This window comes from Bradyrhizobium sp. CCBAU 51753 (assembly GCF_015291565.1).
GTDB classification, from domain to species: domain Bacteria; phylum Pseudomonadota; class Alphaproteobacteria; order Rhizobiales; family Xanthobacteraceae; genus Bradyrhizobium; species Bradyrhizobium ivorense.
This window is the reverse complement of the sequence record NZ_CP030037.1, coordinates 1,024,894-1,484,201: the sequence shown is the minus strand read 5'-3', so window position 1 is coordinate 1,484,201 and position 459,308 is coordinate 1,024,894. Positions and strand designations below refer to the sequence as shown.

Here is a 459,308-nt window from a genome sequence, read left to right as displayed (position 1 = left end):
CCGGCATCGACCGCTCCGGCGATGCGCTGAAGCACGGCAATGCCTATGGCTCGTCGCCGCATGGCGGCGTGCTGGTCGTTGCCGGCGACGATCATGGCTGCGTGTCCTCCTCGATGCCGCACCAGTCCGACGTCGCCTTCATGAGCTGGTTCATGCCGACGCTGCACCCCGCCGACGTCGGCGAATATCTCGCGTTCGGCGAATACGGCTATGCGCTGAGCCGCTTCTCCGGCATGTGGGTCGGCTTCAAGGCGATCTCGGAGATCGTCGAGTCAGGCGCTTCGGTCGAACTGCGGCCGCCGCGCCGGTTCATCCAGCCCGATTTCACGCCGCCGCCCGGCGGCCTGCACTATCGCTGGCCCGATCTGCCGGGGCCGCAGATCGAGGAGCGGCTGGAGGCGAAGAAGCATGCGGTGTACGCCTTTGCAAAAGCCAATCCGATCGACCGCCGCATCTACAACGTCAAGGACGCGAGCTACGGCATCGTCACCACGGGCAAGGCGCATCTCGACCTGATGGAGGCGCTGCGGCTGGTCGGGCTCGATGAAGCCAGTTGCCGCCGCTTCGGCATCGACATCTACAAGGTCGGCATGGTGTGGCCGCTGGCGCTGCACGACGCGATGGAGTTCGTGAAGGGCAAGCGCGAGATTTTGGTGGTCGAGGAGAAGCGCGGCATCATCGAAAGCCAGTTCAAGGAATATTTTTATGACTATCCGGGCGCGAAGCCGGAGCGGATGGTCGGCAAGCATGACGAAACCGGCGCACGGCTGATCTCGTGGATCGGCGAATTGTCGCCGCTTATGCTGGCCGGCGTGCTGGCGCGGCGGCTCGATCCGATGTTTCCGGAGTTGCAGCTGGCGCGGCGCGTGGCTGAACTCGCGCCGGAGCAGGACCGCACAATCGCCGTGCCGGGCGCGACGCGGACGCCGTATTTCTGCTCGGGCTGCTCGCACAACACTTCCACAAAGGTGCCCGAAGGCTCCAAGGCATTAGCCGGTATCGGCTGCCACTTCATGGCGAGCTGGATGGACCGCGAGACCTCGTCGCTGATCCAGATGGGCGGCGAAGGCGTCAACTGGGCGGCGTCGTCGCGATTCACCGGCAACAGCCACGTGTTCCAGAATCTCGGCGAAGGCACCTACTACCACTCCGGCTCGATGGCGATCCGCCAGGCGATCGCGGCAAAGGCCAACGTCACCTACAAAATCCTGTTCAACGACGCGGTGGCGATGACCGGCGGCCAGCCGGTCGACGGCCCGGTCAGCGTGCAGGCGATCGCACACAGCGTCCGCGCCGAGGGCGTGTCGCGGATCGCGCTGGTGTCGGATGCGCCGGCGCAATTCTCGCCCGCCGATTTTCCCTCAGGCGTCACCATCCATCCGCGCGAGGAGATGGACGCCGTGCAGCGCGAGCTGCGCGCAATCTCCGGCGTCACCGTGCTGATCTATCAGCAGACCTGCGCCACCGAGAAGCGGCGGCGGCGCAAGCGCGGCACGCTTCCCGACCCTGCGCGCTTTGCCTATATCAACGACCTCGTCTGCGAAGGCTGCGGCGACTGCTCGGTGGAGTCGAACTGCCTCAGCGTCGAGCCGAAGGAGACGCCGTTCGGCCGCAAGCGCAAGATCAACCTGTCGACGTGCAACAAGGACTTTTCCTGCCTCAACGGCTTTTGCCCGAGCTTTGTCACCATCGAAGGCGGCAAGCGGCGGGCGAAAGCCGCAAGCGCGATCGATCCGCTGGCGCGTGCCGCCACGCTGCCGACGCCGGAGCTGGCGATGCTCGACAAGCCCTATGACCTGCTGGTCACCGGCGTCGGCGGCACCGGCGTGATCACGGTCGGCGCGCTGATCGCGATGGCGGCGCATCTCGAGGGCCGCGGCGTCTCGGTGCTCGACTTCACCGGCTTTGCGCAAAAGTTCGGCCCGGTGCTGAGCTATCTGCGGCTGTCGGCGGCGCCCGAAGCGCTGCACCAGGTGCGGATCGACCAGGGCGCGGCCGATGCGCTGATCGGCTGCGACCTCGTGGTGAGCTCGTCGGCGAAAGCCTCCGGCTCCTATCGCAAGGGCATGCGCGCCGCGGTTAACCTCGCGGAGATGCCGACCGGCGACGTGGTGCGGTTTCGCGATGCCGACCTCGCCTCGCCGGTGCGCTTGCGCGCCATCGAGCGGGTGATCGGACCCGGCAATCTCTCGAGCATCGATGCCAACGCGCTGGCCGAGCGGCTGCTTGGCGACAGCGTCTACGCCAACATCATGATGCTCGGCTTTGCCTGGCAGCAGGGCCTGGTGCCGGTGTCGCTGGACGCGCTGACGCGCGCGATCGAGCTCAACGGCGTCACCGTCGAGCGCAACCAGCAGGCGCTGGCCTGGGGCCGGATTGCGTTCGCCGATCCGGAGTTCCTGCCGAAGACCGAGGATGCAGCCAGCAAAGGGTCCGAGACGCTCGACCAGATCATCGCGCGGCGCGCCGATTTCCTGCGCGACTATCAGGACGAGGCCTATGCCGCGCGCTATCGTGCAACGGTCGACCGCGTGCGCCGTGCCGAGGCGGCGCTTGGCAGCGAGAGTCTCACCGAGGCCGTCGCCCGCGCGCTGTTCAAGCTGATGGCCTACAAGGACGAGTATGAGGTGGCGCGGCTGCATATGCAGAGCGGCTTCCTCGACGAGCTCAGGCGAGAATTCGATGGCGATTTTCGCGTGCAGTATCACCTCGCGCCGCCGCTGCTGCCGGCGCGGCTTGATGCGCGCGGACGGCCGCGCAAGCGCGCCTTCGGCCAGTGGATGCAGACACCGCTCAAACTGCTGGCGCGGCTGAAAGGGTTGCGCGGCACGCCGTTCGATCTGTTCGGCTACACCGCGGAGCGGCGCGCCGAGCGTGCGCTGATCACCTGGTACGAGGCGCTGATCGACACGATCATCAGCAAGCTCGATGCGGCGCGGCTGCCCGAGCTCGTCGCGCTGGCCAAGGCGCCGATGGAGATCCGTGGCTACGGCCCGGTGAAGGACGCCGCGATCGAAAAAACAAAGGCGGAAGTGGCGCGGCTGACCGCGCAACTCTCCGCCCCTGTTGACGCGGGCGACGGCTCAGGCCGCCGCGCCGCGCTTGGCGGGTGACACCAGGCTGACCACGACGGTCGCAAGCACCGCGACCGCGATGTTCAGCAGCAGCGCGCCGAGCCCGACATAGAAGGTGTAGCTGGCATCGCCGAGCGAGATCGAGGCCAGCGGCTTCAGCCCGTTGCTCCACGCCGTATAGGTGCCCCAGCCGATGCCGACGGCCCAGCCGAGCAGCAGCCCCTCGGCGCGGAACCAGACGGTGAACAGGCCGAACACGAGCGCGGGAAGCGTCTGCACGATCCAGAGCCCACCAAGCAATTGCAGGTCGAGCGCATATTGCGTCGGCAGCAACAGGATGAAGGCCAACGCGCCGACCTTCACCACCAGCGAGGTGATTTTGGCCACCGACGCCTCGCCGGCATGCGAAATGTCCGGATTGACGTAGGACTTCCAGACATTGCGGGTGAACAGATTGGCAGCGCCGATGCTCATCACCGCCGCCGGCACCAGCGCGCCGATCGCGATCGCCGAGAACGCAAAGCCTGCGAACCATTCCGGGAACAGCGTCTTGAACAGCATCGGCACGACGTCGTTCGGCGATGTTACCTTGATGCCTGCCGCATAGGCCATGTAGCCGAGGAGCGCGATCAGGCCGAGCAGCAGCGTATAGGCCGGCAGCAGGATCGCGTTCTTGCGAATGGTGTCAGCCGATTTCGAGGCGAAGATGCCGGTCAGCGTGTGCGGATACATGAAGGCCGCGAGCGCCGATCCCAGCGCCAGCGTGGCATAGGGCAGATATTGCGCCGGCTTCAACGTCAGCCCGGTGGCGCCGCCCTTTGCCGTGAAGGCGTCGTTCGCCGCGGCGAACACCGCGCCGTAGCCGCCGAGCTTTGCCGGCACCACGACCACCGCGGTCAAGACCACGATGTAGATCATGATGTCCTTGACGAAGGCGATCAGCGCCGGCGCGCGTAGCCCGGAGCTGTAGGTATAGAGCGCGAGGATCACGAAGGCGGCGATGATCGGCAATTCGCCCGACAGCCCCATCGCCTTGATCACGACTTCCATGCCGATCAGCTGCAGCGCGATATAGGGCATGGTCGCGACCAGGCCGGTCAGCGCCACTGCGAGCTCGAGCGCGCGCGAGGCATAGGCGGCATGCACGACGTCGGCGGCGGTGACGTGCCCCGCGGCATGCGCCTTCTTCCACAGCACCGGCATCACCGCGAACACGAAGGGATAGACGATGATGGTGTAGGGCAGCGCGAAGAAGCCGTAGGCGCCGACGGCATAGACCAGCGCCGGCACCGCGATCACGGTGTAGGCGGTGTAGAAATCGCCGCCGACCAGGAACCAGGTGATCCAGGTGCCGAACTGGCGGCCGCCGAGACCCCACTCGTCGAGATGCTCGCCGACCGGACCGGACTTCCAGCGCGCGGCGAAGAAGCCCATCACGGTGACGAGCGCGAAGAAGAAGACGAAGACGGATAGCGCGATCCAGGCGATCCCGTTGTTCATGGCCGCCCCCTCACCGCGTCTCGTCGCGCTCAGGCGCGCGGCTGCGATAGACCAGCCAGATCAAGAGCGAGGAGATCGGCACCCAGGCGAGCTGGTACCAGTAGAAGAAGGGAAAGCCGAACAGCGACGGCTCGGCGAAATTGTAGAACGGCACCCACAGCAAGCCGATGAACGGCAGCACTAACAATATCCACATCATCAGCCTACTCATTAAGCCACATCGTTGCCCGTGCGCGGCGATCTCGCCGGCACTGCCCCGCGATCAACGATCCAGGAACCTGTTCGTTGCGTCTAGAATCACGGTTACGGCAATGCGACGCAAAAAGATGTGATCGTCGCCTCGCGCATGGCAGCTACTCCAACTTGATGCCGGCGTCCCCGATCACCTTGCGCCAACGCGCCTCCTCGCCGGCAAAGTAGCGGTCGAGCTCGGCCGGCGGCGCTGCGACCATCACGAGGCCCTCATTGAGGCCGAGCTTCTTGAAGGCGTCGGACTGCACCGCTTTGGCGGCGGATTTGTTCAGGCGCTCGATCACATCAGGCGGGGTGTTCGCCGGCGCGAATAGGCCGTACCAGGATTCCGCGACATAGCCCGGCACGCCGGCCTCCGCCACCGTCGGCAGTTGCGGGAACGCCGCCGAGCGCTCGGCCGAGGTCACCGCGATGGCGCGCAACTGCCCGGCCGCAACCAGCGACGCGCAGCTCGCCACCGTCGTGAACATCACCTGGATCTGGCCGCCGAGCAAATCGGTGATCGCCGGCGCCGCGCCCTTGTAGGGCACGGTGGTGAGATTGACGCCGGCCAGATGCTTGAACAACTCACCGGCGAGATGCGCCGAGGTGCCGGTGCCATAGGTGCCGTAGGAGAGCTTTTCCGGATCGGCCTTCGCGGCCGCAATCAGATCGGCGATCGATTTCACCGGCGAGGCCGGATTGACCACCACGATATTGAAGGAGCGCGCGACCAGCGCCACCGGCACAAAATCCTTGTGCGGATCGTAGGGCAGCTTCTTGTAGAGGCTCGGATTGACCGCGTTGGCGAACGTGCCCATCAGCAGCGTGTAACCGTCGGCCGGGCTGGTGGCGACGCTCTGGGTGCCGATGATGGTGCCCGCGCCCGGCTTGTTCTCGATGATGATGGTGCCGCCGAGATCCTTCTGCATCTCCTGCGCCAGCGTCCGCGCCACCACATCGGTGCCGCCGCCCGGCGCGAACGGCACCACGATCTTGACGACATGGTCGGGGTAGGCGGCGAAGGCGGGTGAGTGCAGCAACATGTTTGCTGCGATCGCGAACAGGATGGATGCGAGGAAACGATGCATTGGTGGGCCTCGGCGGCTGGCGGCGTCTCCTTCATACACGCGTACGCCATGCGTGCGACGCGGGCGGTTATGAGCGAAGGAAGCGCTGCGCGCGACACTGCCCGACCCGTCATCCTGAGGTGGCCGCTTCTTCAGCGGCCCTCGAAGGATGCACGGCCCGGCTGGTGGCCGTCGATCCTTCGAGGCTCGCCGAAGAGGCTCGCACCTCAGGATGACGGGGATGGAGTTGCTTACGCGGCTCGATCCACGTCATTGCGAGCGCAGCGAAGCAATCCATCGTTCCGCATTCGCCCAGGCATGGATTGCTTCGTCGCTATCGCTCCTCGCAATGACGGCAGCTCACGAATACGGATTGATCAACTTCTGCTGCTCGGTGGCGTGGTGGACCAGGAGGTCGATGAAGGTGCGCACCTTGGCCGAGAGGTGATGGCGGTGCGGATAGACCGCGTTCATGGTGAACTCGACCGGCCGGTATTCCGGCAGCAGGCGGACCAGCTGCCCCGACTCCAATTCGTCGCGCACCAGAAAGCCCGCGGCGAGGAAGACGCCGACGCCGGCGAGTGCCGCGAGCTTCAACGTTTCGCCGCTGTTGGAGATCAGGTTGCCCGCCACCCTCACCGCGGCCGGCGTGCCCTTGCGGTCGATGAAATGCCACTCGTCGCCGAACGGATAGTTGGCGTGACGCATGCAGTTGCGCGTCGCGAGCTCGGCGAGCTGCTCCGGCTTGCCGTGCGCTTCGATATAGCCGTGCGAGCAGCACAGCACATGGCGCCAGGTCGCGATGGTGCGCACGATCAGGCTGGAGTCCGGCGGCGGCACCATGCGCACCGCAAGATCAAAGTTCTCGTCGATCAGATCGACATTGCGCTCGCCGATTGCGAGGTCGACCTTGACCTCGGGATAGGTCGCGAGGAACTCGGCGACCGCGGGCGAGAGGAACTGGACGAGATGGGTGTTGGTGAAGATCCGCAGCGTGCCGCGCGGCACCGATTGCTGTGCGCCGGCGAGCTCGTCGGCCTGCTCGATGTCGGCGAGGATCTGGATGGCGCGGTCGTAATAGGCCTGGCCGATTTCGGTGAGGCTGACCTTGCGCGTGGTGCGGTTGAGCAGCCGCACGCCGAGGCGGTCCTCCAGCGACTGCACGTGGTTGCTCACCATGGTCGTCGACATGTTGAGCCGGCGGCCGGCCGCGGAAAAGCCGCCGGAGTCCACGACCCGGACGAAGGCGGTCAGGCTGGTCAGGCGGTCCATGTAGCAAGCCCGGGATTGTCAGCGCTGGCTTGATAATGCTTCCAGTTTTATCGGGATTATCACAGCGGGGAGGACATTGCATCTAAGGCAGTTGAAAGGCGCCCTTTCTGCAAGGACGCACGCTCGACCCGGAGGATGCCATGTCGACGACCACCTATGTCCCTGAAGAATCGACAAAAATCGACGTCCGCCCGTCACGGAAGGTGATCAAGCGGGCGGCGCTCGCGCTGGCCGCGGCGCTCGGCATCGCCGTCGCCGCCGACTTCGGCTACGACTACATCACCACCGGCCGTTACCTCGAGTCGACCGACGACGCCTATGTGAAGGCGGATACCACCATCATCGCGCCGAAGGTGTCGGGCTATATCGCCCGCGTGCTGGTCACCGATAACCAGCCGGTGAAGGCCGGGCAGCTGCTGGCGCAGATCGACGACCGCGACTATCGCACCGCGCTGAACCAGGCGAGGGCCGATGTCGATGCTGCTGAAGCCGCGGTGCGTAACCTCGATGCGCAGCTCGCGCTGCAGCAGTCGGTGATCGATCAGAGCAAGGCCGACGTGACCGCCGCCGAGGCCAATCTGAAATTCGCGCAGGAGGAGCAGACCCGCTACGACGGGCTGATGAAGAGTGGCTCCGGCACCATTCAGCGCGCGCAGCAGACCGACGCCGCGCTGCGCGCCAACACCGCGCAGCTGCAGGGCGCGAAATCGGCGCTGTCAGCCGCCGAGCGCAAGGTCGACGTGCTGACGACACAGCGCGCGCAGGCGGTGGCGCAAGCCGATCGGGCGCGCGCGGTCGAGCACCAGGCCGAACTGAATCTTTCCTACACCGAGATCAAGGCGCCGGTGGACGGCACCATCGGCGCCCGCACGTTGCGGGTCGGACAGTATGTGCAGGCCGGCACGCAACTCATGGCCGTGGTGCCGCTCGACGCGGTCTATGTGGTCGCCAATTTCAAGGAGACCCAGCTCACCAATGTGCGCAACGGCCAACCGGTCGAGCTCACCGTCGACAGCTTTCACAACACCAGGCTGAAGGGCCATGTCGACAGCCTGTCGCCGGCCAGCGGCCTCGAATTCGCATTGCTGCCGCCCGACAACGCCACCGGCAACTTCACCAAGATCGTGCAGCGCGTGCCGGTGAAGATCGTGCTCGACGACCACAACCTCACCGGCCTGCTGCGGCCGGGCATGTCGGCGGTGCCGGTTATCAACACCAAGGCGACGGTGGTTGCGGAGCGCGAAACGAAGCGGCGCGTGGCGGCGGCGGGCAAGCCGGACGGCGGGTAGCGGCAACAGTCAACGACAGATGAAGCGCGATCGATCGTTGCGTCGGTCGCGCTCTTTCTGCAGCTCTTTCTTCGCACCACAAGCAACGGCAGTGGGGCTCCCTCCCCCCTTGCGGGCTACAACATTCACACATCGTGGGAGGCTTGTAGTCTGGCTCGGAAGCTGACTCTCTATGGGCGAGATTCGCATACGGGAGGGAGCCATGGAGCTGAGCCTGGGAGATTTTGGGGACGAGCGCCTGGCAAAAGGGGGGCCTTTTTGTATGGGCGCCTTGTTGGATACGGTGGCGGGAGTGTCAGCGTCAGGCGGTTGGGCGGTGACCGCGCCGGCGAGATGCGGATTACGCGGTTCCTGCACAATCCGAAGGTGACGCTCGGCACGATGATGTCGGCGGCGCGAGTGCGCACTTGCAGTCAGGTCGGCGGGCGGCACGTGCTCGCCATTCAGGACACGTCGGCCCTGCGGGTGGACGAGAAGGGCGTGGGGCTGTCCTTTCACCCGGTCATCGCGGTGGACGCCAATACGGGAGCGACACTTGGGCTGGTCGACAACCTCTTTCTGACGCGCCAGGGCGGCGAACGCGAGAAGCGCAAACAAAGGACATTTGAGGAAAAGGACAGCCGACGCTGGCTGTCGGGTGCCGAGAGCGCCAGCGCCTTGGCCGAAGCCGGCGCGACCTGCGTCACGGTCGTCGAGGATCGCGAAGGCGACATCTACGAATGCTTCGTCTTCAAGCCGGCCAATGTGGAGAAGCTGGTGCGCGCCGCTCAGGACCGCAGCCTCGTCGATGGAGGCTTGCTGTTCGCCAAGGCCGAGGCGTGGGACGAAGCTGGCCGCATGACGGTGGAGTTGCCGGCTGCGCCCGGCCGAAAAGCTCGCAAGGCCGAGTTGTCCATCAGATTTGGCAAGGTGGAGATCAAGCGGCCGAAACATCATGCGGCCAGCGGCGGGCTGCCTGCAGCCATCAGCGTGACACTCGTTATCGGCCGCGAGATTGATCCTCCTGAAGGAGAGGATCCGGCGCTGTGGTTCCTGCTCACCACCCATCAGGTCAACGACATTGCCGATGGGCGTCGGATCATTGGCTTTTATCGTTTGCGCTGGACCATCGAACAACTGTTCCGCACGATGAAGACCAAGGGCTTCGATGTCGAGGCCCTGCGGCAGGAGCAGGACGGACCGCTCGAAAAGCTCGTCACGGTCATTCTGATCGCTGCGATCAAGGTGATGCAGCTCGTGGCTGAGCGCGACGGCGAAACCAAGCGCCCGCTCCATGACGTCTTTGATCCCGACGACCGGCCCGTCTTGGAGCGGGTCTGCCAAACCCTCGAAGGCAAGACCGCCAAGCAGAAGAACCCGCATCCTAAAGGCTCGCTCGCCTATGCCGCGTGGGTCTTCGCAAGGCTCGGTGGTTGGACCGGCTACTACGGAAAGCCAGGCCCCATCGTCATGCTCACAGGCCTCACTCAGTTCCACGCCATCAAGCATGGGTGGAGCCTCCGAGACGTGTGAATCTCGTAGCCTTGCGGGGGAGGGTTGGGGAGAGGGGTGCCGCTTGCGCTGACGTCGGACGCATCGCGCGAACACTGGTGCCGAGAGTCACGCGTCGGCAAGATTGGGATAGCTGGCGCAAATCTCTGATGTCAGCGCCCGGGGTACCCCTCTCCCCACCCTCTCCCGCAAGGGGAGAGGGAGCCTGAGGAATGTGCTCACCTCACCACGCATTGAGGGAACAGCATCGCAACGCAGCGCCGGCTGCTCGCCGCGCGCCGATTATCAATCGCTGCCTGACAATCCTTCCAATCTTTCCCGGATTATCGAAAACGGCCGCCTAATGCATCCTCGCGATGCAAGCCAGGACAAATCCGATGACCGCGCTCAACCCTGCCGCAAATGCCGCCACCCTCACCTCGCCCGCCACACCGGTCGCGCCCGCGGTGCCGGCAAAAGTCTGGATCGCGGTGGTTGGCGCCAACCTCGGCGCGTTCATGGCGGTGCTCAACATCCAGATCGTCAACGCCTCGCTGGCCGACATTCAGGGCGCGATCGGCGCCGGCATCGATGACGGCGGCTGGATCTCGACCTCCTATCTCATCGCCGAGATCATCGTGATCCCCTTGAGCGGCTGGCTCGCCCAGGTGTTCTCGGTGCGCGTCTATCTGCTCACCAATGCGCTGCTGTTCCTGCTGTTCTCGGCGGCCTGCGCGCTGGCGCAAAACCTGCCGCAGATGATCGTGCTGCGCGCCATCCAGGGGTTTTCCGGCGGCGTGCTGATTCCGATGGCGTTCACGCTGATCATCACGCTGCTGCCGAAAGCCAAGCAGCCGATCGGGCTCGCGCTGTTCGCGCTGTCGGCCACCTTCGCGCCGGCGATCGGCCCGACCATCGGCGGCTATCTCACCGAGAACTGGGGCTGGGAGTACATCTTCTACGTCAACCTGGTGCCGGGCGCGATCATGGTCGGCATGCTGTACTTCTCGCTCGAATCGAGCCCGATGAAGCTGTCGCTGCTCGCGAAGGGCGACTGGCCCGGCATCATCACGATGGCGATCGGGCTTGCCGCGCTGCAGACCGTGCTCGAGGAAGGCAACAAGGACGACTGGTTCGGCTCGCCCTTCATCGTCAGGCTGTCGGTGATCGCCGCCGTCGCGCTGGCCGCGTTCCTGGTGATCGAGTTCACCGTGAAAAAGCCGCTGCTCAATCTGCGCCTGCTCGCCCGCCGCAATTTCGGCTTCGGCATGCTGGCGAACTTCCTGCTCGGCATCGCGCTGTACGGCTCGGTGTTCATCCTGCCGCAATACCTGGCGCGCATCCAGGGCTACAACGCCGAACAGATCGGCCTGGTGCTGGCCTGGACCGGCTTGCCGCAGCTGCTGCTGATCCCGCTGGTGCCGCGGCTGATGCAGCGCTTCGATGCCCGTATCCTGATCGGCATCGGCTTCGTGCTGTTCGCCGTCTCCAACTTCATGAACATCACCATGACCAATGATTACGCGACGGACCAGCTGTTCTGGCCCAACATCGTGCGCGCCATCGGCCAGGCGCTGGTGATGGCGCCGCTGTCGGCGGTGGTGACCGGCGGCGTCGAGGTCGAGAATGCAGGCTCCGCCTCCGCGCTGTTCAACATGATGCGCAATCTCGGCGGCGCGGTCGGCATCGCGCTATTGCAGACGCTGCTGACCAAGCGCGAGCAGTTTCACTCCAACGTGCTGACCCAGCAGGTCTCGCTGTTCGATCCGGCGACCCGCGCGCGGATTTCGCAGCTGACCCAGTACTTCATGAATCACGGCATCGCCAACCAGCTCGACGCCACCAGCCGCGCCTTCGTCGCGATCGGCAAGATCGTGCAGAAGCAGGCCTACATCCTCGCCTTCAGCGACACCTTCTATCTGCTCGGGGTCGCGCTGATCGTGGCGCTGATCGCGGGCCTGTTTTTGAAGAAGCCCGGCCAGCTCGCCGGCGGCGGCGCGCACTAACCATCATTCAACACACCAAAGGAGAACGACGATGAAACCCCGCATGAACTTCTACCAGGCTGCCCCCGAGACCATCAAAGCGCTGGTCGCGGTGGAAAGTCAGATCAGCGCAAGCGGCCTCGAGCAGTCGCTGATCGAGCTGGTGAAGACCCGGGCGTCGCAGATCAACGGCTGCGCCTACTGCATCAACATGCACACCGAGGACGCCCGCAAGCACGGCGAGACCGAGCAGCGGCTCTATCTGCTCAACGCCTGGCGCGAGTCGCCGCTCTATTCCGAGCGCGAGCGCGCCGCGCTGGCCTGGACCGAGGCGCTGACGCTGGTCGCGGAAACCCATGCGCCCGACGCCGATTACGAGGCCGTGCACGCCGCGTTCTCCGAACCTGAGCTGGCCAATCTGACCATGCTGATCGGCACCATCAACGCCTGGAACCGGATCGCGATCGCCTTCCGCGCCGTGCATCCGGTGAAGGTGAAGGTGGCAGCGTGAGCATAAAGCGCAATCTCTCACCGTCATCCTGAGGTGCGAGCCTTGCGGCGCAATTGCGCCGCTGGGCGAGCCTCGAAGGATGAACGGCCCCGCTGGCGGCCGTCGACCCTTCGAGGGCCGCTGAAGAAGCGGCCACCTCAGGGTGACGGTGAGAGGGCGTTGTTCGGGCAGCTAAACCGCGGTCGCCTTGGCGAACTCGACGTAGATCTCGCGCAGGCGGGCGGTCATCGGGCCGACCTTGCCGTTGCCGACCTCGCGGCCGTCGATCTTGACCACGCCCTGCACGAACACCGAGGCGCTGGTGGTGAAGGCTTCCTTGGCGGCGAGCGCTTCGGCCACGGTGAAGGCGCGCTCCTCGATGCGGAGCTGGCGTTCCTCGGCGAGCTTGACCACGGCCTTGCGGGTGCAGCCCGGCAAGATCTCGTTGCCGTTCTGCCGCGTCACGATGACGTCGTCCTGGGTGACGATGAAAGCCGAGGACGAGCCGCCCTCGGTGACCTTGCCGTCCTCGATCATCCAGGCCTCGCCGGCGCCGGCTTCGGCGGCGGCCTGCTTGGCCAGCACCTGCGCCAGCAGCGCCACGCTCTTGATGTCGCGGCGCTCCCAGCGGATGTCGGGCACCGTGATGACGTTGATGCCGGCCTTCGCCGAGGGCGCGTTGATGATGTCCTTTTCCGAGGTGAACATGATCAGGGTGGGCTTGACGTCGGCCTTCGGGAAGGCGAAGTCGCGCCCGGTGTCGGCGCCGCGGGTGACCTCGAGATAGACCATGCCGTTGACGAGGTTGTTGCGCTTGACCAGCTCCTTCTGGATCTCCTCGATCCGCTCCAGCGTCTCCGGCAGCTTGAGCTTGATCTCGCCGACCGAACGCTCCAGCCGCGCCAGATGCGAGGCGTTGTCGATCAGCTTGCCGTCGAGCACCGCGGCGACCTCATAGATGCCGTCGGCGAACAGAAAACCGCGGTCGAACACCGAGACCTTGGCCTCGGAATGCGGCACATACGAGCCGTTGACGTAAGCGATCTTTTCCAAGCTGGTTCTCCTGCGGACGAAGGGCTGGTTTCAGGCCTTCGTATACGCAAATTGCGCGCGGTGATAAAGCCTCCGCGGCCGTCATTCCGGGGCGCGCCGGTTGGCGCGAACCCGGAATGACGAGGGTTAGAGCATCATTGCCAGCGCAGCGAAGCAATCCATGCCTCCGCACACGCGGCCCGATGGATTGCTTCGCTGCGCTCGCAATGACGTGGAGGGGCCGGTGTGACCTCAGCCTAGTGCTGCAAAATCTTCGACAAGAACTTCTGCGCGCGGTCGCTGCGGGGCTGGCCGAAGAAGTCGGCCTTCTTGGCGTCCTCGACGATCTCGCCGCGGTCCATGAAGATGACGCGGTCGGCGACCTTGTTGGCAAAGCCCATCTCGTGGGTGACCACCATCATGGTCATGCCCTCGCGGGCGAGGTCGACCATGACGTCGAGCACCTCGCTGATCATCTCGGGATCGAGCGCCGAGGTCGGCTCGTCGAACAGCATCGCGATCGGATCCATCGCCAGCGCGCGTGCGATGGCGACGCGCTGCTGCTGGCCGCCGGACAATTCCGCCGGAAACTTTTTGGCGTGATCCTTCAGCCCGACCCGCTCCAAGAGCTTCATGCCCTTGGCCAGCGCGTCCTCATGCTTGCGGCCGAGCACCTTCTCCTGCGCGAGGCAGAGATTGTCGACGATGCGCAGATGCGGAAACAGCTCGAAGTGCTGGAACACCATGCCGACCCGCGAGCGCAGCTTCGGCAGGTCGGTCTTGGGGTCGTTGACCTTGATGCCGTCGAGAATGATCTCGCCGCCCTGGATCGGCTCCAGCGCGTTGACGCATTTGATCAGGGTCGACTTGCCCGAGCCGGACGGGCCGCAGACCACCACCACCTCGCCCTTGGCGACGCTGGTGGTGCAGTCCTTCAGCGCCTGAAAGCTCGGCCCGTACCATTTATTGACGTGATTGATCTCGATCATGATGGCTCAACGGTTGCAGCGAAAACGGTCGAACACCTCTCCCACCCAACTCGGGTTTACCCGAGTTGGGCAACTAAAATTGTCGAAGTCGGATATATCCGACTTCGATGGGAGAGGTCGGCGCGAAGCGCCGGGTGAGGGGTTACGGTCTACGGATGGAACGAAACCCCTCACCCGGATCGCTGACGCGATCCGACCTCTCCCTATGGGAGAGGTGAAGGGCACCGCCGGTGCAAAGTCGGCTGACATTATCGGCTACCGAACGATGGCGATGCGCGACTGCAGGCGGCGGACGCCGTAGGACGCGACACAGGAAACGACGAAGTAGACCAGCGCGGCAAACAGATACATCTCGACCAGGCGGCCGTCGCGCTGCGCCACCTTGCTGGCGGCGCCGAGGAAGTCCGGGATCGAGAGCACGTAGACCAGCGAGGTGTCCTGGAACAGCACGATGGTCTGGGTCAGCAGCACCGGCAGCATGTTGCGGAACGCCTGCGGCAGCACGACGTAGCGCATGGTCTGCGCGTAGGTCAGGCCGAGCGCGCTGGCCGCGGCGGGCTGGCCGCGCGAGATCGACTGGATGCCGGCGCGCATGATCTCGGAGAAATACGCCGCCTCGAACGCGATGAAGGTGATCAGCGAGGAGGCGAAGGCGCCGACCGAAATGGGGCGCGACGCGCCGGTCAGCCACTGCCCGATATACGGCACCAGGAAGTAGAACCAGAAGATCACCAGCACCAGCGGCAGCGAGCGGATGAAGTCGACATAGATGCCGGCGATACGCCCGAGCGTTTTGTAACCCGACAGCCGCATCAGGGCGATCAGCGTGCCGAACACCAGGCCGCCGAAGGCCGCGAGTGCCGTCAGTGTCAACGTGAAGCGCATCCCCTCGAGGAACAGATAGGGCAGCGAGCGGCGGATGACATCGAGGTCGAAACTGCCGAGCATCGTCATTTCCCCGAAATGTAGCCGGGGATCGCGACATAGCGCTCGAGCAGGCGCATCCCGGTCACCACGACGAAATTGAGGAGCAGATAGAGCACGGTCGCCGCGGTGAACGCCTCGAACACCTGGAAGGAGAACTCCTGCATCGAGCGCGCCTGCCCGGTCAGTTCGATCAGGCCGATGGTGATGGCGACCGCGGTGTTCTTGATGGTGTTGAGAAACTCGGAGGTCAGCGGCGGCAGGATGATGCGGAACGCCATCGGCAGCAGCACGTAGCGATACATCTGCACCGTGGTGAGGCCGAGCGCGGTCGCGGCCTGCTTCTGCCCGCGCGGCAGCGAGCCGATGCCGGCCTGCAATTGCACCGCGACGCGCGCCGACATGAACAGGCCGACGCCGATCGCCGCAGTCCAGAACGGCGCGTTCGGCAGTTGCTTCAGCCACAGCCCGGCGGCCCTCGGCAGCAATTCCGGCAGCACGAAGAACCACAGGAACAGCTGCACCAGCAGCGGCATGTTACGGAAGAACTCGACGTAAGCGAAGCCGATCCAGGACGCGGTCCGCGACGGCAGCGTGCGCAGCACGCCGATCACCGAGCCTGTGACCAGCGCGATGATCCAGGCCAGCAGCGACGTCTTGACGGTGACCACCAGTCCCGCCAGCAACAGGTCGAGATAGGTGCCGGTCCCCATCGGGTTCGGCTCAAGGAAGATGTGCCAATTCCAGTTGTAGTTCACAGGTCCCCCGCGCAGCCGCGCCGATCACGCATGACGGCGGCTTCCGTGCAGCAAGTGCACATCTGCCGCCACTATGCAAATGTCCGGCCATTCTCCTCCAAAAATGACCGGACCTGCTTATTTTTCGGATCGTCAGCCCAAGAAGGTTGTCGACCCATGCATCCCCGTCATTGCGAGGAGCGAAGCGACGAAGCAATCCATGTTTCCGCGTGCTCGGTGAGAATGGATTGCTTCGCTTCGCTCGCAATGACGTCAGAGAGCCGCGATTTGCGCTCTCGCCCTTAGTTCACCAGATACGCATCCGGATCCGGCGAGTCCGACGGCTTGGCAAGCTGCTTCTTCATCTCCGGTCCGAGCGGCACGTTGAGATTGAGGCCCTTCGGCGGGATCTTCTGGGTGAACCACTTGTCGTAGATCTTCTGGCCCTCCGCGCTGGTGTAGAGCGCGGCGGTGGCGGCGTCGACGACCTTCTTGAACGGCGCGTCATCCTTGCGCAGCATGATGCCGTAGGGCTCCGGCTTGGAGAACGCGTCCTTGGAGATCACGTAGTCGTCCGGCGCCTTCGAGCCGGCAACGAGGCTCGCCAGCAGAATGTCGTCCATCACGAAGGCGACCGCGCGGTCGGTCTCGACCATCAGGAAGGCCTCGGCGTGATCCTTGGCCGGGATGATGTTGACGCTCAGCCCGCGCGCGAGGTTGGCCTCGGTGAGCTGCTTGATGTTGGTCGTGCCGGCGGTCGAGACCACCGTCTTGCCCTTCAGGTCGTCGATCGAGTTGATCTTGCTCGCCTTCTTCGTGACGTAGCGGCTCGCGGTCAGGAAGTGGGAGTTGGTGAAGGAGACCTGCTTCTGGCGCTCGGCATTGTTGGTGGTCGAGCCGCATTCGAGGTCGACGGTGCCGTTGGCCATCAGCGGGATGCGGGTCGCCGAGGTGACCGGATTGAGCTTGACCTCGAGCTTGTCGAGCTTGAGCTCCTTCTTGATGGCGTCGACGATCTTGTAGCAGATGTCCATGGCGTAGCCGATCGGCTTCTGGTTGTCGTCGAGATAGGAGAACGGGATCGAGGAATCGCGGTAGCCGAGCGTGATCGCGCCGGTGTCCTTGATGTTCTTCAGCGTGCCGGTCAATTCCTGGGCCTGCGCCTGGCCCGCGCCGAGCGCGGCGGCGAGCGCGAAGCCGATCAGATATTTGCGTGTCATGCGTCTACTCCTTGCGTGGAAACGGTCGATGTGTGTGTGAGAATGTCGGCGAGGACAGGTGCGATGTAGCGGCGAAACTGATCGGGATTCTCGCTCATCGGAAAATGACCGAGCTTCTCCATGATCGTGACGCTGGCGCCCCCTATTGCCGCTGCCGTCCGCCTCGTGTCCTCAGGCGTGCAGGAGAAATCATACTCGCCCGTGAGCAGATAGAGCCTGCATACTTTAGTATCGATTGACCCGACCCGGCCGCGCAGGTCGCCGTCGACACGGTAGAAATACAGGTCGCCCTTGAACACGCCGGGGCCGCCCTGCTTGTAAGCCCACAGCGTTTCCATCCGCGCGTGATCGGGACTTTGCGGCGCGATCAGCCCCGAGACCAGCGCGGCGCAGACTTCGCCGCCGTGCACGTCCGGGCGGTTCAGCCAATCCGTATCGTACCACGGCGCCTGGAAGTCGGCAGCCTCGAGCCCGATCAGCGCGCGGAATTCGGCAGCGTGTTCGATCGCAAGGTTGAGCACGATGCGGCCGCTGATCGAGCAGCCCATCACGACCGGCTTCTCCAGGCGGAGCGCATGGCAGAAGGCGCGGATGGTTTCGGTGTAGCGCGCAGTGGTGAGCTGGTATTCATCGCCGGTCCAGCTTTTCGGCGGATTCGACTTGCCATGCCAGGGCATATCGAAGGCAATGATGCGGAAATTTGCAGCAAATTCGCTGTCCGCGAGCAGATGCCGCCACTGCCGCGCATCGGAGCCCGCGGTGTGCAGGCAGACCAGCGGAATGCCTTTGCCGTGCTCCTCGAAATAGATGCGGTGCGCTTCGCCGCCGATCGCGACGTGAACGTAGCGGCCGACCATCGGCTCGATCTGGCCGTGCTCAATGCGACGGCTCATGGTGCAGCCACCGCGAATTGCTGCCGCGGCAGCGCCAGCAGATCCTTGAAATACTGCAGATGCGTCATGAAGGGATAAAGATCGCCCTCCAGCACCGCCTCGCCGCGCTTGGTCAGCGCCAGCAGATCGTGCCAGCCGGGTTTGGGCTCGGCCTGCCAATAGGCCGCCCAAGCCTGCGGCGTGGCGCGGTAGCCGAAGCGCCAGGAGCGCATCAGGCGCGGCGCCGCGGTGAATTCGACGATGCGGCCGGCCCGGATCGCGGCGTGAAACGGCTGCTCCATCGGTCCGATCAGGCAATCGCAATCGAGCCGCCGGCCGCGCTCGACCAGCCCCGGCGCCCGGTCGAGCAATGCGGGAAGGCCGGCAAACACCCTGATGACGGCGTCGTCGGTGGCGTCGGGCGATGGCGTCATCGGTCGGACAGCATTCCTGCGTTGGAACGACCCATGATGACCGGAAGCGTGGGCTCTCGCAAGGTGCCCATGCCCTTGGGTTCCCTGGATTATTCGCTTGACCAAACGCGGCACCCGGGTCATGGCGCGGCCCCCCGAGGACCGCCCTGCGCGGTCTCCGCCATGCCCGTCGATCGGCGCAAATGCCGGGCTAATTCCGCGCCTCGGCACATCGCGGCAGACCAATTGTCGCAGCTGCGGCTCCGCGGCGAATTCGGCCTTCCGTTGCCCGCCGCGTTCTGTCCAATGCGGCTTGTGTCCCTGCGATGACGGGGATCATCCTCACCACTGAACAAGACCGGCGCGCGACGCAACGCGGCCACAAGGGAGAGACCAAGAATGTCCCAGCGCAATCGTTTGATGGTCCTGCTCGCCGCCGCCGGCATGCTGCTCTCGGCTGTGGCGCACGCCCAGGATTATCCGACCAAGCCGATCACGCTGATCGTGCCGTGGCCGGCCGGCGGCTCGACCGACATCTCGATGCGTGCGATCGCCGACAGCGCCTCGAAGGTGCTGGGCCAGCCCGTCACCATCGACAACAAGGCGGGCGGCGGCGGCACCGTCGGCCCCGCCACGATGGCCGCGACCGCCAAGCCCGACGGCTACACCATCGCGCAGCTGCCGATCACCGTGTTCCGCCTGCCGCTGATGCAGGAAGTGTCCTGGGATCCGGCGAAGGACTTCTCCTACATCATCCACCTCACCGGCTACACCTTCGGCGTCACTACCAGCGCAGAGTCGCAGTTCAAGACCTGGCAGGACGTGATCGACTTCGCCAAGAAGAACCCCGGCAAGGTGACCTATGCGACGCCGGGCACCGGCACCTCGCTGCATATCGGCATGGAGCAGATCGCCGCGATGGCCGGGATCAAGCTGACCCAGGTGCCGTTCAAGGGCGGCGCCGAGACCAACGCCGCGGTGCTGGGACAGCACACCATGCTGCAGGCCGATTCCACCGGCTGGCGGCCGCTGGTCGATGCCGGCAAGCTCAAGCTGTTGATGGTGTGGACCGGCGCGCGCTCGCCGAACTATCCCGACGTGCCGACGCTGAAGGAGCTCGGCTATCCCATGGTCTACGACTCGCCGTTCGGCATCGCAGGCCCCAAGGGCATGGACCCCAAGATCGTCGCCAAGCTGCACGACGCCTTCAAGAAGGCGCTCGAGGACCCGGCGGTGATCGCGACGCTCGCCAAATACGATATGGTGCCGAACTACAAGAACACCGAGGACTACAAGAAGTTCGTGGTCGAGGTCACCGAGTCCGAGCGCAAGGTGATCGACACGCTCGGGCTGGCGAAGAAGTAGGGCGCGGCTGACGGCCGTGCCGCCATCAGCTTCCGTCATTGCGAGGAGCGTTGCGACAAAATTGCAAAGCAATTTTGCGCTGTAGCGACGAAGCAATCCATCCTTCCGCATGCGCGGTGACAATGGATTGCTTCGCTTCGCTCGCAATGACGGGGATAGATCAATGCCCAAACCCAACGGGTGGGCGATTTCCGAAGGCATTCCCATGAGTGACCAAACCAACGTCAAACTCCGCCTCAACAACTCCGAGCTCTGGGGCGGGCTGATCGGGCTTGCGCTCGGCGTCTTCGTGATCTGGTCGGGCCTGAAGCTGAAGCTCGGCACCATCAACGATCCCGGCTCCGGCTATGTGCTGTTCTATACCGGCATCCTGATGTGCGCCTTCGCAGCCTCGATCATCGTCTCCGCAGTCACCGAGGGCGGGCCGAGTTTCGCCTCGCGCTGGGAGCATGCGCGCTGGAGCAAGCCGGTGCTGGTGATCGCCTGCCTGACCGCGTTCGCCTTTGCGCTGGAGCCGCTCGGCTTCCTGCTCTCGGCGATCCCGCTGATGCTGCTCCTGCTGCGCCTGATCGATCCGGTGCGCTGGTCGGTGGCGATCCCCATCGCGATCCTGGCGCCGCTCGGGATGTGGTGGATGCTGAAGCACCTGCTGTCCATTCAGTTGCCCCACGGCATGTTCGAGATCGGCTGAGGCGCGGCCCATGGATACCCTTGCCAACGTCGCTCACGGCCTCGGCGTCGCGCTGCTGCCGATCAACCTGCTCTACTGCTTCATCGGCGTGTTCATCGGCACGCTGGTCGGCGTGCTGCCCGGCATCGGCCCGATCTCGGCGATGTCGCTGCTCTTGCCGGTGACGCTGTCGGGCACGCCCGAGTCCGGCATCATCATGATGGCCGGCATCTATTACGGCTCGATGTATGGCGGCTCGACCACCTCGATCCTGGTCAACATCCCCGGCGAAGCCGCTTCCGTCGTCACCTGCATCGACGGCCACCAGATGGCCAAGCAAGGGCGCGCCGGCCCGGCACTCGGCATCGCCGCGTTCGGCTCGTTCATCGCCGGCACTTTCTCGCTGATCGCGCTGATGCTGGTGGCGCCCTCGCTCGCCGGCATCGCGATCGCGTTCGGCCCGGCCGAATATTTCAGCCTGATGGTGCTCGGCCTCGTGGTGCTCACTTTCCTCACGCAAGGCTCGATGGCCAAGGCGCTGCTGATGGCCTGCATCGGCGTCGTGCTCGGCCTGGTCGGGCTCGACAGCATCACCGCGCAGCCGCGGCTGACGTTTGGCCGCATCGAGCTGATCGACGGCATCGGCCTCGTGCCTGTGGTGATGGGTCTGTTCGGCGTCGCCGAGGTGCTGCTCAACACCGAGCAGGCGATCAAGCGCGACATCATCAACACCAAGATCACCCAGCTCTTGCCCAACAAGGAGGACTGGAAGGCCAGCGCCGGGCCGGTGACGCGCGGCACCCTGCTCGGCTTCTTCCTCGGCATCCTGCCGGGCGGCGGCGCCGTGGTGGCGTCGTTCGCGTCCTATGCGCTGGAGAAGCGGCTCTCGAAACATCCCGAACGCTTCGGCCATGGCGCGATCGAGGGCGTCGCGGGGCCGGAGTCGGCCAACAATTCCGCGGCCGGCGGCGCCTTCATTCCGCTGATGACGCTCGGCATCCCGCCGAACGTGGTGATGGCGCTGTTGCTCGGCGCCTTCGTGATCCACGGCCTGCAGCCCGGACCGCTGCTGATCTCGCAAAACCCCGGCCTGTTCTGGGGCATCGTCGCCAGCATGTATATCGGCAATCTGATGCTGCTGGTGCTCAATCTGCCGATGATCGGGATGTGGGTGCAGCTGCTGCGGCTGCCCTACAACGTGCTGTTCCCGCTGATCATCCTGTTCACCATCATCGGCGTCTACTGCTCCAGCAACAACGTGTTCGACGTCCATGTGATGATCGCGTTCGGCGTGATCGGCTATTTCATGCGCAAGCTCGGCTACGAGCCGGCGCCGCTGGTGCTCGCCTTCGTGCTCGGACCGATGCTGGAGAACAATCTGCGCAAGTCGCTGATCCTCTCCCAGGGCAATCTCATGACCTTTGTGGAGCGGCCGATCTCCGCAGTCTGCCTCGCCTTCGCCGCGCTGCTGCTGATCGGCCCGCTGCTGCCGGCGCTGCGCAAGAAGCGCGACCTGGTGGCGCTGGACGAGGGGGCTTGAGACGCGGCGTCGTCTATCCACTCCCTCTCCCCGTTCTTTACGGGGAGAGGGTCGGGGTGAGGGGCTGCTTCGGCGAGTCGTGGACGCGGTGAGACCTGTACCCCCTCACCCGGATCGCATCTGGCGATGCGATCCGACCTCTCCCCGCAAGCGGGGAGAGGTGAAAAAGAGCCTGCGCTCGCGTCGACGCCGCTGCCGCGCCGCCGGCGGTCTGCTCCCTCTCCCCGTTCTTCACGGGGAGAGGGTTGGGGTGAGGGGCTCTCTCCGCGTAGACGGTGACAATCGGACTCGCGGAACTCCCCCTCACTCGGATCGCATCTTCGATGCGTTCCGGCCTCTCCCCGCGCGCGGGGAGAGGCGAAGCAAGCGGCGCCGCCTCAGCCCACCTTCCCGCCGCGCCCGTTCTTCGGCGCCTGGGCCATTGCGCGGGCCAGCACCTGGGCTTCCTTCTTCAGCATCTCGGCAAGCTCGGCCTCGCGGCGGCGGATGCGGTCGGACGCGGCACCGATCGAGAGCGCGGCGACCACCTCGCCGGTTTCGTCGCGGACCGGGACGCCGACGCCGCCCATGCCGGGAAACGCCGCGTCGATCAGCACGGTGTGACCGGCCTTGCGCGCGGTCGCGATCTTCTCGCGCAGGAATTTCGGCGTGATCCGCGGCGATTTCGCCAGCCGCGGCACGATCACCTCGATCACTGCCTCGATCTCCGCGTCCGGCAGCCAGACCAGGAGCGCCAGCGCCCCGGCGCCGACGCCGAGCGGACGGCGGCTGCCGATCTGCAGATAGTTCGGCTGCAGCGGATTGCTGCCGACCGAGCGTGCGAGATAGAGCGCCTCGACGCCGGAGCGCACCGACAGCAGCGCGGTGTCGGCGGAACGCTCGGACAGCCGCAGCAGGCTCGGCTGCGCCAGCTCAGCGATGTCGACCGAACGTCGCGCGCCGACCGCCATCACCCGCGCCTCCTGGCCGAGCTCGTAGGTCTTGGCGCCGGTGACCCGGCTGACGAAGCCCTCCTCGATCAGCGAGTTGAGGATGCGCAGCGCGGTCGCCTTGTTCAGCGAGGTGGCGTCCGCAATGTCGGTGAGCCGCAGCGGCGAGCGCTGCGCCAGCACGCGCAGCACCGCACAGACTTTCTGGATGGCGTTGAACTTGTCGGCTTGGCCGGGCTCCGGCAGCGGCCGCTTCCGGGCTGCCCGTGCGGTCGCAGTCGTGGACGCGTTCATGCCTGCCTCAATCGCCGATCGTGATCAGCCGCCATCCTAGAGCGGACGGCGGCGACGGCACATCGTATACTTTCGTCAGGTGAAACTTTGATTTCAACTATCTACGCTGCTTTGCAGCAATTCGATGCAGCGAATTTCGTGATGCGAAATCCGCAGCATGATCTACGCGAGCCGCATCCTGCGGATCGTGAACAACGTGCACAGGCTGAGGATGCAGACCGCGGTGAGATAATAGCCCGGCGCGAGATCGCCGATCGGTGCAAAGAGGCCCATCCAGGTCATGATCGCCGGCCCCATGCCGCCGAACACGGTGACGCCGATATTATAGCTGAGGCCGAGCCCGGTGGCACGCGTCGCCGGCGGAAACAGTTCCGACATCAGCGCGGCCAGCGGCCCGTAATACAGCGACTTGAGCATGCCGAGCCAGAGCACGCCGAGCAGCACGATTATCGGCGTCGGATTGCCGGTGAGCAGCAGGAAGGCCGGGAAGATCGACACCAAGAGCAGCAGCGCAAAGATGATCATGTGCGTGGTGCGGCCGATCCGGTCGGAGACGAGGCCCGCGATCGGCGCCAGGATCGCGACCGCGGTCTGCGCCACCAGCGAGGCGACGAACCCGACCGACGGCGCCATGTGCAGCTTCTGCACCACATAGGTCGGCATGTAGACGATCAGATAGTTCACCGCGGTCGACACCGCGAGCGCGCCGATCGCCAGAATGGTGGCGAGCTTCTGCCGCGTGAACAGCTCGACGACGGGCGATTCCTGCTTGGTTGCCGGCGGCGGCGTGGCGTCGTCGACATGGTTGCGGATGTAGATGCCGACCGGGCCGATCAGCACGCCGACCAGGAACGGCAGCCGCCAGCCCCAGGATTGCAGATCCTCCGGGCTCATGACCGTGGTCAGCAGCGCGCCAAAGCCTGCCCCTAACAGGCCGCTGACGCCCTGGCTCGCGAACTGCCAGCTCGCGACGAAGCCGCGCCGCTCCGGCATGTGTTCGACCAGGAACGCGGTCGATGAGCCGAACTCGCCGCCGGCCGAAAAGCCCTGCACCAGCCGCGCCAGGATCACCGCGATCGGCGCCACGATGCCGATGCTCTGATAAGTCGGCATCACCGCCAGCGCCAGCGTGCCGAAGGTCATCAGCACGATCGAGGCCATCAGCGAGGCCTTGCGGCCATGCCGGTCGGCATAGGCGCCAAGCAGCACGCCGCCGATCGGGCGGATCATGAACGACAGGCCGAAGGTGCCGAAGGTCAGCAGCAGCGAGGTGGTCGGATCATTGGCGGGGAAGAACGCCTTGGAGAGATAGACCGCGAAATAGGCATAGACCGAGATGTCGTACCATTCGAGCGCGTTGCCGACCGAGGTCGCGACGATCAGGCGGGTGATGTTTTTCTTATCGACCGTAGCTGCGCGCTGCGCGTCTGCGGACGTTGATAGTGTCATTGTGTTTCCTTTGCCGACTTCAGCGTCGATCCATCCGTTCGTCATGCCCGGGCTTGACCCGGGCATCCACGTCGTCCCCGTCATCCTGAGGTGCGAGCCCTTGCGAGCCTCGAAGGATGCACGGCCCGGCTGGTGGCCGTCGATCCTTCGAGGCTCGCCGAAGAGGCTCGCACCTCAGGATGACGGGGAACGGGCGAGCCTAGCTCCTCACCCCTTATGCTTTGCTTCACCGAGGTCCCAGAACAGGCCGGCCATGATGGTCAGCGCCTCCTCGGTCACCGGCAGCAGGATGTGTTCGTCGGGGGCGTGCTGCGAGCAGCCCGGATAGGAGTGCGGCACCCAGATCGTCGGCAGCCCAAGGCCCTCGGAGAACACGTCGTTGGGCAGCGAGCCGCCGAAATTCGGCAGCACCGCGGGCGCCTTGCCGGTGGTGGCGCGGATCGAATTGGCCGCCCAGTCGATCCAGGGACTGTCCATGTCGGTGCGCGACGCGCCAAAACGCTGCGCGCCTGATACCTCGACCATCGGAAATCCGTTCTTGTGCAGATAGTCGCGCACCGCGTCGATCACTTCGAGATACTTGGTGCCGACGACGAAGCGGAGCTGCAGCACCGCGTTGGCCTTGCCGGGAATCGCATTGGCCGGCTTGTCGATATTGCCTGACGACATCGCCAGCACTTCGAGCGTGTTCCAGGCATAGAGCCGCTCGGCCGGGGTCAGGCCTTCCTCGCCCCAATCCTCGGCGAGCTGCGGTTCATCGGCGGACGGTTCGATCTTGACGTCGGCGAGCGCGGCGCGGACGCGATTGGAGATCGGCGGCGGCTTCATGATCTCGAGCTTCATGCGGCCCTTGCCGTCGACCAGGCTGGCGATCGCATTGCAAAGGATGGTCGCGGGATTGGCGAGCACGCCGCCCCAATTGCCGGAATGGTTGCCGCCATCGCGTAAGTTGACGTCGAGATGGATGCGGTTGCCGCCGCGGCAGCCGAGGAAGATGGTCGGCCGCTCCGCCGACAGCCGCGGCCCGTCGGAGGCGATGAACAGATCGGCCTTCAGCTCCTCGCGATGCGCCTCGCAGACCTCGCGCAGATCGGGCGAGCCGATCTCCTCGCCGGTCTCGATGATGAATTTTGCGTTAAAGCCGAGCTTGCCGCCGCGCGCCTGCTTCACCGCGCGCAGCGCCGCCATGTTGATCGAGTGCTGGCCCTTATTGTCGGCAGTGCCGCGGCCATAGACGCGCTCGCCCTTCACCGTGGTCTGCCACGGATTGAGGTTGTCGCGCCATTCGCCGACCATGCCGTCGACGACATCGCCATGGCCGTAGGTCAGGACGGTCGGCCGCGCGGCATCTTCCTGGTAATCGGCGATCAGATAGGGCCCGCGGCCGGTCGGCGATTCGATCAGGCGGGTCTTGAAATCGAGCTCGGCGAAGGCCGGCTGCAGGTTTTCGACCAGATAGGCGCGCAGCGCGTCGGCCTTGTCGGCGTTCAGGCTCTCGGTCTGGTAGCCGACCCTGCGGTTCAGCTCCTGCAAAAACTGCCCCGATTGAAAATGCTCTCGCACATTTGCGATTGCGTCGGCCCGTGTCGCCATGATTGTCCCTTCAGCGAGTCAGATTCGAGCATGATCTTTCCGGATCGTGCTTCCAGAGAGCGGCAACCTATCGGGATCGGATCGCGACCGGAAGGGCGCGAAACGCGAATGGGCCTTGCCAAAACGTGGGGAGTGGCAACAAGTTGCACACGGGGAAGCCCGGCATTCGACCGGGCATCAATTGAAGCGGCGCGCAAGGTTTCACAATGACAAAACAGATCCGGCTCAACGCCTTTGCCATGAACTGCGTGGCGCATCAGTCACCGGGGCTGTGGACCCATCCGCGCGACCGCACCAAGGACTACAACACGCTTGGCTACTGGACGGATCTCGCGAAGACGCTGGAACGCGGCCGGTTCGACGGCCTGTTCCTTGCCGACGTGCTCGGCGTCTACGACGTCTACGCGGGCAGTCCGGATGCCGCACTGCGCAACGCGGCGCAGACGCCGGCCAACGAGCCCTTGATGCTGATCCCGGCGATGGCCGCGGTGACGCAAAATCTCGGCTTTGGCGTCACCAGCAACCTCTCGTTCGAGCCGCCCTACCCGTTCGCGCGGCGGATGTCGACACTCGACCATCTGACCGGCGGCCGGGTCGGCTGGAACGTGGTCACCGGCTATCTCGATTCGGCCGCGCGCGGCGCCGGCAAGGACAAGCAGACCGCGCATGACGACCGCTACGAGCTCGCCGACGAATATATGGAGCTGGTCTACAAGCTCTGGGAAGGCAGCTGGGAGGACGACGCCGCGGTCCGCGACGTCGCGCGCGGCCTGTTCACCGATCCTGCGAAGGTGCATCCGGTGCGCCACGAGGGCAAGAACTACCGGCTCAACGCCATCCATCTCTCGGAACCCTCGCCGCAGCGCACGCCGGTGCTTTACCAGGCCGGCACCTCGCCGCGCGGCCGCGAGTTCGCCGCCGAGCATGCCGAATGCGTCTTCATGTCGGGACCGTCGGCCAAGGTGATCGGCCCGCGGGTGTCGGCGATCCGCGAGCTCGCCGCCCAGAAGGGCCGCAACCCGGCCGAGATCTTGATGTTCTCGATGATGTGCATCGTGGTCGCGCCGACCGAGGCGGAGGCGAAAGCGAAATACGCCGAGTATCGCAGCCACATCAGCCATGAGGGCGCGCTGGCGCTGATGTCGGGCTGGACCGGCGTCGACTTCTCGACCTACTCGCTCGACCAGGAGGTGCGGCACGTGCAGAACGACGCTGGCCGCTCCGCGATGGACAACGTCACCCGCGCCGACCCCGACCGGGTCTGGACCGTGCGCGAGGTCGCCGAGCATGTCGGCATCGGCGGCGCCGGTCCGGTGGTGGTCGGCTCGCCCGAACAGGTCGCCGACAAGATCGAGCAGTGGTTCGAGGACACCGACGTGGACGGCCTCAACGTCGCCTTCGCGATTTCGCCCGGCGACTTCGAGGACATCGCCGACATGCTGGTGCCGGAACTGACGAGGCGCGGCCGCTACAAGCGCGAGTATGCGAAGGGCACGCTGCGGGAAAAACTGTTCGGCGCAGGACGCGCGCGGCTCGACGGCACGCATCCGGGGAGCCGGTATCGGGTGAAGTGAACTGGGTAGGGTGAGTAGCGAACCTCTTCACCCGTCATCCTGAGGCGCGAGCTCTTGCGAGCCTCGAAGGATGCACGGCCCGGCTGGTGGCCGTCGACCCTTCGAGGGCCGCTGAAGAAGCGGCCGCCTCAGGGTGACGGTGGAAAAGTCAGGGTGACGGTGCAAGAGTGAGCGCGCGGCGCGAACTCAATTCACCGCATTGCTCACCACCACCTCGATCAGCTTCGCGCCCGGGCGGCTGAAGGCGGACTGCATCACGCCCTTCAGCTCCTGCGGATCGGTGACCTTGATCGCCTCGAGGCCAAGCGACCTTGCCATGCCGGTGAAATCGACCGGCGGATCGATGAAATCCATGCCGACGTAGTTGTCGTCGCCATGGAAGGCGAGCAGGCGCTGCTTGATGATGCGGTAGCCGCCATTGTTGACGATGACGAAGGTGAGCGGCAGCTTGTGGTTGGCCGCGGTCCACAACGACTGGATCGAATACATCGACGAGCCGTCGCCGGAATAGCAGACCACCGGTCGCTGCGGATTGGCGAGGCTGACGCCGACCGCGGCCGGCAGGCCCCAGCCGATGCCGCCGGAGGCCAGCGCGTGGTAGCCGTAGCGGTCGCGGTGTGGCCTGAGGCCGATGATCTGGCGCGACGAGGTCAGGCCCTCGTCGACCAGGATCGCGTTGTCGGGCATTGCCTCGACGACTTGCAGCGCCAGCCAATCCGGATCGATCGGCGATGTGTGGCTGGACTTCGCGATCTGCTCGACCAGCGCTTTGCGCTTCGCCGCCCAGTTCTTCGTCGACAGCGCAGAGAGCCCTTGCTTGGCGCGCGTTTCCAGCGCGGCGCCCCCCGCCGCTTTCAGCGCCGGCACCAGCGCGCGCAGCGTCTCCTTGACGTCGGCCTTGACCGCGATCTCGGCGCCGTAGTTGCGGGCGAGATCGTTGTCGACCAGCCCGACCTGCACGATCGACACGCCCTCCGGCAGCGGATCGACCTCGCTATAGACCGACATCCGCAGCGGATCGCCGCCGAGCGCGATCAACAGATCATGCGGCGCCAGCACGTCGCGCGCGACCTTCTGCAGCCGCGCGATCGCGCCCATGAAGCACGGGCTTTCCGAGAGGAAATGCGCGCCATAGGGCGTCGGCGATTGCCAGGCCGGGCAGCCCAGCGTCTCGGCGAGGTCGGCCGCCTCGCGCAGCGCGTCGCTTTTCACGATCTCGTCGCCGACCACGATCACCGGACGCTCCGCCTTCAGGATGCGCGCGGCCAGCGCCTTCAGCGACTCGTCCGACGGCTTGACGCTTGTATCGATGCGGGTGGAGCGGCCGAGCTCGATGCCGGCTTCGGCGTTGAGGATGTCGCCGGGCAGCGAAATGAACACCGGCCCGGTCGGCGGCGTGGTCGCGATCTTGGCGGCGCGGCGCACGATCCGCGGCAGGTCTTCCAGGCGCGTGACCTCGACCGCCCATTTCACCAGCGGTGCCGCCATCTGCAGCAGCGGGCCGAACAGCACCGGCTCGGTCAGGCCGTGGCCCTGTTCCTGCTGGCCGGCGGTGAGGATCAGCGGCGTGCCGGTGAAGCTCGCATTGTAGAGCGAGCCCATCGCATTGCCGAGGCCGGGCGCGACGTGAACGTTGCAGGCGACCAGTCTGCCGGAAGCACGGCTGAAACCGTCGGCCATCGCGACCACCAGACTCTCCTGCATCGCCATCACATAGGTGAGGTCGGGATGATCCTTCAGCGCGTGCATGATCGGCAGCTCGGTGGTGCCGGGATTGCCGAACAGATGGGTGACGCCCTCGTCCTTCAGCAGCGCCAAGAATGCCGAGCGTCCGGTAATGCGGTTCTTCATGTTTCCTCCGGGCCGGTCAGCGCGTTGGCCGACGGGACGCGGCAGATGACCAAACTTGCGCAGCGGGAGCAATCGAGCGCGCGGTCATGGCTGCATTCCGCAGGCGCGCGTCTGACGCTTGGCTTTTGATCAAATCGGAAAACGTCCTAGAACATTCCCTCGCGATCGCCGCGCTTCTTCTTTTTCGAGCGCTGCCAGACCACGCCGGGATAGCCTTTCAGCGGCACCAGCGGCTCGCCGGTGTAGGCCCATTCCTGCAGCTCCTCGATCGCGATGTGATAGAGCGGCTGCCGCCCGGTGCGGCCCGAGAACAGCGCACGGGGGATGTTGACCATGTGCGGCGAACGCGCGCGTTCATAAGCGATCGGCGTGCCGCAATTGGCGCAGAAGCTGCGCGCGGTCTTGGTTTTCGGATCCTCGTAGCGCGAGAGCCCGCTCTCACCTTGCGTGATGCGGAACCGCTTGCGCCAGCTGCCGACATAGGTGGCGTAAGCGGCGCCATGGGCGCGGCGGCTGGCGGCGGTGTGGTCGTGCCAGGCCCAGCGCGCCGGCACGTCGATCTCGAAGCGGATTTTGCCGCACAGGCATTGGCCCGCGGCCGGCTTTGCGAGGGCCACGGGTTTCGGCTTTTTGGCGGGTGAGAAATCTTCGTCTTCCGGAAACATCGGTCGCTCCATTTCCCACCGTCATTGCGAGCGAAGCGAAGCAATCCATCGACCGGCGTATGCGGTGCGATGGATTGCTTCGTCGCTTCGCTCCTCGCAATGACGAGGATGCAGTCATTGTAGCCCGGATGCAGCGAAGCGAAATCCGGGGGCGGTCGATCCGCGGATGCAGAGGTCCCGGATTACGCTACGCTTCATCCGGGCTACGAAGCTCCGACGAAGCTACGAGATCACGCCTGTTCCAACTCGTCGTGCACGGGATAATCCGTGTATCCCTTCTCCTCGCCGCCATAGAACGTCGCGCGGTTGTACGGCGTCAGTCTGTGGCCGTGCTGCAGGCGGCGCGGCAGGTCCGGGTTGGAGATGAAGTAGCGGCCGAAGGCGATCGCGTCGGCGTGGCCTTCGGCGACGGCGCGCTGCGCGCTGTCGCCGGTGAAATTGCCGGCGGTCACCAGCACGCCGCTCCACATCGGGCGGTACAGCACCATCGCCGACGGCACGTTCTTCCAGTCGACGTCGGCGCGGCCGGTGCCGGAGGCGCGCGGCTCGATGAAGTGCAGATAGGCGAGCCCGAGCTTGTCGAGCGATCTGATGGCGTGGCTGTAGAGCGGCATCGGGTCGGCCTCGCCGCTGCCGTTGGCGATGCCGTAGGGCGACAGCCGCACGCCGACGCGATTCGCACCCCAGACCTCGGTCACCGCCTGCGTCACCTCCATCAGGAAGCGGACGCGGTTCTCGATCGAGCCGCCATATTGATCGGTGCGCTGATTGCTGCGCGACTGGAGGAACTGCTCGATCAGATAGCCGTTGGCGCCGTGAATCTCGACGCCGTCGAAGCCGGCGGCCAGCGCATTCTTGGCGCCCTGCCGGTAGGCGTCGATCATCAGCGGGATCTCGTGGGTTTCGAGCGCGCGCGGCGTCTCGTAGTCGACCACCTTGCCGTCGGCCGTGAGGCACCTGAACTCGGGCGAGATCGCCACCGCGGAGGGCGCCACCGGCAACGCGCCGCCGGGCTGGAACGAGGAATGCGAGACGCGGCCGACGTGCCAGAGCTGCAGGAAGATCAGGCCGCCCTTGGCATGCACGGCATTCACGACTTCGCGCCAGCCCGCGACCTGGGCTTCGCTGTAGATGCCGGGAACACCGGGATTGCCGAACCCGGTCGCGACCACCGGCGAGGCCTCCGCGATCAGGAGCCCGCCGGGCGTGGCGCGCTGCGCGTAATATTCCGCATTCAGCGGCCGCGGCGCGAGAGATGGCCGCGCCGCCCGCAGCCGCGTCAGCGGCGCCATCACGACGCGATGCTTGAGCTCGTACGGCCCGACCTTGAGCGGAGAGAACAGCGACGGAGGATTCATGCCTGCCCCGGATATTGTTGTGTGACTTTGCGTTATCTAGTGGCTTCATCTTGTTCGCAAAAGCGGTTAGTGGCAATCTCATCACCAGTTGCGCGAGAGCACATCTTCCATGCCGAAACCGGGCGTCAGATCGCTCCCCTCCCTCAGCGTCCGCATCGATCTCGATGCCGAGGACCGGATCGGGCCGGGCAAGATCCTGCTCTTGGAAAACATCCGGGAATGCGGCTCGATCTCCGCCGCCGGCCGCGCCATGGACATGAGCTACAAGCGCGCCTGGGACCTGGTCGACGAGATCAACCGGATCTGCCGCCAGGCCGCGGTGGAACGGCAGACCGGCGGCAAGAACGGCGGCGGCGCGGTGCTGACCCCATTCGGCCTGTCGCTGGTGGCACGCTATCGCAAGATCGAGCGCGACGCGGCGAGCGCCGTGCGCAAGGATCTCGAGGCGCTGCGCAGCGACATCGGCAAGCCGAAGAAGGCGGCGGGGAGGTAAATGGCGGCCGGCGCAGGGGCGCATTGCCAATATGGCGAAAACAACCCCATGCAAAGTAGCCGGCCGGCGCTCGACAAGACCGCTTGACACGTCGGGCAAGTCAGGGGTATTCTTCCAATATTCCGAAATTGTGAGGCGTTGGGGCTGAGGGGCTTTCCTCCGCGAGCACACGCCGATCGTTGGGACCTGTACCCCCTCACCCGGATTGCATCTAGCGATGCAATCCGACCTCTCCCCGCATCCGCCTTCGCCAAGGCTTCGGCGGACAGGGGCGGGGAGAGGTGAAGAAGACCAGCTAGCCGGTCTTGATCCAGACGGCCTTCACGTTGAGATACTCCTCGACGTGCTGCTTGCCGGACTCGCGGCCGTAGCCGCTCATCTTGTAGCCGCCGAACGGCACTGCCGGGTCCATCGCCTGGTAGCAATTGACCCAGACCGAGCCGGCGCGCAGCGCCTTGGCGACCTGGTGTGCCTTGCTGACATTGGTGGTCCAGACGCCGGAGCCGAGCCCGAAAGTGGTGGCGTTGGCGCGCTTGATCAGTTCGTCCGGATCCTTGAACGAGATCGCCGAGATGACCGGGCCGAAGATCTCTTCCTGCGCGATGCGCATGTTGTCCTGCACATTGGCGAACACCGTCGGCTGCACGAAAAAGCCCTTCGACAACGCGCCCTCGGTGAGGCGGCCGCCGCCGGCCACCGCCTTCGCGCCTTCCTTGGTGCCGATGTCGAGATAGCCGGAGACGCGGTCCATCTGCTGCTGCGATACCAACGGACCGATCTGAGTGTTGGGATCGAGGCCGTTGCCGACCTGCAGCTTCTTGCCGAACTCGGCGACGCGGCCGACGAATTCGTCATAGACCTTCTGCTCGACGAACAGCCGCGTGCCGGCGCTGCAGATCTGGCCGGAATTGGCGAACACCGCCATCGCCGCTCCCGGCACCGCCGCATCGAGATCGGCATCGGCGAACACGATGTCCGGCGACTTGCCGCCGAGCTCGAGCGAGACGCGCTTGAGGTTACCGGCCGAGGCGCGGATGATCGATTGGCCCGTGACGTGCGAGCCGGTGAACGCGACCTTGTCGACATCGGGATGCGAGGCGAGCGCCGCGCCCGCGGTCTCGCCATAACCCGGCACCACGTTGACGACGCCGGGCGGAATGCCGGCCTCCATGCAGAGCTCGCCGATGCGCAGCGAGGTCAGCGGCGATTCCTCAGCCGGCTTCAGCACCACGGTGCAGCCGGTCGCGATCGCAGGTCCAATCTTCCAGATCGAGGCGGTCAGCGGCCCGTTCCACGGGATGATGGCGCCGACCACGCCGATCGGCTCCTTCAGCGTGTAGGAGAATATCTCGCCGGGCAGCGAATTCTCGATGGTCTCGCCATGGATCGCGGTCGCCTGCCCCGCGTAATAGCGCAGCATGCCGAGCGAACGCAGCCGGTTGCCGCGGGTGCGGCTGATCGGCGCGCCCATGTCGAGCGTGTCGAGCTGCGACAGCTCCTCGAAATTGGCTTCGACCAGCTCGGCGAGCTTGAGCAGCATGTTCTGCCGCTCGAATGGTTTGACTTTGCTCCACGGCCCCTCGAAGGCGCGGCGCGCGGCGGCAACGGCGCGATTGATATCCTCGGCGTCGCCCTCGGCGACGGTCGCAAGCAGCTCGCCGGTCGCGGGATTGTGCGTTTCGAATTTCTTGCCGGAGGCGGCGTCGACCCATTTGCCGTCGATCAGCATTTTTTTGTAGGAGCCATCGGCATAAGGATGGCGCGTGAGCGGAATAGCCTGCGAAACAGCCATGTTTGCACTCCCTGTAAAATGTCGGCTGAGGTCTTTGGAAGCGTTATATTGCTAATTCTACAGCGCAGATGCGAAACCGTAAAGCCGAGCCCGCGTTGAGGAGAGCAGCGCGCATGAAACTCTCCTATGCGCCCGCGTGCGTGCTGTGCGCGGTATGCTAGCTTGCAAGTAGCAGCCACAATTGTGTCCGGAGACCACCGATGTCCCATCCCGTGATGTCACCCAATCATGTTGCCGTGATCACCGGAGGCGCGTCCGGCATCGGGCTTGCCGCCGCGATGCGGTTCGCCAAAGCCGGCATGAAGGTCTGCATCGCCGATCTCGGCGACGACAGGCTGAAGCAGGCTGCGGCAAAACTGTCATCCGTGGCGCCGGGCGGCGCAGCCGACATCATGACGGCGGCGGTCGACGTCAGCCGCGCCGATCAAGTTGCGGACCTCGAGGCCAGCGTCGCGAAAAAATTCGGTGGCACCGACATTTTGATGAACAACGCCGGCATCCAGCCCGGCAGCACGATGTTCGGTTCCGCTGACAACTGGCAGCGCATCCTCGCCGTCAATCTGTGGGGCGTCATCAACGGTACGCGGGCCTTCGCACCCAACATGATCAAGCGCGGACGGCCGGGGCTGATCATCAACACCGGCTCCAAGCAGGGCATCACCACGCCGCCCGGCGACCCCGCCTACAACGTCTCCAAGGCCGGCGTGAAGGCGTTCACCGAGGCGCTGCAGCATGAGCTGCGCAACACCGACGGCTGCGAGATCACGGCGCATCTGCTGATCCCGGGCTTTGTCTTCACCGGGCTGACCGCGCGCGGCCGCACCGAGAAGCCGGCGGGCGCCTGGACCTCGGAGCAGACCGTCGACTTCATGATCGAGCGGCTCGAGGCCGGCGATTTCTACATCCTCTGCCCCGACAACGACGTGCCGCGCGCGCTCGACGAGCGCCGCATCCTGTGGGCCGCCGGCGACATCGTCGAGAACCGCCCGCCGCTGTCGCGCTGGCACAAGGATTACGGCGATGCGTTTGCGGCGTTCGTGAAGGGGAAATAACTCTTTCCCCGTCATTGCGAGGAGCGAAGCGACGACGCAATCCATGCGTCCGAGCATGCGGAAGCATGGATTGCTTCGCTTCGCTCGCAATGACGCGGAAATACTGTGCGCGCTCGACGAACGCCGCATCCTGTGGGCCGCCGGCGATATCGTCGAGAACCGCCCGCCGCTGTCGCGCTGGCACAAGGATTACGGCGATGCGTTTGCGGCGTTCGTGAAGGGGAAGTAGTTCTCTCCCCGTCATTGCGAGCGAAGCGAAGCAATCCATCGTACCGCATATGCGGAGGCATGGATTGCTTCGCTTCGCTCGCAATGACGCCGAGGCGTCATTGTAGCACTCTCAATTCGCCCGCACGCGCACCGGCGCCATCGGCTGCGCCGCCAGCGCCTCGCCGAGCTCGCTCTGCTGGGCGCGCGGGATCGAGAAGCAGACGCTGAAGCCGTCGGTGGTTTTCAGCGTCACCATGCCCTGGCTCGGATCGGTCGACTGCTCGATCACCCAGGAATCCAGCGGATAGGCATAGCGCAGGGTCTGGTCGCCGAACCGGGTCTGCAGCGCCTTGCTGATCAACCCGGGCAAGGTCATCACCAGCGCGCCGACCTGGCTGACCGACAGCCGGATCGTCGCCGGCTCGCCCCTGCCGTCGACGAAACCGAGCGAAATCGCGCAGCCGTCGGCGGCGACCTCGCAGGTGGTGAGCTCCTGGGTTTCGATCTCCATACCGGCACTCCGGATCGTCGTTATATTCTATGCAATATATCGAGAGGACGACCAGCGTCCAGCCCCCAAATTAGTGCTGACAGCCCGCCCGATACAGCCGCGGCGGCGTTAGAATCTCTTGAAGAGTGCGCGCGCAAGGTTGACGCCGGATCGGCCGCCACCAATAGTGATCGAAGACATTCTTCGTCGCGCCGGATCACACCACGGTGTGTGAGGTGTCGAAGTAGCGCTTCGACGCCGTCATTGCGAGCCACCCGGTCGGCGCGAAGCGCCGCCGGATGACAGGCTCCGCGAAGCAATCCATCGGTCCGCACGTGCGGAAAGATGGATTGCTTCGTCGCTTCACCGCAAAATTGCTTTGCAATTTTGCGGCTACGCTCCTCGCAATGACGGAGAGAGGGTCACAACGTTTCCTGCTTCTGCCCGCAATTCTTGCAGGCGAACTTGACGCGGGCCTGGCCCTTTTCCGCCTGCACCCGGTTCGGCGCGCCGCACTTGCCGCAGACGGCCTCGATCCGGGTCATGCCCTGCTTGATGACCAGGTTCCGCTTTTCCATGGTCTCGCGGATCAGGCGCTCGGCCTCCTCGCGCTGCGATTGCTTCGACATCATGCCCCACCGGTCGCTCGCATGATCCGGAACAGCGTGCAGCGGCGTTCCGAAGCGATCATGCTCAAAGAAGGATTCCAAGGCGCGCGTCGCGCCTCGGGTTCGCGGGCGGCGTCATAGCATGATCGCGTGAAGCTTTGACAGCGTTAAGATGCCGGCGCGTCAGCACCGCTTACACAACGAGCCGCTCGACCGACAGCCGGAAATGCCGCGGTTTCTGCGCGGCTGCCGGCCGGCCGACGCGGAACACGTTGACGAGGCGCAAATCGGCGGCGACGTTGCCGAGCTTGCGCAGCCGCTCGTTGCAATCCGGATCGTCGGCAAGCGCCGAGATCGGACAGGCCGCAAGCCCGGCGCGATCGATCTCGAGCCAGGCGCGATAAAAGTACCGTCCGGTCATCAGCGGATCTTCGCCGACCGGGCGGCAGAACAACACGATGGCCGCGGCCGACGCGGTCTTGGCGCCGTCCGCGAGCAGCGATGCGGCAAGGCCGAGCCGGTCGAGCGGCTTGAACAGGCCGCCCAGCACGAAACGGGCCGCGGTGGCCTCGAGCGCGTTCATCGCGAGCGCGTCGCGGTTGAGGCCGTCCTGCAGATAATGCGGATGGCTCGGCGACAGCCGCATCCATTGCAGCAATTCCTGCCGGTAATCGTCGCCGCGGACGAAGGAGAACTCGGCTTGGTCGGCCCAGCCGGCGACATCCGTGATCGCCTGCCGGTCGCGTATGCAGATCACGTCGCCGCACGCCGCCGCAAGCTGGGCCAGCGCCGCCGCATCGCCAGGCGACGCCACGAATTTGCCGCGCCAGGACATCCGATGCGCCACGCAGCCGGCCAATGGATCGGGCGTGGCACATTGCTTGACCGCAAAGCTGCAGAGCGCCGAGAACTGCGCCGACAGCGGCTGCTCGATCGTCGTGAGACCGCAGATCGAGAGGCCGCGGCGGTTGAGCGCGAGGCTCATGCCCTCCAAAGCCGCGCCGTGCGAGATCAGGACATCATGACCCGCGGGGTCCGCGACCGGCGCGCGCACGCTGGTGTCGTCGACGAGCGCCAGCCTGTCGTCGTCGAGCAGGCGCCAGCGCGTCGGCTGGATGTTGTGGACGCTCGGCGCCAGCCGCGCTTCGGCGACCAGCTCGCGCAGCAAGTCCGGTGTCAGCGCGCTCATGCGCCGGCCAGCCGCTTGCTGAACAGATGCAGCCGGTGCAGCGGCTGGGCGCCGACCTTCTCGGCCTGGCGCAGCGACGGGCCGTTGATGTCTGCGATCCAGGTGCCGCCGAGGGTGCGGTAGCCGGCCTGCTGCAACGCCAGCGCGGTGCGGTACAGCATCGCGCCGTTGAGACCGCGATTGTGCAGCTCGCGGCACACCGACTGATAGATCAGCACGGCGCGGGTGTTCATCATGCGGTGCTGCACGAACTTGAACGGCGCCGTCGGCCCAACGCGGCCGCCGATCGCCTTGACCAGCGGATTGAGGTCGGGGATCGCGATGATCGCCCCCGCAGGGCGGCCGCGGTAATACACCACGGTCGAAATCCGCTTGTCGATGATCCACATCATGTCACCGGCCTGGAACAGATATTCGGCCGCGGTCGGCGGCACGAACATCGGGTTGTCGGCAAAGCCGTCGTTGAGGATCAGCCGCGCATCCTCCAGCCGCGCCTTGAAGGCGGAGCGCTTGATCGGCTGCCAGACGAAATCGGGGTCCTTCAGCACCGTGCGCTGCTTGTCGCCGAGCAGCTGCTCCGGCTTGCCGCCGTCGAGCGCAATCTCGAAGGTGGTCATCGGGAAGGTCGCGGCATAGCCGGCGCGTTCGAGATGCTGCGCGATGTGCGGCGGCGACCACATCATGTCGGTGAACGGCGCGTGGTCGAAACCGTCGGTCATCACGCCGATCTGCTGCATCGCCGTCAGATTGAAATTGCCGGTGATGCGGGTCATGCCGCGGGCGGCCAGCCATTGCTCGGCGGCGCGCAGCGGCGCATCGGCGACCTCGGCATCGTCGATGCAGTCGAAGAAGCCGAAGGCGCCGTGGCGGGTGCCGTGCTTGCGGTTGGAGGCATCGTGGATCGAGGCGGCGATGCGGCCGACCGGCTTTCCGTCGCGATGCGCGGACAATAGCGCGTAGCGGCCGTGGCCCTCGGTGATGAAGGGATTTTTCTTCGGATCGAACATCCGGTCGAAGTCGCTCCACAGCGGCGGGACATAGAGACTGTCCGGGCCATAGGCATTGAGCGCCGCGTCGAACGCAGCCCTGCGGTCGCCCTCTCGGATCTCGAGCGTCATTTCGCCTCCGGGGTCAGCGCGAGCAGCCGCCGCACCAGCGCGAGCGCGGTTTCGGTGGCGGGATCGGCCGCGGTGACCGGCACCGCGAGCACGATCAGGTCGAGCGGATCATGCGCCAGCACGATGACGTGAGTGGCGCTGTTGGCGGTCATCAGCGAGACCATGCGCTCGGCCGCCGGCTCGATCGGCGACAGCCCCCAGGGCGCATCGGGCCGGCGCAGCACACGCCTCGTGGACAGGAAATCGCGCAGCAGCGGCGGATCGTAGAGCGCCAGCTCGCTCTCGCGAAACCGCCGCGCGCTCTCGAAGATCGGATGCCGCGCCAGCTCGGCGATCAGCTGGTCGCGGGTTTGTGCCGGCGAGGCCGCGACCGAATTGAGCACGCCGGGCTCCTGCGATTCGAACAGCGCGCGCAGCGCATCGGTCATCAGGCCGATGGTCAGCACGCCTGATATCGCGACCGCAACGAAGCGGACGATCTGCGCGGCATCGACGTCGGCCGCCATGAAGGCGGCGGCAAAGCCGAGCAGGCCCGACGAGATCAGCCGCAGCGCCATCATCGCCAGGCCATGGCGGCGGGTCTCGGCGCCGCCGCCGGCGATCAGCATCACGGTCACCGTGAGCAGCGCGCCCAGCGCGCCGAGCCGGACCGGAATCTCCGGAAACAGCGTGCGGAAATCCGTCAGGATGAACGGGATCACCACCAGCGCACCGACCGCCATGCGGCCGATGCTGCGGTTTTCCGAGGCCATCAGCCCCGCGCGCTCGCGGGTCGCCAGCAGGAACGCGCAGGTGGCGAAGGCCAGCAGCTGGAACAGCGCCAGCGTGATCGCGTACGGCATGACAAAGCGCTGCAGCCCGAAAGTGCCGCCCAGGCCGAGCAGTATGCCGCCGCCGAGCGCGATCATCTTCACCGCGCGCGGCGCGTGCCGGCGCAAAATACCTTCGGTGACGATCAGCGCGCCGAGCGGGATCAGCGCGGCCGGGATCACCGAGAGGCGGTCGAGCAGCACGCTGCCGGTCCACCAGGCGAGGCCGCGGTCGAGGAACAGGATCGCGATCACACCGAGCGCGAACAGCAGGCGGCGGGTCAGCGGGCTTTTGGGATCGCGCCGGTAGAACGTCGCCATCGCCACCGCGAGCCCGATGGCGCCGCAGAGATTGACGATGGAATCGGCGATCACCCCCGCGGTCATTTGCCGCCCGTCAATTGATCGATGGCGCGGCGCACCAGCGGGCGCAGCAAGGCGGCGACCAGCGCGTTGCGCGGCCTCTCGATCGCGGGCCGGTGCGGGTTGAGGAACCAGCCGCGGCAATCGGTGCCCGACGTGCGTCCCAGGATCAGCGCGATCGCCTCATAGGCCATCAGCATGCCGGTCGAGATCACCATCGGCGCGAACGACATCCGGCTGCGGCGGCCGGCCGCGACTTCGCCGGCGATCGCGAGGTCGACATAGTTGCGCGACGAGGAGTGCAACATCACGTGCTCGATCTCGGCGCGCATCGCGGCGCGGCGGTCGTCGTCGGTGATCGCTGTCCAGTCCTTCGCCGTGGTCGGGAAGCCCAGCCGCTCCTCGGGCCGCGGATCGCTCGGGCGCACCACGATCACCGACGGCAGCGGCGACATATAGGCGTCGATCACGGTGGCGTCGGCGCGCTTGGCGGTCCTATACAGATGCACGCCGGCGGCGATGTCGTCCATGCCGTTGACGATCACGGGACAGCGCGCCGCGATGCCGGGCAGCTCGCTGGTCCAGTTCTCTCCGAGCACCTCGACCTCGATGGTCGGGTTGATGCGTTTGGCGGCTTCGGCGGCGACCTCCGCCTTCTCGCGGCCAACCTCGTCGGCAAAGGCGAACACCTGGCGGTTGAGGTTGGAGACCTCGAAGCGGTCGATATCGGCGATCACGAACTTGCCGACGCCGGCGCGCGCCAGCGCCATGAAGGCGGCGCCGCCCATGCCGCCGACGCCGCAGACGAACACCCGCGCCTGCCGCAACAGTTGCTGCTCGCGCTCGTCGATAAAGCCGATATTGCGGCCGGTGAAGGAGTAATAATCGAAATTCATCTGATCGCCTCGGGATCCTGCTTGCGCGGCCGCAAGGTGCCGAAGGCGCGGCTGTCGTCGAGCCAGTACACCACCGGCAGCACCAGCCGCTGCAGCGCCAGGATCGCGGACGCCGCGAGCAGCGCCGGCAGCGAGCCCGACGGCACCTCGCGCATGACGTAGCGGCGGGCGCCGGCGAGATCGATGCGGCCGAGCTGCAGCACGTCGTCGCCGCGCGCGTAGTCCAGCTCGCGCTCGCAGAAGTCGTTGTAGACGGCGTTGCGATGCTTCGGCGCGATGTCAAAAGTCTTCTTCAGCGCGTCCGAGCCGCCGGTATAGGCATTGGTGATCACCGAGCGCGCCTCGTCGAAACCGGCCTCCTCGCCGACGCCGAACACCGCGCGGTGTCTTGCCATGATGCCGCGCGCGAGCTGCAGATGCGCAAAGCTCTGCCGCGCGCCCGGCAGCGGCGACGGATACACGTCGGAGAAGGTGTCGCTGACCATGCCGACCACGGCCGGCACCTGCGTGACGTTGGAGATCCATTTCGGCCGGAGCCCGTCGCGGGCGAACAGCACCAGCGCGGTGAGGCCGTAGAGCACCCAGGACAGCCCCTGCCCGCGCACATCAGGGTCGACCATGACAAGGCCGAGATGGGTGACCTCGGCCGGCTCGCCGTCGAGCGGCACCGCCATCACCGACAGCGCGTTGAAAGCGATCGGACGGCCGCTCTCCTCCTCGGAGATCACGGTGACGACGGCGCGCGCCAGCCGCTCGGGCTCGCCGGAGAAGATGCCGTAGGTCAGGCTCTCCTGCGGTAGCGTCTTCGCGGCGACGGTGCGCAACTGCGCGACCAGCGCGTCGAGCTCGGCTTGCGGCAGCGACAGGCCGGGGGATTCGATGATGCGGGTGAGTTGGCCGGCGTCGGTGCGCAGGGTGAGATCGATGGTCGGCTGCGACAGCGCCTTGAGCCAGAAGCCGGCATGGCCGCGCAGCCGGTCAAACGCCGCGCGCGCTTTCGCAAGCCCCTTGCCAGCCCCGTTGCCGCCGCGCGGAGCCGGATTGCCGTTGTCCGTGGACGCCATGTCTTAGGTCCCTCGGGCGCGATTTCTGCACTGCCGCCTGTTAAGGAGCGATGAGCGCAACCTGACGCTGTTTGCCGCAGGGTAAATGATCCGTTCTGGAAACGGGACAAGTTGCCCTGGCGCGTTGGCCGCGTCATTGCGAGCCAACGGGTCGCGCGAACGCGCGCCCGATGACAGGCTCCGCGAAGCAATCCATCGTTCCGCATACTTGGTGGCAATGGATTGCTTCGCTTCGCTCGCAATGACGTGGAGGGATCAGATCGTATGGACAAAAGCGGCGGGTGCAGGACACCCGCCGCTTGGCACTGGCTCCAGCTTACGCCGCCTTGGAGACTTCCATCAGCAGGCGCTCGGCCTTGGCGTCCTCGATGCGGTTCACGAACTTGCTGCTCTCGTGGTTGTCGCGGACGGTCTTGGTCATGGTGACGCAGGTCTGGATCAGCATCACGATGCCCATCGTGAGGTAGCCCTTCATCCAGAGATCGATCGGCAGGAAGTAGACGCCGATCGCGACCAGGAAGGCGGACGCTGCGAAGGACGCGTAGGTGAAGGTGACCCAGGCGCCGCTGTGGGGTTGGATGGTCTGGTTCATGGTACTCTCCTTGATGTGACGAGGTTTGCAATTGGCTAAGGTTCAGGCTTGGTTTCAGCTTTGGCTTCAGGCTTGGAGTTCAGGCAGCGGGCGGGCGCTTGGCTTTCAGCCGCGCCAGCACGTCGTCGGCGGTGGATTTCATCCGCGGGCCGAAGCCCTGCTCGGCGAGCTTTTCGGCGGTGGCGAGCGGGCCCGACGCGGCGTCGATCTCGATCAGCGCTTCGTCGGCGGCCTGGGCTTCGATCTGCCGATCGCGCAGCCGCTTCAGCGTTGCCTCGGCTTCCGGCAGCGTCGATTCGTAGGGGCGCGCCGCCTCGATGCCGCTGCGGCGCAGCGAGCGCACCGCTTCGGAGGCACGGGCGAGACGCCGGCCGCGATCGAGCTCGGCAATCCGCGCCTCGGCGCTGGCGACATGGCGCTTCAGGCGGGTGATCTCCGAGGCGAACAGCGTGCGCGCGGTCATCGCGGCGTCGCGCTCGGCTTCGAGATTGGCGATCGCCTGCGCAGCTTCGCGGGCGAGGTCTTCGCGGCCGCCCTCGAGCGCCGCGGTGGCGCGGACCTCGAGATCGGCGATCCGGGCGTTGGTGGTCTCGAGCCGGCGGCCTTCCTGCTGGTCGCTGGCGATCGCCAGGGCCAGCGTCCGCTTCGAGCGGTCGACGGCCGCCGCGGCGTCGCGCATCTGCTGGTCGAGGATGACCAGCGCGGTCCGGTCTTCCAGTTCCTCGCCCGCCGCCGCCACGCTGCCGCGGAAAAGTGTCAAAACGGTTTTGAACATTTGGTCTCTCCCTGTTATGAGCATCGCTCATGATTCACTTGTACCACATAATGAGCATTGCTCAAGAATTGTTTGAGCGACGCTCACGGTTGTGGTTAACGATGGGTAAACAATGTCCAAAGCATTGGAACGACGAGCAAAACTCCGCGAAGCGCTGATCGAGGCGGCGGAACGGGCGATTGCGACAAAGGGTCTCGGCGGGCTGAAGACCCGCGAACTGGCCCAGGAAATCGGCGTCGCCAATGGCGGCGTCTACAATCTGGTCGAGGACGTCGACGAGCTGATCCTGCGCGTCGGCTCGCGCACGCTGGCGCGGCTCGATGCCTCGCTGTCGCTGGCCGAGATCGGCGCCGCCGCCGCGCCGCGCGAGATGCTGGTGCGGATTGCGGTCGCCTATTGCGACTTCGCCGCCGACAATCTCGAACTGTGGCGCGCGCTGTTCGAGCACCGCATGCAGCCCGGCAAGCCGGTGCCGGAATGGGCGATATCCGAGCAGATGGAATTGTTCCGTCACATCTACAAACCGCTCGCCGTGCTGTTTCCGCAGCGCTCGCCGACCCAGCTCGGTGTCACCGCGCGCAGCCTGTTCTCCGCCGTGCACGGCATGGTCGCGCTCGGGCTGGAGCAGAAGCTGATCGCGGTGCCGCTCGGCGCGCTGCGCAGCGAGATCGCGACGCTGACGCGCGCGATGGTCGACGGGCTGACGGCGAAGAAGGAGTAAGCCCGCCCTCGCCTTGCCGCCGACATCGCGCACAGGCCAGATCGCAGCCTCTCGCCCGGCATTGCGCGATCGCCCATTCGAACATCTGCTGGCTACAAGCTGACGCTGTAACATCGCGTCCGCTGCGGCTGTGCGCGGATCGAAGCCCTTGCCTGCGCTGCGCATGCGTTGCAAGATTTTCCTGACGAACGCATCTCGGTCAGTGAGTCCTGCATGAACAAGAAGATGACGACGCGGCTGCTCAACGTCACTGCTCTGGTCCTTGCCGCGACCGCCGCGGGCATCGTGCCGGCGTCCTCGGCGCCGGCCGCGCCGCAGTGTTCGATGTCGGTCACGCTGGCGGATTGGGGCGAGAATTCGAGCGGCGATATCGACGTCGCATCGGGCGAAAGTTGCCAGATTCCGATTCAGATCCGCGGCAAGGTCACCGACTCCGCGATTGCGCAGAAGCCATCCTTCGGCAAGCTGAAAAAGATCAACGCATCGACGTTCGAGTACAAGGCGAAGGCCAAGTACAAGGGCAACGATACCTTTGCCATCAAGGCAACCGGCCAAGGGCCGAAGGCGTCCGGCACCTCGGTCATCACCGTGCGCGCAACGATCAAGTAATCGATTTCATCACGGCTCCGGCGCGCGACGGTACGCTACCGCGCGCTCAGGCGGGGCGCACGCCGGTGTGAATGGTCGACCCGACGTGCTGGCCGCGCAGCGCCGCGGTGAGCCGGCCGGGAATTGGCCCGTTCACCACCTGCATGCGTCGTAGAGAGATGGATCGCGAGCTGGCCCGCCATCACAAGCACCTCGAGCTCCGCCCGCCGTGTTTGCTATATCACCGCGCCTGCCCGTAGAAACCCGGTCTCCACGACGGTTCGCGGAGGCCCGCATCCGAAGTTCCGTGCTGGCGATAAGCCGGACGGATCTCAAGACGCAATGGCCGCGGGTTGCTTTCGGGCAACATCTTTGGAAAACATAGGACGGTTCGCGTTTTTCGCCCTTGTCCGTCCATATCCTGAAGCGACAATCGGCAGTGTCGCATGCTGTGCAGTCGGGCTCCGGGGGGAGCCTTTGGAGGCTGGCTTGATGAACTCGCGGCGAATGGGACCGGCGGCGTTGTGCCGAACGATGGTTCTGCCGGCCTGGATCGCGGCGTGGCTCGCATCCGGTTCCGCCGGCGTCGCGCTCGCCGGCCCGCCTCTCGCCGACCACAACGCACCCGTGACCGTCGCCGCCACCGCGCCTGATGCGGCAGCTGCGACCGCGATCGGCAACGCCGCGCAAGCCGACACAGGAAACGCCAGCAGCCCGGCGCCGGTGACCATCACCGTCACGACGACGGCGGACCGGGCCGAAGCGATCGTCGAGGCGGCACTTGGCGATCCGGCGGAGGTGCTGCCGGCTGACACGTCGCCGGTCCAGGAACCGGCCGCAACTGCGCCGCGCATCCCCGTGCCGGCGGTCGACACTGTCGAAGTTCTCGACGAATGCTGGGTCGTGGAAGCCTGCGTCGACCGCTATCTGTGGGCGCTCTATCAACGCGCGCCCAAGGAGGACACCATCAAGGTGCCGGAACGGCGGGCGGTGACGATCAGGAAGAAGCGCAAGACCGTGACCGTAATGCGGACCTTCACCAGGCTGGTCGACGAGGATTTCGGATGGAAGGATCCGAAGGCCGCCAAACGCATCGGCATGCCCATGGCGGACTATGTGATCGGCGGCATGGATCGCAGCTTCAAGCTAAAGCTGTTTCGCGCGCTGCTCGCCGCCGAGCAGGCCGGACTGTCACCGGGCATCACCAGCGCGTTCCGCGATGACTACCGCCAGTCGATCGCAAGCGGCCTCGCGGCGGCGAGCAACAGGTCCTTTCACGGCGGCAGCCTGCGCGGCGGCTATGGCCATGGGCTCGCGGCCGACGTGGTCAGCGTCGATGGCGCGACGCGCGACGATCGATGGGCCTCCTCGGCGAAACTCTGGCGATGGATCGATGCCCACGGCCGGGAGTTCGGCATCGGACGCCCCTATCTCGGCAGGGATCCGGCGCACTTCGCGCCGATGGACGGCAAGGAATACACCGCGCGCCGCGGCTCCGGTGGGACCAAGACTCGCGTCGCACTCGCCGCGAAGAAGCACGGCCGGGACCATGGCAAAGCGAAGCGCCCGGACATTGCAAAGCCAGCCAAGCTGAGAACGATTCGGACCGCGCGCCGGACCTGATCGCGCCAAGCCTAGTTCGGCGTAAAGATCACCTTGCCCTTGAACGCTGAGGCTTTGGCGATCGCTTCCGAGAATCCCTCGAGGCCGTAGCTTCCCACGACCGGCGCGCTGATCGCGCCCGATGCGACCATCGGCACGAGATGGCCGTACATCGTCACCATCGCATCGTCGCTCGCGGTCTTGTACCAATGGCCAAGCCAGAAGCCGCGCACCGAGACCTCGTTGAAGATCATGCTGAGCGGCGAGCCGGTGAACGGCTGTCCGCTCATCCCGCTATAGATCACCACGACGCCGTGCGGCGCCAGGCACGTCATCAGGTTCAGGGTCGACGCGCCGCCGACGACGTCGAGCGCCAGCCGGATCGGCGCCTTGCCGGTTTCCTTGGCGACGCGCTTGGCGAGATCGGGGCCGTCGAGCAGGACGACATCACCGCCCAGCGCCTTGACCTCCGCCACCACCTCCTCGCGACGCACCACGTTGACTGTCTTGATTCCCAGTGACTTTGCGATCGCAATCACCGCGCGCGCCGTCGCCGAATTGGCGCCGTTCTGGATCACCCAGCCATCGCGCGGCACTTTGACGAAATCGGTCAGCAGCAGATAAGCGGTCGCCGGATTGACCCCGACCATGGAGAGCTGCCGGACATCGGCATTGTCCGGCAGCGGCCGCTGCCAGGACGCCTTGAACTTGACGCGCTCGGTCCAGGTCGGGTGCATGGTCGGAACCAGGGTGCGGTCGCCCTCCTTCAGGTGCTTCACCTGCGCGCCCCGGGCGACGACCCGTCCGACGCCCTCGATCCCGAGCGTCGCCGGCAGCGGCGGCAGATAGCCATAGCGCCCCGCGATGATCATGAAATCCGAGTTGTTGATCGGCGCCGCCTCGACCGCGACGACGACTTCGTCGGGCCCGGGACTGCCCACATCAGGCACCTCGTTCAGCTTGACCTCCTCCGCAGCACGCCCGAACGCAACGACCTGAACTGCCTTCATGACACGTCTCCCCGATTTATTCTGTACCTAGTAGTATAGAATGGAGCGACCGTCAACGAACAGGACCGCCTTTCACGGCGAGTTGAGGGCTTCACATCCGACCCGGCAGTACATAAAACGCTGTGATGGCACGGCCGCGCAGCTTCGATCCGGATGACGTGCTGGAAATCGCCCGCCAGGTGTTCTGGCAAAAGGGTTTCCAGGCGACCTCGCTCGACGAGATCACGGCGGCGAGCGGCATCGCAAAGCCGAGCCTCTATGCGGCGTTCGGCGACAAGAACGCGCTGTTCCTCAAGGTGCTGGACCGCTATCACGACGGCATCCTGGGCTGGGCCGAGCGCGTGCTGGCGCAGCCAGGATCAGCCCGCGACGCCGTCAGGCAGTGGCTCATCGGCTTCATCCCGTATTGCTCGGGCGAAAAGGGCCAGCGCGGCTGCCTGTCGGTCAATTCCCTCACCGACGGCTCGCTCGATCAAGCCGCCGTGCGCAAGAGCATCGAGCGCTACAACAGGCGGCTCGAGGAATTGCTGCGCGCGCGGCTGCGCGCCGATCGCGCCGAATTCAGCAGGGGTTTTGACCCCGACATCACCGCGCACACCATCATGGTGGTGCATGCCGGGCTGATGGCGCTCGCGCATCAGACGCCGGATTCGAAGCGGGTGAAAGCCGTCATCGACCAGGTGATGCAGTTGCTCGCCTGACCACCCGAACACCAATCGGCACGGTTCTTGCTTTTGATACTCCCGCGTTTTCTCGCGTGAACGTGATTGTATGATAAGTATCATCTAATTGAAGCAGGGCAGTTCATGACCATGTCCGGACAGCATGAGACAGCACGGACAGGATAGGTATGACATGACGAATGATGGTTGGCGCGCGGCCTTGGCTGCGTTCGCGGTCATGGCTGCGTTCTTGGCGGCACTACCGATCTCCGCGATCGAACCGGCGCGCGCCCATGATCACCAGCGTCCGGAGCTGAACGCCTGGTACGAGAGCCTGCACAGCGGCAAGGGGCCGTGCTGCGACGGCAGCGATGCCAAGCACATCGACGATGCCGATTGGGACACCAAGGACGGCCACTATCGCGTGCGCCTCGAGGGCGAATGGGTCGACGTTCCCGACGATGCCGTCGTGGCAGGACCGAACCGCGCCGGCCGCACCATGGTCTGGCCCTATTATCTGGACGGTCATCCGAAGCCGCGCTGCTTCATGCCGGGAAGCATGGGCTGAACGATCCGTCGCGTCAGCGGCATGCCGGCCGGCGCCGGACACGCCCCGCCACGCGCGAGCGCGCGCCGAACCGCACGAGACCGCGCTGGTCCTCACGGCCGCGGCGCTATGCGCTTCGCCCGACCAGACATAAAATCGTACAATTGCAGCACGTAGTATCCTTGAACACGGCTCCAGATTGCCGTGAGAATGCCCATCGCGTCGAGAGCTTTTCATCGGTCAGGAGCGGCCTTGGACCTGGTTCTGGTACTTCAATTGACAGCGGCCATCATCCTTGCGTTGTTCGTGGCCTACATCCTTCTTCATTACGTGCTTTTCTTCCTGGTCACCCGTCCGCGGGACGCGAGCGGGATCGGCCATCAGCTGAACCAGTTCGAGCAGCTGCAACTGGTCGAGTGGGCGCCGCAGCCGAACGATTTTCTCAAGCACGATGACGAGCGACGCACCTATGACGACGTGTTCGGCACCTATCGCGACGAGGAGGCGAACTACAGCACCTGTGTGTTTCCCCGGACGCCATTCTCGCACCCCTACGAGGCCGAATACGTTCTGCTCAAGCCGAAGGACGGGATGCGGTTCCTGGATCTCGGCTGCGGGTCCGGTGCGGCGGCGGCATATCTCGCCAGCCGGCGCAATATCGAAGTCACCTGCGTGACCAATTCGCCGGTGCAGGCCGAGATCTGCCGGCGGAAATTTGCCAGGCTCGGCGGACGCGGCGAGGTCATCGTCACGGACTTCGACAGCCTCGATCTGCCGAACGAAAGTTTTGACGCCATCTATTCGTTCGAGTCGATCGGCTACAGCAAGGATCTCGACGCCTGGCTAGCGCGCTGCTGGCGAATGCTCAAGCCGGGCGGCCGGCTGCTGATCCGCACCCCGGGGGCGCTGGATCATTGCCGCCGCAAGGAGGATTATCAGAGCGTCACCGCGTTCTTCGACAACTGGCGCTACAATTTCGTCGGCGCCAATCTGCTGGTCCACAAGCTGCGCCCGCTCGGCTTCAGCCCGATCCGTTACCGGCGTTTGCCATTCTGGGCCTGGGGCCTGACCTGGAATTTCATTCAACACCTTCTGCTGTGGAAGTTCCGGCTGAAGATGCGCACCTTCGTGGAGCTGGAGCGGATCATCTGGCGCACCTCGAAGACGTTCGTGTTCGGCAATCCCTACAGCACGGTGCTGGCCACCAAGCCCAAGACAAGACGCGAGCCGGCACGGCTCAACGAAGCATCCTCGCACGCCCATCAGCCTCCGGGCGCGCCCTGACACCGCGACGGTCACGGTGTTGTTGCGCGCCGCCGACCGAAGCGTCTGCGCGGCCACAAGCGGACTCTACTGCCGGCCGAATCTGGTCTACGCTGACAAATCAGCTTCCCGCGGGAGGGTGAAATGCCGTCGCCTGGTCCAGGTCCATTGAGCCTCGTGCCGTTCGTCAGCGTCGCCGACATGATGGCGCTCGTGAACGGGATCGGCGCGGAGCGCTTCCTGGTCGAACTGGCCGCCTATATCGAGGCCGACTTCCGCCGCTGGCACATGTTCGAGAAGACGCCGCGCCTTGCGTCGCATTCGAAGGAGGGCGTGATCGAGCTGATGCCGGCCAACGACGGCGTCGAATTCGGCTTCAAGTTCGTCAATGGCCATCCGCTCAACACCCGCGACGGCCGCCAGACCGTGACGGCGTTCGGCATGCTGGCCAATGTCCGCGACGGCTATCCGGTGCTGCTGTCGGAGATGACCATCCTGACCGCGCTGCGCACCGCCGCGACCTCGGCGCTGGCGGCAAAATACCTCGCGCCGAACGGCAGCCGGATCATGGCCGTGATCGGCAACGGCGCGCAGTGCGAATTCCAGGTGCTCGCCATTCGCGCGCTGTGCGGCATCGACACCGTCCGCCTCTACGACATCGACCCGCGCGCAACGGAGAAGGCGGCGCACAATCTTGCCGGCAGCGGAATTTCCGTGATCACCTGCGCGTCAAGCCAGGAGGCCGTCGAGCAGGCCGACATCATCACCACCTGCACCGCGGACAAACGCAATGCCACCATTCTGACCGACAACATGATCGGGTCAGGCGTTCACATCAACGCCATTGGCGGCGACTGCCCGGGCAAGACCGAGCTGCATCGCGATATCCTGCTGCGCTCCGATATCTTCGTCGAATACGAACCGCAAACCCGCGGCGAGGGCGAAATCCAGCAGCTCGATCCCGGCCACGCCGTCACCGAGCTCTGGCAGGTGATCGCGGGTCAGGCCGCCGGCCGGCGCGATGCCGGACAGATCACGATCTTCGACAGCGTCGGGTTCGCCATCGAGGACTTTTCCGCCCTGCGCTGCGTCCGCGATCAGCTCGCCCGCATCGGACAGCCGAGCAAGCTCGATCTGCTTGCCGATCCCGATGATCCGCGCGATCTCTTTGGCATGCTGCGGCGCGCGGCCCAGGCCGCCGGCGCTGCGGAGTAGACCAGCAGATTCGTGCCTACACTTCGACGATGACGTAATTGTCCTCGATGTGCACCGGGAAGGTCTCGGCCACATAGGGGCCCTTCTGCAGCTCGGCGCCGCTTTCGACCGCGACCGGATAGGAGCGGATCCTGAACCGGTTGGGGTCGAACCAGGATTGGCCGTTGCGGATGTCGAACTCCCAGCCGTGCCACGGACAGCGCAGCATCTCGCCGACCCGGTCGCGCTGGTAGATGCCGGGCTCCGGCGAGGTCAGCCGCGCCACGCAGGCCGCCTTCTCCAGCGGCGCGCCCTCATGCGGACAGCGATTGAGTAGCGCGAAGAACTCGCCATTGACGTGGAACACGACGATGTCGCGGCCCTCGAGGCCGAACACCTTGTTGCCGCCGGCCGGGATCTCACTGGTGCGCGCGACGATGTGACGGGCCATCGGAATCCTTGAGCGTAGTGAGATGAGGTCGGGCGGCGACGGGACTGCGTCCCTCTCCCCCTTCTTAGGGGGAGAGGGTTGGGGTGAGGGGCTCTTGCCGCAGAGATTGTGAGAGATGGATTCGCGGAGGCTCCCCCTCACCCGGAATGCATCTGGCGATGCATTCCGGCCTCTCCCCGCAGGCGGGGAGAGGCGAAGGGTCTGCTCGAGTCGAAGTAGCGTCATCTTGTCCTAGAACTTGTAAACCGCGCGGGCGTTGCTGTTGAAGATCTTGCGCCGTTCGGCTTCGGTCAGCGGGGTCTTGAAGGCGTAGCGCGCGTCGTCGTAGTCCCAGTGCGGATAGTCCGAGGAGAACAGCAGACGGTCGATGCCGACCCATTCGATCAGCTGGCGCAGATGCTTTGCTTCGTCGGGCTCGTCGATCGGCTGGGTCGTGAACCAGAAATGCTGCTTCACATATTCGCTCGGCTTGCGCTTGAGATGCGGCACCTCGCTGCGGAAACGCTCGAAATGCTGGTCCATCCGCCACATCGTCGCGGGGATCCAGCCGAAGCCGCCCTCGATGAACACGATCTTCAGCTTTGGAAAGCGCTCCGGCACGCCTTCCAGCACCAAGCTGGTGAGGTTCGACGCCACCGTGTGCGCGTTCGACTGATGCTCCTCGCAGTAATAGGACGGCCAGCCGCCGCCGGTCGGCGCGTGGCCGCCGTAACCGCCGACATGGATGCCGAGCGGCAGATCGAGCTCTTGCGCACGTTCGTAGATTGGCCAGTAGCGGCGGCGGCCGAGCGGCTCGTTGGCGCGCGGCGAGACGTTGATCTGGATGTATTCGCCGGTCTTGGCGCAGCGCTCGATCTCGGCAAGGCCGAGATCCGAGCCGTCCTGCCCGACCAGGATCGAGGCCTTCAGGCGCGGATCGCGATGCGCCCAGAACGCCAGCTGCCAGTCGTTGATGGCGCGCTGGATCGCGGCGCCGAATTCCAGGTTCTGCTGCGAGAAGATGAAGAGGTCGAGCACCTGCAGAATGCCGAACTCGACGTCGAACGGATCGAGATGCTGCTTGCGCATGAAGTCGAGATCGGAGCCCGGCACGCCGCCGGTCGGCGGCCAGGCATCGCGCCGCGCGATCAGCGGCGAGGAGCGCGGATACGGCGTGGTGCCGATATAGGGCGTGCGCAGATGGCTGCCGTAGTCCTTCAGATGCTGCTGCCAGCGCTTTGGCAAGAACTCGTTGAGGTCGCTGTGCGAGTAGATGCTCGGATGAATGTCGCAATCGATGATGCGCAGCCGCGTCGTGGCGGTCTTCTCCTCGTCGAGCATCGGGCGGTCGATGACGTCACTCATGCGATCCTCCTTGAATAGAATCGGTGCGGCCGTCACCTCTCCCCATCGGGGAGAGGTCGGATTGCATCGCCAGATGCAATCCGGGTGAGGGCCTTGCGGTCCCTCGTGAGACCTGTGCCCCCTCACCCGGCGCTGCGCGCCGACCTCTCCCCGCCGGGGAGAGGTGGAGCACCGCCGATGCGGCAACAATTCGATCAGTGAGTATCATGTCTCACGAATCCAGCTTCAGACGCGGAAAGGTCTCTAACGGATTATCCTCGCACATCCGCCTGACCAGACTGTCAGGCAGGTGCGGCGGAATCGGATCGTCGCCGTCGAACTGCCAGTGCGGATAGTCCGACGCGAACAGGAACATTTTTTCCGAGCCGATCTGGTCGATGATATCGGCGACGCTGGTCGCATCCTGCGGCGCGTCGAACGGCTGCATGGTGACGCGAAAGTGGTCGCGGATGATCGCGGCCGGCTCGCGCTCGACCCAGGGCACCTCGACGCGGACGCCGCGCCAGGTCTTGTTGGCGCGCCACATGAAGGCGGGCAGCCAGCTGACGCCCGACTCCATCAGCACCACCGTGAGGCCCGGATATTTTCCGAACACGCCTTCATAGATCAGGCTCAATATCTGCGCCTGAAACGCCTGCGCCTCGGCGAGATAATATTCGTAGCGATAGGACGGCCAGCCGATCGAGCTCGGCGCGCCGCGGTAGGCGCTGCCGGCGTGAATTGCGAGCGGCAGCTTGTATTTCTCCGCGGCCTGATAGATCGGCCAGTAGTGCCGCCGCCCGAGCAGCGTCTCGCCCTGCGAGGGCACCAGCACCGAGACGAAACGGTTGTCGCCGGCGCGGCGCTCGATCTCCTCGACCGCAAGGTCCGGCGCCTGGATCGGCACCACGATCGAGGCGCGCAGCCGCTTGTCCTTGGCCAACCATTCCGCCGCGATCCAGTCGTTGATCGCCTTGCAAAAATCCGCCGCCATGTAGGAATCGAACACCGCCTGCGCGCCGTAAACGACGTTGCAAATCGCATGGCTGGCGCCGAGCTGATCGAACGCGCCGCGCTGCACCATGGCAAGATCGCTGCCGGGCTTGCGGCCATCGGCCGGCCGCCAGTCGGCGCGGCCCGACAGCGGCATCGACGGCGGATAGGAGTTGAGGTCGAGCCCGTCGATGGCGCGGCTGACCACCTGCTCCTTCCAGTGATCGCTCAGATAGGGCAGCAGCGTGGTGCGCGTTCCCCCCACCGCGGGATGGATATCGCAGTCGATGCGCGTGGCCGCCATGGCGTTCCTCGAACTCTAAGCCTTGGTCGCTCAAGTCTTTGTTGCTTGTTGGCGGCGTTGCCGCCGCAACACGGACTGTGACGCCGATGGCGCGATCATGCAAGCCGCCCAGCGCGGGTCCGCCCTGCCCTGGCAGCGCATCGCCGGCTTCACGCGATCTTGCGGGATTGCATGTGAATGATGTCACGATGTCGGGCTGTGCGCAGTGTTAGCGCTTCCGCGTCACGGAAAGGGCGCGGCGCCAATTGCAGCTTCGAGCCGAGGAATTGGTGGCGACCTCCGTTGCTCATCTCACAAAGCACAAGTGCAACACCCAACCCGTCACCCTGAGAGCTTGTGAAGCTTTGTCATCTACCGTTGTCATCGCCCGGCCTGTGCGCAATTGCGCACATGGACCGGGCGATCCAGTACGCCGCGGCCTCTCGCTTCTATCACTGGCGTCTCTGGAATACTGGATCACCCGGTCAAGCCGGGTGATGACACCGATCAAGCTGAGCAAACCACACCGTCATCCCCGCGCAAAGGCTTCGCCTTTGTCGCTGGAGGAGCGCGCTCTTGCGCGCGTCTCGAAGGGTCGACGGCCCGGCTCTCTCCGCGCGGCAACAGCCGGGCCGATTCATCCTTCGAGACGCGGCCAAGAGGCCGCTCCTCCAGCGACAAAGGCGAAGCCTTTACGCGGGGATGACGGGTCTGGCTTGTTCGCTTGGTCAACGAAGAGACCTATGACTGCGACGCGCTCGTCGTCGGCTCCGGCTACGCCGGGGCTGTCATGCGCGGTTTCGCCGCAATGGCCATGACGGCGGCAGCGGCTATGTTCGCCTTGTCATGATTTATGCCATGAGCATCGACACGCATATTGCGCGACTGGAGTTGCGCGCCGGACGTCTGCACGCAGGCAACTAGCCGGGCAGCGAGCACGCGCGCTGTCCGGCTCTCAATCATCCCAACATCAATCGGTTCGCGGCAGCGGGACGTTGAGTTCCTGCTCCTGAAAGGGCGCGGGGCTGCGGCCCCCGACGGCCGAGCCTCCGACACGAGCCAGCAGCGGCAACAACACGGTAACGGACATGACCCAAAGCAAGCACCACGGCACATTCACTCCCGCATTACCTCCGATCATGATCGCGGCGAGCGAAGCGCTGCGTCTCGGCGCGCTGGCCGATTGCAGCATGACACTGTTTCCGCGCGTGGCTCAGTTCCTCGCGCGCGAGACGGAGCGGGCGCAGATCGTGGCCGACGACGCCGATCTGCATGACTTGGTCCGCATGGGGTCGCGGGTGCGCTACTGCGACGACGAGACCGGCGACATCCGCGAGGTCGTGCTGGTGTATCCGCACGAAGCCGACATCGCCTTGAAGCGCATCTCGGTCCTGACGCCGGTCGGCGCCGCGCTGATCGGATTGTCGGTCGGCCAGACCATCGAATTTCAGACGCCAAGCCATCAGACGCGTGCGATCAAGGTTCTGGCGGTCTCACCTGACGGCGCGTAACCCTTCGCTCACGCGGCGCGGTGGCACTGGCCCATTTCCAGGCCGTGCTGGCGGCCGCGTGCGATGCCCTCGGCGATCGCCTTGGCGACGATTTCGGCGGTGTCAGGGGGAAGCTGGTCGAGCGGTTGCCACGCGCGCATGATGTCGCGCGCGCGTTCGAGGTCGCCATAGATTCCCAGAGGAGGCAGCGGTCTGATCGGCATGGTCGTGGCTCCCGATCGCACATCTGCGCAAGCCTATCCCAGCCCGATCGGCCGAGCCATGCGTTCGCAAGCCGCGATCGTGCGCTTTGCCGTCCGCCGACGCATGGCGAGGGCGCCTGCCCTCGCCACCAACACCCGCGTCACTCCGCGCCGGAGCCGCCCTGCACGATCTTCTCGTTCAGCTTCAGATCGACGGTCTCGACCGTGCGGTCGATCTCAGCGCTGGGCTTGCCGAGCTGATGCGAGATCAGCTTCACGAGCAGGTCGACGCGCTCGATGAAGGGCGCGCCGGCGGCGACCGCGCGGGCGGCCGATGACGGCTTCAGCAGGCTTTCCGCCGCCTTGGCGTATTTCGCGAACGGCACCTGGTCGGCGGGATCGGCGCCGAGCTGCCGCGCCAGCGCGTCGACATGGTCGTAGATCGCCTGCGAGCGCTTGAGGTCGCTATGCACGGCGTCGCGGATCGACTGCGGCTCCGTCGGCGTGATGCAGCGGTAGTTGCCGGTCAGCAGCATCGACCATTTCGCCAGCGGCACGAACAGCGAAGAGAACACTTTCAGCTTCACCGGAACATCCTGGCCGTCCAGCGTCACCGCATCGATATCGGCCTCGAGCTCACGCAGCACCTTGTTGTGCTTGTCGTCGGCGAAGGCGGAGGCCTTGAAGTTGGTCGGCAGGCCGACATGCAGCACGTTGGCCTTCTCCTCCGGCGGACGGAACGCCTGCGGATCGGGCGAGCACAGCGTCACGAGGCCCGGCTCGAAACGCTCCCACACCTGCGCGTTGGTGTAAGCCTCCTCGAGGTCCATGCCGGCGAGCGCGGGAATCCGCTTCAGATAGGGCAGCGGCGGCATGTTCATGATCGAGAGGCACGGCAGCTTCGCCGCCGCGATCTTGACCATCAGCACGCGCACCGTGTGGTTGGTGTATTGCGGCTCCTGCATCGCAAGCCCGACCATGTCGTAGCGCGACACGTCGACGTCGGCGGGCGTCACGGCATCGAGCTTGCCCGGCAGGTCGCGCGAGAAGATCGAGCGATGGTTCGGCTCGTCGCGCAGCTTGATGCGCACCTCGGTGCCGTCGCGGTTGATCAGCTCCGCGGTGTTCTTGCGGCAGACCAGGGACACGTTGTGCCCCGCCATCAGGAGCTTCGTCCCCAACAGCGAGCCGTACGAGGCCCCAAGGATCAGAATATTGCGCGCCATGCTCTCTCTTTCAAAACCCTGCTTGAATTGTCCAACGCCCGTCCCGGGCCGGAGGTCCGCGGGAAACGCCGGAGGCCCCTCCCCGGCCGTGGTATACCAGTCTCTATCGCAGTTCGGCAGGCCCGACAATCGCGCGGACAAAGCCCTCCCCGATCGGCCGCGAGCCTGATTTTACAATTGGAATCAATTCGTTGCGCGGGTGGCCTTCCTGTATTCGGCGGTTTCGGCGCGCAACAGCTCGCAGAATTGCAGCGCGAGGCGGCTGCGCGGCCGCTGCGACGGAAACAGCAGCACGGTGGTGATCTCGAGCCGCCGCGTGAACGGCTTCAGCACAATCCGCGAACTTGCAAAATCCCGCGCCACGACGGGATCGACGATCGAGAAGCCCAGCCCCTGCGCGACCAGGGCGCAGCGCTGCATGCTGTACTGGATCTCGGCGACCGTTCGCACCTCGACCTTGGCATCCTCCAAGGCGCGTTCGAGGCGCAGCCGGTGCGGCGCGCCCGGCGCGGGCGCAATCATGGTCTCGCCGTGCAGATCCTTCGGCGCGATCGATCGCTTGGCGCGCAGCCGGTGCTGACGCGGCAGCACGCAGACCGCATCCGTCGTCATCAGCAGTTCGTCGTCGACGGCGGTGAAGCCGGCCTGCGGCCGCGCCAGCCCGACGTCGCACTGGCCGGACGCGACCAGGCTCCACACCCGTTCCGGACTGTGCACGGCGACCGACAGCATGATGCCGGGATTCTTGCGCGAGAAACTGCTGACGATCCGCGGCATCAGCGAATAGGTGAACGCCGGCAGGCAGGCGATCCGCAGCGTGCCGCTGCCGCGCTCGCGAATGCCGCGCGCGGCACGCGCCAGATAGTCCAGCCCGACCTGGTTGCGCTCGACCTCCTGCAGGAAGATTTCGCCCTCGACCGTCAGCGTGACGCCGCCGCGGCCGCGCTCGAACAGCGCGAAACCGATCTCGCGCTCCAGCCGCGCGATCGCGCGGCTGACGAAGGGCTGGCCGATCCGCAGGCTCAGCGCGGCCTTGGTGATTCCGTTGTGGCGCACGACCTCGCGAAACAGGTCGACGTGTCTTGGATTCAGGGATCTTGGATTCAAGGACATGACCAATCTGCATATGAACTGCCGATCCGGTCATTTGACGGCATGCAAACGGGATGCGTCAATACGGCATGCAGACCTTCAGCAAGACCAGCTTCGCCACCGACCGCATCCTGCTCGCCAGGATCACCGGCGCGGCTCCTGCGTGCGCGAAGCTGCTTGGCGAGGCCGACCGTCTTCGGCAGCTCGATCGCGGCGGCTCCGGCCGGGCAGTGGCCGCGCGCCTCGCGGCGACGCTGAGCCGCGCGGCAACGACGGCCGCGTTCGCGCTCGAGGACGTCAGGTCGGGCGACCTCGTCGGCCTCACCGCGTTCGCGACCGTCGAGCCGGAGGAGAAGCGCGCGACGCTGGCGCCGATCTGGTGCATCGGACAATTGGACGAGGCGCTGCTGGTCAGCCATGTCGCGTATCTCATGACGCGCTATGCGTTCGAGGTGCTCGCCGTCGAGCGGGCGGAGGTGCATCTGGACTGGCGGCTGCGGCGTAGCCTCGATCTCTACACCAGCCTCGGCTTCCGCTGCGAAGGCCGGCTTCGCGCCTGGTTCGCGGCCGACCAGGGCGCCTCCGCCGATGCGGCCGTTCTCAGCGTGATCCGCGCCGAATGGCCCGCGATCGCCGACCGGCAGCGCAGGGTGCTCGCCAGCGAAGATTGGCGCGGCCGGCTTCCGTCCGACCGTCCGCCATAGCTGAAAGGCCGCCGCTCAATGATCCGAGCGGCGGCCTCGCGCATGAGTTCAGATGAGATCAGCTTCCAGGCGGGCTGTAGCTTGGACGCATCTTGGCTGCGTTCTGGCGGACCTGCTTGATCTCGTCCTGCGTGAACAGTCTCATCAGCTTGACATTCTGCATGGTGCCGGCGGCGACGGTGAGGCCGGAAATCGCCGGAGCCGCACTCGGATCAGGCACGTCGAAAATCACCAGGACGCCCGGGCCGTCGGTCGCCGTGCTGTACATCGAGACGAGCTTGCCGCCCGCGCTCTCGATGAGTTTTCTTGCCGCCTCCTGGCGGTTCGTCGTCGGGTTTTCCAGGATCGCGTTGAGAGCACGTGGCGTGTATTGTCCAGTCATACAGAAATGCATGAATGCCTCCATCTGAGGTTTGAAATAACTTTCACGTCCCGTTCCGAACCAGTCGTCACGGGCGCCGCGTCTGAAATGTCACAAGAAAGTTGCCCGCCGTGGGCATAAAGGCCGCCTATGACTCCCGGGAATCTCGGCACATCCCGGTGGCGGCTCTCCTGCACGATACATCAGCCGGCGATGACGCGGAAGAGGAGTTCACGATCGGCTCGCTCAAAGAAAAGAGCCCCGCTTGGCAGCGGGGCTCTTGTTCGGGTTAGTATTTTCTGTCGCTTGAACCCTGACCGGAGTTTTGCGCCGGCGTCTGTGCACCTTGTTGTGCGTTGTGGCCCGAGCTTGACGATGACGGACCGCTGCTCTGGCCGTGTCCGGACTGCGTGTTCCGATCCGCATTCGGCTGGTTGCCGCTCCGGCCGACGGTGGACTCGTTCTGCGGAGCAGACTGTCCGGTCGTATTCGACTGCGGCGCGTTATCCCGAGCGGATGGCTGGGGTCCGGCCTGACCGGTGGTCGACTGGTTCTGCGGCGGGTTCGCCCGATCATTCGTTTGTCCCGTCGTGCTCTGTCCAGTCGTGTTCTGCTGCTGGCTGCCGCTGCGCCCGACCGTCGACTGTCCCTGCGACGCGCCGCCACCGATCCGATCCGACAGACCCAGCGCGGTCACGGTGCGCGTATCCACGCTGCCGCTTGTCGCGATGCCCTCCCGGCGCTGGAACGTGATCAATGCCTCGCGGGTCCGGGAATCGAACACACCGGTAACCTCGCCGACCAGCAGGCCGCGATCGATCAGCACCTCCTGCACCTCACGGATCTGCTCCGGACTCAGGTCCATCGCGTAGCTACCACTGCCGCCGCGGCGATGGCTGTAGTGCGTCCGCGGTCCGACCGGGACCACGTCGACAACCCGGCGGCTGCGGTCGAGGAACACGACTTCATCCTCGACGATGAAGAAGCTGTCGTTGCGATAATACGGGAACGCATCGATCAGCGCCGGGAAAGCGGCGACCGACACGACATGGAAATTCCTCGGCACCACCACGCCGCGGTTAACCGCGAAGTTGATCGAGCTGACGTTGACGCGCGGCGCGTTGCGCGCCGACAGCACCGAGCGCTGGATCGTGCTCTGCTGTTGCGCCGTCACGGTGCGCCCGGCTTCGCTCTGCACCGTCGTGTTCGACTGGGTCTGAGCAGTGGCGCCAGACTGGCTCTGCGCCTGACCGGTGGTCTGCCCGGGCTCCGTGCGGCCTTGCGCGGTGCCGGACTGCGGTGCGGCCGCGCCCGTCGTCTGGCCGGGTCTGGTGTTCTGACCGGTCGTCGTGCTCGCGCCGCCCTTGCCCTGCCCCGTCGTGGTGCTCTCGTTCAGCCTTGCGGCGCCGCTGCGGTTCTGCGGCTGCTGCTGCTGGGTTTGCCGCGAAGCGGCGCTACCGCGTTCGCGGGATTCGGTCTGGCCGGTCTGCTCGCGCTCGCGTCGGCTCTGTCCGACGGTCTGATCCTGTCGCGCGCGATCACGCTGGCTCTGCCGCTCGCCGCTCTGCTCCGCGCGGCCGGTCTGCTCGGCGCGGCCGCTCTGCTCGACGCGGCTGCGTTCGCGGGCCTGTCCGGTGGTCTGGCCGCGCATGCCCTCGCTGCGCTCGGCCGCGCCACCGCGCCCCATCCGCTCGGTCTGGCCCTGAACGCGACCTTGGGCCTGACCTTGAGCCTGGCCTTGTGCCTGACCCTGGACCCGGGCGCCTTCGCTCGCGCCATGGCCACGTCCCTCCGTCATGCCGCCGCCGCGCGCCGCACCGGACGGACCTCCATGCATTTCGCCGCCGGAGCGGCCTGCAGACGGGCCTCCTGACGATCCGCGCTCGCCACCGCCGGCTCCCGCTCCGGCGCCGATGCTTGCGCCGCCACCGGCGCCAGCACCACCGCCGCCGCCTTCCCGCATACCTTGTGCCGATGCGAGACCGACGCCGGCCAGCAACACCGCTGTCGTCAACAGAAATCTGTTTTTCATCATCTTGCTCTGCATTACTGATTCCCTCCTCTATCTCGCGATCCGCCTGCAAAAGCAGACGCCACAGACTGGCGCTGCTTCGGCCGGAGCCGCGCTCCACAAACCCCGATCATTGTCGCGGCACGGTGTGCGCGCGAGTCACCCGGTGAACCTGCCCTGTGAGGAAAACAACGGTGCCTCGGCGGCCGTTCCTAACGACGCGCGCGCGAGTCGATGCAATTGCCGGAGAACCGGAACCGTCACGTGGGAACATGCGCGTGTTCCCCACGCTCCAAAAGTCGGAACGCCGCAATAGGCACCAACGCCGCATTGTCCCGTTGACGCGTTGCGACAATCGCCAGCCAAGGAGGAGCTTATGAAGACAGCACTTGTTCTAGCGACAGCCGGCGCGCTCAGTCTTGGCGCAGTGGCTGCCCCGGCACCCGCTGAAGCGCGCGGCGGATTCGGTCGCGCGCTCGCGGGCGGATTGATCGCCGGCGCCGTCGTCGGCGGGCTCGCCTCGTCAGCTTACGCCTGGGGTCCCGGGTACGGTGGCTACTCCGGTCCCGGCTACGGCGGCTACGACGGCTACGGACCCGTGTACTATGATGCACCCGGAGCCTACGGCGCCTATGCCTACGATGACGTCTACGACGTCGCGCCATATCGTTGGGGCGGATACACCACGACGTACTATAGTGGATACAGCCCGACCTATTACGGTTACGGCTATCGCCGCGTGGTTCGCCCGGCATACGCCTATTACGGCGGCTACCCGCGCTGGCACCATCGCTGGCATCGTTACTGGTAAGATCGGGCAGAAGCCCGCCGAAGCGCATGCGGGCTTCTGCTCAACGAGTTCGGTATCGCCTCAGTATCGGCCCGCGGGTCTCTGCTTTGCCCGCCGGCACAAATCTCGCGCGGCCCGCCTCACCCGATCGAGAGGGCGCGTTGCCTGATTTGCTCGAGCCATGCGGCGAAGCGGGGATGTTTCGCAAATCTGCCTTCCAGCGTCGCCAATTCCTGCTGGAAGACCGGCAGCAACAGCACGCGTTCGATATCGGGCTCCCTGATCCGCCAGATCGCGGGCGGAATGAAGCCATGGACCTTGAGCTCATAGAGCTCGAAGATCGAGTAGATCACCTCATGCACGGTTCGGCGCTCGTCCAGCGTCATCTCCGTTTCGGCCGGAACGCCGGCATCCAGGAATGCCGCCATCGGCAATTTGCGTCGCAGATCGGAAATGCGGTCGGAGTAGCGGAGAAAGATGTCGGCGCCCAGCCGCCGGTTGTTGGTGTACAGCGCCATGTAGATCGCCGTGATGCCGACCATGATGGTCCCGAGCGTCATGAACTTGAGAATATGATCGAGCACCGCAAGTCCTCCTTCCCCATCGCCGGACCGCACGAGACATTGTGCGCGTCCCGGGCCGCCCGACTCAATGCCGCAGGCACGCCCCGATTGTCGAGAAGCGGAGCGCCGGTTGACTCCCAAGCCTTGGTGTAGACGGGACCGGGCGCCCCACGACCGGCGACCCCGGACTCCCGGTTGGATGCTGGATCGACGAACGGCTTCTGCGGAAGTCGGAGAGACGCGGACGCGCCTGATGCGCGGATTGGGATGCCGCCAAGCTGTGCTTCTACCGGGTGCCGGATGTGAACTGGTTCACAAAAATGCAGTGAAATGGCTGCTAGAGCGTTATGCGCTGGGGGATTTCAGGGGCCCAGCAGCAGGGCGCCGCCGGGACACGATATTTCGAGCCCGACGGCGTAGCTTTTTCAGGGGGCGATTTGTCCTGGTCCCGGCTGCGGGCTTTCCGCCGCGCGTGCCGCAGCCATGCAATCACCCGCCCGGATTCGTCCGCTAGGCGGCTCCCGACCGCAAGGAGGATTTGCGACCCTGCGATCGGGACAGGCGATGCGACTTCGAGCGCTTCGACGCACTGCGTTTTCGCGACTTCGCGCGCCGCACCCGCTCGAAGGTATTCAATAGATCCTTGATGGTCTTGAACCTGAGAACCGAAGGCTCGTTCTGCCGAACGATCGTAGCCTTGCGGCGCTCGACTGGAGGCAGCAACATCGCTCGGGCGACTGCATGCCGCAACTTCATGGAGCCATGATTTGTGAGTTCAACAAGCTCTTCCGGGTTTGCTCTCATTGTGACTCCTTACGCCGGCAAAAGCCCTCCCTCCGGAAGAACGTCGAGCACCGACTGGAGTTTCTCAGTGCACGCAGTTGGCCGACCGGATTCGTCGATCGAGTTTCTCGTGTCTCTTCACCGACTTTCCTTCTGCTGGTGGAGCTCAAATCCGGAACCGGAGGAACTGAACGGTGTCCCTCAAGCAGCGCGTTCCCGGTTGGACTGCTCCTCGACAGTGGTCGCGGTTTCTTCCATGCCCTTTTGATAATTGCCCGCGAACCGCTCGATGCTGTCGGCCCACATCCTCAGAAATGAGACTTGAAGCTGCATGATTGGCCTGAAGGCATTCAGGCCGATCGCTGTCGCTGTGGTCATTCGACTTTGTGCGTCGCGTGCAAAATGGTTCGCGTTGGAGGCATTGTCTGCTGCCATGCTTTTCGCTCCTTCTGCTCTGGTGCTATGGCCAAAAGCTGCCCGTCGGGTTGCGAACTGGTGACGCCAAGCGCTCGGCCAGGGCCTGATCTGCCGCAGCTCTTGCATCTCGGTCGTCGTGCAATTCGTCCAGCTTTCTCAAGTAAGCGACGGCCGCGATTTGCAGGTGACCGAAATCATGTTCGCCGGCATCGCAAAGATTGCTGAGATAGCGATGCAGGGCGGAGCGCCGATTATCGATCTCGCTGACGCCGCTGTGGTGCAGCATGTAGGTCCGCCAAGCGAACGCACATGCGCCTTCTATGGCGTGAGATTTCATGGGCACCTCCCGAAGGCCAGAGAAAGACTGACGAGCGATTTCGTTCCGCAAATTTCTCGGGTGGATTGTTGTTCCGCGGACGGCGCCGATTGATCGTCCGCAGGAACGTCGGGGGCTTCGAACCGTTGAGATTCACCACGGCAGGGCTCTGACAAGAGGAACAGAGCTATGAAGCGTGAACGGATAGATTCCGTCGACCGGAACCTCGTGGAAGACATCGAGCGCCTCCGAAGAGAGGCTCGCGGCACCCCGCCAGGTGTGCATCGTGATGGACTGCTTCGCCAGGTGAAGCAGGCCGAGGCGATACTCCGGATGAGGAGGTGGGCCACTTCACCAGCTTTACAATCGCCCAAATAAACGGGAGCGCCGGCTCTCGCGTCGCCCGCCAGTCACGCAGCGCGAGATTGCTCAGAGCTTTGGGCGCACGGAGGCTTCGGTCAGCTTGCGACTGGCGGCGATGAGGAAGCGGGATACGGCCCGGAAAGTAGCAAATTAACCGGGAGAGATTCACACCGGTTATTTCGGGAACCTACATCCGCTCGGATGATCCGAGAACCGGGCAGGTAATTTTCATCTCGAATTCTTACAGCCCTCGGGGCCGCCAATTTGCGGCGCAGGAATTCTCGGCCCCGGCATCAACCTCCAAGGGTGCGGGGGCCGTTTCTTTCGATGCAATCAGGTTCAGTGGAATTTTGCGCCACCCGACCTCGATCGTCCCGGCAGACGGCAGGCGAAAAAAATCACCAGAAGATCCGACCGACGGAGAACCTGAGAGACGGGCTGCGCCCCTGGGATCGGTCGGCGCCTGGCTTGCCGAGCCGTAGCTCGCGGCCGCAAGCCCGCCTGCGCCCGTTGGGCTTCGGCTGTCGTCCGTCTCCACTTTCACTTCGTTCAAGTTACGCCGGACACGCTTTACCCTGACGGGTCTTCGGCGTGGCCGCGCCACGCGAAGCCCGTCAGGGCGAAGCGTGGTGGGTGCGACAGGGATCGAACCTGTGACCCCTACCATGTCAAGGTAGTGCTCTCCCGCTGAGCTACGCACCCAAAGCGATGTTTGGATCGGGTCCCTATAACGGACCCGGACGGGGCAGGCAAGGACGCAAAGTCGTTAAATCGGGGCCGAATCAGGCCGCCAGCAGCTTATTCACTTCGCTGACCAGCTCCCGCAGGTGCACCGGCTTGGCCAGCACCTTGGCGTTCTTCGGCGCCTCCGAGTCGGAATTCAGCGCCACCGCGGCAAAGCCGGTGATGAACATGATCTTGATGTCGGGGTCGAGTTCCGAAGCGCGGCGCGCCAGCTCGATGCCGTCCATCTCGGGCATCACGATGTCGGTGAGCAGCATCTCGAACGGCTCCTCGCGCAGCCGCTGATAGGCCGACATGCCGTTGTCGTGCGGCGACACCTTGAATCCGGCGTTTTCCAGCGCCTTGACCAGGAAGCGGCGCATATCGTTGTCGTCTTCGGCGAGAAGGATTTTCGGCATGGCAGGAATCGTCGAATCCGGCTTTGAGAATCTGTCCGAACACTAAGCCCGACAGACGGTAAATTTCGGGTGAAATTTGCGCCGGGCGATGGCCGCGGAGCGGAAGCTAGTTGTGGACCGAACGGTGCATCGAATCAACCGCCTGGCGCATTTTCCGCTCTTAAGACGCGTTCCAGCAGCTGGCCACGCTCTTTTCACTTGGCAGAATGGCCGCGATTACCGACAATGCCTGCCCATAAATCTCCGCTTTTCCGGCCGAATCAAATTCTTTCCGGACAGGCGGACGCAAGGGACGGCGCCAAGGGAATGACCGAATTTGCTGGCGAGTTGTCGCCCCCGTTCGAGATCGTCGAGCCGCAGGTCTGGCGCGCCCCGATCATCTTCAATTCCCCGCATTCGGGCTCGGCCTATCCGGCCGAATTCCTCGATGCGTCACGGATCGATCTCGCCGCGCTGCGCCGCTCCGAAGATTCCTTCATGGACGAACTGATCGCCGATCTCAGTGAGCGCGGCTTTCCGACGGTGCGGGTCAACTTTCCGCGCTCCTATGTCGACGTCAACCGCGAGCCCTACGAGCTCGACCCGCGGATGTTCACCGGACGGCTGCCGAGCTTTGCCAACACCCGCTCGATGCGGGTGGCCGGCGGCCTCGGCACCATCCCACGCGTGGTCGGCGACGGTCAGGAGATCTATCGCGAGCGGCTCGAGGTCGACGAGGCGCTGCGGCGGATCGAGGTGCTCTACAAGCCGTATCACCGCGCGCTGCGCCGGCTGATCAACAAGGCGCACCAGGCGTTCGGCGCCGTGGTCGTGGTCGACTGCCACTCGATGCCGTCGGTCGGCGTGTCGCGCGACGAGCCGCGGCGGCCCGACATCGTGATCGGCGACCGCTACGGCACGAGCTGCGCGGCGCTGCTCCCCGACCTCGTCGAGGAGGTCTTGAGCTCGCTCGGCTATTCGATCGGCCGCAACAAGCCCTATGCAGGCGGCTTCATCACCGAGCATTACGGCAACCCGGCGAGCGGCCTGCACACCGTGCAGATCGAGCTCAACCGCGCGGTCTATATGGATGAGCGCCGCCGCGAGCGCGGGCCGCGCTTCGCCCAGATGGCCGCCGACTTCGCGACGCTGGCCGATGCACTCGCCAAAATACCGTTCGGCGATCTCGGCCCGTTCCAGGCCGCGGCGGAGTAAGCTCCTCGATCGCCATTCCCCGGTGCGCAATTGCGCACCTGAGAGCACGACGAAGTCGTGAACGCGGAATCCATTTGGCGACTTCGCCGGTGGTGAAAATGAATTCGACATTCACGCGCGCTTTGGCGCGTACAAGAAAAAAGGGCCGCTTGAATGAACAAGCGGCCCAAGTCTAGGGAGGAAACGCCCAAGGAGGGCAGCGATAGCGCGAGGCGCTACCGCACCGCAACAATATGCGACCGCGCTGCACAAAACGCAAGAACTTTCGAAACATTTCCTCTGCAATGTTGGCCCGGCTGACGATTCTGCAACAGGCCGGCTAAGTTCAATTTTCCCATTATTTTTCAATTAGATATTTGATCGTACACAAATGATCAGCGCTTGGCGCATAGCTTGTATACCAGAATTCGCAACTTCGTGAACGGTACCGGGACGGCCGCGAACGTTCGAAACGAACCCGATTCGAAAGTCCGGAACCGTCATCAGGATGGGATAACGCTCCGTTAATCGTGCGGAGCACGCCGGATTGAGCTAGGCAAGAGTGCTGTTTCCACTGCGCGTCGCGCATTGCCAAAGACCTGTCGTGAAGGATCCGCCGTGACGGTCATCGACTTCAAAGCCTTCATCGGCCGCCTCGCGACCGCATCCGGCGAAACCATCCTGCCGTTCTTCCGGACCTCGCTCTCGGTCGACAACAAGAGTTCCAGCGATTTCGATCCGGTCACCGAGGCCGACCGCGCCGCCGAGGCAGTGATGCGGCGGCTGATCAAGTCGAGCTTCCCCCAGCACGGCATCGTCGGTGAGGAATTCGGCAATGAGCGCGAGGACGCCGATTATGTCTGGGTGCTCGATCCGATCGACGGCACAAAATCCTTCATCGCCGGCTTTCCGATCTGGGGCACGCTGATCGCGCTGCTGCACAAAGGTACGCCGGTATTCGGCATGATGCACCAGCCCTATATCGGCGAGCGCTTCTCCGGCGACAACGGCTCGGCGCACTATTCCGGACCGTCGGGCGAGCGGCGGCTGCAGGTGCGGCGCTGCGCCACGCTGAAGGAAGCGACCGCCTACACCACGAGCCCGCTGTTGATGAATGCCGCCGACCGCGCCTGCTTCAGCCGGATCGAGCATGTCGCAAAGCTGACCCGCTATGGCGGCGACTGCTACTCCTATTGCATGCTCGCGGCCGGCCATCTCGACCTCGTGGTCGAGACCGAGTTGAAACCCTACGATATCGCCGGGCTGATCCCGATCATCACCGGCGCCGGCGGCATCGTCACCACCTGGGACGGCAAGCCGGCGCAGCGCGGCGGCCGCATCATCGCGGCCGGCGATCCGAGGGTCCACGAAGCGGCGATGAAGCTGCTCAACGCCTGATTTTGCCACGCCTGATTTTGCCGGTTGCCGCGCGATCGATCCGCGCTCATTCTGGCGGCAACCACAAAAGTCAGGGACGGGCGCACATGACGAGTTGCGGCAGACTGCTGGCAGGACTGCTCCTGCTTCTCGCGCCCATCACCGCATCAGCCCAAGACTACCCTGCCAAGCCGATCCGCCTGATCGTGCCGTTCCCGGCCGGCGGGCCGAACGACATCATTGCGCGGGTGGTCGGGCAGAAGATGTCGGAACTCTTCAGGCAAACCATCATCGTCGACAACCGCGGCGGCCAGGGCGGCGTGCTTGGCACCGACGCGGTCGCCAAGGCCGCGCCCGACGGCCACACCATCGCGATCACCAGCGCCGGCGCGCTCGCGATCAGCCCGAGCATGGAGAAGGTCGCCTACGACACCTTGAAAGACCTCGCGCCGGTGACGCTGGTCGCCACCGTCCCGGAGATGCTGGTGGTCGCCGGCAACGTGCCGGCGAAGAACATGAGCGAGCTGGTCGCGTTGGCCAAGGCGCAGCCGGGCAAGCTCAACTTCGCCTCCACCGGTCCCGGCGGCCTGCCGCATCTCGCCGGCGAATTGTTCCGCCTGACGGCGAAGATCGACATCGTGCACGTGCCCTATCGCGGCGCCGCGCCGGCGATGAACGATCTGCTGGGCCAGCAAGTGCAGATGACCTTCCTCGACCTGCCGGTGATCCTGCCGCAAATCAAGGCCGGCGCGCTGCGCCCGATCGCGCTCGGCGGCCGGGTGCGCGCCCCCACTGCGCCTGACGTGCCGACCACGGCGGAGGTCGGCATGCCCGATCTGATCATCGAGAACTGGTACGGCATGGTCGCGCCGGCCGCGACGCCGCCGGCGATCATCGCAAAACTGAACAGGATCGCCACCGAGGCGATGGCGGACGCTGCGGTGAAGGAAAAGCTCGCCGAGCAGGGCCTGACGATGGCCCCCGACACGCCGGAGCATTTTCGCGACTTCATCGCTGCCGACATCAAGAAGTGGGCGAAGGTGATTAAGGACGCCGGTGTGGTGACGGCGAAATAGGAAGCGCGGATTTCATCGCGTCCGCTGGCAAGGCCGCAACACTGTGAGGTGAGCACGCCGGTCAGGCTCCCTCTCCCCTTGCGGGAGAGGGTGGGGAGAGGGGTAGCCCCGAGCGAAGATGCCTGAAACAGGTCGATGCTACATCAATCAAGCGTCGCGCTCACCGCTGAGTGTCCTTCGCGTTCAACAAGCAGCGGAACCAGCGGCACCCCTCTCCCTAACCCTCTCCCGCAAGGGGAGAGGGAACCCGCGCGCCGGTGGCCTCCTTACATTGACGTCCCGCACCTCTGCGCTCCGGCGCGCGAATGCGTGAGGGGCCGACGGCATCAATCCGATCTTGATCAGATGACAACGGCGCATCACCGTTCGACGGCAAAGACGCGCCAGTCTCCAGGGACACCCTTGAGCGATTGATTGCCGCGGTCACCAAAACGCAAACCCGACCCCGCCACCAGGTCCTTGACCGTGCCCGACACCAGCACCTCGCCGGCGCCGGCGAGCGCCGCCACGCGCGCTCCGATGTGGACGGCAATGCCGCCGATATCATCGCCGATCATTTCGCACTCGCCGGTGTGAAGGCCGGCGCGGACTTCGATACCCAACGACCTGGTTTCGTCGGCGATGGCGCACGCGCAGCGCACACCGCGCGCCGGACCGTCAAAGGTTGCCAGAACGCCGTCGCCGGTCGTCTTGATTTCGCGGCCGCGGAAGCGCGAGAGGACGCGCCGGATCGCGGCGTGATGCGTGTCAAGGAGGTCACGCCAGCGGTGATCGCCGAGCGCGGCGGCTTTTTCGGTCGAGGCGACGATGTCGGTGAAGAGCACCGTGGCAAGCACGCGGTCGACCGCGACCGGCGCTCGTGAGCCGGTCAGAAACTCCTCGATCGCATCGGCGATCTCGCCGGCATTTTCGCCGATGAATGGAAGGTGGTCGACCCCAGGCAACTCGAGATAGCGGGCGCCCGGAATATGCGCGGCGAAAAACCGGCCGCCCTCCAGGCTGACGGTCTTGTCGTCGGTCCGGTGAATGACGAGGGTCGGGACCCGGATCGTCGAGACGATGTCGCTGATGTCGATCAGATGGTTCATGCGCGCGTACGCGGCGGCGCCGGCAGGGCTCATCGACACTCGCTCGTTCTTGCTCCACCAGCGCTTGAACGCGGTATCGTTTACGCGGGAGCGCGCAAATTTTACCACGCTGCCGCCGCTGCCCCAGCCAAGCTGGATATACCCGAGACTTTCCTCCAGCGTCGTCAGAGTGAATGTCGTTGCCGGATAGGCGTTGCAGAGCACCAGCGCGCGGCAGCGATCGGGATAGGTCGCGGCGAACAGCGCCGACATCGTGCCGCCTTCGGAGAAACCCAGAAGCGCCGCCTGCTCCATGCCGGTGGCGTCCATCACCGCCCGCAGGTCGTCCATTCGCTGGTCCAGGCCCGGGAAGTCAGCAACTCGATCCGACAGGCCCGTGCCGCGCTTGTCGAACATCACCACCCGGGCGTAGCGCGCGAGGCGCAGCAGCCAGCGCCTCACCTCCGGTTCGTCCCACCAATGCTCGACGTTCGTAAAGCCCGGCGGCGCGAAGACAACGTTCAGCGGACCCTCGCCGAACACTTGATAGGCAATGTGAACGTCGCCGCTCTTGGCGTACCGGGTGTCTGGCTGCATTGACCACCCCCCACCTGCCGGGACCTTCCGGCCGTCCGAACTTATATCAACCGCGCCGATTGCAGGGAGCGACTCAATGTCTCTGGGCGCGGCGCTCAGCGCTGCGCCTCGGCGCGCAAATGCTCCACGACCTGCTTGGCCGGCCGCGGCATGATGTCACCGCGTGGCCCGTAGCACTTCCGGGACTTGCGGGTCATGATCTCCGCGGATCGGCAAAAGCGGTTTTCGCGGTCATTTCAGCCCGCTTTGGAAATACTGTGCGGCCCGTGACGATAATTTCCTCAGCCCTTTTCAGAACCAGGATATTCGCCAGATGCCAGAGATTACACCCAATCCCCGTGGAGCAGAGTTTTGGAACAGCACCATGGGACACGCATGGGTTTCGCAGCAGGCCGTGATCAGTGACGTCTTCACGTCGGTCACGAACGTCAGCCTGGATGCTGCGTCGGCAAAGCGGGGCGAGCATGTGGTCGACATCGGATGCGGCACCGGTGACACGCTGTTGGCGTTCGCCAAGGCCGTTGGTCCGTCAGGCGCTGCGTTGGGTGTCGATATTTCGGCACCGATGCTGGATCTCGCCAAGCACCGTGCCGCCGAGGCGGAATTCGGCAACGTGACCTGCGCGCTGGCCGACGCAACGATCTATCCTTTCGAACCGCGCTGGGCGGATCTGGTCTATTCGCGTTTTGGCCTGATGTTCTTCGGCGACCCGGCCAAGGCATTCGCCAATATCCGCAGCGGCATGAAAGCGGACGGGCGGCTGGTGTTTGTCTGCTTTCGGACGATGCCCGAGAGCCCGTGGTTCCGCGTGCCGATCGAGGCGGCACGACCGCATCTGCCGCCGCAGCCGCCCGCGGATCCATTGGCGCCGGGGATGTTTTCCTTCGCGCGCGAGGAGCGCGTTCGCGGCATCCTCGCCGCGGCAGGGTTTCGTGAGATTGCGATCAAGCCCACCGACGTGCCGATCCACGGCAAGGACGTTACGCAAAGCATGGCCTTTATCACGCAGGCGGGCCCCCTGCCTGCGCTGCTCGAAAATGCCTCCGATGAGCAGCGGCATCGCGCTATCGACGCAGTACGCAACGCGCTCGCCGCGGGCATCGGAGCGGATGGGCGCAGCCTGCATGTGGGTCTGTGGCTCGTGTCGGCGTTGGCGTAGCGAGACCGAGGCAGCCTGTCACCGCTGCGCTTCAGCCCGCAGATGCTCGACGAGCTGCTTGGCCGGCCGCGGCAGTGCCTTGAAGCTGCGGGCGCAGATCGTCAGCCGGCGGTTGGCCCAGGCGTCGCGGATCCGGATCGTCACGATCGGCATCGACGCCGCGCAGCGCCGTGCCGCGGTTTCCGGAATCACGGCGATGCCGACATCGGCGGCGACCATCTGGCAGATCGCGTCGAAGCCGCGCAGCCGGGCGCGGAAGCGCAGCCGGGCCCCGAGCTTGGCGGCATGCCGGGAGATGTGGACCTGCAGCGCGGAGGTTGCGGTCAGCCCGACGAAATCGCGCCCGACCACCTCCTGAAAATCGATCTGGCGGCGGCCGCCGAGATCGCTGCGCCGCGACGCCACCAGCATCAGCTTGTCCTCGCTGAACAGGAAGCGCTCGACGCTGTCGGGCAGCACATGCTCCGCCGCGAAGCCGAGATCGGCGGCGCCGCTGGCGATGGCGTCCGCGATGTCGGTGCTCTCTCGCTCCTCGACGTCGACGCTGATGTCGGGATGCTCGTGCAGAAAATTGGCCAGCGCGCGGGGCAGATGCTCCGACAGCCCCGAGGTGTTGGCGAGCAGCAGCACATTGGCGCGGACGCCGGAGGCATAGGCGGCGAGATCGCCCTGCAGCGCCTCGACATTGTGCAGCACGATGCGGGCGTGGCCGAGCAGGCTCTCGCCGGCCGCGGTCAGCTCGACGCCGCGGCGCCCGCGCTTGAGCAGCGCCACGCCGAGCGCGTCCTCGAGGCCCTTGATCCGCTCGCTGGCCGAGGCCAGCGCCAGATTGGCGCGCGCCGCGCCATGGGTGATGCTGCGCGCATCGGCCACCGCGATGAACAGCTGCAAATCGACCAGGTCAAACCGCATGATGGTTCCCCCCTCGCCCGCAGCCATCGCAATGGCCGAAGGCTAACTCCGTAAGCTCCAGATTGTGCCGATTGCCGCGATCGGTCAATGTGCAGCCATGGTCGACCATCTGCTGATCTTGATCGCCTTCGCCTTCCTGCTCGCCGGTTTCGTCAAGGGTACGCTCGGCCTCGGCCTGCCGACCGTGGCGATGGGGCTGCTCGCCACCACGATGTCGCCGGGTCGCGCGATAGCGATCGTGATCGTGCCGGCGATCGTCACCAACATCTGGCAGACCTTCGTCGGCCCCTATCTGCGCGACATCCTCCGCCGGCTGTGGCCGCTGATGCTCGGCACCGTGGCCGGCATCTGGCTCAATGCGGGGCTGCTGACCGGACCTTACGCGGCCTACGGCACCGTCGTGCTCGGGCTCTTGCTGGTGATCTATGCCATCGTGGGCCTCAGCCGGTTCAGCTTCAAGGTCGCACGGCGCCACGAGAAATGGGTCGGCGGCATCGTCGGCCTGATCACCGGCGTGATCTCGGCCGCGACCGGCGTTCAGGTGATCCCGTCGATGCCGTTCATGCAGGCGATCGGCATGGAGCGCGACGAGCTGGTGCAGGCGCTCGGCGTGTTCTTCACCACCGCGACCGTGGCGCTGGCATTCAACCTCACCGCATCCGGCCTCTTAACGGCCGCCACCGCGCTGCCGGGCGCGGTCGCGATGGCGGCCTCGTTCGCCGGCATGTTGATCGGCCAGGCGGTGCGCACCCGGATGCAGCCGGATGTGTTCCGGCGCTGGTTCTTGATTTCGATGATCCTGCTCGGCCTCTATCTCGCCGCCAGCGCGCTGCTCAAGCTGCACGGCTGAGGGCGCGCAATAGCGGTGACAACAAGTGGCCCGCATGAGCGGAGCGACATACGGGACTTCGTTAATCCCCGCTACGCTACTGCGAAACACATCCAGCAGGCGCGACCGCCGAGAATAGGGTTGGACAAGACGGCCGAGCTGGCCTTAAGTATCGCGCATTGCGGGCATGCAGGCCGCTGGGCGGTTCTAGCCATGGACTGGTCCTATTATCTCGTGGGCGTCGTGATTGTCCTGCTCCTCCTTGCCTATCGTCTGCACGGCGGGTTGTTCAGGAAGGATACGCTGCGCGACCAGAAACTTAATCGATTGATCGATGAACGCGTCGAGCGCATGAATCTGACGCGTGACAAGAAGCCCGACTGATCGTCCTGCACGCCTCTGCTTGATCAAATCCAGTAGCCCGCATGAGCGCAGCGATATGCGGGGCTTTGTGAAACCCGCATGTCGCTGTGCTCATGCGGGCTACGCTTGCTCCTCTGCTTGATCAAAGAAAAAGGGCCGCTCGAACGAACAAGCGGCCCAAGTCTAGGGAGGAAACGCCCTCAAGGAGGGCCGCGACAGCGCAAAGCGCCGCCGCACGGACCCGATATAGTCGTTCACAGGCTTCGGGAAATGGTCGGACGCGCAAGGCAGCAACGCTGCTGCGCGCCTTGAATCTGGGCCTCGCCAACATAAATCGCCGCAGGGGTACCCCGACCGCGGGATCTGCGGTTTCCTGTCCTTCAAAGGGGTGTCGCAAAGCGGCCATGGCGCGGGATGGTGTCAGCTTTGGAGCGCCAGGCCCCTCCCCCTCACGTGCCTTTGGAACCCGCCTGTTTCCGGACAGTTATTCGGGTCTGCAGCTTTGCGAGAGGTTTGAACACATGACTCGGCCGCTGGCAGTTCTCGCATTTCTCGCCCTCTGCATCCCGCCGGGCGCAGCATCCGCATCTCAGTGGAAGCCGCCGGGCGGCCAGGCGTCCGATTTCAGCTCGCGTCAGCGCTGCGTGTGCGGCAGCACATGGCACAGACACGCCCGCATCATCAGCTACAGGCACTACCGGCTGAGAACGGCATATCTGATCGGCTATGATCCTCTGCCATACCGTTACGGCTCGACCTACGTCTTCGAACCGCCGTACCGTTATTATCGGCGGTAGCAAGCAGCAAGTCGCCCGCATGAGCGACGCGGCAGGCGGGACTTCGTGAAACCCGCATATCGCTTCACCCATGCGGGCGACGCTTACTCCCACATGTCGGGGCCGACACGCGCGGCGAAGCCGCAGTCGATGACGCGATCCTGCGGATCGCGGTCGACGATCAGCCGCAGCAGGTCGGGGCGCGAGTAGTGGCCACCGATATCGCACAGCGCCTTGGCGGCGAGCACGACTTCGCGCGATCCCTCGGCGATCAGGATGGTCTCGCCCTGGGCAGGCCCGGCGATGATCTCGCCGCGCGGATCGATGATCACGCTGTCGCCGCCGTACTCGATCGTCGACAGCTCGCGATAGCGTTCGGGCGTCGCGGCGTGCGACCGCATGCCGCCGACGGCAATGACGTAGCAGCCGGCCTGGGATGCGAACGCGCGCGACAGCAGAAGCTGACGGGGCCAGAGCGGCGTGGGTGACGGCGGCGCCACGGCCGGCTCTCGTCCGGGCCACGCCGCGACGTGAATCTGCGTGCCCTGCGCGGCCAGCGCATAGCCCGGCAGCATCGTGTTGTGCTCCCAGCAATTGAGCCCGCTGATCCTGCCATAGGGCCTGTCATGCACGCGCAGGCCCACCGCGTCGCCGTCAGCCCATACCGAACGCTCGTTGAAGGTCGGCTTGAGCTTGCGATGACGGCCGATGATCCGGCCCTCACGGCCGACGAACAGCAGTGTGCAGTAGACCGTGCCCTTCGTCACGGCGTCCCGTTCGGCGATGCCGATGACGACATCGATGCCCGCGTCCGCGGCGGCCTCGCACAGGCGATCGGTCGCGGGCGACGGAATCTCGACGGCGTGGTCGAGATAGTCCGCCATCGCCCGAAAGGTGTTTGCGCCAGTCGGCGCGTGGCAGAAGAACGGATAGCCGGGCAACCAGGCCTCGCCGAATGCGGCGATCGTCACTCCCATGGCGCCGGCCTCGCCGATCAGGCGGCAGGCCTTCTCCAGCGAAGCCGCGCGATCGAACGGTACCGCAGCGGCCTGGATCGCCGCGAGCCTGAAATTCGCATCGATTGTCATGGCCTGCCGCCGCGTCACTCGACGCCCTTGCGGGCCGCATCGAGCGCGCCCGCAAGCAGTTCGACCGCTTTGACGCGCCGCCGCCGGGCAAGACGCGCTTCGCCGACCTTGCGCTCGTGCTCGCCGGCGATGAAGGCCTGGATGTCCGGCAGCGGACGAATGACGCCGCGGCTGCCCCACTGGCCATCGGGGACCTCGGTCGGGAATACCCAGACCTGCGGCGCCACCTCTTCGAACGGGCCGCCGGCGGCGCGCACCACCGCGTCGGTCACGTCCTTGACCAAGGCCGCCCGCGAGGCTTCGGTGTACTGCCCCTCGGGCACCGAAGGGACGATGCGGTAGCGCGGCGACGGCGACGGCGCGCCCGCCACATAGACCGCGGCCGGTCGATGCAGGAATACGACGGTCACACTCTGCGCGACCTCGTTCGCCGGGTCGAATCCTTCGTGACCGATCAGGATGTCGCCGAGCTCCCTGATCAGCCGCGCTTCCGCGTCCGGGTTGAGGGCGCCTTCGGGAATTGTCACGTCGATCATCGGCATTGGGAGACCTCCTGCTGTTGCCTGCACGAGGTCTATGCGCGAGGCGCTCGCGACAGCAGTGGCAGGATCGCCATTCTCAAGGCAAATTCGGTCAGAGCATCAGGCGGCCGGTGCCGCGTGCGCGGTAGCACGCGCAAACCGGCGCTGATATTCGCGCGGTGAAAGCCCGGTTTCACGCTTGAACAGGCGGCGAAAGGTCGACAGATCGCTGTAGCCGACGCGCGCGCTGACGGCGTCGAGCTTCAGCCGCCTGGATTCGATCAGGCGCTTGGCCACATCGACGCGCAGCGCCTGCAGATATTGCAGGGGTGCTTCGCCGACCGCCAGCTTGAAACGGCGATTCAAGGTACGCTCGCTGACGGAGAGGTCGCGAGCGAGCCTGGCTAGACTGAAGCCGCGCTGCAGCGACTTCTCCATCAGGCTCTGCGCCCGCGCGACCAGCGCGTCGGAGTGCCTGATGTCGTGGGTGCGGCTGGCATAGGACGCCTGCGACACGCGGTTGCTGTCGATCAGCAGCAGCTTGCCGGTCTCCGCGGCCAGTTCGGAGTCGGCGAAGGTCTCGACCAGCCGCAGCGCAAGATTGAGCGAAGTGGTCACCGCGCCCGAGCAGACGATCCGGTTCTGCTCGGTGAGGATCTCGGCGACGCGCAGATCCACCGCCGGATAGCGCATCGCGAATGTCCGCCCCTTCGCCCAATGGGTGGTTGCGACCCGGCCGTCGAGCAGGCCGGCCTCGGCGAGGATAAAGCTCCCCGTGCAATAGGACGCGAGCAGGGTGCCGCGCTCATGCTGCCGCCGCAGCGCCGCGAGCAAGGGCTCGACGGTATCGAGCCGCGTGAAGAAGCGCTCGATATCGCCGACGAACGGCCCGGGAATGATCACCGCATCCGCCTCAGACCTTGCGTTGATCCGGCCATCGACGTCGACGATCTGGCCGGACGCCGTTTGAACCGACCGACCATTCAGCGACTCGATGCGCCACCGCAGCACTGGCGGCCTGACGTTGTCGCGCAACGGCCGCCTCGCCGCCACCGCGTTGGCGGCGGTGAACACGTCGACAATGCCCGCTACGCCCGAAGCAAGGATGCCGTCGTAGACCCAAATCCGGATGAGTGGCATGCTTGTGTCCGATCCTGCACGATAAGGTTCGATTCTGCCATCGCCGGCGCGACCGGGCAAGCGGTCGCCCCGCCGTCCCTGCGGCTACGACGACGGAGAAATAGCTACGCAACGGCGGGCGCCTCTCACGGCGCCGTTTCGAGACAAGCTGGCCCCTTGCATTGGTCCAACCATTGGGGTATAGGACCTTTATGAACTTCACAATCGTCAAATCGATGCGCCTTTTCGAAGAGGTCTCGCGCCAGATCGGCGAGCAAATTCAGTCGGGCAGGCTATTGCCTGGCGAGAAACTGCCCAACGAAAGGGACCTCGCCTCGACCTTCGCTGTCAGTCGGCACGTCGTGAGAGAGGCCCTGCGTTCGCTGGAGTCTCTCGGCCAGATCGAGTTGCGCAAAGGCGCCGCAGGAGGCGCGTTCGTCGCAAACGGCGGTCCCCAACCCTTGACCAAAATCATGCAAGGCATGGTGGCCGTTGGCGGGGTGGATTTGGAGCAATTGACGGAAGCCCGCCTGGCAATCGAATCGGCAGTGATCCGAGCTGCCTGCGACGCGGCTGACGAAGCGGGACTGGCCGCCCTCGATGCCAATATCGATGAAGCCGAGCGCCAAACGCTTGCTGGACACTCAACGCTGAAGACGCAGATCAACGTCCACTTTCACATCCTGGTCGCGGAGCTGACCGGCAATCCGATCCTCATCATGATGATGAGATCGTTGATGAGCATCCTGAGCGACTTCATCGCTGAGTTCGGATCGGTCATGGGCGTCGATGTCATTCGATCCCGCAGGCGCTTCATGAAGCATATGCGAGCCCGGAACGCCGAGCGCGCCGCCGGCGAGATGGAGTCGCACCTGAAGATTCTGCATCAACACTATCTGGATGCGGCGGCGCAAGCGGCCAGGACAAGAGGAAAGCTAAATGGCTGACGCGGAAACTCTTCGATCAATGGTGGATCAAACCAGGCGCCTGGTGCGCGAGGAACTGATCCCTGCAGAGGAATGGGTCGAGGAACACGACGAGATCCCTGGTCACATCGTCGATCGCCTCAGGCAATTCGGCTACTTCGGCATGACGATTCCCGAAAATTACGGAGGGCTCGGCCTGTCGATGTTCGAGGAGGTCAGCGTCGTCTGCGAGATCGGCTACGCTTCGCCCGTGTTTCGTTCCTATTTCGGTACCAGCAACGGCGTCGGCACCCTGGGCATCATCATCGATGGAACCGAGGAGCAGCGCAGAGAATATCTTCCGCGTATCGCGGCCGGCGATCTCGTAGCTTCTTTCTGCCTCACCGAGCCTGGGGCAGGCTCAGATGCCGCCTCGCTGACGACAAGAGCAACGCGGGATGGCGACGGATACGTCATCAACGGCACGAAGCGGTTCACGACCAATTCGCCCCATGCCGGAATCTTCACCGTCTTCGCGCGGACCGGTGCGAAGGAGCAGAAGACATCAGGCATTTCCGCATTTCTTATCGAGCGAGGCACGCCCGGGATCACGATCGGGCCGCGCAACAAGAAGATGGGATTTCGCGGCGCGCACACGGCCGACGTGATCTTCGAAGATTGCCGGGTACCGGCTACGTCACTGTTGGGTGGGCGAGAAGGCGTCGGTTTCAAGACCGCAATGAAGTCGCTCGACCATGCGCGACTTCACATGGCGGCCGTTGCGACAGGCTTGAGCGAGCGCATCATCGACGAGGGCGTACGTTACGCCTCGCAGCGCGTCCAGTTCGGCAAGCCGATCGCCAATTTCCAGCTCATCCAGGGCATGCTCGCAGATTGCGAAGCGGAGGCGCTTGCGTCCCGCGCGATGGTGGAACGCGTCGCACGCATGCGCGACGAGGGACGGGGCGTCACCAAGGAGACCGCCTGCTGCAAATATTTCACGACGGAAGCCCTGGGCCGCATTGCCGACCGCGTCATGCAAATTCATGGCGGTTACGGCTATATCAAGGAATATCCGATTGAACGGCTGTTCCGAGACGCGCGCTTGCTGCGCATCTACGAAGGCACAAGCCAAATCCAGCAACTGATTATCGCGCGCGAGATGCTCAAGGAAAAGGCCGCATAGCGTGGCCGGACCTCTGCAAGGCATTCGCGTTCTCGACCTGACGACGGTGGTGATGGGCCCCTACGCCTGTCAGTTGATGGGGGACTACGGCGCTGAGGTCATCAAGGTCGAGTCGCCTGACGGCGACGTGATGCGATTGTCCGGCCCCATGAAGAGTCCCGGCATGGGCCACCTGTTCATGTCGACCAATCGCAGCAAGCGCTCCGTCGTGATAGACCTCAAGGCTGCTGAAGGGCGGGATCTGCTGCTTCGGCTCGCGAAGCAAGCGGATGTCCTGCTCTACAATATCCGTCCACAGGCGATGGCTCGCCTTGGCCTGGGATATGAGGATGTTCGCGCCGCAAATCCGAGGCTCGTCTATGTCGGCGCATTCGGATTTAGCCAGCGCGGTCCCTATGGAGCACGTCCCGCCTATGATGATCTGATCCAGGGAATGTCGGGGATTCCCTGGCTGTCTCTCCAGGCAGGAGCGACGGAGCCGCGCTATGCACCCGTCATCCTCGCCGACCGGATCGTCGGCCTGCAGGTTGCCTTTGCCACAATGGCCGCGATACGCCATCGCGACATTAGCAATGAGGGACAGCGCGTCGATGTGCCGATGTTCGAGAACCTGTTGACCATCGTCCTTGGCGAACATCTTGCTGGGTCGCTCTTCGAGCCGCCGCTCGGCGAACCCGGGTATCAGCGGAGCCTCGCGCATAACCGGCGTCCTCATCGAACGCTCGATGGATACGTTTGTACGCTTGTGTACACCGACAAGCACTGGCGCAGTTTCTTCGCGGCGATCGGGCAGCCTGAAATGTTCGAGAAGGACGCGCGGTTCTCCTCCCAGAACGAACGCCTGACACACATCAACGAAGTCTACGGATATCTCGCTGATGTCCTGGCCACGCGCACCACTGCGAACTGGATAGAAACACTCACGGAAGCCGACATTCCCGTGGCGCGGATGAACTCGATCGACGAGATCCTCGGCGATGAGCATCTTCACGCCATAGATTTCTTTCGGACGTTCGCGCACCCGTCGGAAGGCCCGATCAAGGACATGGCCATTCCGACCGAATGGTCGACTTCGCAGCCCGAAGTCTCCCGGCACGCGCCGAGGCTAGGTGAACATACCGTCGAGGTTTTGGCCGAAGCCGGGTTGGACGCCCGGACCATCACCGAACTGTTGAAGAAAAAAGTCGTCAGATCCGCAAAGGATCGTTTTGTCGGGAAGGAAGACCATGACTAGGAGAGTTGCGTTCGTCATCGCCGCGTTAGCGGTTCTTGCATCACCGCCGCCTTTCGGCGGGGCCGCGATCGCGGAGGATGTGAGCGGCCCCGTCAAGCTGGCCGTGCTCGACGACATGAGTGGCCCTTATGCCGAGAATTCCGGGCAAGGCAACGTCCTTGCCGTACGAATGGCCATCAAGGATTTTGGCGGCTCACTGCTCGGCGAGCCCATCGAAATGACGTCCGCCGATCTCCAGAACAAGGTCGACGTCGGCATGAGCATGGCGCGCAAATGGTTCGACGTGGAAGGCGTCGATGCGATCCTCGGGATGGGTAGCTCGGCCGCGGCGCTCGCAGTCCAGAAACTCGCTGCCGACAAGAACAGGATCACGCTCGCCACAACCGCCGCGACCGCCGAACTGACCGGGAAATCCTGCTCGCCCACTGGAGCCCACTGGGTTTACGACACATATGCGCTCGGCAAAGGCGCGGCCACCGCGGTCGTCGCTCAAGGCGGGAAGAGCTGGTATTTCGTGACTGCCGATTACGCCTTCGGACATGCGCTGGAAGCGAGCGCCGCGACTTTCGTGAAAGCGCTCGGCGGAACGGTGCTGGGCGCCGTGAGACATCCGCTCAATACGTCGGATTTTAGCTCATTCCTGTTGCAGGCCCAGAATTCCAAGGCGCAGATTATCGGCGTGGCGAATGCCGGCAACGACACCATCACCGCCCTCAAACAAGGAGCCGAATTCGGCATTCAGGAGGGCGGCCAAAAAATGGTCGGTCTTTTGATGCAGGTCACCGAAATTCACTCGCTCGGCCTCAAGGCAACCAAGGGGCTTCAGTTCATCGAAGCCTTCTACTGGGACCAGAACGATGAGACGCGCGCCTTCTCGAAGCGCTTCTGGCAGGAGTACAAACAACCGCCGACGCAGGTGCAGGCCGGCACCTACAGCGCTGCCATGCACTACCTGAAAGCGGTTAAGGCCGCGGGCACCAAGGAGGCCAAGGCCGTCATGGCAAAGATGAAAGAGATGCCCATCAACGACTTCATGACAAAAAACGGCAGCATCCGTGACGACGGGCGCGTAATCCGGGACATGTATCTATTGGCAACCAAGGACCCTTCCGAGTCCAAGGGCGAGTGGGATCTCATGAGGGTCGCCGCCACAATTCCTGGCAAAGACGCCTTTCGTCCATTGAGCGAAAGCGAATGTCCGCTCGTTCGGCAGACCAAATAGCCCGGATCTCCCTTGTTAGGACCGCCACTCGGTCCAAGCACCGCCGTTTCTGGAATACTGGATCACCCGCGGATGCGCATGCGCGGGTAACGGCACCGCGTTATTCGGCTGCTGAGTGCAAACAATCCGCAGCGCCGTTCCCGCCCTAGCGCGCCTCGAGCATCGCGACGCGGACGCCGAGATAGACGAACAGGCCGCCGAGCGAGCGGTTGATCCAGGTGATCACGGAGGTGGAGTGCCGGATGCGGCCGGCGGCGCGCGCCGCGAAGGCGGCAATGCCGAAGCACCACAGCGTGCCTGTGGTGATGAAGATCAGACCGAGCGTCAGGAAAGCCAGCGTCTTGTGCGGCGAATCGGCCGCCACGAATTGCGGCAGGAAGGCCAGGAAGAACAGCGCCACCTTGGGATTGAGGATGTTGGTCAGCGCGCCCTGCCAGAACACCCGCGCGACCGTGGTCTCGCCGCCTTCCGCCGCGGCCGCCGTGACCGGCTTGGCGCGCGACAGCAGCATCTGCAGGCCGGTCAAGACCAGATAGGCCGCGCCAACCAGCTTGACGGCGAGGAAGGCGGTCGACGACGCCATCAGCAGCGCCGAGAGCCCGATCGCCGCGCCCAGCACATGAACCAGGCAGCCGCCGCTGATTCCGAGCGCTGCGGCGGCCCCGCCGCGCCAGCCGAGCTGAATCGTGCGCCCAATGATATAGGCGGTGTCCGGCCCCGGCGTGATGTTGAGCAGCAGGCCGGACAGGACAAAGAGCCAGAGTTCGTGAATTCCAAGCATGTCAGGGACACTAACCTATGTGAGTAACCGCGTGTAATAAAGCCGAAAGGACGATTGAGCAGACTAGCGTGCCATCCCAACGACATACGAATTCAGTAGACAAACGGATTGCTCGGTCCGTTCGCCGCATGCCAATTCTTGCTACAATGCATTATAGGTGCCTACAAACCGAGCTTCCGCCGGACCCAACCTGTCCTGTAAGTATCGGATTCGGTCACATCGGCTAGGGTGGCCAATTCCAAGGCACAAGAAACATGGAACGACGGCTCGCTGCCATCCTTTGCGCTGACATCGCCGGCTATTCCCGCATGATGGGGATGGACGAGGCGGGCACGCATGCCGCGTTCAAGGCCCATCGCAGCGCGATCTACCCGATTATCCTCAACCACGGCGGCCGAATCGTCAAAAACACCGGCGACGGCTTCCTGCTGGAGTTTCCCAGCATCATCGGCGCGATCGAGGCCGCGGTCGCGATGCAGACCATGATGGCTGAACGCAATGAACATTTGCCAGCCGACCGGGCCATGCATTTCCGCATGGGCGTCCACATGGGCGACGTCATGGCCGACGAGGACGAGGTGTTCGGCGACGACGTCAACATCGCCGTCCGGCTCGAGACGGTCGCGGCCCCAGGCGGCATCGCGGTCTCGGACAAGGCCCGCACCGAGGCCGGGCGGCGGCTTGCCGTCATCCTGGTCGATGCCGGCCCGCACCGCTTCAAGAACATCGCCGAGCCGATCAATGTCTGGACCTGGGCGCCGGCCGGGTCCGACGTCCAGGACGAAAAGGCCCCGCAGGACGGCCCGCATCTGCCGGCGCAGTACCGCACCGCGATCGTCGGCGTGCTACCGTTCGACAACCTCTCGGGCAGCGCCGACGAGTATTTCTCCGACGGCCTGACCGAGGACCTGATCCACGCGCTGTCGCTGCAATCCTTCTATCGCGTGCTCAGCCGCAACTCGACCTTCGCCTACAAGGGCAAGAACGTCTCGACCCGCCTGATCGCGCGCGAGATCGACGCCACCTATCTGATCCAGGGCTCGGTGCGCCGCGCCGGCAACAAGATCCGCGTCACCGCCGAGCTGATCGCGCCGGAAAAGGGCGAGCAGCTGTGGACCGGCCGCTATGACCGCGACATGGGCGACCTGTTCGCGATGCAGGACGAGATCACCGCCAATCTCTCCGCCGCGGTCGCCCAGGAGATCTACCGCGCCGAGGCCTCGGCGCCGGCACGCACGCCGAACTCCGAATTGACCGCCTGGGACCGCTTCCTGAAGGGGCTGTCGCACTACTATCACCAGACCAAGGACGATTTCGAAACCGCGATCGCGCTGTTCAAGGAGGCGATCGAGCTTGATCCCGCGCTGTCGATCGCGCGCGCCTATCTCGCGCTGATCCAGATCCAGGGCGTCCAGTTCGGCTGGATCCAGAGCACCCGCGAGCTGTGGGCGTCGTCGGTCAGCCTCGCCGAGAGCAGCGTGCGGCTCGACCCGCGCTCCTCGTTCGCGTTCCAGCTGCTGGCCTATCTGCACGCAATGCAGGGCCATTACGAAGCGGCGATGGATGCCATCAAGCGGGCGATCGAGCTCAACCCCTACGACATGGGCGCGCGCGGCGTGCTCGGCATCTGCCACATGGTGATCGGCGATCATCGCAAGGCGGTCGAGCTGTTCTCGACGGCGGCGCAGCGCGGCAACAGCGATCCGCGCTACCAGTTCGCGGCGCTGAACACGTTCAGCCACTATCTGCTGGGGCAATATGACGCGTCGCTGTCATGGTCGCGCGAGCAGCTCTACCTCAACCCGAACCATCTGCAGTGCCTGGCGGTGCGTGCCGCCGCACTCGCCCAGCTCGGGCGCGCGGATGAAGCCAAAGAAGCCGCCGAGGCGCTGCTGACCAACTATCCGGGGCTGACGGTCGAACGGCATTTGCGCAATTTCCACTGGAAGAACCCCGCCGACATCGCCCACTACCGCGAGGGCCTCTTGAAAGCCGGCGTCCCCTTCGGCAAACTCGCTTTGGTTGCATCGGCATCAAAGTTCGCCGTCGACTCCTGAGCGATCGCATCGCCAGGTCATTTTGGCTGACGACTTTTCAGGACCTGGTTTCATGACCGAGACGGCTCGCAGCGAAACCCCTGCCCCGCAGGTTTCGCCCAACAATCCCTGCCCGTTCCTGCGCGCGCTGGTCGCCGGCAACTATGTCGGCGGCCATATCGTGCCGCTGCCGGAATTGACCGAGACGATCGGCCGCGCCACCGGCAAGACCGGATGGTCGGGCTTCGTCGCCCGCGCCAAGATCTTCGTGGTCGCACAGGGGGCGAACGGCTTTGGCCCGGTCAGCCAGCTGCGCAGCCTGTTCCGCGGCGCCATCCTCGACGAGCTGCGCAACGGTCCGCTCGACAAGCACGGCGCCGGCTCGCGCATTCTCGATCAGCATGCCGTGGTCCATGAGAGCGAGATCGAGCGTCTCGCGAGCTACGGAAGCGACTACACGCGCCCCGGCGGCGGTGTCGAGCGCGGGCTGTCGGCGTCGCAGATCAAGACCTTCATGGCGGAGAATTTTCAGCGCGACGCCAGCGAGCACTCCACCTCCTGGACGATCCTGCATTACTACTACCGCGTGCTGATGCTCGGCGAATGGCCGGTGCTGCTCGACATCATGGGCAAGGGCGAAGGCAAGGATCGCTATCTCAGCGTCGACGAGGTCAGGACCCTGTTCGTCGAACGGCGCTTTCCGGACCGGATCATCGCACTGCTGAACAGCTGACGCGTTTCGCGGCGCGGGTTATTTGAAGAGCGGCGTGCCCGGCACGAAGGCGTCGAACGCCGCCCAGAACTGGCCGCGATAGCGGTCCTGCTCCTGCAGGATCTCGTGCTTGGCGCCGGCGATCACGAGGTGCGAGCCGGCGCGCAAATGATAGGCGAACTCCTCGATCGCCGCCGTCGACACCACCTCGTCGTTGCTCGCCGCCAGCATCAGGATCGGCTGGCGGATATCGGACGGGTAGGACATGCCGCGGAAGGTGCGCATCGCGGTGAACGCGGTGTCGGCCCAGGCAATGGTCGGCGCGGCGATGCCGAGCGTCGGGTCCTCCTCGAGGATCGCGGCGTTGCGGGCGTGGCGCACCGGATCGCTGGTCACGGGATTGCCGATGAAGGGCGCGGTGCCGACCAGCACGTCGTTGCCGCCCGGAACGTAGCGGCCGCCCTGCCCGGCGAGGCGCAGGATCCGCAGCAGCGTGCTCGGCAGCAGCGACACCCGGCGCCGCGGCAGATCGATCATCGGCGCCGACAGCACCATGCGGTCGAACCAGCGCTTGCCGGCATGCGCGATGCGCAGCATCACCGCGCCGCCCATCGAATGCGCCAGCGCGAAATACGGCGGCGGGCAATCCGGCAGCACCACCTGCTGCACGAAGGTCTCGACGTCGACCTCGTAGTCCGAAAAGTCGCGCACATAGCCCTTGCGCGGATCGCGCAGCCGCCGCGACGAGTGGCCCTGGCCGCGCCAGTCGATCGTCGCCACCGCAAAGCCGCGGTCGCGCAGGTCGCGCACCGTCTCGAAATACTTCTCGATCATCTCGCCGCGGCCGCCGAACACGCACACCGTACCCTTGCGGCCGGGCGGCGGCGCCCAGCGCGCGAAGCGCAGCTCGGCGCCGTCGGGGGTCTTGATCGTGCCGCTGACAAATTCGTCCGGGACCGGATTGGCGGGAATCGAGACGAGCGTCATGCAGGGAAACCGGCTGGATGGAGCAGAGCGGAGCTAAAGGGCGCGGCGCGAAAAGCTGCGCGGTGTCCGCCTCTTGAACGCGACGTAGCCCCTCCCATATCACCTCAGTGCAGGCCGCTACCAGTGTTTCGGGCTCGAAACATCAGGCTGCACACATCTAAGCCCGGCCCGATGGCGGGCGGGTAACTGAAACAGTCGCTCACTGGAGGACTATTCTATGCGTAGCTACGATCTCACGCCCTTCTACCGTTCCACCGTCGGCTTTGACCGCCTCTTCAACCTGCTCGACCAGGTGACCTCGGACGGCAGCCCCGGCTATCCCCCCTACAACATCGAGCGCACCGGCGAGAATGCTTACCGGATCAGCGTTGCGGTCTCCGGCTTCTCGCAGGCCGAGCTCTCGATCGTCGCGAAGGAAAACACGCTGACGATCAAGGGCGAGAAAACCGCCAACGAGAATTCGGGCAATCAGGCCGAGGTGCTCTATCGCGGCATCGCCTCGCGCGCCTTCGAGCGCGTCTTCCAGCTCGCCGACTTCGTGCAGGTGAAGAACGCCTCGCTCGAGAACGGCCTGCTCCATGTCGATCTCGTCCGCGAGATCCCCGAGGCCAAGAAGCCGCGCAGCATTCCGATCAGCGGCGGCGAGAAGGCCCCGCAGGTCGTCGACGGCTCCAAGGTCGCGGCCTAAGCAAGTCCCGCGTCAGCAGATATTGGCTGCACGCGAAAACGCCCCGGGAAACCGGGGCGTTTTTTGTTGAGCGGTGCCGTAGCCCGGCTGGAGCGCAGCGCAATCCGGGGCGGTCTCGACGCGGAGAGCGTTCCCCGGATTTCGCTTCGCTGCATCCGGACTACGAAACTACTCCAGCCCCTGTACCTTCGGCATCTCCTGGGTCGGCAGGATCGCGGTCGCGGCGGGGGCCGGCGGGGCGAACTTGCCGACGGTCGGCACCGCCTCGGCTGGCGGGGCGGCTGCCGCGGCCTGGGCCTCGGCCGGCTTCGGCGCGGGCGCTGCCGCCTGCTGAGCGGGCGGCGGTGCAGTCGCCTGGGCGGGGGCCGGCTCCGGCATCGCGGCCTGGGCGTTAGCCGGGGCCCCCCCTGCCGGCTTGGCGGTCGCGAGCGGGCTCCGCTTCGGCACCGGCACCGCGCGCCTTGCGACATGCGGGATCGGCATTGGCGGACGCGGCACCCGGGCCTGGATCGGCGGCGGCATCGGTTGGCCCGGCTCGGCCTGCCCGTAGGCCGGGGCAAAATCGTCGTCGAAATTGTCGCCCATCCGGTCAGCCGGAATGAAGCGGATGATGCGCCCGTCGCGGGCGTCGATCACCAGGCGGCCGTCCGCGCCGCCCTGGTCGATCACGGCGATCGTATAGGTAAAGCCGCGCTGCCGCGGGGCACCGAGCGGCAGATAGCCGTTCTCCCGCAGCACGGTGTAGACCTCGACCGGCGGCAGCAGGCTCGGCACCCGGCCATAGCGCGGCGGCGGCGGAACCTCCGGCATGGCGGCGTAGGGCCCGTCCATGTCCGACACCGCGATGTAGGGGGAGCTGCCGATCCGGCCCGGGGTCAGCAGTTGGGCCTGCGCGGCGGCCACGCTCAGCGCGAGGGCGGCGGCAGCGACCGATCCTGTGAACAACTTCATCACCGAAACTCCTGTCTGCCCCTCGCCCCGGGGAGCGTTTCCGCCCTCTTGCCGGCTTGCGTTCAGCGAAATTTCATTTTGAAATCCGGCGGTCCTTGGTCAGTGCTTGGGCCAGATCGGGGCGCGTTTGCTTCAAATCAGGGGCGCGAGGGGCCCCGAAGCCGCTCGGTCCAGACATGCGGACGAGGACTTTCACGCGCTTGTGTGATAGACAAAAATTTGGCAAGGTCGGAGTTAGGACAGCAAGACTGTCTCAATTTCGAAGCCATCCCGGCATAGGGATTGCAACGAGATCTCGGCGCCCCGAGCTCCGAGAATGCTGCAGGCACGGCCGTTCCACTGGGACGTTGAACGCCCGTCGCCTGAATTAAGGAAAATGCGGCTCGCGGCGGACGAGCGGTGGCCCCGGTGGGTGCCGCAACGTCCAAGGTGCGCCAAACACGGTGAGGCCCCTTACGCAAGGGAGAGGACACATGAGCGGGTCGGAATTCGAGCGCGAAATCATCGTGGCAGGAACGCTGCCGGCGACCGCGGACTCGAAAGCCGAGACCGCGCCTACTCCCGAGCTACACACCTGGCGCCCGAAAGCCGAGGGCCTGTACGACCTCAGCCTGGAAAAGGATTCCTGCGGCGTCGGCTTCATCGCCAACATCAAGGGCAAGAAGTCGCATCAGATCGTCGCCGACGCGCTGAGCATTCTGTGCAACCTCGAGCATCGCGGCGCGGTCGGCGCCGACCCGCGCGCCGGCGACGGCGCCGGCATTCTGGTGCAGATCCCGCACGCCTTCTTCGCGCGCAAGGCAGGCGAGCTCGGCTTCAAGCTGCCGAAGCCCGGCGAATATGCCATCGGTGCGCTGTTCATGCCGCGCGATGCCGCCTGGCGCAACGTGATCAAGAGCATCATCGCCGACGAGATCAAGAACGAGGGCTTCAAGCTGCTCGGCTGGCGCGACGTGCCATCAGACAATTCCTCGCTCGGCGTCACGGTGAAGCCGACCGAGCCCTATCACATGCAGGTCTTCATCGGCCGCAACGGCGCCGCCAAGACCGAGGACGATTTCGAGCGCCGGCTCTACATCCTGCGCAAGTCGATCTCGCAGGCGATCTACCAGCGCCGCGACCGCGGCATGGCGGGCTACTATCCGTGCTCGCTGTCCTGCCGCACCGTGATCTACAAGGGCATGTTCCTGGCCGACCAGCTCGGCAAGTACTATCCCGACCTGCACGAGGCGGATTTCGAGAGCGCGCTGGCGCTGGTGCATCAGCGCTTCTCGACCAACACCTTCCCGACCTGGTCGCTGGCGCATCCGTACCGGATGATCGCGCATAACGGCGAGATCAACACGCTGCGCGGCAACGTCAACTGGATGGCGGCGCGGCAGGCCTCGGTGCATTCCGAGCTCTACGGCAAGGACATCAGCCGGCTCTGGCCGATCTCCTATGAGGGCCAGAGCGACACCGCCTGCTTCGACAACGCGCTCGAATTCCTGGTGCAGGGTGGATATTCCCTCCCGCACGCCGTGATGATGATGATTCCGGAAGCGTGGGCCGGCAATCCGCTGATGGATGAGCAGCGCCGCGCCTTCTACGAATATCACGCCGCGCTGATGGAGCCGTGGGACGGCCCGGCCGCGATCGCCTTCACCGACGGCCGCAAGATCGGCGCGACGCTGGACCGCAACGGCCTGCGCCCGGCACGCTACCTCGTCACCAGCGACGACCGCATCGTGATGGCGTCGGAAATGGGCGTGCTGAAGATTCCGGAGGAGCAGATCGTCACCAAGTGGCGGCTGCAGCCCGGCAAGATGCTGCTCGTCGACCTCGAGCAGGGCCGCCTCATTCCCGACGACGAGATCAAGGCCGACCTCGCCAAGAGCCATCCCTACAGCGACTGGCTGCATCGCACCCAGACCCAGCTCGAGGAGCTGCCGGATGCGCCGGCCAAGGGCGTGCGCTCCAACCTGCCGCTGCTCGATCGCCAGCAGGCGTTCGGCTACAGCCAGGAAGACATCACCATCCTGATGACGCCGATGGCGGCGACCGGCGAGGAAGCCGCCGGCTCGATGGGCAACGACACGCCGATCTCGGCGCTGTCGGACAAGCCCAAGCAGCTGTTCACCTACTTCAAGCAGAACTTTGCCCAGGTCACCAACCCGCCGATCGATCCGATCCGCGAGGAGCTGGTGATGAGCCTCGTCTCGATCATCGGGCCGCGGCCGAACCTGTTCGACCTGCAGGGCCTGGCCTCGACCAAGCGCCTCGAAGTGCGGCAGCCGATCCTGACCGACGCGGATCTGGAGAAGATCCGCTCGATCTCCGACGTCGCCGAGACCCACTTCAAGTCGCGCACCCTCGACACCACCTTCCACGCCGGCTTCGGTGCGGCGGGCATGGAGCAGGTGCTCGACGAGCTCTGCGCGCGCGCCGAGGGCGCGGTGCGCGAGGGCATCAACATCATCATCCTGTCCGACCGGATGACCGGCACCGACCGGATCCCGATCCCGTCGCTGCTGGCCTGCGCCGCCGTGCATCATCATCTGATCCGCACCGGCCTGCGCACCTCGGTCGGCCTCGTGGTCGAATCCGGCGAGCCGCGCGAGGTGCATCACTTCGCCTGCCTCGCCGGCTACGGCGCCGAGGCGATTAACCCCTATCTCGCGTTCGAAACCATCCTCGCGATGAAGGACCGGCTGCCCGGCGCGCTTGACGACTACGAGATCGTCAAGCGCTACATCAAGTCGATCGGCAAGGGCCTGCTCAAGGTGATGTCCAAGATGGGCATCTCGACCTACCAGTCCTATTGCGGCGCGCAGATCTTCGACGCGGTCGGCCTCAAGGCCGACTTCGTCGCCAAGTACTTTGCCGGCACCCACACCCGGATCGAAGGCGTCGGCCTCGCCGAAATCGCCGAGGAGACGGTGCGGCGCCACAGCGACGCGTTCGGTGACGGCCACGTCTACAAGAGTGCGCTCGACGTCGGCGGCGAATACGCCTTCCGCACCCGCGGCGAGGACCACGCCTGGACCGCGGAATCGGTCTCGACCCTGCAGCATGCGGTGCGCGGCAACTCGCTGGAGCGCTACCGGGCGTTTGCAAAGATCCTCAACGAGCAGTCGGAGCGGCTGCTGACGCTGCGCGGCCTGTTCCGGATCAAGAGCGCCGAGGACGACAAGCGCAAGCCGATCAAGCTCGAGCAGGTCGAGCCGGCCAAGGAGATCGTCAAGCGGTTCTCCACCGGCGCGATGTCGTTCGGCTCGATCTCGCGCGAGGCCCACACCACGCTGGCGATCGCGATGAACCGGATCGGCGGCAAGTCGAACACCGGCGAAGGCGGCGAGGAATCCGACCGCTTCAAGCCGCTGCCGAACGGCGACAGCATGCGCTCAGCGATCAAGCAGGTCGCCTCGGGCCGCTTCGGCGTCACCACGGAGTATCTCGTCAACTCCGACATGATGCAGATCAAGATGGCGCAGGGCGCCAAGCCCGGCGAAGGCGGCCAGCTGCCCGGCCACAAGGTCGACGCGACGATCGCGCGCGTGCGGCATTCGACGCCGGGCGTCGGCCTGATCTCGCCGCCGCCGCATCACGACATCTACTCGATCGAAGACCTCGCCCAGCTGATCTACGACCTCAAGAACGTCAATCCCGACGGCCAGGTCTCGGTCAAGCTGGTCTCCGAGGTCGGCGTCGGCACGGTTGCGGCGGGCGTCGCCAAGGCGCGCGCCGACCATGTCACCATCGCGGGCTTCGAGGGCGGCACCGGTGCTTCGCCGCTGACCTCGATCAAGCATGCCGGCTCGCCGTGGGAGATCGGGCTTGCCGAAACCCACCAGACGCTGGTGCGCCAGCGGCTGCGCAGCCGCATCGCGGTGCAGGTTGACGGCGGCTTCCGCACCGGCCGTGACGTCGTGATCGGCGCGCTGCTCGGCGCCGACGAGTTCGGCTTCGCCACTGCGCCCTTGATCGCGGCGGGCTGCATCATGATGCGCAAGTGCCACCTCAACACCTGCCCGGTCGGCGTCGCCACCCAGGACCCGGTGCTGCGCAAGCGCTTCACCGGCCAGCCCGAGCACGTCATCAACTACTTCTTCTTCGTCGCCGAGGAAGTCCGCGAGATCATGGCGCAGCTCGGCTACAAGACGTTCGACGAGATGGTCGGCCAGGTCCAGATGCTGGACCAGACCGCGCTGGTCTCGCACTGGAAGGCCAAGGGGCTCGATTTCTCAAAGCTGTTCGTGCGGCAGCCGGAGGAGAAGGGCCAGAAGATCTATCACTCCGAGACCCAGAACCATCATCTGGAGGCCGTGCTCGACCGCCGGCTGATCGAGAAGGCGCAGGCCGCGCTCGACCGCGGCGCGCCGGTCAAGATCGAGGAGGAGATCAACAACACCGACCGTTCCGCCGGCGCGATGCTGTCGGGCGCGGTGGCCAAGATCTACGGCCATGAGGGCCTGCCGCTCGACAGCATCCATGTCAGCCTGAAGGGCACCGCCGGACAGGCGTTCGGCGCCTGGCTCGCCAAGGGTGTCACTTTCGAGCTCGAGGGTGAAGGCAACGACTATGTCGGCAAGGGCCTTTCCGGCGGACGCATCATCGTCAAGCCGCCGAAAATCTCCGGCATCGTGCCGGAAGAGTCGATCATCGTCGGCAACACCGTGATGTATGGCGCGATCGAGGGCGAGTGTTACTTCCGCGGCATCGCCGGCGAGCGCTTTGCAGTGCGCAATTCGGGCGCGGTCGCGGTGGTCGAAGGCGCCGGCGATCACTGCTGCGAATACATGACCGGCGGCATCGTGGTGGTGCTCGGCAAGACCGGGCGCAACTTCGCGGCCGGCATGTCCGGCGGCATCGCCTACGTGCTGGACGAGGCCGGCGACTTCGACAAGCTGTGCAACCTGTCGATGGTCGATCTCGAGCCGGTGCTGTCGGAGGAGATGATCAACGCCGACACCTACCACCACTCCAGCGATCTCGAGGCTCACGGCCGGGTCGACGTGTTCCAGAACCTGCTCGACTCCGACGTCGAACGGCTGCACGTGCTGATCACGCGTCACGCCAAGCTGACCGGCTCGAAGAAGGCCGCCGAGATCCTCGCAAACTGGAAGACGTGGCTGCCGAAATTCCGCAAGGTGATGCCGGTGGAGTACCGCCGCGCGCTGAAGGAAATGAAGGCGAACGCCGACGCCGAGCCGAAGATCGCGATCGGCGCGTAACACCACCACGCGTCATTCCGGGGCGCGCGAAAGCGCGAACCCGGAATCTCGCAAGGCAATTTCGAGGTTTCGGGTCTGCGCCTCAAGGCGCATCCCGGAACGACGGACAACGACGAACACATGATGCAGGGGCATCGGGTTTAGATGGGCAAGATCACAGGTTTCCTCGAGATCGACCGCAACGAGCGCAAGTACGAGCCGGTCGCCGAGCGGCTGAAGAACTTTGACGAGTTCGTGATTCCGCTGAGCGACAAGGACACGCGCGACCAGGCGGCGCGCTGCATGAATTGCGGCATTCCCTATTGCCACGGCACCGGCTCGGCCGAGCCGGGCACGCCGGGTTGCCCGGTCAACAACCAGATCCCCGACTTCAACGACCTCGTCTACCAGGACAATTGGGAAGAGGCGTCGCGCAATCTGCACTCGACCAACAATTTCCCGGAGTTCACCGGCCGGATCTGCCCGGCGCCGTGCGAGGCGTCCTGCACGCTCAACATCGACGACAACCCGGTCACCATCAAGACCATCGAATGCGCGATCGTCGACCGCGCCTGGGACGAGGGCTGGCTGAAGCCGGAGATCGCCCAGCACAAGACCGGCAAGAAGGTCGCGGTGATCGGCTCCGGCCCCGCCGGCATGGCCTGCGCGCAGCAGCTCGCCCGTGCCGGTCATGACGTGCACGTCTACGAGAAGTACGCCAAGGCCGGCGGCCTGCTGCGCTACGGCATTCCCGACTTCAAGATGGAAAAGGGCATCATCGACCGCCGCGTCGCGCAGATGGAAGCCGAGGGCGTCACCTTCCACTACGGCAAGCCGGTCGGCGGCTCCGCCCCCGGCGCAATCGACCCGAATGAGCTGGCCAAGCAATACGACGCCGTGGCGCTGACCGGCGGCGCCGAGGCGCCGCGCGACCTGCCGATCCCCGGCCGCGACCTCCAGGGTATCCACTTCGCGATGGATTTCCTGCCGCAGCAGAACCGCCGCGTCTCCGGCGAGCCGCTCGACGGCACCGCCGAAATCCTCGCCGGCGGCAAGCATGTCGTCGTGATCGGCGGCGGCGACACCGGCTCGGACTGCATCGGCACCTCGTTCCGCCAGGGCGCCAAGTCGGTGACCCAGCTCGAGATCATGCCGGCGCCGCCCGAGCGCGAGAACAAGGGCGTGACCTGGCCGAACTGGCCGCTGAAGATGCGCACGTCCTCGAGCCAGGCCGAGGGCGCGGTGCGCGAATTCGCCGTGCTGACCCAGAAGTTCGAGGGCACCGGCGGCAAGGTCGCAAAGCTCCACTGCATCAAGGTCGACGACAAGTTCAAGCCGCTGCCCGGCACCGAGTTCACGCTCGACGCCGAGCTCGTGCTGCTGGCGATGGGCTTTGTGCACCCTGTGCACGAGGGCCTGCTCAAGAGCCTCGGCGTCGACCTCGATCAGCGCGGCAACGTCCGCGCCAACCTGCACGACTACCAGACCTCGCAAGCAAAGATCTTCTCCGCCGGCGACATGCGCCGCGGCCAGTCGCTGGTGGTCTGGGCGATCCGCGAAGGCCGCCTCTGCGCCCGCTCGATCGACAGCTTCCTGATGGGGAAGACGGACCTGCCGCGGTAACGCGGCGGTCGGCCGAGCCACATCCACACACGCAACTGTCATCGCCCGCGAAAGCGGGCGATCCAGTATTCCAGAGACGTCAGCGCTTGAGCCGGGAAGCCGCGGCGTACTGGATGCCCCGCTTTCGCGGAGCACGACGCCTGGAGAGTGGCGCGACTTCCGCCCGCACCCGCCTAATTCTGCACCCGCACGCCCAGCATCACCACCGTCGAGGCCGAGCTATTGCCCGCGATGTTCGAATCCAGCCAGTCGCGGCGCAGGGTGCCCTTGATCCAGAGGCTGCGGGTCATCTTGTAGATCAAATCGGCGGACACCGAGTAGATGGTGTCGTCGCGGTTCTCGCCGCCCTTGTACTCGAGCGTGCCGTAGGTGAACTTGCCGATGGCGGTCAGCCAGCGGCGGAAGTCGTGGTCGACCTCGACGGTGTAGGTGCGCGACAGCACGCCGGAGCTGCCGGGCAGCGTGGTCTCGCCAAGCTGGGTGTCGGAGAAGAACTTTGCCGTGGTCAGCGGCGTCACGGTCCAGGTCAGCGACGCGGTGGTGAGCAGGCCCTCGAGCCGGTTGAGCCTTGTGTCGACATAATTGCGCATCCCGTAGCCGATCGAGATCTCGCCGAACAACAGCCGCGAGAATTCGAAGGAGGTGCCGGCCTTGGCGTATCCACCCGACGAATCGCGCGCGTAGCCGTTGCGGTCGAGAAAGAGATCATGCACCCGGCTGTCGCCCTGCACTTCGACGAACGGCTTGACCGCGGGGTTGAGCTCGTAGCTGACGCGGCCGACGCCGCCATACTGGGTGAAGTTGCGGTCGTCGTTCGACGAGGAGGTGCCGTCGGTGAGCTTCGACCATTGATAGTCGGTGCGGTCGATGGTGGCGCCGGCGGAGACCTGCAGGCGGTTGAAATTCTGATCGATGCCGAAGGTGCCGCCAACCGTGGAGTAGACCGGATATCGGGCGAGACCGGCCTGCACGTTCGGGCTGCCGGGATTGTCAGTCGAGACGAACAGCCGCGCCTGTCCCAGCAGGCGGGTGTCCCTGGTGACGTCGATGCGGCCGTCGATATGGCCGGTGAAGTTCGGCCGGTCGACGTCGAGCGGCGCCGACAGCGGAGTGCCGTCGGCATTCGGCGTCAGCCCGGAGCCGTAGCCGGTGAAGGAGCCGCGCAGATCGGCGACGACGGCGTGGCGCTCCCAGTCGGACACCGCGAGGAATTCCGGCGCGATGACATAGAAGCCCTTGCCCTGCGGAGAGTTCAGCCGACCAGGATTGGTGTCGTAGCCGCCCATCACCTCGACCGCGGTCTTGATCAGGAACGAGCCGGCGTAATCGCCGATCGCGCCGAACGGATCGTCGTCGATCTTGAGCCGCTTGCGCGGCGGCTGGCCGACCACGGTGCCGGCCATCGCCGGCGGCAGCGGCGGCTTGCTGGCGGTCTCCGACGGCGGGATCGACAGCCGCAGCTGCCCCGACGCGCTCAGCGGCGGCGTTGTCGGCACCGGCGAGCCGGGCCCCGGCGACGGCTTAGGCTTCACCTGGCCCGGATAGTATTTCGGCTTCAGCCGCTTGCGATTGAGCGAGTCGTAGCCCGACGTTGCGGCGCCGGTCGCTGCGGTGGAGAGCCCCGTGGCCGGGAGCTGGCCGCCGCGTGTCGTCGTCGAGGTCGATGACGACCTCGACGAACGCCGCTCGCGCTCGCGATCGCGGTCTGGGTCAGGCAGCCTCAGGCCGTTGAGGGGATCGAGCACATCCGCCGTGGTCCGGCGCAGCGGCGAATTCGGGTCGACGACCTGGCTCTGCCGGTTCGGGCTGAACAGGTCGGGCGTCACGGTCTGGGCCCGGGCGAGCCCGCCTGGCGCGGTCAGCACAAGGCATGACAAGGCCACGCGAACAACACGTCCGCGTCGATCCCGGCCGCTTGCAGGCCTCCGCACCACGATGGAAAATACTCCAACGAATTCATGCACTTGACGTACGCATCCCACCCGGCGGCGGAAAACGTCCTTAATGGAGTAAAAACAATTATGGTTAATGGGCCGTTGAGGATTGGCGGCTGCGCGTCGCATCGCGGAAAAGAGCGTGCTAAGGGAGACGCCCGGGGCGCAAAGCCCCTCCCCTGGAATCCAGTATGGCCAAACCGAAACCGCTGATGACCAAATCATCCGGCCGCGATGACGGCGCCGTTCAATCAGCGCTCCGCACCCTCGATGCCGAAGCCAGCGGCGTCGCCGCGCTGACCGCGGCGCTGAAATCCGACCTCGGCCCGGCCTTCACGGCGGCGTCCGACCTGATCCGCAACGCCAAGGGCCGCGTGATCGTCACCGGGCTCGGCAAGTCCGGCCATATCGGCCGCAAGGTCGCCGCGACCATCGCCTCGACCGGCACGCCGGCGTTCTTCGTCCACGCCGCGGAGGCCAGCCATGGCGACCTCGGCATGATCACCGCCGACGACGTCATTCTGGCGCTGTCGTGGTCCGGCGAGCAGCCGGAGATGCGCAACCTGATCGCCTATGCGGCGCGCTTCGGCATCCCCTTGATCGCGATGACCGCCGACAAGGATTCGACGCTGAGCAAGGCCGCCGACGTGCAGCTGACGCTGCCGAAGGCGCGCGAGGCCTGCCCGCACAACCTCGCCCCGACCACCTCCTCGCTGATGATGCTGGCGCTCGGCGACGCGCTGGCGATCGCGCTGCTGGAAGGCCGCGGCTTCACCTCGACCGATTTCAGCGTGCTGCATCCGGGCGGCAAGCTCGGCGCGCTGCTGAAATATGCCCGCGACCTGATGCATACCGGCGACACGGTGCCGCTGAAGCCGCTCGGCACCAAGATGTCGGACGCGCTGGTCGAGATGACCTCGAAGGGCTTTGGCTGCGTCGGCATCGTCGACCGCCACGGCCATCTCGTCGGCATCGTCACCGACGGCGATTTGCGCCGGCAGATGCGCCCCGACCTGCTGACCCTGTCGGTCGACGAGGTCATGACCAAGACGCCGAAGACGATCGGCCGCGACACCCTGGCCGGCGAGGCGCTGGAGCTGCTCAACGCCTCGAAGATCACGACGCTGATCGTGACCGATGCGAAGAAGCCGGTCGGCATCATCCATCTGCACGATCTGCTGCGGGCGGGCGTGGCGTAGGGCGGCGCCCGACGGTCTCTCCCCGTCATTGCGAGCGAAGCGAAGCAATCCATTTCACCGCGTACGCGGAGCGATGGATTGCTTCGCTTCGCTCGCAATGACGGTGGTTACCGCGGAAACCGCGCCGCGGTCGCCTCCAGCGGCAGGGCCAGCGCATTCGCGAGATACGACACCGTGCGGTAGAAGCCGCACAGCAGAATGATCTCCAGGATCTGATCCTCATCATAATGCGCGGCGAGCGCCGCGAACTCGGCATCATCGAGCGTCGCCCGAGCATGCAGCGCATCGACCGCCGCCAGCATCGCCTGCTCGGCCGGCGACCAGCAATCGGCATCGGCCTTGTCATGCACGGTGGCGCGGACCTGCTGCTCCGACAGCCCGGCGGCCGCGCCGAAGGCGGCGACATGCACGCCCCATTCATACTCGCAGGCATTTTTCGCACAGGTGCGATCGATCACGATCTCGCGCGCCCTGAGCGACAGCGGCCCGCGATCCAAGAGGCTGCCGCCGCGAAACTTGTCCCAGGCGCGCGGATGGCCGGCCATGACGCGGAACAGCACCAGCGGCGGCGCGCCGCGCATGATGCGGTCGAAATGTTGTTGGACCTCGGCCGGGTACGGTGGTTCGAGCGGCGCAATGCGTGACATGGCCAAAGCTCCTTGCTACAAATACTGTAGCGATACGCTACAATATCTGTAGCACTGCGCAAGAGGGATTCGGCATGGCGAAGCAGGTTCCATCCGCACCGCGCAGCGTCCGCGGCTCGCGCAGCGGCCGCCCGATCATGGCGCTGCTCGACCTGCTCGGGCGGCGCTGGACCTTGCGGATCGTCTGGGAGCTGCGCGAGAGCACGCTGACGTCGCGCGCGCTGCGCACGGCCTGCGACGAGGCCTCGCCGACGATCCTGCAGACGCGGCTGAGCGAATTGCGCGAGGCGGGTTTTGTCGAGCTGACGGACGACGGCTATCGGCTCACCGGGCTGGGCCGGGAGCTGTTCCAGACCTTTACGCCGCTCAATCGTTTTGCGGAGCGGTGGAGCAAACAGGTGGGCTGATCTGCTCCCTCTCCCCGCCCTTCGCGGGGCCGAGACGAGCGGAGCTCGCTCTGAGAGGGTCGGGGTGAGGGGCTCTCTCCGCCAGCGAGCCGAGCGTTGAGACCTGTACCCCCTCACCCGCCGCGCAAGGGCGCGGCGACCTCTCCCCGCAGGCGGGGAGAGGTGAAGGAAGCGTCTATGCCATCGCCACCGTCAGGCTGGCACCGTCGGCGCGGACCACCTTGACCCGGCTGCCGGCCGGCATGTCGGGGCCGGCGACGCGCCAGATGGTGTCGTCGATCCGCACCGTGCCTGTCCCGTCGATGATCGGCTTCTCCAGCGTGAACTCGCGGCCGATCAGGGCCTCGTTGCGGCGGTTGAGGAAGGGGTTGCTCTTGCTCGCCTCCGGCGTGCTCCGGGCAAAATGCTGCCACGCCGGCACGGCGGCCACCGCAAACACCGCGAACATCAAAAGCTGCGTCTGCCAGGACGGGGTGAACACGAACGACAGCAGGCCGACCAGGAGCGCCGCGAGCCCGAGCCAGAACAGGAACACGCCGGGCGCCAATAGCTCCAGCGCCATCAGGACGAAGCCGAAGATCAGCCAGTTCCAGGTGCCCAATGTCGAAAACATCTCGGCCATGACACGACCTCTATCATTGCAGGCGCGGTGCCGTCACGCTCCTCAGCGCTGCGGCACCGGCGGTGGCGCCGGCGGCGTCGGACCGGCCGGAGGCACCGAGCCGCGCCGCGCGGCCGCCGTGGCGGAGACCGCGCTCTCGCCAAACGTGGCGCGGGCGATCTCGCCGATGCCGGCGAGCGAGCCGAGCACGCTCGAGGTCTCGATCGGCAGCATCAACACCTTCTGGTTCGGCGACTCCGCAAGCTGGCCGAACGCCTTGATGTATTTGTCGGCAATAAAATAGTTCAGCGCGGCGACGTCGCCCTTGGCGATCGATTCCGACACCATCTGGGTCGCCTTGGCCTCGGCCTCGGCGAGCCGCTCGCGCGCTTCGGCGTCGCGGAACGCGGCTTCGCGGCGGCCCTCGGCCTGCAGGATCTGGCCCTGCTTGGCACCCTCGGCACGCAGGATTTCCGATTGCCGCTGGCCTTCCGCCTGCAGGATGTCGGCGCGCTTGACGCGCTCGGCCTTCATCTGCCGGCCCATCGCCTCGACGAGGTCGGCCGGCGGCACGATGTCCTTGATCTCGATGCGGTTGACCTTGACGCCCCAGGGCGACACCGCGGCGTCGACCACGCGCAGCAGCCGCTCGTTAATCTCGTCGCGATGCGACAGCACCTGGTCGAGATCCATCGAGCCCATCACCGAACGGATATTGGTCATGGTCAAGACGGTGATCGCCTGATTGAGATTGGCGACCTCGTAGCTCGCCTTCGCGGCGTCGAACACCTGGTAGAACGCGACGCCGTCGACCGTCACGGTGGCGTTGTCCTTGGTGATCACTTCCTGCTCGGGGATGTCGATCACCTGCTCCATCATGTTGATCTTGCGCCCGATGCGATCGAAATACGGCACGATCAGATTGAGGCCGGGCGACAGCGTGCGGGTGTATTTGCCGAACCGCTCGATGGTCCAGTCAAACCCCTGCGGGACGGTCTTGACCCCGGCGAACAGCGTGACGATGACGAGAAGAACAAACGCGATCGCGAAAATATCGAAACCAGTCATAAAGTCCTCCAAGGCCGGCACAATCGGCGCCGGATGCGGTCGTGCATTGGTCGGCAGGACCGCTGCGCCGGTTCAGCCGGCTGTTGTTTGACCATGACGTAGGTGGTGGTTGTGCGGGCCGCCAGATGTATGAAGGGTGAACGGCGACAGGGATATGTCCGGCGTCACGGTTGGTTAACGATCAAATCCAGGCTTCTCAAATCCAGCCTTCTCAAATCCAGCCCTGCAGCTCGCGCAGCACCAGGTGGCGGATCACGTCCATGCCGCCGTCGCTGTCGTTGAGGCAGGGGATCGCGGCAAACTGCTCGCCGCCATTGTGCCGAAAGATCTCGGCGTTCTCCTGCGCTATCTCCTCCAGCGTCTCCAGGCAGTCGGCGGAGAAGCCCGGCGTGACCACGGCGATCCGGCGCACGCCCCCCTTGGCCAGCCGCTCGACGGTCTTGTCGGTATAGGGCTGCAGCCACTCGGCGTTGCCGAAGCGCGACTGGAAGGTGAGGATCAGTTTCGAGGCTTCGAGTCCGAGCCGCTTGCGCAAGGCGTCGGTCGTCGCCACGCACTGCGCCTGGTAGGGATCGCCCTTGTCGACATAGTCCTTCGGCATGCCGTGGAACGAGGCGACGATGATCTCGGGCTGGAACGGCAGCGTCGCCAGATGCGTGTCGATCGACGCGGCCAGCGCCTCGATGTAGTCGGGATCGTCGTAATAAGGCGGCGTCACCCGCAGGATCGGCTGCGCGCGCATGCCGGCGAGCACGCGAAAAGCCTCGTCGCAGACGGTGGCCGAGGTCGCTGCGGAATATTGCGGGTAGAGCGGCACCACCAGCAGCCGGCTGCAGCCCTGCTCCGCCAGCGCCTCGATCCGCGCCTGGATCGACGGGTTGCCGTAGCGCATCGCCCAATCGACCACGACATGGTCGTGATCGGCGATCGCATCCGCGAGCTTTGCGGCCTGCGAGCGCGTGATGGTCTTCAGCGGCGACTCGTTCTTCTCGGTGTTCCAGATCTTCAGATAGTCGCGCGCCTTGCGGGCCGGGCGGACGCGCAAAATGATGCCGTTGAGGATCAGCTTCCAGACCAGACCCTGGTCCTCGATCACCCGCGGATCGGACAGAAATTCCTTCAGATACACCCGCACGCCCGCGGCGTCCGCCGTATCCGGCGTGCCGAGATTGACCAGCAGCACGCCGACGCGCGCAGGCTTCGCCGCCGCGGCGGGCTTTGCGCTCTCGAAGGGAATGACCGTGCTCATGACGGTGTTCTCATGACTGGCGTGCTCAGGACAGGTTTGGGCTTCGCGCGTTGCTCCAACCTTGTCAAGCCGAGTGCTGGTTGGCTAGTTTCCACCCCGAAAATGGGAGGAACCATGACGGTCGCCGAATGGTGCGTCTTCGGGACGCTGATGCTCTCGCTCTTGACGATCCTGGCGGCGAAATGGTCCAGCGCTCGCGGTTTCGACAATTCGCGGCCGCGCGATCCCGAGTTCTACGACGATCCGTTCCGCTCGCGGGCGCTCGGCGCCCACCAGAACGGCCTCGAGGCCTTCCCGTTCTTTGCCTTCGCGGTGCTGCTCGCCGAATTCCGCGTCGGCCCGCTGCGGCTGATCGACGAATTGGCGGTGCTGTTTTTGATCGTGCGCATCGCCTACGTCCTGACCTATGTCGGCAACCGCCCGACGCTGCGCTCGATCCTCTGGAGCATCGGCTTTGCGATCAACATCGCGATCTTCCTGCTGCCGGCGCTGAGGGGCTATGTGACGGGGTAGGCCAAGTGATCCATCATCCTGAGGCGCTCGCCTCTTCGGCGAGCCTCGAAGGATGCACGGCCCCGCTGGTGGCCGATTCATCCTTCGAGGCTCGCAAGGGCTCGCACCTCAGGATGACGGATCGGTGACTGGCTTCGTGGGTCTAAGTTCTAGAAACACGTCACCCGCTCGGCCGCGACGTAGCCGAACAACAGCCCGACTCCGAACAGCAGCACGAGGCCGGCGGCGGCGAATTCCAGGCCGCGCATGATCAGCATGCCGCCGCCGTCGCGCGCCGCGCTGAGCCGCTCGGCCATGCCGCGCGCCGAGACCGCGACCAGCGCGATCGCCGCGACCGTGATCGCGGTGCCGAGGCCCATGACGAAGGTCGCGGCGATGCCGGCCCAGAACAGGCCCTGCGCCAGTGCGAACACCAGCACCAGGATCGCGCCCGAGCACGGCCGGATCCCGACGGTGAGGATCGCACTGAGGCCACGCCGCCAACCGCCGGGGCCGGCGAGCTCGGCCGGCGTCGGGCCGTGCGAATGGCCACAATGCTCGTCATGGACGTGACCATGATCATGGCTGTGACCGTGGTCGTGGTGATGATCATGGCCGTGATCGTGATGCGCGTGACGATGGTGGTGATCATGGCAATGGTCGTCGTGATCGTGGGCATGCGCGCCGGCCATCGCCAGCGCCGGACGCGGCACCTGCAGCGCCCGCATGAAGCCGCCGCCCTTGACCCAGACCAGGCGGGCGCCGAACAGCGCGATCAGCGCGTAGCTTGCGATCTCGACCGCCCGCTCCGCCCCGCACATCGTCTTCGCGGTCGCATTGAGCAGCCAGGCGCCGATCCCGACGATCAGCACGGCGACCAGCGACTGCATCAGCGCCGAGGCGAACGACAGCACGATGCCGCGCCGCGCGGTCTCGCGGTTGGCGACCATGTAGGAGGAGATCACCGCCTTGCCGTGGCCGGGGCCGGCGGCATGGAAGATCCCATAGGCAAACGAGATCCCAAGCAGTGTCCAGACCGCCGAGCCGTCGGACTTCGCGGCACGGATCGCCGCCGAGATCTCGCGGTAAAACTCCGACTGCTTTGCCAGCAGCCAGCCGACCAGACCGCCCTGCGGCTCCGGCGCGGTGCGCGGCGCGCCGAACGGATTTTGCGCCAGCAGCGCGTGCACGGACGCGTCGACCAGGGCCAAGGCGGTCAGCACCACAGCGCAGAGCGCGAGGCCGCGCACCACGCGCGAGATGATCGGCGTCATGGGCACTCCACCGTGATCTTGTTGGCGAACATCATGCCGAAATTGGCATTGCCGCCATCGAGAAAGTTCTGCTCGCCAAGCTTCTGCGCGGCCGCGGTGCCGTCATTCGGCCGCTGGAACTGGATCTTGCAGTCGGCGGCCGCGCCGACCAGCTTGACCGGATTCTGCTGCACGTACTGGAAGTCGATGAAGTAGGTCGGATCGAACACTTCCAGCGAGAGCTCCTTCGCCTTGAACGGCGTCTTCGCCGGCAGGGTGAAGTGCAGCGTCAGCGCCGTATCCTTGTATTCGAGGAAATAGTCGACCGGCTCCGAAAACTTCTGCTTCTTGCCGTCGGCCTTGGCGAAGGTGAAGTAGGCGTATTCCTTCAGCGACTCGACATTGGTCTGCGCCAGCGGCGCCAGCTCCTCGCGGCTGTAGGCGCCCTTGACCTTGGTCTCGATGCCCTGCAGCGCATAGGTCGAGAACATGTCGTCGAAGGTCCAGGCATGGCGGACCCCGGTGATGGTGCCGTCGGGCGCGTAGATCAGCTCGCTCTTCGCCGTGATCCAGACATGGGGATGGGCCTGTGCGGCTGCCGCGCCGAGGACGGCGGCGGCAGCCAGTACGAGCCAGCCGATCAGGCGGTTGCAGGCGGGCCGCACCTTCAGGCCACCTCGGGGGTCTCGAGCAGGCCGCGGCGGCGCAGCAGCGCGTCCGGCTCGGGCTCGCGGCCGCGGAACGCGATGTAGGCCTCCTCCGGATCGCGCGAGCCGCCCGACGAGTAGATGTCGTCATGCAGCCGCTTGGCGGTCGCCAGGTCGAAGATGTCGCCGGCCTCCTCGAAGGCGCCGAAGGCGTCGGCGTCCATCACCTCCGACCACATGTAGCTGTAATAGCCGGACGCGTAGTGGTCGCCGGAGAAGATGTGGCCGAACTGGGTCGGCCGGTGCCGCAGCGAGATTTCGGCGGGCATGCCGATCTTCTCCAGCTCCTTGCGCTCGAAGGCGCGGACGTCGCCGCAGGCGGCCGCCGGCTGGGTGTGGAATTCGAGGTCGACCAGCGCGGAGGAGACGAACTCCACGGTGGCAAAGCCCTGGTTGAACTTGCGCGCGGCCAGGAAGCGCTTCAGCAAATCGTCCGGCAGCGGCTCGCCGGTCTGGTAGTGGCGGGCGAAGCGCTGCAGCACCTCGGGCCGCTCCTGCCAGTGCTCGTAGAGCTGCGAGGGCAGCTCGACGAAGTCGGTGAAGACCGAGGTGCCCGACAGCGATGGATAGGTCACGTCGGAAAGGATGCCGTGCAGGGCGTGGCCGAACTCGTGGAACAGGGTCCGCGCGTCGTCGGGCGACAGCAGCGACGGCGCGCCGTCGGCGCCCTTGGCAAAGTTGCAGACATTGATGATCAGCGGCGCAACCTCGGCATCGAGCCGCTCCTGGTCGCGCAGCGAGGTCATCCAGGCGCCGGAGCGCTTTGAGGGCCGGGCGAAGTAGTCGCCATAGAAGAGAGCCTTGTGCTTGCCGGCGCGGTCCTTGACCTCCCAGACCCGGACGTCGGGGTGCCAGACCGGGATGTCCTTGCGCTCCTCGAAGGTGATGCCGAACAGGCGCGTCGCAGTGTCGAAGGCGGCCTCGATCATGTGGTCGAGCACCAGATAGGGCTTGATCGCGGAATCGTCGAAATTGGCGCGGCGCTGGCGCAGTTTTTCGGCGTAGTGGCGCCAATCCCAGGGCGCCAGGGTGAAATTGCCGCCTTCCTCGGTGATCAGCGCCTGCAGCGCGTCGCGGTCGGCGAGCGCCCGCGCCCGGGCCGGCTTCCAGACCCGCTCCAGCAGGCCGCGCACCGCCTCCGGCGTCTTGGCCATGGAATCCTCGAGCCGGTAGGCGGCGTAGGTCGGGTAGCCCAAAATCCCCGCGCGCTCCTCGCGCAGCTTGAGGATCTCGACGATGGTTGCGTTGTTGTCGTTGGCGTTGCCATTGTCGCCGCGGGCGGTGAAGGCCTTGTAGACCTTCTCGCGCAGATCGCGGCGTTCCGAACTCTGCAGGAACGGCTCGACCGAGGAACGCGACAGCGTCACGATGGCCTTGCCCGCCATGCCGCGCTCTTCCGCCGCAGCCTTGGCGGCTGCCACAAATGTGTCGGAGAGGCCGGCGCGGTCGGCCTCGCCAAGCTCCATGAACCAGTCCTGCTCGTCGCCGAGCAAATGGTGGCTGAACGAGGTGCCGAGATGGGCGAGGCGCTCGTTGATCTCGGCCATCCTCACCTTTGCGGCCTCGTCGAGCCCGGCACCGGCGCGGTGGAAGCGGGTGTAGGTGCGTTCCAGCAGCCGCATCTGCTCGCCGGTCAGGCCGAGCTTGGCGCGCTTCTCGTGCAGCATGGCGATGCGGCCAAACAGCACGGCGTTCATCATGATCGGATTCCAGTGCCGCGCCATTCTGAGCGACACTTCCTTGTCGATCTCCAGGATCTGCGGGTTGGAATGCGCCGAGACCAGGTCGTAGAACACCGCGGCGACCTTGGACAGCAGCCGGCCGGAGCGCTCCATCGCGGTGATGGTGTTGTCGAAGTCGGGCAGCGTCGGATCATGGGTGATCGCGGCCACTTCCGCCGAGTGATCGGCGAAGGCCTGCTCGAAGGCGGGCAGGAAATGCTCCGGCAGGATCTCGGCGAAGGGCGGCGTCTCGAACGGCGTGTGCCACGCCTTGAGGAGCGGATTGGCCTCGGCCGGTGCGCTGGTTTCTGACATCGAATGTCCCGTTTTTCGCCTTCAAAATCAGGCCAATCTATATCACGCGATGCGGCATTTTTGCGCCTTTTGCGCTTGATAGAAGGGCACTTTTCGGAGAGATTGCGCCCCCTGAACAGGACCTATTCCATGAGCACGCAGCCCACCACTTCCGCCACCCGCACCATCGCCTGGCCGAGCGTCATCACCGTGATCTCGGCGGCGATCCTGATCGGCGCTGAGGTGTTCGGCGCGGCGTTCGCCGGCGGCTGGGCGCTCGCGATCCTGCTCGGGCTCGACGATCTCGGCGCGCACATCCTGCAGGCCGTGCTGTTCGGCGGCGGCGTCCTGATCATGATCGCCTTCATCCGCGCCGCGCAGCGCGTCGAGCCGTTCACGCGTCGCGCGTGAGCTCAGCGATTCAAGAAAGCGCTGCGGCACAGGGCTAAAACGCACACGCTTCGTTAGGCAATCTTAACAGCCGTTCATCTTCAGCGTCGCGAGACGCGTGCTCCGCGCGAGATCGCAAGCACGCGTTAGGGAAATTTGTCGCGATCGCAAAAAAATTCTTGCGAAGCCAATTCAAAAGACTTATTTCCTGCCTTGCCCAATTTCGCACGTGCCTGTGGTCGTGTGTCAGTCGGTAGGTATCCGGACAAGAGGCCGGACAGCCGCCAAGGGGTGGAAGAACCGAGGGTCGCTCCCGTCAGTTAGGACGGACAAGGCGGCCAGCATCTCTCTCCAGGGATGCCGTTGAAGGTCTCGCCACTTCTTGCAACCGTGACTGGCAGCCGGAGGCGAACCGGCGCACCCCGCTCTCAACGGGGGACGCGACTTAAAGCAACGACGGATCGGGCTTTTTTGGTCTCTACCGGCGGTCCAACGCCGGCGCGGGCTACTGAAAAGGCTTGTCCTTCATTGCCAGGTGAGTGGGTGGGAAACTCTCCCAACCAATCCACGGCAGCACAGTCTGGTTTGAGTCCCTTGGCCTCAACGCGCCTCCATCGCGCGATGTGGCCAGAGCGCTCTTATCCGACGTCACGTTGATGCGGATCCCGTCGCTGGGGCCGTTGGAGAGTGCCATGACCGAACGTATCCAGGAATTCCTGCGTCACCGCCGCAGCGAAGGTCTCGACACCGAGCCGTGCCTCGTCGTCGACCTCGAGGTCGTGCGCGACAACTACCAGACCTTCGCCAAGGCGCTGCCGGACAGCCGCGTGTTCTACGCGGTCAAGGCCAACCCGGCGCCCGAAGTGCTGTCGCTGCTCGCTTCGCTCGGCTCCTGCTTCGACACCGCAACGGTTGCGGAAATCGAGATGGCGCTGGCCGCCGGCGCGACGCCGGACCGCATCTCCTTCGGCAACACGATCAAGAAGGAGCGCGACATCGCGCGTGCCTTCGCGCTCGGCATTCGCCTGTTCGCGGTCGACTGCGCCGCCGAGGTCGAGAAGATCGCCCGCGCCGCGCCCGGCGCCAAGGTGTTCTGCCGCATCCTCTATGACTGCGCCGGCGCCGAGTGGCCGCTGTCGCGCAAGTTCGGCTGCGACCCGGAGATGGCGGTCGAGGTGCTCGACCTCGCCAAGCGCCTTGGGCTCGAGCCGTGCGGCATCTCGTTCCATGTCGGCTCGCAGCAGCGCAAGGTGAAGGCGTGGGACCGCGCGCTCGCCATGGCCTCGACCGTGTTCCGGGACTGCGCCGAGCGCGGCATCAACCTGACCATGGTCAACATGGGCGGCGGTTTCCCGACCAAGTACCTGAAGGACGTGCCGCCCGTGCTGCAGTACGGCCGCTCGATCTTCCGTGCCCTGCGCAAGCATTTCGGCAACCAGATCCCGGAGACCATCATCGAGCCGGGCCGCGGCATGGTCGGCAATGCCGGCATCATCGAGACCGAAGTCGTTCTGATCTCGAAGAAGAGCGACGAGGACGAAGTGCGCTGGGTCTACCTGGACATCGGCAAGTTCGGCGGTCTCGCCGAGACGATGGACGAGTCGATCCGCTACGCCATCCGCACCCCGCATGACGGGGCGGACATGACGCCGTGCGTGCTCGCGGGCCCGACCTGCGACAGCGCCGACGTGCTGTACGAGAAGCTGCCGTATCCGCTTCCGGTGACGCTCGAGATCGGCGACAAGCTGCTGATCGAAGGCACCGGCGCCTATACGTCGACCTACTCGTCGGTGGCCTTCAACGGCATTCCGCCGCTGCGGACCTACCACATCTGACCTGCCTCATAGTCGAGGCCTGAACCGGGAGCCGGCCCCGCCGGCTCCTCTCCGATCCATTTTCGAGTTTTTCCAACGACGCTTGCCGCGGCGTACGCCCAGCCGTTGCGAGCGAGGACTGACGTGCCATGACTGCTAAACGGAACACCGCCGTTGCCCTCATCCGAGAAACCGCTCCGTTCGCGATCCGTGCGGAGCGTGCTTCGGACGTCGTCGCACGCGAAGCGCTGCTGGATGCCTGCTTTGGCGACAACCGCCATACGCGCACCTGCCAGCGCCTGCGCGACGGACGCGCGCCCGCCGAAGGCCTGAGCCTTGCGGCCGTGCGCCAGGACGGCCGGCTGGTTGGAACCGTGCGGTTGTGGCACGTCAGCGCGGGGGGCCGCAGCGCGCTGATGCTGGGGCCGCTGGCAGTCGACGGCGACTGCCGCGGCCTCGGCGTCGGCGCCGCGCTCATGGCGCGCGCGCTGACGGCCGCCAAGGCGCGCGACCATGGCGCGGTGATCCTGCTCGGCGACGCGCCCTATTACATCAGGTATGGCTTCACGGCCGCCAAGACCGGCGAGCTGTCGCTGCCCGGCGCGTTCGAGCGCGGGCGGTTGCTCGGCCTCGAGCTCGTCGACGGCGCGCTGGACGGCGCCTGGGGCATGATCGTGCCGACCGGTGTCCCGCTGAAGACCAGGGCCTCGCGCGCCCGGTCCCGGAAGGCACCGCTCGCCGTGCCGCACGCGGCCTAAGGCGGCCGGCCGCCATGTCGGAGAACCTTTCCGCCAGCGATGCCGCGCGTCCGCGTTGGCGCGGCCTCGTCACCACGGTCATGCTGGTGCTGATCTCGGTGATGATCGTCAGGGACATCCTGATCCGGCGCTGGGCCGGCTCGCCGCCGACGCCGCCGGACACCACGCAGCAGTCCCGCTGAGCCCGCCGTCAGGTTAGTATTCGGGGGGTTGCACGGGTGTTGAAAATGCCCGTAAACCCCGCGCCAAGCCCATTTTCAGTCGAGGTCAAGACATGTCCCGTCGCCTGATTTCCACAGGTTCGCCATTCGAGAAGACCGCCGGCTACAGCCGCGCCGTGATCGACGGCGATTTCGCCTTCGTCGCCGGAACCACCGGCTACGACTACACCACGATGACCATGCCCGGCGATGTCACGAGCCAGTCACGGAACTGCTTCAAGACCATCGAGGCTGCCCTGAAAGAGGGAGGCTTTGCGATGGCCGACATCGTCCGCGCGACCTACTACCTCACTGACGTCAGTGACGCGGAAGCGCATTTCGCGGTCTGCGGCGAGGTTCTCGGCGAGATCCGCCCGGCCGCCACGCTGCTGATCGTCGCCGGACTCTACAAGCCCGAGATGAAGGTCGAGATCGAAGTCACCGCAAAGCGACGTAACCCCTGATCCACTTGACCCGCCGCTAGGCACTCTCCTGGAGAAAATGATGAGTCCCTCCTCGCAGATCTACGCGAAGATCACCGGCCCGATCGTCATGGTCGGCTTCGGCTCCATCGGCAAAGGTACGTTGCCGCTGATCGAGCGGCATCTCGATTACGACAAGTCGCGCGTCACCGTGATCGACCCGAAGGATGAGGGCCGCAAGGCGCATTGCGAGAAGCACAATGTCAGGTTCATCCAGAAGGCGGTGACCAAGGACAATTATCGCGAGTTGCTGATCCCGCTGCTCACCGAGGGCGGCGGCCAGGGTTTTTGCGTCAATCTCTCGGTCGATACCGGCTCCACCGACATCATGGAGCTCTGCAACGAGGTCGGCGCGCTTTATATCGACACCGTCAACGAGCCCTGGCTCGGCTTCTATTTCGATGCCTCGAAGGGCCCGGAAGCGCGCTCCAACTACGCGCTGCGCGAAGTGACGCTGGCCGCCAAGAAGGCGCGCCCCGCGGGCTCGACGACGGCGGTCTCCTGCTGCGGCGCCAATCCCGGCATGGTCTCGTTCTTCGTCAAGCAGGCGCTGCTCAATGTCGCGGCCGATCTGAAGCTCAATGCCCCCAAGCCCAAGACCCGCGCCGAATGGGCCGACCTGATGCGGCAGGCCGGGGTCAAGGGCATCCACATCGCCGAACGCGACACCCAGCGCGCCAAGTCGCCGAAGGAACCGGACGTCTTCGTCAACACCTGGTCGGTGGAAGGTTTTCTGTCGGAGGGCGTGCAGCCCTCCGAGCTCGGCTGGGGCACCCATGAAAAATGGATGCCGGAGAATGCGCGGACCCACGAAGCGGGCTGCGGCGCCGCGATCTATCTGATGCAGCCCGGCGCCAACACGCGCGTGCGCACCTGGTGCCCAACCCGCGGCGCGCAGTATGGCTTCCTCGTCACCCACAACGAGTCGATCTCGATCTCCGATTACTTCACGGTGCGCGACGCATCCGGCACGGCGATCTACCGGCCGACCTGCCACTATGCCTATCATCCCTGTGACGATGCCGTGCTGTCGCTGCACGAAATGTTCGGCCGCGCTGCGAAGATGCAGGAGAAGCACCACATCCTCGACGAGAACGAGATCGTTGACGGCATCGACGAGCTCGGCGTGCTGCTGTTCGGCCATGACAACAATGCCTACTGGTACGGCTCGCAGCTCTCGATCGAAGAGACCCGCGACCTCGCGCCCTACCAGAACGCCACCGGCCTGCAGGTGACCTCCGCCGTGCTCGGCGGCATGGTGTGGGCGCTGGAGAACCCCAACGAAGGCATCGTCGAGGCCGACGAGATGGATTTCGACCGTCTGCTGGAAATCCAGCTGCCGTATCTCGGCCCGGTCAAGGGTTTCTATACCGACTGGACCCCGCTGACGGATCGTCCGGGACTGTTTCCGGAGGACATCGACACTTCGGATCCGTGGCAGTTCAAGAATATCCTGGTGCGCTGAGCGCTCACCACCTCCCGCGAACGAAAATGCCCGGCCTCGCGCCGGGCATTTTGCTATCTGCTGTCGGCCGGGGCACCTTGCGATCGACGCACCGTCCCCCGCGCACCATCAATGAACTGCCGGAAACTGAAACTGGCGGAGACCCCCGTGAGAATCTTCGACGGAGAGGGTCGCGGTTGTCCCGTCCTCGCCGATTTTCATTTGTGGCACTGGCCTCTTGTACCACTCGATCCAGTTCGTGACGCTCTGCGATGTTCCCGGTGCTCCGACCAAATTGCGCTCAAGCAAGCGGTCGCCCGACCTGCTGAAGACGACGAGCTGGTATGGATTCAAAAACATCACGTTGGAGATGCCAACGACATACTTCGCGTCCGGCGAAATCCAGATGTGGGTGAGCGCCGGCACGGAGCGGCGAAACAACTCGGTGCCGGTCACCCTGTCGAGTAACCGCAGATAGGAATACTCATTGTCCGCGGCAAATGGATCCGTTGTGGCCACGTGCGACGCTCGGCCCCAATCATGATGATGTTCGGCCCGCAGTGGGCCCACCTCGGCCGATAGATCAACCACCCCCTGATAGCGGACCCTGTCGGCACGTGCCGGGACGGTCGCAGCGATCATGAGGCCAACTGCGACACCTGCAATCGCTTTGAACCAGGCGTTCACGTCAAGCATCTCGACCGCGCTTGCACGTCACCTCGCCATGTAGTCAAACGCCACCGAACCGAGGCCGAGCGTCAGGTCGGCCTTGTAGTGCAGCGCCGAGACCACCTCGCGCACCGGCAGGCGGGCGACGTCGCACAGCGCGTGCGGGAACAGGCCGAGCGCGGCGGGGCCGGTCCAGGCTTCCTTCAGCACGATGTCCTCGAGGTGGAAGCGCACCAGCTCGCAGATCCGCGCGCTGCCGTCGACATGCGGAATGATTTTCAGAATGAAGTTCGGCGCCTTCATCGCGCTCAGCAATGTATCGTGGTCGATCTTGCGATGCTTGTAGCCCATGGTGGCGGAGGCGCAGAGCACCGAGCCGTAATGCAGCGAGCCGACCAGCACGTCGCTCTCGATCGCGATCTTGGGCCGCGCCAGCTTCTTGGGAAATCCCCACAGCTCGCGGCCGCCCGCGATCGGCGCCTCGTCGTCGAGATACATCGCGTGGGTATAGGCGCCCTCCTCGCCTTTGAAGCGGACCGGGATCACCTGCCCGGTCTCGGTGTAGTCGCCGAAGCCGGTGGAGTCGGGCATCCGGATGAATTCGTACTTCACGACCGGCTCGGCGACCTCGAGCGGCTCGGGCACCACGGCGGCGAGCGCTTCCGGATCGGTCTTGTAGGTGATGATGAAATATTCACGGTCGTAGAACCGGTAGGGCCCGGGCGGGAACGACGGGTTGGTGAGCGGCATCGAATAGGCGGTGCGCCGGACGTCCTCGATCTTCATGATAGCCCCATCTGCCGTTGGCGTGACGGGTCGATTATGGAGCGGCGAGGCGACGGAGGCGAGAGCGTATAATCGGCAGCTGCCGTCAAATGCGCGTCACTATGGCCGGCTGGCGGGCGGCCTATTTTTCCTTGATCGGCGGCGCAGTCTTCTCGGCGGGGGCCGGCGGCAGCACCGGCTTGGCGCCGCCCTTCTGCGCGTCGGCATCGGGACGGGCCGGCTCCGGCGCCGGCGTGGTCGGGCGGTCGCCGCCGGGCTTTGACTCGGCCGGCGGCGGCGTTTTCTGCGGCTCCGGCGACTGCTGCAGCGGCTGGGTGGCCTGTGCCACCTCCTGTGGCGGGGACGAGGCGATCTCGCGCAGCGAAACCGCCGCTATCGCGACGCCGGCCGCCACCATTACGGCGGCGATCAGTATGTTGTTCCGCAACCTGGTCTGGTCCGCAGCCATCTCGTTCACCCGCGTCGTGTTCGCGAGGACCAACGATCCGGCAACGGCATGGTTCCGAACGACGAGGGCCGGCGGAACTCAGTCCGCGGTGTTGCTCTCCCAGGTCGCGTGGCGCACGCCCGCCTGATGCTGCAAGTCGACCACCACCGCATTCAGTTCGTTGGGATCGACCGCCGTCGAGACCAGGGTCGCGACGATCTCCAGGAATTCGTCGCCGGTCTCGACCACGGCGACGTCGGCGACCGGATAATTCGCGGCCTCGAGCTTTTCCACCAGCTGGTCGCGCAGGATGGGCAGCGCTTCGGTCGAGACCGCGAGCTTGACGTAATAGGTCGCCTCCGAGGCCTTCTCGTTCAGCGGGATGCGGTTGATGGCATTGACCACCGGACGCAGCAGCGTGTTGCCGGCGATCACGAACACGGTCAGCGCCGCCGCCTGCGCCACCATGTCGGCGCCGGCGCACGAGCCGACCGCGGCGGAGGCCCACAGCGTCGCGGCGGTATTCAGACCGCGGACATCCATGCCCTGCTTCATGATGACGCCGGCGCCGAGGAAGCCGATGCCCGACACCACATAGGAGATCACCCGCACCGCGCCGCCGGCGCCATCGAGATGCATCGCCAGGTCGACGAAGGCGGCCGCGCCGACCGCGACCAGCACATTGGTCCGCAGGCCCGCGGTGCGCTGCCGGTACTGGCGCTCGGCGCCGATCAGCGTTCCCAGCACGAAGGCGGAAAACAGGCTGACCAGCGTGTCGATGAAATCGGCGAGCTGGAATGTCGTGATGAATCGCATGGCGCTGCACTGCCCCCAGAGCCTCGGTCCTGACGAGAATCAGAACCGAAACTCTAGATTCTTTTTTTGACGCGTTTTCTTCACGCGAACCGGTACCCACTTCGCTCGAAAACGCTTTGCACGCCGCGATCCCTTACATTTCCAGAATGCCCGCGTCACCATCTTCCGAACCGAAGGCAAGCAGCGTGCCCTTGGCATTCCACGCCAGCCCGGAGACCGGAGCGCCGCCGGTCCGGCGCACCAAAATCTCGGCGCCGTCCTCGAGGCGGACCATCAGCACCGTGCCGTCGCTGTAGCCGACCGCCATGATGTCGTTCTTCGGATGGCAGGCCACCACGGCGACCCGCGCCGGCATCGGCGCCAGCATCGCCGGCTCCTTGCCCATCGGGCCGTCCTTGCTGGTGAACGGCCAGACGATCACGCTGTCGGCGCCGGAGGTCGCAAGCCCCTTGCCGCCCGCGCTCCATGACATCGAGCGGACGCGGCCGGGATAGCCGCTCATCCGCATGTGCCTGTTGTCGGCGAGCCGCCAGCCATGCATCGCCGGCTCGTGCATCGCCGTGACCAGGAACTTGTTGTCCGGACTGAACATGACGGCGAGGTGCGAGCCGGCCCATTCCAGAAATTCTGGATTGGCGGCCATGTTGGGAAACCACAATGTCACGCCGCCATAATGCGCGATCGCAAGCCGCAGGCCCTTTGGCGCGAACGCCAGCCCGCCGACGGTCGAGGGCACCTCGAACGTCTTCTCCTCACCCTTGGGATTGCGGACGAAGGCGGTCTTGCCGGCCGACCACGCCACGGTGCCGTCGCCGTGCAGCGCGACATTGTCGATCCAGCGCCGCTTGGCGTCGGTGGCGATCGTCGAGGTCTCGCCCTTGGCGTCGATCGCGATCAGCTTGCCGTCGTCGCCGCCGGTGACGATCCGCTTGCCGTCGGAGGCCGCGCACAGGATGGCGCCGAAATGCGTCTCGGTTCGCATGATCTCGCCATCGGCGGTCACGATCGCGACGCTCTCCTCGGCGCCGACGAAGAAGGCGCGGTCGCCGAGGAAATGCACCGAGCCGACGCCTGAGCCAAGCGGGGTCAGCTTGACGCGGTCGGTGATCGAAACGATGGAAGGCCCGTCGGGGGCGTCGAAGTTATCAATCACGACGTGATGCACTGCTCGAAGCCGTCGCGGATCGCCTGCTCCGGCAGATCGCGACCGATGAACACGACCCGGCTCTCGCGCTTCTCGCCGTCCTTCCATTGCCGCTGATGGTCGCCCTCCAGCATCATGTGGACACCCTGGAACACGTAGCGGTCGTCGTCGCCGGTGAAGGCGAGGATGCCCTTCGAGCGCAGGATCTTCTGGCCCTCGGTGGCGACCAGCTGCTGCAGCCAGGGCATGAACTTGGTCGCGTCGAGCGGCTTGTCCGAGCGCAGCGACAGCGACTGCATGTCCTCGTCGTGATAGTGCTTCAGCCCGTGACCGTGATCATGGTGGTGGTGATCATGATCATGGTCGTGATGGTGATGATCGTGGTCGTGGTCGTGATCGTCGCCGGCCTCGAGGAAGTCTGGCTCGATCTCCAGGATGCGGTCGAGGTCGAACGCGCCGCGCTCCAGCACGTCGGTCAGCCCGACCTGGCAGCGCTCGGTGCGATGCAGCTTTGCATAGGGGTTGATGCCGCGGATGCGGGCTTCGACCTCGGCGAGCTCGGGCTTGGAGACGAGGTCGGTCTTGTTCAGCACGATGACATCGGCGAACGCGATCTGGTTCTTGGCTTCCGGCGCATCCTTGAGGCGGTCGCTCAGCCATTTGGCGTCGGCCACCGTCACGACGGCATCGAGCCTGGCGTTCTTCTGCACGTCCTCGTCGACGAAGAAGGTCTGCGCCACCGGGGCCGGATCGGCCAGCCCGGTGGTCTCGACGATGATGGCGTCGAACTTGCCCTTGCGCTTCATCAAGCCGTCCATGATGCGGACGAGGTCGCCGCGCACGGTGCAGCAGACGCAGCCATTGTTCATTTCGAACACTTCCTCATCGGCGCCGATGATGAGGTCATTGTCGATACCGATCTCGCCGAATTCGTTGACGATGACGGCGTACTTCTTGCCGTGGTTTTCCGACAGGATGCGGTTCAAGAGCGTGGTCTTGCCGGCGCCGAGATAGCCCGTCAGCACGGTCACAGGAATCTTTTGTGAAGCTTCAGCCATAACAACTCCAAAGGAACATTTGGAAGGGCGCTCGACCCCGGCAGGGAGGCCCCTGCCCCTAGTTGGCGAGCGCGCTGGTCAGGGCCTTTATATTGTGCCTGACCATGTCAATGTAAGTGGGTGCGGGGCCCTTTTCGCCCGTCAAACTGTCCGAATACAGGGTGCCGCCGACCCGGGCGCCGGTCTCGGCCGCGATCCGCTCGATCAGGCGCGGATCGCTGATGTTTTCGAGAAAAACTGCTGGAATTTTTGCGGCCCTGATCTGGGCGATGATGGCGGCGATATCCCGTGCACTGGGCTCGGCATCGGTGGAGACGCTGAGCGGCGAAAAGAACGTGACTCCGTAGGTGTCGGCGAAATAGCCGAAGGCGCCGTGGGTCGAGATCACCTTGCGCCGCGCCTCCGGTACTCTCGCAACCGCCTCGTGCACCTCGCGGTCGAGCACCTCGAGCTTGGCCAGATAGGCATCGGCGTTGGCCTTGAAGACGCCGGCCTGGTCGGGGGCCGCGGCGATCAGCCCGTCGCGGATATTGACGACGTAGATCTTCGCATTCGCCACCGATTGCCAGGCATGCGGATCCTCATGGCCGCCCATCTTCCGCGGCATGATGCCTTTGGTCGCCACTGCGACCGGCGCCTTGCTGCCGGAGGCCTGCAGCAGCCGCGGCAGCCAGCCCTCGAAGCCGAAGCCATTGATGACGAGCAGCCGGGCGTCGGCGACCTTCTTCGCATCCGCAGGCGTCGGCGCATAGACATGCGCGTCGCCATCGGGGCCAACCAGCGCGACCACATCGACGCTGTCACCGCCGACATTGCGCACCATGTCGGCGAGGATCGAGAAGCTCGCGACGACGTTGACGCGCTCGACGGCCTGCGCCGGGCCGCTCACTATCGCCAGCACCAGAGAGATCAGCCCGAACAACCGCCGCATCGTCACGCCTCGAGATGCCGGCCGGGGAACAGTTGCCGCACCAGCCCGCTGACACTGCCGAACAGCAGCGACACCACGTAGAGGCCCGCCGCGACCAGGATGATCGCAGGGCCGGACGGGATTCGCGTCTGGTACGACAGCACCAGCCCGGCATAGCCCGACAGCATCGCGCTCGCCACCGCGATGCAGATCATGGTGGTGATGTCGCGCGACCAGAACCGGGCGATGCCGGCGGGCAGGATCATCAGCCCGACGCCGAGCAAAGTGCCGAGCGCATGAAAGCCGTTGACGAGGTTGACCACGACCAGCGCCAGGAAGGCGAGATGCGCCGGCGCGCCGGCCCGGCTCACGGTGCGCAGAAACACCGGATCGACGCATTCGATCACCAGCGGGCGGTAGATCACCGCCAGCACCAGCAGCGTGATGGTGGCGTTGAACGCGATCACCAGCAGCGTCTGGTCGTCCATCGCGAGGATGTTGCCGAACAGCACATGCAGGAGGTCGATGTTGGTGCCCTTGATCGAGACGATGGTGACGCCGAGCGCGAGCGAGACCAAATAGAAGGTCGCAAGCGAGGCGTCCTCCTTCAATTCGGTATTGCGCGCGACCAGGCCCGCCAGCAGCGCGACCGTAAAGCCTGCGATCAGGCCGCCGGTGGTCATCGCGAACAGATTGAGCCCGGAGATCAGGAAGCCGATCGCCGCGCCGGGCAGGATCGCATGCGCCATGGCGTCGCCGACCAGGCTCATCCGCCGCAGCATCAAGAACACGCCGATCGGCGCGCCGCCAAGCGACAGCGCGATCACCGCGGCGAGCGCCCGGCGCATGAACTCGAATTCGGTGAAGGGCGTGATCAGCGCGTCGGATAGCATCGGCGTCAGGCGGCCCTCGAGCGCGGATCGACGGCGCAGGCGGCGGCCGAGTCGTCGAACGCCTCGCACATCCGCATCGCCACCATCAGATTGTCAGGTGTCAGCGCCTCTGCGGTCGGGCCCCATTCCACCGGGCCGCGCGCCAGCAGCAGCGTTTCCGGGAAATTGTTGCGCACCATGTCGAGGTCGTGCAGCGCCGCCAGCACGGTGCGCCCCTCGGTGTTCCAGCGCTTCACCAGCGCCAGCAGGTCGGCGGTGGTCTTGGCGTCGATGGCGTTGAAGGGTTCGTCGAGCACGATCAGGCGGGCGTCCTGCAGCAGCACGCGGGCGAACAGCATGCGCTGCATCTGGCCGCCGGACAGCGTGCCGATCGGCCGGTTCTCGAAGCCGTTGAGCCCGACCGCGGCGATCGCCGCCAAAATCTTGTCCCGCGCGGCCTTGGCGATGCCGCCAAAGAATCCGGTGGCGCGCCACAGCCCGGTGCCGACGAAGTCGAACACCGAGATCGGGAAGGTTCGGTCGATGTCGGCCGATTGCGGCAGATAGGCGATGTCGCGGTGGTCGAGCCCGTCGAGATCGATCACGCCCGCCAGCGGCTTGAGCACGCCGGCGATGCCGCGCAGCAGCGTCGACTTGCCGGCGCCGTTGGGGCCGATCACGGCAAGCAGCGCCCCCGCCTCCACCGCGCCGTTGAGGTGGTGCACCGCCGGGTGGCGGTCATAGCCGAGCGTGACATCCCGGAAGGTGACGAGCGCGCCCACGGTCCTACCTCATCGCCAGCCAAACGACGCCCCACAGGGCGGCACTGACCGCCAGCGCCGCCGCCAGCCGCGCTGGAACCGTCATGCGCAGGATCGACCAGGGTGCGATCTGGGCAGGATGCGGCGATGCCGGGCCGTGGCTGTGGCCGTGATGGGCGTGGGAATGATCGTGGGGGTGGGAATGGGTATGGGCCATGGAAACAATGTTATATTATAACATAACGCGAGTCCATCGGCGCGGGCTTCGCGGTTTGCCGAGCAGGGTTGCAAGGGTGGGTGCCGGGAACGGAAGTCGCGGCGCAACCGCTGGACCGTCATCCTGAGAGGGTGTGAAGCTTTGTCCTCACCCACCGCTGTCATCGCCCGGCTTGACCGGGCGATCCAGTACGCCGCGGCTTCTCGCTTCTATCACCGGCGTCTCTGGAATACTGGATCACCCGGTCAAGCCGGGTGATGACACCGAGCAAGCTAAGCAAACCAACACCGTCATCCTGAGGCGCGAGCCTTGCGGCGCACTTGCGCCGCTGGGCGAGCCTCGAAGGATGCATGGCCCGGCTGGTGGCCGTCGATCCTTCGAGGCTCGCAAGAGCTCGCACCTCCAGCGATAAAGGCGAAGCCTTTGCGCGGGGATGACGGGAAAACAGCAAGTGCGCGGTCAAAGCATAGTCTCGCATTCTCGCGGCATGACCTGCCCGAGTTTTGCTCTTCGTTCCGCCCTCTCCGTTGGCAGAGGGCGCAGGGAAAGCCGGGTGCCGATCGCACCCATGGGCCCGGTGCAACAAAAAGCACCGGGGTAGGACCACAGGTGAAACCGGATACTCCGGCTTTCCCTGCGCGATGGGTTACGGCTTATACGTGCTTACCCCGGCGAGACTGGGCTTTTTTGTCACCGCTACGGCAAAGGCGCTTGCGCGCCTTGCCGGAGGACACCTGCCACTAGGGCGTCAGGCCTGCACGACTTCACCGTCCGCCTGGCGTGCTCTCGTCAGCCACACACCCGGCGTCCACCGCATCTCACCGCAACACTTGTGACGACTCGCGAAGCGCCCCTCGATCGGGTGAGACGGCGGCATTAGACATCTGAGTTGGGGGACGCGTCAAGAGAAAATTCCGAAAATACGAATCCATCGGTATTACGGAAATCGAAGGCGGCGCCCATCTCGCCGGCGCGCCACTCACGCCATCGCCGCTTCCGCGCAGTTGGTCAGCCGCGCGGGGACGCCGACGGCGGTGCAGCCGGGCGGCACGTCCGAGGTCACCAGCGCGCCGGCACCGACCTTGGCGAAATCGCCGATGCTGAGGTGGCCGATCACGGTGGCACCGGCGCTGAGCAGGACGCCGCGGCCGATCCTCGGGGCGCGGCGCGGGTCGGCCTGATCGCGCGAGATCGTGACGTTCTGCAGGATCGTGGTCTCGTCGCCGATCGCAACCAGCGCGCCGATGATCAGGCCGGTGCCGTGGTCCAGAAACACCTGCGTGCCGATCGCGGCCGACGGATGAATGCTGACCTGCAGCTGGTCCGAGGCTGCGCTTTGCATCAGCCGCGCGAGATCGGAGCGGCCGCCGCGCCACAGCCAGTTCGAGACCCGCCAGGCCTGCAGCGCCATAAAACCCTTGAAGTTGAGCAGCGGCGGCAGCAGGCCGGTGATCGCAGGATCGCGGCGAACGATCGCCTGCAAGTCGCGGTTCGCCGCTTCGACCAGCGCCGGCTCGGCGTCGAACGCCTCGCGCGCGGTGCGGGTGAACCGCGTGCGATAGGCCTCGGTGCTAGCGATGCGCTGGCCGATCAGGGAAGCGAGCGCGCTGCTGAGATCGGGGTGGTCGAGGATGGTGGCGGCTGCTGCGCTGAGCATGGAATCGGCAGCCATGGCGGCATCCGCCTCGCGGCGGAGCTGCTGCCAGAGCTCGCGGGTCGACAGGAATTTTGCCGTGACCATGATGCGCCCTCGTCGTCGGGACCATAGAGGTGAGCACGGCTGCGACAAAGCGCAAGCGGCGCCTTGCGAGTGAGGCGAGCACACTCGTCAGGCTCCCTCCCCCCTTGCGGGGGAGGGTTGGGGAGAGGGGTACCGCTTGCTCCGATCTTTGTTGAACGCGAAGAGACACTCTCAACGGCGAGCAGTGCTGGTTGATGCAGCGCTGATCAATCTCGCACATCTCGCCCCGGGGCCACCCCTCTCCCCAACCCTCTCCCGCAAGGGGAGAGGGAGCCTGAACGCTGTGCTCACCTCACGGGCTTCCAACTTCCGGTGCAGTCGATGCGATCGTCCAAAACGCAAACCGCCCGCTTGCGTTGCGCAAGCGGGCGGCTCGTGGCCATCAGGTGCTATGGGGGCACATCGCCTGAAGGCTTAGCTGTTGGCCGCGCTTAGTTCTGCGGCGGCGGCTCGTTCGGCGGGGTCGGACGGGTCCGCTGCTGGGCCATGAAGGCGTCGAACTCTTCCTTGTCCTTGGCGTGGCGCAGGCGGTTCAGGAAATCCTTGAACTCCTTCTGCTCCTCCTCGAGACGGCGCAGCGTCTCGGTGCGATATTCGTCGAACGCGCGGTTGCCGCTCGAGGGCGGGCCGAAGCCGAAGCCGAAACCGCGGCGCTCCATGCGGTCACGCATCCGGTCCATCTTGTACTGCATCCGCTCCATCTTGTTCTGCCAGCGATCCATGTCGTGGTGACTCCAACAGGCCATCTTTCTGCTCCCGAGTGTGAAAAAGAGAATGGCGAGACCGATCGGCCACCAGATCATGAAGCCGAGGATGATCAGCGCGATCTTGAGGGGGTGCCACGGCGCCCAGTGCATGTGCGGCGGGTACTGTTCTTCAACGGGGCCGCGCCAGCGATTGACATCAGCGGTGTAGGCCATTTCCCTTCTCCATCACGGCATCACGCCGTTGTGAATGTAAATAACATTTACATAGATAGCCGATCCCTTGGCGAAGTCAAGCGGAGCCGATGACGCACCCAGCTAATTATTTTCGGGTTTATTTTTGAAACTTTATTTCGCCTTGCCCCAAGGACCAGCCTTTTCGCCGGCCTTGTCGCCGGTCGGCTTGTCGTTCAGCGGGGGCGGCGTGGCACCCGGCCGGCGATCGGTGGGGAAGCCGAGGCCGCGCAGATAGATCAGCACCTCGGCCTCGAGCAGGTCCTCCGCCGACATCGGCAGTTTTCTGCGCGCGGCATCGCCGCGGCCGAACAACGACGCCACGCCATGCGACATCGACCAGATGTGCAGCGCCATCATCATCGCCGGCGGGCGCGGCGTGCCGGGCGGCGCCAGCGCCGCAAGCCGCTCGGCGGCGGCGCGGATGATCGCAAAGGCGCGCTCGCCGGCGGCCATCAGCGCCGGATTTGCATCGGGCGGCAGCCCGGATTCGAACATCGCCGAGTAGAATGCGGGCTCCTGGCGCGCGAAGGCAAGATAGGCCTTGCCGACCCGCTCGAACGCCGTGACGGTGTCGGGACGGCCGTCGTCCCAGGCTTGCGTCAGCTGTTGCTCAAACTGCTCGAAGCCGCGCTGCGCGATGCTGGCGATCAATTCGTCACGGTCGCGGAAATGCCGGTACGGCGCCGCCGGGCTGACGCCGGCCATGCGCGCGGCATCGGCGAAGGTGAAGCCGGCCGGCCCCTTCTTCGAAATCAGGTCGAGGGCGGCCTGCAGCAACGCCTCTTTGAGATTGCCGTGATGATAGCCGCGCTCGCTGCGGCCTTGGTCCTTCCGCCAGCTCATGTGAACGGCTTTTACATGAGCCGAAGGTAAAGGTCACTAGCGGCGGGATGCGGCCCCGATCAAGATTAACGGACCGCTTCCGCCGCGAACGCTTCCTCACCCCGTCACCCTGAGGTGGCCGCTTCTTCAGCGGCCCTCGAAGGGTCGACGGCCACCAGCCGGGCCGATTCATCCTTCGAGGCTCGCCGGGCAGCGCAATTGCGCTGCAAGGCTCGCACCTCAGGATGACGGGGAGATATCGCTGCGGCGGCTCGCTCAGTCCGTAGCCCGGATGGAGCGCAGCGCAATCCGGGGTGACCTCGCGACGGAGAGACCGCCCCCGGATTTCGCTTCGTTGCATCCGGGCTACGAAGACCTTACCGGCCCGGGATCGGCAGCACCGGCATGATCTCCACCGCTTCGCCCGGGAAGATCGTGAAGTGCGGGTGGTTCTCGAACAGTTTTGCGGCGGCCTCGTGCGACTCGGCGCGCACTATGGTGAAGCCGGTCATCAGGTTGGAGATGTCGGCGATCCCGCCGGGGCCGACCCGCTTGGTCTTGCCGAGCGGCCCGCCCATCTCGACCAGCACGTCCTTGTGCTGTTCGACCCAGGCGCCCCAGGCCGCCATGCCCTGCTGCTCCTTGGCGCGCCGCTCGGCTTCGGGCATCGCATTCCAGGCCGCCATGCGGCTGCCGGTGTGGCCGCCGCCGAGATAGATCGCGACGAAAGTGTTGGTGCTCATCGTATGCTCCATTGTGGCTGGTTGATTGATAATCTGTCGATGGATCAGCGCAGCGCCTTGCCCCAGCCGCCCTGCGGGTGCTCGAAGGTGGCCGCCGCCTGCTGCACCTCCTCGGAGAAGTCGCCCATCTCCTGGACCTGGCGGATCTCGATGACCTCGTTGGCCGTGGCCGGGCACTTCTTCGCCCATGCGATCGCCTCCGCGCGCGAGGCGACGTCGATCATCCAGAAGCCGCCGATCACCTCCTTGGCCTCGATGAACGGACCGTCGGTGACGACAGGTTCGCCGCTCGCGAAACTGACCCGCGCGCCGGTCGCCGGCGGATGCAGGCCTTCCAGCGTGATCAGCACGCCGGCATCCTTCAGCGCCTGATTGTACTTCATCATCGCGGCGACGCGCTCGGGGTCGAGGTCGAGCTTGGCCGGCGCGGTCTCGTAGCCGTGCGGGATCATCAGCATCATGAAACGCATTGTTGGTTCCTTTTTCCGCTGTCATTCCGGGGCCTGCCCGGAATCTCATGCAACAACTTCTGGATTCCGGGTTCGGCCCTGCGGGCCGCCCCGAAATAACGCTTCGTCACTTCTTCGTGGTCTGGGCACGCAGGCGCTCTTCCTGCTCGCGCAATTCGGGGGTCAGCGCCTCGCCGAAATCCTCCGCCGCAAACACCTGGCGGATCTCGATCTCGGAGCCGCCGTCGAACGGCGCGCGCTTCATCCAGTTGATGGCCTCGTCGAGCGATTTGGTCTCGATCAGCCAGAAGCCGCAGACGAGATCGCTGGTGAGGCTGAACGGCCCGCGGGTCACGGTGCCCTGCCCGCCCGCATATTTCACGCGCGCGCCCTTCGCACTCGGATGCAGCCCCTCGCCGGCCTGCATCACGCCGGCCTTGACCATCTCCTCGTTGAACTTGCCCATTGCGGCGAGCAGCTCGGTGCTCGGCATCACGCCGGCCTCGGTGTCCTTGTTCGCCTTCACGATCACCATGAACTTCATCGTCCTGCTCCGTTGTCCTCAAGGCCGGTTTCGGTCGCTGCTCGCCTGAAAGACGATGCGGACCTTGCCGCGCCGACACGCCCGATGAAATTATTTGCCAGGTCATTGCGGCGCGATGTCGCGCAGTTTTTCGGATCATGCTTCAGCGTTCTCGCCTGACCAGCGCGCCGTCCCGGTATTCCGGGCCGAAATAGACGTCGATGCGCTGCACCTTGTCGCCGTCGAACACGAAGAATTCGGTGTTGCGAAAGCGCGTGCCGTCCTTGGCGACGCAATGATAGGTGACGAAGGCGTCACTGCCGTCGACCATGATGCGCTCGATCGCGTGGCGGCCGATCCAGCTGCTGTCGCGCCAGCACCTTTCGAAATAGGTCGGCTTGTCGATGGCATCGTCGTAGGGCGAGGTGAAGCGGAACTCGTCCGCAAACGCGTTCTCGACCGTGGCACGGTCGTTGGCGAGATAGGCGGCGAAGATCGCGCGGATGGTCTCCGCCTTGTTGCCAGCTGCAGCCATGTCATCTCCACATGCGTTGCCCAGGCATCCGAAGCGGCAATCGCTCCGGAACCCGGGCCTCGGATGGAAGACGAACGGGGCGGCCCGAATGCGACAAGCGGGCCGGGATTCTTTTGAGGCGGAACCGCGCTCAGCCGTCCTTCGGCAGCATGCCGAAATAGGGCTCGGCCGCCTCGAGCACGCGCGCGAAGGAGGGCCGCGCCTTCAGCCGTTCCAGATAGGCGGCAAGCCGCGGATGGCCGTCGCCGAACGGCTCGTTCATGTCACCGTAGAACAGCGCCGGCGCCGCCGAGCAGTCGGCCAGCGTGAAGCGCTCGCCCATCATCCAGCCGCCGTCCGCGATCTCACGTTCGAGCAGCGCGTAGGTGGTGCGGATCTGGGCGCGCGCCTCCGCGACGCCGAGGGGATCGCGCCGGTCCGCCGGGCGGAGCCGGTCGAGCACGACCTTCTGCATCGGCAGATGGATGTAGAGGTCGATGACACGATCGCGCTGCCGGGTCTGCAGCGCGAGCGCGGGATCCTCGGGGATCAGCCTCTTGGCGCCCGGATAATGGCGGTCGAGATATTCGATGACGATGCTCGATTCCGGCACCGTCTCGCCGCGGGTCGCGTCCTCAAGCACGGGAAAGCGGCCGATCGGCCAGAGCGCGAGCAGCGCGGCGCGCTGCGCCGGATCGCCGAGATTGACCAGGTTCGGCGTAAACGCCGTACCGTTCTCGTGGAGCGCGATCAGCGCCTTCCAGCAGAACGACGACAGCGGGTGGTAATGCAGTGTAAGTGACATCCGGAACTCCATCAATCTGGTCCACGGGCACAGGACGAACCGGAGCGTCCCGCGCCGACATCTTAGCTCGGCGATATTTGGGCCGCGCGGTTGACATCACCGGGCAAAGATCGCAGACGGGTCGGGCCTCGAACGACGGACGCCTGATGAATTCTCCCGCACAGAAAGTCGCACTGGTGACCGGCGCCGCGCGCGGTATTGGGCTCGCAACCGCCAAACGCTTTCTCGCCGAGGGTTGGCGCGTCGCGCTGCTCGATATCGAGGGCGAGTTGCAGGCGCGTGCGGCCGCGGCGCTTGAGCAGCCCGACGACACGCTGGCGCTGACCTGCGACGTGTCAGATGCCGGAGCCGTGGCGGCGGCGGTCGCTGCGGTGAGCCAGCGCTTCGGCCGGCTCGATGCGCTGGTCAACAATGCCGGCGTCGCGGTGTTCGCGCCGGTGCTGGAGACGTCGGACGCCGACTGGAGCCGGATCATCGCGGTCAACCTCACCGGCCCGTTCCTGTGCACCAAGGCCGCCGCGCCCGTGATGCGCGAGCACGGCGGTGGCGCTATCGTCAACATCACCTCGATCTCGGCGGTGCGCGCCTCGACGCTGCGCTCGGCCTACGGCACCAGCAAGGCTGGGCTTGCGCATCTGACAAAGCAGCTCGCGGTCGAGCTCGCTTCGCTCGGCATCCGCGTCAATGCCGTCGCGCCCGGCCCGGTCGAGACCGCGATGGCGAAAGCCGTGCACACGGCGGAAATCCGCGCCGATTACCACGACGCGATCCCGCTGAATCGCTACGGGCTGGAAGAGGAGCTGGCGGACGCCATCTTCTTCCTCTGCTCGGACCGCGCCAGCTACATCACCGGCCAGATCCTCGCCGTCGACGGCGGCTTTGACGCCGCCGGCATCGGCCTGCCGACGCTGCGCGGCCAGCGGCGCAACGGGTAGCGCAATCCCTCAACGGCCGCGGTTTGCGAACGCGAGCCGACGATCACCGTTCAAAACCCGCGCGGGCGCGGCTGCCTGGCAGCGTAATAGGGGTTGACCAGGCAGGTCGCCGGCAGCCCCGCCGCGGCGCCCTGGCACTGATCCATCGATGTGAACAGACAGTCCATCCGCTCGCCGATCAGCTCGCCGTAAACCCGCATGCAGATCGGGTAGCGCGCATCATAGGTTTGCGCCGTTGCCGGCCTTGTCGTCCAGAGAACGCCGAGCGCGAGCAGCAATGCTCCGAGTAATTTCATGTGTGGCCTCCTGCACCCTGCCCTCCTGCACTGGCTATATCACCGCTGGTTCACCGCGACCACGCGCCAGGCACCCTGCAGCCGGTCGATCCGGGTCAGCGACAGCGGGTCGATGACGAAGCGCAACGCCAGTTCCGGCGCAAGCTCAAGCGCGATCGCGAGCATCGCGCGAATGGTGCCGGAATGCACCACCAGCACGACATCGCCCGCCGGCAACCGTGCGAGCCCGGCCCGCGCTCGCTCGATCTGATCGGCAAAGCTTTCGCCGCCGGGCGGCCGGTTGGTCGCCGGTGCGCGCCAGAACGCGCCATAGGCGGCGCCGAGCTCGGCTTCGAGCTCGCTGTGGCGGCGGCCGGTCCAGTCGCCAAAATCCTGCTCGCGGAAGGCATCGTCCTCGATCGCCGCGAGGCCGAGCCGCGCCGCGGTCTCGCTTGTGCGCCGCGCCGGGCTGCAGACGGCGAAGCCGCCAGCCGGCAGCCGCGCGCGCAGCGCCGCGAAGGCCGCGGCATCGCCGAGATCGGCCGGCGCATCGGGTGCGTGGATCACGCCGCGCGGCCCGTCGACCGGGGCGTGTCGGATCAGCCAGAGCCGGGTTTCGCCATTCATCACGCTCACCCCAGTCGCGCTGCGAGCAGCAACAGGATCGCGGTCTCCGCGACCTGCTCGGCACCGCCGAGCACGTCGCCTGTCAGGCCACCGATCTGCCGCTTGGCCAGCAGCGCCATGATCAGCGCCGCGGCGCCGGCCGCGATCGCGGCGAGCAGCGCGCTCGCGAACGGAAGCATCAGAAACGCAATCACAAGCGCGATGACCACCGCGATCGCCGCAATCGTGCCGTCGGGCCGGCCGGCATTGGCCGCAAGCCCGTCGCTGCGCGCATTGGACAGGCTGATCGACAGCCACGGCAGCACGCCGCGGCCCAGCGCATGCGCGGCGATCAGGCTCTGCACCACCACGCCATTCGGGATCGCCGCCAGCGCCGCAAGCTTGGCGGCAAAGCTCACCAGCAGCGCCAGCGCGCCATAGGTGCCGAGCCGGCTGTCGCGCATGATCTCGAGCTTGGCCGCGACATCGCGGCCGCCGCCAAAGCCGTCGGCAACGTCGGCAAGCCCGTCCTCGTGCAGCGCGCCGGTCAGCAGCGCGCCGCCGCCGAGCGCGAGCGCCGCAGCCGCGAGGTCCGGCACGCCGACCGCGCGCAGCAGCAGGCAGAACAGCCCGATCGCGGCCCCGATCAGCGCCCCGACAACGGGAAACAGCCGCTGCGCCCGGGCAAAATTCTCCGGCCGCGCGCCGTCCGGATGCGGCATCGGCAGCCGGGTCAGAAAGGCGGTGGCGGTCCTGAGATCGTCGAGCCATTGGTTCATTGTGAAGGCCTGCGAACCCTGATCACGATGCAGCGCCGACGCCGCATCATGACCTCGCCTCCTGTCCGATTTTCCTTTCAGGAGATGCGGGCGAACTTGCAAGGGATTCGGCGATCAGGTTGAACAGCCCGATGTAAGCCTTAACTCCAAGAAGATACTGATCGACAGTCCTGCCTGGAGAGTATCGCTCAACTCCAGGCACCAGCCGATCCATCACACTAGACCAAAGGTCAAAGACATACTTTGGCTGGCGCGCGTTGTAGATTCGAAACTTCAAGGGTGATCTGTCGCGAAACTGATTGTAGCCAAGATCGGCGCCGATCTCGAACACAAGGTCACCTGCCCTCTTCCGCCAGCGGCGACCGCGAGGCTCGAAGTTCAATTCTGCGCAAGAAGTTTCCAGGAAGGGAATGACGGCGCCCCTTGTTCCGGACCAGCCGGTCGCCCGGATGCCAAAACGCTCAACTTCCGCCTGGAGCAAGCGGCTGAAAAAGGCGTTCTCCCCGTCGCGGAACTGGGCGTCGTACCAGAGCTTCTTGAAGTGCTCAAACAGGCATTTGATGAGGGGCGGATACCGAAACTTCGGCTCGACAAAGTCTCTCGCGGCAAAGAGATCGTCCAGGAATGCCGAGCGGTATTTTGGCTCGATGACGAACGACCGTTCGTCGGAGGAGCCTCGCCCGAGCGACTGCATGGTTTCCACCGCCACTTCGTCCCAGTAGCGGTCGAGCAGATCGGCCTGCTGCCCACTGCAATATTGCCGCATCCTGTCCTGCCAGGCACGGTGGACTGAAAAACCGAGGGCTTCGAACGCGAGTTGCGTCGGACCTCGACCGGGCCAGTTCGCGACCACTTGCAGAAGGGGATGCTCTTCCATCACGAACCAATTACCGGCGCTGACGCATCCATACAACGGCCGGCTGGATGGCGGAGCGCGAATTTCGTTCGGGGCCGATTTTCGCTATCAACGCGCCCAAGGCCAGCCCACCGCTCGACGAGGGAATCGCATGCAGTTCAGTACCCTAGACGATATAAGCGGCTTTTGTCGCGAGCTGCCCGGAGGTGACGACGCCGCCGCGGAGGCCGCTGCGCTGCGCCAGCGGAATTTGACAAAGCCGCCGGGCAGCCTCGGCCGGCTGGAGGAGCTTGCGATCTGGCTGGCGCGCTGGCAGGGACGGGAGCAGCCGCGGCTCGACCAGATCACCATCGCGGTGTTCGCCGGTAATCACGGCATCGCGGAGCGCGGCGTTTCCGCCTACCCGTCCGAGGTCACGGCGCAGATGGTGGCGAACTTCGCCGCCGGCGGCGCTGCGATCAACCAGATCGCGAAACTGGCCGGCGCCGAGTTGCGGATCGAGCCGATCGAATTGGTGCGGCCGACCCGCGATTTCACGATGGCGCCGGCGATGGACACGGCGGATTTCCTGCTCGCGCTCGACACCGGCTGGCGCACGGTGCCGGAGCAATGCGACCTGCTGGTGGTCGGCGAGATGGGCATCGCCAACACCACGGTGGCCGCGACGCTGTGCGCGGCCCTGATGGGCGGCCGCGGCGCGCGCTGGGCCGGCCGCGGCACCGGCGTCGACGATGCCGGGCTGTTGCGCAAGCGTTTGACGATCGATGCGGCGCTGAAATTCCATCGCGACCGGCTCAACGATCCGCTCGCGGTGGCGATGGCGCTCGGCGGGCGCGAGCTCGCGGCGATCGCGGGTGCGGTGCTGGCGGCGCGGGCGCGGTGCATTCCAGTCCTGCTCGACGGCTTTGTGGCGACGTCAGCGGTGCTGCCGCTGGCCAAGCTTGCGCCCGGCAGCCTCGCGCATTGCCGCGCCGGACATGTCTCGGCCGAGCTCGGCCATCGCGAATTGCTGCGCGAGCTCGCGCTTGTCCCGCTGCTCGATCTCGACATGCGGCTCGGCGAAGCCTCCGGCGCGGGTGTCGCGATCCTGTTGCTGCGCGCGGCGCTCGCCTGCCACGGCGGGATGGCGACCTTTGCCGAAGCCGGGGTGTCCGGCGCGGGCTGACAAATTGTCGCCGCATGGGCTAGCGTAAGTGGGCCGGACGTCGTCAACCGAGGGGGACTGCCGATGCGCATGGTGGCAATCAGGACGATCTTGGTGGCGGCTGCGCTCGGCGCTGTGATTCCCGCCGCGCACGCCGAGGTGCGCATCCTCGCAAGCCCGGGCGGACAGGTCGGCCCGTTCATCGACCTGTTCGAGAAGGTGCGCGAGTCCGGCGAGCGCGTGGTGATCGACGGCCCGTGCCTGTCGGCGTGCACGCTGGTGCTCTCGATGGTGCCGAACGATCGCATCTGCGTGACGCGGCGCGCGGTGCTCGGCTTCCACGCCGCGCGCTCGATCGACGGGCGTGGCCGCATCTACGCCGAGCCCGAAGCCTCGGTGGCCGTGCTGCAAGCCTATCCGGCACCGGTGCGCGGCTGGATCGTCCGCCGCGGCGGGCTGACCTCACGCCTGCTGTTGCTGCGCGGCCGCGAGCTCGCGGCGATCTATCCAAGATGCAGGTGAGGCCCGCTTGACAGTGTCGTAGCCCGGATGGAGCGCAGCGCAATCCGGGAATTTCCCGCGCGGATCGGTGACCCGGATTGCGCTTCGCTTCATCCGGGCTACGAAGCGGTTATGAATCGGGCACCAGCCGGGCCGTCGATCCTTCGAGGACCGCTGAAGAAGCGGCCACCTCCAGCGACAACGGCACGGCCGTTGCGCGGGGATGACGGTCCGACAAGGGTACCGGGCCCTACATCTCCTGCGGACAGTTCACCATCCAGGGGATGCCGAACTGATCGACGCACATGCCAAAGCCCTTGGAGAAGAAGGTCTTGCCGAACGGCAGGGTGACGGTGCCGCCTTCGGACAGCGCCTTGAAGCGGCGCTCGGCATCAGCGGGATCCTCGACCTGCAGCGCGACGGAGAAACCTTGCGGCTTCTGGAAGTGGCCGGGCGGGGCGTCGGAGGCCATGATGATCTCGCCGTCGATCGTGATCTTGGCGTGCATGATCTTGTTTTGCCAGCCGGGCGGGGTCTGCATCTCGGCATTGCCCTCGCCGTAGGGGAAGGTCAGTTCGATCTTCGCGCCGAGCACCTTTTGATAGAACTTCAGCGCGGCGTCGCAATTGCCGTCGAAGGAGAGATAGGGGTTGACCTGCATCGCGTGCTCCTTGGGTACCAGACTTTTGTTTGACGCGTCTTCCTGATGCGAACCGGTGTCCGCTTCGCTCGAAAACGCCCTACTTTTCAGTCAGCTTCTTCAGGTTGGCAAGGCCGACTTCAAAATCCCTGCCGATCATGTGATCCAGGTTCATGAACACCTGCATCACTTTCGACATGAAGACGGCCGGACCATACATGGTCCATGTGACGTTGGTCGCATCGCCCTGCGGCAGCATTGTGAACTCGGCGGTGTTGTGGCCCTCGAACGGCTTGAAGAAGTCGAGCTTGATCACGATCTTCGACGGCGTCTCGGCCTGCAGGATCTCCATCCGGCCGGCGCCGACATTCTTGTTGCCGTCCCAGGCGTAGACCGCGCCCTGCCCGCTTTGCGGGCCCTGATAGGTCCGCTTCAGCGCGGGATCCCGGTTCTCGTACGGCGACCACGCCACCCACTGATGGAAGTCGTTGATCAGCGGAAAGATCCGATCCGCCGGCGCCTTGATGCTGGCGGCGCGCGTGACGCGGAACGTGCTCGGCTTGGTCGCGGCGAGGATGAGAACGACCGCAATCGCGATCGCGAGGATGACGGCGATGATACCAATGATCTCGAGCATGACTGTTTCCTTAAGCAATGGTTGAAGAGGTGTTCAGCGGCGAAACGGAATCAGCGCGCGCAGATTGCCGTCGCGCAGATAAAGCCCGCCCCATAGCAGCAGGCCGAGATAGAGCCCGAACAGCGTGTGCGTGAACAGCGGGCTGTCGATCCGCACATGGGATGCGATCGCGCCGCCGAGATAGCCGGTGAGCAGGATCGCGCCAAGGATCGAGGTCGGCGGCACCGAATACAGCAGCGTGCAGACGATGGTGATGATGCCGAGGCTGCGCGCCAGCGCGTCGCTCGCGCCGTAGCCCATCTTGTCCATGGTCTCGGTGACGATTGGCAACGGGATCAGCTTCATCGCGCCGTCGAACAGCAGAAACAGGATGACGAGGCCACTCATGACGCGGCCGGTGATGCGGGCAGGCTTGGGAAGTTCGGGCTCGATGATCAGCGACATGACAGGCTCCGCAAGGGTTGAGGATGTTCTGCCACCATGACGAACGGGCGAGTACGGGACCGACAAAGACGGTGAAGATTTTTTGGGAGCGCGATGAGCGCGGAGGTGGCGGCAGGATTGCGAGAGCGACGCATGCGTCGGTCAACGCGCCCGGGGCGTACCCCTCTCCCCAACCCTCCCCCGCAAGGGGGGAGGGAGCCTGACCAGCGTGCTCACCTCACTTGATCGGATCTAAGGGAAGTTCGCACGACACCCCACTGGATTGATCTGTGATAGGCGCGCGATATTCCGCCCTCGTGTGAGAGAGCCACCGGCGGCAGGGCTCCCTCCCCCCTTGCGGGGGAGGGTTGGGGAGAGGGGTATCACACGGGAAGTTTCTCGACCCGCACTCGAACAGCAAAGCCGCCGCGCTGCTACTTCGCCTTCACATTGCGCGGCTGGCTGTCGCGCATCAGGCGGTCGATATGCATGCGGATATGGGCGGCTTCGGCGGTGGTGTTGGCGAGTGCGATGGCACGGTCGAAGGCGACGCGGGCCTCCTCGTTGCGGCCGAGTTGCATCAGGAAGGCGCCGCGCACGCCGAAGTAATGGAAGTAGTTGGAGAGCCGCGGCGCCAACGGCTCAATCATTTCGAGCGCAGCTTCGGCGCCCCGCACCTTGGAGACCGCGACCGCGCGGTTGAGCGTCACCACCGGCGACGGCTGCATGATCTCGAGCGCGCCGTAGAGCAGGTCGATCTGCGCCCAGTCGGTATCCTCGGGCTTCTCAGCGCGGGCGTGCAGCGCCGCGATCGCGGACTGCACCTGGTAGGGCCCGCTCCTGCGGTGACGCATCGCCTTGTCGATCAGCGCCAGCCCCTCGGCGATCAGCTTCTGATTCCACAGGCTGCGGTCCTGATCCTCGAGCAGGATCACCTGGCCGTCGGCGTCGAAGCGCGCGGCGGCGCGGGCGTGCTGCAGCAGCAGCAGCGCGGTCAGCCCCATGATCTCGGGCTCGCTCTGGAACAGCCGCAGCAACAGGCGCGCCAGGCGGATCGCCTCCTCGCACAGCGGGCTGCGGATTTCCGCGGTGTCGCCGCTCGCCGAATAGCCCTCGTTGAAGATCAGGTAGATCATCGCGGCGACCGAGACCAGCCGCTCGCTGCGCTCGACCGCGCCCGGGGTCTCGAACGGCACCTTGGCATCGGCGACGCGCGTCTTGGCCCGCGTGATGCGCTGCTCCATCGCGGCCTCCGAGACGAGGAAGGCGCGCGCGATCTGCTTCACCGAGAGGCCGGAGACGATGCGCAGCGCGAGGGCGATCTGCTGCGTCGCCGGCAGGTCCTTGTGGCAGCAGATGAATAAGAGCCGCAGGATGTCGTCGCGGTAGTGCGAGCCGTCGAGCCGCTCGGCGATCTCGTCCTCGGCGTCGTCGATGTCGGAGATCGCCTGGTCGTCGTCGGGCAGCGGCTCCTGCTTCTTGGTGCGCCTGATATCGTCGATCGCGACGTTGCGGCCGACCATGATCAGCCACGCCGCGGGATCGCGCGGCGGGCCGTTCTGCGGCCAGCTCTTCAGCGCCCGCAGGCAGGCGTTCTGAAAGGCCTCCTCGGCGGTGTCGAGGTTGCGAAAATAGCGCAGCAGCGCACCGACCGCCTGGGGACGCGCGGAGGTCAACGCAGCATCGATCCAGGCGGTGTCGGTCATTGTTCTACACTCCCGGGCCGGAACACGCCGACCGGGCGGATCTCATAGGTGCCGCCGGGGTTGGCCTTGCCGAGGTCGCGCGCGACGTCGAGCGCCTCGTCGAGGTTCTTGCAGTCGACGACGTAGAAGCCGAGCAGCTGTTCCTTGGTCTCCGCAAACGGGCCGTCCAGGACCAGCGGCGGGTCGTCCTTGCGCAGCGTGGTCGCCGCCGTGGTCGGCAGCAGCCGCGCCACCGGGCCGAGTCGGCCCTGCTTGGCGAGCTTTTCCTGCACCACGGACAATTTCTGCATGACGGCGGCGTCGTGTTCCTTGCTCCAGGAACCGACCATATCTTCGTCATGATAGCAGAGGATGGCGTACAGCATCGAGAAGGCATCTCCGTTCATTTCCAAGAACGAACGATTATGCCCGCCACCGACAGGGGTCCAAAGAAATTTTGGGGACGGCGAACCGGCACCGTTCCGCGTGATGAACGAACGTCAGCGCGATCCACAAACCGTCATGCGACGCCGCGTTGCAGCGGCGCCGGCCGCAGCTTGCGGTCGTGATCACCAATAGACGCCGTAGCGGGCGGCGATGCGGCGCGCCTTGGCCTCGTCGCTCTCCCGGCGGCGCGCGTAACTCTTCTTCGCGGGCTTTGCGGCCTGCTGCTTTGGCTGCTCGGCCGGTGCGGCCTGCGGCTGAGCTTGCGGCGCTTCGACCTGCTGCGCCTGAGCCGCCTGCGGATCGGCAGCCGGCGCGGTCTCCGCCGCCGGCGCAGGCGTTTCGTGGGCCGCGAGCACGAGGCTGCGGCTCTGGCCGGCCTCGGCGGCCGCAACTGAGGCGAGGACGAAAGCTGACATCAGGACCAGTTTGCGCATGGAAGTTCTCCGCTGTTGATGGCAGGAGTTTTACGGGGTGGTCGATAGCCGCTCTGTGACATTAGTCACACAAACCTCGGAGGTATCTGGATGGGTAAGGGCGCGCTGGCGCTGCTGGTCAACGGCGGCACCGAAAACTGGTCGTCGTCGCGCTGGAAAAAGCGGTTCGACACGGTCTGTCCCGACCGCTCCGTGGTGCTGCTGCCGGACGAAGCGCTTGATCCGGACGAAGTTCACTATGCGGCGGTGTGGAAGCCGAAGCCGGGCGAGCTCGCCGCGTTCAAAAATCTGCGAGTCATCTTCAATCTCGGTGCCGGCGTCGATGCGCTGATGGCCGACCGCTCGCTGCCCGACGTGCCGCTGGTGCGGGTCGCGGTCGGCGATCTCACCGACCGCATGACCGAATATGTCGTGCTGCATGTGCTGATGCATCACCGTCAGGAGCTCTATCTGCGGGAATCGCAGCGGGAAAAGCGCTGGGCGCCGAAATACCAGTGGGCGGCGGGCGCGATCACCGTCGGCATCATGGGGCTCGGCACCCTGGGCGCCGCCTCGGCGCGCGCACTGCGGGCGCTCGGCTTCCGCGTCGTCGGCTGGAGCCGCAGCGCCAAGCAGATCGACGGCATCGCCTGCTTCCACGGCGCTGACGGGCTCGATCAATTCCTGCGCCAGAGCAACATTCTGGTTTGCCTGCTGCCGCTGACGCCGGACACGCGGCATGTTCTCAACCACGACGTCTTTATCAGACTGAACCGCGACAGCCCGCTCGGCGCGCCGGTGCTGATCAATGCCGGCCGCGGTGGCCTGCAGAACGAGCCCGACATTTTGCGCGCGCTCGACGACGGCACGCTGGGCGCCGCCTCGCTCGACGTCTACGAGACCGAGCCGCTGCCCGCGGCGAGCCCGTTCTGGAGCCATCCCAAAGTGGTGCTGACGCCGCACAACGCCGCCGACACCGATGCCGACGAGATCTCGAAATACGTCGCGCAGCAGATCGCCCGCTTCGAGGCCGGCGGCGCGCTGGAGAATTTGGTGGATCGGACGCGGGGGTATTGACGGCAACCCGTAGCCCGGATGCAGCGCAGCGAAATCCGGGGTCTTTGCAGCGGACAGACTGATCCCGGATTGCGCTTCGCTCCATCCGGGCTACAGCCTTGCGTCATCGCGAGGAGCGAAGCGACGAAGCAATCCATCGCTCCCCACGCGGAAGCATGGATTGCTTCGCTTCGCTCGCAATGACGGCTGGAGGGATCGGCCTGCTACCCCTTCGCCGGCAGCGCGTGGGCAAAGCTCCAGGAATGGCCGAACGGATCGATGACGCGGCCGTAGCGGGCGCCCCAGAAGGCATCCCACGGTTCCATGGTCACGGTGGCGCCGGCGTCGGCGGCGCGTTTCACCGCGGCATCGCAATTCTCGACCTCGAGATGCATGGTCACCGAGGTACCCTTGAGTTGGTCCGGCGGGAACACGGCATCGACATGGGTGCCGCGGTGCTCGGGGAAATCATCCATCAGCATGATCCGGGCACCATAGGCGTTGATCTCGGCGTGCATCAGCCGCTTGCCGTCCTGCGCCGGCATGCGCAGGACTTCGGTGGCGCCGAGCGCCTTTTTATAGAAATCGACGGCGGCATTGCCGTCATTGACCACCAGATGCGGGATCACGACCTGGGCGGGCTGCGACATGTTGAGGGCCTTTCCTGACAACAGCGACCGCGGTACGCAGCCGCCACGGCACGATGACGGATGCGGCCGCCCGCATCCGACATTGTGCTGCAATTTTTTGTCCCGGCGTCCGGTTACCGCGCAGCTCACGCCATCGCGGCAACCAGGTCGGCGAGGCGGTCGTAGGCGGGCTCGACGCCCTTCTCGATGCCGGAATTGAGGTGACCGTCGCGCGCCTCCTTGGTGGGGTGCTCGATGATCGTCGTCAGCTTGGTCTTGCCGCCCATCTCGGTGAAGATCGACGTCACCTGGTATTCCTCGCTGGTAAAGCCGGGCATCGAAAACACTTCGCCGAACACGACGTACTCGGGACGCACCACTTCGCGGTAGGTTCCTCTCAACACGTGCTCGATACCGTCGGACGAGCGGAATACGTAGCGATAGGCGCCGCCGACGCGCAAATCGATCTCGCAGACCGGCATCGTCATCGCGCCGCAGCCGAGCCAGCGGACCACGAATTCCGGTTTTGTCATTGCATCGAACACCAGCTGCCGGGGCGCGTCGAACTCGCGGGTCATCGCGATTTCCAGGTCCGACGGGGTGGTGACCTTCAGCTTCCTATCCACGCGTGCGTCCACGTTGCTTCTCCTTGGTTACTCTGACTTTGGATTTCTTCCGCGGCGAGGCCTTGGCCGTTACCTTGGCCGCCTCCTCCGCCTTCATCTCCTCGAGCAGGCCGTCGAGGCGGTTGAAGCTTTCGTCCCAGAAGCGGCGGAAATTTCCGAGCCAGCCGTCGACCTCCCTGAACGCGACCGGCGCGATCCGGCACGGCCGCCACTGCGCCTCGCGCCCGCGCGAGATCAGCCCGGCATGCTCGAGCACCTTCAGATGCTTCGAGATCGCCGGCAGGCTCATGTCGAACGGCTTTGCCAGCTCCATCACCGAGGTCTCGCCGAGCGCGAGCCGCGCCAGGATCGCGCGCCGGGTCGGATCGGCCAGCGCCGCAAAGGTCGAACTCAGGGGGTCCGGCTGCATCCGTAGTTTCCATATTGGTTAAATAACCTGTCGGTTAACTACGACCAAATCGCGCGCGCGTCAATGACGGATTTTCGGCGGCGACGCGGGCGCGAAGCTCCCTCTCCCCGTTCTTACGGGGCCGAGACGAGCGAAGCTCGCTCTAGGAGGGCTGGGGTGAGGGGCTGTCTCCGCGCATACGGTGAGAGACACACTCGCGGAGACTCCCCCTCACCCGCATCGCATCTCCGATGCGATGCGACCTCTCCCCGCAAGCGGGGCGAGGTGAAGAGGAGCCTACGACTTGCGCGCGAAGGTGAGGTGCGTGGCGTTCGGGCTCGCGACATGCCCGACGACGGTATAGCCGAGGCGCGGCAGATCCAGCCCGGCGAACAGGTTCTCGCCGGCGCCGAGCAGCACCGGCGACTGCGCCAGATGCAGCTCGTCGAGCAAACCCGCCTGCAGGAATTGCCGCACCACCGACACGCCGCCGCCGACCCGGATGTCCTTGCCCTGCGCGACCTCGCGCGCCCGGCGCAACGCGGCTTCGATGCCGTCGGTCACGAAGTGGAAGGTGGTGCCGCCCTGCATCTCGAGGTCCGGCCGCGCGTGATGGGTCAGCACGAACACCGGCGTGTGGTACGGCGGCGTGTCACCCCACCAGCCTTTCCAGGAATGATCCGGCCATGGGCCGCGAACCGGGCCGAACATGTTTCGCCCGAGAATCCAGGCGCCGACATTCTCCATCGACTTGCGGGCGAAATCGTCGTCGAGCCCGGTACCACCGCCATCCTGGCCGAACATGGCGCGAAACGTTCGCGTCCCGAGGTACCAGGTGGGAAGAATCATGCCGCCCTCGCCGAATGGATTTTCCAGGCTCTGATTTGGAGCGGCGCCAAAGCCGTCGATCGAGACCGTGAATGCTGAAGTCCTGACTTTTCCCATCGTGTTCCGCTTCCGTTTGTGGCCACTCTAGGGAAGACGGGCGGGAAAGTCAGACGCCGACATTTGCGGTTCGGGAAATTCCGCTGCTATTTCGGCCCGCACATCACGTCGATGGCGCCCTGCACGATCGCCTCGAGCTCCTTGCGCGGAACATGGGCGCGGGCCCGGATCGCGATGGTGTGGATGGTGGCGGAGGCGAGTTGCGCCAGCGCGGTCGGGTCGGCGCCTTCAGGCAGTTCGCCGCGCTCCTTGGCGAGCCGGAAGCAGGTCGAGAAGGCCTTGTCCATCTCGGTCAGGCCTTCCAGCACCATGGCGCGGATGTCGGGATCGGACACTGCTTCGGAGGCCGCCGTCATCACCGTGAAGCAGCCGCGCGGACCTGACGCGCCGGAGAGATAAATATCGAGCGCGATCGCGTAGATGCGCGCCAGCCGGTCGCGCAGCGGCGCCTCGGCGCGAAAAATCTCGATCATCGCGGCGCGCGCCTCGTCGCGGTAGCGCTGGTAGCTCTTGATGTAGAGCGCGCGCTTGTCGCCGAACGCACCGTAGAGGCTCGGCCGGTTCATCCCGGTGGCGGCGGAGAGATCATCGAGCGAGGTGGCGGCAAAGCCGTCGCGCCTGAACAGTTCGAGCGCCCGGCCGAGCGCGACATCGGGCTCATAGGCGCGCGGCCGCCCGCGCCGCTTCGGCTCTGCGGGCGCTGCGGCTTTGGCAGCTTGTGGTTTGGCAGCAGATGGCGGCTGCTTATTTTTTTGTACCATTTCGCATTAAATTCCTTGACGCATTCCATATTATGCAAGACAGTACAAAAATCAACCGTGGCCGGGACACCCGCGCCGAACACCCCAAGGAGGCACCCATGGATCTGTATTTCTCGCCGCTCGCCTGCTCGATGGCGACCCGCGTCGCGCTGTACGAGGCCGGCCAGCCGGCCAACTTCCTCGAGGTCGATCCGAAGACAAAACAGGTGCGGACCGACGGCTCCGACTTCAACGCGATCAACCCGCTCGGCCTAGTGCCGACCTTGCGCACCGACGACGGCGTGGTGCTGACCGAGAACGCCGCGATCCTGCAATATGTCGCCGACCAGTTCCCGCGCGCCGGCCTCGGCACCACGTCGAATGTCGAACGCTCGCGGCTGCATCAGTGGCTGTGCTTCATCGGCACCGAGCTGCACAAGGGCCTGTTCCTGCCGCTGCTCGACAAGAAGGCGCCGCCGGAAGCCAAGAGCTACGCGCTGGAAAAGTACAGTTCGCGGCTCGACTATGTCGAAAACCATTTGAAGGGCCGCGACTACCTGCTCGACCATTTCAGCGTCGCCGACGCCTATCTCGTCACCGTCATCAACTGGACCATGGCGACGCCGCCGATCGAGCTCGCAAAATGGCCAGCGCTGAAGGCCTATTACGAGCGGCTGCGGACACGGCCGTCGGTTGCGAAGGCGATCGCGGAGGAGTTCGAGCTCTACAAGGCCGAGCTCGCAAGACACAAGGCGGCGGCGTAAGGCGATTTGTCATCGCTCTCTCCACTCCCTCTCCCCGTTCTTCACGGGGAGAGGGTTGGGGTGAGGGGCCGCTTCCGCAAATGCGCTGCTTGCTCTTTCGTCAGCATCCTCGGCAAATCGAAAGCTTGCGAGTATCAAATTGCCCACCCGCGGGCGGCGCGTTCCCTGTGGGAGCCGACGGCAGGTCTATAAAGACAGGCTGAAATTTCTTCCATTGATCGTAATATTCAGACGGCAAAGTGAACGGCTGGCATTCGGTGATCGCTTTCAGCGCACTGTTTTGATAGGCTTGAGCATAGTCTGACGTGGCCGGCTTGCTTCCTGGCAACACCACGGGTTGCCCATTCAGTTTGCCCTCTCGCGTCAGCTCGATCATGAATTCAACCTTCATGTTCGTTGCCTCCTCACCGACGCGTACAGGTCGCTTCCAGCACCGCTCGACTTGGGATGTGAACATCGGCCCCCAGGTATCGGGTCCGCGCATTTTGCCTTTCGCCGCGCTTGGCTGGATAGGAACGGCTATGCTGGCAGTCGCGAGGAGGAAGCCTGCGACTGTAACGGCCGTAGAACGTTTCGTTGGCATGGAAAGGATCCGGCGACGCGGTGAGGTTGCAACGCGGACCAGAATAAACCGATCTTCGTCGAGACTGGCAAACGTTTTCGATGCGTCCGCACAAACGATTCCGTAGCCCGGATGAAGCGTAGCGCAATCCGGGGCCGCTTCATCCGCGGAAAAACCGATCCCGGATTTCGCTTCGCTGCATCCGGGCTACTTAGATCAGAACGGCTCCGTGCCAAGTCCCGGCACGTCGGCGGGACGCGGGCCCGGGGCGGGCCAGTGGAAGCGGCGGTCCTTCTCCGTGATCGCGATGTCGTTGATCGAGGCTTCGCGGCGGCGCATCAGGCCGTGCTCGTCGAACTCCCACTGCTCGTTGCCGTAGGAACGAAACCAGTTGCCGTCAGCATCGTGCCATTCGTACTGGAAGCGCACCGCGATGCGGTTGTCGTCGAACGCCCAGAGATCCTTGATCAGGCGATAGTCCTGCTCCTTTTCCCACTTGCGGGTGAGGAAGGCGACAATGGCCTCGCGGCCGGCAAACACCTCGGAGCGATTGCGCCAGCGGCTGTCCTCGGTATAGGCCAGCGCGACCCGTGCCGGATCGCGCGAATTCCAGGCATCCTCCGCCATGCGCGCCTTCTGCGCGGCGGTCTCGCGGGTAAACGGCGGCAGCGGCGGGCGTGACATGGAAGGCTCCTTGCGGCGGTTGGGCTCATGCAAATCTAGCGCCGTGGCGCGCAGAGTCGATGGGCTCGCGCCTATCGGCCGATAGCTAGCCGATATCGGCCTTCATCAGCGCACGGATCGGCTTCGGTATCGGCTGCGCACGGCCGCCGCTGATGAAGGCGACGCGGACCTCGGCCTTCACAAGCACGTCATCGCGACGGCGAATCTCCTGCGCCAGCATGATCGAGGCGCCCTTCACCGCGAGCGGCCAGGTGACGACGTCGAGCACGTCGTCCATCCGCGCGGGCTTGAGGAAATCCAGCGTCATCGAGCGCACCACGAAGGCGAAGCCGCCGGTCTCGGCCTCGGCCTCCTCGAACAGCGCCTGCTGCTCGGCGCCCATCAGGCGGAGATGGTTGGTGCGGCCGCGCTCCATGAAGCGCAGATAATTGGCGTGATAGACGATGCCGGAAAAATCCGTGTCTTCGTAATAGACGCGGACCTGCATGTGGTGGCGGCCGTCGCGGATCTCGCCGTCGAGAATGGGTGAGGTCATTGGCGCCCTCGGTTGCGCTGAGCTACCGCCCGTATTGCGCAAAATCGGCCGCCGGCGCAAGCGCGGTCAGGACACAAGCGGCCCCTTGCCGCCCAGCGTTACCTGCACGATTTCGGGCGGCACGCCGAGTCGGAACGGCATGATGCTGCAGCCGAGGCCGCCGGAGACGATGACGTCGCATTTCAGCTTGAGATGCCCATAGGCGAGCCGCATGCCGTGCTTCACCGGCACCGCCGGCGACCAGCCGAGCAGCCGGACCTGACCGCCATGGGTGTGGCCGGAGAGCTGCAGCGCGACGCGCGACGGCACGCGGCGCGCGATGTCGGGCTCATGCGCCAGCAAAATCACCGGCGCATCGTCGGTGACCTTGTCCAGCGTCGCGCCGAGATCATCGGCGCCGATCCGCGCGATCTGGCGATAACGCCGCGCCGGCATATAGGCAAGCTGATCGCCGAGGCCGGCGAGCCAGAACGGACGGCCATCTTTTGTGAGGCGCACCGCATCGTTCTCGTAGACCGGAATGCCGGCCCGCTCCAGCGCACGGCGCGCCACCGGCACACCCTGCCCCTGGCGCTGCACGGTCTTGTCGTCCCAATAGTCGTGATTGCCGAGTACGGCGTGGATGCCGAGCGGCGCCTTCAGCCCGGCCAGCACCGCGGCCCATTCGGAAGCTGGAATGAAGCGCGTGACGTGGCGCAGCCCCGCGACATAGTCGCCGAGCAGCACGATGATATCGGGCTTCAGCGCGTTGGTGCGGTCGACGATTTCGGCGATCCGATCGAGCGACATCCAGGGATCGCAGGCATGGATATCGGCAAGCGCGGCGATCCTGAGCGGAAAGTTCGCCGGCCATTGCCGCGGCGACAGATCATAGCGCGTGAGCGCCAGTCGGACGACCGGCTCGCTAACGCCATAGGCCGCGGTCGAGGCCGCGGCGGCGGTCAACCCGCCAACGGAGCGAAAAAAATGTCGACGTGAAATCATGGACGTTCGATCGGTGATGCCTGAAGCGCGACGCGCTTCAACTTTCTCTTAGGCATGATCTCTTCGGAAAACCGCTTCGCACTTTTCCGGATCATGCCTCAACAACCATGGCCCCGGGATTGGAGCGGAATTGGGCCGCGTTTGTGCAGAACGTCTGCAGGGATTTTGCAATGGTTAGCGGTCAACGTTACCGGCAGCGGCGGCGCGCCGCACCAACACGACTGATCACGTCTTCGGGAGCGAGCTTAGTCGTCGTCGCCATTACCGCCGAACAGACCGAACTGCGCGGGGTCGCGGTTCGGCTCGGCGAGGCCGAGATGGCGGAAGGCATGCGAGGTCAGCAGCCGCCCGCGCGGGGTGCGCTGCAGGTAGCCGCACTGGATCAGATAGGGCTCGATGATGTCCTCGATCGCATCGCGCGGCTCCGACAGCGCCGCCGCCATGGTCTCGACCCCGACCGGACCGCCGCCATAGTTGAGTGCGATCGTCGTCAAATAGCGGCGGTCCATCGCGTCGAGCCCGGCGCTGTCGACCTCGAGCGCACTCAGCGCGCGGTCGGCGATGCCGCGATCGACGGAGTCGGCGTCCGCGGCGGAGGCGAAATCGCGGACACGGCGCAGCAGGCGGCCGGCGATGCGCGGCGTGCCGCGGGCGCGGCGCGCGATCTCGTTGGCGCCGTCAGGGCTCATGCCGATGTTGAGCACGCGGGCGCCGCGGGTGACGATCTTTTCCAGCTCCTCCTCGGTGTAGAAGTTGAGCCGGATCGGAATGCCAAAACGGTCGCGCAGCGGATTGGTCAAGAGGCCCGCGCGCGTCGTCGCGCCGACCAGCGTGAACTTTGCCAGCTCGATCTTCACCGAGCGCGCCGCCGGGCCTTCGCCAATGATCAGGTCGAGCTGAAAATCCTCCATCGCCGGATAGAGCACCTCCTCGACCGCCGGGCTGAGGCGATGGATCTCGTCGATGAAGAGGACGTCGCGCTCTTCGAGATTGGTCAGCAGCGCCGCAAGATCGCCGGCCTTGGCGATGACAGGACCTGACGTCGCACGAAAGCCGACACCAAGCTCGCGCGCCACGATCTGCGCCAGCGTGGTCTTGCCGAGCCCCGGCGGACCGACGAACAGCACATGGTCCAGCGCCTCGCCGCGCTTCTTCGCCGCCTCGATGAAGATCGACAGATTCTTGCGCGCCTGCGCCTGGCCGACGAACTCGGTCAGCGACTGCGGCCGCAGCGCCGTGTCGCCGACATCATCGGTGCGGCGTTCGGGGGTGACGATGCGGGAGGGCGTGTTCACTTCGACAATTCCTTCAGGCCCAGCCGGATCAGGTGCGCGGTCTCCGCCTTCTCACCGGCGCTGCGCGAGGCGGCGGCGATCGCGGCGGCCGCCTGCGGCTGGCCGTAGCCGAGATTGACCAGCGCGGAGATCGCATCCGTGACCGGACGCGGCGCGCGATTGTTGTCGAGCGCGCCGGACAGATGCACCACCGCAGGATCGACATTGGCAAAGCCCGGCGCCTTGTCCTTCAACTCGCTGACGATGCGCTCGGCGACCTTGGGTCCGACGCCCGGCGTGCGCGCCACCGCCGCCTTGTCGCGCAGCGCAATTGCATTGGCGAGGTCGGTCGGCGGCAGCGTGCCGAGCACCGCCAGCGCGACCTTGGCGCCGACGCCCTGCACGGTCTGCAGCAGCCGAAACCATTCGCGCTCGTGATCGCTGCGAAAACCAAACAGCTTGATCTGGTCCTCACGGACATAGGTCTCGATCGACAGCACCGCCGCCTCGCCCGGCGACGGCAGCGCCTGCAGCGTCCGGCCGGCGCAATGCACCTGATAGCCGACGCCGCCGACGTCGAGGATCACGTAATCCTCGCCGTAGGAATCGATCAGGCCTTTGAGCTTGCCGATCATCGCGCCATTCCGAGCTCGATGCTCGCTTCGGCTCGTGTGAGGAGGGCACCGGCGGCAGGGTTCCCTCCCCCCTTGCGGGGGAGGGGTAGGGAGAGGGGTGCCGCTTGCTCAGTGGCCGAACGTGTTGCGCGAACCGCGTGATCGTCATTGATACGTCGTGGCAGATCAGCAGTCAGCGCCCGCGGCTTACCCCTCTCCCCAACCCTCCCCCGCAAGGGGGGAGGGAGCCCAACCAGCGTGGTCACCTCACATCGCTCCCTCATAAGCTCGCCACCTTCAGCCGCAGCGCGGTGCTTTGGCGGTGATGGGCGTGGGTGATCGCGACCGCGAGCGCGTCGGCGGCGTCGGCGGAGGGCGGCTCGGCTTTCGGCAACAGGATCTTCAGCATCACCTGGATCTGGTTCTTCTCGGCATGGCCGGCGCCGACCACGGTCTTCTTGACCTGGTTCGGCGCGTATTCGGCGACAGAGATGCCGAACATTGCGGGCGCCAGCATGGCGACGCCGCGGGCCTGCCCGAGCTTCAAGGTGGCGACGCCGTCCTTGTTGACAAAAGTCTGCTCCACCGCGGCTTCCGCCGGCCGGTAGTCGCCGAGCGCGGCGGCGAGCCCTTCATGGATCGCCAGCAGGCGGCTCGCCAGCGGCAGGTCGTCCGGCGGCTCGACCGAGCCGCAGGCGACGTAGACCAGACGGTTGCCCTCGGTCTCGATCACGCCCCAGCCAGTGCGGCGGAGGCCCGGATCGATACCGATGATGCGGACGGGGGAGCGAATCGGCTGGACTGTCATGGGGTAGTGATACCGCCTCTGCCTGCGAGAACGAAACACAAACGGAGCGTCATCCCCTGCCCCGCGTGTCATCGGTGCTCGTCATCCAGCCCTGCTCGTCATCCCCGCGAAAGCGGGGATCCAGTACGCCGCGGCTTCACCGATCAAACGCCGGTCTCTGGAATACTGGATCGCCCGGTCGCGCCGGGCGATGACAGCGGAGTGTGGGGCGAGGACGCGACGCCTAGCCGCCCATCTTGGCGACCAGCGCGTCGGAGATCTCGAAATTGGCGAACACGTTCTGCACGTCGTCGTGCTCGTTGAGCAGATCCATCAGCTTCAGCAGCTTTTCGCCGGTCTCGTCGTCGACCGCGACGGTGTTTTGCGGCTTCCAGGTCAGCGCCGCCTTGCGCGGCTCGCCGAATTTCGCCTCCAGCGCCTTGGCCACCTCGCGAAAGGTGTCCTGCGAGGCGTAGACCTCGTGGCCGGCCTCGCTGGAGACCACGTCGTCGGCGCCGGCCTCGATCGCGGCGTCCAGCATCGCGTCGTCGGAGGCAACACTCTTGTCATATTCGATGATGCCAGTGCGGTCGAACATGAAGGCGACCGAGCCGGTTTCGCCGAGATTGCCGCCCGATTTGGTGAAGAAGGAGCGGATGTCGGAGGCGGCGCGGTTGCGGTTGTCGGTCAGCGCCTCGACGATGACGGCGACGCCGCCGGGGCCGTAGCCCTCGTAGCGGATCTCGTCATAGTTCTCGCCCTCATTGCCCGCGGCCTTCTTGATCGCGCGATCGATATTGTCCTTCGGCATGTTTTCCGCGCGGGCTGCAACCACGGCGGCGCGCAGCCGCGGATTCATCGCCGGGTCAGGAGTGCCGAGCTTGGCCGCGACGGTGATTTCGCGGGCCAGCTTGCCGAAAAGCTTCGACTTCTGGGCATCCTGCCGGCCCTTGCGGTGCATGATGTTCTTGAATTGGGAATGGCCGGCCATGCGTCGTCTCTTGGAATCGTAGGTCTGAACGGGGTGGAAAACGCGGCCTTATAGGCCCGTGACCCGCCAAAATCAAAGCATCGGCGGGACGCTTTCCGTCCGGACCATCCTACCGCATGCCGGAATATGAGGCACCTGTTAACCATGACTTCATGCCCGGATGCGAGGATCGCGCGTCTCGCCCCAATTCCCAAGAGCAACCCCCAAGAGCCCCTCATGGCGTTCGGTTTGTTTCGAAAGCAGGTGCCGGAGCCGGTCGCGCCGGCCACCGAGGCCAAGGTTTTGGCCGCGGCCGCGCCTGACGCCCCTGCCTCTGCCGAAATCGATTCGGCCCGGGAAATCCTGGAACTGCTGGAACTCGAGCTCGGCGCGATGATCCGCCAGCTCGAACGCGCGGCGGGCTCGGTGGCCGACGGCGCCGATGCGACGGCGGCGACGCTCGCGACCATCCGCGCCCGCACCGACGCCCTGACGGGCCGCAGCAGCGACGCGCAGAGCACCGCGACCACCTTCTCGGAGGCCGCCGACCGCTTCACCCATTCCGCCGAGGACATCGGGGCGCAGGTGCGCAGCGCCTCCCGCCTCGCCGACGACGCCGCGGCCGCGGCGCGCGAGGCCACCGCCAATGTCGACCGCCTGCGCGAATCGTCAGCTGCGATCGGCAATGTCGTCAATCTGATCGCGCAGATCGCGCGGCAGACCACGCTGCTCGCGCTCAACTCGACCATCGAGGCGGCGCGCGCCGGCGCCGCCGGCAAGGGCTTTGCGGTGGTCGCGACCGAGGTCAAGGCGCTCGCGGTGCAGACCCAGAGCGCGACTGAAGAGATCACCAAGAAGATCGAGGCGCTGCAGAGGGACGCCACCGGGTCCGCAGATGCCGTGCACCGCATCTCGCAGGCGATCGAGGCGATCCGCCCTGTATTCGAGAACGTCAACGGTGCGGTCGCCGAGCAGAACCAGATCACCGGCGCGATCGGGCAGAACGCCGCCTCCGCCTCGCACTTCATCGTCTCGGTCGGCACCAGTGCCGGCGAGATCGACAGCGCAACCCGCGAGGCCGAGACCCATGGCGACAGCGTCGCCAAGGCCGGCAAGGCGGTCACCGCCTTCGCCCAGAAGCTGAAAGCGCGCTGCGCGGTGCTGCTCCGGCAGAACGAGCGCGGCGATCCGCGCCAGAACGAGCGCCTGCCCTGCAATCTTCCGATCGAGATCAAGACCGCGCGCGGCGTCATCACCGCACCGGTCTACGAGATCGCGATGGACGGCATTTTGATCGGCGGGCCGAACGCGGAAAGCCTGCCGGCCAATGAGAGCCTGAGCGCGATGCTGCAGGACATCGGCGCCTGCAGCATCAGGATCGGCGAGCGCACCAAGGCCGGCGCGCGTGCGCGCTTCGAGGCTACGACACCGGCGCTGCGCGAAAAGGTCGAGGACAAGATCTGGGCGATCCGCGAGGAGAACGCCGAGCTGATCACCCGCGCGATGGAAGCCGGTCACGCGCTGACTAAGCTGTTCGAGAACGGGCTGTCGAGCGGCGCGATCACGATCGCGGACCTGTTCGACACCGACTATGTCGAAATCCCCGGCACCAATCCGGTGCAGTACCGCACCAAAATGCTGGATTGGGCGGATCGCGCGCTGCCGGCGCTGCTGGAAGCGTTCCTCGCCAAGGACAAGCGCATAGCGTTCTGCGCAACGGTCGACCACAACGGCTATCTGCCGGTGCACAACCAGATCTATTCGCAGCCGCAGCGGCCGGGCGATGTCGCCTACAACACCGCCAACTGCCGCAACCGCCGCATCTTCAACGATCCCGCTGGCCTAGCCGCGGCGCGCAACCAGCGCGCCTATCTGGTCCAGACCTACGCGCGCGACATGGGCGGCGGCAATACCGTGATGATGCGCGAGATCGACGTGCCGATCCGCGTCCGCGGCCGGCACTGGGGCGGGTTCCGCAGCGCCTACAAGCTTTGATGGAATTCTCGTAGCCCGGATGGAGCGAAGCGTAATCCGGGGCTCTCATCCGTGGAGGCATAGTCCCGGATTTCGCTGCGCTGCATCCGGGCTACCCAGTGCACGCTCAGGCAAGACCGCGCGCGAATCACGCTTTAGGAATGGGAATGCTGCGGCGAGGCGATGGGCCGCGCTGACGGAGGAAGCTGGAAACATGTCGGTGGTGCAGGTCGCAGTTCTGGACACTTCATCGAACCGGACGCTGGCCGAGCGGCTGGTCGACCAGCTCGCCGACCGGATCGGCGGCCTTGGGGTGGAGCTCGCCGACATCGCCGGCAACGTCCAGGAGGTCGCCAACCGCGTCGCCAGCCAGTCGGAGCGGTTCCACCATCTGCAGGAGACCGCCGAGACCATGGTCTCGGCCAATCACGACATCGCCAATGCCTCGCAGGCGGTGCAGTCGACCGCATCGGCCGCGGTCGGCCAAATCGCGGAGTCGCGCCACGCGGTCGAGACCGCGGTCAGCCATATCGCCGAGCTCGTCGCTGCGGTCGGCCGGATCGAGGCGCGGCTCGCTGCGGTCGGCTCGGCGCTGAGCCAGGTCGCAAAAGTCTCCGGCTCGATCGAGGCGATCGCCAAGCAGACCAACCTGCTGGCGCTGAACGCCACCATCGAGGCGGCGCGCGCCGGCACCGCCGGCCGCGGCTTTGCCGTGGTCGCGAGCGAGGTGAAGAGCCTCGCGGAAGCAACGCGGCAGGCCACGCATCAGATCTCCGACACCGTGCGCGATCTCGACGGCCAGATCGGCAGCCTGATCGGCGAGAGCAGCGATGCGTCGCTGCGCGCGAAAAGCGCCGGCGAAGGCGCGCAGCAGATCTCCGGCATCATCATGCGGGTGCAGGAGGGCTTTTCCTCGGTCGGCGCCGAGATCGGCAGCGTCGCGCGCGCCGCGACCTCCAATCTCGGCCATTGCGACACCGTGATCGCCGAGCTCAACGAGCTTGCCAAGGGCGTCGACCTGTCCTCGCGCGATCTCCGCAACGCCGACGCGCGGGTGGCGAAGCTGCTCGAGACATCCGAGAACCTGATCGCACTGATCGCCGACAGCGGCGTCGAAACCTCAGACGCGCCGCTGATCCGCGTCGTGGTCGACACCGCGAAACAGATTTCGGACGTGTTCGAGACCGCGGTCGCGCGCGGCGAGATCACGATCGAGCAGCTGATGGACGAGAACTATCGCGAGATCGCGGGCACCGATCCGAAGCAGTATCTGACCGACTATGTCGCCTTCACCGACCGCGTGCTGCCGGCGATCCAGGACCCGATCCAGCAGAGCGATCCGCGCATCGTGTTCTGCGTCGCCTGGGCCAAGGGCGGCTATCTGCCGACCCACAATCCGAACTACCGCCACCCGCAGGGGCCGGACCCGGTCTGGAACAACGCCAACTGCCGCAACCGCCGCCTGTTCAACGACCGCGCGGTGAAGCAGGTCGCGGCCAATACAAAACCGTTCCTGCTGCAGACCTACCGCCGCGACATGGGCGGCGGCAACTTTGTCCTCATGAAGGACGTCTCATCGCCGATCGTCGTCCGCGGCCGCCACTGGGGCGCGTTCCGGATGGGTTTTCGGCAGTCGTAGGAGACCCGTAGCCCGCCTGCGGTGAGCCGTTCACCCAAAACCCGAAAAACAACCCCATGCAAAGTAGCCATGCGGGCAACTCAGCGGTATTATTCTACTATTCCGAAGCGATGCGGACACTGCTCGCCCTAGGCGGTCGTGAAATCCGCGGCCCCGTCCCCGTCATTGCGAGGAGCGACAGCGACGACTTGTCCGCCGAAGCCTTGGCGAAGGCGGAAGCAATCCATCGTTCCGCATATGCGGTGCGATGGATTGCTTCGCTTCGCTCGCAATGACGGGGGATGGACCGTAGCCCGTAGCCCGGATGCAGCGCGGCGCAATCCGGGGGCCTTGCCAGCCGCGGGACCGGTCCCGGATTGCGCTTCGCTGCATCCGGGCTACGCGTCGCCTGCTTCTCCTTCCCCCTGCAAGGGGGAAGGTCGGGATGGGGGTCGGCCACAGGCACCGGCGCGTATGGAGAGAGCAGATCCCCACCCGCTTTGCTCTGGCGAGCAAAGCGACCTCCCCTTTTCAAGGGGAGGTGAAGTCTACGTCCAGAACGCCGGCACGGCCGGCTCGAGGCGGCCGCCGGCGCGGACCGGGGCGATCTTCACGGCAAGTCCCGTCGCGTCGTCGGTCTCGACGGCAATGCCGCTCAAGGTCGCGACGCCTGCGGCGGGCTCGAAGCGGCCGGAGGGAATGCCGGTGAGGAAGCGCTGCAGCGGCTCCTCCTTCTGCATGCCGATCACCGAATCATAGTCGCCGGTCATGCCGGCATCGCTCATATAGGCAGTGCCGCCTGATAGCACCTGGTGATCGGCGGTCGGCACATGGGTATGGGTGCCGACGACGAGGCTGACGCGGCCGTCGCAGAAGAAGCCGATGCCCTGCTTCTCGCTGGTGGCCTCGGCATGGAAATCGAGCACGATGGCATCGGCGCCTTCGCGCAACGGACACGCCTCGAGCTCGCGCTCGATCGCGGCGAACGGATCGTTGGAGGACGGCTCCATGAACACGCGGCCGATCGCGTTGATGACCAGCGCGCGCTTGCCGTTCTTGGTGTCGATCAGCGCCGAGCCGCGGCCGGGCGAATGGCGCGGGAAATTCAGCGGGCGGATCAGGCGCGGCGCGCGCTCGATGAAGACCAGCGCCTCCTTCTGATTCCAGGCGTGGTTGCCGAGCGTGATCGCGTCGGCGCCGGCATCAAGCAGCTCCTGGTAGATCGCCTCGGTGATGCCGAAGCCGCCGGCGGAATTCTCGCCATTGACGATGACGAGATCGAGTGACCAGTCCCTGATCATGCCGGGAAGGTGGTCGGTGATGGCGGTGCGGCCGGTCTTGCCGACGACGTCACCAACGAAGAGGATTCGCAATGCTAGGCACTCCGGAAATCAAACGTCTTGCGCTCCGTTAGCACATAATCCAGCGCGACGTCGTGCGATAGCGCAGGGACCGCCTTGGTTTCCTGGGCCGCGAAGGCCAGCCCGGCCCCGATCACATGCTTGGTCTTGCGCAAATGCGCGAAGGTATAGTCGTAATAGCCGGCGCCGTAGCCGATCCGGTGACCGAGCCGGTCGAACGCCGCCAGCGGCACCAGCATGACGTCCGGATGCACCTCGGCGGCGGCCGGCGACGGCTCCGGGATGCCGAGCGGCCCGAGCATCAGGCGGTCGTGCGGCGCCCAGGTGCGGAAGGTCAGCGACTGGCCGCGGGCGTTGATGCAGGGCAGCGCGAGCCGCGCGCCCTTCTCGGCGAGCTTGAGCATCAGCGGCTTCGGATCGAGCTCGCTGCGGATCGGGGCGTAGCCCGAGACGATCATGCCCGGCGTGATCTCGAACGGCGTGCCGCGCTTGGCCAGTGCCTCCGCGGCGGCCGCGCGCTGCGCATCGCTCAACGCGTCGCGCTTGGCCAGCGCCAGCGCGCGAAGCTCGGCTTTCGATGGAGATGCGTGCATGACCATCTTCCGCTGTCATCGTCCGCTTTCGGCGGACGCAGAATTCCAGAGACGCTTGCAGTCCAGCGGCCAAGCCGCGGCGTACTGGAGACCCCGCATGCGCGGGGCGACACTGCACCACAATCGAACGCCCCAGCGCGACGACAAGGCAACAGTCGAATTCAGAGCCTGATCCGGAAAACGCAAAGCGGCCTTTCCCGGCAAGATCATGCTCATCAACAACCCAAAAGCGCGATGAACCCATCGCGCTTTTGAGTGCGAAGCCGCAGAGGCCGTTGGAGCGCTCGATCCCGGAGTTCCCTACGAAAGTAGGTGGGCACCATATGTCCGGGTCCACGGACCCGGCCAGGGACAGTTCCCTAAAGGATCGATAAGGCCCCGGGGATATATGGCTCCTGACGCGCAACGCAGCTTCGCTGGGCCTAATGTAGCCATCGTTGCCTCGTTCCGCCAGCGGTAAGGGAGACGCAGCCAGAGCTACCCCTTGAGCAACCGGGGACATGGGTAACAGTTCAGACCGACGACATAGGTAACACAATTCTCGTTTCGTTCAGGTCTGTTGTTGTTGAGGCTGTGGACCCTGAGGGCAACGCGCAGCGTTGTCCTCAAGTCCACAGCCTTTTGTCTTTCGTTTGGGTCTCCGGAGCAGGTCGCCCCGGTGGGCGATCGTGCCGAGCACGATCGGACCATAGCTGACGGTCCAGCCGTCCTGGTTCTCGGCCAACCCGACGGGTTCGCCGATCAACGCTTCGCTGATGTAGATCGTATTGCCCAGCCACTTGATCTCTCCGTTGTGCCGGACTGAACGGACGTCCTGGTCGTGGTATTCCGGCTGGCGCAAGACGCCGTCGAAGCGGCGTGGGGAGGCCTGGTAACGGTCGGCAGGCGTAGCATTGTCGAGCGACTGGTGCGGCCGCTCCTCGTTGTAGAGGTGCTGGAAGCTGTGCAGACGCTTGAGCTGCTCGCGCATGGTACGAGCCGGCGGATTGGCAACGTCTTGCAGCAGGGTCAGATGCATGCGCTCATGGCGCCCGTTCTGCTGAGGTTTGCCCGGTGCAATGCGCTCCGGCGTCACGCCGGCTTTGATCAGCTTGACCGACAGCCGCGACAATCCTCCGGCGCCGCGCGAAGCAAACGGCGAGCCGTTGTCCGAGCGCATGGCGTGCGGCAATCCAAACTCCCGGAACGCCGCGTCCAGCACCGGCCAGACATGATTGGTATCGGTGCGTGCCAGAGCCTGGCAGCGCAGCAGATAGCGGCTGTAGGCATCGGTGATCGTCAGCGGTTCGCAGCGCATGCCGTCCCCGGTCAGGAACCAGCCCTTGAAGTCGATGCACCACACGTCGTTGGCCGCCTCGCAACCGGCAAAGGGCGCGCTCGAGGGCGGGCCGCGCCGGCGCAGCTTGCGCTTCACGGTCAGGCCCTCTCGGTCGAACAGCTCGCCTATCGTGCTTGCGGCAGGCCAGGCCGTCCGAGGGGACTTCCGTTCGAGAAAGGCCAGCACCTTGATCGGCCCCCAGGTCGGATGCGCCCGACGCACCTCAAGGCAACGCTCGGCAATCTTCTCGGCAATGCTGTGCGGACGATGCAGCGGAGCTCGCGAACGATCGAACAGTCCGGCCGCGCCTTCTTCCTCGAACCGTGCAAGCCATTTGTAGCCCACCCGACGGCTCACGCCGAACCGCCGGCACACCGCCGCAAATGATTCATCGTGCCTTTGCGCCACGACCACAAAACGCATCCGCTCATCCACAGCACAGGTCTCCATCCACCCCATCGGCAAGCTCCTCCTTGCCGATCAGTTGACCTGTTACCTATGTCGCCGGTCTATTCTGTTACCTATGTAGCCGGTTAGGACCCCCTGCCATCCTCCCCTGGAGGGGGAGGATCGACGCGAATGAAATGAGCGGCGAGGTGGGGTGACGGTCTCTCCACTCGAACAGTGCCACTCGAACAGTGCCCGTGTTGAGAGATCACCCCGCCCCGGAGCGCATTCCGCTGCGCGTCATGCGCTCCGACCCTCCCCCTCCAGGGGAGGGTAGTCAGCCGATCGCGATGCCGCCGCCGATGGTGCGGTTGAGCACCTGGGTAGTGCGTTCGATTCGCTCGGCGGCGGCGTTGAGCGCGTTGGAGACGGCGGCCTGGGTGGCGCGGGCGCGGTCGATGGCGGCACTGCGGGCGTTGCGCAACTGCTCGATCTCTTCCTCGAGGCTGCGGATGCGCGCGGCCGAATCGACCACTTCGTCGCAGGCGGTGAGCGCCGCCATCACCGTCAGCCGCGCATCGCCGATCTCGCCGAATTTTCCGCGCAGCGATTCGATGCGCTGCTCGAGGTTTTCCGCGAGCTTGAGCAGCCGCACCTCCTGGCCCTCCTCGCAGGCCATCCGGTACTGCCGGCCGTTGATGGTGACGTTGATGTGGCTCATTTGGCCTCTCCGCCGAGCACGGCGCGAATCGTGCCGATCGCCGCGTCGAGCTTTTCCGCGATCTCGCGATTGGTGCGCTCGAGCTTGCGCGTCTTCACCAGCGAGCCGTCGAGCTCGTCGGCGAGCCGGGATCTGTCGGCGCCGAGTGCCTGGATCCGGCTTGCCAGCTCGTTCTCGTCGCGGTCGGCCTCGCGGCGCCGCTCCACCGAGCTTTCCAGCGCATCGAGCGCCGACATGAGCCGCTTGGTCGCGGCATCGATATCGGCAAGCGGTGCCTCGGTATTGCCAGACCCGTTGGCGAGACGATCACTCATGACACGCGGCGCGGACCCCTTTCCGGTAGCCTGCTCGAAGGATCAAGCCTGCCGCACGGCAAAACCGGCGTTTCGGCAAGCGCTTACGCCGCGAAATTTACGTGGCAAGCGAGCAATGCGCAACGCCGGCGCAGAACTATGCACCGAACAATGAAATAGGCCCATTTCGAGCAACTTTTCCCCGTTTTGGGGCGTTTCATCGCCTTGGACTTGCGGAATTGAGGTGCTAATCCACCCCCCAACCCGTAAGGCCATCCACGCGCGCGTCGCGGCTGCCCGCCCCGATGCGTCCCGCAACAGCTCCTCATTCCAGGCGGACTCTTCATCATGACGCAGGTCGATCACACCCGTATGGCCAATGCGATCCGTGGCCTTGCCATGGACGCCGTCGAAAAGGCGAAATCCGGCCATCCCGGCCTGCCGATGGGCGCCGCCGACATCGCGACCGTGCTGTTCACCCAATTTCTGAAATTCGACGCCGCCGATCCGGCCTGGCCCGACCGCGACCGCTTCGTGCTGTCCGCCGGCCACGGCTCGATGCTGCTCTATTCGCTGCTGTACTTGACCGGCAACAAGGAGATGACGCTCGACCAGCTCAAGCATTTCCGCCAGCTCGGATCGCTGACACCGGGACATCCGGAGAATTTCCACACCAAGGGCATCGAGACCACCACCGGCCCGCTCGGCCAGGGCATTGCGACCGCGGTCGGCATGGCGCTCGCCGAGAAGATGCTGGCCGCCGAGTTTGGCAAGAAGATCGTCAATCACCACACCTATGTGCTCGCCTCCGACGGCGACCTGATGGAAGGCATCTCGCAGGAAGCGATCGCGCTCGCCGGTCACTGGCGGCTCAACAAGATGATCGTGTTGTATGACAGCAACGGCATCTCGATCGACGGCCCGACCTCGCTCTCCGATTCCGTCGACCAGGTGAAGCGCTTCAAGTCGGCGGGCTGGGCCGCCGAATTGATCGACGGCCAGGACCAGCAGGCGATTGCGGCTGCGATCACCCGCGCGCAGAAATCCAACAAGCCGAGCATGATCGCCTGCAAGACCACGATCGGCTACGGCGCGCCACATAAGGCCGGCACCGCCAAGGCGCATGGCGAGGCGCTCGGCGAAGAGGAATTGAAAGCCGCGAAGGAAAAGCTCGGCATCTCGCTCGAGCCGTTCTCGGTGCCCGACGACGTGCTGAAGGCCTGGCGCGAGGCGGGCGCCCGCGGCGCCGCCGCGCACAAGGAGTGGGACGAGCAGTTCAACCAACTCGGCAGCCGCAAGCGCGCCGAGTTCGAGCGCCGCATTCGCCACGAGCGTCCGCAGTCGCTGGCCAAGGCGCTGCGCGCGCACAAGAAGTCGCTGTTGGAAAATCCGCTCAACGTCGCGACCCGCAAATCGTCGGAAGCCGCGATCGAAGTGATCGCAGCCGCGATGCCGATGGAGTTCGTCGCCGGCTCCGCCGACCTCACCGGCTCCAACAACAACAAGGCGAAGTCGGCGGTGGCGTTCGCCGCCAAGACGCCGAAGGGCCGCTTCATCCATTACGGCATCCGCGAGCACGGCATGGCGGCGTGCCTCAACGGCATCTTCCTGCACGGTGGCTTCGCACCGAACGGCGCCACCTTCCTGGTGTTCACCGACTATGCCCGCGGCGCGATCCGGTTGTCGGCGCTGATGGGCACCGGCGTGGTCTATGTCATGACCCACGACTCGATCGGCCTCGGCGAGGACGGCCCGACGCACCAGCCGGTCGAGCATCTCTCGGCACTGCGCGCGATGCCCAACATGCGCGTGTTCCGGCCCTGCGACGCGGTCGAGACCGCCGAGTGCTGGGAACTCGCGCTCAACCGCATCGACGGCCCGACGGTGCTGGCGCTGACCCGCCAGAACCTGCCGCAGCTCCGCACCACCGCGCCGAACGACAATCCGTGCAGCCACGGCGCCTATGAGCTGGTCGCGGCACAGGGCGACGCAAAAGTGTCATTGTTCGCCTCCGGTTCCGAGGTCCAGATCGCGGTCGAGGCGCAGAAGCAGCTCGCCGAGCGCGGCATCGCGACGCGCGTGGTGTCGGTGCCCGCGCTGGAATTGCTGCTTTCGCAGCCCGCCGAGCGGCAAAACGCCATTATCGGCAATGCACCGGTCAAGATCGCGATCGAGGCCGCGGTGCGCTGGGGCTGGGATGCCGTGATCGGCCACGATGGCGAATTCATCGGCATGCATGGCTTCGGCGCCAGCGCCCCGGTGAAGGACCTTTTCAAGCACTTCGGCATTACTGCCGAGGCCGTGGTCAACGCTGCGCTGAAGCGCGTCTGACGCCGGCCAGACACCCGTCGGCCAAGGTTGAGCTTGTCGCAAAAAAGGATTACCAAGGCTCCATCTTTTCCGTCCGCGCCCGGCCGAACCGGGCGTTCCGCCGCAAAACCCTCGTGGGATACTTCCCACGGGGTTGGCAGCAGCTTTTAAAGGAGAGACGAGCATGGCAATCCGCGTCGCGATCAACGGGTTTGGCCGCATCGGCCGCAACATTCTGCGCGCCATCGCAGAGTCGGGCCGCAAGGATGTCGAAGTGGTCGGCATCAACGACCTCGGCCCGGTCGAGACCAACGCGCACCTGTTGCGCTACGACTCCGTGCACGGCCGCTTCCCCGGCACCGTGACCGTCGACGGCGACTCGATCGACCTCGGCACCGGCAAGATCAAGGTCTCGGCCGAGCGCGATCCCTCCAAGCTGCCGTGGAAGGCGCTCGGCGTCGACATCGCGCTGGAATGCACCGGCATCTTCACCGCCAAGGAGAAAGCGGCCGCCCATCTCGCCGCCGGCGCCAAGCGCGTGCTGGTCTCCGCCCCCGCCGACGGCGCCGACGCCACCATCGTCTACGGCGTCAACCACGACACGCTGAACAAGGATCAGCTGGTCGTCTCCAACGGCTCCTGCACCACCAACTGCCTCGCGCCGGTTGCCAAGGTGTTGAACGAAACGGTCGGCATCGAGACCGGCTTCATGACCACGATCCACGCCTACACCGGCGACCAGCCGACGCTCGACACCCTGCACAAGGACCTCTATCGCGGCCGCGCGGCGGCGATGTCGATGATCCCGACCTCGACCGGTGCGGCGAAGGCGATCGGCCTGGTGCTGCCGGAGCTGAAGGGCAAGCTCGACGGCGTCTCGATCCGCGTGCCGACCCCGAACGTCTCGGTGATCGATCTGAAGATCGTCGCCAAGCGCGCCACCGACGCCAAGGAAATCAACGAGGCGATGAAGCGCGCCTCCGAACAGCAGCTCAAGGGCATTTTGGGCTTCACCACCGCGCCGAACGTCTCGATCGACTTCAATCACGATCCGCACTCGGCCACCTTCCACATGGATCAGACCAAGGTGCAGAACGGCACGCTGGTGCGCGTGATGGCCTGGTACGACAATGAATGGGGCTTCTCGAACCGCATGGCCGACACCGCCGTCGCAATCGGCAAGCTGCTGTAAGTCGAACGCTCCGTCATGCCCGGCCTTGTGCCGGGCATTTCGTTCTTGCTCCTCCGTCATTCCGGGATGGTGCGTCAGCACCAGACCCGGAATCTCGAGATTCCGGGTTCAATGCTCCGCATCGCCCCGGAATGACCGTCCAGAGTTCGAGTTGACCCCATGACAAAATCATTCCGTACCCTCGATGACGTCGACGTGAAGGGCAAGCGCGTGCTGCTGCGCGTCGACCTCAACGTCCCCATGGAAGGCGGCCGCGTCACCGACGCCACACGGCTCGAGCGCGTCGTACCCACCATCACCGAAATCTCCGACAAGGGCGGCAAGGTGATCCTGCTCGCCCATTTCGGCCGGCCCAAGGGCCGCGACGCCAAGGACTCGCTGAAACCGGTCGCCGCGGAACTCGCCAAGGTGATCAAGCGCCCGGTCGGATTCGCCGACGACTGCATCGGCGAGGTCGCCGCCAAGGCGGTCGGCGCCATGAAGGATGGCGACATCGTCTGCCTGGAAAACACCCGCTTCCACAAGGAAGAGGAAAAGAACGACGCCGGCTTCGTCGCGGAGCTGGCAAAGCTCGGCGACATCTGGGTCAATGACGCGTTCTCCGCCGCGCACCGCGCCCACGCCACCACCGAGGGCCTCGGCCACAAGCTGCCGGCCTATGCCGGCCGCACTATGCAGGCCGAGCTCGACGCGCTCGGCAAGGCGCTGGACGCGCCGACCAAGCCGGTGATTGCGATCGTCGGCGGCGCCAAGGTGTCGACCAAGATCGAGCTCCTGGAAAACCTGGTGAGCAAGGTCGATGCGCTGGTGATCGGCGGCGGCATGGCCAACACCTTCCTTCACGCGCAGGGCGTCGCGGTCGGCAAGTCGCTGGCGGAGAAGGATCTTGCGGCGACCGCGCTGCGCATCCTCGACAAGGCCAATGCCGCCAATTGCGCGATCATCCTCCCGGTCGACGCGGTCGTCGCCAGCCAGTTCGCGGCCAACGCGCCGGCGCACGCCTACGGCCTCGACGCGATCCCCACCGACGGCATGATCCTCGACGTCGGCCCGCAATCGATTGCGCGCATCCATGCCGCGATCGACGATGCGGCGACGCTGGTCTGGAACGGGCCGCTCGGCGCCTTCGAGCTGACGCCGTTCGACCGCGGCACGGTGGTGTCGGCCAAGCACGCCGCCCAGCGCACCAAATCGAAGAAGCTGATCTCGGTCGCCGGCGGCGGCGACACCGTCGCGGCGCTGAACCAGGCCGGCGTCGGCGGCGATTTCACCTACGTCTCGACCGCGGGCGGCGCGTTTCTTGAATGGATGGAAGGCAAGCCGCTGCCCGGCGTCGAAGTGTTGAAACACGGCTGATTCGGATCAGAACGGCGCAAGCGCATCAAATACAGGGAGAATTGGAATGGCTCGCATTACGTTGCGGCAACTGCTCGATCACGCGGCCGAGCACGACTACGGCGTACCTGCCTTCAACATCAACAACATGGAGCAGGCGCTGTCGATCATGGCGGCGGCCTCCGAGGTCGACGCCCCCGTCATCATCCAGGCCTCGCGCGGCGCGCGCTCCTACGCCAACGACGTCATGCTCAAGCACATGATGGACGCGGTCACCGAGATCTATCCGCAGATCCCGGTCTGCGTGCATCTCGACCACGGCAACGAGCCCGCGACCTGCATGACCGCGATCCAGGCCGGCTTCACCTCGGTGATGATGGACGGCTCGCTGAAGGCCGACGGCAAGACCCCCGGCGACTGGGACTACAATGTCGGCGTCACCAAAACCGTGACCACCATGGCGCATCTCGGCGGCATCTCGGTGGAGGGCGAGCTCGGCGTGCTCGGCTCGCTGGAGACCGGCATGGGCGACAAGGAAGACGGCCACGGCGCCGAGGGCAAACTGTCGCATGACCAGCTGCTGACCAATCCCGACGAGGCCGTGAAGTTCGTCAAGGAGACCAAGGTCGACGCGCTGGCGATCGCGATGGGCACCTCGCACGGCGCCTACAAGTTCACCCGCAAGCCCGACGGCGACATCCTCGCCATGAACGTGATCGAGGAGATCCACCGCAAGCTGCCCAACATGCATCTGGTGATGCACGGCTCCTCGTCGGTGCCGCAGGACCTGCAGGACATCATCAACGCCAATGGCGGCAAGATGAAGCCGACCTGGGGCGTGCCGGTCGCCGAGATCCAGCGCGGCATCAAGAACGGCGTGCGCAAGATCAACATCGACACCGACAACCGGATGGCGATGACCGGCCAGATCCGGAAAGTTCTGAAGGACAACCCGGAAGAGTTCGATCCGCGCAAGTACCTGAAGCCGGCGATGGAGGCGATGACCAAGCTCTGCAAGCAGCGCCTGCAGGAGTTCAACACCGCGGGCCAGGCCAGCAAGATCAAGAAGGTGCTGACCACGGCGGAGATGGCCAAGCGCTATGCCGCCGGCGAGCTCAATCCGAAGATTGCGTGACCTATCCCCTCCCTCTCCCCGCCCTTCGCGGGGTCGAGACGAGCGAAGCTCGCTCTTAGAGGGTCGGGGTGAGGGGCTGTCTCAACATTCACGGTACCAGACGGACTCGCGGAAGGCCCCCTCACCCGGATCGCATCTAGCGATGCGATCCGACCTCTCCCCGCAGGCGGGGCGAGGTGAGCCGAACGAGCCGAATCCGCTCCCGATTCCGGCCGCGACCAACGTTTTCTAGGCAATTGCCCGAGAACCGCCTATTTTGGTTTGCAAAGGCAATTCGCTCTGGAGGACGCCAAATGAATCTCGCCGACCTCAACAAAGTTGCGCTTGCCATGGTCGCCCCCGGCAAGGGCATCCTCGCTGCCGATGAATCCTCAGGCACGATCAAGAAGCGGTTCGACGCCATCAAGGTCGAATCGACCGAGGACAACCGCCGCGACTACCGCGAGATGCTGTTCCGCTCCCAGGAGGCGATGAGCAAGTACATCTCCGGCGTCATCCTCTATGACGAGACGATCTGGCAGAACGCGAAGGACGGCACGCCGCTGGTCAAGCTGATCGAGCAGGCCGGCAGCATCCCCGGCATCAAGGTCGACGAAGGCACCCAGCCCCTGCCCGGCTGCCCCGGCGAGCTCGTCACCGTCGGCCTCGACAAGCTCGCCGAGCGGCTGAAGAAATATTACGAGCGCGGCGCGCGCTTCGCGAAATGGCGCGCGGTGATCGATATCGGCTCGGGCGGCGGCGGCAGCCGGGGCATCCCGACCATGACCGCGATCCGCGTCAACGCGCACGCGCTGGCGCGCTACGCCGCGCTGTGCCAAGCCGCGCAGATCGTGCCGATCGTCGAGCCGGAAGTGCTGATGGACGGCGATCACGACATCGACCGCTGCTACGAGGTGACGCAGCGCGTGCTGAACCGCACCTTCCAGGAATTGCGGGTGCAGCGCGTCGCGCTCGAAGGCATGATCCTGAAGCCGAACATGGCGATCTCGGGCAAGAAGTGCCCGAAGCAGGCCTCGGTGCAGGAAGTCGCCGAGAAGACGGTGCGGCTGCTCAAGAGCTGCGTGCCGGCGGCGGTGCCCGGCATCGCCTTCCTCTCCGGCGGCCAGAGCGACGAGGAGGCGACCGCGCATCTCGACGCCATGAACAAGATCGGCAATCTGCCCTGGGGTCTCACCTTCTCCTACGGCCGCGCCCTGCAGGCGGCGCCGCAGAAGGCGTGGTCCGGCAAGGCCGAGAACGTGCCGGCGGGCCAGCGCGCCTTCTCGCATCGCGCCAAGATGAACGGCCTCGCGAGCACCGGCAAATGGGACGCCGGCCTGGAAAAACAGGCGGCATAGTTGGCGACAAAACCCGTTCCGCCGCGGCCGGCGCCGCGGCTCTATCTGGCGACGCCAGAGGTCGCGGAGCCGGCGCAGCTCGTGGCCGCGCTGCCGGAGCTGTTGGCCGCGGCCGACGTCGCCGCGGTGCTGGTGCGGCTGGTCGAGACCGACCAGCGCACCATGATCTCGCGCATCAAGGCCTTAGCGCCTGCGATCCAGAACGCGGGCGCGGCGCTGCTGGTCGAGGGCCACCCCGAGATCGTCGCGCGCGGCGGCGCCGACGGCGCGCATCTGACCGGCCTTGCGGCGATGGAAGACGCCATGCCGTCGCTGAAGCCGGACCGCATCGTCGGCATCGGCGGGCTTGCGACGCGCCACGATTCGATGGCGGCGGGCGAAGCCGGCGCCGACTACGTGCTGTTCGGCGAGCCCGACGCCAGGGGACAGCGGCCGTCGAGCGAGGCGATCGCCGAGCGGCTGCAATGGTGGGACGAATTGTTCGAGCCGCCTTGCGTCGGCTTTGCCACCTCGCGCGGGGAGGCCGAGGAATTTGCCGCCGCCGGCGCGGATTTCGTGCTGGTCGGAGACTTCATCTGGAGCGATCCGCGCGGCCCGAAGACGGCCTTGATCGAGATCGGCGAAGCGATCGCGCGGGCGCACGCCACGACATTCGGAAAGGCCAAGGCCCAGGGAGAGGCTGAGGGATGACGCCGGAATGAAGCGCCTGCGTCCGATAGGTGTTACGCTCGGCTGCACGATGCTGGCGGGCGGCGCGATGGCGCAGCTCTCGATCACGCCGCCGGCCCAGACGCCGCCCGCGAAGAAGGAGGCGCCGAAGGAGACCAAGCCGAAGGTGCATGCGCCGGTCGTCAAGAAGCCGGCGCCGAAACCGGCCGCCACCGCAACGCCGACCCCGACGCCCTCGCCCACACCGACCCAGGCCGCCGCCGACGATCCCAATGTCGACGTCGTGTTCGGCGCCTATCAGCGCGGCATGTACAAGACCGCGTTCGACCTCGCCACCACGCGGGCGCAGACCAACAACGATCCCAAGGCGATGACGATGCTGGGCGAGCTCTACGCCAACGGCCTCGGCGTCAAGCGCGACTACGTCAAGGCCGACGGCTGGTACAAGCGCGCCGCCGACGCCGGCGACCGCGAGGCGATGTTCGCGCTGGCGATGATGAAGATCGCCGGCCGCGGCGGCCCGGTCGACAAGGACGCCGCGGTCAAGCTGTTGGCATCGTCGGCCAAGCTCGGCGAGCCCAAGGCGGCCTATAACCTCGCGCTGCTCTATCTCGACGGCCAGACCCTGCCGCAGGACCTCCGCCGTTCCGCCGAGCTGCTGCGGATGGCCGCGGATGCCGGCAATCCCGAGGCGCAATACGCGCTGGCGACGTTCTACAAGGAAGGCACCGGCGTGCCGAAGGACCTCGAAAAGGCGGTGCGGCTGCTGCAGGCGGCCTCACTGGCCGACAATGTCGACGCCGAGGTCGAATATGCCATCGCGCTGTACAACGGCAGCGGCACGCCGCGGAACGTGCCGGCGGCGATCGCGCTGCTGCGCAAGGCGGCCCGGCAGAACAGCCCGATCGCGCAGAACCGCCTCGCCCGCGTGCTGGCGACCGGCGCCGGCGCGGCGGTCGACAAGGTCGAGGCGCTGAAATGGCACACCGTCGCCAAAACCGCCGGCAAGGGCGACCCCGACCTCGACGATATCCTCGCCGACATGCCCCCGGCGGACCGCGCCAAGGCGGAGGCCGCGGCCCGAAAATGGATCGGAAACAACGTCAAATGACGCCTTGACGGCGCCACTTCCAGAGGGCACCCAGTCCGGCAAATCCAAGGCAGTTCCCCTCCCACCCCGTCGTCCTGAGGTGCGAGCGGAGCGAGCCTCGAAGGATGAATCGGCCCGGCTGGTGGCCGTCGATCCTTCGAGACGCGCGTTCCGCGCTCCTCAGGATGACGGGACTTTCGCTTGAACCTGTCGCCCCAGCACAGTCGCACTGAAGAAACCATTCCATCATGCTCTACTCCGCCCTCATCAATGTCATGGTCAAGGCCGCGCGGCGCGCCGGCCGCAGCCTCAAGCGCGACCTCGGCGAGATCGAGCATCTCCAGGTCTCGCTGAAGGGGCCGGCGAACTTCGTCTCGCTGGCCGACAAGCGCGCCGAGGAGATGCTCTACACCGATCTCGAGAAGGCCCGGCCCGGCTACGGCTTTCACGGCGAGGAAGGCGGGCACCGCGAAGGCAGTGACAAGAGCCACACCTGGATCGTCGATCCGCTCGACGGCACCACCAACTTCCTGCACGGCATCCCGCAATTCGCGATCTCGATCGCCCTGGCGCGCGAAGGCACGGTGATCGCGGGCGTGATCTACAATCCGGCCAATGACGAGCTCTACATCGCCGAGCGCGGCAAGGGCGCGTTCCTCAACGACCAGCGGCTGCGGGTGGCCGGCCGCCGCCAGCTCAACGAATGCGTGATCGCCTGCGGCCTGCCGCATATCGGCCGCGGCAACCATCAGGTCGCGCTGCAGGAGATGGCCGCGCTGCAGACCAAGGTCGCGGGCTTCCGCCGCTTCGGCGCCGCCTCGCTCGACCTCGCCTTCGTCGCCGCCGGCCGGCTCGACGGCTACTGGGAGCGCAATTTGCAGCCCTGGGACATCGCGGCCGGCCAGATCATGGTGCGCGAGGCCGGCGGCACCGTCTCCGGCATCCAAGGCAATGACGACCCGCTGCAGACCGGCCACGTCGTCTGCGGCAACGAGTTCGTGCACGGCGAGCTGATCAAGATTTTGAAGCCGCTCGGGCAGTAGCGCTACAGTCCCGGTGATCTCGCCGCCCAGGCCTTGGTGGCCTGGCAGCTGTCCATCGCTCGGGCGTAGGCAGGGCGTGCCGTGGTGCGGGCGAGATAGTCCCGCTCGGTCGGACCGGGGACGTAGTTGCCGGTTCGCAGGCCGAGCAGGAGGGCGTAGCTCACCGAGATATCGGCAGCGGTGAAGCGGTCGCCGGCGAGATAGGGGTGGTCCGCGAGGCGGCGGATCACGAGCCCCAGCCGGCTCTCGAAGGTCTCGAATGCCCAGCAGGTCACCCGGGCACCTCGCTCGGCCTCGGGTGCCAGTTGGCGGCCGACAAGGACGGCGTTCATCGGCCCGGCGAGCCCGGCCTCGCCCATGTGGAGAAACTGCAGATAGGACGCGAAGGCGGGATCATCAGGGGCGACGGCAAGCGAACCCGAGCCGTGGCGGGCGAGCAGGTACTCGAGGATCGCGATCGATTCGACCATGATCGTCTCGCCGTCCTGCAGTGCGGGAATGAAGCCGCCGGGGTTGATCGCGAGGAAATCGCGATCATTCTCGACGGCCAGCACATCGACCGGGCGCAGCCGATAGGCCAATCCCAATTCCTCGAGCAGCCAAACGACGCGGAAGCCACGGCCTTCGCCATAGACGGTGAGCATAGTTGAGCGTTCCTGGATTGGGCTGGATACTCTCGGAGCTTAGCCGGTCGCGCAATGCACTATCGATGGCGCATCGTACGCTCAAGGCCTGGCGCATCTTCGTAATCCTGCAGCGCGGGCCCTGCCCACTTTATGGGTTCACGATCTAATCGTCATCCTCGTCGTCGTCCTCGTCGCGAAATTCACCAGCGATGGTCAGGCCCTCGATGGTCGTGGCGCCCTTTTCCTTGATCACCCGGCGAAGCGGCACCGAGCTCTCGCTGCGCAACGCCTCCATCAGAGGTTCCGAATGGGTGACGATCCAGATGTCGGCGCGGCGGGACGCCTTGGCGATCAGGCGGGCCAGCGGGCCCAGCAGCGATGGATGCAGGCTGGTCTCCGGTTCGTTCAGCGCGATGAATGGCGGCAGCCGATAGCCCATGAACACGGCGAGCAGGCAGATATATTTCAGCGTGCCGTCGGACAGTTCGTGCGCCTTGAACGGACGCGGCATATCGGCCAGTCGCAGATCGAATTCGCACCTGCCATTGTCTTCCCAGGCGCGGAGCTCGGCGCCCGGAAACGCGTCCTCGATCGCATTCTGCAGGTCGGCCGTGTCTTCCCTGATGAGCGACAGTGTCGCCAGGGCGGCAGCCAGATCGCTGCCATCGGCGCTCAGCGCAGGCGTCGTGATCGCAAGACAGGGTTTTCGGATCGGCGACGCCGGATCGCTGCGAAAATCGTGGTAGAAGCGCCAGCTCTGCATCGCGTTTCTGATCAGCTCGACTTCGGGACATTCCCTGCCATCGAGAAAACCGGCGAGTGCAGTTTCCGACGGCAGCACCGCATCCCTGTGCTCGCGCCAGGCGCCGCTCTCGCCACGGACACGGACCACTGAATTGGTCCGCTCCATTAACAGAACCTTTCGCTTGCCGTGGGTCGCCTCGATGCTTTCCGACTTGATCATCGGCTCGCCGGAGAATGCCGCCTCGACCGGGGCGGGATATCCGAGCTCGATGGCATATTTCACGTGGTCGAATCTGGCCGCCAGACGCAGCCGTCCATCCTCGCCGCGCTTGCGGATGCCGGACCAGCAGACCGAGTTCAACCCACCTTCGTCGGCGATGGTGCGCGTGATCTGGCCGGTCGCGGCGTCACGCAGCAGCGACAGCGACTTGTAGAGATTGGATTTGCCGACACCATTCTCGCCGACGAAGACCGACAGCGGTTGAATGGGCATGACGAGCCGCCGAATGGAGCGATAATTCGAGATCGCGATATCGGTCGGGCGCATCGCATGCTCTCAATCCTCGGGTTGCCTGCACGCTCCCCGTTCAATCCAGAGATGCAATTTGGATTGGTCAGCTTGCAAAAGCAAGCCGGGGGCGGCGCCAAGGTTGAACAGCGCCGACCTCGAGCATCAATGCGCGCCCTTGGCCGGCGCGGGCGGACCGTAGACTTCGCCCGTCTCCGCCGCCTGCTCGCGGTCGCCGGCGAGCACGCGCTGGACGCTGACGAAGAACACCGGGACTAGGAGCAGCGCCAGGATGACGACGGCGATCATGCCGCCCATCACCGAGGTGCCGAGCGCCTGCTGGCTGGCGCCGCCAGCGCCGGTCGCGATCGCCATCGGCAGCACGCCGCAGACGAAGGCAAGGCCGGTCATCAGGATCGGGCGGAATCTGAGACTGCACGCCTCGATCGTCGCTTCCACCAACGGCTTGCCCTGGGCGCGCAGGTCCTTGGCGAACTCGATGATCAGGATCGCGTCCTTCGCCGCAAGGCCGATGATGGTGATCAGGCCGACGGTGAAATAGACGTCGTTGGACAGCCCGCGCATCGTCGCGGCGACCACGGCGCCCAAAATGCCGAGCGGAATCGTCAGCAGCACCGCGAGCGGAATGGTCCAGCTCTCATAGAGTGCGGCGAGCAAGAGGAACACCACCAGCACCGACAGCGCCAGCAGGAACGGCGCCTGCGAGCCCGACAGTTTTTCCTGCAAGGACTGGCCGGTCCATTCATAGCCGAAGCCGCGCGGCAGCTTGTCGGCGAGCCGCTCCATCTCTGATATCGCATCGCCCGAGGTGAAGCCGGGCCGTGCCTCGCCGGAGATGCGCACCGCCGGATAATAGTTGAAGCCCGCGATCTGCGTCGGTCCCTTCGTCCACTCGATTGTGGCGAAGGCCGAGAACGGCACCAATTGTCCGCGGCTGTTCTTCACATTGTAATTGAGGATGTCGTCCGCGTTCATGCGGCTGGTCTTGTCGGCCTGCACGATGACGCGCTGCATGCGCCCACGGTTCGGGAAGTCATTGATGTAGTTCGAGCCGAGATTGGTCGAGATCGTGTTGTTGATGTCCTCGAAGGTGAGGCCGAAGGCGCCCGCCTTCTCGCGGTCGATCATCAGATTGACCTGCGGCGCCGGCGGCAGGCCTTCGACATAGACCTTCTGCAGCACCGGGCTGGCATTGGCTTCCGTGACCAGGCGATCCGACGCCGCGATCAGCGCCGCATAGCCCTTCTGGCCGCGGTCCTGCAGGCGGAACGAGAAGCCCGAGGAGTTGCCGAGGTTGTCGATCGGCGGCGGCTGCAGCGCCGAGATCCTGGCGTCGCGGATCGACGACAGGTCGCGGTTGATGTCGGCGACGATGGCGGCCGCGGAATCCTTCGGCCCGCGCTCCGACCAGTCCTTCAAGGTGATGAAGGCCTGCGCGGTGTTCATGCCCTGGCCGAGGAAGCTGAAGCCGGTGAGGAACGTCACGTTCTCGATGCCGGCGCGGTCCTTCAGATATTTCTCGACCTTCTCGACCGCAGATTCGGTGCGCGCATAGGACGACTCAGACGGCGTCTGCACGTCGGTGGTGATAAAGCCCTGGTCGTCGACCGGCAGGAAGCCGCCGGGCAGCCGCACAAAACCCCAGCCAACCGCGGCGAACAGCACGGCATAGATCAGCATCAGCCGGCCGGTGCGCTTCAGCCCGGCCTGCACCGTGCGCGTATAGCCGGCGCGGCTGCTGTCGAGCACGCGGTTGAACCAGCCGAACACGCCCCTGCGGGCATGGCCGTGACCCTGCTGCACCGGCTTGAGCAAGGTCGCGCACAGCGCCGGCGTCAACGACAGCGCGAGCAGCGCCGAGAACGCGATCGCCGCCACCATGGTGACCGAGAACTGGCGGTAGATGATGCCGACCGAGCCGGGGAAGAACGCCATCGGCACGAACACCGCCATCAGCACCAGCGTGATGCCGATGATGGCGCCGGTGATCTGCGACATCGCCTTCTTGGTCGCCTCCTTCGGCGGCAGGCCTTCCTCGGCCATGATGCGCTCGACGTTCTCGACCACGACGATGGCGTCGTCGACCAGGATGCCGACCGCCAGCACCATGCCGAACATGGTCAGCATGTTGATCGAGAAGCCCGCGATCATCAGGGTGGCGCAGGCGCCCAAAAGCGCCACCGGCACCACGATGGTCGGAATGATGGTGTAGCGGATGTTCTGCAGAAACAGGAACATCACGATGAACACCAGCACCACCGCCTCGACGAGGGTCATCAGCACCTTCTCGATCGAGGCCTTCACCACCGGGGTGATGTTGTAGGGGATCTCGTAGGTGATGTTGGCCGGGAAGAAGCGCGACAGCTCCTTCATCTTGGCCTCGACCGCGCTCGCGGTCGCCAGCGCATTGCCCTTCGGCGACAGCAGCACCGAAAGGCCGGCGGTCGGCTTGCCGTTGAGGCGGGTGTTGAACTGGTAGGACAGGCCGCCGATCTCGATCCGCGCGACGTCGCGCAGCCGCACCGTCGAGCCGTCGGCATTGGCGCGCAGGATGATGGCGCCGAACTCGTCGGGCGAGGCGAGTTGGCCCTTCACCAGCACCTGCGCCGAGATTTTTTGCGTGTCGGTGCTCGGCTCGGCGCCGATGCTGCCGGAGGCGACCTGGGCGTTCTGCGCCGAGATCGCCTTGTTGACGTCGTCCGCCGACAGGCCGTAGCCGACCAGCTTGGCGGGATCGATCCAGATGCGAAGCGAGCGCTCGGTCGAATACAGCGTGGCGCGGCCGACGCCGGGAATGCGGCGGACCTCGCCCAGCACGTTTCGGATCATGAAGTCGCCGAGGCCGACCTCGTCGAGGCTGCCGTCGGTCGAGTTCAGCGTTATGATCTGCAGCACCGCGCTGGATGCTTCCTCGACCAGGATGCCCTGCTGGATCACCGCGCGCGGCAACCGCGCCTCGACGCGCTTGAGGCGGTTCTGCACCTCGACCGAGGCCTGGCTGGTGTCGGTGCCCGGCTTGAAGTTGGCGATGATCTCGACCTGGCCGAGCGAGTCGGAGGTCGATTCGAAGTTGAGGATGTTGGCGGCGCCGTTCAGTTCCTCCTCGATCAGCCGCGTGACGCTGTTGTAGAGGTTTTCAGGCGACGCGCCGGGATAGCTGGTCGAGATCGAGATCGACGGCGGCGCGATGATCGGATATTGCGCGACCGCAAGCAGCGGGATCGAGATCGCGCCGATCAGACAGATGAATAGCGCGACGACCCAGGCGAAGATCGGCCTGTCGATGAAGAAAGCGGGCATCTCGGATCACCGCACCGCGTGCGCGGCTTGCTGCGTATCCGCCGGTGCTGCAGCCGCGTCGACTTCGCGCCACGGCAGCGGCCGGACCTTGTCGCCGGCGGCGAACTTCTGGAAACCTTCGACCACGACCTTGTCGCCGGCCTTCAGGCCCTCGGTGATGAACCAGGTGCCGCCCTGCAGCGAGCCGGTGCGCACCGGCTGCACCGCGACGTGATTGTCGGCCTTGACGACGAACACCTCGCTGCCGCCGCCGCCATTGCGCTGCACCGCCTGCTGCGGCACCGCGATCGCGTCGCTGTCGATGCCCTGCTCGATCTGCACGCGGACATACATGCCCGGCAGCAGGATCCGGTTCGGGTTCGGGAACTCGCCGCGCAGGGTCACCTGCCCGGTATAGGCGTCGACCTTGGCGTCGGAGAACAACAGCTTGCCCGGCACCGAATAGATCGAGCCGTCGTCGAGCACGAGACGGACCTTCATCGCATCGGGCGCGATGCGGTCGAGGTCGCCGTTCTCGAAGGCGCGGCGCAGCTGGTTCATCTCGGTGACCGACTGCTGGAAATCGGCGTAGATCGGATCGAGTTGCTGGATGGTCGCGAGGCTCGACGCGTCGTTCTGCACGACCAGCGCGCCTTCCGAGACCAGCGCCGCGCCGATGGTTCCATCGATCGGCGCGCGGATGGTGGCGTAATCCAGATTGAGCTTTGCGCGCGCGACCTCGGCCTCGCGGCCCTGCACGTCGGCCTCAGCCTGCTTCAGCGTCGCGATCGCCTTCTCGTTCTCGGATTCCGGCGCGGCGCGCTGGCTGGTCAGCGTTGCAATACGGCGGGCCTGCAGCGAGGCCTGCTCCTGCACCGCCTTGGCGCGCGACAGCGCGGCCTCGGCCGACTGCAGATCGACTTCGAACGGGCGCGGATCGATCTGGTACAAGGGATCGCCGACCTTCACCTCGCTGCCCTGCGAAAACATCCGGTTGACGATGATACCGGAGACGCGCGGACGCACCTCGGAGACACGGGTCGGCGCGATGCGGCCCGGCAGTTCGCGCACCATTGCGCGCGCCTGCGGCCTCACGGTGACGACGCTGACGTCCGGCTCGGGTGCTTGCACGGCGGCGACTGCGGTATTCGCCTCATCGCAGCCGGCAAGCAGTGGCGCCATCGCGGCCAGCATCAGAGCAATGCATGCCGATTGCGCGCGAAGTCCAGACATCGAGATTGTCGCCCCTGATTGGTGTGAACAAACAAACGGCGGTGCCACGACGAACACCGCTGCGTTGATGCCATGAAAATAAAACCCCGTTGCTGCGACGCAATGCGTTTCGCGGCGGCTCATTGTCACACAAACCTATCGCACTGAATTTTCGTATCTTTTCACGACTCACCGGATTGTGAGCGGGTTCCATTGCAGGCTGTGGGAATGCATTAAGCAATGCGTGAGCGAGAAAGCGCAATTTGCGTCGTCCCGATGACGGGTCGCGCAACATTGTGAGGCGGCCGCCCGAATCGCGGGCGCCGCGCCGCGATGATGCAACTCCGATCACCGCATCCTCGTTGGCTGGTGTCCGGAGCGCCGATCGCAGGACGACTGCGCCGGGATGCCCGTTAATCCCGGATAACTGCACCGAACGGGTGCAGACCAGACAGGCTCAACCAAAGGTTCGTCCTTCGGGCGGTGGATTCGCCTTTCCTCACTTTCCTCCCTCTGCCGCTGTGCCATATTGCTGTCAGATGCGGCCTTCGCGAACGGATGATCCGGCAATGCCCCCTTCCCGCTCCGACATGGAGATCGAACTGAGCAAATTGTCCTCGCCCCGCATCTTCCTGGTGCGGATGCTGGTCTTCCTGGTGCTCTGCGGCCTGATCGGGGTCGTGCTCTACAAGCAGATCATCACGGCGTTTTTTGCCAATCCCGGGCTGAATGCCCTGATCGGCGCGGTGCTCTTGATCGGCATCATCCTGACGTTCCGGCAGGTGATCCGGCTCTATCCCGAGGTCGCCTGGGTCAACAATTTCCGCATCGCCGACCCCGGGCTGGCGATCGCGCGCCGCCCGACGCTGCTTGCCCCGATGGCGGCAATCCTCGGCGGCGAGCGTTCCGGGCGGATGTCGATCTCGCAGCAGACCATGCGGCATCTGCTCGATTCGATCGCAACCCGGCTCGACGAGGCCCGCGACATCTCGCGCTACATGACCGGGCTGCTGGTGTTCCTCGGCCTGCTCGGCACCTTCTGGGGCCTGATCGAGACGGTCGGCTCGGTCGGCAAGGTGATCGACGGGCTGAAGGTCGGCGGCGATGCCGGGGCGCTGTTCGACACCCTGAAGGAGGGCCTCGCCGCCCCGCTCGGCGGCATGGGCATCTCGTTCTCGTCCTCGCTGTTCGGCCTCGCCGGCTCGCTGATCCTCGGGTTCCTCGATCTGCAGTCGAGCCAGGCGCAGAATCGCTTCTACACCGATCTCGAGGACTGGCTCGCCACCACGGTGCGCGGCATTTCCGGCGAAGGCGCCGGGGCCGGCGGCGCCGACCTGCAGGGCGCGATCGAGCGGCTGCGCACTTCGATGGAGGAAGGCGGCGGCACCCGCAACACCACCGCGGCGATGGCCAATCTCGCCGAGGCGATCCAGGGCCTGGTGGCGCATATGCGCACCGAGCAGCAGATGATCCGCGAATGGGCCGACGGCCAGGGCGAGCAGAATCGCGAAATCAAGCGGCTGCTCGAGCGCCTCGCCCGCCAGCCCGAGAAGAGTTGAGCCACGGAGGCCAGCGTGCTCGATCACGTCACCATCGGCGTCACCGATGTCGAAATGTCGAAGGCCTTTTATGACGAGGCGCTGCGCGCGCTCGGCATCAGCCGTCTCTATGCGGAGGGCACGGCGTTCGCCGGCTACGGCATCCGGCCGAAGGCGTTCTTCTGGATCGGGGTCCGTGACGCCTCGCAAACCGGAGCTCACATCGCCTTTACGGCCAATGATCGCGCCACCGTCGACCGGTTCTACGCGGACGCCATCAAGGCCGGCGGCAGGGACAACGGACCGCCCGGAATTCGGCCGTACTACCATGCAAACTATTACGGCGCCTTCGTCCTCGATCCCGACGGCCACAACATCGAGGCCGTCTGTCACGCGCCGCAGGAAACCAAGGGAACTTGAATGGCCCTCGCCCGTTCGCGCCGCGGTGAATCCGCCTTCAACTACTGGCCCGGCTTCGTCGACGCGCTGTCGACGCTGGTGCTGTCGATCGTGTTCCTGCTTTCGGTGTTCCTGGTGGTGCAGTTCTTCCTGTCGCAGGAGGTCTCCGGCAAGGACAAGGCGCTGGAGCAGCTCACCGCCAAGATCGCGCAGCTCAATGATCTGCTGTCGCTGGAGAAGCTCGGCAAGCTTAACCTCGACGACCAGCTGACGCAGCTGCGCGCCGGCCTCGCCTCCGCCGAGAGCGAGCGCGACCGCATGAAGGGACTCTATGAGGGGCTGGCCAGCTCCGGCAGTGACGCGCAGGGGCGCGCCAGCGAGCTCAACAAGGCGCTGGAGTCCGAGAAAGGCGTCACCTCGCGCGCGCTGGCGCAGATCGAGGTCTTGAACCAGCAGATCAGCGCGCTGCGCCGTCAGCTCGCAGCGCTGGAAGAGGCGCTCGACGCCTCCGAGAAGCGCGACAAGGAATCGCAGGGCCGGATCGCCGATCTCGGCCAGCGCCTCAACGTCGCGCTGGCGCAGCGGGTGCAGGAATTGTCGCGCTACCGCTCGGAATTCTTCGGCCGGCTGCGCGCCATCCTCGGCAACCGCCCGGATATCCGCATCGTCGGCGACCGCTTCGTGTTCCAGTCCGAAGTGTTCTTCGAGACCGGTCAGGCGACGCTGTTGCCGGAGGGCAAGACCGAGCTCGATACCGTGGCGAACGCGCTGATCGATCTCGACAAGAAGATTCCGACCGAGATCGCCTGGGTGCTGCGGGTCGACGGCCACACCGACGTGCGGCCGATCAACAGCCCGCTGTTCAAGTCGAACTGGGAGCTATCCTCGGCGCGCGCGATCTCGGTGGTGCAGTATCTGGTGTCGCTCGGCGTGCCGGCGCAGCGCCTGGTCGCCGCCGGCTTCGCCGAATTCCAACCGCTCGACACCGCGCAGACCGAAGAGGCCTACAAGCGCAACCGCCGCATCGAGCTGAAGCTGACGGAGAGGTAGGGCCACTGAGCATCCAATCGTCATTGCCGGGCTTGACCCGGCAATCCATCGAAGAAAGATTCTTTCGAATTGGATGGATGCCCGGGTCAAGCCCGGGCATGACGACTTTAGCATGACAAGCAGTTTCCACTTCCGCCCTTATCGTGCTGCCGACGAGGACGCGGCGATCGAGCTGTGGCGACAGACCTGGCAGCAGGCCTATCCGTCGATCGATTTCAACGCACGCGTGGCGTGGTGGCGCGAGCGCTGGCGCAGCGAGTTGGTGCCGCAGGCGGCGATCGTCGTCGCCGAACAGAGCGGCGCGCTGACCGGCTTCGTCACCATCGACCAGACCGGCTATCTCGACCAGCTCGTGGTCGATCCCGCCCATTGGGGCTCGCCGCTCGCCGGCGCGCTGGTCGATGAAGCCAAACGGCTGTCGCCCGCCGGCGTCACGCTGCTGGTCAACAAGGACAACGCCCGCGCCATCCGCTTCTACGAACGCAACGGCTTTGCGCATGCCGGCGAGGACGTCAACCCGACCTCAGGACGCCCGGTGCTGAAGATGGCGTGGACGCCGTAGCGGCGGCGCGATGCTCACCGTGCCGTCGTCCTGGCGAATGCCAGGACGACATTGAGTATGTGGCGCTACCGTTAGTCCCGTCATCCTGAGGTGCGAGCCCTTGCGAGCCTCGAAGGATCGACGGCCACCAGCCGGGCCGATTCATCCTTCGAGGCTCGCCCAGCAGCGCAATTGCGCTGCAAGGCTCGCACCTCAGGATGACGGGGATAGATTTTGGCGCATCGATCTCACACGGTCGTCCCGGCGAAAGCCGGGACCCATACTCCGCAGCGAATGTTGTGAATGGGACTCGTCGTTCCGGCATTGCACAACGATAACCATCGGTGGTTATGGATCCCGGCCTTCGCGGGGACGACACCGAGTTTGCTGCGCGCCGCCTGCCAAATAACCGGTGTCATCAGCCGCGCACGAGGACCGGCATCCCCGCTTCAACTGATGGCGAGCATGCGCGCGGCGCATCCCACAACGACGTGAGGGCGGTTGGGGAACGCGACCTGCAACGCCACGTTGATGCTGCGAAGACTTTTGTCGCGTCTCAACGCGGAGATTACCGAATGCTCAGGAAAAGGCTCGCCATGATCGTTGCCGCGTGCCTCGTGCTCGCGCCGGTCCAGTCGTTTGCGCAGAACGCGGGCGGCACCCCGCTGCCGCCGAGACCCGGCGACCGGGCCGCTCCGACCGGCGCAGTGGGCGGCAGTGCGCTTCCCGCGTCGAGCGGACAGCGGGTCGGGGTGTCCGGCACAGGCGGCACCGCGCTGCCGCCCGACCCCGGCGCCATCGGCGGCACATCCAGCACCGGCAACGGCGTAGCAAGACGTTAGCGCGTAGCCCGGAAGAGCGCGCGCGATGACAGGCTCCGCGCAATCCGGGGCAGTCGCGTAACGTGTGAGAGCATTCCCGGATTTCGCTTCGCTTCATCCGGGCTACGAAATTTGTGAAGCTGCGCTAGATCACGCCGACCGGATCCGCCGCCTCGGGCGCCGTCTCTGCCACCACATCCGCCGTCACGAATTTCAGCCCGTAGGTGTTGCCGCGGCGCCAGACCACCTCGCAGGGATAGCGCTTGGAATGATCGGCGAGCAGCGTCAGCGCGAGGCGGTCCTTGACGCCGAACTCCACCGCGGTCGTGATCTTGGCGCCGCCGGGCGAGACGTCGACGACGGCGCATTCGCTCTCGGTGGCGCCGTCATCGACCGTGATCCATGCCGCGCGGTTGTTGAGCTGGCGCCGCGGCTCGCGACTGACCTTGATCCGTGCACCATTGCTCGTCATCGTCGTCGATCCTGAGGGCGTTGCGCGCCGGGTGCGTCGATGGACGCGCCATGCCGTTCGGCGCACAACCACGACCGGCACATTGGCGAGGTCGCGTAAAGCCCGGCTTAGCGCGATCGCTTGAACTTTACCGGAATCTTGACGCGGCTTTTAGGGAATGGGGATTCCGCAAGCCCATCAGCGGGATACCGGCTGCGCGGAGGCCCCGGCGCTTGACTCGGAAGCGGCTCTCTTGGTGAACTGGCAAGGCGCGGCATCGGCCGCGCGCCTTGCATCAAAGAGCGCCGCAACGCGCCTCGCCCAACGGAAACGCCCCATGCTGATCCCCCTCGCCGACGTGCCGCGCTGGTATGCCGAACGCAAGCCAACTGACGCGATCGCCGTCAGTCACGGCGCGGACACCCTGACCTGGGAGCAGCTCGAGCGCCGCGCCAATGCACGGGCGCGCGCCTTCATGGCCAAGGGCGTCAAGCCCGGCGACTTCGTTGCGATCGGGCTGCCCAACAGCAATGCGTTCTTCGAGACCAGTTTTGCGGTGTGGAAGTGCGGCGCGACGCCGACCTCGCTGTCGTGGCGATTGCCGCGCGGCGAGGCGGCGGCCGTGCTCGATATCCTCAAGCCCGCGCTGGTGGTCGGCGGCGAGGCCGACTGGAACGCGCCGAATTCGCTGCCCGCGAACTTCGTGCCGGATGGATTTTCCGATGCACCGCTCGATCCGCCGGTGGCGCGATACTGGAAGGCGATGACCAGCGGCGGCTCGACCGGGCGGCCGAAGGTGATCCTCGACCACGGCCCCGCCGTGATCGACACTGCCGCCGAGGCGACGCTCGGCATTGCGCGCGATACAGCGCTGCTCAATCCGGGGCCGCTCTATCACAACGCGCCGTTCATCCTGTCCCACTACGCGCTGTTCGGCGGCGGAAGGGTCACCGGCATGGTGAAGTTCGACGCCGAGGAGACGCTGCGGCTGATCGCGCGCGATCGCGTGCAATGGGTGAACTTCGTGCCGACCATGATGCACCGGATCTGGGCGCTGCCCGAGGAGGTGCGCAGCCGCTACGACGTCTCCAGCCTGAAAATCGTGTTTCACATGGCGGCGCCGATGCCGCCCTGGCTGAAGGAGAAGTGGATCGAATGGCTCGGGCCGGAACGGATCTGGGAGCTCTATGGCGGCACCGAGCGGCAGGGCGCCTGCGTGATCAATGGCGTCGAATGGCTGGCGCACAAGGGCTCGGTCGGCAAGATCGGCGAGACCGCAAAGCTGCGCATCATCGGCGAGGACGGCAACGACGTCGCGCCGGGCGAGACCGGCGAGATCTATTTCCTGCCCAATGACGGCGCCGGCTCGACCTATCACTATCTCGGGGCTGTGCCGAAACGGCGGCCGGACGGCTGGGAATCGCTCGGCGATATCGGACGGCTCGATGCCGACGGCTATCTCTATCTCGGCGACCGCCTCGCCGACATGGTGCTGCGCGGCGGCGCCAACATCTATCCGGCCGAGGTCGAGGCCGCGGTGAGCGAACATCCCGACGTGCGCTCCTGCGTCGTGGTCGGGCTGCCCGATCCGGAGTTCGGCCAGCGCGTGCACGCGATCCTCGAGCTCGACGAGCACGCGGATGCGCAGGCGATCGCCGACGGCATGGGCGATTTCCTCAAAGACAGGCTCAGCCGCTACAAGCATCCGGAAAGCTTTGAGCGCGTCGGCACCGCGCCGCGCGACGATTCCGGAAAGGTCCGCCGCACCCTGCTGCGCGACGAGCGCGCAGCCTGGATCAAGCAGAACCGCAATTTCCGCATCATGCCGGCGCGGGCAGCGAAGGCCGAGTAGCACGGCCGCTCCTCATGCCGGCGGTGGCGTCGCCGCAGTCGTATCCTGTCCGGCAGGTGCATCGGTTCGGCGTTCCGCGACGAGGCCGGCCAGCAGGCGGAACGTCGGCAGCGCCACCGCATCGGCATAGGGATCGCCGAACTTGCTGCGGAACTCACTGAGCGCAGCCTGAACCAGCTTGGCGTCCTCTGCCTGCTCGCCGCCTCCCATGATCCGGACGCTCAGATCGTCCAGCTCGGCCCCGAGCAGTTCTTCGTCGACGTCACCGGTCACCGCCATCGCGACCAGCGCCGCCTCGGTGAATGGCGGCGTCTTCCCGGCCCGATCCGCTTCGGTGCTCAGGTCGCGCAGCCGCATCGCCATGAACCGCAGCCGATTGACGAACCGCTTGATCGCGCGCGGGGTCTCGCGCGTCCTGGTGATGCCGTCGATCCAGATCCGCAATGCCTCCTGAAAATCCGGACTGTCGCTGACCACAGGCTCGATCTGCAGCCGCGGCAGGAACTGGATGCTGATGATGATCAGGAGCAGTGCGAATGCGGCAACCACGGCGGCCGGCGGCACCGTCCCGAGCACACCGCGTGCACCGAGCCCGGCATTGGCGAGCTCCGCGCTGCTCACCGGCGCGCCGGTCAACGGGGATCGCAGCGTCGTGGCCGCAGGTGCATCCGGCACGGCGGGAGGCGACGACGGATTGCCCGTGACGGTGGCGCTCGGCACGGTGCTCGACGCCGCGGTGGATGCGGCCACCGTCGGCAATGACCGCGTCACCAGGGTGACGCCGAGCCATGCCGATGCGATCAGGAGAGCAACGACAAGGGCCGTGCTCAGCATCCCGGATAGCGTGCGCGCGACCGTGCGCCAGCTCTCGACCTGCGGCGGGCCCGCGTCGGCGCGCTTGAGGCCGAGCAGAAGCTCGACGGTGTCCTCGCGGCTGCGCGGAACGGGCACGACGAGGTGAATCAGCTTTTCAAGATAATGCGAAGCAAACTCATTGAGGGCCAGCAGCCGCCGGCGCCGCAATTCGGACGGCGACGGTTCGGCCGCACCCGGCGGCTCGCTGTCGTCGAGCTGCAGCGTCATATCCTTGTAGGAGTCCGCGATCGCCGCCTTGACCTTGTTCTCGTCCAGCCCGAGCACGACAAAGCAGCGGCCGGCGCTGGTCACGAAATTGATGGCCTCGAGGATGTCGACAGTCTGTTTCGGCGCGCAGCGATCGAGATCGTCGATGAAGATGACGAGCCCGGGATGCGGCGGGCGCCGCAGCGTGTCGCAGAAGACCGCGAACTCGGAGGCAAAGCGATAGCGGAACGAGAGCTGCTGCTCCATGTCCTTGGTGCTGGGCTGTCCGCCCAGCGTCGACAGCAATTCCGCCGGGATCGATTTGAGCGGCTTGAACAGCTCCCACAATTTCTTGCCGGCATAGATCAAGGCCGAGATTCCGCCGGTCGACAGGCCGATCGACGTGACGGCGGACGCCGTCCCCGGCGTGCCCGCGGCAGGGGCCGACCGGGCGGCAGGCGGCTCCGGCATCAGCAATGCCCCGATCCGGTCCGCGAGCTGACCGAGAACGCTGGCCGCCATTTCCAGATGCGTGGCGACGATCCACAGGGCGACGCCGACAAAGACCAGCAGCGCGACCGTCGCATTGGGATCGGCACCGATTCGCTTCCAGGCGACGCGCAGCCGATAGATGAATCCGGGCACCGTCCAGAGCGGCGGCACCGCCTGGCTGCGCACGGCCTCGAGCAGTGCCGCAAGCAGATTGTCCTCCTTCTGATTGTGCCAGGCGTTGAACCATACGGTTCGGACATCACGCGCGCCGAGTTCCTCGCGCACCAGATTCATCAGCGACGTCTTGCCGGATCCCCATGGTCCGGTCACCGCGATGGCGACCGTCGGCTTGGTTTCGGTGTTGCGCAGGAATCTCGCCATCGAACGCGCGATCGGCCGCAGACCGAGTGCATCCTCGTCATTCAATCCGATCGGATCGTCGGACACGCCGTGGTCGGCGATATGCTTCTGAGGCACCACCGGCAACTGCTTGAGCCGCGCCCTGGTGCCGCGCTCGAATGCGAACGCGCCGAGGGCAAAGGCCACGAACACCCACGGCGCCGGCAGCCAGCGATACGACAGCAGCTGCCAGCCGGCACCGCCGTTGAAGGTTTGAAAGGCCGCGTCCGACGAAATCCCGCGCTCGCTCCCCTGCGCGCTCCAGGCCCAGCCGCGATCGGACGAAACGAAGGCCACGAACTTGATGGCACCGGCTCCGGGGACATTGAGCCGCGTGACGCCGAGCGTTCCGTTGGCGTCGGCGGTCATCCGGAAGATGTCACCGAGCTCACCACCAACCCAGATTGCCTGCTTTCCGCCGGACGGCGGAGTTCCGGCTTCGGCTCCCAATGTCGCGGAGTAGACCCATGATAGTGGATCGACCCGCGGCGCGCTGGCATAGTTCGCAAGGAACAGCTGCGGATCGGGCTGGTCCGGGAAGACACCACCATCGATCAGCTGCAAATCCAGGGGCGTGATTTGGACGGTCGGAAACGCTAAGGTCGTGGTCGAGTTCGCAGGCGTGTCATGCGGAAGCGCGAGGCAAGGACCGGTATTCTGACCTTGCCCGACAAATGTGAGGCAGGTCCCGCTGGCCGGATCCGGATTTCGGAGTTGCAGCACCGTACGGGCCGATGCGATCCGGGTCTCGAAATACGGAATCAAGAGCGGCGCGAACACAGGGGGGCGCGCGGCCTGATTTGCGACCTGCGCCTGCTTCGTATTTGCGACGGCGTTGTCCTTCGAGAAGGATTGGTCCTTCGAGAAGAATTGCGCGCTGGCGGCGCGCGCCGGCCCTTGCGGCACCCTGACCTCGAGCGTGCCTTCGCTCCATCCCAACGCGCTGCGAAACTTGTCGCGAACCTCGAAGCCGTCACCGGCCGGCTTCGGAACGAACGGCAGATCCGCAAAATCCGGATGCGGGATCGTCGCGAACAAATCGCGCAGCGCCCACCCGCGTTCCGTGAACAAATCCTGACGAATCTCGCCGCCGACCGGCAGCCCGAAATACCAGCCGCCGATGACACCCCAGAAGCCGGCGAACGCCAGCAGGTATGAAGCCGCAAACCACAACGCACGGCGCGGCAGCGCGGATGCGTTTGCAGCCTCTGGCTTCGTGGCGCTCGGGTCAGCTTTGCTCGTCTCGCTCGGGGACGGTGCTGGACTTTCCGGTTGATAGTCCATCTGTGCCTCTCTCGCGGTCAGGCATCGGACGCAACGGGGCAGATCACGGTCTGCAGACGGCTTACCGTCTCTTCTCAAATGCACGCCGGAACGACCCGGCAATCGCCAATGAGGTTTACTCTACTCACGGCACAACTTTGAGAGGAAGGGCGGATTTCACATTTTGGAGGAATTTTTCGCAGGTAGCGCGCATCTGAATAAATTGCCGATTTCCGGGATTTTCGTTGCCATGCGTCCCCAAATAGGGTGCCCTTGTCCCACGCAACAACCCGAGCGAGAATCCCATGTCGTTTCGCAGTGACAACGCGGCGTTCGAGGCCTGGCTCGGCCGGCAGTGCAAGGTCGTCAAATCCGAGATCAAGTACAAGCACGGCAGGATGAAGAAGTCTCCGTTCATCTTCCTGCGCGCGACCTATTTCCGCTGGGCGCGCAAGATCGGCGACTGGTGCCCGGAGCTGATGGACGCGCCTCGCCTGCTCGCGATCGGCGACCTGCATCTGGAAAATTTCGGCACCTGGCGCGACGCCGACGGGCGGCTGGTGTGGGGCGTCAACGATTTCGACGAAGCCGCAATGATGCCCTATGTGCTCGATCTGGTGCGGCTTGCCACCAGCATGCGGCTCGCGCCGCGACCTGCGATCAGCGCGCGCGAGGCGGCCGAGGCGCTGCTCGACGGCTATCGCGAGGGCCTCGACAATCCGCAACCGGCGCTGCTGTTCGAGGGGCAGACCTGGCTCAGACCTTATGCCGAGCCCGGCGCAGGCAAGCCGGAAAACTTCTGGGACGAGGTCGCGAAGTTTCCAGCCGCGAAGCCGCCGCCCCAGATCACGGCTGCGCTGCGCGCCAGCCTGCCGCGCGACGTCGCGCGGAGCAGCATCCGCTTCGCCCGCATCCTGCACAAGGGCGGCGGCAGCCTAGGACGGCCGCGCTATGCCGCGATCGCGTATTGGCGCGGCGGCCAGATCGTCCGCGAGGCGAAGGCGCTGGTGCCCTCGGCATGGAGCTGGGCGCATGGCAAGGGTGGCCGTGCGCCATCGAACTTCATGACGCTCGCGACCGGGCGGCACCGCGCGCCGGATCCGTTCCTGCAGGTGCGGCAAAACTTCATCCTGCGCCGCATCGCCGCCGATGCGCGCAAGATCGAGCTCGGCGAGGAGGCCGGGCGCAAGCTGCAGCGCAGGCTGATCAAGGCGATGGCGTTCGATGTCGCGTCGATCCATGCCGCCGGCGTGTCCCGGATCGACCGCTTGAAGGACGATCTCAAGCGGCGGCAACGCAAGCAGAGCAACTGGCTGGATCAAGCCGCCGAAATCGCCGAGGAGAGAGTCCGGCGCGATTTTCGGGAATGGCGCGGTTGACTTGACGGTGATCGCGCCGGCCGCGGCTGGCATGCGATCTGCCATCTCGAAATCGGGTCAATTCACTGTTATATATGACAGAAGCGTCCGCTGTTCCGGACCGTGATCTTTTCGGGTCGCACGGCGTTAGTGTGCATACGCGCGTTTTGCGATCCTGCGGAGACCCTCCATGACCTCGATGACCGAATGGAAAGTGCCAGCGGCCTTTCAGCCCCGCCCCGAAGATTACCGCTTCGATCTCGATCGCGCGCTGATGAGTGTGGTCGGGCTGCATTCGATCATTCCACCCGACGCCTTCAGCGCCGAGACGCTCGGCACCGAGCGCGTCGGCAACGGCGTTTTGATCGACGACGGGCTGGTGCTGACGATCGGCTATCTGATCACCGAGGCCGAAGCGGTGTGGCTGCATCTCGGCGACGGCCGCGTGGTCGAGGGCCACGCGATGGGCTTTGATTCCGAATCCGGCTTCGGCCTGGTGCAGGCGCTCGGCCGTCCCAACATCGCGCCGCTGCCGATCGGCTCGTCGGCGGCCGCGCGGGTCGGCGACAATGTCGTGGTCGGCGGCGCCGGCGGCCGCACCCGTTCGGTCGCGAGCCAGATCGCGGCGAAGCAGGAATTCGCCGGCTACTGGGAATATCTGCTCGATGAAGCGATCTTCACCCATCCGTCGCATCCGAACTGGGGCGGCTGCGGGCTGATCTCGGACAGCGGCGAACTGATCGGCATCGGCTCGCTGCAGCTCGAGCGCGAGCGCGCGGGCCACGCCGAGCATGTCAACATGATCGTGCCGATCGATCTGCTCGGCCCCGTCATCACCGACCTGCGCAAGTTCGGCCGCGTCAACAAGCCGGCGCGGCCGTGGCTCGGCATGTACACGACCGAGATCGACAACCGCATCGTCGTGGTCGGCATCGCCAGCAAGGGACCGGCAGCGCGCGCCGAATTGAAGAACGGCGACGTGATCCTCGCGGTCGCCGGCGACAACGTGACGGACCAGGCCGGCTTCTACAAGAAGCTGTGGTCGCTCGGCTCGGCCGGCGTCGACGTGCCGCTGACCGTCTACCACGAAGGCGTCACCTTCGACGTCACGCTGACCTCGATCGACCGCATGCGGCTGTTGAAGGCGCCGCGGCTGCATTAGCGATGCGATGAAGCTCAGGCGGATCACGCTCTCTTCACCTCTCCCGCTTGCGGGGGAGGTCGTCGCGCGCAGCGCGGCGGGTGGGGGCTCTCTCCACTCGATGGTTCTCTCAAGCGGCGACACCCCCACCCCAACCCTCCCCCGCAAGCGGGAGAGGGAGCGCAGCTCACGCGCGGCTGCAGTTCGCTAACAAGGATAGAATGATGAGCGAGGCCGTGGTCGACAACATCGTGGCCGTGCTGCCGCCGCTGCTGCAGACGCTGGAATCGCTGTCGTTCGTCGCGCGCAACCTCAACCCGGCGGAGTTCGGCAACGTCATGCAGATCGCGGGCGAGCCGGACGATGCCTTGCTCGCGGTGAAGCCGCACCTGGCCGATTGGCCGGAGCAATTCTCGCACATCAAGGCGCCGCTGCAGGCCGCGATCGACGCGGCGCTGGCGGGCTATGCGGGGCTGCGCGCCGTGATGAACGGCGAAGGCGACCTCGTCAGCGTGTTCCGCGCGCTGCGCTATCTGCCGCGGGCGCTGGAGGCGCTCTACCCGCTGACCGAATTGCCGCCGGTCAGCGGCTTCTTCATCGCGCCTGAACTGCGCGAGGACGCCGAGCTGCAGGCGCGGCTCGCTTCCGTGCCGAACGACAGCACCGGCGTGTTCCATGAGGGCAACGAGCCGGGCAGCCGCGGCGGCTTCTCGATGTACGTGCCGGAATATTACACGCCCGATCGCGCCTGGCCGCTGGTGATGGCGCTGCATGGCGGCAGCGGCAACGGCCGTGGCTTTCTCTGGAGCTGGCTGCGCGATGCCCGCAGCCGCGGCGCCATCCTGGTCGCGCCGACCGCGACCGGGCAAACCTGGGCGCTGATGGGCGGCGACAGCGACACGCCGAACCTCAACCGCATCCTCGACCAGGTGTGCGCGCGCTGGAACATCGACGAGACACGGATGCTGCTGACCGGCATGAGCGACGGCGGCACCTTCAGCTATGTCAGTGGGCTCGACGGTGCGTCGCGCTTCACCCATCTTGCGCCGGTTTCCGCGACGTTCCATCCGCTGATGGCGGAGATCGCCGACGCCGAACGTCTGCGCGGCCTGCCTGTTTTCATCACCCACGGCCGGCTCGACTGGATGTTCCCGGTGCAGACCGCGCGGCAGACCCAGGGCCTGCTCTCCGCCGCCGGCGCCAAGGTGATCTATCGCGAGATCGACGACCTCAGCCACTGCTACCCGCGCGAGATCAATGCGGAGATCTTGCAGTGGTTGAATGGTGCACACGCCGACGCCTGAGGAACCCCCTCCCCGTCATTGCGAGGCACGAAGCGACGAAGCAATCCATGCCTCCGCTTGTGGAGAGATGGATTGCTTCGCGGAGCCTGTCATCGGGCGGCACTTTGCGCCGACCCGTTGGCTCGCAATGACGAAGATAGAACTAGGCACAATCTCTCCCCGTCACCCTGAGGTGGCCGCTTCTTCAGCGGCCCTCGAAGGGTCGACGGCCCGGCTGCGGCCGTGCGGCTGCAGTGGGCCGATTCATCCTTCGAGACGCGGCCAAGTGGCCGCTCCTCAGGATGACGGTGATAGATGGCGTTACCCGTTCACCCGCGGCTTGAACGAGAGTTGGGCCAGAGCGGATCAGACCAGGCCGCCATTGGCGCGCAGCGTCTGGCCGTTGATCCAGGAGCCGTCGGGACCGGCGAGGAACGACACGGTGCCGGCGATATCGGTCGGCGTGCCGAGCCGCTCCAGCGGCACCATCTTGGCGAAGCGGTCGATCAGTTCGTCCGATTTGCCGTGCAGGAACAGATCGGTCGCGGTCGGGCCGGGCGCGACCGCATTCACGGTGATGACGCGACCGCGCAATTCCTTCGACAGGATCGCGGTCAGAGATTCGATCGCGGCCTTGGTCGCGACATAGATGCCGTAGGTCTCGAGCTTGGTGCCGACCACGCTGGTCGAGAAGTTGACGATGCGTCCGCCATTGCGCAGCCGCCGCGCCGCCTCGCGCATGGTGTTGAAACTGCCCTTCAAATTGACCGCGACCTGTTGGTCGAACACCGCATCGTCGCTGTCGGCGATCTTGCCGAGCTTCATGATGCCGGCGTTGTTGACCAGCACGTCGACGCCGCCGAAGGCGGCTTCCGCTGCGTCGAACATGCCGCGCACCGCACTCGCGTCGCTGACATCGGCCTTCGCCGTCAGCGCCCGGCCGCCGGCGGCCTCGATCCGGTCGGCAACCGCCAGGGCCGGCTTGGCGTCGCCGGAGTAATTGATGACGACGGTAAAATCGTCCTTCGCGAGCCGTTCGGCCACCGCGGCGCCGATTCCGCGCGAGGCGCCCGTCACCAGTGCTACCTTGTTGGTTTGGTTGGTCATTTTCAGTCTCCATCCGGTTGTGCGGACCAAGCCGCGTTCGATGGGAGGACGCTACGCCTTGGCATCAATCGGATAATCATGCATCTTCTGGCATCACTGTTCAGGATTTTCGGACAATGGACCGGTTCGATGCGATGCGGGTGTTCACCCGGGTGGTGGAGCGGCGCAGCTTTTCACTGGCCGCCGACGACCTCGGGCTGCCGCGCTCGACGGTGACCGATGCGGTCAAGGGGCTGGAGGCGCGGCTCGGCGTGCGGCTGCTCGAGCGCACCACGCGCACGGTGCGGCCGACGCTCGACGGCGAAGCGCATTACCGGCGCTGCCTGTCGCTGATCGCAGATCTCGAGGATGCCGAGGGCGCGTTCGGCGGTGCCAAGCCGAAGGGGCTGTTGCGGCTCGAAGTGCAGGGCACGCTGGCCCGCCACTTCCTGCTGCCGAACCTGCCCGGCTTCCTCACTGAGTATCCCGATATCGAGATCAACATGAGCGAGAGCGATCGCTGGGTCGACCTGATCCGCGAGGGCGTCGACTGCGTGCTGCGCTTCGGCCGGCTGCCCGACAGCGACATGATCGCGCGCGAGGTGACGATGCTGGAGCGGCTGACCTGCGCCACGCCGGACTATTTCGCGCGCTTTGGCCTGCCGGCCGATCCGTTCGCGCTCGACGGACATCGCATGATCGGCATCCGCTCGCTGACCACGGGACGGGTGCGGCCGATGGAGTTCGTGATCGACGGCGCGACAAGACAGTTTCCGCTCCCGGCGCCGATGACGGTGACCGGCCCGGAGAGCTATCTCGCCAGCGCAAGGCTCGGCCTCGGCCTCGTGCAGGTGCCGCGCTTCCACGCCGAGACCGATCTCGCCAACGGCACGCTGCTGCCGGTGCTGCAGCACTGCCCGCCGCCGTCGGTGCCGGTGCACCTGCTCTACCCGCGCAACCGCCAGCTTTCGCCGCGGGTTCGCGTGTTCATCGATTACGTGATGCGGGCGTTCGAGCGAAGGTGATGGGGACCGTCACGCCGCTTCAACAAAGACCGGCCTTAAGACGGACCTCGGGCAACTGCCCAACCCGGTCTCGCGCATTCGACAGAACGTCTCGATCGGCGGCGGGCAATGTATTCAGATCGCCGTCGTCAAAGAACCCCAGCGCTCGCAATGCCTGCGCGGGCTCGCCCCGAAACATCGCCTTGAAGGTACTTAGTGCCGTCGGCAGCGAAGCGCCCGCGGACAGCATGGTGGCGATGTCCCGGTAATCCTTGGCTTCGGCGCGGTCCAGCGTGGCCTTGATCTTGGTCGCCATCAGATCGTCGAGCGAAGCAACGAGCAGCACGCCGTCGGCGGTCTCAAGTGGATCGTTGACGCGGCCAATTTTGAGACCGCCAAAGAACGAAACCTTGACCGGGCCGGACGGCATCTCAGCCAGAACCACCAAGGTGTCCGGCGCATCCTGGAGGATTACGGCGTCGGCAATGAACGAGAACTCGGCACGAATGCGTTCCTTGTCGAGGCCTTCGGTACAGAAAAAGTCGAAATCGACGGATTCGCGATGGCCAAGCTGGAGTGCGATGGCGGTCCCGCCGTAAAGGACGAACTTCAATCGGCGGGCGGCAGCCAGACTGGGCCATATCTCCCGCTGTGCCGCCGGCAGGATATCAAGTCGCGGCTCAAACTGTGGCATGGAATCCCCTGCGCGGGGCCTTGTCGGGAATTGCCATGCCGGTCGCGAATGTCAGCCGGCCTCGCCAGAATTCCCACGAACGATCGCTGAACCAGCCGGGCTCGGCACCCCGCATGATCTCGACCAGACGCGCCTGACCGACCGCATCCTCGAGCAGGAGGATATCGTCATATGTCCCGAGATCCATCGTTTGCGCGATCACGCGCTCTTCGGAAAACGGACGGCCATCGACCGGCTTCCACCACAGATATTTGCGGCGAAATTGCTGCAGGAGATCGGTCGGTGGGCGCTCTGCCGTCATGACCTACCTTAGCCGAATCGGCACTGATTTTCCACGCAGAACACCGGCGCGCGCGGACCGACAACGCTGCCCCCATCCGGAACCAGCGCTACCCCCACGGCGTTATCCCGGTCAACACCGGAGGATGTGATGCGAGTCTTTCTCGGCATGATTTTGGGCGCGCTGCTCTTGGTTTGCGGCGTCTATGTCATCGATTCCATGCGGACGTCGAGCGTCGCCAGCGGGCAGGTCGCGCAGGAGACCCGCACCATCGTCAATTGGGACGTCGCAGCCCAGGACTGGAATGCGCTGAAGACGCGCGCCCATGAGGAATGGACCAAAATCGCCGCGAAGTAGCCGCGGACGTCCTATGGTCGACACAAAACAAATGGCCTCTCCGGCGCCGGAGAGGCCATGATTCTTGGCGAAAACGCTTCAGTGCTGTCTCAAACCATGAGGCCGCCCAGCAGTTCCCTCCGCCGTCATTGCGAGCCAACTGGTCGGCGCAAAGCGCCGCCCGATGACAGGCTCCGCGAAGCAATCCTTTGGTCAGCAAACGTGGAAGGATGGATTGCTTCCTCGCTCCTCGCAATGACGGGCGGAACGAAGAGAGGCGACACTTATGACGTCGCAGAACTAGGGCATGTACTCATAAACACCCGATGTCCGCTTTCTGGGGTAAGCGCGCAACAAGATTTGGTTCGAGCTTGCTGATCTTCAGTTCGCTGCAGCCGGCGGCTCATAAAGTCGCAGTAACGCCGCCGTCGCCGCCTCGGCGCGCTGTGTGATTTCGCGCGGGCTCGGACGGTTGCCGACACCGAGCAGCAGACGTGTCATCTGGGTTCCCCATAATAGGCCCACGAAATGCTCGGCCATTTCTGCAGACTCGCCGTCGAGCAGCCCCGCCGCACGGGAGCGGGTCATGAGTTCGCGCAAAGCGGTGCGGCTTGCTGCGATACCGACATCGTTCAATGCCTTGGCGACATCTGGCGCGCGGACCGCCTCGGCGATTGCCAGCCGGAACACCGCGATCACGGTGGGATCGCTGATCTCCCGCAAGAGATTGCTTCCGAACGCGGCCAGCGCCAGCGTCAGCGTCTGGCGGTCGCGCGGCTCAGGCAAATCGGCCGGCATGCGCAATCGTTTCGCACGCTCGGCGATGCAGGCGGCCAGGATCTCCTGCTTGCTGCCGAAATGCGCATAGAGCTCGCGCTTCGATGCTTTCGCCCGCGTTGCGATTTCGAGCGTGGAGGTCTTGGCGAAGCCCTGCTCCATGAACGCCGAAAAGGCTGCCTCCAGGATGCGCCGGCGTACCGGGACTTCCCCGGCCGCATCCGCGCGCGACTTCACAACTTGTTTAACCGTCATCCGGCCACCTTGACTTGGTACCAACCGGTACCGCACATCGCCTGCAGCTTGGTACCATATGGTACCAGCGAATCCTAGAGGTGTAGTCATGACAAAACCCATTCTCGTCACATCTGCAGGCGGCGGCAGGCAAGGCAAGACCGGCCGTCACGTGTCCGAAATGCTGCTCGCGCGTGGCGTTCCCGTGCGCGCCTTTGTCCATACGATCGACGAACGATCGGAGCGACTGCGTGCACTTGGCGCCGAAATCGTCCAGGGCGATTTTCTCGACATCCGTTCGGTCCAGCGCGCTGCGCAAGGCACGTCGGCGATCTATTTCGCCTATCCGGTCCAGGACGGTCTTCTCGACGCGGCCACCCCAATGGCACTGGCCGCCCGTGAGGCCGGCGTATCCAGGCTGGTCAATCTGGTGATGCTGCAATCCTCTCCCGATGCGCCGACGCCGCGCATGCGGCAGAACTATTTGTCGGAACAGGTCTTCGAATGGGCCGACATCGGTGCGGTGCATATTCGCGCGACCATCTTCTACGAAAATGTCGCAGCACTGGTCCGTCAGAGCCTGCCAGCGCAAGGTGCGGTCCGGCTGCCCTGGGGCGGCGAAAATACCGTTCTGCCGCTGGTTGCGGGCGAAGATGTCGCCCGCGTCGCCGCCGGCCTTCTGGCCAGCCCCGAACTTAAGGCGGGCACCGCCTATCCGCTGATCGGCGCAACGCTGTCGCTGAAGGAGATCATCGCGACCTTCGCGCGCGTCCTTGGCCGCGATGTGCGGTACGAGCAAATCTCCGACGACGAATGGCGCCAAGATGCGCGGGCACGCGACTACAATCCCCATGCAGTCGAGCATCTGTCCTCACTGTGGCGGGCGATCCGCGGCGCCGCGATCGACCCGAAGGATCCCCGCTATGCAGTGACCGGTACGATCGAAAAGATCGGCGGCGCACCGCCGAAACCGTTCGAGACCTTCGTGCGCGAGAAGCAAGGCGAATTGCTCGCGAGCTAGCGCTTCGCCGCCGGTGCATTCCCCCTAGTTTCTCTCGATCTTGCGGCCCATGTTGGCCTTGCGAGCGTCGGCGATCGCCTGCTCGAACTGGTCCATGCTGAGCGCGCCGGGGACGCGGTACTTGCCGACGATGAAGGACGGCGTGCCGTTGAATCCGAAAGCCTCGGCCTGCTCGTTGTTGCGCACCAGCAGCGCGTCGATCGCCTTGGCGTTGGCGTCGAGATCCTTCTTCAGCCGGTCGACGTCGAGGCCGGCGCCGGAAAGCAGTTCGGCGATGCGCGGCTCGGTAATGCGCGAATTGACCGAGATCATCGCCTCATGGGCGGCCTCGAACTTGTTCTGGTAGCGTGCCGCCAGCGCCATCCGCGCCGCGACCTTGGACACCGGCCCGAGGATCGGCCAGTCCTTCAACACCAGGCGGACCTTGCCGTCGTCCTGCACCACCTGACGGAGTTCGGGCGCGAGCTTGCGGCAATAGGGGCAGTTGTAGTCGAACCATTCGACGATGGTGATGTCGCCGTCGGGATTTCCGATCACGGGAATTTCCGGATCGCGCAGCACCTGCGCCTCGGTCAACACCTTCTCTTCCTCGGCGCGCGCAGCTCCTGCCGCCAGCAGCCCGATGCCCGCGCCGAACAGGCCGAGCGTTGTGCGGCGGGTGAGCCCGGAATTGATCCCGGATGGTTTGATCAGTTGGTTCATGTCTGGCTTTCGCGCGGGTCCCTCGCCGTTCTACGCTCAGGACACATTGATGTTACCCAGCAACATATAGATCGCGACGGCGATAATCACCGCCGCAAAGACCGTATTGAGGGCGCCGCGCCGTTCCGACAGGTGCCGCGCCGACCGCGTGCCGACCAGCCCCCCGGCGATGCCGCCGGCGACAAACAACGCCGCCAGGCCCCACGACACCAGTCCCGACCATGCATAGCTCAATGCTGTGGTCATGCCAAAGGCGGTGACGGCCACCAGCGAGGAACTGACCGCGTTCATGATCGGCATCCCTGTCGCCAGCATCAGGGCCGGCACGATCAGAAAGCCGCCGCCGATCCCGAAAAAGCCGGACATGGTCCCGGTGGCAAGGCCAAAGCCGATGATCGCGGGCATGTTGGCCATCGAGATCTTGACGTCGGTCAGCCCGACCCGCGCACGGGTCTTCAGCATCAGCCCTGCGATCGCCAGCATCACCAGCGCGAACAGCGCCAGCAGCTTGTGGCCGTCGAGCATCTTGCCGAGGATCGAGCCGCCGAATGCACCGCACATGCCCGACAGCGCGAACACCAGCGCGCAGGACCAGATCACGCTGCCGCCGCGCGCGTGATTGGAGAGGTTGATCGCGGCGTTGGCGGCGACCGCGATCGCCGAGGTGCCGATCGCGACATGCGGCTCGGGCACGCCGACCACATAGACCATCAGCGGCACGGCCAGGATCGAGCCGCCGCCGCCGACCAGGCCGAGCGAGAAGCCGACCAGCATGCCCGATGCGAGGCCAAGCACACTTTGAGCTGCGGAGAAGACCAAGGGGAACAGACTCGCGTTTGCGGCCGCGACCTTAGAAGAATTTGCTGTTCAGCGCTATGCCGATAGCACAAAACTGCACTGCATCGGCTATCAGCGCAGCAGAATTGTCACGGCGAGCGGCACCAGCAGCGACGTGACCAGCGCATTCAGGCTCATCGCGATGCCGGCAAAGACACCCGCGACCTCGTCGACCTGGAACGCGCGCGCCGTGCCGATGCCATGCGCGGCGATGCCGGCCGCAAAGCCGCGGGCGCGGTAATCGGTGAAGCCTGCGCGGTTCATCAGCGGCGTGACGATGATGGCGCCCATGATGCCGGTGAGGATCACCGCGACCGCCGTCAGCGAGGGATCGGCATGCAGGGATTCGCTGATGCCCATCGCGACGCCGGCGGTGACCGATTTCGGTGCCAGCGACAGCGCCACATCGCGCGGCAGGCCGAAGGCTTCGGCCAGCAGCACCACCGAGACGATCGCCACGATCGAGCCGACCACGAGCGCAATCAGCATCGGCAGGACCGCGGCCGCGACCCGCCTGCGGTTCTCGTACAGCGGAGCCGCGAGCGCGACTGTCGCCGGCCCGAGCAGGAAATGCACGAACTGCGCGCCGGCGAAATAGGCGGTGTAGGAGGTCTTGGTCACCAGCAGGAAGGCGGCGATGATCCACACCGAGTGCAGCACCGGATTGGCGAGCGGATGGCGCGCGGTCTTCAGCGAGACCGCATCAGTCACCGCATAGGTCGAGAGCGTCACCGTCAGCCAGAGCAGCGGCGACTGCGAAAGATAGACCCAGAGCGAGAACGGATTGTCGCTCATCGCCTCTCCTCGCGGCGCGCCAAGAGACGGCTGGCGGCGACGAAGGTCGCGACCGTCGCCAGCAGCGTGATCACCACCGAGATCGCCAGCACCACGAGGATGGCGACGCCGTGGGCTTGGAGCAGGTTGAGCTTCTGCACCACGCCGACGCCGGCCGGCACGAACAGCAGCGAGAGATTGGCGAGCATGCCGCGGCTTGCGCTCTCGACACCGTCATTGGCGAGCGGCCCGCGCGCGAACGCGGCGAAGCGGTCGCGCGCGAACAGCAGCGCCAGCAGCAGCATCAGCCCGATCACCGGGCCCGGCACCGGCACGCCAAGCGCGCGCACCGCGACCTCGCCGATCAATTGGCAGAGCAGGATCAGGCTGAGGCTGGCGATCATGGCGCGGCGTTCGCGAAGGACATCCACCTATCAGGTCGCCGCGACGGGGGCTTGTCAATGCGTGAGGCGCTGTCGGGGCGCATCTTTGCCAGGCCCGTCATCCTCGCCGAACTCGTCACCGTCATCCTGAGGTGCGAGCTCTTGCGAGCCTCGAAGGATGAACGGCCACCGGCGGGGCCGTGCATCCTTCGAGGCTCGCCCAGCAGCGCAATTGCGCTGCAAGGCTCGCACCTCAGGATGACGGGTCTGGACTATTGCCGCTCACTACTCCCGCGGCTGCAGCGCCATCAGGGTGCCGGTCATGGTCGCGACCAGCGTCTCGACGCCGTCCTGCACGGCGTAGGCCTTGGCCTCGCACACCGTGAGTGTGCGGCCCGGCTTGACCACCGCGGCGCGGAACAGGAAGCGCTCGCCGCGGGCCGGCGCCAAGAGGTTGGTCTTGAACTCGACGGTGAGGATGCCGGCGCCTTCGGGCATCAGCGTGAAGGCGGCGATGCCGCAGGCATTGTCGAGACCGGCGGTGATGATGCCGGCATGCACGAAGCCGTGCTGCTGGGTGAACTCCACCGCATAGGGCATTGCGAGATCGACCTCGCCCGGCGCCATGCGCGCGATCGAAATGCCGAGCGTCTGCATCGCGCGCTGGCGCGCGAAGGTGTCGGCCGCGACGGCGCGAAAATCCGGATTCTTCGGCTCGAAGCTCGGCATGGCGGTCACGCGATTGCGGGTTCGGCAGGGACGAGATGCGGCATCGCCGCATAGCGGATCGCCGGTGCGAACGGCACCGATTTGTGCGCAGCACGATCGATATGCACGGCCGTGATCTCGCAGGTCGCGGCTATATCGCCGGTTTCCGCGTTGCGCATCTCGTGCAGGATGCGAAGCGACTTGTCGCGGAATTCCGCCAGCCGGCTCCTGACCTCGATGACGTCCCCCGCGAACAGCTCGCGCTTGTAGGCGATGCTCTGCTGCACGGCGGCCATGCCGCAGCCGGACTCGCGCAGATAGCTCGGCGTCAGCCCGATCCGCGCGAACATGTTCCAGTTCGCCTCGTCGAACTTGCCGACATACCACATCACGTTCATGTGGCCGATGTGGTCGCAGTGCCAGGGATAGACCGCGCCGCGATAGGTCGCCTCGCCCTCCATCTTGCCGCTCCTCCGCTTTTGCCATTCTTGATACGGTAGCGTATCACTGGCGAAGCGGGCTAGCAATACGGTACCGTATCGGGTCCGGTCTGCGGAGATCACATGACTGAAGGCAAGGGCGACGTCTGGATCGCCGCCGGCTTTGCCGAGCTCGCCCATAGCGGGGTCGACGGCGTGCGGGTCGAGGTGTTGGCGAAGAATCTCGGCGTCACCAAAGGCGGCTTCTACCGCCGATTCCGCGATCGCGCCGCGCTGCTCGAGGCCATGCTGGCGCGCTGGCGCGACGGCCGCATTGCCGCGATCGAGAAGCAGACCGCGCTCGACGGCGCCAGCGCACGCGAGCGGCTGAAGGCGATCATCACGCTGTACACCGAGCGCATGAATACGGAGGCGATGGCGATCGAGCTCGCGATCCGGCAGTGGGCCCGCACCGACGAGGCGGCCGCCGCGGCCGCGGCAAGCGTCGACGCCGCGCGGCTGAAGAATGTCGGCCAGCTCTACCGCGCCACCGGGCTGTCGGGCGAGGAAGCCGACGCGCAGGCCTTCCTGTTCTACGGCTTTCTGTTCGGCCAGAGCTTGCTGTTCCCCGACCGCGGCCCGCGCAAGCGCGCGCAGCTGTTGGCCCAGTCGGCGGACAAGCTGCTCGCAGAGCAGCAGTAGAACGGGGCCAAATGAAAAGCGGCCGGCTTTGCACCGGCCGCTGATCAGATCCGTCCGGGCAGGCTCAGGCGCCCTTCAGGCGCTTGTTGCATTCGCTGTAGTAGCCGCCGCCCTTCTGAATCCACTTCAGGCCGCCATTGCCGCCGGTGGCCTTGTTGGCGTTGTATTGGTCGACGCAAGTATGCATGCGTCCCTTGCCTTCGGTCTCCTTGGCATATTTGGGATCGATGGCGCTCGGAAACACTGCCGGACCGCTCGGCGCTGCCGGTGCCGCAGCGGGAGCAGCTTCCTTCTTGGCCTCCTTCGGCGCGGCCGGAGCGGGCGCGGCGGCCGTCGGCGGCGGAGCGGCGGGCGCCGCAGCCGGCGTCGCGTCGGCGCCGCACTGCGCCTTGCGGAAGTCATTCCACTTCTGGCCGCCGAGGGTGCCGGCCGACTTTGCCGCCTGGTACTTGGCGCTGCACTCCTGCGCGGTCAGCGCCTGCGCCGGCGCGCTCGCCGCGACGGCTGCAAAGCCCGACACCGCCATCACGCACAACAATCTGGTCTGAATGTTCATCCCTGGTCTCCCTTTGGGGGGCATTGGAATTAAGACCATTATCCTAGCGCAACCCGAACTTGCGACAACGCGCTGGCGCGCCGCCCCGGCAAAATATTGTGGCGGCGGGACCGCCGCATGTTCATCCGCGGTTCATCATCGCCGCGCGACGGTTCGGCTCCTTTCCCGATGAGGTACCTGCCATGACGAAGATTTCCTCGCTCGCGACCGTGACTGCGCTCGCCTCCGTGCTGCTGATGGGCGGCGCGTTCGCGCAAACGGCCGCGCCGGCCGCCAAGGATGCCGCCCCGCAGGCCACCGCGCCGGCCAAGGAGTCCAAGCCGCGCAGCGCCGCCTCGCTGGAATGCTCGAGGCAGGCCGACGAGAAGAAGCTGAAGGGCAAGGAGCGCAAGAAGTTTCGCAAGGCCTGCCTGAAGGAAGCCGGCGACAAGGCTGCGCCGGCGGCCGCACCGGCCAAGCAGTAATCGATCAGACCGCTCGCGCCGGTAAACGACGCGAGATGGCGAGGCGGGACCGCCCCGACACATCGGGCGCGGTCCCTTCGTGTTGACGCGGCCTTGTCACAATCGATCGGCCGGCGCATTGCTGCATGGCGCTGCTGCAATTGTTCTACGGATGCGAATTTGCCATAAGATGCCGTGACCCAGCTCCCCGCATCTGTCGCGACAGCCATTCCTGACCGCGCCAAAGTCCTGAACGGGCTCGAGACTCTCGTCATCGGCACCGCCGGCGGCGTGCTATTCCTGTGGGCGGAATTGCCGGGCGGGCTGATCTCCGGCGCGATGGTCGCGGTCGCCATCGCCGCGCTGGCGGGACGGCCGCTCGCGGTGCCGGCGGTGCTGACGCAGGCCGTGCTGCTGCTGCTCGGCATCTCGCTGGGATCGCTGATGTCGCAGCAACTCCTTCAACATATGAGCTCGTACCCGCTCACCATCGGCCTGCTCGCGCTCGCGACCTTCTGCTCGACCTTCGGCTCGAGCCTCTATCTGCAGCGCGTGCACGGCTGGGACCAGACCTCGGCGTTACTCGCCGGCAGCCCGGGCGCGCTGTCGCAGATCACCATCCTCGCCGCCGAAAAGGGCGCCGACGTCGCCGCCATCGCCGTGGTGCAGACCATGCGCGTCATCATCCTGACCGCAGCACTGCCGCTGGTGCTGGCGCTGACCGGGGTGACGCACGCAGCTCCCCCGCCGCTGCCGGCGACGGTCGCCTCGCCGCTCGGCCTTGCCGCGCTGGTTGCCGCCTCGATCGGCGCCTCGCTGCTGCTGCGCTGGGTGAAATTTCCGGCCAGCTGGATGTTCGGCGCGATGCTCGCCTCCAGCCTGCTGCATGGCTCGGGCCTGGTCGATGGCGGCCTGCCGCCCTGGGTCCGCAACGTCGCGCTGGTCGGCATCGGCGCGCTGATCGGCACCCGCTTCGCGCGGATGAAGACCTCTACTTTGCTCAGCCACATCAATGCCGGGCTTGGCTCGTTCGCGATCGCGATCCTGATCTCGGCGGTGTTCGTCGCGGTGATCGCCTTCACCACCCATGTGCGGCTGGCCGACGTCGTGGTGGCGTTCGCGCCCGGCGCGATGGACGCGATGCTGGCGCTGGCGCTGACCCTTCACATCGACCCGATCTTCGTCGGCGCGCATCACCTCTCGCGCTTCGTGTTCGTCACGATCTCGACGCCGGGCATCATCCATCTGTTCGGCCGCCCCCAGGACGACGTCGACGATTAGGCCACACCTGGCTTCGTAGGATGGGTAGAGCGCAGCGAAACCCATCGGGTTGGTGCCGCGGGAGAGATGGTGGGTTTCGCTGCGCTCTACCCACCCTACAGGTTACGACGGTTTCAGCCCCTGGCCGTCTTCGCCACGCCCCAGGTGGCAGTCGCGGCCATCAGGAGCGAGATCAGCACGTTGTAGCCGGCGAGCGAGATGCCGAGGAAGCGCCACTGCACCTCGTCGCAGCGGATCACCTTGACCTTGTCGAGCTGCTCGAGCAGCGAGCCGGCCTTGCTGAAATCCATCACCGGGCCGGAGCAATCGGTCGGTCCCGGCCAAAATCCCCATTCGACGCCGGCGTGGTAGGCCCCGAGCCCGGCATTGGCCAGCGCGGCGAGACCGAGGATCGCAAGCCCCGCCAGCAGCACCGGACGCGGCGCGCCCTTCGCCGCCGCGAACGCCACCACGGCGCCGAGCGGGACCGCGAGGTAATAGGCGTAGCGCTGCTCGAGGCAGAGCGGACAGGGCAGGATCTCCAGCACCAGCTGGAAGAACCAGGCGCCGGCCAAGGTCGCGGCCGCAATCACGGCGATCGCGGCGGCCGAGGTCAGCGCCGGATTGCCGGTGGCGGCGGCATGCGACTGATGGGCGGCGGCGAGCGTCACGGCAGTTCTCCTGGCAGTTGTCTCGGCAGGTCGCCTGCTTGCATCGCTCGGACGGGCCATGCTCGTTGGGGCCCCGGCCCTGCTCTCCCGGGTCGTATCGCGCGAAAATACCGCTGTCGAGGCGCGGGACAATCACATCCGCGCGGGTTGACCGCGACGGGCCGCCCGCTATAGTCCGCGCGCTTCGCAACCTTGGCCATTTTCCACGGCCCGGGCCATGAAGGCCCCTGTGGCGGAACTGGTAGACGCGCTCGACTCAAAATCGAGTTCCGCAAGGAGTGCTGGTTCGATTCCGGCCAGGGGCACCAACTAGGCTGTTCAAGCCCGTTCTCAAGCGTCCGCAACCGTCCGCGCAGTGCTTCAAACCCTTGAAAAATAGGCACTTCTGTTAACCCGGTGTTCGTCACCGTTTGTTCTCATCCAATCCCGGCCGATCTGTTGGTATTGGGAGAACAGACGTTCACGGCGACTTCCGTTATTCCAAGCTAAGGAATTGAGCAGCTGGCCCGCAAGAGCGACGGCGCGCACGCAAATCCAAAGCAGGATCAGGACTGACGTCGACTGCCGAACTGCCCGACCGAAATTCGGCGGGGACGCGTGGAGCCCGGCCAAGATTTCCGACGTGACCGGCGGCGACCTCTATCTATTCGTCACGCCGGACGTGAGCAGGCCCGGCAGCGCTGCCTCCAAACTCTGGCGGATGGGCTACCGCTTCCATGGCCGTCAGAAAACCTACTCCTCGGCCCTTACGGCAATGGCCGCGATGGCACATTCTCTCTTGCCGACGCACGGCGCGAGCGCGACAAGGCCAAGGACCGACTCAAAGAAGGCAAAGACCCGACCACCGAGCGTGGTGCTTACCGAGCTTCGCGACGTCCGCTTGTTTAGCTATAACGTTTTTCTTTGCCGTCGTCAGCGTACCAGTCAAACGGCTCGTCAGAGAGATTGACGATGACGTTCTGGATCTGCGTGTATTCCTCAAAGGCGACGACGCCATTCTCGCGCCCGATGCCGCTCATCTTGAAGCCGCCCCAGGGCGAGCAGGGATCGATGCGATGGTGGTCGTTGATCCAGACGATACCACTCTGCAGTTGATGCGCGACACGATGTGCGCGAGTCACGTCACGAGTCCAAATGGATGTGGCGAGGCCGAATTCGGTGCCATTGGCGATGGCAATCGCTTCCTCCTCGGCGTCGAACGGAATGACGCAGACCACCGGGCCGAAGATTTCCTCTTGGGCGATGCGCATAGTGGGACTCACATGGGTGAAGATGGTCGGCTGGTGATAATAACCGTTCGCAAACTGCGCACCGTCCGGCCGCCTGCCGCCAGCCGCGAGGACAGCGCCCTCCTGCAGACCGATCTTCACATAACGCTCTGTGATATCGCGCTGCCTGGCTGAGACCAGCGGCCCCATTTGAGTCGCCATGTCCTGCGGATCGCCGAGCCGGATCGCATTGGTGCGTTTCACCAGCTCCGCCACGACAGCGTCATGCACTGAACGCCTCACGAGCAGACGCGCGCCCTGCACGCAGGTCTGGCCGGTGGCGATGAACGACGCGAACAGCGCTGCGGCGACGCCGCGCTCCACCGGCGTGTCGTCGAACATGATCACCGCGGCCTTGCCGCCAAGCTCGGCGGCCACCTTGGTGAGATTGGCGCCGGCCATGGAGGCCACCATCTTGCCAGTCTCGGTACCGCCGGTGAGATCGATCTTCTTGATGCGCTTGCTGGCGGTCAACGCCTTGCCGGCCACGCCGCCGAGACCGGGCACCACGTTGTAGACGCCATCGGGTACGCCGGCTTCCTTGAAGATGTCGCCGAGCAGCAGCGGAGTGATCGGCGCGAGTTCGCTAGGCTTCACCACCATGGTGTTGCCCGCCGCCATGGACGGCGCGATCTTCTTGGTGAGGATCAGCAGCGGATGATTCCAAGGCGTGACATGACCGACAACGCCAAGCGGAACGCGGCGCGTATAGTTCAGGAAGTTGCCGCCGAACGGCGGGACGGTGTCTTGGTACGTGCGCGCCAGCGCTCCGAAATACCGGAACCATTCCGGCAGGCGGCCGAGCTGCGCGCTCATCTCACGGCGGGCGCGGCCAATCTGGTCGATCTCGATGGTGACGAGTTCGGGCAATTTCTTCGCCAGCAATTCGCCCGCCCGGTGCATGATGTCGCCGCGCACGGCGCCGGGCGTCGCTGCCCAGACCGAAGCAGCCTGCTCGGCGGCGTCGATGGCGCGGTCGATATCCGTCTCATTGCCTTCGGCAACGTCGGCGAGATGGCTGCGGTTCTTGGGATTCTCAACCCGCATCACACGCCCCGACGAAGCGGACTGAAAGCGGCCGTCAATGTAGAGGCCGTAGGGCTTGCCGCCATTCATCATGTTCTGTCCTCCTGCGCTAGGCGATGCGGAACAGCCGACTGGCATTGCCGAACAGGATTTTCTCGCGATCGGCATCCGAGAGCTTCGCCTGTCTGACGAGGCCGACCGGATCGTCATCACCCATGTCGAAAGGATAGTCCGAGCCCATCATCACGCGATCGGCGCCAACCGTGGCGACCAGATTGTCGATCAAGGTCGGCGAGAATACGCAGCTGTCGAACCACAAGCGCTTGAGATAGGTGGACGGCGCGTCCGCCGTGAAGCGGCGTACTTCGGGGCGCACCTTCCAAGCATGATCCATGCGCGCGGCATAGAACGGATAATAGCCTCCACCATGAGCGATCACCACGTCGAGATCGGGATGACGATCGAGAACGCCGCCCATGATGAAATGGGCGATGGCCAATGTTTCCTCGACCGGCTGACCAACGCTGTTTACCATGAAGAAGTCACCCAGGCGCTGGCCGTGAGAGAAGCCAAGTGGATGGATGAACAGCGGCGCCCGCAGTTTTGCGAGGCGCGCATAGAGCGGGTCGAAGGCGGCGTTGGAAAGTTCGAGATCCTCGACGCGGGTGTCGATCTGGAAGCCGCGCAGGCCGAGCGTATCGACACCATGCACGGCCTCTTCGATGGCCCGCTGCGGGAAGCGCATCGGCAGCGTGCCCATCCCGGCGAAATGTGCGGGGTCCTGCGCAACCATCGCGGCGACGTCCTCGTTTTGTGCGCGCGACAGTGCGACCAGCAGGTCCTCGTCGGCCCAGTAATGCTGCTGCGCCGGCGCTGGCGCGACGACCTGGATATCGACGCCCATCTTCGCCATCATCTCGCGGCGCTTGACGATATCGAGCATCAGCCCGGGCAGGATCTTGCCCTGCTCCGCATCAGTCTCGCGACTCGCCGGCGACATGTCGCGGCGATAGGGATTGCTCATCGGATCATATTTGCCGGCCACCAGCGGCTCGACGCGCTTGCTGAAGGCGTGGGTATGCATGTCGATGATGGGCATGAAACGTCTCTTCTAGTTGAGCTCGGCGGCGGCAGGCACACGGTGGTGCCAGTCGGTGGCGCTCTGATAGGCGTGCGCCGCGCGCAGCATGATTGCTTCGCAGTAGGGACGGCCGACCAACTGGAATGCGATGGGCAAGCCGGCGTTATCGAAGCCGCAGGGCACCGAGGCAGCGGGCAAACCAAGGTAATTGATGCCGCGGGTGCAATGGGTGAGCCGGCCGATGACGCCTGCCACATCGGCGGGATTGCCTTCGGTGGTCGCGGCAATAGTCGGCACCGGGATGGAGATCGCCGGTAGCAGAGCGAGATCGGCGTCACCGATGCAGGCTGTGATCCATGCTTCGGTAAGTTGCGCGCGGAGCGAGAGCGCTTCCACATAGCGTGTGGCCGGATAGTACCGGCCGGGCTCGATCCGGGCACGGACCTGATCGGCATAATCCTGCGGGCGCTCGATCAGCCAGCGGCGATGGATGGTCGCCGCCTCGACGCTCATCACGAGCTGCATCAGCGCATTGATCAACGTCATGTCGGGTGGTGTCGTTTCGGACACCACGGTGCCGAGCGAAGTCAGAGTCTTGACCGCTTCATCCAACGCAGACGTGATCTGCGGATGCAGCAATTCGCGATAATAGCCGCCGGGCACGGCGATGCGCAGGCCGGCGATGCCGGTATCGATGCCTTTGAGATAGTCGCGCCCCGCGATCACCGAGAGAATGCTCGCCGCGTCCTTCGCGGTGCGCGTCAGCGGACCAGCGCAATCGAGCGAGGCGGACAGCGGCATAACACCATCGATCGGCACGAGCCCCCAGGTCGGCTTCAACCCGATCAATCCGCACATGGCGCCGGGATGGCGCAACGAACCGCCGGTGTCAGTGCCGAGCGAGGCAGTGACGAGACGCGCCGCCACGGCAACGCCGGAACCCGACGACGATCCACCGGGCACGTGCGCCGGATTCCACGGATTGCGGGCATGGCCGAGAGACTCGTTAAAGCCGGTCGGGCTCATGGCAAATTCTGCGAGTTGTAGGCGGCCGAGATCGAGCGCGCCAGCCGCATCGAGCCGCGCGATGGCCGTCGATGTGACATCGGCTCGGAACTCTGCACGGATCCTGGAGCCGCCGCCAGAAAGATCACCGGCGCGATAGAACAGGTCCTTATGCGCCAGCGGCACGCCGTGCAGTGGCGGCAAGGCGGCGCCGGATGCACGCAGCCTGTCCGCGGCCGCCGCAGCGTCCATCGCGCGTGCGTTGTCGAGACGCACGACTGCATTGAGCTTGTGACCTATGCTCACAAGGCGGTTGAGGGCAACAGCGGTCGCCTCCACCGACGTCACCTCGCCGTCAGCGATGGCTTTGGCGAGCGCGCTCAGATCGAGCGCAGCAATCTGTGTCGCCTGCATCAGGACCTGTCCGCTTGGGCGAGCCACGCCTGATAGGCATAGGGCGAGGTATCGAATGGCATCGCGCGTAGGGCCTCGGTCGCGATCCGCGTATTCACATCTGTGACGAGAGCTGTCGCTCGCGCCGTGCGATTGGCGGATTCCGGTGCCTGATTCAGTTCGGCGACCACTTGCCGCAAAAGATCTTCGCTCATGACAACCTCACTGGACGCCGAGGCGTTGGAACAGCACATCGGTCTGATTGTTCAGTTCTTCCGCTGTGCCATGATGCACAACTCGCCCCGTCTCCAGCACATAGACGCGATCGGCAACCGCGAGTGCGCTGTAGAGATTTTGCTCGACCAAGAGGATCGACAGTCCCTCCTTCTTCAGATCGACGATGATGCCTTCGAGATGCTGCACCATCACCGGTGCAAGGCCCTCGGACGGCTCGTCCATCAGGATCAGTTCGGGGTCGATCATCAGTGCGCGGCCGACCGCGAGCATGCCGCGCTCGCCGCCGGAGAGCTGGCCGCCGCGATGATGGCGACGCTCGGCGAGGCGCGGAAATATCCCGAACACGCGATCGAGCGTCCAGCCGTCTTTGGCGCTTGCGCTCTTGAGCATGGTGAGATGTTCGGTGACCGTTAGCGACGGAAACAATCGGCGGCCCTGCGGCACGATGGCGATCTTCTTGCCGGCGATATCGTGCGCGCGCAGACCGAGCAGGCTCTCGCCACGCCAGGTGATTCTTCCCGAGCGCACCTGCGGCGGCACGAGGCCCATGATGCAGCGGATCACCGTGGTCTTACCCATGCCATTGCGGCCGAGCAGCGCCACGATTTCGCCGGGCATTACATCGAGCGAGACGCCGCGCACAACGACCGCATCGCCGTAACCGCTGTACAGATCGCGAATCTCAAGCATGGCGCGGCTTCCCGAGGTAAACTTCCTGGACTTTTGCGTTGCGGCGTATGCCTTCCGGCGGCTCCTCTACCAGCACGCGGCCCTCGAACATGCAGGTGACGTGATCGACGAGGCCGAGCGCGAGATCCATGTCGTGCTCGATCAGGATCACCGTGATGGCCGGATCGAGCGAGCGGATGACTTCCGCGATCATCGAGCGCTCCGAGGGCGACAGTCCGGCGGCGGGCTCGTCGAGCAGGAGCATGGTCGGCGTTGTCACCAGCGCGATGGCGATTTCGAGCTGGCGCTGCTCGCCATAGGACATTTCCTTGACGATGACATCCGCGCGCTCGGCAATGCGGGCGGCCTTCAGCGCCGAGGCGATGCGCGCAGCTTCGGCCTCGTCCGGATCAGGCGCGCCAAACAGCGAAAACTTCTTCGGCTTCAATCCACGCAGCGCCAGCATCATGTTGTCCTGCACGCTCAACGTCGGAAAGAGATTCGTGATCTGGAACGTGCGCGAGATGCCGAGCCGGGCTCGCCGATGCGGCGGCAGTTCTGACACGTCATTTCCGTTGAACATGACCTTGCCGGAGGTCGGCGGATGCGCGCCGGCAATGGCGTTGAACAGAGTAGTCTTGCCGGCGCCGTTAGGCCCGATGATGGCTCGGCGCTGGCCGCGTGGCACGGTCAGGCTGACCCCATCGACCGCCTTGAGGGCGTCGAAAGCCACCGTAACATCGCTCAGCGTCAGGATCGGTTCGGACACGGAAAAATCCTGTCAAGCGAGGCGCGGACCCGCCGCGTCTCGGTGTCAGCGTTTCAGATCAGGCCTTCTTGATACCCTGGAAGGTCCGCGAGTAAGGCGGCTGCTTCAGGTACGTCACCGGATCGTATTTCCAGAACTGCGAGACATTCGGATAGGTCTCGATCGGCACGTTCCAGAACTTGCCGTCGGCGCGCTTGACGACCTTGCGAATATAAACGTCATAGATCGGGTTGCCGTAGTCGTCGAACCTGACGGTCTTGCCGAGCGGCGAGTTGTCGAGTTCGGTCTTCAGCACCGTTTCGATGAAGGTCTCGCGGTCCTCAACCTTGCCGTCGATCTTCTTCAGCGCGGCATCGATCCACATCATGCCGGAATACATCGAGAAGCCGTAGAGCGACGGGATCTTACCGTATTTGGCCTCGTATTCCTTCTCGAACTTCGCAGTGGTCGGCACGTCCGAACCTTCGGCGAAATGCGCGGCTGCGACAATGCCTTCGCATTCCGGGCCTATGGTGCGGATGACCGACTGGTCAGTGCCGTTCATGGCCATCAGCAGCGGCGTCTTCTCCTTCAGACCGAAAGACGCATATTGCTGAATGAGGCGCGTCGAGTCGGCGCCGGTCTCCATGGCGAAGATGGCATCGACCTTGAGTTCGGCGAGCTGGCCGAGATAGGGGCTGAAGTCGGCAGTGTTCAGCGGATGCCAGAACTGCTGCACGATCGTCCCGCCGCCTTCGGTGAAGACCTGAGCTAGACCGCCGCACTGCTCATGACCGAAAGTATAATCCTGGCTGATGGTGGCGATCCTCTTGTAGCCCTGCTTCAGGCACCAGTCGCCGAACGGATGGGTAAAGGCGGAAGCCGTATAGCCGGCGACGCGGATCACGTTCTTGATGCGCGCGCGCTGGGTGAGATCGTCGGCGGCGATGATTGGAATGAAGTAAGGAGTGCCGGTGCCCTTGACGTAATTGGCGACGGCAAGGCCGGTATTGGCGAGCAAATTGCCGATCAGCATGTGGCAATTGCCCTGCTCCACCAGACGGCGCGCCTTCTGCAGCGCCGTGTCCGGGTTCGAGGCGTCGTCCTCGATCACGAGTTCAACCTTCCGGCCGCCCATCTCGTTCTTCACCTGATCGAGATAGAACTGCACACCCTCGACCATTTCCTTGCCGCCGGAAGCGACAACGCCGGTCAGTGGCGCCAACAGGCCGATCTTGATCGGCGTGGCCTGCGCTTGCGCGACGCGCCATGGCGCGGTGCCCACACCCATTGCAGTCACGGCGGCGGTCGAAGTCTTGAGAAATCGTCTGCGATCCATCTCGAAGCCCTTTCGTGAGAAACTCGAATGAAATGTAAGTGCGGTCTAAGGTGCTTTGGCCTTGCGCGAGAAGATCGCGCGCAGTTTGCCGATGATACCCTCGGGGGCAAAGATCATGATGAGGACGAAAGTGATGCCGAGCACCATCAGCCAGCGCTGAGTATAGGAGCTGACGATGTTCTCCAGTACGATGATCGCCGCCGCGCCGACAAAGGCGCCAAACAGCGTGCCAACACCGCCGGCGATCATCATCAGCACACCCTCCACTGACTGCGCGAGCGCGACGGTCGAGGGGCTGACGAAATTGTTGAACATCGCATAGAGCGCTCCGGCGATGCCGGCGAAGATGCCGGACACCGAGAAGCCGATGAACAGATGCAGCGGCACATTGTAGCCGAGGCTGCGCATGCGGCTTTCGCTGTCGCGGATACCGCGCAGCGTCAAGCCGAACGGCGAACACACGAAGCGCCACATCGCGTAAGAGACCACTGCCGCACAGGCCAACACCGCCCAGTAAAACGCGCTCTGACCGACAAGGATCGCCGGACGGACATCGCCGCGCATGCCGTTCTCGCCGCCGGTCACCTGAGTCCAGCGCAGACAGACGCCCCAGATGATCATGCCGAGCGCCAGCGTCAGCAGCAGGAAGTAGACGCCGGAGGTGCGCACCGCGAGCAGCGCGAACACCGCCGCCACCACAGTGGCCGCCGCAATACCGAGCAGCAGCGCCAACCACGGCGACATCTCCGCCTGCGAAGTCATATAGACCACCACATACGTGGAGACGCCGAAGATGGCGCCATGGCCAAGCGAGGTGCGGCCGGCGAAGCCCGCGAGGATATCGATCGACATCGCGAGAATGCCGAAGATCAGGATCTCGGTGGCGAGACCGACCTGATAACTGGACAATCCCAACGGCAGCAGCGCGGCGACGATCAGGATCGCAGCGGCAGTAATGGCGCCTCGCACGGTCATACCGAGAATCCGGGATTTGGATGCGGGCGTCATGTGGCACGTCCGAACAGGCCGAGCGGACGGAATGCCAGCAGCACCGCCATCGGGCCGAAGATCACGAAATAAGCGAGTTCGGGGAACATCACCTGCCCCAGCGTATTCAGCAGGCCCACCAGCAGGCTGCCGACGGCGACGCCGACCAGGCTGCCGCGACCGCCGATGATCACCACGGCAAGACTAAAGGTGAGGATTTCCGCATCCGCCGACGGGTAAAGCGACAGGAAGGCGCCACCCATCAGACCGGCAAGGCCGGCCAGCGCCGAGCCGAACAGGAAGGTAAACAGGAACACGCGGCGGATATTGACGCCGGAGGCTTCCACCATCTCGGCATCATCGACACCAGCGCGGATCAGCGCGCCGAGCCGCGTGTGATTGAGCAGCACCCACAGGCCGATGAAAACGAGAATGCCCATCACCAGCACGAACAGGCGGTACTTCGGATAGAAGGTCCCGAACACGCGCACACCGCCGCGCAGGAATTCCGGGATCGGGACGGTGAAGCTGTCCCCGCCCCAAATCACCAGCGCGAGATCGTTGAGGAAGAAGGCCACGCCGAGGGTCAGCAGCACCTGCCGCAGCTCGTTGCCGCGCACGAAGCGCAGCAGGCCCTGATCGAGCACGAAGCCGATGGCGGCGATCGCGGCCATGGCGCCGATCCCGCCGACGATGAAGCTGCCGGTCTTCACGGCGATGCTGAAACCGATATAGCCGCCGAACAGATACAGCGCGCCATGGGCGAGATTGACGATGCGCAAAAGGCCGAAGATCAGCGTGAAACCGCTCGCAACCACGAACAGCAGTGCAGCGAAGGTCAGGCCGTTGAGGAGTTGAAAGAGGCTCATGCCCGGTGACTTTGCCCGCCCTATGCCGCCGGCGCTTTCGGCCCGACGTCGAGATACCAAGCGAGAATCTGCTCGCCCGTCATGAAGGCGACGTCCGGCTTCTTCGCGATCGTGTCGAAGATGCGACGAAAATGCTTCAGGCGATGCGGTGCGCCCATGATGTAGGGGTGCACAACCAATGCCATCACGCGGGCGCTATCCGCCGCGTCCTCGTAGATCTGCTCGAACTGATCGATGGCGCGGTCGTAATATTCTGACGCCTTGTGATGCTGGATCAGCATCATGGCGACGTCGTTGCATTCCTGCGTATAGGGCACGTTCACGATGGGCGTGGTCGTCGTCTTTAGCCACACGGGCTGGTCGTCCAGCACCCAGTCGCATACATATTCATAGCCTTCCAGCTTCAGTAGATCCGGCGTTTCCCAGGTCTCGGTGAGGCCCGGTCCGAGCCAGCCACGCGGCCGTTTGCCGGTGATTTTTTCGATCACGTCGGCGGTCTTGCGGATATCCTCGCGCTCGTTCTCCACCTTCTGCATGTTGCGCTGAGTGAAGCCATGGCCCATGAATTCCCAGTTGCGTGCTTTCGCAGCCTCGACGATGGGCAGGTAGGCAGCAATTGCCGAACCGTTGATGGCCAGCGCCGCGGGCAGCTTGTAATCGTCAAACACTTTCAGCATGCGCCAGAAGCCGACGCGGTTGCCGTATTCGTGCCACGCCCAGTTTGGGATGTCCGGTGACGGCGAGCCGCCGGCCGGCGGCGTCAGCACGGTCCGCGGCATCGGCAGCGTGGCGTCCCATTCCTCCACATTGACGATGATCCACACCGCCATGCGCTTGCCATTCGGCAGCTTCAACGGTAGCCGGGCGTCGATCGGCGAATAAGAGATACGTTCGGTAGGCAGCATGCTCACACCTCTGGGGCAACGATGGTGATGCCGAGCGAGGGCAGCCCCTCGATGCGTGCATCGATGACATCGCCGGGCATCACGGCGCCGACACCGGCGGGGGTGCCCGTGTAGATCAGATCTCCCGGCTCCAGCCTCATCTGCTTGGAAAGCTGCGCCACGATTTCCGGCACGCTCCAGATCATCTGGCTGATATCGCCGCGTTGCTTCTCGACGCCGTTGACCGACAGCGTGATGACGCAATTGTTAAAATGCCGCGCGTCGCGCGCCGGCGCGATGACGCCGCAGGGCGCCGATGCGTCAAAGCTCTTGCCCATCTCCCAGGGCAGGCGCATGTCGCGCGCCTCGCGCTGGCGATCGCGGCGGGTGAGATCGATGCCGACCGCATAACCCCAGATATGTTCGAGCGCGTCTTCCACCGCGATATTGCGGCCGGGCTCACCGATCGCCAGCACCAGCTCGACCTCGTACTGGAAGTCCTCGGTGAAAGGCGGATACGGCACGCGCGAGCCATCTGGCACCACGCTGTCACGCGGCTTCTGAAAGAAGAAGGGCGGATCGCGTTCGTCGGCTTCCTTCATCTCGCGGATATGGTCGAGATAGTTGCGGCCGACGCAATAGACGCGGCGCACCGGAAAGAAACCGCCGCCGACGATCGGCACGCCGATCGCCGGGACCGGCGGCAATACCTGCTGACCTGCCACGCTCACTTGGTCACCTGCGTGTTGTACCAGTCGAGGATCTCGGCGCCGTTCATATGTACGACGCCTTCGAACTGGTTCACGTAGTCGTACACCTGCTCGAGATATTTGATGCGGAACGGCTGGCCGGAAATATAGGGATGGATCGCGATCGACATGATCTTCGGCCGATCAGCGCTTTCGATATATAGGCGATCGAACTGATCCTTGGCGCGGTTGAAGAACTGGGTCGCTTCGTGATGCTGCACCATCATCATCGGAATGTCGTTTATCTCGACCGTGTAAGGCAGCGTGGTGAGCGGTCCCTTGTCGGTGCGGATTACCGTGGGTTCGTCGTCATAGACCCAGTCGCCGATATATTTTACGCCAGCCTCGGCGAGATATTCCGGCGTCTCCAGCGTCTGCGTCAGGCCCGGTCCGAGCCACCCCACCGGGCGCTTGCCGGTGAACCTCTCGATCACGTCCATCGAGCGATGAATCATCGCCTTCTGATCGGCCTCCTTGTGGATCGGCCCCTGCTCATAAGCGTGGCCCATGAATTCCCATCCGAGATCCTTGGCTTCCCGCGCGACGCGCTCATAGTCCTCACAGACACGGGCATTGATCGACAGCGTCGGCTTGATGCCGAGCTTCTTGTACAGATCGAAGAAGCGCCAGGCACCGACACGCATGCCGTATTCATGCCAACTCCAGTTCGGCACGTCAGGGAGCAGCGGCAGGCCGGTCGGCGCCGGGAGCACCTGCCGCGCCATCGGCTTGGAAATGTCCCAGACCTCGAAATTGACGATAGTCCAGAAGATCAGACGGGCATTGCCTGGCAGCTTCAGCTTGGGGCGATCGACAATGGCAGAAAAATCAGAGCGCTCACGCGGCTGCATGGGACTGGTCATAGCTGGATGCCCTTGGAAGGTGAGAAATTGAAACGGATCATGCGACGCCGCTGCCGGCCTTGAGGCCGTCGAGCTCCATGACAGCATCGGTATCCATCACGAAGCCGAAGGCGGTGCGGATACAGGCGAGGCCGGCGGCATGCAGCTCGGGGCCGTCCATGCTGTCCACGCAGTCCTCGACCACGATCACCGAATAATCGCGCACATTGGCGGCCGTCGTCGTCGCCAGAACGCAGGAATTGGTATTCACGCCGGTGATCAGCAGCGTGTTGACGCCATGTGAGCGCAGCACAAAATCCAGATCGGTGCCGAGGAAGCAATCGTAGCGCTTCTTGGTGTCGATAATGAAATCCTTGGCGTCGAGCAGCTCCGGCATCACGGTGCACCCGGGACCGCCGATGATATTGTGCCGCATCACGTTCTTGCGCGTCGCCTTGGGATCCTCGGCGCGCGTGCGCCAGAACGGATTGGCGCGGATCTCAGCCTCGTCGCGATAGGAGGTGAGCTGGTGCACGACCAGAATGCCGTTGGCGCGGCACCAATCGAACAACCGCTTATTCGCAGCAATGACGCGGTCCGCCACCTCCTGCGTGGTCGGCATGGTCGCGACCGTCAGGTCGAGATGACCGCGATGAAGGTCGATGGCAACAACCGCAGCCTTGATATGATCGACACCGAGATTCATGCTCACACCAGCGGATTAAACGAGGTTTTCAGCAGCTCGCGCTGATCGATGCCGAACTTGTCGGCGAGCCAGTCGGCAAGGACCTCCTGCCCGATGGTCGGATTGTCGTGCTGGCAATGCTCGGCTCCGGTTTCTTCCGGTTCAAGCACGCGCAAGGTCGCATTCACGCCATTGGCGATAGCGTGATTATAGGTGGCCCGCGCCGCCGTCACTGTCAGCACGTCGTGACCACCATGCAGCACGAGATATGCGCACTTCATGTGCTTGAGATGCCCGTTCAATGTAAAGGGCTTCATCAGTTCGTGGGCTTCCGTCATGGTCTTGGCGCCAAATACCCAGCGGATATGCATCGCAAGGCCGAAATCGTCGCCCTTCTGGCCCCACATGTCATGCACGGACCACACCGCGCCATGGGAGATCACAGCCGCGAGGCGATGCTCGTAACAGCCGGCGCGCGCTGCGTAGTAGCCGCCCATGCTGGAACCGCAGACGGCAATGCGCGACGGATCGACATCGCTTCGCTGCTCCAACCAATCGATGCACTTGCCGACCGGCACTTCCGTATCGGCGCGCGTGGGAAGGCCGTGACGGCGCAGCGTGCCGCCCTGCCCGGGCAAATCGACCATCAGCACCGAGATGCCTCGCTGCAGACAGCCATGGGCCTGCATGTACCACATCTCATCCTTGATGGAATCGAGACCGCCCATGCAGATCAGCACCGGCAGCCTGTCGCCGGGAAATGGCGCGCGGATGAAGTAGCCGCAGATCGGCTTGCCCGGCTCATAGGGGATATCGACGACCTCGCCGGGTGGATTTAGATAGGAAATGAACTTGTGCGAACAGGCTTCCATCTTCTCGAAGGTCGGAAGCCGACGCTGGTCGATCGGCTCCAGATGGAATTCGGCTTGCCGGTAGTAATCGGCAGCACGGAGAAAGCAGTTCATGGCGGTGCGGATGTGGCCAAGTCTCTCCTCGGCCAGACCGCGTTGCCAGTTGGCATCGGCGATCACCATCCATTCCTTGTGCCAGCTCTCGAGATCGCCGGGGATCATCCGAGATCCCGCCAGCATCACCTCGGAGACGCTGCCGCCACCTTCCTGGGTCTCACCGAGACCGCGGCGGAATTGATAAGCGAGCCAGGGGTGTTCCGGCCAATGATGCCATCCGAACGGCTCATAATGCGGAGAACGGTCCGCAGTGATCTCCTCGATGGCATTTTCGCCGATCGCCTTCCCAGAACCCATGAGATGTGCCGTTCATTTTGGTCATTTCCGATGGCGCATCATTGCGCGTCACAAATCGGAGTCAACAAGAATTACATACACCTTTTAAACCTGATCAACATTTTGGCAGATTGCCTCCCTAAAATGCGCGGATTTCGTGCAAAATGTCGCTTGAATCTGTAGAGTGAACTACTCGAATTGACATTCCACAGCAAAAGTGTGTACAGTTGCGGTGATGGAAGAAATCGAGACGTCTGATCAGACAGACCTCAAAACAGCCGAAGCCGCGAGTATCCGCGCAGGCAACCGCGCGCTCTCGGTTATGGAGCGGATCCGCAACTTCATCCTGGATGGCACCGTCAGCGCCGGCGAGCGCATGAACGAGGTCCGGCTCAGCAAGACCCTTGATGTTTCGCGCACGCCGGTGCGCGCGGCCCTGCAGGCGCTGGCCGGCGAAGGCCTGCTTGATTACGCACCCAATCGCGGCTTTACCGTCCGGGAATTCCCTCTCAACGTCATCGTGGACGCCTATGAGATCCGCGCGTCGCTGGAGGGACTTGCAGCACGTTTTGCGGCCGAACGAGGCCTCAGCGACAGCGAGCGCGAAGTGATCGAGAAAAGTCTCGTTGCGGGCGATGAGTTGCTGTCACGCGGAGAATTTGCGGACGGCGACCTTCTCATCTATCGCGGCATCAATGGCGACTTTCACGACACGTTGCTGGCCGCTGCGCGCAATCGCATGCTCAGCGAGATGATCCGGATTTGCCATCACGTCCCGATGTCGTCGAGCCGCAACATCGTCGCTTTCGAACATCGTGATGTGCGCAGGCGACACGATGATCACCACCGCATTTACGAAGCCATCATGGCGCGCGAACCGTGGCGTGCAGAGGCAATCATGCGCGAGCACGTTTCTGGCGTGCGCGCTTCTCTTCTCAAGTCATTGAAGGGCAGGGTTTAATAGCGCGAGCGAGCGAACGAACCATCGCGAAGAATTGCGATGCCGGCTCAGCGAACGCCGGCAACGATCACACGTGCTCCCGCATCGGCGAGACGCTTGCACTGCTCCTCGGATGCGCCGACATCAGTCACCAGCGTCCAGCGCGGCGGCAGCGGCGCCCAGGCCATCTGTTCGGCGCGGCCGAGCTTGCTGGCGTCGGCGAGAACGATGACTTCCTTCGACTGCTGCATCATCAGCGACTTCAGTGCGACCTGTTCGAGATCCGCTTCGCACAGGCCACGGCCATTCACCACGCCGTCGGCGCTCATGACGGCGCGGTCCGCGGTCATGCGCCGCAGCGCCTCATTGGCGAGCGGCCCCATGGTGCTCATGCTGGTGGTGCGCAGCGCGCCGCCCAGCACCACAAGTTCTATGGTCGGACCTTTGGAGAGGAAGGGCAGCAGCGCAAGATTATTGGTGATGATGCGCAGCCGCCGCTGCTGCAGCAGTCGGCCGAAGGCTGCGACCGTCGAGCCGGCATCGAGAATCAGCGTGTCGCCATCCTCGATTAGATCGATCGCCGCGCGCGCGATCGCCTGCTTCTGTTTGCCCTGAACCGCGAGACGCTGCTCGAGCGTCGTCTCGTTCGCGTGGGCGGTGAGAATAGCGCCGCCATAGGTGCGTCGCACGGCATTGTTCTTGGAAAGATGCTGCAGGTCGCGCCGCACGGTGGAAGCGGAGACGTCGAAGCGCCGCGCGAGATCGTCGACATCGATCTCTCCCGCGTTCAGTGCTTCCAACAGACGAGCGTGACGCTCCTTGCTGCGCATCGACATCGAACCTCAGCCCCCGGATTCATTGCCGTCAGCCGAGCTCGACCGTATCGGCTTCGCGGCACGGCCGATGGATACCACGATGCATCGGCCGCGCAATGTCAGCGGTTAACGCGCATCTCGCTCCTCATCCTAAAGGAGTCCGCGCAGCCCCCTCAAGCCGCGTTCTTCGGCGCGAGATCGACCGCCTGCCGCAGCGCCTCGATCAGGCTGCGCTCGTCGGCGATGCCTTTGCCCGCGATGTCGAAGGCGGTCCCGTGATCGACCGAAGTGCGAATCACCGGCAGACCAACAGTGATGTTCACACCGGCTTCCAGCCCCAGCACCTTGATGGGCCCATGACCCTGATCGTGATACATCGCGACCACCATGTCGTAGTCGCCGCGGCCGGCCAGGAAGAACAGCGTGTCGGCAGGCAGGGGGCCGCGCACGTCCCAGCCCTTGCGCTGACAGGCTTGCACGGCCGGCGTGATCTTCGCGGCTTCCTCGCCGCGGCCGAACAACCCGTTCTCGCCGGCATGCGGATTGATGGCGCAGACGCCGATCTTCGGATTGGCGACGCCGGCGCGCACCAGCACGTCATGTCCGCGTGCGATGACACGCTCGACGAGGTCGGGCTCGATCTTCTCGATCGCATCGAGCAGGCCGATATGCGTGGTCACGTGAATGACGCGGAGTTTCGGCGACACCAGCATCATCGATACTTCCGGCGTGCCGGTCAGATGCGCCAGGAGCTCGGTATGGCCGGGATATCTGTGGCCGGCCGCATGCAGCGCTTCCTTGGAAAGCGGCGCGGTGCAGATGCCGTGCGCGAGCCCTGCCTGCACCACCTGCACCGCTTTCTCGATATAGCGATAGGCCGCATCACCTGCCGTTGCCGAGACCTTGCCGAACGGCAGATCGTCCGGCACCAGCTTCAGGTCAACGCACTGCACGGCCTTCGACGCAAAATTCGCCTGCTTCGCGTCGCTCAACGCATCGACCTCAAGCGACACGCCGACGATCTGACCGGCCTTGCGCAGACGGTTGGCGTCGCCGATCACCAGCGCATTGCAGATCGCCTGCACCTGCGGCTGCGCCAGCGCCTTCATGATCACCTCGGGCCCGATACCGGCCGGATCTCCCATGGTGATCGCAATGGTCGGACGAGTCATATGAAACTTCCTCTGGTTCGGACGGCGCGAAGCCGCTCGCTTATGCGGATGAGGCTGTTCTCGTCACCGAATGCGCCCGCTTTGGTGGCGATCGGAACAGACAATCGGCCAAGAGTAAGGCCGAGCGACACGCCCGGCTCGATTTCGTCGGCAAGACGGATGCCGTTGACGCCGAAGCGCGACAGCATCGCCGCGGCGGTTTCGCCGCCGGTCGCAGCGAAGGCGCCGATCGCGGGTGCGACGGCCTCAAGAGCGTCGGCGAGCCCCTTGGCGAGCTGCGGGCCGAGCGACATGTCGGGATCATCATCCATCATGATCTCAACCAGTGTATCGCCGCCGCCGGCAAGTCGTTTCATCACGTCCGCGGCGAGCGCCGCCCGGCCGGCACCATTGTTGAGCAGCGTCTCCGGCGCGACCGGGAAATGCGCCACGGTGCCGGTCGCCTCCAGCTCGCGCGCGGCGGCGCGAGATGCGCCGGCGAGCGAGCCCACCACGATCAGGGTGCCGGATGCCCTCGTCGGAATGCGCAGCGGCTCGACGGCATGGCTGGCTTCGAGGCCGGCCAGGGCGTGCGCGAGGCCGGCGCTGCCGATGAAGAAGGTTGCGGGCGATGCATGCAGGCTCGCCTCCGCGATCAAACGCAGATCGTGTTCAGTCTCGGCGTCGCAGGCCGCGACCACGTCGCCCTCCCGGGCGAGCCTCGCGAACGTGGCTTTGAGATCGCCACCGCGCACGGCAGCGAGCTTGACCTTCTCACCGCGAACGCCAGCGGTTCCGAGAACGTCGACAAGATCGGCATTCGGGTAGGTGTGGTCGCGGTGCCAGACCTCGGCCTCCTCGAGGGGGCGGTCTTTGACCAGGATGCGCCCGTCGATGGTGGTGCGGCCGGTGGCCGGAAAGGCCGGCGCGAACACGCCGAAGGCCGGACCCGACCGTGACTTGAGATGCGCAAGCACGGCGGCAGTCTCCGCCGCAGGTTGCCCCCGCAGCGTCGAGTCAATCTTCTTGAAAAGAATACGTCCGCCTTTGCACAGGTGCGCCAGCACATCGGCATGGCGGGCTGCAGCGGCCCCGGCCGAAAGGCCTCGACTCGCGGCATCGTAGGCCAGGACGGGCAGCTGGTTGCCCGACGCGTCGGTCATCTCACCCCACGTCACCGCAGCCGGACGCCCCCTTCTGCCGAAGGCGATCGCACAGTCCGCGGCACCGGTGAGATCGTCAGCGACGATCAGCCAGCTTTGGCTTGACGCGTTTTCTTGACTCGAACCGGTATCCACTTCGCTCGAAAGCGCTTTAGGGGCCATCCTCAGCGACCTGCTTCAGTGACTTTGCCTCAGTGACTTGCCTCAGTGACAACCGAGCGCGCCGCTGGGGTCATCTTGCCGGCAGAAGCCACGTTGTTCTCTTCTGCAGGCTTCTCGACGTCGCGGCCAACAACGCGGGCTGTCCAGGCGGTGACGATGGGCACGAGGATTGCGGTAACCACGACGCACGCCGCGACGAGGATAGTCGCAGGCCGCGCCGCGTCCGCATAGGCCGGATTCGCCGCGGCGACAATCGCCGGGACGGCCGCCGCATTACCGGCCGTCGAGGCCGCCGCAACACCCGCGACTCCATTCCCGCCAGTGATGCGATCGGCGAGGAACAGCGGGATGCCGGTCACAACCACCACCGCCACTCCCATGCCGAGGCCGAGCAGGCCGGCCTGCCAGACCTTCGACAGATCGAGGCCGGCGCCGAGCGCGAAGGCGAAGAACGGGATCATCACAGGCACCGCGCGGCTCAGGAAGTCGCGCATCTCTCTGTCGAGATTGCCGATGATCATACCCACCACCAGAGGCAGGATAGCGCCCACGAGGGTCTGCCATGGAAATGCCGAGAGGCCGGCGACGCCCAAAGTGATCATGGTGAGGAAAGGACCGCTCTCGAGCGACATGACGGTATAGGCGCCGACGTCACGCGGACGTCCATATTGGCCCATCAACGCCATATAGAGACCGCCATTGGTGTCGTTCATGGCGGCGACGATCGCGAGCGTCGAGACACCCGCGAACATGCCAGCTGCGACCGGCGTCTCTCCCAAAATGCGGCCGAAGATCAGGCCGAGAACAACGGCCACGCCAACCTTCACGATCAGCAGGGTGCCGCCCTTCTTCACAATGTAGGGGGTCGCGCGGAAGTCGATGCTCGCGCCCATGCAAACGTAGAACACGGCGAGAATCGTCAGCGCGCCAGAGAACAGTGCGCCGGTGAAGGAGCCAAAAAACTTCGGGGTATCGGGAAAGAAGGTGGCAATAAGCGCCCCGACCAACAGAGGGACTACCATCATCCCGCCAGGCACGCTCTCGATCGCCCGCTTAACTGGAACCTGCATTTTCTGTTGTCCTCCCGCGCATCGCGCACTTCGATCATTCTGCGCGTTCTGCTATAAAACGAGCAACCAACTCCGCCGTTTATGCTCATATCGCGCAGAATTCAAGACCTACATTGCGCATTTTGAGCAACCCGACCCGATCATTCGCTCCGTCGGATGCGATTGATTTTGCTCGCGGGAGAATGCGAGGGAACTGAGTCTCGGCCGTGCCCTCGCCTGCAGGCGGGACATCGCCTCGGCCAGCGGAACGTCGGCCTGTAAGCCGTCGCGCTCCTAACGATCTAAAATAAGAAACGACAAGCGATGTTTGAAAACGTTCGTTGGCCAACTGCATGGGTCTGCTTTGGTCAAAAGCTGACGGTGTCCGACCAAGAGACCGAAATCACTAAATAGAGCCCAGTTGAGTCCAAATCTGCGGATGGCTTTGCCAACAAATTTGAACCGATGACCTTCAGGTTATGAGCCTGACTATTTCCGAAGCGCTATTCGACACGCTGGCCCGCGCGCCAGCCCATTTCCCAGAAGTCTGCCTCGAGACGAGTAGCTTCCTTGAAGATCGCAATCAGCTCTGCCTCGCGGGCCGGGGTGGCGTAGAGATCAGCGAGACGCTCCAAGTGCGCCCCCGCTTTCGCCGCGACCTCTTGGTATGGCGCGCCGGCGTACTCGGCAATCCAACCGCGATAGGGGTTCGTCGCAGCGTTCGCGTCGGGTTGTGCAGCCAGCCGCTTCGCGATCTCCGCGTACCCGATCACGCACGGGGCCAGCGCCACCTTGAGCGCCAGCAGATCGCCGCGCATTCCGGCATCCAGCACGTAGCGGGTATAGGCTAGCATCTCGGCCGCCGGAGGGGTCTGTTCAAGGTCGCTTGGGGACAGACCCCAACCGGCACAGAACGTGACATGAAGGTTCATCTCGACATCAAGGATGGCCGAAAGACCGGCCGCGGCTTCACGCATGTCGGCAAGCTTGGGCGATTTGTAGACGGAGAGCGCGTAGGCGCGCGCGAACTCGATGAGGAACAAGTAATCCTGGGCAAGATAATAACGAAACGCCGCTTCGGCGAGCGAGCCGTCTGCCAGTCCGTTCGTGAATGGATGCTCGGTGTAAGCGCGCCACTCAGCAGATGCCTCTGTCTTTAGACGCTCCCAGAAACTCACGTTATGTTCCGCTTGGCTTGCATGAACCGCTTTTGATTACTTTCCCATAGCCTGCATCGTGACGCTGACCTTGGCCGGCCGCGGCGATCTGCCGGCCCGCTGCCGCATGGAGGTCTCTTGCCGTCGATCGCTGAGCCTGAGTGCGTTCTCACGTTATCACCTGCAGAACGCAACGTCCTGGTCCAAGATTCGACTACAGACGATCCGCACCAGTTTCGCGCTAGTAACAACCCGCGCAAAGCGCGGCGAACGTGGTCGAATTCGACGAAAAGGGCAGGAAACTTAGCAGCGGCGACGATTCTCCCACCAATGCCGACGGCAGACGCGATCAATTTGCCTTCGTCTTCACATATCGGCCCGGCGCGGATTCGCCCGAAGGATACTGGTTGCTGCCGAGCTGGGTACGGGCTGGCACCCGGTCCTCAGCCCACGGCTGGAGCCAGGCGATCCAGTCGTTCCACCAGCTGCCCGGCTTCTCGCTCGCGCCGGCGAACCACGCCGCGGGGTCGTCGCATCGCTGGTCCGATAGCCAATAGCTGCGCTTGTTCTTGGAGGCGGGATTGATCACGCCGGCAATGTGCCCGCTGGCGCCGAGCACGAAGCGGGTCTCGCCGCTGAACAGGCCCGTGGTGCGATAGGCCGATCGCCACGGCACGATGTGATCCTCCATGGTGGCCAGCACGTAGGCTGGCAGGTCGACCCGTCCGAGATCGACGGGGGTGCCGCACATCGTCAGCCGGTTCGGCTCGCGAAGATTGTTCTCCAGGTACATGTTCCTGATGTACCAGCAATACATCGGTCCCGGCAGGTTGGTGACGTCGGCGTTCCAGAACAAGAGATCGAAACGCTCCGGTGATTTTCCCTTCAGATAGTTGTCGATCACGTTCGGCCAGATCAGCTCCTTGGACCGCAGGGTCTGGAACACGAAGCCGAGCTCCGAGCCGCGGTAGATGCCGCCATTGCCGATCGTCAGCTCGCGCTGCCGGGTGCCCTCCTCGTCCACGAACACGCCGAGATCGCCGGGCTCGCGGAAGTCGAGCATCGTGGTCAGCAACGTCACGCTGGCGACCTGCTCGTCGCCGCGTGTCCGCAGGATCGCCAGCGCCGACGACAGGATAGTCCCGCCGACGCACCAGCCGACGACGTTGATCTTGTCGGCGCCCGCGATCGACCGGGCAATCTCGATGGCGCGCATGGCGCCGTGTTCGACGTAATCGTCCCAGCCGAAGTGCCCGCACGAGGCATCGGGATTGCGCCAGGAGACCATGAACACGGTCAGGCCATGCTCGACCGCGAAGCGGACAAATGAATTGGCCGGCTGCAGGTCGAGAATGTAGAACTTGTTGATACAGGGCGGCACGATCAGCAGCGGCCGGGCCGTCACCTGCTCGGTCGCCGGTGCATACTGAATGAGTTGAAACAGCTCGTTTTCGAACACCACCGCGCCCTTCGACGTGGCGACATCCTTGCCGACCTCGAACGCCTGCTCGTCCGTGATGGTCAGGCTGCCTCGGCCCAGATCGGCCATCAGATTGTCGAGGCCTGCCTTCAGGCTCTGACCTTCGCTATCCGTCGCCAGCTTGATGACGTCAGGGTTGGAGGCGATGAAATTGGTCGGGCTCATCGCCTCGACCAGCTGGCGGGTGAAGAAGCGCAGGCGATGCTTTTCCTTCTCGTCGAGCTCGAGCGCCTCGACGAAATCGACGCAATAGCGCGAGTTCAGGAGATAGCATTGCTTAAGCAGGCTATAGGCGGCGTTGTCGCGCCATTCCGTGGCGTTGAACCTGCGATCGCCGCGCGCAGGCTCGATGCCGCCGTCGCTCTGCACGCCGGCTGCGGATTTCATCACGTGCTCGGTGAGCTGGTACAGGCGCATCAGGTGGCCCGCCTGCAATTCGGCGAGGCGGCCCGACGCGTTCAGGGCCGCGCCGAGGTCCGCCCCGTCACCATTGCTTTTGGGCGCCCACCCGAGCGATCGCCACAGGCTTTCCCCCGCCTTCATGAAGCCCTCGACAAACTCGTCAGGCATGTTGAATGGCCGATTCATGACGTCCCCTCGCAAGATTGATGAGTTCGTTTGCTTCCGACTTCGGGCCGCTTCTACCTGGCGCCCTTTACCCTCGCATGAACGAGAGCTTGTGATCTCGTCGCCCGCATGGGGCAGCCGTCGGCTGCCGCGATCGTCAGGACGCGGAGCGCACGGTCGCGCCTTCCCTGATGCCGTCGACGTTGACTGAAAGCCGCTTGATCTTGTCGTACAGCGTCTGCTTCGGGATGCTCAGCAGCACGGCGGTCGCCTGCACGTCGCCCTGCTTGCGCCGCAGCGCGTCCTCGATGATCGAGCGCTCGATGTTCTCCAGCTGCCGCGGCAACGACACCTCCGATGTAGCGATGCCGGACTTGGTGATCGCCTTGCCATCGAGCACGCCGAGCACGAAACGGTCGGCGACGTTGCGCAGCTCGCGCACGTTTCCCGGCCACGAATAGGCGAGCAGGCGCAACATGGTCTGCTCGTCGAGGATCGGGGCGTCGCGCTCGAACCGCCGCGCCGCGTCCAGGGTGAAGTGCTCGAACAGCAGCGGGATATCCTCGCGCCGCTCGCGCAGCGGCGGCAGCTCGATGAAGGCGACGCCGAGGCGATAATACAGATCGGCGCGAAACAGCCGCTTTTCGCTCAGCTCGAGCAAATTCACCTTGCTCGCGGCCACGACCCGGCAATCCACCGCGATCGGCTTGTTGGTGCCGACGCGCTCAATCGACCGATCCTGGAGCGAGCGCAGCAGCTTGACCTGGACGCTCAGCGGCATGCTCTCGATCTCGTCGAGGAACAGCGTTCCGCCATTGGCATATTCGATCTTGCCGATCCGCTGACGGGTGGCGCCGGTGAAGGCGCCGACCTCGTGGCCGAACAGCTCGCTCTCGACCAGCGATTCCGGCAGGCCGCCGCAGTTCACCGCGACATAATTGCCGCCGCGACGGCCGCTGTGATTGTGCAGACAGCGCGCGACGACGTCCTTGCCGGTCCCGGTTTCACCATAGATCGTGACGTCGACATTGGTCGCCGCCAGCGTGGAGACGAGACGGCGCACTTCCTGGATCTGCGGCGACCGGCCGAGCAGGCTCGCGTCGATGCCCTGGCGGTCCGCCAGCGCTGAACGCAACGAGCGCACCTCGAGCGTCAGCCGCCGCTTCTCGGCCGCGCGGCGCACCACCGAGATCAGCTGCTCCGAGGAACAGGGTTTTTCGATGAAGTCATAGGCGCCGGTCCGCATCGCCTGCACGGCCATCGAGATATCGCCGTGACCGGTGATCAGGATCACCGGCAGATCCTGGTCCAGCCGGCGGAGATCCGACAGCCAGTCAAGCCCGCTCCGCCCGCGCAATCGCACGTCGCAGACCACTACAAAGGGCATGTCGGCACGGACTGATCCGTTGGCGGTCTCGACCGAGGCAAATCCGAGGACGGAGAATCCGGCAAGCTCGAGCGCCTGAACGCCGCCGATCCGGACGTCGTCATCGTCCTCGACATAGATCACGCCGATCGTTTGGTCATCGCCCATGCGAAGCCGCCTCTGCTGTCTCAGCCAATGGAAGGGTCACGACGAACTCGGCACCATCAGGCATCAGGTTTCGCGCATGCAGCTCGCCGCCAAACGATCGCGCGATGTGGTTGGAGAGCATCAGGCCGAGGCCCAGGCCCTTGCCCGCGGGCTTGGTCGTCACAAACGGTTCGAACATGCGCTGCAGCACGTCGGTGGCGATCGCGGGTCCGCTGTTGCTGATGGCGATGCGGCAGCGCGCGGCCGGCGCTTCTTCCCTGCCCGCCCGGATCAGGATCGACTTGCGCTCTGCGCCTTCCACGGCATCGAGCGCGTTCGCCACGATGTTGCACAACAGTTGCTCGAGCCGGGTCTGATCGGCAACGACACAGAGTTTTGCGTCGACCTCGGTCACGACGGCGACGCCGCCCTCCTTGACGCGCCCGGCCAGGATCTTGAGCGACTCGGCCACGGCATGATCGACCGAGACCGCGCCGAGCGGGCTGCTCGACTTGTAGGCGAATACCCGCAACTGGCTGGTCAGGCGCGCGAGCCGGCGTACCAGCTCGCCAATCCGGGTGAGGTTGCCGCGGGCATCGCCGATCGCGCCGCGGTCGACCAGCAGGACCGCGTTGTCGGCTGCGGTCTGCAGCGCGGCCAGCGGCTGGTTCAGCTCGTGGACGATGCCGGCCGACATCTGGCCGAGCGCTGCCAGCTTGCCGGCATGGACCAGCTCATCCTGCGTGGCCCGCAATTCGGCGGTGCGTTCCTGCACCCTGGTCTCGAGCATGTCGTTCGCGGCCTCCAGCGCAGCCTGGCTGGCCAGCCGTTGCTGGATCTCTCTGCGGCGTTGCTCGACAAGGCCAAGCGCCAGCAGCGCAACGACGGCCGCGAGGCCCGATATCACGGCGATGATCAGCGCGGTCTGCCGCGTCGGCGCCTCGTCGTCGAGCAGGATCAGCCGCCACAGGCCGCGGTTGATCGGAAGCTCACTGACCGTGTAGGCGGTGCCGTTTTCCGCGGTGATCCGCGCAGCATCGCCGGTGGACTGACCAGCGAAATTCCATCCCAGTGGTGCCAGGTCGTGGTTGCCGTAGGGTTTGGATCGCGCAATGTCGTCGCGCGTCTGAACCGACAGCGGCGCCATCGGGCGATAGCGCCACGCGTCGCGAGAGGCGAGGATCGTCACCCCGCGCTCGTCGACCAGCAGAATGTCGTTCTCGGTGTTGCGCCACGCCTGCTCGAACGATTCCAGATTGACCTTGACGGTGGCAACGCCCTTGGTCGCCCCGCCGTCCTTCAGCGCATAGGACAGATAGTAGCCGGCCTTGGCGGTCGTGATGCCGACGCCGTAGAACGCGCCGCGGCCGCGCGAGAGCGCTTCGCTGACATAGGGGCGATAGGACAGGTTTTCGCCGAACGGCGTCCCGGGCTGGTCGAAATCCGCCGCGGCAAGCGTCGCGCCGGAGACGCTCAGAACATAGAGGTTGTCGGCTCCCGCAAGCAGATTGATCGACTTCAAGTAAAGGCTGACGGATTGCTGCAGTGCACGATCGTCGGGAGCCTCGAGCAGCCGGAACACGCTGGGCGATGTCTCCAGCAGTGACGGCAGATACTCAAATCGCGAAAGATGGCCGTCGAGCCTGGCAGCCTCGACGGTCAGGCGCTGCTGAGCTGCGGCGTGCAGATGGTCGAGCCCCTGGCGGAACGCGATCACATATCCGAGCCACGACGCCGCGGCGACCAGCGCAAGAGCAACCGCGCCGCGAACCAGCCAACGCGTGGAAGTGGGCACCACCGAGCCGACTGTGGCAGGTCCCTTGATGGTCACCAGGGAAGGAAGCTCCGTCATCTCGTGAACCAGCACAACACCGGGAGCGCCGGCCATTGCGGACGACCACTCACGCATGGCCCAACTCTACGGTCTCGCCCCGGAATACGCGATAGGAAAATCCAGTGCAGGCGATGACGACCGGCAGGATCAAGCCGAGGAACATCGCATCCATCAGCCTTCCCTCCAGCTTCGGCACAGCATCATGGCCGACACAGCATCCCTCTCCTCTGCACTGCTAATGCAGCTTGACGTGCGGCTCGGTCCGCCTGGTGATCAGGCGGGCGAGCGTGTCGAGCGCCACCTTCGCCGGCCCGTGCAGGGCGTATTCGTGCATCTTGTACAGCGACAGGTACATCATGCGCGCGAACAGACCCGCGAACACCAGGTCGCCGCCGACCAGCGAGCCCATCATCGAGCCGACCGTGCTGAACTCGCCGAGCGACACCAGCGATCCGAAGTCGCGATAGCGATAATCCTTGATCGGCTCGCCGCGCAGATGCCGCGGGATCTGGGAATAGAGGTGCGAGGCCTGCTGATGCGCCGCCTGCGCGCGCGGCGGCACATTGCCGCGCTCGCCCCATGCGCAGGCCGAGCAGTCGCCGATGGCGAAGATGTTGTCGTCGCGCGTGGTCTGCAAGGTCGGCCGCACGGCGAGCTGGTTGATCCGGTTGGTCTCGAGGCCGGCAATACCTTTAAGGAAATCCGGCGCCTTGACGCCCGCGGCCCAGACGATCAGTTCGGCGGGGATGGTCCGGCCGTCCGTCAGACTGACGTGGTCGGCGAACACTTCGGAGACCTTGGCCCCGACCAGCAGATCGACACCCAGCTTGACCAGCAACTTCTCGGTCTCTTGCGAAACCCGTTCGGGCAGCGCGGGCAGCACCCGGTCGGCGCCCTCAATCAGCGTGATCTTGATGTCCTTGTGCGGATCGACCTGGTCGAGGCCATAGGCCACGACCTCGCGGGTCGTGCGGTGCAGCTCCGCCGCCAGCTCGACGCCGGTCGCGCCGGCGCCGATGATGGCAACCTTCAGCTGGTGTTCGCCGAGAGGCGCCGACTGCGCATGGGCGCGGATGCATGCATTAACCATGCGTTCGTGGAACCGCTTCGCATCGGCCTGCGACTCCAGCTTGATCGCGTGGTCGACGACGCCAGGCGTGCCAAAATCGTTGTTCTGGCTGCCGACGGCGATGACAAGAACGTCGTAGTCGAAGCTGCGCTGTGACGTCACCTCGCGGCCTTCAGCATCGAGATAGGCCGCCACCTCGACCTGGCACCGCTCCCGATCGATCCCGATCATCTCGCCGATCCGGTAGCGGAAGCCATGCCAGTAGGATTGCGCGAGATAGTCGACCTCATGGGCGGCGATATCCATGCTGCCGGCCGCGATTTCGTGCAGCTTCGGCTTCCACACATGGGTGCGGTTGCGCTCGATCAGCGTGACCTCGAGCTTGCCCTTGCGGCCGTATTTGTCGCCGAGGCGGGTGGCGAGCTCCAGTCCGCCCGCCCCGCCTCCGACAATCACGACCCGGCGTTTTTCCGACTGCGGCTCACTCATGATGGCCTCGATCGATCGCGTTCACAGTGCGCCCAATCCGCCCCCTCGATCAGGCTCGCTCGGATACCGCATCCGCGGCTGCGACCGCGGCCATGTTCACGATGCGGCGGACGGTCGAGGACGGCGTCAGGACGTGCGCCGGCTTGGCCGCGCCGAGCAGGATGCCGCCGACCGTCAGCCCCTGCCCCGCCGCCATCCGCAGCAGATTGTAGGAGATGTTGGCGGCGTCGAGGTTCGGCATGACAAGCACGTTGGCCGGGCCGACGAAGCCGCAATCCGGGAATTCGTGATCGAGCACGGATTGCGAGAGCGCAGCGTCGCCGCGCATCTCGCCTTCTACCGCGAGACCAGGCGACCGCTCGCGGATGATCGCGCGCGCCTCCCGCATCTTGTGCGCTTCCGGCACCGCCGAGCTGCCGAAGCTCGAATGCGACAATAGCGCCACCCGCGGCGTGATGCCGAACCGCTTGACCTCCTCCGCCGCCAGCAAGGCGATGTCGGCCACCTGCTCGGCGGTCGGGTTGAGGTTGCAGTGGGTGTCGCAGATGAAAAGCTGATGCTGCGGCAGGATCAGCATCTGCATCATTGCGAGCGTCCGCACGTTCTCCCGCGTTCCGATCACGCTGCGGATGCCGGCCAAATGATCTGCGGTCCTTCCGATCACGCCGCACAGCATCGCGTCCCCAATGCCGCGTTCGAGCAGGATCGCGGCGAGCACGGTCGCGTTGCTCCGCGTCTCCGACAGCGCCAGCGCGGCCGACACGCCATCGCGTTTGCGGCGCGCATGGTAGACCTCAGCGCATTTGGAATAGATCTCCGCATCATGCGGATCGATGATCTCGCAGTCGCGGCCGGGCCGCAGCCGGAGGCCGAACGCTGCGATCCGCTGCTCGATCGTCGCCGGCCGGCCAAGCAGCAACGGCCGCGCAATCCGCTCGTCGGCGATCACCTGCGCCGCGCGCAGGATGCGCTCATCCTCACCTTCGGCCAGAACGAGCGATTTTCCGCTGTCCTTGGCGATCGAGAACACCGGCTGCATCGCGTTGCCGGAATGGTAGACGAACCGGCCGAGCTTCTGGCGGTAGGCATCCATGTCGGCGATCGGGCGCCTGGCGACGCCGCTGTCGGCTGCGGCCTTGGCCACCGCCGGCGCGATCATCTCGATCAGCCGCGGATCGAACGGCTTTGGAATCAGGTAGTCGCGGCCAAAGCGAAGCCCCTCGCCCTTGTAGGCGGCGGCCACGACTTCCGGCACCTCCGCCATGGCAAGGTCGGCGATCGCGCGCACCGTCGCAAGCTTCATCTCCTCATTGATGGTGGTCGCCCCGCAATCCAGCGCGCCGCGGAAGATGAAGGGGAAGCAGAGGACATTGTTGATCTGGTTGGGGTAGTCCGAACGCCCGGTGCCGATGATCGCATCGGGACGAACCGCCAGCGCATCCTCCGGCATGATCTCGGGGATCGGATTGGCCATCGCGAAGATCAGGGGATCGCGCGCCATCTTCCTGACCATGTCAGGGGTCAGCACCTTGCCGGCCGACAGGCCGAGGAAGATGTCGGCGTCGTCAATGATGTCGTCGAGCTTGCGCGCGTCGGTCCTCACGGCATAGCGCGCCTTGTTGTCGTCCATGCTCTCGGCGCGGCCGGCATACACGACGCCCTTGGCATCGGTCACGATGATCCGCTCGCGGCGCAATCCAAGACTCACGATGAGATCGAGGCAGGCGAGCGCCGCCGCGCCCGCGCCGGAGCACACCAGCTTGACATCAGCGATGTCCTTGTTGACCAGCTTCAGTCCGTTGAGGATCGCCGCCGCGGCGATGATCGCGGTGCCATGCTGATCGTCGTGGAACACCGGGATCTTCATCCGCTCGCGGAGCTTCTTCTCGATGTAGAAGCATTCCGGCGCCTTGATGTCTTCGAGGTTGATGCCGCCGAAGGTCGGCTCCATCCGCGCGATGGTCTCGATCAGCGCGTCGGGGTTTTCCTCGGCGAGCTCGATGTCGAAGACGTCGATCCCGGCGAACTTCTTGAACAGGCACGCCTTGCCTTCCATCACCGGTTTGCCGGCCAGCGCGCCGATATTGCCGAGCCCGAGCACGGCCGTGCCGTTGGTGACGACGGCGACGAGGTTGCTGCGCGACGTCAACACGTCGGCTTGCAGCGGGTCGTCGGCGATGACCAGGCAGGGCTCCGCGACGCCGGGCGAATAGGCCAGCGCCAGGTCGCGCTGGGTGGCCATCGCCTTGGTCGGCACCACAGAGATCTTCCCCGGCGTCGGCACGCGATGATATTCGAGTGCCGCCTCTCTCAAATCCTGGTCCATCCTATTCCCCGCCTTGATGCCCTCGTTCGAGGCGCCGACATGGGCTTGCCCGTCGCCTTCAATTCCGCCGTGGCCGAAACAACTCAGACCGCGTGCTGGCCGCCGTTCGCCGAGATGGTCGAGCCCGTGATGAAGCCGGCATCGTCGGACGCCAGGAACAGCACCGCGCGCGCGATCTCCTGCGGCTCGCCGAGGCGGCCGACCGGAATCTGCGGCAGGATGTTCTTGGCCACGATCTCCGGATTGATCGCCTTGACCATCTCGGTCGCGATATAGCCGGGACAGATCGCGTTGACGGTGATGCCGGCGCGGGCGCCCTCCTGGGCCAGCGCCTTGACGAAGCCGATGTCGCCCGCCTTGGCGGCGGAGTAGTTGACTTGGCCCATCTGGCCCTTCTGGCCGTTGATCGAGGAGATGCAGATCACCCGGCCGAACTTCCGCGCGCGCATTCCCTCCCACACCGGCCGCGTCATGTTGAACAGCGAGTTCAGATTGGTGTTGATGACGCCGTACCACTGCTCCGGCGTCATCTTGTGGAACATGCCGTCCTTGGTGATGCCGGCATTGTTGACCAGCACGTCCACCGGCCCGAGGTCGGCCTCGACCTGCTTCAGGCCGGCGACGCAGGCCTCGTAGCTCGCGACGTCCCATTTGTAGACGTCGATGCCGGTCTCCTTCTTGAACTTGGCGGCCGCCTCGTCATTGCCGGCATAGCTCGCGGCCACCTTGTAGCCTTCAGCCTTGAGCGCGATCGAAATCGCCTCGCCGATGCCGCGTGTTCCGCCGGTCACCACCGCAACCCTGGACATGATCTCCTCCTGATCTGATCGTTTTTTTGTTGTTCGCGCTATCGGCCGCCGCCGTCGCCCGCGGACGGCGTGTGCCGTCCGCGTCTTGCTTGCGTCCTGCCGGTTGGCTCAGCGCTCGACGGTCAGGGCGACGCCCATGCCGCCGCCAATGCACAGCGTGGCGAGGCCCCTCTTCGCGCCGCGCTTCTGCATTTCGAACAGCAGCGTGGTCAGAACCCGCGCGCCGGACGCACCGATCGGATGACCGATGGCGATGGCACCGCCGTTGACGTTGACGATCGACGGATCCCAGCCCATGTCCTTGTTGACGGCGATGGCCTGCGCCGCGAAGGCCTCGTTGGCCTCGACGAGGTCGAGATCCCTGACCTTCCAGCCGGCCTTTTCCAGCGCCTTGCGCGAGGCCGGAATCGGGCCCGAGCCCATCACCGCCGGATCGACGCCTGCGGTTGCCCACGACACGATCTTGGCAAGCGGGGTGAGACCACGCTTGCTGGCTTCGTCTGCGCTCATCAGCACCAGCGCCGCCGCGCCGTCGTTGAGACCTGAGGCGTTGCCGGCGGTCACCGAGCCCTCCTTGTTGAAGGCGGGCTTCAGCTTGGCCAGCGCATCCTGGGTCGTACCGGGGCGGATGTATTCGTCCTGGTCGACGACGACGTCGCCCTTCCTGGTCTTGACGGTGACCGGAACGATCTCGTCCTTGAACCTGCCGGCGTTCTGGGCGTCCTCGGCCTTGTTCTGCGAGCTGGTGGCGAAGGCGTCCTGCTCCTCGCGGGTGATCTGCCATCGCGCCGCGATATTCTCCGCGGTGACGCCCATATGGTAGCCGTGGAACGCATCCAGCAGGCCGTCCTTCAGCATCGAATCGATGAACTTGACGTCGCCCATCTTGGTGCCGGGACGCAGATGCGACAGATGCGGCGCCATCGACATCGACTCCATGCCGCCGGCAACGATCACCTTGGCATCGCCATTGGCGATCTGCTGCAGACCGAGGGCGACCGAGCGCAGGCCCGAACCGCACAGCTGGTTCATGCCCCATGCCGTCTTCTCCTGCGGAATGCCGGCCGCCATCGCCGCCTGCCGCGCCGGATTCTGTCCCTCGCCGCCGGACAGCACCTGACCGAGGATGACCTCGTCGACGTCCTCGGGCGCGACCTTGGCGCGTTCGAGCGCACCCTTGATCGCGACCGCCCCGAGCTCATGCGCGGGCAGCGCGCCGAAGGCCCCATTGAAAGAACCGACCGGCGTCCGCGCCGCGGAGACAATTACCACGTCCGTCATGACCAACTCCCTTGATGCCTCGTGATGATCCGGCGCTGATCCCCCCAGGGATCACGCCGCTCTGCTAGCCTGTCGTGATGGCGACCTCGATGTCGGACGGGTCGATGTCGCGATCGAGCGCGACCTTCAGTTTCTCGCGATCGAGCTCGCCTTCCCACCACGCCACCACGACGCAGGCGACGCCATTGCCGCACAAATTGGTCAGGGCCCGGCACTCGCTCATGAACTTGTCGATGCCGAGCACGATCGCCATGCCGGGAAGCAGTTCGGGCCTGACCGCCGCCAGCGTGCCGGCGAGCGTGATGAAGCCGGCGCCGGTGATGCCCGAGGCACCCTTCGACGTCAGCATCGCCACGATCAGGATCGTCATCTGTTCGCCGAACGAGAGATCGACATTCATCGCCTGGGCGATGAACAGCGTCGCCAGCGTCATGTAGATGTTGGTGCCGTCGAGGTTGAACGAATAGCCGGTGGGAACGACGAGACCGACCACGGACTTGGAGCAGCCGAGACGTTCCAGCTTCTCCATCAGCTGCGGCAGCGCGCTCTCCGACGAAGAGGTGCCGAGCACGATCAGCAGCTCGTCTTTGATGTATTTCAGGAACTTGAAGATCGAGAAGCCGGCGATGCGGGCGATGATGCCGAGCCCGACGATCACGAACAGGAACGCGGTGAGATAGAAGGTCGCGATCAGTCCGGCGAGATTGCCGAGCGCCTGGGGCCCGTAACGACCGATCGTGTAGGCCATCGCACCGAAGGCGCCGATCGGCGCGACCTTGACCACGATCGAGATCACCCCGAACATCGCATGCGCGACGTCGTCGATCATGGCGCGGACGGTGTGGGCGCGTTCGCCGAGCCCCATCAGCGCGAAGCCGAACAGGATGGCGAACAGCAGGACCTGCAAAATCTCGCCCTGCGCGAACGCGCCGACCACGGTGTCGGGAATGATGTGCAGCACGAAGTCCACCGACTTCATCTCGCTCGCCTGCTTGGCGTAGCCGGCGACCGCCGCGGCGTTCGACTGGCCCTGGAAACCCGAGCCGGGATGCAGTACGTTGGCGACGATCAGGCCGAGCGCCAACGCGAAGGTCGAGACCACTTCGAAATAGACCAGCGCCTTGACCGCGACGCGGCCCACCTTCTTCACTTCGGAAATGTGCGCGATGCCGGAAACAACCGTGCAGAAGATGATCGGCGCAATCGCCATCTTGATGAGCTTGACGAAGCCGTCGCCCATCGCCTTGATCCACTCGTTCTTGCCGAGATCCGGCCAGAGCCAGCCGACCATGACGCCGAGCACGATCGCCACGAGCACCTGAACATAGAGAATCCTGTAAAACGGCTTCTTCTGCGTCACGGCCGCCGTTCCAGACGCCGCAGTGGTCGCTCCAGACATTGTGTGTTCTCCTTGATCTCGCTGTGCCCGCGGGTCGGCAGGCAGGTTATTTCTTCTTCTGCGGCGGCAGGTCGGTGCAGTGTCCCTCAAAGACCTCTGCCGCCATGCCGATCGACTCGCCGAGCGTCGGATGCGGATGGATGGTCTTGCCGATATCGGCCGGCTCGCAGCCCATCTCGATCGCGAGGCAAATCTCGCTGATCAGATCGCCGGCATGAGTGCCGACGATGCCGCCGCCGATGATGCGATGGCTCGTCGCGTCGAACAGCAGCTTGGTAAAGCCCTCGTCGCGGCCGTTGGCGATGGCGCGGCCGGACGCTGCCCAGGGGAACACCGCCTTGCCGAACTTGATGCCCTCGGCCTTGCACTGGTCCTCGGTCTTGCCGGCCCAGGCGACTTCTGGATCGGTGTAGGCGACCGACGGAATCTGCCGCGCGTCGAAATAGGATTTTTCGCCATGGGCGACTTCGGCGGCGACATGGCCTTCATGCACGGCCTTGTGCGCCAGCATCGGCTGCCCGATGATGTCGCCGATGGCATGGATATGCGCGACGTTGGTGCGCATCTGCTTGTCGACGTCGATGTAGCCGCGATCCGTCACCGCGACCCCGGCCTTGTCGGCGCCGATGTTCTTGCCGTTCGGACTGCGGCCGACCGCCACCAGGACGAGGTCGTAGAGCTGCGGCCCGGACGGCGCCTGCGCGCCCTCGAAGCTGACCTCGATGCCGGCCTCGGTGGCCTTGCCGCCGATCGTCTTGGTCTTCAGCATCACCTTGTCGAAGCGCGACTCGTTCATCTTGTCCCAGACCTTGACCAGGTCGCGGTCGGCGCCCTGCATCAGGCCGTCGAGCATCTCGACGACGTCGATGCGCGCGCCGAGCGTCGAATACACCGTCGCCATTTCCAGCCCGATGATGCCGCCGCCGATCACCAGCATCCGCTTCGGGATCGATTTGAGCAGCAGCGCGCCGGTCGAATCGACGATGCGCGGATCCTCGGGCAGGAACGGCAGCTTCACCGCCTGGCTGCCGGCGGCGATGATCGCCTTGGCGAACCTGATCGTCTTCTTGCCGCCCGCGGTGGCGACTTCGAGATGATGCGGGTCGACAAAGGCGCCGACGCCGGTCACCACCTCGACCTTGCGCGCCTTCGCCATTCCGGCGAGGCCGCCGGTCAGTTTCTTGATCACGCCGTCCTTGAACGCACGCAGCTTGCCGAGGTCGATCTGCGGCGCGCCGAACGAGATGCCGTGGTCGGGCAGATGCTTGACCTCGTCGACAACGGAGGCGGTGTGCAGCAGCGCCTTGCTCGGGATGCAGCCGACATTGAGACAGACGCCGCCGAGCGTATCGTAGCGCTCGACCAGCACGGTCTTCATGCCGAGATCGGCGGCGCGGAAGGCGGCCGAGTAGCCGCCTGGACCTGCGCCGAGCACCAGCATCTCGCATTCGATATCGGCCTTGCCGGAATAGGAGGCCGCGGCCGGTGCGGCCGGCGGCGGAACAGCCGCGGGCTTCGATGCGGCCGCGAGCGCAGGCGCCGGTGCGGCGGCGGCCCCCGCAGCCTCGAGCACGAGGATGATCGCCCCCTCGCTCACCTTGTCGTCAACTTTGACCCTGACCTCCTTGACCACGCCGGCATGCGAGGACGGGATTTCCATCGACGCCTTGTCGGACTCGACCATGATCAGGCTGGTGTCGACCGCGACGGTCTCGCCGGGCTTCACCATGACCTCGATCACCGCGACGTCCTTGAAGTCGCCGATATCGGGGACCTTGACTTCGATCTGCTGGGCCATGCCGCTCTCCCCTTCTCAGAACAGCACGCGCCGCAGATCGGCGAGCACGTTGGCAAAATAGACGTTGAAGCGGGCCGCGGCCGCGCCGTCGATGACGCGGTGGTCCCAGGACAGCGACAGCGGCAGGGTCAGACGCGAGGACCAGGTCTTGCCGTCGGCTGAATGCTGCTTCCAGTAACCCTTGCAGACGCCCATGATCGCGACCTCAGGCGCGTTGATGATCGGCGTGAAGTAGATGCCGCCGATGCCGCCGAGCGAGGAGATCGAGAAGGTGCCGCCCTGCATCTGGTCCGGCTTGATCTTGCCCTCGCGCGCCAACTTGGCGAGCGCGTTCATCTCACTCGCGATCTCCGGCACCGACTTCTTGTCGGCGTCGCGGATGACAGGCACCATCAGGCCGTTCGGCGTGTCGGCGGCAAAGCCGATGTGCCAGTAGTTCTTGTAGACCAGGGTGTCGCCGTCGAGGCTGGCGTTGAACTCGGGGAATTTCTTCAAGGTCGCGACCGCTGCCTTCACCATGAACGGCAGCAGCGAGAGCTTGACGCCAGTCTTCTCCAGCTCCTTGTTCATCTTGACCCGGAACTGCTCGAGCTCGGTGATATCAGCCTCGTCGTGGGTCGTGACGTGGGGAATGACGACCCAGTTGCGATGCAGATTGGCCGCGGAGATCTTCTTGATGCGGCCAAGCTCCTTGCGCTCGACCGGCCCGAACTTTGCGAAATCCACCTTCGGCCAGGGCAGCAGATCGATGCCGACGCCGCCGCCGCTTGCCGCCGCGGCCTGCGGCTTGGCGGCCGGCGCGCCGCCCTTGGCAAAGGCCTCGACGTCTTCGCGCACGATGCGGCCGTGGTTGCCGGTGCCCTTGACCTTGCCGAGATCGACGCCCATTTCGCGCGCCAGCTTGCGCACCGCGGGACCGGCATAGGCCAGCGCGAACGCCGTCTCGTCGACCGCGCCTGCCTGCGCCACAGGAGCAGCGGGCGCAGGGGACGCGGGCGCCGCGGCGGGTGCGGCAGCGCCGGCCGCAGCCGAGGCATCGCCGGTCGCAAGCACGAGGATGATCGCGCCCTCGCTGACCTTGTCGCCGGTCTTCACCTTGATTTCGCGCACGGTGCCCGAGAGCGGCGCCGGCACTTCCATCGTCGCCTTGTCCGACTCCAGCGCGATCAGCGGATCCTCGGCCTTGACGCTGTCGCCCACCTTCACGAAGATTTCGATGACCGGAACATCCTTGAAGTCGCCGATGTCGGGGACGCGGACTTCGGCGAGTCCGGCCGGCGCGCTGACCGGCGACGGCGGCGCGCTGACGACGGGGCGCGTTTCGGCCTGCTCGGCGCCGGCGCCCTCGAACTGCACGATCACCGCGCCTTCGCTCACCTTGTCGCCGACCTTGACGACCACGGCCTTCACCACGCCATCGCGCGGCGACGGCACTTCCATGGTCGCCTTGTCGGATTCCAGCGCGACCAGCGGATCCTCGGCCTTCACCTTGTCGCCCGGCTTGACGAAGATCTCGATCACCGGAACGTCCTTGAAGTCGCCGATGTCGGGAACCTTGATGTCGATCAGACCACTCATCGCTCTGCCCTCGGCTCCCTGCCTCACACGGTCCACGGCGCAGCGCGCCCGGCATCGATCTGATATTTGGCGATGGCCTCGGCCACGACCGCAGGCTTGATCGCCCCGTCATCGGCGAGCGCCTTGAGTGCCGCGACGGCGACGTAGTGACGGTCGACCTCGAAGAATTTCCGCAGCTTCACGCGATAGTCGCTGCGACCGAAGCCGTCAGTGCCGAGCACGACGTAGCGGCGGCCGGCCGCGTGCACGTGTTCCCGGATCTGGTCGGGGTAGTTGCGCATGTAGTCGGTCGACGCGACGACCGGCCCCGGATGTCCTTCGAGCTGCGTTTCCACCCAGCTCTTGCGGCGCGGTTCGGTCGGGTGCAGCAGGTTCCAGCGTTCCGCCGCCATGCCGTCGCGGCGCAGCTCATTGAAGCTGGTCGCGCTCCAGACGTCGGCGGTGACGCCGAAATCCGCCTTGAGCAGATCGGCCGCCGCGATCACCTCGCGCAGGATGGTGCCGGAGCCGACGAGCTGGACGCGCAGTCCCTTCTTCGCGGTCTCGCCGCCGTTCTTCAGGAGATAGAGGCCCTTGAGAATGCCCTCCTCCGCGCCCTCGCCGGCCTCGGCCAGCGCCGGATGCGGATAGTTCTCGTTCATCAAGGTGAGGTAGTAGTAGACATCCTCCTGCGCCTCATACATGCGGCGCATGCCTTCGCGGACGATGGTCACGACCTCATAGGCGAAGGTCGGATCGTAGGAGATGCAGTTCGGAATGGTGGCGGCGAGCACGTGGCTGTGGCCGTCTTCATGCTGCAGGCCCTCGCCGTTCAGCGTGGTGCGGCCAGCGGTGCCGCCGAGCAGGAAGCCGCGGGCGCGCATGTCGCCGGCGAGCCAGGCAAGATCGCCAACGCGCTGCAAGCCGAACATCGAGTAGTAGATGTAGAACGGGATCATCGGCACGTTGTTGGTCGAGTACGAGGTCGCCGCGACGATCCAGCTCGACATCGCACCGCCTTCGTTGATGCCCTCCTGGAAGACCTGCCCGCTCTTGTCTTCGCGGTAATACATCAGCTGATCGGCGTCCTGCGGCCGGTAGAGCTGGCCGACCGACGAATAGATGCCGAGTTGCCGGAACATGCCCTCCATGCCGAAGGTGCGGGATTCGTCCGGCACGATCGGCACGATGTGCTTGCCGATCGCCTTGTCGCGCACCAGCGCACCGAGCAATTGCACGAACGCCATCGTGGTCGAGATTTCGCGCTCGCCGGTGTTTTCGAGCAGCCGCTGGAACGTGGAGAGCGGCGGAATCTGCAAGGATGCGGATTTCCGCCGGCGTTGCGGCAGGTAGCCGCCGAGCTTCTCGCGCTGCGCGCGGAAATACTTCATTTCCGGGCTATCTTCCGGCAGCCGGAGGAACGGGACCTTGGCGAGATCAGCGTCGGCGACCGGCACCTGGAAGCGATCGCGAAAACCGCGTAGCGCGTCCTGGGTCATCTTCTTGGCCTGATGCGCGATCATCTGGCCTTCGCCTGATTCCCCCATGCCGTAGCCCTTGACGGTTTTCGGCAGAATGACCGTCGGCTGGCCCTTGTGGTTCACGGCCGCGGTATAGGCGGCGAACACCTTCGCGGGATCGTGGCCGCCGCGCGCGAGCTGCCAGATCTCGTCGTCGCTCATGTCGGACACGAGCTGCTTGGTTTCATCGTATTTGCCGAAGAAGTGCTCGCGAATGTAGGCGCCGCTCTTGCTCTTGAAATCCTGGTATTCGCCGTCGACGCATTCTTCCATCAGCCTGAGCAGCTTGCCGCTCTTGTCCTTTTCCAGCAGGCGGTCCCAGCCCGAGCCCCACAGCACCTTGATGACGTTCCAGCCGGCGCCGCGGAACACGCTCTCGAGTTCCTGCACGATCTTGCCGTTGCCGCGCACCGGGCCGTCGAGTCGCTGCAGGTTGCAGTTGATGACGAAGATCAGATTGTCGAGGTTCTCGCGGCCGGCGAGCGAGATTGCGCCGAGCGATTCCGGCTCGTCGGTTTCGCCGTCGCCCATGAACGCCCAGACCTTGCGGTTGGACGTCTCGGCCAGCTTGCGGTTCTCGAGGTATTTCAGGAATCGCGCCTGATAGATCGCCATCAAGGGCCCGAGCCCCATCGACACCGTGGGGAACTGCCAGAACTCCGGCATCAGCCAGGGATGCGGATAGCTCGACAATCCCTTGCCGCTGGTCTCCTGCCTGAAGCCGAGCAGCTGCTCTTCGCTCAATCGCCCTTCGAGGAAGGCGCGGGCATAGATGCCGGGGGAACAGTGTCCCTGCACGAAGATCAGGTCGCCGCCATGCGCATCGGTCGGCGCATGCCAGAAATGGCCGAAGCCGATGTCGTAGAGCGTGGCGGCCGACTGGAAGCTCGCGATGTGGCCGCCGAGCTCCGAGCTTTCCTTGTTGGCGCGCAGAATGATCGCCAGCGCATTCCAGCGGATGATGGAGCGAAGCTTGTGCTCGATGGCGCGATCGCCGGGCAGCGCCGGCTGCTGGTCCAGGGGGATCGTGTTGCAATAGGGCGTCGTCAGCGATTGCTCGATCTGCAGGCCGTCGCGGCGCGCCGCGTCGAGCATCGCATTGACGACGAACTCCGCGCGTTCATTGCCTCGATGGCCCCGGACGGCCGACAGGGCGTCGAGCCACTCCCGGGTTTCCTGCGGATCCTGATCGTCCGTGTCCGCGATCGTCATTGCTCTCTCCATTGCATGCCAAGCCGAAGTCGCACGCCGACGCTCATTGCGGCCCGCATTCATGCGAACGCGCGCAATGCCGAACGGGCGAAGTCCCGGTCGTTTCAGGTCGTGATTTGAATGTCGGCTGGCATCTGAACGTCCCCTCGCACTGTATATTCTGGAGCTGTCGCTCCTTTTGTAGGCACCTCAAGCAGCATTCGTGCCACGTCGCGGAATGCCCGGTCGATCGCGGGGATGTCATTCAATTTGCTGGATTTTGCCCCGCGGGCCGACGCACCCGCCGATGCGTCCAAAGCGGGCCTGTCCGGAGCGCCGGAAAACCGCCGGGGGCAGCCATCCGAAATATCGGATCGCCCTGGTTGCGGTTCCCGAAGACCGGGCGCCATCCCGCCCAACGGCCCAACGCAACCAGTGCGGGCCACCACGCACCCAGCGGCATGCAGTCATCGACTGCGACCAAAGCAGGACGACAGATTCAAGTTGACGCGCTTCGCGGCGATCGCTGAATGTCCGCGCGCGTTACATCTCGGCGCATCGAAGGCTGGCCTTGGACACATCGATCAGGCGTCATGAATGGCGGCAACGGTAACAGGCATCTCCTCGATGGCAACCCGTCAGATCCTGGCGGAGCTGAGCAGCGCGTTCCAGAACAAGACGGGACACACGGTCACCATCGAGTCCGTCGGCGGCGTCGATGCTGCCAAACGCGTCCGCGCCGGCGAGACGTTCGACATCGTCGTGCTCGCTGACGATGTCATGACACAGCTCGACGCCGACGGCTTGCTCAGGCCGGGAAGCCGGGCAGGCTTTGCGAAATCGGCGATGGCGGTTGCGGTCCGTGCCCATGCCAACCGCCCCGATCTCTCCGACGAGGCGAGCCTGCAAGCGGCCGTACTCGCGGCAAGATCGATCGGATATTCAACCGGCCCAAGCGGCACTCACCTGCTCGGTCTTCTGCGACGGTGGGGCATCGAACAGACTGTGTCGGATCGGCTGGTGAAGGCTTCACCGGGTGTTCCCGTAGGCACCCTGGTGGCTCGCGGCGAAGCCGAACTCGGCTTTCAGCAGCTGAGCGAATTTCATGATGTGCCGGGCATCGCGGTCGCCGGACCGCTGCCTCCCGAGGTTCAGTCCGTAACTCTCTTTTCATGCGGGATCTGCGCCACGGCCTCCAATGCGGCCGGCGCACACGACTTGATCAGGCATCTGACATCTGCGGAAGCCGATGCGTCCAAGCGTCGTTACGGCATGGAGCCGGCGTGACCACGGTCAAGTCCGGGCGGTTAGGCAGAAGGGGAAGCGATGTCGAAACCTGTGACCGGGCCGTTCGAGAAGACGCCGGGCTGGCTCGACTGGTACACCGGCCCGTCGAGGCCTCGTTTCAAGCTGCCCGCCGGCGCCGTCGATGCGCATTGTCACGTGTTCGGGCCCGGCGGCGAATATCCATACGCACCCGAGCGGAAATACACGCCCTGCGATGCCTCGCGCGCGCAGCTCTATGCGCTGCGCGATCATCTGGGATTTTCCCGCAACGTCGTCGTGCAGGCGACCTGCCACGGCGCCGACAACCGCGCCATGATCGATGCGCTGCTCCACTCCGAAGGCAAGGCACGCGGCGTTGCCACGATCAGGCGCAGTGTCAGCGACGCCGAGCTCGCGACCATGCATGCAGCCGGCGTTCGCGGCGTCCGCTTCAATTTCGTCAGGCGCCTGGTCGATTTCACGCCGAAAGACGAGCTGAACGAGATCGCTGCACGCATCGCAAGGCTCGGATGGCACGTGGTGGTCTATTTCGAGGCCGTGGACCTGCCGGAGCTGTGGGATTTCTTCACCGCCTTGCCGATGACCATTATCGTCGACCACATGGGGCGGCCGGACGTCTCCAAGCCGATTGATGGCCCGGAGTTCGAGCTGTTCGTGAAGTTCATGCGCGAGCACGCCAATGTCTGGTGCAAGGTGAGCTGTCCGGAGCGCCTCTCGGTCTCTGGACCGCCGGCGTTGCACGGCGAGCAGAACGCCTATCGCGACGTTGTTCCGTTCGCTCGCCGCATCGTCGAAACCTTTCCCGATCGTGTGCTCTGGGGCACCGATTGGCCGCATCCCAATCTGACCGGCCACATGCCCGACGACGGATTGCTGGTCGACGTCATTCCCCACATCGCGGTCACGCCGGACCTGCAGCGGAAGCTGCTGGTCGACAATCCGATGCGGCTCTACTGGCCCGAGGAATGCTGAAGCGGTAGATTCTCGAGGTTCGATCGAGCGCGCGACGTCATCGCCTCCCGAGACTCCTCAGATACGCGCAAAACATGTCGGACATGGCGTCGGCATAGGCCGCGATCTCCGCCGGCGTGCGCGGGCTTTCCGAAAACTCCTTGCCGACGGCGCTCAGGGTCGTCGTAATCAACTCGCCCGCCACCGCGCGCGTCGCATCCGACGCGCTCGGCAACGCCTCGCGCAAAAATGCCTCGACAATGCCTTCACCGGCGGCGCGCGCCTGCCGCGCTTCGGGCGCGTCGCGATAGAGCGGCGCAGCGTCGTTGAGCGCGACGCGCACCGCGGCCTCCTCGCATTCCGAGCGGATGAAGGCGTGCACCAGGCGGCGCAGCCGCTCCAGCGGCGGCCGCGCGGCATCGGCGAGAATGTCACGCAGCAGGCCACTCGTCTGCCGCCACTCGTCGCTCTGCAGCCGGAACAGGATCGCCGCCTTGTTCGGAAAGTACTGATAGAGCGAGCCGACGCTGACGCCGGCCTTTTCCGCGACCCGCGCCGTGGTGAAGCGCTGCGCGCCCTCCTTGGTCAAAACCTGAACAGCGGCATCCAGGATCGCCGAAACCAGCTCGGTCGAGCGGGCCTGTTGCGGCTGTTTTCGCGAGGAAATTGAAGCGGTTCGGCGTTCGGTCATCAGCGTGTTGGGGAATGCGATTAGCAAATGCGAATAATTAGTCGTATTTCAGGTCGCGCGCAAGGACGCGCCACCAACCAAGGATTTGCCAAGGATTTTGCAATGACCACCCTGACCACCCCGAAGCTCGCGCGCCTGCTCGATGGCCTGTTCGCGCAAGCCTCCGCCGCGGCGGAGGAGACCAGCCTTGCCGTCGCCGATCTCTCCGATGCGGAGCGCGCGCGGATGATGCGGAGCAAGACCGACTATCGCGAGCTCTATGGACGGCTGAAGCACGCGCCGCTCGCAGTCTCGCGCGAGACCGGCGCGCTGCTCTACATGCTGGCGCGCGGTGCGCGGGCGCGGAGCATCGTCGAGTTCGGCACCTCGTTCGGCATCTCGACCCTGCACCTCGCCGCGGCGCTACGCGACAATGGCGGTGGCCACCTGATCACCAGCGAGTTCGAACCGTCCAAGGTGGCGCGCGCGAAGGATAATCTGACCGCCGGCGGCCTGATCGACCTCGTCGAGATCCGCGAGGGCGACGCGTTGAAGACGCTGGGCACGGATCTGCCCGAGACGATCGACCTCGTGTTGCTCGACGGCGCCAAGGCGCTCTATCCCGACATCCTCGATCTCGTCGAGAGCCGGCTGAAGCCGGGCGCCTTCATCGTCGCCGACAATGCCGATGACAGCCCCGATTATCTGGCGCGCGTGCGCGCGGCCGAAAGCGGCTATCTGTCGGTGCCGTTCGGCGACGATGTCGAGTTGTCGATGCGGCTGGGCTGACGCCTAATCGTCGCTGTCGTCGAACAGCTCGATCCGGCGTGGCGCTTCCACCGCCATGAGACGCGGGCCCTCGGTCGATCGCCGCACACTGCGCTCCACGTCGCGCAACTCGTCGCCCTGACGGATGTCATCGCCCTGACGGCCGCGGCGGCGCTCGGCCCAGCGCTGACGCCGCTCGGCCCGGCGCTTCTCCGTAGTTGCACGCTTCACGTCCGCATCGCGCGCGCTTGTGTTGGCGTTCGATGCTTCGGAGGACGCGGAGGGTTCGCGTGCGGCGGCGGGCTTGGTCTGCGCGGGAGCTGATGGCGGCTGTGCATTCGTCTCCTGCACGGCCGGCGTCTCAGGTTGCGCGGCCGGCGGATTGTTCGGCTGCGCATTCTGCTGCTGAGGCTGCTCGGATTGCGGCGGCGCCGGCGCGACAGTCACCGGCTTCGTCGCGGCTTCCTGCGTTGCGGCAAGGTATGGTGCAGGCTGTGACGAAGCCGATGGCGGGCCGGCTTGCTCGCTGGTCGTGCGGCGGTCGAGCCGACTGGCCTCCTGCTTTGCTTCGTGTGGGTTGGCGATGTTGGCGATCGTGAAGCCGCCGCCGACGCCGACTGCGATCGCAGCAACAACAGTTCCCACACCGGCGAAATAAGCCGTTGATGTCCGCATGACTCGCCTCCTCGTCCGGGCGAGCAACGTGTGAGGAGATGCGATGTTCCGATAAAACCGCGCACGATGCCACGCGCGAAGGATTCACGGCGAATCAACGCGCGCGACGATGGTTCCGATCGCTCAGATCATCGCCGCGACTTTTTCCAGACCGATCAGGCGGGCCAGTGAACGGACCTCGTTCTTCTGGTCCTCGCGGAGCTGGAACAGCAGCGGCATTGCCGCCGATTTCAGCTGCTGGACTTCCTCGGAGTCGGGATCGATCGGCATGCTGCCCGAGGCCGCATCGCCCTGGCGCTTGCTGTGGATCTTGCGCGCCACCGCGCGCAGCGCGGTCTCGACCGGCGGCCAGTAATATTCCTGCGACGACGACAGGCGGAGCCGTTCCTTGATGCTGGCGATCTGTGCGTCGCTGAGCAGGGTGTAGCTCTTCTGCGGCGCCGGCTTGGCGGCCGCCTTCGGCTTCGGCGGCGCGGGGGCGACCGGCGCGGCCGCGGGCTCGCTGATCTTCGGCGCGACGTCAGCCGGCTCGGTCAGCTTCGGAAGGCCGACATCGGCGGGTTCGGTGGACGCATAGGCCTGACGCACGCTGTCGGAGGCACCCGGAATGGCGGCCTGGGCACGCAGTTGCAGCTGCGACGGCGCAGCGGGCGGCGCGACCGCCTGCAGCGGCTCGAAGGCAGCAGTAGCGAGCGCCGCGACCGCAAGCTTGTCCTGTTTGCCGGCCCTGTTGGCGACGGGAGCGGCATCGGCGGGCACCGCGGCGACCGCCAATGGCGCCGCCGGGAGGCTGTCCCGGCCCAAAATGGCTGCTATCGCGGCGCCGGCGAGGAGAAAACAGGTCAGCGCGGCGAGGGTGATGGCTCTGGTCAAAAACGTCTCCATTCCCGGCCGGTGTCGCCGCAGGCTGACCACCAAATGCGGCGTTAGCGTGCCGCGACGGCGACAATCGCCGCCAAATTGGGGGAAAATTGCACCGAAACGGCTGGAAAATCAGGCCGCGAGCTCAAGCTCATAGGCTTCCTGGATGTCGGCGACGATCTCATGGGCGGTCCACAGGGCGCCGGGCTGCACCGAGCGCAGGCTGACGGTCCAGTTGGTCCGGCGGGTGCGCGGCGTGCTGACGATGTCGAATTCGACCTGACGGCACAGCGGATGCCGCTGCAGGGCAAAGAAGACGCGGGTCGTGAGCTCGTCGAGCGTCGCCGGGGTCTTGGCTGAAAGCGCCTCTAGGGGCATGTCGCATTCCCATCATTGCCGGCCCAGCCACGACGATGGCGGCCCGTCCTGTGGCGCTATTGTTGGGACCGGCATGGTTAATGGCGGGTTAAGTCGGCAGGTGGATACGCCGCCGGGCCGGTGCGAGGCTTGCGGCAGGGGGAAACTAGATCAGCCGCACCCGCGCGCTCGCGGCCGCATACTCGGCGGCGGTGCGCGCCACGAGCTCGTCGACCGCGAGCACCCCCGTCACCCCCGAGGTGGAGTGGCCGCCGCTCCAGACGTCGCGCCAGCGCTTTGGGCGGTTTTCGCGGGCCCCGATGTCGATGTCCTTGCCGATGTCGATCGCGCCGCGCGCCGGCAAATTCTCGGGATCGAGGCCGGCGGCCGCGATCGAGGGCCGCAGCATGTTGGTCTGCAGGCCGGTGAACGCCGTGGTGAGCAGGATGTCGTCGGCGCTCGCCTCGACCAGCATCCGCTTGTAGCGCGCGTCCGCCATGCTCTCGCGGGTCGCGATGAATTTTGTGCCCATGTAGGCGAGGTCGCAGCCGAGCGCCTCGGCGGCGCGCAGCGCGTGGCCGTCGCTGATGCCGCCGGCGAGCACGATCGGGCCGTCGAAGAAGCCACGCACCGCGCGCACGAACACGAACGGGTTGAGCCAGCCGGTCTGGCCGCCGGCGCCCGCGGTGAGCAGCACGAGGCCGTCGGCGCCGGCTGCTGCCGCGCGCTCGGCGTGGCGGATCGAGGCGACGTCGGCGAACACCAATGCGCCGGCATCGTGCAACGGTGCGAGCACCGGCGCCGGCGAGCCGACCGAGGTGATCACGATCTCGGGCTTGTGCCGCAGCAGCACGGCGAGATCCTGCGCCAGGCGCGCGTTGGAGCGATGTACGATCAGGTTCGGGCAGATCGGCGCCGCGGCATGGCCGCTGGCATCCGCATGCGCCTGCAGCCGCCGGTCGATCTCGCCGAGCCAGAGGTCGAGTTGTTCCGTCTCGCGGCAATTCACGGTTGGAAACGCGCCGATCACGCCGTTGCGGCACGCCGCGACCACCAGTTCGACACCGGAGACCAGAAACATCGGCGCCGCGATCAGCGGCAGCCGCAGGCGATCGCGAAAGCGGGCGAGAGGATCTGTGTCCGGCAAATTGTTTCTTCCCCGTATCGATGTGCTAGCGTTACCGCCAACCTTGGCACGACAAGAGCCAAAGACAAAGGCGGGAGAAACAACAACATGAGCAATCCGCTCTACGCATTTCCGGCGGTGTGCGAGCAGACCTTGCGGGCACTGGCGCGCTATCCGTCGCGCACTGCCTTTGCCTGGCCCGGCGGCACGCTCTCCTATCAGGGCGCGACCGACCTGATCGGACGGATGCAGAGCGTGTTCATGCGGCTCGGCTTCGCGCCGGGCACCCGCGTCGCCTTCCTCACCGCCAACCGCGCCGACAGCTGGTGCGCCGGCGTTGCCGCCCAATTGTCGCGGCTAGCCATCACCTGGCTGCATCCGCTCGGATCGCTCGACGACCAGCTGTTCCAGCTCGAGGATTCCGAAGCGCAGATGCTGATCGTCGACGGCGTCAGCTTTCGCGATCGCGGCGGCGAGCTCGCGGCGAAAGCTTCCGGCCTCAAGACCGTGTTCACGCTGGGACCAGCCGATTACGGCGCCGACCTGCTGCAAGCTGTCGAGGCCGCAGGCAGCGCGAGACCGAAGAACTTCGCACAACACGACGACATCTCGACCCTGAACTACACCGGCGGCACCACCGGAAAATCCAAAGGCGCGTTGCGCTATCACCACCAATATGCCGGCTTCGCCAATGCCATTCTCGCCGACTTCGAAATTCCGGAGACGCCGCGCTACCTCACGGTGGCGCCGATCAGCCACGTCGCCGGCACCAAGGTGCTGCCGACGCTGATGCGCGGCGGCACCGTGCACATGCTCAAGGGTTTCGATCCGGAGGCGGTGTTCAAGACCATCGAACGCGAGAAGATCAACTTCACGCTGTTCGTTCCGACCATGATCTATGTGATGCTGGATGATCAGGCGCTCGACAACACCGACCTCTCCTCGCTCGACCTCCTGCTCTATGGCGCCTCCGCGATGTCGCCTAGCCGGCTGGTCGAGGGCATCGAGCGGATCGGGCCGGTGTTCTCGCAGCTTTACGGCCAGACCGAATGCTATCCGGTCTCGGTGCTGCGCAAGGCCGACCACGATCCGAACACGCCGGAGCTGTTCCTGTCCTGCGGCTTCCCGATCGCCGCCTGCCAGGTGAAGATCCTGGACCAGGACGATCAGGAGGTCGCGACCGGCGAGGCGGGCGAGATCTGCGTGCGCGCCACCCATGTGATGGCCGAATACTGGAAGCGGCCCGACATCACGGCCGAGACGCTGAAGAACGGCTGGCTGCATACCGGCGACATCGCCCGCATGGACGAGCGCGGCTACATGTTCATCCTCGACCGCAAGAAGGACATGATCGTCTCCGGCGGCTTCAACATCTTTCCGCGCGAGGTCGAGGACGTGCTGTCGCAGCACGCCGATGTCGCGATGGTCGCCGTGGTCGGCGTGCCCGACGACAAATGGGGCGAAGCCGTCACCGCGGTGGTGGTGCCGCGCGAGGGCGCGACGCCCGACGCCGAGGCGCTGATCGGCCTGGTGAAGGCGAAGAAAGGCTCGGCGCATGCGCCGAAGCAGATCCAGTTCGTCAAGGAGCTGCCGATGACCGGCGTCGGCAAGGTTGACAAGAAGGCGCTGAAGGCGCGCTTCTGGGCCGGCCGCGACCGCATGGTGGGGTGAGCGCGACGCCCGTTAGACTCCCGCTGTCGCAACACATTCGATGTCGTCTCTGCGAAGGCAGGGACGACACGTGAGAAACGCGGCATCAAAATCTATCACCGTCATCCCCGCGCAAAGGCTTCGCCTTTGCCGCTGGAGGTGCGAGCCCTTGCGAGCCTCGAAGGATGAATCGGCCACCAGCCGGGCCGTGCATCCTTCGAGGCTCGCCGAAGAGGCTCGCGCCTCAGGATGACGGTGAGAGTGCGTGCGCGGCAGGAGCGATTTGCGGCTCAACACCCATCCCCAGCAACTGATCGAGCCGCTCGCGGAGCTGGTCCTGGTGATAGGGCTTGGCCAGCCGCGGCAGGTCGACCTGGATGCCGTCGGGCAATTCGGCAAAACCGGTGGCGAGCAGGACCGGGAGCTCCGGGCGCAGCTTGCGCGAGGCGGTGGCGAGCTCGATGCCGGTCATGCCGGGCATCACGTGATCGGTCATCATCAGGTCGATCGCCTGATCGCTCCTGAGAATATCGAGCGCGTGCAGGCCGGAGCTGGCGGCGATCACGCGATGGCCGAGATCCTCGAGCATTTCGGCGGTCGACATCGCGATCAAGGGATCGTCGTCGACGAGCAGGATCACCGCCGAGCGCCTGATCTTCGGCGCGGCCGGCGCCGGCCCTTCCGCTTCCGGCGCCGAGGTCGCGACCGGCAGCACCAGCGTGGCGGTGGTGCCCTTGCCGAGCGTACTGGCAAGCTGCAGCGCGCCGCCGAGCTGCACCGCAAGCCCGTGCACCATCGACAGGCCGAGGCCGGTGCCCTTGCCCACCGGCTTCGACGAGAAGAACGGCTCGATCGCCCGTTTCAACACGTCGGGCGGCATGCCGGTGCCGGTGTCGACCACCGACAGCTTCAGGTAATTGCCGGGCTTAAGCGCGGAATCGTTCTTCGCCTGCCAAGCCGCGAGGCGGATCTCGATCATGCCGCCGTCCGGCATCGCGTCGCGCGCGTTGATCGCAAGGTTGAGGATCGCGAGCTCGAGCTGGTTGGTGTCGATCGAGGCCGGCGGCAGCCCCTCGGGAATCTCGAGCCGGAGCGCGACGCGCGGCCCGAGCGAGCGCTCCAGGAGGTTGCTCATGTCGCGCACCAGCGCGCCGAGATCGACCGGCACGGCGCGCAAATCCTGCTGGCGCGCGAATGCCAGCAGCCGCTGCGTCAACGCCGCGCCGCGCTCGGCGCCCTGCTGCGCGCCGTCGATCAGGCGATGCAGGCGCGGATCGTCGGGCAGGCGCTTGCGCAACAGATCGAGATTGCCCATCACCGCCATCAACAGATTGTTGAAATCGTGCGCGACGCCGCCGGTGAGCTGGCCGATCGCCTCCATCTTCTGGGCGTGACGCAGCTGCTCCTGCGCCTTCTCGCGCGCGGCGACCTCCCGCAGGAGATCGGCGGTGCGCTGCTCGACCCGCTGCTCCAGCGTAGCGGTGAGTTCGGCCAGCGCGGTGCGCTCGGCGGCGAGCTGCGCCAGCAGCGCCTCGCGCTCGATCTCCGCGGTCTTGCGCGCGGTGATGTCGGAGCAGACGCCGACCAGCGAGCGGGTGCTGCCGTCGGCACGGCGCACCGCGCGGGCGCGGACGTCGACCCAGTGCTGGGTGCCGTCAGGCCAGATGTTGCGGTACTCGATCCGGTAGTCGGCGCCGGTGCGCAGCGTATGCTCGATGGCCTCGCCGCGGCGGGCGCGGTCTTCGGGATGCACCGCGTCGAGCAAGTCCTGATAGGTGAAAGGATCGGTCGGTCGGCGCCCGAAGAAGCACTTGCAGGTCGGCGATGCCTCGAGCTCGAATTCGGGCAGATGGAGCTCCAGTGCGCCAAGATGGCCGGCGTTGAGCGCGGTCTGCAGCAGGTCCTCGCTCTCGGTGAGATCTTCGAGGATGGCGCGGGTCTGGTACTGGCGGCGGCGGCCGCGCACCGCCGCTGCCACCAGGCTGACCAGCGTGGTCGGATGAAACGGACGCTCGACGAAGGTGACGTTGCCGAGCGCGCGGCCGAGCCGCCCCGCTTCCGGATTGCGCTCCGGCCCGCCGCGCTCGCTCATCAGCACGATGGGGAAATCCGACCATGAGGGCTGTTCGTTCAGCCAGCGCGTGAGGCCGGTGAGGTCGGCGTTGCCGATCGCCTCATCGGCGATGATGGCAAGCCCTGCGCCGCTCGCGATCTCGCGCCCGAGCTCGGTGAGATCGCCGCAGATATTGGCGTAGTAGCCGGCTTCCTTGATCAGATGCGCAGTCTTGACGGCGTCCCGTTCGCTCGCGGCGAGGATGACCGCACGTTCCGATGACGGGCCGGGCCTCACCGCGATTGTCCTTCCGGCTGTGCCGCTTGCACATCGACCAACGCGAAATCACGAAGCCGCCGGGTGGCCGTAGCCACGATACCGGCGGCAAGATCGACACGCGTCATGAAACCCCCTCTCGGGAGCAAAACTCGGTCGGGCTGCCAACCGTTCCCGGCGCGCGGGACTATTTTGTCGAAAAAGCGGCCAAGTGGTTGCGGCCCCGGGCGAGCTAGTGCAGGCGACGGTGAAGGAACTCCCCGTCGCAGGGGCGCCCAACCAAAATGCCGAAAAACAACCCCATGCAAAGTAGCCGGCAGGCTGGCCGGCGTCCGACACGGCAACTTGACACGTCGGGCAACTCACCGGTATTCTTCCAATATTCCGAAATCGCGCCCCCGCCCGCGCTATTGGCGCGGTTCGATCACCAGGCTCTGGATCGCCCGGCCAAAATAGCCGCGCTGGTCGGCCAGCCGCGACATCGCAAGGCCTGCGCCGTCAGGCCCGATCCAGGATTCGCCATCGAGCAAGATCCAGTCGCCGACCGGCTCGCGCGCCAGGCTCACCGTGAGGTCGGCATTGATGAAGGTCCACTTCTTGAAATCCAGCGCCGGCGAGGTGCCGTTGGAGAAGTCCGAGGCGACCACCGCGCGCATCGCCTGCGAGATCGCGGCGCCCGCGATCAGCGGACGGTCGACGCGGAACCAGATCGCGCCCGGCCCGGTCTCGCCGAAACGGCCGTGCGCGGCGCGCATCGAGATGCAGTTCACGAACGGGCTGCTGGCGGCATTGCCCGGCTCGACCATGCATTGATCGGGGCCGGGCAGCTCGAGCGGACGCGTGAGGACGTCGGACGGCAACTCAGCCGTCTGCTGCTTGATCTTCAGCACGCTGGCCGAGACCACGACGACGCCGTCGGCGAGCAATTTGACGCCGCAGAGCTGGATCTTGCGGCCGTCGCGCAGCACCTCGCTCTCGATCGTAAGCGGCGCCACCGGCACCGGCCGCATCAGGTCGATGGTGATACGCGCGATCCGCATCGGAACCGCAACCGGAAGGGCTTCGGCGGCCCAGACCACCAGCGCCGCCGGCGCCGAGCCGTGCTGCATCCGCGGATCCCATGGACCCGCGGCATCGGGGCTGGTGACGACGCGGTTGCCGTCGACGTGGAAGACCGGCTGCATCAGAGCATGATCCGGACCCGGAGGGCCGCGTTAGCGCAAAGTGCGAAGCGGTTTTCCGACAAGATCATGCTCAAACAGAAAGCTAAAGCGCGATGAATCATTCTGATCATCGCGTCTTACGCAAGCGCCGGATCGATCGCTTCGTCGTATTCCTTCTTGAAGCGCGCGATCAATTCACCCGCGGGCACCACCTTGGAGATGCTGCCGACGCCCTGCCCCGAACCCCAGATCTCCTTCCACGCCTTCGGCTTGGCGCGCTCGCCGGAGGCATCGGTGCCAAAGCTCATCTTGGAAGGATCGGAGGTCGGCAGGTTTTCCGGGTCCATGCCGGCGTTGACGATCGACGGCTTCAGGTAGTTGCCGTGCACGCCAGTGAACAGGTTGGAGTAGACGATGTCCTCGGCGGAGGAATTGGTGATCATGTCCTTGTAGCCCTCGACCGCGTTGGCCTCCTTGGTGGCGATGAAGGCCGAGCCGATATAGGCGAAGTCGGCGCCGATGATGCGCGCGGCGCGGATGGCGCGGCCATTGGCGATGGTGCCCGACAGCGCGATCGGCCCGTCGAACCAGTGCCGCGTCTCCGACACGAAGGGGAACGGCGAGATGGTGCCGGCATGGCCGCCGGCGCCGGCCGCGACCAGGATCAGGCCGTCGGCGCCCTTCTCGATCGCCTTGTGGGCGAACTTCTGATTGATCACGTCGTGGAACACGATGCCGCCCCAGTTGTGGACCGCCTGGTTGAGCTCCTCGCGGGCGCCGAGCGAGGAGATGATCATCGGCACCTTGTGCTTCTCGCAGAGCGCCATGTCGTGATCGAGCCGGTTGTTCGATTTGTGCACGATCTGGTTCACCGCGAACGGCGCCGACGGCCGCTCCGGATGCGCCTTGTCGTAGGCGGCGAGCTCTTCCTTGATCCGGTACAGCCATTCGTCGAGCAATTCCGGCGGCCGCGCGTTCAGCGCCGGAAACGAGCCGACCACGCCGGCCTTGCACTGGGCGATGACGAGGTCGGGCACGGAGATGATGAACAGCGGCGCCCCGATCACGGGAAGAGACAGGCGGCCCTTGAACAGAGCTGGCATGGACATAGGGAGCGGATCCTCGGTTGGTCGTTGATCTCAGATGCTGGCCGTCATACCAACAAGGCAATCTTTCCACTGTCAAGTCTTGCGTTTGCGCGCTGCAAAAAGGATGACAAAACATCATCCAAACGCAGCATTTTTCTCAGGCGTCTGGCATCCCAGGCGAAGCTTTGTTTTGAGTATGATCTTATCGGAAAACCGGTCCCCACTTTGCGCTAACGCGGCCCTCCGGGTCCGGATCATGCTCTATTGGCAGACCGCCCGCGTCACGAAATTTTCGGTCTTGCAATCATTGGGGCCGCGTTTGTGGCCGGGCAGATAGACCAGCGGCGAGCACTTCTCGAACGTATTGATGTCGATGCTCTTGCCTTCCTTGAAGCCCTTGCTCTGACACAGCCGGTCGGCGCCGATCTTGCAATCCGGCGCGCCGTTCGCGGACACCACGCAGGCCGCGCGGCCCGTCACCATCGACGACGGCCGCGCGATGGTCGACAGATCGTTCATGGTCTCGGTGGGACTCTTCAGCGGCGGCAGCGCCGAGTTCTTGAACAGTTTTCCGATTTCGTTGATCAGGCCGGGATTCTCGCGCTCGACCGGCGGCGGCTCGGGCGCAGGCTGTTGCGCCGGCGACTGCACGCCAAGCGCCTGCGGCGCCGTCTGTGCCCAGCCTCTGTCGATCGCAGTCAGCACCATCGACAGCGCAAGCCCTGCCATCGCCACGCGCGCCTTGCCGCAAGTCAGCCGGGCGGGATTGAGCAGGTCATCGATTCCATCAGCCATCGCGGCCAGCGTAACCCGAAGCCGGCCACCGCAAAGCCACGCCGCGCCAGACCTTCGGTTCTGATTGACTCAGAAGGTCTAGAGCTATTTCCGTTCCGATGGAATCGGAACGGAGCTCTAGATTCTTGTTTTGACGCGTTTTCTTCACGCGAACCGGCATCCACTTCGCTGGAAAACGCTCTGGTGTGACCTCGCTGCCTCTTTCTGCTTCTGCCGATCGGCGCCGCTATGGTTCAAGCGTGCGAACGATCTGGCGGCGTCCGCGGCCGCTCACCTCTGTGCCGGAGAAATTCCAATCCGATGAATTTCCATCTTCTGGCCGATACCCTTCAAGTTCTCGTAGTCGCGCGATGCCGGGCGTCCTTCGACGATGCCCCTGACACCGGAGGCTTCCATGACGGCTTCGGTCAGGCACACTTCGTTGACGCCGGCAAGGCCTTGCACTCGGGCAGCAATATTCACGTCGTGCCCGAAGTAATCAATCCGGTCGTTTAGCCGTACGGCAACCGCTCTGCCTTTGTGCACGCCGACCTTGAGGCCTAGCGGCCGTAAAGCGGTCTGGTTGAAGCGCAACAGTTCTTCGATCATCTCGATGGAGGCATAGACGGCGTCCTGCGGGCGCTCAAATCCGGCCATGACTGCATCGCCGATCGTCTTGATGATGGTGCCAGATCGTTCTCGAATGATCTTGTTCAAGATGTCGAAGCGCTGACGAACGAGAAAATAGGCATTCACGTCGCCGACGCTTTCATACAGCGGAGTCGAATCTTTCAGATCTGTGAACAGGTAAGTCATGTCGGAGACGGTGAGGCTCTCACGCTCATCCACCAACTGCGTCTTTGTAGAGTTCGCCGAAGCATGGGGTGAGCAGTAACCGCTTGCCAGACAGAAAGGGCTCGTATTCGACCAGATGAGGCTCGAACTGGGGAGGGTACTGGAGGAACCAAAAGCGGCCGCGCTCGCTCGTACGGTTCTCAATCATGACGGTATGCTTGCCTGGGCTGATGTCTGTCGTCCGTCGAAACGCAAAGCGTCCATCGCCCAGGACCATTTCTCTCGGCCCAACCGGTCGATCCGGAATCACGAACCGACCCGATTCGAGTTGAATCTGCGTTCCTTGGGGTCCCGCCAGCTCACCGTTGGCGAAGAAGATCAGGAGCAGCTTATGGCTCAAGTCGAGCACCTCGAAACGGCCGGCCGTCACATCAAACTCGAAGCTTCTCCGCTGCTCAGCTTCAATGTCGGCGAAGCCGCGTGAGAGCGCCGCGACGAGCTGTTCGTTCGTCATTCCATGTGGAGGTCTGAAATCCCCGGAGAAATTGTAGCGCAGATAATAGTCCTGCACGGACAGCGTCTCAGGATGGCGGAACGAGATGTCGCGGACGGCATCCGAGACTGTAAACGCGACCTGGATGTAGTCGTCCAACGCCACATCGTTGAGTGCATTGCAGAACTCGCACTGGAAGCGTGGATGGACCTGGTCTAGCTCGCGAAAACTGCCTGCGACCTGTGGGCAATAGGCGCAGATGAGTAGCCACTGCATCTCGAACAAGCCGACCTTGGCGGCGTGCACAAACAGGTCAATTCCATCGGCTTCACTCAGCCCGTTGACGGTCGCGTATTTGATCGGGTTGATGCGAAAAAGATCATAGTCGTCGCCGGTGCGAATAAAGCGCTCGAGATCCTGGAGCACAGGCGCCGGCCAGTTCCTTGCAGACTCAAGCTCGTTCAGGCGCCGCGTCAGGACGCTCGCGTTTATGGAAGCAGAGTTCAATCCTTTCGACATGCCAGGCTCCCATCGTCGTTGCCGGCCTTCGCGGCCGTTGATTGAAGCCACCCCTTCCTGAATGTACCTGATTGGGCCCAAGAGGCTCCGGATATTTTGGCTAGTTGGTCCGATACAGTGCCAAGATTCTCTGCTTCCAATCTCAATGACTGCCCAGCTCTGCGTCAAATGCCTCGATCGCTTTGTGACGATCGGCTGGCTGCTCAACATGAGGCCAAGGACACGAATTATTGCACTGCAAGACGGCTCGCCACCCCGGACCGTCTGTACTGCTGCGATTGAGGCCATCTTCACGCGGTGTCCGGCGCGAAGCTCCAACACCATTGGCGTTCACGGGTGCGCCACAGATAGGGGCTGAAGCAGAGTTGCGATTGCTTTCCGGATTGGCGCGGCCCAGCATTCACGCGAACCGGTATCCACTTCGCTCGAAAACGGCTTTAGATCAGCTTGAATGCGACGACAAAGCCGAGCACCAGCACGATGGCGCCGATCGCGACCCAGAAGCCGAGCCGCTTCTCCAGCTCCTTGCGGATCACATCGCCGTAGCGGTTGAGCAGAACCGCGACGAAGAAGAAGCGGCCGCCGCGCGCCACGATCGAGCACAGGATGAACAGCCAGATGTTGTAGCCGGCAAAGCCCGAGGTGATGGTCACGAGCTTGTAGGGGATCGGCGTCAGCCCCTTCACCAGGATGATCACCGCGCCCCATTCGTTGTAGCCGGCACGGAACGCGTCGACCTTGTCGGACAGCCCGTAGAGATGGATCAGCCATTGGCCGAGTGAATCGTAGAGCAGCGCGCCGATCGCATAGCCGACCACGCCGCCGGCGACGGACGCGATGGTGCAGACCATCGCAAACCACCAGGCCCGCTGCGGCCGCGCCAGCGACATCGGCAGCAGCATGATGTCGGGCGGGATCGGGAAGAAGGAGCTTTCCGCGAAGGCGACGGCGGCGAGAATCCAAAGCGCGTAGGGCTTGTCCGCAGCGTCGATGCACCAATCGTAAATCCGTTTCAGCATGGGCGCGATGAACCATCATGGAGCGGATTTGTCCATGCCGGGAATGAGCGGATTTTAGGTTGATTTACGGCTGCCGTTTGCGCAGGCGGCTTTCCAGAGCGACAATTCGACGCCGAACCACCGGAACAGGCGCGTTCTTGGGCACCGGCCCCTTCGGCAGCTTCTCGGCGATTCCGAGCAGGCGCTCGCGCCGTTCCATCTCGCGCCAGACGTCCTCCGGCTTCACGCCGGCCTGCGCCCAGAGGACGGTGAGGTTGTAGAGCAGGTCGGCGCTCTCGCGGACCACGGCATCCGGCTTGCCGCTCAGCGCATCGATCACGACCTCGATGGCTTCTTCGGCGAGCTTCTTGGCCATCTTGGCCGGGCCGCGCTGGAACAGCCGTGCCGTGCGCGAGGCGGCCGGATCGAGATCCCTGGCCGCGCTCACCGCCCGATAAAGCCGTCCGATCGAATCACTCATGACTTACGAGCCTAGTTCAAAGGCGTCGCCAGCGTGTTAACGCCGCGTACCGCAACAAAAAATCCACCGGCCCGACGGCCGGTGGACTTCGACCTTGTGTGACGGTTGCAAGAACCGTCTGCGAGAACCGCCTTAAAGAACCGCCTGGTGCCTCAGTACGGCACGTAGGACAGCCCTGAACGGGGCCCGCCGTAAGTGCGATAGCCGCCGTAATAGCCATAGCCGCCGTAATATGGTCCGCCGCCGTAATAGGCCGGTCCACCATAATAGACGGGTCCGCCGCCGTAATAGCCGGGGCCGTAACCATAGCCATAGGAATCATAATAATCGCGGCGGCTCTGGGCCGCGGCGATCGCAAGACCGGTGCCGACGATACCGGCGAAGGCGGCCGCAGCGGCCGCACCGCCACCGCCACGATAATAACGGCGGCGCGCGCTGATATCGGTCGCGCCGCTGGTGCCGTGCGACGTGGTCACGGTGGTAGCCTTGCCCGCGGAAGCGGAGCCTGCGAACGCCATCGTCGGCTCAACGGCCGTCAACGCCACCGCGGCAACCGTTGCCAGGGTGGCTGCGCGGCCAATGGACGAAAAAACACCCTTTCGCGCAAACATTGCAGTCTTCCTTTGTGGGAGCCGGCCCGAAGGGGCCTCGGATGAGCTAACCACAGCCTCTACATTAGGTTCCGCAAACCGAATGCAAGCTGAACAACCCCGGGCAAAATCATGGCAGTGATCGGCGCGGTCATCGGGCATTCACCTTGGCTGGGGCACAATGCCTGCAATTGACGCTTGAAATTGACATTTGCCTTGAGGGATTCCTTGGCGCATTCCTTGTCATGAAGCAGGCGCAGCCGGCGCGGCACTTTGTCTCGCCTCCCGGATGTCATGATGCAGGTAACTCGGACCACCGTTCTCCGCTTGATGCTGGCCGCTGCGATCGGCCTTTCGGGAGGCGTGTGGCCGGCGCGCGCCGCGAGCGATCCGCCGCAGCCGCTCGCCATCCAGTTCACCCTCGACCGCCCGCTTGATGCCGCCGCGGCCCCGTTCGTGATGGCCAGCATCGGCGGCCTGTTCAGCGCCGAGGGGCTTGCGGTCACGACCAACGTCGCAACCAACTCGGCGGACGCGATCACGCGCGTCGCCGACGGCGCCAGCGAATTCGCCCTGGTCGACATCAACTCGCTGATCCGGTTTCACGACAAGCCGGGCGCCCCGCCGGTGAAGGCGGTATTCGTGCTGTTCAACCAGGCGCCTTACGCGATCATCGCCCGCAAGAGCCGCGGCATCAGGGCGCTGCCGGACATCCACGACAAGAGTCTTGGCGTTGCCGACGGCGACCTGTCGATCCGGCTGTGGCCCGCGATTGCAAAGCAGAACGGCATCAAGCTTGCGAGCGTGAAGCAGAGCACGATCAGCGCCGCGGTGCGCGAGCCGATGCTGTCCGCCGGCCAGGTCGACGCCGTCACCGGCTTCTCCTATCTGTCGGCGATCAATCTGCGCGACCGCGGCGTCCCGGCCGACGATCTCGCGGTGCTGCGCTTTGCCGACTATGGCTGCGAGGCCTATGGCTTTGCCGTGATCGTCAGCCCGCGCCTCGCCGCGACGCGGCCCGAGGCCGTCAAAGGCTTCATCCGCGCGGTGATCGGCGGCACCAACCTTGCGATCAAGGACCCGGCGCGCGCCGCGGCCGAGGTCGCGAGCCGGATGGACGGCGGGTCGCGCGACCTCGAGCTCGAGCGGCTGCGCGCGATCATCCGCGACAACATCCTCACCAGCGAGGTCAAGCGCGACGGCCTCGGCAGCCTCGATCCGGCCCGCTTCGAGCGCGCGCTCGACCAGCTCGCGGAGGACGGCAAATTCCAGAAGCGGCCGCATCCCACCGACATCTTTGACGAACAGTTTTTGCCGCCGATCGACGGTCGGCTGGTGAATTGAGAGTATGACTGACGATTGGCGCCAAACATTCGGTGTCGTCCTAGCCTAGTGCGCAATTGCGCACGGGAGCCAGGACGACGCGGGGAGAGAACTACGCTGCTAACCCCGTCACTCTGAGAGGATGTGAGGCTTTGTCCTCATCTACTGTTGTCGTCGCCCGGCCTGTGCGCAATTGCGCACATGGACCGGGCGACCCAGTACGCCGCGGCCTCTCGCTTCTACCACCGGCGTCTCTGGAATACTGGATCACCCGGTCAAGCCGGGTGATGACACCGAGCAAGCTGAGCAAACCAACACCATCACCCTGAGAGGTGTGAAGCTTTGTCCTCACCCACCGCTGTCATCGCCCGGCCTGTGCGCAATTGCGCACATGGACCGGGCGATCCAGTACGCCGCGGCCTCTCGCTTCTATCACCGGCGTCTCTGGAACACTGGATCACCCGATCAAGCCGGGTGATGACACCGAGCAAGCTGAGCAAATCAACACTGTCACGCTGAGGATGACGCGCGATCCACGCTGGCCCTTCACCGCCAACCCTGATTAAATTGCATCCCGCCTCACCGGGCGTTCGCTGCTTGAGAGTCCCGCCGGCATGTCCATGCTTCGCCTCTACACCCGCGTTCTCGAACTGCTCGGCAAGGAGGCGCGGCTCGGCTGGATTCTTGCGGGCGCCAATCTGCTGCTTGCCGGCGCGCAATTCGCCGAGCCGGTGCTGTTCGGCAAGATCGTCGACGTGCTGTCGGGCCGCCCGGTCACCGGATGGTTCGCCACAAACTCGGCGTGGCCGCTGCTGATCGCCTGGGCGGCGTTCGGCCTGTTCACGATCGGCTGCAGCGCCGTCGTCGCGCTGCAGGCCGACCGGCTGGCGCATCGCCAGCGCCAGGCGGTGCTGACCGATTATTTCGAGCACATCCTGCAGCTGCCGCTGACCTTCCATTCCGGCACCCATTCCGGACGGCTGATGAAGGTGATGCTGAACGGCACCGACGCGCTGTGGCGGCTCTGGCTCGGCTTCTTCCGCGAGCATTTTGCCGCGATCATGTCGCTGGTCGTGCTGCTGCCGCTCGCGCTCTACATCAACTGGCGGCTGGCGGTCCTGCTGTTCGCGCTCTGCGTCGTGTTCACGCTGCTCACCACGCTGGTGGTGCGCAAGACCTACGGCATGCAGAGCGAGGTCGAGGCGTTCTACAGCGATCTCTCGGCGCGCGCCTCCGATGCGCTCGGCAATGTCGCGCTGGTGCAGAGCTTCGTGCGGATCGATTCCGAGGTGCAGGGCCTGCGCTATGTCGCCGACAAGCTGCTCGCGGTGCAGATGCCGGTGCTGTCGTGGTGGGCGCTGGTCACCGTGATCACCCGCGCCTCGACCACGATCACGGTGCTGGCGATCTTCACCGTCGGCATCGCGCTGCATAATGAGAATCTCACGACGGTCGGCGAGATCGTGATGTTCGTCTCGTTCGCGACCATGCTGATCCAGAAGCTCGAACAGGTGGTGAGCTTCATCAACAACGTGTTCATGGAAGCGCCGCGCCTGCAGGAATTCTTCGATGTGCTCGACGCGGTGCCGGCGGTGCGCGACCGGCCCGGCGCGGTCGATCCCGGGCGGCTGTCCGGCCTCGTCGAATTCAACGACGTCTCGTTCTCCTATGACGGCAAGCGGCCGGCGATCGAGGATCTCTCGTTCACCGCGCTGCCGGGCCAGACCATCGCGCTGGTCGGCTCGACCGGCGCCGGCAAGTCCACCGCGATCGCGCTGCTGCATCGCGCCTTCGATCCGCAATCCGGCATCATCAAGATCGACGGTATGGATATCCGCGCGCTGAAGTTGACCGGCCTGCGGCGGAATATCGGCGTCGTGTTCCAGGAAGCGCTGCTGTTCAACCGCTCGATCGCCGAGAACCTGCGGGTCGGCAAGCCCGATGCGACCGATGAGGAACTGCGTACCGCAGCCAGCCGCGCGCAGGCGCTGGATTTCATCGAGCGCAGCGACAAGAAGTTCGACACCCATGCCGGCGAACGCGGCCGCATGCTCTCGGGCGGCGAACGCCAGCGGCTGTCGATCGCGCGCGCCTTGCTGAAGGACCCGCCGATCCTGATCCTGGACGAGGCGACCAGCGCGCTCGACGCCGTCACCGAGGCGAAAGTTAACGCCGCTCTCGATGAAGTGATGAAGGGTCGCACCACCTTCGTGATCGCGCACCGCCTCTCCACCATCCGCCACGCCACACGGATCCTGATGTTCGAGCAGGGACGGGTGATCGAAAGCGGAACTTTCGATGAACTGGTGGCAAAAGGCGGGCGTTTTGCCGATCTCGCGCGCGCCCAGTACATGGTCCAGGAGCAGGCACGCGCCGAGATCCAGGCGCCATAATTGCCGCTTTCCAATTGAGGCGGCTGCCGAAATTCAGCCGATTTCGTCCACGATTTAGTTCGGTGGCCTCTGTTCTCGAATTGCAACCCGGTATAGGGTTTGCATTGCCGCAAAGCGGCCCCGGACACGCTTGAAACCCGACGTCACATTCGCAAAGACCTCCTTGTTGAAGGCGGGTCTCAAAGGACCGGAACCGGATTCGTGCATTTGCTTCGCCCGCTGCTGCGCCCGTCATTGAAATGGATACTCGCCGTCACGATGCTTGCCATCGTGGCGCCGCGCATGGCTGCGGCCGAGGCGCTGCTGGTGATCGAAGCCGACAGCGGCAAGGTGCTGCAGGCCGACAATGCGACGATGCCGTGGTATCCGGCCTCGCTCAGCAAGCTGATGACGGCCTATGTGACGCTGGCGGCGGTCAAGCAGGGCCGCGTCTCGCTCGACACGCTGATCACGGTGTCGCCGACCGCGGCGTCGCAGTCGCCCTCGAAGATGGGCTTCCGGCCCGGCACCCAGGTCACCGTCGACAACGCGCTGAAGATGATGCTGGTGAAGTCGGCCAACGACATGGCCGTGGTGCTGGCCGAAGGCATCGGCGGCTCGGTCGACGGCTTTGCCGGGATGATGAACCAGACCGCGCAAAAGCTCGGCATGACGCAAACCAGCTACGTCAACCCGAACGGCCTGCCCGCCGACGGCCAGATCACCTCGGCGCGCGACATGGCGATCCTCGCCCGCGCCATCATCCGCGACCTGCCGGAATACGAATACTTCGTCCACATCCCCTCGATCCGCTTCGGCCGCCGCGTCACGGCGAACTTCAACAAGCTGATCGGCCGCTATCCCGGCGCCGACGGCTTCAAGACCGGCTTCATCTGCGCCTCGGGCTACAATCTGGTGGCCTCGGCGACGCGTGACGGCAAGCGGCTGATCGCGGTCGTGCTCGGCGCTTCCTCCGGCCGCATGCGCGCGATCCGCGCCGCGCAGCTTTTGGATCGCGGCTTTGCCAATAACGGGCTGGCGTGGCTGAAACCGTCGCTCGGCACGGTCGACAATCTCGTCCCGATCGATGCCTCGCCGCCGAACCTGCGCGAGGAGATGTGCGGCGGCAAGCACAAGCGGCCCGCCAGCGACGAGGATCAGGAAGACACCGTGGCCAGCGCCGGGAGCGCCGGCGGTGGCGAGACCAACATGAACTTCTTTGCCGCGGGCCTGCAGGCGGCCATGCCGAAGCCGTCGGAATTGCTGGCGCTGCCGGCGGCGGCATCGGAGCCGGTGATCGTCTATACCGGTCCGACCAAGACCGGCGCCGCGCTGATCGCAGCCGCCGCGGCCGACAGTGAGAAGATGCAGCCGGTCAAGCACGGCAAGCGCACCCGGGTCGTCATCAAGATCAACAAGCCGGACGCTGAAACCAAGGGCGATCTCAAGGGCGATGCGAAGTCCGACGGCAAGGCTGCGGCCAAGCCGGCGCGCCACGCCGCCGCCAAGCCGGATGCCGCGGTTGCGAAGCCGCTGGCCAACAAACCGGCGGCCGCCGCCAAACCCGAGAAGCCGGCGGCGGCAAAACCCGCCGCAAAGCCGAAGGCGGCCGGCAAGCCGAAGAGCGACGCCAAGCCGGCGAGCTAGCCGAGCCCTCCACTCTCCCCAGTCCAATGCGTCGATAGCGCGCAGCGGCTTGCCATTGGCCGCCGCATTGCTCAATACTGCCCGAAATAACGCGGCCGAGGGCCAGCCAAGGGCGGCCAAAGGACCGGACAAGGACCGGACAAACCGGAAGCAATCCGGGACTTCGGGCAGAGGTTAGAGAGGGGAAGGACACCATGGAGCGCATCTGGCTCAAACACTATCCGGCCGGCGTACCCGCCGATATCGACCTCACGCAGTATTCGTCGCTGGTCGAGTTGCTGGAGGAGAGCTTTCGCAAGTACGCCGACCGCAAGGCGTTCATCTGCATGGACAAGTCGATCACCTATCGCGAGCTCGACGAAATGTCGGCGGCGCTCGGCGCCTATCTGCAGAGCAAGGGTCTGCAGCGGGGGGCGCGGGTCGCGCTGATGATGCCGAACGTGCTGCAATATGCGGTTGCGACCGCCGCCGTGCTGCGCGCCGGCTATGCCGTGGTCAACGTCAATCCGCTCTACACCCCGCGCGAGCTCGAGCATCAGCTGAAGGATTCCGGCGCCGAAGCCATCATCGTGCTGGAGAATTTCGCCACCACCGTGCAGAAGGTGCTGCCGAACACCGCGGTCAAGCATGTCATCGTCGGCAGCATGGGCGACCTGCTCGGCCTCAAGGGCGTGATCGTCAACCTCGTCGTGCGCCGGGTGAAGAAGATGGTGCCGGCCTGGTCGATCCCGGGCGCCGTCGGCTTCAATGAGACGCTGTCGACCGGCCGCAGCCTGAAGCTGAACAAACCACAGCTCACCCTCGAGGACGTTGCCTTCCTGCAGTATACCGGCGGCACCACCGGCGTGTCGAAGGGCGCGACCCTCCTCCATCGCAACATCCTCGCCAACGTGCTGCAGAACGATGCCTGGCTGCAGCCGGCGCTGGCGAAGCCGCCGATCGTCGAACAGATGGTCATCGTCTGCGCGCTGCCGCTCTATCACGTCTTTGCGCTGACCGCGTGCTATCTGCTGGGCATGCGGTGTGGCGGCACCAATCTCTTGATTCCGAACCCGCGCGACATGCCCGGCTTCGTCAAGGAACTGGCGAAGTACCAGGTCAGCTTCTTTCCGGCGGTCAACACGCTCTACAATGCCCTGTTGAACACGCCCGGCTTCGACAAGCTCGACTTCTCCAAGCTGAAGATCGCCAATGGCGGCGGCATGGCGACGCAAAGGCCGGTCGCGGAGAAATGGCTGAAAGTCACCGGCGTTTCGCTGTCGGAAGGCTACGGCCTGTCGGAGACCTCGCCGACCCTGACGTGCAATCCCGCGACGATCACGGAGTTCTCCGGCACGATCGGCCTGCCCGTACCGTCGACCTGGCTCTCGATCCGCGACGACGACGGCAATGAATTGCCGCTCGGCGAAGCCGGCGAAATCTGCGCCAAGGGTCCGCAGGTGATGGTCGGCTACTGGAACAGGCCGGACGAGACCGCGCGCGTGATGACGGCGGACGGCTATTTCCGGACCGGCGACATCGGGGTGATGGACGAGAAGGGCTATACCAAGATCGTCGACCGCAAGAAGGACATGATCCTGGTCTCCGGCTTCAACGTCTATCCGAACGAGATCGAGGAAGTGATCGCGAGCCATCCGGGCGTGCTGGAATGCGCCGTGATCGGCGTGCCCGACGCGAAATCCGGCGAGGCGGTCAAGGCGTTCGTGGTCAAGAAGGACCCGAACCTCACCGCCGAGGACATCATCAAGTTCAGCGCCACCCAGCTCACCGCCTACAAGGTGCCGAAGCAGATCGAGTTCAGGACCGACCTGCCGAAGACCAATGTCGGCAAGATCCTGCGTCGCGAGCTGCGCGACGAGAAGAAGGCGGCGGCCTGAGCACGAGCAAGGGCCGGTACTGAGGCATGACTGACGCGGGCATTGCGACGCCGGCCGACATTCTCGCCTTCTGGCGCGGGGTCGGCCGTGACGGCTGGTACAAGCGCAACGACGCGTTCGATGCCGAGATCAGCGGCCGCTTCCTTGCGACATGGCAGCAGGCGGCGGCCGGCGAGCTGGCGTCATGGGAGGCGAGCGACGACGGCGCGCTGGCGCTGACCATCGTGCTCGACCAGTTTCCCCGCAACATGTTCCGCGACGACCCCAAAACGTTCTCCAGCGATGCGCTGGCGCGCGAGGTGGCCGGGCGCGCCATCGACCGCGGCGTCGATGCGCGGGTCGACCCGCTGCTGCGCGAATTCCTCTATCTGCCCTTCATGCATTCGGAGCATCTCGCCGACCAGCAGCGCTGCGTCGCGCTGTTCAGCGAATACGGCGGCGGCCATCCGCAAAACCTGAAATACGCCGAGGACCACGCCGACATCATCCGCCGGTTCGGCCGCTTCCCGCACCGTAACCGCGTGCTGGGCCGGGACACGACGGCCGAGGAGCAGGCATTCCTCGATAGCGGCGGGTTTTCCGGCTGATGACGAAACAGTGACGACCTCCCCGCATTGCCGTTCCCCCGCCAGGCCATATTGTGCCGTGCGAGCGCCGGGTCTAAGACAGGTCCGCTTCAGCGAGGGAGAACGACGATGACGATCAAGGTTGGCGACAAGCTGCCGGAAGCCAAGTTTCGGGTGATGACCGCCGAGGGACCGCAGGTCAAAACCACCGACGACATTTTCAAGGGCAAGAAGGTCGCCCTGTTCGCCGTGCCCGGCGCCTACACCGGGACCTGCCACAAGATGCATCTGCCGAGCATCTTCCTCAACGCCTATGCCATGAAGAACAAGGGCGTCGATACCATCGCGATCGTCTCGGTCAACGACGCCTTCGTGATGAACGCCTGGAAGCGCGATACCGACCAGCGCGACGAAGCGATCTTCCTCGCCGACGGCAATGCCGAGTTCGCCAAGGCGATCGGCATGGAGCTCGACGCCTCCGCCAACGGCCTCGGCATCCGCTCCAAGCGCTACTCGATGCTGGTCGAGAACGGCGAGGTCAAGAAGCTCAACCTCGAGCCCGCCCCGGGCAAGGTCGAGGTCTCCGGCGGCGACACCCTGCTCGGGCAACTGTGAGCCTCACCGTCATTGCGAGGAGCGAAGCGACGAAGCAATCCATGCCGCAGCGAGCGGAGAGATGGATTGCTTCGTTTCGCTCGCAATGACGAGTTGAGATAGCTCCTCAGGAAACACTGTCATCGCCCGGCCTGGGCGCAATTGCGCCCATGGACCGGGCGATCCAGTACGCCGCGGCCTCTCGGCTCAATCACCGCTGCCTCTGGAATACTGGATCGCCCGGTCGAGCCGGGCGATGACAGTTGCGGTTGGCCAACGCCGCTCGTTCGGATGGATAGCTCGTAGGATGGGTAGAGCGCAGCGAAACCCATCAACTTCCCGCCGCGCATCGGGATGATGGGTTTCGCTTCGCTCTACCCATCCTACGCTTCTTCCCTTCTCCCCTTGTGGGAGAAGGTGGCGCGGACGCAGTCCGCGACGGATGAGGGGTCTCTTTCCGCGGAGACAGACCCCTCACCCGGCTTCGCTTTGCGAAGCCACCCTCTCCCACAAGGGGAGAGGGTACGATCCCTACTCCCTCAACCTTGCCATCGCCACGCCCTCGCGGGCGAGGAGGTCGGCGCGCTCGTTCTCGGCGTGGCCGGCGTGGCCCTTGATCCAGTGCCAGCGCACCTCGTGCGGCTTCAGCGCGGCATCCAAACGCTGCCACAGCTCGACATTCTTGACCGGCTTCTTGTCGGCGGTGCGCCAGCCATTGCGCTTCCAGCCGTGGATCCAGCCGGTGATGCCCTGGCGGACATACTGGCTGTCGGTGGTGAGGTCGACCACACAGGGTTTTTTCAGGGCCTCCAGCGCCGAGATCGCCGCCATCAGCTCCATGCGGTTGTTGGTGGTGTGCGGTTCGCCGCCCTTCAATTCCTTCTCGACCTCGCCGAAGCGGAGGATCGCACCCCAGCCGCCCGGCCCCGGATTTCCGGAGCAGGCACCATCGGTGAACACGGTGACATGCGGCTTCTCGCTCACGCCGCGCATCCCGCCGGCGTGATGCCGTAGTCGCTGATCGCAGCGACATTCTGCTGGAAGCGCAGCTTGCGGACATATTCCAGCGGGTCCTTCGGCTGCACCAGCGCGCCTTCCGGCACGTTGAGGAAGTCGACCAGCCGTGTCAGCAAAAAGCGCATCGCAGCGCCGCGCGCCAGCAGCGGCAGCGCCGCCTCCTCCGCGGCTGACAGCGGCCGGGCGCGGCGATAGGCATTGAGCAGCGCGCGCGCCTTGGTGACGTTGAAGGAATGATCCACCTCGAAGCACCAGGCGTTGAGGCAGATCGCGACGTCGTAGGCCAGGATGTCGTTGCAGGCGAACGGGAAGTCGATCAGGCCGGACAGCTTGTCGCCGAGGAAGAAGACGTTGTCGGGAAACAGATCGGCGTGGATCACGCCGACCGGCAGATCATCGGGCCAGTTCGCCTCGAGATGATCGAGCTCGCGCGCGATGAAGTCGGAGAGGCCGGCCTGCACGCTGTCGGCGCGCGCGGCGGCAAGATCGAACAGCGGCCGCCAGCCGGACACCGACAGCGGATTTTGCCGCACCATCGGAAAATCCTGCCCGGCCAGATGCATCTTGGCGAGCGCCTCACCGACACCCGAACAATGCGTCACGTTCGGCCGCCGCGGCCACATGCCTTCGAGGAAGTTGATGATCGCGGCCGGCCGCCCGGCCAGCAGGCTATAGACCTCGCCCGTGCGATTGCGCGCCGGTTGCGGGCAGGACACGCCGCGTTCGGCGAGGTGCGCCATCAGCGACAGGAAATACGGCAGGTCGCCCTCCGCCACGCGCTTCTCGTAGAGCGTGAGGATGTAGGCGCCCTGGCTGGTGTGCAGCAGGAAGTTCGAATTCTCGACGCCCTCGGCGATGCCCTTGTAGGACAGCAATTCGCCGATGTCGTAACTCTCCAGGAATTCCGCGAGGTCTTCGGCGGCAACGTCGGTGTAGACCGCCATATGGTCTATTCCGCGGCGGCAGCGTCAGGCCGCAGCGAACGCGGCAGCGGGAAGAACTCGTTCTCCTCCGCGGCCGAGACCGTCTCCACGTGGAGTTCGAAGCGCTCGGCAAAGGCGCCCATGATCTCCTCGACGATCACCTCCGGCGCCGAGGCGCCCGCGGTGATGCCGAGGCTCTTGATGCCCTCGAACCGCGCCCAGTCGATGTCGCTGGCGCGCTGCGCCAGCACCGCAATCGGGCAGCCCTCGCGCTCGGCGACCTCGCGCAGCCGCTGCGAGTTCGACGAGTTCGGCGCGCCGACCACGATCAGCGCATCGACCACCGGCGCCACCTTCTTCACCGCGAGCTGGCGGTTGGTGGTGGCGTAGCAGATGTCTTCCTTGTGCGGACCGTTGATGTTCGGGAAGCGCTCCTTGAGCAGCGCCACGATCTCGGCGGTGTCGTCGATCGACAGTGTGGTCTGGGTCACGAAGGCGAGGTTGTTGGGGTCCTTCGGCGCGATCGTCTTGGCATCCTCGGCGGTCTCGATCAGGGTCACGGCGCCGACCGGCAGCTGGCCCAGCGTGCCGACCACCTCAGGATGATGGGAATGCCCGATCAGGAATATCTCGCGGCCACGCTTGAAATGGATCGCCGCCTCGCGGTGCACCTTGGTCACCAGCGGGCAGGTCGCGTCCAGCGAGAAGAAGTTGCGGGACTTGGCCTCGGCCGGAACCGATTTCGGCACCCCATGGGCCGAAAACACCACCGGCGCGTTGGTATCGTCGGGGATTTCAGCCAATTCCTCGACGAAAATGGCGCCCTTGGTCTTCAGGCTGTCCACCACGTACTTGTTGTGGACGATCTCGTGCCGGACATAGACCGGGGCGCCGTAGATGGTGAGCGCCCGTTCCACCGTGTCGATGGCGCGGACCACCCCGGCGCAGAATCCACGCGGGGAACAAAGCACGATTCTCAGGTCGGGTTTTTTCGCTGACATGGGGCTGTCTTCAGGCCTGTCTTGGGGTGTCTTGGGGCTGTCTCGGAGCAATCTCGGGACCGAATCACCCCTCGCCGGCTGGGCGGGGAACGGCCAATGTGACTAAGGACTTGGGACTGCTTTCGGGCGCTGTCAAGGCGATTTTGCTGGCCCATTGCGCCATTCCCCCCTGAGGGCTTATATAGGGCCTATAATTCCCGTCATCGCCGATGACTACCAGCTTCGCCTCGACAGAGGTGGGCGAAGCACAAAGGAGATTTGCCATGAGCAACGCACCGCTGATGCCGAAGGCGACTGCCGTGTGGTTGGTCGACAATACCGCCCTGACGTTCGATCAGGTGGCCGATTTTACCAAAATGCACCCCCTGGAGGTCCGCGCCATCGCCGACGGTGACGCCGCCCAGGGCATCAAGGGCATGGACCCGATCTCCAACGGCCAGCTGACCCGCGAGGAGATCGAGCGGGGCGAGCGCGACCAGAACTACCGGCTCAAGCTGCAGGAGAGCAAGGTGGTGCTGCCGACCTCGGCCAAGAAGAAGGGCCCGCGCTACACCCCGGTGTCGCGCCGCCATGAGCGGCCGAGCGCGATCCTCTGGCTGGTGCGCAACCACCCCGAGTTGAAGGACGCCCAGATCATGCGCCTCGTCGGCACCACCAAGACCACGATCGCGAGCGTGCGCGACCGCACCCACTGGAATGCCTCGACTCTGACGCCGATGGACCCGGTGACGCTCGGCCTGTGCTCGCAGATCGAGCTCGACTTCGAGGTGCAGCGCGCCGCCAAGGAGAAGCCCGCCGCGACCGTCTATGGCGGCGCCACGCTGCTGCCGGCCTCCGAGACCACGCGCAAGGACGAGCTCGACGATCAGCCGATCGAGAAGCACGACGATCTCAACGTCGACGCCGTGTTCGCCAAGCTGAAGACGATCGGCGGCAAGAAGATCGACGAAGACGAGGAGTAAGCGCAGCGCGCTTCCCCGAACGGAATGCGCAACGCGGCGGGGCAACCTGCCGCGTTTTTTGTTGGGGCGTGCGTGCGCACCACAATCTCAACTGTCATCACCCGCGAAAGCGGGTGATCCAGTATTCCAGAGACGTTCGTTATTCACGGATGGAGCGCGGCGTACTGGATACCCCGCTTTCGCGGGGTATGACGCGCGGCATGAGGCAGACAGCCGTCGCTCGCCTCAAGGCCGGTTCGGATTGTTCAGCATGTATTCGCCGAGATCGCGCTGCCGGCGGTCGTAGCGGGCTTCGGCGTTCTGGCGCTGCACGTCGCGGTCCTTGCGGCAGGCGACGTATTCGGGCGTGCCGACCGCAACCTTGCCGTTGGCCTGGCAGTACTGATCGTCATCGCCCATGCTCGCAGCGACCGGCGAGTTGCCGCGCTCGAGGCAGCCGGTGAGCAGCGGCAACGCGAGCAGCAATGCGAAGGGTACGCGTGCGGAAAAGGATCGCATCCGGTGGTCCGTATCTCGTGGCGATATGACGTGGGCCGGGAATGACCCGGCAATCCATCAAAATCAAGGCCGTTTTGCTTCCGGATGGGTTTCGGCGACGCCGGTAGTTGCGCGATGATTTACTCATCGATGATCTCGCCCGGGGCCACCCCTCTCCCCAACCCTCCCCCGCAAGGGCAGGGGAATCGCATATGAGTAAAACGCGGCTTGCGGATCGCCGTTTGAGAGATTCTGTTGTGGCTTTCTCTTTGTGGAGAAGGCCCGATGCAGTCTTACATCTCGATATTGCGAGAAGTGCACGATCCTCGCGACATCAATGCCCGTCACCCGATCGGAACTATACTTTTTCTGACTTTGGCGGCGACGCTGTGCGGAGCCAAGAGCAGCGCCGAAGTGGCCGACTTCGTGGAAGCTCGTGTGGAAGAGCTTTCCGCGATCGTCGATCTGCCGCATGGGGCACCGAGCCACGATACTTTCAGTCGCCTGCTCCGCCTGCTCGATCCGGACGAACTGGCGAAGGCGTTTACGGCCTTTATGACGGCGCTGCGGGCGGAGCTCGGGTTAGGGCCGGCACCGGGGGTTGTGGCAATCGACGGCAAAAGCCTACGGCGCGGCTACGAGAAGGGGCGGGCCTACCTGCCGCCATTGATGGTGAGCATCTGGGACACCCAGACACGAGTGGCCATGGCCCAAGCGCGTGCGCCCGGCGGAAACGAGGTGGCCGCAACCCTGCAATTGCTGGGCAGCCTTGTCCTCAAGGGCTGCACCGTGACGGCGGATGCACTGCATTGCCACCCGGCGATGGCACAGGCGGTATTGGACGCCAAGGCCGATTATGCTCTCGGTCTCAAGGCCAACAACGGTCCGCTTTACGCGGAGGCCGGGCGCGCCTTCGCGAAGGCGGGCGAGGCCGTTCCTGCGCTGGCCACCGAGGAGAAGGCTCACGGCCGGATCGAGCGGCGCCGTGCGAGCGTGGTGCCAGCTCCGGCCGCAGCCCGCGCCTTGCTGCCTGGCCTCAAGGCGTTTGGTCGCATCGAAGCGGAACGCACGCTGGCCAGCGGCAAGCGCGAAACCGCCACGCGCTATATTGCGCTCTCGCGCAAGCTCCCGCCGGAAACACTGGCCCAAGTCGTGCGTGCACATTGGAGCATCGAGAACCAGTTGCATTGGATTCTCGACGTCGTATTCGACGAGGATGCCGCGCGCACTCGCAAGGATCATGGACCGGAAAACCTTGCTGTGATCCGCCGCCTTGCTCAGAACATCTTGCGAATGCATCCCTCCAAAGCATCCATCAGCAGCAAAATGCGCCGCGCCATGTGGAGCAAAGACTTCTTCTTCGAACTCTTTACTCATATGCGATAGCCCTGCCCGCAAGGGGGGAGGGAGCCTGACTGGTGTGCTCACCTTACGTCGTGAGACTCGCACCAATGAGCCTCAGCGTCGTCTGGCTGTGTTGTCGTGAGGGAAGCACCGGTGGAAGGGTTCCCTCCCCCCTTGCGGGGGAGGGTTAGGGAGAGGGGTGGCCGCACGACGTGCTCTCTCGGTGCCCGTCATTGCGCGCAAAGCGACTTGTCCACCGAAGCCTTGGCGAAGGCGGAAGCAATCCATCCTTCCCAGCAAGTGGTGAGCATGGATTGCTTCGTCGCGGAGCCTGTCATCGGGCGCGCGTTCGCGCGACCCGTTGGCTCCTCGCAATGACGATCACACCTTCCCCTTCAGCGCATCGCCGATCTCATCCAGCACCTTGGGATCCTCGATCGTCGCCGGCATGGTCCAGGGTTCGCCGTCGGCGATCTTCTTGATGGTGCCGCGCAGGATTTTGCCGGAGCGGGTTTTCGGCAGCCGCGCCACCGTGATCGCGAGCTTGAAGGCGGCGACCGGGCCGAGCTTGTCGCGCACCAGCGCCACCACCTCCTTCTCGACGTCATCGGGGCGCTTGCTGACGCCCGCCTTCAGCACCAGGAAGCCGCAGGGCACCTCGCCCTTGATGTTGTCCTTGATGCCGAGCACGGCGCATTCGGCGACGTCGGGATGCGAGGCCAGAATCTCCTCCATGCCGCCGGTGGAGAGCCGGTGGCCGGCGACATTGATGATGTCGTCGGTGCGGCCCATCACCCAGACGTAGCCGTCCTGGTCGCGGTAGCCGGCATCCGACGTCTTGTAGTAGCCGGGGAATTCCGAGAGATACGCCTCCTTGAAGCGATCGTCCTGCTGCCACAGCGTCGGCAGGCAAGCCGGCGGCATCGGCAGCTTGATCACGATCGAGCCCATGGTGCCGGCCGGCACCGGCTTCGCCGATTCGTCCACCACGTCGACCTGGTAGCCCGGCATCGGCACCGTCGGCGAGCCGTGCTTGACCGGCAGCATGCCGAGGCCGACCGGATTGCCGGCGATGCACCAGCCGGTCTCGGTCTGCCACCAGTGATCGATCACGGGCACCTTGAGCTGCTGCTCCGCCCATTCCACCGTCGGCGGATCGGCGCGCTCGCCGGCGAGGAACAGGGTGCGGAAGCTCGACAGATCGTACTTGCGGATCAGCTTGCCCTCGGGGTCTTCCTTCTTGATGGCGCGGAACGCGGTCGGCGCGGTGAACAGCGCCACCGCTCTGTGCTCGCTTATCACGCGCCAGAACGCGCCGGCATCGGGCGTGCCGACCGGCTTGCCCTCATACATGATCGAGGTCGCGCCATGGATCAGCGGGCCGTAGACGATGTAGCTGTGGCCGACCACCCAGCCGATGTCGGAGCCGCACCACCAGACCTCGCCCGGCTTCACGCCATAGAGGTTGTACATCGACCATTTCAGCGCAACGAGATGCCCGCCATTGTCGCGCACCACGCCCTTCGGAACGCCCGTGGTGCCCGACGTATAAAGGATGTAGAGCGGATCGGTCGCCAGCACCGGCACGCAGGGTGCGGCCTTGCCGGCGTCGAGCGCGGTGCGGCGCAATGTCGCCCAGTCATGGTCGCGGCCCGCGGTGAGCTCGCAGCCGTGCTGCGGCCGCTGCAGGATGATGCAGGCCTCGGGCTTCGCGCCGGCAAGCCGGATCGCCTCGTCGAGCAGCGGCTTGTACTGCACGATGCGGCCGGGCTCGAGCCCGCAGCTCGCCGAGAAGATCAGTTTCGGCTTGGCGTCGTCGATCCGGCTCGCCAGCTCCTTGGCCGCAAAGCCGCCGAACACCACGCTGTGCACCGCGCCGATCCGCGCGCAGGCCAGCATCGCGACCACGGCCTCCGGCACCATCGGCATATAGAGGATAACGCGATCGCCCTTCGCCACGCCGAAATCCTGCATCACGGCGGCGAGCGCCTGCACCTCTTTCAGGAGCTCGGCATAGGTGAATTTGGTGATGGTGTTGGTCAGCGTCGAATCGTGCAGCAGCGCGACCTGGTCGGCGCGGCCACCGGCGACATGGCGATCCAGCGCGTTGTAGCAGGTGTTGACCACGGCGCCGCTGAACCAGCGGCCATAGGTCCCCACCGCTGGATCGAAGATCTGCTTCGCCGGCTCGATCCAGTCGATCTCGCGCGCCGCTTCCGCCCAAAACCCCTCGGGGTCCCGGAGCGAGCGGGCATGCACCTCATGATACCGGCCCGTCTGGATGTTCATGGCGTTCTCCCTCGCGCTGGTCGCGCGTTGTTGATCGACCATTGTCACGGGAAGCGGCGGCGTTTCAAGCCGAAATCACGGCGGCACGGGCTAGTATCCGTCGACCCCGTTGATCTGCTGCAGCCGCTCGCGCATCGCCTTCTGCAGGTCGTAGCCCGGTTTGCCGAATTCGGCATTGGGGCGGGCGATGAACTGGTCCTGCTCGCGCTGCAGCTCGCGCGCCTGGCGCGGGTTTTGCGCTTCGCGGATCGCCCGGACGTTGGAGGCGTTGACCTCGCGGTCGAGGTCGGCGAGCTCGGGATTGGCGCAGATCGCCTTCTCCACCGGCCGGCGCGCCTTGCGGCAATCGAAGCTCGGCTTGCCGGCCACCGCCATCATCGCGCCGATCCGCTCCAGCTCCAGCGACAGCGATTTGTAGTTGGCCTTGGCCGCCGCATGGTTGGGATCGAGCTTGACCGCGGCGCCGAAATCCATGATCGCCCTGCGCCGGTCGCCCTTCCGGCGCCAGAGCTCGCCGCGCGCATTGTAGGCGTCAGTGAGCGACGGATCGAACCTGAGCGCAACATCGTAGTCCGTGATTGCGCGATCGATCATCTGCTTGCGATCATACGCCGCAGCGCGCGCCATCAGCGCCCTTGCGCGATCGGACCGCTCCGCCTTCTCGTTGTCGATCAGGGAACCGCAGACCTCGATGGTCTTGTCGTCATCGCCTGAAGCGGCCGCCGCGACACAGCGGCCGGGATCGGCCTCAACGTCCTTGCCGGGCTCGCTGCTGGTCGCGCGCGCGAGATCGGCAAACAGCATGCATGACAGGCAGACGCCGAACAGCGACAGCCTCCAATTTGCAGAATTGCGTCGCATCACGATCGCCGACGAGGCGTCCCTGTCCCGCGCCTGAACCCGCCAGGCAGCCCGCCATCCGGACCGCGTAGCAATTGCCGCAAAACCACACGCTGGATTATACGTCAATTGCGACGATCGGCGCACGGGGGTTCGGCTTGCTCACATTCGAATGGATCATCGGACTGCTGCTCGCGGCCGTTGCGCTGTCGGCGCTGGCGCGGAGGCTCAAGGTGCCCTATCCGACGTTCCTTGCGATCGGCGGCATGCTGCTGGCCTTCCTGCCGTCGGGCCCGTCCTGGGCGCTGGAACCGAAACTGGCGCTGGCGCTGTTCGTGGCCCCGGTGCTGCTGGACGCCGCCTTCGATACCTCGCTGCGCGACCTGCGCAACAACTGGCTGCCGGTCACGACGCTGGTGGTGGTCGCGGTCGGCATCACCACGGTGGGGGTTGCGGTGGTCGCGCGCTGGCTGCGCCCCGATATGCCCTGGCCGGTCGCGATCGCGCTCGGCGCCATCGTCGCGCCGCCCGACGCCGCCGCGGCCACCGCGATCCTGCGCCAGGTAAAGCTGCCCTATCGGATCCAGAAGATCCTCGAGGGCGAAAGCCTGCTCAACGACGCCAGTGCGCTTCTGATCTATCGCGTCGCGGTCGGCCTGGTCGTCGCCGAGCACATGAAGGTGCGCGAATTCGTGCCGTCGCTCGCGGTGGCGCTGGCCGGCAGCCTCGCCGCCGGCTACATCTTCGCGCAGATTTGGATGATGATCACGCGCCGCATCACCGAGGCGCCGAGCGCGATCATCACGCAGTTCGGCGGCACTTTCATGGTGTGGATCGTCGCCGAGCATGTCGGGCTGTCCGGCATCCTCACCATCATCGCCTATGCGATCACCATCGCCCGCGCCGCGCCGGCCAGCACCTCGGCGCGGCTGCGCGTCTCGTCCTACACGGTGTGGGAAACCGTCGTCTTCGTGCTCAACGTGCTCGCCTTCATGCTGATCGGCATGCAGCTGGGTCCGATCTGGTCCGGGCTCGACGACGAGGTGCGGTTCAAATATTGCAGCTTTGCCGCGATCATCCTCGCCGTGGTGATCTTCATCCGGATCGCCTGGGTGATGTCCTATGGCGCGTTCCTGCGCGTCCTGAAATCGCACGACCTGCTTCCGTCATACGTGGTCGCGGCCGTGCCGTCGTCGCGGCGCAGCATCGTCGTGTCCTGGTGCGGGATGCGCGGCATCGTCACGCTGGCAGCCGCCTTCGCGCTGCCCGAGTATTTTCCGTATCGCGACCTGATCCTGCTGACGGCGTTTGCCGTGGTGCTGGGCTCGCTGGTGATCCAGGGCCTGACGCTGCGGCCGCTGATCCTGGCGCTGAAGTTCGATGACGACGACCCGGTGGCGCGCGAAGCCGCGCATGCCCGCGGCATCGCCATTCGCGCGGCGCTGGACGAGATCGATGCGGATCCGTCCGAGGAAGCCGAGATTCTCAGGCTCGAATACCGCGCCGTGCTGCTGCGCGCCGAAAACGAGCCGGATGGCGGCGTCGCCTCGGGCGAACTTCCGGCCGACCCGCTGCGCCGTCGCGCCATTGCAGCGGCGCGCCGCGCGCTGCTCAATCTGCGCCATACCGAAGCGATCGGCGACGATGCCTTCCATCTGGTCGAGGAAGAGCTCGATCGCGCCGAGCTCAGCGCCGAGGCGTGATGGGAGCGTTAGAGATGGGCGGTGCAACTCTCTCCACGCGTCGTCCCGGCGAAGCCCGGGACGACACTGTGTACCGCTGTCCGATCCGTCACCCTGAGGTGGCCGCTTCTTCAGCGGCCCTCGAAGGGTCGACGGCCCGTCTGGTGGCCGTGCATCCTTCGAGGCTCGCAAGAGCTCGCACCTCCAGCGACAAAGGCGTAGCCTTTGCGCGGGGATGACGGGTCAATAGCCAGCGCTATGGCTCGCGACGCAGTAGACCTACGCGCCCGACTTGCTGGTGATGCCGCCGTCGACCACGAGCTCGATGCCGGTGACGTATTTCGATTCGTCGGAGGCGAGGAACAGCGCAGCGTTGGCGACGTCCCAGGCGTCGCCCATATGGCCCATCGGCACCTGGGCGTCGCGGGCGCGCCACATCGCCTCGACGTCGCCCTTGGCATAGCTCTGCGCCAGCCCCGCCGAATGCGCGACCATCGGCGTCTTCATCAGTCCCGGCAGGATGGCGTTGACGCGGACGTGCCTGGAGGCGAACTCGACCGCGGTCGAGCGCGTCATCTGGTTCATCGCCGCCTTGCTGGCGTTGTAGCTGACATAGGAGATGCCGACATGGCGGATCGAGGCGATCGAGGAGATGTTGATGATCGAGCCGCCGCCCTGCTTGATCATCACGGGAATGACGTGCTTCATCGACAGGTAGGCGCTCTTGAGATTGACCGCGAACACGCGGTCCCATTCGGCCTCCGCGACCTCGACCACGCTGCCGACCTCGGCGATGCCGACATTGTTGTCGAGCACGTCGATGCGGCCGTAGGTCTTCAGGCAGGCCGCGACCATCGCCTCGACCTCGGCGGCGCGCGAGACGTCGGCGGTGAACGCGGTGGCCTTGCCGCCCTCGCCGGTGATGAGGCCGGCGGTCTCCTCGGCGGCCGCGCCGTTGCGATCGACGCAGAACACGCTGGCGCCCTCGCGCGCGAAGGTCACGGCGGTCGCCTTGCCATTGCCCCAGCCGGGCCCGATCGAGCCTGCGCCGACCACCATCGCAACCTTGCCCTTGAGCCGATCCATCGGTTGTTCTCCCCTTGTTGTTGCTTGTAGCCCGGATGAAGCGCAGCGCAATCCGGGGCCGCTGTTCCCGGATTACGCTGCGCTCCATCCGGGCTACGGATTGTCGCAAGCGCTCATCGTGGTGACATTAACACCGATCGGATGGCCGAAAATCTCCGATAGCGTCTGGCAGCGTCCCGCGTGGCACAGAAGCCATTCGCCGGCGGCGCCGGAATTGCCGAGCACGACTTCCGGCCGAGGCAGCGGCGGCGGCGACCATTGAAACCAGCCGCCGACGAGCCGCGCCTCCGGCGGCGGCTCCATGCCGGCGCCGGTGCCCTTGATGCGGGCCTGCGTCAGTTCGAGGCCGGCTGATGTGATCAGCCAATCCTCCTGCCAGGCGGTCTTCTCGATCGAATGGGTCCAGGCGAGCGTGAACGCCGCCACCGACAGCGTCTTCACCACGCCTGCGGAGGCGAGGCAGAGGCTCAAGCCGCCGCCACCGCGTTGCGCGGGCGCTGCCGCCATTGCCACAGCACGACCGCCGCCGCCAGCGTAAAGCCCGCAGTGTCCGAGAACGGGAAATCGCCGAGCAGGCACAGCGCCGCCGCGAACGCGATCGCGATCTCGATCAAAGTGAGCCGCGTGAACAGGAAGCCGATCGCGACGATGCCGAACAGCCCGATCGCCACCAGCGCCTTGAAGGTCGCCAGCGCCACCGCGCCGTAGAAGCCGAGTTGCGCCTGCATCGGGTCTCCGCTCTGCAGCATCAGCGCCGGCGAATACACGAAGATGAACGGAATGACGTAGCCGGCGAGCGCGATCCGCATCGCCTCCCAGCCGATCTTGTCCGGGTTCTCCTTGGCGATCGGCGCCGCCGCCAGCGCGGCCAGCGCCACCGGCGGCGAGAGGTCGGCCATGATGCCGTAGTAGAACGCGAACATGTGGCTCGCGATCAGCGGCACGCCGAGCTTTGCCAGCGCCGGCGCGGCGAGCGCGGCGGTGATGATGTAGGTCGGAATCGTCGGGATACCGGTGCCGAGCAGGATCGACAGCAGCATGGTCATGATCAGCGCCAGGAACAGGCTTTTCGCGCCGAGCCCGATGATCCAGCTGCCGAAGATGGTGCCGACGCCGGTCTGCGTCATCATGCCGATGATGGTGCCGACGATGGCGCAGGCCATGCCGACGGTCAGCGCCGACTTGGCGCTGTCGGCGAGCGAGTCGCGGCAGGCTTTGAGCGTGGCGCGGCCGCCGCGCGTGATCGCGGCGATCACGATCAGGCCGGCGACGACGCTGGCGACCGGAATGATCTCGAGCCCCTTGCGCGACACCGCGGCGACCACCAGCGCGAGCCCGATCCAGAACACGTAGCGGATCACGGTGTTGGAAAAGCCGAGCGTGATGCTGGCGCCGAGGATCAGCGCCACGGTGAGCGCGAGCCCCATGCTGCCGGCATAGAGCGGGGTAAAACCCTCGAACAGCATGTAGACCAGGGCTGCCAGCGGCAACACCAGGTACCAGCGCGCCACCAGCGCCTTCCAGGCGCTCGGGATTTCCGAGCGCTTCATGCCGACCAGGCCGTGCTTGCCGGCCTCCAGATGCACCATCCAGAACGCCGAGGCGAAATACAGGATCGCCGGGATCACCGCGGCCTTGACGATTTCCGAATAGGGCACGCCGAGCGTCTCCGCCATGATGAAGGCGACCGCGCCCATCACCGGCGGCATGATCTGTCCGCCCATCGAGGCGGTGGCCTCGACGCCGGCGGCGAAGGCGCGGCGATAGCCGAACTTGATCATCAGCGGAATCGTGAACTGGCCGACGGTGACGACGTTGGCGACGCCGGAGCCCGAGATCGTGCCCATCATGCCCGAGGCGAACACCGCGACCTTGGCCGGCCCGCCGCGGGTGCGGCCGAACAGCCCGAGCGAGACGTCGGTGAACAGCTGGATCATGCCGGCGCGCTCCAGGAACGAGCCGAACAGGATGAACAGGAAGATGTAGGTCGCCGAGACGTAGATCGGCACGCCGTAAAAACCTTCGGTGCCGAACGACAGATGGGTGACGATCTGGTCGAAATCATAGCCGCGATGATTGAGCGGCGACGGCAGATATTGCCCGAAGAACCAGTACAGCAGGCAGGCGCCGCACATCAGCGGCAGCGCCGCGCCCATCAGCCGCCGCGTGCCCTCGAAGATCAGCACCGCGAGCAGCGTGCCGACCGCAAGGTCGGTGGTGGTCGGATCGCCGTCGCGGGCGATCAGGTCGGCGTAGAAGATCCACTGATAGAGCCCGCAGAGGAAGCCGGCGGCGCCGACGATCCAGCTCACCGCGCGGCCGAAATCGGTCTTGGCGGTGAAATTGCCGATCAGGCCGAAGGTCAGGAGGATCAGGAAGCCGACATGGACGCCGCGCACCACCTGGCTCGGCAGGTAGTTGAAGGCCGCGACATAGAGCTGGAATACCGCGAAGGCGAGGCCGACCGCATAGGCCAGATAGCCCCAGCCGCCAGGGCCAAACCCTTCCGGAAAGCCATGCTCGAAATTGTCGAATTCGACCTTGACGGGCTCGGCGCCCTCAAGCTGCTGCTGCATTGAATCAGTCCCCCGCCGTGCGTCCCCTGCACGTCATGCGCGGGCTTGACCCGCGCATCCATCGAAAAATAGGCTCTTTAGAAAGATGGATGGCCGGGTCAAGCCCGGCCATGACACCCTCGAAGCGTAACAGCCTTACTTGATCAGGCCCTTTTCCTTGTAATAGCGGATCGCGCCCGGGTGCAACGGCACCGGGCTGCCGGTCGCGGCGGCCTCGAGCTTGATCTCCTTGCCGGCGGCATGGGCGTTGGCGAGCTCGGGCAGCGAATCATAGACCAGCTTGGTCATCTGATAGGCCAGCTCATCCGACACCGCGCTGGAGGTGACGAGATAGTTCACCACCGCAGCGGTCTGCACGTCCTTGTCCTGGCCGGTATAGGTGTTGGCCGGGATGACGACGGAGACGAAGGGCGGGCCGATCTTGTCGACGGTTTCCTTCGGCACCGCGACCACGGTGATGTCGGTCGAGGTCGAGAGGTCCTTCAGCGAGGCGACGCCGAGGCCAGCGGACTGCAGCGTGGCGTTGAGCTGGCGGTTCTTCATCAGGTCGACCGACTCGGCGAACGGCAGATATTCGACCTTGCCGAGGTCCTTGTAGCTCATGCCGGCGGCCGCAAGGATGGCGCGCGAGTTCAGCTCGGTGCCGGACTTCGGCGCGCCGACCGACAGGCTCTTGCCCTTCAGATCGGCCAGCGTCTTGATGCCGCTTTCGGCGGTGGCGACGATCTGGATGTAGTTCGGGTAGATCGCGCCGATGGTGCGCAGCTTGTCGAGCTTGGTCTTGAAGCCGGCTTCGGCATCGCCCTCCCAGGCCGCCTTCAGCGAATCGCCGAGCGTGAAGGCGATCTCGCCGCGGCCCTGCTGCAGCAGCACCAGGTTCTCGACCGAGGCCTTGGTGGCCTGCACCTGGGTCTTCACGCCAGGGATCTTGTCGCCGTAGATTTTCCCCATCGCGACGCCGAGCGGATAGTAGACGCCGGAGGTTCCGCCAGTCAGCACGTTAATGAACTGCTCGGCCCGCGCGACAGGCGCGGCGAGCACGCTGGCTGCCACGGTCGCGGCCGCCACCAACTTCCAATTCATGAGTATTATTCTCCCCTTAAGCCGGGCGGACGTTGGCCTTGTGTCCCCGCCGGGTCAAGCCATCCAAACGACGCATGCCGGGCAAAATTCGGTATGCCAGCACTGCTTTCGGAAGATGCCGGGAACTCTCCGCCTGCCGCGCGGGTTGAGAGGCGCAACCTGCCAGCGAGGTATGATTTGCAGCCGTCCGGGCCGACCGTGGGGCGCGCGCTCGATGCGCTGAACTTCTTCCTCGCCGATGTGCGCGACGGGCTCGGCCCCTATCTCGCGATCTACCTGCTGACCGAGCGCGGAGACATTGCGACGGCCGCGACCTCTCGCTCTGCCGTATCGACGCGGCGAACCAGCTTGCGCGGCTCGTCGCCCGATCAAGTCGCGATCGCTGGCCACGCGTTGCGCGCGCCGTGATTCGGGACGCGCGACACGATCTGCTGTTCAGCAATGGTGCAGATTCGCGCCTGTAGCGGCGCATCAACACAGGCATTAACGCGGTCTCGCGATGACACACGACAACGGTGCATTCCGGCTGCGATCATGAAGTGGCGATGAAGGTCGGATGACGCCTTTATTGCAGGCGACATGGCGCTCTCGCGGTGTCGTTCGATCGCAATTTAATTCGAATTGTCGGCTTTAAGGTTAGCGAAGCAACGCTTGTATAACCCTGAAATTTCCATGATTGCCGCCACCCCGTAGTTGTACGACTTGCGCCGGGGTAATTCCAAAAAAAGGCGGGGCATGAATCACGTCAGTCACATCGGACACGCACGGGCCGGTTGGTTCGGGCATCGCAAGCTGACTCCGCGCGCATGCATTGCGGACAGCAAAAAGCACCTTCGCACCTTCCTGGCGGAGGCGCTGGAAGACCTCGGTTTCATCACCAGCGACTGCGCTCAGGCCGCCGAGCTTGACACCGTGCTGGACGCGGAACGGCCGGATCTTTTGGTGCTCGGCGTGTCCGTGGACGGCATCGAAGTCAGTAAAATTCTCGAGACTTTGGTGAGAAAGGACTATGGCGGCAAGGTCCTGGTGATCGGTCAACCGGACTCGATCATCGTCAAGGCCGTCCGCCAGATCGGCGACGAGTACGGGATCGCCATGCTGCCGGCGCTCTCGACGCCGTTCAGCGCCGGAACGCTGCGCGACAGCCTGGCCTCGCTGATGCCGGTCGAGCCGGCGCCGAGTCCGGCCGTGGACGTGCCCGAAGCGCTCAAGGCCGGCTGGCTCGAACTCTGGTACCAGCAGAAGATCCAGCTCAGAACCCTGGCGCCGAGCGGCGCGGAGGCGCTGATAAGGATGCGCCATCCCGCCTGGGGCGTGGTTCCGCCGGCCTACTTCATTCCCGATGACGGCGACCCGCATTTCAATGCCCTGTCGCACTTCGTGATCGAGCGCGCGATCGAGGACTGGCGCTATCTGGTGGAACAGATCGGCCCGGTCAACCTCTCGATCAACCTGCCGGTCTCGTTTCTCGCCGACGACGATGCGGTGCGCGAGCTGTGCCGGCGGATGCCGGATCATCCGGCATTCGCGGGCCTTCTGATCGAGATCGACAGCGGCGAGGTGATCGACAACCTCGATCTTGCGATCGACGTCGCAAGGCGGGTGCGGCTGCACAACATCGCGATCTCGATCGACAATGTCGGCGCCAACTGGCCGTCGCTGCTGGGGCTGGATAGCTTCCCCTTCGTCGAGGTGAAGGTCGATCACCAGTTCGTCACCGGCTGCGCCGACCAGCGCCTCAAGCAGACGGTGTGCCGCCGGATCGTCGAGCTCGCCCACGACAACGGCGCGCTGGTGGTCGCGCAGGGCGTCGAGACGCGCTCGGATTTCCTTGCCGCGCACGAGATGGATTTCGACCTGGTCCAGGGCTACCTGTTCGGCAAGCCGATGGGCGTCAAGAAGTTCGCGCGGTCGCGGGTCTCGCTGGCATCAGGCCCGCAGCCCGATTCGTAACGGGCTGCGCGCCGGTCAGGCGTCACTGAAACGTCATGTCGAGGCACTTGGAGATGTCGGAGCCGAGGCCGGACGAGATGGTGATGCAGCCGCGGATCTTCTGGGTGGTGTTGTCGCTCGCCCAGATCGCATAGCCGCCGGGACCGAAGAACGAGTTGGTGTTCGGCGGCTCGGTCTCGGTGGCGTCGAACGAATAATTGCCGTCGGTGTCGAAGATCCGCGGCTTCTTGGTGCAGCCGCCGTCGGCCTGGACGTTGATGACCTCCTTGTTGTCCCGCGTCAGCGCCAGCGAGACCTGGCAGCGGAAGTATTCCGAGGTCTTGGCGTTGAACAGATACGCATAGGAGCGGCAGGTGGCGGTGTTGAGCTTACCGGCCGACAGGCCGCGGCTGCAGGAAATCCGCTGGTTGTTGGACAGCTTGAACTCGTCGGCTTGCGCGACCGAAGCCAGCGTCATGAACGACAGAGCGACACCGAAACCGATCTTCATGACGTGATGCATCCTGACCATCCCCAACCTGTGTTTCTGGCAATCAACGCGTTTGTAAACGGTAACGCGAAGATAGTCGCCAAGCTTGCGGCGGGAAATCACAAAGTCGCGGAGGGTGTGAGCGACCGCGCACCTTTGTCGTATTGACGACGCAACAGCGTTCGTGATTTGTTCAGAAACGATGGGGACAACACGCATTTTTCAGCCGTGAGGTGGATCATGACACGTATTTCAACCAAGACCTTTTTGACAATCGCTGCCCTTGCCACGCTGACCGCGCCCGCCTTCGCGCAGAGCGCCACGCCGTGGGAGCTGAAGCCCGACATGGGCTACGCCTATGACAAGGAGGGCAAGACCTGGTCCTACAAGATGGGCACCAACAATGCCGGCACGCTGCTGAAGGGCGCCAAGAAGGTGCCGCGGGGCACGCTGTTCTTCATCGGCCAGAACGGCCAGCTCTATATGCGCTCCGGCCCCTATCTCGAGGGTGACGGCAAGTTCATGTTCGGTTCGAACTAACCCCTTCCCTCTCCCGCCAAAGCATGATCCGGACCCGAAGGGCCGCGTTAGCGCAAAGTGCGAAGCGGTGGAGCGCGATGAGATTAGGTTGAGCTGGCGCAGCATGGAAAGTTCACCTCTCCCTTGGGAGAGGTCGGCGCGCAGCGCCGGGTGAGGGGTTACGCTCCCTCGTTAGTGCTGCAGCCCCTCACCCGATTTGCTGCGCAAATCGACCTCTCCCCGCCGGGGAGAGGTGGACCGAACCCGCGGTCAAACCGATTCAACGTAACCACATCGCGCTCTGGGCGTCAGAACGCCGTGGCGAGCTCTCTCGCACCGGGCTTGTTGCTGTTGAAGTCCATCCGCTCGTTGGTGACCGCGAGCAGCTTCGCCACCGTGTTGTGGCGGATCGCGACCGGATTGCGCTCATAGCCGGAGCGCTGGAAGAAGTTCGCGGTCGGCACCTGCTCGCGCATTGCCTGCGGCATGGTCACCATGTCGAGCCCGGTGCCGTCGCCGGTCAGGTTCATCATCTCGAGTTCGGCCGCGGTGAGCGGCCGGCCGTAGCCCTTGTTGCGGGCGAAGATCACCGAGGTCAGCAGCTTGTGGGTCTGCAGCATCGGGCCGACGTCGATGTCGAGCACCATGGCGTGCATGGCCCAGCCCTGCGGCGTGTTGCCGATCTTCTCGTGCTCCGACCAGGTGTCGGGCACCGCCTTGGCCTGCGCCACCATGCGTTTCAGCACCGCCAGCTTGTGCTCGAGCGATTTGCGTGGCGGCCCCGAGGTCTGGGCGACCTTTTCGGCGAGTGCGCGAACCAGTTCGTGGCCCTGCTCGGCGAGCAGCTCGACGCTGTTGGTGGTCAGCAGCTGATTGTAGCCGATCGCGGTCGAGATCGCGCGCTTGCCGCCATGCTCGATGCCCGATTGCACGTCGTAACTGCCGGTGCCGCCGGTCTCGAACGAATAGACCCGCACCGCCTGCTCGCGCGTCAGGCCTGACGCGAGCGCGTAGCGCGCATAGGCGCGCTTGAACTCGATCTCGTTGGCGGGGCGCTGCGGCGTGAACTGATAGAGTTCCTGCGCCGCGGCGACGAAATCGGCGACCACGGGAATCGGCCTTTTCTCGGGGCGTTCCGGCGTCTCCTCCGGCTCCGGATTCACCGGCCGCTTCGGACCCGTGTAGAGCGGCGGGTGCTCCAGCACGTAATCGTCGAGCGTGATCTGAATGCGCTCGCGGCGCTTGGCATTGCGGCCGCGCCGCTTCTCGGAGATCGCGTTCCAGTAGGCGCTCGCCTCCTGATCGAACGCGGCCCGGGCTTCCAGATATTCCTTCAGCTTGCGGCGATATTCCGCGATCGCCTGCGGTGACGCCCCCTGCGCCATCGCGCCCGCGACGGACGGCGGCAGTTCCGCGGCCACGACCTGCGGCGCACCCGCGGTCAGCGCGAGCGCGAAAAATCCTGAACAGAGGCGAATCAATTGCGGGCGCATCGCCCCCTTGTAGCAAGCGCAGCCGCGAAGTCAGCCCGGAATTGGGCGGCCCGAGAGCGGCGGGATGCCGCGATGCGGCCGCGAATATCCGTAAGGATGCGGTGTTCTGTGACACGAGCGATCCCCGCACGGATGGAGGCGCCGATGAGAATGACGATCTGGCTCGCCGCCGCGACCTTGCTGACGCTCGCGGCGCCGGCGCGCGCCGAGCGTCCGGATTGCGCCACTTTTCCGGATACGCGCTCGCGCCTCACCTGTTACGACAACGTGTCGCGGGCGCCGCCGGAACCCGAGGCGAAGGCAGCCACCGTGCCGCCGAAGGCCGTGCGGGCGCAGCGGCGCAAGCCGCACGCCCAGTGATGTTCACTCCTGCTCGACGCCGCTCGCCTTGACCAGCTGCGCCCACTTCTTCTCATCCTTGTCGATGAAATCGGCATAGTCCTCCGGCGTGCCGGGCGTGATGTCGGTGCCGTCATTGCCGAGCTGCCGCTTCACCTCCTCCGAGGTCAGCGCGGCGTGCAGCGCCTTGTTGAGCTTGTCGATCACCGGCCGCGGCGTCCCTGCCGGCGCGACCAGGCCGTAATAAAGCGAGGCGTCAAAACCCGGCAGCCCCGCTTCCGCGATCGTCGGCACATCAGGCAGCAGGCCGGAGCGTGCCGAACTGGTCACCGCGAGCGCGCGCAGCTTGCCCGCCGCGACATTGGTGTGCGACGCCGGGATCGGCGCGAACGCCATCGGGATGTGGCCGCCGAGCAGATCGGTCAGCGCCGGGCCCGTGCCCTTGTAGGGGATGTGCACCAGCGTGATGCCGGCGGCGCGCGCGAAATATTCGCCGGTGATGTGGCTCGCAGTGCCGGCGCCGGCCGAGCCGAAATTGACCTTGCCCGGATTGGCCTTGGCATAGGTGATCAGCTCGGCCACCGACTTGGCCGGAAAGGACGGATGCACCACCAGCGAGTTCGGCGCGTTGCCGATCATGCCGATCGGCGCAAAATCCTTGCGCGGGTCGTAGCCGGCATTCTTGTAGAGCGACGGCCCGATCGCCAGCGTGCCGGTGTAGCCGAGCAGCAGCGTGTAGCCGTCGGGGTCGCTCTTGGCCACCGCCTTGGTACCGACGGTGCCGCCGGCGCCCGGACGGTTGTCGACCACGACCTTCTCGCCGAGCAATTCGCCCATCTTCTCGGCGACGCCGCGGCCGACGATCGAGGTGCTGCCGCCCGGCGCGAACGGAATCACCAGCGTGATCGGCCGCACCGGATAGTTTTGCGCCTGTGCCGCGTGCGACAGCGCGGTGAAGGCGAGCGCGGCAACAGCGACGATCAATTTTTTCATTATGTTTTTCCTCCCTATTTCCAGGCGAACACCGGCTGCTCCAGATCGGCGACGCGGGTGTTGCGCCCGGCCAGCACTTCACGAAATTGATAGATCAATGCGGCCGTGGGCGCATGGATATGCGACCCGCCGAGCCGGAAACGAATGACGCGCCGCGTGCTCTCGGGGATCGTGACGAACGTAAAGACGTCGTCAGCCTCGATCGCATCGAGGCCGATGCGATGCACCGAGGCAACCTCGTCCGGGTTCGGGGTGATCGCGGCACGCGCGCCGGCCCAGACCACGACCGGTGTGATCAGGTAGCCCGAGCGCGTCGGATAGTCGTCGAGCATGCCGAGCACGTCACGCTCGCCGAGCGCCATTCCGAGCTCCTCGTGCAATTCGCGCAGCGCCGACTGGACCTGGGTCTCGCCGGCATCGCAGCGGCCGCCGGGCAGCGCCCATTGCGCGCGGTGCGAGCGCAGGCTGGCGCTGCGGCGGGTCAAGAGGAGCGCCGTGCCTATGCCATCATCGGCTTCGGTCAGCGCGATCGCGACCGCGGCGCGCTTCAGCATCGGTCCGGCATCCGCCGGCGCCAGGCGCGTGAACGCGGCGCAGAGCTCTGCGATATTCCGCCGGGTGGCATCGTCAAATGAGCGGGCCATTGACCTTGACTACAACACTGCAGCGTTTGATGAAATGACTGCCAACACATGCCTCCTGCGATCGATCATTGACCATGGACCAACTCATGCCGGCGGACAAACTGGCCGCGAACAAGCTCAAGGCCGACGGCTGGAAGATCGCCGAAACCACCGGCTTCCTGTCGCTGATCGGCCCGCTGTGGGAGCGGCTGAAGGACGGTTCGCTCGAGCTCGCGCTGATCACCGAGGACAAGCACCACAACCGCCGCGGCCTGGTGCAGGGCGGCGTGATCATGACCTTTGCCGATCGCGCCTGCGGCATGGCCGCGCGTTTCGTCTCGGGCAAGCCGACGCTCGCGACGGTGCAGCTCGACACCCATTTCGTCGAGGCCGGCAAGATCGGCGAGATCCTCACAACCCGCCCGCGCGTAGTGCGCTCGACCCGCAGCCTGATCTTCATCACCACCGAAGTCACGGTCGAGAAGCGCTGCATCGCGATGGCCAATGGCGTGTTCAAGATTTTGAAGACTGAGAGCTAGGGAGTTTGCCCATGCAATACCGTCAGCTCGGCCGCAGCGGCCTGAAGATATCGCCGATCTGCATCGGCAGCATGATGTTCGGCGGGCCCACCGACGAGGCGACGTCGGGCCGGATCATCGCCAAAGCGCGCGAGGCCGGCATCAATTTCATCGACAGCGCCGACGCCTATAATGGCGGCAAGTCCGAGGAAGTGGTCGGACGCGCGATTTCCAACCAGCGCGCGAACTGGGTGCTGGCGACCAAACTCGCCAACCCGATCGGCGACGATCCCAACCATGGCGGGCTGTCGCGGCGCTGGGTGTTCCAGGCTTGCGATGCCAGCCTGCAGCGGCTCGGCACCGATGTCATCGACATCTACTATCTGCACAAGGAAGACCACACGACGCCGCTCGACGAGACGGTGCGCGCGATCGGCGACCTGATCCGATCAGGCAAGGTGCGCTATTTCGGCGTCTCCAACTACCGCGCCTGGCGCGTCGCCGAGATCTGCAACATCTGCGACCGGCTCGGCATCGACCGCCCGATCGCCAGCCAGCCCTATTACAACGCGATGAACCGGATGCCCGAGGTCGAGCATTTTCCGGCCTGCAATTTCTATGGCCTCGGCATCGTGCCCTACAGCCCGCTGGCGCGCGGCGTCTTGACCGGCAAATACGCGCCCGATGCGGCGCCGCCCGCCGACACCCGCGCGGGGCGCAACGACAAGCGCATGATGCAGACCGAGTGGCGGCCGGAGTCGCTGCAGCTCGCGCAGGAGATCAAGCGTCATGCGGAAGCCCGCGGCATCACCGCCGGGCAGTTCGCGGTGTCGTGGGTGCTGAACTCGTCGTTCGTCAGCGCCGTGATCGCCGGCCCGCGCACCGAGGCGCAGTGGGACGACTACATCAGCGCGCTCGACTACCGCTTCACCGCGGAGGACGAGGCGCTGATCGACCGCCTGGTCGTCACCGGCCATCCCTCGACGCCGGGCTTCAACGATCCCGCGTATCCGATCGAAGGCCGCCGGGCGCGGACGGAGTAATCGCAGCGGCGCCGGGATTGAGTTGGAGCCGCGCTCCATCCACCGTCATTGCGAGGAGCGCTTGCGACGAAGCAATCCATAGCACCGCATATGCGGATCGATGGATTGCTTCGCTTCGCTCGCAATGACGGAGACAGAGGGCCGCGGACGGAGCAGGCGTAGCGGCGGCGGGAGTTTGGGTTTGGAGCCGCGCTCCATCCACCGTCATTGCGAGGAGCGCTTGCGACGAAGCAATCCATAGCACCGCATATGCGGATCGATGGATTGCTTCGCGGAGCCTGTCATCGGGCGGCGCTTCGCGCCGACCCGTTGGCTCGCAATGACGGGGACAGACGGCCGCTTCAATCACTCGGCAACGCCGAAGCTACGTTTCGCGCCTTCCGAATTGCGCACGACGCCCGCCGGCTGCACCATCGCGGCATGACAATGCTGATGCTGGTGCTGCAATGTCGGCGACCAATGTGCTGGACTGGGTGGTGGCGCTGTTCGTCTGCTGGGCGAGCCTGACCGCCATCGTGCAATCGCCGCACGAGACGCCGCAGTGCGCCGCCCCGTACACGACCGGCAGCGCGGTGCGGACCATCCCGCCGACTCCGGCCAAAGCCGAGATCGAGGCGATGATCCGGGACATGAAACTGCACGATTGAGGAGAGGCGGCAGCGCGCGAAAGCCTGCCCTCTATACGATCCCTGAAATGCGTGAGGGCGGCGCCGAAGCGCCGCCCTCTTGTTTTGCAGTCCTTAACCGCCGCTTACTTGTGGCCGACGAGATCGAAGCGGTCGGCGTTCATCACCTTGGCCCAGGCAGCGACGAAGTCCTTGACGAACTTCTCCTTGGAGTCCGACTGGCCGTAGATCTCGGCGAACGCCCGCAACTGCGAGTGCGAGCCGAAGATCAGGTCGGCGCGGGTGCCGGTCCATTTCACCGCCTTGGTCTTGCGGTCGCGGCCCTCATAGACGCCCTCGCCGACATGGCTCCACTCCGTGCCCATGTCGAGCAGGTTGAGGAAGAAGTCGTTGGTCAGCGTCCCGACCTTGCCGGTGAAGACGCCGTGCTTGGACTTCTTGGCGTTGGCGCCGAGCACACGCAGGCCGCCGACCAGAACCGTCAATTCCGGTCCGGTCAGCCGCAACAGCTGCGCGCGATCCACCAGCGCCTCCTCGGGCATCATGAACTGATGCTTGCCGCTGACGTAGTTGCGGAAGCCGTCAGCCCGCGGCTCGAGCGGCGCGAACGACTCGGCGTCGGTCTGCTCCTGCGAGGCGTCGGTGCGGCCGGGCGTGAACGGAACCTTGACGCTGGTGCCGCCGTCCTTGGCCGCCTTCTCGATCGCAGCAGCGCCGCCGAGCACGATCAGATCGGCGAGCGAGACCTTCTTGCCGCCGGTGCTGAACTCCTTCTGGATGGCTTCGAGCTTGCCCAGCACATTCTTGAGCTGCGCCGGATCGTTGACCTCCCAGTCCTTCTGCGGAGCGAGACGGACGCGCGCGCCGTTGGCGCCGCCGCGCTTGTCGGAGCCGCGGAAGGTCGAGGCCGAGGCCCAGGCCGCCGATACCAGTTCGGACACCGACAGGCCGGAGGCGAGGATCTTCGCCTTGAGCGCCTCGATGTCCTTCTCGCCGATCACCTCGTGATCGAGCGCCGGCACGCGGTCCTGCCAGATCAGCGCCTCCTTCGGCACCAGCGGGCCGAGGTAGCGCTGGATCGGGCCCATGTCGCGATGCGTGAGCTTGAACCAGGCGCGGGCAAAGGCGTCCGCGAACTGATCCGGGTTCTCGTAGAACCGGCGCGAGATCTTCTCATAGGCCGGATCGACGCGCAGCGAGAGGTCGGTGGTCAGCATGGTCGGCTTGCGCTTCTTCGACGGATCGAACGGATCCGGGATCACCGCGTCGGCGCCCTTGGCCACCCATTGCTGCGCACCCGCCGGGCTCTTCTCCAGCTCCCATTCGTACTTGAACAGGTTGTCGAAGAAGTGGTTGCTCCACTTGGTCGGGGTCTGGGTCCAGACCACTTCCGGGCCGCCGGTGATCGAGTCGGCGCCAACGCCGGTGCCGTACTTGCTCTTCCAGCCGAGGCCCTGGTCCTCGAGCGCGCCGGCTTCCGGTTCGGGACCGACCAGCGACGGATCGCCCGCGCCGTGGGTCTTGCCGAAAGTGTGACCGCCGGCGATCAGCGCGACGGTTTCCTCGTCGTTCATCGCCATGCGGAAGAACGTCTCACGGATGTCCTTCGCCGCAGCGAGCGGATCCGGCTTGCCGTTCGGGCCTTCCGGATTGACGTAGATCAGGCCCATCTGCACCGCGCCGAGCGGCTCGGAGAGCTGGCGCTCGCCGCTGTAGCGCTCGTCGCCGAGCCAGGTGCCTTCCGGCCCCCAGTATAGTTCTTCCGGCTCCCAGACGTCGGCGCGGCCGCCCGCGAAGCCGAAGGTCTTGAAGCCCATCGACTCCAGCGCGACGTTGCCGGCGAGGACCATCAGGTCGGCCCACGAGATCTTGTTGCCGTATTTCTGCTTGATCGGCCACAGCAGCCGGCGCGCCTTGTCGAGGTTGGCGTTATCCGGCCAGCTGTTCAGCGGCGCGAAGCGCTGCTGACCGGCGCCGGCGCCGCCGCGGCCGTCGGTGATGCGATAGGTGCCGGCACTATGCCAGGCCATGCGGATCATCAGGCCGCCGTAGTGACCGTAGTCGGCCGGCCACCAGTCCTGCGACTCCGTCATCAGGGCGGTGAGATCCTTGATCACGGCGTTGAGGTCGAGGCTCTTGAACGCCGTGGCGTAGTCGAAGTCCTTGCCCATGGGATCGGACAGATTCGAATTCCGATGCAGGACCTGGACGTCGAGCGACTCCGGCCACCAGTCGCGGTTGGTGCGTCCGCGGGGGCTTGCATTGAACGGGCACTTGCCCGCACCGTCGTCGGTTTTTGCGTCCATGTTTCTTCTCCGAGGTGATGGATTTTGGAATGGGCTGGAGCTCTTCCAAGAATGATTCTACGCGGCCCAATCCATCAGGTGAAATTGACTTTAATGATCGCGCCGATAAGATAATCTGATGATAAATGTCACACTCCGGCAACTCAGGTATTTCGATGCGCTGGCCCGCCACGGCCATTTCGGACGCGCCGCGGACGCCTGCGCGGTGTCGCAGCCGGCGCTGTCGATGCAGATCCGCGAGATGGAACAGGCCGTCGGCGGCGTGCTGATCGAGCGCAATGCACGGCAGGTGACGCTGACGGCGTTCGGCGAGGAACTTTTGCATCGGGTCCGCGACATTCTGCGCTCGGTCGACGAGCTCGGCGACTTCGCGCGCGCCTCGCGCGACCGGCTGGCCGGCCGCCTGCGCGTCGGCATGATCCCGACCATCGCGCCGTATCTCTTGCCCAAGGTGATCGAGACGCTGGCGCGGCTGCATCCCGAGCTCGACATCCATGTCCGCGAGACGCTGACGCCGAAACTGATCAAGGAGGTGGTCGAGGGCCGGCTCGATACCGCGATCGTGGCGCTGCCGGTCTCGGAACCGTCGCTGAGCGAGGTCGCGCTGTTTTCGGAGAATTTTTTGCTGGTGCGGCCCGGCGAGGATGCCAAGACGCCGGTGCCGAGCGCCGAGATGCTGCGCGAGATGCGCCTGCTGCTGCTCGAGGAGGGCCACTGCTTCCGCGACCAGGCGCTGTCGTTCTGCAACATGCAGTCCTCGCCGCCGCGCGAGCTGCTCGATGCGAGCTCGCTGTCGACCCTGGTGCAGATGGTCGGCGCCGGCATCGGCGTCACCCTGATCCCGGAGATGGCGGTCGGCGTGGAAACCCGCTCGGCCCCGGTCACGGTGGCGCGCTTCAAGAATCCGCAGCCGTCGCGAACCATCGGCATGGTCTGGCGCAAGACCAGCCCGCTCGCCGCGCAATTGCAGCAGATCTCCGAAGTGGTCGCACTCGCCGCCGACGCCCTGCGCGCGCCGAAGGCGAACGGCGCCGCCGCGAAGCGCGCGGGACGGCGGAAGGTGGCGTGAGGCAATTTGCATTCGTGGTCATTGGTCCCTGCTTTCGCAGGGACGACGGTGAATGTGTTGTACAGGGCTACATCCGCAATCGTCGTCCCGGCGAAGGCCGGGACAACATCGAATTTGTTGCACCGCTGTTGGTCCCGTCATCCTGAGGTGCGAGCCTCTTCGGCGAGCCTCGAAGGATCGACGGCCACCAGGGGGGCCGATTCATCCTTCGAGGCTCGCCCAGCAGCGCAACTGCGCTGCAAGGCTCGCACCTCAGGATGACGGGGTTGGGATCGCGCAACGAACACCGTGTCGTCCTGGCGAAAGCCAGGACCCATAACCACCGCATTTGGTTGTGAACGGGACCGCGGCCCCAGCGTCGTGCAACAATTGATATTTGGGGTAATGGGTCTTTGGCTTTCGCCAGGACGACACTGAATTTGATGCACGGCTTACGAATCATATCCGTGCATTCTCGGCGCGTTTCGCCCGAGCTTTGCATCTCATCCCGCCGCCCCTACTTCGCCTTGAGCGCCTTCTCGTGCGCTTCCAGCGCCGCAGTCAGCAGTTTTGGCAATTGGCTGGCATAGGTCTCGATGAAGGTCGCATCGCCCCAGGCATTGGGATCGCGCGCGGCCTGTTCGGCGATGCGGGCGGCCTTGGCCTCGCATTTGGCGAACATGTGCCAGAACCAGTCCGGGTTTTTGCCGAGCGCGGCCTTGCTGCGCTTGATGACGGCGGCGCCGACCGCGCTCATGGCGCTGACGGCGCCCGCGCTCAGCGTGCTGATCGCCTGCGCGTTCAAGATGTCTTCGCGCTCCGGCGGCTGGGGCTTGGCTGCGGTCGCTCGTGCTTTGGCCGGCATGCTTCTGGCTCCTCGTGGCTCCGTTCGACGCCGCCGAGCATCGGCGGCGGAGGTTGAGGAACACTCAAGGGACATGGTTGAAAACCGGATCGGATTTCATTCCGGTTTTATGCGCTTCAGAGACATCGGGCCTGGAGGGATCCGGGTTCCCTCGGTCGCCCCGGCCTATGGTGCGGGAACCGCTAGGCTTTCGCGCCGTAGCGGCGGATCAGCTGGTCGGCGACGTCGTCGAGATCACGGCCGACGACCTGCGGCTGCGGCCCGACGCCGAGCAAATCGTTGCCGGGGCGCTTGATCAGCGCGGCCTCCCAGCCGGCCGCGACCGCGCCCAGCGTGTCCCAGGTGTGGCAGGCGATCAGGCAGAATTCCGCGGGCTTTGCGCCGAGTTCCTTTTCGACATAGCCATAGGCCTGGCGCGACGGCTTGTGGTGCTTGACGCCGTCGGCGGAAAACCGCCGTTCGAACAGATCGACGATGCCGCCATGGGTCAGCTGGCGGGTCTGCACCTCGAGCAGATTGTCGGTCAGCGTGAACAGGCGGAAGCCGGCCGCGCGCAGCTTGCGCAGCGCCGCCGGCACTTCCGCGTGCGGCGGCATGGTGGAGAACTTGTCCGTCAGTTCCTTCTTGTCGGCCTCGTCGATCCTGATGCCACGCGTATCGGCCAGCATCTTCATCACGGCGGCGCCGATGTCGGTGAACGGCACGTAGCAGCCGGCCACCGTGAGCGCCGCCGAGTACATGATGAAATTCGCGAACCACAGCCGCATCGCATTGCTGTCGCCAAAGATGCGCGCAAACACCGGCTCCATGGTTTCGAGATCAAGCAGGGTCTCGTTGACGTCGAACATGATCAAGGGAAGCTTGGCCATTTGTTGGTCTCCTTGCTCTTCTCGAGCATGATCTCCGCGCAAACGCGTTCCGCGTTTGTCGCGAGGGATCATGCTGGGGTGGTCTCAGCCCCTTTGCTTGATCCGGCTGCGGTGCGCGGCCTGCTTGGCGCGGTTGCCGCAGATCGCCATGCTGCACCAGCGGCGCGCACGGGCCCTTGTGTGATCGGCAAAAACCAGCGTGCAGGCGTGTCCCTCGCACGCCCGGATGTCGGCAAAGCTCTCCTCGCAGACCACCTTGGCCATCGCCTCGCCGATCGGCAGCAGCAGTGACTCGGCCGAGCCCCAGCGCCGCCTCTGCTCCAGCGCAAAACCGTCGTGGCCGCGATGGCTGATCGCCACGACCTGGCTGAACGTTTCGTCGCGCGCCAGCACCCGGTGCAGCGGCTCGAGCTCCGCGAGCGCCTGCGGCGTCAGCGGCCGGCCCATATGCTTGCGCACGAAGCCGCGAAACCATTCGCGCAACGCGCGGGCCTGCTCGGCGACCTTGTCGAGCTCGCCCGGGGCGGCGCGCGCCTTCAGTTCGCCGAGCACATCCGGCGGCACCAGCTTCGCCTGCGCGAGCCAGCGCACCAGGCCGTCGCCATCGGCGATCGTATCGACCGGCGCATCGAGCGGGGTCGCGATCGAATTGATGAAATCGAGGCCCAGCGAGTCCGCGATGAACATCGCTGGCGGATGGGATTGCACGGGTGAAGTCCTCCTCGCGGCGTCTTTCAAGGCCAAGCCGCAATAACCTGCTCGAAGGCCGTTGACAAGTTACGAGGAGTGAGCCATAAGCCTCGTAACCTGTCAAGCGGCTTTTGAGAAGTTACGCGCGCGCCCAAGGAACGTGACGATGGAGCGAGCGATGTCGATCAAGGATCTCGGCGTGGTGCTTGCCCATGGTGCATGGGCCGACGGGTCGAGCTGGGCGAAAGTGATCACCGCGCTCGACGCTGAGGGCATCACTGCGGTGGCGGCACCGCTGCCGCTGACCTCGCTGAAGGACGACGTCGCCGCGCTGAACCGGACGCTGGATCGCGTCGAGGGGCCGATCGTGCTGGCCGGGCACGCCTATGCCGGCGCGGTGATAGCGGAAGTGCGCTCGCCGCGGGTCAAGGCGCTGGTCTATGTCGCGGCGCTGGCGCCCGACGAGGGCGAGACGGTCGCCGACGTGTTCTATCGCGCACCGCCGCATCCGTTCGCACCAACGCTCGCGCCCGATGCCAACGGGCTGATCTGGCTGCCGGAGTCCGCCTTCGCATCGGCCTTCGCGCAATGCGCAAGGGCCGAGGACCTCGCCGTGCTCGCAGCGGTGCAGCGGCCGATCTCGCCGGCCTGCATCATGGTGCCGGTCGGCCGCCCGCTATGGAAGGACGTTCCCGCCTGGTTTCTGGTCGCCGAGGAGGACCGGATGATCCCGCCTGCCGCGCAGCGCAGCATGGCGGCGCGGATGAACGCCGTGGTGTGGACGCACGCCGTCGATCACACCCCGATCGTGACCGCACCGGCAAAGGTCGCCGACATCATCCGGGAAGCGATCCGCCGCGTTACTCCAGCCTGAGGCATTTCTTGCAAATCAGGACAGGAGAGCTGCCATGCAGGAGAGACAGGTATCGTCCGATCGGCTTGGTGCATTTTCCGACGCCGTGATCGCCGTGATCATAACCGTCATGGTGCTGGAGCTGAAGGCGCCGGAAGGTCCGGCGCTCGCCGACCTGCTGCCGCTATGGCCGACCGCGATCAGCTACGCGGCGAGCTATGTCTTCATCGCCGTGATCTGGGTCAATCACCACCATCTGCTGCATCTGGTGCGGCATCCGACGCCGCGTCTGATCTGGTTGAACTTCCTGCACCTGTTCGCGGTCTCGCTGCTGCCGTTCGCCACCGCGTGGGTCGCGCAGTCGCACATGGCCTCCGCGCCGGTGGTGGCCTATGCGTCGCTGTTCCTGCTGATCGACCTCGCCTATCTCGGCTTCGAGCGCGCGGTGCTGGCGCAGGCGGACCAGACCGTGATCTCGGCGCGGGCGCGCACGCTGGCGCAACGGCGGACGCTGGTCGCGGTGCTGATCTTCGCCGCCGGCGCAGCGGTCGCGCCGTTCATGCCGCTGCTCGGCTTTGCCGTCGTGTGCTGTGCGCTGCTGCTCTACCTCAAGCCCGAGATGTTTAACGCCGCTGCGGCACGGCGCGAATCCTGACCTTCCACACCCCACCACGTTGTGACCACAAGGAGTGACAGATGTCCCAAGTCAAATACCGCACGGCCGATGTCGACGGCTTCAAGGTGTTTTTTCGCGAGGCCGGCGCACCGGGCGCGCCAAAGCTGCTGCTGCTGCACGGCTTCCCGAGCGCGGGCCACATGTTCCGCGACCTGATCCCACAGCTATCGGACAAATTCCACATCGTGGCGCCGGACCTGCCCGGCTTCGGCCAGTCCGACATGCCGCCGCGCGACAAGTTCAGCTACACGTTCGACGCCGTTGCCGGCGTGATCGACCGCTTCACCGAGGTGATCGGCTTCGACCGTTTTGCGGTCTATGTGTTCGACTATGGCGCGCCGACCGGCCTTCGCCTGGCGGTCAAGCATCCGGAGCGCATCACCGCGATCATCTCGCAGAACGGCAATGCCTATGCGGAAGGCCTCAGCGACGGCTGGACGCCGATCCGCGCCTACTGGCAGGATCCGTCGCAGAAGAACCGCGACGCGCTGCGCGCCTTTCTCACGCCGGAGACCACGCACTGGCAGTACACCCACGGCACCACCGATCCGCAGCGCGTGTCGCCGGATGGGCAAAACCTTGACAATTACTACATGGCGCGCCCCGGCGCGCATGACGTGCAGCTCGATCTGTTCGGCGACTACAAGAGCAATGTCGCGCTCTATCCGGCGTTCCAGAACTACTTCCGCACCCACCAGCCGCCGTTCCTCGCGGTGTGGGGCAAGAATGATCCGTTCTTCCTGCCGCCCGGCGCCGAGGCGTTCAAGCGTGACAATCCGAAGGCCGTGGTGCGCTTCTTCGACACCGGACATTTCGCGCTGGAGACTCACGCCGCCGAGATCGCGCAAAGCATCCGCGAATTTTTCAACCGCTGACGCGCGCCAGGTGAGGAAATGGCCATGACAAGATCCGTCGCCATCGTGACCGGCGCGAGTTCCGGCATCGGACGCGCCACTGCGCTGCGGCTCGCGCGCGATTTTACCGCCATCGTGCTGGTCGCCCGCGGCGGCGGCAAGCTGCGCGAGGTCGGCCAGCAGTGCGAGGCCGGCGGCGCGACGCCGCTGGTGCTCGAGCTCGACCTCGCCTCGCCCAAGGCCGCGGAGACCGTGGTCAAGGCGACGCTGGATCGCTTCGGCCGCATCGACGCGCTGGTCAACGTCGCCGGCGCGGTGCCCGGGCTCGATCTGTTCGAAATGACGGACGAGCAATGGGACGCCGGCCTTGCGCTCAAGATGCATGGCGCGCGGCGGCTGACGATCCGCGCCTGGGAGGCGCTGAAGGCGTCACAGGGCGCGGTGATCTTCACCTCGGGCAACGCCGCCGTGCTGCCGCGCGCCGGCGCGGCGGCGGTGGGTGCGATCAACGCGGCGATCGAGGCACTGGCAAAAGCCTTCGCCGAGCGCGGCATCGACGACGGCGTGCAGGTCAACTGCGTGTCGCCGGGCGCGGTCATCACCAGCCGCCGGCTCGCGATGCTGGAGAAGGCGGCCGCCGCAAAGGGCATCACGCTCGAGGCCGCCAAGGCGGGCTTTTTGAAACAGGCCGGCATCAAGCGGTTCGGCACGCCGGAGGAGATCGCCGATCTCACCGCCTTCGCGATCTCGCCAGCCGCGCGCTGGATGACCGGCACCGTGCTGCGGATGGACGGCGGCGAGATCAGGTCGGTGTGACGAAACGCGCGGCGTACTCCGCTTCGCCTCTCCCCGCCTGCGGGGAGAGGCCGGATCGCATGCAATGCGATCCGGGTGAGGGGGAGCCTCCGCGAAGTCCTCAGCCGGCTGTATGCACTGATAGAGACCCCTCACCCCAACCCTCTCCCCGCAAGAACGTCGCAAGAACGGGGAGAGGGAGCCTTGCGCCGTCGCCTTTCGACTTAACCTCATCGCGCTCTCGCTCCCTTGCCGTCGCGGCTTGACGGCACGGCGTCGATGCGGATGCTGAGGCGATCGATCATCAGCCGCGGCAGATGATTGAATTCGGCCATGTGCGGCCTGACCCCGGCGACGAGCCAGCCTGGACCAAAGCGCTGCCGGACGCCGACCGCAGCTTCATGCAATCGATCGGCAGGCGGCGCTGAGGTCCGTATCGGGATCGACGCCGCGCGTCCGCGTCAGATGCGTGCGCTCATCGCGGTGGCCCCTGCACCACGCGCGCCGCAAACATCGCGAGCAGCCGGCCCCAATCGCCTTCGGTGTCGAAGATGCGGCGCATCTCGGCGGCGCGGGTGCCGTAACGGTCGAGCTTGCGGTGCTCGAGCTCGACCCGGGTGGCGTCATTGCCGTCGGCGATGAAACGGACCTCGATCTCGGTCTTCAGGTCCGGATCGTACTGCCAGTCCGCGGTGATGTCCCACGACAGCACGAGGCGCGACGGCGGCTCCCAGGCGAGCACGCTGCCCCATTGGCAGGTGCTGCCGTCGTCGCCGCGCTCGTACCAGCGGCCGCCGACCCGCGGCTCCATGATCGCATCGACCGCGCTTGTCTTGCCGATCTTGTAATGCGCCAGCGGCCACCAGCTGCCCATCTGCTCGGTGAAGACGCGCCAGGCCACCTGCGGCGGCGCCTCGACGTTCATCACCTTGCGGACGCTGTAGGGATCGTAGGGCGCGGAGCTTTCTTGCATCGTCATCGGGTTTTCCTCTCCTTGGCGGCTTCGCGTTCGGCCGCATGCTTGAAGGCGGTGAGCGTCTTGTCCCAGAAACCGTCGAGCCAGCCGCGCAGGCTCTCCAGCCCGCGGGTGTCGATTGCGTAGAGCCGCCGGGTGCCGTCGATCCGCACCACGGCGAGCCCGGCATCCTTGAGCACGCGCAGATGCTGCGAGACCGCCGGGCGGCTGACCTTGAGGCCGTCGGCGATCTCCTGCACCGAGCGATTGCCCTCGCGCAGCCGCCTGAACACCATCCGGCGGGTCGGGTCTCCCAGCGCGTCGAGGGCACGTTCTGCGCTGATCATGGCGAGTGTTGTCCGTTGCTGCCATTCATCGTAAGTCTACGCTTACGGTAAGTCAAGACTAACGGTTAGGTTCCAATACGAACGGCGCGGCTTCGATCGAGCGAAGCCGCGCCGCCTGGGCACTCCAAGTAAATGTTCCGCGCCGCCTACGCGCCGGTGACGCGCCAGATCACGTTGCCGACGTCGTCGGCGACCAAGAGCGAGCGGTCGGGACCGAGCGCGACGCCGACCGGGCGGCCGTAGGAAAACTTCTCGTCGGGTGCGAGGAAGCCCGACAGGATGTCGCGCGCAGGACCGGAGGGGCGGCCGTTTGCGAACGGCACGAACACCACCTTGTAGCCCGACAGCGTCGAGCGATTCCACGAGCCGTGCTGGCCGATCGCCATGCCGTCGGGAAAGCCCGGCAGCGTGCCCGCCGGCATCCAGCACAAGCCGAGCGAGGCGGTGTGGCCGCCGAGCGCATAATCCGGCTGGATCGCCTTGGCGACCATCGCCGGATCCTGCGGCACCCGGTCGTCGACGGTCTGGCCCCAATAGCAATAGGGCCAGCCGTAGAAGCCGCCGTCGCGCACCGAGGTCAGATAGTCCGGCGGCGTTTCGTCGCCGATGCCGTCGCGCTCGTTGACGACGGTCCACAGCACGTTGGTGGTCGGCTCGAAGGCGAGCCCGACCGGGTTGCGCAGGCCGCCGGCGAAGATCCGGCTGGTGCCGGCGGCGAGATCGAGCTCGTAGATCGCGGCGCGCCCCTCCTCGACCGCAAAACCGTTCTCGGCGATGTTGGTGAGCGAGCCGACGCCGGCATAGAGCTTCTTCCCGTCGGCGCTCGGCAGCAGGCTGCGCGTCCAGTGCCCATCGGGCTTGAAGGTCACGAGCTTGCGCCCCGCGGCGGTGATGCGGTCGGCGCCCGCGGTGTAGGGAAACGCCACCACGCCGTCGGTGTTGCCGACATAAAAGGTGTCGCCGATCAGCGCCATGCCGAACGGCTGGCTCAGGTTCTCCATGAAGGCGCCGCGGATTTCGGCGACGCCGTCGCCGTCACGGTCGCGCAGCAGCGTGATGCGGTTGGCGCTGACGCCAAGCGCCGCGGCGCGCCGCATCGTCGCCTGCATCGCGATATGAAACACCGAGCGTGGCGGCCCGGCGATCTGCGTCGCCTCCGCGATCAGCACGTCGCCATTGGGCAGCACCTCGATCCAGCGCGGATGGTCGAGCTCGGAGGCGAACGCGTTGACCTTGAGCCCTGGCGCTGCGGTCGGCAGCTCGCCCTTGGCCCAGCCTCGCGCCGTCGGCATCTTCAAGGTCGGGATCGCGCCCTGCGATTTGGCCGCCGGAATCTCCGGCGTCGCGCCCCAGGCGGGCTTTGGCTCGGCACCCTGCGCCCGCCGCCACGCCACCGCGACGGCCCCGATCCCTGCGACCACGCGCGCAACCACTCCGGACATGCTCGAATTCCCCTGTTGACTGCGCCGCGCGACCCGCGCCGCCCGGCAGCATTGGCATAATGCCAGCCTTGATGACAGTAGTTATACGATCTTCGCAGCCGGCACCGAATCGCCGAGATTACGGCGGTGCTCCTTTTCAGAGCGCTTTCTCCCTGACCTGCCCGCCGCGTCCGGCGGGCCTTCTTTTCCGGATCCCTCCGCAGGGCTGGCCCTACCACCGTTCGTTATAGCCGACAAAGCATAGCGGGTCGGCGCGGGACGCGGCACGCCGGCGAACCACGTTCCATCTGACGCAACCCCTCCTCACCAAAACATGATCGCGCGTGAGCGCGTTTTCACATCGCCGCGCTGATCGCAAAATCAGGAACGCTGCTCCATTGCGGTCGTTGGTCGTGACACCAGCAAGGAGCATATCGATGAACCAGAAGATCAAGTTCCTCTCGCTCGTCGCAGCGTCTGTTATGGCGACGACGGCCGGTGCGTATGCGCAGGGCTACTATGGGAGTTCCTGGGACCAAGAGTATGCCTATAGCGGACCGCGCTATTATACCGCCCAGCCGGATGTGATGTATCAGCCGGCGCCCGGCTATTACGGCGCGTATAACGGCGCCCGCCATCCGACCCCGAGCTCGACGCAGGGCGATGTGGGGCCGTCAGGGAACAACAACGGCACGCTGACCGGCGTCTATCGGCGCTGGTAATGCAGGCAAAGCCGAGGCCCATCGCTCCCCGAGCGATGGGCTTTTTGCTGTGCGCGCGCGCGAGTGATGCCGCCTACTTCACCATCGCGCCGTAGACGATGTCCTGCACGTTCTCGCGATAATATTTGCGCAGCTCGCCCGGCGCGGCGGTGCCGACCACCACGACGAGGCGCTCCTTCGGATCGCAGAAGAACTGCGTGCCGTAGGCGCCGTTCCAGGTGAACTCGCCGGGATTGCCCGGCACCGAGGACAGGCCCTCGCTGGTGCGCACCGCGACCGCCAGCCCGAAGCCGAAACCGCCGCGATGCGGCTCGACATTGGCAACGGTGTTCTTGATCTCGGGTCCGAGATGGTTCGAGGTCATGTGGTGTACGGTCTTGGGGCCGAGGATGCGCTTGCCGTCGAGCTCGCCGCCGTTGAGCAGCATCTGGCCGAAGCGGACATAGTCGCCGACGGTGGCAAACGAGCAGGCGCCGCCGCAGTCGAATTTGGTTGGGGTGTCCAACAGCTTGATGGATTGCGGCTTGCCGGTGAGTGGATCGTTCGGGAACGGCCGCGCGAGCCGCGGGCGCTGCGCGTCGGTCGGATGGAAGGTCGCGTCCTTCATGCCGAGTGGCCCCCACACATTGGCTGCGAGATATTCCCCGAGCCGCTGCTCTGAAACCTTCTCGACCACCGCGCCGAGCACGTCGATCGAAAAGCCGTATTCGAACGCGGTGCCGGGCTGGTGCACCAGCGGCAGCTTGGTGATGCGGTCGATGAAGGCCGCCGTGTCGCCCTCGACCGCCGGCGCGGTGCCGTCGGGATAGAGCCGCGCCAGCGCGCTCGAGCTGTCGGGCCGGCCGCCATACATCAGGCCGGAGGTGTGGCGATAGAGATCGTGGATGAAGATCGGCTGCGCCTGCGGCTCCATCTTCAGCGAGCCGTCGCCCTGCGGCACGCCGACCTTCATGTCGGCGAAGGCCGGATAATAGTCGGCGAGCTTGGCCTGCAGCGGCAACCGGCCCTGCTCCATCAGCGTCAGCCCCGCGACCGCCGCCATCGGCTTGGTCATCGACGCCAGCGCGAACACCGCGTCGATCGGCATCGGCGTGCCCTTGGCCGGATCGAGCTGGCCATAGGCCTTGTAGTGCACCAGCTTGCCGTCGCGCGCGATCGCCACCACGGCGCCGGGCACCCGCTTGGCCGCGATCTCGCGCGCGAAGAAATCATCGAACCGCGCCAGCCCCTGTTGCGAGAACCCCTCCTGCTCGGGCTTTACCTCGGGCAGCGGCGGCGCGGCGTGGGCGATGTTGAAGACGAGACTTGCGGCGGCGGCAGCCGCGGCAATGACGATTTTTCTCATTGTTTCCTCCCCGGGGACCGCGGGTGTTTGTTATGCAGTTCGCTGCCCGCAACCTCAGGCTTAGATGACGCCGGCAGGGGCGACAAGGCTCGGAGACGCGCGGCCGTGGCGCAGCGGCGCATGTCTGGTCGCGCCTTCAGCCATTTCCATGGCTGGACGGTTGCGCCTGCGGTAGCATGGTTCGTCCACTCGATCGGATTCGGCATGAACCGGCGCGATTTTGTTGGGGGAATAGCAATCGCCGCGGCGCTCGCGGGCGTGGCGGCGGCGCCGGCCGCCGCCGACGGCAGGCGGGTGGCGCTGGTGATCGGCAACGGCGGCTATAGAAGCGTGCCGGCGCTGTCCAATCCGCCGAGCGATGCCAGCGATATTGCCGCGGCGCTGAAGCGCCTCGGCTTCGCCGTCACCTTGATCACCAACGCAAACTTCGACGAGATGCGGCGCGGCCTGATCGCGTTCGGGCGCGCCGCCGCCGGCGCCGACATGGCGGCGGTGTACTTCGCCGGCCACGGCATGGAGATCAACGGCGACAACTGGCTGATCCCGGTCGATGCCGAGCTGAAGCGCGACACCGACGCCGCGAACGAGGCGATCGGCCTGCAGAGCGCGATGCTGCAGGTCTCCAACACCACGAGTCTCGGCCTCGTCATCCTCGATGCCTGCCGCAACAATCCGTTCGCGGCGAAGATGAGCCGCTCGCTCGCGACGCGCGCCACTGCCGGCAGCGGGCTCGGCCGCATCGAGCCGGTCGGCAACGTGCTGGTCGCCTATGCCGCGCGCGACGGCACCACGGCGCTTGACGGCGACGAACGCAACAGCCCGTTCGCCGCGGCGCTGCTGCGCAATATCGAGACGCCGGGCGTCGAGGTGACCTTCATGTTCCGCAACGTCCGCGACGACGTGATGGAAGCGACGCGCAACGCGCAGCAGCCCTTCGTCTACGGCTCGCTGTCGCGCAAGGCGATCTATCTGGCGGGGCCGCCTGCGGCCGATGCCGGCGGCAAACAGGCGAACGCAGTTCCAGCGGCTGCGGCTCCGCTCGCCTCCGTGCCGGCGACAACGGCCGGCGTCATCGATCCCGCGCTGGTCGGCACCTGGGAGATCATGGTGCCGGGCGGCCGCGGCCAGTCGCGCTGGATCTGGCAGATCATGGCCGACGGCAGCTACAGATTCCACGCCGAGCCCTCGCGCTCCGCGCGAGCGCATGAAGGCACGGTCACCTTCGCCAACGGCCGCTGGACGCTGCACGCGCTGCGAGGATTGCGGAATTACAGCGACGGCGGCTCCTACGAGATCCACGATGCCACCGCCGTGATCACCGGCAAGCTCGGCACCGGTTACTGGAAGCGGACCGTCGACTGAAGCGACTCCGCGACGGGTTGCCCAGGGACTGAACCTGAAAGGACTGAACCTCAAAGGACTGAACCTCAACCAGTCTGGATGCACAAATATGGAGAGTATTCCTATTCTGCACAATTTTACGTAGATCATGCTGGAGAGACGTCATGAAACGGTTCTGGCTTTGCGCAATTGCGATCGTTAGCGTGTTCGCCCTGGCGGGAAACGCCGAAGCGCGATCGGCCTATGACGGGTCCTGGGATCTGGTGTTCGTCACCCAAAGCGGCGGCTGCGATGCCGCCTACAATTTTACGGTCAATGTCTCCAACGGCATCGTCACCCATCCGAATCTGGTGAAGTTCCGCGGCTATGTCGCGAAGTCGGGCGCGGTGCGCGCCTCCGTGGCCGTTCATGACAAATACGCGTCGGGCTCCGGCCGGCTTTCGAGGACCGCTGGCCGCGGCACCTGGCGCGGCTACTCCGGCAGCGCGCAATGCGCGGGCTACTGGACGGCGCAGCGCAATTGAAGCCTGCTCGCTGCTGATGTCGGCGGGCCTTGACCCGCACAATTACGGGCCTCACAGCACGCGCCCGACAAAACGCGTAACTGCGCCTGCACGATTCATGTGAATCATGGGAATTGTCGAAGCCGGGAATCGAACCACGGACATTTGGTTGGTAGATTTGATGTTGCCCAGGTTTTGGGCCTGCATCCGAGCCTTCGACGGCTGCCCAATATGCGACAGCCGGTCGCGATGATGCTGCTGTAATGCCGCATTTTCATCTCGCCATCGGCACAAACCCGATTGCGAATCCCGCCCGGACGCTTGCCCGGGGACGCGCAAGAAACCTCCGTTTCATCACAGAGCCAGAACGGCTCTGGATCAAGGAATTTCCAGAAGGAGCTTGCAATGGGAATTTATGGGACAAAGGTTACATCTGCGCCCGCCGGCGCGATCATCCTTCATCCAGGTGACAATGTCTCGGCTATCGTGAACGCGGCTCCCGCTGGGGCCACGTTTTACTTTGAGGCCGGTGTCTATCGCGGCGTTTCACTGGCGCCGAAAGACGGTCAGACCTTCATCGGTGCTCAAGGCGCAATCCTCAACGGCTCGGCCGTGCTGTCCAGTTGGACCCAGAGCGGCAACCTCTGGAGCATTGGCGGCCAGACGCAGCAAGGCCGCGTCAACACGAGCGCGGAGTTTGTGGCTGGCACGCAGCGACCCGGCAATCCGGAGACCGTGTTTCTCGACAACACGCCGCTCAAGCCGGTCGACGCCCTCTCCAAGGTCGTTCCCGGCACCTTCTATTTCGATTATGCCGCCGACAAGATCTACATCGCCGACAACCCGGCGGGGCATACATTGGAAGCCGGCAAGCAGACCGATGCTTTCCACGGCACCGCCACGAACGTGACGGTGCAAAACCTCGTCATCGAGAAGTATGACCCCCAGATTCAGGACGGCGCTATCAACGGCGACCAGGGCTGGATTATCAGGGACAACGAAATCCGCCTCAACTACGCCGTCGGCGCCACGGCCCATGACGGCAGCCAGTTCATCGGCAATTACGTGCATGACAACGGCCAGATGGGGCTCGGCGGATACGGCAACAACATCCTCGTTCAAGGCAACGAACTCGCAAGCAACGGCTTCTGGTCCGGCATCGATCCGCTGTGGGAAGCCGGCGGATTCAAATTCGCCGACACGGATAATCTGGTCGCGCGAGCCAACTACTCACACGACAATAACGGCGCGGGCCTGTGGACCGACATCAGCAACATCCACACGCTCTACGAGGACAATCTCGTCGTCCACAACACGATCAACGGCATCAGCCACGAGATCAGCTACGACGCGATCATCCGCAACAACACGCTGATCGGCAATGGCTACGCTGACCCGCGCGGATGGGGTTGGGGCAGCGAGATCAATATCCAGAATTCCAAGAACGTGCAGGTTTATGGCAACCGGGTCGACATGACCGGAGGCGGTAACGGCATCGTCCTGATCCAGCAGGACCGAGGTTCCGGCACCTACGGCACCTACACGACCACCGGCAACCAGATCCACGACAACATCATCGTGGATCGTGACGGGCACGGCTACATCGGCGCCTTCGCCGACTACAACGAGTCCGGCATGCTCAATGGCGGAAATACCTGGACCAACAATCAATACTTCATGTCTGACGGAGGAGACAGGTTCGAGTGGGGCGGGTCCCAAACCTTTACGCAATTCAAGGCCGCCACGCACGAAACCGGCTCGATCTCACTGTCCTATCCCGACACGAGCAGCTGGCTGACGACTTCGCCGACGGCCCCTGTCCCAACGCCACCTGCCGACCCTGCGCCGCTGCCACCCGTCGACCCGGCGCCGGTACCTCCGGTCGTCACCACGCCGCCAGGTGTGACCACCACGATCGGCAGCGGCTCCGACGTGCTCGAACTCAAGATCACGCAGGACGCCTATCAGGGCGATTCCCAGTATGCCGTCTCCGTCGACGGCAAGCAGATCGGCTCGACGCTGACCGCCAGCGCCTTGCACGGCAGCGGGGTGGTCGACACGGTGCAGGTCAAAGGCGACTGGGCCGCGGGCAGCCACACGGTTTCGGTGCAGCTGCTCAATGATCTCTATGGCGGCACGGCCACCACGGACCGCAACATCTACATTGAAAGCGCGACCTATGATGGCGCCAATGCCTCCGGCAGTCGGGCGATTACCAGCGACACGCCGGAGACCTTCACCGTCACCGACACGACGGCCGTGCCGGGGTCGCCGACTCCGACGCCAACCCCTGCGCCAACGCCGAGTGGCCAGAACCTGCTGGTGAACGGGTCGTTCGAAGCCCCATCGGTGGCCGCGGGCAGCTGGGCCGCATTCAGTTCGATCCCGGGCTGGACGGCGATCAGCGGCGGCACGATCGAGCTGTGGAACAACCTCAACAAGGTCAAGGCCACCGACGGGTCGAACCTTGGCGCGCTCGATTATCGCGGCGCTCAAGACGGTCTCTACCAGACGGTAACGACCACGGCAGGGCAGAGCTACGATCTCTCCTTCGATGCGCGGATGCAGTCCAACGCCGGCAAGCGCACCAGCACGATCGAGGTTTTGTGGAACGACAACGTGGTCGCCACGGTCCCGCCCGGCAGCAGCTGGAGAACCTACCACTTCTCGGTGACCGGCACCGGCGGCCAGGACCGCCTCACCTTCCGCGAGGTTGCGGCGCAGGCCGGCGACGGACGCGGCGCGCTCTATGACAATGTCAGCCTGGTCGCCAGGTCCGGCGCAGTCCAGCAGAGCGCCATCAGCCAGCAGCCGATGAATCTGGTGAACCAGTTCGCGGCGACGAGTTTTGCCGACACCGGCTCTGGTATCAGCGCAGGGTCAACTCAGACCGACCTGTCGGCAACACTGGCTCAGACATTGGCTAAGGCGGCGCACCACTAGCTGCGTCGCCTTGAGGATTGCTCCCGCCAGCGCCGCCGCGGTTCGGCTTTGCTGGCGGGAGGACTTATCAACTCGAACTTGTCGTGCGGTCCATCTGGACGCGCCTGGCAAGCAGGTTCGGTCAAAGTCTGGCCTTGTTCGGGTTGAATGGTCGATCGGTAATTAACTGCAAGTATCTCAGTACCAAGTCGCAGTTCGGTGTGCGCCGTTGTGCCCACACCCCCGGAATTCGTCACAGATCGGAATTCATCACCGAACATGTCCCCCTGGGCACGGCCCATTTGGGCTGGACTTCGGCGAACAGCATTCATTTCCAGTCGGGGAAGGGGCGTGCACGCACCTCATACGAACTTGCCACCAACTGATCCCGGTCTCATCGCACTTGTGATGATGCTTCGGTTTCAGGGTCTGGCCGTCGATCCTGAACAAATTCGTCACCAATTTGGCGGCGTCAGCATCGGCCTGCCCGAAATGCTCCGCTGCGCCAAGTCATTCGGGCTGAAGTCCCGCGTCTCGGCGACGACATGGGCGCGGCTCACGAATATGCCGATGCCGTCGCTGGCCACGCTCAGGAACGGAGGCTTCCTGCTGCTCGGCAAGGTCGCCGACGACAAGCTCATCGTGCTCGAGCCCGGTCGCGCGCATCCGATCCAGATGACCCAGGCCGAGTTCGAGGCCGAATGGGACGGCCGGCTGCTGATGATGACGAGGCGGGCCAGCCTCACCGACCTGTCGTCCCCGTTCGGCGTTGCCTGGTTTCTCGGCGCGATCCGGAAGTACAAGCGCGTGCTGGGCGAGGTCCTGCTGGCCTCGTTCTTCCTTCAGCTCTTTGCCCTGGTCTCACCGCTGTTTTTCCAGGTCGTCGTCGACAAGGTGCTGGTGCATCGCAGCCTGAGCACGCTGGAGGTGCTTGCGATCGGACTGATCGCGATCGCCCTGTTCGAAACGATCCTCGGCATCCTGCGCACCTACCTGTTCTCCCATACGACCAACCGTATCGACGTCGAACTCGGCGCGCGGCTGTTTCGGCATCTGCTCGGATTGCCGATCGGATACTTCCAGGCAAGGCGGGTCGGCGACTCCGTTGCCCGCGTGCGCGAGCTGGAAAACATCCGCAATTTTCTCACCAGCTCGGGCCTCACGCTGGTGATCGACCTGTTCTTCACCGGCATCTTCATCGCAGTGCTGTTCTACTATTCCCCGCTGCTGACCTGGATCGTCCTCGCCTCCTTCCCGTTCTATATCGGGATCTCCGCGGTCGCGACGCCGCTGTTCCAGCGGCGCCTCGACGAGAAGTTCAAACGCGGCGCGGAAAATCAGGCGTTCCTGGTCGAGAGCGTGTCCGGCATCGAGACGCTGAAGGCCATGGCGGTCGAGCCGCAGATGCAGCGGCGCTGGGAGGAGCAGCTGGCCGGCTATGTCGCCGCCAGCTTCCGCGTCACCAGTCTCGGAAATGTCGCGAGCGAATCCGTCCAATTCGTTAGCAAGCTGGCCAGCGCCGCGATCCTGTTTTTCGGCGCCAAGCTCGTCATCGGCGGCGAACTTTCCGTCGGCGAGCTCATCGCCTTCAATCTGCTGGCCGGACGGGTCAGCACGCCGGTGCTCCGGCTGGCGCACACTTGGCAGGATTTCCATCAGGCGCGGCTGTCGATCGCGCGCCTCGGCGACATTCTCAACACCGCACCCGAGCCGGTCTACAGCCCCGGCAAGATGGCGCTCGCGGCGGTGCGCGGCGACATCAGCTTCGAGAATGTGAGCTTCCGCTATCGCATCGATGGCCCGGAGATCCTGCACGACATCAATCTGGAGGTGCCGGCCGGCCAGGTGCTCGGAATCGTCGGCACCTCCGGATCGGGCAAGAGTACGCTGGCGAAGCTCGTGCAGCGGCTCTATTTGCCTGCAAGCGGTCGCGTGCTGATCGACGGCGTCGATATCGCCCAGGTCGATCCGGCCCGCCTGCGCCGTCAGATCGGCGTCGTGCTCCAGGACAGCACGCTGTTCAACGGCACGGTCCGCGACAACATCGCTCTCGTCGATCCGGCGATCCCGGCCGAAAACGTCATGGCCGCCGCCAAGCTCGCCGGTGCCCACGATTTCATCCTCAAGCTCCCCGAGGGTTACGACACCATCGTCGGCGAACGCGGCGGCACCCTGTCGGGTGGGCAGCGTCAACGCATCGCGATTGCCCGCGCGCTGATCGCGGACCCCCGCATTCTCATTTTCGACGAGGCGACGAGTGCGCTCGACTACGAAAGCGAGAGCATCGTGCAAAAGAACATGGCGCAGATGGCGCGCGGCCGGACCGTGATCATCATCGCGCACCGCCTCTCGGCGCTCCGGCTTGCCGATCGCGTCATCACCATCGAGCGCGGCCGCCTGATCGAGGATGGCTCTCACCAGGAGTTGGTCAGAGCGGGCGGCCGATACTCAAAGCTGCACCGCCTGCAGGCAGGCTTGCAGGAACACTATTCCTGACGGTGCGAAGCCCGTCTGGGGCCAAGTCACAACAAGTCACGCCACGTCACACCCGATGCATGAAGGCCAAGTGCGATGGAAGCAAATGCGTTGGAAGCAAATGCCAGGGATGCTGATGTCAGGGATGCTGATGCCAGGCCGCCGATCGAGGATCCGGGCTTTCACATCCTGAACCTGTTGCTTCGTCTGATCGGCGCTGGCGTCGATTCCGGGCAACCGCGCCGGGACGCAGTGTCTCCCATGGGCGTCAAGCAGATGCTCCAATACGCGAGGGCGGCCGGTTGTACGGCCCGCATTGCCAAACTGCCGTGGACCAGGCTGGCCGGCGGTCCGCTGCCGGCAATTGCCGTGCTGCGCAACGGAAGCTTCCTGCTGCTTGGAAAGGTCTCGGGCGATACCGCCATCGTTCTCGCGCCGGATGCCGAGCGGCCAACCCTGATGACCCAGGACCAGTTCGAGGCGGTCTGGGACGGCCGGCTCGTCGTCGTGAAGCGGCGCGGAGCCCTGGCTGCTCAGGTCGAGCAGACCCGTGCGGCCGCCGTCAGACAACTCCAGCAACTCTGGAAGACCTCGCTCACCCGCGCGAACGACATCTCTCGCAATGTGATCGATGGCCGGCGGAATATCGTCAAGGCTGACGCACGGAACGAGGAGCCGTCGAGCACGGCGGCGGCCAACGGCGGGATCATCATATTCGCCGACCACGCCCGCAGGCTCGGGCGGGCCGTCGCACGCATCGGACCCGGCGAGGAGCGCCGGCGGCACGACGAACTGGCCTTTCTGCCGGCCGCGCTCGAGATCGTCGAGACGCCGCCCTCGCCGCTTGGGCGCGCGACCGCGTTCAGCATCGCCGCCATCTTCACAGCCGCAGTCGCCTGGGCGTGTCTGGGCACCGTCGACATCGTCGCGATATCCCCGGGCAAGCTGATCCCGAGCGGCCGGACCAAGACGATCCAGCCGTTCGAGACCGGGGTCGTGCGCGCGATCAAGGTGCGCGACGGCGAGGCCGTCAAAAGCGGCGACGTGCTGATCGAGCTCGATACGACGATGACGGCGGCAGAGCTCAGCCGCTTGAAGGGCGACTTGCTGTCGGCTCAACTCGACGTCGCGCGCACCAAGGCGGCATTAGCGAGAAACGAAGATCCCGTCGGCGCCTTTGTGCCGCCCGCGGACGCCACCCCCGCCCAGGTCGAGATGCACCGGCGCTTTCTCGTCAGCCAGACTGCCGAGCAGAATGCCAAGCTGGCCGCGATCGACCAGCAGGTGAAGCAGAAGGAGGCTGAACGCGCCACGTTCGAGGCCTCCGTCGAAAAGATCAAGGCGACGCTGGCGCCGTTGCAGCAGCGCGTCGAAATCCGCCAACAGCTGTTTCAGAAGGAATTGGGATCCAAGCTCACATACCTGACGGAATACCAGGAGCTCGTTGCGCAGCAGCAGGAAATCTCCGTCATGCAGCGCCGATCCAGCGAAGCCGATGCCGCGATCGCGGTCCTGATGGAGACTCGGACCAAAGCAATCGCCGAGTACGAACGCGGCCTGTTCGAGGGCCTGGCCAAGGCCGAGGAAAAGGCCGCCGGCCTCACGCAGGAGGCCGTCAAGGCCGAGCAGCGAACCAGCCTGCAAAGGCTGACCGCGCCGATCGACGGCGTGGTGCAGCAGCTCGCGGTTCACACCATCGGTGGCGTCGTCACGCCGGCGCAGATGCTGATGCTGATCGTTCCGAGCGAAAGCCGGCTCGAGATCGAGGCCATGGTCTCGAACCGCGACATCGGCTTCGTCGAGCCGGGCCAGGAGGCGGCGATCAAGATCGACACCTTCAATTTCACCCGATACGGCCTGCTGCAAGGCAAGGTTCTCAGCATCTCGCAGGACGCGATCACCCGCAACAAACCCACGGACAAAGGCAGCGAGACATCGGCGGGCGCGGAAGCCACCAGCAGCGAGCCGAAGGGCCAGGAGCTGGTCTATGCCGCGCGATTGTCGATCGACCGCAGCCAGATGGAGATCGAGAACAAGCGCGTCAATCTTTCACCGGGCATGGCCGTTACCGTCGAAATCAAGACCGGCTCCCGCAGGATCATCTCTTACCTGCTGTCCCCGCTCGCCCGCTACAAGCAGGAGAGTTTGCGCGAAAGGTGAGTGCCGGAGTTTCACCTGCGGCACCTCACCGATTCGACCGCGTTGCCGATCAGGCAGGAAAGCAGGACGCCGCCGTCAGCGTGAGCGGTGCCAGATTGAGGATCTGCGGAAACTGGAACTGATAGCTCGCGGTCACCTGGTTGCCGCAGGCCGGCGTGGAATAGGCAAAGGTCGACGCGGGCAGATTGAGGCCGAAGGCCTTCTGGCTCGCATAGGCGGTAATCATGCTCGGATTGCCGGTCGGACACAGCGTGGCGTTCACCGTGGCGCAGCGCGCGGCGAGCGCGGCGCCATGCTGCATCCCGGCCTGGGTCCACAGCAGCAGGCCCATTTCGACGATGCCGAACACGAAGGCAAAGAACAGCGGCGCGATCAGGCCGAATTCGAGCGCGGACGTGCCGCGGCGATCGCCCCACAATGCAGCGGCGCGGCTCATTGCAGCCGCACCTTCGACTGCATGCTGAAGGCATAGCTGGCCGGCACCACCTGATAGTTGATGATGGTCCAGTAGTTCGCCTGCGCCGACACGGTGGTGTATGTGCCCGCCGGCCGGCCTCCCGGACAGGTGCTCCCGCATGTCGCGCTGCTGACCCCGGACGACGTCGCGCAGCCGCAATATTTGGTCGGCGCCGGGGTGGCGGTGATCACCGGGTTATTGGTCGCATTGACCACCGCCGCGGTAATCGCAGTGACGTCAAATCCGTGCGCGATGGCATATTCGACCCCGGCCTGGGCCGCGTTCTCCACCTGCATCTTGCGGTAGATCGCAAGGCCTAGGTCGGTCACCGCAACCGCCATCAGCGCCAGCAGCGGCACCAGCACGCCGAATTCGACCGCGGCGGCGCCGCGCCGGTCTTTCCTGAACCGCCCGAAGATGCGGCGTGACATGTCACGCCTTCGCGCAAGGCATTCTCCACCTGTCATGTCCGCCTCCACACTGATGATCGGCTTACTCGACGAGCTGCGCGGTTGCCGTACCGATGGCGCTACCGCCCATCGCCGCGCAGTTGACCTGAACGTTCGAATTTCCAACAAAGGTAATCGTATCGGCAATGATCTGGGTGCAAGTGGTGCTGGTGCCGTTGCCGCCGCTGAAGCTCAAATCGCCCTTGGGCAGATAGATCGCGCCGGCGAGGTTCTGCGTGCCGCCGCCGGTAAGGTTGAAGGTGGTGCCGACCGGCATGTTGCGGTCGCCGTACATCGCAATGCCGGCGGTGACCCCGCTGGTGGGCGCGGTCAGCATGACATTGGCGTTGCTGCCGATGTTCGCCGAGCTCCAGCTGCTGCCCGAGCCGGTGAACACCAGGGTGACGCCGGTGCCGGTGATGGTGGCGTTGCCGGCCACCGACAGATTGCTGCCCTTGAGATAATAGATTCCGGGATCGAGCGTCAGCGTGGCGCCGGCGTTCACCGAGATGTCGCCGCAATAGCTTCCCGGGGTGAGCGCCGTGGTCCCCTTCACGTTGAACTTGTTCGAGTAGTCGCAATGGCTGGGCATCGTCGGCGTGACGTTGGCGTAGGGATCGGGCGTCGGCCGCACGCCGGTGCGGATGCCGGCGGTGGTGGTGATGTTGCTCGTGCCGGTGACGCCGCCGACCACGGCGACCATCCGCGCGTTGACCGTGGACGTGCCGGTGACGGCGAGCGCCGGGCCGCCGCTGGAATTGTCATAGAGATTGCAGTTGATCAGATTGACCTGGGCGCTGCCCTTCACGGACGCGGCCGGACTGGCGGTGGGGTCGAGGGCCAGCACGCAGCCGGTCCCGACATTGCCGAGCGCGACGGCGCGCGCCGTGATCGGCACCGTCCCGGAGCCGAACAGCGCCGACAACAGCCGCTGTTGCGGCTGGGTGATGATGACTTCGACGGCCAGCGTGCCTGTGGCGAAGCTTCCGGTGGCGGGCGGCTGGTTGACCGCGACGGTGACGTTGTCGACGCCGTTGGCATAGCCGTAGAACGCCGTGATGGCGTTGGCTTCGGTCAACAGATTGGTGCCGGCGGTGGCGGCGCTGACGGCGGCCGAATCGGCCGCGCTCATCATGTTCTTGTGCTTGTAGAACCACCAGGCGACCTCGGTGCCGAGGCCCGCCGCGCCGACCAGGACGGGCAGCAGCAAGGCGACCAGGATGGCATAGCTGCCGGATTCGTCGCGCGCAAAGCGGCGCAGGTGCGCGCGCCACGCCGCAACGACCACCGATCTGACTTGCAACCTCATTCGCGAGGGTATTCCAGCTTCCAATCCCTCGGAGGAGATCATGCTGCCCTCAAGCATCCGATTGCCTGGACGGACGATCATGAGCACGCCGATTTAACGTCAACTTCGTTCGATCAACGAAATTCGGGGCCGGCGTGTAACGCTTCGTTAGGGATTGGCGGCTGCGGCAGGGCCGGGGCGATCGCTGGTCGAGCTGCCGCGTTCGAATGGCTGCGCGCGAGCGCTGCGCCCCGGCGATGGTCGACTAGCCCCGGCCGGTCGGGGCTGCCGTATTGCGCCGGTGCACCTCGAGCAAGCCCCGAATGGTCAGATCGGGGTCGAAATGATCGATCGCCTGGGTCGCGTCGTGAAACAGCGAGGCGACGCCGCCGGTCGCAATCACCGTCATCGCTTCATTCCGTTCGGCCTTGATGCGCGCGATCATGCCCTCGATCAGCGCGACATGGCCCCAGAACACGCCCGACTGGATCGCGCTGACGGTGTCGTTGCCGATCACGCGCCGCGGCCGCTGCAGCGCGATCCGCGGCAGCTTTGCCGCGGCGGCATGCAGCGCCTCCATCGACAGGTGCACGCCGGGCGCAATCACGCCGCCCTCGAAGGCGCCGTCGCTGCCGACCACGTCGAGCTTGATGGCGGTGCCGCTGTCGACGATGATCAGCGGCGCGGCATGGAGCGCCAGCGCGCCGAGCGCATTGACCAGGCGGTCCGAGCCGACCTCCGCCGGTTTCAGGGTACGCACGGGAATGCCGAGCTCGGCATTCTCCCCGACGATCAGCGGCTCGACGTGCAGGTAGCGGCGCGACAGGTTGCGCAGGTTGAAGATCGCCTGCGGCACCACACTGGCGATCACGCAGGCCTTGAGCATGCTGAGATCGAGCTTATGCATAGCCATCAACTGCGCGAGCCACACCGCATATTCATCCGCGGTCCGGCTGGTCGCGGTCGCCGAGCGCCATTGCGCGACCCAGTGCTCGCCGTCGTGAACCGCAAACACGCTGTTGGTGTTGCCCTGATCGATCGCCAGCAGCATCGGCCCGTCCCTTGTGATGCGGCGCAGCGCGCCGGTCCCCGTGCAGCCTGGCCGGACGCCACGCGACTGGATTTTGCATACTGCGCCGAACAGCGAGGTGCCGCCAAGATGCCCGGCAATCCGAAAGCGTGAAAATCTTGAGCGGCGTACGGTCAGAAGCCGAACATGCGGAGCTGCCGCTTGCTGACCTGGTCGGCCGGGTCGATCGATTGCGCCGTGCGGAAATCGGCGAGTGCGTCGCCACGGCGGCCCAGCGCCATGCGCTGTCCCTCCGCGCGGCGCCCCGACGCCACCGGCGCCCAGGCGAGATACCATTGAAATCCCGACGAGAAACAAGCCGCGGGCTCGGACATCGCAGACATTATCCCGCCGGAGGTCGCGCCAATGGCCGGCGCCGCACTTGAAAATCTTCCGGCCCGGGGGTCACATGAGCCGTGCGCCCGAAGAGCAGCGGCGCGATGATCTGCGACAAGTCCGGACTTCTCTGCATGGAAATGTCGATCGAAGAACTGTGGGGCCTATCCGATCAGGCGTTGATCCGCGCCTATGTCGACGCACGACGCCGATATGCCGAGGGCAAGCTCGCGCGCGATACGCAGCGCGCGCGACTGGAATGGATGCGAGCGAAGGCCTTTGTCAACGGCACCGGTAACGTGACCGAACGCAGGATGGCGGTCGATGTATCGGAGGAGCTTGCGCGCAAGGGTCAGGAGGTGCGCGAGGCGACCCGCGATGTCGATCTCCTGAAAATCGACGTTGACGTCATCGAGATCGTGATCCGGCTACGAGGCCTGCACGGAGCGGCGACCGTTCAGGTCGAAGACCCCACGGACAAGCCGGCGCATCAGGAACCCGAATGAGTCTCACTTGCACGGCCCTGTCGCATCGGGCACACAGGCCGTCCGAGAGGCTCATCTAAAGTATCGAAAGTACTCCGCATGCCAGTCAGCTTCACAGAACTGCTCGACACATTTGAGCTTGTGAGCATGATAAACTCTATCGGGGATTATCAGGCGTTCGTGTGCCGACGGACGGGCAAGATCTACTGTCATACCGACGCTGAAGATTTCGCCGAGTTCTACGACGAGCTGCCCGATGACGTCGAGGACAATGAGAAATACATCGCTGTTCCCGACAAGCGAGAACTCGATCTAGGCAAGCCGCTGGTCCTGGACTTCGCGCGGGAATTTCTGCCCGGCGACTTCGACGAGATTCGCGCCATCTTCAGCAAGCGCGGCGCCTATCAGAAATTCAAGGCCCTGCTCGTCCGCCGCCATGCGCTTGATCGATGGCACGATTTCGAGAACAAGGCGATCGAGCGCGCGTTGCGCGACTGGTGCGAGATCAACTCGATCAGCGTCACGGATTGACGGAGCCTGGAGCGGTGTGCCAGGACTAAAGCGCGATGAGATTAGCTTGAATCATCATCGCGCTTTACCTCTTTGTTTGCGCATGATCTCCGCGCAAACGCTTCGCGTTTGTCGCGAGGGAAAACCGCTTCACTTTTCCGGATCATGCTCGAGGTTACGATCCGTCGCCGGCCAGCACGGCGATCGTGCGCTCTGCGACATCGCGCATCAGCCCGATCTCGGACAGGTCCGCTCCGTCAGCAATCGCCCGGGCAATGATCGTCAGCTCGGGCCAGGCCAGTTTGGCTTCGGCGGGCGCTTCGCGCATCCACAGGGCCGTCCGCAACAGCAGTTCGGCCCACTGGTCGCGGCGGCGGGCGATGAAGCTCTGCAACAGATAGCTGACAAGCTTCGCGCGCTCGCGGCGCTGTCCGGGCGTCACCAGCTCCAGCAGTTCCGGATCGTCCTCGAACCAGGATTGTTCGATGACATCGAGGCCGGCAAATCCGCCGCGGTAACGCAGCACTTCCGCGACGGCCTTCGGATGATGCGCCATCTTCGGGAGGTCGGCGGTCAGCTCTGAGAGGGCCGCGCGGAAATCGATGCGCGCGGGTTGCCAGTCGGCGCCGCCGATCGTCTCGGCGACCTGCAGCAAGCCGAGCGGGGCTGCGCCGCCTCGATCCGTCGTGAGCGACAGAGCATGCGAGAGCATGCGGTCGAGGTACGATCGGGATACTGTCCGCATCGGCAGGTCCATGCTGGCGGCCGCTATCGCAACCTCGATCTGGCGCTTTGTTTCCGGTTCGCCGCTCCAGGCGTCCGCGACGTGGCCCTTCGTCAAGATCGACGAGACGCGCTTCTTGCGTCCGGCCGGCGAGACCAGCAGAAATGACTGCGTTGCAGCACCGTCGATTGCGGTGGCCAGAATCTCCTGAGCGGCGCCGGCCTCCCATTGCGCGCAGGTAACGCCCGCGGTCCGGGCGCTGCGAATGATGGTGTCGAGTTCGGCGCGTTCGCCCTCCGGTCGCCAGTTGCGCATGGTGACCAATCGGCGAAGGTCCACCGCCGACAACGACGCGGCGACCTGGGAAAGCGCACCCGCCACCGCGCGGCGAACAACGGGGCTGGAATCCAGCAGAAACAGGACGGCGGCCGGACGCGTCTCCGCTAGCGCGCCGATTGCAAGTCCGGAGCCCAAAGCGCCCCGTGCTTGCTCGGGCATGGCATGACCAAATTCCGCGAGCGAGCCAACAAGCGCGAACGGATCGCCATCACAGGCTTGCAGCAGACCTTGCAGAGCATCGCCGACATCGGCGGGCAGTTCACCTTGATGGTCGGCATGTTGCTTCGCCGAAGCGGCGACGAACTCCGGCGACGCCGGAATGCTCGCCTGATGCAGGGCTCCTCCCACATAAGCGAGCATCTGTTCGTCGATCTGTCCCGCCTCGGCTCGCGCAGCGACCTCTGCCTGGAACGTTGCGATCAGTTCGGCGGCATCCGTGTAACCCCGATCGGTCTGGTACCGCAGGCGCTCGAGCAGCGCCTGGAGCAGGAAAAGATAGCCGAAGGCAAGAGACACATCCGTGCCCATCGGAGGCATATGGTGAGACGCCGCATCGAGGGCGGCGAAAATCTCGCCCGGCGATTCTTCCAGATATCGATCGAGATCGGGCGAGAACGCGGGTGGCCGGCCCTTGGCAATGGCCGTCGCAATTTTCCTCGCGTGATGGTCCGTGGCAGACGCTTTGGCGTGGGCTCTTCGCATGGGCAGGATACTCCATGAGACAGGCTACCTCGAACCGACACGCTTGGCTGAGGCAATTCAGCGAAATCCACCGCGAATTGCGACGAGCGCCCGGGCATGCATCTTGGCCATCGCTGCACGACGCCCTGTGCATCACTATGACTCAACCGGGCCGAGAGACCGTTCGCACGTCTGTTAGGTCGGGAATGGTGCCCTGGGGACGGATCGAACCATCCGGTTTCGCCCTTCGGGCGACGCCGGGACGGGTGCCCGCTCGGGAGATTGTTGGCTAAACCCCGCTCAAGGTCGCCGACATTGTCAGAATTGATGTTTGCTTAAGGTCCTGGACAACGACCGGGACGAAATCAACCGTAATGGTCAAACTCGCTCAGGGCAATTCGGACCTCTCGGGCGAAATCCACCAGTGACACGATGAAAGCTGCCACCGAAACAATGAAGAGGATGGCAACGCCTCGCTCGTGCTGGATCTGAAAGAACGCGCTCACGAAGCCGACGACTATTACAACGCTGATCGAGATACTTCCCATGATAGCCCAGAAGATTGCCCGATTGATCATGGCGGCGCGTCGTACGAGACGCGGCAAGTCTGCCTTGAGCCGGCATCTCACCTCATCTTCATTGGAAATCTGGTTCAGGTAGATTGACCTGTCGATGATCCTGTTCTGGCGAGAAATCAGAACCGCGATGAAAGCCGCCAATGCGCCGAGAAGAAACGCGGGTGCGGCCGCTTGCGAAATAACGTGGGAGAGCTGACCGACCGATGGTGTATCTGGCAACATTGGCTCTGTCGCTACCGTGACCGCCTGATTATTTTGCTATTGGCCGGCGAGCTGACGCCACGGTCGTGGGCGCCATCGGTGAAATTGAGAACGTCAGCCACGTATTCCACCCGGCGGGGCGATTCTCCGCAGCGAATTCGCCATATCCCTTCAGGTTCAAATAGCCCTGCATGTCGCCGACAGGAAACAGAAAGCCGATCTGCGGACCGACGCTCAAGACCCGCGAACGGAAGCCTCCGAGGACAGGATGCTGGCCAAAGTCGTCGGTAACCTGCTGATAGGCGTAGCCGACGAGACCAACAAACACCTGCTTGGATAAAAACTGGGAAGCCCCCCAATCGAGGTGGAAGTCGATGCCGTTCTGGTACTGCGTATCCGGGTTCTTGAAATTGTAGGTGAAGCCCGCGACAGCAGAAAACTCGTGCCCGGCTTGCGGATTGAAATAGGTATAGCCGCCGCCGGCATCTACGGCGGCGTGACCGATGCCGAGATTGGCAAGGCGGACCTGGCTGTATGCCCCGACGGGAATATCACCCGTCGCATAGGCCATGAAATTGTGGACGCCGGCGTTCCATTTGAGAGTCGCCTGCGGGTAGAGGTCACCGACCGACGTAATCGAATCGCCAAAACTGCCCGCCCGCGTTACCGCCAGCGGGCCGACCGCCGCCGTCAGCGTGCCGTCAAGATTTGCGCTCGATCGCCCGAACAATCCGGTTACGCCAATGGCAAGTTGTCCACCCAGCACCGGCGTTGCGAATGTGTAAGTGGGATTGAGCAGCATGAGATCCGCCTGTGCGTTCAGATGCAGGTTCAGATCGACGTTGACTGCGGCGGGGATCCTGCCGACCTGAATTTCCCTTGCGGCCGCTGCATTGCCGAAGGCACTTGCGCTGGTGTGATAGTAGACCTCCGCCATCGACCACCCGGCGACCTGAGGGGTCGCTGCGAGGCTGCCGAATCGGCCGGGGAGCCAATATGAAACTCCGCCTTCGTCGGCATGGACGGTTGCAGACCAAACCGACATTGTCAGCATGGCCATGAGCGAGGCTCTGAACGGGAAGCGGATTCCGCGTTTTGTTTTACGTCGCCTGCGGTGTCCCTTTCCGCGAAGATCAACGGTGCCCATCTCACGCCCCCTGCATTTCCAAACGTATCGGCGCAAAGTCTGTTCTGCCGCTCCTTCTGCGGCGCAAGCTCACTTTGACTGATGCCGGCCCTTTGTAGGCCGGCATCAGTTCAATCTCTCAGGCCCCGATCTTCCTGGCGGCGGGGATCGTCCATGTGCCGTTGATGATCGACGGGTCGGTTTCCTGCGGCCAGTACATGCGCAGCATCAGTATGAAATCTCCCTCAGGCGCTGGTAGCCAGTTCGCTTCCTTGTCTTTGCCCGGGGAGTCCTTCTGAATGTAGAGATCCGTCGAGCCGTCCGCGTTCTCCTTCAGATCTTCGCGAGCGCTGATCGAGTAGCGGTTGAGCGGATTCTTCACGAAGAAGTAGCTGCTATCGTACATCGTGAGCGACCAAAATCCCTCGGCCGGCGGCAGATGGCCTTTGGGGAATCTCATGACATACTTGTTTGCACCGTTGTACTTGTTCCCCTCCACATCCTTTTGGGACGTCGGATAGACTGCATCCTGTGGACGGTTGGCGCCAAGTCCGATGGCCGTCACGAGGGCACGCATCAGATAGTCGGTGCCGTAGATGCCGGTTTTGGTCGTGAATGCAAAGCCGTTCTCGTCCTTAACCGCTTTGTTGATCTTGAACTGAAGCATGATCCTGTCGAACGACACCTCCGGTACGCGCTTCAGGAAGTCCGCCTTGAGCTTGCTCTCATCAAAATCCTGTCCGGGGACGATGCCGATCCGGGCAAATTTGGCGAGTTGAGGCGCGTCTGCTTCGGATGGCGGATTGGTCTTCATCAACTCGCACAGCAGCTTGAAATACGACACCGCGTCCATCCGATTGACCTGCTCGCGGACCGCGGTCTTCATGTCGATCGACGGATCGACTTTTCCCGCGGGTGGCGTGTACGGCTTGCCGTAAGCACTGAGCGGAACGAGCTTGCACTCATCCTGCAGCTTGTGGACGGCCGCATAATCCTCCGGCGTGCCGGTGCAATAGATGCGGCCAAGCAGCCACACGATATTGGTGGGTGACTTGTACTCCTTCACGCCAGCCGGCAGCGTGCCTTTCCACCCGGGTCCGGTGATCGCGTAAGTCTGCGCCCCGGTGCCCGTGGTGCGCTTCCCTGGGACCTGAAACACCGTCGTCCAGCCGTCCAGCATCGGCATCAGGAAATAACGCCCTTTCATGTCCGGGATGCTGAGGACCCACGGCTCTTTCCCGACATCAAAAAAGGAAGTCGTGTACAGAGTATCCGCGTTCGGCGCGGTGACATCCCTGAACGAAGCGTCCGGATATTGGCGCAGTTTGATGATTTGGCCCATCGGCCCCCGTGTTCCGACGGGCTCGGCAACGTTAGTAATGACCCGGCGAGTCATCTCCATCGTCACCAACGGATAGCCGAAGATGTAAGCGTCGCTCGCGAGCCAGAAGTCCTCCAAGCCCTGACCGATCCCCAGGAAAGAGCCGTCCTGAGCGAAGGCCGATTGCCCCATTGCCGCTCCCGTGAGCAGGCTCATTCCGCCGAGCGTAAGATCGCGACGAGTGATCTTCATTTTTCTCTCCTTTGCATATTTGTTGATCTTTAAAATGGAGGATGAGAGGGCTGCACCGAGATTCAACGCCTCCCGTAGAGCGTTCCGCCGGCGGCTATGGCTGCATCCTGATTCCAAGTTTTGCTCTCATGTCGTTGAAGACGACTGCGATCGCCTCAATGATGAGCTGGTCAGGATGGGCCTTGCAGTGCTGAATCACCTCGTGCTCGGCCTGCCGGGACTTCTTGATGTCCAGGTAGTGCTTGCGCGCGAGGCCGTTGTACCAACCGCTGTACCAGGCAGTGAGCAGATCGGCGTCTCCCTGCCACGTTCCGGCCAGTTGCGCGCACGTCAATTTCTGAACATCCAGATAGCCTTCGGCATCCGCGTAAGCGCTCAGGTCAGTCTGCGCATGCGCGGATTGGATGATCGTAAGGACTAGTGACGCTGCCATGACGGCTGTTCGCCGCATGCTTCTCTCCTGTAAATTTGTATGTTCGGCTCAGGCGGTAGACTGGTCCGTGCTGTTCAATAGCAAGGCGGATAGGGATAGTATCCGCATCGGGGCGCGTAATATGGATAGACAGCCGCAGCTCCAAGAGCAGCAGCTCCTGCGACGGCAGCGCCACGATAGTAGGCACCGCGCCAGGCCGTGCGGCGGGCGACGCCCGCAAAGGAGAGCGGAGTGAACGGCCGGCCAATGATGTCGATAAAGACCGACGCCGGCCCATCAGCTCCCGCAAGATCTCCCTCGAGTACGTCGACATCGAAGGTAAGCTTGTCTCCTTCAAGCTTGGGCGACTTTAATACGACGACGGCGTCGCTGACCGACGAGCCGTCTTTCCTGAACCCGGAAACCGTGGCGTTTGGAGGATCCTTGGCGAAGTTGTCGCTGCCGTTGCCCCAATCCTCGACAATTCGCGCCGTGAGGTCATGACCGGCCGCGCGAACCGGCCGATCGGCAAACACGATTGCATTCGGCGAAATTCCGGTCAGCACAAGCTTGCCGTCATTCAGGTTCGCACCGCGCGAATTGAGCACGAAGAGTGAGGGCACGACTTCGGGTTTTGCCTGGCCTATGGACTTCTCGAGCGGAACATGCGGCTTATGCTCGGGTGCCGCTTGAGCAAAAAGTCCTTGCGGGCATACGAGCAATCCGCCGGCGCAAAATGCGAACAGAGCTGTACGAAGCTTCACGGTTATTCTCTCCTTTGAAAAAGGACTGTTTTTTCTCTCGTCCGGCTCCCATGGCTCGCCAGGATCGTCCCACGCATCTTCAGCGCCTTGTCGGAAGGTGACCCAGGGAGCTGGGCAATCGTCAAGTCGCGCTAAGCATTTCGCGCCAATTCACGTCGCGCGTCTTGCCATTTCGCGCCAATCGTCGGTGATCAGCCTGAGCCGTCAATTGCGCCCGCGCCTCCGCGAGGACGCGCCAGCTCCTGATTGCGAGCAAGGTGCTGCTGTCTGTAAACAACGGGTTCGATTTTCATCAAACGCGCGAAAGCCCGGCTGAAGCTGCTTGCATTGGCGTAGCCGAGCGATTTAGCGATGTCGGAGAGGCGCCTGCTTGAGCGCGCGAGCAAACGGCAAGCAATACTCAAGCGAACCTCGGCAAGGATTTCGCTGTGGCTTGTGCCCATGCGACCGAGATGGCGCTGCAGCGTGCGCGAGCTGATCTGGAGGGCGCGAGCGGCACCATCGAGGGTTGCGTCACCGTGTCGCAGCGTAGCGACAATGACCGCGCGGACCGCATGGGCTGAAGGTGGCCGGACAGCTCTCATCGGCTCGGACGAGGCGTGAAGCCTGCGCTCCTGCAAAATGAAAAACGACATCTCAGACTAAACGAGTTTCGAGGATCGTCTGGCCATCAGCCGCCAAAAGATCCGTCACATGGAGCTCGCCGGACGTTCTCGCGGCGCAGCCATTCGACAAAGATGAGGCTGGAAGCGTTGCCGCCTGCTAGGCTGCAATCTCGGTGGTCTATGTCCGGGCAGGCAGAAATGACCGTTATTCCTTTGACCCGTTGTCAATTTGTCATACCATTTGCTGAAATTCATTCAGAAATCGGCGGACCCACAGCGGCACTTCTCGCCAAATTCCGGCTGCCTGCGTCTTTGGAGGAAAAAGCCGATCACTATGTGCCGCTTCTGCCGGCCGTTCGCTTTGCGACGGCCGCCCAGGAAAAGCAGGGTTTGTCGGAGATCGCTTTTCGCGCGGCCCAGAGGCTTTCATTCGATCATCTGAGCGACGCCATGCGGATTCGAATCCGCCATTCGCCAACCCTGCTGGTCGCCCTTCAGCAGATGTGCAGGTGGGCGCCGGTCGAAGATACAAATCTGCGCCTATGGCTGGAGAGGTGCGACGGAAACGTGAAAATCTGCAGCAGGCTCCTTGGGACGGAAGGCATCCCCCATCTTGAGATGTCACAATGGCTTCAGAACATTTTTGTCATGCACATTGTGCGTCAGTTCGCCGGCGCGAACTGGACTCCGAGAGTCATTGCATTTGAAGCGAGCTATGCACCGAGCATCGAGGTTCAATCGCGCTGGCCGAGTACGCGGTTCATGTCAGGTCAGAAGGCCTCATGGATCGAGGTGCCGATCCAGTTCTTGAGCTATCCCAATCGCGCAGACATCGCCCGGTCGAATTTGCCGGCCACGGAGCGACCGCCTTTCGGCGGCGATGTCGTCAGCATTCTCAAACTTACGCTGCCAGCGTATCTTGACGAAGGCGGCCCCGCGCTCGCTCAGGTGGCCGAGATGGTTGGGCTGAGCATTCGTAGCCTGCAGAGAAAGCTTTCGCTGGCTGGGCTGACGTACTCCAGCTTGCTCGAGCAGGTTCGCTTCAACAATGCGACAAGGCTTCTAAGGGAGACCGAGAATAAGATCATCGACGTGGCGTTCTCATCGGGCTACGCAGATCCTGCCCACTTCACTCGCGCGTTCCGGCGGATCGCCGGTATAACCCCACGAGAATTTCGGGAAAGGTCGAGTGGCGCACAAGTTGGGATCGATTCGAGCAGCCTCCCGGCTTGATGATGATCGTTCCTCAGGTTTGCACCTTGGATGCTCCTCCACATAGGGAATGTTCGTCTTTCAGGCTGATCCTGAAAGCCGGACTGCGAACGATACTGGTTTTCGCAGCCGGGACAGCCTATGGCGCAAATGATGATGGCGGCGCTGTCAACGCGTCCACACCTGCGGTCTATCTTGACCTAAGGACAATCTACGCGCAGGTGCCGGCGGGATCGCTCGCATTCGGCTTTGGACATCCAACGCTGTTCAATGCCTTGCATGCCCTCGCAATGCCGAACCGTGCGGCGTTTCCGACCGGCCTGCCAGCAGCGAAATCTCTCAACGTGGATTTTCCATTGACGGTCGATGTCACCGACAGCGTCTCGCTGTACGCCGGCGTCTCCGGCAGTTCGACGGAGTTCGGAAACACCGGGTGGTCGTCCGTTCAAGTCACAAGCTGGAACATCGGCTTCCAGGCGGACCTTTATCAGCAGAACGGCGGGACCTTTCCCACCGTGACGCTGCAATCGACCATCACACAGTCGATCCCCAATGGTCCGCTGGGCACAACCTCCTTCAACAACATTCTCGAATTCGACTACGCTCTTGATCCTGACGAGACCAAAGGCTTCCTCGCCGGTTTCCAGGACACGCGCACCGACGTCGGGAATGCGCTGGTGAGGATCAACCCGAACACGATTGCGTATGTCGGCGGCTACTATCAATGGTCGAACAACTGGAAATTCACTGGCCGCTTGGGCGTGCAGTCGTTCGAAGGCGCGCAGCTTCTGACCCTCCCGCCCATTCAGCCCTTCACCCAACCTATCGTGCGGCTCGATCTCGATCGGATGGACGATAACGACAATCGGCTGTTTGGCGTCACAGCCGAAATCATGTGGGTGCCGAAGCCCGCCTATCAACTGACGATCAGAACGCCTCTATACGCTGTCCGCAACTAGCCGGTCCTTCCGGCGCGCGAGCCGAGGCAAGCATCAGGAAACGTGCGAGGGTGTCAATATCGCGAGAACCGCAAGAAATGGCGAAACCGGTTGGCATCGTCCTCGAGGCTCAAGAGCCGATGCTGGTTGCGGGGAGGCGCAACTCCTCTGCGCCGATCCTCTAGCGAGGCAATCGTACGAGATCGTGCTCTAGCGTCGAAATGGTGCCCAGGGGCGGAATCGAACCACCGACACTGCGATTTTCAGTCTCACTCCCCCCGTTGTCTCTCGATGTCGTGACATTGCTACACTTGAAAGCGCTGCGATTTTTCTTCAACTCATTTGCTAGAGTTTTCATTCATTCGCTTTCCCGGTTGCAATGGGGTTGCAAAATCGAGTTGCCCATATGAGTACCGCGTTGTCGTTAACCAGGTCGCCGTCACCATCCAAACGCACTCCGACCACGCGCCTGAAGCTGACGGAGCAGCGCATCGCGAACCTCGTAAAGCCACGGGTAAGCGTGGCCTACGTTTACGACACCGTCACGCCCTCACTCGCCATCCGTGTTGCGTCGACTGGTGGGCGCTCGTTCGTTGTCGTCAAAAAGATCAACGGCACAACCCAGCGGATTACGCTGGGTCGCTACCCCGGTCTTAGACTTGATGACGCGCGTCAAGCCGCGCGAACGATCGCCGGAGAAATCGCCAAAGGTGACAATCCGGTGGCTTTGCGGAAGGCCGCGCGCGCGCGAAAGACCAGACTGTCCGATCTGTGGCCCGCTTATCTCTCTCATTTGAAACAGCGCAATCGCACTTGGCGCCGAGACAAACAGCGCTGGGAGACCGAGGTGAGCCCGGCACTTGGCAAGAAGGCCCTGGCAGAGCTTTCCCGCAGCGATTGCCAAGGGCTGATTGATCGAATTGGAGCCGACCGCCCGATTGCTGCCAATCGCGTTGCCGCATTTTTGTCGGCCCTTCTAAACTTTGCCGTTCGATCAGACCGGCTGGCCGTCAATCCGGCGAGAGGTCTGATCCGGTTCCAGGAGACATCGCGGTCCCGCGTTCTGAAATCCGATGAACTCGAAAACCTCATGAAGGCGATCGAGGTGGAGCGAGAGCCCTGGGTCAGCGTCTTCCTAATGTTGATGTTCACCGGAGCCCGCCGCGGGAGCGTCCTCAGCATGCGCTGGGAGGATATCGATCTTGGAGCCGCCATCTGGACGATACCGGCAGAGGTCGCGAAGAACAAGACGGCCACCCCGATTCCGCTCACGGAGCCGGCCGTCAAGCTGCTTCAGCAGCAGTTGGAGCGCGCGGCGAACGAGCTATGGGTGTTCCCGAGTGCTATCGGGGCTGGCCATCTGGTGGGCCTGCCAAAGGCGTGGGCGCGAGTGCTGCGTCGGGCTGAAATAAAAAATCTTCGTATTCATGACATCCGACGCTCGGTTGGCACCGCTATGGCCAGAACCGGCGCGAGCCCACATGTTATCGCGACCGGACTTGGACATCGGAGCATCGCCTCTGCACGAGCCTACGTGCGCTTGGCGGGCGAAGACGCACGTCAGGCGCTCAGTGATGCAGTTACTTCGCTCACCACAGCGAGCCCGCGTGATGTTCAGGCACGAAAGGAAGACACGGAAACGACGTCACGTCGCTCCCGGCACCAGTGACGCACGGAAAAACAGCGCAGTGATACGCAACGACCCCTTCCCGAAATCCCGTTAACGAAAGCGCAAGCGAGGATTTGCGAAGGCGTACCGCAAACATCCCAGAACGCCATGGCTTGGCGGACGATCGGAAGTTATCCAAGAGCTTGTCAACGAGATTTCGTTGGCATGGCAGCCGATGAACGTAAGCAAACGCGGAGTGGCCGCGGGCGTCCTGTTGCCGACCCGAAAAACTCCGAGCAGTCCTCCTCCCCCGGGGTTCTGAAGGCCAGCGGATCGGAGACGACCGGCCCAAGGAGATGACGGCGAGACCGGCATCGATGCAGAGCCTGAAGGCGGTAGCCAAAATCGCTCTTCGTCAGGCACGAAAGGAAGACACGGAAACGACGTCACGTCGCTCCCGGCACCAGTGACGCACGGAAAAACAGCGCAGTGATACGCAACGACCCCTTCCCGAAATCCCGTTAACGAAAGCGCAAGCCCTTTTATCTTGCTCTAAGCATCGTGGAGGTAATTTCCATGATGACAGACACGAACTCTTCCAACCCCTCTTCTAAGTGCGCGAGCGCAAAAAAAGAACGCCCGAGGCTGGCTCCGCGCTCCCTTAAGGAGATCTATGGCCTTCCCTCGAAGGCTCTACTCACGCCAGCAGAAACGTCGCTCGTCACTCGCCTGACCGAGCCGGCCCTCTCTGTGAGGCGCTCGAAAGGCCAATGGCCGCCGTTCGTGAAATTTGGACGCCTGGTTCGATACGGCCTTGGCGACTTGCTGACGCCCCCAAACGAGGCGAACGAGCAATGACCGGGCGAACCGTATCCGGGAGGCGTATGGCGAAATCCAGGGCGAATTACCACACGGTAATCGCCAGCCCCGACGCGTGCATAGAATTCGGCACGCCTGCCTCGGTTAACGCCTCAGGAGTTACCGCTACGGTAAAACCGCCAGCGAGGAGCGCCACGTGAGTGACGCTCGGAATTTCCTGGAAAGCGTGTTGGTCTGGCCGGCGGACACCAATAGTCCGACCGACTGGATCAATGTGCACGTCAACGCCAAGAACAACGAGCCCGCGAAGAACGGCGGCAAGCCATGGGTGGTTGGCTGGCCCTTCAAGACTGTCGACGAGGTGCTCAACTGCATCAGCTGGGTGAAGAGCACTGCCGACTTTTTCAATGTCTGGGTCTGCATGTCGCAGCAGCGCGACGTCACCCCGCGCCCGGGCAAGGCGCCAAAGGCGCTACGCAAGGCCATGAACGCGACGGCGCTGAAGGCGATCTGGATCGACTGCGATGTCAAATCCGGGGACCCGAAGCACTACGACACCGTGTCGGACGCTCTCGACGCGCTCGACGCGTTTCGTGGCAAGGTAGGACTGCCGTTTCCATCCATGACCGTGAACTCGGGCGGCGGTCTGCACGTATATTGGGTATCGGACGCGCCCCTGTCGCCTGACGAGTGGCGGCCCTACGCAGAGGGCCTCAAGGCGCTCCTGCTCCGGGAGTGCGTGAAGTGCGACACGGGGCTCACCACCGATATCGCACGCATTCTTCGCGTGCCGGATACGTTCAATCATAAATACAATCCGCCGCGGAAGGTTGAGCTACTTCACTCTGGGGCTGCTTACAACTTCACCAGGGACCTAGCGTTACTAACGAAGGCCGTTGCCGTTACCGCCACGGTAACAGCGGCCCCACCGGCAAAGCGCGGCATATTCGTCCCTGCCACCGAGGAGGGTGGAGGCGCTACATTCGACGCGCCCGACGCCGCGTTCGGCATGCTCGACGCCACGGACACGGCACTACAGGCCGGCTGCGAGCGGCTCGTAGACCCCCGCCCAATCTTCGCCAAGGACGGTTGCCCATGGCTGCGAGAGGCACTGCGCACCGGTGGCAGGGACTACGGCCAACCACAATGGAATTTATCGGTCCTCTGCACGGTCTTCATGGAGAACGGTAATACCATCGCGCACGAGATTTCCAAAGGGCATGCAACCTATACTCAGGCTGACACACAGGGGCAGTACGAACGCAAAGTAGCGGACCGTCGTGATCGAGGGGTTGGATATCCGTCGTGCGCCGCGATTGCAGATGCGGGCAGCGAGCACTGCAAAGCGTGTCCTCACCAAAGCAGGATCAAGTCGCCCCTACACCTTGTTGACTTCCCGCACCAGACCACCGCCCCTAACGAAGCCGATGATCCAGCGCTTACCCCGTGCTGGGTCGATCCGCTCGAGTTTTCCCTTGTTCCTGAAGAAGAGGCGATCAAGCGCATCAACGCTGCTGGCTTCTTTGTTCTTACCTCCAACGGAGACATCTACCGTGAAGAGACAGATGGAAACGTTGTCGCGCTGAAGCGTGAGGGCTTCACCAATCTCTTTGCATGTCGCAATGCGGCTGTCGGAGTGAAGGCTGTTCCCGCAGGCCAGGTTTGGAAGACATCGTCATCGCGACGCGAATACAGCCAGATCGGATACTGGCCCGGCAGTCACCATGTTCCGCACAAAGCGTACAACCTTTGGCGCGGATGGGGCGTTCAGCCTCTCGCCGATGATTGGTCTGTGATCAACAATCACATCTGCACTGTTGTCGCGGGCGGCGACCAGAAGAAAGCTGATTTTATACTCGATTGGTGTGCTCACATGGTGCAGCGACCTTGGGAAAAACCAGGCGTTGCGCTGGTGCTCAGGGGTAAAAAGGGCACCGGCAAAACAATCCTAACACAGCTTATCATCAACTGCATTGGCTCCAGAAATGCTCTGGTAACCGCGAACGGGAAGCAACTGTTTGGCCAGTTTAACTGGCACCTTGCAGATAAGCTGTTGATCGTAGCGGAGGAAGCCTTCTTCGCCGGCAATCATGAGCTAAATGACCGACTGAAGCACCTTCTGACGGGAGAAGACATCGAACTCGAACAGAAGTTTGGACAGCGTATCAGTATGAAGTCGATGCACCGCCTAATTATGGCGTCGAACCACGACAAGGTTGTCGACGCCACCGACGACGAAAGACGGTTTGTCGTGTGCGACGTACCGGATGAAAAGCGCGGCGATGACGCCTACTTCGCGCCACTAGTCGAGATCATCAAAGGCCGGGACGAGGCGACGCTCGCCGCTTTCATGCACCACATTCTCACGCGCGACATCACACACTTCAAGCCTGAGCGAGACGCCCGGGCCGCGGGTAGACGTGACCTTGCACGGCAGAAGCTGCTTGGACTGGAGCCACCCCTCCAATGGTTGCTCGAAGTCGCGCTCGCCGACCAGAGTAGCTCGGCATGCCACAACCTGCTGTACGACGTCGGCCCTTCAGACGCGGCCGATACCTGGCTCGACCAAACAATCTCGGCGTGGATTAAGGATACCACGACATCATCGGTGCTCGATTGGCCTAAGGCGCAAGCGCTTGCAGGCTATCGCCTGTGGGTAAAAACATCGCACGTACGTGAAGCCGGCGAGTTCACCGGCGCAGAGGCTTTCTGGAGCAGCATCAAGCGTCTCTTAAACCCAGCAACGTTCCCTGGACGAAAACTCTTCCGCGCATCGGGCGGCAAACGATTTGTTTGCCTACCTCCGCGGGACGAACTGATCGAAGGCTTCAACAAGCTACTGGGAGCCAACGTCGTCGGCACGGACGAGGACGATGGCAGCTGACGTCCCGTGGTGAGCAACCGCCAACGTATGGTCGGTACGTCTAACGTCTCGTTTTTTCTGTCAAAGTGCAACTCGTGCAAGATGAGCAGGGCTAGGGCGCGACTACGTTGCACGGCAGGGGGATGGAATAGTGGATCTTCTCCACCCTCGTTTTCAGAACAGAGTTGCTTTCAACCTGCTCTTCCTGCTCTACCTGCTCTTGGTCTTGATTCTCAGTGACTTATTCGGTGCAGGTTTCGTCGAGTTTAGGAGGCCGCGTGCTCCCATAGGGATGGACAAGCGCACCGCTGTCTCGATTTGCCGTCAAATGCGTTAACGCCATCAGCTAATTATCCCGTAACGGCGTAGGACACACGCTTGCTCAATTGCCTCCGATAGCGGTCCGGCTCTCACCAACGACAACGAAATCGAAACGCCTCCCCTTTTTAACCTTCAGCTGCAACGGGAAGCGAAATGGGGGCCTCCGGTCATGGAACGCAAAATCTCAAACCCGAAGGCATACGCCGCCACGATCACATGGCCGCGCGTGCTCAACGATCGATTAGCCAGGAAGGTAACCCGGATCGCCGACGCCATCGTCGATCTGGTTGAGCGCACCGGCGGACCGGTTCTTCTGCACGAGCTGGACCAAAAAGTGCCCGGGTTCAAGGCCAGCGGGCGATGGAGCTACAACTACTTCATCACGAATAACGGCAAGGAGATAGTCTACTGGCAAGGTATGACTGAAGCGGGCCTTGAAGCACTGCGATCCGTGCTGAGCAGCCGCCGAGTGGCCGTCCAGTATGTCAGCAGACTGCTTTACCTACTGGACAGCGTGGAGGTCGACGCCGGCGCGTGGGAGCCTATCGCTCTTCTTCCGGTGCGCGCCGCCAATATCGACACCAGGAAATGGGCAGTGCGGGCATCACAGGCTTCACGGGCGAAGGCTTTGAGCATGGCTCCGAGCGATTTTCGTCCGCTTACACCCCAGGCCGTTCGCTCTACCGCTGACGACTTCTGCACCTGGTGAGCTATGGAGTGAAAGCGTGTCATTCATCGAACGCATGAAGGCCGCCGCCGCCGATGCAGCGCAACCCGTAGATCCGTGGCGTCTGCGACTGGAGCGCGTGCGCGGGAAGGTCGGCTTCGACGGGCTAGAACGCATCAGCACCCAGACGCTGCTCGACCTCCTGGAGGTCCCTCAGCGCGAACGTGCCGCCGGCGCATACCGGCACCTTGCAAAGCTGATGAGCGAACTTGGCTGGACGGCGGTGCGCGTGCGCGACTTCACGCGGGGCGGTTACAAGGAGCAGGTTCGAGGCTACGTGCGGGGCGGTCGCGCCGTTTCATAAGTTGGCCAAGCACGGCGGCCAAGGTGTAACCCTACGGGGGGCCCCCCTCCACGCGCTTCTTGCCCGGGATTGTCGCCACGCAGCCCGGTCAATATTGTGATCCGTCCTAGTCGATTAATGTTAGTCTTCACCGGCTGATCTTCGCGGCAATCGATGGGAGCGCCTCATGTATAGGAAGGTTCTTCTCGCTTATGACGGTTCAATCGAAGGACGGCGGGCATTGCGAGAGGGAGCCAAGCTCGCGCAGCTCTGCCGAGCCGAGGTTTTCTTGCTAGCTGTTGTAGAGCTACCTTCCATCGTGACCCCTGATGCTGGGCTTACCATTCCGATCGACGAACAAACGGCAAATTACAGAGCCATCCTTGCGGAGGGCGTGGAGCGTCTCAAAGCGTTGGGTTTTTCACCTACCGCAAGATTGGAAACGGGAGATCCCGGGCATACGATTGCAGATGTCGCTGAGGAAATAGGAGCGCAACTCGTCGTCGTTGGTCATCGCCCGCAAGGGCACCTGGCCCGATGGTGGTTCGGGTCCGTCGGCAGTTACCTGGTCAAGCGTCTCCGCTGCAGCGTCCTGGTCGGTCAAACGGACATCAGCGACGATGAATTTGAGCTGCTGAAGCAGCCGGGTGATAAGCCTACCTCAGAGACCGCGTCGACACTGCCGAGCGAGTAAGCTGTTCCACACTGCGCCGAAACCAAAGCCATCAAGCGAGATCGCGGAATGAATTGGAGCAACGTGCAAAGGTAGAACGCCTTCCTGGCGCGATACTAGTACTTGTCGCGCTTTTGGCCGTTTGTGGGCCTCTGAGCTAGGTATGCTCCAACCAATAGCGGACATGGAGGGACTGCTGATCTTGACTGACTGCAGGATCAGGGATCAGGCACTCGAAGGAGGGATTTATGTCTTGTCATTGCCCGTCCCGTTCGCAGATCGCGGGCTGTCCAGATATCACCCCAGCGCCGATGATAGCTTCGTGAGTTTGCCGGTCTCTGCCAACCGATCGATGGGCCGGATCATCGGATCGAAGAAACAACGCGGGGCTGGCAGGCGACGTGAATCGAGCGCAAGATTCTCGATGCTATCAAAGAAGAGAGGGAGGCATCGCGCTCAAACTTGAGCCGATTGACGCTCAGCGGCACTTCTGGATCGTCCTTAACGAAAAAGGCGGTGTAGACGAGACTCATTCTCGGGCTAACAGATCGCCTCCCAGACGCCGCGCGACGTGAGATCAGCACGCTGTCGCCAACCTGGAGAGACAGATCAATGCATATCGACCGAACTCGGTGCCCTCGAAACTCGTCCGAACGGCAGCTAGTGAAGGGTTTTTCGCCGCACTGCGAAGGTTGTGTCCGCAACGATTGCTTGCACTTCCTCGGCCTCTATCCTCTCGGCTGACAAGATCGGTAGATCCGACCGTCGGCCGATTTGAATGAGCGCGTTGGCAACGATTACCAGAGCCGAGATTGATTTTCGTGACGAAAGCCATTCGGTGAGCAGGTTGAATACGGCTTCATGAGAAATACCAGTCTCAAGGAAGCCGGCCAGCCACAGATCGATCCAACGATGCCCCTCACTAGCCATGCGATCGAGCGCGGCGAACGTATTCGCCCGATGGAGGTATTCGGCATCTCTTCCATCAGTGACCAGCCCATCGAGGTATTGCCTACGAAGATCGAACCATCCACGTTCGTTGCACACTTCCCAAAGATGTAGAATCGGTAGCTTTTCCAGAAAGTGGAGGTAAGGCACGATGGCCTCGAACTGTTCCCTTCGGGTGATGCCTGTGCGACCGGTCACCTTGATGCCCAAATGGTGATCGATGTGCTCAAGCATCTTTGCGGGCTCGGGAGCGCCAGCTATCGCCTCCTTTGCGAGACGACACAACGCCGGCGAAGCAAAATAGAGGGCGGCTTGCACGTAATACGGAGAAAGGCGCAAGTGGTCCCAATGCCTGCGAAGGATCGGTTCGGCAATTTCGATAGGCCGTTCCATCAACAACTCGGAGAGGATCCAATCACGATCTAAAAGCCGGCCCCAGTCCCGTGGTTCCCCGGCAGACCGACTTACGAATTCCTTTTCCAAGGCTGAGGTCATGTCCTCGGACCAGACATGGCGGCCCAGAAACCACCAATGCTCCTTTGGCCGGGCTTGAATATTATTAAGGAGCATTGGGATTGCGTTCTGATCGCCTCGTACAATTCGCTGCCGCAGGGCCGCATCCCATAACGGGTCTGAAGGCTCAACCTGGCGTAGGATATCAAGATCGCCTGTTGCTTCCGTCGCCGCCCAAATCGTAAACGCCGCCGACCGTAGGTGCCGGTCAGCGAGTTGGCTTTGCCAAAGGTTTAATAACCCGTGGCGTGACTCGCTCGACATGCCGCGATTGTTTCCCTGGCGTCGGTCCCATTCACGGGTTACCGAAAGGGCGAGCGTACTAAGACCTTTCGTGCCTTCTAGCCTGCGATCGATGGCCGCGAGTTCTTGAGCAATGAACACTTGGACCTCCGGATGGTCGATTCCATGGAGCATAAATGTGATGGGCCAACGTAGGTGCTCCGAGGCCGCGCGCTCGATGAAGTAGCCAAGGGCACCGAGAGGAGGATGGATATTAAACCCCCATCGTACGTAAACGGCAAGTTGATCGCGGGCCTTAGCGTGCTCTTCCTTATCTGATTTGTCCGGAAGCGCAGCCCACGCGTCGCACACCGGCGCGAGGAACCGTTCGGGATCATCCTCACAGCATTGCGCCGCAGCCCAGAGATACTCATCGAGGTTAGTTTGGCGGTCCGGATCTAAAGCCCAGCTTGCCTCAATGGGCACGGCCAACCGGTTATCGGCGAGATGCCCTGCGAGACGCAGCGAGCCTACTCGCTGTTTGGGATTGAGGGCGATCTGCCGAAGCATCTCATCCAGCGCCTCAACGAGACTGTTCCCGAAGCGGGCCTTGGCATGCTCAATCTGCTGGTCGCGCCATGAATCCATCGTACTTGGCCCAACCGAATAACAAAGTGCCACGCCCGCCGAGATGTCGCCATTGCGAAATCGCGCGCGTAACGCGGACCAGATGTGCCGTTCGTCGAAGCGCTGTACCAACGCGCAAATTTCCGGAGCTTCAATTTCAGAAAGAGCCGCCAAGGCATGCCAACGCAGGTACTGGTTAGCCATCGTACGGGTCGTTGCCGCGTCGAGCCACCGGTTGATCGCCGTGAGCACTGCCGCTCGACGCGGACTGATTTGCGTGCCGAGCAGGCGGAAAGTGTGAAACAACGCGAGTGGGTTTAACTCGGCGGTTTTTTCGATCCATCGGAGTTCAATCGATTCGTGAACCAACGCCCCACCGATGATCTCGGCAAAATATGGGTCAGATAGTACCCCTTCGTCTAGATCAGCCTGTTTAACAACATCGACCATCGCCGCGGTCAGCAGTTGGTCGCGCACGCGGTCATGGCGAAAGTCAAGCTGTTGATCTGCTGCGGGCCCAACGAGCCGCAGGATTTGTCCGTCATGAACCAGGTGACGCAGCATTGCCAATGACTCTGAACCTCTCCCGATCCATTCCGCCACGCTGCTCCATGATGGATCGATCTGACGCCGAACGAGCATCTCACATGCGAGGGCATGGATTGCACTGCAATAGTCAGTTAAGGTGTAATCCGAGCGCATGATCGCAACACGCGAAACAGCGGAATCGATGAAGTCATTGATGACTTGTTGCGCATCGGGCTTGTCATGCTCATCGTTGAGCGCGATTAGAAGGGGATCATGGCCAAGCGCCGTGGAAATGGCGTCGGCATCTATCGCACTAATGGACACTCCCCTCATTGCGGCTCGGCGCTGAACCGCGTCTCGCCCTTCGTGGCTGCTGAAATTAGAGCCAGCTATGGTCAGCGCATCAACTCGTTTGCGCGTTTGGTCATCGAGCGTAGCCAGTACGCGGGGCCACACCGGGCATAGAAGCCGCCAATTAGATGTGGAGGCACTCTGTTTTTCGTGAACCTGGCTCCAGCGAGCCAGCTTCTCCACGAGGAGAGGCGCCTGACCCGAGCGGTTGATGTCCTCCACGAGAAACAGCAACGGAGCCTGAGGTGTGCTGAATTCGTGCACTTGAACACCACAGCCCGATGACAGCGGCGGATAAAGGCGACGCAACGCGCCTTCGATCGCCTGATCAAGGTTTGGTGCACTGGCGACCATCTCGTGCGGGAGGACAAGGCCAAAGCCGCCGGATTCTATATGTGCTGCTAACCGCTTGTGACATGCTACCGACTTTCCAAGCCCAGACTCCGCGACGACGAAGCAAACGTCGCGCTGTGTTGATGTTCTGATCGCGTAGTCGAGGCCGCGCTCAATCCAGGCGGCCGACGAATCGGGCGGGCGATGAAGCTCGATGCTGGCGAGGGAGAGTTCTCGCAGGAGCTCGCGTGATAGCCGCTCCTGCTCGACCTCAAGGAATTTCCTTCGAAGCCATTGGCCCTGTGGATGATGGTCAAGAAAATGAGCAAGCCGTGAGCGCGACCAAAGGTCGATAGCGATTCCGTAGGCCAACGCAGCGGCGTTGACATCCCGCACGACATTTTCATGGGGCTCTTCGTTGGTCGTAAGGGCGAGCGTTGCTCGGAGCGAAGGGACGCGCTGGCGTTCGGCTGAAACGATGGCGGCCGTCTTCACGATGTCCCCGACCGCTTTAGTCGTGTTCAGCAACCACTTCCGATGCAAATCGTCGCGCGAACCGGTTGTATGGTGTGCGCAGACCATGTGGGAAGGATTTGCATCAGTCACGAAGGTGATGCCGTCCAGAGGGCCCTTTATGGTTTTACCGTCGGCGTTCACGCCGGGGTGCGCCAACGAGGCATACAGGGGGTTGGCTTCGCGCAAAATCGCAGTCGCCAGCCGCTCAAAAAATCCCTGATCCGTGATGCGAGACAGGATTCTCGCAGTTTCTCCGGAATCTGCCATCACCTACCGTTTGGCTGGTAGTCACAATCAACAACCAACACGGGGCGCCGAGATAGCCGGCGCAATCCGCCCTGCCTGCCGAACATGGGAAGAGCAGATTAGCTTGTGAGCGGTGAAGAAGCAAAGTGAGCCGCCTGCTCGGAATATCCTGATAGCGTGGTGCCCTCCGGTTTAGCTTCGATCACGCCGCAGAGCTTACTACCCACGAACAAGCCATAATCGACGGGCCCGGAAACCGTCTGGAACTCGCGCACCGCCCAACCCGGCGCCAAGGTTCATCTCGGCCTTGGACTGGTTCAGCCATCCGCAAGCAACAAGCCGACTATCAATCAGCGCGACCGGGCTTTGTCCTCGGGATGAAAGCGAAATCGTTCATACTGCAATTTATGCGGGACTCACAGCCGCGACGCAAATCTGCCACTCGTCTCATGAGCAATCGTAGCGCCGACTTACTTCTCGCGCGCCATTGAGGAGTTAGTAGACTAGCAGCCCCAAAGTCTACCTTCGGTGTGCGCAGTGACGCCGCTTGAGAACTCGATGTTCTTCCGGTGGCGACTCGGTGACGACTCTCAGAAGAAAAGGCTCCTATCGGAGCGGCCTTTCAAATTACTGCTGTTAAATCAGCATCTTGTCTTGGTTGCGGGGATAGGGTTTGTATCGGGGGCTTGTTTGACCCATCTCCGTTTCGAGGTACGGAGTGGCGGGGCCGAGCGGTGGAGGGAGAGAATCTAGAAAAAAATTTGCTCTTCTGCTGCGGCTGAGGTGCTCTCGCTAGGGGATAGCAACGCTCTCCGTGTACCCTGGATCACGAAAATTGGCCCCTGATTCCGGCTCCGCGCCTGGGAGGAAGTAGATGACCTCTTCAGAGCTTCTGGATTTCGGCGGGGGGGCGGCCGGTCTGCAAGCCTTTACGGGCCGAGGCGGTCCTCATCACGGCGCCGAAGCTCTTGCGCTCGTCTGCCAAGCCTTCAGCGAGGGGACGGTCGAGGGCCGCCCGGGTGAGGCGCTTGGCGGCTGCTAGCCCCTCAGCCCCCCGGCTCGATAGTTCGGCGGCGATCGCCAGGGCCCGCCCGAGGGGGTCGGCGGCGACCTCATGGACCAGCCCGATTTCGTGGGCCCGCGCTCCCGTCACGGTCAAGCCTCGTAAGATCATCTCGAGCGCCCTGGCTTCCCCAACGACCCTGGGCAAGCGCTGCGTACCGCCGCCGCCAGGAAAGATGCCAATACGCGTCTCGGGAAGGCCGATAGCAGTGACGGCATCTCCGGCAATACGCAGGTCGCATGCCAGCGAAAGCTCAAAACCTCCCCCCATGCACAAACCATTAATCGCCGCGACAACCGGCTTCTCGAGCGCTGCAATCAAGTCCGTGAGTGCGTGGAAACCTGGCGGTCGGGCACTACCGGATGGCGACGACGCGCGCGGCAGCCCGCGTTCAATCGCGTCTGCGGCATCCGAGAGTTCCTGAACCTCGTAGTGACGGATGAAGATGCCGGGCAATCCACCTGTGATAACAATCACCCGCACCGACGGCGCCTTGCCTGCAGCCAAGACGGTATCAAACATCTCTGCCGCGCCCGCAGCCGTCATGGTCCCGAACGGAGCATTAGTATAAGTGATGATGCGAACCGCTCCGCGATCTTCAGTTGAGACAAGGGGCATCGAAAATCCTCCGTGGCCGCACGCCGGTCCATCGCACGCAACCGGCAGGTTGGATCAGACTGGTCCCGGCTCGAACGCTGATCAATACCCTGCGCCTAGAAAAAGCGTTAGGGGCGAAAAGCTTAGAAGTGTCGTTTCGATTTCCAACAATGACAGAACAGTCGACATCAAAAAACGCCGGTAAGCGCCTGAGCGGCGTCGCTTTAGTATTGCTACGCCGAAGTCTCGAAAATCGAGATACGCCAGGTCAACGGACGCAACTCACATGACCCTTCCCCGAATAGGCGCGGCTTCGAACCGAAGCCGCCTACGATACGGCTCGCCGGACCCATGCTCACTTCTTGGCTCTTCTTCCACCTCACATCTCGCCGGTCGCCTTATGAGGCCACGACCAACGGACGGCCTGAACGATGCACAAGTGGCACTAACGAACAGATTTTTGGCCCAAAGCAACAGGACAGGCAGGGAAGAAAATGCCTACCTGATTTCATGAAACGCTTCGCCTTACTAGGAGCCATAGTCGCGCTCGCGCTTGTCGTGTGGGGTTGGCGTGTCGTGCCTCACTCTCCGCTAGCTGGGCTAAGGTCCGAAGCAGATACCGCATGTCGCTGCCATGGATGTGGCTGCAAAGGCGGCGCGGGTTGGCGCGGTCCATTTGGTCAGTGCGTATCACATGCCAGTCTGACGAAAATCTGCGGCTCGCCGCCAGGCACGCGTTGCACATATGAGGGTGCGCAGCCCGTGTGTCGCCGGTCGGGAAGTTGACATTCCGGGGCGTCAATGAAGTGAGCGGTCTCGTGGAAACCGCTTGCCGAAGATCCTAGGCCCTCGAGAACAACCTACCATGGTCAGTAATTGGACCTAGTACTTGCGGCTGAATAAGCAGACACCTAGTGTTTGGTATCAGCTGGCTCGATCAAGTCAGACAACAGTGCCGCGGTTTCGCTAAGACTATCTCGGACTCGCGCGAGCTTTCGGTCGGATACAATTGGCCGGCGTCCTGACGCCTTCAGAACACATTCGAACACTCCATCGGAGTGTCTCATGAGCCTTAATAGATGCTCTCCGCTGGGACCATTCACCCCGGCCAACCAGTTTTTAGCGGTTCTCTCGCTAGCACCAGTCCACCGAATGAGCAGCTTGAGCGCTTGATGAGTGTCGCCCAACTCGGTGCGAAGAACCGCTGCAATTAGCAATGCGTAGTCAGCCTCGAAAGCATCATCGGCTGGAAGAGATCTACCCGCTTTAGGAAGCATTTTTCCACTCGGGACGCTTATAGTCTGCTTCTGGGCACCTCATCATCGCTTCTTGACGTTAGTGGGGCAGTCATGACCACACTCGATCTTCCAATCTCACCTAAATCTACAACAAGCGTCGATGGACGTCCGATAGCGGCGGAATACGTGCGGATGTCGACTGACCATCAGCAGTATTCGACCGCCAATCAATCACAGGCAATCCGCGAATATGCTGGGCGTCACGGCTTCAAGGTCGAGAAAACATATCTTGATAGCGGCAAGTCCGGCTTGACGCTAGATGATCGAGATTCACTCAAAGAACTGATCGAGGACGTTCAAAGTGGTAGCGCTATCTATTCTACTATCCTCGTCTATGACGTCAGCCGATGGGGCCGATTTCAAGATGCAGATGAGAGCGCATATTATGAATACATCTGCAAGCGAGCAGGGATATCGGTTCGATATTGCGCTGAGCAGTTCGAAAACGACGGAAGTCCGGTGTCCACCATCGTCAAAGGCGTCAAGCGAGCTATGGCCGGGGAATACAGCCGCGAACTGTCGGTGAAAGTATTTGCTGGCCAACGCAGGTTGATCGAATTGGGCTACCGCCAGGGCGGACCAGCCGGCTATGGCTTGAGGCGGCAACTAATCGATCAAAGCGGCGCCGCCAAAGCTGAATTGGTCAGAGGCGAGCATAAGAGCATTCAAACGGACCGCATTGTCCTAATTCCTGGTCCAGGCGAGGAAATCGAAACCATCCGGTTTATCTACGATTGCTTCGTTCATCGCTCCAAGAGCGAATGCGACATTGCAACTCTTCTCAATGAGAAAGGCACCCTTACCGACCTCGATCGTCCCTGGACCCGCGCTACCGTGCACCAAATCCTCATCAATGAAAAATATGTAGGGAACAACGTTTGGAATCGTTGTTCCTGTAAGCTGAAGGGACCCCGTGTCCATAATCCGCCAGAGCGCTGGGTCCGGCACGACAAGGCATTCGAGGCGATCGTCGACGATGAGACCTTTCGAGCTGCACAGGAGATCATTATAGCGCGCTCAAAGAGCTATTCGGATGAAGAGCTCCTCGATCTACTTCGTGGGCTGCTTGATAAGCACGGTTATCTTTCTGGCATCATCATCGACGAACTGGAACTCGGCCCCTCCAGCAGTGCTTACCGGGCCCGGTTCGGTAGCCTGATCCGAGCCTATGAATTAATCGGCTTCACTCCCGATCGAGATTATCGCTATATCGAGATCAACCGGGCGCTCCGGAAGATGTATCCAGAGCTGATCGCCAGAGCTATTCGCGGCATCGAGGAGATCGGAGGCACGGTCCAGCAAGACACCGCGACCGATCTCCTGTCGGTGAATGAAGAGTTCACCGCTTCGCTATGCTTGGTCCGCTCCCAAGACACATCGGCTGGCAACCATCGCTGGCACGTCCGCTTCGACATGGGTCTCCGGCCGGACGTCACCGTCGCAATACGGATGAATCACACCAATAGCGGCATTCTCGACTACTACTTGCTCCCGCGCTTTGACATGGAAGCAACACGACTGCGGCTTGCCGAACATAACGGCATCGGCCTCGACGCCTATCGATTCGATCAGCTCGAAGCCCTGTTTGAACTCGCCGCTCGCTCACAACTGATGGAGGTCCACCATGGGATCGGCGCAGATTGTTGAGATCATACCGGTAAGTGCGATCGACGTAGTCAACCCTCGCGCCCGGAATCGGCGCATATTCAGGGAAATCGTCACCAGCGTCGCCGAACTCGGATTAAAGCGGCCGATCACAGTTCGGAGGAAGAAATCGGACGGCGAACCGCGCTACAACCTCGTCTGCGGCCAGGGACGATTAGAGGCCTACCAGACGTTGGGCCAGCGCGAAATTCCAGCCGTTGTGGTCGACGCGAGTAGTGAAGACAGCGCAATCATGAGCCTGGTCGAGAACTGCGCCCGGAGACAGCACCGTACCATCGACCTGTTGCACGATATCGAGGGTCTCAGAACCCGCGGATATGATTACGACGAAATCGCGCGCAAAACTGGACTTACGATCGAATACGTCAAGGGCGTCACGAGCCTCTTGGAAAAGGGCGAACATCGGCTCTTGCGCGCGGTGGAGGCCGGACAGATCCCCGTCACTGTCGCCGTCCTGATCTCGCAGGCCGAGGACGCCGAAGTTCAGTCGGTCTTGCAGCAGGCATACGAAGAGAAGCTACTGCGCGGGCAACGGCTCATGGCCGCCAAGAAGCTGATCGAGCAAAGACGCCGACGAGGAAAGGGGTACAAAAGCGGTTCTCGTCGGGTTGATGGTGCTCCGATTAGTTCGAATGCGCTGCTTCGCGCTTATCGCGCGGATGTCGATCGTAAGCGGGTGCTGATCCGAAAATCCAATGGTACAAAAGCTCGGCTCCTTTTCATCTTAGAGGCGTTACGCAAACTGCTGGCGGAGCCTGAGTTTGTCGCCGTGCTCGAAGCCGAAAAGCTCGACACTCTGCCAAAGAACCTGGCGCTTCGCCTGCAGGGCGAAGCCTAGCGATGAGCGTCGAGGGGACGGATCATGCCACGCCGCGTCCACATCGCAGTGCGCATGGGGTTTGAAGAGCGGACGATCCTGCTGCGGCTCTCCGATATCCAGCCACTCAAATATATCTCCGACGAGATCAAGCGCTCGGCGAAGTATAAGCAGATCCTGGCCTCGATTGCCGAGATCGGGCTCGTCGAGCCACCAGTGGTAGCGCGGAGCCGCGAAGAGATTGGCAAGTTCTTGCTGCTCGATGGACATTTACGGCTTGAAGCACTGCGAGATCAGGCCGCCACCGAGGTTGCCTGCCTTGTCTCGACCGATGATGAAGCCTTCACGTACAACAAGCGTGTCAACCGGATCGCGATCATTCAAGAACATAAAATGATCCTGAAGGCGGTCGAGAACGGGGTGCCGGAGGAGCGGATCGCAAAGTCGCTCAATGTGGATGTGGCGAGTATCCGCCGTCGACGAAGGTTGCTCGATGGGATCTGCAGCGAGGCCGCTGAACTCTTGAAAGAGAAGCATATTGCGCTCAATACCTTTTGCGAGCTGCGCAAATTGGGCGCCATCCGCCAGATCGAGGCGGCCGAGTTGATGGTGGCAATGAACAACTTCTCAAATTCTTACGTCCGCTCGCTGGTGGCAGCGACGCCGAAGACGCAACTCGCACCTAGCTACAAGCCACGTCAACCCAGGGGCTTATCGGATGAGCAACTGGCCCTCATGGAGCGAGAATCAGCCTCGCTCGCCCGCGAATTCAAGGTGGCCGAACAGACGTATGGCGCGGATCACCTGGATCTGGTGCTGGCGAACGGCTTCATCTCAAAGCTTCTGCGCAATGCCAAGGTCGTCGGGTATTTGGCAAAGCACTATCAGGAGCTGCTGTTTGAATTCCAGAAGATCAGCGAGAGCGACGCCGCCGCGGCTTGAGGCGCTCGATCCGTCCGGCAGCGCTCAACTACTCAGTCAGCAAACGCTTGGTCGAGCAGACGGGCAAGCCGCACGCCAGCCTTTTGCAGTTGCTCCCTTACGATGGGCTCATTTGCATTGAGATAACCGGTGGTCACGTCGACGTTGCCGCTCGGCTTGTCGCAAGACTCTCCATGCATGACGCAATAGCCGGTCGTCACGCTTTCCGAAATCGCAAAGGACTCGTTGGCCCAATCTCGCGGACTTGATGCGCTCCATTTTGTGATCAGTTCGGGCGTAATCCCCTCAATCAGGTCGGTCGCGGCGTCCTGGGCGTCGGGCCCCACCGCATGCCGGACCAAGCACGTGTCCCAGGTGGCGTGCAGGTTTCCGGAGCATTCGCCGGCAACGTGAATGTTATTGCCGCCGCGATCGTCTTCAAACGAGACATGGAGCGGCTGATGAATGTCCCCGACCCAGTGGCCGAGGAATTTGAGCGCGATCAAGCGGTCGGCCTTCTTGGTCGCGCTGGCCGTAACAAGCTTTGCATCGTTGAGGATGGCGGTCAGGACGCACGAATCCGCCGTGGGGCACTCGTCCGCCTCTAAAGCCTTGCCATTTCTTTTAAAATTGATGAAGTGCTCGGGTGCGCGCTTGCGCGGATGATCGGGGTACACGCAAGATTGTGAGAAGGTGTCGAATTCCGTGTCGGCCCGGATTAGCTTTCGGATCGCCGCGCGGGTGTCGGGCTGGGCGAGCCGATAGGCGATCTCGCAAACGATCTGGTGGCCTTCGTCGCCCCAAGCAAAAGCCCGATCGGAGCCGGCGAGCAGCGCGAGGGCGGCGAGCAGGACATAGCGCATGGACGTCACTCCCAGAGGAGCTCCGATCCTACACCTCATCCTTTAGTTGCAGTGTGAATTACTTCACTTTCGCGATTTGGCGGCCGAGGGTGGCCGCTCGTTGCTACCCTTCCACACGCACTCGACCAGGACTGGCCCGCCGGACGATTGTATTCGTGCAATGGCAGTAAGACCCCCTTGACTCAACCACTCCACCTGTGGTGGCATTGCTTTACTGTTACCTTATGCATTTTCATGTGGCACGCGGGGATCTTTCGCGATGGCCTCACTAATTTTGCACGTCGCCGATAATGGTGTGGACAAGTTCAATTTAACGTGGAGCATTCCAGACGCGGAAGACGTTTGGACGCCTCCTGCTTATTCGGTAGATGCAGGCTTGCTTCAGCAGGCCGCGCAAGCCGTTCGCATACACTTGCTTCGCATCGCATTCTTGCCTGAGCGCCCCGGGCCGGAAGACTTTCTCGATCTACTCCAGCAACTCGCTCGTCGAGGACAAACTCTATTTCAGCGCTTGATGCCTGAACCCGATCCCTCTACGGGCGAGGTATCAGACGTTCAACATCGCCTGGAGCAATCGGCCGCTCTCTCAAACACCGAGAAGTCCGACCTGAAGATCGTCCTGAACACCGCTCGGTTGTCCATTCCTTGGGCATTTGTTTTCTCCGGTGTTGTCGACACATTGCCTCGAATCCCGAGCCTCTCGATCAAGGATATGACCGGCTTCTGGGTTGCTCACTTCAATATCAGCGTCGCTTTTGGGGGGAGCTCAAGCCTGCCCCGTCAACGGAAGGCTGACGGCAGGCGAATTCTCGCCCTTCATGAGAACATGTTTACTCAAGCCAGGAATTCCCTTGCGCTATCCCCGCTCGGCAAGGACAGTCTAATCCGGTTGGACACGCTGCTGGATGGCGAACCAAAGGCGGCAATGGATTGGGACGAATTCGAAGCCGCCTGGAGTATGTTCAAGGATGACTATGACACGATAGTCTATCTCTACGGACACTCGGATGGGCAGCGAATTGATTTGAACGATGTGATCGGCGACGACGCCCGCTACAACCTTCTAGCGGCCGATCTACGCAGATTCCGAAAGCGATCACGCGGCTCCGCATCCATTTTTGTGCTGAACGGTTGCCAAACGGCCGCTCCGGCCTCGTCATCATCCGCGGGGCCGATATCCGCTAACTTCATGCAGGAAACACGTCAGCCGGGTTGGTATGGCTTTATTGGAACGGAAGCTCAGGTCCCAAATACATTTGCCTGCGTTTACGGAACGGAGTTTCTCTGGCGCGTGTGCAAGGAAGGCAAATCGGTCGGAGAGGCTTTCGACGAACTGTTAGAGCGCGACGATCTGTTTCCACAAAACATGCTCTACGCCTGTTACGCAGATCGCCAATTCCGCTTGTTGCCGAAAACGCCGGTAGGGAGAGACAATTGAGTGTCCTCAAAGCCGAAGCAACATCAAAGTGGCCGATCGAGCCCTATAAAGGGCTGAACTATTTTACTTTTGCGGATACTCCGCTCTTCGGCCAGCGCGATGATGAAATTGAGGAAGTTACCGCGCTACTGACGCATGTCGATGTTAGGGTCTTACTCCTGCACGGGTGCACGGGCGCGGGTAAATCATCATTTATCCGCGCCGGCCTCATTCCTCGGCTGCAAAGAATGCTAACTGACTATGGACGCAACTTTTTTCATCTCTCGAACGCACAGTCGAATGATCCTATCTTGATTCGCGCCACTAGCGATCCTGTCGCGCGCATTTATGAAACGCTTAGTTCGGCTGCAAATGAAGGCCTGCTTCCAGAGAACATATCTGCCGCAGTAGGAGCCGAGCTGAGCAATCCAATTGCCACAGATCGCATGGATGCCATTCCTTCCATAATTCGCGTGCTGAAACTACTCACTCAGCCTCCGCAGAGAGATCTATTCATCCTGTTCATCGATCAAGCTGAGGAGCTACTGACGCTCCCGAGCGAGCCAGGGATCTCGAATACGCGCGAGGCTTTCTTCGAATTGCTTGAGCAAATTTGTTTTCGAAGAATGGATCTACGGGTGATCGTCGCGCTGCGGACCGAATACTACGGCCGTCTTTGCTCCTACTTGACCATACGACCAACGAACAAGCTTACCCCGCCAGCGGACGCCTGGGCCGGATTGATGGATTATCTTCTTCGTGTACTTCGAGAAGAAGAGATTGCCGCCGCGATAAGGACACCGACGAGCGCAATCGCCGATCGAGCACAAGGCTCGCCGCCACATTCAATCTATGGATTTGCGTACGAGGACGCCTTGCCGGAGATGATTGCGCGAGATCTTGCTTTGCATTCGGGCGAAGCGAGTTCGCTTCCCGCGATGCAGATCGTTTGCAAACAGCTGTATGAACGGATTGTTCTTCGGGAGAAGAGAAGCACGATCTTGGTCGACGATTACATTCGGTTTGGTCGCGCGGACGGAGCACTAGACGCCTACTTAGTTCGCAGCCTTCGTGAGGCGGCTACGACGGTCGGCCTCGTACCATTGACAGATCGCGATGTAGACATATGGGCGATGGTCTTGTCGCACGTGGTAGGTCGAACCGACGGCGGCACGGTGCAGACTCTGATCGCTGATGAAAAGGATCTTGTCTCGGCAGCGACGAGACGTGGCATCAAAGAAACCGACGCCTTAGCGATGTTCCACCAAATGGTGCAGTCCAGCCGTCGACTATTGCGACTCGTAGGTGGAGAGCACGGAAGCGTGGCTTTCAGCCTCGGGCATGACAGCTTGGGCCCCTCGTTGCTGCGTCGCAGCACCGAGGCAAGGGTGCGATCTGAGGCTGAAGCTCAAATCATTCAAGAAAGGCAAGAGCGAACGCTCGCCGATGCCAAGTCGCAAGCCTTGCTTGCAAAGGAGCGAGAGGAGCGAGTGGTTGCGGAAACGCAGGCGCAGCTCCGCTTAAACAAGGAGCGAGAACGAGCATCACAAGCGATACGAGAGGAGCGTCACAAGAGACACATTGCTCTTGCAGTTTGCTCAATCTTTGCCCTCGTGCTGCTCGCCAGCTGCCTGCTGTTCGTATCGACCGTGATCTCGCCTCTGAGAGAGAGAACGAAGATTATTACCAGTTACGCTCGGCTCGAGCAGACCAGTGACTTTAGACTTCGTTTGATCCTTCTCGCTTCGGCAATCCGAAATGGGAGCGAATGGCCTAATTCTTGGTTCGTAGATGTAGAGCCTACCAAGGAAGCGCTTCGCAAGGTGTTGCTTCGATCTCCCGCGTTTGGAGGCACATTTGAAGCCGCGTCGTGGAACTCGGACGGAACTAAATTTGTCAGCTTGCGGAGAGGAAAGCTCGTCGTTCGAGATCTGACGCGGAACGAGGACAGCTCTCCATCAGAACTGGCAGCAACCGCGCAAGGCAATGTTCCACCGTCAATCGGATTGATATCGTCAGATGACAGTGGCGATCAACTGGTCGCCGCGCATGTAGATACCGGGACGCTATCAATCGGACGAGTGGGATCGAAGCTTGTTAGCCCCGATTATCAGCTCCCTCCCCCGCCCAAGGATGTTTTTGTCCCCAGAGCAGAAATACTTGGTGGTCGCATTCGATTCATCCTCATGCACTTTGCTCAGAATGCGATTTCGGGTGTAGACGTTGTACAGCTTCCGGCCGAAGGCGGAATGACTTGGAAGAATACAGAGGCAGAACCGCTCGAATGGCGTCCTCGCGAGCAGCAGGCGTTCAGACAGCCAGCTCTCGCCGAGGATTGCAATTTATATGCTTTCGTGGGCCGCCTTGCGGATGGATACTCGCTTTACTTTGGTCAATTTGGCAGCGCACTCGATGCTCCATTTAAGTTCGATCATGTGCCGGCGGTGTCCGCCGTCACCATAGCGCGGCATTGCAAGGCAGTCGTCGCGCGGGACGAGTCGACGGTTCATGTCATTTCGGCAGACCGAGCGAAGAACACGTCAAGGTCGCTCGCTGCACTTGGAGAGGCAGCGGTCATCACCGTACCGAGCGCCCAGCAGGTCCAACCAATGTTCGCCGCGACGCCAAAAGGTAAGCAGTCTACGGACTGGCGGCTCGGCTGGTCGTCTCCGGGAGGCTTGTCGGTCGTGGACCTGGATGGGGACGAGAACCCAAAATTGCTCGCTAGTAGCCCGCTCCTAACCGGGCTTGATCAAAACTATGTTCTCGGCTCGCTGAGTTTCAGTCCCGATGGTACCCGGGCCCTCATGATGCAGCAGGCCACGTTCAACGCGCTCGTTCAGGTTCGGCAATTCGATCTCGACCTTGACGCCAGGCAAGCGGCGCTGTCCAAGATCACCGCCCCACTCAACCTGATCCATGAAGCATGCCGTGTTGCCAAGCTACAAGACGGCACTAATCAAATGCGTTCTGCAGAACGAATTACCTGGTTTGGTGATCCAAATGCACCGCAACCCTGTGACGGGGCAAACTAATGGCGAGCTTTCTTGATCGCATTACGACCTTTGTCGGAACGCTTGCCAGCGGTCCGACACTTCAACCCAAGTCGGTCGTTATTAAGCCCGAGCGCTGCAAGCCCGATGGTTGCACCGGCGTCACAATAGCCAAGGACGAATGCTATCTGCGACTGACCATCAATGAGCTTTTTCTAGCCGACGCAAGACGTGCCTTCGTAGAGTACCAGCCGATGGTCGTGTCAGCTATCAGCTACATCCAAGGGAATGAACCTATCACTGTCCCGTCGGTAGTAGGCCCCAGTCTACTATCGCGCCCCACGGTTGAGTTACCACAAAGTCTGCTTCTAAACGATATCGATATCGCTGGTCCGCTTCCATACCGCGGGGGAAACATCACCATTAGCCTTGTCTTGTACCGGGTAAGGCATACGAACTACGCTCGAGATCTGCTGAACGTCGTCGAAGGCGTCTCGAAGGCAATCGGGCCCGCGGCCGACCTTGGTATGTTGTCCAAAATTAGCGGAGCACTGTTGGACGGAGTTGAGAGTCTTCTGGGCCTCGGAGATACGGAGCCAGTTATGGGTCATCGCTTTACGATGTCTCCTGTGGGACCAGGGGGCATGAAATCGTTTTATGCCGCGCTCGTGCCATCCAAATCGACCACTGACGACTTGAGCGTCGATTCCGGTCGGCTCCGCATCGGAGATGGGGCGGTACCGCGGCCGTACTCCGAAAGCGACTACATTCTATACAATCTATCTACACATGCCCGACGGACAGACGTTAGTACGTTGCCGTTTTTCGGCATGTACGAACGTGCGAAACGCGACGCATTTCGAGGAGGCAAGGAAAGTTGGGCGGCGGCAAAAGCCACTTTTTCAGAAGTGTGGCAACAAATGATGACTAGCCCAGACTTGATCCCGCAACAGGCGGAAGAACTTTTCATTGAATGGAAGCAAGCGCTCCTAGCTGAAAAGACGCGGGGCGACAATTTTTTGGCTATGTCTACAACAAAATCTGAAACGGAGGCATCAGCTGGAATCCGAAGAGCAGCTGAACTTCTGAATCTGTAAAAGTGTAATCGAGACAATCAACGCGTTCGCGAGAAGCTCATGTCAGACCTGACGTCACGTATTCCTATAGCCTTCCTCTTAGCAGCTTCGGCCTCGGCTCATGGGATCATTGTTGAGGACCAACGAGATATCGCCGCGTTGGGACACTCGTTTCTTGCACAGTACCAGCAAGATCTATCCAAACTCGCAAATTCGGCGCACACAGCGAACAACCTGAAGGTGGCACAAGGATGCATCAATGGGTACTGGCGACGATGTTAGAAGAATGTGGCGTCCAAGGCTGATCATTCTGCAACCCACACCATACTGCAATATCAACTGCACCTATTGCTACCTTCCACACCGGGACGAGCGGCACTTGATGTCATTGGAAGTCCTGGATGCGATCAAACAAAAGCTATTTGTCAAAATCAGCCCCAATGCAGAGCCGATCATTGTTTGGCACGCGGGCGAGCCAATGGCAGCACCGCTTTCATGGTATCGAGACGCGTTCGAACTCTTGAAGCCTGGCACGCCGGCCGGAGCAATTTATCGGATTCAGACTAATGGGATTTCTGTTTCTGACGAGTGGATTGACTTTCTTTCCCAGACCGGAATTCGGATCGGCGTTTCAATCGATGGTCCTCCACGGTTTCACGACGCTAGACGGGTGACACGGCAGGGCAGACCAACCTCGTCACTAGTGATCCGTAATCTTCGTAAGCTTCAAGCAGCAGGCCTTGAGCCTAATGTCCTTTCCGTACTTCATCCAACCCATCTTTCCGCAGCTGAAGAATTCTACCAATTCTATCGCGAGCATCAGATATACGACGTCAGCTTCTCAATTGACGAGATAACGCTCGCCAACCCCTCGAGTTCATTCAGTGATGCGGACTACAGAGCCGAGCTGACACTCTTTTTGCTAACGCTGATGAAGCTCGCTTTCGCTGACGGATATCCGCTGAGAATTCGAGAAGTTGAGCGTGTGGCCGGTGTGTTGGCGTCTGGTAATCCAGCGTATAATGAACAGACTAGGCCCTGGGATGTTGTTGCTGTCGCTGCGAATGGGGACACAAGTAGCTTTTCGCCCGAATTTCTGGGAATGCGAGCGTTTAACTTCGGAAATGTCCTCCACCACGGCGCCGATGAGCTGTTTACAAATGTCTTGTGCAAGCAGGTCGGTGAGGAAATCGAACGCGGCGTTTCCCAGTGCAGCCGAAATTGCGGGTATTTCAACGTCTGTGGTGGAGGATCGCCGAGCAACAAGTTCTTTGAAAACGGCTCCATGAGCACGAGCGAGACCCTTTTCTGTCGGCTCTCTGTGCAAGCGCCCATGGATGCATTGCGGGATTTTCTAAGGAGTGCATCCCAGGGTGGAGAAGTTGTCTGAAAGCGAAGCTCCCGTCCTGAGTCGGGCCTGGAGATTCGCCTATCCCATGTTATGGAAGATTTGATTGCTCCGACGCAACATCGGGAAGGCATTTTGCGACAAGAGCCGCGTATCATTCATAATTGCGCTCCAAATTGACGTCTCGACACGTCAATGGACGCAAGCGCTTTGTCGCCTTGCGGCGCAAGACACCCGCGAACGAACAAGCGCAACTTAGAAGTTAGACAAGAGTGCGCTATCCACGCGATCCACTCTAGGCCGACGTCGCAACCAAATACGTTTTTCCCGTGCCGCGGCGTTGAATCACTGCGTTGATAGTCGCCAATCTTTTTGCTTGAACGACGATATCGGCCTCAAAATCGTAACGGACACGCACATTCGGAGGCGGCGCCCACGCACCGAAGCCCTGATCCAGCACGATTGTCGCACGGCGACCATCCTTGAAATTAATGGTGAGATAGCGACCGTGTGGGACATCGCCCTGAAGTACGGAAACGCTGATATCCTTTTGCTTCCCGAACCATTCGATCACCGCTTTCTGCTCAGCTCCTTCCCGCCAATCATGACCGATCTGCCAGGGCTGGCCGCGCTGTGCGCTGCTTCGGGGCGAACGGGTTTCAATGGTCAAAGAGGCGCCTTTGACTCCTGACTTAAAGAAAATTTCGCTCATCGTATCAATCAGGAGCCGTGCCACGAGAGGAGAGGTAACGTAGGGGTCCTGATATGACGCTCGCACAATCCCTGCCTTCGGCCAGCTTCCGCACCGGGTCAGTAATTGAATAATGACCGTCGATGCGCGGGCGCCAAAAGTGGCAAGGTCGCAATCGAGCTCCGAGGCAATCTGTACAAGTTGAGCCTCAGGAGGCGGGAGCAGCGTATTGAGATCCACGGCGGTGAGTTCAGGGACGATCGAAGTTCTTCCGCGAACCACGGGGTGGCTGATCGGTAGTCCCCACGCCGGCCCAGGAGACCGCGGCTCGATCTCGCGCGAGGTCCACACATGGCGAGTGTCGCTATCGGCCGCGACCATCGCTAGCGCACTTGCGCCATTTCCGAAGGTTGGCACTTCTCCCGCCAAAAGCGTGGCGTTGTGTTGTAAAGCGAAATCGCGAATGACAAGCTTCTCTGCTGGACTTAGCTTTTCCATATGGTTTGGCGAGATAGCTAACTTCATCCTATGACCGCGCATCGTCCAGTGCAGAAGTTGCGTAGCGAGAGGCCAGTCATGCAGCGCCGCGGGCGCACTACGGTCGGGTAGAAAGACGGTCAGGCTTGAGCGGTTAGCGCGGCGGAGCTCCCGGTCTATCTCGTCGAGCGGAACAAGCGATAATTCTGCGCCCTCCGTAAAGCAATCGTCGCGGCCAACTTCCTGGGGGAAGACCAGATGTTCCCGCAGGAACTCGAGGGCGGCAGTCCGATCGAGATCGTCCTTTCCGTCGGGTGCGTCCGAGGTAAGCACGCACGCTGCGCACCCCTTTTTACACCCGGGGGTCTTGCAATCAAGAACATGCTCAGCACGTTTGATAACAGGCCGCATCAGATGCTCAAACGAAACAGCAAAGCCAGCGCCACCCGCGGCTCGATCGAACAAAAAAAGAGAAATGGTAGGCGCACCGAGTGCATTGCGGCTTTGGCCGACGCCAAAACCCATTTCGTCTGCCTCGATGCCGAGTTCCTGTGCGAGCGCCTCGCGCAGCGCGATAACGAGCGCATGGGCACCTGCGCGAGCGATCCTGTGCTGCAACTGAAGCTCGAAGACGTCGGTTGTTATCTCGAATCCGAGTGAGATGTTTCGCTTCACACTGAACGGCTTGTCGTTACCTGGACAAAGATCTTTGCCTTTCCGATAACGAAGCGGCTTGTGACCCACCAGCGCCCCCGGTGGCGCAACTAGCCCCCGATTGTCCGTATCAGCCTCAGTGCGGCCGCATTGGAGACATATGGCATAGCCAAACCCGGATGGTCCGCCGCGGTTGGAGTAATAGACGAGCCCCTCTCGACTGCAGCGATAGCGCCCCAATTCGGGAGCTGCCAGGCTTCTCCACGACGCTTCACGCACGGACACGATTGGATCTTCCGGTGGAATGTAAGAAAGAATCTCGGTATCAGCGTGCGCGCGATCGCGCGGATCAACGGAAAAGCCAGCCGGCCGGAGGAACTCAATACTGGTTAGATGCTCGCCGCCACAGACACTGCAGTATTCGGGCCTTCCCCCGCGTCTCGTATCGCTCGCACCACATTCCGCGCACTCCCAAAAGTAGCGTAAGCTTTGGATCTCGGCCAAATTCTCTTCGCTCGCCGGGCGTTTCCAATTCAACGTCACGCCAGCCGACTTGTGTACTAGGCCGTCGAGAACGATCTCGGATCCTGGGGCATAGTCACGGATAGCGAGATCGAGCGACCGCTGAGGACCGACTGTCCGAAATTGCCGGGCCCCGTCTTGAGCCGCATCTTGCGGAGTTTTAAACTCCTTGCCCGGCATGAACGAAACAACGTCAGTCGGAAAGCCATGACCAGGTAAGAAGCCACGGTCAGCAAGGCTACCAAGCAAGAACTCTCCGCACATTCGCTTGAGTTCGACTGCCATTCTGGACTTGCCCGCTTCCTGTAGTCCCTCATCCTTCGCAAGGGCCGTCATCCCTTCCCATTCGGCGACAAACCCGTTAGCGAGATCAACAATCGCGTCTCTCGTATCCTCGGCCAACCGCAGGTCACCTTCCAAAATTGAACGACGCGACAGCATCGCAAGGCTTTTCGCGTGGATGGCGGATGTTGCAGGTCTTTCAAGCCAATCGATAAACACTTGGAACGGCCTATCCGCCTTAAGCGGGCGCGGCTCGCTTGGCTGGGCCGGGCAACCAAAGAAGGCACCTATCTGCAGCTTGAGCACGTTGCCGGCATATTCACGCATAAAGGCGCCGAGCAGGTAGGCGTTGACATGGCGCTGCACGATCGGTCGGCTACTCAACGTAACCTTTGGTGCGGCGAGTGTACGCAGGAGAAACCCTTCCGGATCGCGGAATGCCTCGCGGTCGAGCGGCCGGTCCTTGCAGAATGTAAAAGCTAGAGCCACCGCTTGGCCTCGTCGACCTGCGCGGCCAACCCGCTGCCGGTAGTTGGCGATCGAAGGCGGCACGTTCGTCATCATCACCGACGACACCGATCCGATATCGACGCCCATTTCCATGGTGGTAGAACAGCTGAGGACGTTGATCTTACCGGCTCTAAATTCCTGTTCGTAGCGCCGCAGCCGGGTCCCGTCTTGCTGTGCTGAATGCTCAGCCGAACGAGCATACTGGACGAAATGGGCGATACGATCAGAGATATCAGTCCACGCCCCTTTGGCCCTTAAAGTGGCGATGGTGGCCTCCGACCCAATCCATCTATCGGTGGCCTTTCGCGCGTCGTCCGTGGCTGTGAGGCCCAGCATCGGAGATGGATGGGACGGCATGGCGACCGGAATGGCGCGCCGACGCACGTCCGTCGTTTCCTCAAGCCCGTAGGGCGTGAGCCCGAATGGTGCGCGATCAAGCAACCGTCGCGTAACTGGGCAGAAAAAGGCGTCAATGACAGGCGCAATGAAAGTCTTGGAAAAATCAAAGACACGCCGTTCCGGGTCAGAAGAGAAGGTCTGCTGAACTAGCGTCCAAGCTGCGTGTAAATACTCATCGAGTTCAGACCTATCGGCGGCGTCATCGAGGTCGAGTCCGAGGCCATGAATAAGGAAGGCTACAGCTCGCGATCGCGGATGAGCACGGAAATAACCGTTCGGCCAAGCGCGAAGCCTTTTGTCACCATTGGTCTGCGCGTCCGGACCAACCAACGAGGTCAATTTTGCCTTGGATGACACCCAATGCTGCATTTGCCGGGAAATAGATATAGCCCCATTTGCCCGCACGAACCAGGTCAGCACCGCATCGAGGTAGGATTGCCAATCTTCGATAGTCTTTCCCCGGGCCCGGAGAGCATTCGGAAGCTGATTTTCCGTGAGCCGTTCAATCGACGGATTGCGCAAGCGAGCGATACCAAGTGTTTCGACCGAGTTCGCACGCCGCGGCCGGCGAGCAAACTCCCGAAGCAGTAGAAATTCAGCCGTCTTGGGCGGGTCCGCAAATAGCTGCTCATCGCGCGCTTGCCAAACGCCTCTAATCCACTCGGAGGTCTCGACCCGCTCTGCGAGCCGGTTCACTAGCTCGGCCCACGCAATACCCTCGGTGTTGCCCGAGGTGAGATTTGCCAGCTCGGATCGTTTCTTAGAGAGCAAACCTTCCAGCGCCGACAATCGAGTTGTGGCGAGGGCTATTTCTAACTGATCGATCTCGGCTTTCGTCTTTGCGAGTTCTTCAGCTGAACCCGGAGCAGGACGCATTGACGCCTGGACTTGATGATAGACGAAGGAACGTACAAAGTTGCGCTCTGATTCGATCTGCAGCTTAGCGGCCATGCGCGCAGTGCCCTGGCGGCTGTCAGTAAACGAAAGAAGCCGACGCCCCCCCGATGGCAGCTTCTCACCCCGCACGGCTTTCGCGGGTTCCACACCTTCGAGGAGGATTGGTGCAGCATTGCCAAGCATAAAGGGCGCTCCAAACCGGAGCGGCCGGATTAATTCGGAGCCCTTGCGGGCCAACGGGCTGCAGTGCGGGCAGGCGCGTGGCCCGTTGTGCTCCTCGCACAGCAACGAGACACCGCCCTCGGCGGGCCCATCGACAACCCGCCATCCCGCTTTCCTGTCGAGCCAAAAGCCACGGGCTCCCGAGGTCGGATTTGCCGCGAAAAGGCGATCTTGAACGAAGTCCATTCTCGCGTCTTGTTGTGTCACCTCGTCCTCGGCATCGTCCGCTCCTTCCGAGCCAGCGTCATTCTCGCGCCCGTTGTCAAAGGCGAATTCATCGCGTGGCGGATTGCGCAGGGGCGCTGACAGCCGGGGCCCCTTCTCGACCCCTTCCAAATATGCTTCGCCACATTCGGAGCAACTTACGATTTCCAGAACTGGTGCTTTACAGCAAGGACACTGGTCAGCACGTTCGGAGATAATAAGTCCAAACTGCCATTCCAAAGGCTTGGCTGCGCATTCTGCGTTGATGCAGCTCCACATGCCGGGAACCGCTCGCTCGAATGCGTGAAGCCGAATTGGCGCGAGGCGCTCCTCCGCCTCTTCGCCCGTCTTCTTCGCCGCACGCGACATCGCGAAGATAAGTTCTGATGCGCTGACACCATATGCACTCGAATGGTCGTCGAAATCGGAAAGCGATACGCTGCCGTTGAACAATCGCTCGACGAGACGCCAGATTTTCGGATCGCTTCCGAGAACGTCATAGAGCCTGTCTGGGGCAGCGCTTCGAATGTCCTCAGAGGGCTCCACGGGCTTTCCGAGGGGGCGCTCGGGCATACGACGACGACCCTCGATCACGTGCACCTGGCTATCCGGAAGGCCGGCGACGTCGGCCAAGAAGCGCTGGAGCTGTTCACGTACGCTTTCGCCTGATCCGATCGTCGCCGAAGTTGCAACGAAACGTACATCTTGCGGATTGACCGAAAATGCGATCAGCACGCGCCGCAGGAGCAATGCGATCTCGGCCGCAGCCGCGCCGACTAGCGAATGGGCTTCGTCTAGTACGATCCATCTTAGACCCCCTTTTGAAGAGTCGATGATTGGCTGATCCTCGGAACGCACCAGCATGTATTCGAGCATGGTGATGTTGGTGACGAGCAACGGCGGCGGATTCGCACGCAGCTGTTCCCGGTCAATGACCTGTTCTGGGTAACGCCGGCGCTCGGATTCTCTAGCTGCAGGAGGAAGGTCGCCGTTATAGAGACAATACCGGAGCATTCCCCCGAATGGCTTAGTCCACGCCGAGAGGCGCTCGCGCTGGCTCTCGATCAGTGCATTCAGCGGATAAAGCATAATGGCCTGCACGCCCGTGAGCGTCTCGCGTTGACCATGCGCTTGCGCAGCCAGGTCACTTAAGATCGGAAAGAGAAAGCACTCGGTTTTTCCTGAACCAGTTCCCGATGTCACCAGAACGGATTGCCTTTCCCGATCGGAAAGAAGCCGCCAGGCGTCCAACTGGTGACGGAATGGCTTGCGATTGCGTGAAAAGCGATAGTCATGGTCGTCGCCCAAACCATCCAATGCTGCCACCAGATCGGGATGCAGAAGCGATCCCGATAGAACTGACATCGTTTCGTCGGCGGTGACGAATGGATGGGCGCCTTCGAGCACCGGCTCCTGCAACAACGCGCCGGCCAAGGGACTGTCCCCGCCTAGCAGCTCGCGCAGATGCCGGCGCAACCCCTCATGAGATAATCCTGACTGCGCAATGACAGCCTCCGCCGCGCGACGTTTGACTTCCCTTAGAACCTCAAACGGCGTCATTTCATTTGATCCCTAGATTCAAGCATAAAACTTCAGAAGATGGCACCAGGATGCCGACACATAAAGCGGGTCCTCGCGGAGCGCACGACGCGCGAGCAACGCCTGATCGCGTTCAAGCACCAGCCTTTCCCGCGCACTTGCTGCGAGCAGGACGGGTGCAAAAAGGCCGGCAAAGTCCTTGTGCGATTTTGTCTCGATCTCGGAAGGAAGTTTCAGCCCAGCCGAAGCCAGGCGGGCTTCAAGATCGTTCGGTGCTTCTCCGCCTCGATCATATTGGCTCGCAATATAGCCGCTCGTCAGGTCCCTAAGGGAAGGAATCGTGGATAATTGCGTAACTGAAAGCCCAGCCAGATTGAAGATCGCTTCAAGTGCCGGCTCCAGGGCGACTAACTCGTCGCGCAGATTGACGAGCCGGGCTAGCGCTTCGCCGGCGGCCTTCTCTTCTCCAAAGAAAGCCTTTAGTGCACTCGCAACAACCGCATAGTCAATTTTCAGCGCGTTCTCCCAGGCCGACAGCGGGAGTGCGAGCCAAAGGAACGGCAACTCGTTTTGCAACGACCAGATGGCGCCACGCTCACCTGCGTCGCGGGCACTAAACAGAAGTCGAAGTAACGCTAGCGGACTAGATGGCAGCAACTTCAGAGCGTCGAAAGCGGTTGCTGGAAGACCATTTAAGTTTATTGCGGCATCCAGAAGCCAGCTTATGTCCTCGGTGTGGTCTTCTCCGCTTTCCAGCCGAGAAAACGCTTTCTCGATTTCATGCAGGCGCGCCATATAGCCTGGAATGATAAGCGCTGAGACCAGATCCCCGGCATATCCGATGGGCGCTCCCGGGAGCATAACGGGAACAGGTCGCGAAACAACGTCCACCCCATCGCGCAAGTAGACGAGGCAAGGGCCTTTGCAAAGCTCAGGAATCTGCCAGCGCCCTTCTGCATTAGGTTCCAGCGCGTGTTCGTGCCGGGGATCCAAAATCATTCTCACTACCGGCGCAGCGCTGAAAGAGTCCGTAGGCGCGCTCCATGCTACCGCGCCAAATTCAACTGTAAGCTGATCATAGCGATAGCGGTTGATGCGGATCGGACGCCGCGTATCGCCGATGAAATCTAGCTCTACAAGATCGTCCTGGCCCGACAGAGTTGCCAGTGTCTCATCAATCGCGCTTCTCAAGATTCCGAGTGGAAGCTCACCGTCAACGACGACCTTTAACCCACCTGACCTGGAGCCTTTTGCCGCGAGGTGAGCGACTGTCCTGCGGGGCGATACTGCCACTGCACCTCGCAGCGCGCCGACATCGAGCTGAGCACCAGGCGCGAGGATCGAACCATCCGCAAGCGCAATCACGGCGTCTCGGCCGACGAGGGGAACAATTACGTCAAAGGAGTGACCCGTCGGGGGGTGCAGAGTCATTGGAAGGCGATAGATCGGACGGCCGGTGAATCGAATCGATAGGACAGAGCCGTCCGCTTTATCAACCGAGCAGGATCTTCCCCGAACCGAGGCGGACCAACCGGGCAGCCCCTCCAGGCGGATTTCGCCGGTGAGGGCATCCCGCATCGTTCCGCACACACGTGCGCCGCTAGGCACAAGCGCAAGCAACCGCCGCTCCAGCTGGACGTCACCTACAGGGTCGCGCCAGGAAAGTTCCGTCAGGCCGGCGCCTCCCAAAAGACCGGAGAACTGCGTCCATCTTCCTCCCGGGCGCCGGACGAAGAGCTCATTGACACCCGGTATCCGCGACTGCTGCTTTCCAGTTTCACGGATGGACGGTCGGATCGGCACTCCAACGAGCTCCCATTGCTCATCAGCGAGGACGAAACCTGCGTCTAGCACACTCCCGAGCTCCAGCTCTCTCTCGCGCCCCTCGGCGTCCGGTTCGACCCTGAAGCGAGCAGAATCAGTCTCGCTGCTCCGAAAATAGGAAGCTCCCGCCAAACGTACGAGCTTGCGGCCCAGACCGGAGAGGTTCTCGACCTCGACGATTGCATCTTCCGTCGAAGGCTCCACGATCCAATCGTCCGGGACAAGAGCATAGAGCGTTTTTGCTGGAGAACTCACAGACCCCGACCGCAAGAACCGAAGCAGGGGCTCCGTTGGAGTCGAGCCTTCATCTTGCTGGAAAACGAGCACGTCCGAACGCAACGCTTCTCCGCGCGGCCAGGTCCAAGGGAGGGGGACGCCATCTAGCGAGGTGAGCGTTGTCGTGACTGGCGAAGCAAAGCGAAACTCAGTTAATAGCTTCGCAATGCGCATAAAAGGCCGCACGCGCCAGTGCCGCTGCTCTCCCACTGGCGCTTCGAGCAGCGCCAAATCGCCGGTGAGGTGATTAGCGAGCTCGCCAGTCGGAACAGCACGGACCCGCCCCTGAGCAGACAGCCCCGGTAGTTTAGATGCTGGGACCTCGCCGTCAGCCAATAGCTGCACGGCTGGGATCCACTCGCCGCTTCTTTTCACGAGAAATCGCCGAGCTTCCACGCCCACAGACGAGAGGCCAGTCATCTTCTCGTCGAGAAGGCCGGTTAGCAGTTCTGTGACGAGGGCCGCGTCCTCGGCCGGAACGTAGATTGGTAGTTCGTCTCGCCAGCCTGGATGTTTAGCATCCAGCACAGTCGAGTTGCGGACTCCACCGGTATTCTCAGCCTCCGCTTTTCGCCGTAGATCAAGTAGACTCTCGACCAGTTCTGAGCACAGCGCAACAAAATCGTCGTGCTGGTAGCTCTTGCGCATCCGTCCACGCTCTTCCTCTGCGATGGCAAGCAACTCGTCCCCTGACTCGACTCGCCACGAGATCGCTCGGCGCATGATTGAGCAAAGATAATCCTTCAACCAACTGCGCGCGCCCTCGGCCAGAATTCGGACTGGAAAGCCGCCCTCGAGCGCTAAAGTCAGAAGGAATTCACGGGCATTTGCGCTCCTGCGGAGCTCACGGTCCCAATATTCCAATCCGAAGAGCGTCAGCTGCTGTTTACTAGAATAAGGCACAGCAGGAAAAAGATCGGGGGCTAGGTTGTCCCACCTCAGAAACGTCGAGTTCGACTCTCGCCTGAACCATTCGGCGCAAAAGGATGCGAAGATCGCGCCTGCGCGACGATCTGGATTTGCTAGACGACCCGATCCGGCCAATCGATGCAAGATCGTCTTTGCCTGATCGTACTCTTCGTCCGTCATTCGATAGCGGTATAGAGCCCGTCCATCGGGACCACTTAAGCTCCTGGTGGTCAGAAAAGCGCTTAGCCAATCGCGAACCGGACCCGACTGCCGGGGCCTAACGACTGGATGAGTCTGCAACGCTGGACGCGAAAGCGCTCGGCGCGCCTTAACTACCTCAATCTGGAGATCGATAGCCTCGTCACCGTCTCTTCGCTTCAGAACCTCGTTCAGCGCTTCGAGAAACTGCGGATCGTCCCGCTTTTGCTGGAATATTTCAGCGAGCCGCAAGTCATCGAGACAAGACAAATCACCAAATTCTCCTTTCAACACCCCTCCCATCCGACCTTAGAATTCTGTTCCAGGACTAGCGGATGCTAATGGCTTTTACCCCAAGCCGCTTGGCCACCGCCCCATCGATGCCATAGCAGCGCTTCTGCCATAAGCCATAAGCATCTCAAATTATTAGTAGATTTCGAAAACCACCACCTCTGCGAAACAAGGTAGAATAGCCGACACATCACGATCTACAATAGAATTGGCGTGCCTATCGCACTATCATTTCGTCGAACCGTTAGAGCTAGAACCATACCTTTCTCCTTCGAGCAGCGCGCGCGGCTTGAGGGCTCTGCACTATTGCTCTTCAGCAAGCTGTCCATTGAATCGGACACGGTTACAGATTGAGAGAGCCATCCGGTGCCCAGGCAGGCATAGCCAATCCATCCCGTGCGAACATCGCCTCCATGGCACCTATTACGGGTTCATCGGATCCGGTGCTCGAAGCGGCTCCCTCGGCCACCATACGCTGAAGCTCGGCGGCATCGCCATCCGTGTCTCCCATTGGCCACAGTGCGGACTCAGCCATCTTCCGCTTCCGCTGCATGAGGCTGTGCAGCAGACAATCGAATGAATGTTCGCGATACGCCGGGTGCACGGCCATGGGAATGTGCACCGTGACCGGCTTCGTCTGTCCTATGCGGTGAACTCGGTCGTTGCACTGCTCCTCAACGGCTGGATTCCACCAGCGAGACAAGTGGAGAACATGGGTAGCCGCCGTCAAGGTTAGCCCGGTCCCAGCTGCCTTGGGCCCAAGAACAAGCAAATCGAAGCGTTCGGTATTTTGCTGTTGTTGGAATCGATTGACGATCTCCTGTCGTTTGTTGATCTGCGTATCACCATTGATTAGCTCGACCCTCGCAAGACCAAACGCCGCCTTCACCAGTTCGATGAAGCGATATTGCATCCTGCGGTGCTCGATAAACACAAGTGCGCGTTCTCCTCTGCTTGCGATGGTCCTTAACACCTCGAAAGCAGCTTGGAGCCGAGCGGACGCAGAAATGAAATCGGCGTCCGGAAGCACCTCTTCGAGCAGGGGATGCACCGAAACGGTGCGGATGTGATGAAGCATCTTTAGAGCGGCACCGGCGCCGCGTTGCGCCAACTTGAGTTTCGCATCTTCGTACGCCAGTAGTTGGCGCTGCGGCATCCGTCTGGGGTGTAGGCGCCGGGATTTTTCGGGGAGATCACTCTCCACCGCCGATTTCAGCCTGCGGATAGCAAGCGGCGGAACAGAACCGCGTGGTTTGAACACGATCCGATGCAGGTCCGCCATGTTTTCCCGGGTCGGAGTGCCATAGCAACGCTTAAACGCCTCCAGTGATTCCAGACTGCCTGGCGCTATCTGATCCATGATGGCCCACAGATCGGTGGCGCTGTTTTCGATCGGCGTTCCTGTCAAACCAATACGAAAATCCGCCTTTACGCTCCGGGCCGCTTCCGCGCGCATGCTGAAGGGGTTCTTGAGAGCTTGAATTTCATCAAACACTGCGGTCGCAAACGGCACCCTGGCAAGGGAGTGCTGGTAGTTCACGAGTGTAGTGTAGGTAGTCAGGACCCAGAAGCGGTGCGCACGCTTCTCTCGAATGGCTTCATGCAGGAACTCGAGATCCAGCTTGGCCTCGCCGCCATCGATGTCGCGTCCCTGTCTGCCGGTCAGCTTGCGCGTGGCCGTCGCGCTCCCATACAACCTGATCAGGTGACCAAGCCCAGGCTCTTTCAGATGCCGGTCCACCTCTTCTTCCCAGTTCACCAACAGTGAAGTCGGTGCAACGACCAGAAGAGGACCACGATCTTCGCTTCTCCCGCCCATGTGCACCTGCAGCCAAGCAAGAAAGGCGATAGTCTGCAGGGTTTTGCCGAGCCCTTGCTCGTCCGCATTGAGGACTCCCGGTAATCCCGCACCCCAGGCTGCAATCTGCCATTCTAAGCTTTCCGTTTGATGATGCTTGAGCTCCGTCCGAATGCTCTCGGGACGGTCCGTTGGTGCGGCCTTATCTCGCGGCTTTAAACTCGCTATCCAACGGAGCTCCGCCTCATTCGTCACGGTTTCAAGGACGATAGGGCGCGGGGATTCCTCCAACCTCTCGGGATCGCCGGACGCGTCTTCACCGGCGGAAATCCTAGTATCAATGGTTTTGAGGGTTTCAAGCCGAGCAGGAATTTCCAGACTATCGACCACTATGGAAGGCTCGCCGGATTCAATTGCGCCCAACACCCGATCTCGGAGTGATTGCAGTTCTTCGCGTGATTGGCTGACCAGCAGCTCGGCGAAGCGTTGGCCGAAATCCTCCGGCAGCCAGGTCGTTGAGCTGCTGCTTGCGGGCGCCGTCTCCTGCTTCTGATAGGCCCTCACTCCGATTACGCGGCCCGAAAACTCTTGCGTCTCAATCAACACGGGGCCGGCGACTCTCTCAACCGCATCTTCCACGCCTACCTCATCTAATCCAGCCAATTGGCCTCGACGTCGTAGTGCGTTTTCAATAGCCCGGCTGATTTTCGGTCGCGGGTTCTGGATGAACTGGGCACGTTCTTCGGCTGAAGCTTGCTGCATCGAGGCCATGACCTCCAAGGCAGGCAGCGCAGCGCGATCCACCACTACGTAATTGCCCGGCCCGATACGGTATGCCGATAAAGCACCCCGATCCCGCACACGTTGCTGGAAGACTTTCAGACCTGCACCTTCTAGCTCCCCATGGCTCTCTCGGACGTTTCCGTCGTCCGCCGCTAGCCCCTCTCTTGTGAGACGCTCCGCAGAGAATGGTACCACCTCGAAGTCTGTCCCCTGCGAGTTGGGAGATAGCGAAAACCTGTCTGCGAGACGAACCTCAAGACCAGAGAGGAAGTCAGTCATTGAGATGCGGGCGGCCGTATCCCCCAAGCGCATATGGACGCCGGGCTCAAGCGCCTGCCGGAACTTGGCAAGAGCCTCCCATTGCTCGGCGTCGTCGGCTCCCGGCTTCAGCTGTTCTGCAGTCTCGAGAGCATCCAACAAGAATTCCGGCAAACGGCGCGGGCCGTCCGCAGTTTCAAGGACGGCACCCACTCGACGCGGGTATTGCCGCTGCCCATTTTTGACCCACTCATACCGAAGTTTAAAAGATCTGGAGCCTAGGACCCCTTCCGCGTCCGTGCGGAACGTCAGGTCGACAACGGGGGGAAGCCCGAGCGCCCGCGCTGTTTCGCTGTCCAATCTCGCGGCAAGCCGATGCGACAGCCGGATCTCGTCTGCCGAAATTGCCAGGTCCTCCGGGACGTCTTCACTCGCGGCTCGCAGGTCTCCGATCGCGCAGAGCAGCTCCGAGTCCGCCATGGAAAGCTTGCTAAGGTCCTTTGTTCGGTTCGACATCAAAAGCCCTAAAAGCCCGCTCTTACCGCGCGGCACCTTGAGGCTGATGAGGGCTTCGGAATATGAACACTGCAGGTCCATCGCGTCTAAATCCTCTCAAGCACCCATCCCTCCCAATGACCGAGATGCATCTTGGCCTGGGCGCCGGTTATTCTGCGAATGGCATCGCAGTCATAAGAATGTTGATAGAGCTTGGGAGCTCGCGAATTTCTCTCGTCGAAGATGTGGATCTTGTAGTTGCTCGATCCCTCAACAACGATTTTTGCTCCGATCTTGAGGATGAGGAGGCACGTGCCCGAACGACTGCCGCCCGCAATTTGGCGACCAAATGGTATCGTCCTGTTTCCCGCTTTTCTTCGCGCCAGGGCGGCACCGGCGTCGCTGAACGCCACCCACGCGGCATCAATTCGCTTCTGGTTGTACAAGGAAAGCCAGAATCTTTCGCGGGGAGCCCACATGTGACTGTCCTCGACCGCTGACACGATCTCGAGGAAGAACCTGATATTCGCGCCAGTTAGCCACCGCAGAAGGATAGCAAGAAGTTCATCGGATACTGAGGACCAGGCGCCCGCACGCCCCCTCACTCTTGGATCGCCATAGTAGCCAACAATCCTGGTGATGAGGTCGTGCTGCATCTGTGGAGACGGGTCTTGATCCCGCCATGGCCCGAGAAGTGCCTCGATCGCCTCCCCCGCGCCTGAGGCCCGCGGCTCGTGTCCGTCGGGCTTCAACCAGCGCAGTAGTCGGTCAATCTCGGTCGGTTGGTTGAGGTTGGGAGCCAAACGCTTAACGAAGGCAAGATGTGCGAAATCTATGATCCCGGGTGCATGAGGACTAAGAAGATGGAGGTCTCGCAAGCCCTGCCACGGATCAACCATTTGGACCATTAGTGATCCGATTGCGTCTGCGCCCTTTCGTGGGTCAAGCACCTCGGGAAGCTCATCGATCAATAACCGGGATCGCGCATCCAGCCGCAGCTGAACCTTGGCGAGCGACCGCGCCAAGGCAATTGTGTGTGTCGCGCCCGGTTCATAGCTTCCGAGATAGATCGACATCATTGCCGCAAGGAACGTCCGACTGTCGCTTGCCTCGATCTCTGCGTAGTAGAACCGCCGTAATGGTTCGAGAACGGGACGAGATCGCCGCTCTGCATCGAACAGAGCACGTGCTGCCGAAGTTACAAACGACATCCGGGTGCCTGTCCAATCCCTCCTCTCCAGCCTTCGGGTCATCTCTATGATCAGACGTTCACGATCGCGCTCGGGCGGATCGGCGACGACATCAGGCCAGCGCGACAAGATGCGCTGCGCTGCTGCGGCCAACCTGGTTGGAGCAGGAAGGCTGGGCGGCTGATAAAGAACAGGCTCGTTCAACTTTGCGAAGAGACTCATCGCCCCTCGATGATCAGACCGGAGCGCAACGCCTTGCGGATGTTATCGATCTCTTCGGAACGGCTGGGCGTGTACATGATAATGCGCAAATCGATGCGACGGTTCGTTGCCCGTCCCGCGGACGTATCGTTGCCGGCAACCGGCCGCATCTTCCCATAACCGGACACTGAAAGAACCGGTTGTCTCCTGAAGTTCAAATGAGCGACCAGCCCGGGCTCCCGCACCGTCATGGCGAGGAAGGTGGAAATGGCCCTTTCCGTCGAAAGACGAAGGTTGCTGAGATCATCGCCCGTCGAGTCCGTATGCCCCTCAATCTGGACCGCTTCGATGATGGCGGCTCCATTGTTGCAGCCATTGGACCACCTCGATTTGCTACCAAGCGTGTAGCAAGGCAGGATCGCCTCCAACCTCTCAGCAATAGATTCGACGATCGCTTTCCGCTCAGAGCGCAGAATGCTTTGGGAGCTTTGGAATAAGCCATCACCCTGGAAACGAAGAGCGTCATTTTCTTCACTCACGACGACCTGGAGATCGGGAAATTCGACCTTGAGCTGATCGCGCAAGCGCTCCAAGATTTGCCGGCGCTCGTTTGCCGTCTTGGTCAGATATTCTTCGAGCGGGTCCTTCTCCTTAAGCTTCGCCAGCAGGCGGTTTATCTCGGCGTGGAGCGAAGCTATCTCGGCTTTTGCAATAGCGAGCGCGGCGGTCAAGTTATCCCGCTCCCAGACGACATGATCATACTGCACCTTGGGCACGCTCTCCTTCGGATTGAACCGGCTGGCGAAAAACGCCAAGAGGATCATGACAATGAATAGAAAGCTTACCGTCATGTCAGTCATCGACACGAACGCGGATTCTTCCTCCTCCTCTCGCTGGTGTCGGCGGAATGCCCCGCGCATCGGCTACCTCACGGACTGCGGAGCAAACTGCTCGGCCTGATCGACAATGATCTGCAATGTATCCAACGCTGGAGCTAGCCTTTCCTGCAACTCCTGAACGTGGTGCCGCATGCCGTCCACCGCGCCGGCGACCTGGCGTGTATACGCATCGAACGCTTTGCCCAGCTTTACATCAATGTCGTCGATACGATCGCCTTGACCTCTGAGACGATCAAGCATGACGGAGATTCCGTCCAGCGTAGCTTCGACTGCCTGTGCTTTATTCGTGAGGACAACCTGGGCGGCCGCAAGCGCGTCCGCAGCGCTTCGAGCCGTCGCTTCGGCGGATCTCGTTACAGTACTTGCTACATTCCGGCTTAGATCGGATAACTGACGCAGCGAGCCTTCCATCCGCTCTGTCGTTTCCCGCACAGGTGAGGAGGCGTCAACGAGATCCCGCGAAGCTGACCGGAACGCACCAGCTGCCTCGATCGTCGCATCCGCTCCGGATCGAACGCCGTCCGACAATTTTCGGAAATCGGTGCTCGCTCCCGCTACCTGGTTTGCAACCTCTTGCATCCGAGCAGCGATTTCAACGAGCGGGGACATCAGCTGCTGACCGACCTGCGAAGTCAGTTCGCCCGTCAATCCGGCGATGCGAACCCCAGCTTCTTCGATCCGCGCGCGGGCCACATCGCCACCACCCCGTGCCGCCTCATCCATCTGATGACGGAATGTCTCTCCCGCCTGCTTGAGATCGGCGGCGGCCGAACTGAGCGCCTGGGCGCCAGTGGACGTGTTTTCCTGAATGCTTTCAAGCGTGCGGTTCATTACCGTCAACAACTTCTCGGCGCCTTCGCTAAATACGCTGCCTGTGTTTTCCGCCGACTGGATCAATGTGCTTTGAATACCCTCCATCGACTTCGCGATTCGCGACACCGCGCTATCTAGCTCCTGCCCTACGCGGGTCGAGCTGCTGTCCATCCGCTCCGAGAGTTGGGCGATGCGGTCGCCCGCCTCCGAAAGCCGGCTACTTGCCGCGCTGAGGGCTTGGCTTACGTCGCTCGTGAAGCGGGAAGAAAGATCCTGTACCAGCGCCCCGACTCCCTCGGTGCCCGCCTTGCCTACTTGTGCGAGCAACGGCGCCATGGCCGTTTCAATGCCGCTTGAAATGGCGCGAGGAATATCCTCACGCAACGGTCGACCCAGTTCAGCAACCAGCTCCAAACCGATACGACGAAAATGCTCCCGCTGCTCGCGAACGGCCGACAGTTGCTCGATTGCTAGGTATTCCAGGCTGATAAACGAGAGACGGCCTTCAATCTCATTCGCAAGATTATGGGATGCTGCCTCGGCCCGAACAGTGCCGATGCGCAGCACCAGAGTGAACAGGATCGAACAAAGCAGTCCCGTCAGCGACATGATAAACTTCGCCGATGCAACGGAAAGCAGGATGCTGAGCTGGTCGTTACCGATGACCTCGCCCTTGGCGGGCACGATTGATTGAAGAGCCGCGACAAGACCCAAAAATGTCAGCAACAATCCAACGGAAACGAACAGGCTTGGCACGTAACGCCAGAAGCCCGCTGAAAACCCCAAGTCTTCGATATTGAAGAAGGCGGAAGGACGCACGGAATTTCGTAGAATCACCTGCCCAGCCTCTTCGTGCGGAACGAGAGTCTCGCGGAATTCCCGCCAGGCGGCAGCCACCCGCGCTTTGGCTCCAGAGGTGCCGAAGCGCGCAATATTCCTATCTACATCTGTAATTCGGGCACTTAGCTCCGCCGCCGTCCTATGACTTGTGATCTCTTTGGCTACGCGGTTCAGCGCAACCACGCGGCTCCGCATACTGAGAACAAATCGCAAGGCACAGAAGACGAGGACGATCATCAGGGCAAGACTAACAAGCCCCGGCACGAAATCCTGGCGCAGCAGGCTTGCGGCAGCCAGCACGACATTCCGGACCAGGATTCCGGCACTAGTAATCAAGTCCAATTTTTGCCCCCTAGGGATCCGTACACATCTATCATGCCCCGGCCCCCTCCATGCAACGGCCCTATAGGTAGCGCCAATCGATATCCGTAGTCGCCCGGATCATTGCCCGCCCGCTGCGATTTAGGGCACCTAACGGCGCCCGACTATTCGCCAAATGACGAACTTCATTACCCCCGACGAATCTCTGCCGAACTGCAATCGTCCACTCAGTCGCCATTTACAGCTGAACTGGCCTATGACAACGCCAATGTTGCTCGCCGCAAACTGGAAACGATCCCCATGTACGAAGCCGAAACAAAATTAACGTCGTTCGACCTCTCGCCCACGCGTCCGGATGTAGACACGGAAAGCCATCACTAGCCAAGCGGGAGATTTCCGAGGCGGTGCTTTAACACCAGCAGGTGTCACATCGATCGGCACAACCGGGGAAGAAGCCGGAGCAAAATCAGCCCCGCGACCGCCCGCATAGCGCGCATTGGCATTTCGGAGCACTTGCGCCCGAACCATCATTGGGAGATGATCGACCTGCTTCACAAGGGAATTTACATTGAATTATCAACGGGTTTGTAGCTACCATTCGTCCGCCTGAATCGGGAATTCGCACGGCAATCGCAAATTGAGGCGCCCCCCAGATAAGAAATGGGGGCGCTATCGCCGGTTAAGCCGGCCGGGGGAACGTCAGGTAGGATCACGTGAAACTTACGGTCACTCAGGACAAGGCCGTCACGTATGACGGTCGAAATCTTCAGCTAATCGCGTGCGCAGGCTCCGGCAAGACGGAAGTCGTAGCCCAGCGCGTCGTGCAGTTGCTTAGGCCTGCTGGGCCGCAAGCGCTTTTGCCCCGCAATATCATCGCGTTTACATTTACGGACAAGGCTGCGGCTGAACTGAAGGAGCGCATCGTCACCCGAACTCGCGAGGCACTCGGTGACATCCCTGGCATGGCGGAGATGTTCGTTGGGACGATACACGCCTTCTGCCTCGAACTCCTCAAGAGCGAAAGCCCGAAATACCTGAAATACGAAGTGCTGAACGAGGTGCAGCAGACGTTGTTTGTCGATCGTCATTCGAAGGGGTCCGGTCTCACCCAAGGCACGACGCTCACCGGACAACCGTTGAAGCGCTACATCGACACCCGCCACTTCATCACCGCTCTGAACATTTTGCGGGAAGACCGGCCGATAGCGTCCGATCGTCTCGAGGGGAATACGATTCTAGTGCAGCTTCCCAACTACCAGCAGCTACTGCATGACCGTGGTTATTTGGACTATTCGAGCATCCTCAAGGAAGCCGTTGCCGAGCTCACGGGTAATCAAAGCCTGCGCGAGAGGCTGTCGGCTCGTATCAGGCACGTCATCGTTGACGAGTACCAAGACGTCAATCCGGTCCAGGAGAGCGTAGTCGAGGAACTGCACCGGCTAGGTGCAGGCATCTGCGTGGTCGGCGATGATGACCAGACGATCTACCAGTGGCGCGGCAGCGACGTCCGCAACATACTAAGTTTCGAAGGTCGCTACCCCGGCGCGACGCAAGTCCGCCTTGAGGAGAACTTCCGTTCGAGCGAAGGCGTCGTGGCTGTCGCCCGAGATTTTATTAGGCAGGTGCTGCGTCGACTTCCCAAGGAGATGAAGACCACTGGCGCTCAGGCGTACGAACCAAGCGACATCACTGCGCTATCCTTCGACTCTCCGGAGGAGGAAGCGCAGCATATCGCTCGTACGTGCGTTGCTCTGCGGGGCGTTGCAATTCGCGAAGATGGCGGCAACCGCGGGATCTCCTGGTCCGATATGGCCATCCTGCTGCGCTCAGTGCGGCGTGACGGCGAACCGATCATGTCAGCCCTGGAAAAAGCCGGCGTCCCGTACGTCATCACCGGTATGGATGACCTGTTTCAAACGGACGAAGCCGAAGCCGCGCGCCAGCTCTTCTATTTCCTTGCCGACGAGATCGACGAACCAACGCTTCGCGCAGCCTGGCAAAAAGCCGACCTTGGCGTCAGTTCCGATGCGTTGGACCGTGCAGTAGCTGCTGCGGTTACTGCCCGGCAAGAAATGAAGCAAGCCGACGTCGGCCAGTTCAAGGTCTATAACTTGCAGCGCCAGTTCATCGCATTCATCGAGAACGCGGGCCTCCGCGAGGAGCGCGTTCCCGGTGGCCGTGGCGAAGTGGTCTTCTACAATTTGGGCAAGTTCAGCCAGGCGATTTCGGATTTCGAAAGTATTCACTTCCGTTCGGCGCCCGTCGAGAAATACACAAGCTTCGCTGGCTTTTTGCGCCATCACGCGGAGAGCTCCTATCCGGAGGGCTGGCAGGACAACGCATTCGTCAGCCCCGATGCAGTTCGGATTATGACGGTCCATCAATCGAAGGGGCTTCAGTGGCCGGTCGTTTTCATCCCACAGCTGGTGCGCAACCGCTTTCCTTCCCGCGCCGCCGGGGGTCGCACCGCGTGGCATCTCATCCCAGAAGCAGCCTTCGACAACGCCGCCCGGTACAAAGGTGGGCTTGATGACGAACGTCGCCTGTTTTACGTGGCGGTAACCCGGGCACAGAAGTTTCTGCATATGAGCTGGGCGCCGCATGCCAGTAATCAGGCGGCTCGCGCGCCCTCAGATTTTTACAACGAAGTGCTCGCCTCGAAGTACGTCAAGCGCCGCCCCCCTGATTATGGCGAGCGCAAACGGCTCGATCCGCAACCAAAGTCGTCAGTGGCCAACGTCACGCTGTCGTTTTCGGACCTGAAGTATTTCTTCGAGTGCCCGTACCAATTTAAGCTTCGCATTCTGTACGGATTCAACGCCCCGCTCGACGAGGCGCTGGGATTCGGGAAATCGCTGCACGACGCTTTGGCCGAAATTCACGCCCGTGCATTGCGTGGTGAGGCGATCGAACCCGATGAGGCCACCGCGCTCGTACAGCGGCACCTCCGAGCGCCCTATGCATACCCTGCCCTCCGCGAGAAGCTGGAGCAGGCCGCGCGGCACGTCGTTGAAAGCTACATTCGTAAGAACGCCGCCCAATTCAATAACCTCGAGTTCTCGGAGAAGGCGATCGAGATCGCCCTTGGCGATGGCGTATCAGTAGCGGGTCGCATCGATCTGGTGCGCCGGATCGATACTGGCGAAGTGACGATCGTTGACTTGAAATCCAACGACCGCGCCCAGACCGAAATGGTGACAGAGACTCAGCTTCACATCTACGCGCTCGGCTACCAGGAGCTCACGGGCCGGTCTGCGGACTATGTTGAGATCTACGAACTCGATGACCAGAAGCAAAAGCGCCGCTCGGTAGACGACGACTTTATTGCAGACGTCAAACGCGATGTGCGAACAGCGGCCACTGCGTTGCGGAGCAACGACCTGCCTGCGAAGCCTCGGGGGCAAAGCTGCGGCCAGTGCGACTACCGCCGCCTTTGCTCGGCTGCGATCAGTAACTGAAGAAGTACAATACGAGGGGCGAGATGAATCTCAAGCAGGCCTTGTTGGGCACCTTAGAAACCGAGCAACTGAAGAATCTCTGCGCCGAGCTCGAGATTGATGCCGATCGACGCTCAAGTGAGGCGATGCTTGGCGGGCTGGCCAGCTCAAAACGCGCCAAACCGGAACTAATCATCGCTCAAATGACCGTTGCGCAGCTTCGTGCAACTCTTGCCGAGCTCGAGCAGCCGACCCGCGGCAACAAGGAAGAACTCGTGGAGCGGCTACTGCAGGCAGGCGGACGAGGCTTACCAATTCCAAATGCGACAACGCTCAGCGCAGCGGCGCAGCCAAGCATGTCCGATTTGGCGTCAGAATACCGTCATGCGGATCTCGCCGTCCAACGCCCCGATGCCGGCGTGCAGGATCAATTCCAGACGAAGAAGCCACCTAAGGCCTACCGTTATGACAGTTCGCTCGATCCGGCGCTCTCGTGGGATGAGCAGCGAGAGCGCGAACTCGGCGAATGGTTACTTGGATTAATCCTCCGTGTCGCGAGAGAGGGCGAGGCGAACGTGTTCGCTGAGGCGCAGGTTTGGAAAGGTGGCGGCGTGCGTGTGAAGGGGGTGATCGAGGCTGCACAAGTGCTGCAGCAGATCGGCCAACCTTTCCTCAACTGGGCCGGAAAGGCAGAGCGGCAGGAGATCCGGATTCCAACCGTACCGCTCTTCGTCCACGAGCGGCATTCGACGAGAGCGGTCCTCGACGGTATTCGCCACCGGAAGGCTCGTGGTCAGACGCTGGACCTGTTCGGCGACGCTGGAATGGACATCCGCGAGAACCTCGAGGCTTATGAGCACAAGGGGCCCTGGCAGAACCGGATGATCCTCGGCGACTCGCTTGCGGTGATGAATTCGCTGCTCGAGTTCGAAAGTCTCGGTGGGCAAGTACAGATGATCTACATCGACCCACCTTACGGCGTGAAGTTCGGCTCCAATTTCCAGCCTTTCGTCCGCAAACGAGAAGTGAAGCACGGCGGGGATGACGACATGACGCGCGAGCCAGAAATGGTGAAGGCGTACCGCGACACGTGGGAACTTGGGCTGCATTCGTACCTGACCTATTTGCGAGATCGGTTACTTCTTGCGCACGAACTGCTCAGTGATACGGGCAGCATTTTTGTTCAGATTTCAGACGACAATGTTCACGTTGTTCGCCAGCTACTTGATGACATCTTTCGGCCTGCGAACGCCGTGGTGACTATTCCCTTCAAGAAAAAGAGCGCGACTACACCAACGGATCCGGTGAACGACTATCTTTTGTGGTACGCGAAGGACGCAAAACGTTTGAAGGTTCGCCCGCTTTTTGCAAAGCGCAATCGACCCGAAGACGATCCTAAGTTCAATACCCTGATTTCTCCATCTGGAGAAATGAAGCGCATCACAGCGATCGATGATATTGAGGTCGAGAGGCTACTATCTGAGGGGTGGCGTTGGGCTCGTGTGAATTATCCGCTGGTTAGTCAGGATGAGAACGAACGAAGTGTTGCGTTTGAATGGAACGGAAAGACATTCAGCTGTGGACGCAACAGACACTGGACGTACGATCCGAAAGTAGCGATGCACCGCCTTGCTGCGAAGGGCCGAGTTTTCGACGGCGGAGGTGCTTCGCTGGGTGGTGTCGTGTTTTGGGACGACTGGCCTTACGTTGGAATATCAAACTTTTGGGATGACATTCACGGGGATCCAAACCCAATTTACGTCGTTCAGACGTCCTATAAGGTGATCCAACGCTGCATGCTTATGACGACAGATCCGGGAGATCTGGTCGTCGATCCCACCTGCGGCTCGGGCACTACCGCCTACGTGGCCGAACAGTGGGGCCGTCGATGGATCACAATCGACACTTCGCGTGTGCCCCTTGCCCTGGCACGTCAGCGCCTTCTGACCGCAACGTTCCCTTACTATAAGCTCAAGTCACCGCAGGCCGGACCGGCCGGTGGTTTCGTGTACGAGCGCAAGCAGAACCGTAAGGGTGAGGAAATTGGCGGTTTGGTACCGCACATCACGCTCAAGTCAATCGCGAACAACGAACCGCCGTCGACTGAAGTGCTGGTCGACAGACCGGAGGAGGCACCGGGCGTCACGCGCGTAGCCGGCCCCTTCGTCGTTGAGGCCACAATCGCGCCGGTACAGCCCCTCGAGACGGCGGGCGACAGCACGGCGGCGGATGGTGACGTCTCGACCCACATCCAGCGTATGACCGAACTGCTGCGGCAGTCGAAGACACTCCGCCTGCCCGGCAACCGCGAGCTAACGCTTCAAGGTATTCGACGCACCATAGATACCGAATATCTACACGCCGAGGGCAAGGAAGGCGAGAAGCGAGTAGCCATAGTCTTCGGTCCGGCGGACGGTGCAGTGTCCGCCAGTCTTGTCTACGAGGCCGGGCGAGAGGCGCACTACCTGAAGTACGACCGACTGTACTTCTTCGGCTTCGCCATCGAGCCGGGCGCCCGCGCCATGATCGAGGATGACAAAAAGCTGCGCATCCCCGCTGCCTATGTGACAGTGACACCCGATGTAGCAATGTCGGACCTGCTGAAGACCACGCGCGGCTCGGAGATCTTCTCGGTCACTGGTTTGCCGGATGTAACGGTGCGCCGCGCGAGGAAGAAGGGACCCGAGGGGCAGCCACTTTACGAGGTGGAGCTCGAGGGTCTGGACTTGTTCGATCCCGACTCCATGGAAACCGAATCTTTGGGGGGCGAGCACGTGCCCTGCTGGATGCTAGATACGGACTACGACAACCTGTGCTTCTACGCCAGTCAGGTGTTCTTTCCCAAGACCAGCGCCTGGGACAACCTGCAGCGCTCGCTGAAGGCCAAGTTCGACGACTCGGTCTGGTTGCACCTCGCCGGCACTGTTAGCGAGCCGTTCGCGCTCGGTGAACGCCGGCGTGTAGCGGTGAAGGTAATTGATGAGCGCGGCAACGAAATCATGCGCGTGCTCGACGTGGTGGAGTGACACTGTGACCACGCAGATCAATGCAGTCGCCAACCCGATCATCAACACGCCCTACGAGGAGCCGAAACAGCACTGGCACATCGAGGAAGCCCATCAACCGCGGAAAGAGCCGGGTCGGCGGCAGGCGAGCTATTTCCTCCGCGTGCCCGAGCGTGCTGCCCGCGGCCGTCGCGCTACCGATCAGGCGGAGCTGTTCAACGAGGACCTCAAGGGTGATGAGTACCTGCTCGATCTCGCTAACCTACTACGCACGCGCGTAAAGGAGTGGCGTGAGCGCGAATACCAAGGGGCTACAAAGATCACGCACGAGCTGATCGCACATTGGCGCGAGCCGGACCGCGAGCAGCGACTATTCTTCGCACAGCTCGAGGCAGCGGAGACGTTGATCTTTTTGGTGGAGGGTCCGCCCGATCTGCTCCAGGGTATTCACGTTCCAATGGATGAACCCGGCCCAGCCGCAAAAGACGCCGGCTACAGGGCTTTCCAACGTTATGCACTCAAGATGGCAACCGGTTCGGGTAAGACTACGGTCATGGGCATGCTCGCTGCGTGGTCTATTCTCAACAAGGTGGCTGACCCGCAGAACCCAGCTTACTCCGATACGGTGCTAATCGTCTGCCCAAACGTAACGATCCGTGACCGGCTACAGGAATTGAACCCAGAGCGCGACGAACTGTCATTGTATCGCACACGCGAGCTGGTGCCTGCACATCGAATGACGGAGCTGCGCCGCGGTGAGGTGTTCGTCACCAATTGGCACAACCTCGAGCGCCGCGAGACACGCGATGTGAATGGTCAAGGTGCTCGAGTCGTGAAGCGCGGGCAGGCCGTAGAGAAGATCCGCACAATCAAGGTCACAGCCACTGCTACGGCAGATCAGATCCACCATCAGGCGACCGTCGGTGCATTTGAAATCGTGGCCGTGGAAAACAGGCGTGACGGCACGCCCAAGGCCTTCACCGTGAGGGAGACGCAGTACCGGGAAAGCGACGCCGCTTTCCTGAGGCGCGTTTTGGGTGGGCGCAAGGGCCGCGGTTCGGCCATCCTTGTGTTGAATGACGAGGCCCACCACGCCTACCGACGCGGGGCGTTGGAGGACGGCGACCCTTACGGCGAGGAGGACGAGATCACGGAGGCCAACGCTCGAGAGGCTACCGTTTGGATCGAGGGATTGGATCGAATAAACAAGGTCCTTGGGGGGCGCGGCAACGGGATTCGACTATGCGTGGACCTCTCGGCAACACCGTTCTACATTCAGGGCAGCGGTAATGAGGTAGGCAAGCCCTTTCCTTGGGTGATCTCCGACTTCAGCCTGCTTGAGGCGATCGAGGCGGGCCTCGTCAAGGTGCCCCAACTGCCGACTGAAGATGGATCGGGCGAGGAAGTGCCGCGCTACTTTAATGTCTGGCGCTGGGTGCAACGGCAGGCGCAGAATGATGGGCTCATCGGCCCAGTCACAGCGACCGAAGTGATGCGCTATGCCACTGCGCCCATTGTCACCCTAGCGGCGAGCTGGCGCGAGACGCTCGCGAAATGGAAGGACCACTTTCGCCAAGGCAACCGCCGGCATGACGTCCCTCCCGTTTTTATCATCGTCTGCAAGGACACAACGATCGCGAAGGCCTTGTACGCCTGGCTGGCCGAGGGCGATGCGCAATATGGGGCAGGCGTACCAGAGTTCCGTAACGCATCCGGCAGTGAGATGACTGTCCGGATCGACAGCAAAATTGGAGAGGACATCGCTTCCGGTGGCACCAGCGATGAGACGCGGCGGTTACGGTTTGTGCTTGAAACGATCGGCAAGGTCGAGTGGCCTGGCCGCAAAGTGCCTGAGGAGTATGCAGCCATTGTCGAACGAAACAATCGCAAGGCGCTAGAGGACGAGGGCAACGGCCTCGGTGTAATCCACTCGGAAGTTCCGCCCGGTCGGGATGTACGCTGCATCATCTCGGTGTCGATGCTGTCCGAAGGATGGGATGCAACTACAGTGACGCACGTTGTAGGGCTGCGGCCCTTCGGCTCTCAATTGCTCTGCGAGCAGGTTGTGGGCCGCGCCTTGCGGCGGACGTCCTACGCTGTGGATACTAAAAGCGGACTATTCACCGAGGAGACGGCGCAGATTTTCGGCGTACCGTTCGAGCTGATCCCGTTCAAGGTGGAAGGAGGCAAGCCGCAGCCGCCCTCCCCGCCAGCCAATCACGTTTACGCCGTGCCGGAAAATTCCGAGTACGAGATCGAATTTCCTGTCGTCGAGGGTTATCAAGACCCAGGCATTGTACAGGTAAAGGTAAACTGGGATCGTGTGGGTGAACTGGTGCTGGATCCGGAGGACGTTCCGGACGACGTCCTTCTCCGCGGTCTCGCAGCGGCCGACGGCCGCTTAATTGCGTACGGGCCCGGCGCACCTGTGCGCGTCAACCTAGACGAGTGGCGGAGAGGGGTACGGGTTCAGCAGGTGGCGTTCGAACTGGCCAAGGTTCTAGCCCGCAAGTGGCAGGAAGATCGAGGCGCTGCGATACCGATGCATCGTCTATTTCCACAGACGCTCGATGCCGCCAATCACTTCATCGACGAACATGTTGCATCGGTTGGGTCTCGTACCAAGCAAGACCTGGCGATTAATCCCTATTTTGGAAAAGCGATCGCGATGATGATCAACGCGATGGAGTCAGTCGACGGCGGCGGAGCCAGTCAGGAAAAGGCCGTGTTCGCGCCTGGAGCTGCGGGGGTGCGGTCAACCCGGGTCGTGAACTTCCACACCGGCAAAGAACTGCATGATGTGCAGCGTTGCCACCTTAATGCTGCAGTTTTTGACTCCGATTGGGAACGCCAGGCGGCAGACCTGCTAGGCTCGCACCCCGCAGTGGATGCATGGGTTAAGAACGATCGGCTCGGCCTCGTGATCCCGTACCGCAAGGATGGCACGCCTCGGAAGTACCTGCCAGACTTCGTCGTGGAATTAGAGAATGGCGGGCGTCTACTAGTCGAGATCAAGGGCCAGCTCGGCGATGCGGCGATTAAGAAAGCGGCGGCCGAGCGCTGGTGTCGCGCGGTTAGCAATGACGGGCGTTTCGGGAATTGGGCTTACCATCTGTGTTTCGGGGCCGCGGACTTAAGGAGCGTGCTTGATCCGATAACGCTTGAGAGACGCTAGAAAGATCAACGAGTTTTGGTCGTTGGCGTAGACAAGTTATCGGACTGGGTCGAGGTCCTCAGTCTGACAGACTATAAAAGGTGGCTAATAATGGCAGTCTCATCGTTCAAAACAAATCCTTATAGCTTGCAGGAGCTATTGAAGAAGTGCGAAAGCGGGCTCCTCCAGCTGCCCGACTTTCAGAGAAGCTGGGTGTGGGACGAAGATCGGATCAAAAGTTTGATTTCGTCGATTTCACGCGGATTCCCTATTGGCGCGTTGATGACGCTCGAGACTGGAGGAGTAGTTGATTTCAAACCCCGGTCTATCGAGGGGGCGCCACCCAATGCGATCGCAACCCGACCCGAGGCATTGCTGCTTGATGGGCAGCAGCGAATGACCTCGCTGTATCAGGTATCGCTTCGAGGGAAAGTGGTGGAAACCATCACTGCGAAGAAAAAGCGTGTCAAACGCGTCTTCTATATCGACATCAGCAAAGCGCTCGATCCAACCGTGGAGCGGGACGAAGCAATAGTTGCGGTGGGAGAGGATGGCAAAATCGCTGAAGACTTCGGGCGCAAGATAGTCCTCGATCTCAGCACCAGGGAGAAGGAATTTGAGCACCTAATGTACCCAGTCTCAATGGCGTTCAACTGGGACGAGTGGCAGAAGCAGTTCATCGAACACTTTATGAAGGAAGGTGAGTTTCCAAAATCGAAGTGGGACATACTCCGCCAATTCAAGGACGGTATCCTCGATAATTTCATTCATTACCAAGTCCCGGTGATCGCGCTAGGGTCCGGTACGTCAAAGGAGGCCGTCTGCGTAGTGTTCGAGAAAGTGAACACCGGCGGGAAGGCGCTAGATGCATTCGAGTTAGTCACCGCAATGTATGCAGCCGATGGCTATGAGTTGCGTCGCGACTGGTATGGCAAGGATGGCGAACTCGGACGACAGCATCGCTTTAAAGAGAGTCTAAGGCCGGCCGGCCACGAGACCGGCATCATTGCGGACGTTTCTAACACCGATTTCCTTCACGCTATCTCTCTGTTTCATACGCGCGAGAGGAGACGCGAGGCAGAAGCGCTAGGTAAACGCGGCAAGGAGTTGCCGGCAGTGTCAGGCAATCGGAACGCCCTCCTAAATCTCCCTCTCGACGCGTACAAGAAATATCAAAGTCAGGTTGAGGAAGGATTCGTGCGGGCGGCCAAATTTCTGCACATCCTGCACATCTACCGGGTTTTTGATTTGCCCTACCAGACGCAGATCATTCCCTTAGCGGCAATTCTGGCTGATATTGGCGAAGCTTGGGAGCATGAGGCCAATCGAGCAAAGCTGGTGCAATGGTACTGGAACGGCGTTTTCGGTGAGCTGTATGGTTCCGCTGTAGAGTCTCGGATCGCGCGCGATTTCTTGGAGGTGCCGCTATGGCTAAAGGGTGGACCACTACCCACCACGATCAGTGATGCGACCTTCCGCGCTGAGCGGCTTAAGACAATGCGTATGCGTCTCTCGGCTGCTTATAAAGGGGTCAACGCGTTGTTGATGAAGGCCGGCGCAGAAGATTTTCGGTCCGGACAAAAATTCGATCACATTGTCTTTTTCGGTGAAAACGTAGACATCCACCACATCTTCCCAAAGAAATGGTGCGAAGATCGAAGGATCAAACCGGCCGTATACGATTCAGTTATCAATAAGACGCCGCTCGCATATCGGACTAATCGCATAATTGGCGGAGCGGCGCCCTCTCTTTATCTTTCCAAATTGGAGCACGGCGATAACGACAGCCCGCCGATTCCGGCGCAAAACCTGGACGGGTATTTGCACTCTCACCTAATTAATCCATCGCTACTCAGAGCAGATCAGTTCGATGTTTTCATGGCAGATCGGCAGGAGCGTCTGCTTGCCCTTATCGAGAAGGCAACCGGACATGCCGCCCTCCGCGGCACAACCGCTGCAGAGAAGGAAGACGAAGTGGAGACCGACTCTGAGGCGGCCGAAGCCGAACTGACAATCTCAGCAAGCTGAATGGGTACCTTTAATCGCTGGGCTGAGGCCAAGGAGTGATCGACGGCCCGTGAGAGCGAGATTCTCAGTCGGCGCAGCACGTCCCGGCGCGAAATCTACGGCGGTTGCGGCGAGAACGAGGAGTATCGCAAAAGGCTTGGCCGAAGCGAAGGATACGGCAGGAGCTCGTGGACGCCAGAAGAATCAGCACGGCAAACCCGACCTTGGCCTCGCTGGCCAAACTTACAGACACACTTATCGTCTCGCCAGGGGAGCTTTTCCGCGCGATTGACGCGATTGTGCCTTCGCCGCGGCGTTCAGGCGAGCCGCTCGCCCCCTCCTTTAACTATCCGTTAACGATTTCCCTTTCAGGAGCCCCATCTGCGCGGCACACGTCTCGGCGCGCGCGAGGCCCCGGGCCTGTCCATGTACCCCGGGGGGGGTAAAATTTTGATGCCCGCGCCGTGAGGACCCGACGCGGCTGTAACGAGCGACCGACCGGTCGCATCAGTCACAGCCATCGGATACCTTCATGAAACGCGACCTCTATGCGGAAGTCTCGGCACGCATCGTTGCCGAGCTTGAAGCCGGCGCTGCTCCTTGGATCAAACCATGGTCGGCAACACCTGGCGCGAACACCCCGTGCAACGCGGTGACCAATCGCCCGTACTCGGGGTGCAACGTCGTTCTGTTGTGGATGGCGCAAGCGGCAGGCTATCGCACGCCGCGCTTTCTCACGTTCAAGCAGGCGTTGGACTTGGGCGGCCACGTGCGCAAGGGCGAACGCGGCACGAAGGTGTATTTTGTCAAACAGCTGCAGGCCCGCGACAAGGGCGCGGACGATGACGTCGTAACGCGTATCGTGCCGATGCTGCGAGAGTACACGGTCTTTAACCTGGACCAGTGCGAAAACCTTCCTACGAGGATCGTGGCGCCAGGTGCCGTAAAGCCGCGCAACTGCGAGGAGCGCTCCGCCGCGATCGATGAATTTCTGGCGTGCATCGGCGCCAGCGTACGGGAGGGCTTCGGCGAAGCCTACTACCTGCCCGGCGCCGACTTCATCAGCCTGCCGCGGTTCGAGGCTTTCAAGAATGCTGCTCACTTCTATTCGACCGCGTTTCATGAGCTTGGTCATTGGACCGGTCACAAGTCGCGGCTGGCACGTGATCTGCGCCACCGCTTCGGCGAGAAGGCTTACGCTGCAGAGGAATTGGTTGCCGAACTCTGTTCAGCCTTTCTATGCGCCGAATTCTCGATTGACGGCGATCTGCGCCACGCCGGCTATATCGAAAAATGGATTGGCCTGCTGAAGGCCGACACGCGCGCTTTCCTCACGGCGTGCAGCAAGGCGCAAGCCGCCGCCGACTTCCTGCGCGGCTTGGCCCTTGCTGCGCCGTCGGAGGTGGCGGCATGACAACGTCCAGCGTCGATCGTCAGCACCAAAAGCACGCGCCGTTCTTCGATGTCGATCCAGTGATGGGTCGCAGCATCGAAGTGTTCTATGCTGACCGGACACTCGAAACTTTCGGCAAGGACGGCGCTGGCTGGTTTTGGCATGCGCGCCAGCGCGGGTTCGCGCCGGAAGGGCCGGCGCGCGGGCCGTTTTCGACAAGCTATTCAGCGTATAGGGACGCGCTGTTGCGGCACGGGGGGCGCCAATGCACCTTTTTCGGGCTGGGGTTGCAATCAGGTTGCAACAAAGATTGGGCGGAAAATGTCTGGAGAGGCGCCGAGAGAATTTCTCGAATTAGCTCAAATTGTTGGGTGGTGCCCAGGGGCGGAATCGAACCACCGACACTGCGATTTTCAGTCGCATGCTCTACCAACTGAGCTACCTGGGCATGTCGCGAGCGGCCGAAAAGCCGAAGCGAGCGGGCGGTTTATAGAGAGGTCGAAGCGTTGTGTCCACCCGCCTTCGCCGTTGGCTTCGGCGTGGCAAGCCCGGCCTCGATACTACAATTAACATATTGAAAGAATGAAGTTATTTCACGCGGTCAGAAGCAATTGCCCGACCAACGAGGCGATGATCCCTGTGGTCGGCTGATCGCGGCGATCGCTTCTTTCCTCAGTTTTCCAGCTTGATCCTGGCGTCGCGGATGACCGGGCCCCATTTGTCGGTCTCCGATTTCAGGAACGCGGCCAGTTCCGCCGGGGTCGAGCCCTTCGGGCTGGCGCCGAGCTGCTCGAAGCGGGTCTTCACCGGCGGATGCACCAGCGCGGCGTTGGTGTCGGCGTTGATCTTGGCGATCACCTCCGGCGGGGTTTTGGCGGGCACGAAGAAGCCGAACCAGGAAAACACGTCGAAGCCGGGTACGCCGGACTCATCCAGCGTCGGGATCTCAGGCACCAGGGCGACGCGCTGCTTCGTCGTCACCGCGAGCGCCCGCACATGGCCGGCCTGCACATGCGACAGGATCGAGGGCATGTTGTCGAAAATGACGTCGACGCGGCCCGGGATCAGGTCGTTGATGGCCGGCGCGCCGCCCCGATAGGGGATATGTGTCATCTCCACCCTGGCGAGCCGCTTGAACAGCTCGCCGCTCAGATGCAGCGTGGTGCCGTTGCCCGACGAAGCGTAGGTCACCTTGCCGCGGTTGGCGTTGCAATGGGCGATGAACGCCTGCACCGACGTCGCCGGCGAGGAGTTCGGCACGCACATCAGATTGGGCTGGGTGATCAGCATCGTCACCGGCGCGAAATCATTGACCGGGTCGTAGCTCAGCGACGGATAGAGAAACGGGTTGGTGGCCATGCCGGGCCCGACGATGAAGACGGTGTAACCGTCGGCCTCCGAATGCGCGACCAGGTCGGCGGCGATGTTGCCGCCGGCGCCCGGCTTGTTCTCGACCACGACGGTCTGGCCCCAGACCTCCTGCAGGCGGTTGCCGACCAGGCGCGCGGTGATATCGGTCGAGCCGCCCGGCGTGAACGGCACCACGATCCGCACCGGTTTTGCCGGCCAGTCCGCCGCCCGCGCGCGCGAACTCAGGATTGCGGGCGCGGCGATGACGGCGAGGCCGACGAGATGGCGGCGGGTCAGCATGGGTGTTCTCCTCCACGCATCGCCCGATTGTCTCGGGTCATGCTGTTGCAGCGAGTGTGGCGGCCGGTGGCGGCGAAATCAATCCGGCGCGGCGACCGGACAGCGCATGGCGCGGTATCGGCTTCGCAAATGCGTTAGTCCGGATCCTCGTCGTCGTCCTCGCGGCCGGGGACGACGTAGGAGCCGCTCAGCCAGCGGTTCAGGTCGACGTCGCGGCAGCGCGGCGAGCAGAACGGGCGGAACGCCTGCTCGACAGGCTTGCCGCAGATCGGGCAGCGCCGCGGCGGGTTTTGCGGTTTTTCGGCTTGGTCGGTCATGGCGGCACGCAGGTTACATCAATTGGCAATGAAGAAGGCCGCCGCGCGTTCCGCGCTGCCTCCTTCCCGCTTGCGGGTGGCGATGGGTGCCTGCACGATTTCGGAATATTGGAATATTACCGCTGAGTTGCCCGACGTGTCAAGTGGCCGGGTCGAGCGCCGCCCGGCTACTTTGCATGGGGTTGTTTTTCGAGTTTTGGCAACGCGCCCCCGCGATCGGGCGCGGCCGCCGGTTCCTCTGCCCTTCTCCCCTTGTGGGAGAAGGTGGCGCGGATGAAATCCGCGCCGGATGAGGGGTCTCTATCCGCGGAGACAAACCCCTCACCCGAATCGCATCTGCGATGCGATTCGACCTCTCCCACAAGGGGAGAGGTGCACCACCGATGCCGAACGAATATTGCGATCCTACACCGCGACGGCGTTGAGCCAGCCGTGGCGGATCGGAAAGCCTTCGCCGCCGAGCAGGGTCACGGTCTCGTAGAGCGGCAGGCCGACGACGTTGGTGTAGGAGCCGACCATCTTGACCACGAAGGAGCCGGCGATGCCCTGCACCGCATAGCCGCCGGCCTTGCCGCGCCATTCGCCGGAGCCGATATAGGCCTGGATGTCGTCCTCGCTGAGCCGCTTGAAGCGGACGCGGGTCTCGACCAGGCGCTGGCGGAACGCCTCGCGCGGCGTCACCACGCAGATCGCGGTGTAGACGCGGTGGTTGCGGCCGGACAACAGCCGCAGGCACTGCGCCGCCTCGTCGACCAGATTGGCCTTGGGCAGGATGCGGCGGCCGACCGCGACCACGGTGTCGGCCGCGACGATGAAGGAGCCGCGCAGATCGTCATCGAGATGCACCGATTTCAGCGCCGCATCGGCCTTGGCGCGCGCCAGGCGGTTGGCGCAGGCGCGCGGCAGCTCGCCCCGCCGCGGGGTCTCGTCGACATCGGCCGGGCGCAGCGCATCAGGCTCGATGCCGGCCTGGTTGAGCAGCGCCAGCCGCCGCGGCGAGCCGGAAGCAAGAACGAATTTGGGACGGCCTAGCATTCGGTTATTTGGCTGGAATCGGCGGGACGGGCGAGCGCGGAACCTATCGGATGGGGCATGGTTGCACAACCGCGGAACCGGCCGCGAATCGCGCATCCCCTGACAGACAAGGCCCCATAAGCACAGCTGTTTGTCAGTCTGGCGACAACGGCCGGCAAAGTCACCGCTTCTCCGGATGCGGGACCGGGTTTCATCGTCATTACCCGCTCGCCGCCGCGACCTTCGCAAAGCGGCGGCGGATGCGCAGCAGCAGGCTGTCGCAGACCTCGCGATAGGCGGCGAGCTTCTGCTCGCGCGTGCCCTCGGTGCCGGTCGGATCGACCGTCGGCCAGTACTCGACATCGGCGGCCAGCGTGCGGGTGAGCTCGAGGGCCTTGTGATGGGCCTCGGGCGCCAGCGTGATGATCAGGTCGAAATTCAGCCCCTCCCAGTCCTCGAGTTCCTCGAAGGTCTGCGGCTTGTGGCCGGAAATGTCCTGGCCGAGCTCGGCCATGACGGCGACCGCGAACGGATCGAGCTCGCCCTTGCGCGCGCCGGCCGAGCGGACGTAGAGCCCGTTCGGAAACATCTGCTGCAACAGGCTCTCGGCCATCGGCGAGCGCACGCTGTTCAGGCCGCATGCGAACAGCACAGCCTGGGGATTGCGCGCGCCCGGCGCCACCATGCGATCAGGCTTTCAGTCGAGGAGCCCACGCCGACGTCATGCGCCCTCCTTGTTTGCGCATGATCTGGTCCGAAAACCGGTTCCCACTTTTCGGGATCATGCGCCCTCACCTTTCCAGTGCAGGACGGTGATCAGCGTGAACAGCCGCCGCGCGGTCTCGAAGTCGACGCGCACCTTGCCCTTGAGCCGCTCCTGCAGCGTGCGCGAGCCCTCGTCATGGATGCCGCGGCGGCCCATGTCGATCGCCTCGATCTTGTCCGGCGTCGCGGTGCGGATCGCCTGGTAGTAGCTGTCGCAGATCATGAAGTAGTCCTTCACGACGCGGCGGAACGGCGTCAGCGACAGCAGATGCGCGACCACGGGCGCGCCGTCCTCCTTGCGGATATCGAACATCAGCCGGTTGCCGGTGATCGCGATGTGCAGCGTATACGGCCCGGGCTCCGTGCCCTCGGGCGCGAACACGTTCTGCTCGATCAGGTCGTAGATCGCGATCGCGCGTTCATGCTCGATATCCGGCCCGGAACGGCCGATCGATTCCTCGTCGAGCGTCACCGCGACGATGCGATTGTTGGAATCCTCGTCGGCGGGGGACTTGGTCATGAGAGGTTGAGGCGCAATCCGACGGAGCGTGAATGGGCGTCGAGACCTTCGGCCTGGCCGAGCGTCATCGCGGCGGGCCCGAGCGCACGGAGCTGATCCGGCCCGCACTTCAGGATCGAGGTTCGCTTCATGAAGTCAAGCACCCCGAGGCCGGACGAGAACCGCGCCGAGCGCGCGGTCGGCAGCACGTGGTTGGAGCCGCCGACATAGTCGCCGATCGCCTCCGGCGTATGCGCGCCGAGGAAGATCGCGCCGGCATTGCGGACTTTTTTCGACAGTGCTTCCGCATCCGCGGTCATGATCTCCAGATGCTCGGCGGCGATCGCATTGGCGAGCTCGACCGCGTCGTCGAGCTGTTTCACCATGATCACGGCGCCGAAATCATCCCACGAGGCCCGCGCGATTTTTTCGCGCGGCAAGGTCTTGAGCTGGGCCTCCACCGCGCGCTCGACATCGGCGGCGAGCCGCGCCGAGTCGGTGATCAGGATCGACTGCGCGCTGACATCGTGCTCGGCCTGCGCCAGCAGGTCGGCGGCGATCCAGTCGGCATTGCCGGTGTCGTCGGCGATCACCAGCACCTCGGAGGGGCCGGCGATCATGTCGATGCCGACCTTGCCGAACACCAGCCGCTTGGCCGCGGCGACATAGGCGTTGCCGGGACCGACGATCTTGGCCACCGGCGCAATCGTCGCGGTGCCGTAGGCGAGCGCGGCCACCGCCTGGGCGCCGCCGACGCGGTAGATCTCGGAGACGCCGCCAAGATCGGCGGCCGCCAGCACCAGCGGGTTGAGCTTGCCGTCCGGCGCCGGCACCACCATCACGACGCGCGGCACGCCGGCGACCTTGGCCGGCACCGCATTCATCAGCACCGAGGACGGATAGGCCGCGGTGCCGCCGGGCACGTACAAGCCGACAGCATCGACCGCGCTCCAGCGCCAGCCGAGTTCGACGCCTGCGGCATCGGTGAAGCGCTCATCCTTCGGCATCTGGCGGCGGTGGAAGGTTTCGATCCGGTCGCGGGCGAATTTCAGGGCATCGACGGTCTTGGCGTCGCAGGCCTTCACCGCAGCGTCGATCTCGACCGCGGAGACGCGCAGGCCGGAGGCGGCGATGTCGAGCCGGTCGAACTTCTTGGTGGCCTCCAGCAGCGCCGCATCGCCGCGGGCCACCACATCGTCGACGATGGCGCGGGTGGCGCGCTCGACGTCAGCCGAGACCTCGCGCTTGGCCGCCAGGAAGTCGCGGAAACGCTGGTCGAAATCGGCGCTCTGTCGGTCCAGGCGAACGGGCATGGCGGCTTTCTAGGGGATTCGGGATCGGGTCCCCTGCTCAATGGCGCGGCGGATTATGGCCGTCAACCCTTGCCTCCGTCGTCCCGGCGAAAGCCGGAACGACGGGAATTTACTCCGCCGCCGTCCCCAGCTCATCGGTGCCCAAATCGGTCAATTCGCACTCCAGGCACTCGACATCGAGCCGCAGCGCGGCGCCATGGCCGAACATCAGGAGCGCGCAGCCGCCGGGCGGGTCGGAGGCGTGGAATTCGATCCCGAGCAGTTCCAGGATGGCCTCGGGGGCCTCCAGGTCGATATTGCGCGACTTGCATGCCAGCACCCGGTCGAAACGCAGCGCCGCGATCAGCCGGCGCGAGCAGGCGCCGCCCGCCAAGGTCTGCTCCCAGTCGAGCCGGTTCAGCCCGATCACGAGGCGCTTTTCGTCTTGGCGCCAGACGATATCGGCGGCCTGGACGCGGGCGTCCTGCACATGGGTGGAGATGACCGCGAGGTCATCGGCATCGAGGGCGATCAGTTTGAGCGGCGCGGGTGGGGACATGCGATCAATATAACGCCTGACCGCACCGGAGGTACCACGCTGCCGAAGCAAATCGCGCCGGCGGAACCGGGCCGCGCCGGTCGGAGGCATGCGCCGCACGGGATGACCTTCATCGCGATGATCCCCGTGCCGCCCGCTCAGGCCGCGGTCGCGACCTGAATGAACGGAACACCGGTGAGTGCGGCCGAGATGTCCCACAGCCGCTCCGCCACCGCGGCGTCCCTGGCCTGCGGCATGATCCTCGCCGGCGCCGGCGGGCCCTTCAATTCGTAGAACCCATTGGGCCCGTAATAGCCGCCACCCTCGGCCGCGGGCGAAGTCGCGGCAAACAGCGTCGGCAACGCGCCTGCGGCCGCCGAGTGGCTCATCAGGGGCTGCAGATACCTGCCGAACCGCCAGGACAGGCTCTCGGTGCCCGGGCCGTTCGGGATCAGCTCGGTGCGGGCATAGCCGGGATGCGCGGCATTGCTCATGATGCCCCAGCCATTGATCGCGCTGCGGCGCTGCAGCTCGAGCGCAAACATCAGCATCGCGAGCTTCGACTGGCAGTAGGCGCGCCATGGCTTGTAGGAGCGCCGGGCCTGCAGGTCGTCGAAATTGATCGCGCCGGAGCGATGCGCAAGGCTGGACAGATTGACGACGCGGGCGTTGCGGCCGCGGCGAAGCTGCGGCAGCAGCAGCGCGGTCAGCGCGTAGTGCCCGAGATAATTGGTGCCGAACTGCATCTCGAATTCGTCGACGGTGACCTGCCGTGTCGGCAGCGCCATCACCGCGGCATTGTTGATCAACAAATCGAGCGATGGGTGGGTTGCGGCAAAGCGGCCAGCGAAATCGGCGACCGATGCAATGCTCGCAAGGTCGAGCGTCTCGTAGATGATCGCAGCATCGGGAAGCTCGCCGCGGATCCGCGCCAGCGCATCCTGGCCCTTGGCGCCGTTGCGGCCGGTCAGCACCACGGTGGCGCCGGCGCGCGCCAGCTCCAACGCGGTCTGGTAGCCGAGCCCGCCGGTTGCGCCCGTGATCACGGCGGTCCTGCCGTCGAGCCGCGGAATGTCTGCAGTGCTCCAGCCGGTCATGGTTATATCTCCTGGCAAACGCGATTCGGTTGTTGCGGGTCCAGCCGCACCGGATAAATGTGCACCAAGTGCAATTTTGCAAGAGGTGAAAATTTGAGACGCCCCGCGCTCGCGCGCAAGGCCGCCAAGCCGCGGCAATCCAAGGAGAATTCGGCCGCCCCGGCCGAGGGCTCCGGCCTGCGCGCACGCAAGCGGCAGGAGACGCGGGAGCGGCTGACGCGCGCGGCGATGACGCTGTTTTTGGAGCGCGGCTTCGAGGCGACCACGCTCGACGACATCGTCGCCGCGGCCAACGTCTCGCGCCGCACCTTCTTCCACTATTTCGCCTCGAAGGAAGACGTGGTGCTGGCGTGGCAGGAGGACGGCACGGCGGCGCTGGTCGCGGCGGTGGCGGCGCGCCCGGCTGGCGAATCCATGCTGCAGGCGGCGGAGAACGCGATCATCGAATTGGTCCGGCAGCTCGATCCGCGCGAGGCGATCGCGCTGGCGCGGCTCAAGCGCGACAATCCGGCACTGCAGGCGCGCGATCAGGCCAAATACGAGAAGATGGAGCGGGAGCTCGCCGACGCGCTGCTCAAGCGCGCCAACCACAAGGTGGACCGGATGAAGGCGCGCCTCGTCGCGATGATCACCACCGGCGCGATGCGCGTCGGCGCCGACCTCTGGACCGCCGACGGCGCCCGCGAGAAACCGGAGCTGTTCGCCAAACGGATGTTCGCGGCGATCCGCGGGATTTTCGAGTGAGCGTGCTTACCGCACTTCACGCTGTCGGTGAGAGAAAACGTAAGGCGAGCACACCGGTCAGGCTCCCTCCCCCCTTGCGGGGGAGGGTTGGGGAGAGGGTGGCCCCGGGCGAGATGCTCGACGAACGCACCGTCTCACAATCTCGGCTGTGCATGATCGAAAGCAGATTGAGAGAGCACCCGTGTGGTACCCCTCTCCCTAACCCTCCCCCGCAAGGGGGGAGGGAACCCTTCCGCTGGTGACTCCCTCACGTGAACCCGCAGAGACGTGCGTGGGATCGATGCGGCGCGGCGAACCGCACCGCATTTACTCACCCCCTGATGAACGCCAGCAAATCCGCGTTGATCGTCTCGGCTTCGGTGGTCGGCATGCCGTGCGGAAAACCCTTGTAGGTTTTCAGCGTGCCGTTCTTCAGCAGCTTGGCGGACAGCGGGGCGGAGTCGGCGTAGGGCACGATCTGGTCGTCGTCGCCGTGCATCACCAGCACCGGGACGGTGATCTTCTTCAAATCCTCGGTGAAGTCGGTCTGCGAGAAGGCGACGATGCCGTCGTAATGCGCCTTCGCGCCGCCCATCATGCCCTGACGCCACCAGTTCTGGATTACCGCCTCCGACGGCTTGGCGCCCGGGCGGTTGTAGCCATAGAACGGGCCGGCCGGGAGATCACGGTAGAACTGCGAGCGGTTGGCGGCGAGCTGGGCCTGCAAGCCATCGAACACCGATTTCGGCAGGCCGCCGGGATTGTTCGCCGTCTGCACCATCAGCGGCGGCACCGCGGAGAGGATCGCCGCCTTGGCGACCCGGCTCTCGCCATGGCGGGCGATGTAATGCACCACCTCGCCGCCGCCGGTGGAATGGCCGACGTGAACCGCGTTCTTCAGATCGAGATGCGCGGTGACGGCGGCGAGATCGTCGGCGTAGTGGTCCATGTCATGGCCGTCGGCGACCTGGGCCGAGCGGCCATGACCGCGGCGGTCATGGGCGATGACGCGAAAGCCGTTGTTGAGGAAGAACAGCATCTGCGCGTCCCAATCGTCCGACGACAGCGGCCAGCCATGGCTGAACACGATCGGTTGGCCCTTGCCCCAATCCTTGTAAAAAATCTCGACGCCGTCTTTGGTGGTGATAGTGGGCATGGACGCACTCCTTCAGTTAGTCGTCATTCCGGTTCACGCGAAGCGTGAACCACAGATGCGCAATTGCGATTGGGCAAGATCTAGCGATGGTTGACAGAACGTGTTTGCGGATTCGCACGTGGTGCGCCCTGCAACAGCGAGTGCGTGTTGGTCGATCAGGCGAGGCGGAACGGCCTGAACCGGCGCCAGATACCAATCGTCACCACGACGAAGAACACCAGCACGATGCCCTGCACCACCGCGAACACCGGTCCGGACGGCGGGTTCGGCGGCACCGCCGGCGCCAGCGCCTGCAGCGCCGGTATCTTCAGGAAGCTCTGGATCACCAGCACGAAGACGTTGAGATAGAGCGAGACCATCGCGGTGACGACATAGACCGGGCGCCAGATGCCATTGAGGCGCATCGCATAGAGCGCGATGCAGGCGATCGCGAGCAGCACCAGCGACAGCAGGCCGATGATGTGCGATGGCAGCAGCTTCTCGGTCAGCAGCGGCGGAATCACGAACCCGGTGACGTTGGTCAGGATCGTGAGCACGAGGAAGATCGCGGTGAGCCCGGGCATCGATTTCGACCCGAGCAGGCCAAACATCACGATCAGGCCGGAGACGATAGCTATCAGACTGATGACCACGTGCAGCAGGACCATGTGGATGCACTCCCCGTTGAGAACCCGCGCCACGTTACGATGCGCGAGGAGAAATTGCTACATGGTTCCAATGGCAGGACGGCCGACATCTCATGAAAAATCCACCACGGCCCGCCGCCGTCAGGCATCGCGCCGTGCGCTTCCTGAGACATCGATCAATCATAGCGCGGGATCGGCCCGTTGTGCGGCGTCTTGCGCTTCGACAGGTCAAACAGCACCTCGTCGACATAGCACCAGCCCCAGCCTTCCGGCGGATCGTAGCCCTCGATCACGGGATGGCCGGTGGCGTGGAAATGCGCGGTGGCATGCTTGTTGGGAGAATCGTCGCAGCAGCCGACATGGCCGCAGGTCCGGCAGATCCGCAAATGCAGCCAGCGGCTGCCGCTCTTCAGGCACTCCTCGCAGCCAAGCGCGCTCGGCGTGACGTCGGCAATGCCGGCGATGTGGGTGCAGCCTTTTGACATTCTCTACCTCTCAACTCGTACACCTTCTTAACCCGTCATCCTGAGGCGCGAGCCCTTGCGAGCCTCGAAGGATGAATCGGCCACCAGCCGGGCCGTGCATCCTTCGAGGCTCGCCGAAGAGGGCTCGCACCTCAGGATGACGGGATATTGAGCCTGCACGGCGCCTTCCCTACAGCGACGGACTAGCCGCATCCGCAAGATAGCCGTGCAACGCGGCGACGACCTGGGCGCCTTCGCCGATCGCACCGCCGACGCGCTTGACCGAGCCGGAGCGGACGTCGCCGACCGCGAACACGCCGGGCACCGTGGTCTCGAGCAGCGGCACGGCGCGGTTGCCCTCGCCGTTCTGCTTGCCGGTGAGCACGAAGCCGCCGCGGTCGACCTCGACGCCGCAGCCGTCGAGCCAGCCGGTGGCCGGATCGGCGCCGACGAACAGGAACAGATTGCGGATATCGAGCGAGAATTCGTCGGGCGCGAGCCGGCTCTTCCAGCGCACCCGCTCCAAGGTCTCCGCGCCCTCGAGCCCGATCACCTCGGCGTTGAACACCAGATCGATGTTCGGCGTCGCCTCGATGCGCTCGATCAGATAGCGCGACATGCTGGCCCCGAGCCCGCCGCCGCGAATCATCATGATCACCTTGCGGGCATGGGCTGACAGATACACCGCCGCCTGGCCCGCGGAGTTGCCGCCGCCGACCAGCACGACCTCCTGCTCGGCGCAGAGCCGCGCCTCGATCGGCGAGGCCCAGTACCAGACGCCGCGGCCCTCATAGGCATCGAGATTGTCGATCTCGGGCCTGCGATAGCGCGCGCCGCTCGCGACCACCACCGACTTGGCGCGCAGCGTGTGCCCGCAATCGGTGGCGAGCGCGAATGCGCCCGAGGTCTTGCTGCAGTCGAGCGCCTTGATCGAGACCGGGATCAGCATCTCGGCGCCGAATTTCTGCGCCTGGTTGAAGGCGCGGCCGGCCAGCGCCTGGCCGGAGATGCCGGTCGGGAAGCCGAGATAGTTCTCGATGCGCATGCTGGCGCCGGCCTGGCCGCCATAGGCGCGCGAATCGAACACCGCAACCGACAGCCCTTCCGACGCGGCGTAGACCGCGGTGGCGAGCCCGGCCGGGCCGCTGCCGACCACGGCGACGTCGTAAAGCTTGTCGTGCTTCTTGCCGCCGATCATGCCGAGCGCCATCGCCAGCGCGGTCTCCGACGGATTGCGCAGCACCGTGCCGTTCGGCGCGACCACCAGCGGCAGCTCGGCACGGGAGACCGAATAGCGCGCGACGAGGTCGGCGGCATCCTTGTCGGTATCGGGATCGAGCACATGCTGCGGCTGGCCGTTGCGCGCCAGAAAATTCTGCAGCCGCGCCATGGTGCCGGCGGCGCCGATCAGCACCGGCCCGCCGGCGCCGCCCTGGATCAGGCTGACCCGGCGCAGGATCAGCGCCCGCATGATGCGCTCGCCGAGATCGGCCTCGGCGACCAGCAGCGCACGCAACCGCTCCGGCGGCAGCAGCAGCGCCTCGACCGCGCCTTCGGCATGGCCGTCGACCAGCGCGGGCCGTCCGGAGAGCTGGCCGATCTCGGCCAGAAATTGCCCCGGCCCCTGGTCGATGATCGGCGTGACCCGGCCGAGGCCGTCGCGCTGGGTGATCGCGACATGGCCCGCCAGAATCACGAACATGCCCGGCCCCGGCTTGCCGGTCTCGAACAGCGCCTCGCCGTCGCCGTATGACCGCGGCTCGCCGAACCGGCGCATGCGCTCGATCTCAAACGACGTCAGCGTTGGAAAGGTCTGCTCCTGGCGCGGGAACGCGTAGGCGGTTGCGGTGAGGCGGTTGATCGTCGGTGTGTCGTCTGCAGCCATCTTTGGCGCCCCGCTTCCTTCAGTAATCGCAAACCGGCTAACGATCCGGCTCGTCTCGGTCGGCGTGAAGCGCGATGAGATCAGGTTGGATCGTCATCGCGCTTTAGCTCTTTGTTTGATCATGATCTTTTCGGAAAACCGCTTCGCACTTTTCCGGATCATGCTCTAGCGAGGCATCGCCCGGTTCGGAAGCCACATCCTCGCGACCGCGCGCCTGCGATTTCCGCCGCTTCAGGTTTTCGCGCAGCGCCAGCTTCAGGCGGTCCTGCCGCGAATCCTTCACGCTCGCTCCGGCCTGCCCGCCGCCCTTGCCTTGATCGCCTGTCATTTCCAAAACTCTGAACCGCCGACGCTCGCGCACGGAGCATAGAGGATGGCCGCCGCCCGCGCACCCTAGCCGGCCGGCCAGTTGCGTCAGGCGGAACGATTCGACCGCCGGGGCCCGCGAAGGCGATGTTGGGAACCAAATCTGGCCGGAATCGACCGGATTGGCGACGATCGCCGGCAGGGAACGGCAATTTCCGCCGATTTCACCGCCGGCAGCGGCGCCGTTTTGCTTGCGCCGGAGGGGGCCTTGTGGCAAGAACCGCCCGCTTGGACGGGCCCCTCGAGGGTCGATTCTATTTTCCCGGGCATGCTGCCGTAGCTCAGTGGTAGAGCACTCCATTGGTAATGGAGAGGTCGACAGTTCAATCCTGTCTGGCAGCACCATCTCCTTGCACGGTCCGATGGTCCTTTAACCGCGCGCCGGCCGCCAGCGCGACGGGCCCAGTTCAGCGGTCGGCAGCTTGGCGCGGTCGCGCTGCACGAATCAGTGCGACATCATCCCGCCGGCAAGGAGCATCATCGCCACGATATAAAAGACGAACACACTGCCGACCCATTTCCAATCGATGTCACTGTGCTCGGGGCTGAGACTTTCAATGATGCCTTGCATGATCGTCTCTCCATCTGGAGGTCGCATGCATGTCGTATAGCCCCGGCCCGGCGTACGCCGCGTGACCTACTTCACACTTGCTTTGCCCCGGAGCTGAACCAGAGTGACCGGCCCAGAACTGAAGAAATTGCGCGAAGCGCTCAGCGAGGCGATCGGCCGGAAGCTGACGGCAGCCGACATGGCGAAGCTTTGCGGACTGGAGGCCGGCGGCGCCGAGAAGATCCGGCGCTGGGAGGTCACCGGCCCGACGGCCAAGGTCGCCGCGCTGCTCCGCGTGCTGGCGATGGCCAGCGAGCACTATCCGATCCTGGAAAAGTTCGACGTGTTCGACCGTCACGACGTCCCGGTGAAGGAGCGCCCGGCGCGGCGCCAGGCTTTTCGCGAGCAGATGCGCGAGGATGTGCGGCGGCGGCTTGGCTAGCCCAGCGCTGCGTTAAGCCTTCCTTCATCCACGCTTAAGCGTTCGTTAGGCACAACAAAACCTTTCGCGGCAAACGGCAGGTTTAGCGGCCGCGGTGGACAGCATTTTATTCAAAAGCCGTGTAACTGCGCCCGCAAGGATGGCGCCACCACGCGGCGCCTCCGCACGACCTGTCCGGAGACTGACCACAATGAACAAGTTCCTGCTCGCAACCGCAGCCATGGCTGCCGCCGTCGCCGCCTTTGGCGCGACCGCCGAGGCCGCCGATCTCGGCGCCCGTCCCTATTACAAGCAGCCCGCGCCCGTTTACGCCGCACCGCTCTACAACTGGACCGGCTTCTATCTCGGCGGTCACCTTGGCGGCGTGTTTGCCGACAACAACACCTTCAACGGCCTCGCGCTGTCCGACAGCAGCGCCCGCTTCATGGGCGGCGTGCAGGCCGGCTACGACTGGCAGCTGTCGCCCATGTGGGTGATCGGCCTCGAAGGCCAGTATTCCTGGGTCGGCGGCCACCAGCTCAATGCGATCTTCCCCGGCGGCTATGTCTACAACAACAACCAGCGCGGCATCGCCTCGGTGACCGGCCGGGTCGGCTACACCTGGGGTCCGGGCCTGATCTATGTGAAGGGCGGCTACGCCTACTCCGACAACAACGAGAGGGTGACGCTCGGCGGGGTCGCGATCCCGTTTGCGCTCAGCGACAGCCACCAGAACGGCTGGACCGTCGGCGCCGGCGCCGAATACATGTTCGCCCCGAACTGGTCGGCGAAGGTCGAGTACCAGTATTACGACTTCGGCGACAGCCGCTTCACCGGCCCGGCCGCGCTGGTGCCGTTCGGCAGCTTCCACAATGACGAGCACACCGTGAAGGCCGGCATCAACTACCGCTTCAACTTCGCGAACCCGATGGCCGCGCGGTACTGAGGGCTCGATCCCTGCAGCCGTCATTGCGAGGAGCGGTAGCGACGAAGCAATCCATCTTTCCGCGCACGCGGTGACAATGGATTGCTTCGCTTCGCTCGCAATGACGGGGAGAGAGGCCGTTCTGGCAAGATACAACCAGGCGTGGAAAAGGCCGGCGCACGCCGGCCTTTTGCATATAAGGACGTGCATCAATTCCGTGCAGGAGAAAGCGCCGGCACACGCGATGCTCAAAATTCGCCCGCTTTGCCGCAATTTTCCCGATTTTGTTAACCGGCCGCACCGATACTCCCGCGCCGGGAAACACTGGGGAAAGTGCACGGGGGCACGGGGCAATGGCGTTTCGGTTCAAGCTCGGCAAACCAAGTTTCAAGAGCATCGGCGTTCCGCAGATGGGCGTGCGCGGCAGCCTGTTCGCGGCGTTTGCCGTGATCGCCGGCATGGCGCTGATCATCAGCGCCGGCGCCGGCTGGGTGCTGCACCAGCTCGGCGGCACCATGACCGATCTCAGCGGCCGCGACATTCCGCGGCTTGCCGCAAGCCTGCAGCTGTCGGCGCAGAGCGCCGCGCTCGCCGCCCAGGGTCCCGGACTGCTCGCGGTGCAGAGCGAGGACGCGCTCACCGAGCGCACCAAGAAGGTGCAGGAGGTCGCGCAGCTGACCAATGCCAAGCTCGGCGAGATCATCGAGCTCGGCGCCGACAAAGCCGTGGTCGGCGCACTCAAGGAGAACGTCAAGAACACCGACGACGCCACCAAGAGCCTGATCTCGGCGGCGCGCGAACGGCTCGACGTCAGCGCACTGCGCGACAAGCAGTACAACGCGCTGCGCAAGGCCCAGGCCGCCTTCGTCGGCGCCGCCAGCCCCGCGATGCTCGACGCGCAGACCCGGCTCAACGCCATCCTCGGCTCGGCCGAAGTCTCCGCCGATGACGCCACCGAGGCGGCCCGCACCGTCGGCCAGATCAGCAACGTGCTTTCCGCCGGCAATCTGATGGCCGCCGACATGACCGCGGCGCTGTCGGCGACCTCGAGCGAGACGCTGGATGCAATCGAGGCCGAGTTCAAGGCCGGGCGCGAGCGCGTCAAGTCCAACCTCGAGGACCTGCCGAAGAATCCGGCGATATCAGCGGTGCGCGACAGCGCGGAAAAACTGCTCGCGCTCGGCGAAGGCAAGACCGGCGTGTTCAAGATCCGCCAGAAGGAGCTCGACTCGATCGACTACGGCCAGACCATTCTGGACGAGACCCGCAAGCTCAACATCGGGCTCGGCATCAGCGTCCAGCAGCTGGTCGACGCCGTGCAGAAGGAGACCGACTCTTCGACCTTCCAGGCGCGGCAGCAGATCGCGTTCGCCACCATGGTGATGATCGGCCTCGGCGCGCTGACCCTGGTCGGCTCGTTCCTGTTCGTCTGGCTCTATGTCGGGCGCAACATCCTGCGCCGCATCCGCGGCCTGCAGCGCTCGATGCAGCTATTGTCCGACGGCGACCTCGACACCGAGATTCCGCACAGCCGCCAGCGCGACGAGATCGCGGTGATGGCCGACGCGCTGCAGGTGTTCCGCGAGAGCATGATCGAGGGCCGCGAGCTCACCGCGAGCCAGAACCAGGACCGCATCGCCAAGGCCGAACGCGCCTCGCGCATGGAGACGCAGATCGCCGAGTTCGAATCCACCGTCCGCAGCGCGCTCGGCAGCCTGCAGAGCTCGGCGAATTCGATGCAGTCGACCGCACAGAGCATGTCGGCCACCGCCGACCAATCCAGCGCGCTGGTCAGCGCCGTGGCCTCGGCCGCCGAGGAGACCTCGGTCAATGTGCAGACCGTGTCGGCCGGCACCGAGGAATTGTCGTCGTCGATCTCGGAGATCGGCCGTCAGGTCGTGACCTCGGCGGAGATCGCGCGCAAGGCGGTGGAGGAAGCGCGGGCGACCGACACCACGATGCAGGGCCTTGCCGACAACGCCGCGCGCATCAGCGTCGTGGTCGATCTGATCCAGACCATCGCCTCGCAGACCAATCTGCTGGCGCTCAACGCGACTATCGAGGCGGCGCGCGCCGGCGAAGCCGGCCGCGGCTTTGCCGTGGTCGCCTCCGAGGTGAAGAATTTGGCGAGCCAGACTGCCAAGGCGACGGAAGAAATCCGCCAGCAGATCGTCAGCATGCAGGAGGTCACGACCTCGGCGGTCTCGGCGATCCGCAACATCTCGAGCACGATCGGCGAGATCAACGACGTCACCACCGCGATCGCGGCCGCGGTCGAGGAGCAGGGCGCGGCGACCCGCGAGATCGCCCGCAACATCCAGCACGCCGCCGGCGGCACCAGCGAGGTGTCGAGCAACATCATCGGCGTCTCGACCGCCTCGACCGAGGCCGGCGCCGCCGCGACCGAGGTCCTGAGCGCCTCCGACGCGCTGCGCCGCGAGGCCGACGTGCTGCGCTCGGAGATCGACGGGTTCCTGTCGAATATCAGGGCGGCCTGACGCACGTCGTTCCGGGGCTCCAACCTCCCCTTGAAAAGGGGAGGTCGCTTTGCTCGTCAGAGCAAAGCGGGTGGGGATCTAGTCTCTCCACCGACACTGTCGCCCGTGGCTGACCCCCATCCCGACCTTCCCCCTTTCAGGGGGAAGGGGAAGAAAGCGCTGCGCTTCATCCGGGCCACGGAATTCCCCCGATTCTCCGGACAGCCATCCTGATTTTTCGGCTGGCGCGGCAGCCGATGTGCCGCTAAGCCCGTAGCATGGACAAGAAGACGGACGGCCTGCCCTCCTCGGCGGAGGCATTGAGATACCCCTGGGAGAACCATCCCGGCCCCGACCAGGTCGTGGAGGTGGCGCCCGGCGTGCTGTGGGCGCGGCTGAAGCTGCCGTTCCGCCTCAACCATGTGAACGTCTATCTGCTCGCCGACGGCGACGGCTGGACCATGGTGGATGCCGGCTTCGGCAATGAGGAATCGATCGCGGCCTGGACCACGCTGTTCGAGGGGCCGCTGAAGCACGTCAAGGTCACCCGCCTGATCGTGACCCATTCGCACCCTGACCATGTCGGGCTCGCGGGCTGGATCACCGAGCGCTTCGGCTGTCCACTGTTCATGTCGCAGGTCGAATATTTGCAGTCGGTCTATCACCAGAACCGCGGCACCGAGGAGCGGCGCAACGCGCAGCGGCTGTTCTTCCGCCGCCATGGCATGGACGAGGACCTGACCGAAAAGCTGCTCGGCCGCGGCCAGGACTATCTGAAGCGGGTCTCGGTGCTGCCGCCGTCCTATCACCGCCTCACCCATGGCGACGAGGTCGTGATCGGCACGCGGCGCTTCAAGGTGATCACCGGCGGCGGTCACGCGCTCGACCAGGTGATGCTGTATTGCGCGGCCGACAAGCTGTTCCTGTCCGCCGACCAGGTGCTGAGCAAGATCTCGCCCAATGTCAGCGTCTGGGCGGTCGAGCCCGAGCAGAATTCGCTCGGCGAATACCTCGCGTCGCTGGCCAGCCTCACCACCACGCTGCCCTATGACGTGATGGTGCTGCCCGGCCATGGCGTGCCGTTCTACGGGCTGAAGACGCGGATCAAGCAGCTCGCCGATCACCACGAGGAGCGTTGCCGGCTGATCGCCGAGGCCTGCCGCGAGGTGCCGCAGACCTCCAAGGAACTGGTGCCGGTGGTGTTCCACAAGCACGTGCTGGACGAGCACCAGATGGGTTTCGCCTCCGGCGAGCTGGTCGCCCATGTCAACTACATGCTGGTCGAGGGCCGCCTGACGGCGGAGACCGCCGACGGCGTGCTGCGCTTCAGGACGACCTGAGCGCCTCAGCTCGCCCGCCCGCCGGCCGGACCGGGTAGGAATCAAGCAAGATCCCCGCAGCTAGGGCAATTTGCCCACCTGCGGCGCATGCCCAGATGTGAGCCAATGCATAGACATTAGAGCTGGAAAAGCTCTAAGTAAGGCCTTCAGTGCCCGGTCAGGTTCCGTTTGTGGGTTCGCCGATGGATTACAACCAGTTCTTCAATGCCGCCCTCACCCGCCTGCATGACGAGCGGCGCTACCGCGTGTTCGCCGATCTCGAGCGGATCGCCGGCCGCTTCCCGCACGCCACCTGGCACTCGCCGAAGGGCCAGCGCAATGTCGTGATCTGGTGCTCCAACGACTATCTCGGCATGGGCCAGCACCCCAAGGTGGTCGGCGCCATGGTCGAGACCGCGACCCGGGTCGGCACCGGTGCCGGCGGCACCCGCAACATCGCGGGCACCCATCATCCGCTGGTGCAGCTCGAGGCGGAGCTCGCCGACCTACACGGCAAGGAAGCCTCGCTGCTCTTCACGTCCGGCTATGTCTCGAACCAGACCGGCATCTCGACCATCGCAAAACTGATTCCGAACTGCCTGATCCTGTCGGATGCGCTGAACCACAATTCGATGATCGAGGGCGTCCGCCAGGCCGGCTGCGACCGCCTGATCTTCCGCCACAACGACGTCGCGCATCTCGAAGAGCTGCTGATCGCCGCCGGTCCCGACCGGCCGAAGCTGATCGTCTGCGAGAGCCTCTATTCGATGGACGGCGACGTCGCGCCGCTCGCCAAGATCTGCGATCTCGCCGAGAAATACGGCGCCATGACCTATGTCGACGAGGTTCACGCGGTCGGCATGTACGGCCCGCGCGGCGGCGGCATCGCCGAGCGCGACGGCGTGATGCACCGGATCGACATCCTCGAGGGCACGCTGGCGAAGGCGTTCGGCTGCCTCGGCGGCTACATTGCCGCCAAGCGCGAGATCATCGACGCCGTGCGCTCCTATGCCCCGGGCTTCATCTTCACCACCGCGCTGCCGCCGGCGATCTGCTCGGCCGCGACAGCGGCGATCCGCCATCTGAAAACCTCGAACTGGGAGCGCGAGCGCCACCAGGACCGCGCCGCCCGCACCAAGGCGATCCTGACCGCCGCCGGCCTGCCGGTGATGTCGAGCGACACCCACATCGTGCCGCTGTTCGTCGGCGACCCCGAGAAGTGCAAGCGCGCTTCCGACCTGCTGCTCGAGGAGCACGGCATCTATATCCAGCCGATCAACTATCCGACCGTCGCCAAGGGCACCGAGCGGCTGCGCATCACCCCCTCGCCGTACCACGAGGACGGCCTGATCGACGCGCTGGCCGAGGCCCTGCTGCAGGTCTGGGACCGGCTCGGCCTGCCGCTGCACCGGAAGTCGCTGGCCGCCGAGTAACCCTATCCGTTGCTGCCCCCCGAAATCGGGCCGGTCGTGCGATGCGCGGCCGGCCCTTTGGGTTTATAGTCCCGTGACCTGGCCCTCCCCCGGCCGGGAAGGGAGATGAGCAGCGATGCTGCACGACTGGGGCGTAATCGCCACGGCGTTCGCCTACATCGGATTGTTGTTCTTCGTGGCGAGCCGCGGCGACCGGATGCCGCCCGGCGAGCGCGGCCTTGCCAGCCGGTGGATCTATCCGCTGTCGCTGGCGATTTACTGCACCTCCTGGACCTTCTTCGGCTCGGTCGGCTTCGCCACCCGCACCAGCATCGACTTCCTCGCAATCTATGTCGGCCCGATCCTGATGATCGGGCTGTGCACGCCGCTGCTGCGCCGGGTGATCGCGCTCGCCAAGTCGCAGAACATCACCTCGATCGCCGACTTCATCGCCGCGCGCTACGGCAAGAGCCAGGCGGTGGCCGCGACGGTGGCGCTGATCGCGATCATCGGCTCGGTGCCCTACATCGCGCTGCAGCTGAAGGCGATCGCCTCGTCGCTGGAGGTGATCCTGAGCGAGGACCAGGCGTTCTCCAGGATCCCGATCATCGGCGACATCGCGCTGATGGTGACCTTGGCGATGGCCGTGTTCGCGGTGCTGTTCGGCACCCGCCACACCGACGCGACCGAGCACCAGCACGGCCTGATTCTGGCGATCGCGGCCGAATCGATCGTCAAGCTGGTCGCCTTCATCGCCGCCGGCGCCTTCGTCACCTTCTGGATGTTCTCGCCCGGCGAGCTCTACGAGCGCGCCCTGAAGACGCCGGAAGCGGTGCGCGCCATCGAGTATGTGCCGTCGGTCGGTAATTTCCTGATCATGACACTGCTGTCGTTCTGCGCCATCATGCTGCTGCCGCGCCAGTTCCACGTCAGCGTCGTGGAGAATTCGACCAGCGCCGACGTCAGCCGGGCGCGCTGGCTGTTCCCGCTCTACCTCGTCGTCATCAACCTGTTCGTGATTCCGATCGCGATCGCGGGCCTCGTGATCTTCCCGTTCGGCGCCGTCGATGCCGACATGTTCGTGCTGGCGCTGCCGATCGAGGGTAATTCGCAGCTGCTCAGTCTTGCCGTGTTCGTCGGCGGCCTGTCGGCCGGCACCGCGATGGTGATCGTCGAATGCGTCGCGCTGTCGATCATGGTCTCCAACGACATCGTGCTGCCGCTGGTGCTGCCGCGCAGCGACGATGCCCGGGTCGGCCACACGGACTTTGGCGACTTCCTGCTGAAGGCGCGCCGCTTCTCGATCTTCGCCATCATGGTGATGGCGTATTTCTACTATCGCGCGCTCGGCAACACCCAGCTGGTCTCGATCGGCCTGCTCTCCTTTGCCGCGATCAGCCAGCTGGCGCCGGCGTTCTTCGGCGGCCTGTTCTGGCGCCGCGCCACCGCGCGCGGCGCCATCGCCGGCATGGTGATCGGCTTTGCGACCTGGCTCTACACGCTGTTCATTCCGAGCTTCCTGGAAACCTCGACCACCGGGCTGATGCTGTTGCAGCACGGGCCGTTCGGCATCGACGCGCTGCGGCCGCAGGCGCTGTTCGGCGCCGATCTGCCGCCGCTCCTGCACGGCGTGCTGTGGAGCCTCTCGCTCAACATGCTGACCTATGTCGTGTTCTCGCTGGCGCGCGCCCCGTCGTCGATCGAGCTGCTGCAGGCCGACCTGTTCGTGCCCAACGAGCTGGCGCCGATCGCCCCCAGCTTCCGGCGCTGGCGCACCACCGTGACGGTGCAGGACATCCAGAGCACGGTGACGCAATATCTCGGTCCCGACCGCACCCGGGAGGCGTTCGCCTCGTTCGCCGCCGATCGCAACATCGCGCTCGATCCACAGGCGCCGGCCGATTTCGAATTGCTGCAGCACGCCGAGCGGCTGATCGCCTCCTCGATCGGGGCGGCGTCCTCGCGCCTCGTGATGTCGCTACTGCTGCAGCGGCGCACCGTGTCGGCCAAGGCCGCGCTGAAGCTGCTCGACGATTCCCACGCCGCGCTGCATTTCAACCGCGAGATCCTGCAGACCGCGCTCAACCATGTGCGGCAGGGCATCGCGGTGTTCGATCCCGACCTGCAGCTGATCTGCTCCAACCGTCAGTTCTCCGAGCTGCTGGCGCTGCCGCCGCATCTGGTACAGCTCGGCATCCCGCTGCCCGAGATCCTCGAATTCATGGGCGCGGTCAGCCCGCCGCCGGCCGGCGACAGCGACAGCCTGCTGCAGCTCAGGCTGCGCGCCTACACCACCGAGGGCGAACCCTATCTGGAACGCTTCATCGACCGCCACCAGGTGATCGAGGTGCGCGCCAACCGGATGCCGGGCGGCGGCCTCGTCATCACCTTCTCCGACGTCACGCCGAGCTTCGAGGCTGCTGAGGCGCTGGAGCGCGCCAACGCGACGCTGGAGAAACGGGTGCGCGACCGCACCGAGGAGCTGACCCGGCTGAACTCCGAGCTCGCGCTCGCCAAGGGCATCGCGGAAGACGCCAACGCCTCCAAGACGCGCTTCCTGGCCGCGGCCAGCCACGACATCCTGCAGCCGCTCAATGCGGCGCGGCTCTATGTCACGAGCCTGGTCGAGCGCCAGAACGGCGGCGAGGATTCCCGCCTGGTCGAGAACATCGACGATTCGCTCGAGGCGATCGAGGACATCCTGGGCGCGCTGCTCGACATCTCGAGGCTCGATGCCGGCGCCATGACGCCGGCGATCACCAGCTTCCGGATGGCCGACCTGATGCGGTCGCTGGAGATCGAGTTCATGCCGATCGCCCGCGACAAGGGTCTCGATCTGCGCTTCGTGCCCTGCTCGCTGCCGGTCGAGTCCGACCGCTCGCTGCTGCGCCGGCTGATGCAGAACTTCATCTCGAATGCGATCAAATACACCCCGCGCGGCCGCGTGCTGATCGGCTGCCGCCGCCATGGCAAGCAGCTCCAGATCAGCGTTTACGACACCGGCGTCGGCATTCCCGTGCAGAAGCGCGGCGAGATCTTCAAGGAATTCCATCGGCTCGAGCAGGGCGCGCGGATCGCGCGCGGTCTCGGGCTTGGGCTCTCGATCGTCGAGCGGCTGGCGCGCGTGCTCAACCACCGCATTGCGATCTCGGCCAATGACAGCGGCGGCTCGGCGTTCTCGGTCACGGTGCCGATCGCAGCCGCGGTCAACCATACCGCGGCCGTCACTGCCGCCACCCCGGTGTCGAAGACCCCGATGAGCGGCGCGCTGATCGTCTGCATCGAGAACGACCCCGCCATCCTTGACGGCATGAAGACGCTGCTCACGGCGTGGGATGCCGAGGTGATCGCGGTGACCGATGCCGACGCCGCCATCACCGCGATCGAGGCCGCCGACGGCCGCGTTACCGGCGTGCTGGTCGACTACCATCTCGACCGCGGCAACGGCGTCGCCGCAATCCGCGAGATCCGCCGCCGCTTCGGCAACAACATTCCGGCGATCCTGATCACCGCCGACCGCAGCCCGGCGGTGCGCAGCGCCGCCCGCGAGGAAAACATCGCGGTGCTGAACAAGCCGGTCAAGCCGGCCTCGCTGCGCGCTTTGCTCGGACAGTGGCGGACGCAGCAGATGGTGGCAGCGGAGTAGCGCGATCAGGCGTGCGCGATCTTCATTCCGTCATCCTGAGAGGATGTCAGGCTCTGTCCTCGTTCATCCACTGCTGTCATCGCCCGACCTGTGCGCAATTGCGCACATGGACCGGGCGATCCAGTACGCCGCGGCCTATCGGCTCAAGCACGACCGTCTCTGGAATACTGGATCACCCGCCTTCGCGGGTGATGACATCGAGCGAACCGTTTGACAGTTGAAGCAGACCGAGACCGTCATCCTGAGGTGGCCGCTTCTTCAGCGGCCCTCGAAGGATCGACGGCCACCGGCCGGGCCGTGCATCCTTCGAGGCTCGCCGAAGAGGCGAGCACCTCAGGATGACGGGATGAATTTTGACCGGATAGCTTCTAAGTCGTCGGCGTGCCCTGGCGCCATTGACCGCCGGCGATCTTGGCGGCGGCGATCACGGCCTGGGTGCGGCTTTCGACGCCGAGCTTCTGCAGGATGGCCGAGACATGCGCCTTGATGGTCGCCTCGGAGACGCCGAGCTCATAGGCGATCTGCTTGTTGAGCAGCCCCTCCGACAGCATCATCAACACGCGCACCTGTTGCGGGGTCAACGTCACCAGGCGGTCGCGCAGCCGCGTCATGTCGGGATCGCCGGCAGCCGAGAGATCGGTGTCCGGCGGAACCCAGACGTCGCCTTCCATCACCTTCATGATGGCGTCGCGCAGCGTCTCGACGCCGAAGCGCTTTGGAATGAAACCGGAGGCGCCGAAGTCGAGCGAGCGGCGGATGGTTCCGGCATCATCGCTGGCGGAGACGATCACCACCGGAATCGCCGGATATTGCGCGCGCAGATAGATCAGTCCGGAGAAGCCGCTGATCCCCGGCATCGTCAGGTCGAGCAGAATCAGGTCGACCTCGGAGTCCCGTTCGAGCAGCGCGGTGAGGTCCTCGAACGATCCGGCCTCGCTGATCGTGGCCGAACTCACGACACTCGACACCGCCTGGCGCAACGCATCACGGAACAGCGGATGGTCGTCAGCGATGACAAGATGAGTATTGGCAACAGCAGTCATCTCAGTCCCATTAGCGGGTTTTGGCAAACCCGCGAAGTCCTTTGTCACCCAGGCGGGAATACCACGCAAGCGCCTGGTAATGCCACATGCCAACGCGGTTAACCCGCCGAACTTGTGCGCCGCAATAGACGCGTCCGCCGGCGCTCCATCCCATTCGCACGCCTGGCGATAAGACCTGGCGATAAGACCAAGTGTGCAACGGCCAAAAGTCTTATTGGGGCAGGTTTCACTGCGATGTTACCTTTCTGCGAGTCCCCATATCCGATCCGGCCTGCCGGACGTGTGGGAAGAGGAAAAGCACTGGGGAGCAAACGAATGACGATAGCTGCGACTGCGGCCGGAAACGTCCGTACACGTGGAATGACCGGCGAAGAGAGAAAGGTCATCTTTGCCTCCTCGCTCGGGACCGTGTTCGAGTGGTACGACTTCTACATTTACGGAACGCTTGGCGCCTTTCTGGCGAAATACTTCTTCTCGAACGTTCCCCCGAATGTCGGCTTCATTTTCGCGCTGCTGGCGTTCGCCGCGGGCTTCGCGGTGCGCCCGTTCGGTGCGCTGATTTTCGGCCGCCTCGGCGACATGATCGGTCGCAAATATACGTTCCTCGTCACGATGACCCTCATGGGCATCGGCACCTTCTTCATCGGCTTGCTTCCGGGCTATGACAGCTGGGGCATTGCCGCGCCCGTCGTGCTGATCGGGTTGCGCCTGGTCCAGGGCCTTGCGCTCGGCGGCGAGTATGGCGGCGCCGCCACTTACGTTGCAGAGCATGCACCGCAAAACAAGCGCGGCTACTACACATCCTGGATCCAGACCACGGCAACGCTCGGCCTGTTCATGGCCCTGCTGCTCATTTTGGGCATCCGGACCTGGATGGGCGAGGCCGCATTCGGTGACTGGGGCTGGCGCGTGCCGTTCCTGCTCTCGGGCATCCTGCTGATCGTCTCGATCTGGATTCGACTGAGCCTGAACGAGTCGCCGGTATTCCAGCGGATGAAGGAAGAGGGCAAGACGTCGAAGCGGCCTCTCACCGAATCGTTTGCCGAGTGGTCCAACGCCAAGGTCGCGATCTTCGCGCTGCTCGGCGCCACGGCCGGCGAGGCCGTCGTCTGGTACGGCGGACAGTTTTATGCACTGTTCTTCCTGACCCAGACCATCAAGGTCCCCGCCGTCACCGCACAGATCATGATCGTGGTGGCGCTGGCACTGGGAACGCCCGGCTTCATCCTGTTCGGCTGGCTCTCCGACAGGATTGGCCGCAAGCCGATCATTCTGGCCGGCTTCCTGCTCGCGGCGCTGACCTACTTCCCGATCTTCAAGGGCATCACTCACTTCGCCAACCCGAAGCTCGAAACCGCATTGGCGTCCTCCCCGGTGACTGTCATCGCCGACCCGAACGAGTGCTCGTTCCAGTTCAAGGCGACCGGCACCGAGAAATTCACCACAAGCTGCGACGTGGCCAAGTCCGCGCTCGTGAACCTGTCGGTGAACTACACCAATGAAGCCGCGCCTGCCGGCACCAAGGCCAAGGTCAAGATCGGCGATCAGACGCTCGCAGCCGACAGCCCGGATTTCGCCAAGGCACTGCCGGCGGCAATCACGAAGCACGGCTATCCGGCGTCGGCCGATCCGAACGAGATCAACACCGTGATGACGACGGTGCTGCTCTGGATCCTCGTGATCTACGTGACCCTCGTCTACGCACCGATCGCTGCATGGCTGGTCGAGTTGTTCCCGAGCCGCATCCGCTACAGCAGCATGTCGCTGCCCTACCACATCGGCAACGGCTGGTTCGGCGGCTTCCTGCCGGCCACCGCGTTCGCGATCGCGGCGGCCACCGGCGACATCTATTCGGGCCTCTGGTACCCGGTCGGCGTCGCCCTGATGAGCCTCGTGATCGGCTTCCTGTTCCTGCCGGAAACCAAGGACGTCGACATTACCAAGACCTGATCGCAAGAGCCGATCAGTCGGCATCACGATCGAAAATGCATCGGCCGCGGAGCGATCCGCGGCCGATGTCATTTGGAAGGTCGATCGAACGCGTCAGCGCGTCGCGCCGATGAACTGCAGCACGATCTCCCGGCTGTGCGGGCGCGCGCGGTGCTCGATCAGATAGATGCCCTGCCAGGTGCCGAGCGCCATCGCGCCGTCGAGCACCGGGACCTGCAGCGAGGTCGCCGTCAGCATGGTCTTGATGTGCGCCGGCATGTCGTCGGGGCCCTCGGCGTCATGGCGCCAGCCGCCGTCCTCGGGCGCGGCGCGATCGAGCGCCGTCATCAGGTCGGCCAGCACCGTGGGATCGGCATTTTCCTGGATCGTCAGCGACGCCGAGGTGTGACGGATGAACAACGTCACCGCGCCCTCACCGGCGCGCGCCTCGTGCAGAAATTTTGCGACCTCGCGCGTGATGTCGGTGAACCCGGCGCCCGCGGTCTGCACCGTCAGCCGCGACGAGACGATGCTGGTTGCAGCGACGGAAGACGGCGCCGAGTGTGACATTGTTTTCGCCGCGTTCATCTGCACTCTCTCAACACGTCGTCCCGGCCAAAGCCGCGGCAGCACCGCGTCAAATCTTGCCGCCGTTGACGTCGCGCTGCACCCGGTTGGCCATCTCGATCAGCCGCCGCCAGGCACGCTCCAGGAACGACATCATGCGATCCATGTCGCGGTCGCTCGGCAGCGGGATCTCGATCTTGCGCTCGCCCTCGGCCGTCTTCGGCTCCGCCTTCTTGAGCTGGTCCGATTTCGGCAACGCCTCGTCGGTCTTGCCCGAGACGGCGGGCCCGCGCGCCGCAAGCTCGGTCTTCAGCCTGTCGTTGTCGGCCTGCAGTCGGCCGATCTCTGCATCCAGCGCCGCGCGCTCGTCGGGCACCAGATAGCAGGCCCAGCCGGCGCGGGAGCTGGTGCAGGTCGACACTGCGCCGGTGCGGGTGTCGAGCCGCAGAAAACCATCGCCTGCAGGAGACACCGCATAGCGGCCGTTCTCGGTGTCGGGTGTCGCTTGCGCGCGCGCCGCGCCGCCGACAGTCAGGACGGTGGCCGCAATCGCGATGGACAGTTTCAAGGGCGACGTCGCTATCGGCATGACTTGCTCCGCCTCTACCAATCAGGCCCCTAACTATCAGAGCTATAGGGCTTGCGACCTGACTTCAACGCGTCTTCGAGCAATTCGATCCGGTCCTGGCCCCAGAATACTTCGCCGTCGAGCACATAGCCCGGCGAGCCGAACACGTCCGCAGTCAGCGCATCCTGCCGGTTCTGCTCATAGGCGGCGTCGATCGCCTCGCTCGCCGAGCGCGCCACCAGCTGCTGGCCGGGCAGACCGGCATCGTCGGCAAGCTGCACCAGCACTGCTGGATCGGCGAGGTTGAGCTGCTGCTCCCAGACCGCGGGATATGCCCGTTGCAGATAGGGCTCGACATCGAGGCCGGCCTCGAGCGCCGCGATCACGACGCCATCGGCCAGCCGCGGATTGAACGGCCAGTTGGCCGGCTGCAGGTGGAAATTCAGCCCACGCTTGTCGCGCCAGCGCTGCAGCTCGATCATCCGGTAGCGCTGCCGCACCGGATGGCGCTTGGCGAGCGGCAGCCCGCCGGTCTCCATGAACAGATCGATCAGCAGCACAGGGCGGTAATTTACCTTGAGATCGTAAGTGCTTACGAGTGCAAGGAACGGCTTGTGGCCGATATACGCCCATGGCGATTGCAGCGAGAAATAGTAGTCGACCTGGCGCGGCATATGGACTTCCCGGCTGCACGTGGAACGGGTGGGCTTCGAGCATCCCACATCGCTTCATTGTATCCCAGCTGCTGCAGTGCGATCACTGCGTCACTCTGACCTTGAATATCTTCAGATAAATCCAGCGAAATCAAAGCAATAGCTGGTTACGACGCAATCTTGACTTGATTAGACGCGGTCAGTATGGTCCGCGCGGCTTTCGACGGGGACGGGCGTAATTTCCATCATCCGCGGCATCGGTTAGTGTTTGCAGCATGGCTGAAAACACCAACGAAGACGTAGGTGGAAATCGCGATCAATCGTCTCCTGACGAAGCTGCGCTTTCCGCAAGGCTCGGAAGTCTCGATCATCGGTTGTCTGAAATTCGCGACAGCCGCAGGAGCAAGACTGATCAACCCGGTACTGAAGGCGGGGACAGTGCGGCCAGAGCTTCGGCGATGGCGCTCGGTTTTCGTCTTTCCTCGGAGCTGATCGCGGGCGTTGCCGTCGGAGCGGCGATTGGCTGGGGGGTCGACCGTTGGCTGTCGACGTCGCCATTCGGCTTCATCGTGTTCATGCTGCTCGGCTTCGTCGCCGGCGTGGTCAACGTGGTGAGGTCTGCTGGCAGGGCCTCGGGCAAGCGTTGAGCGCTGGCGGGAAGTCACGACATTTGCAATTCGATAACCGGCAGGACGGCCGGTGGACCAAGAGCCGCGCGGATGAAAATCGACCCGATCCACCAGTTCAACATCGAGCCCCTCTTCACGCTCGGCCATATCGGCAATCACACGATCGCCTTCACCAACTCGTCGCTCTACATGTTCATCGCGGTGCTGCTGATCGCGCTGCTGATGCTGGCGAGCGGCCGTGAGCTGATTCCGGGGCGGCTGCAGTCGGTCGCCGAGATCTCCTACGAGTTCGTCGCCACCACGATTCGCAGCACGGCCGGCTCGGAGGGCATGAAGTTCTTCCCGCTGATCTTCTCGATCTTCATGTTCATCTGCGTCTCGAACCTGGTGGGCATTATCCCCTACACCTTCACGGTCGCGAGCCATCTGATCGTCACCGCCGCGCTGGCGCTCTTGGTGTTCTTCACCGTGCTGATCTACGGCCTCTACAAGAACGGCGTGAAATTCTTCAAGATCTTCGTGCCGTCCGGCGTTCCGATCTACATCCTGCCGCTGGTGATGTTCATCGAGGTGCTGTCGTTCTTCCTGCGGCCGGTCTCGCACAGCGTGCGTCTGTTCGCCAACATGCTGGCCGGCCACATTGCGCTGAAGGTGTTCGCGGGCTTCGTCGCGATGCTCGGCTTCTCGCTGGGCGCGCTCGGCTGGTTCGGCGGCGTGCTGCCGCTGGCGCTCACGGTTGCGCTCCAGGCGCTGGAACTGCTGGTCGCGTTCCTGCAGGCCTATGTGTTCGCGATCCTGACCTGCATCTATCTCAACGACGCCATTCATCCGGGACACTAAGCGGTCCGGGGAATCTCCACCCACCAATCTGTCTATCTTTCCTCCAAGGAGCTACATATGGAACCGGCAGCAGCAAAACTTATCGGCGCGGGCATCGCGTGCATCGGCATGGGCGGTGCGGGCGTTGGCGTGGGCATCATCTTCGGCAACTACCTTGCTGCTGCGGTGCGCAACCCGTCGGCAGCGCAGGGCCAGTTCGGCAACCTGATCTTCGGCTTCGCCGTGACCGAAGCGCTCGGCATCTTCTCGCTGCTGATCGCGCTGCTCCTGCTGTTCGTTCCGCTCTGAGCGGCACCCCGGTTCCGCTCTGCGGTAACCCGGTTCCGCTTTGCGGTAACCCCTTCGCGCCGCCCAAGGTCGCTCCAAGGCTCGTTCCAAGGGCGGCGCGCATGACAGCAACAGGAGAACACCATGGCTGAGAGTCATGGCGAGGCAAAAGGCCAGAAAGCTGGTGCCCACACCGAGGCCGATGGCGGACATCACGGCGGAACCTTCCCGCCGTTCGATTCCACCTATTACGCCTCGCAACTGGTGTCGCTGGCGATTGCGTTCGTCGCGCTCTATCTGATCGTGTCGAAAATCGCACTGCCGCGCGTCGGCGGTGCCATCGATGCACGGCAGAACAAGATCGAGGGCGACCTGGCCGATGCGCAGAAGCTGAAGGACGAGTCCGACGCTGCGCTGAAGGCCTATGAGAGCGAATTGGCCAATGCACGCTCCCGCGCGCAAGCGATCGGCAACGAGACCCGCGAGAAGCTGAACGCGGCCTCCGAAGCCGAACGCAAGGCGCTGGAGGAGAAACTGGCGGCCAAGCTTGCCGACGCCGAGAAGCAGATCGCAACGACCCGGACCAATGCCATGAGCAACGTCCGCGGCATCGCGGCGGATGCGGCCGGCGCCATCGTCCGGCAGCTGTCCGGCGTGACGCCGGATGCGAACGCGGTCGGCAGCGCTGTCGACGCGACGCTGAAGGGATAGACGGATGTTCTACGAACCGGAAACCTGGGTCGCGATCGCCTTCATCATCCTGATGGTCGTGTTCGCCTATCTCGGCGTCCATCGCACGCTGCTCACCGCGCTCGACCACCGTGCCGAGCGCATCAAGGCCGAACTCGACGACGCCCGCCGTCTGAAGGAAGAGGCCGCCAAGCTGCTCGGCGACTACAAGGCCCGCCGGGCCAGCGCCGAGCGTGAGGCCGAGGAGATCATCTCCAGCGCCAAGGCCGAGGCCGAACGGATCGCGGCCGAGGCCAAGACCCGGATGGAAGAGTTTGTCACGCGGCGGACCAAGACCGCCGAGAGCAAGATCGCCCAGGCCGAGGCCCAGGCCGTGGCCGACGTCCGCGCCGCGGCAGCCAACGCCGCAGTCGCCGCCGCCTCGACCATCCTGTCGCAACAGGTCAAGGGCTCGGTCGCCGACGACCTGCTCAACAAGGGCATCGCCGAAGTCCGTTCCAAGCTGAACTGACGCGAAACCAGTCTCACGACAAAGGCCGGCGCGAGACGATCGCGCCGGCCTTTTCGTTTGTCCGGTTTTTCCGGATGACTGCGATCCCGTTGGTCCGCCGCCGGATATTGCCGCTACTTCTTCCTCGGACGGGCTTTGGGCTCGCCCTTCAGGGCCTGCGGGTCGAAGCCGATATAGAAGACATAGGCGTCGTTCTCGGCCGCCGACGGCGCGGGATAGACCACGTCCTCGGCTACCAGGCTGAACGGCACGCTGCCGCTCTCGTCGATCTGCACCGTGGTCGTGTAGGCCTTGGTCGCGATGGTCTTCTCGCCGACGCCGCCGCGCACCACGGCGACGCGTAGCGGCACCTCGACCGACGGCGGCGCACCCGAGGGACCGACGATCACCCGGCCCTGAATCCCGATCTTGGCGGTGATCTCGCCGTTGTTCAGGCTGCACTGCCGCGCGGTGCGCGTGATCGAGGCCAGGAACTTGAGATCGTTGCCGACCGGCTGCTTGCCGGGCGCCGCCACCGAATAGGTCGATGCGCCGGCCCGGATCTGCACCGGCGGACAGGTCAGCTCGGCATCGCTGTCATCGAGCTGCCGCGGCGCCGCCGGCGCGGCAGCCGGCTTGTCGGAATCCGACGAACCGCCGCCGAACAGGCTCTTGAAGCGGTCGCTCAGGGACTGCGCCGAGCTCGCCTGTGGCAGCAGGGCCGCGCCGAGACCAACCGATACCGCCGCTGCGATCGCGAGCCTGATCACCCTGTCACCCATGCGATATCCCAAAGCCTCCAAGCAAAGTTCCCTGTTTCAAGGGGCGCCTTATAGCAAGGCAATGACGGCGAACCCAAGGCGCCGGGCGGCCGCCGCCGTCAGCCAATAGGCGAAGGTCAGCCGCGGAAATCCTCATGCAGCAGCCCGAACAGCAGGTGGTCCTGCCAGATCCCGTTGATGCAGAGATAGCGCCGCGCCAGCCCCTCGCGGGTGAAGCCGCACTTCTCCAGCACGCGGATCGACGGGCCGTTGGAGGGAATGCAGGCCGCCTCGATGCGATGCAGATTGAGCTCGCCGAACAGCGACGGCAGCAGCACCCGCAGCGCCGTCGTCATGTAGCCGCGATCGGCATGGGGCTGACCGACCCAGTAGCCGATGGTTCCGGCCTGCACGATGCCGCGGCGGACATTGGCGAGCGTGATGCCGCCGATCATCATCCCGTCCGATTCGCGGAAGATGATGAACGGATAGGAGCGGTCGGCCGCGATGTCCTCGGTGTAGCGGCGCAGGCGACGGCGGAAGCCCGAGCGGGTCAGGTCGTCGGAGGGCCAGATCGGCTCCCATGGCGTGAGATAGCCGCGGCTGAATTCGCGAAGCTGCGCCCATTGCGGGAAATCCGACATCTGCGGCGCGCGCAGCAACAGCCCGTGACCGCGCGGCATCAATGCAGCCGGTCCACTGGATGGCAAACGAAACAGGGCCATAGCCCACTACTCCCCGCCTATTGCTCCCTCGCCCCGCACGTGCGGGCAGAAGGTCGGGGTGAGGGGCTCCATCCACGAGCGAGCCGATCGTTGGGACCTGTACCCCCTCACCCGGATTGCTTCGCAATCCGACCTCTCCCCGCAGGCGGGGAGAGGTGAACTATATCTCCTAATGCAGCAGCGTCTTTGCCTTTGACTGGGTCAATCCTTCCGCAAAAGACACCGCCGTGTCCAGACCTCTTCCACTGCCGAGCGCCACAACGGCCGGGCGGCTGCGCGACAGCAGCCCGCGAGCGGCGTTGCGGCTCGATTCGACGCTGACCGCATCGATTCGCGCCACCAGTTCCTCCACCGTCTGCGGCCGCCCATAGGCTAGCACATGGCGTGCCAATTGTTCGGCCCGGGATGAGCAGCTCTCCAGCGCCATCAGCAGGCCGGCCTTCATCTGCGCCTTGGCGCGGGCGACCTCGGCCTCGGTCAGGGTCTCCACGGCGTCGTTGATGACATCGACGATCACTTCCATCATCTCGGGCGCGTCGGCGGGATCGGTCCCGGTATAGAGGCCGAAGAAGCCGGTGTCGGTGTAGGGCGCGTGGAAGGTGTAGATCGAGTAGCACAGGCCGCGCTTCTCGCGCACCTCCTGGAACAGCCGCGACGACATCCCGCCGCCGAGCGTGTTGGTGAAGACCTGCAGCGAGAACAGCGACGGGTCGGTCTGCGGCACGCCCTCGAGCGCCAGCGTCAGATGCGCCTGCTCGAGCTCGCGATGCACGACCTTGGAACCACCCTTGCCGAACATCGCCGCCTGCGGCTTAGGCGCCGGCGTGGCGTCGAAGCTGGCAAACTTCTGCGCGACATCCTCGACGATGCGCTTGTGGTCGACGGCGCCGGCGGCGGCGACCACCATGTCGGGCGCGCGGTAATGCGTCGAGAGATAGCCGCGCAGCATGTCGCGGTTGAAGGCCTTCAGCGTCTTGGCGGTGCCGAGCAGCGAACGGCCCATCGGCTGATCCGGATAGCAGAGCTCGTTGAGATGCTCGAACACGACGTCATCGGGGGTGTCCTGCGCCGCGCCGATCTCCTGCACGATCACGCCCTTCTCGCGCTCGAGCTCGTCGGGCACGAAGGACGGATTGGCAAGAATGTCGGACAGCACGTCGAGCGCCAGCGGCACGTCCGCCTTCATCACCCGCGCATAATAGGCCGTGGTCTCGGTCGAGGTGCCGGCGTTGAGGTCGCCGCCGACCGCCTCGATCTCCTCGACGATCTCGCGCGAGGAACGCCGCGTGGTGCCCTTGAACGCCATATGTTCCAGCAGATGCGAGATGCCGTGCTCGTTCGGCTTTTCGTCGCGACCGCCGACGCCGGCCCAGACGCCGAGCGCCGCGGTTTCCAGATGCGGCATGGTGTCGGTGACGATGGTCAGCCCGCTCGGCAGCTTTGTGATTTCAACACTCATCCGATGGCTCCCTGCTTGGCGGCGCGGCTGACCGACAGCACGAAGCGCTCGATCTCGGCGGAATCGTTCTTCATCACAGTCATATGTTCCGATTTGGCCATCAGGCCGCCGAGCCAGGCCGGCAGCTGCGGGCGCACGCCGCAGGCAGCCTCGACCGCGTCGGGGAATTTCGCCGCATGCGCGGTCGACAGCACGATGTTGGGGATCTTCGAGTCGGACGTATCGCGGTCGGCGACCGCGAGCGCCACCGCGGTGTGCGGATCGACCAGATCGCCGGCCTCGCGCCAGGCGGCACGGATCGCCGCCGCGGTCTCGGTCTCGTCGGCGCGGCCGGCGTCGAAATCGCGCCGCACGGCAGCCAGCGTCGCATCCGGCAACACGAAGCGGCCGGACTGTTTCAGCGAGGCCATCAGGCGGCGGACCTGGTCGGCGTCGCGGCCGCTGGCCTCGAACAGCAGCCGCTCGAAATTCGAGGACACCTGGATGTCCATCGACGGCGACGTCGTCGCATGCACCTCGCGCACCTCGTAGATGCCGGTTTTCAGCGTGCGTGGCAGGATATCGTTGACGTTGGCGGCGATGCGCAGCCAGCGGATCGGCAGGCCCATCCGTTTTGCCACGTAGCCGGCAAAAATGTCGCCGAAATTGCCGGTCGGCACCGTGAAGTCGACGGTGCGCGAGGGCGAGCCGAGCGCGACCGCGGAGGTGAAGTAGTAGACCACCTGCGCGACGATGCGCGCCCAGTTGATCGAGTTGACGCCGGACAGCGCGACGGTGTCGCGGAAGCGATGGTTGTTGAACATCGCCTTCACCAGCGCCTGGCAATCGTCGAACGTGCCTTCGACCGCCAGCGCATGGACGTTGGCGGCGCCGGTCGTCGTCATCATCCGGCGCTGCACGTCGGAGATGCGCCCGTTCGGGAACAGCACGACGAGGTCGACATTGTCGAGATTGGCAAAGGCTTCGACCGCGGCGCCGCCGGTGTCGCCGGAGGTCGCGACCACGATGGTGGTGCGCTGGGCTCGCTTGGCCAGCACGTGATCCATCAGCCGCGAGATCAACTGCATCGCGACGTCCTTGAACGCCAGCGTCGGCCCATGGAACAGCTCGAGCAAGAACTGGTTCGGTCCGGCCTGGTCGAGCGGCACCACCGCGGGATGGCGGAACGTGGCATAGGCCTCGTTCGCCATGCGGCCGAGCTCGGCATCGGAAATCTCGCCGGCCACAAACGGGCGGATCACCTCGACCGCGACTTCCCAATAGGGCCGGCCGAACAGCGCGGCGATCTGTTCGGGCGACAACTGCGGCCAGGTCTCGGGCACGTAGAGCCCGCCGTCGCGGGCCAGCCCGGTCAGCATCACATCGCAGAAGCCCAGCTGAGGGGCTTCGCCCCTGGTCGAAATATACCGCGTCAAACCGCCCTCCAAAGGCTTCGATCCGAGCCTTAAGCCTTTGATATCATGGAAGTATCGAGCACGCCTCCGAGCGTGCCGAACGGTCACCATAGAAGATCGGACCAGCAAAGGGTAGCCCGAAGCGTGCGTCCCGGGGTCGCTTGGAGCGGTGTTGATGCATCGGTTCGGTGCGGCGGGGCGCATCGCTCCCCTCCACGTCGTCCGTCCTGGCCTGCGCCGGGACGACGCTGAGGGTGTGGCGCGGTCAAGGTCCCACGCCGTCATTGCGAGGCGCGAAGCGACGAAGCAATCCATCGCTCCGCATATGCTGCTCGATGGATTGCTTCGCGGAGCCTGTCATCGGGCGCGCGTTCGCGCGACCCGTTGGCTCGCAATGACGCGTCTGGCGTTTGCGCAAACGTCCGCGTGATTCCGGGGACTCGCGAAGCGAGATCCCGGAATGACGAACTCTATCGGCCGACACCCGCTCCGGCAGCCTGACGCAGACGCTCGCTCACCGTCCGTGCGATCGCCGCCGGTGCCTCGTCGGGAATCGCAAAGCACGAGCTCGCGTTGATCTCGCAGAGCACGTAGGTGTCGGCGCCATCGGCATCGCGCGGACCGTAGAGGAAATCCGCATCCCAGATCACCGGCAGCGACGCCTCGTCGATCGCGAGCGTCGCTGACAGTTGCGGGATCCATTCGTGCTCCATCAGCCTGCGCAGCGTCTGGAATTGCGGCGCGTCGGGGCCGTGCATGATGCGCGGTCCGGGCTGGGCCTCGGGTGCCTCAGGGCCTTCCGCGGGCGGCGGGATCAAAGCCTTGATCAGCTGCTGCCCAAAACCCGCGACCTTCGATCCGCTGACGTAACAGCGGATCATGCCCTCGGGCAGGCGCGGCTGAAAGGCCTGGTCGATGATGCAGCCGCCCCAGCCGAAATACGGCTCGCAACGCGCCATGAATTCGTCCAGCGGCATCTGCTCCGGCCGGCTGCCGCGGAGCGCATGCAGCACGCGAACGGTCGCGTCCGCATTCGGCACGGCTTCGACCTTCCAGACGCCCTGCCCGCCATTGCCGCGGTTCTGCTTGAGCACGCGCGGACCGGCCGTGCGAAGCCGCGACGGAAATTCGGCGCGGAACGCGGCTGCGGTGTCGTAGCGATGCGTGTCGGCGCCCCAGCCGAGATGACGCGTGCGGTACAGCACCTCCTTGACGCCCATCTTGAGGATGACGTCCGGATGGGCGCTGACCCACGGGCGCTTCGCCGCGACCTCGCGGAGCAGCGGATCGAGCTCCGCACGGGTCTTGCCCTGATGGATCGGATCGACCCAGACGAGCACGCCGTCCACGGTCAGCAGTTGCTCGCGGACATCGTCGGCGAAGGTCTCGTCGTAGATGACGGGAATGGCCTCAATGCCGCAAGCGGCGAGCGCGTCGAAGACGCGAACGAAACGGCTGTTGTACGCGGTCGCCCCGCGGCGCATCGCAGCATCGCCGCGGCACAGGATCGCAATTCTGGAACGAGGGGGAATGTAGTGTTCGATGTCCATATCAAAGCTCCACGACGGGATTGTGTGTCGCGCAGAGCTTGGACCGAAGTCTCGCGGGGGGTCTGCCGTTCCCCCGTGCGCTTTAATCTAGACGGCCTTGTCTAGGTTTCAAGATGGAAGGCCGTGATGGAGCCACCGGCGGAAGGGTTCCCTTCCCCCTTGCGGGGGAGGGTTAGGGAGAGGGTGGCCACACGACGTGCTCTTTCGGTTTGCATGGGATAAGCGCGCGAGATTGCAAGAGAGCCGTGTTCCCATCAATCATATCGCCCGGGGCTTACCCCTCTCCCCAACCCTCCCCCGCAAGGGGGAGGGAGCCTGACCAGTGTGCTCACCTCACCACCAGGAGACACGCACAAGCAAAGTTGAAACATCGCGCTTCTCCCCCATCCGGCAAGGCCGTTGACAGCGAGGGGCATTAGTTTTTTATTGAGGGTACGGGGATGTGCGATCTCCCCGCGAGGCGACATGCCCAAGAATCGCGTCCTGTTCACCAAGGGCGCACCATGTCGTCATACACATCGATCTCATCCGAAAAGTTGTCTCGTCTCATCGGCACGGCCAAGGCGCCGACGCTCGTCGACGTCCGCCTCGATGAGGATTTCGCCGCCGATCCGCGGCTGATTCCGGGCGCGGTCCGGCACTCCCATCTCGACGTCCAGGAGTGGGCGTCACGCCTCACCGGCCAATCCGCGGTCGTGATCTGCCAGAAGGGGCAGAAGCTGAGCGAAGGCACCGCCGCCTGGCTCCGCTGCGGCAACATCGCCGCCGAAGTCCTCGAGGGCGGTCACCTCGCCTGGCGGGAGGCGGAACTTCCGACCGTTCCTGCCGACAAGATTCCAAAGCGTGACAAACGCGGCCGCACGGTATGGGTGACGCGGTCGCGGCCGAAGATCGACCGCATCGCCTGCCCTTGGCTGATCCGCCGCTTCGTCGATCCGTCGGCCGTGTTCCTGTTCGTCACTTCGGCGGAGGTCGAGGCCGTCGCCGAACGGTTCGATGCCACGCCGTTCGACATCGAGAACGTGTTCTGGAGCCATCGCGGCGAGCTCTGCACCTTCGACGTGATGGTCAAGGAATTCGGCCTGTCGACGCCGGCGCTGGAGCGGCTCTCGATGATGGTGCGGGCCGCCGATACCGCGCGGCTCGATCTGTCGCCGGAGGCCCCCGGACTGCTCGCGGCATCGCTCGGCCTGTCGCGGATGTTCGACGACGATCTCGAACAACTGAGCGCCGGCATGCTGCTCTACGATGCGTTCTACCGCTGGTGCCGCGACGCCACCAGGGAGACGCACAACTGGCCGACCAGCAAGGTGAAGCCATGAGCGACGTCGCAGCAACGCGAAAGGGCAACGCGCAGGAACACGCCCACGGCATCTCGTTCAACGAGGCGCTGCTGGTGTGGATGCGCGTCGCGATCCTGAGCTTCGGTGGGCCGGCCGGCCAGATCGCCGTGATGCATCGCATCCTGGTCGAGGAGAAGAACTGGATCTCGGAAGGCCGCTTCCTGCACGCCCTCAATTACTGCATGCTGCTGCCGGGCCCCGAGGCCCAGCAGCTTGCGACCTATATCGGCTGGCTGCTGCACCGGACGCTCGGCGGCATCGTGGCGGGCGGATTGTTCATCCTGCCCGGCGTGTTCGCCATCATGGGGCTGAGCTACATCTATGCGGCCTACGGCAATGTCGGCTTCGTCGAAGCGTTGTTCTTCGGCCTGAAGGCCGCGGTGCTCGCCATCGTCATCCAGGCGGTGGTGCGGGTCGGCAAGCGCGCGCTGCGCAATCGCGTGATGATCGCGCTGGCGGCGATCGCCTTCGTCGCGATCTTCTTCTTCGGCGTGCCGTTTCCATTGATCATCGTGGCCGCCGCCGTCACCGGACTGGTCGGGGCTCGCCTCGGCCGGCCCGAATTCGCCGCGATCGAGCATAACGGCAAGAATTCCGCGGTGATCGACAGCATGCTCGGTGAAGCGGTGCCAGATCACGTCCGGCCCGATGCTGCGCGCACGTTGCGGGTCGGCGCGGTGTGGCTGGCGCTCTGGCTGGTGCCGGTGTTCGCGCTGCTGATCGCGCTCGGCTCCGACGACGTGTTCAGCCAGATCGCGATCTTCTTCAGCAAGATGGCGATGGTGACGTTCGGCGGCGCCTACGCCGTGCTCGCCTATGTCGCGCAGCAGGCCGCCGAATATTATCATTGGGTCAGCCCGCGCGAGATGCTCGACGGCCTCGGCATGGCCGAGACGACGCCCGGACCGCTGATCATGGTGGTGCAGTTCGTCGGCTTCATGGCGGCGTTCCGCGAGGGCAGCGGCCTGTCGCCGATGCTCGCCGGCACGCTCGGCGGGCTGCTCGCGACCTGGGTGACCTTCACGCCGTGCTTCCTGTGGATCTTCGTCGGCGCGCCGTACATCGAAGCGCTGCGCGGCAACAAGGCGCTGGCCGGCGCGCTATCGGCGATCACCGCGGCCGTGGTCGGCGTGATCCTCAATCTGTCGATCTGGTTCGCGCTGCATACGCTGTTTCGCCAGACCTTCCCCGTGCACGGATTTGGCCTGGCGTTCGACGCACCGGTGCCGAGCAGCATCGATTGGCCGGCGCTGGCGCTGTCGGCCGCCGCCGCGCTTGCGATCTTCCGCTTCAACGTGGGGATGCTCAGCGTCCTCGCCGCGTCCTGCATCACGGGCGTTCTGCTGCGGCTGGCGGGCATCATCTGAACGGGCAGGCGCGTGTTTCGAGAACCTGGGGCAGCACAGACAACCAGGAGAACAACCATGCAGAAACCAAAACTCTCCCAACTGATCCTTGCGTTCGCGATCGCGGGCACCGTCATGCCCGCCCATGCCCTGACGCAGGACGAGCTCGTCGCAAAGCTTCAAGCCGCCGGCTACAGCGAGGTCAGCGACGTCAAATCGACCGCCGAAGGCATAACGGCAAAGGCGATGAAGAACGGCAAGCCCGTGCGGCTCGTCATCGACAGCAGCGGTCAGGTCAAGGAACAGCACTGAGACCGCGGCGCGCCCCCAATCGAAGCGAACGAAGGAACAATCATGATCAAACCAGCATTAGCCCTGGCGGCCGCCCTGTTGTGGCCTGCCGCAACTCTCGCGGCGCCGACCGACGGCAGCGAGCAGCAGCAAGCCGCATCGGCCGAAGCGGCCGGGATCCGCGCGCCGGCGCCGCAGATCGTGCGCGGTGTCGTCGACAGCATCGACGAACGCAGCGACACGATCAGGCTACGCCTGTCAGCGGACAGAACCGAGCCATTCAAGGTGCAGGACGGCCTGCTCTTCAACGCCGTCCGCTTCGGCGATCCCGTCGCAGTCTCGGTGCAGACCGTTTCCGGGGTCCGGACCATCGTCGGGCTCTCGAAGGAATAGCGCCGCGGTTTTTGACGCATCGTATTCAGCTTCACAGGAGTGCTCCCATGAGAACCACCATTTCGGCGCTGATCGGCGTCAGTGCCTGCCTGTTCGCGACAGGCGGAAGCGCGCAAAAGATCGACTGGCAGGTGTTCACCGAGCCGTTCGTCTCGGCGGCCCATGCGCAGGCAATCGATTGGCAGAAGGTCGATGACACCTTGGGCAGAAAGCCGGCGGTCAGCGGCGACGTGCACCGCTACGGCTTTCCGCGCAGCGATCTCACGGTGACGCTCGACGGCGTCACCATCAAGCCGGCGCTGGCGCTCGGCGGATGGGTCGCGTTCAAACCCATGCATGATGGCGTCATGGCGATGGGCGATCTGGTGCTGCTCGAATCCGAGATCAACCCGGTGATGGCGAAGATGATCGCGAACGGCCTGCAGATCACGGCCGTGCACAACCATCTGCTTGGCGCCAGTCCCGCGACCTTCTACATGCACGTCGCCGGTCACGGCGACCCGGCCAAGATCGCGAGCGCGATCCGCGATGCGCTGGCCGAGAGCAAGACGCCGCTTTCGATCCCGGCATCGACCGCGCCGCCGCCCGCGGTCGACCTCGACACCATGCAGCTCGACCAGATCATCGGCGTCAAGGGCCAGGCCAATGGCGGCGTCTACCAGTTCAACGTGCCGCGCCGCGATCCGGTCACCGAGGACGGAATGGCGTTGACGCCGGTCGGGCCAATGGGCGTTGCGATCGCCATCAACTTCCAGCCGACCGGCGGCGGCAAGGCGGCCATCACCGGCGACTTCGTGCTGACCAATAACGAGGTGAACCCGGTGATCATGGCGCTCAAGACCCACGGCATCGCGGTCACCGCGCTGCACAGTCACATGCTGGATGAGCAGCCGCGGCTGTTCTTCATGCACTTCTGGGCCAACGACGACGCCATCAAGCTTGCAAACGGCCTGCGCGCCGCGCTCGACAAGACGGCGAGCACCAGGAGCTGAGGCTCGATCCGCGCCGACAGCGCCGGGCAACGAGCGCCTCGCAGTTCTTGGATAAAATGCGCCGTGATGGAGCCACCGGCGGTAGGGTTCCCTCCCCCCTTGCGGGGGAGGGTTAGGGAGAGGGGTGCCACTCGGCACGCTCTCTCAAAAAGAGCGTCAAAAGAGCGTCGACGACGCAGGCAAGATTGACAGTCCAATGCCTGCATCGATCATCTCGCCTGGGGCCACCCCTCTCCCCAACCCTCCCCCGCAAGGGGGGAGGGAGCCTGACCGGTGTGCTCACCTCACTATGAGGGACGCATCGCACAACCAAAGTTGAAACATCGCGCCGCGATGGGCGTTGAGCGCTCGGCCGCACCGGCCTAAATGGAAGATGCTTCCGGTCTCGCCGCACCCGCGGTCCGCATCCCATTTCAAAAAGAGCAGCTCCATGCGTCCCCACATCATCTGCCACATGGGCACGTCGATCGACGGCCGCCTGCATCCCAGCCGCTTCACGCAGGCGGCGGCCGGCGTTTCGCGCGAGGTGCTGCGCGCCCATTATGAGCGGATCCACGACGAATTCGGCGCCGATGGATGGATCATCGGCCGCGTCACCATGAACGAGATGGCGAAGGGATCGGCGCGGCAGATCGCCAATCCGCCGAAGTTTCCGCGCGAGGCGCATCTCGGCCATCGCGACGGCCGGAAGCTCGCGATCGGCATCGACCCGTCGGGCCGCGTGCATTTCGGCAAGGACAATGTCGGCGGCGATCACGCGGTGGCGGTGCTGGGCGCAGAGGTCTCCGACGGTCATCTCGCCGAGCTGCGCGAGGACGGCGCGTCCTACATCTTCGCCGGCGCCAAGGGCGACGATCTGCCCGCTGCGATGGAGCAGCTTGGCCGCCTGTTCGGCGCCAGGACGCTGCTGCTCGAAGGCGGCGGCGGCATCAACGGCGCGTTCCTTAAAGCTGGGCTGATCGACGAGTTCAGCACGCTGATCTTTCCCGCGGTCGACGGCGTCGCCGGATCGCAATGCATCGTCGACTATCACGGCCCCGAGGGCGACCGCCCCGGCGCCGGACAGGCGCTGCGACTGACCCATTGCGAGGCGCTGGACGGCGGCATGGTCTGGCTGCGTCACGCGGTGGAGCGCGTACCGACCTGAGACTCCTCAAGCCCCCTTGCGGCGCTGGCCGCGCCACCACAAGCCGAAGGCGATGGTGACGGCGGCGGCGAGCGAGAACCAGGTGATGGCGTACTGCATGTGGTCGTCCTTGAGACGCACCTTGAGCGGGCCCGGCTTCGGTGTGCCGCTGTCCGGCACCGGCGCTTCGAGGTCGATGTAGAACGGCGCCACCTCACCCCAGCCGAGCGCCTGGGCCATCGCGCGGTGATCGCGCACGAACCAGAGCCGCTTCGCCGTGTCTTCCTTCGGCGTCAGCCGGCCCGGCGGCTCGGGGTAGCGGAGATAGCCGGTCATCGTCACCGGTGCGCCGGTGACGATGCGCGCAGCGACGCGATCCTCGAAGGCGCGGTCCTGCATCGTGTTCTGCACGAAGCCGGTGTTGATCACGATGGTCTCGCCGCTGGCGAGCTTGGCCGGCAGGAAGGCCCAGGTGCCGGGCCCGGTGACGTCGTCGCGCACCGCGGAGCCGGAGCTGTAGACCATCGCGTCCGGCGCCTTTGCGTAGGTCGCGGTGAAGTTGAAGCGGTGGAATTCGTCCTTGGCCGAAGACAGCGCCGGCCACGCCGATGGCGGCGGCAGCGCTTCCGGCGCGGCGGAGAGCCGGGCGTCCAGGGTTGCGATCAGCGCATGCTTCTCGACCCGGCGCTGCAATTGCCAGACGCCGAGGGCGACAAAGACCGCGATCAGGATCAGGGTGAAGATGCCGAAGCCAGCGGCGCTCGGCCGCCGCGTCGTGATGTCGTTCATTTCGGGTCGCGCTGGATCAACTGGCCTTCGGCCGCCTTGTGGTGGAATTGCAGCGCGATCAGAAGCGACTTCATGGAACGCAGCGGCAGGATGGTGGTGACGAGGATCAGCGGCAACCAGAGCGCGGCATGAACCCAGAACGGCGGCTGGTACTTGACCTCGACGATCAGCGCGGCCGCGACCACGACGGCGCCGGCCAGCATGATGATGAAGACCGCCGGCCCGTCGCCGGCATCGATGAAGGCGTAGTCGAGGCCGCAACGCTCGCAGCGCGGCGCCAGCGTCAGGAAGCCGGCATAGAGCTTGCCCTTGCCGCAGCGCGGACACCGGCAGGCGATGCCGCGGAGGGCGCTCTCGGTCACGGTGGGCAGGGGTTCGGTCATCTTGGCTCTTTGTTGGAGCATGATCTCTGCGGAAAACCGGCTACCACTTTTCCGGATCATGCTCTCGAAAGCAAAAGGGCGGCCGTTGCGGCCGCCCCTCTTTAGCACATCAGGGAAGCGGTTAGTGCGCGGCGTGCGCAATGGTCTCGGCGCCGCGGCCCCAGACGTAGATGCAGATGAACAGGAACAGCCAGACCACGTCGACGAAGTGCCAGTACCAGGCGGCGAATTCGAAGCCGAGATGCTGCTTCGGCGTGAAATGGCCGGCATAGGCGCGGAACAGGCAGACCAGCAGGAAGATGGTGCCGACCAGCACGTGGAAGCCGTGGAACCCGGTGGCCATGAAGAAGGTCGCGCCATAGACGTTGCCGCCGAACGAGAACGCCGCATGGGCGTACTCATAGGCCTGCACGCAGGTGAAGCAGGCCCCTAAGATCACGGTCAGGATCAGGCCCTGCTTGAGGCCCTGGCGGTCGTTCTCCAGCAGCGCGTGGTGCGCCCAGGTGACGGTGGTGCCCGAGGTCAGCAGCAGCAGGGTGTTGAGCAGCGGCAGGTGCCAGGGATCGAAGGTCTCGATGCCCTTCGGCGGCCAGGTGCCGGGCACGCTGCAGGCGCCCATCGCCGTGCCGGCGCCGCAGCCGAACACGGCGTCGCGGGTGGCGTGAACGGCGTCGGCCGGGAACAGCGCCGCGTTGAAGAAGGCCCAGAACCAGGCGACGAAGAACATCACTTCGGAGGCGATGAACAGGATCATGCCGTAGCGGTGGCTGATCTGCACCACGCGGGTGTGGTCGCCCTTGTACTGGGCTTCCCTGATCACATCGCCCCACCAGCTCGCCATGGTGTAGAGCACGCCGACGGTGCCGATGCCGAACACGATCGGCGCCGCCGAGTACATGTGATGCATCCAGCCGACCGCGCCGACCGCCATGATGAAGGCCGAGATCGAGCCGACCACCGGCCACGGGCTCGGGTCGACGAGATGATAGTCGTGATGCTTGACTTGCGCCTCAGCCATTGCCGTCTCTCCATTCGCGTGCCGCAAAGCACGTCTTACATCTCATCGTTTCATCTCTCGACCATGACCCCGCAACCGCCCCGCGCTTGCCGGATCATGGGCGCATCACAAACTGCCCTTGCGCTGATCCGCCTCGCCCGACGCCACGGGCTTCGGCGCCGCGTCGCGCACGGGGAAGAAGGTGTAGGACAGGGTGATCGTCTTCAGCGTGTCGTTCTCGCTGTCCTTGGCCAGTTCAGGATCGACATAGAACACCACGGCCATCTCGCGCTTCTCGCCCGGCGCCATGGTCTGCTCGGTGAAGCAGAAGCAGTTGATCTTCTGGAAGTAGGCGCCGACCGTCAGCGGCGCGACGTTGTAGGACGCCTGTCCGGTGGTGGTGCGCGCCGACTGGTTGGTCACCGTGTAATAGACCGTGACGACCTGGCCGATCTTGACGTCGATATTGTTCTGCTCGGGCTCGAACTTCCAGGGCAGGCCCGGCGCGACGTTGGAATCGAAGCTGACCGTAATGGTGCGCGCGAGCGGCGCATCCGACGGCGTCGAGGTCGCGACCTGGGTGGTGCCGTTGAAGCCGGTGGTGCGGCAGAACCAGTTGTAGAACGGCACGGCGGCATAGGAGGCGCCGACCATCAGCACCACGACGAAGCCGCAGATCGACGCCACCACGGCGTCGCGCGTCAGCGTGCGGCGCGTCACCTTGGGCGCCTCGGCTCGCAGCTCTTGCGTGGGGGGCAGGTTCGCCATCTCGCTCACAGCGGCCGCACCAGCACGGCCGGCCCCTTGACGATGGTGACCGCGAAGAACAGCACGACGAGAACGCCGAGCGCGAGCGCAATGGCAATCGAGCGCTGGCGGCGGCTCTTCAGCTGCGCCTCGGTGAGGACGATTCCTTCTGGCTCGCGATTGTCGTCCATCGATATCCCTTGCGCCCCCATCTTCGCCCCTACCCGGTGATGACAGGCACGATCGCGCGGATCACGACCTCGGCGAGGAGGACGGCGAACAGCGCGAACAGATAAAGGATCGAGAACGCGAACAGCCGGCGCGTGGCGCGGTTGGCCGCCGTGCCCTCGCGGCGGCGGTAGACGTCGATGGCGAGCCACAGCATGCCGGCGCCTGCTATCAGCGAGGTCACGCCATAGATGGCGTCGAAATAGCCGAGCGGCCACGGCGCCAGCGCGATCGCAACCAGCACGATGGTGTAGAGCAGGATCTGCAGCCGGGTGGCGTCGGGGCCGGCGACCACCGGCAGCATCGGAATGCCGGCGCGCGCATAATCGTCGCTGCGGAACAGCGCCAGCGCCCAGAAGTGCGGCGGGGTCCAGAAGAAGATGATCAAGAACAAGAGGATCGGCTCTGTGGACAGCGAGCCGGTCGCCGCGGCCCACGCCACCACCGGCGGAAGCGCGCCGGCGGCACCGCCGATCACGATGTTCTGCGCGGTCCAGCGCTTCAGCCACATCGTGTAGATCACGGCATAGAAGAAGATGGTGAAGGCCAGCAGCGCGCCGGCCACCCAGTTGACCAGAATGCCGAGCGTCATCACCGAGAAGAAGGCGAGCGTGATGCCGAACGCGGCGGCTTCCGCCTGGGTGATGCGGCCGCGCGGGATCGGCCGGTTGGCGGTGCGCGTCATCAGCGCGTCGACGTCGCCCTCATAGGCCATGTTGAGCGCGCCGGACGCGCCGGCGCCGACCGCGATGCAGAGGATCGCGGTGAACGCCAGCACCGGATGCACATGCACCGGCGCGATCATCAGCCCGACCAGTGCGGTGAAGATCACCAGCGACATCACGCGCGGCTTGAGCAGCGCGATGTAGTCGCCCACTTCGGCCTCGGAAATCCGCGGCAACTCGACGGCGTTGTGATCGACAACCGACAAGATCTGGTCTCTTTTCTCTCAAAAAGCGCGGCGCATTTTGAGTGCGCCGCGCGGTCTTTGACTTACTGCACGCGCGGCAGCACTTCGAATTGGTGGAACGGCGGCGGCGACGGCAACGTCCATTCCAGCGTGGTCGCACCCGCACCCCACGGATTGGCCGCGGCCTGCTGCTTGCGCACGAAGGCATCGATCACGCCGTAGATGAAGATCAGGACGCCGATGCCGGAGATGTAGGAGCCCCACGACGAGATCAGGTTCCAGCCGGCGAACGCATCCGGATAGTCGACATAACGGCGCGGCATGCCCGACAGGCCGAGGAAATGCTGCGGGAAGAACACCAGGTTGACGCCGACGAAGGTGAACCAGAAGTGCGCCTTGGCGATGGTCTCCGAGTACATGTAGCCGAACATCTTCGGGAACCAGTAGTACCAGCCGGCGAAGATGCCGAACACGGCGCCGAGCGACAGCACGTAGTGGAAGTGCGCCACCACGTAGTAGGTGTCCTGCAGCACGCGGTCGACGCCGGCATTGGCCAGCACGACGCCGGTGACGCCGCCGACGGTGAACAGGAAGATGAAGCCGATCGCCCAAATCATCGGCGCCTTGAACTCGATCGAGCCGCCCCACATCGTGGCGATCCAGGAGAAGATCTTCACGCCGGTCGGCACCGCAATCACCATGGTGGCGGCGACGAAATAGGCCTGCGTCGCCGACGACATGCCGACGGTGTACATGTGGTGCGCCCACACCACGAAGCCGATACCGCCGATCGCGACCATGGCGTAGGCCATGCCGAGATAGCCGAACACCGGCTTGCGCGCGAAGGTCGACACGATCTGGCTGATCATGCCGAACGCCGGCAGGATCAGGATGTACACTTCGGGGTGGCCGAAGAACCAGAACAGATGCTGGAACAGCACCGGGTCGCCACCGCCGTCGGCGGCGAAGAAGGTGGTGCCGAAATTGCGGTCGGTCAGCAGCATGGTGATGGCGCCGGCGAGCACCGGCAGCGACAGCAGCAGCAGGAACACCGTCACCAGGATCGACCAGACGAACAGCGGCATCTTGTGCAGGGTCATGCCCGGCGCGCGCATGTTGAAGATCGTGGTGATGAAGTTAATGGCGCCAAGGATCGACGACGCACCGGCGAGATGCAGCGACAGGATCGCGAAATCGACCGCCGGCCCCGGATGGCCCGAGGTCGACAGCGGCGCGTAGATGGTCCAGCCCGCACCGACGCCGTTGGCGCCCGGCTCACCCTCGACGAAGGTGGACATCAGGAGCAGCGCGAACGAGGCCGGCAGCAGCCAGAACGAGATGTTGTTCATGCGCGGGAACGCCATGTCGGGCGCGCCGATCATCAGCGGCACCATCCAGTTGCCGAACCCGCCGATCATCGCCGGCATCACCATGAAGAAGATCATGATCAGGCCGTGCGAGGTCACGAACACATTGTAAGTGTGCGTCTCGTGGAAGATCTGGACGCCCGGATACATCAGCTCGGCGCGGATCGCGATCGACATCGCGGCGCCGATGATGCCCGCGATCACCGCGAACACCAGGTACATCGTGCCGATGTCCTTGTGGTTCGTGGAGTAGAGATAGCGCCGCCATCCGGTCGGATGATGGGCGTGATCATCATGTCCATGATCTTGGGCGTGATCGCCGTGAGTCGCAGCACCAGTAGCCATGTTCCAAATCCTGCCTTGCAGTCCCTCTCGGGCCTTGCGGTCCCGTCGCCCTTATTCTTCGCGCGTAAGCCTGCTGCTTACTGCGCCGCCTGACCAGCCGAGGCGTAGGAGTTCGCCGGGTTGGTCGCAAACTTCTTCTTCGCCCCTTCAACCCAGGTCGCGAATTCCTGGTCGCTGACGACCCTGACCGCGATCGGCATGAAGGCATGGTCCTTGCCGCACAGTTCCGAGCACTGGCCGTAGAACATGCCGGTCTTGGTGGCCTTGAACCAGGTCTCGTTGAGGCGGCCCGGCACCGAGTCGATCTTGATGCCGAACGCCGGCACCGCGAAGGAGTGGATCACGTCGGCGCCGGTGGTCTGCACCCGCACCACCTTGTTGACCGGCACAACCATCTCGTTGTCGACGCCGAGCAGACGCGGCGCCTTGTCCTTGTCGAGCAGCGAGTCGAACTCGAACTTGCCGTTGTCCGGATAGCCGTAGGACCAGTACCACTGCTTGCCGGTCACCTTCACCGTCAGGTCCGGCTTCGGCACGTCGAGCTCGAGGAACAAGAGGCGGAACGACGGCACCGCGATGCCGACCAGGATCAGCACCGGAATCAGCGTCCAGGCCACCTCGATCAGCGTGTTGTGAGTAGTCCGGGAGGGGACCGGGTTGGCCTTGGCGTTGAACTTCACCACCACAATCACGAGCAGCGCCAGCACGAACAGCGTGATGACGGTGATCAGCACCAGCAGGAAATTGTGAAACCAGATGATGTTTTCCATCACCGGGGTCGCGGCTTCCTGCAGCGTGTGCTCCCACGGCGCCGGCTGACCCATTTCGGCAGATGCTGGTCCTGCGGCGACAAACGCCATGCCCGCCACCGCCAACCCCAGCAATTGTCGGCCCATCCGGCCAATCGACATCTTCATGCCGCTCGCGCTCCCTAGATAATTCCCCAAAGCACTTCCGGCATTTGGCCGGAAATGCAGCACGATCCGCCCTGACAAATGGCCTACCGGACGTACCCGTCGTCAAGTCAAGGTGGGTACGGGAGCCAGATCGCTAGAACGCGTCGAAATCCAGCCTCTCAAACCATAATTCGCAGGCGCTCGCAATGCAGTAGTGGGACCGAAAGCCATGCGCGTGCGGCTAACCTGCAGCGGCGGATTTTTCCCGCAAAATCAAGCGAAAGTCGCCGGACAAATTGTCCACCTGCTTGACAGGGGAATTACCAGATGTACCCACAGACGAGGCGGCCCGCAGGAACCTGATTCGCGGTGGGACGCCTCAATCCGGCGCGGGAATAGCTGAAGATTCGCCTTCAAGGCGCCGTCATTGGGTATCAGTCGACTGTTGCGTGCTACCGGCGGCCGGAACGGCCGGACCCAACATCAGAGGATCGACCCGGATGGGCGTTTCAGACGTTCAGGCAAGACGAAAGGCGCTGGCCGGCTGGCTCGGCGGCCTGCTGGCGGTGGCGTTCGCGCTCGGTCTGACCCAGGCCGCAAACGCGCAGGGCGCGGTGCGCTCGGTCCATGGCGACTGGCAGATCCGCTGCGACACCCCGCCGGGCGCCCAGGCAGAACAATGCGCGCTGATCCAGAGCGTGGTAGCGGAAGACCGCTCCAATGCCGGCCTCACCGTGATCGTGCTGAAAACCGCCGACCAGAAGAGCCGCCTGATGCGCGTGGTCGCCCCCCTCGGCGTCCTGCTCCCCTCCGGCCTCGGCCTCAAGCTCGACAACCAGGACGTCGGCCGCGCCGGTTTTGTCAGATGCCTGCCCAACGGCTGCGTGGCCGAGGTCGTGATGGACGACAAGCTGCTCGGCCAGCTCAAGAACGCCAAGACCGCGACCTTCATCATCTTCGAGACGCCGGAAGAAGGCATCGGCTTCCCGCTCAGCCTGAACGGGCTCAGCGAGGGGTATGACAAATTGCCCTAGAGCATGATCCGGAAAAGTGCGAAGCGGTTTTCCGAAAAGATCATGCTCAAACAAGGAGCTAAAGCGCGATGGTGCTTCAACCTGATCCCATCGCGCTTTAGGGCCTACCGGGTCCGTTCTGTTGGCGCAGCCCGAATCTGTCTTCCCCTTCCCCCGCAAGGGCAGGGCTATCGCATAGGCTATCGGCCATGCCCATAGCGCGTCATGCCCGCGCTTCGGGCGAGTGGCGTCTGCCAGATTTCGGAATAGTGGAATAATATCCCTGAGTTGCCCGACGTGTCAAGGGCCTCGTCACACAGTCGCCGTGTCGAACGCCGTTAGCCGCCGGCTACTTTGCATGGGGTTGTTTTTCGGCATTTTGGTGCGCCGCTCTCGCGCACCCGTATCGAGGGTCCGTGGAAGCTTTCCGAATGTTCATCCCGGATCGGAACTATTTCGACACTATCCATGGTCTCGGCAACGTGTGCAGCGGCCTCTCGCGGAACGGGCGCCAAACCACTATCTTGGATCGAATCTCCCCGACAACGGACGATCGCTGATGACCAATCCTGCCACGACCTCCCTGCTCGACCGCGCCAAACTCGACCGCGATGCTGTCCGCCGCGAGGTGGCGCGCGGGCTTGGCGGCGCGGATGACGGCGAACTGTTTCTGGAGTTCGGGCAGACCGAGGCGCTGGTGTTCGACAATGGAAGGCTGAAGCAGGCGACCTACGACACCTCACAGGGTTTTGGCCTGCGCGCAGTCAAGGACGATGCGGTCGGCTATGCGCATTCCTCCGATGTTTCGATCCCGGCGCTGATCCGCGCGGCCGATGCGGTCGCGGCGGTGCGCGGCGGTTACGCGGGAACGTTCGCGGCGGCGCCGGCGCACACCAACGTAAAGCTTTATGGCGACGAGAACCCGCTCGACGGCCCGGCCTTCGAGGCCAAGGTGAAATTGCTCGGCGAGATCGACGCCTATGTCCGCGACAAGGATCCGCGGGTGCGGCAGGTCTCCGCCAGCCTGACCGCGACCTGGCAGGTGGTCGAGATCGTGCGGCCCGACGGCGAGAGCTATCGCGACATCCGCCCGCTGGTGCGCGTCAACATCTCCGTGGTCGCCGGCCAGGGCGACCGGCAAGAGAGCGGCAGCAAGGGCTATGGCGGCCGCGAGGGCTATGCGCGCTTCATCGAGACCAAGGCCTGGCGCGATGCCGCCGACGGCGCGCTGCGCGAGGCGCTGGTCAATCTCGAGTCAGTGCCGGCCCCCGCCGGCGAGATGGACGTGGTGCTCGGCGCCGGCTGGCCCGGCGTGATGCTGCATGAGGCGGTCGGCCACGGGCTCGAGGGCGACTTCAACCGCAAGCAGACCTCGGCGTTTGCAGGATTGATGGGCCAGCAGGTCGCCGCCAAGGGCGTCACCGTGGTCGACGACGGCACCATGGCCTCGCGCCGCGGTTCACTTTCGATCGACGACGAAGGCACGCCGACCAACCGCACCGTGCTGATCGAGGACGGCATCCTGGTCGGCTACATGCAGGACCGCCAGAATGCGCGGCTGATGGGCATGAAGCCGACCGGCAACGGACGGCGGCAGAGCTACGCGCATGTGCCGATGCCGCGCATGACCAACACCTACATGCTTTCAGGCGACCGCGACCCGGCCGAGATCATCGCCTCGGTGAAGAACGGCATGTATGCCGCGAATTTCGGCGGCGGCCAGGTCGACATCACCTCAGGCAAATACGTGTTCCAGTGCACCGAGGCCTACAAGATCGAGAACGGCAAGCTCGGCGCACCCCTGAAGGGCGCCATGCTGATCGGCAACGGGCCGACCGATCTCCACAGGATCACCATGATCGGCAACGATCTTGCGCTCGACACGGGAATCGGCACCTGCGGCAAGAACGGCCAGGGCGTGCCGGTCGGCGTCGGCCAGCCGACGCTGCGGATGGAACGGATTACGGTAGGAGGAACAGGCTAGTGAGCAGCGGAAACGAGGTGGCGGCGGCGAAGCCGAAGCAGTCGACCTGGCGCGGACAGGCGGCGCAACTGGTCGCGATCGTGGCCGTCGTGTTCCTCGCCAAGGGCGCGATCGCCGAGCCGTTCTACGTGCCGTCGGGCTCGATGGAGCCCACCCTCCTGATCGGCGACGCATTGGTCGCCTCGAAATATCCCTATGGCTACGGCGCTGCCTCGCTGCCGATCCAGATCACGCTGCCGGAAACCGGCCGGGTGTTCGGCGAGACGCCGAAGCGCGGCGACGTGGTCGTGTTCCGCTGGCCGGGCGACCGTTCTCAAGCGTGGGTGAAGCGTGTGGTCGGGCTGCCCGGCGACCGCATCCAGATGCGGCAGGGCCAACTCTTCATCAACGATCATCCGGCGGCGCTGAAGCCCGATGGCACCGGCTTTGCCGAGGACGATCGCGGCGGCGGCGAGGAAGCCTACCGCTATGTCGAGACGCTGCCGAACGGCGTCAGCCACGCCATTTTCAAGATCCGCGACAACGGCCGGCTCGACAACACCGCCGAGGTGACGGTGCCGCCGGGCGAACTGTTCGTGCTCGGCGACAACCGCGACAATTCCGCCGACAGCCGCGTGCCGGTGCGCGACGGCGGCGTCGGGCTGCTGCCGATCGACAATCTGATCGGCCGCGCCGATGCGGTGGTCGGCTCCTGGGACCTCGGCATCCGCAGCCAGCCGGTCTACACATGGCTCTCGGGCTTCCGCCTCGCCCGGTTCTTCACCTCGGTGCATTGAACGAGCTGCCGTAGCCCGGATGAGCGAAGCGACATCCGGGATATCGCTCTCACCGCGGATAGGCTGCCCCCGGATATCGCTGCGCTCATCCGGGCTACGTTCTCGTGGGGCACTGTGACCTTCGACGACATCCGAACTCTTGCGCTGACGTGGCCGGAGGTCGAGGACGGCACCTCCTACGGCACGCCGGCGCTGAAAGTGCGCAAGAAGCTGCTGGTGCGGCTAAGGGAGGACGGCGACAGCCTGGTGATGCCGGGCGTGCCGCCGGACGAACGCGACATGCTGGTCGAGCGCCAGCCGAGCGTGTTCTATTTCACCGATCACTATCGCGACTATCCGACCGTGCTGATCCGCCTGTCGAAAGCGAAGCGCGCCATCGTCGAGCCGCTGCTGCGGCGGCACTGGCGCACGCTGGCATCGAAGAAGGCGGTGAAGGAGTATGACGCGACGGCGTAGCCACGGTTCATCGATGAACTCCGACCAATTCCTTGACGCCGCGCTTCGCAACCCGGCCAACCGCATCATCATCGACGAGCTGCACCGCCTTGCGCTCCCCGACGCGTGGCTGGTCTCCGGCTGCCTCGTGCAGACCGTCTGGAACGTGCTGACGAACCGTCCGGTCGATCACGGCATCAGCGACTACGACGTATTCTACTTCGATCCCGATCCCTCATGGGAAGCCGAGGACGCCGTGATCCGCGCATTGCGGGCACGCCTCGGCCATCTCGGCGCAGAGATCGAGGCGCGCAACCAGGCCCGCGTCCATCTTTGGTATCCCGAGAAGCACGGCCTGCCCTACCCGCCGCTGTCGCGATCGACCGACGGCATCGACCGCTTCCTCACCGAGAACACGCGGATCGGCATTCGCCGCAGCAGCGATGGCTACGAGATCTACGCGCCGAACGGTTTTGACGATGTCGCCGCCATGATCGTGCGGCCGAACCGCACCGCGAATTTCTCCGCAGCGAATTATGCCAAGAAGGCCGCGCGCTGGAAGACGCTGTGGCCGGAGATCACGGTGCTCGCGGCGGAATAGGCGATTCTTCTCCTTCCCCTTGAAAGGGGGAAGGTCGGGATGGGGGTCGGCCGCGGGCACCGCTGCATGTGGAGAGAGTTGATCCCCACCCGCTTTGCTCTCGCGAGCAAAGCGACCTCCCTTTTCAAGGGGAGCTTGATGCAGTTGTGCGCATGGAGAGCGAAGCGAAATCCGGGGCCGCTCTTGCCGCGAATAAACCGCCCCGAAATGCGCTACGCTGCATCCGGGCTACTGATTCTTCGCGCGTCAGCGCACCACGCCCGACGTGAACCCCGCCTTGCGGCGCGGCGGCTTGATGTCTTTCTTCAGGAAGCAATGCGCGTCGCGGCCGGCGTAGCCGGGGCGGGCATAGGTCCAGGCGCGGCACTTGTTGTCGGCGGTGCAGGCGGCCTGGCAGGCCCCGTCGCCGTCGGCGGCCTTCAATTCGAAATTCTTGTAGTCGCCGCCGAAGCGGTCGATCGAGGTCTCGATCGGGCCGGAGCGCGGCTCGACCACGCCGGCGCCGCGCACGCCGGAGACGCAGCAGGAATCCGGCACGCGGGCCGGCACCGTGCTCTTGAGCCAGCACACCGCGCCCGCAGCGACGTCGGTCGGATAGTTGAAGCTCCAGGCACGGCAGCGGCGGTCGCGCTCGCAGGCAAGCGCGCAATCGGCGGGATCGCCCGTGCTCACCGGCGAATTCATGTAGTCGCCGCCGGGCCGGTCGAAACTCGACTGCGCCAATGCCGGACGCGCGACGAGCAGCGCCGCAAAAATTGCGAACGTCGCCACACACGCCCTGAAGAGGCGGCCTATCTCCATGAGTTTGCTTTCAAATTCGCGCAGCCCCGCGCATTTCGCGGGGCGTCATTTGAACGCCATGAACCTGTACGGCGGATGAACGGCGCGTGACCGGCGATGCGACATCGCCGCCGCAAGCCGCGTGTTTCAGGTCATTTGCTGAGGCCGGTTGGAGCTAGAACGCGTATTCCTGATACGCCGGTTCCACCGAGCCCTTCCAGGCTCCGTTGTACTTGTCCAGCATCTCCTCGGCCGGCGAGCGGCCGGCTTCGATGATGCGCTCCAGCGGCTCGAGGAAGCGGCTCTCGTCGCGGCCGAGATGGTCGATGCGGCCACGCCGGCGCAAACCGGCATGCGACAGGATCAGGCACTCCTTGGCGATCTCGAACAGATAGCGGTCCTTGATCCGCGACTTGAAGCCGAAACGCGGCACGTCGTCGCGCAACGCCTGGCGCTCCGGCGCGGTCCAGTGCCGGACGATGTCCCAGGCGGCATCGAGACTGTCATTGTCGTAGAGCAGGCCGACCCAGAACGCCGGCAGCGCCGGCAGCCGGCCCCACGGCACGCCGTCGGCGCCGCGCATCTCCAGATACCGCTTCAGTCGCACCTCGGGGAAGATTGTCGACAGATGATTGGCCCAGTCCGACAGCGTCGGGCGCTCGCCGGGGAACGTCTTGTTCTTGCCGGCAAAGAAATCGCGGAACGAGGAGCCCGAGACGTCGATATAGTCGTCGCCGCGCTTGACGAAATACATCGGAACGTCGAGCGCGTAGTCGACATAACGCTCAAAGGACATGCCGTCCTCGAACGCGAACGGCAGCATGCCGGAGCGCGCATTGTCGGTGTCGCGCCAGATCTCGGAGCGGAACGACAGAAAACCGTTCGGCTTGCCTTCGGTGAACGGCGAGTTGGCGAACAGCGCGGTCGCGACCGGCTGCAGCGCCAGCGACACCCGCAGCTTCTTGACCATGTCGGCTTCGGAGGAGAAGTCGAGATTGGTCTGCACCGTGCAGGTCCGGAACATCATGTCGAGGCCGTATTTGCCGACCTTCGGCATGTAGTTGCGCATGATCTTGTAGCGGCCCTTCGGCATCACTGGGATCTGCGCCCGCGACCAGGACGGCGTCATGCCGAGGCCGAGGAAGCCGATGCCGAGCGGTGTTGCGATCTCGCGCACCTGCGCGAGGTGGGCCATCAACTCGGCCTGGGTCTGGTGCACGGTCTCGACCGGCGCGCCCGACAATTCGAACTGGCCGCCCGGCTCGAGCGAGATCGCGCCGCCGCCGGTGACGTCGTAGAGGCCGATGATGTTGCCGCGCTCCATGATCGGCTCCCAGCCGAGCAGGAGCTTCATGCCCTCGAGCAGCGCGCCGATCCCCTTTGCGCCGGCGTAAGGCACCGGCTGATGGCCGTCGAGCGTGAACGGGGTCTTCTCGTGCTCGGTGCCGATCCGGAATTCGGACTCGGGCTTCACGCCGGCTTCAAGCCACGCCACGAGTTCGTCGCGCGACTCAAGCGGCGTCATGTCGATCTGGTCACGCGCCATACGAAATCCAACTCAAGGGCGCTTCGATCGAAGGCGCGCGGTGGCAAGGGTATCCGCGGGCCCCGTGGCGCGCGGATGATGGGGTCAGGACGATCATCGGGCAGGCACACTGTCTCGCGCAGGCGCGGCCTTGGTCTCGTTCTTGCTGTCGGCCTTTGCGTCGGCCTTTGCATCGGCCTTGGCGTCGCTGCAGGAGCAGCCGAGGCGGTCGAGCAGGCCGCAGAGTCTCGCGGCCTCGGCATCGGACAGTTTGGAGCCGACATGCTTGTCGATCGCGGCCGAATAGGCGCTCCACATCCGCTTCTGCAAGTCGCGCCCGGCCTCGGTGATCTCGACGAACTGGCCGCGCTTGTCGATCTTGCATTCGCGGCGGGCGGCGAGCCCCTCGTCGACCAGCTTGTCGATCAGCCGCGAGGTCGAATATTGCGGGATCAGCATCTGCCGCTCGAGCTCGACCGGGCGCAGCTCGCCGGACGGGGCGCGCGACAGCTCGAGCAGGGCATCGTACCAGGCGAGCGGCGGATAGCCGGCCTTCTTCAGATCCTGCTCGACACAGTCAAGCACCCGGCTCGGCACCCGCATCAGGCGGATCCAGGCGGCCGTCGCCTCGGTCGATAGCTTGCGTTTCATGGTCTAGCCCATAAGGTCCCGGAACCCAGTGTACCGCACTGAATGCATCTGCATCAATCTTGACTATTTCATGCAGGTGCATGTAGGCAATCCCTCTCCGGCTGCCAAGAACAAGGGAAGGAATACCCCCCATGAAGCTCTATTACTCCCCCGGTGCCTGCTCCCTCTCCCCCCACATCGCGCTGCTCGAAGCCGGCCTGCCCTATGAGCTGGTCAAGGTCGACCTGCGCGCCAAGAAGCTCGAAAGCGGCGACGATTTCTGGCAAGTGAACCCCAAGGGCCAGGTGCCCGCGCTGGCGCTCGATTCCGGCGAGATGGTCACCGAGGGGCCGATCATCATCCAGATGATCGCCGACAAGGTTTCCGACAAGAAGCTGGCGCCGGCCCGCGACTCCAACGAGCGCTACAAGCTGCTCGAATGGCTGAACTACATCACCACCGAGCTGCACAAGAATCTCGGCCCGATGTTCTCGCCGGTGCTCGCCGACGACGCCAAGGCGTTCTTCAGGGACCGCGCCATGGGCAAGTTCAAATATGTCGAGAGCCAACTCGCCGGCCGCGACTATCTGATGGGCAGCCAGTTCACCGTCGCCGATGGCTACCTCTTCACCATGATCATGTGGGCAGCCGACCGGCTCGGCTTCGATCTCTCGGCGCTGCCCAATGTCACCGCCTACAAGGCGCGCGTCGCGGCGCGCCCGAAGGTGCAGGAAGCGCTGAAGAAGGAAGGCCTGCTCAAGGCGGCGTGAGCTCGCGATCGCAATGAAAGCGAAAGAGCCGGATCGCCGATCCGGCTCTTTTTTGTGCACGCTGATTCTCTTCCTCAGGCAGGCGCGCCGGAACCAAATAATTTGATCCGTATTGTAGTGATTAACAATGAGTCGGCGTTGTTCGCGCGTTGGGCGTTGCCGTTCTTGTTCACGCGATCCAACTGACCCACTATGACCTGCGGCGTGCCCTCCGCTCCAACTGGTCTAAAAATGTGACGATCGCCATTACCCTGTTGTTCGCGAGTGTGCTCGCCGGTCTGGCCACCGGCTTATACTTGCGCGTCTGGGCGCTGTTGCTGGTGTCGCCGGCGGTCGCGCTGCTGGCCGCGATCGTGCTGCAGTCCAACGGCTTCGGGGTTGCGCTCGTGGTCGGCAGCCTCGTGGCCTGTCAGCTCGCCTATCTCGCCGGGATGTCTTTCGCTCCGCGGGCCGACAGCTCAATGGCGGAAGAAATCGACGGCGCCCCAGGCGGCCAGCGCCAGCAGCAGATCCGCGGCAAGAAGGAGCAGCGCCAGGCCCGCCCATGAGGGCCCCTTGCGGCGCAGCCGAAGCAGCCACCCACGACCCGACGGCAGGCGCAGCAAGCCAACCGGCGCGCTTTTCGCCGCGGTGTCGGCGGCGTCTTTTTGGAACACCAGGGAACTCATGACGGAACACCTTTGGCGCTGAACGTGGTCGCGGACGGCTATCGATTCAGCAGCAAGAGTGGTGCCAGTACGGAGCAAGCGTGGTGCTCGCGGGGAGCTAGCGTGGCGGTAGTTTGACCGGCGTGACGGCGCGGCGGCGATGACGAGATTTGATCCGACCACGTGGCCCGGATGGAGCGCAGCGCAATCCGGGGCAGGCGCATCGGCAGAAAACGCCCCGGATTTCGCTGCGCTCCATCCGGGCTACAAGGCTTCTCCTTCCCCCTGAAAGGGGGAAGGTCGGGATGGGGGTCGGCCACACGCACCGTCGCTCGTGGAGAGAGTTGATCCCCACCCGCTTTGCTCTGCGAGCAAAGCGACCTCCCCTTTTCAAGGGGAGGTTAGGACGCCGCTTCGGCGACGAGAACTACTCCGCGGCCTGCGCTGCCGGCTTCTTCGGCGGGAAGCGGCCGTAGAAGGTTTCGCCCTTGGCGGCCATCTCTTCGAGCAGTTTCGGCGGCGTGAAGCGCGAGCCGTATTTCTTCTCGAAGCTGTGGCACAGCGCGACAAAATTCTTCGTGCCCATGAAGTCGATATAGGACAGCGCGCCGCCGGTGAACGGCGCGAAGCCGAAGCCGAGGATCGAGCCGACATCGGCCTCGCGCACGTCGGTGATGACGTGGTCCTCGACCGTACGCGCGGCCTCCACCGCCTGCGCCACCAGGAAGCGCTGCTTCAATTCCTCGACGCTCAGCGTGTCGGGATCGAGCTGCTTCGGCTGCAGGCTGGCGAGCCCCGGCCACAGGCTCTTCTGGCCCTTGCCCTTTTCCGGATAGTCGTAAAAGCCCTTGCCGTTCTTGCGGCCGAAGCGGCCCTGCTTCTCGACCATCTCGACCATCAGCTTCTTCTGCGCCTGGTCGACCGCATTGGGACCGAGATCGGCCTCGGTCGCCTTGGTGATCTTCAGCCCGAGATCGAGCGCGACCTCGTCCTGCAGCGACAGCGGGCCGACCGGCATGCCGGCCATCTTGGCGGTGTTCTCGATCATCGCCGGCGGCACGCCTTCGAGCAGCATCTCGTTGCCCTCGGCGATGTAGCGCATCACGCAGCGGTTGGCGAAGAAGCCGCGGGAGTCGTTCACCACGATCGGCGTCTTGCCGATGGCGCGCACATAGTCCAGCGCGGTCGCCAGCGCGACGTCTCCGGTGTTCTTGCCGAGGATGATCTCGACCAGCATCATCTTCTCGACCGGCGAGAAGAAGTGGATGCCGATGAACTTCCCCTGGTCCTTGAATTCTTCCGCGAGCGAGTTGATCGGCAAGGTCGAGGTGTTGGAGGCGAAGATCGCGCCGGACTTGAGCAGCGGCTGCGCCTTGGCATACGTGTCGGCCTTGACCTTGCGGTCCTCGAACACGGCCTCGATGACGAGGTCGCAGTCGCTGATCGCGTTGTAGTCGGCCGTCGCCGTAATGCGCGCGAGAATGGCGTCGCCCGCCTCCTGCTTCATGCGGCCCTTGGCGAGTTGGCCGTCGACCACGCTCTTGGCGTGACCCTTGCCCTTGTCGGCGCTCTCCTGGTCGCGATCGACAAGCACGACGTCGATGCCGGCCTGCGCCGAGACGTAACCGACGCTGGCGCCCATGAAGCCGGCGCCGATCACGGCGAGCTTCTTCACCTTGGTCGGCGGCACGCCGGCCGGGCGGCGCGCGCCCTTGTTGAGCTCCTGCATCGACAGGAACAGCGAGCGGATCATCGCCGCCGCCTCCTTCGAGCGCAGCACACTCGTGAAGTAACGCGACTCGACGCGCAGCGCGGCGTCGATCGGCAACTGCAGGCCTTCATAGACGCAGCTCATGATGGCGCGCGCGGCCGGATAGTTGTCGAACGTCTCGCGGCGGTAGATCGCGTTGCCGGCCGGGAACATCTGCATGCCCATCTTGGAGAAGACGGGACCGCCGGGCAGCTTGAAGCCCTTCTCGTCCCACGGCGCGACGGCCTTGCCGCCGCCCTTGATCCAGTCCTTCGCCGCCTTGATCAGATCGGCGGCGGGAACGATGGCGTGGATCAGATTGAGCGCCTTGGCGCGGTCGAGCTTGACCGCCTCGCCCTTGAGCAGCAGCGTCATCGCATCCTGCGGCGGCACGAGACGCGGCACGCGCTGGGTGCCGCCGGCGCCGGGGAACAGGCCGACCTTGATCTCGGGCAGGCCGAGCCGGGTCTTCGGATTGTCGGCGGCGACGCGATAGTGACAGGCCAGCGTGACCTCGAAGCCGCCGCCGAGCGCGAGGCCGTTGATCGCGGCGACCCACGGCTTGCCGGAGGTCTCGATCGCGCGGAACGCCAGCGACATGCTGCGGCTCTGCTCGAACAGCATCTGGTTGGCGGCTTCCTCGCCCTTCTCCTTCAGGAGCTTGGCATAGGCGTGGTTCATGCCCTCGAGCATCGAGAGGTCGGCGCCGGCGCAGAACGCCTCCTTGGCCGAAGTGATGACCACACCCTTGATCGCGGCATCGCCCGTGGTCTGCTTGATGATCTCGCCGAGCTCCTGGTTGGAGAGCTCGTCGAACACGTTCATCGAGCGGCCCGGGATGTCCCAGGTGACCAGCGCAATACCGTCGGCGTCGGTCTCGAACTTGAAATTCTTGTAAGCCATGTTGTTCGCTCCCCTCGCCTTACACGCGCTCGATGATGGTCGCGGTGCCCATGCCGCCGCCGATGCACAGCGTCACCAGCGCGGTCTGCTTGTTGGTGCGCTCGAGCTCGTCGAGCACGGTGCCGAGGATCATCGCGCCGGTGGCGCCGAGCGGATGGCCGAGCGCGATCGCGCCGCCATTGACGTTGATCTTGGCATTGTCGATGTCGAAGGCCTGGATGTAGCGCAGCACCACCGAGGCGAAGGCCTCGTTCAGCTCGAACAGGTCGATGTCCGACTTCTTCATGCCGGAGCGCTCGAACAGCTTTTCGGTGACGTCGACCGGGCCGGTCAGCATCATCGCCGGCTCCGAGCCGATATTGGCGAACGCCCGGATTTTTGCCCGCGGCTTCAGGCCGTGCTTGGCACCCGCCTCCTTGCTGCCGAGCAGCACCGCGCCGGCGCCGTCGACGATGCCGGAGGAGTTGCCGGCGTGATGCACGTAATTGACCTTCTCGACCTCGGGATGCGACTGGGTCGCCACCGCGTCGAAGCCGGCCATCGCCGCCATCGCGGCGAACGACGGCTGCAGCTGCGCCAGCGACTGCATTGTCGTGGTCGGGCGCATGTGCTCGTCCTTGGCGAGGATGGTCAGGCCGTTGATGTCCTTGACCGGAACCACCGAATTCTTGAAGCGGCCTTCGTCCCAGGCCTTGCCGGCGCGCTGCTGGCTCTGCACCGCGTACGCATCGACGTCATCGCGCGAGAAACCGTATTTGGTCGCAATCAGGTCAGCCGAGATGCCCTGTGGCATGAAATAGGCCGGCACCGCCATCGACGGATCCATCGGCCAGGCGCCGCCGGAGGCGCCGATGCCGACGCGGCTCATCGATTCGGCGCCGCCGCCGATCACGAGCTCATGCTGGCCGCTCATGATCTGGGCCGCGGCAAAGTTCACGGCATCGAGGCCGGAGGCGCAGAAGCGGCTGATCTGCACACCCGGCACTTTCTCGCCGAGACCCGCCTTGAGCGCCGCGAAGCGGGCGATGTCGCTGCCGGCCTCGCCGACCGGATCGACCACGCCGAGCACGACGTCATCGACGGAGTCCTCCGGCAGGTTGTTGCGCTCCTTCAGCGCCTTGAGCGGCACCGTGGCGAGCGCCAGCGCGGTCACTTCATGGAGCGCGCCATCGGCCTTGCCGCGGCCGCGCGGGGTACGAACGTGATCGTAGATATATGCCTCAGGCATGACGCCCTCCGTGATATGAGGATCATAATATATAGCCGAAGGAAGCCGTCGCCGCAGCGGGTGCGGCGACGATTTTTCAGAACGCTTCCGCGGCCAGTTCCATCGTGGTGGCGCTGCCGCTCTGGATCCGCGCCAAGTGCACCGCGGTCTCCGGCAGCAGCTTCTCCATGAAGAAGCGGCCGGTCACAAGCTTGGTGCTCAGATAGGGCGCGGCGCCGGAGGCGGCGATCTTGTCCTGCGCCACCTTGGCCATCCTCGCCCACATGTAGCCGAGCGCAACCAGGCCGAACAATTTCATGTAGTCGGTCGCGGCGGCGCCGGCATTGTCGGGCTTGGCCAGCGCATTCTGCATCAGCCAGCCGGTGGCCTGCTGCAGATGGCCGAGCGCCGCCGACAGCGGGGTGATGAACGGCTTCATCGCCTCGTCGCCGCCATGCTCCTTGGCGTAGGCGCCGACCTCGCCGAAGAACGCCATCGCGGCACGGCCACCGTCGCGCGGCAGCTTGCGGCCGACCAGGTCGAGCGCCTGAATGCCGTTGGCGCCCTCATAGATCATCGAGATGCGGGCATCGCGCACGAACTGCTCCATGCCGTGCTCGGCGATGTAGCCGTGGCCGCCGAACATCTGCTGCGCGGAGACCGTGTTGGCGAAGCCGGTGTCGGTCAGCACGCCCTTCAGCACCGGCGTCATCAGGCCCATATGGTCGTCGGCCTCCTGGCGGTCCTTGGGATCGTTGGAGCGGTGGGCGACGTCGCTCTTCAGCGCGGTCCAGACCACCATGGCGCGCGCCGCCTCGTTGAAGGCGCGGATGGTGAGCAGCGTGCGGCGCACGTCGGGATGCACGATGATCGGATCGGCCGGCTTGTCGGCCGCGTTCACGCCGGTCAGCGAACGGCCCTGCAGGCGCTCGCGCGCATAGGCGACCGCGTTCTGATAGGCGACCTCGGACTGCGCGAGGCCCTGCACGGCGACGCCGAGGCGGGCCTCGTTCATCATCACGAACATGCCCTGCATGCCCTTGTTCTCTTCGCCGATCAGCCAGCCGGTGGCGTTGTCGTAGTTCATCACACAGGTCGAATTGCCGTGGATGCCCATCTTGTGCTCGATCGAGCCGCAGGTGACGCCGTTGCGCGCACCCAGCGAGCCGTCGGCATTGACCAGCACCTTGGGCACGACGAACAGCGAGACGCCCTTGATGCCGGCCGGCGCACCTTCGATCCGCGCCAGCACCAGATGGATGATGTTCTCAGTGAGATCGTGCTCACCGGCGGAAATGAAAATCTTGGTGCCGGTGATCTTGAAGCTGCCGTCCTGCTGGCGCACCGCCTTGGTGCGGAGCAGGCCGAGATCGGTGCCGCAATGCGGCTCGGTCAGGTTCATGGTGCCGGTCCACTCGCCGGCGACCATCTTCGGCACGTAGGTCTTCTTCTGCTCGGGCGTACCGTGCACCAGGAGCGCGGCGGTCGCGCCCATGGTGAGGCCGCCATACATCGAGAACGCCATGTTGGCGGAGATCTGGAATTCGTTGACCGCCTGCGAGAGCGTCACCGGCAGGCCCTGGCCGCCATATTCCGCCGGCGCCGACAGGCCGAGCCAGCCGCCTTCGGCGACCTGCTTGAACGCTTCCTTGAAACCCTTCGGCGTGGTGACGCTGCCGTCGTCGCTGCGCTTGCAGCCTTCGAGATCGCCGACCCGGTTGAGCGGCTGCAGCACTTCCTCGCTGAGCTTGGCGGCCTCGCCGAGGATCGCCTCGCGCACATCGGCGGAAGCGTCGGTGAAGCCGGGAAGGTTGTCATAGCGGTCGATCTGGAAGACGTCGTTGAGCAGAAAGCTGACATCCTCGACGGGGGCTTTGTAGGTCGGCATCTTGGTCTCCCGGCTGGCTCGTGGTCGCATTCGCGACAATCGCTGCGCAGCTTGCTTGGGTGAGTTGGAACGAACCTTATCCGCTTCCGGCTGGCTGCGGCAGGTCCTATCGGGACTGTGATTGCGAAGTAGCGCCGCTTTGCTTCATCAGCTCGGCGCCCATCATCTGGTGCAGCAGGTTGATGGCCTTGAGCGGACGCACCATCACCTTGAAATGCGTGATCCGGCCGTCACCATCGAACGTGATGATGTCGACGCCGTTGAGCTTGATGCCGTCGATCTCGTTCTCGAATTCGAGCACCGCGCCGCTGTCGTTGGTCCATTCGCCCAGATACTTGAAGGTGGGACCGCCAAGCACCTTGGCGGCGCTGGTCAGATATTTGAAAGTGATGTCGCGGCCGCGTTGCGGCGTGTGCACGACCGGGCTTTCGAACACCGCATCGGGATGCAGCAGATCCCACAATGCCGATGTGTCGTGGGACTTCATGTAGGCGTACCACTTGTCGAGGCCCGGCTTGCTCATTCGGACGTCTCCTGCGGCGGGTTTAAGAAGAAGCCTGAACACCGCGCGCCCACGACGAGGCGGGCGGCGATCACCATATGCATATTGACGCATATGCACAGTAGCGCATAAAGTCAAGCGAACTGAAAGAATGGTCTTTTCGGGAACCGGGATGGAGGTGGGTGTTGGCGCTCGGTGACGCAATCCTCGCGTGCCTCACGGAACGTCCGATGACGGGCTATGAGCTCGCCAAGACGTTCGATGCCTCGATCGGCTTCTTCTGGAAGGCCGACCACCAGCAGATCTATCGCGAGCTGTCCCGGCTGCGCGACAAGGGCCAGGTCCAGGGCCGCGAGGTGGTGCAGTCCGGCAAGCCCAACAAGCTGGTCTATACCCTGACCGCCGAGGGCCGCGCGGCGCTGCTGCACTGGGGAGCGCGGCCGAGCGTGCCGCCCTCGATCAAGGACGACCTGCTGGTCCGGCTCTATGCGCTCGACGGCGTCGACATCGAATCCCTGCGCACCGATTTGATGGCGCGGCTGGAGCATCACCGCGACCGCTACGAGCGCTACGAGCGGATGCTCAACAAGCGCTTTCCCGACGGCACCGCGCCGCCGGCCGATCTCGGCAAGATGCTCAACCTGCGTCTCGGCATGCGCCACGAGCGCGTCGTGGTGGAGTGGTGCGAGGAGGCGCTCGACGCGCTGTCCGCGATCTCCCAGCGCAACAACGTCTTGCCGCTCGACGACAGCAAGCGCGAGAGCAACGGCTAGAAACAATTCTTAACCTCCCCTTGAAAAGGGGAGGTCGCTTTGCTCGCAGAGCAAAGCGGGTGGGGATCATTTCTCTCCACGCACAGCAGTGTCTGAGGCAGACCCCCATCCCGGCCTTCCCCTTTCAGGGGGAAGGAGAAGTTCGGAGCCCCGAATTGCGCGCGGAGCGACTCAACGGCGACGCAAATCGCTGTCCTGTTCCGGCGCAACAGGTTCCCTAATTGCTAACTTTAGGGCCCCTCGGCCGCATTCCTTAACCCGTTATTTACCGTGACGGGAAAAAGTCGACAGCTGAGGCAGACGACCCGCGCAGAATTCGATTGTCTCTTAACGGGAATGCGCGGGGAGGCTGCGGGCGCAGGGTACAGCGCCGGAGTCGGGACCGGACGGAATCATGAATTCGCGCGTATCGTGGAGTGTTGACGGCATCGATCCCTCCGTCCGCGAAAGGGCCGAGGCGGCGGCGCGGCGCGCCGGCATGTCGCTGAACGACTGGCTCAATTCCACCGTCGGCGAGCCGAGCCCGCCGGATTATCGCGCCATTCACGAGCAGCGGCAGCCGATGCAAAGCCGGGAGAGCCGCGAGGTCGCCGACATCCATCAGCGGCTTGACGCCATCACCCGCCAGATCGAACAGATCGCAAAACCGATGTCGCGCGGCGAAGCCGTGCGCGCCGAGGTGCCGCGCGGACAGCCCGCCGTCGCCCGCCAGCTCAACGACGCCATTTCGCGGCTCGATGCGCGGCTGTCGCAGATCTCCAGGCCGCAAGCGGTGCGCGAGCCGCAGGCGGTGCGGGAGCCGCAGCCCCAGCTGATCCGCGAGGAGCAGCACCAGCCGCAATCGATCCGCGAGCCGCAGATCCAGGAACGGCTCCAACACGAGCGCCTGCTGCAGGAGCGGCAGCGTCAGGCCGAGGCGGTCGAGCGCGCCGCCGCGCAGGTCTACCGCGCCTCGCCACCGCTCAGCCCGGCATCGTTCGATTCCGCGATCGCGGAGATCGCCGCGCGCCAGAACGAGCTCGATGGCCCCGCGCCGCGGCAGATGCCGCCGCGCAACGCGCCGCCGATGGCTCCATCAGGTCCGCCGATGGGCGCCTATGCGCCGCCCCCCGCCCCCGCAGGTCCGGACTTCTCCGCGCTCGAGCAGCATTTGCTCAAGATCACGAGCCAGATCGAGGCGCTGCAGCGGCCCGACCATCTCGAGCAATCGATCGCCGCCTTCCGCAGCGAGCTTGCCGACATCCGCCAGGCCATCACCGAGGCGATGCCGCGCCGGGCGATCGAATCGATCGAGAACGAGATCCGCTCGTTGCATCGGCGGATCGACGAGATCCGCCAGGACGGCAGCAACGGCCACGGCCAGGTGATCGCCGGCATCGAGCGCGCGCTCTCCGAGATTCGCGAAGCGCTGCGCACGCTGACCCCGGCCGAGCAGCTCACCGGCTACGACGAGGCGATCCGCAATCTCGGCGCCAAGCTCGACATGATTCTGCGCGCCAATGACGATCCGTCGACGGTGCATCAGCTCGAGGGCGCGATCGCGGCGCTGCGCGCCATCGTCTCCAACGTCGCCTCCAACGACGCGCTGCTGCGGCTCTCCGAAGACGTGCACGCGCTGTCGGCCAAGGTCGACCAGCTCTCGCAGGTCTCGCGCACCGACACCGCGAGTGACGCCTTCGGCGTGCTGGAGCAGCGCATTGCCGCGCTGACCTCGACGATGGAAAGCCGCCAGGTCCCCGGCGGCTACGACAATTCCGAGGCGATCGAAGCCGCGGTGCGTGCGCTCTCCGAGCGGATCGACCGCCTGCAGGTCGGCAATGACAGCTCCTCGGCGTTCACCCATCTCGAACAGCGCGTCGCCTACCTGCTGGAGCGCCTCGAGGCGACCGACCAGCGCACCGGCAATCTCGGCCGGGTCGAGGAAGCGCTGCATGACATCATGCGGCATCTCGAGGCTCAGCACGCCCATATCGCCTCGCTCGCCGACGCCACCCGCAACTTCAACGGCGCCGCACCACAGCCGATGATGGACCCCGGCATCGTCGACATGGTGAAGCGCGAGCTGTCCGACATCCGCTTCAGCCAGTCGGAAACCGATCGCCGCACCCAGGATTCGCTGGAGACCGTGCACAACACGCTCGGCCACGTCGTCGACCGGCTGGCGATGATCGAGAACGATCTGCGCACCGTCCGCACCGCGCCGCCGCAGGCCGCACCGCCGCCCACCGAAGCGCGGATGGAGATGCCGCGCGCGCCGATGCGAGAGCCGGTCGCGCAGCCCCAACCCGATCCGTACAAGGCCGATCAGTACAGGCCCGACCCGTACAAGCCCGAGCTGCCCAATCCTGCGCTGGCGCAGGAGCACTTCATGTCGGCGCCGCGCGAATTCCATGCGGCGCAGCCGGCTGCTGCCGCTCCCCCGCCGCCGCTGCCGCCGCGCGCCATCAGCGAGATCCTCGAGCCGCATACCGCGCCGGCCCGCGCGACGCTGGCGCCGGAACTGCCGCCGGATCATCCGCTCGAGCCGGGCACCCGTCCCGCCGGCCGCATGTCGTCGCCGTCGGAGCGGATCGCCGCGTCCGAGAGCGCGATCAGCGACCTTCCCGCCGGCAAGAAGGAGCCGGTCTCGACCTCGAGCTTCATCGCCGCCGCGCGCCGCGCCGCGCAGGCCGCCGCCGCGCAGCCGGTCAACGAAAAGGCCGCGCGCGCCGCCAGCAAGGCTGCGGCCAAGGAGAAGGCTGACAAGGCCGCGAAGGCCGCGGCCGTCAAGGCCGGCGCGCCCGAGCGCGAGCCTTCGACCATCACCTCAAAGATCCGTTCGCTGCTGGTCGGCGCGAGCGTGGTCGTGATCCTGCTCGGCACCGCCAAGCTGGCGATGAACCTGCTCGACACCAGCAGCGCCCCGCAGATGCCGGCGATGGAGAGCGAGCCCGCCGCGGCTCCGCCGCAGTTGCCTTCCGATCATTCCGCGACGCCGGCCCCGCCCGCAGCCACGCCCGGGCCGTCGATGACCTCACCGACGCCGCTCGGCCGCCAGTCCAACAACACGCCCGCGCCGAACACGCTCGACAGCGCGCAGGTGACGATTCCGGCTGCGGCGGCAGCCATGCCGGCGGTTGCACCGATGCCGGCCGCCGCTCCCGCGGCAGCAGCGCCGATCAGTGGCAATGACGTCACCGGCTCGATTGCAGCGGCACCGCTGGCGCCGCCGCTTGGCGGCAAGCTCGCGACGATCCAGATTCCCGCGGGCGAGAAGCTGCCGGACGCGATCGGCGGACCGGCGCTGCGCACCGCCGCGCTGAAGGGCGACGCCACCGCGGCCTATGAGGTCGGCATCCGCTTTGCCGAGGGCAAGGGCGTGACCGCCAATCTCGACGAAGCCGCCAAATGGTATGGCCGTGCCGCGCAGGCCGGCGTCGTGCCTGCGATGTTCCGGCTCGGCACCTTCTACGAGAAGGGCCTTAGCGTGAAGCGCGACTTCGACGTGGCGCGCCGCTACTACGTGCAGGCCGCCGAGCGCGGCAATGCCAAGGCGATGCATAACCTCGCCGTGCTCGACGCCGACGGCGGCGGCAAGGGCGCCGACTACAAGAGCGCGGCGCAGTGGTTCCGCAAGGCCGCCGACCGCGGCGTCGCCGACAGCCAGGTCAACCTCGGCATTCTCTACGCCCGCGGCATCGGGGTCGAACAGAACCTCGCCGAATCGTTCAAGTGGTTCAGCCTCGCGGCGGCGCAGGGCGATGCCGACGCCGGCCGCAAGCGCGACGACATCGCCAAGCGGCTCGACCCGCAGTCGCTGGCCGCCGCCAAGCTCGCGATCCAGACCTTCATCGCCGAGCCGCAGCCGAGCGACGCCGTCAACGTGGCGGCCCCGGCCGGCGGCTGGGACGCGGCCCCGGCGCAGCCCGCCGCCGCCAAGCCGCTCAGGCCGGCGACGAAGCGGACCGCCGCCTTGACCGCTCACTAAGTTGAAACGAGGGCGCCCCCTCGCGGGCGTCGCCGTCCTATCCCTCCGGGCTGCAGCCGTGTAGATAAGCGCGACGTGGCTTTGTGCCGGAGGATCGGGCTTGTCTGCCGATGATCGTCAGGAGGATGGTACGGACGTGCATCGTTCGTCGCCCACCGGACCGCGGATTGCGCCGCCGCGCCAGCGCCCCTCAGTCTGGGGGCCGCCGCCAAATCCACCGCCTCGCCAGCCGCCGCCTTTCCCGCCGCAGGCTCCAGCACCGCGCGGCATCTTCCGGCCCTCGATCTGGTCCGTGATCATCTTCGTCCTGCTGCTGTCGGGTGTGCTGATCCGCGCCTATCGCGACCTGTCGCAGCCGGGCGCCTGGGAGTTCTGGCGCGAGAGCTATATCGCGGCGAACATGACCTCGGCCGTGATTCCCAGTGTCGACATCGACGGCTCGGGCCGCGGCCGGCGCGCGCTTGCGATCAGCGGCGAGATCGGCTCGGCCAGCGCAAGCTGGTTCCGCGACCGCCTCGACGAGGCGCGCCTGTCGCGCGGCGATGCCGTGCTGCTGTCGTCGCAAGGCGGCTCGCTGAACCAGGCCGCGATCATGGGCGAGGTCATTCGCGCGCGCGGGCTGGTCACGGCGGTGGGCACCGCCGACGCGTCGGGCAGGATTCGTCCCGCTGCATGCGCCAGCGCCTGCGTCCTGATCTATGCCGGCGGCGACAAGCGCTATGGCATTGCGGGCTCACGCCTCGGCGTGCATCGCTTCACCTCGAAAGCGCAGATGAGCGATCCGGTCGCTGAGGCGCAGCGCATCCAGGGCATGGTGCTCGGCTACATGACCAAGATGGGCGTCTCTTCCGAGATCGTGGAGGCGATGTCGCAGACCGCGGACATCCGCTGGTTGAGCGAGAGGCAGGCGCTCGCGATGAACCTCGTCACCACGCCGGTCAACCGGCGCTGAGCTAGAGCGTTTTCCAGCGAAGTGGATACCGGTTCGCGTGAAGAAAACGCGTCAAAACAAGAAGCTGGAGCGCCGTTCCGATTCCATCGGAACGGAAATAGCTCCAGGCGCATCTGTCATTAATCTGAATCATCAACCACCTCCGCAAGCACGCCGGCAACATGCGGCAAAAAAGCCCCATGAGGCGGATTCTTTAGTCCCGCCTCCCGCCGATTTCAGTTATGCAGGGATGCGGCAATCGACCCCGCGTTCGCCTGCTCCATGCGCGCCGACCGGATCGTTCTGCCGGAGAATGCCCGGAACGACACCACGCCCGTGATGCGGCCTTGCGCCCAGCCTCGCGCGCGAACCGACAGAAGCGACGCGCGTGCAGCTCTATCTCCCGATCGCCGACATTCCGGTCAATGTCTTCCTCATCCTGGCGATGGGCGCAGCGGTCGGGTTTGTCTCCGGCATGTTCGGCATCGGCGGCGGCTTCCTGATGACGCCGCTATTGATCTTCGTCGGGATTGCGCCCGCGGTGGCGGTGGCGTCCGTCGCCAGCCACATCGCGGCTTCGTCGTTCTCCGGCGCGATCTCCTATTGGCGCAGACGCGCGATCGATCCACTGCTGGCGACGGTGCTGCTGGTCGGCGGCACGCTCGGCACCGCGATGGGGGTGTGGACCTTCACATTCCTGCGCTCGCTCGGTCAGCTCGATCTGATGATCGCGCTGTCCTATGTCATCCTGCTGACCACCGTCGGCGGCCTGATGTTCTGGGAAGGCCTGCGCGCGATGCTGCGGATCCGCCGCGGCGGCGCGGTGACACTGCGCAAGCCCGGCAGCCATGGCTGGGTCCACGGCCTGCCGCTGAAGCTGCGCTTCAAGCGCTCCAAGATCTACCTCTCGGTGATTCCGGTCGTCGTGGTCGGGCTGGTGATCGGCTTCATCGGCGCCATCATGGGCATCGGCGGCGGCTTCATCCTGGTGCCGCTGATGATCTATCTGCTGCGGGTGCCGACCTCGACCGTGATCGGCACCTCGATGGTGCTCACCCTCGTCACCATGACGTTCGCGACCTTGCTGCACGCGGTAACCAATCATCTGGTCGACGCGGTGCTGGCGCTGATCCTGATGGTCGGCGGCGTCACCGGCGCGCAGTTCGGCGCTCGCGCCGGCCAGAAGATCCGCGGCGAGCATTTGCGGCTGCTGCTCGGCCTTCTGGTGCTCGCGGTCGGCATCCGCTTCGCGGTCGAACTGGTGATCCGGCCGCAGGACCTGTTCAGCATCCGCGAAACCGGTGGCGGAGGTCCACCATGAGGGCGCGCACGCCGCTTGCCATCATCGGCCTCGTTGCCGCCATGCTTGCGGCCACACCGGTCCATGCCGAGCGGCTGATCGTGTCGGTCTCCAATCACCGCGTCACGGTGACGCCGAACTATTCCGGCGGCGAGCTCGTGCTGTTCGGCTCGGTCGAGAAGGATGACAAGACGCCCCCAAATCGCGGCAGCTACGATCTCGTCGTCACCGTCTCCGGCCCGCGCGCCGACATGGTGACGCGACGCAAGGAGCGCAAATTCGGCATCTGGATCAACACCGACTCGCGGCAGTTCCTGCAGGTGCCGGGCTATCTCGCGCTGTTCTCCAATCGCCCGTTCGACCAGATCGCTTCCCCCGAGGTGCAGCGGCGCCAGCAGCTCGGGCTCAACAACGTGCTGTTGATGCAGCGAGTCGGTCCCGATTATGCCGACGTGGTGCCGAACGACGCCTTCCGCAGCGCCTTCGTGCGGCTGCGCACCGAGCACGGCCTCTACCGCGAGGCGACCTCGGCGGTGACGTTCCTGACGCCGACCCTGTTCCGCACCGGCATTCCGCTGCCGGCCGAGGTGCCGATCGGCACCTACAATGTCGAGATCAAGCTGTTCAGCGACGGCGCGCTGGTGACCAAGACCGAGACCGCGTTCGAGATCGTCAAGGTCGGCTTCGAGCAGTTCGTCGCCACCACCGCGCGGCAGAACGGCCTGGTCTACGGCCTCGTCACCGCCTTCATGGCGCTGATGACCGGCTGGATGGCCTCGATCGTATTCCGCAAGGATTGAAATCAGATGCGTAGGCTTCGCGCCATCCGTCCTAGACGAATTGCATGATCCCCATCGCGATCACGCTGAGCGCCATCGCCCCCGTCGACAGCCAGCCGAGCCAGTAGAGCAAGCCGCGAACCGCGAAGCGGCCCATTACATCCTCGCGGCGCGCCATCAGCATCAGCAGCACCATCACGGGCACGGCGAGCACCCCGTTGACGACAGCGCTCCAGTACAGCGCCGAGATCGGATCGATCGGCGTGAAGTTGAGCGCGATGCCGAGCCCGCCCGACAGCGCCAGCACCGAATAGAACGCGATCGCCCGCCTGGGCCTGCGGGTCAGGCCGACCCGCCATCGCCGTCCCTCGCCGACCGCGTAAGCCGTGGCGCCCGCAAGCACCGGGATCGCCAATAGTCCGGTGCCGACGATGCCGAGCGCGAAGATCACTTCCGCCCAGGGCCCTGCGATCGGGCGCAGCGCCTCGGCCGCCTGCGCCGAGGTCTGGATGTCGGTCTTCCCGGTGGCATGCAGCGACGCCGCGGCGGTGACGATGATCGACAGCGCGATCAGGTTGGAGAACGCCATGCCGGTGATGGTGTCGGCGCGGATGCGAGAGAACTCGCGCTGTGCGCCGTAATGCTGGACGATCAGCGGATGCTTGGTGACATCGACGCGCTGCTCGTCGGCCTCCTGCGAGGCCTGCCAGAAGAACAGATAGGGCGAGATCGTGGTGCCGAGGATCGCGACGATGGTCGTGAGATAGTCCGCGCTCCAACTGATGCGCGGCACCAGCACGCCGGCCAGGGCTTCGTGCCACGACACCCTCGCAAAGGCGAGCGCCGCGACATAAGCAAACAGGCTGAGGGTCAGCCATTTCAGCACCGCGACGTAGCGCTTGTAGTTCATGAAGATCTGCGCCGCTACCGACGCGACGCCGAACAGCACGACATAAAGGATCGCCGGTCCCCCGATCAGCAGCCTGGTCGCATCCGCCATCGCCGAGAGGTCGGCCGCGATATTGACGGTGTTGGCGATCGCAAGCAGCGCCACCACGGCGACCAATAGCCAGGGCGGATAATGCCGGCTGACATTGCCCGAGATGCCGCGTCCGGTGACGCGGCCGACCCGTGCGCAGATCTCCTGGATCGCCGACATCAGCGGAAACGTCACCAGCATGGTCCAGCCGATGCCGTAGCCGAATTGCGCACCGGCCTGGCTGTAAGTGCCGATCCCGGACGGATCGTCGTCGGAGGCGCCGGTGATCAGACCGGGACCGAGCGTCTTCAGGAACCGGCCGAAGCTGAACGGCTGACGCTGCGCGTTGCCACGCGGCGCATCCTCACATTGGTCCCGCGAGATCGTGTTGTGCCGCGTCATGTCCGGTTCCAGCCGTCGCGACAACGAGCCGGACACGACCAAGGTTCCTCGGACGAAACCTATGCGATTTCTGTCGCAACCCCGGGCTCGAGAATGCGCAGGCGGCGGCCGAAGCCGAGCGTGTCGAACGACATCCGCAGGTCATTGGCGTTCTGCCGGAAATGCGCCCAGCCGTCGGTATGAACCGGCACGATCACGGCGTCGGCAAAAGCGCGCGCGGTCTCGATGGTGTCGTTGGTGTCCATGGTGAGATGGAACGGGCCGCGGGTCTGCGCGGCTCCCGCGAACGGCAGCACCACGCCGCAAGGAAAGCGCCGCGCCACCTCGGCGACGCCGTCGAACCAGGTGGTGTCGCCGCTGACATAGATCGGCCGACTGCCGTTGCCCGGTTCCACCACAAAGCCGATGACGTCGCCGGACAGCGGCTCGATGCCCGCAGGTCCATGCCGCGCCGGTGTTGCGGTGATGGTCAGGGACTGGCCGCCCTTCTTCAGCACTGTCGAGGCCCAGGGCGCAAAACCCTCGGCATGATCGCCGAGCCGCTTGGCGCCGGCCTCGGTGGTCAGCACGCGCTTCGCGCGCTTGAGAAAATCCCGCCCCGAATGGTCGAGATTGTCGGAGTGCTGGTCGTGGCTGAGCAGCACCGCATCGACGTCGCCGACATCGCTGGCACGAAGCGCGGGGCCGGTCAGCTTCTCCAGCTTCACATGCGGCAGTTGATAGTCGCCGGGCGCATCGAAGGTCGGATCGGTGAGCAGGCGGAACCCGTCGATCTCGATCAAGGCCGTGGGTCCGCCGATCAGTGTGATGGTGATGCTCATGTCACAGTCCTGTTGGGTGCGGCGGCCGCGGGGCGGGTCACCAGATAAATGCCGAGTGCCACCGGAACGATCCCGAGCAGGTCGCGAAATTCGACATGCTCACCGAGCACCAGGAACGCGAACAGCATGCCGAGCGGCGGCATCAGGAAGTGATAGGCGCTGGCGGCGGTGGCGCCACACACTTTCAGGAGATGAAACCAGAGCAGATAGGCCAGGATCGAGCCGCCGAGCACCAGGAACGCGAAGGCGCCGGCCAGCCGCATGCTCGGCACGATGTCGCTGACGCTGGACAGCGTGAAGGCGAACGGCATCACCGCAAGCCCGCCGGCGATGTTCTGGATGCCGTTGCCGATCCACAGGCTGCCCTTCGGCGCGAGCAGCTTGAACAGGATGGTGCCGGCAACGATCGACGCGAGCGAGGCCAGCGTGAACACGATGCCGTGCGGGTCATCGGTGCCGACCGATATCCGGTGCCAGACGATGAAGGCGACGCCGACCATGCCGAGCAAGAGGCCGATCACCTTGCGCAGGGTCAGCGCCTCGCCGAGGAACAGCGCGGCCAGCACCGCGGTGAACACCGGATTGGCCGAGACGATCAGGCCGCCGAGGCCGGCGGACACCGTCTTCAGGCCGGTATAGCCGAGGCCGAGATAAAGCGCGTTGTTGGCGACGCCGAGTACCGCGAACACCGCCACGTCGCGCCAGCTGATGTCCCACGCATCCCTGCGCAGCAGGGAAATGCCGAGAATCAGGACGCCGGCCAACGAAAACCGCGCGGCGAGCAGGATCAGCGGCGGGCAGTCGGTGACGCCGATCTTGCCGGCGACGAAGGCATAGCTCCAGAGCAGGCAGAACAGGGCGATCAGGAACGGCAGGGTGTTGAAGCGGGCGCGGGGGGCGGCCATCGAGGACGCGACGGACATGGCGGTTCTCCTTCGGCCATGATCTAGGCCCGCGCCTTCCCATTTGGAAATTAAATGATAAACTAGCCTCCAGTGGATTTCTTAATGGAGATCGAAGATGCTCGACCTGGAGCTGCTGCGCAGTTTCGTCTCGGTGGTCGATGCCGGCGGTTTTACGCGGGCCGGGGAACGCGTCCACCGCACCCAGTCGACGGTGAGCCAGCAGATCAAGCGCCTGGAAGAGGATGTCGGCCAGCCGCTGCTGATCCGTAGCGGCAAGGACGTCACCCCGACGGAGGCCGGCGAGCGGCTGCTGTCCTATGCGCGGCGGCTCTTGGCGCTGGCCGAAGAGGCGCGCGATGTGGTGTCGCAGCCGAGCGGCGAAGGCGCGATCCGGCTCGGCATCACCGAGGATTTTGCCGCCTACCGGCTGACCAAACTGCTGGCGACCTTTGCGCGCAGCCATCCGAGCCTGCGGCTCGACGTGCGTTCCGGCCAGAGCCTGTTTCTGTACCGCGATCTCGAGCGCGGCGATCTCGATCTCGCGTTGATCAAGCGCGCCGCCAACGAGAAGGGCGGCATCGCGGTCTGGCCGGAGCGCGTGCACTGGGTCACCAGCAAGAGCCATCCGCGCGACACCACGATCGGCTCGGTGCCGCTGATCGGCTTCGCCTCCGGCTGCCTCTATCGCGCCCGCGCTATCCACGCGCTGGAGAGCGCCGGCCGCAACTGGCACATGGCCTATACCTCCTCCAGCCTCGCCGGCATCCAGGCCGCGGTCGCCGCGGGCCTCGGCTTGAGCATTCTGTCGGAGATGTCGATCCAGGCCGAGCATCGCGTGCTGACGGCAAAGGATGGCTTTGCGCCGCTCGACCGGACCGAAGTCGCCCTCGTCGCCGCCCCCGAGGCCAGCCCCGCGACGCTACGGCTCGCCGACCGCCTCGCGGAGTATTGTGACACCGTGCAGGCGAAGGCAGCGTAAGACTGCGTCGCCGCCGCCCACGCCCATTTGCATCCCGTCATCCTGAGGTGCTCGCCTCTTCGGCGAGCCTCGAAGGATGAACGGCCCGGCTGGTGGCCGTGCATCCTTCGAGGCTCGCCCAGCAGCGCAATTGCGCTGCAAGGCTCGCACCTCAGGATGACGGGGATAGGGTAGCGGTCTAATAACACCGCGACGCGACGAACGCGTGCACGCGGTTGTCGCCGAGCACGTGGGCCGTGAAACCCGGCGATCCAAAAATCCTCGCGAACGCCGCGTCGCGGATGCTCAGGCCGCCGGTGTAGGCGCCGAAGGCCGGCATCACCGCGCGCTCGCCGTCGGAGGCGAAGCAGCGGCGCTCGATCGAGCGGCCGCGGGTCGGCACGCGGGCCTTGGGATGCAGATGGCCGGCAATCTCGCCGGCAGCTCCGGTCGGCTCGTGGCGGAACGCAATCGGGCCGATCGCGACCTCGGTGGCGACCACGCCGCCGAGATCGGAGGGAAGCGCCGGGTCGTGATTGCCTGAAATCCAGATCCAGCTGCGCCGCGCCTGCAGCGCGGCCAGCGCCTCGCGGTCCGCATCCGACAGCCGCTCATGCGCGGTGCGATCATGAAAGCTGTCGCCGAGCGCGATCACCTGACGCGGATCGTGCCGCGCGATCACGGCAGCGAGCCGGCTCAGCGTTGCCACGGTATCGTAGGGCGGCAGCAGCACGCCGCGGGCGGCAAAGCTCGAGCCCTTTTCGAGATGCAGGTCGGAGACCACCAGCAGCCGCTGCTCTTCCCAGAACAGCGCGCCGGAGCAATCGGCGACGAAGCCGACATCGGCAACCGTGACCTTCGTAACGCGCATGTCGTCACTCGTCTCCGAAGCCAGCGCGCCTGCCGTCACGTCCCATGTCCCAGCTTTATGTCATCGCCTCCCGCACGAGTTCCTCGGCCGCTTCGGCCAGGAGCTCGTCGGATGCTTCGCCATAAACTGACTCGCGGCCGATTTCCAGCAGCGCGGGGACCGCAAGCGGGGAAACGTGGTCGAGCGCCTTGTGGGTGATTCGCCCCTTGATGCGCGACAGCATGTCGCCAAGACGGCGGAGATCGAGCAAACCTGTGGCGGCATCGCCGCGCGCGGCGCGCAGCAGCACATGGTCGGCCTGGTGCTTGCGCAGCACGTCGTAGATCAGGTCGGTCGAAAACAGCACCTGGCGGCGCGACTTCTCCTCGTCGGTGAAGCGGCGCGCGATCAGGCCGGAAATGATCGCGCAATTGCGGAAGGTGCGCTTCATCAGCGCGGACTCCGCCAGCCACGCCTCGAGATCGTCGCCGAGCATGTCGGCGTCGAACAGCGCGTTGAGATCGAGCTTGCCCTGCCGGATCATGAAGGAGAGATCGCCGACGCCCCAGACCGCCAGCGCATATTCATTGGCGACGAAACCGAGCGGCCGGGCGCGGGCGCGCTCCAGCCGCCGCGTCAGCAGCATGCCGAGCGTCTGGTGCGCCAGCCGGCCCTCGAACGGATAGCAGATCAGATAATGGCTGCCGCCGCGCGGAAAGGTCTCGACCAGCAGCTCGCGCACCGCCGGCACGCGGGAATATTTTTTTTGCAGCGACAGCCAGTCGTGCACCTGGTCCGGCAATGCGTTCCAGGCACGGCTGTTGTCGAGCAGCTTGCGGACGCGCTCGGCGAGATAGGTCGAGAGCGGAAACTTGCCGCCCATATAGGACGGCACCTTGGCGTCCTTGTCGTTGGCGCGGGAGACATAGACCTGGTCCTCGACCAGCGCCTCGTAGCGCACCACCTCACCGCCGAACACAAAGGTGTCGCCGACGACGAGGCCCTCGATGAAGACCTCCTCGATCTCGCCCAGCATACGTCCGCCGCGCGCAATCGCGCCGGTCGATCCGCCGCTTTTCCCTTGGCCGCCGGCGCGCGAGCGCACCAGCCGCACCTTCAGCATGGTCTCTTCGACGATGGTGCCGACGTTGAGGCGGTAGCTCTGCCGCACCTTGGGATTGGCGACCCGCCAGCGGCCCTGCTTGTCCTGCTTGATGCGGGCAAACCGCTCATAGGTTTTCAGCGCGTAGCCGCCGGTGGCGACGAAGTCTACGACATCGTCGAAATCGCTGCGGGCGAGCGCGGCGTAAGGCGCTGATGTGCGCACTTCGTCGTAGAGCTCGTCCGACAAAAACGGCTTGCCGCAGGCGCAGCCGAGCACGTGCTGGGCCAGCACGTCGAGCGCGCCGGTGCGCAGCGGCGGCGTGTCCTGCGCGTTCTCGGCGATGGCATCGATCGCGACCGCGCACTCCAGCACTTCAAAACGGTTCGCCGGCACCAGCACAGCTCGCGAAGCCTCGTCGAAACGGTGGTTGGCGCGGCCGATCCGCTGCATCAGCCGCGACGATCCCTTCGGCGCGCCGATATTGATCACGAGGTCGACGTCGCCCCAGTCGACGCCGAGATCGAGCGAGGAGGTGCAGACCACGCCGCGCAGCTTTCCCGCGGCCATCGCGTCCTCGACCTTGCGGCGCTGCGCAACGTCGAGCGAGCCGTGATGCAGCGCGATCGCCAGCCCGTCATCGTTCATGCGCCAGAGATCCTGGAACAGCATCTCGGCCTGACTGCGGGTGTTGACGAACACCAGCGTGGTCTTGTTGCGCTTGATCAACTCGTAGACCTCGGGCAGCGCATGGCGCGCGCTGTGGCCCGACCACGGCAGCCGCTCGCGGGTGTCGAGCATCTCGACGACAGGCGGCGTGGCGCCGCCGGCGGTAACGACGTCAGCGGACGCGAACTCGCCGCCCGGCTGCGGCACCAGGAAACGCGCCAGCTGTTCGGGCTCGGCTACGGTCGCTGACAGGCCGATGGCGCGGATCTGCGGCGCGATGGTCCAGAGCCGCGCGAGCCCGAGCGACAACAGATCGCCGCGCTTCGAGGTCACCAGCGCATGCAGCTCGTCGAGCACGATGCGCTTCAGCGAGGAAAACAGATACGGCGCGTCGTCGGAGGCGAGCAGCAGCGCCAGCTGCTCCGGCGTGGTCAAC

Annotated in this window: 410 protein-coding genes, 5 tRNA genes, 1 other RNA gene and 4 pseudogenes (2 of these 420 only partly in view); 164 read left to right on the top strand and 256 right to left on the bottom strand. The window is 64.3% G+C overall.

Annotation, left to right across the window (positions count from 1 at the left end):
• On the top strand, nt 1-3,113 hold the 3' portion of the coding sequence (locus XH93_RS06800) for an indolepyruvate ferredoxin oxidoreductase family protein (RefSeq protein WP_194472915.1). Its footprint begins 361 nt before the window's first position; the window shows 3,113 of its 3,474 coding nt (coding positions 362-3,474); its start codon lies beyond the left edge, outside the window; the stop codon is at nt 3,111-3,113.
• Here the strand turns inward: XH93_RS06800 and mctP are convergent.
• The 4 genes from mctP to XH93_RS06780 all read right to left on the bottom strand — a co-directional run bounded on the left by mctP (nt 3,084) and on the right by XH93_RS06780 (nt 7,147).
• Nucleotides 3,084-4,574, bottom strand: coding sequence for a monocarboxylate uptake permease MctP (mctP, locus tag XH93_RS06795; protein ID WP_194472914.1), 1,491 nt, complete (start codon nt 4,572-4,574; stop codon nt 3,084-3,086). The genes XH93_RS06800 and mctP overlap by 30 nt on opposite strands.
• A gap of 10 nt (nt 4,575-4,584) precedes the next feature.
• Entirely contained in the window at nt 4,585-4,770 is a 186-nt protein-coding gene (locus XH93_RS06790) for a DUF3311 domain-containing protein (protein WP_194475015.1), read from the bottom strand.
• A 157-nt stretch (nt 4,771-4,927) separates the two neighbouring features.
• Nucleotides 4,928-5,896 carry a tripartite tricarboxylate transporter substrate binding protein gene (locus tag XH93_RS06785; protein WP_194472913.1) on the bottom strand — a complete coding sequence of 323 codons (969 nt, stop codon included), beginning with the start codon at nt 5,894-5,896 and terminating at the stop codon, nt 4,928-4,930.
• A 339-nt stretch (nt 5,897-6,235) separates the two neighbouring features.
• Entirely contained in the window at nt 6,236-7,147 is a 912-nt protein-coding gene (locus XH93_RS06780; protein WP_139480735.1) for a LysR family transcriptional regulator, read from the bottom strand.
• A gap of 140 nt (nt 7,148-7,287) precedes the next feature.
• Here XH93_RS06780 and XH93_RS06775 point away from each other — a divergent pair, with 140 nt between their 5' ends.
• From XH93_RS06775 to XH93_RS06760, 4 genes are all read left to right on the top strand, one after another.
• Nucleotides 7,288-8,436, top strand: coding sequence for an HlyD family secretion protein (locus XH93_RS06775; RefSeq protein WP_194472912.1), 1,149 nt, complete (start codon nt 7,288-7,290; stop codon nt 8,434-8,436).
• Between the two features lie 309 nt (nt 8,437-8,745).
• Nucleotides 8,746-9,948 carry an IS4 family transposase gene (locus XH93_RS06770; RefSeq protein ID WP_194472911.1) on the top strand — a complete coding sequence of 401 codons (1,203 nt, stop codon included), beginning with the start codon at nt 8,746-8,748 and terminating at the stop codon, nt 9,946-9,948.
• Between the two features lie 356 nt (nt 9,949-10,304).
• The gene (locus tag XH93_RS06765; RefSeq protein ID WP_194472910.1) at nt 10,305-11,912 is read left to right on the top strand and encodes an MDR family MFS transporter; all 1,608 of its coding nucleotides are present in this window, start codon (nt 10,305-10,307) and stop codon (nt 11,910-11,912) included.
• Nucleotides 11,913-11,943: 31 nt separating this feature from the next.
• Entirely contained in the window at nt 11,944-12,402 is a 459-nt protein-coding gene (locus XH93_RS06760; RefSeq protein ID WP_194472909.1) for a carboxymuconolactone decarboxylase family protein, read from the top strand.
• A gap of 171 nt (nt 12,403-12,573) precedes the next feature.
• Here XH93_RS06760 and XH93_RS06755 read toward each other — a convergent pair whose 3' ends face one another.
• From XH93_RS06755 to XH93_RS06725, 7 genes are all read right to left on the bottom strand, one after another.
• The gene (locus XH93_RS06755) at nt 12,574-13,434 is read right to left on the bottom strand and encodes a D-amino-acid transaminase (protein ID WP_194472908.1); all 861 of its coding nucleotides are present in this window, start codon (nt 13,432-13,434) and stop codon (nt 12,574-12,576) included.
• A gap of 236 nt (nt 13,435-13,670) precedes the next feature.
• On the bottom strand, nt 13,671-14,402 hold the full coding sequence (locus tag XH93_RS06750) for an amino acid ABC transporter ATP-binding protein (protein WP_194472907.1): 732 nt from the start codon (nt 14,400-14,402) through the stop codon (nt 13,671-13,673).
• Nucleotides 14,403-14,657: 255 nt separating this feature from the next.
• Nucleotides 14,658-15,350 carry an amino acid ABC transporter permease gene (locus XH93_RS06745; RefSeq protein WP_194472906.1) on the bottom strand — a complete coding sequence of 231 codons (693 nt, stop codon included), beginning with the start codon at nt 15,348-15,350 and terminating at the stop codon, nt 14,658-14,660.
• A gap of 2 nt (nt 15,351-15,352) precedes the next feature.
• Nucleotides 15,353-16,084: an amino acid ABC transporter permease gene (locus XH93_RS06740; protein WP_139480744.1), complete on the bottom strand. Its 732-nt coding sequence runs from the start codon at nt 16,082-16,084 to the stop codon at nt 15,353-15,355.
• A gap of 281 nt (nt 16,085-16,365) precedes the next feature.
• Entirely contained in the window at nt 16,366-17,283 is a 918-nt protein-coding gene (locus tag XH93_RS06735) for an amino acid ABC transporter substrate-binding protein (RefSeq protein ID WP_139480745.1), read from the bottom strand.
• Nucleotides 17,280-18,176, bottom strand: coding sequence for an alpha/beta fold hydrolase (locus XH93_RS06730; protein WP_194472905.1), 897 nt, complete (start codon nt 18,174-18,176; stop codon nt 17,280-17,282). The genes XH93_RS06735 and XH93_RS06730 overlap by 4 nt, the downstream gene beginning before the upstream one ends.
• The gene (locus XH93_RS06725; RefSeq protein WP_194472904.1) at nt 18,173-18,589 is read right to left on the bottom strand and encodes a hypothetical protein; all 417 of its coding nucleotides are present in this window, start codon (nt 18,587-18,589) and stop codon (nt 18,173-18,175) included. The genes XH93_RS06730 and XH93_RS06725 overlap by 4 nt, the downstream gene beginning before the upstream one ends.
• 378 nt (nt 18,590-18,967) lie before the next feature.
• Between XH93_RS06725 and XH93_RS06720 the strand changes: the two genes are divergently transcribed.
• The 3 genes from XH93_RS06720 (at nt 18,968) to XH93_RS06710 (ending at nt 22,143) form a co-directional block, all read left to right on the top strand.
• Nucleotides 18,968-19,933 (top strand): tripartite tricarboxylate transporter substrate binding protein, encoded by a 966-nt coding sequence (locus XH93_RS06720; protein WP_194472903.1) that lies wholly within the window; start codon nt 18,968-18,970, stop codon nt 19,931-19,933.
• Between the two features lie 205 nt (nt 19,934-20,138).
• On the top strand, nt 20,139-20,624 hold the full coding sequence (locus tag XH93_RS06715) for a tripartite tricarboxylate transporter TctB family protein (RefSeq protein ID WP_194472902.1): 486 nt from the start codon (nt 20,139-20,141) through the stop codon (nt 20,622-20,624).
• Nucleotides 20,625-20,634: 10 nt separating this feature from the next.
• Entirely contained in the window at nt 20,635-22,143 is a 1,509-nt protein-coding gene (locus tag XH93_RS06710) for a tripartite tricarboxylate transporter permease (RefSeq protein WP_194472901.1), read from the top strand.
• 377 nt (nt 22,144-22,520) lie between these two features.
• On the opposite strand, the gene XH93_RS06705 is transcribed toward XH93_RS06710, so the two are convergent.
• The 3 genes from XH93_RS06705 to XH93_RS06695 all read right to left on the bottom strand — a co-directional run bounded on the left by XH93_RS06705 (nt 22,521) and on the right by XH93_RS06695 (nt 26,408).
• Nucleotides 22,521-23,366, bottom strand: a complete 846-nt coding sequence (locus XH93_RS06705; protein WP_139863530.1) for an IclR family transcriptional regulator — start codon at nt 23,364-23,366, stop codon at nt 22,521-22,523.
• A gap of 162 nt (nt 23,367-23,528) precedes the next feature.
• Nucleotides 23,529-24,815, bottom strand: a complete 1,287-nt coding sequence (locus tag XH93_RS06700; RefSeq protein ID WP_194472900.1) for an MFS transporter — start codon at nt 24,813-24,815, stop codon at nt 23,529-23,531.
• Nucleotides 24,816-25,022: 207 nt separating this feature from the next.
• A complete protein-coding gene (locus XH93_RS06695; RefSeq protein WP_194472899.1) occupies nt 25,023-26,408 on the bottom strand; it encodes a M20 family metallopeptidase in 1,386 nt (461 codons plus the stop codon).
• 206 nt (nt 26,409-26,614) lie between these two features.
• Here XH93_RS06695 and XH93_RS06690 point away from each other — a divergent pair, with 206 nt between their 5' ends.
• Nucleotides 26,615-27,982, top strand: a complete 1,368-nt coding sequence (locus XH93_RS06690) for an LLM class flavin-dependent oxidoreductase (protein WP_194472898.1) — start codon at nt 26,615-26,617, stop codon at nt 27,980-27,982.
• Between the two features lie 186 nt (nt 27,983-28,168).
• Here the strand turns inward: XH93_RS06690 and XH93_RS06685 are convergent, their stop codons facing one another.
• From XH93_RS06685 to XH93_RS06675, 3 genes are all read right to left on the bottom strand, one after another.
• Nucleotides 28,169-29,833, bottom strand: coding sequence for a thiamine pyrophosphate-binding protein (locus tag XH93_RS06685; RefSeq protein WP_194472897.1), 1,665 nt, complete (start codon nt 29,831-29,833; stop codon nt 28,169-28,171).
• 146 nt (nt 29,834-29,979) lie between these two features.
• Nucleotides 29,980-30,498: a GFA family protein gene (locus tag XH93_RS06680; protein WP_246799497.1), complete on the bottom strand. Its 519-nt coding sequence runs from the start codon at nt 30,496-30,498 to the stop codon at nt 29,980-29,982.
• 230 nt (nt 30,499-30,728) lie between these two features.
• Nucleotides 30,729-31,856, bottom strand: coding sequence for an alkene reductase (locus tag XH93_RS06675; protein WP_194472896.1), 1,128 nt, complete (start codon nt 31,854-31,856; stop codon nt 30,729-30,731).
• Nucleotides 31,857-31,965: 109 nt separating this feature from the next.
• Between XH93_RS06675 and XH93_RS06670 the strand changes: the two genes are divergently transcribed.
• A complete protein-coding gene (locus tag XH93_RS06670) occupies nt 31,966-32,349 on the top strand; it encodes a winged helix-turn-helix domain-containing protein (RefSeq protein WP_139858857.1) in 384 nt (127 codons plus the stop codon).
• Nucleotides 32,350-32,644: 295 nt separating this feature from the next.
• Here XH93_RS06670 and XH93_RS06665 read toward each other — a convergent pair whose 3' ends face one another.
• Entirely contained in the window at nt 32,645-34,141 is a 1,497-nt protein-coding gene (locus XH93_RS06665) for an aldehyde dehydrogenase family protein (protein ID WP_139480766.1), read from the bottom strand.
• A gap of 200 nt (nt 34,142-34,341) precedes the next feature.
• Between XH93_RS06665 and XH93_RS06660 the strand changes: the two genes are divergently transcribed.
• Together XH93_RS06660 and XH93_RS06655 are read left to right on the top strand one after the other, a co-directional pair.
• Nucleotides 34,342-35,193: an SDR family oxidoreductase gene (locus tag XH93_RS06660; RefSeq protein WP_194472895.1), complete on the top strand. Its 852-nt coding sequence runs from the start codon at nt 34,342-34,344 to the stop codon at nt 35,191-35,193.
• 109 nt (nt 35,194-35,302) lie between these two features.
• Nucleotides 35,303-35,422, top strand: a pseudogene (locus tag XH93_RS06655) (short-chain dehydrogenase); the annotation flags it as partial.
• Nucleotides 35,423-35,533: 111 nt separating this feature from the next.
• Here the strand turns inward: XH93_RS06655 and XH93_RS06650 are convergent.
• The 9 genes from XH93_RS06650 to XH93_RS06610 form a co-directional block, all read right to left on the bottom strand.
• On the bottom strand, nt 35,534-35,914 hold the full coding sequence (locus XH93_RS06650; protein WP_139480769.1) for a hypothetical protein: 381 nt from the start codon (nt 35,912-35,914) through the stop codon (nt 35,534-35,536).
• A 401-nt stretch (nt 35,915-36,315) separates the two neighbouring features.
• Entirely contained in the window at nt 36,316-36,522 is a 207-nt protein-coding gene (locus XH93_RS06645; protein WP_139480772.1) for a hypothetical protein, read from the bottom strand.
• A 172-nt stretch (nt 36,523-36,694) separates the two neighbouring features.
• Nucleotides 36,695-37,690: a hypothetical protein gene (locus tag XH93_RS06640; RefSeq protein WP_194472894.1), complete on the bottom strand. Its 996-nt coding sequence runs from the start codon at nt 37,688-37,690 to the stop codon at nt 36,695-36,697.
• Nucleotides 37,687-38,808, bottom strand: coding sequence for a GNAT family N-acetyltransferase (locus XH93_RS06635; RefSeq protein ID WP_194472893.1), 1,122 nt, complete (start codon nt 38,806-38,808; stop codon nt 37,687-37,689). The genes XH93_RS06640 and XH93_RS06635 overlap by 4 nt, the downstream gene beginning before the upstream one ends.
• Nucleotides 38,805-40,004 (bottom strand): hypothetical protein, encoded by a 1,200-nt coding sequence (locus tag XH93_RS06630; RefSeq protein ID WP_194472892.1) that lies wholly within the window; start codon nt 40,002-40,004, stop codon nt 38,805-38,807. The genes XH93_RS06635 and XH93_RS06630 overlap by 4 nt, the downstream gene beginning before the upstream one ends.
• Complete coding sequence (locus tag XH93_RS06625) at nt 40,001-40,876, bottom strand: ThiF family adenylyltransferase (RefSeq protein ID WP_194472891.1); 876 nt, start codon at nt 40,874-40,876, stop codon at nt 40,001-40,003. The genes XH93_RS06630 and XH93_RS06625 overlap by 4 nt, the downstream gene beginning before the upstream one ends.
• Nucleotides 40,873-41,940: a hypothetical protein gene (locus XH93_RS06620; protein ID WP_210340447.1), complete on the bottom strand. Its 1,068-nt coding sequence runs from the start codon at nt 41,938-41,940 to the stop codon at nt 40,873-40,875. The genes XH93_RS06625 and XH93_RS06620 overlap by 4 nt, the downstream gene beginning before the upstream one ends.
• 316 nt (nt 41,941-42,256) lie before the next feature.
• Nucleotides 42,257-42,532 (bottom strand): YiaA/YiaB family inner membrane protein, encoded by a 276-nt coding sequence (locus XH93_RS06615; RefSeq protein WP_194472890.1) that lies wholly within the window; start codon nt 42,530-42,532, stop codon nt 42,257-42,259.
• Between the two features lie 79 nt (nt 42,533-42,611).
• Entirely contained in the window at nt 42,612-43,307 is a 696-nt protein-coding gene (locus XH93_RS06610; protein WP_194472889.1) for a PspA/IM30 family protein, read from the bottom strand.
• Nucleotides 43,308-43,419: 112 nt separating this feature from the next.
• Here XH93_RS06610 and XH93_RS06605 point away from each other — a divergent pair, with 112 nt between their 5' ends.
• Both XH93_RS06605 and XH93_RS06600 read left to right on the top strand, forming a co-directional pair.
• On the top strand, nt 43,420-44,028 hold the full coding sequence (locus tag XH93_RS06605) for a TetR/AcrR family transcriptional regulator (protein ID WP_139480784.1): 609 nt from the start codon (nt 43,420-43,422) through the stop codon (nt 44,026-44,028).
• A gap of 213 nt (nt 44,029-44,241) precedes the next feature.
• Nucleotides 44,242-44,637: a hypothetical protein gene (locus XH93_RS06600; protein WP_246799496.1), complete on the top strand. Its 396-nt coding sequence runs from the start codon at nt 44,242-44,244 to the stop codon at nt 44,635-44,637.
• A gap of 46 nt (nt 44,638-44,683) precedes the next feature.
• Here XH93_RS06600 and XH93_RS42025 read toward each other — a convergent pair.
• Nucleotides 44,684-44,791: pseudogene (locus XH93_RS42025) on the bottom strand (molybdenum storage protein subunit alpha); the annotation flags it as partial.
• A gap of 317 nt (nt 44,792-45,108) precedes the next feature.
• Between XH93_RS42025 and XH93_RS06590 the strand changes: the two are divergent.
• Nucleotides 45,109-46,239: a peptidase M15 gene (locus XH93_RS06590; protein ID WP_194472888.1), complete on the top strand. Its 1,131-nt coding sequence runs from the start codon at nt 45,109-45,111 to the stop codon at nt 46,237-46,239.
• 11 nt (nt 46,240-46,250) lie between these two features.
• On the opposite strand, the gene XH93_RS06585 is transcribed toward XH93_RS06590, so the two are convergent.
• Nucleotides 46,251-47,228, bottom strand: coding sequence for a zinc-dependent alcohol dehydrogenase family protein (locus XH93_RS06585; RefSeq protein WP_194472887.1), 978 nt, complete (start codon nt 47,226-47,228; stop codon nt 46,251-46,253).
• A 125-nt stretch (nt 47,229-47,353) separates the two neighbouring features.
• Here XH93_RS06585 and XH93_RS06580 point away from each other — a divergent pair, with 125 nt between their 5' ends.
• The 4 genes from XH93_RS06580 (at nt 47,354) to XH93_RS06565 (ending at nt 50,915) form a co-directional block, all read left to right on the top strand.
• Nucleotides 47,354-47,929, top strand: coding sequence for a TetR/AcrR family transcriptional regulator (locus XH93_RS06580; protein WP_194472886.1), 576 nt, complete (start codon nt 47,354-47,356; stop codon nt 47,927-47,929).
• Between the two features lie 154 nt (nt 47,930-48,083).
• Entirely contained in the window at nt 48,084-48,458 is a 375-nt protein-coding gene (locus XH93_RS06575) for a hypothetical protein (RefSeq protein WP_229175982.1), read from the top strand.
• Nucleotides 48,459-48,689: 231 nt separating this feature from the next.
• The gene (locus XH93_RS06570; RefSeq protein ID WP_194472885.1) at nt 48,690-49,721 is read left to right on the top strand and encodes a cyclopropane-fatty-acyl-phospholipid synthase family protein; all 1,032 of its coding nucleotides are present in this window, start codon (nt 48,690-48,692) and stop codon (nt 49,719-49,721) included.
• 123 nt (nt 49,722-49,844) lie between these two features.
• Entirely contained in the window at nt 49,845-50,915 is a 1,071-nt protein-coding gene (locus tag XH93_RS06565; RefSeq protein WP_194472884.1) for an ornithine cyclodeaminase, read from the top strand.
• Nucleotides 50,916-50,931: 16 nt separating this feature from the next.
• Here XH93_RS06565 and XH93_RS06560 read toward each other — a convergent pair whose 3' ends face one another.
• The 3 genes from XH93_RS06560 to XH93_RS06550 all read right to left on the bottom strand — a co-directional run bounded on the left by XH93_RS06560 (nt 50,932) and on the right by XH93_RS06550 (nt 53,965).
• Entirely contained in the window at nt 50,932-51,345 is a 414-nt protein-coding gene (locus tag XH93_RS06560; protein WP_139480792.1) for a Rieske (2Fe-2S) protein, read from the bottom strand.
• A gap of 231 nt (nt 51,346-51,576) precedes the next feature.
• Entirely contained in the window at nt 51,577-52,689 is a 1,113-nt protein-coding gene (locus tag XH93_RS06555) for an amidohydrolase family protein (RefSeq protein WP_194472883.1), read from the bottom strand.
• Nucleotides 52,690-52,900: 211 nt separating this feature from the next.
• Complete coding sequence (locus XH93_RS06550; RefSeq protein ID WP_194472882.1) at nt 52,901-53,965, bottom strand: amidohydrolase family protein; 1,065 nt, start codon at nt 53,963-53,965, stop codon at nt 52,901-52,903.
• Between the two features lie 703 nt (nt 53,966-54,668).
• Between XH93_RS06550 and XH93_RS42670 the strand changes: the two genes are divergently transcribed.
• Nucleotides 54,669-54,794 carry a hypothetical protein gene (locus XH93_RS42670; RefSeq protein WP_256436595.1) on the top strand — a complete coding sequence of 42 codons (126 nt, stop codon included), beginning with the start codon at nt 54,669-54,671 and terminating at the stop codon, nt 54,792-54,794.
• A 238-nt stretch (nt 54,795-55,032) separates the two neighbouring features.
• Nucleotides 55,033-55,455 (top strand): nucleoside diphosphate kinase regulator, encoded by a 423-nt coding sequence (gene rnk / locus XH93_RS06545; RefSeq protein ID WP_139480798.1) that lies wholly within the window; start codon nt 55,033-55,035, stop codon nt 55,453-55,455.
• Between the two features lie 8 nt (nt 55,456-55,463).
• Here the strand turns inward: rnk and XH93_RS06540 are convergent, their stop codons facing one another.
• The 3 genes from XH93_RS06540 to XH93_RS06530 form a co-directional block, all read right to left on the bottom strand.
• On the bottom strand, nt 55,464-55,658 hold the full coding sequence (locus tag XH93_RS06540) for a hypothetical protein (RefSeq protein WP_139480799.1): 195 nt from the start codon (nt 55,656-55,658) through the stop codon (nt 55,464-55,466).
• Between the two features lie 140 nt (nt 55,659-55,798).
• Nucleotides 55,799-56,863 carry a ketopantoate reductase family protein gene (locus tag XH93_RS06535; protein WP_194472881.1) on the bottom strand — a complete coding sequence of 355 codons (1,065 nt, stop codon included), beginning with the start codon at nt 56,861-56,863 and terminating at the stop codon, nt 55,799-55,801.
• 183 nt (nt 56,864-57,046) lie between these two features.
• Nucleotides 57,047-57,976 carry a LysR substrate-binding domain-containing protein gene (locus XH93_RS06530; RefSeq protein WP_194472880.1) on the bottom strand — a complete coding sequence of 310 codons (930 nt, stop codon included), beginning with the start codon at nt 57,974-57,976 and terminating at the stop codon, nt 57,047-57,049.
• A gap of 68 nt (nt 57,977-58,044) precedes the next feature.
• Between XH93_RS06530 and XH93_RS06525 the strand changes: the two genes are divergently transcribed.
• The gene (locus XH93_RS06525; RefSeq protein ID WP_194472879.1) at nt 58,045-58,659 is read left to right on the top strand and encodes a GNAT family N-acetyltransferase; all 615 of its coding nucleotides are present in this window, start codon (nt 58,045-58,047) and stop codon (nt 58,657-58,659) included.
• 58 nt (nt 58,660-58,717) lie between these two features.
• On the opposite strand, the gene XH93_RS06520 is transcribed toward XH93_RS06525, so the two are convergent.
• Together XH93_RS06520 and XH93_RS06515 are read right to left on the bottom strand one after the other, a co-directional pair.
• Nucleotides 58,718-59,053 (bottom strand): GYD domain-containing protein, encoded by a 336-nt coding sequence (locus XH93_RS06520; protein ID WP_139858887.1) that lies wholly within the window; start codon nt 59,051-59,053, stop codon nt 58,718-58,720.
• A 256-nt stretch (nt 59,054-59,309) separates the two neighbouring features.
• Nucleotides 59,310-61,052, bottom strand: coding sequence for a peptidoglycan-binding protein (locus tag XH93_RS06515; protein WP_246799495.1), 1,743 nt, complete (start codon nt 61,050-61,052; stop codon nt 59,310-59,312).
• 355 nt (nt 61,053-61,407) lie between these two features.
• Between XH93_RS06515 and XH93_RS06510 the strand changes: the two genes are divergently transcribed.
• Nucleotides 61,408-61,842, top strand: coding sequence for a hypothetical protein (locus tag XH93_RS06510; protein ID WP_194472877.1), 435 nt, complete (start codon nt 61,408-61,410; stop codon nt 61,840-61,842).
• Between the two features lie 119 nt (nt 61,843-61,961).
• Here the strand turns inward: XH93_RS06510 and XH93_RS06505 are convergent, their stop codons facing one another.
• The 5 genes from XH93_RS06505 to cpdR form a co-directional block, all read right to left on the bottom strand.
• Complete coding sequence (locus tag XH93_RS06505) at nt 61,962-62,405, bottom strand: hypothetical protein (protein ID WP_139480809.1); 444 nt, start codon at nt 62,403-62,405, stop codon at nt 61,962-61,964.
• A 963-nt stretch (nt 62,406-63,368) separates the two neighbouring features.
• Nucleotides 63,369-63,602 carry a hypothetical protein gene (locus tag XH93_RS06500; RefSeq protein WP_194472876.1) on the bottom strand — a complete coding sequence of 78 codons (234 nt, stop codon included), beginning with the start codon at nt 63,600-63,602 and terminating at the stop codon, nt 63,369-63,371.
• A gap of 25 nt (nt 63,603-63,627) precedes the next feature.
• Nucleotides 63,628-63,921, bottom strand: a complete 294-nt coding sequence (locus XH93_RS06495) for a hypothetical protein (protein ID WP_194472875.1) — start codon at nt 63,919-63,921, stop codon at nt 63,628-63,630.
• 969 nt (nt 63,922-64,890) lie between these two features.
• Nucleotides 64,891-64,965: transfer RNA gene (locus tag XH93_RS06490), tRNA-Val, on the bottom strand.
• 80 nt (nt 64,966-65,045) lie between these two features.
• Complete coding sequence (gene cpdR, locus XH93_RS06485) at nt 65,046-65,405, bottom strand: cell cycle two-component system response regulator CpdR (protein ID WP_066502958.1); 360 nt, start codon at nt 65,403-65,405, stop codon at nt 65,046-65,048.
• 306 nt (nt 65,406-65,711) lie between these two features.
• On the opposite strand from cpdR, the gene XH93_RS06480 reads away from it, so the two are divergent.
• The 3 genes from XH93_RS06480 to XH93_RS06470 all read left to right on the top strand — a co-directional run bounded on the left by XH93_RS06480 (nt 65,712) and on the right by XH93_RS06470 (nt 69,031).
• Entirely contained in the window at nt 65,712-66,599 is an 888-nt protein-coding gene (locus XH93_RS06480) for an N-formylglutamate amidohydrolase (protein WP_194472874.1), read from the top strand.
• Nucleotides 66,600-67,196: 597 nt separating this feature from the next.
• Nucleotides 67,197-67,976, top strand: coding sequence for a histidinol-phosphatase (gene hisN / locus XH93_RS06475; RefSeq protein ID WP_194472873.1), 780 nt, complete (start codon nt 67,197-67,199; stop codon nt 67,974-67,976).
• Between the two features lie 86 nt (nt 67,977-68,062).
• Nucleotides 68,063-69,031: a tripartite tricarboxylate transporter substrate binding protein gene (locus tag XH93_RS06470; protein WP_194472872.1), complete on the top strand. Its 969-nt coding sequence runs from the start codon at nt 68,063-68,065 to the stop codon at nt 69,029-69,031.
• 359 nt (nt 69,032-69,390) lie between these two features.
• Here the strand turns inward: XH93_RS06470 and XH93_RS06465 are convergent, their stop codons facing one another.
• Nucleotides 69,391-70,695 (bottom strand): adenylate/guanylate cyclase domain-containing protein, encoded by a 1,305-nt coding sequence (locus tag XH93_RS06465; protein WP_194472871.1) that lies wholly within the window; start codon nt 70,693-70,695, stop codon nt 69,391-69,393.
• A 313-nt stretch (nt 70,696-71,008) separates the two neighbouring features.
• On the opposite strand from XH93_RS06465, the gene XH93_RS06460 reads away from it, so the two are divergent.
• Nucleotides 71,009-71,854: a class I SAM-dependent methyltransferase gene (locus tag XH93_RS06460; protein ID WP_194472870.1), complete on the top strand. Its 846-nt coding sequence runs from the start codon at nt 71,009-71,011 to the stop codon at nt 71,852-71,854.
• Between the two features lie 18 nt (nt 71,855-71,872).
• Here XH93_RS06460 and XH93_RS06455 read toward each other — a convergent pair whose 3' ends face one another.
• Nucleotides 71,873-72,766: a LysR family transcriptional regulator gene (locus XH93_RS06455; protein WP_139480825.1), complete on the bottom strand. Its 894-nt coding sequence runs from the start codon at nt 72,764-72,766 to the stop codon at nt 71,873-71,875.
• Between the two features lie 97 nt (nt 72,767-72,863).
• Between XH93_RS06455 and XH93_RS06450 the strand changes: the two genes are divergently transcribed.
• Together XH93_RS06450 and XH93_RS06445 are read left to right on the top strand one after the other, a co-directional pair.
• Entirely contained in the window at nt 72,864-73,616 is a 753-nt protein-coding gene (locus XH93_RS06450; protein ID WP_139858904.1) for a sulfite exporter TauE/SafE family protein, read from the top strand.
• 120 nt (nt 73,617-73,736) lie between these two features.
• Nucleotides 73,737-73,979: a hypothetical protein gene (locus tag XH93_RS06445; protein WP_139480829.1), complete on the top strand. Its 243-nt coding sequence runs from the start codon at nt 73,737-73,739 to the stop codon at nt 73,977-73,979.
• Between the two features lie 859 nt (nt 73,980-74,838).
• Here XH93_RS06445 and XH93_RS06440 read toward each other — a convergent pair.
• The 3 genes from XH93_RS06440 to XH93_RS06430 all read right to left on the bottom strand — a co-directional run bounded on the left by XH93_RS06440 (nt 74,839) and on the right by XH93_RS06430 (nt 77,483).
• Entirely contained in the window at nt 74,839-75,822 is a 984-nt protein-coding gene (locus XH93_RS06440) for a carbon-nitrogen hydrolase family protein (protein WP_194472869.1), read from the bottom strand.
• 14 nt (nt 75,823-75,836) lie between these two features.
• A complete protein-coding gene (locus tag XH93_RS06435) occupies nt 75,837-76,364 on the bottom strand; it encodes a tautomerase family protein (RefSeq protein WP_194472868.1) in 528 nt (175 codons plus the stop codon).
• A gap of 99 nt (nt 76,365-76,463) precedes the next feature.
• Complete coding sequence (locus XH93_RS06430) at nt 76,464-77,483, bottom strand: GlxA family transcriptional regulator (protein WP_139480836.1); 1,020 nt, start codon at nt 77,481-77,483, stop codon at nt 76,464-76,466.
• 191 nt (nt 77,484-77,674) lie between these two features.
• On the opposite strand from XH93_RS06430, the gene XH93_RS06425 reads away from it, so the two are divergent.
• From XH93_RS06425 to XH93_RS06410, 4 genes are read left to right on the top strand one after another with little or no spacing between them, the layout of a single operon-like run.
• Nucleotides 77,675-78,409, top strand: a complete 735-nt coding sequence (locus XH93_RS06425) for a FadR/GntR family transcriptional regulator (protein ID WP_194472867.1) — start codon at nt 77,675-77,677, stop codon at nt 78,407-78,409.
• Complete coding sequence (locus tag XH93_RS06420; RefSeq protein WP_194472866.1) at nt 78,402-79,553, top strand: acyl-CoA dehydrogenase family protein; 1,152 nt, start codon at nt 78,402-78,404, stop codon at nt 79,551-79,553. The genes XH93_RS06425 and XH93_RS06420 overlap by 8 nt, the downstream gene beginning before the upstream one ends.
• Before the next feature lies 1 nt (nt 79,554).
• On the top strand, nt 79,555-80,787 hold the full coding sequence (locus tag XH93_RS06415; protein WP_194472865.1) for a CaiB/BaiF CoA-transferase family protein: 1,233 nt from the start codon (nt 79,555-79,557) through the stop codon (nt 80,785-80,787).
• On the top strand, nt 80,780-82,009 hold the full coding sequence (locus XH93_RS06410) for an ABC transporter substrate-binding protein (protein ID WP_194472864.1): 1,230 nt from the start codon (nt 80,780-80,782) through the stop codon (nt 82,007-82,009). The genes XH93_RS06415 and XH93_RS06410 overlap by 8 nt, the downstream gene beginning before the upstream one ends.
• 145 nt (nt 82,010-82,154) lie before the next feature.
• Here the strand turns inward: XH93_RS06410 and XH93_RS06405 are convergent, their stop codons facing one another.
• On the bottom strand, nt 82,155-82,790 hold the full coding sequence (locus XH93_RS06405; protein WP_194472863.1) for a LysE family translocator: 636 nt from the start codon (nt 82,788-82,790) through the stop codon (nt 82,155-82,157).
• Between the two features lie 254 nt (nt 82,791-83,044).
• On the opposite strand from XH93_RS06405, the gene XH93_RS06400 reads away from it, so the two are divergent.
• Together XH93_RS06400 and XH93_RS06395 are read left to right on the top strand one after the other, a co-directional pair.
• Nucleotides 83,045-84,847, top strand: coding sequence for an adenylate/guanylate cyclase domain-containing protein (locus tag XH93_RS06400; protein ID WP_139480847.1), 1,803 nt, complete (start codon nt 83,045-83,047; stop codon nt 84,845-84,847).
• A gap of 52 nt (nt 84,848-84,899) precedes the next feature.
• Entirely contained in the window at nt 84,900-85,559 is a 660-nt protein-coding gene (locus XH93_RS06395) for a hypothetical protein (RefSeq protein WP_194472862.1), read from the top strand.
• 18 nt (nt 85,560-85,577) lie between these two features.
• Here XH93_RS06395 and XH93_RS06390 read toward each other — a convergent pair whose 3' ends face one another.
• A complete protein-coding gene (locus tag XH93_RS06390) occupies nt 85,578-86,525 on the bottom strand; it encodes an alpha/beta fold hydrolase (protein WP_139480851.1) in 948 nt (315 codons plus the stop codon).
• 217 nt (nt 86,526-86,742) lie between these two features.
• On the opposite strand from XH93_RS06390, the gene XH93_RS06385 reads away from it, so the two are divergent.
• The gene (locus XH93_RS06385; RefSeq protein ID WP_194472861.1) at nt 86,743-87,213 is read left to right on the top strand and encodes an Hsp20 family protein; all 471 of its coding nucleotides are present in this window, start codon (nt 86,743-86,745) and stop codon (nt 87,211-87,213) included.
• A gap of 168 nt (nt 87,214-87,381) precedes the next feature.
• Here XH93_RS06385 and XH93_RS06380 read toward each other — a convergent pair whose 3' ends face one another.
• The gene (locus XH93_RS06380; protein WP_194472860.1) at nt 87,382-88,164 is read right to left on the bottom strand and encodes a hypothetical protein; all 783 of its coding nucleotides are present in this window, start codon (nt 88,162-88,164) and stop codon (nt 87,382-87,384) included.
• Nucleotides 88,165-88,637: 473 nt separating this feature from the next.
• Here XH93_RS06380 and gltB point away from each other — a divergent pair, with 473 nt between their 5' ends.
• Both gltB and XH93_RS06370 read left to right on the top strand, forming a co-directional pair.
• Nucleotides 88,638-93,377: a glutamate synthase large subunit gene (gene gltB, locus XH93_RS06375; RefSeq protein ID WP_194472859.1), complete on the top strand. Its 4,740-nt coding sequence runs from the start codon at nt 88,638-88,640 to the stop codon at nt 93,375-93,377.
• Between the two features lie 144 nt (nt 93,378-93,521).
• A complete protein-coding gene (locus XH93_RS06370; RefSeq protein ID WP_194472858.1) occupies nt 93,522-94,979 on the top strand; it encodes a glutamate synthase subunit beta in 1,458 nt (485 codons plus the stop codon).
• Nucleotides 94,980-95,152: 173 nt separating this feature from the next.
• Here the strand turns inward: XH93_RS06370 and XH93_RS06365 are convergent, their stop codons facing one another.
• Nucleotides 95,153-96,856 carry an outer membrane beta-barrel protein gene (locus tag XH93_RS06365; protein ID WP_246799680.1) on the bottom strand — a complete coding sequence of 568 codons (1,704 nt, stop codon included), beginning with the start codon at nt 96,854-96,856 and terminating at the stop codon, nt 95,153-95,155.
• Nucleotides 96,857-97,104: 248 nt separating this feature from the next.
• Between XH93_RS06365 and XH93_RS06360 the strand changes: the two genes are divergently transcribed.
• A complete protein-coding gene (locus tag XH93_RS06360) occupies nt 97,105-98,112 on the top strand; it encodes an SIS domain-containing protein (protein ID WP_194472856.1) in 1,008 nt (335 codons plus the stop codon).
• Between the two features lie 107 nt (nt 98,113-98,219).
• On the opposite strand, the gene XH93_RS06355 is transcribed toward XH93_RS06360, so the two are convergent.
• On the bottom strand, nt 98,220-98,759 hold the full coding sequence (locus XH93_RS06355; protein ID WP_194472855.1) for a carboxymuconolactone decarboxylase family protein: 540 nt from the start codon (nt 98,757-98,759) through the stop codon (nt 98,220-98,222).
• A 74-nt stretch (nt 98,760-98,833) separates the two neighbouring features.
• On the opposite strand from XH93_RS06355, the gene XH93_RS06350 reads away from it, so the two are divergent.
• Nucleotides 98,834-99,166 carry a helix-turn-helix domain-containing protein gene (locus tag XH93_RS06350; protein WP_139858924.1) on the top strand — a complete coding sequence of 111 codons (333 nt, stop codon included), beginning with the start codon at nt 98,834-98,836 and terminating at the stop codon, nt 99,164-99,166.
• A gap of 175 nt (nt 99,167-99,341) precedes the next feature.
• Here XH93_RS06350 and XH93_RS06345 read toward each other — a convergent pair whose 3' ends face one another.
• The 3 genes from XH93_RS06345 to hemH form a co-directional block, all read right to left on the bottom strand.
• Nucleotides 99,342-99,788 (bottom strand): NfeD family protein, encoded by a 447-nt coding sequence (locus XH93_RS06345; RefSeq protein ID WP_194472854.1) that lies wholly within the window; start codon nt 99,786-99,788, stop codon nt 99,342-99,344.
• Nucleotides 99,789-99,830: 42 nt separating this feature from the next.
• On the bottom strand, nt 99,831-100,835 hold the full coding sequence (locus tag XH93_RS06340; RefSeq protein ID WP_139480627.1) for an SPFH domain-containing protein: 1,005 nt from the start codon (nt 100,833-100,835) through the stop codon (nt 99,831-99,833).
• Between the two features lie 211 nt (nt 100,836-101,046).
• A complete protein-coding gene (gene hemH / locus XH93_RS06335; RefSeq protein ID WP_194472853.1) occupies nt 101,047-102,084 on the bottom strand; it encodes a ferrochelatase in 1,038 nt (345 codons plus the stop codon).
• A gap of 114 nt (nt 102,085-102,198) precedes the next feature.
• Between hemH and XH93_RS06330 the strand changes: the two genes are divergently transcribed.
• Complete coding sequence (locus XH93_RS06330; RefSeq protein ID WP_194472852.1) at nt 102,199-102,597, top strand: MAPEG family protein; 399 nt, start codon at nt 102,199-102,201, stop codon at nt 102,595-102,597.
• Between the two features lie 149 nt (nt 102,598-102,746).
• On the opposite strand, the gene XH93_RS06325 is transcribed toward XH93_RS06330, so the two are convergent.
• The 3 genes from XH93_RS06325 to XH93_RS06315 are packed head-to-tail and all read right to left on the bottom strand — an operon-like array spanning nt 102,747 to nt 106,572.
• Nucleotides 102,747-103,850, bottom strand: a complete 1,104-nt coding sequence (locus XH93_RS06325) for a nickel/cobalt transporter (protein WP_194472851.1) — start codon at nt 103,848-103,850, stop codon at nt 102,747-102,749.
• Nucleotides 103,847-104,494 (bottom strand): DUF1007 family protein, encoded by a 648-nt coding sequence (locus XH93_RS06320; RefSeq protein ID WP_246799494.1) that lies wholly within the window; start codon nt 104,492-104,494, stop codon nt 103,847-103,849. Before XH93_RS06320 ends, XH93_RS06325 begins: the two co-directional genes overlap by 4 nt.
• A 2-nt stretch (nt 104,495-104,496) precedes the next feature.
• A complete protein-coding gene (locus tag XH93_RS06315; RefSeq protein ID WP_194472850.1) occupies nt 104,497-106,572 on the bottom strand; it encodes a M3 family metallopeptidase in 2,076 nt (691 codons plus the stop codon).
• 129 nt (nt 106,573-106,701) lie between these two features.
• On the opposite strand from XH93_RS06315, the gene XH93_RS06310 reads away from it, so the two are divergent.
• From XH93_RS06310 to XH93_RS06285, 6 genes are all read left to right on the top strand, one after another.
• Nucleotides 106,702-106,962, top strand: a complete 261-nt coding sequence (locus XH93_RS06310; RefSeq protein WP_139480622.1) for a hypothetical protein — start codon at nt 106,702-106,704, stop codon at nt 106,960-106,962.
• Between the two features lie 671 nt (nt 106,963-107,633).
• The gene (locus tag XH93_RS06305; protein WP_139480621.1) at nt 107,634-108,776 is read left to right on the top strand and encodes a type III PLP-dependent enzyme; all 1,143 of its coding nucleotides are present in this window, start codon (nt 107,634-107,636) and stop codon (nt 108,774-108,776) included.
• A 128-nt stretch (nt 108,777-108,904) separates the two neighbouring features.
• Nucleotides 108,905-109,513, top strand: coding sequence for a GNAT family N-acetyltransferase (locus XH93_RS06300; protein ID WP_194472849.1), 609 nt, complete (start codon nt 108,905-108,907; stop codon nt 109,511-109,513).
• A 14-nt stretch (nt 109,514-109,527) separates the two neighbouring features.
• The gene (locus XH93_RS06295; protein ID WP_172627985.1) at nt 109,528-109,695 is read left to right on the top strand and encodes a hypothetical protein; all 168 of its coding nucleotides are present in this window, start codon (nt 109,528-109,530) and stop codon (nt 109,693-109,695) included.
• 92 nt (nt 109,696-109,787) lie between these two features.
• Nucleotides 109,788-110,177 (top strand): RidA family protein, encoded by a 390-nt coding sequence (locus tag XH93_RS06290; protein WP_194472848.1) that lies wholly within the window; start codon nt 109,788-109,790, stop codon nt 110,175-110,177.
• A 40-nt stretch (nt 110,178-110,217) separates the two neighbouring features.
• Nucleotides 110,218-111,660: a homospermidine synthase gene (locus XH93_RS06285; protein WP_194472847.1), complete on the top strand. Its 1,443-nt coding sequence runs from the start codon at nt 110,218-110,220 to the stop codon at nt 111,658-111,660.
• Nucleotides 111,661-111,768: 108 nt separating this feature from the next.
• Here the strand turns inward: XH93_RS06285 and XH93_RS06280 are convergent, their stop codons facing one another.
• The 18 genes from XH93_RS06280 to XH93_RS06200 all read right to left on the bottom strand — a co-directional run bounded on the left by XH93_RS06280 (nt 111,769) and on the right by XH93_RS06200 (nt 125,837).
• Nucleotides 111,769-112,326 (bottom strand): hypothetical protein, encoded by a 558-nt coding sequence (locus XH93_RS06280; protein WP_246799493.1) that lies wholly within the window; start codon nt 112,324-112,326, stop codon nt 111,769-111,771.
• A 27-nt stretch (nt 112,327-112,353) separates the two neighbouring features.
• The gene (locus XH93_RS06275) at nt 112,354-113,094 is read right to left on the bottom strand and encodes an acetoacetate decarboxylase (RefSeq protein ID WP_139480616.1); all 741 of its coding nucleotides are present in this window, start codon (nt 113,092-113,094) and stop codon (nt 112,354-112,356) included.
• Nucleotides 113,095-113,215: 121 nt separating this feature from the next.
• Entirely contained in the window at nt 113,216-113,542 is a 327-nt protein-coding gene (locus tag XH93_RS06270; RefSeq protein WP_194472845.1) for a hypothetical protein, read from the bottom strand.
• Nucleotides 113,543-113,620: 78 nt separating this feature from the next.
• The gene (locus XH93_RS06265) at nt 113,621-114,337 is read right to left on the bottom strand and encodes an MgtC/SapB family protein (protein WP_194472844.1); all 717 of its coding nucleotides are present in this window, start codon (nt 114,335-114,337) and stop codon (nt 113,621-113,623) included.
• Between the two features lie 133 nt (nt 114,338-114,470).
• Nucleotides 114,471-115,487, bottom strand: a complete 1,017-nt coding sequence (locus tag XH93_RS06260; protein WP_194475010.1) for a WD40 repeat domain-containing protein — start codon at nt 115,485-115,487, stop codon at nt 114,471-114,473.
• Nucleotides 115,487-116,539, bottom strand: a complete 1,053-nt coding sequence (locus XH93_RS06255) for a GTP-binding protein (protein WP_194472843.1) — start codon at nt 116,537-116,539, stop codon at nt 115,487-115,489. Before XH93_RS06255 ends, XH93_RS06260 begins: the two co-directional genes overlap by 1 nt.
• Nucleotides 116,540-116,597: 58 nt before the next feature.
• Complete coding sequence (locus XH93_RS06250) at nt 116,598-117,470, bottom strand: metal ABC transporter solute-binding protein, Zn/Mn family (RefSeq protein ID WP_194472842.1); 873 nt, start codon at nt 117,468-117,470, stop codon at nt 116,598-116,600.
• Nucleotides 117,471-117,472: 2 nt separating this feature from the next.
• A complete protein-coding gene (locus tag XH93_RS06245) occupies nt 117,473-118,342 on the bottom strand; it encodes a metal ABC transporter permease (RefSeq protein ID WP_194475009.1) in 870 nt (289 codons plus the stop codon).
• 5 nt (nt 118,343-118,347) lie between these two features.
• A complete protein-coding gene (locus XH93_RS06240) occupies nt 118,348-119,103 on the bottom strand; it encodes a metal ABC transporter ATP-binding protein (RefSeq protein WP_194472841.1) in 756 nt (251 codons plus the stop codon).
• Between the two features lie 4 nt (nt 119,104-119,107).
• Entirely contained in the window at nt 119,108-119,299 is a 192-nt protein-coding gene (locus tag XH93_RS42020) for a hypothetical protein (protein WP_246799492.1), read from the bottom strand.
• Between the two features lie 979 nt (nt 119,300-120,278).
• On the bottom strand, nt 120,279-121,040 hold the full coding sequence (locus XH93_RS06235; protein WP_194472840.1) for a serine acetyltransferase: 762 nt from the start codon (nt 121,038-121,040) through the stop codon (nt 120,279-120,281).
• Nucleotides 121,041-121,471: 431 nt separating this feature from the next.
• Nucleotides 121,472-121,960: a DUF2852 domain-containing protein gene (locus XH93_RS06230; RefSeq protein WP_194472839.1), complete on the bottom strand. Its 489-nt coding sequence runs from the start codon at nt 121,958-121,960 to the stop codon at nt 121,472-121,474.
• A gap of 132 nt (nt 121,961-122,092) precedes the next feature.
• Nucleotides 122,093-122,824: a TetR/AcrR family transcriptional regulator gene (locus XH93_RS06225; protein ID WP_139480607.1), complete on the bottom strand. Its 732-nt coding sequence runs from the start codon at nt 122,822-122,824 to the stop codon at nt 122,093-122,095.
• A 356-nt stretch (nt 122,825-123,180) separates the two neighbouring features.
• Nucleotides 123,181-123,546, bottom strand: coding sequence for a YciI family protein (locus XH93_RS06220; RefSeq protein ID WP_194472838.1), 366 nt, complete (start codon nt 123,544-123,546; stop codon nt 123,181-123,183).
• Between the two features lie 44 nt (nt 123,547-123,590).
• Complete coding sequence (locus tag XH93_RS06215; protein ID WP_194472837.1) at nt 123,591-124,016, bottom strand: YciI family protein; 426 nt, start codon at nt 124,014-124,016, stop codon at nt 123,591-123,593.
• Nucleotides 124,017-124,122: 106 nt separating this feature from the next.
• On the bottom strand, nt 124,123-124,539 hold the full coding sequence (locus XH93_RS06210) for a YciI family protein (protein WP_194472836.1): 417 nt from the start codon (nt 124,537-124,539) through the stop codon (nt 124,123-124,125).
• A 142-nt stretch (nt 124,540-124,681) separates the two neighbouring features.
• A complete protein-coding gene (locus tag XH93_RS06205) occupies nt 124,682-125,053 on the bottom strand; it encodes a nuclear transport factor 2 family protein (protein ID WP_194472835.1) in 372 nt (123 codons plus the stop codon).
• Between the two features lie 130 nt (nt 125,054-125,183).
• Nucleotides 125,184-125,837, bottom strand: coding sequence for a glutathione S-transferase family protein (locus XH93_RS06200; RefSeq protein WP_194472834.1), 654 nt, complete (start codon nt 125,835-125,837; stop codon nt 125,184-125,186).
• Between the two features lie 146 nt (nt 125,838-125,983).
• On the opposite strand from XH93_RS06200, the gene XH93_RS06195 reads away from it, so the two are divergent.
• Entirely contained in the window at nt 125,984-126,772 is a 789-nt protein-coding gene (locus XH93_RS06195; RefSeq protein WP_194472833.1) for an SDR family NAD(P)-dependent oxidoreductase, read from the top strand.
• Nucleotides 126,773-126,822: 50 nt separating this feature from the next.
• On the opposite strand, the gene XH93_RS06190 is transcribed toward XH93_RS06195, so the two are convergent.
• From XH93_RS06190 to XH93_RS06175, 4 genes are read right to left on the bottom strand one after another with little or no spacing between them, the layout of a single operon-like run.
• On the bottom strand, nt 126,823-127,068 hold the full coding sequence (locus XH93_RS06190) for a DUF3551 domain-containing protein (RefSeq protein WP_194472832.1): 246 nt from the start codon (nt 127,066-127,068) through the stop codon (nt 126,823-126,825).
• Between the two features lie 39 nt (nt 127,069-127,107).
• Nucleotides 127,108-127,674 (bottom strand): histidine phosphatase family protein, encoded by a 567-nt coding sequence (locus XH93_RS06185; RefSeq protein WP_194472831.1) that lies wholly within the window; start codon nt 127,672-127,674, stop codon nt 127,108-127,110.
• A 5-nt stretch (nt 127,675-127,679) separates the two neighbouring features.
• The gene (gene cobS, locus XH93_RS06180; protein ID WP_194472830.1) at nt 127,680-128,432 is read right to left on the bottom strand and encodes an adenosylcobinamide-GDP ribazoletransferase; all 753 of its coding nucleotides are present in this window, start codon (nt 128,430-128,432) and stop codon (nt 127,680-127,682) included.
• A 46-nt stretch (nt 128,433-128,478) separates the two neighbouring features.
• Nucleotides 128,479-129,309, bottom strand: a complete 831-nt coding sequence (locus XH93_RS06175; RefSeq protein WP_194472829.1) for a hypothetical protein — start codon at nt 129,307-129,309, stop codon at nt 128,479-128,481.
• Nucleotides 129,310-129,439: 130 nt separating this feature from the next.
• Here XH93_RS06175 and cobT point away from each other — a divergent pair, with 130 nt between their 5' ends.
• Nucleotides 129,440-130,453 (top strand): nicotinate-nucleotide--dimethylbenzimidazole phosphoribosyltransferase, encoded by a 1,014-nt coding sequence (cobT, locus tag XH93_RS06170; RefSeq protein WP_194472828.1) that lies wholly within the window; start codon nt 129,440-129,442, stop codon nt 130,451-130,453.
• Nucleotides 130,454-130,516: 63 nt separating this feature from the next.
• A complete protein-coding gene (locus XH93_RS06165) occupies nt 130,517-130,954 on the top strand; it encodes a hypothetical protein (RefSeq protein WP_194472827.1) in 438 nt (145 codons plus the stop codon).
• Nucleotides 130,955-131,183: 229 nt separating this feature from the next.
• On the opposite strand, the gene XH93_RS06160 is transcribed toward XH93_RS06165, so the two are convergent.
• The 6 genes from XH93_RS06160 to XH93_RS06135 form a co-directional block, all read right to left on the bottom strand.
• A complete protein-coding gene (locus XH93_RS06160; RefSeq protein ID WP_139858952.1) occupies nt 131,184-131,594 on the bottom strand; it encodes a VOC family protein in 411 nt (136 codons plus the stop codon).
• 79 nt (nt 131,595-131,673) lie between these two features.
• Nucleotides 131,674-132,210, bottom strand: a complete 537-nt coding sequence (locus XH93_RS06155) for an SRPBCC family protein (RefSeq protein WP_139480594.1) — start codon at nt 132,208-132,210, stop codon at nt 131,674-131,676.
• A gap of 33 nt (nt 132,211-132,243) precedes the next feature.
• Nucleotides 132,244-132,654 carry a DoxX family protein gene (locus XH93_RS06150; RefSeq protein WP_194472826.1) on the bottom strand — a complete coding sequence of 137 codons (411 nt, stop codon included), beginning with the start codon at nt 132,652-132,654 and terminating at the stop codon, nt 132,244-132,246.
• 413 nt (nt 132,655-133,067) lie between these two features.
• The gene (locus XH93_RS06145) at nt 133,068-134,339 is read right to left on the bottom strand and encodes an RNA polymerase sigma factor (RefSeq protein WP_194472825.1); all 1,272 of its coding nucleotides are present in this window, start codon (nt 134,337-134,339) and stop codon (nt 133,068-133,070) included.
• Nucleotides 134,336-134,704, bottom strand: coding sequence for a YciI family protein (locus XH93_RS06140; RefSeq protein WP_139480591.1), 369 nt, complete (start codon nt 134,702-134,704; stop codon nt 134,336-134,338). Before XH93_RS06140 ends, XH93_RS06145 begins: the two co-directional genes overlap by 4 nt.
• Before the next feature lie 183 nt (nt 134,705-134,887).
• The gene (locus tag XH93_RS06135) at nt 134,888-135,199 is read right to left on the bottom strand and encodes a hypothetical protein (RefSeq protein ID WP_194472824.1); all 312 of its coding nucleotides are present in this window, start codon (nt 135,197-135,199) and stop codon (nt 134,888-134,890) included.
• A 90-nt stretch (nt 135,200-135,289) separates the two neighbouring features.
• Between XH93_RS06135 and XH93_RS06130 the strand changes: the two genes are divergently transcribed.
• Nucleotides 135,290-136,255, top strand: a complete 966-nt coding sequence (locus XH93_RS06130; protein ID WP_194472823.1) for a glyoxylate/hydroxypyruvate reductase A — start codon at nt 135,290-135,292, stop codon at nt 136,253-136,255.
• A 203-nt stretch (nt 136,256-136,458) separates the two neighbouring features.
• Here XH93_RS06130 and XH93_RS06125 read toward each other — a convergent pair whose 3' ends face one another.
• The 5 genes from XH93_RS06125 to XH93_RS06105 all read right to left on the bottom strand — a co-directional run bounded on the left by XH93_RS06125 (nt 136,459) and on the right by XH93_RS06105 (nt 139,583).
• On the bottom strand, nt 136,459-136,884 hold the full coding sequence (locus XH93_RS06125; protein ID WP_139858955.1) for a VOC family protein: 426 nt from the start codon (nt 136,882-136,884) through the stop codon (nt 136,459-136,461).
• Between the two features lie 125 nt (nt 136,885-137,009).
• Complete coding sequence (locus tag XH93_RS06120; RefSeq protein WP_210340446.1) at nt 137,010-137,501, bottom strand: SRPBCC family protein; 492 nt, start codon at nt 137,499-137,501, stop codon at nt 137,010-137,012.
• Nucleotides 137,482-137,898: a helix-turn-helix transcriptional regulator gene (locus XH93_RS06115; protein WP_139858956.1), complete on the bottom strand. Its 417-nt coding sequence runs from the start codon at nt 137,896-137,898 to the stop codon at nt 137,482-137,484. Before XH93_RS06115 ends, XH93_RS06120 begins: the two co-directional genes overlap by 20 nt.
• 276 nt (nt 137,899-138,174) lie before the next feature.
• Nucleotides 138,175-138,822, bottom strand: coding sequence for a dihydrofolate reductase family protein (locus XH93_RS06110; protein ID WP_194472822.1), 648 nt, complete (start codon nt 138,820-138,822; stop codon nt 138,175-138,177).
• An 86-nt stretch (nt 138,823-138,908) separates the two neighbouring features.
• Nucleotides 138,909-139,583, bottom strand: coding sequence for a TetR/AcrR family transcriptional regulator (locus XH93_RS06105; protein WP_194472821.1), 675 nt, complete (start codon nt 139,581-139,583; stop codon nt 138,909-138,911).
• Between the two features lie 98 nt (nt 139,584-139,681).
• On the opposite strand from XH93_RS06105, the gene XH93_RS06100 reads away from it, so the two are divergent.
• A complete protein-coding gene (locus XH93_RS06100; RefSeq protein WP_194472820.1) occupies nt 139,682-140,326 on the top strand; it encodes a glutathione binding-like protein in 645 nt (214 codons plus the stop codon).
• 100 nt (nt 140,327-140,426) lie between these two features.
• Here the strand turns inward: XH93_RS06100 and XH93_RS06095 are convergent, their stop codons facing one another.
• From XH93_RS06095 to XH93_RS06060, 8 genes are all read right to left on the bottom strand, one after another.
• Nucleotides 140,427-140,717 (bottom strand): hypothetical protein, encoded by a 291-nt coding sequence (locus XH93_RS06095; RefSeq protein ID WP_194472819.1) that lies wholly within the window; start codon nt 140,715-140,717, stop codon nt 140,427-140,429.
• A gap of 387 nt (nt 140,718-141,104) precedes the next feature.
• Nucleotides 141,105-141,572: a nuclear transport factor 2 family protein gene (locus XH93_RS06090; protein WP_194472818.1), complete on the bottom strand. Its 468-nt coding sequence runs from the start codon at nt 141,570-141,572 to the stop codon at nt 141,105-141,107.
• A gap of 85 nt (nt 141,573-141,657) precedes the next feature.
• A complete protein-coding gene (gene ybgC / locus XH93_RS06085; protein WP_139480581.1) occupies nt 141,658-142,107 on the bottom strand; it encodes a tol-pal system-associated acyl-CoA thioesterase in 450 nt (149 codons plus the stop codon).
• A gap of 66 nt (nt 142,108-142,173) precedes the next feature.
• On the bottom strand, nt 142,174-143,091 hold the full coding sequence (locus XH93_RS06080; protein WP_139858961.1) for a metallophosphoesterase: 918 nt from the start codon (nt 143,089-143,091) through the stop codon (nt 142,174-142,176).
• 245 nt (nt 143,092-143,336) lie between these two features.
• Complete coding sequence (gene ruvB / locus XH93_RS06075) at nt 143,337-144,386, bottom strand: Holliday junction branch migration DNA helicase RuvB (RefSeq protein ID WP_139480579.1); 1,050 nt, start codon at nt 144,384-144,386, stop codon at nt 143,337-143,339.
• Nucleotides 144,383-145,000, bottom strand: a complete 618-nt coding sequence (gene ruvA / locus XH93_RS06070) for a Holliday junction branch migration protein RuvA (protein WP_139480578.1) — start codon at nt 144,998-145,000, stop codon at nt 144,383-144,385. Before ruvA ends, ruvB begins: the two co-directional genes overlap by 4 nt.
• 259 nt (nt 145,001-145,259) lie before the next feature.
• The gene (gene ruvC, locus XH93_RS06065; protein ID WP_194472817.1) at nt 145,260-145,787 is read right to left on the bottom strand and encodes a crossover junction endodeoxyribonuclease RuvC; all 528 of its coding nucleotides are present in this window, start codon (nt 145,785-145,787) and stop codon (nt 145,260-145,262) included.
• 223 nt (nt 145,788-146,010) lie between these two features.
• The gene (locus tag XH93_RS06060) at nt 146,011-146,757 is read right to left on the bottom strand and encodes a YebC/PmpR family DNA-binding transcriptional regulator (RefSeq protein WP_139480576.1); all 747 of its coding nucleotides are present in this window, start codon (nt 146,755-146,757) and stop codon (nt 146,011-146,013) included.
• A 216-nt stretch (nt 146,758-146,973) separates the two neighbouring features.
• Between XH93_RS06060 and XH93_RS06055 the strand changes: the two genes are divergently transcribed.
• Entirely contained in the window at nt 146,974-148,731 is a 1,758-nt protein-coding gene (locus tag XH93_RS06055) for a methyl-accepting chemotaxis protein (protein WP_194472816.1), read from the top strand.
• A 193-nt stretch (nt 148,732-148,924) separates the two neighbouring features.
• Nucleotides 148,925-150,349, top strand: coding sequence for a methyl-accepting chemotaxis protein (locus XH93_RS06050; RefSeq protein ID WP_194472815.1), 1,425 nt, complete (start codon nt 148,925-148,927; stop codon nt 150,347-150,349).
• A gap of 527 nt (nt 150,350-150,876) precedes the next feature.
• Here the strand turns inward: XH93_RS06050 and XH93_RS06045 are convergent.
• From XH93_RS06045 to XH93_RS06020, 6 genes and pseudogenes are all read right to left on the bottom strand, one after another.
• A complete protein-coding gene (locus tag XH93_RS06045) occupies nt 150,877-151,701 on the bottom strand; it encodes a TIGR00282 family metallophosphoesterase (protein ID WP_139858968.1) in 825 nt (274 codons plus the stop codon).
• A 2-nt stretch (nt 151,702-151,703) separates the two neighbouring features.
• Nucleotides 151,704-152,282: a 5-formyltetrahydrofolate cyclo-ligase gene (locus XH93_RS06040; RefSeq protein WP_139480572.1), complete on the bottom strand. Its 579-nt coding sequence runs from the start codon at nt 152,280-152,282 to the stop codon at nt 151,704-151,706.
• Between the two features lie 256 nt (nt 152,283-152,538).
• Nucleotides 152,539-152,699: non-coding RNA, 6S RNA (gene ssrS / locus XH93_RS06035), on the bottom strand.
• Between the two features lie 247 nt (nt 152,700-152,946).
• A pseudogene (locus XH93_RS06030) lies at nt 152,947-154,059 on the bottom strand (integrase core domain-containing protein); the annotation flags it as partial.
• Nucleotides 154,060-154,324: 265 nt separating this feature from the next.
• The gene (locus XH93_RS06025) at nt 154,325-154,708 is read right to left on the bottom strand and encodes a cell division protein ZapA (RefSeq protein WP_194472814.1); all 384 of its coding nucleotides are present in this window, start codon (nt 154,706-154,708) and stop codon (nt 154,325-154,327) included.
• On the bottom strand, nt 154,705-155,022 hold the full coding sequence (locus tag XH93_RS06020; RefSeq protein ID WP_139480570.1) for a DUF4164 domain-containing protein: 318 nt from the start codon (nt 155,020-155,022) through the stop codon (nt 154,705-154,707). The genes XH93_RS06025 and XH93_RS06020 overlap by 4 nt, the downstream gene beginning before the upstream one ends.
• Before the next feature lie 327 nt (nt 155,023-155,349).
• Here XH93_RS06020 and tkt point away from each other — a divergent pair, with 327 nt between their 5' ends.
• The 8 genes from tkt to XH93_RS05980 all read left to right on the top strand — a co-directional run bounded on the left by tkt (nt 155,350) and on the right by XH93_RS05980 (nt 165,112).
• The gene (tkt, locus tag XH93_RS06015) at nt 155,350-157,332 is read left to right on the top strand and encodes a transketolase (RefSeq protein ID WP_194472813.1); all 1,983 of its coding nucleotides are present in this window, start codon (nt 155,350-155,352) and stop codon (nt 157,330-157,332) included.
• Between the two features lie 163 nt (nt 157,333-157,495).
• Entirely contained in the window at nt 157,496-158,503 is a 1,008-nt protein-coding gene (gene gap, locus XH93_RS06010) for a type I glyceraldehyde-3-phosphate dehydrogenase (protein ID WP_139480568.1), read from the top strand.
• A 159-nt stretch (nt 158,504-158,662) separates the two neighbouring features.
• Nucleotides 158,663-159,859 (top strand): phosphoglycerate kinase, encoded by a 1,197-nt coding sequence (pgk, locus tag XH93_RS06005; protein ID WP_194472812.1) that lies wholly within the window; start codon nt 158,663-158,665, stop codon nt 159,857-159,859.
• A 46-nt stretch (nt 159,860-159,905) separates the two neighbouring features.
• Complete coding sequence (fba, locus tag XH93_RS06000) at nt 159,906-160,973, top strand: class II fructose-bisphosphate aldolase (protein WP_194472811.1); 1,068 nt, start codon at nt 159,906-159,908, stop codon at nt 160,971-160,973.
• A 293-nt stretch (nt 160,974-161,266) separates the two neighbouring features.
• Complete coding sequence (locus tag XH93_RS05995; protein WP_194472810.1) at nt 161,267-162,310, top strand: class I fructose-bisphosphate aldolase; 1,044 nt, start codon at nt 161,267-161,269, stop codon at nt 162,308-162,310.
• On the top strand, nt 162,311-163,000 hold the full coding sequence (locus XH93_RS05990) for a thiamine phosphate synthase (protein ID WP_194472809.1): 690 nt from the start codon (nt 162,311-162,313) through the stop codon (nt 162,998-163,000). It abuts the gene before it with no gap.
• A 7-nt stretch (nt 163,001-163,007) separates the two neighbouring features.
• A complete protein-coding gene (locus tag XH93_RS05985; RefSeq protein ID WP_194472808.1) occupies nt 163,008-164,090 on the top strand; it encodes a tetratricopeptide repeat protein in 1,083 nt (360 codons plus the stop codon).
• 227 nt (nt 164,091-164,317) lie between these two features.
• Nucleotides 164,318-165,112, top strand: a complete 795-nt coding sequence (locus XH93_RS05980; RefSeq protein WP_194472807.1) for an inositol monophosphatase family protein — start codon at nt 164,318-164,320, stop codon at nt 165,110-165,112.
• Between the two features lie 2 nt (nt 165,113-165,114).
• Here XH93_RS05980 and XH93_RS05975 read toward each other — a convergent pair whose 3' ends face one another.
• The 4 genes from XH93_RS05975 to XH93_RS05960 form a co-directional block, all read right to left on the bottom strand.
• Nucleotides 165,115-165,756 (bottom strand): glutathione S-transferase family protein, encoded by a 642-nt coding sequence (locus XH93_RS05975; protein ID WP_139858975.1) that lies wholly within the window; start codon nt 165,754-165,756, stop codon nt 165,115-165,117.
• Nucleotides 165,757-165,901: 145 nt separating this feature from the next.
• On the bottom strand, nt 165,902-167,029 hold the full coding sequence (locus XH93_RS05970; RefSeq protein ID WP_194472806.1) for an AAA family ATPase: 1,128 nt from the start codon (nt 167,027-167,029) through the stop codon (nt 165,902-165,904).
• A gap of 126 nt (nt 167,030-167,155) precedes the next feature.
• Entirely contained in the window at nt 167,156-170,311 is a 3,156-nt protein-coding gene (locus XH93_RS05965) for a multidrug efflux RND transporter permease subunit (RefSeq protein ID WP_194472805.1), read from the bottom strand.
• Between the two features lie 6 nt (nt 170,312-170,317).
• Entirely contained in the window at nt 170,318-171,523 is a 1,206-nt protein-coding gene (locus tag XH93_RS05960; RefSeq protein WP_194472804.1) for an efflux RND transporter periplasmic adaptor subunit, read from the bottom strand.
• Between the two features lie 548 nt (nt 171,524-172,071).
• On the opposite strand from XH93_RS05960, the gene XH93_RS05955 reads away from it, so the two are divergent.
• From XH93_RS05955 to XH93_RS05935, 5 genes are all read left to right on the top strand, one after another.
• The gene (locus XH93_RS05955) at nt 172,072-173,061 is read left to right on the top strand and encodes a flagellar motor protein MotA (protein ID WP_194472803.1); all 990 of its coding nucleotides are present in this window, start codon (nt 172,072-172,074) and stop codon (nt 173,059-173,061) included.
• A gap of 15 nt (nt 173,062-173,076) precedes the next feature.
• Nucleotides 173,077-173,460: a VOC family protein gene (locus XH93_RS05950; RefSeq protein ID WP_194472802.1), complete on the top strand. Its 384-nt coding sequence runs from the start codon at nt 173,077-173,079 to the stop codon at nt 173,458-173,460.
• Nucleotides 173,461-174,489, top strand: a complete 1,029-nt coding sequence (locus XH93_RS05945) for a peptidoglycan -binding protein (RefSeq protein ID WP_139480557.1) — start codon at nt 173,461-173,463, stop codon at nt 174,487-174,489.
• Between the two features lie 112 nt (nt 174,490-174,601).
• Nucleotides 174,602-175,051: a GNAT family N-acetyltransferase gene (locus XH93_RS05940; protein ID WP_194472801.1), complete on the top strand. Its 450-nt coding sequence runs from the start codon at nt 174,602-174,604 to the stop codon at nt 175,049-175,051.
• Nucleotides 175,052-175,605: 554 nt separating this feature from the next.
• On the top strand, nt 175,606-175,872 hold the full coding sequence (locus XH93_RS05935) for a hypothetical protein (protein ID WP_194472800.1): 267 nt from the start codon (nt 175,606-175,608) through the stop codon (nt 175,870-175,872).
• A 124-nt stretch (nt 175,873-175,996) separates the two neighbouring features.
• On the opposite strand, the gene XH93_RS05930 is transcribed toward XH93_RS05935, so the two are convergent.
• Nucleotides 175,997-176,323, bottom strand: coding sequence for a PilZ domain-containing protein (locus XH93_RS05930; protein WP_194472799.1), 327 nt, complete (start codon nt 176,321-176,323; stop codon nt 175,997-175,999).
• 316 nt (nt 176,324-176,639) lie between these two features.
• On the opposite strand from XH93_RS05930, the gene XH93_RS05925 reads away from it, so the two are divergent.
• Nucleotides 176,640-178,154, top strand: coding sequence for an AMP-binding protein (locus XH93_RS05925; RefSeq protein ID WP_194472798.1), 1,515 nt, complete (start codon nt 176,640-176,642; stop codon nt 178,152-178,154).
• 12 nt (nt 178,155-178,166) lie between these two features.
• On the opposite strand, the gene XH93_RS05920 is transcribed toward XH93_RS05925, so the two are convergent.
• On the bottom strand, nt 178,167-181,391 hold the full coding sequence (locus XH93_RS05920) for a P-loop NTPase fold protein (protein ID WP_210340445.1): 3,225 nt from the start codon (nt 181,389-181,391) through the stop codon (nt 178,167-178,169).
• A 284-nt stretch (nt 181,392-181,675) separates the two neighbouring features.
• On the opposite strand from XH93_RS05920, the gene XH93_RS05915 reads away from it, so the two are divergent.
• The 3 genes from XH93_RS05915 (at nt 181,676) to XH93_RS05905 (ending at nt 185,173) form a co-directional block, all read left to right on the top strand.
• Nucleotides 181,676-182,749 (top strand): DUF2252 family protein, encoded by a 1,074-nt coding sequence (locus XH93_RS05915; RefSeq protein WP_194472796.1) that lies wholly within the window; start codon nt 181,676-181,678, stop codon nt 182,747-182,749.
• A gap of 169 nt (nt 182,750-182,918) precedes the next feature.
• The gene (locus XH93_RS05910) at nt 182,919-183,890 is read left to right on the top strand and encodes a S1C family serine protease (RefSeq protein WP_139480550.1); all 972 of its coding nucleotides are present in this window, start codon (nt 182,919-182,921) and stop codon (nt 183,888-183,890) included.
• Nucleotides 183,891-184,093: 203 nt separating this feature from the next.
• Nucleotides 184,094-185,173 (top strand): phospholipase, encoded by a 1,080-nt coding sequence (locus XH93_RS05905; protein WP_194472795.1) that lies wholly within the window; start codon nt 184,094-184,096, stop codon nt 185,171-185,173.
• Nucleotides 185,174-185,518: 345 nt separating this feature from the next.
• Here the strand turns inward: XH93_RS05905 and XH93_RS05900 are convergent, their stop codons facing one another.
• Entirely contained in the window at nt 185,519-186,259 is a 741-nt protein-coding gene (locus XH93_RS05900) for an SDR family oxidoreductase (protein ID WP_194472794.1), read from the bottom strand.
• A 116-nt stretch (nt 186,260-186,375) separates the two neighbouring features.
• Here XH93_RS05900 and XH93_RS05895 point away from each other — a divergent pair, with 116 nt between their 5' ends.
• Complete coding sequence (locus XH93_RS05895) at nt 186,376-187,263, top strand: LysR family transcriptional regulator (protein WP_194472793.1); 888 nt, start codon at nt 186,376-186,378, stop codon at nt 187,261-187,263.
• Between the two features lie 19 nt (nt 187,264-187,282).
• On the opposite strand, the gene XH93_RS05890 is transcribed toward XH93_RS05895, so the two are convergent.
• Both XH93_RS05890 and XH93_RS05885 read right to left on the bottom strand, forming a co-directional pair.
• Complete coding sequence (locus XH93_RS05890) at nt 187,283-187,936, bottom strand: nucleotidyl transferase AbiEii/AbiGii toxin family protein (RefSeq protein WP_194472792.1); 654 nt, start codon at nt 187,934-187,936, stop codon at nt 187,283-187,285.
• Complete coding sequence (locus tag XH93_RS05885) at nt 187,923-188,237, bottom strand: hypothetical protein (RefSeq protein ID WP_139480545.1); 315 nt, start codon at nt 188,235-188,237, stop codon at nt 187,923-187,925. The genes XH93_RS05890 and XH93_RS05885 overlap by 14 nt, the downstream gene beginning before the upstream one ends.
• A gap of 129 nt (nt 188,238-188,366) precedes the next feature.
• Between XH93_RS05885 and XH93_RS05880 the strand changes: the two genes are divergently transcribed.
• On the top strand, nt 188,367-188,573 hold the full coding sequence (locus XH93_RS05880; protein ID WP_194472791.1) for a hypothetical protein: 207 nt from the start codon (nt 188,367-188,369) through the stop codon (nt 188,571-188,573).
• Nucleotides 188,574-188,933: 360 nt separating this feature from the next.
• Here the strand turns inward: XH93_RS05880 and XH93_RS05875 are convergent, their stop codons facing one another.
• Nucleotides 188,934-189,566 carry a TetR/AcrR family transcriptional regulator gene (locus tag XH93_RS05875; RefSeq protein WP_244626638.1) on the bottom strand — a complete coding sequence of 211 codons (633 nt, stop codon included), beginning with the start codon at nt 189,564-189,566 and terminating at the stop codon, nt 188,934-188,936.
• A 178-nt stretch (nt 189,567-189,744) separates the two neighbouring features.
• On the opposite strand from XH93_RS05875, the gene XH93_RS05870 reads away from it, so the two are divergent.
• Nucleotides 189,745-190,584: an NmrA family NAD(P)-binding protein gene (locus XH93_RS05870; RefSeq protein ID WP_172628144.1), complete on the top strand. Its 840-nt coding sequence runs from the start codon at nt 189,745-189,747 to the stop codon at nt 190,582-190,584.
• 24 nt (nt 190,585-190,608) lie between these two features.
• Here XH93_RS05870 and XH93_RS05865 read toward each other — a convergent pair whose 3' ends face one another.
• The 6 genes from XH93_RS05865 to XH93_RS05840 form a co-directional block, all read right to left on the bottom strand.
• Nucleotides 190,609-191,286 carry a DsbA family protein gene (locus XH93_RS05865; RefSeq protein ID WP_194472789.1) on the bottom strand — a complete coding sequence of 226 codons (678 nt, stop codon included), beginning with the start codon at nt 191,284-191,286 and terminating at the stop codon, nt 190,609-190,611.
• 36 nt (nt 191,287-191,322) lie between these two features.
• On the bottom strand, nt 191,323-192,060 hold the full coding sequence (locus tag XH93_RS05860) for a sulfite exporter TauE/SafE family protein (RefSeq protein WP_194475007.1): 738 nt from the start codon (nt 192,058-192,060) through the stop codon (nt 191,323-191,325).
• Nucleotides 192,061-192,195: 135 nt separating this feature from the next.
• On the bottom strand, nt 192,196-192,918 hold the full coding sequence (locus XH93_RS05855; RefSeq protein WP_194472788.1) for an LrgB family protein: 723 nt from the start codon (nt 192,916-192,918) through the stop codon (nt 192,196-192,198).
• Nucleotides 192,915-193,301 carry a CidA/LrgA family protein gene (locus tag XH93_RS05850; protein WP_139480641.1) on the bottom strand — a complete coding sequence of 129 codons (387 nt, stop codon included), beginning with the start codon at nt 193,299-193,301 and terminating at the stop codon, nt 192,915-192,917. Before XH93_RS05850 ends, XH93_RS05855 begins: the two co-directional genes overlap by 4 nt.
• A gap of 264 nt (nt 193,302-193,565) precedes the next feature.
• Nucleotides 193,566-194,009, bottom strand: a complete 444-nt coding sequence (locus tag XH93_RS05845; protein WP_194472787.1) for a PaaI family thioesterase — start codon at nt 194,007-194,009, stop codon at nt 193,566-193,568.
• Between the two features lie 5 nt (nt 194,010-194,014).
• On the bottom strand, nt 194,015-194,449 hold the full coding sequence (locus XH93_RS05840) for a thioesterase family protein (RefSeq protein WP_139861672.1): 435 nt from the start codon (nt 194,447-194,449) through the stop codon (nt 194,015-194,017).
• Nucleotides 194,450-194,551: 102 nt separating this feature from the next.
• Here XH93_RS05840 and XH93_RS05835 point away from each other — a divergent pair, with 102 nt between their 5' ends.
• Nucleotides 194,552-195,109, top strand: coding sequence for a TetR/AcrR family transcriptional regulator (locus tag XH93_RS05835; RefSeq protein WP_194472786.1), 558 nt, complete (start codon nt 194,552-194,554; stop codon nt 195,107-195,109).
• A gap of 64 nt (nt 195,110-195,173) precedes the next feature.
• On the opposite strand, the gene XH93_RS05830 is transcribed toward XH93_RS05835, so the two are convergent.
• Nucleotides 195,174-195,665, bottom strand: a complete 492-nt coding sequence (locus XH93_RS05830) for a hypothetical protein (RefSeq protein ID WP_139480537.1) — start codon at nt 195,663-195,665, stop codon at nt 195,174-195,176.
• Between the two features lie 182 nt (nt 195,666-195,847).
• Here XH93_RS05830 and XH93_RS05825 point away from each other — a divergent pair, with 182 nt between their 5' ends.
• Together XH93_RS05825 and XH93_RS05820 are read left to right on the top strand one after the other, a co-directional pair.
• Nucleotides 195,848-196,129, top strand: a complete 282-nt coding sequence (locus tag XH93_RS05825) for a PsiF family protein (protein ID WP_139480536.1) — start codon at nt 195,848-195,850, stop codon at nt 196,127-196,129.
• Nucleotides 196,130-196,303: 174 nt separating this feature from the next.
• Entirely contained in the window at nt 196,304-197,389 is a 1,086-nt protein-coding gene (locus XH93_RS05820; RefSeq protein WP_194472785.1) for an AbrB family transcriptional regulator, read from the top strand.
• A 113-nt stretch (nt 197,390-197,502) separates the two neighbouring features.
• Here XH93_RS05820 and XH93_RS05815 read toward each other — a convergent pair whose 3' ends face one another.
• Nucleotides 197,503-198,099: a disulfide bond formation protein B gene (locus XH93_RS05815; RefSeq protein ID WP_194472784.1), complete on the bottom strand. Its 597-nt coding sequence runs from the start codon at nt 198,097-198,099 to the stop codon at nt 197,503-197,505.
• A 163-nt stretch (nt 198,100-198,262) separates the two neighbouring features.
• Between XH93_RS05815 and XH93_RS05810 the strand changes: the two genes are divergently transcribed.
• Nucleotides 198,263-198,347 (top strand) — tRNA-Leu (locus tag XH93_RS05810).
• Nucleotides 198,348-198,923: 576 nt separating this feature from the next.
• On the opposite strand, the gene XH93_RS05805 is transcribed toward XH93_RS05810, so the two are convergent.
• Genes XH93_RS05805 through XH93_RS05740 form a run of 14 tightly spaced genes read right to left on the bottom strand, consistent with a single transcriptional unit; the run spans nt 198,924 to nt 211,855 of the window.
• The gene (locus tag XH93_RS05805) at nt 198,924-200,426 is read right to left on the bottom strand and encodes an aldehyde dehydrogenase (protein ID WP_194472783.1); all 1,503 of its coding nucleotides are present in this window, start codon (nt 200,424-200,426) and stop codon (nt 198,924-198,926) included.
• A gap of 16 nt (nt 200,427-200,442) precedes the next feature.
• The gene (locus XH93_RS05800) at nt 200,443-201,432 is read right to left on the bottom strand and encodes an amidohydrolase family protein (protein WP_194472782.1); all 990 of its coding nucleotides are present in this window, start codon (nt 201,430-201,432) and stop codon (nt 200,443-200,445) included.
• Nucleotides 201,433-201,444: 12 nt separating this feature from the next.
• Entirely contained in the window at nt 201,445-202,833 is a 1,389-nt protein-coding gene (locus tag XH93_RS05795; protein ID WP_194472781.1) for an amidase, read from the bottom strand.
• Entirely contained in the window at nt 202,833-203,027 is a 195-nt protein-coding gene (locus XH93_RS05790; RefSeq protein WP_194472780.1) for a hypothetical protein, read from the bottom strand. The genes XH93_RS05795 and XH93_RS05790 overlap by 1 nt, the downstream gene beginning before the upstream one ends.
• A 7-nt stretch (nt 203,028-203,034) precedes the next feature.
• A complete protein-coding gene (locus tag XH93_RS05785) occupies nt 203,035-203,739 on the bottom strand; it encodes an ABC transporter ATP-binding protein (RefSeq protein WP_194472779.1) in 705 nt (234 codons plus the stop codon).
• Nucleotides 203,732-204,487, bottom strand: a complete 756-nt coding sequence (locus XH93_RS05780) for an ABC transporter ATP-binding protein (protein ID WP_194472778.1) — start codon at nt 204,485-204,487, stop codon at nt 203,732-203,734. Before XH93_RS05780 ends, XH93_RS05785 begins: the two co-directional genes overlap by 8 nt.
• A 58-nt stretch (nt 204,488-204,545) precedes the next feature.
• The gene (locus XH93_RS05775; RefSeq protein ID WP_194472777.1) at nt 204,546-205,805 is read right to left on the bottom strand and encodes an ABC transporter substrate-binding protein; all 1,260 of its coding nucleotides are present in this window, start codon (nt 205,803-205,805) and stop codon (nt 204,546-204,548) included.
• Nucleotides 205,806-205,850: 45 nt separating this feature from the next.
• Nucleotides 205,851-206,780, bottom strand: coding sequence for a branched-chain amino acid ABC transporter permease (locus XH93_RS05770; protein ID WP_194472776.1), 930 nt, complete (start codon nt 206,778-206,780; stop codon nt 205,851-205,853).
• Between the two features lie 29 nt (nt 206,781-206,809).
• Nucleotides 206,810-207,661 (bottom strand): branched-chain amino acid ABC transporter permease, encoded by an 852-nt coding sequence (locus XH93_RS05765; RefSeq protein WP_139480473.1) that lies wholly within the window; start codon nt 207,659-207,661, stop codon nt 206,810-206,812.
• Between the two features lie 20 nt (nt 207,662-207,681).
• Nucleotides 207,682-208,566, bottom strand: a complete 885-nt coding sequence (locus XH93_RS05760; RefSeq protein WP_194472775.1) for a polysaccharide deacetylase family protein — start codon at nt 208,564-208,566, stop codon at nt 207,682-207,684.
• Between the two features lie 2 nt (nt 208,567-208,568).
• Complete coding sequence (locus XH93_RS05755) at nt 208,569-209,276, bottom strand: fumarylacetoacetate hydrolase family protein (protein ID WP_194472774.1); 708 nt, start codon at nt 209,274-209,276, stop codon at nt 208,569-208,571.
• Complete coding sequence (locus tag XH93_RS05750; RefSeq protein WP_229175849.1) at nt 209,273-210,157, bottom strand: polysaccharide deacetylase family protein; 885 nt, start codon at nt 210,155-210,157, stop codon at nt 209,273-209,275. The genes XH93_RS05755 and XH93_RS05750 overlap by 4 nt, the downstream gene beginning before the upstream one ends.
• 37 nt (nt 210,158-210,194) lie before the next feature.
• Nucleotides 210,195-210,842, bottom strand: a complete 648-nt coding sequence (locus XH93_RS05745) for a cysteine hydrolase family protein (protein ID WP_139861848.1) — start codon at nt 210,840-210,842, stop codon at nt 210,195-210,197.
• 2 nt (nt 210,843-210,844) lie between these two features.
• Entirely contained in the window at nt 210,845-211,855 is a 1,011-nt protein-coding gene (locus tag XH93_RS05740) for a S9 family peptidase (RefSeq protein ID WP_194472773.1), read from the bottom strand.
• Between the two features lie 445 nt (nt 211,856-212,300).
• Here XH93_RS05740 and XH93_RS05735 point away from each other — a divergent pair, with 445 nt between their 5' ends.
• Nucleotides 212,301-213,026, top strand: coding sequence for a GntR family transcriptional regulator (locus XH93_RS05735; protein WP_194472772.1), 726 nt, complete (start codon nt 212,301-212,303; stop codon nt 213,024-213,026).
• A gap of 47 nt (nt 213,027-213,073) precedes the next feature.
• On the opposite strand, the gene XH93_RS05730 is transcribed toward XH93_RS05735, so the two are convergent.
• From XH93_RS05730 to aceE, 16 genes are all read right to left on the bottom strand, one after another.
• The gene (locus XH93_RS05730) at nt 213,074-213,841 is read right to left on the bottom strand and encodes a DeoR/GlpR family DNA-binding transcription regulator (protein ID WP_194472771.1); all 768 of its coding nucleotides are present in this window, start codon (nt 213,839-213,841) and stop codon (nt 213,074-213,076) included.
• Nucleotides 213,842-213,993: 152 nt separating this feature from the next.
• A complete protein-coding gene (gene pdxA, locus XH93_RS05725; protein WP_194472770.1) occupies nt 213,994-214,992 on the bottom strand; it encodes a 4-hydroxythreonine-4-phosphate dehydrogenase PdxA in 999 nt (332 codons plus the stop codon).
• Nucleotides 214,989-216,296 (bottom strand): four-carbon acid sugar kinase family protein, encoded by a 1,308-nt coding sequence (locus XH93_RS05720; RefSeq protein ID WP_194472769.1) that lies wholly within the window; start codon nt 216,294-216,296, stop codon nt 214,989-214,991. Before XH93_RS05720 ends, pdxA begins: the two co-directional genes overlap by 4 nt.
• Before the next feature lie 29 nt (nt 216,297-216,325).
• Nucleotides 216,326-217,366 carry a 2-keto-3-deoxygluconate permease gene (locus tag XH93_RS05715; RefSeq protein WP_194472768.1) on the bottom strand — a complete coding sequence of 347 codons (1,041 nt, stop codon included), beginning with the start codon at nt 217,364-217,366 and terminating at the stop codon, nt 216,326-216,328.
• Between the two features lie 482 nt (nt 217,367-217,848).
• A complete protein-coding gene (gene tenA / locus XH93_RS05710; RefSeq protein ID WP_194472767.1) occupies nt 217,849-218,523 on the bottom strand; it encodes a thiaminase II in 675 nt (224 codons plus the stop codon).
• Between the two features lie 328 nt (nt 218,524-218,851).
• Nucleotides 218,852-220,570: an alpha/beta hydrolase gene (locus XH93_RS05705; protein WP_194472766.1), complete on the bottom strand. Its 1,719-nt coding sequence runs from the start codon at nt 220,568-220,570 to the stop codon at nt 218,852-218,854.
• Nucleotides 220,571-220,706: 136 nt separating this feature from the next.
• Nucleotides 220,707-222,083, bottom strand: coding sequence for a sigma-54 dependent transcriptional regulator (locus tag XH93_RS05700; protein WP_194472765.1), 1,377 nt, complete (start codon nt 222,081-222,083; stop codon nt 220,707-220,709).
• Nucleotides 222,073-223,971, bottom strand: a complete 1,899-nt coding sequence (locus XH93_RS05695; protein WP_194472764.1) for an ATP-binding protein — start codon at nt 223,969-223,971, stop codon at nt 222,073-222,075. The genes XH93_RS05700 and XH93_RS05695 overlap by 11 nt, the downstream gene beginning before the upstream one ends.
• Nucleotides 223,972-224,131: 160 nt before the next feature.
• A complete protein-coding gene (locus XH93_RS05690) occupies nt 224,132-225,454 on the bottom strand; it encodes an NAD(P)/FAD-dependent oxidoreductase (RefSeq protein ID WP_194472763.1) in 1,323 nt (440 codons plus the stop codon).
• Between the two features lie 49 nt (nt 225,455-225,503).
• Nucleotides 225,504-227,780, bottom strand: coding sequence for an NADP-dependent malic enzyme (locus tag XH93_RS05685; RefSeq protein ID WP_194472762.1), 2,277 nt, complete (start codon nt 227,778-227,780; stop codon nt 225,504-225,506).
• Between the two features lie 83 nt (nt 227,781-227,863).
• Nucleotides 227,864-228,589: an acetoacetyl-CoA reductase gene (gene phbB, locus XH93_RS05680; protein ID WP_194472761.1), complete on the bottom strand. Its 726-nt coding sequence runs from the start codon at nt 228,587-228,589 to the stop codon at nt 227,864-227,866.
• 108 nt (nt 228,590-228,697) lie between these two features.
• Nucleotides 228,698-229,870, bottom strand: a complete 1,173-nt coding sequence (locus XH93_RS05675; protein ID WP_194472760.1) for an acetyl-CoA C-acetyltransferase — start codon at nt 229,868-229,870, stop codon at nt 228,698-228,700.
• A 64-nt stretch (nt 229,871-229,934) separates the two neighbouring features.
• Entirely contained in the window at nt 229,935-231,269 is a 1,335-nt protein-coding gene (locus XH93_RS05670; protein ID WP_194472759.1) for a dicarboxylate/amino acid:cation symporter, read from the bottom strand.
• Between the two features lie 46 nt (nt 231,270-231,315).
• Nucleotides 231,316-233,067 carry a dihydrolipoyl dehydrogenase gene (gene lpdA / locus XH93_RS05665; RefSeq protein WP_194472758.1) on the bottom strand — a complete coding sequence of 584 codons (1,752 nt, stop codon included), beginning with the start codon at nt 233,065-233,067 and terminating at the stop codon, nt 231,316-231,318.
• Nucleotides 233,068-233,082: 15 nt separating this feature from the next.
• Entirely contained in the window at nt 233,083-234,645 is a 1,563-nt protein-coding gene (aceF, locus tag XH93_RS05660) for a dihydrolipoyllysine-residue acetyltransferase (protein ID WP_194472757.1), read from the bottom strand.
• Between the two features lie 23 nt (nt 234,646-234,668).
• Complete coding sequence (aceE, locus tag XH93_RS05655) at nt 234,669-237,368, bottom strand: pyruvate dehydrogenase (acetyl-transferring), homodimeric type (protein ID WP_194472756.1); 2,700 nt, start codon at nt 237,366-237,368, stop codon at nt 234,669-234,671.
• 564 nt (nt 237,369-237,932) lie between these two features.
• Here aceE and XH93_RS05650 point away from each other — a divergent pair.
• Nucleotides 237,933-238,622: a substrate-binding domain-containing protein gene (locus tag XH93_RS05650; protein ID WP_194472755.1), complete on the top strand. Its 690-nt coding sequence runs from the start codon at nt 237,933-237,935 to the stop codon at nt 238,620-238,622.
• 39 nt (nt 238,623-238,661) lie between these two features.
• On the top strand, nt 238,662-239,594 hold the full coding sequence (locus tag XH93_RS05645) for an amidohydrolase family protein (protein WP_194472754.1): 933 nt from the start codon (nt 238,662-238,664) through the stop codon (nt 239,592-239,594).
• A 37-nt stretch (nt 239,595-239,631) separates the two neighbouring features.
• Here the strand turns inward: XH93_RS05645 and XH93_RS05640 are convergent, their stop codons facing one another.
• A complete protein-coding gene (locus XH93_RS05640) occupies nt 239,632-240,264 on the bottom strand; it encodes a TetR family transcriptional regulator (protein WP_139480449.1) in 633 nt (210 codons plus the stop codon).
• A gap of 102 nt (nt 240,265-240,366) precedes the next feature.
• Here XH93_RS05640 and XH93_RS05635 point away from each other — a divergent pair, with 102 nt between their 5' ends.
• On the top strand, nt 240,367-241,032 hold the full coding sequence (locus XH93_RS05635) for an O-methyltransferase (RefSeq protein WP_194472753.1): 666 nt from the start codon (nt 240,367-240,369) through the stop codon (nt 241,030-241,032).
• A gap of 3 nt (nt 241,033-241,035) precedes the next feature.
• Here the strand turns inward: XH93_RS05635 and XH93_RS05630 are convergent, their stop codons facing one another.
• The 4 genes from XH93_RS05630 to XH93_RS05615 form a co-directional block, all read right to left on the bottom strand.
• Nucleotides 241,036-241,686: a hypothetical protein gene (locus XH93_RS05630; RefSeq protein ID WP_194472752.1), complete on the bottom strand. Its 651-nt coding sequence runs from the start codon at nt 241,684-241,686 to the stop codon at nt 241,036-241,038.
• A gap of 123 nt (nt 241,687-241,809) precedes the next feature.
• Nucleotides 241,810-242,559, bottom strand: coding sequence for a hypothetical protein (locus XH93_RS05625; protein ID WP_194472751.1), 750 nt, complete (start codon nt 242,557-242,559; stop codon nt 241,810-241,812).
• 120 nt (nt 242,560-242,679) lie between these two features.
• The gene (locus XH93_RS05620) at nt 242,680-242,925 is read right to left on the bottom strand and encodes a hypothetical protein (protein ID WP_194472750.1); all 246 of its coding nucleotides are present in this window, start codon (nt 242,923-242,925) and stop codon (nt 242,680-242,682) included.
• Between the two features lie 145 nt (nt 242,926-243,070).
• Complete coding sequence (locus XH93_RS05615) at nt 243,071-244,051, bottom strand: nitronate monooxygenase family protein (RefSeq protein WP_194472749.1); 981 nt, start codon at nt 244,049-244,051, stop codon at nt 243,071-243,073.
• Nucleotides 244,052-244,138: 87 nt separating this feature from the next.
• Here XH93_RS05615 and XH93_RS05610 point away from each other — a divergent pair, with 87 nt between their 5' ends.
• Complete coding sequence (locus XH93_RS05610) at nt 244,139-245,701, top strand: AMP-binding protein (RefSeq protein WP_194472748.1); 1,563 nt, start codon at nt 244,139-244,141, stop codon at nt 245,699-245,701.
• A 223-nt stretch (nt 245,702-245,924) separates the two neighbouring features.
• Here XH93_RS05610 and XH93_RS05605 read toward each other — a convergent pair whose 3' ends face one another.
• The 10 genes from XH93_RS05605 to XH93_RS05565 all read right to left on the bottom strand — a co-directional run bounded on the left by XH93_RS05605 (nt 245,925) and on the right by XH93_RS05565 (nt 255,182).
• Nucleotides 245,925-248,030, bottom strand: a complete 2,106-nt coding sequence (locus tag XH93_RS05605; RefSeq protein WP_194472747.1) for an ATP-binding protein — start codon at nt 248,028-248,030, stop codon at nt 245,925-245,927.
• A gap of 386 nt (nt 248,031-248,416) precedes the next feature.
• Entirely contained in the window at nt 248,417-249,193 is a 777-nt protein-coding gene (locus XH93_RS05600; RefSeq protein WP_194472746.1) for a thioesterase family protein, read from the bottom strand.
• Nucleotides 249,194-249,309: 116 nt separating this feature from the next.
• The gene (locus XH93_RS05595) at nt 249,310-250,281 is read right to left on the bottom strand and encodes a nitronate monooxygenase family protein (protein ID WP_139861874.1); all 972 of its coding nucleotides are present in this window, start codon (nt 250,279-250,281) and stop codon (nt 249,310-249,312) included.
• A gap of 240 nt (nt 250,282-250,521) precedes the next feature.
• Nucleotides 250,522-251,055 carry a hypothetical protein gene (locus XH93_RS05590; protein WP_194472745.1) on the bottom strand — a complete coding sequence of 178 codons (534 nt, stop codon included), beginning with the start codon at nt 251,053-251,055 and terminating at the stop codon, nt 250,522-250,524.
• 270 nt (nt 251,056-251,325) lie between these two features.
• The gene (locus XH93_RS42015) at nt 251,326-251,883 is read right to left on the bottom strand and encodes an adenylate/guanylate cyclase domain-containing protein (RefSeq protein ID WP_246799491.1); all 558 of its coding nucleotides are present in this window, start codon (nt 251,881-251,883) and stop codon (nt 251,326-251,328) included.
• Nucleotides 251,876-252,841: a DUF5939 domain-containing protein gene (locus XH93_RS42010; protein ID WP_246799490.1), complete on the bottom strand. Its 966-nt coding sequence runs from the start codon at nt 252,839-252,841 to the stop codon at nt 251,876-251,878. Before XH93_RS42010 ends, XH93_RS42015 begins: the two co-directional genes overlap by 8 nt.
• Before the next feature lie 437 nt (nt 252,842-253,278).
• Entirely contained in the window at nt 253,279-253,860 is a 582-nt protein-coding gene (locus tag XH93_RS05580; protein WP_139861875.1) for a YqaA family protein, read from the bottom strand.
• 64 nt (nt 253,861-253,924) lie between these two features.
• Nucleotides 253,925-254,320 (bottom strand): phosphoribosyl-ATP diphosphatase, encoded by a 396-nt coding sequence (gene hisE / locus XH93_RS05575; RefSeq protein WP_194472744.1) that lies wholly within the window; start codon nt 254,318-254,320, stop codon nt 253,925-253,927.
• A 152-nt stretch (nt 254,321-254,472) separates the two neighbouring features.
• Nucleotides 254,473-254,931, bottom strand: a complete 459-nt coding sequence (locus XH93_RS05570) for a hypothetical protein (RefSeq protein WP_139861876.1) — start codon at nt 254,929-254,931, stop codon at nt 254,473-254,475.
• A gap of 59 nt (nt 254,932-254,990) precedes the next feature.
• The gene (locus tag XH93_RS05565) at nt 254,991-255,182 is read right to left on the bottom strand and encodes a hypothetical protein (protein ID WP_194472743.1); all 192 of its coding nucleotides are present in this window, start codon (nt 255,180-255,182) and stop codon (nt 254,991-254,993) included.
• A gap of 25 nt (nt 255,183-255,207) precedes the next feature.
• Here XH93_RS05565 and XH93_RS05560 point away from each other — a divergent pair, with 25 nt between their 5' ends.
• From XH93_RS05560 to XH93_RS05535, 6 genes are all read left to right on the top strand, one after another.
• The gene (locus tag XH93_RS05560; RefSeq protein WP_194472742.1) at nt 255,208-256,254 is read left to right on the top strand and encodes an ABC transporter substrate-binding protein; all 1,047 of its coding nucleotides are present in this window, start codon (nt 255,208-255,210) and stop codon (nt 256,252-256,254) included.
• A gap of 593 nt (nt 256,255-256,847) precedes the next feature.
• On the top strand, nt 256,848-258,626 hold the full coding sequence (locus tag XH93_RS05555; RefSeq protein WP_194472741.1) for a glucan ABC transporter ATP-binding protein/ permease: 1,779 nt from the start codon (nt 256,848-256,850) through the stop codon (nt 258,624-258,626).
• A 201-nt stretch (nt 258,627-258,827) separates the two neighbouring features.
• A complete protein-coding gene (locus tag XH93_RS05550; protein WP_194472740.1) occupies nt 258,828-260,252 on the top strand; it encodes a D-alanyl-D-alanine carboxypeptidase family protein in 1,425 nt (474 codons plus the stop codon).
• A 194-nt stretch (nt 260,253-260,446) separates the two neighbouring features.
• Nucleotides 260,447-262,129, top strand: a complete 1,683-nt coding sequence (locus tag XH93_RS05545; RefSeq protein WP_194472739.1) for a long-chain fatty acid--CoA ligase — start codon at nt 260,447-260,449, stop codon at nt 262,127-262,129.
• Nucleotides 262,130-262,155: 26 nt separating this feature from the next.
• Complete coding sequence (locus XH93_RS05540; protein WP_194472738.1) at nt 262,156-262,716, top strand: DUF924 family protein; 561 nt, start codon at nt 262,156-262,158, stop codon at nt 262,714-262,716.
• Nucleotides 262,717-262,824: 108 nt separating this feature from the next.
• Complete coding sequence (locus XH93_RS05535) at nt 262,825-263,310, top strand: peroxiredoxin (protein ID WP_139480428.1); 486 nt, start codon at nt 262,825-262,827, stop codon at nt 263,308-263,310.
• Nucleotides 263,311-263,820: 510 nt separating this feature from the next.
• Here the strand turns inward: XH93_RS05535 and rnhA are convergent.
• Genes rnhA through ispH form a run of 3 tightly spaced genes read right to left on the bottom strand, consistent with a single transcriptional unit; the run spans nt 263,821 to nt 266,230 of the window.
• Nucleotides 263,821-264,282, bottom strand: coding sequence for a ribonuclease HI (gene rnhA / locus XH93_RS05530; RefSeq protein WP_194472737.1), 462 nt, complete (start codon nt 264,280-264,282; stop codon nt 263,821-263,823).
• Nucleotides 264,270-265,250 (bottom strand): homoserine kinase, encoded by a 981-nt coding sequence (locus XH93_RS05525; protein WP_194472736.1) that lies wholly within the window; start codon nt 265,248-265,250, stop codon nt 264,270-264,272. Before XH93_RS05525 ends, rnhA begins: the two co-directional genes overlap by 13 nt.
• Nucleotides 265,251-265,255: 5 nt before the next feature.
• Entirely contained in the window at nt 265,256-266,230 is a 975-nt protein-coding gene (ispH, locus tag XH93_RS05520; protein WP_139486936.1) for a 4-hydroxy-3-methylbut-2-enyl diphosphate reductase, read from the bottom strand.
• A gap of 263 nt (nt 266,231-266,493) precedes the next feature.
• On the opposite strand from ispH, the gene XH93_RS05515 reads away from it, so the two are divergent.
• A complete protein-coding gene (locus XH93_RS05515; protein WP_172628164.1) occupies nt 266,494-267,192 on the top strand; it encodes a DUF1013 domain-containing protein in 699 nt (232 codons plus the stop codon).
• Between the two features lie 225 nt (nt 267,193-267,417).
• Here the strand turns inward: XH93_RS05515 and XH93_RS05510 are convergent, their stop codons facing one another.
• On the bottom strand, nt 267,418-267,690 hold the full coding sequence (locus tag XH93_RS05510) for a hypothetical protein (RefSeq protein ID WP_172627182.1): 273 nt from the start codon (nt 267,688-267,690) through the stop codon (nt 267,418-267,420).
• Nucleotides 267,691-267,954: 264 nt separating this feature from the next.
• Between XH93_RS05510 and XH93_RS05505 the strand changes: the two genes are divergently transcribed.
• Nucleotides 267,955-269,055: an ISAs1 family transposase gene (locus XH93_RS05505; protein WP_139480423.1), complete on the top strand. Its 1,101-nt coding sequence runs from the start codon at nt 267,955-267,957 to the stop codon at nt 269,053-269,055.
• A 339-nt stretch (nt 269,056-269,394) separates the two neighbouring features.
• Here XH93_RS05505 and XH93_RS05500 read toward each other — a convergent pair whose 3' ends face one another.
• Both XH93_RS05500 and XH93_RS05495 read right to left on the bottom strand, forming a co-directional pair.
• A complete protein-coding gene (locus tag XH93_RS05500; RefSeq protein ID WP_194472735.1) occupies nt 269,395-271,302 on the bottom strand; it encodes a propionyl-CoA synthetase in 1,908 nt (635 codons plus the stop codon).
• Between the two features lie 90 nt (nt 271,303-271,392).
• On the bottom strand, nt 271,393-272,163 hold the full coding sequence (locus tag XH93_RS05495) for a hypothetical protein (RefSeq protein WP_194472734.1): 771 nt from the start codon (nt 272,161-272,163) through the stop codon (nt 271,393-271,395).
• 137 nt (nt 272,164-272,300) lie between these two features.
• Between XH93_RS05495 and XH93_RS05490 the strand changes: the two genes are divergently transcribed.
• Nucleotides 272,301-273,845 (top strand): sodium:proton antiporter, encoded by a 1,545-nt coding sequence (locus XH93_RS05490; protein ID WP_194472733.1) that lies wholly within the window; start codon nt 272,301-272,303, stop codon nt 273,843-273,845.
• A 258-nt stretch (nt 273,846-274,103) separates the two neighbouring features.
• Here the strand turns inward: XH93_RS05490 and XH93_RS05485 are convergent, their stop codons facing one another.
• The 4 genes from XH93_RS05485 to XH93_RS05470 all read right to left on the bottom strand — a co-directional run bounded on the left by XH93_RS05485 (nt 274,104) and on the right by XH93_RS05470 (nt 278,569).
• Nucleotides 274,104-274,910: an SDR family NAD(P)-dependent oxidoreductase gene (locus XH93_RS05485; protein ID WP_194472732.1), complete on the bottom strand. Its 807-nt coding sequence runs from the start codon at nt 274,908-274,910 to the stop codon at nt 274,104-274,106.
• 93 nt (nt 274,911-275,003) lie between these two features.
• Complete coding sequence (locus tag XH93_RS05480) at nt 275,004-275,417, bottom strand: DUF1850 domain-containing protein (RefSeq protein ID WP_194472731.1); 414 nt, start codon at nt 275,415-275,417, stop codon at nt 275,004-275,006.
• On the bottom strand, nt 275,378-277,486 hold the full coding sequence (locus XH93_RS05475) for a TRAP transporter permease (RefSeq protein WP_194472730.1): 2,109 nt from the start codon (nt 277,484-277,486) through the stop codon (nt 275,378-275,380). The genes XH93_RS05480 and XH93_RS05475 overlap by 40 nt, the downstream gene beginning before the upstream one ends.
• Before the next feature lie 135 nt (nt 277,487-277,621).
• Nucleotides 277,622-278,569 carry a TAXI family TRAP transporter solute-binding subunit gene (locus XH93_RS05470; protein ID WP_194472729.1) on the bottom strand — a complete coding sequence of 316 codons (948 nt, stop codon included), beginning with the start codon at nt 278,567-278,569 and terminating at the stop codon, nt 277,622-277,624.
• A 93-nt stretch (nt 278,570-278,662) separates the two neighbouring features.
• On the opposite strand from XH93_RS05470, the pseudogene XH93_RS42005 reads away from it, so the two are divergent.
• Nucleotides 278,663-278,860, top strand: a pseudogene (locus tag XH93_RS42005) (hypothetical protein); the annotation flags it as partial.
• Between the two features lie 444 nt (nt 278,861-279,304).
• Complete coding sequence (locus XH93_RS05460) at nt 279,305-280,522, top strand: EAL domain-containing protein (RefSeq protein ID WP_194472728.1); 1,218 nt, start codon at nt 279,305-279,307, stop codon at nt 280,520-280,522.
• A gap of 22 nt (nt 280,523-280,544) precedes the next feature.
• On the opposite strand, the gene XH93_RS05455 is transcribed toward XH93_RS05460, so the two are convergent.
• Nucleotides 280,545-281,024, bottom strand: a complete 480-nt coding sequence (locus tag XH93_RS05455) for a hypothetical protein (RefSeq protein WP_139486926.1) — start codon at nt 281,022-281,024, stop codon at nt 280,545-280,547.
• A gap of 207 nt (nt 281,025-281,231) precedes the next feature.
• On the opposite strand from XH93_RS05455, the gene XH93_RS05450 reads away from it, so the two are divergent.
• The gene (locus tag XH93_RS05450) at nt 281,232-281,531 is read left to right on the top strand and encodes a hypothetical protein (RefSeq protein ID WP_139486925.1); all 300 of its coding nucleotides are present in this window, start codon (nt 281,232-281,234) and stop codon (nt 281,529-281,531) included.
• Between the two features lie 287 nt (nt 281,532-281,818).
• Here the strand turns inward: XH93_RS05450 and XH93_RS05445 are convergent, their stop codons facing one another.
• Nucleotides 281,819-283,003 (bottom strand): hypothetical protein, encoded by a 1,185-nt coding sequence (locus tag XH93_RS05445; RefSeq protein WP_194472727.1) that lies wholly within the window; start codon nt 283,001-283,003, stop codon nt 281,819-281,821.
• 144 nt (nt 283,004-283,147) lie between these two features.
• Between XH93_RS05445 and XH93_RS42000 the strand changes: the two genes are divergently transcribed.
• A complete protein-coding gene (locus tag XH93_RS42000) occupies nt 283,148-283,363 on the top strand; it encodes a hypothetical protein (protein ID WP_246799489.1) in 216 nt (71 codons plus the stop codon).
• 3 nt (nt 283,364-283,366) lie between these two features.
• Here XH93_RS42000 and XH93_RS05435 read toward each other — a convergent pair whose 3' ends face one another.
• Nucleotides 283,367-284,335 carry a tripartite tricarboxylate transporter substrate binding protein gene (locus XH93_RS05435; protein WP_210340443.1) on the bottom strand — a complete coding sequence of 323 codons (969 nt, stop codon included), beginning with the start codon at nt 284,333-284,335 and terminating at the stop codon, nt 283,367-283,369.
• Between the two features lie 14 nt (nt 284,336-284,349).
• Nucleotides 284,350-284,979, bottom strand: coding sequence for a CoA pyrophosphatase (locus tag XH93_RS05430; protein WP_194472726.1), 630 nt, complete (start codon nt 284,977-284,979; stop codon nt 284,350-284,352).
• 86 nt (nt 284,980-285,065) lie between these two features.
• Here XH93_RS05430 and XH93_RS05425 point away from each other — a divergent pair, with 86 nt between their 5' ends.
• The 3 genes from XH93_RS05425 (at nt 285,066) to XH93_RS05415 (ending at nt 287,166) form a co-directional block, all read left to right on the top strand.
• Nucleotides 285,066-285,497: a PaaI family thioesterase gene (locus tag XH93_RS05425; RefSeq protein ID WP_139486952.1), complete on the top strand. Its 432-nt coding sequence runs from the start codon at nt 285,066-285,068 to the stop codon at nt 285,495-285,497.
• A gap of 11 nt (nt 285,498-285,508) precedes the next feature.
• Nucleotides 285,509-286,519 (top strand): aldo/keto reductase, encoded by a 1,011-nt coding sequence (locus XH93_RS05420; protein ID WP_194472725.1) that lies wholly within the window; start codon nt 285,509-285,511, stop codon nt 286,517-286,519.
• A gap of 446 nt (nt 286,520-286,965) precedes the next feature.
• On the top strand, nt 286,966-287,166 hold the full coding sequence (locus tag XH93_RS05415; RefSeq protein ID WP_194472724.1) for a hypothetical protein: 201 nt from the start codon (nt 286,966-286,968) through the stop codon (nt 287,164-287,166).
• Nucleotides 287,167-287,270: 104 nt separating this feature from the next.
• Here the strand turns inward: XH93_RS05415 and katG are convergent, their stop codons facing one another.
• Complete coding sequence (gene katG, locus XH93_RS05410) at nt 287,271-289,451, bottom strand: catalase/peroxidase HPI (protein WP_194472723.1); 2,181 nt, start codon at nt 289,449-289,451, stop codon at nt 287,271-287,273.
• A 118-nt stretch (nt 289,452-289,569) separates the two neighbouring features.
• Here katG and XH93_RS05405 point away from each other — a divergent pair, with 118 nt between their 5' ends.
• Nucleotides 289,570-290,520 (top strand): LysR substrate-binding domain-containing protein, encoded by a 951-nt coding sequence (locus tag XH93_RS05405; RefSeq protein WP_139486918.1) that lies wholly within the window; start codon nt 289,570-289,572, stop codon nt 290,518-290,520.
• 496 nt (nt 290,521-291,016) lie between these two features.
• Here the strand turns inward: XH93_RS05405 and XH93_RS05400 are convergent, their stop codons facing one another.
• The 3 genes from XH93_RS05400 to XH93_RS05390 all read right to left on the bottom strand — a co-directional run bounded on the left by XH93_RS05400 (nt 291,017) and on the right by XH93_RS05390 (nt 292,920).
• Nucleotides 291,017-291,364, bottom strand: a complete 348-nt coding sequence (locus XH93_RS05400) for a hypothetical protein (RefSeq protein WP_139486917.1) — start codon at nt 291,362-291,364, stop codon at nt 291,017-291,019.
• 182 nt (nt 291,365-291,546) lie between these two features.
• On the bottom strand, nt 291,547-292,233 hold the full coding sequence (locus XH93_RS05395) for a haloacid dehalogenase type II (protein WP_194472722.1): 687 nt from the start codon (nt 292,231-292,233) through the stop codon (nt 291,547-291,549).
• Between the two features lie 84 nt (nt 292,234-292,317).
• Nucleotides 292,318-292,920 (bottom strand): ABATE domain-containing protein, encoded by a 603-nt coding sequence (locus XH93_RS05390; RefSeq protein ID WP_194475004.1) that lies wholly within the window; start codon nt 292,918-292,920, stop codon nt 292,318-292,320.
• Between the two features lie 181 nt (nt 292,921-293,101).
• Here XH93_RS05390 and XH93_RS05385 point away from each other — a divergent pair, with 181 nt between their 5' ends.
• From XH93_RS05385 to XH93_RS05370, 4 genes are read left to right on the top strand one after another with little or no spacing between them, the layout of a single operon-like run.
• Nucleotides 293,102-293,797: an alpha/beta fold hydrolase gene (locus XH93_RS05385; RefSeq protein WP_194472721.1), complete on the top strand. Its 696-nt coding sequence runs from the start codon at nt 293,102-293,104 to the stop codon at nt 293,795-293,797.
• 34 nt (nt 293,798-293,831) lie between these two features.
• Nucleotides 293,832-294,431 carry a TMEM175 family protein gene (locus tag XH93_RS05380; protein ID WP_194472720.1) on the top strand — a complete coding sequence of 200 codons (600 nt, stop codon included), beginning with the start codon at nt 293,832-293,834 and terminating at the stop codon, nt 294,429-294,431.
• 41 nt (nt 294,432-294,472) lie between these two features.
• Nucleotides 294,473-295,327: an alpha/beta fold hydrolase gene (locus XH93_RS05375; RefSeq protein ID WP_194472719.1), complete on the top strand. Its 855-nt coding sequence runs from the start codon at nt 294,473-294,475 to the stop codon at nt 295,325-295,327.
• A gap of 24 nt (nt 295,328-295,351) precedes the next feature.
• Entirely contained in the window at nt 295,352-296,122 is a 771-nt protein-coding gene (locus tag XH93_RS05370) for an SDR family oxidoreductase (protein ID WP_194472718.1), read from the top strand.
• 454 nt (nt 296,123-296,576) lie between these two features.
• On the opposite strand, the gene XH93_RS05365 is transcribed toward XH93_RS05370, so the two are convergent.
• From XH93_RS05365 to XH93_RS05355, 3 genes are all read right to left on the bottom strand, one after another.
• Nucleotides 296,577-297,080: an SRPBCC family protein gene (locus XH93_RS05365; RefSeq protein WP_244626680.1), complete on the bottom strand. Its 504-nt coding sequence runs from the start codon at nt 297,078-297,080 to the stop codon at nt 296,577-296,579.
• Complete coding sequence (locus XH93_RS05360) at nt 297,077-297,403, bottom strand: helix-turn-helix transcriptional regulator (protein ID WP_210340442.1); 327 nt, start codon at nt 297,401-297,403, stop codon at nt 297,077-297,079. Before XH93_RS05360 ends, XH93_RS05365 begins: the two co-directional genes overlap by 4 nt.
• Nucleotides 297,404-297,549: 146 nt before the next feature.
• Complete coding sequence (locus tag XH93_RS05355) at nt 297,550-298,845, bottom strand: sorbosone dehydrogenase family protein (protein WP_194472717.1); 1,296 nt, start codon at nt 298,843-298,845, stop codon at nt 297,550-297,552.
• Between the two features lie 416 nt (nt 298,846-299,261).
• Here XH93_RS05355 and XH93_RS05350 point away from each other — a divergent pair, with 416 nt between their 5' ends.
• On the top strand, nt 299,262-299,546 hold the full coding sequence (locus tag XH93_RS05350; protein WP_139486910.1) for a hypothetical protein: 285 nt from the start codon (nt 299,262-299,264) through the stop codon (nt 299,544-299,546).
• A gap of 73 nt (nt 299,547-299,619) precedes the next feature.
• On the opposite strand, the gene XH93_RS05345 is transcribed toward XH93_RS05350, so the two are convergent.
• Nucleotides 299,620-300,891, bottom strand: a complete 1,272-nt coding sequence (locus XH93_RS05345) for a serine hydrolase (RefSeq protein ID WP_194472716.1) — start codon at nt 300,889-300,891, stop codon at nt 299,620-299,622.
• A gap of 120 nt (nt 300,892-301,011) precedes the next feature.
• Between XH93_RS05345 and XH93_RS05340 the strand changes: the two genes are divergently transcribed.
• The 5 genes from XH93_RS05340 to XH93_RS05320 all read left to right on the top strand — a co-directional run bounded on the left by XH93_RS05340 (nt 301,012) and on the right by XH93_RS05320 (nt 310,292).
• The gene (locus XH93_RS05340) at nt 301,012-302,253 is read left to right on the top strand and encodes a caspase family protein (RefSeq protein ID WP_194472715.1); all 1,242 of its coding nucleotides are present in this window, start codon (nt 301,012-301,014) and stop codon (nt 302,251-302,253) included.
• Nucleotides 302,254-302,396: 143 nt separating this feature from the next.
• Nucleotides 302,397-302,756 carry a hypothetical protein gene (locus XH93_RS05335; protein ID WP_194472714.1) on the top strand — a complete coding sequence of 120 codons (360 nt, stop codon included), beginning with the start codon at nt 302,397-302,399 and terminating at the stop codon, nt 302,754-302,756.
• A 279-nt stretch (nt 302,757-303,035) separates the two neighbouring features.
• On the top strand, nt 303,036-305,678 hold the full coding sequence (locus tag XH93_RS05330) for a carbohydrate-binding domain-containing protein (protein WP_194472713.1): 2,643 nt from the start codon (nt 303,036-303,038) through the stop codon (nt 305,676-305,678).
• Between the two features lie 387 nt (nt 305,679-306,065).
• Nucleotides 306,066-308,153 carry a type I secretion system permease/ATPase gene (locus XH93_RS05325; RefSeq protein ID WP_246799488.1) on the top strand — a complete coding sequence of 696 codons (2,088 nt, stop codon included), beginning with the start codon at nt 306,066-306,068 and terminating at the stop codon, nt 308,151-308,153.
• A gap of 240 nt (nt 308,154-308,393) precedes the next feature.
• A complete protein-coding gene (locus XH93_RS05320) occupies nt 308,394-310,292 on the top strand; it encodes an HlyD family type I secretion periplasmic adaptor subunit (protein ID WP_371814933.1) in 1,899 nt (632 codons plus the stop codon).
• A 49-nt stretch (nt 310,293-310,341) separates the two neighbouring features.
• Here the strand turns inward: XH93_RS05320 and XH93_RS05315 are convergent, their stop codons facing one another.
• The 5 genes from XH93_RS05315 to XH93_RS05295 all read right to left on the bottom strand — a co-directional run bounded on the left by XH93_RS05315 (nt 310,342) and on the right by XH93_RS05295 (nt 313,890).
• Nucleotides 310,342-310,728 carry a TadE/TadG family type IV pilus assembly protein gene (locus tag XH93_RS05315; protein WP_194472711.1) on the bottom strand — a complete coding sequence of 129 codons (387 nt, stop codon included), beginning with the start codon at nt 310,726-310,728 and terminating at the stop codon, nt 310,342-310,344.
• Nucleotides 310,725-311,180 (bottom strand): TadE/TadG family type IV pilus assembly protein, encoded by a 456-nt coding sequence (locus tag XH93_RS05310; protein WP_194472710.1) that lies wholly within the window; start codon nt 311,178-311,180, stop codon nt 310,725-310,727. Before XH93_RS05310 ends, XH93_RS05315 begins: the two co-directional genes overlap by 4 nt.
• A gap of 61 nt (nt 311,181-311,241) precedes the next feature.
• Entirely contained in the window at nt 311,242-312,507 is a 1,266-nt protein-coding gene (locus XH93_RS05305) for a pilus assembly protein TadG-related protein (protein WP_194472709.1), read from the bottom strand.
• A 244-nt stretch (nt 312,508-312,751) separates the two neighbouring features.
• Nucleotides 312,752-313,537: a type III pantothenate kinase gene (locus XH93_RS05300; RefSeq protein ID WP_194472708.1), complete on the bottom strand. Its 786-nt coding sequence runs from the start codon at nt 313,535-313,537 to the stop codon at nt 312,752-312,754.
• A 152-nt stretch (nt 313,538-313,689) separates the two neighbouring features.
• Entirely contained in the window at nt 313,690-313,890 is a 201-nt protein-coding gene (locus XH93_RS05295) for a hypothetical protein (protein WP_194472707.1), read from the bottom strand.
• A gap of 135 nt (nt 313,891-314,025) precedes the next feature.
• Between XH93_RS05295 and XH93_RS05290 the strand changes: the two genes are divergently transcribed.
• Nucleotides 314,026-314,397, top strand: coding sequence for a hypothetical protein (locus XH93_RS05290; RefSeq protein ID WP_194475001.1), 372 nt, complete (start codon nt 314,026-314,028; stop codon nt 314,395-314,397).
• Nucleotides 314,398-314,475: 78 nt separating this feature from the next.
• On the top strand, nt 314,476-314,907 hold the full coding sequence (locus XH93_RS05285; protein ID WP_194472706.1) for a hypothetical protein: 432 nt from the start codon (nt 314,476-314,478) through the stop codon (nt 314,905-314,907).
• A 154-nt stretch (nt 314,908-315,061) separates the two neighbouring features.
• Here the strand turns inward: XH93_RS05285 and XH93_RS05280 are convergent, their stop codons facing one another.
• The 7 genes from XH93_RS05280 to XH93_RS05250 form a co-directional block, all read right to left on the bottom strand.
• Nucleotides 315,062-316,651 (bottom strand): hypothetical protein, encoded by a 1,590-nt coding sequence (locus XH93_RS05280; protein WP_194472705.1) that lies wholly within the window; start codon nt 316,649-316,651, stop codon nt 315,062-315,064.
• Between the two features lie 344 nt (nt 316,652-316,995).
• Nucleotides 316,996-317,430: a DUF2721 domain-containing protein gene (locus XH93_RS05275; protein WP_194472704.1), complete on the bottom strand. Its 435-nt coding sequence runs from the start codon at nt 317,428-317,430 to the stop codon at nt 316,996-316,998.
• A gap of 28 nt (nt 317,431-317,458) precedes the next feature.
• Nucleotides 317,459-318,469 (bottom strand): transporter, encoded by a 1,011-nt coding sequence (locus XH93_RS05270; RefSeq protein ID WP_194472703.1) that lies wholly within the window; start codon nt 318,467-318,469, stop codon nt 317,459-317,461.
• A 205-nt stretch (nt 318,470-318,674) separates the two neighbouring features.
• Nucleotides 318,675-320,108, bottom strand: coding sequence for a DUF1254 domain-containing protein (locus XH93_RS05265; protein ID WP_194472702.1), 1,434 nt, complete (start codon nt 320,106-320,108; stop codon nt 318,675-318,677).
• 94 nt (nt 320,109-320,202) lie between these two features.
• Nucleotides 320,203-320,559, bottom strand: a complete 357-nt coding sequence (locus tag XH93_RS05260) for an HdeA/HdeB family chaperone (RefSeq protein WP_194472701.1) — start codon at nt 320,557-320,559, stop codon at nt 320,203-320,205.
• Nucleotides 320,560-320,615: 56 nt separating this feature from the next.
• Nucleotides 320,616-321,290: a hypothetical protein gene (locus XH93_RS05255; protein WP_371815097.1), complete on the bottom strand. Its 675-nt coding sequence runs from the start codon at nt 321,288-321,290 to the stop codon at nt 320,616-320,618.
• Nucleotides 321,291-321,475: 185 nt separating this feature from the next.
• Complete coding sequence (locus tag XH93_RS05250; protein WP_246799487.1) at nt 321,476-321,919, bottom strand: helix-turn-helix domain-containing protein; 444 nt, start codon at nt 321,917-321,919, stop codon at nt 321,476-321,478.
• Nucleotides 321,920-322,087: 168 nt separating this feature from the next.
• Here XH93_RS05250 and XH93_RS05245 point away from each other — a divergent pair, with 168 nt between their 5' ends.
• Nucleotides 322,088-323,122 (top strand): AraC family transcriptional regulator, encoded by a 1,035-nt coding sequence (locus XH93_RS05245; RefSeq protein ID WP_194472700.1) that lies wholly within the window; start codon nt 322,088-322,090, stop codon nt 323,120-323,122.
• On the top strand, nt 323,122-324,060 hold the full coding sequence (locus XH93_RS05240) for a hypothetical protein (RefSeq protein WP_371815096.1): 939 nt from the start codon (nt 323,122-323,124) through the stop codon (nt 324,058-324,060). Before XH93_RS05245 ends, XH93_RS05240 begins: the two co-directional genes overlap by 1 nt.
• Nucleotides 324,061-324,261: 201 nt before the next feature.
• Here the strand turns inward: XH93_RS05240 and XH93_RS05235 are convergent.
• Nucleotides 324,262-324,328 (bottom strand) — tRNA-OTHER (locus XH93_RS05235).
• A 117-nt stretch (nt 324,329-324,445) separates the two neighbouring features.
• Here XH93_RS05235 and XH93_RS05230 point away from each other — a divergent pair.
• The 5 genes from XH93_RS05230 to XH93_RS05210 all read left to right on the top strand — a co-directional run bounded on the left by XH93_RS05230 (nt 324,446) and on the right by XH93_RS05210 (nt 331,355).
• Nucleotides 324,446-325,708, top strand: coding sequence for a tyrosine-type recombinase/integrase (locus tag XH93_RS05230; RefSeq protein WP_194472699.1), 1,263 nt, complete (start codon nt 324,446-324,448; stop codon nt 325,706-325,708).
• Nucleotides 325,709-326,663: 955 nt separating this feature from the next.
• Nucleotides 326,664-329,351, top strand: a complete 2,688-nt coding sequence (locus XH93_RS05225; RefSeq protein ID WP_194472698.1) for a DUF5906 domain-containing protein — start codon at nt 326,664-326,666, stop codon at nt 329,349-329,351.
• A gap of 469 nt (nt 329,352-329,820) precedes the next feature.
• Complete coding sequence (locus XH93_RS05220; RefSeq protein WP_194472697.1) at nt 329,821-330,360, top strand: hypothetical protein; 540 nt, start codon at nt 329,821-329,823, stop codon at nt 330,358-330,360.
• A 16-nt stretch (nt 330,361-330,376) separates the two neighbouring features.
• On the top strand, nt 330,377-330,682 hold the full coding sequence (locus XH93_RS05215; protein WP_194472696.1) for a hypothetical protein: 306 nt from the start codon (nt 330,377-330,379) through the stop codon (nt 330,680-330,682).
• Nucleotides 330,683-330,848: 166 nt separating this feature from the next.
• Nucleotides 330,849-331,355, top strand: a complete 507-nt coding sequence (locus XH93_RS05210) for a universal stress protein (protein WP_194472695.1) — start codon at nt 330,849-330,851, stop codon at nt 331,353-331,355.
• 639 nt (nt 331,356-331,994) lie between these two features.
• On the opposite strand, the gene XH93_RS05205 is transcribed toward XH93_RS05210, so the two are convergent.
• Nucleotides 331,995-335,639: a hypothetical protein gene (locus XH93_RS05205; protein ID WP_194472694.1), complete on the bottom strand. Its 3,645-nt coding sequence runs from the start codon at nt 335,637-335,639 to the stop codon at nt 331,995-331,997.
• A gap of 862 nt (nt 335,640-336,501) precedes the next feature.
• The gene (locus tag XH93_RS05200) at nt 336,502-337,299 is read right to left on the bottom strand and encodes an enoyl-CoA hydratase/isomerase family protein (protein WP_194472693.1); all 798 of its coding nucleotides are present in this window, start codon (nt 337,297-337,299) and stop codon (nt 336,502-336,504) included.
• Nucleotides 337,300-338,627: 1,328 nt separating this feature from the next.
• Here XH93_RS05200 and XH93_RS05195 point away from each other — a divergent pair.
• Genes XH93_RS05195 through XH93_RS05185 form a run of 3 tightly spaced genes read left to right on the top strand, consistent with a single transcriptional unit; the run spans nt 338,628 to nt 342,000 of the window.
• Nucleotides 338,628-340,223 carry a recombinase family protein gene (locus tag XH93_RS05195; RefSeq protein ID WP_246799486.1) on the top strand — a complete coding sequence of 532 codons (1,596 nt, stop codon included), beginning with the start codon at nt 338,628-338,630 and terminating at the stop codon, nt 340,221-340,223.
• The gene (locus XH93_RS05190; RefSeq protein WP_194472692.1) at nt 340,201-341,079 is read left to right on the top strand and encodes a plasmid partitioning protein RepB C-terminal domain-containing protein; all 879 of its coding nucleotides are present in this window, start codon (nt 340,201-340,203) and stop codon (nt 341,077-341,079) included. The genes XH93_RS05195 and XH93_RS05190 overlap by 23 nt, the downstream gene beginning before the upstream one ends.
• A gap of 24 nt (nt 341,080-341,103) precedes the next feature.
• A complete protein-coding gene (locus XH93_RS05185; RefSeq protein ID WP_194472691.1) occupies nt 341,104-342,000 on the top strand; it encodes a plasmid partitioning protein RepB C-terminal domain-containing protein in 897 nt (298 codons plus the stop codon).
• A 32-nt stretch (nt 342,001-342,032) separates the two neighbouring features.
• On the opposite strand, the gene XH93_RS05180 is transcribed toward XH93_RS05185, so the two are convergent.
• Nucleotides 342,033-342,842 (bottom strand): S1/P1 nuclease, encoded by an 810-nt coding sequence (locus XH93_RS05180; RefSeq protein ID WP_194472690.1) that lies wholly within the window; start codon nt 342,840-342,842, stop codon nt 342,033-342,035.
• Between the two features lie 259 nt (nt 342,843-343,101).
• On the opposite strand from XH93_RS05180, the gene XH93_RS05175 reads away from it, so the two are divergent.
• From XH93_RS05175 to XH93_RS05160, 4 genes are all read left to right on the top strand, one after another.
• Complete coding sequence (locus XH93_RS05175; protein WP_194472689.1) at nt 343,102-344,280, top strand: hypothetical protein; 1,179 nt, start codon at nt 343,102-343,104, stop codon at nt 344,278-344,280.
• Nucleotides 344,277-347,294 carry a hypothetical protein gene (locus XH93_RS05170; protein ID WP_194472688.1) on the top strand — a complete coding sequence of 1,006 codons (3,018 nt, stop codon included), beginning with the start codon at nt 344,277-344,279 and terminating at the stop codon, nt 347,292-347,294. Before XH93_RS05175 ends, XH93_RS05170 begins: the two co-directional genes overlap by 4 nt.
• Nucleotides 347,294-348,349, top strand: a complete 1,056-nt coding sequence (locus XH93_RS05165; RefSeq protein WP_194472687.1) for a hypothetical protein — start codon at nt 347,294-347,296, stop codon at nt 348,347-348,349. The genes XH93_RS05170 and XH93_RS05165 overlap by 1 nt, the downstream gene beginning before the upstream one ends.
• 238 nt (nt 348,350-348,587) lie before the next feature.
• Nucleotides 348,588-349,718, top strand: a complete 1,131-nt coding sequence (locus XH93_RS05160; RefSeq protein WP_194472686.1) for a radical SAM protein — start codon at nt 348,588-348,590, stop codon at nt 349,716-349,718.
• A 253-nt stretch (nt 349,719-349,971) separates the two neighbouring features.
• Here XH93_RS05160 and XH93_RS05155 read toward each other — a convergent pair whose 3' ends face one another.
• The 6 genes from XH93_RS05155 to XH93_RS05130 all read right to left on the bottom strand — a co-directional run bounded on the left by XH93_RS05155 (nt 349,972) and on the right by XH93_RS05130 (nt 367,190).
• On the bottom strand, nt 349,972-356,094 hold the full coding sequence (locus tag XH93_RS05155; RefSeq protein ID WP_194472685.1) for a DEAD/DEAH box helicase: 6,123 nt from the start codon (nt 356,092-356,094) through the stop codon (nt 349,972-349,974).
• Between the two features lie 18 nt (nt 356,095-356,112).
• Nucleotides 356,113-359,571 (bottom strand): STY4851/ECs_5259 family protein, encoded by a 3,459-nt coding sequence (locus tag XH93_RS05150; RefSeq protein WP_194472684.1) that lies wholly within the window; start codon nt 359,569-359,571, stop codon nt 356,113-356,115.
• 343 nt (nt 359,572-359,914) lie between these two features.
• Entirely contained in the window at nt 359,915-363,007 is a 3,093-nt protein-coding gene (locus tag XH93_RS05145) for a DEAD/DEAH box helicase (protein ID WP_194472683.1), read from the bottom strand.
• Between the two features lie 5 nt (nt 363,008-363,012).
• A complete protein-coding gene (locus tag XH93_RS05140) occupies nt 363,013-364,317 on the bottom strand; it encodes an EH signature domain-containing protein (RefSeq protein WP_194472682.1) in 1,305 nt (434 codons plus the stop codon).
• Nucleotides 364,314-365,216, bottom strand: a complete 903-nt coding sequence (locus XH93_RS05135; protein WP_194472681.1) for an OmpA family protein — start codon at nt 365,214-365,216, stop codon at nt 364,314-364,316. The genes XH93_RS05140 and XH93_RS05135 overlap by 4 nt, the downstream gene beginning before the upstream one ends.
• A gap of 3 nt (nt 365,217-365,219) precedes the next feature.
• A complete protein-coding gene (locus XH93_RS05130; protein ID WP_194472680.1) occupies nt 365,220-367,190 on the bottom strand; it encodes a hypothetical protein in 1,971 nt (656 codons plus the stop codon).
• A gap of 692 nt (nt 367,191-367,882) precedes the next feature.
• Between XH93_RS05130 and XH93_RS05125 the strand changes: the two genes are divergently transcribed.
• The 5 genes from XH93_RS05125 (at nt 367,883) to XH93_RS05105 (ending at nt 380,186) form a co-directional block, all read left to right on the top strand.
• A complete protein-coding gene (locus tag XH93_RS05125) occupies nt 367,883-370,627 on the top strand; it encodes an ATP-dependent DNA helicase (RefSeq protein ID WP_194472679.1) in 2,745 nt (914 codons plus the stop codon).
• 23 nt (nt 370,628-370,650) lie between these two features.
• Nucleotides 370,651-373,632: a DNA methyltransferase gene (locus XH93_RS05120; protein ID WP_210340441.1), complete on the top strand. Its 2,982-nt coding sequence runs from the start codon at nt 370,651-370,653 to the stop codon at nt 373,630-373,632.
• A gap of 4 nt (nt 373,633-373,636) precedes the next feature.
• On the top strand, nt 373,637-376,786 hold the full coding sequence (locus XH93_RS05115) for a BPTD_3080 family restriction endonuclease (protein WP_210340440.1): 3,150 nt from the start codon (nt 373,637-373,639) through the stop codon (nt 376,784-376,786).
• Between the two features lie 90 nt (nt 376,787-376,876).
• Complete coding sequence (locus XH93_RS05110; RefSeq protein WP_194472677.1) at nt 376,877-378,793, top strand: DUF262 domain-containing protein; 1,917 nt, start codon at nt 376,877-376,879, stop codon at nt 378,791-378,793.
• Nucleotides 378,794-379,304: 511 nt separating this feature from the next.
• Nucleotides 379,305-380,186, top strand: a complete 882-nt coding sequence (locus tag XH93_RS05105; RefSeq protein WP_194472676.1) for an ArdC family protein — start codon at nt 379,305-379,307, stop codon at nt 380,184-380,186.
• A gap of 351 nt (nt 380,187-380,537) precedes the next feature.
• Here the strand turns inward: XH93_RS05105 and XH93_RS05100 are convergent.
• The 9 genes from XH93_RS05100 to XH93_RS05060 form a co-directional block, all read right to left on the bottom strand.
• Nucleotides 380,538-380,613 (bottom strand) — tRNA-Phe (locus tag XH93_RS05100).
• A gap of 224 nt (nt 380,614-380,837) precedes the next feature.
• A complete protein-coding gene (locus XH93_RS05095; protein ID WP_194472675.1) occupies nt 380,838-381,815 on the bottom strand; it encodes a tripartite tricarboxylate transporter substrate binding protein in 978 nt (325 codons plus the stop codon).
• Between the two features lie 134 nt (nt 381,816-381,949).
• On the bottom strand, nt 381,950-382,132 hold the full coding sequence (gene yacG, locus XH93_RS05090) for a DNA gyrase inhibitor YacG (protein WP_139486893.1): 183 nt from the start codon (nt 382,130-382,132) through the stop codon (nt 381,950-381,952).
• Between the two features lie 405 nt (nt 382,133-382,537).
• Complete coding sequence (locus tag XH93_RS05085; protein WP_139486892.1) at nt 382,538-383,167, bottom strand: Maf-like protein; 630 nt, start codon at nt 383,165-383,167, stop codon at nt 382,538-382,540.
• 199 nt (nt 383,168-383,366) lie between these two features.
• Nucleotides 383,367-383,831 carry an arsenate reductase ArsC gene (locus XH93_RS05080; protein WP_139486891.1) on the bottom strand — a complete coding sequence of 155 codons (465 nt, stop codon included), beginning with the start codon at nt 383,829-383,831 and terminating at the stop codon, nt 383,367-383,369.
• 96 nt (nt 383,832-383,927) lie between these two features.
• Complete coding sequence (locus XH93_RS05075; protein WP_139486890.1) at nt 383,928-384,431, bottom strand: UPF0262 family protein; 504 nt, start codon at nt 384,429-384,431, stop codon at nt 383,928-383,930.
• Nucleotides 384,428-385,723, bottom strand: a complete 1,296-nt coding sequence (gene hisD / locus XH93_RS05070; protein WP_194472674.1) for a histidinol dehydrogenase — start codon at nt 385,721-385,723, stop codon at nt 384,428-384,430. The genes XH93_RS05075 and hisD overlap by 4 nt, the downstream gene beginning before the upstream one ends.
• 109 nt (nt 385,724-385,832) lie before the next feature.
• Entirely contained in the window at nt 385,833-386,261 is a 429-nt protein-coding gene (locus XH93_RS05065) for a DUF2948 family protein (protein ID WP_172627180.1), read from the bottom strand.
• Nucleotides 386,262-386,398: 137 nt separating this feature from the next.
• Entirely contained in the window at nt 386,399-387,337 is a 939-nt protein-coding gene (locus XH93_RS05060; protein ID WP_194472673.1) for an SDR family oxidoreductase, read from the bottom strand.
• Between the two features lie 93 nt (nt 387,338-387,430).
• Here XH93_RS05060 and XH93_RS05055 point away from each other — a divergent pair, with 93 nt between their 5' ends.
• The gene (locus tag XH93_RS05055) at nt 387,431-388,081 is read left to right on the top strand and encodes a TetR family transcriptional regulator (protein WP_371814932.1); all 651 of its coding nucleotides are present in this window, start codon (nt 387,431-387,433) and stop codon (nt 388,079-388,081) included.
• Nucleotides 388,082-388,391: 310 nt separating this feature from the next.
• Here XH93_RS05055 and XH93_RS05050 read toward each other — a convergent pair whose 3' ends face one another.
• The 5 genes from XH93_RS05050 to XH93_RS42885 form a co-directional block, all read right to left on the bottom strand.
• Nucleotides 388,392-389,216: an alpha/beta fold hydrolase gene (locus XH93_RS05050; protein ID WP_194472671.1), complete on the bottom strand. Its 825-nt coding sequence runs from the start codon at nt 389,214-389,216 to the stop codon at nt 388,392-388,394.
• 155 nt (nt 389,217-389,371) lie between these two features.
• Nucleotides 389,372-389,863, bottom strand: a complete 492-nt coding sequence (locus XH93_RS05045; protein ID WP_139486885.1) for a hypothetical protein — start codon at nt 389,861-389,863, stop codon at nt 389,372-389,374.
• A gap of 155 nt (nt 389,864-390,018) precedes the next feature.
• Entirely contained in the window at nt 390,019-390,327 is a 309-nt protein-coding gene (locus XH93_RS05040) for a UBP-type zinc finger domain-containing protein (protein ID WP_139486884.1), read from the bottom strand.
• A gap of 169 nt (nt 390,328-390,496) precedes the next feature.
• Entirely contained in the window at nt 390,497-392,191 is a 1,695-nt protein-coding gene (locus XH93_RS05035; RefSeq protein WP_194472670.1) for an FAD-dependent oxidoreductase, read from the bottom strand.
• Nucleotides 392,192-392,294: 103 nt separating this feature from the next.
• The gene (locus tag XH93_RS42885) at nt 392,295-392,774 is read right to left on the bottom strand and encodes a hypothetical protein (RefSeq protein ID WP_371814931.1); all 480 of its coding nucleotides are present in this window, start codon (nt 392,772-392,774) and stop codon (nt 392,295-392,297) included.
• A gap of 53 nt (nt 392,775-392,827) precedes the next feature.
• Here XH93_RS42885 and XH93_RS05025 point away from each other — a divergent pair.
• Nucleotides 392,828-392,902 (top strand) — tRNA-Thr (locus XH93_RS05025).
• A 100-nt stretch (nt 392,903-393,002) separates the two neighbouring features.
• Here XH93_RS05025 and XH93_RS42665 read toward each other — a convergent pair.
• A complete protein-coding gene (locus XH93_RS42665) occupies nt 393,003-393,128 on the bottom strand; it encodes a hypothetical protein (protein ID WP_256436594.1) in 126 nt (41 codons plus the stop codon).
• Nucleotides 393,129-393,231: 103 nt separating this feature from the next.
• On the opposite strand from XH93_RS42665, the gene XH93_RS05020 reads away from it, so the two are divergent.
• From XH93_RS05020 to XH93_RS04995, 6 genes are all read left to right on the top strand, one after another.
• Entirely contained in the window at nt 393,232-393,549 is a 318-nt protein-coding gene (locus XH93_RS05020; RefSeq protein WP_139486882.1) for a hypothetical protein, read from the top strand.
• 190 nt (nt 393,550-393,739) lie between these two features.
• Complete coding sequence (locus XH93_RS05015) at nt 393,740-394,474, top strand: outer membrane protein (protein ID WP_194472669.1); 735 nt, start codon at nt 393,740-393,742, stop codon at nt 394,472-394,474.
• Nucleotides 394,475-394,806: 332 nt separating this feature from the next.
• Nucleotides 394,807-396,951, top strand: a complete 2,145-nt coding sequence (locus XH93_RS05010) for a methyl-accepting chemotaxis protein (RefSeq protein ID WP_194472668.1) — start codon at nt 394,807-394,809, stop codon at nt 396,949-396,951.
• Nucleotides 396,952-397,208: 257 nt separating this feature from the next.
• On the top strand, nt 397,209-398,270 hold the full coding sequence (locus XH93_RS05005) for an MBL fold metallo-hydrolase (RefSeq protein ID WP_194472667.1): 1,062 nt from the start codon (nt 397,209-397,211) through the stop codon (nt 398,268-398,270).
• 182 nt (nt 398,271-398,452) lie between these two features.
• Complete coding sequence (hemA, locus tag XH93_RS05000; protein ID WP_139486878.1) at nt 398,453-399,682, top strand: 5-aminolevulinate synthase; 1,230 nt, start codon at nt 398,453-398,455, stop codon at nt 399,680-399,682.
• A gap of 115 nt (nt 399,683-399,797) precedes the next feature.
• On the top strand, nt 399,798-403,307 hold the full coding sequence (locus XH93_RS04995) for a PAS domain-containing hybrid sensor histidine kinase/response regulator (RefSeq protein WP_194472666.1): 3,510 nt from the start codon (nt 399,798-399,800) through the stop codon (nt 403,305-403,307).
• A gap of 368 nt (nt 403,308-403,675) precedes the next feature.
• Here XH93_RS04995 and XH93_RS04990 read toward each other — a convergent pair whose 3' ends face one another.
• Nucleotides 403,676-404,350, bottom strand: coding sequence for a response regulator transcription factor (locus XH93_RS04990; protein ID WP_139486876.1), 675 nt, complete (start codon nt 404,348-404,350; stop codon nt 403,676-403,678).
• A 315-nt stretch (nt 404,351-404,665) separates the two neighbouring features.
• Here XH93_RS04990 and XH93_RS04985 point away from each other — a divergent pair, with 315 nt between their 5' ends.
• On the top strand, nt 404,666-406,300 hold the full coding sequence (locus XH93_RS04985) for an MFS transporter (protein WP_210340439.1): 1,635 nt from the start codon (nt 404,666-404,668) through the stop codon (nt 406,298-406,300).
• A gap of 93 nt (nt 406,301-406,393) precedes the next feature.
• Here XH93_RS04985 and XH93_RS04980 read toward each other — a convergent pair whose 3' ends face one another.
• The 3 genes from XH93_RS04980 to XH93_RS04970 all read right to left on the bottom strand — a co-directional run bounded on the left by XH93_RS04980 (nt 406,394) and on the right by XH93_RS04970 (nt 408,088).
• Nucleotides 406,394-406,849: a secondary thiamine-phosphate synthase enzyme YjbQ gene (locus tag XH93_RS04980; protein ID WP_371814930.1), complete on the bottom strand. Its 456-nt coding sequence runs from the start codon at nt 406,847-406,849 to the stop codon at nt 406,394-406,396.
• A gap of 67 nt (nt 406,850-406,916) precedes the next feature.
• Nucleotides 406,917-407,435, bottom strand: a complete 519-nt coding sequence (locus tag XH93_RS04975) for a hypothetical protein (protein WP_194472664.1) — start codon at nt 407,433-407,435, stop codon at nt 406,917-406,919.
• A gap of 29 nt (nt 407,436-407,464) precedes the next feature.
• Nucleotides 407,465-408,088 (bottom strand): 2-hydroxychromene-2-carboxylate isomerase, encoded by a 624-nt coding sequence (locus tag XH93_RS04970; RefSeq protein WP_139486873.1) that lies wholly within the window; start codon nt 408,086-408,088, stop codon nt 407,465-407,467.
• Nucleotides 408,089-408,342: 254 nt separating this feature from the next.
• Here XH93_RS04970 and XH93_RS04965 point away from each other — a divergent pair, with 254 nt between their 5' ends.
• The 5 genes from XH93_RS04965 to XH93_RS04945 all read left to right on the top strand — a co-directional run bounded on the left by XH93_RS04965 (nt 408,343) and on the right by XH93_RS04945 (nt 411,004).
• The gene (locus XH93_RS04965; RefSeq protein ID WP_194472663.1) at nt 408,343-408,714 is read left to right on the top strand and encodes an AtpZ/AtpI family protein; all 372 of its coding nucleotides are present in this window, start codon (nt 408,343-408,345) and stop codon (nt 408,712-408,714) included.
• 72 nt (nt 408,715-408,786) lie between these two features.
• On the top strand, nt 408,787-409,536 hold the full coding sequence (locus XH93_RS04960) for a F0F1 ATP synthase subunit A (protein ID WP_139486871.1): 750 nt from the start codon (nt 408,787-408,789) through the stop codon (nt 409,534-409,536).
• A 57-nt stretch (nt 409,537-409,593) separates the two neighbouring features.
• Nucleotides 409,594-409,824, top strand: a complete 231-nt coding sequence (locus XH93_RS04955; protein WP_016847054.1) for a F0F1 ATP synthase subunit C — start codon at nt 409,594-409,596, stop codon at nt 409,822-409,824.
• A 123-nt stretch (nt 409,825-409,947) separates the two neighbouring features.
• Nucleotides 409,948-410,514, top strand: a complete 567-nt coding sequence (locus XH93_RS04950; protein ID WP_139861977.1) for a F0F1 ATP synthase subunit B — start codon at nt 409,948-409,950, stop codon at nt 410,512-410,514.
• 4 nt (nt 410,515-410,518) lie between these two features.
• Nucleotides 410,519-411,004: an ATP F0F1 synthase subunit B gene (locus tag XH93_RS04945; RefSeq protein WP_139861978.1), complete on the top strand. Its 486-nt coding sequence runs from the start codon at nt 410,519-410,521 to the stop codon at nt 411,002-411,004.
• Between the two features lie 113 nt (nt 411,005-411,117).
• Here the strand turns inward: XH93_RS04945 and XH93_RS04940 are convergent, their stop codons facing one another.
• The 5 genes from XH93_RS04940 to XH93_RS04920 form a co-directional block, all read right to left on the bottom strand.
• Entirely contained in the window at nt 411,118-411,765 is a 648-nt protein-coding gene (locus XH93_RS04940) for a hypothetical protein (protein ID WP_139486868.1), read from the bottom strand.
• Between the two features lie 116 nt (nt 411,766-411,881).
• A complete protein-coding gene (locus XH93_RS04935; protein WP_139486867.1) occupies nt 411,882-412,469 on the bottom strand; it encodes a GNAT family N-acetyltransferase in 588 nt (195 codons plus the stop codon).
• 169 nt (nt 412,470-412,638) lie between these two features.
• The gene (locus XH93_RS04930; protein ID WP_194472662.1) at nt 412,639-413,928 is read right to left on the bottom strand and encodes a pitrilysin family protein; all 1,290 of its coding nucleotides are present in this window, start codon (nt 413,926-413,928) and stop codon (nt 412,639-412,641) included.
• On the bottom strand, nt 413,925-415,343 hold the full coding sequence (gene thrC, locus XH93_RS04925; protein WP_194472661.1) for a threonine synthase: 1,419 nt from the start codon (nt 415,341-415,343) through the stop codon (nt 413,925-413,927). Before thrC ends, XH93_RS04930 begins: the two co-directional genes overlap by 4 nt.
• Nucleotides 415,344-415,792: 449 nt before the next feature.
• A complete protein-coding gene (locus tag XH93_RS04920; protein ID WP_194472660.1) occupies nt 415,793-416,872 on the bottom strand; it encodes a Cj0069 family protein in 1,080 nt (359 codons plus the stop codon).
• Between the two features lie 503 nt (nt 416,873-417,375).
• Here XH93_RS04920 and XH93_RS04915 point away from each other — a divergent pair.
• From XH93_RS04915 to XH93_RS04890, 6 genes are all read left to right on the top strand, one after another.
• Complete coding sequence (locus tag XH93_RS04915; RefSeq protein ID WP_194472659.1) at nt 417,376-418,194, top strand: sulfurtransferase/chromate resistance protein; 819 nt, start codon at nt 417,376-417,378, stop codon at nt 418,192-418,194.
• Nucleotides 418,191-419,582 carry a chromate efflux transporter gene (gene chrA / locus XH93_RS04910; protein WP_194472658.1) on the top strand — a complete coding sequence of 464 codons (1,392 nt, stop codon included), beginning with the start codon at nt 418,191-418,193 and terminating at the stop codon, nt 419,580-419,582. The genes XH93_RS04915 and chrA overlap by 4 nt, the downstream gene beginning before the upstream one ends.
• 57 nt (nt 419,583-419,639) lie before the next feature.
• The gene (locus XH93_RS04905; RefSeq protein WP_194472657.1) at nt 419,640-419,873 is read left to right on the top strand and encodes a PepSY domain-containing protein; all 234 of its coding nucleotides are present in this window, start codon (nt 419,640-419,642) and stop codon (nt 419,871-419,873) included.
• A gap of 42 nt (nt 419,874-419,915) precedes the next feature.
• A complete protein-coding gene (locus tag XH93_RS04900; RefSeq protein WP_194472656.1) occupies nt 419,916-420,245 on the top strand; it encodes a hypothetical protein in 330 nt (109 codons plus the stop codon).
• Between the two features lie 47 nt (nt 420,246-420,292).
• Nucleotides 420,293-421,237, top strand: coding sequence for a DUF1259 domain-containing protein (locus XH93_RS04895; RefSeq protein WP_194472655.1), 945 nt, complete (start codon nt 420,293-420,295; stop codon nt 421,235-421,237).
• A 430-nt stretch (nt 421,238-421,667) separates the two neighbouring features.
• Complete coding sequence (locus tag XH93_RS04890; RefSeq protein WP_194472654.1) at nt 421,668-422,384, top strand: dihydrofolate reductase family protein; 717 nt, start codon at nt 421,668-421,670, stop codon at nt 422,382-422,384.
• 6 nt (nt 422,385-422,390) lie between these two features.
• Here the strand turns inward: XH93_RS04890 and XH93_RS04885 are convergent, their stop codons facing one another.
• The 8 genes from XH93_RS04885 to coxB form a co-directional block, all read right to left on the bottom strand.
• Nucleotides 422,391-423,152, bottom strand: a complete 762-nt coding sequence (locus tag XH93_RS04885) for an SURF1 family protein (RefSeq protein ID WP_194472653.1) — start codon at nt 423,150-423,152, stop codon at nt 422,391-422,393.
• On the bottom strand, nt 423,149-423,535 hold the full coding sequence (locus tag XH93_RS04880) for a DUF983 domain-containing protein (RefSeq protein WP_139486857.1): 387 nt from the start codon (nt 423,533-423,535) through the stop codon (nt 423,149-423,151). The genes XH93_RS04885 and XH93_RS04880 overlap by 4 nt, the downstream gene beginning before the upstream one ends.
• Before the next feature lie 121 nt (nt 423,536-423,656).
• Nucleotides 423,657-424,553 carry a cytochrome c oxidase subunit 3 gene (locus XH93_RS04875; RefSeq protein WP_194472652.1) on the bottom strand — a complete coding sequence of 299 codons (897 nt, stop codon included), beginning with the start codon at nt 424,551-424,553 and terminating at the stop codon, nt 423,657-423,659.
• A gap of 105 nt (nt 424,554-424,658) precedes the next feature.
• The gene (locus XH93_RS04870; RefSeq protein WP_194472651.1) at nt 424,659-425,300 is read right to left on the bottom strand and encodes a cytochrome c oxidase assembly protein; all 642 of its coding nucleotides are present in this window, start codon (nt 425,298-425,300) and stop codon (nt 424,659-424,661) included.
• A 5-nt stretch (nt 425,301-425,305) separates the two neighbouring features.
• Nucleotides 425,306-425,470 (bottom strand): CoxF protein, encoded by a 165-nt coding sequence (locus tag XH93_RS04865; RefSeq protein WP_172627177.1) that lies wholly within the window; start codon nt 425,468-425,470, stop codon nt 425,306-425,308.
• 29 nt (nt 425,471-425,499) lie between these two features.
• Nucleotides 425,500-426,438 (bottom strand): heme o synthase, encoded by a 939-nt coding sequence (locus tag XH93_RS04860; RefSeq protein ID WP_194472650.1) that lies wholly within the window; start codon nt 426,436-426,438, stop codon nt 425,500-425,502.
• Between the two features lie 62 nt (nt 426,439-426,500).
• Complete coding sequence (gene ctaD, locus XH93_RS04855; protein WP_139861989.1) at nt 426,501-428,129, bottom strand: cytochrome c oxidase subunit I; 1,629 nt, start codon at nt 428,127-428,129, stop codon at nt 426,501-426,503.
• Between the two features lie 77 nt (nt 428,130-428,206).
• Complete coding sequence (gene coxB, locus XH93_RS04850; protein ID WP_194472649.1) at nt 428,207-429,046, bottom strand: cytochrome c oxidase subunit II; 840 nt, start codon at nt 429,044-429,046, stop codon at nt 428,207-428,209.
• A 479-nt stretch (nt 429,047-429,525) separates the two neighbouring features.
• On the opposite strand from coxB, the gene XH93_RS04845 reads away from it, so the two are divergent.
• From XH93_RS04845 to XH93_RS04825, 5 genes are all read left to right on the top strand, one after another.
• Nucleotides 429,526-430,059 (top strand): invasion associated locus B family protein, encoded by a 534-nt coding sequence (locus tag XH93_RS04845; protein ID WP_194472648.1) that lies wholly within the window; start codon nt 429,526-429,528, stop codon nt 430,057-430,059.
• A 538-nt stretch (nt 430,060-430,597) separates the two neighbouring features.
• On the top strand, nt 430,598-432,022 hold the full coding sequence (gene tldD, locus XH93_RS04840) for a metalloprotease TldD (RefSeq protein WP_194472647.1): 1,425 nt from the start codon (nt 430,598-430,600) through the stop codon (nt 432,020-432,022).
• A complete protein-coding gene (gene lepB, locus XH93_RS04835; RefSeq protein ID WP_139486848.1) occupies nt 432,022-432,798 on the top strand; it encodes a signal peptidase I in 777 nt (258 codons plus the stop codon). Before tldD ends, lepB begins: the two co-directional genes overlap by 1 nt.
• A 114-nt stretch (nt 432,799-432,912) precedes the next feature.
• Nucleotides 432,913-433,254, top strand: coding sequence for an MmcQ/YjbR family DNA-binding protein (locus XH93_RS04830; RefSeq protein WP_194472646.1), 342 nt, complete (start codon nt 432,913-432,915; stop codon nt 433,252-433,254).
• 13 nt (nt 433,255-433,267) lie between these two features.
• Nucleotides 433,268-433,834 (top strand): nucleotidyltransferase family protein, encoded by a 567-nt coding sequence (locus XH93_RS04825; protein ID WP_194472645.1) that lies wholly within the window; start codon nt 433,268-433,270, stop codon nt 433,832-433,834.
• Nucleotides 433,835-434,080: 246 nt separating this feature from the next.
• Here the strand turns inward: XH93_RS04825 and XH93_RS04820 are convergent, their stop codons facing one another.
• From XH93_RS04820 to XH93_RS04810, 3 genes are all read right to left on the bottom strand, one after another.
• Nucleotides 434,081-434,635 (bottom strand): PAN domain-containing protein, encoded by a 555-nt coding sequence (locus XH93_RS04820; protein WP_194472644.1) that lies wholly within the window; start codon nt 434,633-434,635, stop codon nt 434,081-434,083.
• Nucleotides 434,636-434,789: 154 nt separating this feature from the next.
• On the bottom strand, nt 434,790-436,160 hold the full coding sequence (locus XH93_RS04815; protein WP_139486844.1) for a glutamate--cysteine ligase: 1,371 nt from the start codon (nt 436,158-436,160) through the stop codon (nt 434,790-434,792).
• A gap of 93 nt (nt 436,161-436,253) precedes the next feature.
• Nucleotides 436,254-436,790: a MarR family winged helix-turn-helix transcriptional regulator gene (locus tag XH93_RS04810; RefSeq protein WP_194472643.1), complete on the bottom strand. Its 537-nt coding sequence runs from the start codon at nt 436,788-436,790 to the stop codon at nt 436,254-436,256.
• Nucleotides 436,791-436,921: 131 nt separating this feature from the next.
• On the opposite strand from XH93_RS04810, the gene gstA reads away from it, so the two are divergent.
• Together gstA and XH93_RS41990 are read left to right on the top strand one after the other, a co-directional pair.
• Complete coding sequence (gstA, locus tag XH93_RS04805) at nt 436,922-437,539, top strand: glutathione transferase GstA (protein ID WP_139486842.1); 618 nt, start codon at nt 436,922-436,924, stop codon at nt 437,537-437,539.
• Nucleotides 437,540-437,688: 149 nt separating this feature from the next.
• Nucleotides 437,689-438,087, top strand: a complete 399-nt coding sequence (locus tag XH93_RS41990) for a hypothetical protein (protein ID WP_246799485.1) — start codon at nt 437,689-437,691, stop codon at nt 438,085-438,087.
• A gap of 526 nt (nt 438,088-438,613) precedes the next feature.
• Here the strand turns inward: XH93_RS41990 and XH93_RS04795 are convergent.
• The 4 genes from XH93_RS04795 to XH93_RS04780 all read right to left on the bottom strand — a co-directional run bounded on the left by XH93_RS04795 (nt 438,614) and on the right by XH93_RS04780 (nt 444,457).
• Nucleotides 438,614-440,839: an FAD-dependent oxidoreductase gene (locus tag XH93_RS04795; RefSeq protein ID WP_194472642.1), complete on the bottom strand. Its 2,226-nt coding sequence runs from the start codon at nt 440,837-440,839 to the stop codon at nt 438,614-438,616.
• Nucleotides 440,840-440,858: 19 nt separating this feature from the next.
• Nucleotides 440,859-442,067, bottom strand: a complete 1,209-nt coding sequence (locus XH93_RS04790) for an acetyl-CoA C-acetyltransferase (protein ID WP_194472641.1) — start codon at nt 442,065-442,067, stop codon at nt 440,859-440,861.
• Nucleotides 442,068-442,143: 76 nt separating this feature from the next.
• Entirely contained in the window at nt 442,144-443,934 is a 1,791-nt protein-coding gene (locus XH93_RS04785) for an acyl-CoA dehydrogenase C-terminal domain-containing protein (protein ID WP_194472640.1), read from the bottom strand.
• A 106-nt stretch (nt 443,935-444,040) separates the two neighbouring features.
• Nucleotides 444,041-444,457 (bottom strand): nuclear transport factor 2 family protein, encoded by a 417-nt coding sequence (locus tag XH93_RS04780; RefSeq protein WP_194472639.1) that lies wholly within the window; start codon nt 444,455-444,457, stop codon nt 444,041-444,043.
• Between the two features lie 164 nt (nt 444,458-444,621).
• Here XH93_RS04780 and XH93_RS04775 point away from each other — a divergent pair, with 164 nt between their 5' ends.
• The 5 genes from XH93_RS04775 (at nt 444,622) to XH93_RS04755 (ending at nt 452,207) form a co-directional block, all read left to right on the top strand.
• Entirely contained in the window at nt 444,622-445,209 is a 588-nt protein-coding gene (locus XH93_RS04775) for a PadR family transcriptional regulator (protein ID WP_194472638.1), read from the top strand.
• Nucleotides 445,210-445,603: 394 nt separating this feature from the next.
• Nucleotides 445,604-449,176 (top strand): tetratricopeptide repeat protein, encoded by a 3,573-nt coding sequence (locus XH93_RS04770; RefSeq protein WP_194472637.1) that lies wholly within the window; start codon nt 445,604-445,606, stop codon nt 449,174-449,176.
• Nucleotides 449,177-449,468: 292 nt separating this feature from the next.
• Nucleotides 449,469-450,128 (top strand): hypothetical protein, encoded by a 660-nt coding sequence (locus tag XH93_RS04765; protein ID WP_371814928.1) that lies wholly within the window; start codon nt 449,469-449,471, stop codon nt 450,126-450,128.
• A gap of 367 nt (nt 450,129-450,495) precedes the next feature.
• Nucleotides 450,496-451,428: a sulfite exporter TauE/SafE family protein gene (locus XH93_RS04760; RefSeq protein WP_139862001.1), complete on the top strand. Its 933-nt coding sequence runs from the start codon at nt 450,496-450,498 to the stop codon at nt 451,426-451,428.
• A gap of 41 nt (nt 451,429-451,469) precedes the next feature.
• Complete coding sequence (locus XH93_RS04755; RefSeq protein WP_229178032.1) at nt 451,470-452,207, top strand: TIGR02186 family protein; 738 nt, start codon at nt 451,470-451,472, stop codon at nt 452,205-452,207.
• Between the two features lie 31 nt (nt 452,208-452,238).
• Here the strand turns inward: XH93_RS04755 and XH93_RS04750 are convergent, their stop codons facing one another.
• The 3 genes from XH93_RS04750 to XH93_RS04740 are packed head-to-tail and all read right to left on the bottom strand — an operon-like array spanning nt 452,239 to nt 455,311.
• Nucleotides 452,239-453,567: an Nramp family divalent metal transporter gene (locus XH93_RS04750; protein ID WP_194472634.1), complete on the bottom strand. Its 1,329-nt coding sequence runs from the start codon at nt 453,565-453,567 to the stop codon at nt 452,239-452,241.
• 59 nt (nt 453,568-453,626) lie between these two features.
• Entirely contained in the window at nt 453,627-454,388 is a 762-nt protein-coding gene (locus tag XH93_RS04745) for an MBL fold metallo-hydrolase (RefSeq protein ID WP_194472633.1), read from the bottom strand.
• Nucleotides 454,385-455,311: a DMT family transporter gene (locus XH93_RS04740; protein ID WP_194472632.1), complete on the bottom strand. Its 927-nt coding sequence runs from the start codon at nt 455,309-455,311 to the stop codon at nt 454,385-454,387. Before XH93_RS04740 ends, XH93_RS04745 begins: the two co-directional genes overlap by 4 nt.
• A gap of 97 nt (nt 455,312-455,408) precedes the next feature.
• Here XH93_RS04740 and XH93_RS04735 point away from each other — a divergent pair, with 97 nt between their 5' ends.
• Nucleotides 455,409-456,272 carry a LysR family transcriptional regulator gene (locus XH93_RS04735; RefSeq protein WP_194472631.1) on the top strand — a complete coding sequence of 288 codons (864 nt, stop codon included), beginning with the start codon at nt 455,409-455,411 and terminating at the stop codon, nt 456,270-456,272.
• A gap of 178 nt (nt 456,273-456,450) precedes the next feature.
• Here the strand turns inward: XH93_RS04735 and pdeM are convergent, their stop codons facing one another.
• Both pdeM and XH93_RS04725 read right to left on the bottom strand, forming a co-directional pair.
• Nucleotides 456,451-457,122, bottom strand: a complete 672-nt coding sequence (pdeM, locus tag XH93_RS04730; protein WP_172627175.1) for a ligase-associated DNA damage response endonuclease PdeM — start codon at nt 457,120-457,122, stop codon at nt 456,451-456,453.
• 55 nt (nt 457,123-457,177) lie between these two features.
• On the bottom strand, nt 457,178-459,308 hold the 3' portion of the coding sequence (locus XH93_RS04725; protein ID WP_246799675.1) for a ligase-associated DNA damage response DEXH box helicase. Its footprint extends 641 nt past the window's final position; 2,131 of the gene's 2,772 nt are visible here — the last part of the coding sequence; the start codon falls outside the window, past its right edge — the gene reads right to left on this strand; its stop codon occupies nt 457,178-457,180.

What these genes read in the sequence shown, in the direction of transcription:
- XH93_RS05320 (WP_371814933.1), top strand. Translation starts at nt 308,394, where the DNA reads ATGGGCGTCAAGCAGATGCTCCAATACGCGAGGGCGGCCGGTTGTACG.
- ybgC (WP_139480581.1), bottom strand. Translation starts at nt 142,107, where the DNA reads ATGACCTCACCCATTCTCGACGGCGAGATCCGCGACGGCCGCCACCAC.
- XH93_RS06255 (WP_194472843.1), bottom strand. Translation starts at nt 116,539, where the DNA reads ATGGCTGAAGCTTCACAAAAGATTCCTGTGACCGTGCTGACGGGCTAT.
- XH93_RS04950 (WP_139861977.1), top strand. Translation starts at nt 409,948, where the DNA reads ATGGCTGAGAGTCATGGCGAGGCAAAAGGCCAGAAAGCTGGTGCCCAC.
- XH93_RS04865 (WP_172627177.1), bottom strand. Translation starts at nt 425,470, where the DNA reads ATGGACGACAATCGCGAGCCAGAAGGAATCGTCCTCACCGAGGCGCAG.
- XH93_RS05050 (WP_194472671.1), bottom strand. Translation starts at nt 389,216, where the DNA reads ATGCCCACTATCACCACCAAAGACGGCGTCGAGATTTTTTACAAGGAT.
- XH93_RS05700 (WP_194472765.1), bottom strand. Translation starts at nt 222,083, where the DNA reads ATGGGCGATGACCAAACGATCGGCGTGATCTATGTCGAGGACGATGAC.
- XH93_RS06270 (WP_194472845.1), bottom strand. Translation starts at nt 113,542, where the DNA reads ATGGCTGCGGACCAGACCAGGTTGCGGAACAACATACTGATCGCCGCC.
- XH93_RS06610 (WP_194472889.1), bottom strand. Translation starts at nt 43,307, where the DNA reads ATGTTCAAAACCGTTTTGACACTTTTCCGCGGCAGCGTGGCGGCGGCG.
- XH93_RS06210 (WP_194472836.1), bottom strand. Translation starts at nt 124,539, where the DNA reads ATGAAGTTCATGGTGATCGTGAAGGCGAACAAGGACACCGAGGCCGGC.
- XH93_RS04770 (WP_194472637.1), top strand. Translation starts at nt 445,604, where the DNA reads ATGAATTCGCGCGTATCGTGGAGTGTTGACGGCATCGATCCCTCCGTC.
- XH93_RS05540 (WP_194472738.1), top strand. Translation starts at nt 262,156, where the DNA reads ATGACTGACGCGGGCATTGCGACGCCGGCCGACATTCTCGCCTTCTGG.
- XH93_RS05915 (WP_194472796.1), top strand. Translation starts at nt 181,676, where the DNA reads ATGTCGTTTCGCAGTGACAACGCGGCGTTCGAGGCCTGGCTCGGCCGG.
- XH93_RS05935 (WP_194472800.1), top strand. Translation starts at nt 175,606, where the DNA reads ATGCTCAGGAAAAGGCTCGCCATGATCGTTGCCGCGTGCCTCGTGCTC.
- XH93_RS05945 (WP_139480557.1), top strand. Translation starts at nt 173,461, where the DNA reads ATGGCCCTCGCCCGTTCGCGCCGCGGTGAATCCGCCTTCAACTACTGG.
- XH93_RS06400 (WP_139480847.1), top strand. Translation starts at nt 83,045, where the DNA reads ATGGAACGACGGCTCGCTGCCATCCTTTGCGCTGACATCGCCGGCTAT.
- XH93_RS06195 (WP_194472833.1), top strand. Translation starts at nt 125,984, where the DNA reads ATGAATTCTCCCGCACAGAAAGTCGCACTGGTGACCGGCGCCGCGCGC.
- XH93_RS04890 (WP_194472654.1), top strand. Translation starts at nt 421,668, where the DNA reads ATGCGTCCCCACATCATCTGCCACATGGGCACGTCGATCGACGGCCGC.
- XH93_RS05165 (WP_194472687.1), top strand. Translation starts at nt 347,294, where the DNA reads ATGGCGAGCTTTCTTGATCGCATTACGACCTTTGTCGGAACGCTTGCC.
- XH93_RS05385 (WP_194472721.1), top strand. Translation starts at nt 293,102, where the DNA reads ATGTCGATCAAGGATCTCGGCGTGGTGCTTGCCCATGGTGCATGGGCC.
- XH93_RS06750 (WP_194472907.1), bottom strand. Translation starts at nt 14,402, where the DNA reads ATGATCGAGATCAATCACGTCAATAAATGGTACGGGCCGAGCTTTCAG.
- XH93_RS05840 (WP_139861672.1), bottom strand. Translation starts at nt 194,449, where the DNA reads ATGGAGGGCGAGGCGACCTATCGCGGCGCGGTCTATCCCTGGCACTGC.
- XH93_RS06625 (WP_194472891.1), bottom strand. Translation starts at nt 40,876, where the DNA reads ATGAATTTCGATTATTACTCCTTCACCGGCCGCAATATCGGCTTTATC.
- cobS (WP_194472830.1), bottom strand. Translation starts at nt 128,432, where the DNA reads ATGAACCAATGGCTCGACGATCTCAGGACCGCCACCGCCTTTCTGACC.
- XH93_RS06175 (WP_194472829.1), bottom strand. Translation starts at nt 129,309, where the DNA reads ATGGAAGAGCATCCCCTTCTGCAAGTGGTCGCGAACTGGCCCGGTCGA.
- XH93_RS06780 (WP_139480735.1), bottom strand. Translation starts at nt 7,147, where the DNA reads ATGGACCGCCTGACCAGCCTGACCGCCTTCGTCCGGGTCGTGGACTCC.
- XH93_RS05640 (WP_139480449.1), bottom strand. Translation starts at nt 240,264, where the DNA reads ATGACCGAACGCCGAACCGCTTCAATTTCCTCGCGAAAACAGCCGCAA.
- XH93_RS05870 (WP_172628144.1), top strand. Translation starts at nt 189,745, where the DNA reads ATGCTGCTCGCGCGTGGCGTTCCCGTGCGCGCCTTTGTCCATACGATC.
- XH93_RS05060 (WP_194472673.1), bottom strand. Translation starts at nt 387,337, where the DNA reads ATGACCGGCTGGAGCACTGCAGACATTCCGCGGCTCGACGGCAGGACC.
- XH93_RS06150 (WP_194472826.1), bottom strand. Translation starts at nt 132,654, where the DNA reads ATGTCGCTGATCATCGAGCCCGAACTTCCCAAGCCTGCCCGCATCACC.
- XH93_RS06525 (WP_194472879.1), top strand. Translation starts at nt 58,045, where the DNA reads ATGCAGACCTTCAGCAAGACCAGCTTCGCCACCGACCGCATCCTGCTC.
- XH93_RS06775 (WP_194472912.1), top strand. Translation starts at nt 7,288, where the DNA reads ATGTCGACGACCACCTATGTCCCTGAAGAATCGACAAAAATCGACGTC.
- XH93_RS06590 (WP_194472888.1), top strand. Translation starts at nt 45,109, where the DNA reads ATGAACTCGCGGCGAATGGGACCGGCGGCGTTGTGCCGAACGATGGTT.
- XH93_RS06340 (WP_139480627.1), bottom strand. Translation starts at nt 100,835, where the DNA reads ATGACTGGTTTCGATATTTTCGCGATCGCGTTTGTTCTTCTCGTCATC.
- XH93_RS06090 (WP_194472818.1), bottom strand. Translation starts at nt 141,572, where the DNA reads ATGTCACGCCCGCCGCTGCCGCCGTTTACCCGCGAGACCGCCGCGCAG.
- XH93_RS04795 (WP_194472642.1), bottom strand. Translation starts at nt 440,839, where the DNA reads ATGGCTTACAAGAATTTCAAGTTCGAGACCGACGCCGACGGTATTGCG.
- XH93_RS05305 (WP_194472709.1), bottom strand. Translation starts at nt 312,507, where the DNA reads ATGAGGTTGCAAGTCAGATCGGTGGTCGTTGCGGCGTGGCGCGCGCAC.
- XH93_RS05245 (WP_194472700.1), top strand. Translation starts at nt 322,088, where the DNA reads ATGACCGTTATTCCTTTGACCCGTTGTCAATTTGTCATACCATTTGCT.
- XH93_RS06790 (WP_194475015.1), bottom strand. Translation starts at nt 4,770, where the DNA reads ATGTGGATATTGTTAGTGCTGCCGTTCATCGGCTTGCTGTGGGTGCCG.
- XH93_RS05690 (WP_194472763.1), bottom strand. Translation starts at nt 225,454, where the DNA reads ATGAGTGAGCCGCAGTCGGAAAAACGCCGGGTCGTGATTGTCGGAGGC.
- XH93_RS06745 (WP_194472906.1), bottom strand. Translation starts at nt 15,350, where the DNA reads ATGCTCGGCAGTTTCGACCTCGATGTCATCCGCCGCTCGCTGCCCTAT.
- gltB (WP_194472859.1), top strand. Translation starts at nt 88,638, where the DNA reads ATGAGCGGGTCGGAATTCGAGCGCGAAATCATCGTGGCAGGAACGCTG.
- pgk (WP_194472812.1), top strand. Translation starts at nt 158,663, where the DNA reads ATGACAAAATCATTCCGTACCCTCGATGACGTCGACGTGAAGGGCAAG.
- rnk (WP_139480798.1), top strand. Translation starts at nt 55,033, where the DNA reads ATGACCCAAAGCAAGCACCACGGCACATTCACTCCCGCATTACCTCCG.
- XH93_RS05345 (WP_194472716.1), bottom strand. Translation starts at nt 300,891, where the DNA reads ATGAGAAAAATCGTCATTGCCGCGGCTGCCGCCGCCGCAAGTCTCGTC.
- XH93_RS42000 (WP_246799489.1), top strand. Translation starts at nt 283,148, where the DNA reads ATGAGAATGACGATCTGGCTCGCCGCCGCGACCTTGCTGACGCTCGCG.
- XH93_RS06560 (WP_139480792.1), bottom strand. Translation starts at nt 51,345, where the DNA reads ATGGCCCGTCACATCGTCGCGCGCACCAGTGAGATCCCGGCCGGCGGC.
- XH93_RS05195 (WP_246799486.1), top strand. Translation starts at nt 338,628, where the DNA reads ATGACCACACTCGATCTTCCAATCTCACCTAAATCTACAACAAGCGTC.
- XH93_RS05830 (WP_139480537.1), bottom strand. Translation starts at nt 195,665, where the DNA reads ATGAACATTCAGACCAGATTGTTGTGCGTGATGGCGGTGTCGGGCTTT.
- XH93_RS06190 (WP_194472832.1), bottom strand. Translation starts at nt 127,068, where the DNA reads ATGAAATTACTCGGAGCATTGCTGCTCGCGCTCGGCGTTCTCTGGACG.
- XH93_RS05075 (WP_139486890.1), bottom strand. Translation starts at nt 384,431, where the DNA reads ATGACCAAGTCCCCCGCCGACGAGGATTCCAACAATCGCATCGTCGCG.
- gap (WP_139480568.1), top strand. Translation starts at nt 157,496, where the DNA reads ATGGCAATCCGCGTCGCGATCAACGGGTTTGGCCGCATCGGCCGCAAC.
- XH93_RS05005 (WP_194472667.1), top strand. Translation starts at nt 397,209, where the DNA reads ATGGACAAGAAGACGGACGGCCTGCCCTCCTCGGCGGAGGCATTGAGA.
- XH93_RS05555 (WP_194472741.1), top strand. Translation starts at nt 256,848, where the DNA reads ATGTCCATGCTTCGCCTCTACACCCGCGTTCTCGAACTGCTCGGCAAG.
- XH93_RS06160 (WP_139858952.1), bottom strand. Translation starts at nt 131,594, where the DNA reads ATGCAGGTCAACCCCTATCTCTCCTTCGACGGCAATTGCGACGCCGCG.
- pdxA (WP_194472770.1), bottom strand. Translation starts at nt 214,992, where the DNA reads ATGACTCGTCCGACCATTGCGATCACCATGGGAGATCCGGCCGGTATC.
- XH93_RS05620 (WP_194472750.1), bottom strand. Translation starts at nt 242,925, where the DNA reads ATGCCCCTAGAGGCGCTTTCAGCCAAGACCCCGGCGACGCTCGACGAG.
- XH93_RS06325 (WP_194472851.1), bottom strand. Translation starts at nt 103,850, where the DNA reads ATGACGCCGATCATCTCGCGCGTGGTGCGCGGCCTCGCGCTCTGCGCT.
- XH93_RS06730 (WP_194472905.1), bottom strand. Translation starts at nt 18,176, where the DNA reads ATGAGCCGTCGCATTGAGCACGGCCAGATCGAGCCGATGGTCGGCCGC.
- hemA (WP_139486878.1), top strand. Translation starts at nt 398,453, where the DNA reads ATGGATTACAACCAGTTCTTCAATGCCGCCCTCACCCGCCTGCATGAC.
- XH93_RS05335 (WP_194472714.1), top strand. Translation starts at nt 302,397, where the DNA reads ATGAAACGGTTCTGGCTTTGCGCAATTGCGATCGTTAGCGTGTTCGCC.
- XH93_RS05965 (WP_194472805.1), bottom strand. Translation starts at nt 170,311, where the DNA reads ATGCCCGCTTTCTTCATCGACAGGCCGATCTTCGCCTGGGTCGTCGCG.
- XH93_RS05795 (WP_194472781.1), bottom strand. Translation starts at nt 202,833, where the DNA reads ATGCAGGCGACACAGATTGCTGCGCTCGATCTGAGCGCGCTCGCCAAA.
- XH93_RS05300 (WP_194472708.1), bottom strand. Translation starts at nt 313,537, where the DNA reads ATGCTGCTGGCGATCGATCAGGGCAACACCAACAGCGTGTTTGCGGTT.
- XH93_RS06230 (WP_194472839.1), bottom strand. Translation starts at nt 121,960, where the DNA reads ATGGCCTACACCGCTGATGTCAATCGCTGGCGCGGCCCCGTTGAAGAA.
- XH93_RS05415 (WP_194472724.1), top strand. Translation starts at nt 286,966, where the DNA reads ATGTCGGCGACCAATGTGCTGGACTGGGTGGTGGCGCTGTTCGTCTGC.
- XH93_RS05475 (WP_194472730.1), bottom strand. Translation starts at nt 277,486, where the DNA reads ATGCAGCAGCAGCTTGAGGGCGCCGAGCCCGTCAAGGTCGAATTCGAC.
- XH93_RS05145 (WP_194472683.1), bottom strand. Translation starts at nt 363,007, where the DNA reads ATGGACCTGCAGTGTTCATATTCCGAAGCCCTCATCAGCCTCAAGGTG.
- XH93_RS05360 (WP_210340442.1), bottom strand. Translation starts at nt 297,403, where the DNA reads ATGATCAGCGCAGAACGTGCCCTCGACGCGCTGGGAGACCCGACCCGC.
- XH93_RS06315 (WP_194472850.1), bottom strand. Translation starts at nt 106,572, where the DNA reads ATGTCAGAAACCAGCGCACCGGCCGAGGCCAATCCGCTCCTCAAGGCG.
- XH93_RS06440 (WP_194472869.1), bottom strand. Translation starts at nt 75,822, where the DNA reads ATGACAATCGATGCGAATTTCAGGCTCGCGGCGATCCAGGCCGCTGCG.
- XH93_RS05815 (WP_194472784.1), bottom strand. Translation starts at nt 198,099, where the DNA reads ATGGCCCGTCCGAGCGATGCAAGCAGGCGACCTGCCGAGACAACTGCC.
- XH93_RS06695 (WP_194472899.1), bottom strand. Translation starts at nt 26,408, where the DNA reads ATGGCGACACGGGCCGACGCAATCGCAAATGTGCGAGAGCATTTTCAA.
- XH93_RS06495 (WP_194472875.1), bottom strand. Translation starts at nt 63,921, where the DNA reads ATGAAATCTCACGCCATAGAAGGCGCATGTGCGTTCGCTTGGCGGACC.
- XH93_RS05910 (WP_139480550.1), top strand. Translation starts at nt 182,919, where the DNA reads ATGACCTCGATGACCGAATGGAAAGTGCCAGCGGCCTTTCAGCCCCGC.
- chrA (WP_194472658.1), top strand. Translation starts at nt 418,191, where the DNA reads ATGAGCGACGTCGCAGCAACGCGAAAGGGCAACGCGCAGGAACACGCC.
- XH93_RS06295 (WP_172627985.1), top strand. Translation starts at nt 109,528, where the DNA reads ATGTCGGAGAACCTTTCCGCCAGCGATGCCGCGCGTCCGCGTTGGCGC.
- XH93_RS04820 (WP_194472644.1), bottom strand. Translation starts at nt 434,635, where the DNA reads ATGGAGATAGGCCGCCTCTTCAGGGCGTGTGTGGCGACGTTCGCAATT.
- XH93_RS06565 (WP_194472884.1), top strand. Translation starts at nt 49,845, where the DNA reads ATGCCGTCGCCTGGTCCAGGTCCATTGAGCCTCGTGCCGTTCGTCAGC.
- XH93_RS06155 (WP_139480594.1), bottom strand. Translation starts at nt 132,210, where the DNA reads ATGCTCGAGATCATTGGTATCATCGCCGTCATCCTCGCGATCGCGATT.
- XH93_RS04930 (WP_194472662.1), bottom strand. Translation starts at nt 413,928, where the DNA reads ATGAGTGTTGAAATCACAAAGCTGCCGAGCGGGCTGACCATCGTCACC.
- XH93_RS05705 (WP_194472766.1), bottom strand. Translation starts at nt 220,570, where the DNA reads ATGAATCGGCCATTCAACATGCCTGACGAGTTTGTCGAGGGCTTCATG.
- XH93_RS06500 (WP_194472876.1), bottom strand. Translation starts at nt 63,602, where the DNA reads ATGGCAGCAGACAATGCCTCCAACGCGAACCATTTTGCACGCGACGCA.
- XH93_RS05930 (WP_194472799.1), bottom strand. Translation starts at nt 176,323, where the DNA reads ATGACGAGCAATGGTGCACGGATCAAGGTCAGTCGCGAGCCGCGGCGC.
- XH93_RS05390 (WP_194475004.1), bottom strand. Translation starts at nt 292,920, where the DNA reads ATGTTCATCGCGGACTCGCTGGGCCTCGATTTCATCAATTCGATCGCG.
- XH93_RS05095 (WP_194472675.1), bottom strand. Translation starts at nt 381,815, where the DNA reads ATGCTGACCCGCCGCCATCTCGTCGGCCTCGCCGTCATCGCCGCGCCC.
- XH93_RS04960 (WP_139486871.1), top strand. Translation starts at nt 408,787, where the DNA reads ATGAAAATCGACCCGATCCACCAGTTCAACATCGAGCCCCTCTTCACG.
- XH93_RS06145 (WP_194472825.1), bottom strand. Translation starts at nt 134,339, where the DNA reads ATGACCGACACCGCCTGGATCGATGCTGCGTTGACCTCCGCGCGTCCC.
- XH93_RS04735 (WP_194472631.1), top strand. Translation starts at nt 455,409, where the DNA reads ATGCTCGACCTGGAGCTGCTGCGCAGTTTCGTCTCGGTGGTCGATGCC.
- XH93_RS06550 (WP_194472882.1), bottom strand. Translation starts at nt 53,965, where the DNA reads ATGGCGGCCACGCGCATCGACTGCGATATCCATCCCGCGGTGGGGGGA.
- XH93_RS05960 (WP_194472804.1), bottom strand. Translation starts at nt 171,523, where the DNA reads ATGTCTGGACTTCGCGCGCAATCGGCATGCATTGCTCTGATGCTGGCC.
- XH93_RS05580 (WP_139861875.1), bottom strand. Translation starts at nt 253,860, where the DNA reads ATGCTGAAACGGATTTACGATTGGTGCATCGACGCTGCGGACAAGCCC.
- XH93_RS05495 (WP_194472734.1), bottom strand. Translation starts at nt 272,163, where the DNA reads ATGCGACGCAATTCTGCAAATTGGAGGCTGTCGCTGTTCGGCGTCTGC.
- XH93_RS04895 (WP_194472655.1), top strand. Translation starts at nt 420,293, where the DNA reads ATGAGAACCACCATTTCGGCGCTGATCGGCGTCAGTGCCTGCCTGTTC.
- XH93_RS42020 (WP_246799492.1), bottom strand. Translation starts at nt 119,299, where the DNA reads ATGGCCCATACCCATTCCCACCCCCACGATCATTCCCACGCCCATCAC.
- XH93_RS06110 (WP_194472822.1), bottom strand. Translation starts at nt 138,822, where the DNA reads ATGGGAAAAGTCAGGACTTCAGCATTCACGGTCTCGATCGACGGCTTT.
- XH93_RS05285 (WP_194472706.1), top strand. Translation starts at nt 314,476, where the DNA reads ATGCCAGTCAGCTTCACAGAACTGCTCGACACATTTGAGCTTGTGAGC.
- XH93_RS05805 (WP_194472783.1), bottom strand. Translation starts at nt 200,426, where the DNA reads ATGATGAATGGCGGCAAGCCCTACGGCCTCTACATTGACGGCCGCTTT.
- XH93_RS06385 (WP_194472861.1), top strand. Translation starts at nt 86,743, where the DNA reads ATGCGTAGCTACGATCTCACGCCCTTCTACCGTTCCACCGTCGGCTTT.
- XH93_RS05450 (WP_139486925.1), top strand. Translation starts at nt 281,232, where the DNA reads ATGACACGTATTTCAACCAAGACCTTTTTGACAATCGCTGCCCTTGCC.
- XH93_RS05375 (WP_194472719.1), top strand. Translation starts at nt 294,473, where the DNA reads ATGTCCCAAGTCAAATACCGCACGGCCGATGTCGACGGCTTCAAGGTG.
- phbB (WP_194472761.1), bottom strand. Translation starts at nt 228,589, where the DNA reads ATGTCCAGGGTTGCGGTGGTGACCGGCGGAACACGCGGCATCGGCGAG.
- XH93_RS05970 (WP_194472806.1), bottom strand. Translation starts at nt 167,029, where the DNA reads ATGCGCCCGACCGATATCGCGATCTCGAATTATCGCTCCATTCGGCGG.
- XH93_RS04965 (WP_194472663.1), top strand. Translation starts at nt 408,343, where the DNA reads ATGGCTGAAAACACCAACGAAGACGTAGGTGGAAATCGCGATCAATCG.
- XH93_RS06635 (WP_194472893.1), bottom strand. Translation starts at nt 38,808, where the DNA reads ATGACGCTCGAGATCCGAGAGGGCGACCGCAGGGCTGCGTTCGACGCG.
- XH93_RS05290 (WP_194475001.1), top strand. Translation starts at nt 314,026, where the DNA reads ATGGAAATGTCGATCGAAGAACTGTGGGGCCTATCCGATCAGGCGTTG.
- XH93_RS05295 (WP_194472707.1), bottom strand. Translation starts at nt 313,890, where the DNA reads ATGTCCGAGCCCGCGGCTTGTTTCTCGTCGGGATTTCAATGGTATCTC.
- XH93_RS05110 (WP_194472677.1), top strand. Translation starts at nt 376,877, where the DNA reads ATGGCAGTCTCATCGTTCAAAACAAATCCTTATAGCTTGCAGGAGCTA.
- XH93_RS06430 (WP_139480836.1), bottom strand. Translation starts at nt 77,483, where the DNA reads ATGCCACTCATCCGGATTTGGGTCTACGACGGCATCCTTGCTTCGGGC.
- XH93_RS05715 (WP_194472768.1), bottom strand. Translation starts at nt 217,366, where the DNA reads ATGCAGGTTCCAGTTAAGCGGGCGATCGAGAGCGTGCCTGGCGGGATG.
- XH93_RS05835 (WP_194472786.1), top strand. Translation starts at nt 194,552, where the DNA reads ATGACTGAAGGCAAGGGCGACGTCTGGATCGCCGCCGGCTTTGCCGAG.
- XH93_RS04995 (WP_194472666.1), top strand. Translation starts at nt 399,798, where the DNA reads ATGCTGCACGACTGGGGCGTAATCGCCACGGCGTTCGCCTACATCGGA.
- XH93_RS04975 (WP_194472664.1), bottom strand. Translation starts at nt 407,435, where the DNA reads ATGCCGATAGCGACGTCGCCCTTGAAACTGTCCATCGCGATTGCGGCC.
- cobT (WP_194472828.1), top strand. Translation starts at nt 129,440, where the DNA reads ATGCAGTTCAGTACCCTAGACGATATAAGCGGCTTTTGTCGCGAGCTG.
- XH93_RS06620 (WP_210340447.1), bottom strand. Translation starts at nt 41,940, where the DNA reads ATGGCGTCCACGGACAACGGCAATCCGGCTCCGCGCGGCGGCAACGGG.
- XH93_RS06555 (WP_194472883.1), bottom strand. Translation starts at nt 52,689, where the DNA reads ATGAGTGACGTCATCGACCGCCCGATGCTCGACGAGGAGAAGACCGCC.
- XH93_RS06125 (WP_139858955.1), bottom strand. Translation starts at nt 136,884, where the DNA reads ATGTCGCAGCCCGCCCAGGTCGTGATCCCGCATCTGGTGGTCAATGAC.
- XH93_RS05825 (WP_139480536.1), top strand. Translation starts at nt 195,848, where the DNA reads ATGACGAAGATTTCCTCGCTCGCGACCGTGACTGCGCTCGCCTCCGTG.
- XH93_RS04920 (WP_194472660.1), bottom strand. Translation starts at nt 416,872, where the DNA reads ATGGACATCGAACACTACATTCCCCCTCGTTCCAGAATTGCGATCCTG.
- XH93_RS06290 (WP_194472848.1), top strand. Translation starts at nt 109,788, where the DNA reads ATGTCCCGTCGCCTGATTTCCACAGGTTCGCCATTCGAGAAGACCGCC.
- XH93_RS05395 (WP_194472722.1), bottom strand. Translation starts at nt 292,233, where the DNA reads ATGGCCAAGCTTCCCTTGATCATGTTCGACGTCAACGAGACCCTGCTT.
- XH93_RS05065 (WP_172627180.1), bottom strand. Translation starts at nt 386,261, where the DNA reads ATGTCCCCACCCGCGCCGCTCAAACTGATCGCCCTCGATGCCGATGAC.
- XH93_RS04870 (WP_194472651.1), bottom strand. Translation starts at nt 425,300, where the DNA reads ATGGCGAACCTGCCCCCCACGCAAGAGCTGCGAGCCGAGGCGCCCAAG.
- XH93_RS06380 (WP_194472860.1), bottom strand. Translation starts at nt 88,164, where the DNA reads ATGAAGTTGTTCACAGGATCGGTCGCTGCCGCCGCCCTCGCGCTGAGC.
- XH93_RS05595 (WP_139861874.1), bottom strand. Translation starts at nt 250,281, where the DNA reads ATGTCCATGCCAGCTCTGTTCAAGGGCCGCCTGTCTCTTCCCGTGATC.
- XH93_RS06205 (WP_194472835.1), bottom strand. Translation starts at nt 125,053, where the DNA reads ATGGCTGCAGCTGGCAACAAGGCGGAGACCATCCGCGCGATCTTCGCC.
- XH93_RS04750 (WP_194472634.1), bottom strand. Translation starts at nt 453,567, where the DNA reads ATGACGCGGCACAACACGATCTCGCGGGACCAATGTGAGGATGCGCCG.
- XH93_RS05505 (WP_139480423.1), top strand. Translation starts at nt 267,955, where the DNA reads ATGCAGTCTTACATCTCGATATTGCGAGAAGTGCACGATCCTCGCGAC.
- XH93_RS06275 (WP_139480616.1), bottom strand. Translation starts at nt 113,094, where the DNA reads ATGAAGATCGAGGACGTCCGGCGCACCGCCTATTCGATGCCGCTCACC.
- XH93_RS06100 (WP_194472820.1), top strand. Translation starts at nt 139,682, where the DNA reads ATGGATCTGTATTTCTCGCCGCTCGCCTGCTCGATGGCGACCCGCGTC.
- XH93_RS05370 (WP_194472718.1), top strand. Translation starts at nt 295,352, where the DNA reads ATGACAAGATCCGTCGCCATCGTGACCGGCGCGAGTTCCGGCATCGGA.
- XH93_RS05630 (WP_194472752.1), bottom strand. Translation starts at nt 241,686, where the DNA reads ATGCGGACATCAACGGCTTATTTCGCCGGTGTGGGAACTGTTGTTGCT.
- XH93_RS05250 (WP_246799487.1), bottom strand. Translation starts at nt 321,919, where the DNA reads ATGTCGTTTTTCATTTTGCAGGAGCGCAGGCTTCACGCCTCGTCCGAG.
- XH93_RS04940 (WP_139486868.1), bottom strand. Translation starts at nt 411,765, where the DNA reads ATGGGTGACAGGGTGATCAGGCTCGCGATCGCAGCGGCGGTATCGGTT.
- XH93_RS05770 (WP_194472776.1), bottom strand. Translation starts at nt 206,780, where the DNA reads ATGACCGTGCGAGGCGCCATTACTGCCGCTGCGATCCTGATCGTCGCC.
- XH93_RS05265 (WP_194472702.1), bottom strand. Translation starts at nt 320,108, where the DNA reads ATGAAGATCACTCGTCGCGATCTTACGCTCGGCGGAATGAGCCTGCTC.
- XH93_RS05085 (WP_139486892.1), bottom strand. Translation starts at nt 383,167, where the DNA reads ATGCTAGGCCGTCCCAAATTCGTTCTTGCTTCCGGCTCGCCGCGGCGG.
- XH93_RS04980 (WP_371814930.1), bottom strand. Translation starts at nt 406,849, where the DNA reads ATGTCACACTCGGCGCCGTCTTCCGTCGCTGCAACCAGCATCGTCTCG.
- mctP (WP_194472914.1), bottom strand. Translation starts at nt 4,574, where the DNA reads ATGAACAACGGGATCGCCTGGATCGCGCTATCCGTCTTCGTCTTCTTC.
- XH93_RS05340 (WP_194472715.1), top strand. Translation starts at nt 301,012, where the DNA reads ATGTCTGGTCGCGCCTTCAGCCATTTCCATGGCTGGACGGTTGCGCCT.
- XH93_RS05140 (WP_194472682.1), bottom strand. Translation starts at nt 364,317, where the DNA reads ATGAGTCTCTTCGCAAAGTTGAACGAGCCTGTTCTTTATCAGCCGCCC.
- XH93_RS06420 (WP_194472866.1), top strand. Translation starts at nt 78,402, where the DNA reads ATGGCTGACGCGGAAACTCTTCGATCAATGGTGGATCAAACCAGGCGC.
- XH93_RS06535 (WP_194472881.1), bottom strand. Translation starts at nt 56,863, where the DNA reads ATGGCGCGCAATATTCTGATCCTTGGGGCCTCGTACGGCTCGCTGTTG.
- XH93_RS06520 (WP_139858887.1), bottom strand. Translation starts at nt 59,053, where the DNA reads ATGCATTTCTGTATGACTGGACAATACACGCCACGTGCTCTCAACGCG.
- XH93_RS05600 (WP_194472746.1), bottom strand. Translation starts at nt 249,193, where the DNA reads ATGCAGCCGGTCTTCCACGTCGACGGCAACCGCGTCGTCACCAGCCCC.
- XH93_RS06220 (WP_194472838.1), bottom strand. Translation starts at nt 123,546, where the DNA reads ATGAGCACCAACACTTTCGTCGCGATCTATCTCGGCGGCGGCCACACC.
- XH93_RS05730 (WP_194472771.1), bottom strand. Translation starts at nt 213,841, where the DNA reads ATGTCGATGCGCAGCAAGGAGCGTCACGCTCGTCTGTTGGAAGCACTG.
- XH93_RS06450 (WP_139858904.1), top strand. Translation starts at nt 72,864, where the DNA reads ATGGTCGACCATCTGCTGATCTTGATCGCCTTCGCCTTCCTGCTCGCC.
- XH93_RS05750 (WP_229175849.1), bottom strand. Translation starts at nt 210,157, where the DNA reads ATGACCAGTCCCATGCAGCCGCGTGAGCGCTCTGATTTTTCTGCCATT.
- XH93_RS06705 (WP_139863530.1), bottom strand. Translation starts at nt 23,366, where the DNA reads ATGAACGCGTCCACGACTGCGACCGCACGGGCAGCCCGGAAGCGGCCG.
- XH93_RS05040 (WP_139486884.1), bottom strand. Translation starts at nt 390,327, where the DNA reads ATGTCAAAAGGCTGCACCCACATCGCCGGCATTGCCGACGTCACGCCG.
- XH93_RS05035 (WP_194472670.1), bottom strand. Translation starts at nt 392,191, where the DNA reads ATGGCTGCAGACGACACACCGACGATCAACCGCCTCACCGCAACCGCC.
- XH93_RS05510 (WP_172627182.1), bottom strand. Translation starts at nt 267,690, where the DNA reads ATGCGATCCTTTTCCGCACGCGTACCCTTCGCATTGCTGCTCGCGTTG.
- XH93_RS06680 (WP_246799497.1), bottom strand. Translation starts at nt 30,498, where the DNA reads ATGTTTCCGGAAGACGAAGATTTCTCACCCGCCAAAAAGCCGAAACCC.
- katG (WP_194472723.1), bottom strand. Translation starts at nt 289,451, where the DNA reads ATGGACGCAAAAACCGACGACGGTGCGGGCAAGTGCCCGTTCAATGCA.
- XH93_RS06600 (WP_246799496.1), top strand. Translation starts at nt 44,242, where the DNA reads ATGAACAAGAAGATGACGACGCGGCTGCTCAACGTCACTGCTCTGGTC.
- XH93_RS06055 (WP_194472816.1), top strand. Translation starts at nt 146,974, where the DNA reads ATGGCGTTCGGTTTGTTTCGAAAGCAGGTGCCGGAGCCGGTCGCGCCG.
- XH93_RS05480 (WP_194472731.1), bottom strand. Translation starts at nt 275,417, where the DNA reads ATGGCGGCAGCGCCCGCGCAACGCGGTGGCGGCGGCTTGAGCCTCTGC.
- XH93_RS06645 (WP_139480772.1), bottom strand. Translation starts at nt 36,522, where the DNA reads ATGTCGAAGCAATCGCAGCGCGAGGAGGCCGAGCGCCTGATCCGCGAG.
- coxB (WP_194472649.1), bottom strand. Translation starts at nt 429,046, where the DNA reads ATGAAGATGTCGATTGGCCGGATGGGCCGACAATTGCTGGGGTTGGCG.
- XH93_RS06710 (WP_194472901.1), top strand. Translation starts at nt 20,635, where the DNA reads ATGGATACCCTTGCCAACGTCGCTCACGGCCTCGGCGTCGCGCTGCTG.
- XH93_RS06540 (WP_139480799.1), bottom strand. Translation starts at nt 55,658, where the DNA reads ATGCCGATCAGACCGCTGCCTCCTCTGGGAATCTATGGCGACCTCGAA.
- XH93_RS05230 (WP_194472699.1), top strand. Translation starts at nt 324,446, where the DNA reads ATGAGTACCGCGTTGTCGTTAACCAGGTCGCCGTCACCATCCAAACGC.
- XH93_RS06785 (WP_194472913.1), bottom strand. Translation starts at nt 5,896, where the DNA reads ATGCATCGTTTCCTCGCATCCATCCTGTTCGCGATCGCAGCAAACATG.
- XH93_RS06735 (WP_139480745.1), bottom strand. Translation starts at nt 17,283, where the DNA reads ATGACACGCAAATATCTGATCGGCTTCGCGCTCGCCGCCGCGCTCGGC.
- XH93_RS05205 (WP_194472694.1), bottom strand. Translation starts at nt 335,639, where the DNA reads ATGGCAGATTCCGGAGAAACTGCGAGAATCCTGTCTCGCATCACGGAT.
- XH93_RS06370 (WP_194472858.1), top strand. Translation starts at nt 93,522, where the DNA reads ATGGGCAAGATCACAGGTTTCCTCGAGATCGACCGCAACGAGCGCAAG.
- XH93_RS06095 (WP_194472819.1), bottom strand. Translation starts at nt 140,717, where the DNA reads ATGAAGGTTGAATTCATGATCGAGCTGACGCGAGAGGGCAAACTGAAT.
- XH93_RS06305 (WP_139480621.1), top strand. Translation starts at nt 107,634, where the DNA reads ATGACCGAACGTATCCAGGAATTCCTGCGTCACCGCCGCAGCGAAGGT.
- XH93_RS05900 (WP_194472794.1), bottom strand. Translation starts at nt 186,259, where the DNA reads ATGACCAACCAAACCAACAAGGTAGCACTGGTGACGGGCGCCTCGCGC.
- XH93_RS05135 (WP_194472681.1), bottom strand. Translation starts at nt 365,216, where the DNA reads ATGCGCGGGGCATTCCGCCGACACCAGCGAGAGGAGGAGGAAGAATCC.
- XH93_RS05920 (WP_210340445.1), bottom strand. Translation starts at nt 181,391, where the DNA reads ATGGACTATCAACCGGAAAGTCCAGCACCGTCCCCGAGCGAGACGAGC.
- XH93_RS05275 (WP_194472704.1), bottom strand. Translation starts at nt 317,430, where the DNA reads ATGTTGCCAGATACACCATCGGTCGGTCAGCTCTCCCACGTTATTTCG.
- XH93_RS05670 (WP_194472759.1), bottom strand. Translation starts at nt 231,269, where the DNA reads ATGTCTGGAGCGACCACTGCGGCGTCTGGAACGGCGGCCGTGACGCAG.
- lpdA (WP_194472758.1), bottom strand. Translation starts at nt 233,067, where the DNA reads ATGGCCCAGCAGATCGAAGTCAAGGTCCCCGATATCGGCGACTTCAAG.
- XH93_RS05260 (WP_194472701.1), bottom strand. Translation starts at nt 320,559, where the DNA reads ATGCGGCGAACAGCCGTCATGGCAGCGTCACTAGTCCTTACGATCATC.
- XH93_RS05200 (WP_194472693.1), bottom strand. Translation starts at nt 337,299, where the DNA reads ATGCCCCTTGTCTCAACTGAAGATCGCGGAGCGGTTCGCATCATCACT.
- XH93_RS06350 (WP_139858924.1), top strand. Translation starts at nt 98,834, where the DNA reads ATGGCGAAGCAGGTTCCATCCGCACCGCGCAGCGTCCGCGGCTCGCGC.
- ruvC (WP_194472817.1), bottom strand. Translation starts at nt 145,787, where the DNA reads ATGACAGTCCAGCCGATTCGCTCCCCCGTCCGCATCATCGGTATCGAT.
- rnhA (WP_194472737.1), bottom strand. Translation starts at nt 264,282, where the DNA reads ATGCGCGGCGTGAGCGAGAAGCCGCATGTCACCGTGTTCACCGATGGT.
- ispH (WP_139486936.1), bottom strand. Translation starts at nt 266,230, where the DNA reads ATGTCAGCGAAAAAACCCGACCTGAGAATCGTGCTTTGTTCCCCGCGT.
- XH93_RS05380 (WP_194472720.1), top strand. Translation starts at nt 293,832, where the DNA reads ATGCAGGAGAGACAGGTATCGTCCGATCGGCTTGGTGCATTTTCCGAC.
- XH93_RS06300 (WP_194472849.1), top strand. Translation starts at nt 108,905, where the DNA reads ATGACTGCTAAACGGAACACCGCCGTTGCCCTCATCCGAGAAACCGCT.
- XH93_RS05720 (WP_194472769.1), bottom strand. Translation starts at nt 216,296, where the DNA reads ATGGCCCCTAAAGCGCTTTCGAGCGAAGTGGATACCGGTTCGAGTCAA.
- XH93_RS05445 (WP_194472727.1), bottom strand. Translation starts at nt 283,003, where the DNA reads ATGCGCCCGCAATTGATTCGCCTCTGTTCAGGATTTTTCGCGCTCGCG.
- hisD (WP_194472674.1), bottom strand. Translation starts at nt 385,723, where the DNA reads ATGCCCGTTCGCCTGGACCGACAGAGCGCCGATTTCGACCAGCGTTTC.
- XH93_RS05765 (WP_139480473.1), bottom strand. Translation starts at nt 207,661, where the DNA reads ATGAGCCTCTTTCAACTCCTCAACGGCCTGACCTTCGCTGCACTGCTG.
- XH93_RS05790 (WP_194472780.1), bottom strand. Translation starts at nt 203,027, where the DNA reads ATGAGCGAAGATCTTTTGCGGCAAGTGGTCGCCGAACTGAATCAGGCA.
- XH93_RS06530 (WP_194472880.1), bottom strand. Translation starts at nt 57,976, where the DNA reads ATGTCCTTGAATCCAAGATCCCTGAATCCAAGACACGTCGACCTGTTT.
- ruvA (WP_139480578.1), bottom strand. Translation starts at nt 145,000, where the DNA reads ATGATCGGCAAGCTCAAAGGCCTGATCGATTCCTACGGCGAGGATTAC.
- gstA (WP_139486842.1), top strand. Translation starts at nt 436,922, where the DNA reads ATGAAGCTCTATTACTCCCCCGGTGCCTGCTCCCTCTCCCCCCACATC.
- XH93_RS05525 (WP_194472736.1), bottom strand. Translation starts at nt 265,250, where the DNA reads ATGGCGGTCTACACCGACGTTGCCGCCGAAGACCTCGCGGAATTCCTG.
- XH93_RS06685 (WP_194472897.1), bottom strand. Translation starts at nt 29,833, where the DNA reads ATGAAGAACCGCATTACCGGACGCTCGGCATTCTTGGCGCTGCTGAAG.
- aceE (WP_194472756.1), bottom strand. Translation starts at nt 237,368, where the DNA reads ATGGAGAGAGCAATGACGATCGCGGACACGGACGATCAGGATCCGCAG.
- XH93_RS05610 (WP_194472748.1), top strand. Translation starts at nt 244,139, where the DNA reads ATGAGCAATCCGCTCTACGCATTTCCGGCGGTGTGCGAGCAGACCTTG.
- XH93_RS06105 (WP_194472821.1), bottom strand. Translation starts at nt 139,583, where the DNA reads ATGGTACAAAAAAATAAGCAGCCGCCATCTGCTGCCAAACCACAAGCT.
- XH93_RS04845 (WP_194472648.1), top strand. Translation starts at nt 429,526, where the DNA reads ATGGGCGTTTCAGACGTTCAGGCAAGACGAAAGGCGCTGGCCGGCTGG.
- XH93_RS06765 (WP_194472910.1), top strand. Translation starts at nt 10,305, where the DNA reads ATGACCGCGCTCAACCCTGCCGCAAATGCCGCCACCCTCACCTCGCCC.
- XH93_RS05325 (WP_246799488.1), top strand. Translation starts at nt 306,066, where the DNA reads ATGATGCTTCGGTTTCAGGGTCTGGCCGTCGATCCTGAACAAATTCGT.
- XH93_RS05800 (WP_194472782.1), bottom strand. Translation starts at nt 201,432, where the DNA reads ATGCCCATCATCGACATGCATACCCACGCCTTCAGCAAGCGCGTCGAG.
- XH93_RS05745 (WP_139861848.1), bottom strand. Translation starts at nt 210,842, where the DNA reads ATGAATCTCGGTGTCGATCATATCAAGGCTGCGGTTGTTGCCATCGAC.
- XH93_RS06140 (WP_139480591.1), bottom strand. Translation starts at nt 134,704, where the DNA reads ATGCTGTACGCCATCCTCTGCTATCATGACGAAGATATGGTCGGTTCC.
- hisE (WP_194472744.1), bottom strand. Translation starts at nt 254,320, where the DNA reads ATGAGTGATTCGATCGGACGGCTTTATCGGGCGGTGAGCGCGGCCAGG.
- XH93_RS06225 (WP_139480607.1), bottom strand. Translation starts at nt 122,824, where the DNA reads ATGAGCTGGCGGAAGGACCAAGGCCGCAGCGAGCGCGGCTATCATCAC.
- XH93_RS05570 (WP_139861876.1), bottom strand. Translation starts at nt 254,931, where the DNA reads ATGTTTGCGCGAAAGGGTGTTTTTTCGTCCATTGGCCGCGCAGCCACC.
- XH93_RS05160 (WP_194472686.1), top strand. Translation starts at nt 348,588, where the DNA reads ATGGGTACTGGCGACGATGTTAGAAGAATGTGGCGTCCAAGGCTGATC.
- XH93_RS05365 (WP_244626680.1), bottom strand. Translation starts at nt 297,080, where the DNA reads ATGACGATGCAAGAAAGCTCCGCGCCCTACGATCCCTACAGCGTCCGC.
- XH93_RS06245 (WP_194475009.1), bottom strand. Translation starts at nt 118,342, where the DNA reads ATGCTATCCGACGCGCTGATCACGCCCTTCACCGAATTCGAGTTCATG.
- XH93_RS05885 (WP_139480545.1), bottom strand. Translation starts at nt 188,237, where the DNA reads ATGACGGCAGAGCGCCCACCGACCGATCTCCTGCAGCAATTTCGCCGC.
- XH93_RS05685 (WP_194472762.1), bottom strand. Translation starts at nt 227,780, where the DNA reads ATGGACCAGGATTTGAGAGAGGCGGCACTCGAATATCATCGCGTGCCG.
- tkt (WP_194472813.1), top strand. Translation starts at nt 155,350, where the DNA reads ATGACGCAGGTCGATCACACCCGTATGGCCAATGCGATCCGTGGCCTT.
- XH93_RS05425 (WP_139486952.1), top strand. Translation starts at nt 285,066, where the DNA reads ATGCCGGCGGACAAACTGGCCGCGAACAAGCTCAAGGCCGACGGCTGG.
- XH93_RS05855 (WP_194472788.1), bottom strand. Translation starts at nt 192,918, where the DNA reads ATGAGCGACAATCCGTTCTCGCTCTGGGTCTATCTTTCGCAGTCGCCG.
- XH93_RS05470 (WP_194472729.1), bottom strand. Translation starts at nt 278,569, where the DNA reads ATGAATTGGAAGTTGGTGGCGGCCGCGACCGTGGCAGCCAGCGTGCTC.
- XH93_RS05995 (WP_194472810.1), top strand. Translation starts at nt 161,267, where the DNA reads ATGAATCTCGCCGACCTCAACAAAGTTGCGCTTGCCATGGTCGCCCCC.
- XH93_RS06630 (WP_194472892.1), bottom strand. Translation starts at nt 40,004, where the DNA reads ATGACCGCGGGGGTGATCGCCGATTCCATCGTCAATCTCTGCGGCGCC.
- XH93_RS06480 (WP_194472874.1), top strand. Translation starts at nt 65,712, where the DNA reads ATGACCGAATTTGCTGGCGAGTTGTCGCCCCCGTTCGAGATCGTCGAG.
- XH93_RS06360 (WP_194472856.1), top strand. Translation starts at nt 97,105, where the DNA reads ATGGCCAAACCGAAACCGCTGATGACCAAATCATCCGGCCGCGATGAC.
- XH93_RS06165 (WP_194472827.1), top strand. Translation starts at nt 130,517, where the DNA reads ATGCGCATGGTGGCAATCAGGACGATCTTGGTGGCGGCTGCGCTCGGC.
- XH93_RS06720 (WP_194472903.1), top strand. Translation starts at nt 18,968, where the DNA reads ATGTCCCAGCGCAATCGTTTGATGGTCCTGCTCGCCGCCGCCGGCATG.
- XH93_RS06585 (WP_194472887.1), bottom strand. Translation starts at nt 47,228, where the DNA reads ATGAAGGCAGTTCAGGTCGTTGCGTTCGGGCGTGCTGCGGAGGAGGTC.
- XH93_RS06395 (WP_194472862.1), top strand. Translation starts at nt 84,900, where the DNA reads ATGACCGAGACGGCTCGCAGCGAAACCCCTGCCCCGCAGGTTTCGCCC.
- XH93_RS05190 (WP_194472692.1), top strand. Translation starts at nt 340,201, where the DNA reads ATGGGATCGGCGCAGATTGTTGAGATCATACCGGTAAGTGCGATCGAC.
- XH93_RS04755 (WP_229178032.1), top strand. Translation starts at nt 451,470, where the DNA reads ATGCTTGCGGCCACACCGGTCCATGCCGAGCGGCTGATCGTGTCGGTC.
- XH93_RS05405 (WP_139486918.1), top strand. Translation starts at nt 289,570, where the DNA reads ATGATAAATGTCACACTCCGGCAACTCAGGTATTTCGATGCGCTGGCC.
- XH93_RS06615 (WP_194472890.1), bottom strand. Translation starts at nt 42,532, where the DNA reads ATGAACCAGACCATCCAACCCCACAGCGGCGCCTGGGTCACCTTCACC.
- XH93_RS05435 (WP_210340443.1), bottom strand. Translation starts at nt 284,335, where the DNA reads ATGAAAAAATTGATCGTCGCTGTTGCCGCGCTCGCCTTCACCGCGCTG.
- XH93_RS05650 (WP_194472755.1), top strand. Translation starts at nt 237,933, where the DNA reads ATGGCGGCAACGGTAACAGGCATCTCCTCGATGGCAACCCGTCAGATC.
- XH93_RS06410 (WP_194472864.1), top strand. Translation starts at nt 80,780, where the DNA reads ATGACTAGGAGAGTTGCGTTCGTCATCGCCGCGTTAGCGGTTCTTGCA.
- XH93_RS06345 (WP_194472854.1), bottom strand. Translation starts at nt 99,788, where the DNA reads ATGGCCGAGATGTTTTCGACATTGGGCACCTGGAACTGGCTGATCTTC.
- XH93_RS04745 (WP_194472633.1), bottom strand. Translation starts at nt 454,388, where the DNA reads ATGAGCATCACCATCACACTGATCGGCGGACCCACGGCCTTGATCGAG.
- XH93_RS04785 (WP_194472640.1), bottom strand. Translation starts at nt 443,934, where the DNA reads ATGCCGACCTACAAAGCCCCCGTCGAGGATGTCAGCTTTCTGCTCAAC.
- XH93_RS05155 (WP_194472685.1), bottom strand. Translation starts at nt 356,094, where the DNA reads ATGACGCCGTTTGAGGTTCTAAGGGAAGTCAAACGTCGCGCGGCGGAG.
- XH93_RS05590 (WP_194472745.1), bottom strand. Translation starts at nt 251,055, where the DNA reads ATGGCTGATGGAATCGATGACCTGCTCAATCCCGCCCGGCTGACTTGC.
- XH93_RS05775 (WP_194472777.1), bottom strand. Translation starts at nt 205,805, where the DNA reads ATGGATCGCAGACGATTTCTCAAGACTTCGACCGCCGCCGTGACTGCA.
- XH93_RS05400 (WP_139486917.1), bottom strand. Translation starts at nt 291,364, where the DNA reads ATGCCGGCCAAAGCACGAGCGACCGCAGCCAAGCCCCAGCCGCCGGAG.
- XH93_RS06390 (WP_139480851.1), bottom strand. Translation starts at nt 86,525, where the DNA reads ATGACGCTCGTCTCGATTCCCGCCAATCCGGTCCCGGACGAATTTGTC.
- XH93_RS05310 (WP_194472710.1), bottom strand. Translation starts at nt 311,180, where the DNA reads ATGTCACGCCGCATCTTCGGGCGGTTCAGGAAAGACCGGCGCGGCGCC.
- XH93_RS06435 (WP_194472868.1), bottom strand. Translation starts at nt 76,364, where the DNA reads ATGCCGATGATCGACGTGACAATTCCCGAAGGCGCCCTCAACCCGGAC.
- XH93_RS04900 (WP_194472656.1), top strand. Translation starts at nt 419,916, where the DNA reads ATGATCAAACCAGCATTAGCCCTGGCGGCCGCCCTGTTGTGGCCTGCC.
- XH93_RS05080 (WP_139486891.1), bottom strand. Translation starts at nt 383,831, where the DNA reads ATGGTGGCGCCGGGCGCGCGCAATCCCCAGGCTGTGCTGTTCGCATGC.
- XH93_RS06330 (WP_194472852.1), top strand. Translation starts at nt 102,199, where the DNA reads ATGACGGTCGCCGAATGGTGCGTCTTCGGGACGCTGATGCTCTCGCTC.
- XH93_RS06020 (WP_139480570.1), bottom strand. Translation starts at nt 155,022, where the DNA reads ATGAGTGATCGTCTCGCCAACGGGTCTGGCAATACCGAGGCACCGCTT.
- XH93_RS04740 (WP_194472632.1), bottom strand. Translation starts at nt 455,311, where the DNA reads ATGTCCGTCGCGTCCTCGATGGCCGCCCCCCGCGCCCGCTTCAACACC.
- XH93_RS06130 (WP_194472823.1), top strand. Translation starts at nt 135,290, where the DNA reads ATGGGTAAGGGCGCGCTGGCGCTGCTGGTCAACGGCGGCACCGAAAAC.
- XH93_RS05895 (WP_194472793.1), top strand. Translation starts at nt 186,376, where the DNA reads ATGGACCGGTTCGATGCGATGCGGGTGTTCACCCGGGTGGTGGAGCGG.
- XH93_RS06605 (WP_139480784.1), top strand. Translation starts at nt 43,420, where the DNA reads ATGTCCAAAGCATTGGAACGACGAGCAAAACTCCGCGAAGCGCTGATC.
- XH93_RS04810 (WP_194472643.1), bottom strand. Translation starts at nt 436,790, where the DNA reads ATGAAACGCAAGCTATCGACCGAGGCGACGGCCGCCTGGATCCGCCTG.
- XH93_RS05045 (WP_139486885.1), bottom strand. Translation starts at nt 389,863, where the DNA reads ATGGTCCTGCTGCACGTGGTCATCAGTCTGATAGCTATCGTCTCCGGC.
- XH93_RS42665 (WP_256436594.1), bottom strand. Translation starts at nt 393,128, where the DNA reads ATGCAAGGCATCATTGAAAGTCTCAGCCCCGAGCACAGTGACATCGAT.
- XH93_RS05280 (WP_194472705.1), bottom strand. Translation starts at nt 316,651, where the DNA reads ATGCGAAGAGCCCACGCCAAAGCGTCTGCCACGGACCATCACGCGAGG.
- XH93_RS06515 (WP_246799495.1), bottom strand. Translation starts at nt 61,052, where the DNA reads ATGAAAAACAGATTTCTGTTGACGACAGCGGTGTTGCTGGCCGGCGTC.
- XH93_RS05180 (WP_194472690.1), bottom strand. Translation starts at nt 342,842, where the DNA reads ATGCGCTATGTCCTGCTCGCCGCCCTCGCGCTGCTCGCCGGCTCCGAT.
- XH93_RS06025 (WP_194472814.1), bottom strand. Translation starts at nt 154,708, where the DNA reads ATGAGCCACATCAACGTCACCATCAACGGCCGGCAGTACCGGATGGCC.
- XH93_RS05175 (WP_194472689.1), top strand. Translation starts at nt 343,102, where the DNA reads ATGGCCTCACTAATTTTGCACGTCGCCGATAATGGTGTGGACAAGTTC.
- XH93_RS04885 (WP_194472653.1), bottom strand. Translation starts at nt 423,152, where the DNA reads ATGAACGACATCACGACGCGGCGGCCGAGCGCCGCTGGCTTCGGCATC.
- XH93_RS05785 (WP_194472779.1), bottom strand. Translation starts at nt 203,739, where the DNA reads ATGCTTGAGATTCGCGATCTGTACAGCGGTTACGGCGATGCGGTCGTT.
- XH93_RS05940 (WP_194472801.1), top strand. Translation starts at nt 174,602, where the DNA reads ATGACAAGCAGTTTCCACTTCCGCCCTTATCGTGCTGCCGACGAGGAC.
- XH93_RS06460 (WP_194472870.1), top strand. Translation starts at nt 71,009, where the DNA reads ATGCCAGAGATTACACCCAATCCCCGTGGAGCAGAGTTTTGGAACAGC.
- XH93_RS05460 (WP_194472728.1), top strand. Translation starts at nt 279,305, where the DNA reads ATGAATCACGTCAGTCACATCGGACACGCACGGGCCGGTTGGTTCGGG.
- XH93_RS06580 (WP_194472886.1), top strand. Translation starts at nt 47,354, where the DNA reads ATGGCACGGCCGCGCAGCTTCGATCCGGATGACGTGCTGGAAATCGCC.
- XH93_RS04780 (WP_194472639.1), bottom strand. Translation starts at nt 444,457, where the DNA reads ATGAGCAAGCCGGGCCTCGACAAGTGGTACGCCTACATGAAGTCCCAC.
- XH93_RS04985 (WP_210340439.1), top strand. Translation starts at nt 404,666, where the DNA reads ATGACGATAGCTGCGACTGCGGCCGGAAACGTCCGTACACGTGGAATG.
- XH93_RS05740 (WP_194472773.1), bottom strand. Translation starts at nt 211,855, where the DNA reads ATGGTGATCGCCGATGCCAACTGGCAACGCGGTCTGGCCGAGGAGAGA.
- XH93_RS06285 (WP_194472847.1), top strand. Translation starts at nt 110,218, where the DNA reads ATGAGTCCCTCCTCGCAGATCTACGCGAAGATCACCGGCCCGATCGTC.
- XH93_RS05880 (WP_194472791.1), top strand. Translation starts at nt 188,367, where the DNA reads ATGCGAGTCTTTCTCGGCATGATTTTGGGCGCGCTGCTCTTGGTTTGC.
- XH93_RS06455 (WP_139480825.1), bottom strand. Translation starts at nt 72,766, where the DNA reads ATGCGGTTTGACCTGGTCGATTTGCAGCTGTTCATCGCGGTGGCCGAT.
- hemH (WP_194472853.1), bottom strand. Translation starts at nt 102,084, where the DNA reads ATGAGCACGGTCATTCCCTTCGAGAGCGCAAAGCCCGCCGCGGCGGCG.
- XH93_RS06050 (WP_194472815.1), top strand. Translation starts at nt 148,925, where the DNA reads ATGTCGGTGGTGCAGGTCGCAGTTCTGGACACTTCATCGAACCGGACG.
- XH93_RS06725 (WP_194472904.1), bottom strand. Translation starts at nt 18,589, where the DNA reads ATGACGCCATCGCCCGACGCCACCGACGACGCCGTCATCAGGGTGTTT.
- XH93_RS05925 (WP_194472798.1), top strand. Translation starts at nt 176,640, where the DNA reads ATGCTGATCCCCCTCGCCGACGTGCCGCGCTGGTATGCCGAACGCAAG.
- XH93_RS06690 (WP_194472898.1), top strand. Translation starts at nt 26,615, where the DNA reads ATGACAAAACAGATCCGGCTCAACGCCTTTGCCATGAACTGCGTGGCG.
- XH93_RS05120 (WP_210340441.1), top strand. Translation starts at nt 370,651, where the DNA reads ATGAATCTCAAGCAGGCCTTGTTGGGCACCTTAGAAACCGAGCAACTG.
- XH93_RS05695 (WP_194472764.1), bottom strand. Translation starts at nt 223,971, where the DNA reads ATGCGTGAGTGGTCGTCCGCAATGGCCGGCGCTCCCGGTGTTGTGCTG.
- XH93_RS05850 (WP_139480641.1), bottom strand. Translation starts at nt 193,301, where the DNA reads ATGATCGCCAGCCTCAGCCTGATCCTGCTCTGCCAATTGATCGGCGAG.
- XH93_RS04880 (WP_139486857.1), bottom strand. Translation starts at nt 423,535, where the DNA reads ATGACCGAACCCCTGCCCACCGTGACCGAGAGCGCCCTCCGCGGCATC.
- XH93_RS04875 (WP_194472652.1), bottom strand. Translation starts at nt 424,553, where the DNA reads ATGGCTGAGGCGCAAGTCAAGCATCACGACTATCATCTCGTCGACCCG.
- XH93_RS06250 (WP_194472842.1), bottom strand. Translation starts at nt 117,470, where the DNA reads ATGCGGCGGTTGTTCGGGCTGATCTCTCTGGTGCTGGCGATAGTGAGC.
- XH93_RS05545 (WP_194472739.1), top strand. Translation starts at nt 260,447, where the DNA reads ATGGAGCGCATCTGGCTCAAACACTATCCGGCCGGCGTACCCGCCGAT.
- fba (WP_194472811.1), top strand. Translation starts at nt 159,906, where the DNA reads ATGGCTCGCATTACGTTGCGGCAACTGCTCGATCACGCGGCCGAGCAC.
- XH93_RS04915 (WP_194472659.1), top strand. Translation starts at nt 417,376, where the DNA reads ATGTCGTCATACACATCGATCTCATCCGAAAAGTTGTCTCGTCTCATC.
- XH93_RS05955 (WP_194472803.1), top strand. Translation starts at nt 172,072, where the DNA reads ATGCCCCCTTCCCGCTCCGACATGGAGATCGAACTGAGCAAATTGTCC.
- XH93_RS05890 (WP_194472792.1), bottom strand. Translation starts at nt 187,936, where the DNA reads ATGCCACAGTTTGAGCCGCGACTTGATATCCTGCCGGCGGCACAGCGG.
- XH93_RS05270 (WP_194472703.1), bottom strand. Translation starts at nt 318,469, where the DNA reads ATGGCCATGCTGACAATGTCGGTTTGGTCTGCAACCGTCCATGCCGAC.
- XH93_RS06135 (WP_194472824.1), bottom strand. Translation starts at nt 135,199, where the DNA reads ATGCGCAAACTGGTCCTGATGTCAGCTTTCGTCCTCGCCTCAGTTGCG.
- cpdR (WP_066502958.1), bottom strand. Translation starts at nt 65,405, where the DNA reads ATGCCGAAAATCCTTCTCGCCGAAGACGACAACGATATGCGCCGCTTC.
- XH93_RS05735 (WP_194472772.1), top strand. Translation starts at nt 212,301, where the DNA reads ATGGAAGAAATCGAGACGTCTGATCAGACAGACCTCAAAACAGCCGAA.
- XH93_RS06465 (WP_194472871.1), bottom strand. Translation starts at nt 70,695, where the DNA reads ATGCAGCCAGACACCCGGTACGCCAAGAGCGGCGACGTTCACATTGCC.
- XH93_RS05865 (WP_194472789.1), bottom strand. Translation starts at nt 191,286, where the DNA reads ATGAACCAACTGATCAAACCATCCGGGATCAATTCCGGGCTCACCCGC.
- XH93_RS06200 (WP_194472834.1), bottom strand. Translation starts at nt 125,837, where the DNA reads ATGTCACTTACACTGCATTACCACCCGCTGTCGTCGTTCTGCTGGAAG.
- tldD (WP_194472647.1), top strand. Translation starts at nt 430,598, where the DNA reads ATGACCAATCCTGCCACGACCTCCCTGCTCGACCGCGCCAAACTCGAC.
- XH93_RS04990 (WP_139486876.1), bottom strand. Translation starts at nt 404,350, where the DNA reads ATGACTGCTGTTGCCAATACTCATCTTGTCATCGCTGACGACCATCCG.
- XH93_RS06670 (WP_139858857.1), top strand. Translation starts at nt 31,966, where the DNA reads ATGCCGAAACCGGGCGTCAGATCGCTCCCCTCCCTCAGCGTCCGCATC.
- XH93_RS05485 (WP_194472732.1), bottom strand. Translation starts at nt 274,910, where the DNA reads ATGGATCGGCTCAAGGGCAAGGTTGCGATGGTGGTCGGCGCAGGCTCG.
- XH93_RS05500 (WP_194472735.1), bottom strand. Translation starts at nt 271,302, where the DNA reads ATGAACATCCAGACGGGCCGGTATCATGAGGTGCATGCCCGCTCGCTC.
- XH93_RS05430 (WP_194472726.1), bottom strand. Translation starts at nt 284,979, where the DNA reads ATGGCCCGCTCATTTGACGATGCCACCCGGCGGAATATCGCAGAGCTC.
- aceF (WP_194472757.1), bottom strand. Translation starts at nt 234,645, where the DNA reads ATGAGTGGTCTGATCGACATCAAGGTTCCCGACATCGGCGACTTCAAG.
- XH93_RS06665 (WP_139480766.1), bottom strand. Translation starts at nt 34,141, where the DNA reads ATGGCTGTTTCGCAGGCTATTCCGCTCACGCGCCATCCTTATGCCGAT.
- XH93_RS04790 (WP_194472641.1), bottom strand. Translation starts at nt 442,067, where the DNA reads ATGCCTGAGGCATATATCTACGATCACGTTCGTACCCCGCGCGGCCGC.
- XH93_RS06215 (WP_194472837.1), bottom strand. Translation starts at nt 124,016, where the DNA reads ATGCGTTTCATGATGCTGATGATCCCGCACGGCTACGAGACCGCGCCG.
- XH93_RS05975 (WP_139858975.1), bottom strand. Translation starts at nt 165,756, where the DNA reads ATGCTCACCGTCTATGGCGAAGGCCGTGGCTTCCGCGTCGTTTGGCTG.
- XH93_RS05185 (WP_194472691.1), top strand. Translation starts at nt 341,104, where the DNA reads ATGCCACGCCGCGTCCACATCGCAGTGCGCATGGGGTTTGAAGAGCGG.
- XH93_RS05455 (WP_139486926.1), bottom strand. Translation starts at nt 281,024, where the DNA reads ATGCATCACGTCATGAAGATCGGTTTCGGTGTCGCTCTGTCGTTCATG.
- XH93_RS05350 (WP_139486910.1), top strand. Translation starts at nt 299,262, where the DNA reads ATGAACCAGAAGATCAAGTTCCTCTCGCTCGTCGCAGCGTCTGTTATG.
- XH93_RS05645 (WP_194472754.1), top strand. Translation starts at nt 238,662, where the DNA reads ATGTCGAAACCTGTGACCGGGCCGTTCGAGAAGACGCCGGGCTGGCTC.
- XH93_RS05015 (WP_194472669.1), top strand. Translation starts at nt 393,740, where the DNA reads ATGAACAAGTTCCTGCTCGCAACCGCAGCCATGGCTGCCGCCGTCGCC.
- XH93_RS04905 (WP_194472657.1), top strand. Translation starts at nt 419,640, where the DNA reads ATGCAGAAACCAAAACTCTCCCAACTGATCCTTGCGTTCGCGATCGCG.
- XH93_RS04935 (WP_139486867.1), bottom strand. Translation starts at nt 412,469, where the DNA reads ATGGCCCTGTTTCGTTTGCCATCCAGTGGACCGGCTGCATTGATGCCG.
- XH93_RS06235 (WP_194472840.1), bottom strand. Translation starts at nt 121,040, where the DNA reads ATGGTCACGGCAAAATTCCTGTCGACCCGCGAGCTCTGGCAGCAGCTC.
- XH93_RS05240 (WP_371815096.1), top strand. Translation starts at nt 323,122, where the DNA reads ATGATGATCGTTCCTCAGGTTTGCACCTTGGATGCTCCTCCACATAGG.
- pdeM (WP_172627175.1), bottom strand. Translation starts at nt 457,122, where the DNA reads ATGCGCGTTACGAAGGTCACGGTTGCCGATGTCGGCTTCGTCGCCGAT.
- XH93_RS06115 (WP_139858956.1), bottom strand. Translation starts at nt 137,898, where the DNA reads ATGCAGCCGGACCCCCTGAGTTCGACCTTTGCGGCGCTGGCCGATCCG.
- XH93_RS06700 (WP_194472900.1), bottom strand. Translation starts at nt 24,815, where the DNA reads ATGACACTATCAACGTCCGCAGACGCGCAGCGCGCAGCTACGGTCGAT.
- XH93_RS06265 (WP_194472844.1), bottom strand. Translation starts at nt 114,337, where the DNA reads ATGCGATTCATCACGACATTCCAGCTCGCCGATTTCATCGACACGCTG.
- XH93_RS06675 (WP_194472896.1), bottom strand. Translation starts at nt 31,856, where the DNA reads ATGAATCCTCCGTCGCTGTTCTCTCCGCTCAAGGTCGGGCCGTACGAG.
- XH93_RS06575 (WP_229175982.1), top strand. Translation starts at nt 48,084, where the DNA reads ATGACGAATGATGGTTGGCGCGCGGCCTTGGCTGCGTTCGCGGTCATG.
- XH93_RS05860 (WP_194475007.1), bottom strand. Translation starts at nt 192,060, where the DNA reads ATGCTGGTCGGCTTCTCGCTCGGCCTGGTCGGCGGCGGCGGCTCGATC.
- XH93_RS05515 (WP_172628164.1), top strand. Translation starts at nt 266,494, where the DNA reads ATGAGCAACGCACCGCTGATGCCGAAGGCGACTGCCGTGTGGTTGGTC.
- XH93_RS05980 (WP_194472807.1), top strand. Translation starts at nt 164,318, where the DNA reads ATGCTCTACTCCGCCCTCATCAATGTCATGGTCAAGGCCGCGCGGCGC.
- XH93_RS05315 (WP_194472711.1), bottom strand. Translation starts at nt 310,728, where the DNA reads ATGAGCCGCGCCGCTGCATTGTGGGGCGATCGCCGCGGCACGTCCGCG.
- XH93_RS42010 (WP_246799490.1), bottom strand. Translation starts at nt 252,841, where the DNA reads ATGTCGAAAGGATTGAACTCTGCTTCCATAAACGCGAGCGTCCTGACG.
- XH93_RS05420 (WP_194472725.1), top strand. Translation starts at nt 285,509, where the DNA reads ATGCAATACCGTCAGCTCGGCCGCAGCGGCCTGAAGATATCGCCGATC.
- XH93_RS06715 (WP_194472902.1), top strand. Translation starts at nt 20,139, where the DNA reads ATGAGTGACCAAACCAACGTCAAACTCCGCCTCAACAACTCCGAGCTC.
- XH93_RS05220 (WP_194472697.1), top strand. Translation starts at nt 329,821, where the DNA reads ATGGAACGCAAAATCTCAAACCCGAAGGCATACGCCGCCACGATCACA.
- XH93_RS06640 (WP_194472894.1), bottom strand. Translation starts at nt 37,690, where the DNA reads ATGAGCGCGCTGACACCGGACTTGCTGCGCGAGCTGGTCGCCGAAGCG.
- XH93_RS06040 (WP_139480572.1), bottom strand. Translation starts at nt 152,282, where the DNA reads ATGCACGCATCTCCATCGAAAGCCGAGCTTCGCGCGCTGGCGCTGGCC.
- XH93_RS06310 (WP_139480622.1), top strand. Translation starts at nt 106,702, where the DNA reads ATGAGCACGCAGCCCACCACTTCCGCCACCCGCACCATCGCCTGGCCG.
- XH93_RS05010 (WP_194472668.1), top strand. Translation starts at nt 394,807, where the DNA reads ATGGCGTTTCGGTTCAAGCTCGGCAAACCAAGTTTCAAGAGCATCGGC.
- XH93_RS04825 (WP_194472645.1), top strand. Translation starts at nt 433,268, where the DNA reads ATGAACTCCGACCAATTCCTTGACGCCGCGCTTCGCAACCCGGCCAAC.
- XH93_RS06060 (WP_139480576.1), bottom strand. Translation starts at nt 146,757, where the DNA reads ATGGCCGGCCATTCCCAATTCAAGAACATCATGCACCGCAAGGGCCGG.
- XH93_RS04945 (WP_139861978.1), top strand. Translation starts at nt 410,519, where the DNA reads ATGTTCTACGAACCGGAAACCTGGGTCGCGATCGCCTTCATCATCCTG.
- XH93_RS06760 (WP_194472909.1), top strand. Translation starts at nt 11,944, where the DNA reads ATGAAACCCCGCATGAACTTCTACCAGGCTGCCCCCGAGACCATCAAA.
- XH93_RS06650 (WP_139480769.1), bottom strand. Translation starts at nt 35,914, where the DNA reads ATGGAGATCGAAACCCAGGAGCTCACCACCTGCGAGGTCGCCGCCGAC.
- XH93_RS05905 (WP_194472795.1), top strand. Translation starts at nt 184,094, where the DNA reads ATGAGCGAGGCCGTGGTCGACAACATCGTGGCCGTGCTGCCGCCGCTG.
- XH93_RS06660 (WP_194472895.1), top strand. Translation starts at nt 34,342, where the DNA reads ATGTCCCATCCCGTGATGTCACCCAATCATGTTGCCGTGATCACCGGA.
- XH93_RS06355 (WP_194472855.1), bottom strand. Translation starts at nt 98,759, where the DNA reads ATGTCACGCATTGCGCCGCTCGAACCACCGTACCCGGCCGAGGTCCAA.
- XH93_RS06405 (WP_194472863.1), bottom strand. Translation starts at nt 82,790, where the DNA reads ATGCTTGGAATTCACGAACTCTGGCTCTTTGTCCTGTCCGGCCTGCTG.
- XH93_RS04955 (WP_016847054.1), top strand. Translation starts at nt 409,594, where the DNA reads ATGGAACCGGCAGCAGCAAAACTTATCGGCGCGGGCATCGCGTGCATC.
- XH93_RS06510 (WP_194472877.1), top strand. Translation starts at nt 61,408, where the DNA reads ATGAAGACAGCACTTGTTCTAGCGACAGCCGGCGCGCTCAGTCTTGGC.
- XH93_RS05105 (WP_194472676.1), top strand. Translation starts at nt 379,305, where the DNA reads ATGAAACGCGACCTCTATGCGGAAGTCTCGGCACGCATCGTTGCCGAG.
- XH93_RS05560 (WP_194472742.1), top strand. Translation starts at nt 255,208, where the DNA reads ATGCAGGTAACTCGGACCACCGTTCTCCGCTTGATGCTGGCCGCTGCG.
- ctaD (WP_139861989.1), bottom strand. Translation starts at nt 428,129, where the DNA reads ATGGCTACTGGTGCTGCGACTCACGGCGATCACGCCCAAGATCATGGA.
- XH93_RS05635 (WP_194472753.1), top strand. Translation starts at nt 240,367, where the DNA reads ATGACCACCCTGACCACCCCGAAGCTCGCGCGCCTGCTCGATGGCCTG.
- XH93_RS06425 (WP_194472867.1), top strand. Translation starts at nt 77,675, where the DNA reads ATGAACTTCACAATCGTCAAATCGATGCGCCTTTTCGAAGAGGTCTCG.
- XH93_RS06080 (WP_139858961.1), bottom strand. Translation starts at nt 143,091, where the DNA reads ATGATTTCACGTCGACATTTTTTTCGCTCCGTTGGCGGGTTGACCGCC.
- XH93_RS05535 (WP_139480428.1), top strand. Translation starts at nt 262,825, where the DNA reads ATGACGATCAAGGTTGGCGACAAGCTGCCGGAAGCCAAGTTTCGGGTG.
- XH93_RS05675 (WP_194472760.1), bottom strand. Translation starts at nt 229,870, where the DNA reads ATGACGGACGTGGTAATTGTCTCCGCGGCGCGGACGCCGGTCGGTTCT.
- XH93_RS05355 (WP_194472717.1), bottom strand. Translation starts at nt 298,845, where the DNA reads ATGTCCGGAGTGGTTGCGCGCGTGGTCGCAGGGATCGGGGCCGTCGCG.
- yacG (WP_139486893.1), bottom strand. Translation starts at nt 382,132, where the DNA reads ATGACCGACCAAGCCGAAAAACCGCAAAACCCGCCGCGGCGCTGCCCG.
- XH93_RS06185 (WP_194472831.1), bottom strand. Translation starts at nt 127,674, where the DNA reads ATGAATGGCGAAACCCGGCTCTGGCTGATCCGACACGCCCCGGTCGAC.
- XH93_RS04815 (WP_139486844.1), bottom strand. Translation starts at nt 436,160, where the DNA reads ATGGCGCGTGACCAGATCGACATGACGCCGCTTGAGTCGCGCGACGAA.
- XH93_RS05760 (WP_194472775.1), bottom strand. Translation starts at nt 208,566, where the DNA reads ATGCTGCCTACCGAACGTATCTCTTATTCGCCGATCGACGCCCGGCTA.
- XH93_RS05985 (WP_194472808.1), top strand. Translation starts at nt 163,008, where the DNA reads ATGAAGCGCCTGCGTCCGATAGGTGTTACGCTCGGCTGCACGATGCTG.
- XH93_RS04970 (WP_139486873.1), bottom strand. Translation starts at nt 408,088, where the DNA reads ATGCCGCGCCAGGTCGACTACTATTTCTCGCTGCAATCGCCATGGGCG.
- XH93_RS05845 (WP_194472787.1), bottom strand. Translation starts at nt 194,009, where the DNA reads ATGCCGAGCTTCGAGCCGAAGAATCCGGATTTTCGCGCCGTCGCGGCC.
- XH93_RS06470 (WP_194472872.1), top strand. Translation starts at nt 68,063, where the DNA reads ATGACGAGTTGCGGCAGACTGCTGGCAGGACTGCTCCTGCTTCTCGCG.
- XH93_RS05210 (WP_194472695.1), top strand. Translation starts at nt 330,849, where the DNA reads ATGTATAGGAAGGTTCTTCTCGCTTATGACGGTTCAATCGAAGGACGG.